Genomic DNA, 340,392 nt, shown 5'->3' with positions numbered 1-340,392 from the left:
GAAGAAAATTATGCCGGAGTTTACGGCGAAGAGATGACTTGGTTGAAAACCATAAAAGCGGTTCGATAAACGATTTAAAAATAATAGAAAAATATATTTGACTGGAAGCACGCTTTCAGAGATGACAATTTTTAGAGGTTGCCTAAAGCGGCAGCCATAAGAAAAAGGGCAGGCTGTGTATTATCTAAAACCCTGTTTACAGACCTCTTAACTGCTGGTTCAAAGTCTGATATGTAGATTTAAGCGAATAATAGAGCCAGATGGTAACGATGACAGTAACAACAATAACCAGCAACGATATAATCCATTTGGTTATGGGCTTATAACGAGGGTTACTGCATACGATACGCAGGGCAAAAGGCCCGGCACATAACAAAGCGAATAACACCCAAAAATCGGAATGATACCACCTAATTTCCGGCTGACTCGTTTCGTCAATATCCCTGCCGCAATGAGGACACTTTATCATAAATAACGTCCTGTTTTATTACTGGCTGAGTTTGTAAAAACCCCGGCATGGAACGGCTATTTCTTCCTTGCCTTTTATTTTAATATGCAGCATATCAGAAAAAACCCGCAGCTTTCCCTCCTGCGGGGGCGGGGCTATTTCCACATCGAACTGGAACTTGTTTTCAGCTTGCTGCTGATTAACCATCTTTATAATGCCTTTATCAGAGGTAACCGAGTCAATTTCTATAGGCTGATTATAATTGCTGGTAAGGAATATACTTCTTTTCTGAACTTCGCCTGCAATTGCATTACGCAGAATAATTACAGACGGAGTAGCCTCAAACTCCTTCAAACAGGAAAATGTAATCCGTGCTTCTTTGCATTTCGAATGATTTAAAGTAAAAATTATACCGCCATTCAAATTTTTACGAAGATTAGCCGCATTTACGAGTGGCTTTAAGACGTGCTTGTCTGACATATTGTTCGGGTCAATAGCAAATGAAACCACATTGCCGGCAGATTCAACCTTTGTAACGGCAAATTTTTCTCCGTCAACACTGATAATCGTTATGGGACCGGTGCCTGCGTCAGGGTCAACCAGCGATAAATTAATCTGCTCAGGTTTTACCTGAACCTGCAGCTGGACATAAGCCTTGATTTCGAGTTCGGCCCTTGGAGTATCAGAGTCATTACTAAAAACCATAATATGCTGGGAAGTGTTACCCTGATATTTTGGAGCATGAAATTCCACGGTGATTTCACCTGATTCGCCGGGGGCATATTCCTTCTTCTTCAAATCCGGAACCGTACATTTACAAGTACCCTGGAGACGGTCTATTTTCAGAACATCTTTTCCTGCGTTCTTAAAGGTAAATTTACAGGTGTTAAGACTATCGGGACCAATCGTGCCAAAATCGTGTTCGGTGCTATCAAACTTTATCCTCGCATTCGAGGGCGTGGAGGATTGGAAGGACTGCGCCGGCTGGTTGGCTTCGGGCTTTGCGGACTCTGCCTTAACGGCAGGAGTTTTTTTATCGCCTAATTTAATAAAAGGTTTTTTACTCTTGGCCTGAGACTGGGAAGAAATAACAAAAAGCAATGCCAATACAATAACCAGAAAATTACAAAATCTTTTATTCATAATAGCCGCTCCTTTTCTGCAAATTCCCTGTAAAACTCAAAGCTAATAGTTTAGCACAAAAAAATTTTACTGACAACAGCAAATTTTTTTCTATCTTTAAAGAAATCTTGAGGAAGCAGAGGTTCTATGGTAGATTAACGCCATATAAAACAGCGAAAATATACTATACTTTGCGGGTGAGGTAAAAAATGAACGTATTGCTGGTCGGAAACGGCGGACGGGAACACGCGATAGCGTGGAAACTGGCACAGTCAAAAGAATTAAAAAAACTCTTCATAGCACCCGGCAATCCCGGAACCGCTAAATGCGGCACAAATATCGATATAAAAGCCGATGATTACGATAAACTTTTAGCCTTTGCCAAAGACAACAAAATCGGCCTTGCCGTTATCGGGCCGGAAGACCCCCTGGCAGCCGGACTGGTTGACAGGTTTGAAAAAGCCGGAATAAAGGCATTCGGACCAAGCGGAGAAGCGGCACAACTCGAGGCCGATAAGGCTTTCTCAAAACAAATTATGAAGGCAAACGCAATACCCACCGCGGAGAGCCGAACATTCGATAACTTTCAGGACGCAAAAGCCTATATCGCAAGCAGAGATGAAGCGGTCGTGATAAAGGCTACCGGACTTGCCAAGGGCAAAGGAGTGTTCGTCTGCGATGAGCCGTCGGAGGGAATTCTCGCCGCTGAAAAAATTATGGAAGGAAAATTATTCGGAAAGGCCGGTGAAAAAGTTCTTGTCGAAGATAAACTGCTCGGACAGGAAGCGTCGATACTGGCGCTGGTTGACGGAAGAAATATCTATGTCCTTGAAAGTTCGCAGGACCATAAGGCTATCGGAGACGGAGATACCGGGCCGAATACAGGCGGTATGGGAGCATACAGCCCTGCACCTGTTGTTACGGATAAACTCATGGACCAGATTACACGGGAAATACTCGTGCCGACCGTCGACGGAATGAACAGAAACGGTACGCCGTACAAAGGCGTTCTCTACGCGGGCATTATGATTACCCAGGGCGGACCGCGAACACTCGAATTCAATGTCCGGTTCGGAGACCCTGAAACCCAGCCGATTCTGACAAGACTAAAAAGCGATTTGCTCGAAGCAATGCTGGCGACCTGCGACGGGACGCTCGATAAAATCACACTCGAATGGGACAGCCGAGCCTCCGTATGCGTTGTTATGGCGTCGGGCGGGTACCCGGACGATTACGAAAAAGGAAAAGTCATAACCGGCATCGAAGAAGCCGAGAAAATTAAGGATGTCTGCGTGTTCCAGGCGGGGACAGCGGAAAAGGACGGCCAAATCGTAACCGCAGGCGGAAGAGTGCTCGGAGTAACGGCACTGGGAAATACAATCGCCGAGGCAAAGGCAAAAGCATACGAGGCTGTTGAAAAAATAAAATTCGAAAAGGCATACTACAGAAAAGATATCGCGGATAAAGCGATTAAGACAAAAAAGTAAAAGAATATTGAATGGCTAAGAACGAAGGACACGGATTCCATCCCGATTTCGGCACTAATACCCAAAGGCGGTATTTTGCGGCCAGACATAAAAAAATCATCCGCTGGACAATAAGAATTATTATCATTGTTTTCCTGTGGCTGCTGTACAGTCTTGGCGGGAACCTGCTCAAGCCGATTGCGATAAGTCAGATAAAACAACTGACCGGTGCGAGGGTCGATATCAACGACATCAGTTTTCGTTTAAGCGGAAAAATAAGCATTAAAAATATACGAATCGGGCCGTCAGAACAAAAAACGCCGGACAACGCGATACTGACGGCAAAGGTCATCGACGCCTATTTTTCACCTTTGAGTTTTCTCAAATTCAGTCCGAAACTCAAACGCCTGAAAATCGAAGACTTCTGCGTTAACATCCAGTACAACGGCGATGAAAAAGTCTGGAACGTGGCCGCACTGAAACCGCCCCGCGGGGGAAAAGGTGAATTCCTGCCTGAATTGAGATTCAAACGCGGAGAAATAAAATTTACACAAATTAACAAAGGCGCAGAAGTAAAAACCTTTACCTGTAATATCAACGGCGGCAACGCTGAAACAACCAGCGAGGACGGAATCTACCGCTTTGCCATAACTGAAAATATCCCCAGAGAAGATACAGGCAACAGGGTAATCATCAAATGGGCACAGAAAGAAATACAGGAAATCGAACTCGAAGGCTATCTACCAAGACTTGCGATAACCCTGTTCGGCAGCAAATGCAATATAAACAGTTTTTATTCAAGAATTACAGCCGACAAAAAAAATGTAAACTTCGAAAGAGCCACCATCGCTATCGGACCCGATACCGTCATAGACGTCAACGGAACCGTAACGAACTTTAAAACGGACCCTTCATTCGTTTTCGGCGTCAAAATGAAAGACCTCAGCGTTCGGGAGGAACCTGTCGATAACTGCTTTGCGTACGGAAGCAGAATTTTCGAGAGCTTTATCCCCCTTCTGCAGGTTTTCTTCGATAATTTCAGTCCGCAGGGACTGCTCGACCTCGATGTTGTCCTGACCGGAAAGGCGTCCCAGATAGCCAAAACAAAGTGCAAAGGATATCTCGGCTGCAAAGACATCTCCATTCAATACTTTGATTTTCCATATCTGGTCGAACATATGGCCGGGAAAATCGACGTAACCGAAACGAGTATGACGATGAATAACATCAAGGCCGCACACGGCAAAGTCGATATCACGATGAACGGATACTGCGACGGGTTCGGCGAAACGATGGACAGCAACGTCGTGATTTCAAGCAATAATATGCTGCTCGACGAAGACCTGTACGTGGCGCTGCTGGAGAATCATAAAAAACTGTGGTACATTTTCTCGCCGGCGGGAACGGTGGCTGGCGATTTTATCTACGCGGCGAAACCGCCGAATACGAGAATATTCCGGCTGGAAGGAGATTTGCTCGATGTCTCGATTATGTGCCAGTATTTTCCATATCCTGTAATGGGAATCACCGGCAAAATAGCCGTCAATGGCGGACTGATAGAATTAAAAGATGTCCTAAGCCAACGTGACGGCGGAACCATTAAAATGCAGGGAAGAATCACCGACGCGAATACGCCTGAGCCGGAATATAATTTCAAAATAGAAGCCAACGATATAGCTATCGATAACAAACTTACGGGGGCCTTTCCGCAGGAGCAGAAAAAATTCTTCAGCAATTTCGAAATACAGGCGAAAGGCGACGCGGATATCGATATTCACTCGGTCGATAATAACGAAATGCCAATCGACTACCTGGCAAAGCTTAAAATAAAAGGAGATTTAATAAAGCATTCGATGCTGCCGCAGCCTCTGAAAAATATTAAACTCGATGCAAATCTCACGCCATCGACATTCGAGATAACAAAATTCAGCGCAGACTTTAACCAGAGCCCGATTAACGCCACGGGAACTATCTGGACCGGTTCAGACAAAGAGCCGGTCGGTTACTGTATGCAGATGACCGCTGAAAAACTGGTGCTCGACAGCAATACCGTTAAGTCCATACTCGGCGAAAACAGCGCCGAACTGCTCGAGGATTTCCAGTTCAACGGGCCGGTAAATCTCGAAGCCGCCATTGGGAAAAACGCCCGGATAAAATGTCCCGAATATGAAATTACCGTCGATTGCCTCAAGGATACGGTCTTCCTGAAGAAACTCAATATGCCGCTGAAAGATATCGCCGGAAAAATAATCATAAAACCGGAAGATGTCGAGCTTGTCTCGTTGTCGGCAGTACCTGCCTACGATGTTCAACTCGACAGTCCGGGCAAAATCACGCTGGACGGAAAAATAAAAATGGCACAGGGTGCGGTCGATTCGGCCCAGCTTAAACTAAGCGCCGTCGATATAAGCTTCGACCAGAGATATACCACGGCCCTGGGAAAACTCGAAAGCTATTACGCAAAACTCCAGCCGACGGGAAAATTCGACCTGAATTTCGACAGGATAAAACTCTATAAAAACGATGCGGGCGGCAAAACAATTAAACTCGATGGAACCGCCCTTTTCAAAAACTGCTCCGTCGGAAGGGCAAAACTTATCTCCGATATATACGCCCTGCTGAATGTCGATGCCGAATACAATATCGGCAAAGGGCCCGGCAGATGCAATTTGTCCCTGGACGTTCAAAGCCTTTCGTTTAAGGACAGGCCCATCAAAAATGTCAGGCTCAAAGTTCCATTCGACAGCAATGACCCGAAAATAGTCATCAAAGGATTCGTGGGCGATTGTCTCGGCGGGAAGATTTCCGGCGACGCAGTAGTTGTAACCGACTGCAACGGCAATTTCTCAAACTATCAGGTTGACCTTGCCCTTGCAGGAATCGGCACCGAACAATTCGTTTCTCCCAAAGCCGGAACTGTTCAGGATACAGGCGGCGCAATAAACGGCGAATTGCACATACAAGGCGATTTGCAAAAACCACAAATAGCGAGAGGAAGACTAATCGCACAGGCTACCGGCCTTAAACCCCGCCAAACCGGAGCTATAGCACAGATAAGAACCGCAATATTCGAAGCGGTCAAAAAAGACCTTGCGTTCGACAATATAAAGGTTCAGGCTTTTATAAAGGGAAGCGTAGTGCAGGTAAGCAGATTCGACATGTACGGCCCTACCGCATCGCTTAGAGGAACAGGAACGTACGAGCCTGCAAGCGATTCGGTAAATATCAACTTCACCGCCTACAGCGCGGCCGGGAAAGAAGAGCCGAGCTTTATCGAATCTTTGACGGCCGGGTTCGGACCTGCGTTTTTAAAGGTCGAACTGACAGGGACGCTCGAAAAGCCGCAAATAAAAGTTGTGCCGCTGCCGATTTTCCAAAAATCACTGGAAATAATCGGGACAAAGAAATAGCCGTTAACGAAGTTAACAAGGTTAACAAAATTAACAAGAAAGGCTATTGGTAATAAAACTGGCAGACTTTCAATGTACGAACCATACCAATACTATTTTTTTGATAATACACGGCAGCAGATAGCCCACACATGGAAGTTCGGCCATTAACGATGGTGTAAAATTTTCATTTATCAGGTCTAAATTTTTAAAGGACAGGGTGCGAGGAACCCATCGCGGAACATCTGACATAAATTTTTGATAAGGCTGGCCGTAACGGGCAAGCAAATGCATCTCCTCGTAATGAATCACAAAAGAATATACAACCGCGCTCCAGACCAAAGTAACGGGAACAAGCCAGGGAAACTCAAACAATATTGTCATCCCCAAAAAAATCGCGATAGTGCCGACATAGACGGGATTTCTGACAAATTGATACGGGCCGGTGAGGGTCAAATCCTTGTGAACCTTCAGGCGATACCGCAAATGCTGCTGGGCCCAGACGCGAATAGCTATGCCTATAAAAAAAACCAACAAACCAATCGGCCAGATAATATATACATTCTCCACCCTGCCGTGTGTCCAGAATGCGGCAAAGACCAGCGGAACGCCGACCAGGAAACCTCTTAAAAGATAAACTAACTTCCATACGGACATCTAATAAATACCTCCATTAAGACTGTAAAAGTCTGATATATGCCAAAATTATCGCTAAATTGCAATCTATATTTATTCTATCGTGAAAAAATGATGAGAAACCGTCCATCAGTAAGAATATAAAATATCTTGACCCGCTGATATGGCAGGTTTATACTCCTTTCTGCAGGGGTGGCCGAAAAAGGCCTGAGAAAATACCCTTAGAACCTGAACAGGATTATCCCATTTTGGGAATGCCTGCGTAGGAAGCGATGAAAAAAAATTATTAAAGGGTCGCTTTCAAAACGAGGCGACCCTTTTTTTGTTTCCCTGATAAGGGGTGAAACCGGAGATACAAAATGACACAAATTAAACTGGCGTGCAACGGAATATTGAGCAAGGAAATGCATATTGTTGCGGAAAATGAAAATATCGATGTAAAGACAGTCTGCAAAGAAACCGCTGCGGGCAAACTCGTTATCCCGGCGAATAAAATACATCTCAAAACAAACCTGAAACCTATCGGTATCGGACGAGCTGTTACGATAAAAGTCAACGCCAACATCGGAACAAGCAGCGCAAGCTCGTCTGTTAAAGATGAACTCGATAAACTATCGGCCGCTATTGATGCGGGAACCGATACAGTAATGGATTTAAGCACCGGCGGAGACCTCGATAAAATACGCACGGAAATTCTCGACAACTGCCCGGTACCTTTCGGAACCGTGCCAATATACGAAATGATTATCGGCAGAAACGTAGAAGATATAAATCCGAAAGTTATTCTCGATACAATTGAAAAGCAGGCAAAGCAAGGCGTCGATTTCTTCACCATTCACGCAGGCGTATTAAAAGAATATCTGCCGATGGCCGTAAAAAGAGTTTGCGGAATCGTAAGCCGGGGCGGCGCTCTGATTGCAAAATGGATGACGCTGAATAATAAGCAAAACCCGTTTTACGAACTATTCGACGACATCTGCGATATTATGGCCCAGTACGATGTCTGTTTTTCTCTGGGCGACGGGTTGCGGCCGGGATGTATCGCCGACGCCACCGATAAAGCGCAAATCTCCGAACTGAAAACGCTCGGCGAACTTGTTCTGCGGGCGAAGGGAAAAAAATGTCAGGTCATGGTCGAAGGCCCCGGCCATGTTCCGTTTAATCAGATACAAAAAAATATGGAGCTTCAGCAGAAATACTGTCATAACGCGCCGTTTTATGTTCTCGGCCCGCTTGTGACTGATATCGCGCCGGGCTATGACCATATAACAAGTGCTATCGGGGGAACAGCGGCAGGATACTGGGGTGCATCGTTTTTATGTTATGTAACTCCGAAAGAACATCTGGGCCTGCCGGAGATTGAAGATGTGAGACAAGGCGTTGTCGCCGCTAAAATTGCCGCTCACGCCGCCGATGTCGCAAGAGAACACTCCGGCGCAGCGGAAAAGGACAGGCAATTAAGTATCGCAAGGGCAAATCTTGACTGGAAAAAACATATCGAAAGCGCGATAGACCCTAAAACCGCTGGAAAATTTCACAATCAGGCCTGCGTAAAAAGCGTCAAAACCACGGCAGACGATGATTTCTGCACAATGTGCGGCAAAGACTGGTGCAGTTTGAGAATCAACAAGGAACTGGCCAAAGTTTATACAAAGAAATAATAAATTCACTATGCCTCCTAAATTTATATTTGAAATGAACGATGTCAGCAGAAGCTTCGGCGAAAAGGAAGTTTTAAAAGATATTTCGCTGTCGTTTTTTTACGGCGCAAAAATCGGCGTTATCGGCGAAAACGGCTCAGGCAAAACCACGCTCCTGAAAATAATGGCCGGGCTGGACAAAGATTTCCACGGCGAAACGAAACTTGCATCGGGAATGAAACTCCGATACGTCGCCCAGGAACCGCAGCTTGAACTGGACAGAACCGTTAAGGAAAATCTGCTGACCGCGATAAAACCCACGCTCGATATGGTCGAGCGGTTCAACGAAATTTCGAGCCGGCTCGGCGAGCCGCAGTCCGATGAGCAAATGAATAAGCTGCTTGAGGAGTTGGCCGTTTATCAGGATAAAATCGATGCCTGTGACGGCTGGGAAACCGACAGACTCATCGATATTGTTTCCGACGCGATGGTACTGCCGCCCGATGACGCACCTGTCGGCAGATTGTCAGGCGGAGAGCGCAGACGCGTCGCGCTGTGTATGGCTCTGCTGGAAAAACCTGATTTGCTCCTGCTCGATGAGCCGACAAACCACCTTGACGCCGAAACAATCCAATGGCTCGAAATGGCTCTCCGCGAATATCACGGCACGGTAATTATCGTAACTCACGACCGATATTTTCTCGACAACATTACAAAATGGATTCTCGAACTCGATAAGGGCAGAGGTCTGCCGTTCGAGGGAAATTATTCATCGTGGTTAAAACAAAAGGCCGAGCTTCTCCGCGTAATGGAAAAGAAGGAATCGCAGCGGCAGAAGACTCTGGCCCGCGAACTCGAATGGATTAACACCTCCGTCAGGGCGCGCAACCAAAAAAATCAGGCCCGTATAAATGCTTACAGCGATTTGGCCGGTCAGGCCGACGAAGACAGGCAAAATGAAATACTGATACAAATCCCGACAGGCCAAAGACTCGGCGACAAAGTGCTTTCGTTTAACGGAGTATCCAAAAAATTCAACGATAGTCCCCTAATCGATAACTGCTCGTTTGAACTGCCCGCAAACGCAATCGTCGGCGTAATCGGCCCAAACGGAATCGGAAAGACAACGCTTTTTAAATTAATAACCGGCCAGGAAAAACCAGACTCCGGCAAAATTGAAATCGGCGCCACCGTCTCAATCGGCTATGTTGACCAGCACCGCGATGCCCTGGCTGATGACAAAACAATCTTCGAGGAAATCTCCGATGGCAAGGATTCCATAGTCCTCGGCGGTGTTTCCGTCGCTTCACGCGCCTATGTCGCCAAATATAATTTTTCAGGCTCCCAGCAGCAGAAAATAGTCTCCCAATGTTCAGGCGGCGAACGAAACAGAATCCATCTTGCCAAAATGCTCCGCCGGGGCGGAAACCTTTTACTGTTAGATGAGCCGACAAACGACCTCGACGTCAGCACTATGCGGGTTCTTGAGCAGTCGATAATTAATTTTCAGGGCTGCGCGATGGTAATCAGTCACGACAGATTTTTCTTAGACAGGATTTGTACGCATCTGCTTGTTTTTGAAGGCGATGGCAAAACCAAGTGGTTTGTGGGCAATTTCGCCGCTTATGAGGAAAAGATACAGGCCGAAAATCCCGACCGCCTGGCCCACCGCCGCGGAAAATACAAGCAGCTAAAATTAAGGTAATATTCTCAGTCAGGTGAATTCAGCAAATCACCACTGAGTCTGCCACAGCCAACTATTCGAAAATTCGGCAAAGTCTGAGAAGTTGACAGAGCCATCGAGATTAAAATCAGCTATATTGTTATACTGGCCGGGTTCCCATAGTATCTGGCCGTTATTGGTCAATCCTCCCTGCGGAATTAATCTTCCGCCTTTCATATGAATTGTACCGTTATTTGTTGTGTAGCCGGTAACGAGAGTTTGACCGTCAGATATTTCCAAAACAGCTCCGGCAGGAACAGTTACGTTTCCGACGATATTTGTCGGGCCTGTAATTTGAACTGCTGCGTCAGGGTCTAATTCGAGATTGCCGAAAATACCGCCGAAACCGCTAAAGGCTGCTCCGGCTTTTTGAACAATTTTTGGTGCACCGATAGTTCCACCTCTAAGTGATACTGTTCCGTTTGAATCGTTAATAAACGAATGAACTGTACCAGGAGAACTGGTATAAGAAACCGCGCCTCCAATTCTGACGTTTATATTACCCTGATTGAGAAAGTCATTATTATTCACAAATATATTAAGCGTTGAGCCTGTCAGATTAATCATGTTTCCCTTATTGACCATCGTCCCATAGCTGCTGACAAGCAAATCTCCCATATAAGCAACAATGAGACCTTTGTTTTCCATGGAATGTGCCGCACCGAGAACCCCCATGCCTGCTATTGTTCCTGTGGTATTATTAACAATTTCATTAAAATCTCTGCATACCCCTCCCTTAAAATTGAAAGTTCCGTTGTTTTCTATTCCGCAGTTTTCATCCATTGAACGAAGATTCGCGTTATGGTAGAAGGTCATCGTACCGGAGTTTACAATATCTCCATCGGCAAACTCTGTAAAACCTTCAAGCGTTACAACACCGCCGGCGTTATTAGAAAGATTTCCTTCGATTTCGGCACCCATTGATTCGAGTTCAAGATTGGCGCCGGCAGTGTTAGTTATATTTCCAATAATAGATATTTTCTCAATATCGAGATAGCCATAATTAGTCAGGCCCTGAGCCTGGCTTAAAGTGAGTTCCGACCAATCCTGCAAAGATTCCAACTCCACATTATTATAACAGTCCATAGTATTTACCGTTATATCTCTTGCAAAGTCGATCTCTGCCGAAGCAGTCCCGCCGTCTATTGTGACCCCAAATTCCTGAGTTTCATTGTTGTCCGGCACAATCGCAGGGCTCCAGTCGTCGGCGTCATTCCAAAAACCATCCTCGCCGCCAATCCAGACGGAGTCGATTTGTTCAGCATATAAATTAGACCCAAACAGTATGCAAATCGATATGGTCAAAACTAATGAATTTCTAACCATTGATATTCCTCCTTCTTCAAATCAGATATTATTATAGACCTTTTCTGTTTATAATCAAGTAAAAAATGGGGGGTGAGTTAATCGGAAAATCTGCGAAAATGCGTTAATTCGTGGTTAATTTATATTTTCAGTAACGGCACTTCATCGCTTTTGAGCAGCGTGGTTAAAATTTCACAGCCATTTTCGGTAATCAGCACATCATCCTCTGTTCTTATTCCGAATTTGCCGTCAAGATAAACCGCAGGCTCAAGTGTTATAACATTACCTTTTTGCAAAGAAGCCTTTGAGAGAAATGAAATCCCCGGCTGCTCGTGAACATCCAAACCAAGGCCGTGGCCGAGGCCGTGGCCGTAAGGAGGCAACTTAGAAGCTGCTATAATTTCCTTCGCTGTCGAATCGACATCCTTTGCTTTTATTCCGCTTTTCAGCACATTTATAGCCACCGTTTGCGCATCGAGTACGGTTTTATAAACTTTCGCGTAAAAATTATTTACTTTCCCGACCGCAAAACATCTTGTTAAATCGGCGCAATAGCCGTTAATTTTTGCGCCGAAGTCGATAAGAATAGTATCGACTTTTTTAAGTTTTCGAGCTGTCGGACGATGATGCGCCATCGCGGAATTGGTTCCGAATGCAATTACAGTTTCAAAGGCAGGATTGGCACCGGCCTGTTTCATCTCAAAATCCAAAATAGCGGCAAGAGCGGTTTCGCTTATCCCGACGCGAATTTTCGGCAGAACTTTGGCGAGGGCTTTTTCTGAAATTTCAATCGCCCTTCTTATCGCCGCGATTTCAGATTCGTCTTTTACGGCCCTGACAGATTCGACAAGACCTTTTACAGCTTTGACTCGAACAGAAAGTTTTTTGCGTAAAATTTTAAATACAGCCAGTTCGATTTTATCTTCAACGGCGGCGGTTTTAACGGCTGGAAGTTTTTTTAATATATCGGCAACGGCATCTATCATCGAGCCTTTGCGCTGGTAAATTTTACAGGCGGGACACTGGCCCTTTGCCTGGAGGGTGTATCTGCTGTCGGTAACAAGATAAACATTTTTGCCGGTCAGAATCAGCCAGCTGTCGTCGCCATAAAAACCGCTCAGATACGAGACATTCGCCCCGACGGTTACTATAAGAGCGTCAAAATGATTTCCACTAAGCAATCTTCTAATATTTTTTAACCGATTTTTCAAAACGTCAACTTTCATTAAAACTACAGGTATCGGTATTGGTAACGGTAACGTCTCGTTGGCAGTTTTCGGTTTTCGGTAACGTTACCTAAACCGAAACACGCGACCTTGCCAATACCCATTCCCATAACAATATCCTTACTTCTTTATTCCAGCGGCTCCGAGTTTATTACTTGTATCCGGCTCCATAAGTCATTAGAATACCACCTTTACCATAAAATTTCGAGAGTTTTTTATAAAGACTAAAATATGTTTTTGTTGCCTGTAAGAACAAATATCCGGCCGTGGCGAACGCCATATATGAATTATGCGCTGATAATCATCAACGCGGCAATTTTCCTGCTGTCTTACAACTTCAAACTGCAGGCACTGCAAAACTGGGCATCGGTCTATATGCTCACGCCTTCATACCCGTTTATCTGGCAGTTTATCACTTACGCGTTTTTACACGGCAGTATCATGCATATTCTTGGTAATATGTTCTTCCTTTATCTGTTCGGAAACAATGTAAACGACCGGCTTGGACATCTGGGTTATTTGTGTTTCTATCTGGCAGGAGGAGTCTTCAGCGCGCTCGGTCATATTCTCGCCGCCTCGCTTTTCGGGGCCGGCATGGCAACTCCTGTTCTCGGCGCAAGCGGAGCAATCGCCGCTGTTATAGGCGCTTATCTGGTTCTGTTTCCGCAGACACTTATTACTATTGTCTACTGGTTATTCTTCATAGGAACATTAGAGGTTCCGGCAATATATCTTATAATTATTAAAATGATATTTATCGACAATGTTATTTCAAGGTCCGCACAGAACGTCGCTTACGATGCTCATCTTTCCGGCTATGCTTTCGGAATATTGGCCATACTGCTTTTGCGGGCGCTGAACCTTCTCCACGAAGACCAGCTTGATTTATGGTCGATGATAAGACGATGGAGACGGAGAAGCATTTATAAGAATATGGTCGCCGAAGGGGATGACCCGTTCGCAGGCAGAATCAGCAAAAAAATCGAAGTGAAGGAAGTAAAAACCGAAGAGCAAAAGCAGGCAGAAGAGAAAATTTCATCGATGCGGCAGGAAATTCTGCTGCGTATAGGCCAGGGTAATCTCGCCTCGGCTTCTGATTTGTATCTGGAACTGGTAAAAGAAAATGTCGTCCAGCCCCTGCCAAAACAGTCGCTGCTCGATATCGCCAACCAGCTTATGTCGAGCGGGAAATGGGCCGATGCGGCCGCGGCATACGAAAAATTTCTGTCGTTCTACGGGGGATACGAATACTCCGGGCAGGTTCTGCTTATGCTCGGCATCATTTACGCAAGGTATCTGCCGGACAAGACAAAGGCCCTTGAGCAGCTTAAAAAAGCTCAGAAGAAACTTAGCGACCCGGGCCAGAAGAAAATGTGCGACGACGAAATCAAACGTCTCGAAGCGTAAAAGTTTCCGTTTACGCCCTGTCCTGTTCACCTTTCGGAAGTTCATACAATCCATGTCCGCTGTCGCGGAGTTTGCCCTGTTTGCACAATTCCGTCCAAACCTCCTGCGGAAACTGGCTTGGGGGCCTTATCGCAAAAACGCCTGTATGGCCGCCTGAAAACGCGCCGCGGCCAAGACGTGAATCGTCATCCAGCGCGGTGAGTTTGAGCCTTTTTTTGAACGCCTTCATCGCGCTTTTGAGTATCTCCGGCGTTATGCCGCCGGCCTGCTGCTCCTGTTGTTCTGTCATTTTGTCTGCCTCCGTATCTGCTCTATCCTGGAATATTTTAATCTGTAAATCAGGTTCAGGCAATCTATTTCAATGCCCAACTGCCTGATAATCAATGAAAATGGGGACATAATTGGCGAATCTTCGGCAGAAGAACAGTATAAAAGAAATAATTGACCCCGCACCTTTCTTTATTCATTTATTCGAATTATTCAAAGGTGCGGGGTTGACAACGCTTTTGTATTTGCGATAATTAAGAGCTTATAAAAAAACGTATCTATTCTCCAGGGAAAGGGAAGAAATATGAAACGGATTAAACTTTTTCAGTCGGCAATAATATTAACACTTATAATATCCGTAATGGCGATAGCTGAAGGCGAGAAACGCCCCGCTGCGCTTGGTGCACCTGAAGCTGAACCGGCACCGGCGGAGGTAAATCAGGTCGAGTTTCCGTATGTCGGTGAAATTACCGGCGCAGAGCTCAATATCCGTTCAGGCCCCGGAATGAATTTCTACAGCTGCGGCAAAATCTCGTCGCCGGCCAGAGTCGTTGTCGTCGGACAAAAGTTTAGCTGGAGCCAGATACTTCCGCCGCAAGGCAGTTTCTCATGGATTTTTAAACAATATGTTCAAACCGATGTCAATAATCCGGGCGTCGGTGTCGTAAACGCGGATAATACAAGAGTCTATGCAGGGGCAGACGACCGCGATGCGATGGTAAGCGACAGCATTCAAATCGCACTCAAAAAAGGACAGAAAGTCCGCCTGATCGGCGCAGCAGTCGGCGATTATTATAAAATCGTTCCGCCGGAAGGGGCAAGCCTTTGGACGAGCAGCCAATATGTAAAATTCCTCCGCAAGGCAGATGGAATAGACATAAAAGTAACCAAAAGTGTAATCGCTTCAGGCACATCAACTGCAAAACCGGGCGTACTCATCGAACAAGTCGATGCCAACAGCAGAGAACTTGAACTGTACTACACCCTTGTAAACCAATTAGACGAAGAAAAAGCAAAGCCCCTGGCCGAACAAAATTTCGCAAGGATAAAGGCCGAACTGACGGCTCTTGCCGAAGACGCAAACAGCGGCAAAGCAGGACAATACGCAAAATATACGCTTAAAACCGTAGCACGGTGCGAACTGGCGAAAGAATCCACATTAATTATCGAAGACCAGAAAAACAAACTGCAGAATCAACTGGCGGAGATTGAAAAAGCCCGCAAAGAGCAAAAACAAACGATTACAGATATCAGTAAATTCGCCATAATCGGAACATTCAAGCCGTCACTCCTTTACGCAGATCTGCCCGCCAATAAACGATACCTCGTTGTTGACGACAGTAATACACCGGTCTGCTACGCAGAAGCGGACGGAGCTATAGCAGATGCCAATTTGACCGAATTCTTCGGCAAGAGAGTCGGCCTCGTCGGTGAAATAACAACCGATACCCTGAGCAGCTTCTCTTTGATTAAATTTACCGAAATTGAACTTTTCGAAAAGCCCGCCCCGCAGGCAGAGACACCTTCGACAACTTCAGAGCCGAACACCGTAACGCCTTCGACAACTTCAGAGCCTAACGCCGTGGCACCTTCGACGGACTCAGAGCAGGACGCAGAAAAAAAATAAAAATCAAAATTAGCTGCAAATTCATCAGCATACTACAGAGCAGTCCTGAACGGGCAGACTCTTTGCAGGAGCAGGAAAAATTACTGAAAGGTTTTTGCGATGAATAAAAAAATAATTGCGCTGACGGTATTGTCGTTATTATTCTGCTCTACTTCACAGGCCGGAAATAACGCGGGAGATAAGGAAAACCTGATAGATACAAACGATTTTTACAACAGCGCACATCACTGGTACGATATTTATGACGATAAGAATATAATTAACCCCGAACCGAACCGGCCCCGCTGCAAGACAACACAAATAAAGGAAATCGCAGACAATGTTCTTCTCTACCAGAGAGACAACGGCGGCTGGCCAAAGAATTATGATATGCTGGCGATACTAACCGATGCACAAAAAGCAAAAATAATCGCGGTAAAACCCGTTCCATATACGACATTCGACAACTGTACGACATATTCACATATAAAATACCTCGCAAAGGCGTATCAAATCATCAAAGATGAAAAATATAAAGAAGGCGCGCTGCGCGGAATAGACTTTGCGCTGTCGGCACAATACGCCAACGGCGGCTGGCCGCAGTATTTCCCCCTCGAAAAAAAATACAGCAAATGTATTACGTTCAACGACGACGCTATGACGGGCGTTATGAAAATGCTCAAGGATATCATAGAAAAGAAACCTTATTATTCTTTCGTCGATAAAGCCCGACGGAAAAAAGCCAAAATCGCTTTTGATAAAGGTTTGGACTGCATACTCAAATGCCAGATAAATGACAACGGCAGATTGACCGGGTGGTGCCAGCAGCATGACCCCGATAGCCTGGCCCCCGCCAAAGCAAGAGCGTACGAACTGCCGAGCATCTGCAACAGAGAAGGCACAATGGTAGTTTTGTTTTTGATGAGCATAGACAAACCGAGTAAAGAAGTCATTAATTCCGTGCAGGCGGCAATAAAATGGATTGATGATTCTAAAATTATGGGAATCAGAGTCGAGGAATTTAATACTCCGCCGTTCCAGACACCACTTAGACTTTTAAAAACAGATAAAAGAGTCGTCGAGGATAAGAACGCTCCGCCGATATGGGCGAGGTTCTATGAACTCGGAACGTACAGACCTCTATTCAGCAACAGGCAAAGTCAGCGGCTTTATTCTCTGGCAGAAGTGGACAGGGAACGAAGGGCTTACGGCTGGTACACTTACGACCCGCAGCGGGCTTTGGACGCGTATCCTGCCTGGCAGAAAAAATGGGCGCCAAAGCAAAATGCCCTGAAAAAGTAACTGTGAAATTCCCCTAATTTAGCTGAAAAGGCGGAATTGGCTCAATTCAAAGCGCATTCACCTTAAAAAGGCGGAATTTTGTTGACTTTTGAAATCCAGTTTATATAATTTTGTGAAAAGTGTTTTTGGCGTGTATTCTTTCATCTCTCAGGAGTATGCTCCCAATAAATTAAAACCGAGGGATATAATTTTTAAACGGCCCGTGAAAAGGCCAAAGGAGCAGTATAGTATGAGTACAGGTACAGTAAAATGGTTTAATGCAGACAAAGGTTTTGGGTTTATTACTCCAGATGACGGCGGCAACGATTTGTTCGTCCATCATTCAGAAGTTAAGACTACCGGCTATGCAACACTCAGCGAAAACCAAAAGGTTAAGTTCGAAGTAGGACAGGGCAAAAAAGGCCCATGTGCCAACAATGTAACACCAGCCTAAGCAACAAGACTTGCAAAAAACGAAAGGCCCTGCTATTCAGCGGGGCCTTTTTTTTATTGAAGAATATTACCGCAGAAGTATGATAACATTTCTTAATGAATATATAAGAAAGAAATGATGCAGAACAACAAAGCTTCAACGATAGTAAAACATCCTATGCTCCCGACGGCACCTGTCGTTTTTACTAAATCCACAAGAGCCAGGAGACTATCAATATCCATCAAGCCATTTAAGCCCGTCAGGGTTACCATTCCCGTCAGAGTATCGCTGAAAAAAGCACAGGAATTTTTCGAGTCCAATCTTCAGTGGATTACGAAAGCTCTTGCCAGGATGAAAAAAACAGAGCTGCTGAAATCTGCCCAGCCGCCTTTGCCTCCCATCGACAGGAACAACGCGAAAGCTGTTCTTACTGCCAGACTGAATTACTGGGCGCAAAAATATAACTTTTCATACAATAAAGTTTTTATAAAAAATCAAAAATCCAGATGGGGCAGCTGCTCCGGCAAAAATAATATTAATCTCAATATGAATCTCGTCAGACTGCCTCAGGAACTTGCCGACTACGTTATAATACACGAATTAGTCCATACCAAAGTAAGGAATCACAGCAAAAGGTTCTGGAGCGAGCTTGATAAATATATGGAAAACGCCCGTATGATGAGCAAAAAGCTGAGGAATCACAGTTTGAGCATCCATTACGCGGCGTAACAATCGCGGCAAAGTTTCCAAAAAAACAAAGTTTGAATTTACTTAGCTGCAATCATATCAACGAGTTTTTTGTGAACTTTTTTATTGGCGGCCAAAACTGTAAATGGCCCGCCGCTGTAAGCATTCACATCCACCGGCCAAAGAGAATCGCCCTTCCAATCGGTAACAATCGCGCCTGCGGATTCGGCAATAAATGCCCCGGCTGCTATATCCCAGAGCTTTGGATTGTGCATAATACCCGCAATGAACGAACCTTTGGCGACATAAGCAAGATGCAGAGCCGTTGTGCCGAGACTGCGGCATCGTAAAAGTCCCTGAAGACATGTAATCCAGCCGGGCACACCTTCGGTAAATAAACTTTCTATGCCGATGGTCTGAAAAAATTCAATATCCTTATCATTGATTCCTATTTTTACATTATTGTATTGAGCGGGAGCGTCGCCGGCGGCTGTAAACATCGAATCTGTGGCAGGGTCAAAAATCACGCCAAGGACAGGCCGGCCCTGACTCATTAAGCCGATACTGACCGCAAAACTCAGAATCCTCTGCGAATAATTATTTGTACCGTCGATTGGGTCGATTAACCACCACAGGTCGCTGTCGCCGCGAGGCGGCTGTTTGAAAAGTTTATTGTCCTTGCCTTCCTCGGCTATAATGCCGTGGTCGGGGAAATTCTGCATAATCGTATCGATTATAATCTGCTGGCAGCGCGAGTCGGCATCTGTTACAAGCTCGGAGGAACTTTTGGCATAGGTTTTTACGTAGTTTATGTGCTCAAGGGCATACTGGCCGGCAAGACGGGCCGCGACAACGGCTGTTTCGAGAAATCTGCTTAAATCCTTATTATCAGGAGCCATTTAAAACCTTTCTTTGTTTGCGTATAATGTGATAACATATTATAAGAAATTTAAAATCAAAAATCGCGTAATTAGACTCGGGCGACTGATTTTTTTACATTTTATATTATTATACCCGCCTGGCACAATATTTTGCCAGGAGTAACTTTAAATCTTAACGATGGAACAAAAAAAATCAAAATGGTTCACCAAATCCACAGTCGAAGACCGGCTGATTTTTGGGGCTGTTTTTTTGTCGATTTGCTTTATTTTTTTGCTGTTTTGCCTTACAGAAGAGGGTTTCATCGGCACCGGCTCGGCCGGCGGCTGCGCGTTCAAACGCAACTTCTCAATCCCCTGCCCAACGTGTTTTTGGACAACATCGGTAAGTGTTTTTGTGAAAGGAAGGATAATAAAAGCCCTATACATCCAACCTGCTGCGGCTATTAGTTGCATTATCCTTCTCTGGGTAGCGTTTTTTTCTTTACTTAGCTCTGTGCTGGGAGTAAACTTTTCTTTCCTGCCGCCGTTAAGATTGTGGCAGCTAAAGTATATATTTTATACGGGAGCGATAATTCTGGCGGCGGGCTGGGCAGTAACTTTAGCAAGAGCGTTGGCGGAATTGCCGTAAAAGAAATGAATGTAAATAAAAAAAATATTCTGATAACACTGTGCATCGTGACGACTATCGCTTTCGCAACAGGATGCAAGTCTGCGGGGGCCTTGGCCAGTCTTGGTACAGAAAGAGATTCCGAAAAGATAACACGTGCGGAATTCAACCTGGGGGAGACGGAAGGAAAAATCGTTGTCTTCATCAGCCAGCCGGGCTGGATAAAAACACCGATGGATTTGCGGGTCACGCTGACAAATTCATTCAACCGGATGCTGGAAGAAAAGGCGGGAATAAAAAAAGAACGGCTGACAGAATACGCCGATGTTCTAAAAATCCGAATGGAAATGCCGGAAGACAAAAGAAATAACGCAATCGAAGTAGCATCGAAACTCGGCGCCCAATATGTATTGGCTGTTCAGATAATGGACTTCGATATAAGCACTTTCTCCGAAGAAAACTTCTTTTCCGGTCAGATGATAACGAGGACATGTCTTGACAATATGAAGGGTGAAAAACTCTGGCCCATCGGCGACGAGGGCTGCAAAGAAATAACGATAGGTTTCGAGACTGAAGCCGGTACGCTGCAATCTTCTGTCGAAAAACTGTCGAACGCAACGGCTTACTGCGTTATAAGATATCTTTACGATTGTAAAACCGCTAATTTCCGTATTCCGGAAGAACAAAAAGAACTTGACTCTTATACATGGTAAACGAACAAAGGAGAAAGAAATGATTAAAATTCTTATTACCGACAAGCTGGCAAAAGAAGGTATTGAACTGCTCAAGGCTATGAAAGATGTCGAACCGGTAGTTAAAACCGGCATCAGTCCGGAAGAACTTATTTCAATCATCGGAGAGTATGACGGACTTATCGTAAGAAGCGAGACAAAAGTAACAGCCAAGGTGCTCGAAAAGAGCGGGAAACTGCGAGGCATTGCACGAGCAGGAGCAGGCATCGATAATATCGATGTTCCGGCAGCAACGAAAAAAGGCATACTCGTAATGAACACGCCCGGCGGAAATACGCTAAGCGCGGCTGAACATACGATGGCCCTGATGCTGTCGCTGAGCAGGCATATCGCACCGGCAAGCACCAAATTCAAAGGCGGCGAATGGGACAAGAAAAGTTTTATGGGCAACCAGCTCAACAATAAAGTTCTCGGCATAATCGGCCTGGGACGAATCGGAATGGCCGTAGCGAAGATGTCAACCGGGTTCAATATGAAAATTCTCGGATACGACCCTGTCGCGACGCCGCCGGACGCGGAGAAACTCGGAATTGAAATTACCAGCGACCTTGAAAAAATCTTCAAAGAAGCTGACATTATCACAGTGCACGTTCCGAAAAACGAACAGACTCTCAATATGATTGGCGAAGCACAGTTTAAGATGATGAAGCCGACTACAAAAATAATCAACTGCGCACGAGGCGGAATTATTAATGAAGACGCCCTGTACGATGCTTTGGAGAAAAAGACCATCGCAGCGGCGGCTCTCGATGTGTTTACAGAAGAGCCTCCCGTGAAAAACAAGAGATATGAAAAAATTCCGAATATTCTTGTTACTCCGCATTTGGGAGCAAGCACGGCAGAGGCACAGGTCGAGGTCGCCGTTGAAGCGGCACAGATTCTGGCCGATTATCTGAAAACCGGGGTAATTAAAAACGCAGTAAACGCACCGTCTACCGGCGGAGCGACACCCCCTGTCGTAAGCGCATACGCGACACTGGCGCAGAGAATCGGAACGCTTGTAAGCGTCATCGCAGGCGGCCAAATCAGGAAAGTCGAGCTGCAATACCGCGGTTCCATCGCCGAGCACAGCGTAGGAGTGGTAACCAGTTCGTTTCAAATCGGCCTGCTGCAGTCTTCATCTGAAGACCCGGTCAATATGGTAAACGTATCGGCACTGGCGAAGGAAAGAGGCATTAGTATCGACGTAACAAAGAATACTGAAGCCAAGAACGTCGCCTCAGGTTTCGGCGTTAAAGTTACCACTGCGAAAGGCGCCTGTACTTTCACAGGCACCGTTTTCAACGAGAAAATAATGAGAATTATCGAAATCAACGGTTTCAATGTCGAAATGACGCCTGCTGATAACGCGATGATTATCTTCAACGACGACAAGCCCGGTGTAATCGGAGCTGTCGGTACGGTACTCGGCAAGCACAGCATCAATATCCAGACAATGGGCGTAGGACAAAAGGCCGCTGAGAAAAAAGCGATTCTGGCCGTCAGTCTCGACGCTATGCCGGATGAAAAAGCCATAAAGGAAATATCGGCGCTTGGATTCGTTAATGAAGTCCATGTTTGCAAACTGAGCTAAAGAACTAAAAGATACATAAGCCCCGTCGTCGCAGGATGGCGGGGCTGACTATTAAAAAGAAAATATATAAAATGACAGTCACGGATATGGCCACAAAGAAAAGACACCAAACAGAACAAATGAGTTTTGATTTTGGCGGCGATTCGGAGTCAAACACGAAAAAGGCAAAAACAAAAGAGACCCGAAAAACAAAAGAAATCGCTGAAACCCCTTCAGAACAACCGCAGGAAGAAACGCCTAAAGAAAAGTCCAGGACAGCCAGGGCAGGCACCGCAGAATCAATGGCGGCAAAACAGCGTGATATCAGCGTAAGCGAATTCTTCGCCAAAAACAGGCAGTTGCTCGGATTCGACAACCCACGGAAAGCCCTGCTTACCGCTATCAAAGAGGCTGTGGATAATTCGCTCGATGCATGCGAAGAAGCGCATATTCTGCCCGACATAACTGTAACTATAAAACAACTCACAGAGAAAAAATTTACCATAATAGTAAGAGACAATGGACCCGGCATTGTTAAACAGCAAATTCCAAATATTTTCGCCAAGCTGCTCTACGGCAGCAAGTTTCACAGCCTTAAAATGTCCAGAGGCCAGCAGGGTATCGGCATATCGGCGGCGGGAATGTACGGATTACTAACTACCGGCGAACCTGTACAGATTATTTCAAGAACCGACAAAAGAAAAAAAGCATCGCATTATCATGTACAAATCGACACCGGCAAAAATAAGCCTATGGTCGTGCTTGACGAAGACTGCGATTTCGAACTGCCTACGGGAACGCAGGTAATCATAACACTCGAAGGAAAATACCAGAAGGGAAAGCAGTCCGTCGATGAATACCTCGCAATGACGGCGATGGCCAATCCGCATGCCGAGATAATCTATAATTCGCCGGACGGCACATTATATGAATACAAACGGCAACTCAATAAAAGGCCTTTTATACCTGTTGAGATAAAACCCCATCCTTACGGCGTCGAACTGGGGCTGTTTTACAATATGGCAAGGGAAAGTACAGCCAAAAATCTTTCAGCTTTCCTGCACCGTGATTTTTCCCGCGTAAGTTCCAATATGGCATGCGAGATGTGCAAAAAAGCAAAACTTTCAAAGAATATGCGCCTGACAGCACTGACTTTGAAAGAGGCTGAAGTTTTGCACGGTATAATAAATGAAACAAAAATAATGGCTCCGCCGGTAAACTGCATCGGGCCGATAGGTGAAACCGAACTTGAGCACGGATTAAAAAGAACTGTCGAGGCGGAATTTTACGCCACCTGCACAAGAAAGCCAAGCGTTTACCGGGGAAATCCGTTTCTTATCGAGGCTGCAATCGCATACGGATTCAAAACTGAACAGGATAGCGGCAACGGCGATGATGAGGACAAACAAGTACAAATGGAACTGAAGCGGTTCGCCAACCGCGTACCCCTGCTCTATCAGCAGGGTGCGTGCGCCATCCACAAAGCGGTTACCGAAATCAACTGGCGAAACTACAGCCTTTCGCAGTCAAGAGGCGCTTTGCCGATGGGGCCAATCATTCTTATGGTTCATATCGCATCGGTATGGGTGCCGTTTACTTCGGAAAGCAAGGAAGCTATTGCCCATTATCCGGAAATAATAAAAGAAATAAAGCTGGCCATTCAGGAATGCGGACGCAAACTCGGAATGCACCTGAGGAGACAAAAACGCATTAAACAGGAATTAGCCAAAAGAGGCTATATCGAAACATACCTGCCTTATATTGGGGAGGCACTGCAAGAAATACTTGACCTTAAAACTGAACAGGTTAAAACTGTAGTGTCCAGGCTCAAGGAAGTACTTGAGAAAACCAGACAAATATAGACAAGATAGTCCTTAGTTTAATTGAAAGTACAATGGCACAGAACCTAATTATCTCAATCAGCGGAATGAGGGGAATTGTCGGAGAAAATCTAAACGCGTCAACGGCGGCGAACTATGGCTGCGCGTTCGGCACATTTCTCAAAAACTCCAAAGGCAAAAAGAAACTTACCATCGCTATCGGCTCTGACAGCAGACCGTCAGGCGATATGATAAAAATGGCCATAGCATCGGGGTTATGCTCGGTCGGTGTAAATATAATCGATTTGGGAACGGTAACCACTCCAACCGTAGGCATTATGGTCAGGCATCTCGAATGCGACGGCGGCGTGGTTGTTACCGCCTCTCATAATCCAATCGAATACAACGGAATCAAGCTGCTTACAAGCAAAGGAATTGCCCCGCCGGCAGGAATGGCGGAAAAAATAAAGACTATTTTTACCGAAGGCAATTTCGCTTTCGTCTCCTCCGCCGAGTGCGGCAGGATTATAATAGATTACAGCGGCGATACCGTTCATATCGAAAAGGTTCTTGCCTGTGTAAGCAAGAGCCAGATAATCGGAAAGAGGTTCAGAGTCGTTCTGGACAGCGTAAACGGAGCAGGAGCAAGGCCCGGAAAAAGACTTCTGTCGATGTTCGGCTGCCGGGTTATAGCGATAAACGATGCGCCGACCGGCTTGTTCGCACATAAACCGGAACCGCTGGCCGAAAACCTGACGCAACTGTGCGAAGCGGTTAAGAAAAACGGTGCTAATATGGGGTTTGCCCAGGACCCCGACGCCGACAGGCTGGCAATCGTCGATGAAAACGGCAGATATATCGGCGAAGAATACACACTTGCGCTTGCGGCAAAATATATTTTCAGCCATAGAAAAGGCTCGGCAGCGGCTAATCTTTCTACGTCACGAATGATTGACGATGTCGCGCAGGAGGCCGGATGCGAAGTTATCCGAACGCCGGTAGGCGAGGCGAACGTCGCAGGGGCAATGATAAAAAATAACTGCGTAATCGGCGGCGAAGGCAACGGCGGAGTTATCGATTTGAGAGTCGGGCCTGTACGCGACAGTCTTGTCGGGATAGCGATTATCCTGCAGCTTTGCGCCGAAACCGGAAAAACAATAAGCCAGCTCGTTGACGAAATACCGGCTTATCAAACGATAAAACAAAAATTTGCCGCTGATAAAAAGCAGGCTGAGAAAATAATTACGCAGGCAAAAAAAATATTCAAAAAGGCGAAAGTAAATGAGGACGATGGATGCAGGTTTGACCTCGAAGACGGCTGGGTTCATTTGCGGACAAGTAATACAGAGCCTGTAATTAGACTAATCGCTGAATTCAAAGAAGATGCGGACCCGCAGAAATACATAGACAAAGTCACGGCTATAATACAAAAAATTACAGACTGATAAAATGTCCAAAGAGCAAAAAAATAACGAGGCTTTCGACCAAATCATAAAAGTCACGTGGTTGGGGATATTTATCAACCTATCTCTCGTAATAGCAAAAATTATTACAGGTTTAATTGTATCTTCGATGGCAATGGTAGCCGACGGATTTCATTCTCTGTCAGACCTTATGACAGATTTTGCAATTATTCTCGGCGTAAAGATAAGCAAAAAAGAACCGGATAAAGACCATCCATACGGACACGGCTGGGCTGAAAACTTTATTACCGTTTTCACAGGGATTCCGCTGGGCATAGCGGGCGGATATATGGTTATCAAAGCGGTCCACAGCATCGCGGACCATAAAATCTCGCAAATAGGCATGCCGGTTCTCACTGTTGCCGTGATAGCAATCATTCTCAAGGAATACTCGTTTGTCGTTACAAAAAGAGTAGCTGTCAGATTGTCCAGCTCGATGCTTTATGCCAATGCGTGGGACCACCGTTCAGACGCTTTAAGCTCGCTGGCAGTAGCGATAGGAGCCATATCCTCCATGTTAGGCCTTGCTTACGCAGACCAGATGGCAGCGATTTTCGTCGGTCTAATGATTGTTTTTGTGGCAATTAAAATACTAAAAGACTCAATCGGACAGTTCACGGCAAGAGCCGTCGATGAAAAAACAAACCAGCAAATCAAACAGATTATTTCATCGCAGCCGCAAATACGAAACTGGCACAAGCTGCGGACAAGAACCGTCGGCAGAGAACTTTTTATGGATTTGCATATCCTTGTCGACCCGACACTTTCGATAACAGCGGCTCACGATATTGCGGAAGCCCTTGAAAATGAAATGCACCGGCAAATCTCCCAGCCGGTAAATATCGTCATTCATATTGAACCGAACGAATAAAACTAAACGATTTTTATCGGCATGCCGACAGTAAGAAAATATAAATAACCGGATACATTCTCCGCTTTCAAAATGTCGCTGACCGCTTTGCAATACCATTTTAATTGCGGCGCATAATTTCCAGCTCTCTGCTGCACGCCGGCAGAACTGATATGGTCGGTCTTAAAATCGATTACAACCGCTCCATTCGGCATTTTTATCAGCATATCGATAATGCCCTGAACGATAATCTTTTCATCTTTGCCGTTTTTCATGTCAGGATATAAATCCGCCGCCGAAGATGCGTAAGTAAAAGGCCATTCCCTCATTACAGTATTTTCGTCATTCAGTACCAATTTGCCCGGGGCGCTGTCGAAAAATTTCAGAATAGATAAAACATTAATTTTTTCGGCAGCCTGCTTTGTCATACAGCCTTTGCCGACCAAATCAGCTATTGTTCGGCGAATTGCACTTTCACTGACCGCCTGTTTCAAATCGATATTCTGCATAACAAGATGAGTTGCGCTGCCGATAACAAGGCTATCGGTTTTACCCGCAGTTTTTTCGAAAGATTCGAATGAAAAATCATAATCGGCCTCGGCGAACTGCTCCTGTGCATGGACAAGAGATGTTACGGACTGCTTGGCTTTTATCGAGGCGGCCTTTTTAAACGGATAACACCAGTTTAATCTGCCGGTAATATCATCGAATAATTGTTTGTCCGGCAAAGGGGATTTTATCCGGTTATATCTGCTGACAGAACGTTTTTTCAATAACCGCCCTTCAATCTGCGAAATCTCGTCAGGCTGATATACTTTCAAATCAAAAAGATTATCCTCTCGGCCGGGGACTTTTACCGGAAGTTCGAAATGAGTATGCAGCTTCCTATATTTCGCGAAAGACAATAAAATCCAGTCAAGTTCGCTTTTGGCGGATTCTATCAGCCATGAAGGAAGCTTTCCAGAATCATAATGAGCGGCATTGCTCAATAAGGAGATAGAATTTTTCGATTCGGTCGCGCCTGACAGAATAAGTTTGTCCCTGGCGCGGGTCATTGCTACATATAAAATTCTCATCTCTTCGGCAAGACTTTGCTTCCTCTGTCTTTCCCTGATTACCTGCCATGTGAGCGAAGATAGTTTCATACCGCTGCCGTCATCGATTATCCTGAGTCCGATTGTCGCCTGGCTGTCCGTAATACAATCGCCGATATGAGAACCGAACCTGAATTCCCTGTTTGTTTCGGCAAGGATTACAACAGGAAATTCCAGACCTTTGCTTTTGTGAACGCTCATCACCCGCACGGCATTCGAAGCGGAACTGTCCGGCTCGGCCGGAGCCCAATCTCCGCCGGATTCGAGAAGCTTCTGCAGGAAATCAACGAACCGGGAAAGCGAGATAATGTTGAAGCTGGACGCGAAATTTTCAAACTGTATCGCCCGCTGATGAAGCTTGAGCAGATTAGCCCGCCGCTGGGAACCGCCGGGCATAGCGGAAACATAAGACAGAAAATCGGTTTGCGAATATATCTGCCATATCAAATCGGCCAAAGAACCGCGACGGGCAAGAGAACGCCAATCGTCGAGCCGGCGTAAAATATCGGTAATCCTCTTTCGCAGTTTTTCATCGTCAGATTTTGCCGCAATAAATTCGAGTAACGAATAATAATCAGTTTTATCCTTCTGCTGAGCCTTTATCGCCGAAAGTTCGGTATCACTGACGCCGAAAATCGGACTTCTCAAAACAGAAGCAAGCGGAATATCCTGCCGCGGATTGTCAAGAATCTGCAGCAGCGAAAGCATATCGTTAATTTCGGTAGTTTCAAAATAGCCTGCGGAACTATCGCTGATGACAGGAATATTTGCCGAGCGGAGTATCTGGACATAATTATTGGCACGCGACTCGAAAGCTCTTGTCAGGATTACAATGTCGCTGAATCTGCATGGACGGTAACAATCGCCGGCTTTGTCATAGACCTGAAATTTCTCAATATCCACAAGCTCTTTTATTCGGTGAGCGACTGTCAGTGCCCTGCGATTTATTGCGTCTGAAGAAACCATTCCGGTCTCATCGTCCTCTTCTTTGTCGCTCTGCCCATCTTCGGCAGGGTCTTCATCGACAATAATCAATTCCACATCAGGTTTTCGCACTTGTTCCGATGAAGCTTTAAAAGGCTTAAGGGCCGCGTTTTCGTCATAATCTACCGCAGCGACAGAAGCCGTCATAGTCCGTGAAAAAACTTCGTTGACGAAATTCAAAATGCCTGGTCGGGAACGGAAATTTTCATTCAAATCCACACGGGATTTTATCTCGCCTGCGCCGGCATTTTTTAAACGCTCGACAAACAGGCCGCAATCGGCGCCGCGCCAGGCATAAATGCTCTGCTTGACATCGCCGACGACAAAAACTTTCGCCAAACCGGAAAGAAGGTCGATTATCCTCTGCTGGACAGGATTTATATCCTGGTACTCATCTACAAAAATATACTTGTACCTCTTTTGCAATGTCAGGGCGATATCGGAAGGTTTATTGCTGTCGATATCGCCGTTTTCTGACAGCAGCTTCAGCATATACCGTTCAAGGTCGGCAAAATCAACGCTGCCAAGCTCTTGCTTCCGCTGCTGATAGGCGAGGTCGAATCTTTTGACAAGCTCAATCAAAACCTTTGTCTGAACAGAACAGCCGCCTGCGATAAGACCGGCGTAATCGGAGTTCAATATTGCAAGTGACGAAAGATATTTAAAATCTTTAATCGCTTTTATCGCGGGCGATAAAATAAACTCTCTGATTTGGCCGTCAAGACCCTTTGGTTTGTCATCCCACCTGAAACCATCGAAACTATTTAGAAGTTCGATAAAGGCTGTTAAATCGTCTTTCTCCAGAAAATCTATCGCCAGCAGAATTACCGCCAGACACTGCCCTTCTATTTGCGGCTTCCAATGACCATTGGTGATTTTCTCATCGAGTTTTAACGACCATTCGAATTGTTCTTTAAACGTCCTGAGCTTGTCGAGAATAATCTGTTTTTGATTCTTAACGGCATCGGAAGAAACAGAAATCACCGCATCGTTTAAAACAATCGCCCTGTCGAACCAGTTTTGACGCGAAACAACAGAATCGAGAAAATTGCTGATTTCGATAATACAATTTAAAAAGTTTTGTTTCGGATTCGATACCGCCCTGCCCTGCAAAAGCTGGCCCATACCCTGCGCCATATCGGCCCATGCCTGTTCGATAACCTGCTGGAGAATTTCCGTTTTTATAAGTTTACTTTCGTCGGCATCCATCACCCTGAACGCGGGATTAAGGTTTAGACGATGAAAATTCTGGGCAATAATACGCCGGCAAAATGAATGAATGGTGCTTATGTCGGCGCTGTCGAGCATCAAAAGCTGTTTACGAAGGTGAGCGTTCCTGGTTTGATACGCCGCGTCCCGTAATTTCTGGGCTATCCTCTGATTCATTTCGCCCGCGGCCGATTCGGTAAAAGTCAAAACGAGAATATCGCCAATCTCCGGACACAACTCCGGCAGACCAAGTATCCTGACCGCCCGCTGAGAAAGCACGGTCGTTTTGCCCGTGCCTGCCGAGGCGGCAACGGTTATATCGCCGCTTTGCGACTCGATAGCCTGTTTTTGTCCTTTGGTCCAGTTCATTAAATTGCTTCAAAAAATTCTGTTTTGGAAATTTTCTTAACCTGAGCATAATCGTTTATCTGCCAGTCGAACCGGCAAAGAGATTTATACGGACAACGCGTACAAGCCGTTTCTTTTCCGAACCTGTAAGGCTTTACATCTATTTCGCCGGAAAGTATCCTGCCGCCCAGTTCTTTGAGCTTGTTTTCTGCGAAAGACAGCACTGTTGAAAAATGTTCATCGGTCAAAAGCGAACTTGTCGCATAACCGCCGAACTGTTTTTCTTTTTGTGTTATCCTGAAACTATAAAACGGGCTGTAGCCGGTTTGGGTTTTGCCGTCTAAAAGACTAAAATGTTCGCCGTTGAAAATCCCTTTCGGCTTTCTTCTGATTTTTTCGGATTTTCCCTCGATGTCATTAAATTCAGATGATTTGGCGAATGTCTGAATCTGAAAATAAAACGCGCCCAACGGAATAAGATTTTTATATTTTTCAACGGTCTGATTTCGTATCGCAAGAAGATAAATCGGAAGCTGCAAATCAAGACCGGCATTAAACAGTGACCAGACAATTTTGGTTTCGGAGGTTTTGTAATCGACCACCATACAATAATTCGCCCCGGCTCGAGAAGCAGCATCTACCCTGTCGATTTTGCCTTCGATATGAATACATCTGCCGTCGGGCAATTTAAGTTCAATTGCAGGCATAGAAGATTTGTCGCCAAAACCCATTTCAGACGCAATCTGCGTGAAACTGCCTGCCGAGGCAATCCTGGAAAATTCCCGTACGGCATCCTTAACCATCTGTGCGGCTGAAAGGACAATAAAACTATTATGCCTTGTTCTCGCATTGAAACTTTTCAGAAATGAGTCCTCAATAAGAAGTTTTTCAACCGCCCGGCCGGTAAGAGCTTCGATTAAATCAGAGTCATCTTCAGAAAGACTGTGTTCGATACTTTTGAGATTATTAAATAATATTTCAAGAACCTTGTGAAAGAAAAGGCCGAGACTGAAAGGCTCTAATTCGAAAATCCGTCTTTCTCTAAGTCTGAGGATATGTTTTGCGAAATACTGATAAGGACAACTCGCAAAAGATTTCAGTTTCGTCGCGCTCGTGGAAAGAATATCGCAGCTAGGCGAACTTTCAAGCCTTGCGGTATTATCATAGTTAATTGCGGATTTAATCTGGATTCCCGCTTGCGCGGGAATGACACGGGAGAGATTATCGAGCAGCCATTTACATTTTGCATCGAGCGAATCGTCAGGCGATAAATTGTCCCTTCCGAGACGCTGGGCAAGCAGAGACGTTAAATCGGAAACGCTGCACAAATTTTCAAAAGCAGAACCGCTGAAATATTTTTCTTCGCGAAGATCGGTAAATAATGATTTTAACTGGCTGACGAGAAAACTGGGCTGAATTTCAGAACCCTTTTCATCGGCCAAAGGATATGTAATATTTAAAAACCGGCTCGGACGTGTAAAGGCGATATAGGCGAGGTATCTGCGTTCGATAAGCTGCGATGAGCCGGTACGCGACAGTTCAAAACCAGTATCGCAAGTAACCCTGCGGTCATTATCGTTTAGAATATTATCGTAATAAACCGGAACGGGAAACTGCTGCTGAGTTGCACCGATAAGAAAAACGGCTTTCAAATCGGGATGCCGGCTTCTCTCAATCGAGCCGACAAGAACCTGGTCGATCGCAGGCGGAATCAACGCCACCGTCATCTGGGAAAAAGCCGAACTGATTATCGCGGCATATTGCTTCACAGTAAAAGAGGCGTTTTTGAAAATAAAAACAAAATCGTCCATCAACTGCGTAAACTGTGCGAAAAACTGCTGATGGAGCTGCGCCTCGTCGAGCCTGCCGGCCTCTAAAGCGGACTTGGTCCAGGCCTGTAACTGACCTCTTGTATTTAGATTTTCAAGAAAATTAAAAAGCTCACTGCAAAACTGCTCTGCCGAAACCTGCCCGCTATTTTGCAGCAAAGTCCTGAACTGCAAAAGATGTTCCGCCGCTTTGCCGCGTATCCGGTTGATTTTTGCATTATTGAAATCTTCATCATTTGCCGGTGCAAAATCCCACGCCACGCCGGCGAGCCAGTCTTTTCCTTCAACTCCAAAGGCGAGACAGTAATTTTCAAGCCGGTCAGCCTCATCACGGCTTACCGCGGCAAGGTCGCTCTTTAGATAATTTATTACATCGTTAGTAGTAAATCTGTCTGTTGCGATTTTCAGAGCGCTTGTTATTAACTCAACGGCCGGGTATTGCTGCAAATCGCGCCTGCGGTCGATAAAGAAAGGTATATCGAAATCGGAAAAAATCGCATGTATGAAATGACGATACTGTTCGATATCGGAGGCGATAACGGCGCAATCGTGCCAGCGGAAACCTTTGTCCCTAACGAGAGAGCAAATCTGCCGCGCAACGTAATCAACTTCGAGCCTTGTCTTTGCGCAGGCAGTAATCTTTATATCCCTGCCGCACGAAATCGGCGGCACATCGTCAAAACTGAAAATATTCTTTTCAAGATGAGCCAGCGCCTTCGACTCCCTGAAACGCGCCGGCTGATTCAAAATAACAGGTTTTTCAACCGACAGTTTAAGAGATTTAATCAGGGAGAGCAGGTCGGCATAAGTTTTCGCCGTCGGCTCGAAAATACCGGTATAATCATTCTCTATTACGGCAGGGTCGAGACACATTGCTATCTTTGACGATGCACAAACCTTTAAAAGTTCCGTCAGTAAAAGCGATTCAGAAGTAGTAAAGCCCGCAAAGCCGTCAACCCATAATAGACAATCTTTCAAAAATGGCGTGCCGGCAACAGCATCTTTGGCAAGATTTAATTGATTATCATTATTTAAAAAATTGCCTTCTACAAAGGCAAGATATTGTCTATAAATTAAATTAATATCGGAAAGTTTGCCGGCTGTTAATTCTGAAGAACTTTTAAGCTGCCCAATAAGCCTGTCAACATCGTCAGGAGATTTGCCGAACTGCTGCAGCTCGGCAATTGCGCTTGCAAGGCCCGCAGAAGCTATGGGAGAAAAAATCGATAACTTTTCAGCATTCTCACAAAGCAGTCTGTGGACAATCATATCTCTGGCTTGTGTAGTCAGCGGCCTTGCGGCAAGGTTTTTGCCGAAGATTAAATAACAGAGCCTTTGAAAAGACAAAACGTGCAGTCGGCTGTAGCCTTTAAGCCTGTCGTCAGAGAGAATCGCCCGTTCAGCCTGATATGTCGCCTGCTCCGGCACAAGAAAAACCAAATTATTTTGTTTAGCCCCCACCCCCGCGGTGGGGGTTTTGTTATTTAACAGACTTTCCACTATCTGCTTTATACAAAGCGTTGTCTTGCCTGTCCCGCTTCTGCCTAATATAAATTGAACCATAACGAAAAAACCTTTTCACCACGAAGTTCACGAAGGACACGAAGTTTTTTTATTTTTATTTAATTATATTTTTCTTCGTGCTTCTTCGATTCTTCGTGGTGTAATAATATTTTTAAAATCACTGATTACGCGGATTTCCAAAATCTTATTTTTAATATTTTAATTCTATTCTAAAATTAGATATCTTTTCTTCTGGAAAAGTAAATTCAATTGCCAATCCTGAATATGTATTATTTATGGTATAATCTTTATAAGGATACACCGACACTGCAGTAGCATCACCTTGTCTACCATCAATAATATAAACAGCATTGCCATCTTTATTTTTTGTTTTTTTAATCTTCCACGGGAAATTATTGCTTTTCAAAATTTCCCCTTGTGGAGACACATAAGCAAAAATTTTTGCAGTTTTTTCGTCTTGTGTTTGTGTTTTCTGTGAGAAAAATCTTTCTTTAATTCTGTCAATATTAAGAACAAGCGTTGTTAAAGCTGCCAAAAATATCACTATTCCAACAATCCAAGTCCATGTTTTTTTGTACCAAGGTTTCTTCTTGTCCGTTTTTATACGCTCTAGAGCACGATTAAGTTGTGATAACTTCTCCTCGGCAGTTGCAAGAGAATCTCCATTAGGATAATGGTAAAATACCCCAACTTTATTGCGAAACTCATCACGTCTAAACCATTTGCCTGTATATCCATCAGTGAAAATCGGTTTATCCGTAGGTTGTCGTAGTTCGAAATCATGAATAACCGCCAACCGCACATATTCACACATTAACGATTCATCTTGTGTTGGTTTGCGTTGTATGCCGGCATTACCGGAAATTCCAAACCAAAGCAAAGGATTTACCGGCTCAACTGGGCGATAGATAGCCCCCATATCAATATTAATGAAACGATTATCCTCCCAATTTATTTTTATCCAATCTTTTGGCGGAGGACAGACATCTACCAATGCAATTGTTGTGCCTGGTGCAAGTTTAGTTTTCTCTAACTCTTCTTTTGCTTTTTCGAGCTTTTCGGCATAAGGTTGAAGGGTTTGGCCATAATCTTCAACCATTTCACACAGCTTATTGACATAGCTTGTAAATCGTTTTCTTACTTTCTTGTCCGTTATCAGCCGGTCAACTTCATTTGCTATGTTAAGAACAGCATTTGGATATTGATTTTCAAATGTATTATTATTAATACGTGTCATTTTATTTTTTATTTTGATAAATCCATTAAATCTGTGTAATCAGCGATTAATAATTTAGTGTAAATTCTTGGTTCAACCTCTATTTTTTCGGTACCGGTCGGTCTTCGCTGCGCTTCGCCCCGACAGGCATTCCAAGTTCGGCAAGGACGGTTTTCATATCTTCCCAGACTTTTCTGCGGTTATCGTCGGAATAATTTCTAAGTAGATATGCCGGGTGGAACGTCGGCATAAGTTTTATCGGCTCAGAAAAATCGTCGAAATAATAATCATGGAATTTGCCGCGCATCTGGCCTATCGGCTTGTTCGTATTCAAAAGCGTCTTCGTAGATGGCGCTCCGAGCGCAACGATAACTTGGGGTCTGATTAACCCGAGCTGTTTTTTCAGAAACGGCAGGCAGCTTATGATTTCCTCCGGCCGGGGTTCGCGGTTCTCCGGCGGTCTGCATTTTACGATATTGCAAATATAAACATCGCTTCTCTTTAAGCCCATCCCGATAATGATTTTATCCAGAAGCTGGCCAGACCTGCCGACAAACGGACGGCCCTGGGCGTCTTCATCGGCGCCGGGGCCTTCGCCGACAAAAACTAATTGGGCATTGGGATTTCCTTCGCCGGGCACTGAATTTTTGCGGGTTGTGCCGAGTACGCATTTGCGACAGGCTGCGACTTCTTTGGCAATTTCTTTAAGCTCATTGATATTGTCGTTATTTTGCGGTTGAGCAGATGCAACAGGCTTATCTGATTTCACAGAAAAGCCTGTAAAATACTCCTCCAGTTTGACATGCTGGTCAAAAACCTTCCTTAGATTCTTATCTTCCTTCATACGTAGAATTGTAATAAACAACGCACAATACGACAATAAAAAAACCCCCGGTAAAACCGGGGGCTAAATATTTAATTTTTTATATTTTATTTTTAATTTTTGTTATACAACGCCCTGTGCGAGCATTGAATCGGCGACTTTAACGAAGCCGGCGATGTTTGCGCCAACGATGTAATTGCCCTTTGCGCCGTACTTTTCAGCGGCAGCACTGATATTCCTGTAGATGTTGACCATGATGTTCTTCAATTCAGCATCTGCACGCTCGAATGTCCATGCATAACGCTGGCTGTTCTGAGCCATTTCAAGACCTGATACAGCGACACCGCCTGCGTTTGCGGCTTTGCCGGGCAGGAAGGCGACTTTGTTTTCAATCAGCAAATCAGCCGCATCCGGAGTAGTCGGCATATTTGCGCCTTCTGCTACGACTTTGCAGCCGTTCTTTATCAGTGCCTTTGCTCCTGTCACGTCAAGTTCGTTCTGAGTTGCACATGGCAGAGCTATATCGCATTTTACAGTCCAAATGCCGTTGCAGCCTTCGGTATATTTTGCGCTCTTGTGAATTGCACAATATTCCTTGATTCTCTTTCTTTCGACTTCTTTAATCTGTTTTACAGTATCGAGCTTAATGCCCTGCGGGTCGTAGATATAACCGTTGGAATCGCTCATCGCGACGACTTTACCGCCGAGCTGCTGGACTTTTTCGGTAGCGTAGATAGCTACGTTGCCTGAACCGCTGACTGTAACGGTCTTGCCCTCGAAATTGCCGCCCTGCTCTTTTAACAGTTCATCTACGATATAAACAAGGCCGTAGCCTGTCGCTTCAGTGCGAACCAGACTGCCGCCCCAATTGAGTCCCTTGCCGGTGAGAACGCCGACGAATTCATTGCGGATTCTCTTGTACTGGCCGAACATAAAGCCAACTTCACGGCCGCCAACGCCGATATCGCCTGCCGGTACGTCTGTATCGGCACCGATATGTTTGCAAAGCTCGGTCATAAAGCTTTGGCAGAAACGCATAACTTCATTGTCACTCTTGCCTTTGGGGTCGAAATCGCTGCCGCCCTTGCCTCCGCCCATCATCAGGCCGGTGAGAGAATTTTTCAATATCTGCTCAAAACCGAGGAACTTGATAATGCCCAGATATACGCTCGGATGGAAACGAATGCCGCCCTTGTATGGGCCGATAGCGCTGCTGAACTGAACGCGGAAACCTCTGTTGACCTGAACCTTGCCATTGTCGTCAATCCAGGGAACTCTAAACATTACAACTCTTTCAGGCTCAGTAAGTCTTTCAAGGATACGTGCTTCGATATACTGGGGATTCTCATCGAGAACCACAACCAGACTATCGAGAACTTCTTTAACTGCCTGGTGAAACTCGTTTTCACCCGGATTACGCTTGAGCACGAGCTCATAAACACTTTCAACTACTTTTTTCGAAGACATTTGTGCACCTCCATAAAAAATTAAGGGTTTTTTTTGTTGCTATTACTATAAAATTTGTTAATAATGTTTATCAATGGGAATTAATAAAACAAGCTGGTTTTTACTGATAATAAGCCAAAAAAACGCATAAATCCAATTTTAAATGGTAATATCTTGTATAAGTAAAACTTATAATAGGCACAAAAAACCAAGTTAATGACCCATATTTAGAGGGAAAAATGAAGCCAAATGAAAGATTGAGCACAGGTTTGCCGGGGTTCGATAAGATAATCAAACAGGTTTTGCCGGGCGACAATATCGTCTGGCTGGTGGACAGCCTCGATGATTTTATGCCTTTTGTCGAAGCATATTGCAAAAACGCTCTCGGCAGCGGATGGGAACTTGTATATTTCCGATTCGCCAAACACAAACCGTTCGTTACCGCTCAGGATGGCGCAAACGTAATCGAGCTTGACCCCGAACAGGGATTCGAAACATTCACCACGAAAGTACACAACGTAATAAATCAGTTCGGCAAGGGACATTATTATCTGTTCGACTGCCTCAGCGAACTTGCGCCGGCCTGGTGCAATGACCGGATGCTCGGCAATTTCTTTATGCAGGTCTGTCCGTATTTGTACTATGCCCAGACTGTAACCACATTCGCCCTTCTGCGTAATTATCATTCGTATCACGCCACAAGGCCCATACTCGATACGGCACAGGTTATTTCCAACGTTTACAAATACAAAGGCGATATGTACGTTCACCCGTTAAAGGTTGACGGCAGATATTCGACCACAATGAATATGATACACCTATGGAAAGGCGATGATTTTCTGCCGGTGCGAGATAGCGGCCGTATAACCGAAATCCTGGCAAACGTAAGCGGTGTCGAACTTGATATCGCAAACGAGAGACTCGGATTCTGGGCAAAGACGTTTCACGATGCGGAGCTGCTTTTAAAAGACTACGAAAACAAGCGGTGCACCGACGATGATATCAACAAGCGTTTCGAGCAGATTGTCAGAATGGCCGTGTCACGCGACGAAAGAATCCTTAAAATGGTTCGCAAATACCTGAACCTGGCCGACATCATACGAATAAGAAAAAGAATGATAGGCACGGGCCTGATAGGCGGAAAAAGCGTCGGTATGCTGCTGGCACGGGCGATACTCGAAAAAATGGACGATAAATTCAAACAGCTCCTCGAGCCGCACGATTCGTTTTTCATCGGCTCGGACGTATTTTACACGTATCTCGTAAGAAATAAAATCTGGTGGATAAGACAGAAGCAGCGAGCCAGCAGGAATTTTCTCGACGGCGCAGCGGAAGGCAGGCAGCGAATACTTCAGGGAGATTTCCCGGAATATATCATAAAACAATTCGCCGATGTGCTCGATTACTTCGGACAAAGTCCGATTATCGTCCGCTCAAGCTCGATTCTCGAAGATAACTACGGCAACGCTTTTGCCGGCAAGTACGAAAGTTTCTTCTGTACAAACCAGGGAACAAGACAGCAGAGGCTGGCGGAATTTACCGACGCGGTAAGAAAAATATACGCAAGCAGTATGAGCGAAGACGCTTTGATGTACAGGGCGAAATGGGGACTTTTGGAAAAAGACGAGCCGATGGGCCTTTTGATTCAAAGAGTTTCCGGCGCACCGCACGGCAGATACTTTTTCCCGCAGGCGGCAGGCGTCGCCCTTTCGTTCAATCCCTATGTCTGGAACGAAGACATAGACCCCCGAGCGGGAATGATTCGCCTGGTCTTCGGACTCGGCACAAGAGCCGTCGACAGGAATGACGACGATTACGCGAGAATCGTCGCGCTGAACGCACCGGCAAAAAGACCTGAAACAAGCGAAACCGCGAGAAAATATTCCCAGCAGAAAGTCGACTGCATAGACCTCGAGGCGAGAGAATTTGTTTCAAGGCCGTTCGCTGAAATAGTTTCCGCCTCGACAGAAGACGATAATTTGCGGCTGGAACTCTTCGCGTCGCGCGACATAGAAATGGAAAAACGTGCCGCGCAGCTGGGGCGAAAGGAAATATTCAGCAGGTCGATAACATTCGAAAAACTCCTGACAAAAACAGATTTCGCGAAAAATATGAGAGAAATGCTGAATATCATCGAGAATACATACGCCTCGCCGGTGGATGTGGAATTTACGGTAAACTTCCAGAGCGAAACGGAGTATAAAATAAACCTTCTGCAGTGCAGACCGCTGGAACAAAAAGAAGGCGGAACAATAATAGACCCGCACATGGAGAAAGATTCGAAGGATTTAATTATCGACGCGGCAGGGCCTGTCATAGGTCAGGGCAGACAGATTACGATAGACCGTATAATCTATATCTCGCCGGAACAATATACCAAACTGAAAATTTCGGACCGCTACGAACTGGCCAGACTCATCGGCAAACTGAGCCATATCGATTCTGAAAAAGACAAAACAATAATGCTGCTCGGACCCGGCAGATGGGGCACAAGCACGCCTTCGCTCGGAGTGCCGGTGTCTTATCCGGAAATAAACACCATCAGAGTACTCGTGGAAATAGCAATTCTGAACAAGGAAATGTCAACCGATGTTTCGCTTGGCACACATTTTTTCAACGACCTTATCGAGAGCGATACGCTTTATCTGGGCCTGCTGCCTTATCGACAGGGCAATATCCTCAGGACGAATTTCTTTGAAAACGCACCTAATATGCTGGCTGAAATACTTCCGGATGCGCAGAACTGGGTAAATGTTTTAAAGGTAATAGACCCGCAAATCACCTGTCCGGGCAGAACATTAAATCTTTACGCCAATGCTATAGAACAGAAATTCGTTTGTTATTGCAAAGGGTAGCCACTAAGACACGAAGACACGAAGAAAAAATATATATAAATAATTTAGTGTCTTAGTGCCTTGGTGGCTCAAAGAAATATGCAGATTGAGTCGTTACAGATTTTTTGCGATTTAGCGGAACTGAAAAGTTTTTCCCGCACTGCCGAGAAAAATATGATAAGTCAGTCTGCCGTCTCGCAGCAGCTTGCCCAGCTTGAAAAATCATTTACCACGCCTTTAATCGACCGTAATAAAAAATCATTCGGCCTGACCGCGACGGGAGAACTGTTTTATAACACGTGCAAAGACATATTAAGCAGATATGAAAATTTCCAGAGCAGCCTTAACTACCTGAAAAATTCGACCAAGAGCAAAATAAGCGTGGCCGCCATTTACAGTATAGGAATGCACAGCCTTCAGAGTTATATAAAAAAGTTTATGACATTATATCCGCAGGTTCATCTCGACATCGAATACCTCAGTGCCGCTGAAATTTATAACCGGCTGCTGCTCGGCAAAATCGACGTCGGGCTCGTTGCGGTGCCGAGAAACAATCCCGATATTCAGCTTTTTGATTTTGTTTCCGAGCCGCTCGTACTGGTTTGCAGTCCGCAGCATACTTTCGCGAAAAAAACAAATATCGATATCTATATGATGCAATACCAGCCGTTTATCGCGTTTGCAAGGAATCTGCCGACAAGAAACTGGATAGACCAGCTCCTGCTGCGTTATAATGTAGCCGTAAAACCCGTGATGGAGTTCGACAACGTCGAAACAATAAAACGGGTAGTGGAAATAAACGCCGGCGTGAGCATAATGCCGGAGACGACAATAAAAAATGAGCTGACAAATGGGACTTTAAAGGCAATTCCATTTTCAAATGAAAAATTTAAAAGGCCGACCGGCATAATAATAAGAAAGAACCGGGCAATGAACGATAACTTAAAGGCGTTTATCGAACTGCTCTATGGCAAAACTATTAAATAGCCACAAAGGCACAAAGAAAAAATTTTAGTTTTGAGTTGTGGCGTTCGCCAAAGGGCAAATCCGAGAAGCGGGCATTCTGCTTGATCGCCTTGTTATGAAATTTTTATTTTCTTTTCAATGATAAAATCGCCTATTAATGCTACAAAACCAACTAATGTTATCCACCAAGAAATCCATGGATAAGGGGTTTCATTTGCCCAATTACGAATTTCTTCCAGTGTTGCCACATGGCTAGTTCTATATGTATCTTTTCTCATATAATTGACTGACGCGGATGAGATACCACCAATTTCATATTTCATCACGCTTTTAGTTAGGTGAGTGAGATTTTTTTCTTTTTCACCTGATGGTGGTGGAAATTTCTTCATAAATTCTTTTGCTGCTGGTTGTTCAAGAGACATTCCGGTATTTGAGTTGAGTACCCAATTTATAATTTCTATACGGTGTTTATTTTTCAAATATCCTTTCAAATCTGTAAATCCAAGGATAAGTCCTATACCAATCGTTATTATACCGGTAAGTTTTAACAATAATGATAGGTTTTTTATTATTTTACTATTCATAACAATGTTATCCAGTCTGTATAAAACGGGAAACACAGGCCTTCCAATTCCACGATGATATCAAAATCTTCCTTGAATTAAAACCATCCGACCAAAAAAGTGTTAATGATTTTTTCTTCTCAAAACCAATCCACCCAAGCCGAGAAGTAAAAGCGTGGCGGGTTCGGGGACAAGAACAATTTTGGCCGTATTGCCAATTAGAAACTGGTTGTCGAATTTATCGCCGTTTGCAAGTGTGCCAGTAAGTCTTCTTACAGGATCGTTATACCAGATACCACCAAGCTGGCTTGTAATTTCGCCAAAACCAACATGTATTCCGTCAATAGCAAAATCAAAACCACTGATTGCCAGAATCATTTGCTCCTGCAACTGCATCCCAAAATACAAACTCCCTCTTGCTATAGTCCCGCCGGACATCGTTACCCGGCTGTCCCCGCTGGCGGACAAACCAAAGCCTAACGTCCCATCGGTTATCGTTAACTGGCCGTTGTTGGTGGCATACAAAGCATCACCCACCGTCCCGCCGGACATTGTTATCTGACTGTTGCCGCAAGCATACAAAGCATTAACCGTCCCTCCGAACATCTTGACTTGGCTACTGTCGTAGGTTTGCACCACACTGCCTACCGTCCCACCGGTTATCGTTACCTGGCTGTTGTGGAAGGCAACCAAAACCGAATTTATCGACCCACCTTCAAGCAAATTAAGTGTAGTTTGCATTCCCGATGCTTCATCTGCTTCATCCACGTAGACACCATCATTAATTGTATAATTGATATTGTACGTTCCTCCATCATTGAACGCTATGCCAAACCCCTGACCGGCTGCCATAAACAGAACCGCCGCCGTTAAACAAATTGTCAGTCTTACATTTTTCATTTCCTCTTCCTTCCCAAATAATATGCGTAGAAATACCGCTGAATTGTAAATAGACGGGAAATCCTCAAACAACCTCTCATTTTCTTCCTTCTCCATTGATAACTGCTTCTATTATAGCCGTTTTCTGCTGACAAGCAAGGGGAAATATGATAATTTATAGTATAGATTCCCGCCCCTGCGGGAATGACAAAATCCCGCCCTAAGCGGCGGGGGCCAAACAAATTAGTTGATAGTGAATAGTCATTGGTGCAATGAAAATCAAAGCAATAATATTCGATTTGGACGGCACGATAACAGAACCATATCTGGATTTCGACAGGCTAAGAAAAGAGATAGGTCTTCCCGCCAATTCAGAGCCGCTTCTTGAGGCAATGGAAAAAATGTCTGAAGCCGAGAGAAAAAAAGCGGAAGAAATCCTGTACAAACACGAACAGGCGGCAATCGAACATTCGACATTGAACAAAGGCGCCGCCGAAACTCTACGAATACTCCGGCAGATGAAAATGCCTATCGGCGTATTGACGCGAAATACCCGCAGCAACGCCTCGGCAGTGGCCCAAAAACACAATATCGAATTCGACGCTATTTTCGACAGGAACGACGGCCCTGTAAAGCCGGACCCGTTCGGAGTAAAAATGCTATGCAGGCATTTCAATGTCAGACCACAGGAAACGCTTGTCGTGGGAGACTATCTTTTCGACCTGCAATGCGCAAAAGCGGCCGGCGCCACGGCGGTCTGGATGAAAAATTCGGAACAATCCCGGCAGTTCACCGACTTTGCGGATTATACGATTGACAAACTGACCCAAATCATTGATATAATAAAACAGAATACAGAACTCGGAACACAGAACTCAGAAGAATGAAAAATAAAATCGTAATACTTATCGTTTTACTTGTATGTCAGAGTGTCAGCTTTGGCGGCGAACCTAATGACAGCAATCTGCCGGTGCAAAAAGAAGTCATTCAAACAATAGAAAAACTGAATTCCGCCGTCGCCAAACTCCGGCAATTAACCGCTCAGGTCGAATACATACACGCTCAGCCGTTATTCGATACGCAGACTATCCGAACAGGCGATATTTTTTATGTTAAAGACGTTAACTGCACCGCGCTGAGGATGAATTTTTTAACTATAAAACAGGACCAGTCCCCGCGGCTCAATTACAGAGAAGATTACATCTTCGACGGAATGAAGCTGACAAAAATCGATTACCAGGGCAAGTCCGCGATAACAGAACAGCTCTCGAAAGACAAGCCTATCGAACCTTTCGAGCTGGTGCAGGATTATTTTCCGATTATCGGCCTGGCGAAACCAGATGAAATGACCGGGCAGTTTAATATAACTGTTTCGCAAAGCGTGCTGTGCCTGATACCGAAGGAAAACTCGAAATTTTTCAAGACATATAAACATATTGAAATAACGATAAACCCCGTAAATTCTCTCCCCTGTGATTTTTCGGCAGTAACCAGTGAAGACGAGAAAATAACAATAAAACTATCTCAAATTGATACTTCGACAGCCGTCAAAAATTCCGTATTCGATATGAATATACCTGCGGATTTTGTGAAGACACAAAAGTAAGAAATTGTTTAATCGCTGTCAACTTCCGGGCACATCATTATATATTCGCGAATCGCATCCATATTGGCCATTGCCACGGCAATTTTGTCGTCCGCTGCGCCATAATAAAGATACAGGCGGTTATTCTCTTCGTTAACCGTTGCGCCGGTAACGAAAACAACATCGCTTACATCGCCGATTCTCTCATAGTCCGCCCGCGGGCCGAGAACCCATTCCTCGCTTCTGCGAAGCACCTTCCACGGCTGCTCAAGGTCCAGCAGTGCTATACCGATTCGATATATCTGTCCTGCTGTGGTAGCTCTTACGCCGTGATAGAAAATCAGCCAGCCTTCGGGAATCTCTATCGGCTGGGCGGCAAGACCTATCCGCTGGCCGTCCCAGAAGGCGTGACGGGTTCGCAAAAGAACTCTGTGGTCGCCCCAATGTTTCAAATCAGGCGACATACTAAGCCAGATATGTGCTTCTCCCTGGACGATTGGACGGTGAATGAGAGCGAACCGGCCGTTGAATCTTCGCGGGAAAAGACAGGCGTCTTTGTCTTCCGGCGGAAGCATCGCGCCCATTCTCGAAAATGTGTGGAAATTCTTGGTTATTGCAAGCGAAACAAGAGGCCCGCCTTCGCTGAATGATACGTAAGTTATCCCGAAATGTCCCTGCTCTTCGAGCCAGACAATTCGCGGGTCTTCCAGTCCCCATCGTTCCTCCCGCGAGTCGTGGTCGGCTTCCATCGTGGGCTTATCATCAATCTGCCAGTTTGTAAGGCCGTCTTTGCTCTTACATAAAGTCAGGTGGGAAAATCCTCTCATATCCTCGACGCGTGCCAGCAGCAATGTGCAGTCAGGAAGTTTTATCGCCGCAGGATTAAAAACTGAATTGACAGGATAGGGCCAGTCCTTTGCTTCGAGTATCGGATTGCCTTCATACCTTCTGAAAAGGTCATGAGCAAGCTGTTCACGGGAAATATCCGCCATCGTTCGTTCCTTCACATCAAAAACATAATTCGCGCAAAAACTTCCACCCATCAAATCGACAGGAAAACAGTATCACTGAAGTCAGTTTTAAAGAAAATTACCACTCTGTCAATGTAAGTCTTATAAAACACTCAAAATACCGCAAGTATTTGACAAAACATTTTATCCTGATATAGTTTGTCTCTTTAAATAGGAGTTATAAATGCAGATTGACAGACTGGTTTTAGGCGAATACGGGAACAACTGTTATGTGGTCCGTAAAAATGAAAAAGCTGTAAACTGTATTATTATCGATACCGGGTTCAGCTCGGAGCCGTTAATAGATTTTTTAAAGAAGAAAAAACTCAATCCCCAGGCTCTGATTCTCACTCATGGACACGTTGACCATATCGCAGGTGCCGCTCTGCTGCAGCAAAACTTCAGCAATATCAAAATATGTATTCATAAAGCCGATGCTTATATGCTCGGTGATTCTGTAAGCAATTTTTCCAGTTTTCTGGGCAGGAAAATTGAAAGCTCGCCGGCCGACATCCTTTTGGAAGACCAAGGGCGGATTGAATTTGCGGATGTGAAATTTTCCATTCTGCACACGCCCGGCCATACGCAGGGCGGGATTTGCCTTTACAACAGCGATGAAAAAATTCTCTTCAGCGGCGATACGCTCTTTTCAGGGTCGGTCGGAAGGACTGATTTTCCCGGATATGACATAGAAAAATGTTTTAAACAGCTTATTGAAGGCATCAAAAATAAATTACTCCTTCTGCCTGACGATACGGCAGTTCTGCCAGGACATGGGGAAAATACCACTATAAAACAGGAAAAAGCACATAATCCTTATTTACGGTGAAAAGCATAAAAACTCTTGTCAAAAGCACAGGATTCCTTATAATAAGCCCCTAAAATAAATGATAGGTTCGGAGACACAATGGAAAATCATCGTATAAGTAAGGTTAAAAAGAAACGCAAAAGCGGTTTTCTGACAAGAATGAGAACCAAAACCGGTAGAAATATCATGAAAAGAAGAAGACGCATAGGCAGGTCGCTTAAGCTGAGAAATACGTAAATGGACGTTAAAACAGGCTTTTTAAAGCTTCGTTAAGATTATTACACACTTTTGCGCCTGCACCGGCAAGTCTTTCTCTGGATTGATGGCCGGCGGGCAGCAGCAGACAATCGGCTCCCAACTCACACGCCACCTCGTAATCATGCGTCGTATCGCCAATAAGAAGAATTTCTTTATTGTTTGCCGACAGGTTCTTCAGCAATTCTTTGCCGGCATCGACCTTGCTGTGAGCGTAATAGTCGTCAAGGCCGGCGACATTCTCGAAAAAATCCTTCAAACCAAACATCTCCAGCGCCTCAATTAATGATGACCGCTGCGAAGCGGAAAGAACCGACTGCAAAAAACCGCGGGCTTTCAGCGCTTTTATGACATCGATGACCCCCTCCCGCAAACTGCACCTGAACCGCTGCGATTCATAATCGTGGATATATTCACGGGCAATTTCATCGAAAGATTCTTTATTAAAATCAAAGCCGAGCCTGAGGTAATAATTCACCACAGGAAAATCGAAGTCCGTCTGGTACCGGGCCAGGGTCGTTGTTTCCATTTTCCGGCGAACAAGCATCCGGTTGAGTATCTCCACACACAGCCATGCATCGTCAAGCAATGTGCCGTTCCAGTCCCATATAATATGTTTATATTTTGTAAAATCGGAAATCATCAGGCAGGAGATTCTTGCAGATTTGACAGGACAATTCAAGGATAATTACAGACTATAAATTCGCGGCAATATCAGTCAGGACTCGTACTTTTTGAATTCTGGTCCGCCGGAACTGCCGGGGTATTCGGCCCTGCAGGCACAATAGAAGCAATTGCCAGAAGTTTTTGCCATTTCTTAATCTGTCCGGACCACAACGGATATTTACCACCGGCGGGAATTTGCACGGCAACAAGAGCACGGAAAATCTGTTTTGCCGCCTGGCTCTGGTTATTCTCCGTAAAATACTTGTCGAGCACCTTCGAAATTTCCTTATCCGGCCCGATATCGGACGAAAGCAGGACATTGGCCAAAAGCTGCTTGGCAGATTCCGTCTGACCTGAACGTAAATTCACTTCAAGCAGTTTGGCGGTCAATTGTTCTTTTTCATTCGGGTCTGTCGTTGTCAACAGAAGCATCCCATAATATTTCGCAGCCAGGCCGTACAGCGACGTGGCGGCATAATGTTCGGCAAGCGTACGCCGCAGAGAAAACAGCGAATTAGCGTCCTGCTCGGTTTCTGCTTTCTTTTCTGCCGCTTCAAATAAAGCCCGGGACCTTGCAAGAAGAAATTCATCTTTTTTCGATTTGGCAAGACTCGATAACTGCTGAGCCCACGAAATCAGGACGTCGGTCTTGCAGAACTGAAAGATATTCATCATCGCATCGGCGGCCCGCTGACGCTCCGTATCCGCCGAAGCCGTAGTCGTCAGATTGCCGAGCCAGTCAAGATCCTGCTGGGTACCAATCTGACCGGCCGCGGAAATAAGTTCGTCGCGTATTTTGCTGCTCGAATGACTGGTAAAGCCCCTGCTTTTGAGTATCTCGAAAGCTCCGGCCTGGTCAACTCTCAAAAGACCTGTAACGGCAGGCGCCGCAATCTGGTCGTTTTTGTCGTCTATGGCGCCAAGAAAAATATCCCTGAAGACTTCGCCCGCAATATCTTTGTAAAAACTGTCGCTGCCGCATAATCGTGCCATTTCTTCGAGAAGGCGGGCCTTGGCCTGTTCGTCAGTCGTCTTGCGGTAACTGGCGGCAATAAGCTCGAAATAAGGTTTCACGCGGGACGTATCAAGGCCGTTCTGTAAAAGCAGATTACGAATAACCTCCGCCGCTATCACAGGATTGTTATCCTTGAAAAACTCGGCAGCGATATTCATGGTTTCAATCCTGACCTGCGGATTTATTTTCACTTCCGCTCCGGGCGAAAGAGCAAAATTACAGACATGTCCCAGCGCGATAAGTATCTCTGTTTTAACATCCATTTCAGTTTCTGCCTTGAGCTGAACCAGCAGGGCATCGGCCGAATTGATATTGGTAAGCAGTCCGAGCAGCTTCGCCGCGGCAAGTCTCACCGCAGGGTTAGCATCGGAAATAAGTACGACAAGCGGTTTTTGGAAAACATCAAGAGGCAAAGGCTTGCCGCTCTTTTGCCACATATTAATCTTTTCAATCGCCCAGAGCTTGACCGAACTGTGTTCAAAAACAAGATTATCGGCGACAAATTTTGCGCGAGCGTTATCATCCGCAGTCGCCTGATAGATATTATCCAGTGACGTCAGATATCTTTTCTGCCATTTTAAAATATCGTCGTTAAGCTGACGCACCCTGTCCTGCTGGGCAAGCAGTCTTTCACGCACAATATCTATCCGGCCCCTTTCTATATCCCTGCGAATCTTCTGCCATTGCTGCCTGTCTTTGCCTATCGGCAGCCATCTTTGTAAAGCGTCCGCCGCCGCAGAAGCTACTACCGTCTCGTCGCTGTCGAGCAGACCTATAAGCAGCGGAACAGTCTCTTTATCTGGACGAATCTGAATGGCATAAATCGCATTCTTTTTTGCCGCAGCAGGCAGGTCGGGATTTTTTATTATATCATCAAGCCGGCCCCTAACCTCTTTGTATGTAAAAATCAAAGAGGCCTGAGCTGCAAGTGTTGCCACTTCGGTATTTTGACCTTTGAGGATATTAAACAACGGTCCGATAAAATCTTCTTTATCAGGAATAAGCTGCGGGGTGCTTCTGAACTTACTTATCGCCCTGCAAATGGAACTCTGTGCGGCGGCATTATCGTTCGAGGCAAGAGCTTCGAGCAGAACCTGTCTTGTCGCAGATTCATCGCTTTTGAGCAGTTCAACCGCCGTATCTATCCGTATCTGCTCGTCAGTGGAATTGAGAAGTGTCCAGCGATTGATTTTCAATTGACCGTTAATATCCTGTACGGAAGTATCAACTGCCGCATAAAGAAAAGGCGCAAGACATAAAAACAAAAACATCGACAAAATTATGTCTTTGATATCGGGTCTTTTTTGGTAAATAGTGCTCATTATAGTCCTATTCGTCCTTTTCACGGCATACGCTTTAATGGCATTCTACGTTCAGTAAAAATGATTGTAAATAAAAATAACAATTATCGATAACTCAACAGTTTTCGTGCAATCTGCACCACCGCGTCGGAGCGGGCAAGACCGGCACAATTGCGCTTCATTTGAGCTCTTTTTTCGTCCGAATTCATAAGTTCGCAAAGAACAGCCCATAAAAGCATTGCGGTCTTTTCAGTATCGCACAAATCATCGACTAAACGCCCGCAGCCGGCATCTACGAGAAACTGCCCATTGAGCCTCTGATGCTGGTCTTTGTGATAAGGATAAGGCAGACATATCGCCGGCGTTCCGGAAGCGGCAAATTCCGCCACGCTCATCGCACCGGCCCTGCCGATAACAAGGTCCGCCGCGGCGAGCAGATTCGGCATATCATCGCAATAATCCAGAACCTTATAACCAATTCTCGCCTGCCTGTAAATCGTTCGGACGGTATCGTAATGGGAGATGCCCGCTAAATGAACAATCTGCCAGCTCTCGGCAAAGCCCTGGAGCCGGTCAAGAAGATACCCTAAAACATTATTTATATTTTCCGCCCCGCCTGATGCGCCTGTAACGAGAAGTATTTTCTTTTTCGGACTCAGTCCCAGTTTTTCAACAGCTTTGGTTTTGTCAGGATTGAAAAACGCTCCGCGCAGCGGGCATCCAGTTACTATGACCTTTTTATTATTTAATCCGAAATAATTGCTTGTCCTGGCAAACTGAACAAAAATATCCCTTGTGTAACGGGCAAGAAAACTGTTCGCCTTGCCCGGCACAGCGTCAATATTAAGCATCGCGACCGGTATCTTTAAATTTTTCGCGGCAAGGACGGGACCTGCGGAAACAAAACCGCCTATACTGAAAAGAACGGCTTTTTCCGGTTTATCATCGAGCATTGTTTTTTTCGCGATTTTTTTGGCCGCAAAAATAGAACGCAAAAACGAAAAAAACTGATAAGGATTTTTTGAAAGTCCCATAGCGGGCAGTGGAATAAAACTAAAACCGGTACCGGCAAGAACCCTGGCATCTATAGGCCTTTGACTGCAAAAAAAGGTTATTTTGCAGGACGGCTCTATTTTAAAAAGCTCCTGAGCAACCGCGACAGCGGGATAAATGTGACCGCCCGTACCGCCGCCGGCAAAATAAACCCTCACACCTATTTGTTTTTTGTCAGCAATTTGAATATTTGATGATAACGGTATCATTCTAATGTCCTGTATCTTTAGTACAACTGTGCAAATAGGTGTGAGGGTAAAAGTGTCTCATTCCTCGCTCCTTCTGGCAACGGATGCAAGGAGCCCGGCCGCCGCCGCCGCAAGAAACAGATGTGTTCCGCCTGCACTTAAAAAAGGAAGGGCAATGCCCTTTGTGGGTAAAAGACGGGTAACGACGCCAAGATTTATCATCGCCTGAAAAGTTATCGTAAGAACAATACCGAAGGCAAGTAGTTTGCCGAAGTCGTCCGGACATCTGTAAATAATAATTATTCCAAGAGCTATAAAAAGCAAAAACAGCAGAATCACCACACAGACGCCGACAAAACCAAGCTCCTCGGCTATTATCGCAAAAATAAAATCGGTGGTATCTTCCGGCAGATGGCCATACTTGCTGATTCCGCCGCCGAGACCTTTCCCCAAAAGACCGCCGGTCGAAACGGCGATAAGAGACTGCCTGATTTGATAGCCCGAAGTCTGGGCCGTAGAATCGCCCGGCTGAACAAACGACTTTATCCTTTCAATTCTTTCCGGAGAGGAAAGTATCGCAAGGGCAAAAACAGCAACCAGCACCGGCAATGGCGTCAGGAAATGCCACCACTTGCCGCCTGCCACGAACAAAACCGCAAGACTTACAAACGCCACAAACAAAGCCGTGCCGAAATCTTCGATCAGTATAAGCCCCGCTATAAAACCGATAAGCAGAAAAATCGGCACAAATCCTTTAAAAAAACTCCTGAGCCTTTCGCCGAACATCACCGAAACCGCGGGAATAAATAAAACGAGCGACCATTTTGCCAGTTCAGACGGCTGGAAATTGAGCGTTATCGGACCTGCGCCCAACCTTAACCATCGGCGGGCATTATTAATCTCAACTCCTATGCCGGGAATAAGCACGATAACAAGCAATATGATACTGCCACCGACAAGATAGGCCGTTGGGTTCTTAAGCCAGCCTCCCAGAGTATTGTCTGAAAAAGCGAACTTTCGATAGTTAAAGAAGCTGACGCCGAATACAATCCCAATCGCCGCAAGAAAAAACAATGCCTGCTTAAACTCCGGATATGTATAAAATTTAAGAAGGTTGTATTCGATATCTATTCTTGCGCTTGCGCTGAAAACAAAAATCGCGCCGATAGCCATTAGCGTAACTGTCAGGCAAACCACCATATTAGCAATCGTCCGATTTTCAGGTATTATCTTCACGGAAAAGGATTATCCGCAAAACAGGCCGAAGAATCAATCACAAAACCGGAAAGGTATATCGGAGTTTTTAATAGACTTAAGCGGTGCCAAAACTATAATTCGCCTATGCCTTTTACGCCTTATCATTTTGGACCTTCAGGACTGCTCGGATATATCTTCCGCAAGTGGATAGACTTTCCGGTGTTTGTGCTGGCAAATGTAGCGGTTGACCTCGAAGTGCCGCTGATTAGCATACTGCATCTGGGCTGGCCTTATCACAGGCTCTGCCATACTTTTCTTATAGGTTCGGTCGTCGGAGCGTTTTGCGGATTGGCCGCCTGGCCCTGGCGTGATGTTCTTGGCCGGGCTATGGAGAAAATCAGGATACCATATCAGACAAATTTCCTGAAAATGATTATTTCAGGCATTCTCGGTGTATGGATGCACGTGCTTATTGACGGGATTTATCACTACGATGTAAAGCCTTTCTGGCCGATAAGAAAAAATTACCTTTGGCGGCTGCTGTCACAAAACCAGGTAAAAGAAATTTGCATCGTATGTTTTGTTATATTGATAGTGCTCTATGTTTTGTCGCGTATGAAAACCAGCCGTAAAACTACAGACTGAATATCCTTATGCTATTTACTCTTCCACAGCGTTCGGTTCGTTGTCGTCTTCGACGATGGTAACCGTGGTTTGCTGCGATTTCATTTTCTTCTGCAGCGAAAGCGTCGTTGCCGAACTGATAAATAAAAGCACTCCGACAATCGTCAGTAAAAGCGCCAGTCCCGATGCCGAGAGGGAAACGCCGCTGACCGCAAAACCTTTGCCTCTGATTTGTCCGCCGGATTTGCTGACCTTACTCATGGCCATTATGCCCAGAACCAAACCGAGTATCCATGTGATAAGAGCAAGGATACCGAATACGAGACTGAGTATCCATGTAATCAGGGCCATTATGCCGAAGATAAGGCCGAGTATCAAAGTTATGCAGAATATACCGAACAGCGAAAAGCCGGTGATGCTGAGAATTGTCGAGGTTATTGCCATGCCGCTGGTTCTTGTCGGCTTACTGTAAACGAACACTCCGCCGCAGCTTTGACATATCGCAGCGTTTTCAAGATTTTCGGCACCGCATTTTTGACAATACATTTTTCACCTCAATTAAAAATCCGCCGCTATTGTAATACGGCTATAAAGGATATTCAACCCAAAATAAAACTATTGTTTCCTTAAAAAATCTTTAATCTCGTTAAGCAGATTTATCGCCTGTATCGGCGTAAGATTATTAACATCAAGGCCTTTCAGCTTTTCAAGTACATCCTTTTCTTTCTGGTCGAAAAGCTGGTTGTCAGGCTGTTTTGTCCGCTGTTTCGTGAGTTTATCGCCTGAAGTTTCCTTCTGAAAAGTATTTTCCAGCTCAGCAAGAATCTCTTTACTGCGTTCAAGAATGGATTTGGGAATCCCGGCAAGTTTGGCAACGTGAATGCCGTAACTTTTGTCCGTTCCGCCGGGGACTATCTTATGCAGAAATACCACCTCGTCCATCCACTCACGAACCGCGACATTGCAATTTTTCACATTAACCAAAAGTTCCGCCAGAGCGGTAAGCTCATGATAATGCGTCGCAAAGAGTGTTCTGCATTTTATTTTATTTGCGATATGTTCCGTTATCGCCCATGCAAGAGACAGGCCGTCATAAGTGCTCGTCCCCCTGCCGACTTCGTCGAGAATCACAAGCGATTTTTCAGTCGCGTTGTTAATGATATTCGCCGTCTCGGTCATCTCAACCATAAATGTCGATTGCCCGCGCACGATTTCATCCGATGCGCCGACTCGCGTAAAAATACTGTCAACCAGACCTATCTCCGCCTGCTTTGCGGGAATAAAACTGCCCGTCTGAGCCAACAGCACAAGAAGCGCCGTTTGCCTGATATAAGTGCTCTTGCCGCTCATATTAGGACCTGTGATAATCATCACATCACCGCTGCCATTGCCAAGTTCTACATCGTTCGGCATAAATTCATTGCCGAGAATTTCAGCAAGCACCGGATGTCTGCCGTCATTGATGACCAGTTCTGTTCCGTTTGTAACCTTCGGCCGGGTATAATTCTGCGACATTGCAAGATGAGCGAATGCGCAAAGACAATCGACCGTCGCGACAATTTCCGCGAGCGACATAATTTTTTGAGTATAGCTGCTGCACTGCGCCCGAATCTGTTCGAATAATTTCAGCTCAAGCTCGATACCTTTTTCTCCCGCGGTAAGAATTTTCTCCTCATATTTTTTCAATTCATCCGTTATGTACCGTTCAGCATTCTTTACAGTCTGCTTGCGGACATAATCGGCAGGTGCTCTATCGGCGTTGGAATTTGAAATCTCAATATAATAGCCGAAAACATTATTAAAGCCGACCTTCAGATTCGTTATACCGGTTCGCTCGATTTCCTTCTGCTGATACTGCGCAAGCCAGGTCCTGACATCTCTGGATATATTGCGAAGTTCGTCAAGCTCGGCATTAAAACCTGTCTTTATCACCCCGCCGTCGCGAAGATGCGTCGGGCAATTCGGCTCAATCGCCAAATCGAGCAAATCGGCAAGTTCTTTCATCGTATCGCAGTTTTTCGAAAGATTCACAAATATGTCGGCCGTCAGGCCAAGCAGAACTTGTTTCAATGGTTCTGTCTTTTTTAAGCTCTGCACAAGAGCAAGTAAATCTCTCGGCCCCGCTCTTAAAGTACTGATTCTCGCGATAATCCTTTCAAGGTCTGCGAAATTTTTCAGGATGCCGCGTATTTTTTCAAGTGCCGTAAGGCATCCCTCATCGGACTCTATTTTCTTTTCAATAAGCTCTCCGACCGCATCCTGTCTTAATTCGATTGAGCTCGTCTCGTTCAAAGGCATACACAACCAGTATCGCAGCATCCTGCCGCCCATGCCGGTCAGCGTGCGGTCGATAGTTTCAATCAGCGAACCTTTCCCGCCGCGAATCGTCGATAGAACCTCAAGACTTCTCAGCGTTACCTGGTCAATCTGAAGAAATTTTTTCTGCTCGACCAATTTAATACTCGAAATATGTCCCAGCGCGGTCTTTTGCGTTTCCTTCAGATATTCAATTACTGCCCCTGCCGGACTGATTATGAAACTGTCGTCCTTTATGCCGAACCCTTCGAGCGTCTTTGTGCCGAAATGGTCTATAAGCCTCTTATAAGCATCGTAAGGCTCGAAATACCATCCCGGCCGATATGTTATTATCGTACTGCCGGACCGTTCAATCTGCGATGCGAGTTTTTTAATCTCCTCGCCAAACAATTCGCCGCGCCCGTCCGGCAAAATACACTCCGCAGGCGAAATCCGCAGAATCTCATCGACCAACGCGCCTTCAGGAACTGCGCGAGCGAAAAAATGTCCCGTCGAAATATCGACCCAGCTTATCGCCGCGTTCTTCGTATTAAGACTTATCGCACAGAGAAAATTATCCTGTTTTTCTTCCAGCAGCATATCATCGGTAAGAGTTCCCGGCGTGATAATCCGGATTACATCGCGTTTGACAACGCCTTTGGCAAGTCTTGCGTCTTCGATTTGTTCGCAGACGGCGACTTTGTAGCCAGCCTTAATCATTTTTTTCAGATAGCCGTCAACCGCGTGAAATGGAACGCCTGCAAGAGGAACGGGATTTTCGCCCTTGCTTCTGCTGGTCAGCGTAAGGCCGCAAACCTGCGAGCAGATTTGAGCGTCCCTGTAGAAAGTCTCGTAGAAATCCCCCATCCTGAAAAACAAAATGCAGTCAGGGTATTTCTTCTTGAAGCTGTCATACTGCTTCATCGCCGGTGTTAATTTGTCTTGCTGTTGTGTCATATTTTTTTAGAATAACCTTGGCTGTTGAGAGTTTTCCCTTGATTGTCTTAATATATATTGTGCAAGCAAAGGAACGGCAAAAGAATATTTGCCGTATCTATTCTTGTAAACAAGACCGGAATTCGTCAACGATACCAGCATCTGACTAACGTGACTTGCACTGAATGGTTTCTCCGACTTTTTAGCTTCTTCAACTACATCCTGCACCGTAAATTCATCATCTGCATTAGGTAATTCGGCAATTATCGTAAGTAAATCACGTTGTCTATCAGTTGCCCTTGCCCATCTGCCAGCAAAAAAATCATTATCCAGTTTCCGTGTTATTTCATCAAGAGGAGCCCTTAAATTTTGTCCCCCCATATGCTGTTGTACAAAAATATCATAAACCTCCTTGCATATAAACTGTATAAAGTAGGGATAACCTCCAGACGTCTTTATTATGAGGTTGATTGATTCTTCAGAAAGTTTCACTGAACAGTTCTTGTCTTGGATAGGTTTGACAATAGCATCTCTACTGTCTTGTTCATTTAACTTGTTAAGGAAAACCACTCTAAACATTCTTTCTGAGAATGTCCGCGCTTCAACCAATTTCGGAAATAATGTCGGCAGGCCGACCATTACCAGCATAAATGGAATTTCTTTTTTCTGTAATGACTGAAATACATCCAGCAAAAGTGAAAGCGGGTATTGTTCCTTTTCAGTATGGTCCGCCATTGTCTGCGCTTCGTCGTAAGCAAATATCAACCCTCTGATATTCTGACGTTTTAGACAATCCCATACAAATTCAAGAACGCCTTTCAGTTTATCAGAGATAAGACCCGGTATATTTTTAAAAAGGTTTATTAAAAATTCGTAATTAAGAGTTGTATCAATAAGAGTCTCATCATTCCTGAATCCAAATGTATGTACTATTTGTCTATCAAACACAATATTTGATGTAACTACAGACAAGTCTGTAATCAAACGCAATGCCACCGTTTCTTCGCTAATACTTGTCGATTCGGATAAATCCGTACCCGCCCAAAGCCATCCAGCTTTCACCGCTATCGGTTTGAGAGTATCCAGCAAAACTGTCTTTCCAACTCCTCGCAAACCTGTCAGCACAAGATTCTTTATCACAATAGTTTGCTCAAGAAGTTGTTGAAATTCCTGTGTTTGTTTAGTTCTGCCCGCCAAATGCGGTGGCATATGTCCCGCACCAGGTTTGAACGGATTTGTAAACAATTGTGTCTCCATATTTAGCTCCTATTACCTTACAAACTAAATTTAGTTATAAGTATAAATTTAGCCATATACATAATAATGTCAAGTAAAATCTCCAAAACCTATAACATCTTAAACAAGAATAAGTTATATCACAAATTTACTTTTAACAAATCTTGTATAAGCTTTTTAATTTGCTCCTTTTTGTCCGCCGAAACAATCTGCCGCATTATTTTCTCCTGCCTGTCGGTAAAACATACCGTTTTTCTCATATCGAAATCGACAGCGCCCAGTGCTGTTTCAATCTCGTCGATAAGTTCCCTTATTCCGCTGCCGGTTTTTGCGCTGATTTTCAGACCATCGACTAATAAATCTCCCGCCAAATCGCATTTATTCAAAACAACAATTTTGTTTAGCCCCCGCACCTGTGGCGGGGGTTCGTCATTCCCGCGCAGGCGGGAATCCACAACATACAAAACCAAATCCGCATTTTTAATAAGCGCTGCCGCCTGTCCCTGCGATTGCGCGTCGATTATATTTTTTTCGCTCAGTGCCTCATCGAGGCCGGCGGTATCGAAAAATTCCGCTTCTATTTTTTTCAGCCGGATTTTCGCACTTAGCCAGTCTCTCGTCGTGCCGGCGATATCGGTTACTATCGCTTTTTCTTTTCCGCAAAGACGATTAAACAATGTGCTTTTACCGCTGTTCGGCGGGCCCGCGATGACAATCTTGGCGCCTCTGATAAAAAATGAAGAAATCCTGCTGTCATTCAAAACCTGTTCCGCGCCGGCTTTAATATCGTCAAGCTGAATACTATCGAGATTTTCCAGCCACCACTGACAGCTTTGCAAAAGTCCCATCTTCGTCTGATGTTGAATTATTTTCGCCCCGTCAAGAGTTGACGATTGCGAAGCTGCGATTTCAGCTTCGATTGCGATTGGATTATCGCCATATTTTTTGCGGGCAAGATACGCGATAACCTCCTGCGCCTCTGCGATTTTTGCTCCCTCTTTCTTAAGCAGCTCTAAAATATTTTCAACAATAATCGGATTGCCGTGGCAGTTAATACTAAATGAATCTTCGCCTTCGCAGCCGATTATCACTTCATCGATAAACTTGCCGCCATCGAAGATATTGCCATGCAGAATATTTAGCCCCCGCCGCTCGAGGCGGGGCGGAGCACCGAATGATTTGAAAATTTTATTTAAAATATTTACAGAATTTTCACCGACAATTTGGATGCTCGATATCGCCGCAGCAGTTTTTGCCGTCATCAGCGACGCAATGCAATTTTGCTGATGGTTATTCATAAATCGGTAAATTACGCTTTTTCTTCAATATATTTCTTGTATGCCAGCGCTATGCCCTTGACAACAAGGTCCTCGACAAACGAATCTACAAAGTCGCAGCCGCTTCTGACGATTTCCATATTTCCGCCGGTCGCTACCGTCTGCGGCCATTTGCCCAGATGCTCGGAATAAAGTCTTGAAACCACTTCAACTGCGCCTATCGCCGAATAATATAAACCGTTATTTATCGCCTCGACGGTATTTCTTCCGAACGACTTTTCAGGAATTTTCACTTTGTCAATTTTCGGCAGCGATGCCGTGAGTCTGTTCAGTGCGTCAGCGGAAATATCGAAGCCCGGCAGAATCGTCCCGCCGAGAAAAACGCCTTTATCGTCGACAATGTCAATCGTTACCGCAGTTCCGAAATCAGCGACAATTACCGCTTCGCCGGCAACGCTGTACGCGGCGAAAGCTTCCAGTACCCTGTCAACGCCAACCTGTCTCGGCTCATCGACATCGAGCTCCATCGGCAGCGGAACATCTTTGCCGATACCTATCTCGAGAATTTTCTCGCCCAATTTTTCCTGCACAGTTTTTTTAACTATTTCTGTCCACTGCGGCTTTACACTGGCGACAACAATTACACCGTCGCGTTTTGTCTTATCCTTACTGGCTTTGGAAAATGGAATCCTGTTCCAGTAGCCCGTCAGAACCTCGGCGAGTTCTTCAGGTTTATTGCCGCTGGTCTTTTCTATTCCCGCTTCAATGCCATCGAGAAACAGCCCTGCCGTTATATTCGTATTACCTATGTCTATCGCTATTAAATTCATTTCCAACCTTTCTAATGCCGAGAGCTTATAGTAAAACCCCCAAAGAATCAATTATAAAACATATTTCACCCCTGCCCGCGCAACGCAACAGAGCCGCGACAGCCTGCCTCGTCATAGCCTTGCGACGGTGGGTAATGGAGCGGTTGTCCAATTCATTTTGCTCCTTGACAACAGATGTTCGTGTAAATATATTGCATGCCTATGCCCCGGCAGGTAAAACAAAATATTGTTCTTTCGATTTATTTTATCCTGACAGTTGGTACGCTACTGGTTTTTTGGCAGGTCAGGAATTTCGATTTTGTCAATTACGACGATACTGTTTACGTATATGAAAATCCCCACGTCCTGAATAGTCTGACCGTTGACGGCGCCGTTTGGGCTTTTACCTCTGGTCACGCAACAAACTGGCACCCTTTAACCTGGCTTTCGCTTATGCTCGATTGCCGGTTGTTTGGCTCAGGTCCTGCCGGATTTCATCTCGTAAATCTCTTCCTGCATATTGCAAATACTCTGCTGCTCTTTACGGTTCTTAAGAAAATGACAGACTCGCTTTGGCCCAGCGCTTTTGTCGCCGCCGCCTTTGCTCTCCATCCAATGCACGTCGAATCAGTTGCGTGGATTGCCGAACGAAAAGATGTCCTGAGTACTTTTTTCTGGCTGCTGACGATGTGGGCTTATGTTCGTTTTGTCGGCCGGCCAAAGCCTGCCAATTATTTGCTGGCAATCGTGTTTTTCACTCTCGGCCTGATGGCAAAACCAATGCTCGTTACTCTGCCTTTTGTGCTGCTTCTGCTGGACTATTGGCCGCTTGAGCGTTTTGGCGGGCGTTCGGTTTTCTATCTGATTCGGGAAAAAATACCATTCTTTATTCTCGCTTTTGTCTCAGGTATTGTTACTTTTCTGGTTCAGCGAACCGGCGGCGCGGTGGCCGGCGGCTATCTTTCTTTCAGCGACCGATTCGCCAATGTCTTCTTATCATACACTCAATATATAAACAAAATGTTCTGGCCGCGGAATCTCGCGGTATTTTATCCTTTTCATATCGCCGGCGTCCCATTTTGGCAAATTGCGGCCTGTGCCTTACTACTGCTTGGCATTTCTGTTTTCGTGGTTCTTCCTGGACGTAATCAAAAATATTTGTCCGTAGGCTGGTTCTGGTTTGTCGGAACACTTGTGCCGGTCATAGGATTTGTCCAGGTCGGCAGACAGGCTTACGCCGACCGTTACACTTATATTCCTTATATAGGATTGTTCATAATGCTTGCCTGGGGCCTGCGGCAGCTTCTTTCAAAATGGCCCCGGCTGAAAATCGTTCTTAGCTTATCGATGATAATAGTACTGACTACTCTCGGAATATGCGCACACAGGCAGACAAGTTACTGGAAGAATAGTCTGACTCTTTTTTCGCACGCAATCGATGTAACGCAAAACAATTATCTTGCGTACTATAATCTTGGCGCTGCTTTAGACAATCTTGACCGACGCCTCGAGGCGATAGACGCCTATAAGCAGACCGTAAAAATCAGGCCGGATTATGCAGAGGCATACTACAATCTTGGCCTTGATTACGGCAGTCTCGGCCGCCTGTCCGAGGAAATAGCCGCCTATGAACAGGTCATAAAAAATAAACCGGACGATGCAGAGGCATATAATAATCTCGGCGTTGCTTACGGTAAGTTCGGCCGTCTGCCCGAGGCAATAAACGCTTTTAAGCAGGTCATAAGAACTAAGCCGGACGATATAGAGGCGTACCATAATCTCGCCATTGCCTACAGCAGCCTTGGCCGCTGGTCTGAGGCGATAGATGCTTATAAGCAAGCCGTAAGAATCAGGCCGGATTATACCGAGGCGCATCGTGCTCTTGGTCTTATTTATCTGTTAAGCGGCGATAAAGATTCCGCCCTCATTGAATACAATATCCTCAAGTCCCTAAACCCCCAATACGCCGATGAACTTCTAAATCGAATTAACAAATGAAAATGATTTTCCACAACTGTCGCAAAGACCTTGTTCAAACTTCTTTTTGAATTCGCTATAAAGTCTTTCGGCTTCCGTAGCACTTTCCCGCTTGATTTGTTCAATCTCCTCAAGCGGCATGCTCAACATATATTTCTTGAAAAATTCCCACTCAGATTCGGATATATTCATACTTATTACTTGTCTACAACAATAGTACCCATATAAACCGGAACAGTCATCTATTATTCAGTCTCAATGTTGCAACTCCTCGCTGTCTGTAAAATTATATCTCTTTTCCTTTTAAACCTCAACAAAATACACTCCATATTCAACGTTGAGCGTTCAGCGTTCGATGTTGGAAGTTAATATCGTTTTTTCCTTACTTCCCTACTTCTTTACTTCTTTTTCTTTCTGAACCAATTTAAACAGCTCTTCAGAAAGTTCTTTTATTCCTTTGCCTGTTACTGCGGATATTGTAAAGACTTTCTTTTTGAATTTCTTTTTGATTTTTTTCAGGATTTTTTCGTCCGGGTCGAGGTCGATTTTGTTAATGACTATTATTTCCTTCTTTTTGCCGAGTTCTTTGCTATAGGCCAGCAGTTCTTTTTTTATTTTTTTATAATTATCGACAGGGTCGCTTTCGTCCATCGGCATAATATCGAGTATATGAACGATAATTCTTGTTCGTTCAATATGCCGCAGAAAATCGATGCCCAGTCCGGCACCTTTATGTGCGCCTTCGATAATACCCGGCAAATCGGCCACTACGAATCTGCGGTACTCCGACAGTTCGACGATTCCGAGCACCGGCTCAAGTGTGGTGAATGGATAGTCGGCGATTTTGGGTCTTGCCGAGGAGCATCGTGAAAGCATTGTGCTTTTGCCTGCGTTTGGCAGACCGACAAGTCCGACATCTGCGATGAGTTTCAGGATAAGTTTAAGATTTCTTTCTCTGCCGACTTGTCCTTTTTGTGCGTATCGAGGCGACTGTCGGGTTGAGGTTGCGAAGGTCTTATTGCCTCTGCCGCCTTTGCCGCCCCTGCATATTTTGACTTTCATCCCGGCTTTGTTCATATCCTGCAATAGAAGACCGTCGAGGTCTTCGTCGTAAACCTGGGTTCCGACCGGCACTTTAATAACAAGGTCTTTGGCGTCGCTGCCGTGGCAATTTGACCCTTCGCCCGGCATACCATTTTTCGCCTGCCATATCGCCCTGCCTGAAAAGTCCAGCAGCGTATCCACATCTTCGGCCGCTTCAAAATACACATCTCCGCCCCGCCCACCATCCCCGCCGCTAGGACCCCCTTTGGGGATATATTTTTCACGGCGGAAAGCAACACAGCCGTCGCCGCCGTCACCGGCCTTTATTTTAATTTTTGCCTGGTCTATAAACATATCATTTTAGGGTACAGGGTTTAGGGTTTAAAAATCAAAAACAACTATACAAAAAAAGGATGGCATTAAGCCATCCTTATTCTTATTCAAATCACACCAAAGGCGGACAAGAAACAAGGGGAAATTTACGCTTCAATGTGAACTTTTTTGCCCTTAAACGTTACGAGGCCATCTTTTAAGGCAAAAAGCGTAAAATCCCTGCCCATACCAACGTTAAAGCCCGGCTGGAAAATAGTACCCTTCTGACGAACTAAAATCGCACCAGTCTTTGCAACCTGACCGCCAAATAATTTAACGCCGCGATTTTTCGGATTGCTGTCGCGTCCATTCGATGAAGAACCTTGTCCTTTTTTATGTGCCATGTAAGTACCTTCAAATAAACAACTTATACTTTTGCTAAAATTTAGAATACAGTTTTATAACAGAAATTAAAAACGATGTCAAAGGAAAAAAAGTAATAGGGTTTAGGGTACATGGTTTAGGGAAATAGGAAAGCTAAAATCAACCAAAGGTGATTAAATTTAACGCCGGATAATGATATTGCAAACTCCAAAAAAACGATTTTTAGCCATAAAAACAGACTTTTACGGGACCGTCTAATAAGAATAGTGCGGTTTGCGGCAAGAAGTGCATGAAAACCAACAGGTAAAAATCAATATCGAAAAAGGCGATTGAGGGATAATTATAGCTCGAAACCGTGAAAATTGTCGTTTTTTTATAAATTTTCACGATTATGTTGACAAAAGCGTGAAAGAAAACGAATTAAACCGCGGATTACACGGGTTACGCGGATTTTTAAAAGAATTAAAAATAGCTGGAAAAATAAACCCTGATGAAACAGTTTTAAGAGACTCTATGAAGCAGCATAAAAAACACTTCACAGGGCAGGCGGCCACTATTTATTTCCTGCAAGATTAAGGCCGTTGCTCTAGTTGCTTGAGAATTCCTTCAGCCTGCTTATATTCAGGATCTTCGGGGGCATTATCAACTACATAACGAATATTTTTTATTGCTTCATCCTTTAAACCTGTATTTGCCTGAGCGACTCCTAGAAAAAAATAGGGTGTCAGCCAATCTGGTGTTTTCCCTATCTGCTGTGTGCAAAGCTCAATCAGTGCAGGAAATTTTTTAGATTGTTCAAGAGCTACCATTTGCTGGAAAATTTCAAATTCTTCTCCTGCAACGGCTTTTATATTTCCTCCATAAGTTTGTCTTTTGACACCATTATAACTATATATTGACACCACACCTCGTCCTGCCATTTTGGCCTTCTTGTCAAGGTCTCTAATCTTTTCTTCTTTCTCTTGGAGGTCTTGTTGATATTTTCCTATTTGTTCTAGCAGGGCGTTCTTCCCAGTAATAAGCTCCTCATTTTGTTTGGACAGATTTTCTATTTTAGTAGAGGTTTCTTGCTCTTTGGCATGTTCCACTTCTTTGCTAAAATATTGAGAACCTACTGTCCCGATAGCCGTAATGAACAATCCTAACCAAAGAAGATAAGTAAAAATACTTTGCCACATTGTTGGACTCATATTTTTTTATTCTCCACAAAAAGCGTTTTTTATCTCTTCGCTTTACATTGTCATTTTACATTTTAATTTTTGATACTTGAACTTCCGTTGCTGCCTCCTCAAGGAATCGGAGTAATTATAGCGGGGAAAGCTTGGCGAAGCAAGGCATAAAAAACAGGCAAACGTTCTTTATTATTCCCTATTATTATATTGTAATTTTTGATTTAACTTTCAAAATAGAATTTACGAGCTTAGCCAGTTTTTCCCGCTCTAACCCATTAAAAATATCATAAAGCTCATTAAACAGTGGAGATTTTAAGCCAGCATTGAGTCCTTTTTCTCCCTTGGTATGAATGGCTTTATAGTTTTGAATTCGCATTGGAAAACCCTTGTGAGGTATGAGTTCCCTAATATTATCAATATCATATTTCAAATCTTTATAATGATGTAATGCTATATAAAGGGCAACTATGTTATCTTCAACCAACCAATTTCTTTTACGCATAATCTCTCCTTTGCTATTTTTCTAATTCTTCTGATATATCCTCGAATATCTATATTTCAAAACCATAATCCCCGGCACAGGTCCGGGGGTTAATCACGGCGGCGGGGTTGTTTTATTTTCGCAATTAAATCTTTTCTTCCTTTAGAGGAAAAGAAGTTTATCAGCATTCTCTGGTTTTCAGGACGGGCGAACTGCAAAAGAGCGAGTTGCAGATTCTTTTCGCTGTGGCCCTTCGGCACAAATATCTTCTTTCCCTTAGCATCAATACCCGAAACATACATCGCAGTCGAAAGCGTCAGCGGCACAGGTGTAAAATCCTGAACCTGCTCCAAACGCCAATTCTTTTTCAACAGATACTCCATAAGTTTTACAGCGTCGTCGGACGTCGAGCCGGGGTGAGAACTGATGAAATAAGGAACAAGATACTGCTGCCTGCCGGCCTTTTTAGAGGCGGCAAGGAATTTATCTTCAAATTCATCGAGCAATTCAATCGGACACTTGCCCATAAGAGCCAATACAGGCGGGCAGGAATGCTCGGGGGCGACTTTTAAATGGCCGCCAACGAAATGAGCGGCCAATAAATTAATATACTCGCTGCTGAGCAGGGCCAAATCGTGCCTTACGCCGGAGGCGACGTAAACGTTGATTTTCCGCTTGCCGGAGTTTGCCCATTTTAGAATCTCATTCATCAATTTTAAGAGCTTCGTGTAATCGGCGTTGAGGAATTTACACGGCGATGGAAACAGGCAGCTTGCCCTCTGACAAGATTTATCATTTCCACAGCTCATACCATACATATTTGCGGTTGGGCCGCCGATGTCGGAGATTGTGCCGTGGAAGAATTTTTCTTTACTGAGTCTTTCGGCCTCATCGAGAATGGAATTTATGGACCGGCTGGAGATGTGTTTGCCCTGATGGAAATAGAGCGAGCAGAAGGAACAGCCGCCGAAGCAGCCGCGATGAGTCGTTATCGAACACTGCACCGGCTCAAGAGCTGGGACGCCGCCGAGGCTGTCGTACATCGGGTGCGAACGTTTGGTAAATGGCAGGGCGTAAATTTCGTCCATTGTTTTTTCGTCGAGCGGCGCGGCGGGAGGCATAACGACGATTTTTCCTGCGCCCTGGTCCTGAATGACTGCCCCCCCAGGACAGGCCTGGGGGCTAACCAATTGATATTTTAAATGCGCTTCCATAACGAGGGCGGGATTTTCTTTTTGCTGCTCGAACGAGGGAAGCTCTACGGTATCTGCCGGAGGGATTACGTCTTTGAAGACCGGATATGCTGTGCCGGGGACATCGGTGATTTCTCTTATCGATTTGCCTGCGTCGAGTCTTTTTGCGATTTCGAGAATCGCAAGTTCGCCCATACCGTGGACAAGCATATCGGCTTTTGCGTCGATGAGGACGGAACGCTTGAGCTGGTTTTCGATATAATCGAAATGGACGAGACGCTTAAGGCTTGCCTCAAGTCCGCCGAGGATAATAGGTATTCCTTTAAATGCTTCTCTGGCGCGGGCGGCATAAACGAGCAGAGGTTTGTCGGGACGAAGGCCGAGGACACCTGCGGGAGAGTAAACATCTTCTCTGCGTTTGTGGCCGAGCGATGTATAGTTGTTGAGGCGCGAATCAATCGAGCCGGAAGTGATACCCCAGAAAAGGCGGGGAGGGCCGAAGATTCTGAACGCATCGGCACTTTTCCAATCGGGCTGCGGCAGGATGGCGACATGGAAGCCCTTGCTTTGGAGCCATCGGCCAATCAGTGCGACGCCAAAAGAGGGATGGTCAACGTAGGCATCGCCGGTAACGAGAATGACGTCGGGGGCGGCCCAGCCCATAGACTTCATTTCCTTTTCGGTCGCGGGAAGAAATATGTTTTGCGATTTCGACATAGAAAATCATTATATCAAAAAACGCGGATTTTGTCATTGAGGAAATGCCCTTCTTGAAGGCAAACAAAAAAGCCTCCGGCACCATTATCGCTCGGAGGCTTTGAAACCCATAGACGAAAAATTATTTGCGGCGAATCAAACCGAAAATGCCGATGGTCAGCAGGGAAATCGTCGCAGGTTCAGGGATGAGTTCCATACGAACCGGCGCATACAAATCCGGCAGCCAGGTCACTCCGCCATCTATAGAAAGTTCGGTATAAACATCGAAGAAACTCTCAATCTGATATTGGCCTCCGCCTAAATCCTCGATGATTGTCTGGCCGGAAGATGAAAGTGTCGGACTTTCGCGAAGCATAACTCCCGCTGGCAACGGACTACCTGAAATATTCATTGAAAGTATCTCGGTGCTGTATGTGCCGGTGTTTTCTATATAGCTGACACCCTGAATCCTGACGGTTACCGGCGCTGAAACCGTGAAAGGCGTAAACGTTGCTCCTGCATCGACAGATACCTCTAAATCCACCAGCGAATCAAACAAATGTGTATCCGTTTGGCCGACAGGCGGAGGCGCGAATGAAGCTGAAAATCCATAGTGTACGGCGTTAGCGATGTAAATCCCCATTCCATAATAACTATGCCATTGATCCACGCTGACGTATTGGCCGTCCAGCGGAGGCAGGTTAGGACTGGAACCTACATACGAGGCAATGCTTTGCGATGCGCAGAGCAAAACACAAAGCAACACAAAAAAATTGATTGTAAGAATTGTCTTCTTCATAAAAACTCCTTCCTCAAAAATATTCGCGTACTTGTCTCTCCATCATACTTTAAGCGAAATCAATGTACCATTATGATACTATCAGGGGGGATTTTATGTCAATCAAAATCTTTTATTTGTTTTTGCAGTAAGTCTATGATTAACAGACACTTAGTCGCGTTTCTTCAAAAATAAGATTTGAGTGATTTCCTGAGTTCATCAAGGAAAATTAACCGGCCATTGAGGATTGTTTTACATTCGACACAATATTTTTTTATAAATATTTGTCAGGCTGTAAATAATTCTGCACGTAATCTTTGACGGCGTCTTCGAGAGGGGTAATGTCCTTCTTATAGCCGGCGGCGCAGATTTTGCCGATGTCGGCCTGAGTGAAATACTGATAATGGGCGCGAACATTCGAGGGCATATCAATAAACTCAATATCAGGATTCAAATCCATCGCGGCAAAGAGAGCGCCGGCCAGGTCGAGCCAACTGCGGGCGTTGCCGGTGCCGATATTGAAAATGCCGCTGGCTTTTTTGTTATCAAGGAAAAACAGCGTCATATCGACGGCGTCCCTGACGTAAAGGAAATCGCGTCTCTGGCCGCCGTCGGCGTAATCGGGCTTGTACGATTTGAAAAGTTTGACTTTGCCAGTCTGCTTTATCTGCTGGAAACCTTTTAAGACGAAACTCCGCATATCGGCCTTGTGATATTCATTTGGGCCAAAGACATTGAAATATTTAAGGCCGACGATTTTATTCAGCATTCCGTTATCCTGCGCCCAGAGGTCAAACATCTGCTTGGAATAGCCGTACATATTCAACGGCTGAAGCTGGGCCAGTTTCGATTCGTCATCGCTGAAGCCTTTCGCGCCGTCGCCATAAGTGGCTGCACTGGAGGCGTAAACGAAACGGGCTTTTTTATCGACGGCAAAGGCCGCGGCGGTCTTCGAATATTCGAAATTATTTTTAATCAGATACGAGGCGTCAGTCTCGGTAGTCGATGAACAGGCGCCGAGATGAAAAATCGCCTTAACGGGTAAATTCAATCTGCCGGCGGAAATAAGGTTAAGGAAATCATCGGATTCTATGTAATCGGTAAAGCGAAGATTGCGAAGGTTCTTCCACTTTTCATCTTTGCCGAGGATGTCAACAATCAGAATGTCCGTAATGCCCCTGGCGTTAAGACCCGCGACCAACGCTGAGCCAATAAAACCAGAACCGCCAGTTACAATTATCATAAAACCGCCACAGAGAAATTATTATTTATTATTATAGCCACAGAGGTCACAGAGGTCACAGAGAAAATAAATAAAAAATATGATAATGTCAAATAAGATAGGCGCAAAAAAACAGCCGGCTTAAAGCCGGCCGCAAATTATATTGATATCACCGGGCGCAACTGTGCGAAATTAACACAAAGCTATGTAACTGGCGATGGCAAGCATCAGAATCCGCTTCTTATTGAAAGTAAACGGAAGCCAAATGCCGTAATAAAAACTTCTGATTTTTGCCATGCGAAAACCCTTAAATGCCATTAATTATTAACCGCATTATAACAAATGATTGGCTAAAAAGCAAAAAAAGGTGTGTTTTTTTCTTTAAATCGTTTATTGTAAAGGATTTACGCGCAAAATATTTGGTTTCAGGAAGTGCTTTTTCAATACTGATAAAGGCTGTCGGCTTTGGCGGCAAAGATGAAATCGTTTGTGTGCAGGCCGTTGATTTTGTGAGTCCAGAGAGTAAGTTTTGCCCTGCCCCAGCCGAAGTTAATATCGGGATGATGGCCGATTTCCTCGGCCAGTGCGCCGACTTTATTGACGAAATCGAGGGCAAGTTTGAAATTTTTAAATTTGAATGTTTTTTCGAGCTGATGCTCATTGATTATCTGCCAGCCTGCGGGAAGCTGCGCGGCAAGAGCGGCAAGGTCGGCGCCTTTCAAAGGTTCGATACCACCCTGACATGGAACGCATTTGCGGTTTATCAAATCACAATTATTTTCCTGCGTCATAAAAGCCTCATCATTTTACTTTAATAGGTCCGAATACCGGCAACGAACGGCCGGCACTGTCGGTAATGTTGCAGTAAGGCATCGCGCCGAAACCGTAATGGAGAAAAATCAGATGAGGATTGGCGGCGGGCAGTGAAGTACAAACCGTAATTTTAGAACCCTGAAGTTTTATATTGTAAATCGAATCGCATAAACTGCCGTCGAAATGAACTACCTTAAAACCGGACGGATGACCGGCGGACTGAAGAGAGCCGGCGACATTCGAAAATACAACTTCAATATCAACAGTGTCTTTGTATTTATTGATTTTTCTGCGAATGGATTTTAATTCAATCTGCTTTTTACCCTTTCGGAAATACACGGCATCGGCAAATCTTTTGCCGAGGCGCTGCTGGTCTCTGCCGCCGATGTGAATTTCGTCATCCATAGAAAGGTCTATCGCTGAAACGAGTATAAGATTTTTTATTACCTTCGGCAAAAGCCTCTGCTGATTTTGAATGTTATTCCAGCCGATGGCGGACTGCGAACACTTTGCGACTCTCGAAATCTGGGCCATTACAAAAGGCAACCCTGTAATACCCAAATCTTTTCGAAAAGAGGCGACTAATTTTTTCATTCTTTTCGTGTAGAGCGAGACTTTTTCCGATGAGTCCGTGTCGGAACAGCCCTGATACCAGAGAATACCGGCAACATTTGAGCCGTTCTTTTCGAATCGTCTTAAAAGCGCGCCATAAAGACTTTTGTTTTTATGTTTTTTAAGAGCTGGATTCCACTGCGACATTGAAGTTCCGCCGTGAGCGCAGCAGAGAAGGCCCTGCGGGGCGCCGGTTAGACGATACATTTCTTTTCCAAATGCCACGCCTGGACCTGTGCCTTTCTTTTTATTCCTGATGGGATTTGCGCCGCCGCAAAGAGCCGCGTGTACAGGGTCAATCGAGTCGTAAAGGTTGTGAATCGGGTCTTGGGCTGCGGCCCATTTGTCATTCATATAAAAGGCACGGACAAGCGGATGAGGTTTGGCGGCGTACCTGATAAAGCCGCAGCCTTCCATATTCGACTGGCCTGCGAGAATCCAGACATCGCCGACGAGTATATTATTAAATTCCAAAATTGTGTCCAAGTCTTTAGCGGAAGTGAATTTGAAAATTATCTGGTAAGGTCCGCATGTGGGAATGCCGGTAAGTTTGAACTGGAAAGAGCCTTTTTTCAGCCTGGTCAGTTTTTTGAAATTAAATCCTTTAAGCGTTTTGCCTTTTTGGACAACCTTAACGCTGATAACGCCTGCAGATTTGGCCGTTCCTTTTATCAGGGTTTCGGAAAAATTTTTTCTGTTCCGCTGTAATACCTGTCCGCTATTGATACCATTGATAATTAACATAAAAATTCCCTTAATCAATTGAATAAAGCTTCGACAAAAGTATCAGGGTCGAACTCGGCGATGTCGTCGGGCTGTTCGCCGAGGCCGACAAATTTTACGGGAATATTGAGCTGGTCCTTAATAGCAATTACTATGCCGCCGCGGGCAGTACCGTCGAGCTTGGCGAGAAATATGCCTGTAACATCTATGGCTTCGGTAAACATCTTTGCCTGCATAATCGCGTTCTGGCCGGTTGTGGCGTCGAGCACAAGCAGAACTTCGTGCGGCGACGATGGAATCTGCTTTGCGACGACGTCGCGAATTTTTGTCAGTTCCTTCATAAGATTTTTCTGCGTGTGCAGCCTGCCTGCCGTATCGAGAATAAGATATTGAGCGCCCCTGGCAAGAGCGGCCGAGCAGGCATCATAGGCTACCGCGGCAGGGTCGGCGTTCTGGGCGTGCTTGATAATCTCAACGCCGATTCGCTGCGACCAGATTGTAAGCTGCTCAACGGCGGCGGCGCGGAACGTATCGCAGGCGGCGACAATAACTTTTTCCTTATTGCGGCTGAGCATATAGGCGAGCTTGGCGATACTGGTTGTTTTGCCCGAGCCGTTGACGCCGGCGATGAGAATTACTGTCGGATTCAATGGGGCAATATTAAGCTGGCGGGCCTGCGCCGGCCAGTAACCTTTTATATGTTCCTTTAAAAAAGGAATAACATCTTCGGTTTTCGCTATCTTTTTATTTTTATACGCAACCCGAAGGTCGGATATCAGTTTGTCGGTAGTCTCAACGCCGATATCATCGCTGATTAATGTCTCCTGAAGCTGGTCTAGAAGCTCATCGTCAATATCCCTGCCGAGCGTTAAAACACTTTGCAACGAAGACTTAATCCTGTCGCGGGTCCTGCCGAGATGGCCTTTAAGATAATCAAGCGTTTTAGTAAAAATTCCCATAGAAACTCCAAATCCTTTAACTGCGTTAAAGGCGGTATTTTAACACAGATAGGAAAAAATTAAATATCAAAATACAAATGTCAAAACTTGTCCCCGTGGAAACGGGGATGACCGATTAAAAACATTTCCGGTTGCAAGAGGTTTAATTTTAGCTTATTATAGAGACCAGTAAGATTTGCCGAGAAAAGGCCGGAAACAATGGTTGATATTTTGGAACAAATTAAATATTGGCAGAATGGAGCCATAGAGGACTGGCAAGCTGCCGACCAATTGATAACCGGCAACAAAGTCCGGCATGGGTTGTTTTTCGCACATCTTTCTCTGGAAAAAATCTTAAAAGCCCACGTCTGTAAATCCACAGGAAAAATCGCTCCGAAAATTCACAACCTCGTCAGATTGGCAGAAACAGCAGGTTTGAGTTTGTCGGACGACAAAATCGACTTTCTTGCGGAAATGAGCGAGTTCAATCTTGAGGGCAGGTATCCAGTTCCTTCCCTGCCGCAAATTTCAAGTCAGGAAGCAACAGAATATATTAAAAAAACTAAAGAGGTGTTGGAATGGTTCAGCCAGCAATTATAGATGGTGTAAAAAAATATCTGAACAAATTGTCCGAAACAGGGCTGGCTGTTAATTTCGGCATAGTGTTCGGCTCATACGCAACAGGTTGTGCTACCAAGGACAGCGATATAGACTTAATTGTGGTATCGTCTGATTTCGACAACAGCATCTCCAGAGACCAGATAAAAAAATTATGGCATATTGCCGCCAGAGTGGACAGCAGAATTGAACCAGTCCCATGCGGCAGGCTGCAATGGCAAAATGATGTATCAAGTGCCATAATCGAGGCGGCAAGAACAGAAGGACAAACCGTATATTTGGCATAACGGGAAAAATGCCAGAACAGTTATCCTTATATCCTGCCTCCAGTTGCATTTTTCTTTTGACAAAACCGGCCTGATGCTGTAAATTTTTTCTGTCAAGGACGGTAAGTTTTGCAATTCGATGGAGCTTTTTCTAACTGAATAAACCTTAATGATATTTACAGGGACGTATCTTCTTTTTTTATGATACTTTGTATAAACTGACAGTGAGGAAGAATTGGCACAGGACGCAAAAGAAATATTCGAAGCGATAATTGAACGAGTCAAAGTTCTCGACCCGGTAAACAGCAGAAGCTGGTTCGATGACCTGGCTATTAAAAATTTAAACGGCGGTATGCTCGAGGTGGTTTGCCCGGACAGCCAAAGCGCGGGCTTTCTGCAGAATACCTGCATCAGCAGTTTCACGCTTGCCGCTCAGCAGATTACCGGCCATCTCGTAACGGTAAAATTCAGCAGCGACGGCAAAGACATCAAAGACAATACGGCAAAATCCTCCGCTGAAATCCGGCTTCATCCCGATTATACATTCGATAATTTCGTCGTCGGGCCGTGCAACCGTCTGGCACACGCAAGCTGTATAGCGGTAAGCAAGTCACTGGGAAAAACATATAATCCATTATTTATTTATGGAACTGTGGGAATGGGCAAAACACACCTGCTGCACGCGGTCTGCCGCGAAACGCAGAACAGTATTTCCAACGCCAAGATTCAGTTCTTAAGCTGCGAAGAGTTCGTCAACCGTTTCATCAACGCTATCGAACAGGGGTCATTGGCCGATTTCAAGAGTCAGTACAGAACAGTTGACCTGCTCGTAATCGACGATGTGCAGTTTCTGCAGGAGCGAGACCAGAGCCAGGAGGAATTTTTTCATACATTCAACGCCCTCTACGACAACCGAAGCCAGATTGTCCTTAGCGCAGATGCGCCGCCGGGCGAAATACCATCGCTGCCGGAAAGACTAACGAGCAGATTCAAATGCGGACTCGTGGCGAGAATCGATGCGCCCAGTTACGAGACAAGAATCGCGATAGTACAGAAAAAAGCAAGACTTCGCGGAATGAAAATATCCGAAGATGTCGCCGAATATATCGCAGGCAGAGTAAAAGCGAATATACGCGAAATCGAGGGCGCCCTTACAACGCTTTACGCGCTCCTCGGCACAGGCCAGCAGGAAATTACAAAGGAATTCGCCAGAATCGCGCTGGGCGAGGGAGAATCAACGGATAAAAACATTTCCATAACGGACATCATAAAAGCCGTAACTACATATTACGATGTCAGGCCGGCTGATTTGCAAAGCAAAAAACGCAGTCAAAGTATCACGATGCCCCGACAGATATGTATGTATCTGGCCAGAAGTCTGACCAGCCACAGTCTCGAGGAAATCGGCGGACATCTGGGCGGAAGAGACCATACGACGGTTATGCACGCCTGCGGGAAAATCTCCGAACTGCAGCAATCCAGCGAAAAAATCCAGTCGCAGCTTGCCGAACTTACAAAAAGAATCACAAAATAAGCCGACAGTTATCAAATCAGACGGCTGCGGCGGCTGCGGTTTCGACTTTCCGCTTTTGAGACAGCGGCCAGTTATTGTGATTCGCCGCGTATATCTTCTTGAAAGCATCCACGACCTCCGGGTCGAATTGAGAGCCGCTAAGGCTGACTATCTCGCCGAGAGCATCGTCTGCGGATTTGGAATTTGCATTCCACGGCTGAGCAGAGGTCATTGAATCGAAAACATTAGCGACGGCAAGAATCCGCGAGCCGATAGGAATATTTTTGCCCACAAGCCCGTTTGGATAACCTGTGCCGTCGAAGTTTTCGTGATGATGTCTTATAATCACAATTTCCTGACCGAATATGCCGATTGGGGCAAGAATCTCGGCGCTGGAAATAGGATGACGCTGAACGATTCTAATTTCATCATCGGTAAGCGCGCCTGTTTTGCGAAGAATATGATTCGGAATAACAATCTTACCGAGGTCGTGCAGTATCGCCGCGGTTTCAAGCTGCTCTATCAGCGCATCAGAAACTTCCATTTGTTTTGCGATTTCAACGGCGTATTTTTTGACATTTTCAACATGGCCTGCAAGGTAAGGGTCCTTAACCGTAATCGCCTTTGTAAAGGCGGTTATTATGCCGAGCGTCTGTCCCCTTATCTGCTGGGCGAGCGAAGATATTTTGCTCTGCAGCTCACGGAAATCCTCGTCATGATGAACCTGTATCCGCTCGTCGGGATTCAACTGGTCATAAGAAACAACGCAGTTTCTTCCGCGATGCTTGGCCGCGTAAAGAGCATCGTCGGCTCTTCTTATAAGCTCGTAAGGGTCGGTACTGTCGATGCCGCTAAAGATTGCGATGCCCGCACTGCATGTAACCGATATGGACTTATTCTCAATTTCCCAATTGTATTTGTCGATTACCGAGCGAAGTTTCTGCGCCCGCTGCGTGGCGATTTCCATCGGCATGCCCGGCATAAGCAGAACAAATTCTTCGCCGCCGTATCTTCCCGCCAAATCCATCGGGTAAATGTTTTCATTAAGAATTTTGCCGACCTGCTGCAGGATTTTGTCGCCTGCAAGATGGCCGTAAGTATCGTTAACATTTTTGAAATGGTCAACATCGAACATCATTACGGCAATCGAACCGCCTCGTATCTTGGCCTGCAGTATTTCGCGTTCGAGAATCTCGAAAAAGTGGCGCCTGTTCGAAAGGCCGGTAAGCTCATCGGTATTGGCAAGCAGAAGCAGCCTTTCCTGAAGCTCGGTCATCTGGAGCACGATTCCCACGCGGGCCTGCAGTTCGCCTTTGTTGAACGGCTTGGTTACATAATCGACCGCGCCGAGTTTCAGGCCGCTGACTTTATCATCGCTCTGGTCCTTGGCTGAAACAAAAATAACGGGTATCGAAGCTGTGCGAATGTCGGCCTTGAGACGTCTGCATGTTTCAAAACCGTCAACCTCCGGCATCATCACATCAAGCAGAATAACATCCGGCTTCTGCTCGGCGGCAATAGTAATGCCGTCGGCGGCATTATCGGCAAGAAGCGCAACCAAACCCATACTCGTAAGATGAGCCTTGAGCAGAATAAGATTCGGCTGACTGTCGTCAATGACAAGAACTTTTCGCTGCTTTTTCATTTTCATAGTCGCACACCTGTCTCCATAGGTAAATTCATATCAGTAATATCGGCCTATTTACCGTGCATAATTAGATGATGCGCAAATTGGTTATAAAAAATGCGCAAATTGGTTATAGGGAATGTCCTCTTCTGAAAAGCCCGATAAAATCAGTTTGTTGACGTCGTTGAACCGCTTTTGATTTTTGCGATTTCGGCCTGAACTTCCTGTTCTGTGTAATGGTTCGGCCACAAGGTTCGCCAGCCTAAGTACAGAACAAATAAAGTTGGTACTGATAATAGAGAATGTAAAAATCTCGTCAAAGACGAAAATATGTCATTTGTAAAGTTCGAAAAGAATTCTGAGTTGGTTGTCTATTTTATTCAAAATATTTACACACGCATAACCGATTTTTCTTTGAATAAGACTTTGCTCAAGACAAATTAGTTTGCCTACTCTGAATGTTGATGAAGTTTTTAAACCTGTTTTTTTAAAATCTTCATTGTTTTCTTCCAAGCGAAAATCAAAGGGATTATTATAGATTTTGGATGTAATAAAGACGAATACCGATTCTCCCATTTTATTAAATGAATCACCAGAAACCACCACTGCCGGTCGAACTTTAATTGAACTCAAATCGGTAAAAGGGTATGGTAATAATACTATATCCCCTCTCCTTGCCCTCATACCGGCTTGCCATCATTTAGGTTGTATATATCTTCTGCAGGGTCATTTAAAAAATCAAAGGCTTTACTTTGGGACGCTAAAACCGCAAGATTTGTTTCTTCGTTATCTTGTTCATGTTGCGGAAATTTAACATATAACGAAGGGACAACTTGTGTTGCATCAAAATTATAAGAGACCTCTTCCTGCTCATCAAAAACATAATAAACTTCATTTTCATTTAATACTTGAGACATCATTTTACCTCTGTTCCATCTGTATTGAGCATTCTTTTCATTGGCATAACATAAAATTTTCTTTGTCCTACTATTGAACCATCACATATAATTTGTATTTCATATGTACCCGGCTGATTTAATGTAAGATTCCGCAAACTAAAATTAATTTCCACAACTTGCAATGGGTTAGCAAAATTCAACTCGCCATTCAGTTCAGGCAAAATCTTTTCTTCATCCTTACCTATACGTACAAACCGAAAACCAGTTTTATACTTGCCATGTCCATTCGTCAATGCTGCATATATATGCAGCAAAGGATGTACAGCTGGAAAATTAGTTGCTCGAATAACACTAAAAAGACCTATCAAAGATACTTTTTTGGTTGTTTCATCTCTTATTATAGAATCACAAATATTCACAGCCAATACAAAAGGCGTTGGTTTCCCGAGTTTGGTTTTTTGGTCTTGTTCCGACAATCCTGATTGACCTCCGTTGACTAAAACACATATTATATAATCTATTACCAAAACAGTCAAGTATATTATCGGCAAATTTTGTCGCAATAATCGGTAAATAGTAGGTAATTTTTCTCAGATTTCAATTAAAATCAGCTTTTTACAGATGCTGAATCGTTCTTAATTTTTGCGATTTCGGCCTGAACTTCCTGTTCTGTGTAATGGTTCGGCCACAAGGTTCGCCAGCCCGCGACATACGAACCCACCGGCAAAAGAGTAAGCAGGCCGGTCAGCAGCCAGCCGGGCTGGTCGAGCGTACCTATCAGGGCCATTCTGTCGGCCTGAGCCTGCTTTATCGACAGGTCGAGTATGCCGATTACCTGCTGATACTTTTCCTTGTTGAGATTTGCAAGATAGTCGAGCCGTAACTGTTCGCCGATATAGATATCAATCACCTCGTTTTTCAATTCGCCGGCGGTACGCAGATTTTTCTCGTACCATTTAATACTGTTCGGCTCGCGGCCGGCGTATTTAACCGCCAATGGCGAAATTTCCGCGGGCCAGAAATCGTAAGCGAACTGACAGCCGGTCGCAAATACTACAGCTCCGACAACAATCACCGATAAAATCACTTTCCAATTCATAGATTTTCTCCTTTAAATAATTTGAAAATTAAGATTTGAGATTTGTCCGGCCACCACGACCATATAGTTTCCTATTAATATAAAATTTTTATTTTCTCTTTCTTCTCTTTTTATTCTGTATTAATTGAAAACGGTTATGGACATGGTGGACAGATGAACAAAGGTTCATTACTGATAATGTCATCATATACCTGACTATCCTTTATTAATGACAGAAACTCATAATAGTTATCCCGTTTGTCTGCGATTCTTTTCCTTATCTTTTGCACCATCGGGAAAACGCTTAAAACTCTCTGACCAAGCTGATTAATCGTCAAAGGATTGTAACCGCCCGCCTCGCACCATTTTCTGTATGCGTTATAGACTTTCTGCACCGGCTCGCCGGAACAGTTTTGAGCGCTGATGAAATTTTCCTCAAGGAACATTCTCGCCGGGTCGGTTGTGCTTCGATAAGACTTCATCGCATCGACCGAAGATGTCGGCACAATAAAGCCTTTGTGCTCTTTAAGCAGTTTAACGCCCTGCAATGCCCAGTTGAAAATCCCCGGCAGTTCAACAGTCAGTTTCGAGACGAGCTGTTTGTCCTGCTTTTCAGGCGGGATTGTAACATTGAAAGGCACAAGAATCATACGCCGCCAGATTCCGCACGATGGGTCGCTGAATCGCGGCAGTTCGTTCGTCGCTATCATAACTTTCGCGGTCGGTATCGCGCGTATCGGCTCCCTGAATTTTCTCGCAAAGTCCATCCGGTCGCCGGCGACATAGCTTTTCAAAAGGCTCTCGGCGCATTTGCAGACTTCTTCACTGCTTTCCGATGTGCTGTTAAGTTTTTTGCCGAGCGTCGAGCCGAGCGCGAATGAATTTGCGAACTGATGAAGCGGCACGTGCGAGCAGTTGTCGTCGCCGAGCATACTTTCCATAATCCTGAAGAACACGCCTTTGCCGTTGGCGCCGCTGCCGAAGCAAAGCAGAAATTTCTGCTCGTTCAAATCGTTCCGCAAAAGATAACCGGCCCACTGGCAGAGCAGCGTTTGCATCTCTTTGTCGCCTGAGGTGATTTCGTCGAGAAACTCCAGCCATTTCGGGCAATCGGCTTTTTCCTCATAGCGGTAAGGAAGTATGTTAAGACTGAAAAATTCCGGACTATGACCAAGAACGAATTTTTTCCCGTCCTTTAGTTCGATTGTCGTATAAACAATCGCGTTGGCGGTAACTATGCAGTTATCCGGCTTTGACAGATTCGGCTCCCTGAGCCAGGTATTCAGCTCGTAATGGTCGGGAATACCTGTCTGGCTGCGGATTGCCTCGATAATTTCGTTGCGAAGATGAGAGCTGAACTTTCTGATTTTGCCTTTGCAGACAAGCTCGGCAACGAGTGAGCCTACGAAATTTTTAATCGCGTTGTCGCTCAAAGGCTTATAGCAGCCCTCGTGCCAGAGATAAAAGTCGCCGCGCCAGTTTCTCAGCCGCCAGACCATCGCCAAATCGCTGGTAAAGTTCTCGCTCAGAATCGTCATCGCAAGACTGTAAGGTTCAGGTGATATATATTGCTCCTTATCTTCCATTACGACTCCTTTCAAACATCGTTTAACAAAAAAAGGTGTCAGGAACCTTTTTCTTAAAAATAGCATCATAACATCTTTATAAATAAGAAGTTAAAAGGTGTCAGGAACCTTTTTTGCCGATATCGGCGTCAGGCAGAGTTTTTTCAATCGAACGCAGCCGGTATTCGTAGCTTATGCTTGCCCGGCTCAATTCCTCTATCTGACGCTGAAATTGTTTCTGCGTCTCAATCAGGCTCGTTATGTCGTGCTGCAATATCGAAAGCTGTTTTTGAAGATTGACCCACGTTCCGACAATCAGCGCCGCAAGAAAGACAAGCTGTACCAGAACCGACAAATCGATTTGCTTATTGAAATACCAGTTCTTTTTTTCTGAATCCGCCATATTTGCTCTTTCCAGCCAGCCACAAAGGCACTAAGGCACAAAGTATTTTAAATATATATTTTTCTTAGCGTCTTCGTGTCTTAGTGGCTACTTTCTCTTTTTTACCGCCGTCAGGATTATCTGCTGATTTACGAAATCCATTTGTATCTTTTCAATACTGCATATACTTCTGTTGTCGTATTTGACGCCGAGAATATCCCTGCTGTCGGGACTTGCGGTTATCCTGTCGCCGATACAGAACCCCGGCAAAAGCGTCAGCGTCTTTATCTGAAACTGTTTCTCGTGCATCGGCGAACAATTTTTTACGCCGGTTATTTCAGCGATGTTTGTTCTTGAAACGCTGATTCTCTCGCCCGGCCACTGACAGTTCAGCTCGACTTCTCTGCAAAGCTGCGGTTTGGAACAGACAGAAGAATCTTTTGCGATGACGGTTGTCTTCTGCTGATTTCCGGATATTTCCGTATCAATCCGCTCGACAAGCCCCGCGAAGATTTGCCATTCCTGCGGCCGGTATTCTCCGATTCCGCCGTCGTAGCCTGTCTTTATAATGATTCTTTGTCCGCATCTGACGAGACAGTCTGTTTCTTCCGGCAGTACGCTTTTATCTTTCGGGTAATAGCTCAATACCGCCTGACCGAACTCGTCAGCGGCAAGCGTTACCTTTTCAGCGACGAGATAATCGCATAACTGTCCGTCGAGATAAACCTTTGCTGACACTGCGCCGACAGCAAGCGAATCGTTTTGAGGCTCGTAAAAATCTATTATGTTTGACTTGCTCATATTGCCCCGCCAACAAAATTGCCCGAACTGTCAAATTCGACTTTCACCGCCGCCGACAGTGTTTGTTCTTCCATTCCGCAGCAGTTGACCCGTCTTGCGATGTAGAGATGTCTGCTTAAAGGCTGGCCGGATACGACCTCAAATGAATTTTCATTTATATTTGAGACATCAGCTATCCGGCCGAAATCAACATCGTCAATCTCCCGCCCCTGATACAAAAGCTGCAAACCCGCCGGCCTTGCCCAGAACTCGCCGTCTGTAAGCCCCATACAGAGTTTGACCCCGTTTGCCGAATCTCCGCCGCTTAAACTGTCAAAAAATTTAGTATCCATTTATTCTGCCGCCGGTTCTCTGATAACTTCGCTGTCGCTGTCGGTAATATCGAGCTTGAGAATTGTATCACCATCTGGATTTTTGATTTCCATATCGCCGGTGAGTTTATCCTGCGACATTTTGTAAACGCTTCTGGCCAATGCGTAAAAATCCAGTCTGACTTCTACCGGCACATATCTCTCTGCGTTTGCCAGTTTGTTGGCCCCGTCCTTATCCGCGTCGATAACGCCGATAAGGTCGCCTGCGTCAAACGGCACAGAGCCGTAAGCGGCGCTGAACTTGTACCAGCCTCCGCCGATTTCAGAAATTGCAGGTGCCCAATTGATTTTGTCTGTTCCGCCGATTGTTTTCAAAGACTCAAAATTCATTTCATCTGAGGCGCCGACCAGAGGCACGCCGTCTTTGGAAATATAAAATGGAATATCTATCGTTGAATTTGCCATTATTGAAACTCCTATCTGAATATTGAAAGTCTGCCCATATTGGCCGCTCTGGCCTTTGATATGAACTGATATTTTTGCAGAACCGCTCCGATTCGACCCGGATTTCCCACAAAGTCAGGCATACCGCCGCGCAAAAGCAGCGGATTTGTCGGCCTGAAATCATTGCCGGCAATATTTACAAACTGCGGATTTACATTAAGACAGTTTTCGCCGTTATAAGGCGTATCCAAAATACTGTTATCAGCTATGCAGTAAGCGCAGCCGAAACCAGAGTAGGCTAAGGAGCCGTATCCGTTTTTATATATCGCTGGTACGTTCTTCACTGCCGGCACAAAGATATTGTTGTACTCAATCAGTCCGCCTGCGTATGAATCGTGTCCGTAAGCCAGACAGTATGAGCTTTGGTTGTACATTGTGTTGTTAAAGACGATATTCTGAAAGTAAAAAGCTCCGACAGCGTAAGCACCGCCGATGAATATGCTGTTACAGCCTGTTGACCTGTATATCTTTGCCGCCCCGCCGTTGAAAACACAGTGCGAAAACATATTCAGATAGCTTCCACCTCCGATATCAAGATTTGAAATTGTGTAATCGCTGAAATAGCAGTATTTAATCATACAGTTTGTGCTATTGGTATCGACCCACAGATTCATATAGCCGTCTGTAAACTTGCATTTGGTAAATGTGGTTCCCGAGCAGCTTTTCGCATAAAAGGCGCAGTTGTACGCGGCCTTATTGCTATTGTGAAAATATATATTCCGCCAGTGTATGTTATTTTTCGAGTACTGATATACGACATTAGTCGCTGCGCCCTGCCCATCGATATTGACCCAGCAATTCGCAGCGTTTGGATTAAGCGGCCCGCCCCAGTAACCCCTGCCGTAATCCATATCACTTATATGATTTACCAAATCGCAGTTATTAATATCGTTATAGCCGATAAAAAATATATGCGTATTCGCCGTATATGAACCGCTGCAGCCGACAATGAAAATACCGGCATAAGTACCGTCATTTTTTATCCATACATAATCGCCCGCCGCCGCACTGGTCAGCGCAATAGTCAGGTTCCGGGCGTTTTCTTCGCTGCTGCCGTCGCCCGTACCCTTTGGTCCTGCTGATGATACAAATTTATTTGCCATTTTACGCCCCGCTTACCGGCACATAGTAACTGCATCTGACATCGGTTATTGACGTAATTTCTCCGCCGTTTGTCGTTACGATTGCCAGTCTGAAATGAGGTGTCGTTTCCATATCAGGAAATTGGCTGTATTCATTCACAACCAGATTGCCTGACGAATCAAGATAGATATATATATTGTCCCTGTCGTCGGAGAGCGTATTGCCGGCTGAACCGCTGTATTCGACAAGCGTTGTTCCGAGCCAAAATCTGCCGCTCTTGACGCCGATATCCAGTCCGCCCTCGTCAAAGACCCGCAGGTCATTGGCCCGCTTTGCCGCCAGAATCAGTCGGTAGAGCAGTTTGCGAAACTCAAGGTAATAAGGCGACTTGCCCGTCGTGATGTACTCAACGCCCGTCTCATCGTCGCTCAAAATATTCAAAAGCTCATTGTCCGATGGATAAATCTCTGCCATTTTCAAATCTCCTATTCAACCTGTAAAATCAATTTCCCGCTCTGTCTGTCGAAAGATTTTACAGTCAGTCTTTCAGCAGGCCTCGCAGGCGGAATAACTATTATCGTTTCTGTTTCAATTCTCTCGCCGACCGTATTGCCAAAACTATCAGTAATCTCAATTTCAAATTTATATCTGCCTGCCTGCAATTGTCCGCTTTGCCAGTTGAGCATATCCGCATCGAAACCGAACCAGCCGATGCCGAATACTCCTTTGCCCAGCCCAATTGCCGCCGAGCCGTCATAACCAAAATCACTGCTGCCGAAACCGCTCAATCCGAATCCGCCCTTGTCCGCAAACTCCGGCAGGATTTTTATGCTCCTGTTATTGAGCCTGTTTCCTTCAAGATAAAAATTAACCTCACCGCCCATCGGCAAATCGTCGGTCCTTGGCAATTCGAGTTTGACCCGCCCTGTTTGCTTTTGACCCGACTCGACTTCATTGGAAAAATCCGTATCAGCAAACTCCGGCTCAACCGCGAATACTTCTATCCTCGCGGCTGTCATTACAGAAAACGGAATTGCCACGACAATTTCTCTCTGCATCGGCTCGATAGTTGCGCCTGCGAATCTGCCGTTGACATAAACCTGATACAGCTTATCGTCGTAAGTCGAATGCCATTTGACAACCGCAGTGCCCCCGGCCAGCACAAATGCCCTTACTTTATTTATTCCCTCGTTTATAAGCATATTTAACCCTGCTGTGAGTATATTATCTCGTATTGACAGCTCGTATGCACGCCGCCGTTTATCATTTTTCCTGTCTTAAATTCCTCAATCACAAGATTTTCAAACACTCTGCCGTCTGCATTTTTAAAAATGTGCGTCTCGCCGTCTATAATTTCATTTATCTCGTCTATTTTTTTCTGAAGCTCGGTCTGACTCTTTGCTCGAAGCTCGCCTTTTTGAATCAGTTTTCTTCTTCGCAGTCCCAGGTCGATACTTACCTGACCGTCCAGACCCGCCGCCGATTTTTGAATGACGCTTCTCTGCGGACTTTGAACCTCAAGTTCGAAACAGTCCTCATCAAAAAATATTCTGTCATCTATCGACACTCGCATTTAGTCCCTCAGCAGTCTGACGCTTGCTCCGCTGCGGACAGAATCCGCAACGCCGTCGTCGCCCAAATCAATACTGACCCTGCACCGCTGCATCGCCTTTTCATAAAGCTGTCTGTAATATTTGCTCTTCTGCCAGAAGTTCTCTCCGCTGTCCGCTTTTTTGCCTGTAAGACTCGCGTAAATTATCGACAACACACCATAAACAGAGACCTGTCTCAAAACCGACACATCGAGAATGTCATCTGCGCAGTACTGGCCGTCCGCGATGCCCGGTCTTAATCCGAAATGCTGCGTAAGCTGCAAAAACACTTCATTGCCCTGCGGCTGATATGTGCAGATTCTGTAAGCAACATTTTCGCCGTCTGTCAGAGCAACCGCTTCTGCCTGCCCATCGGCTCTTAAAACTGAAACCGTAAGCTGCGTCGCCGAATCCACCGATACTATCTCATACGCGCTATCGACAGCACCGTCAGTGCTTTGCAGATAAATAACCATACCGGCAGAAATATTTGCCGCGTTAAAATCCGCATCCGCCGCAGTGAAAGCGGTATCTGAAATTTCTCCATCGCTGCCGCTTATCAATACCTGACCTGCGAAATGTAAATCGCCGAACAGGCTCGGCTCATATCTCAAAACATCTACATCATTTGAAAAAGTATTCATTATTATGCCCTCTTATTTTTCCCCGGCCGGGCTGGAACCATCTAACCTTTAAAACTATCGTAATTGTTTTGTAGATGTCCGCGCCCGGCCGAAAAAAATAAATCGTAGGGTGGGCTTTAGCCCACGCTGTAATTCTTAACTTATTGCAAGGTCTCTGATAAGACCGTGCGCAGCCTCGTTTTTGAACTCAAGTGTGTATTCGCCGATTAGCTGGCCGCATTCATAATCGCCGCTGCTCGCCAGAGGCTTGAAGTAGAAACTTCTGCCCGCAAGCGGAAGAACGCTTATGCGCGATGAATCGAGAAGCAATACTGCGTCCTGCGGAATCCATCTGCTCGTAACAATCCTGCAAACGCCGAAGTCGCTTTCATAAACGCTGACCATATCGGTGTACGCCGTATCGGCCGCTCCGAAACTTCTGTTTGCACTAAGGAACGAGTTAATTTTCCGCTTCTGAAAACCTCCGACGACAATCAAGTCAACATTGCCGCTGCTGTTTTCCCAAATCTGGCGCAGAACATAATTAATCTTCGCCTCATCGAGACCGTCTCCGCTCGGAAATCCCGAATCGCCGGGCCGATAAACATTTGTCGCGATGCTCTGGACAATGCCTTTCATACTCCTGCGAACAGAAGCCGAACCCTGCGGATTTGCCGATGGCTGACCGCCGTTGATAACCGTGTTCTCAAGGTCGCGAATCAGCTCGCGCAGTTTTTCGCCCTTCTGATAATCTATCTCGTTTGAAATACCGAGATGACTGGCTGCGATATTGGTGCCGCTCACTTCAACGCCGGCCGTGAAAATCTGCGTGTAATTTCCGCAGCGGACGCGGTTGGTAAATCTTGCTGCCGGTTTATCGTCGCCTTCGAGAGCCGCGTTACCGAGAATATGAATCACCTGACCGTCAGCGATATCTTCAGGCATTGTGCCTGCGTATCCGCGAACGACTGTAATTGTGCCGCCGCTTACGCCTGTAACAAGCATCAGTTCTTCGCTGCCTGAGGTCTGAATCTGGTCGCCGGTTCTGAATCTGTCGCCGTTGGCGACATCGAAGCTGGTCTCGCCGTCAGGGTCGCTGATTGAACCGTCGCTGATTACATCTTTGTTCGGCACAAGCGAATCTTCGAGCCATTCGTGATATGTGCTTCTCGCCTCGCGCAGCGGGTCGCCTATTGCATCAAGCAAGTGCGTCTCGACCGGCGATATAATCCCGACAATATCACAAACATCTTCCGCAAGTTCAGGAAGTCCGACTCCTGCCGAATATGTTGCTTTACCTGTAAAAGCCATAATTTATTCCTTTCTTTTTATTAATTTTTTGTGTCTTTGTGCCTTTGTGGCTATACAAAATTTCTTCTCGCCCGCAGATACTCCTGCAGGTCCGTTCTTGAACCGCTTTTGACGGCCTTTTTAGCCGCCCGCTCAAGAGACCCTGTTGCCCCTGACAACCTGTCTTTGACTCCGCTTGTCTTTGCGCCAACCGCAGCAGCCGGAGTGTCATTAAAAAGATAACCTTTCTCTTTTCGCAGTTGCTCGACAACGTCTGCCGCCGTAGCCTCTGCATTGTCCTCGAGTCTGGTTCTGCCTATAATCACGGCAGCTTCCAAATCCCGCACGCCCGCTGAAACAAGTTTTTCTATTAACTGCCGTTCGATTGTCAGTTGCGAAAGATTATTGCTCAATCTTTCCACTTCGCTTTTTCTCTCGGCAAGTTCCTCTTCAAGCAGCGTTTTCTTTTGCTCGGCAAGCTGTGCCCTTTTGCGGTAGCGAATCGCCTCGCTTACATCGACAAGTTTTTCGCTTCGCCCCTGCGGCTCATCTGAACCCCTGTCCGCCATAGCCTTGGCGACGGCGGAATTTTCTGTGTCAATCTGACTCATTTAAATTTCTCCTGTGAATTTATTTTAGGACTTAGATTCTGTATTCTGAGTTCTGTGTTCTGTGTTCTTATGAACTTATTTCATAGCCTAACTCTCTCAGTACCTGTTCCTGCGGCACTCCGAGCTGCTGTTTCAATTTTGCCTCATTGAGTTTTTCCAGTGTGTTCTCCGGCAATGGACTTGGAAAAATCACATCGAATACTCTCTCATCTTTTGAGTTCGGATAAATATTTGTAACATCGAGAAGATGCATTATCATCGCGGCGATGTCCTTAAGCCCCTGCCCGTAAACAAAATGTTTCCGCTCGGTTTTTGCCAGCGTTCCCATCAGCATCAATTTCAGTGCGACGGCACTGGTCAGATTGCCGATTTTATCTTTCAGCACTCCTGCGACCACCGGCGTTACGCCGCTTGCCTTGTCCAGTGCCTCCCTGATTTCGGCGATATGCATATCCTCGCTTGGCGATGTGCTGTCTCCGCCGAATTGTTCGATACTCGCGTCAGGATTATCCGTGCACCACATCCTGCCCGGTGAAACCGCCCTGTTCTCAACGCCTTCAATGCCTTTTGCCAGATACATCTTGAACGCCTGAAAAGTTATCCTGCTTGCCCTGTCGCTCAATCTCGTATTCAGTTCGTCCTGAAGCGGCACCAAAGGCTCGACATCGCTTATCCCTTCGTAATACAATGGCTGCGCGATATTCTGAATATGCACGACAGGAATAATTCCCATAACATTCCGTCCTTCGGCAACGAGCTGTTTCTCTTCGTATCTTTGCCAGATGTCCGGCGAGATTATCTCTGTAACCGCCGCCGTGCGTCTTGTGCCGTTGTTTCCTCTGCCGCCCAGCAGTCTGCTTAAAAATCCTCCTTCTGCCCCGACGTCGTTTTTCTGCTCGATAAAATGCTGAATATAGAAGTTGATTTTGCGAAAATCTTTTTCATCCAGGACCGGCAGTGCTCTTGGCGCCTCAATCAGTTCCAGACCGCAGTCTGAAACAAGTTCGTTTAGCCCCGACCCCTGCGGTCGGGGTTCGTTCATCCTGCGAACACAAAAGTCTGCGATTTTCGGCCCCGGCCGAACTATGCAATCCACAAAACCATAAACTGCCCCGAGCACCGCCATATCCTGAAAGAACCTTACCCCGCCGTTGGCATTGAATATTTGTTTTATAATTTTATCGATTTCTATTCGTCTGTTTTTATCTTCCGCCCTGCTGACGATATCTGCGCCTTTGCCGAACAGAAAATCCACCATAGCGTTTATTCGCCAGCCGATATCGTTTTCAATTACGACTTCTTTGCGTTCGACGTCTGCGACTGCTCTGCCGCCGAGCAGGCCGCTGGTTTGTATTCGCTTTACGCCTGTGATTCTTGCGGGCAGTCCTATTTCCTGTGCCTGTATATAGGTTCTTGCCGATTCGTTTAGTTTCGCATCTGCCGCCGACAGACCCGCCGGTGAATACATCGGGTTTTGGTAATAATCCCACAGCCTGCCAAAGTGGGTTTGCATATCGACCCATTGCTCATCGACGAGCCAATCGACAAAATTTGGATTAAGACTGTCTGTCTCGAAATTTGAAAAATCATAAGCCATTTATTTACTCCACATAAAAGTGAATTTTATCTCTTTTTTCTTCGTGTCTTGGTGCCTTTGTGGCCCCTCCGTATTACCTGAAAACTTGCGCGCTTTTGACGAACTTTTTGCGAAAATTTTTTAGGCAAAATTCGTAAGTTGTTGCCTGATATGGAGAAAAAAATTTTGAAAAAATCTTATTTTTCACATTTGCGCAATTTTTTTATTGCGCGCTTTTGATTATGTGGACAAAAAAGATTAAGAATTTAACCGCCGATTTCACGGATAACGCGGAAAATTAAAAATATGAAAAAAAGAAGAAACACGAAGGAAAATGTATATAAAAAACAATATATTATATAATACTTCGTGGTCTTCGCGACCTTCGTGGTAAATACCCCGGCCTTTTTTATTTATTGCCTCACAACCAAAATACCTTATAATTTTAAAAACACAACTTACTGGAGGTCTAACTAATGGGATGAATCCCGTTAGACCTCTTTGATTTTATATAATGTCTTAAATTGTGAAAAGAGAAGTACATTTTATGAAGATTATACCAATTAATAGATTAAATGGAGGTCTAACGGGATGAAAAAATTCAATATTTCCGATGACATTCTGGATTTTGCGATTGAAGGCGAAATAGAAGCCTATAAATTCTACACCGGCCTTGCGACTAAAATGGACAATCCCGAAATGAAAAAAGTTTTTCTCGATTTTGCCGCCGAGGAACAGGGCCATAAAAAACAGCTTGAAGACGTCAAAAAAGGCAAGGTCTTTAAGGTAAGCAGTGAAAAAGTCGCCGACCTTAAAATAGCTGAATTCACTGTCGATGTCCAACCAACAAAAAATATGGAATATAAGGATGCCCTCGTTCTGGCGATGAAAAAAGAAAAAAAAGCTTTCCAGTTATATACCACCCTTGCCAATCTCGTCGAAGAGGTTACCGCCAAACAGCTTTTCGAGTCTCTGGCTCAGCAGGAAGCGAAACACAAACTCCGCTTTGAGCTTGAATACGACGAAATAGTGTTAAAAGAAGATTAAAAAATATATATCTCTGTGTGCTCTGTGTCCTCTGTGGCTATAAAACAATCTCCGCCAAAATTTGCTCTGTGGCTAAAGGAATTGCGATTGCAGTTCTGCACCGCAAGTGTTCTGCCCGTAATCGTTGGAACCGCTGTCGCATATTCACATACGCATCGATTCAACCTTATGTTTTTTTTACTTGCCGCCTTTTCAATCGCCCTGTTTCAAATGGGCGCAAATGTCGTAAACGACTATTTCGACAGCGTCTCCAGAAACGACTGGCTCAACAGCAACCCGACACCATTTTCAGGCGGCAGCAGACTGATTCAAAAAAATCTGCTGACCGGCAAAGAAGTCTTCATCGGCTCACTGCTGCTTTTTTCCGCAGGAGCGGCATTGGGAGTTATCATAGTAATAATGACAAAGAGCTTGTTTGTGCTTTCGCTTGGCATCATCGGACTGCTCGGCGGTTTTTTCTACACCGCCCCGCCTTTGAAACTCGGTTATCGAACGGCAGGAGAAATAACGATAGGTTTTCTGTTCGGCATTTTGCCGGTTTTCGGAGCTTATTATATTCAAACAGGCGTAATTGATTTTGTTCCGTTCTTTCCCGCGATGATTGTGGCGATTTTGATTTTCCTCATTATATTCGCAAATGAATTTCCAGACTTCCCGGCCGATAAAGCCGTCAATAAAAAAACTCTTGTCGTTACATTAGGAATCAAAAAAGCATCTTCTCTTTATAATATCCTGATTATTCTTCTCTGGGTATTGGTGTTATTTTATTCGTTAGTCATACTGCCGCCTCTTGCGGGAATTCCTCTTTTGCTGATAGTCTTCATATTGAGCTGGAGATGCAAAAAAAGCAATGACCCCGAAAAACTGGCACAGAATGGTTACAGCGATTTAAGCAAATCGACAATCCTGCTGCATACTATCGGCTGCGTTTGTCTTTTTGCGGCGGTTTTATTAGCTTAAGTCTCTCTGTAACATTTGCCGCATAAGCTTCCCTGCCCACCATGCCGGTACTGGCATAACGATTGTTAAAAATTTGTTCTTTCAGCAGCTCGATACGGTTTTCAGGACTTGGATGCGTCGAGAAAAATTCTATCGTTCGGGATTCGTTTTGCTTTTCCAGTATCTCCATCGTCTCAATCATCCCGTTAGGCGTATAACCGGCTTTCACAAGATAATCCATTCCAACCTGGTCGGCCTGTCTTTCATGAGCCCTGCTGAATGACATACCCTCAAGCTGTCTTACGATATCGGCAACTCTTACCGCGGCGCTCGAACCTGAAGCTGAGCCGGCGACGCTAAAGCCGATGCCGATTATATAATCTCTTGTAATCTGCTGTGCGATGTGCCTTGCCGTAACGTGTGCCGTCTCGTGCGCCAAAACACCGGCAAGCTGTGCTTCGGTCTTAAGCTCTTTCAGCAGACCCGTGGTGATATAAATATATCCGCCCGGCAGAGCAAACGCATTGACTGTATTGGAGTCGATGGCTTTATAGCTGAAACCTGCTTCGGGCGAATGACTGACGCGGGCAATATTTTGTCCGACAGAATTGATATAATTCTGAAGTTCAACATCCTTAATACTCTGGCCGAGTTCTTTCTCGACTTGCTTGGAATATTCCTCGCCCATTTTCTTTTCCTGTTCAGGATTTACAAGCAGAAACTGATTTTCGCCCGTTACAGGATTAACCGAACATCCGCTGCAAAGAAGTCCTAACCCAAAAGCCATCAAAAACAGCCGTAAAACTCTCATAATTTATTCCCTAACTATATTTACAAAAAACACTTACGTCACAGACAAACACTTTAACACAAAGTAACTCAATCTGGTAAAATGTCAAGAATGTTTTTGTATTGTAATATCTTTCCGTTACCGTAGTATAATTTATAACACTATTATTACAGAGTTGATTCCATGAACAAAAGAATTTATATTTTAATATATTTTTCCGCAACCGTTTTGAGTTTGCCGCTCATTAGCGGTTGTAATATGCCGCGCGAACAGTTGTTTACTTTCAACAGGTATTATGAAACTTCAGATTTCAGTTCTGCTTTACTCTTTGCGGAAAAAAATATCAAAAAAAGAAACAATCCTTCCGGCGAAGACCTGCTTTGGACGCTTCAGGCTGCAAGCGCAAAAAGAATTTTAAAAGATTATGCTTCCAGTACGAAATTTTTCGATAAAGCTGAAGATTTTCTCAAATACTACGACCTTCATTCTTCTGTGGCAGATGACATAGGCGCTGTCGCTGTGAACGACAATGTTGTACCGTATAAAGGCCGGGAATATGACGGCGTGATGGTAAATGTGTACAAGGCCCTGAATTTTATGTCCGAGGGCAATTTAGACCTGGCAAGGGTCGAATTCAACAGGGCTCTCGACAGGCAAAGAAGAACGAAAGAAAAATTTGAAAAGGAAATCAGCAAGGCAAAAGAGCAGATTGATAAAGCACAATACAGCAATCTAATAGAATCAAGTCTTTCAAATCCGAATCTTGAAAAATCTCTGCACGATAAATATCCCGAACTTTATGAGTACCAGGCCTATAAAGATTATGTCAATCCTTTCGTAACTTATCTGGCCTCGGTATATTTTAACGCTACAGGCCGGCCTGCCGAGGCTCGTGATTTACTGAAAGAAACCGCTGGTCTTATCCCTGAAAACAGTTCTATCGCAGCGGAATTCGAGGAGACGGAAAATTTACTTGCATCGAATGGAACTTATAAAAATACTGTATGGGTTATTTTTGAAAACGGCCTGGGGCCAATCAAAGACGAATTTCGAATCGACCTGCCGCTTTTCATAGCAACCAACCGGGTACTATACGCGGGAATCGCGCTGCCGAAACTTGAATACAGAGACGACGCGTTTTCATATCTGCAAATCCAGGCTGACGGAGCCACATACAGCACTCAGGTTGTCGGCAATATGGACAGGGTAATAAACAGCGAGTTCAAAAAAGATTTTGATGCGGCTTTGATTAGAGAGATAATCTCAACAACTGCCAAGGTCGTTGCGCAATATGCTCTTACGAACCAGAATTCCAAAGGCTCGGACATCTCCGCAATTCTTTTGGCTGTGTATTCATTCGCAACAAATGCCGCCGACGTCAGAATCTGGACATCGCTCCCGAAGAATTTCCAGGCAGTGAAATTCCCCATGCCTCAAAACAAACTACTCAGGATTACTGATTCAGGCTCCGAATCATTTGACATTGCAATGCCGGATTGTAATAATGTTCTCGTATATATTAAAATAATACAGCAAAATTCTAAACCAGTTTTTTATGTTATTCCATTATGAAAAATTAATATAATTATAACTTTTAAGGAGATATAGATATGAAACCCGTTAGAGACAAGGCGTATCAGAATGAACGCGAGAAAACTATAGGAACAGGAAAGTCAATCGTTAGAGATGTTTGCCAGAGATGGCTGGTCTCTAACGGGTTGAAAAAGATTTTCCTTATGCTGCTGCTTTTCGTCTCATCGGCAGTAATTCTCGTCGGCTGCAACGAGCCTGCCGACAAGCGAGCTAATCTCACAACCGGAGTAAACAGCAGTACACTCGCAGACAATGTCCTTACCCGGCCTGTATACGGTGCATTCACTTTATTGGCAGGATACGGAATTGAGTTAAAAGATGTAAAAGTCTTCAGAAATGAAGCCGGTTTTATGGAAATTCAGGTAACCGGCTACAATAGCGCAGTATACAAAAAAAGGTTTGATTACAAAGTTGACTGGCTCGACAATAACGGTATGGCGGTTGATTCAAAAGCAAGTGTCTGGACAACTATATCCGCAAAATCAAGAACCGTCTTCTACTTTACAGTTATCGCACCTGCAAAAGAGGTCGTTGATTACAGAATAAATACAAGAGAAACTCCAAAGAAAGGATAAAAAAATGAAACTGGCTATATTATTTATCATGGTATTGTTCGCGGCCGGTTGTGAAGACGTTCAGAAAATCGATACAACTAACGACACCGGCAAACAGGTTATGGGGCTTGATTACAGGGATTTCAACCAGGCCGCAAGTGAAATGATTCAGTCCCTGCTAAAATCCGGCACTTTGGCCAAAAAAGACGGCGGCAAATACGTCCTGACCACTGGCGTTATTACTAACGATACAATGCAGAGAATCGACACCGATTTGCTCTCCGCTAAAATCGAAGAAGACCTCACGAAAAGCGGCCAGGTCGTTATGACCTCCGCCATCGGCGGCAAGGACAGCAACCGAGACTCTATGGTCAACGATATAAGAGATGTCCGCGATTCAGCAAAAGGCGATGAATTCAAACAGGAAACCCTGCCCGGCAAAGGCCAGCTCATTTCTCCTGATTTAAGTCTGTCAGGAAAAATATATCAGAGAGACCTTCGCTACGACAAAAAACATCAGCAGGTCGAATATTATTTCCAACTGAAAATAACTGACCTGAAAACCGGCCTGCGGTTCTGGCAGGAGGAAGTCCTTATCGGAAAACGCGGTAGTAACAAAACAGTTTCCTGGTAAACGGCAAATTTATTTTACAGCAGCGTAAACAAAAAAACAGACTTCAGTTATTCAACAACTGGAGTCTGTTTTTATATGCTTAATTTAGTCTATTTATTTGCCGTAGATTAGCCTCAACTGTTCTTCGGTGGGCATACTTGGATAGCGTTCGCCTTTGGGGCCGACAAATTCAGTTCCATCTTTTTTAATGGTAACCGCAACTTTTGTGCCGTCAGCTTTTATAATCTCAAAATTAAACTCGGTTTGGTTCGCACTCGAGTTTTCGCCGTACAAAGCCTTTAGCTGTTCCCCTGTCGGCAGACTGGTATATTTTTCGCCGGCAGGCCCGATATAATTTGAGCCTTCCTTGTGCAAAGTAATCGGAGTCTTTGAGCCGTCGCTATTATTAATCCAGACCACGACACTATTTTTATCAGCCGGCGGCGTATTGGATTTCAATCCATACAAAGCTTTGAGCTGGTCTTCTGTCGGCATTGCTGAATAATACTCGTTCGACGGCCCGACAAAGCCAGTCCCCTGCGGCCGAAGCGTTACCGATGTCTTCGAACCATTATCGTTTATAACCCAGACTGTAACATTTGGATTGCTTACAGGATTAGCTTCTTTCAACCGACCATCCACCAGCCTTTCCGGCGGAGGACTGTAAGTTTGAACCGGCGCCGCCTGAGTGATTACAATAGGCGGTCTTTTTACAACGACCGGCCTTTCGACTACATCATAATAATTATAGGGATAATAAGGATAACCATAGAAGCCCCAATTATAGTAACGATGATGAGGTCCATACCAATAAGGGTCCGGATAAGGATAACCAAAACCTATACCAATGCTAAAAGATGAATGACCATGATGACTGCGAGCTATGGCATCTGGGGCTGTTAAGGATATTACAGCAGCTAAAACTATTAACACCAATATGTATTTTATAGTTTTCATTTCTTTACACCTCTCCCACTATCTAATACGTTATTGTAAGCCAAATTGTTCGTAATAAACAAACCAGCCGGCGGAAATTAATGTTCGACGGGCTGACCCAAAAGACTTTCAATTTCCTTAAGCTGTTTGTCCAGCAGTTCTTTTGTTTTTGCTTCGATATTTAATCGCAGCAGCGGCTCGGTATTGCTGCCTCTGCAGTTGAACCACCAGTCCTTGAACTGTACCGTTATCCCGTCAAGGTCGTCAATCTCGCCCTGGCTGAATTTGCGTCTCAGTTCCTTGGTTACTTCTTCCTTATCGTCAACTACGAAATTTATCTCTCCGCTCGCGTGATATCTTCTCAGCGGCTTAATAATCTCGCTTACGGATTTATCGGTCGAACTTATGATATTTATCATATGTACGAGCGTAATCATTCCCGAATCGGCAAAGAAATTGTCGCGGTAATAGAAATGCCCGCTAAGCTCTCCACCGAAAATCGCCCTTGCTATGCGCAGCGTTTTCTTCATAAACGCATGACCGACTCTTTCGCGCCTGGCTATACCGCCGGCCTTTAAAATTTCCTCCCGCACAACCCAGCTGCTCCGCAGGTCGTACACAATCGCCGAACCGGGCGCCTTTTTCAAAAAGTAAGGAACCATAAGAGCCGTCAGCAAATCGCAACTGATAGTGTCTCCGTTTTCATCGACCATTATCAGCCGGTCGGCATCACCGTCAAAACATACTCCGACATCGGCTTTACGTTTTTTGACTGCGGTTTTAAGCTGAGATAAATTGCTTTCAACCAGCGGATTGGGGTCGTGCTTGAAAACGCCTTTATGCTCGAAATTGATTTTTGTTATTTCAACGCCTATATCATCGAAAATCGCCGGCACAACTTTGCCCGCCATACCGTTGGAAGCGTCAATAACTATTTTCAGAGGTTTTATCTTCGGGTCGAGAAATTTTAATACGTGTTCCTTGTATGCCTCTGTCAGGTCGCATTTCTCAACCGTGCCGTCCGCAGAACCGCGAGTATGAAGAAGCGCCGTGGCGATATGTTTTATTTCCTTCAGGCCGGTATCTGCCCCAACGGGCTTTGCTTCCAGTCCGGAAATCTTAAAGCCGTTATACTGCGCCGGATTGTGAGAAGCCGTTACCTGTACGCCGCCGCAGGTGCCGAGATGATTTATCGCGAAATATATCTGAGGCGTATCAATCATTCCGACATCGATAACATTTGCACCGGCCGCGTTCATCCCGCGGATAAGCGCTTCGACTAGGCTCTTGCTGTGCAGCCTCATATCGTGGCCGACGCAAAGGCTCTGGCGATTGGAAAGCCCACGGTCATAGCCGCGAAGCATGGACCTCAAAAAAGTCGCTGTCGCATTGCCTATCTTCCATGCTGCATCTTCATTTAACTGGTCGGGATAAACGCCTCGAATGTCATAAGCCTTGAAAATTGTCGGGTCCATCCCGCACCTTCTTTCTGTTCATTTCTTAATTTAATCTGTATATATTATTTAAAGTTTATTTCAATCCCATAACCTTAAAAATTCTAAAGAATCTTTAGAAGGTGCGGGACTCCCATAAAAAATCATAATATTATGCGAGAATTGTACTTACAGGCCACCTCAAGGTCAAATCTATTTTGCTTGTGCAAACGCGTTTATCTTTCTACAATCTCACAAAAATAACTGCGTTGAACTGAAAGATTATGGATAAAGACCTGAAAAACAAAACACTTGCGGAAATGAAGACTATCGTTGCCGGATATGACGGTAAAGAATATCTTGCCAAGTACATATTTGCTTTTCTTCATCAGCACAACGTAAACGACATCAGCCTTATGACGACTCTGTCCAAGGATTTGCGCCAAAAGCTCACTGACGGCGGTTTTTTCATATCGCAGCTTAAAATCGCAGAAAAGCTCGAAGACCCTGACGGCACGGCAAAATATCTTTTTGAAACCGCCGATGGACAGACCATCGAATCTGTCCTCCTTGATGAGTCCGGCAGAAAGACAATATGCGTCTCAACGCAAATCGGCTGCCGGCTGGGCTGTCGGTTCTGTGCGACAGGCTATCTTAAATTCGCCAGAAACCTTACCGCAGGTGAAATCGTCGACCAGGTTATAACCATTTCCGCAGACAGCGGCTGCAAAATAAACAATATCGTCTATATGGGAATGGGCGAACCGCTGGACAACTATGAAAATACTATAAAGGCCGTGAGAATCTTAGCAGACCCGGCAGGTAAAAACATCGGCATCCGCAGACAGACAATCTCGACCGTCGGCCTGCCTGACGGAATAAAAAAACTTGCCGATGAGGAAATCTATCCCCGCCTTGCGGTTTCTCTGCATACTCCCGTCGATGAATTAAGACAGGAGATTGTGCCCGTAGCGAAAAAATATCCGCTGCCCGTGCTCATGGCCGCGATGAAACATTACAATCAAAAAACCGACCGTAGAATTACAATCGAATATTGTATGATAGAAGGCGTTAACGACAATCCCGATTTGGCCCGCAAACTTATACAGCTTTTGAGAGGTCTGCACGCAAGTGTCAATCTTATCGAATATAATCCTCATCCAGGCTGTGATTTCAAACCAAGTCCGCAGGACAGGATAAGGGCCTTTAAGGATATTCTTATGCAGGCCGGCATTGAGACGATAATAAGATTCCGCCGCGGCAGAAGCATAAAAGCCGCCTGCGGCCAGTTAGGCGCCGACAGAATCTCGCGGAAACCTGACCATTGAAAAACAGACAGATTGCGGTTATATTAAGGCTATGCCCAAAAAAAGAAAAAAACAGCCGGATGAAATACAAAGAGCCATTGACTTCGGTATCGATATGGAAATGCTGAAAGATAATCTGAAACGTTCTGTCACGGAAAGACTGGAACGCCATCAGGCCGCTCTTAACCTTGTACGTCTATTTCAAAAAGCCAAAAAATTATGAAAGATTTTTTCTCTTTACTAAAGAAACTATCCCGAAATAAAGTCGACTATGTCGTTATCGGCGGTTTCGCCTGCATAGCACACGGTTGTACTTACGTTACGCAGGACATCGATATATGTCTCGATTTCGATGCCGACAATCTCCTGCGTCTTCAAAAGGCTCTTGCGGATTTGCATCCTGTCCACCGGATGACTCCAAAAAAACTTAAACTGCATCTAACAAAGGAAAATTATAAACAATTTAAAAATCTTTATCTTGATACCGATATGGGTCAGCTCGACTGTATCAGTTTTGTCGAAGGAGCAGGCGATTTCCGGCAGGTTAAAAACAAAAGCGTAACAATAGAAATTAACAAAATCAGGGTTTTAGTTTTAAACATCGACGCGATTATCGAATCGAAAAAAACTCTAAACCGTGAAAAAGACATTCCCGCATTGCTGCAGCTCAAGGCTTTAAAGAAATTAAAAAAACAATGAATATGAATAACCTCCCCAAAGGCATAATCTTCGATATGGACGGCGTTCTGATTGACTCGGAACCCTTTATAATAAAAGCCGCTTCGCAAATGTTCGCTGAAAAAGGGTTGAAGGTGCAGCCTCAGGATTTTCATCCTTTCACAGGAATGGGCGAAAATCGCTTCATCGGCGGCGTCGCTGAAAAATACAATTTCCCAATCGACATTGAACGCGGCAAAGAACGCACTTACGATATTTACCTTGAAATAATAAAGGGCAATTTAAAACCGCTGCCCGGCACAGGAGAATTTATCGCACAGTGCAAAAAAATGAACAAAAAAATTGCCGTCGCCTCAAGCGCCGACATACGTAAGGTCAAAGGCAACCTTGCCGAGATAAAAATACCGGCCGAGACTTTTGACGCCGTTATTGCCGGCGGCGATGTGGAACGTAAAAAGCCCGCACCGGATATTTTTCTGCTTGCCGCAGAAAAGATAGGCCTTGACCCGAAAGATTGCCTGGTAATCGAAGACGCCCCCAGCGGAATAAAAGCCGGAAAGGCCGCAGGCTGCAAATGTCTTGCGATTATGTCAAGTTTCACACCTGTCCAGCTTGACGACGCCGACTTTTTCGCGCCGGATTTAGCCCACGTGCCGACAGAAGCGGTAAACTGGTAACATTGAAAAATATTTGACAACAGTTTTCACAGTTGTTAACCTTTAGCAGTAAGGTTAACCTGTGTTAACCTGTTTAATGTTAGTTAACATAGTAAATTGTTTAAAAATAAGGACTTATGAAAAAACACTTAACAATACCTGAATTCGCTGACCTTCTTGGCATAAGCAGAATAGCCGTCTATAAAAAGGTAAAAGCAGGCAAAATCTCTGCCGAAAAAATTGGCAGAAATTACATTATAACCGACAAGACAGCTAATGAAATACTTGGCAAAGAACTTTCGGAAAGCAAAAAGAAACAAATTGACCGTGCTGTCAAAAAAGTCGTAAAACAGTATGGCCCACTGCTTAAAAAACTGGGAAGTGAATAATGCGGCCACTTGATGTGGGAGAGGTTGAGCGTATAGCCTTTAGACTGGCACAGGAACATTTACGTTTTGACGAGCCAATTCCAGACTTCACCACAAGGTTTCCCAATATACTCGAAAGTAGTCTGTTTGCACCTTTTCAAAAGTTTGGCAGAAAACATTTGTATCAGACATTTGCTTTGAAAGCAGCGATGCTATTTTATCTGATGATAAAAAATCATCCTTTTCAGAACGGCAACAAAAGAATTGCTATTACTACCCTGCTCTTTTTTCTTAATAGCAACAATAAGTGGTTCAATGTGGATATTCAGGAATTTTATAATTTTACTATATGGGTTGCAGCAAGTCCGGCAGATTGCAAAGAGCAAGCCGTCTCCGCCATAGAACAGTTTATGACGAAGCACCTCGTCGTCTGTAAATAAAAGAACAAAAAAAGCTCCCCCGTAGAGGAGCTTAAACTGAAATCTTCTCGGCATGTCATAGAGGCATTACATGATAATCATCACCCTCCCGCAAGCCGAGTTTCCTGGTTTACGTGCAGCAGGGCTGAGCGTCAAATCCGCAATAGCCCATCTCTTCACCGAGCTGTTTTATACGCCACCAGACTCTTTCATCTTTAATAACATCCAGCGCGACCGGATAAAGAATATTGTCCTCCTGGAAAATATGTTCACGCAGGATGGGAACAATAGCCGAAGAAAGTGCGTTAATCTGAATCTTAAACTGTACCGGCTCAAAATGTTTGAAGTTATTCATCGCCATTGTCAGATTGCCGACCATATTTTTGATTCGCCAATGCGATTTGGACAGAACAACACAGATAGTCTTGCAGGGATAGTTTTCGAGCACCGGAAAAATCAAATCGTCTTCCCGCTGATTATGAATATCAATCGCCTGCAGATGGCCGGTGATATGTTCGAGCCTGCGGAACTCACTTGACAGTTCCGTCAGGTTATCGGCGTCCTGAAGCATAAGATTGGCCTCTTCAAGGTCGGCGAGAAAACATTCGAACATTTCATGTTCCGCCAGGATTCTTCTGACCGGATGGTCAGGGCCGAGGTTTGCCCGCAACAAGGCGAACTGGTCGCCCAGAATCGAAGCAAAGGCGTAAACAAGGCTGCGAAGCTGGTCGAGCGATATGCCTGCACCGACAAGATACTTATGGGCCCTGCTTATGTCGGTCAGCCTCAGGGTTGAAAGCAATTGGCGGGCCTCCTGTCTGATTTTTGTCGGGTCCTCCCCACTTCGTACACGTTCGAGAATATCGGCGAGTTTTCGTGCCTTTTCCATAGCCGTGCCTCCTTTTAACAATGCCTTGCGCTTATCGTCAAGCCTTGTTCCAGTAAACACGCGTCTGAAACACTTGCTACTGCCTATACGTATTAATTCGTCAAATGATTGTAAAAAAAACAGTAAAAGCGCATAAAATTTTTAAAATCGTGCTAATATACATCAAACCATGTTAAGGCGGGTAAGACAGGCTAAATGTACCAGCAGGTAAATCGCTTACTGAAAGTTTAACACTTAAAAATTTTTGAACTGATATGGTATAAATATTGTGATATTTTTGTCGCGGCATCAGCCGCAAAATATACGGTTGGCTGTTAGATGCAGATTAACAAAGCCCACTGTGTATGCCCATAGAACGTTTTAAAACGTTTAAATAGGACTCTTTTAGTCCCCCTGCCAGAGCCAGTTACAGCCAAGCCATCTAAGGTCTAAAGCGTCAATTTTTGCGTTCCGGTCAAAATCTCCAATCGTCAAATCAGGCTCAGGCAAGGCTGTCAGCCAGTACTCCGCAAGAATCGCAAAGTCCCTGAAATTGACTATTTTATCATTATTTAAATCGGTAATATTAAACCCTTCAAGCCCGATGCCGGCCAGTTTAATCACCGGCTTATCGATACAATAATCGTAACTGCTGTAAGCAATCAAAGGCTTATCGTTTCGGTCGAAAATCAATTCAGGATAAGCCCCTCTTTCGTCAATCTGTACTGTCGTCCATCCGCCGGCAACATTCGCTGCATACATTAGTTTGTCCTGATAGATATAAGCAATCCCGGCAATACCTGTTGAACTGTGTCTCAGAGAGACTTTGAACTGTGGAGTAGTCGGGGCTATTTTTGTTTCGACCCAGCCTATAATATCATTTACATAAACTGCATAGCAAAGCGAAAGAGTTCTTTTTATTGAATAAGCAATTGCCGGCAGACCGTCAGAAGTAAAACTGCAATCGGAATAAAACCCTTCGACAGCGGGCAGGTATTTCCAAAAACCATCTTCATAAATCGCACAAAATGTTTCGGCCTTACTGTAATCGAAACAGGAAATTAATATCCTGCCGCTGCCGTCTGTATCGATGCAGGCATAAGCCGTCTGCATTTGCCCCATGCCCGAAAGCGTCTCTCTTTGCCATTGCTGGCTGTGAATATCAAAGAACGCGTGTTCGACATATCTCGTTGATGGATTGACATAAGCAAGGTGCGGAATATCGTTATCAGTCAGCGATATATCCTGGTAGCCGGCCTCCAACCCGTCGAGCCGCCAGTATGACCAGCCGAACCAACTGCCTTTGACTGCATACCATATTTCGGAACCCTGACAGAAGGTTATGGATGTTTCATTATTCGAATTAACCATTATTTTAGGCCAGAAGGCGGGGTAAATATCCGCAACCCGTTCGACTTGATAGCCGGCAGGTGTTTGCGCCGCGGTATAAAGCGCAGGATCGATATTGCCCAACGTAAAGGCTGCGATTGGATTGTTATTTATATCCACGGCAATTGACGGCGCACTATCGACATCATAAGCTATCGTATTGACTGTCCAGCTATCTTCCGCAAAGCAATCGCCGCATAAAACTATTACACAAAACAGTAAAACGCATAAAATACATTTCATCTTATTCTTCCTTCCTGCTTTTTTATCTGCGCCTGATAAAGGCAAGGCCTAAAGCTAATATTGCCATTGTCGCAGGTTCCGGAATTTCAACAGGGTCATAAGCGATTCTCATCTTCCCGTCCATACCGACGTAAGAAATAACAGGATTGTTTTCATAATCGAACGCCAGTCCGACCATTTTATTTATATCGGCCTGTATAAGTCTTTCCGGAAGCATCCAGCCGCTGCCGTCATTATAAGCGAAACTGAGCATATTCTGGCCTGCGAACTGTGTTACATAAGCGACTCCTATTCCGCCGTTATTGTCTGCCGCGACACAGAAATTTCCGCCTGGTAATCCGCCAGTCAGTGCATCAAGTATTCCCATCGTCCAGGAATCACTTTGCCTGTCGTATATGGAATATTTGAGAAAATTCATATCGCTGTATAAAACATAAGGCACATCATTATTTGTAAGTGCCATATCTATCTGGCCGCTGCCGCCGATTTCAGGAGCGTCTTCAGGAGAATTTAAGACCCATTGATTGCCTGTAAGAACGCCTTTAGTGGCATAACGAAGCATTGAGCCGTCTCTAAATGCGACGTTCACCTGATTGTACGAATCGAAACCCACTGCGAATGCTTCAGACTGAAATCCCGGCCCGCCTGAATATTCCTGAATCGTACTGCCATACCACGCGGAGCCGGACTTCATTGACAACGTAAGCTCGCCGGTTCCTACAGACCTGCTTAAAACCGCAGGCGCAGAATTGTTGTTGAAAGCTATTGAACTTCTATACATTGCCGAACCATTATAAGAGCCGCTGCTCCATCCGGTTTTGCCGAGCATTACAACCTGTCCGGCATTATCCGCAAAAGCAACAGTACCATCGGGTGCAGTTGCACCGTCAAGATATTGACCTGCAAAATTAAATGTCGTCGGCATCCAGACTCCCGGCAGCATAGCGGCCGCACCGTCCGCCGGACCGGCATAACCGACTACCGGCCAGGTATTATCACTCCGCATCCCTATCGCCGTATTGCCGGCGGGTATAAACGGCGAACCCTGCGGAGGGGTAATTTCATTATAAAACCACACTCTGCCCGCGAAAGAATTGCCGCAAATTATTAGGATACAAAGAGTTGCTAAAATAATTGTCTTTTTCATTTCTTTCCTCCTTTTGAAAAACTTTCACAGATTCCATACAATTCAAGTCCTATAATAATAAGAAAATCAGGTAAAAAGTCAAGAAAAAAAGACGTACTCTGTTGACAAACCGTAATCCTCACAGGTAAAATCTCGTGGAGGCTTATGAGAAACAATGAATGTCAGAGCATATTATTATGAATATCTTGCAATCAGACAAGATAGCGAAATTTCAAATTATGCAACTGAATCATTGGATTTATTCTCCTCCTGAATTGCCTATGCTTGCCCTGGGGATTTCTATTAAGTGCGAGAAAAAATAATATATATAAAAATTTGATATTAATAGGAAAATGGCAGGGCAGGGTAGGGCAGGAACCGGCGGAAAAATCTCAAATCGCCCCGCCGGCAGCACCGTCAAAAAACGCCCATACAAGACCAATGATTGAGCCGAGCGGAGTTACGGTATAACCGCGATAGAGCCTGCCGATAAATGTGGCCTCGCTCGAAGCGCCGTCAAAGACTATAAGCCACCATGTCAGGAAGAACAGCCCAAACCCCCACCATAAACCGAACGTCAGCGCGAATGCTTTTACATTAAGTTTCATTTTCTGTCTCCTTACAGAATTTCATTGCGTACGGATATGACCTGAAAAACAGGCTATAATCAGCTCTTATAATAAATATTCCGCGATGTCAACCGGAATTTCTTATTTTCTCCTTCGCAGAGCAAGCAGGCCGACAGACAACAGGGTCATCGTGGCCGGCTCAGGAATTTCAACAATAACATCCTGCAGCGAACAACTGCTCAGCGAAACAAGCTGCGCCATCGGGCCGGTATAATTGCACGGTAAAATCAGACTGTTCAGCCAGCCCTGCGCGATGGAAACCGCCGCGGACGGATTTGTTCCGGATGCGTTTGCCCTGAGAGAGCCGTTCGACAAATTCAGCGAACTGATGCTGCCGTTGAAATCATAAGTAATTTCATACACGGCGAAACTGAACGCAAGAGCCTGCTGGTTTTCAACTGTGTTTGCGGGCTGACCGCTCACGAAGCCGTTGTAATAGATATAGGTATCGCTCTGCCATGAGCTGTCATAATGCTGCGCCCATAGCTGACTAATTAAATCAGCCTTATTACTGTTCATAGCATCCTGCAGCATAGCGACATTAAACCTCTCGTAAGAAAAGCTGCTGTAAGAGCCGTGGTCATAGCAATACGTCCAGATGTGGTCGCCGATAAGATTTGCAAGCTCACCGATTGGATTGCGTGTGTTCATGACCATTACGCCGTTGGCGCCGTTGTAGGCGTGGCCGTTCAGACTTACGCTCTGCTGGCCGCCGGCATCGACCGCGTAATAAGCCATCTCGATTGTGTTAATGCAGGCAAAGGCCGATACGCAGACTATCGCCAAAAAACAATAGACAAAAATACAGACTTTCATCTTCTTCTCTCCAAATATCTCTTTCAATCTTCTTCTTTCCTGAAACCTGTACCATCTGCCACAAAGCAGTGATATATATAATGTGATTATACTTTCAGGCTATGAAAATTTTCGCTTTGGCGACTGGAAATGGATTGTTTTTTCGAGAAAATGGATGTGCCGTATTTAAGGATTTGTTTTACCGGACTGAGGACAAAAAACGCTGATTTTTTTTTGAAATTTATGCGGACGTTAAACATCCCCCGGTAACGCTGGGGGCCTTTGAGGAGAAACTAAACTCAAAGCACGAAATCCTAAATCCGAAACAAATTCAAAACTCGAATTTCCAAATGCTCAAAACAAAAAAGCCGCGGGTTTCGGACATTTGAATTTTGGTAATTCGGATTTGTTTAGGATTTCGATATTCGAATTTAGAATTTTTGATCCTCGGCAGTTTTTTTGTCTGAGTTTTCCGGATTACAGATGGGTTTTAAGAACCCCCGCTGTGTGCATCGCCAGAATCATCAGGTAGTCCAAATCGCTGAGGCTGTAATGTTCGTGCACCATAGCGTTGTCAACGTAGATTACGCCGAAACAGCCGCTCGGCCGCTTAATACTTGATATCATCGCTGAGCGTATTCTGTCTGTTGTTTCGAGTTTTGCCGCGACCTGCGGAAGAACCAGCGATTGGCCCTTTTCAAATGAATCCGTAATTTTAGGAGCCAGTCTCAGTTCGCTTAGCTGTACCGGCTTGCCGTCTCTTCTTTTGCCGGCCTGATAAGTTATCGGGCCGCTGTTGGAACTTCTTACGCCGCACCAGACATGAAAAGCTGTGAACTGCTGCAACGAAAGTTTCAGCAAAGCAATTACCAGTTCATCAAGATTTTTTGCGTCGCCGAGCGCCTCGACAGCCTGAGCGAAATCGGTCAATCTCCTTGCCGCCAGTCTCATTGCCGGTGCGTGCGACGCGTCAGGCCTTCTTACAATGACCTCATCGCGAGGCGTCGATAGCGATGCCGCTTCCAATGCGACCGTATCGTCGCTGCCGGAGGTGTGCTCCGGTTCTTTTTTAGCATTATCTCCAAGGTCAATCTCTACGGTAAAATCAGATATTTTCACAATGTCGCCGGTTTTGATTTCAGCCTTGTGGATTGCCTCGCCATTCAGATATGTTTTGTTGGCCGAATCCAAATCTTCGACCTGCCATTTGTCCTCTTTAAGATAAATCACCGCGTGTTCGCGCGACACTGCCGCGTCGGGCAGAAATACCTGGATGCCGGTTTTACGGCCAAGATAGACTGGAGTTTTGTCAAACTTAAGGTCGTTTATCGTTTGGTCGCTGCGCTTGACAATCAGATGTATCCCGTTAGAGACAGGTTGTTTATTGCTGCCGTCAGGTTTGTTAGAGAACTCGTCTCTAACGGGATGTATCGTATTTTCCATATCTCCGTCCCGATTGATTGGTCTGAAGCCTGCATTTTATCTGCTGCATAAAAAATACCATAATTACACCTGCAATGCAAACCCTTATGTAAAAGCCCTCTCCTAAACCCATTCTTGTTAGATATTTATAGAACTTTAAAAAAAATTAACAAATTACGCCAAAATTTGCTTGCTTTTTTAGCATTTTTTGTTAAAATACGCACATATTTGATGTTTATCTAACTTTAAAAAGGCTTATAAAACAGGATTTTACGATTTTTTATGACGGCACATCGAACCATAACGGCAATACAAAAGATGGACAGAAATGAGCTTTTGGGGCTCTTTGAGAAACTGCTGTCGAGAGTAGAGATGCTGCCTGCCGAGCAGAAGGCGTTCGTAATGATTTTTCTGAACGGACAAAAATACAGAACGCTCGCCAAAGCCGCAGGCGTCAATGATGCGACCATCGCGAGAAGACTGAGAAAAATAGCCGTCAGAATCAGCAGCGATAATTTTCTGACCGCCCTTGTGCAGGATAGTCCCGTCCTTAGAGAAAAATTCATCAGCGGAAAAACCATAACACAAATCTCACGCGAAACGGGATTAAGCTATTACAAAGTGAAGAAAATAATAAGAACAAATTCGGAGCTTTCATTATGATTACATTATCAGCCAACAAAAAATTCGACTGGAACCTGCCTCTGACAGACAAAGCCGCTGACGTAATACGGGCGTTCGGCATAACGGTACAAAGACTGAAAAACAACGCCGTTACTCATCAATGCGAAATAAAATTATCGCCCGGCCAGATTGCCTACATCACCGGCCCGTCAGGAAGCGGTAAAAGTGTTCTGCTGCGGGAATTCTATAATACATTCAGCGGCGACGATAAAATCAACATCGACGATATCCCCCTGCCTGATGATAAGACCTGCGTTGATTGTTTCAGCGGCAGTTTCCTTGAGACGCTAAGAACTTTAAGCTGCGCAGGTCTCACAGATGTGTTCTGCGTTCTCAATTCTCCCGCGACACTGAGCGAAGGCCAGAAGTACCGCTACCGCATCGCCAAAGCCATCGCAGGCGATAAACAATATATCTTTGCCGATGAGTTCTGCTCAAACCTCGACAGGGTAACGGCGGCAGTTATCTCTTATAACCTGCGTAAATTCGCGGCAAAGACAGGTAAGACCTTCATTCTCGCAAGCTCACACGACGATTTGCTTAGCGATTTACTGCCCCAGGTTATCGTTATCAAGCATCTGGCAGGCGAAGCAGAAATTATTTATAAAAATATTTAATCGCAGATTACACAGACTACATTGATTATTTTTTATTTTCTGCAAAATCAGCGATTTAAAAAAAGGATATATTTGTATGAATTGCACGATAAAAAAATATCTGAAAATAGTTCCGGGAACTATCGCAGACTACAAAGGTCTTAGCAGGTTTCATTATCGCAGTTGTAAAACAGGAGCGGTATCGGCAGTTTACAAAATCATCGATACGCATCCGATGCGAGGCCGGATTGAACCGGTCATCGGCATAATCATTTATTCGATGCCTGCCTGCAGCGTTCAGCTTCGCAACATCGCAACAAAGGGACTGTTTACAAAATTAGGCTCAGCAACCGCGAATATGCAGATTGTAAACAATAATATCCGAACAATCGCAAGAGTTGTAATTGAGCCGCGATACAGGGCTTTGGGACTTGCGTATGAGCTTGTGCAAAAGACGATGCCGCTTTTGAATATGCCTTACATTGAGTCTCTTGCCGTGATGGGAAAGGTCAATCCTTTTTTTGAAAAGGCCGGGATGGTGAAATTCCAGGCCGCGGTATCTCCGCGATGCGTAAAACTGCGACAGGCTCTCAGCGCCGTCGGCGTCGAGGAATCCGACCTTGTCGATATCGAAAGAACTCAGTACCTATTGCGGAGCCTTGACACGAAAGCAAAGCGTTTTATTGAAAAGCAGATTACAGATTTTCTCACAGCCTACGGCAGAAGGGCAAAGACTCTGCCCGACAGCCTTCAGAGAACGGAATTTTTCATCAGCAGATTGTCAGCAAGACCTGTCTATTATCTTTGGCGAAATGCCGATTGTGATTTGAAAATATAAAAAAAGCCACAAAGACACAAAGGCACGGAGAAAAAAATATATATTAAAAACTTTGTGTCTTGGTGCCTTAGCGGCAATTAATTAAACGTTTTTTTACAAGTTCATAGTGAAAAGAGGCTGATAAAAAAAGGCCGGCTTTAAGGCCGGCCTGTCAGTTTCCTTATTTTTTACGAATTATCGCTTAACTGCTTTCATAAAAAGGAGTTAACTAAACAAAGTTTGCAGATACTTAAATATCAGCAAATTTGTTTATTGATACTGAAATGCCATTTTAATATCAACAAACTGTTTTGTTGATATTATAGTATTTTCAAAAAACCTTCTTACCTTCAGCTGTATTCATAAGCTCGGCAAAAACATATAAGGCTGGTCGACGGCCACTTGCTTGAGTTAATACCTTAATAATGCCCCCAGTGTGTAAATCAGACAGTATCTTTCTCGCTGAGGGAGAAGAAATTTTCCCAGAATTTACAAAATTGGTTGATTTAAATATAGGATGTTTGAAAATAAAATCTAACGCATACATCGTATATTGCGAATGAGTAAGATTTTGTATCTCGATTTTCTTTCTTTCGTATAGTGATAAAATATCAGAAGCTTTTTGCTGATTTGCTGTTGCCTGAACCTCAACTGCTTTAAGAAAGAAGGTGCACCAGCCGGTCCAATCGTCATCTCGTGAAACTGCAAGAAGCCGGTCATAATACTCATCGCGATTTGCTTCAAAATATGCACTGATATAAAACATCGGACTTTTAATCAGGCCTGATACATTTATAAATAATGGAACGAACATTCTGCCCATTCTGCCATTACCGTCAAGAAAAGGATGTATCGCTTCAAATTCTGCGTGAAGAATAGCAAGATGAACCAATTTGTCTGCAACGGTCTTATCATGAATATATTTGTCCCAATCGCCCATACCTTCCTGCAGCTTATCCAAAGAAATTGGGACAAAACGCGCCTGTTCAACTGAACATCCAGGTTTGCCAATATAATTTTGAATCCTGCGATACTGACCCGGCGTTTTGTCTGCGCCTCTAACATCGTGCATAAGGCTTTTATGTGCTTCGCAAATCAGCCGCTGGCATAGAGGCAAATCTTTAAGCAAATTTATAGAACGCCTGATAGCCATTCTGTAGTTCAACACTTCTTTAAAATCTTTTTTTCTGCTATCTGGAATATCCGCACTTTTACCTTGAGCCTGATATTCCAAAACCTCTCCCATAGTGGCCTGTGTACCCTCAATTTTGGAAGAAAGAACGGCTTCCTGCATTGTCATAGGTGATAAGAGAATAGTGGCATTTGGAATAACAGAAAGAGTTGCGTCATAACGGGCTAATGCTGCGTTGGCAGGTCCTATCAATGGAACAAGTTTTGACCAGTCAATCTTCTTAGGCGGAAATTTGCCATAATGATATTTTACGGGTTTAGCCATATTATCTTCTCACAACACCTAATGGAATAACCTCCATTCAGCTATGCCATAAATCTACCCCTTAACAAAACATAAGTCAATTTTTTTCCATAAGGAGAAATATCTATGCAAACAACAATCATCAGAATACCGCTTGATAAACTACTGCCGCATCCTGAAAACCCAAACAAAATGAGCAGGCAGAATTTTGAAAAGCTAAAACGTCATATCAAACAATCGCACAACTACGAGCCTTTGATAATCAGAAAACATCCTGAAATTGAAAATCATTTTCAAATCATCAACGGCCATCATCGCGCCCAGGCCCTGCGTCAAATCGGCGAAACATTTGCCGATTGCGTTCAGTGGGATATCGATGATGACCAGGCAAGAATTCTGCTTGCCACGCTCAACAGGCTCGGCGGCAAAGACGAACTGGCCGCAAAGGCCGCTCTTTACAAAAACCTTTCTGAAAAGTTCAGCGTCAAGGATTTAAGCAAACTTCTGCCCGACAATAAACAGGCGATAGAAAGATTAAAGGATATTACCAAACCGCCGGCAGACTTTGCTGATAGCTTAAATGCGTTTTTAAATACTCTGGTTTTCTTCCTCAATGACGAGCAGATTGAAACTGTCGAAACCGCATTAGAAAAAGCAATGCCTGCCGAAGGCACAAAATCAGAAAAAATGGCGAACGCGATAACAATAATATCAAAATCATATATTAAGGGAGTGATAAACGATGAACGCTTACAGAATAACTGACTGGGACAAAAATTATGAGGTTACGAAAGACGGCAAACCAGCCACCCAAAGAAGCAAAAACATCCGCAAAACGTCCCTGTGCTATGTCAGGCTGACGGTGCAGGGACATAATCCGTCGATGAGCTATCGTGAAATGCTGCAAAAAGCCGCCGGCAAAGGAATGATGGTCTTCGGCGTGTTCTGTAAACTGCTCGAACTTGCCGCCAATCAGCCAAGAAACTATCGCGGCTGGCTGCTCGATACCAAAGGCGTTCCATTGACCGCTGAAAGAATAGCTTTTGCACTGTGCTGCGATGCGGGCGACATCGACTTTGCCCTGCAAGTCCTTACGGATAAAGATATTGGCTGGATACTTGAAAAGGATTTTCATACAGAGCAAACTAAAAGCGACAGCGACGATAAAAAAGATTGCCCTGTTATAATAACGAAACATAACGAAACCGAAGAGAACATAACAGAACAGAACGAAACGAAACAACAGAGCCGCGACCGTGAGAGAGCGGTAACTGAAAAAACAGACGCCGATAAGCTCCTTGAAAAAGTTTCAAGGCAGATTAGCGGCAGAGCGATTCCCCAGATCGGCAATCTCGATTCTTCGTTTAAAAATATTTTAAAACCTACTTCCTCGGATTCGTCCGTCTTCGCCAAGGCTTCGACGGATTTAGCTTCGGCAGATTCGCACAATGATGAGTATCGCCGATTGTTTCGCAAATGGATAACCGGCATAAACGATATATTTCCGCAGAGCAAATTCGGCAAAAGCAACAGGACAACGTTTGACAATATGTTTAACTGGCTCCGCGACAATAACCGGAGTTTCGATGAAAAGCTGCTCGACAAGGCATTGTCGCTTGCAAAAGAGGTGCGGGCAAAGCCCGGCATCGACAACCCGCTGGCGTATTTCATCAGCAGATTCAAAAAAGACTTCGGCGATTTTACAAAAATACTGCCATAGATAAAAACTTGAATTTTCAGGACAGGTTTGATATTCTATCGCAAATCAGACTCAGCGGCGAAGCTGGGATGAAATGTAAATGTTATCAGTTTTTTTACACGGAGATATATCAGGATGCTTGACCTTGTGCCAATCTCACTAACCGGTTTCAGTAAACTAATGGAAGAACTGCATCATCTCGAGAAAGAAGCGGCTGAAACGAGAAAAAGGGTCAGCCTGGCTCGTGAACAGGGCGATTTAAGGGAAAACGGCGAGTACACTTACGGCCGACAGCAGCTTGGCTTTCTCGAAGGGCGTCTCGGTGAACTGAGAACGAAAATAAATCAGTCGGACAAAATTGACTGCACGAAAATTCAATGCGACCGTGCCGTGTTTGGCACCGTAGTAACTTTGCTGAATCTGAATACTCAGGAGAAAGTGACCTATCAACTGCTTGGCCCTAACGATGCCGATATCGACACAGGAAGCATTTCAATTCACTCGCCGGTAGGCGACGCTATTCACGGCCTTGCGCCGGGAGACAAGGGAATAATAAAAAAACCCAGCGGCGAATTTCATTTCGAGGTGATTGATATCGCCAGGCCGCAAATCGCGTAGAACAGGTTTCCGCCTGATTTAAGGCTGATTTCGGCTATTTCACAAAGGCAAAGCCATCTATTTTGCTTGACTTTATATCTAAAGAAGATATAATTATTCAGTATACGTAACGGACGACGGAGAATTATCGGCAGTCCACTGAGGAATGCCCTGCGGCAGGAAGAAGAATCTCATTTTTTTTAACTTCAAGAGAAGGTTATGCATACGCTAAGGTATGGCTTACGCCAGAAGACAGTGTTATTTCCCGCGATTCTTACGGTTCTTGCAATCGTCAGCTTTTACGCTTTTGCGTCGTCAGAGCCGGCAAGACCAAAATTAACGGGCATTGATATCATCGGTCCTGATTGCGTACCTGAAGACACACAAAATGTTTATTGCGTCGTAGCTGTCTATGACGATGGTTCAAAGGTAGAGGTTACCGCGGACTCAAATGTCGAGGTCGTTTCAGATGAATGTAAAGTTATAAACCTCGGTGGAATTGTCGAAACGTTTAAACTGGCCCAGCCGGGAAAACATTTCACCATTTACGCAAATTATCACGACCTTGAAGTGAAAAAATCAGTTACTATCTATTCTCATTCGCAGAAAACCAGATAGTCAGCATTTAGTATTCAATTCTTCAAAATTTAAACCATATTTTTTAAGGAGAGATGTTATGTCAATAACAAAGAGACAATTGATTATATTGGACGAATTATTCGAGACTGGCGGCGATGAATCAGCCGTCCTGAAAAGGCACAACATTTCCAGAAAACTCTGGGCCAAATGGCTTGCCGAGGAGGATTTTGCCGATGAGATTGCCGCCCGGATGGATGCGCTGAAGCGCCAGAGCGGGATGCTTATTTCAAAGTACGCTCCATTCGCCGCGGCAAAACTGATTGAGCTTTGCGGCAGTGAGAATCAGGAGACCGCACGCAAGGCCGCTCTGGACATTATCAACCTGCACCGCAGCCAAACGCAGGATACGCCTGACAACGAGCCGCCTGCTCTGCCAAAGTTGCCGAGCATATCGCCTGAAACAGCGTCAAAACTGCTGTCTGTCCTTGCGGAGAATGAATAAAAAAAGCCGCGAGGATAAACCTCACGGCTTTTGGATTTGCGTTCGGAAATTGTCAATCCATAACTACCCGCCAGAGATTATCGCCCGCCCAGTAAACTTCGCCATCGATGCAGCTCGTATCCGCAGGGTCTGTGCAGACCAGCCATCTTTCTGCGAACATCGCGAAATCAACAAAGTCAACTTTGCAGTCGTGGTTCATATCGGCAAGTGAATAGCCTTTGTCGCCGCACTCAATCAGCATAGTCTCGCCGAAAAGGTCTGAATAATATTCTTCGATTTCCGTTTCATCGTCGTAATGATAAAAATCGGAGCCCCATACGGCTTTATCGCCGCCGACAACAGCCGCGTTTAATGTCCAGTTGGGGTCGTTGCTGTCCTTGAGAATTGAAACGGCTGCCATGCCGTTGCTGAACAGAATCGCGCCCATCAGGTTAATAGAGGGAAGCGATCCTTCGCTTTGCGTTTCAACAGAACTTTCCGTATTTTGCGGCACGCTTCTGTCGTCCTGCACCCAGACCGCAAAAGGTTCATCGGTCCTTACAGCCACTTCTTTGCCGGTAATCTCGGACAGTATTGTATATGACCAGTTTGCGCTGTCGGTGTCCCGATAGTTATGTATGCCGAAGACTCCGTAGGTTCCCAGATAAGAGCCGTAGGCGACCAGCCAGTCGCCGGATGCGTCGAGATTGCTTATTATTGTCTCCTGGCCCGTATCATAGTTCCTCGGCAGATAGTTTCTGGTAACAACGGGATTATTAAGGTCGGCGATATTGACTGTTTCAAGATAATACAGCCAGACATAATTTACATCGTCATAATCCTGGCCGCAGTAGCTTAACAAATCTCCGTCAAGAGCAATGTTGCCGTTGATATAGTCGTTGTCGGTAAACTGTTTGACAATGTACCGGGTATTGTTGACATCGGCTGCTTTAAACGCGTAAATGGTACAGTAGTAATCCTGGTCGCAATAAGCGGCAACGCCGTCGTCTATATCGATACTCGTAATGGAATAGCCGATTATGTTCACATCCTTAGTGACAGGGTTGTTAATGTCGTTGATGTCGGCAACACGGAGCATCTGCCGTTCGGTGTTCCAGTCTATAACGTTATAGATGATTGTTCTGCCGTCGGTTCTAATCATATACGCGTTCTGAGCATTAACGTCGATGAGGTATTCGGTATGATTGGAATCGTTCATATAAGTCGCGTAAACCCGCGGCACCCAGTTGACATCGTCTCTGCCGTCTATCCATACGACAAGCTGGTCTTTGGCATCGAACTCGTCATAGTACGTATAGGGATATGCACATGGGTCGGCTGTAAGCTCGACTCCGCTGCCGGCAAGTTTCAGCCCGAAGGCCGGTGCCGTGAGAAATGAAACCGCTAAAAATAAAAAGATGATTTTGTGAAATGACTGGCTCATAATTAGCCTCCTTAAAAAGAAATGCCTGTTTAAACCTTCTTCAAACGGACGGCAATTATACCGCCGGAAATTTCCGATTTCAAGGATATAACCTATTCTGCCAATAAAGCTATTTTTATGCAATAATCCGCCTGTTGGAAGCGTCTTTAGGGAGTATGGAAAACTGCTGACTAATAGGTAAAATATATCCGGATTTTGTGTTACTTTGCCATAACACCGGCCACTATGGAAATAGCCGCAAAGGCATAAAGACACGAAATACGTATGAAATAATACTACTATTTTCTTAGTGCCTTGGTGTCTTAGCGGCTAAGTAAAGGGTTAAAAGGATATGAGAGATAGAAAGTCTGGTTTCATCCCGTTAGAGACGGGGCGCCTCTGGCGGCCGTCAGGTATCAATGACACCTTGTCTCTAACGGGATTCACGCTTGTTGAGATATTGGTGGTTTTATCGATAATTGCCATGCTGACCGGCATTCTTATGCCCGCACTCCAGAGCGCCCGCAGGACTGCCTATAAAACCGCCTGCAAACAAAACCTTCACGGCTGCATGGTTGGCTTCCGTATGTACCTCGACGAAAACGCCAACATTATGCCGACAATCACAAATATGCCTAATTCAGTTTCAGGTCTTGCCGATGTCTTTCCTGTAACCAAAGTACTTGGCAAATATCTGTCAGGTCCTGAAGCCTTAAAATGTCCCGCCGACCCGCAGGCAAAATTCTTCAGAGAGCAGGGTTCAAGTTACGAATACAATACATATCCTCCGCCTTTTCCGGCGGGACCCTTTAATAACCAGAACAGGAAAATCGAGGGAAAGGGCATAACTATGACTCGTCATGGCGAAGATGTTACGGTACCCTGGGCAGAGATTTTTATTTTGAGAGATTATGAAGATTTTCACGGCAAAGCCGGCAAAGCCGGTTCAAGAATGTATTTTTATGCGGACAATCTCGTTGCCGATAGAGAAAGGAACAAATAATGTCAAAGTTAGTGGGTAAACTCAGAAGGCCGGAGCTGAACAAAAAGAAAATCGCGATTATTATCGCTATTGTAGCTTTCGTTTGCCTTTCAGCTTCAGGCGGATTGTATTATATGCTCAAAGATAAAGCCCCTGCCGATGATGGGTTTGGCCCGCCAAGAATGAGAGAATGGCACGATGCAAATATGCCCAATCCCCAAAAGCAGACTGTCAAAGAAATTATGGATTACAGAAGCAGCGACCGATACAAACAGTTATCGCAGCGAGAGCAGATGATGTATTCGATGATGAGCGGCAGACAGGTAATGGAGTACCAGATGGAGACTTATTTCACGCTGCCGAAGGAAGAAAAAACCGCCTATCTCGATAAAATGATAGACGATATGCAGGATATGCGAAAAAACTTTGAGCAGATGCGTTCGCAGATGCCAAGACGGCCGCGAGACGCCAACGACCCGAATGTTCAGAGACGAAGGGACCGTGCCCAGCAGGCAGGTCAGACCGGCGGAAGAAGAGCTCCTGATCCTTCAAGAATGCGGGCAAGAAGCGAAAGAGGCACAGCTCTGCAACGAGCACAGCGTCAGCAGTTTATGGCGGATATGCAGGCAAGAATGCAGCAGCGCGGAATAAGTATGCCCGGCCCCGGTGGACGCGGCGGTCCAGGGGGAAGATAACCGGCTTGACGAATTATAGAATCAGCGTTACACTCGGCTGAATGAATCCCGTTAGACATCTTTGGAAATAATAAGTTATAGAAATCTTAAGAAAGAGCAGGCCTTATATACACAGACAAAACAGGAAAGTTTTTAGAGGTCTAACGGGATGAAAAACCTTATTATGATTTTTGTTCTGCCGGGAGTTCTTTTGACCCTTTCCTGTAAAGATGCATCTGATAATTCTTTGTCGAAGACTGTAAAGACCGAACTCGACAGGTACCCCGGCCAAAGGCTCGTCGATGTTTACAAAACTTTCTTTCAGGGCTTTTTCGGCCCGGCTCATCTAATCTCTGACGCAAACGATGCGATGCAATACACAAAACAGGAACTGGCCGAAGCTGATAATTTTGAAGACTATGATTATTGCCCCCTGCCGCCGGACGGTAAATTTGTGCGAGTGAATTTAAAACTTGTCAAATCCGGCAAAGTATCGCTCGACGATTTCACAAACGCTTTTGTCAAAAGCGCAAAGCCGGTCGGCAAATCCGATATTGAGAAGTGGAAAAAAGTCTGGCCGAAAATTTTCGCTGAAATTGAAAGACAAAAACCTGATATGCCTAACTTTCAGCAGGACAGGGATTTTATTGAAAGCCTGCTCGCGAAAAATGAATATGTCGTCCATCACAGCGACGAATTTATCGCAAAGTATCATCCGCACTACCGCGTTATATCCGCCGAACAGACGCAAAAACTAAAAAATAAGCAATCAGAATAAAAATAATTGCCGGACATCTCCCCTCTTTTTTCTTGACTTTTACCTATAAAGTCCCATAAAATGCTCGTTTATTTATCCTGACAGACAACTTGTAATTTTGTACGGAGGATTGGAGTGAAAGATAAGAGGAAGCTGCTGAGCTATGGAGTGGCCCTGATTTGCTGGATTCTTTCTGCCGGCATCCTTTTTATTCTCGCTGCAAACAGCAAGTTAAACATTCTCCGCAAACAATTCGAAAACTGTAATTTCCAGGTGACATTGCCGACGAATCGGCTGGACTCCTTCAGTTATACCCGTTTTGACTCCGAAAAGAATTACCGCCCGACTTACGCAATCGCTTTTGAAAATCTGCGTTTGGAAAATAACAGTTTCGGCCCTTTTAAAACCGCTATGTATAAAAAAGCGATGATACGTGATTTGGAGCTTCGGTTTTATCGTTACACCCCTGCCGCCAAAGGCGAATCCGTCAATATCGGCGAGCATCTGGAAAACCAACCGCCCAGCGTTTCTTTAGCTTCTGACATTTCGTCGATTGACATAAAAGAATTAATCGGAGAAGCGGCGGATATATTAACAAATCCTTCGAACAGGTATAGTATCGGCAATATTAATTTTGCCAACGTCTCTGAAGTTTACGCGAATAATTTCGACTGCGGATTTTACCATGAAAACGATTTATCCCTTTCCATACGCTGCAGAAGAGCCGCGGTCTCATATAAAAATTATAATATGGAATTGCGAGGCCATGTAATAATAAAAACCGAAGACGGCACCACTCTTGAAAGCAATTTCGTCGAATGGGACATACGTAATAATGTTTTCAGGGTCAACAATATGTACGTCCTGAATCATAATGGAAACGTTAAAACAGGAACAAACGCCTGTTTCGATTTTGGATTGAATAAAGTTTTATCTCATCAGGCCGTAAATGGCACAAAGGAGAAACATAAATGTATCGCAAAATTGTAATGTGTTTGACAGTCTGCGTCAGTTTTACAGTGTTAAGTTATTCCGCAACAGCACCCGGACCGAATGATTATATAATCCCCGGCCGGATACTGCTGTTCGACGGAACACTGGACGGCGTTCGGGGAGCTTATCAAACATTTGACAATGGAATCAATGACGGTTCCTGCACCCAGTGCCAGACAGACAGGGAATTAAGATTCTTTCACGCCCTGTCAGGAACCGTAATGCTTCTGGTTCGGGAAGACGGCAATTCCGTCAATAGTATATTTGAACTGATGCAAAAATTCGGAATCCCTGTTTCAGGTCAGTACTGGGCACCGTATTTCGAGTCTGACAAACCTGAAGTTAATGGAGTCCGTAACCAGCACAACACCTACCAGATTCCCGATGACGCTCCGGACATTAACAGTATGAAAAATATAATCGACGCATCGTTCATACCGGAGATTGAGGAAATTATTTCTGAGCTGGACTCAATAAGCGATTCGCCCTCGGACAGATTCAGGATATATATATCGGCCGACGAATTAAGGATTTTCTATCCGTCCGATTACGAATTTGAAGAGCCTTTAGGGCCTGTGGAAGTCGATTACGCCGAAGTGCTTTTATTAAAAAGATTTTTAACCGCTCTGAAAACCCAGTTGGAGTTCAGGGCCGCTTACGATATTTACACCAGCCCCGGCGACAAATTATTTGAAAAAGTTTACGGCGGCAGCTTTAACATAAATGAAGACATCCTCCTGACCCATCCGGAAATGCTGAAAGTTCTGCCGACACTGAACGATTCCAATGACGGAAAAGCCGTTCTCGCCCAAATCAGACAGGACTGGATTGACTTCGTAAATTATTATATCGATATGGTCGAATACATCCGCGCAGAAGAAGACCCACAGGAAGATGACTTTTTCTATATAGACCCTAACGATGAGTACCTTGCCGATGAAATTGAAAACAAATTAATCATCCTGCGGGATTCTCTTATCAATGATACCCTTGCGACATTTCCATGGGAAACGACCAAAACTTACGATGTATATGATGTCAATTCGAGATACATAGGCCAACTGACATTGGTATATGATATTACCGGCATAAACGGAGAAAGCGGCAGCCTGATAATTACGGACGGCAATCTTGCGCCTTCGCCGTGGGATGTTGACTGGTGCGGCAGAACTCAAACAAGGCTGATTGAAATTGATTTGGAATATTATTCGCAGTACCAGTGGGGACAGGGAAATTTTAACGGCGACTTGAGCGAAGACGGCAATACGATAACAAACGCCACTTTCGAATATTGGGGCAGCAGCAGCGGAACTATCTATAATCTTTCCGGGCAGGCCGTTGATATTGAAGTTCAGGATGTCAATATTGATTTGAATCCGATTTTCGGCTCTACCGCCCGCTATCCGAATCCTGTCAATCCGAGAGACCTCTTTCCTGAATTCGACCAGTGGAACGGCTCTCTGCCCGGAACCGTCGGTCACGGTTTAGGCGACGACCCGACTCTCGGAGGAATCCTGCCGCAAACAACTCAATTCGACTGGCAGACAGAATTTGACCTGCAGCCCGGAGGATTGATTTACCTAAGTTACCTCGGTTCCACGCCAATTGCAATTGACGGCAATACAACTGATTGGAATGGAAACCAGTTAATCTTCAACGATATAAGCGGCGATACCGAAGAGGGTTCAAATGAAGTCAGCGGTGTTGACATTAAAAATCTTTATATGGCTTACGACAAGAATTATCTCTACGGTGCAGTTGAAACTTATGACGCCCTCAGAAACGATAGCGAGAACACATATAACATCTCTTTAAGCTATTCGCCGGGAGACTCTCTATACAAGCTCATGATTTCTATATACGTATATGACAACTTTGCCTATGGTTCTTTATATTATATGGATACCGATGAATGGGGCTGGACAGGCTGGCAATATATCACTGACTTTACTGTCGCTGCAGGTCAAAATGCAGTCGAATTTAAAATCCCGTTTAACGATATTCCCGATTATCTGCCGGGAAGATTTATTACCATCGAAAGCGAAGGCTGGGACCAGGACTGGAACTGGGACGGCGACGATAATGATACACACTTAAGAATAGGCGAAGTGGGGCCAATAAGCGGCACCGTAAGCTACGACGGTTTCAAAGGCGACCCCATTTTCGTACAGGCCTACACCGACCCCGAGGACCGGGAAGAAAGTGCCGTAGCCACTACAATGATTACAGAACCCGGCCCGTATACGCTTGAAGGAATCGGCATTGGCTGGCAGGGCTATGTCAGGGCTTTTACTCCTTTCTTCGGATTTGAAAATCCTTTCGAAGTAAGTGCGTTTCAAATTCAGACGGCAACTCCCGTCTTTATGATCTTTGACGACTTGAGTAATATCGACATCTCTCTGAATTATCCGATTGAGCTGAAAAACGGCATATCGTTACAGGGCCAAATCGATTCGGAAACCAGAGAAGTTGACTGGTACTATTTCGACGCCGTTGCAGGAGGAACATATACAATAAATCTAATGCCGCCGATTGTCGCGCCCTATATCTGTATCGCTTTGTACGACAGAAACGCACGATGGGAATTAATCGGACTTGATTACTGGGAAACGCAGCAGATTATCTGGACCTGTCCTGAAAGCGGCAGATATTATATCGAAGCGGAAGACGATTATTATCAGCCTGTCGGCGGAACTTACCAGATACAAATGACTACTGATGTAACTTGTCCGCAGGCCGATATAGCCTGTGCCAAATGGGTCGGCGTTGGGGATTGTCAGGTCGATCTTTACGACCTTGCAGTTTTGGTTTCGCATTGGCTCGATAGTTGCTCATATCCTTACTGGTGCGACAAGGCGGACTTCGACCAAAGCGGCTCGGCGAACTTCCTTGATTTTAATACTCTTGCCGATGAATGGATGTCTATGGAATTACGAGATTGATGTAATCATACATAATATGATTGCCCATAACCTTTTCTACGCACGATGGTTATAGTTCGCCTAATCGACAATATTAAATTATTGCCGTACCAACGTCATTCTGATAATATCAGATAAAAACAAGAAACAAGGCAGCATTATGAAAACAAAATCAAAATTAAGCACAGTTAAACTGTGTAATGAGGCCCGCCTTTTTGCTGAGCGTGAATCCAGACATAATGAACCGCTTATTTTCGGTGTTACCGACGGCAAGGCTGTTGGCACTTACTTTGAACATAAATTCGGAAGTTACCTGTCTGATAAATACGATTTTACCCCTGGCAATTCAGCAGCGGGTATCGACTTCCCACAATTGAACGTTGATATGAAAGTTACCAGTATCAGGCAGCCACAGTCTTCCTGTCCATATAAATCTGCACGTCAGAAAATTTTCGGGTTGGGTTATTCACTGCTGGTTTTTGTCTATGACAAAACAGATAACGAAAAACTTAAGACTGGTCAACTAAGGATTTTACATTCCATATTTGTAGAAAAAGAAAAGACTGGTGATTTCCAGACCACCACAGGGCTTCGTAAAATAATCCAAAACAAAGGAAATGCTGATGATATTATAGCTTTTCTAAATGAAAGAATGCTGCCGGTGGACGATATTGAAGCCGAAAAACTGGCTAAAGAGCTTATTAAAAATCCGCCCGACATCGGTTATTTGACTATCTCAAACGCGCTTCAATGGCGGCTTCAATATCGGCGTATTATTGAACAGGCCGGGAAAATAAAAGGAATTTACAAAGTCCGATGACAACAAATACCGCAAAAGGCAAAAAAAGAATTGAATTGGGGGATTGGCAGACTCCGCCTGATTTAGCAGAAAAAACCTGCCGGCTGCTTCTGGATGCCGGAGTTTCTCCTGCCTCGATAATAGAACCTACCTGCGGCAAAGGTAATTTTTTGTTTGCCGCAATGGAAATATTTCCATCGGCAAAACAATGTTTCGGTCTTGATATATCAGGCGAATATTTGCCCGAAGTCCTTAGAAAAATTGAGCCGTTTAAAAAGCATCTCGCAGCTACAATAACACAAGGCGACTTTTTTTCTTTCGACTGGCAAAAACAGATTGAGTCGATGCCCGACCCTGTTCTTGTTATTGGCAATCCCCCCTGGGTTACAAATTCAGGCATCGGCAGTCTCGAAGGGAAAAATCTTCCCAAAAAATCAAACTTTCAGAATATGAAAGGATTGGATGCTGTCACAGGCAAAAGCAATTTTGATATATCAGAGTGGATGATTATCAATATGCTGCAACATCTCAAAACACGTCAGGCCTGTCTGGCAATGCTCTGCAAAACTGCCGTTGCACGCAAAATATTGCTATATAGCTGGAAAAACGGCATTCCGCTGGAACAGTGCAGCATATATAAAATAGATTCACGGCAGCATTTTAATGTTGCTGTGGACGCCTGTTTTTTTGTTGTAAGGCTGGGACAGAAAAAGCCGATTCTTAATTGCAGAATTTACGAAGAATTAACCCCCAATTCTCCCTGCCGCCTCGCTGCTTTGGGAAGTAATCGTATTATATCAGATATGGTTCTGTATGAAAAGTGGAAACACCTAATAACAAATCAAGGTGAGCCTTTTAAATGGCGTTCAGGCATCAAGCACGACTGCGTCAAAGTTATGGAGCTTAAAAAAGCAGGTAATTATTTCTTAAACGGATTAGGCGAGCAGGTCGAGTTGGAAGACGATTATCTTTTCCCAATGCTTAAAAGCTCCGATTTGGCCAATGGCGAAATTGAAACTATCAACCGTTATATGCTCGTGCCGCAGCGATTTATTGGAGAACAAACTAACATTATTAAACAAAATACGCCAAAAACATGGGGATATCTGCAAAAACACGTTGACCTGCTAGACAAAAGAACAAGTATTATATATCAAAACAATCCTCAATTTTCTATTTTTGGCGTTGGCGATTATGCCTTTGCAGATTTTAAAATCGCCATCTCCGGCTTCTATAAGAATATACGTTTTCGCCTTATAAGCCCGTATAATGGCAAGCCTGTTGTTTTAGATGATACTTGTTATTTTCTCAGTTGTTGTTCTGAACAGCAGGCAGTCGTTCTATACGAAATTTTATCATCGGAAACAGCAAGAGAATTTTTCTCAGCCTATATCTGGTGGGATTCCAAACGGCCAATTACTCTCGAACTGCTGAATATGCTGAGCATTACCAAACTCGCAGATGTTTGTGGTAAAAACACCCTGCTTGAAAGTCTTTGTGAAAACACAAGCCAGCATCAATTAACAATGTTTTAATCCTGCAATTCGTCCCGTTAGAAATAAAAATTTCAAAGACACTTATTTTGCTTTTTCTGGCAGTTTCAGGCAGGACTTGCCGGACATCAGGTATCATTGACGCCTTATTTCTAACGGGATTCGAGATTGATGTAATCATACATAATATGATTGCCCATACTGGCTGTCGATGCCTGGCCGAGCGTAATTGTGTTCAGACCCTGTTTCAGTTTCCCGGCGGGAATCGTTACATAATGCAGCGCATACTTGGCGTGAATGCTTTCACGAGTCAGAGCATTGCCGCCGCTGTTGTCAGGCTGCAAAATTATCAAAGGCTCCGATTCGTCCCTGTCCGTCGTAGCTTTAGCGAAGTCGGAATTGACATAAATATTCAATTTGGCGCGATTGGACCCGGCCAAAGCAAGCGTCATCGTCGCATCTTCCGTTGGCGCTTTCTCCAGAATAAAATTAATCCGCCATTTCCACATCTGGCCCGTGATATACGGACTGTGCGCATAATTTAAAATCTTTCCCCAATTGTTCTCGGCAGTGTAATACTCAATCGGATTCGTAAACTCGGCGGCGAATATCCCGAACAGATAAGGCTCGTAATAATCTGTCCTGCCGTGCCTGAACTCCGCTGCGCTTCTGTCGGGGACGCCGATTTCCCATACGATTTTATTTCCTTTATGTTCCACGAGCCATTTCACTTTGCCGAGTTTTACCGTCTCGCCTGCGCCGATTGTAATATTATCTTTTGAATATTCTCCGACCGCCCCGTCAGTAAACGCGTACAGCGTATAATTTCCCGGCTGGACATCTTCGATTATAAAATCGCCGCGCGAATCCGCTCTTGTCCAGTACTGATAATCTTTGCCCTGAAACTGCCAATTGCCGTTTTCTTTTTCAGGCTGAGCCAAACCTATCCACGCGCCCGCCCCGCTGACAGAACTTTTCAATCTATCTTTAACGATAAATTTTCCTGTTACCGTCCCGCGTTTATCCGCCTGGTATTCGTCTGCCCTGAGCCATTTATAGGGCCATTGTCTTTTTTCCGTCAGTGCCGCAGCCTTCGCGTCCGCCCGACAGGCGTCAGGATTATTTTTATGATTAAAATACAACAGCCACGGCCCGTAGATTTTGCTCCAGGCCTGACCTTTTTTGATTGTGAAGCCTGAGCCGTTATAGTGATTTGCGTTTAGATAGATATGAATTATTCCCGCCGCTGCGGTCAGGTCGTTTTTCGTCGGGCCGTCGTTGAAGTATTCGTAACTGCCGAAGACGACCCATGCGCCGAGATTATTTTTTGTCCCTGCAAATCCGTAAGCGTCCAGTTGCCAAAGGTCCGCCGAATACATATATTTGCAGTCGAACTTGTCTTTTCTTGCGCCGGTCGTATATTTTTTTATCTCCCTGATGCCTGTCGCCGCCGCGTTTTTTTCGTCATAGTAAGAAGCCATCTGCCAGTTTCGCAACTGGTCAACGTAAATCCTGTCCAGCAGAAAATCATTTTCATCGTGCGGCATCCACCAGACCATTCGCCATTCGCCCATATTCACATCGGGATAATCCTCTGGGTGGCTAACAATCGCGTAAACGTACAATCCGGCGATACCCTGCCGTATAACAAAATGAATATCGACATCCCATGCGTGCAAATCGTTTGGCCCGTAGATTTTTTTGCAGGAAATATCCACCAGTTCCGGCGATTGACTTGTAATCGAATAAACGCAGTGCCGCGGCTTATCATAGCCTGCTTTGGTAGTCATGCTGAAGTAGATATTTTTTCTGCCGCTCTGACTTATCATCTCCTGACCGTTATATGTCAGCGATGTAATTTCAGCCGCTGCCGTATCAATTGTCGCATTGACAATTCCATTGTTAAGAATCACATTCCCGCCGATTGTGGTAAGCGTAACAATTCCGCCGCTACTTACACCCCCACCGGCAGCTATCGGGACAAGCCAGATACACAAAACAGTCTGTATTATAAGTCTGAGCATTATCAATTTCATATAGTTTCTATGATTGTAATACAACAGTACCAATGTAAAAAGCAAAAAAATAACCCCGTTTTACGGCAAATACCGCCTTTAACTTGTTACACTGAAAGACTTTATAAATAAATTACATTTTCACATATTATATCTTTTTTATTTGCTTATTTTGCTTCAAAAAGATACAATATTATCGGCCTTTGGAATCAGGCTGGGAGTCGGAGAAGATGATTATAGGTTCACGAGGAACGATTTAAGGGCAGGGATTACCTTTTAGTAATTTATTCATATCTTTTCCGCGCTTCTGTTAAATAATTTTCGCAGTTAAAATTCGTTTAAAAAAACAGAATTTTTATCTTGGGAAGGAAGAAGAAAATGAAACGTGGAGTATTTGTTTTTATTTTTGCGGTTATCGCCGCAGGAATCATATCTGCAAATGCTGCAACTTTCGATAATCTCCAGTGGTCTGTTCAGTATATGATTGACACAAGCCAGTCTGACTTCGGTCAGATACAAAGTCCGTCCCCCAGAGACAACAGAGGCCTGGCAATTTCACCTGACGGCAGGTATCTTTACGCCGGCTATAACAACGGCCCTGCAGTACGCAGAATCGATTTGACCGTCGGCGACTATATTGACGCCGCCGATATTCAGCTTACAGGCGTTCGGGGCAAATCTATCGATGTTGACGACGCGGGCAGAGTTTACTTTGCCGAAGGAACATCGATTAAGATTTACAACTCAGATTTGAGTTCGAATGTTTTTAACCTGACAGGTCTTACCAATTCTGAAGGCGTTACCGTAACAAGGCAAGGCAGTCAGCTTGTGGTTTACAACACAGACAGGGGTACAGGCGTATTACAAAAATGGCTGCTTACAGAAAGCGGCGGCTCAATCACAGACGCCTCTCTCGATGCGTCTTTCGGCACCGGAGGAAGCATCACGATAGACAAGAACGCCAGTCCGCGAGGCCTTGAAGTTGACTCTGCCGGCAATATCTGGGTCGCAGGCTACGAAGCCAATAAAGTTTATGTAGTTTCCGCTGATGGCTCGTCGTATCAGACTATTAATGGCGTCGCCGCTCCAATAGATATCGATTTCGCCGGCGGCTCCGCGCTGGTTACACAATATACGCAAAGACAAATCAGTGTATTCGACTCTGTTCTTTTGTCTCTGCAGGATACTATAACTGTTCCCTGGGCATCTCTCGAACTCGACCCTGACGGTCAGAGCGCAGGCGGAGCATTATCAGGCATAGTAATATTCGGTAATGATTTATTTGTTTCAAATGAAACCGGCCAGACCGCAGATGAAAAATCAACCTACGGCAGAACCGACGAGCAAAGCGGATTCATAGGCGATGATTTTTATACAGACTTGAATAGCGATGATAACGACCCGATTCTGCACACTGTTATCCCAGAACCGACAACTATCGCTCTGCTCGGACTTGGTATAGCGGGTTTACTGAGAAAAAAACGGTAAACAAAAGTATAAAGAAATTTTTAATAAGGAGTGGAAAATGAAGAAGTTAATCTTACTTTTAATTGTTGCGGTATGCTGTACAGCTTCGGCAACAACGTTTACAGTTTCGCCCGGCGACCTGGCTGATGGCACGACATTTGCTAATGGTCAGGGTGGTGTACCGTTTGGCTATGACCCGGATAAGCCCGCACCAAAAGGCAGTGATATAGCCGGCCCGGCAGGTTATGAAACCGGCTGTTTCTGGTCTGACGTTCAGGGTTCAGACCCGCGAAAATACACCGCTCTCAGAATGTCGCCAAAAGATATTTTCGGCGTTAGCGATGTAACCATCAGTCAGTTAACAAATATTTCATATTACACAAAAAATATGGATATCGCATTGAACGACTGGCAGTTGAAAATATATACAGAGGTGATTACAACCGGCTGGTATGGCCACCGTTTCAACTTTGTCAGGCCGCAGGCCGCTGACAACGATTGGCATCAGTATGACACACTCGGCATGGCTGTTGATTGGATTTACGGCACAGGAGCAAATTCGCATCCGGCCAATACCTATTTGGCCGATTTGTACAGCACCTACGGCGACGAAAAAATCCTGTTCATTGATATTATCGCAGGCATAAACAGTCCGGCGTATCCGGTGGACAGTTACCTGGATGGTGTGTCTATCAGTATCAGTGGCTATGAAGCAGCAAACATCAATCTTATTCCCGAACCGACAACTATCGCTTTGCTCGGACTTGGTATAGCGGGTTTACTGCGAAAAAAACAGTAAACAAAAGTATAAAGGAATTTTGAACAAGGAGAAAACAAAATGAGAAAAAAAACAATTATTTGTACGGCTGCTTTGTTGTGCCTGCTTGTGGCCGGTGCAGTGCAGGCCGATGAGTGGAGCGGCGCGACTACAGTCAGAGACGAGACGTTCTATGTTGCCTCGACAGGTCTGACACTTGGTAATTGGACAACGGTTCGCGCTGGAACAAGTTATGAAATCAGCGGATATGCGATAACAGAGGATTTCCAGATCAACCTGGAGTATCAGGCGGGTATTCTCGATAAGGATATTGCCAACCTTAACACCTATTTATACCCTGCAAACGCAGCCTTCCCGCCTGGCCACACTAATGGTACCTGGACGAAAAACTACAGTGACAATGAAGAGTATGTTTTAAATATCAACCTTGAGGGAGGGCTGATTATTTATGAATACGCTGGTCTGAAAGAGACTGTCGGCGGCACTGATATCAAGTGGACTCTCACGGCATGGCATCAGACGATACTTGCCGGCGATATTGTTGGAAATCAACTTGTGGTAGTTCCCACAGGAACATACAGGCCGTTTGTCGGTGACCCTCCTGTAAATAATGTGGAGTTATTCGATGGCAACCTGAATTGTGAGGTGCTGAGCTACACTTTCACTGGTGCCGCAGGCGATATAGGTTCAGGCAGTGTTTTGGGGGTTACTCTTGTTCCAGAACCGGCGACTATGAGCCTGCTTGTAATAGGCGGTTTACTGCTTAGAAAAAGAAAATAATTAGACCAAAATGCTTTATAAATAAAAAGGCTGTGAAATTTTTCACGGCCTTTTTTTTGTTGAAATAAGCTGAAAATATGGTATAATCCGACCCGTATTTTCAGCTTTATCACAGGAGGAATAATGGTGAAGAATATTAGCGGAGTTCTTGTTTTTGCAGGTCTTTTCCTTTTTGCGGCAAACACCTTAGCGGCAGTCGAAGACCATGTTTATTTATTTGATATGTGGTATGAGATCGAATATACAAATCCGCTCGATGACAACGATATCAATTACGGCTTTTATATTGAAGTGCAAACAGATGATACCGTCGAGCTGATTGAGTTTCTTACGCCTGCCGGAAACACTTACCAGATTCCAAATCTGGAGGACAACTGGGACGATGTTAATCAGGTATGGACAACCAGAGAATTCGATGACGATTCAGGCAACTGGAACTGGGAATATAATTCGGATAATAATGATGATTATAACGACCTGGACAGATTTGGCAACGGCACATATACTTTCAACTTCTATTATATCGACGATACAAACGAAACAACTACTGTGCGGTTTCTTGTGCCGGAAACCAACAATCCTATACCGCAGCCGATGCAGGAGCCTGAATTTATCTATCCGCAATACCGAAGCAGCATATCGTCTCCGGTAACATTGCTTTGGCAGCAATGCACAGACGCTAATACCGGCTCACTGTGGCCCTGTCTTGAAAATTTGGCAACCGGTTACGAGATTGAATCCAACTTACCCACACCCAAAAACCAGACAAGCTATGGGCCGCATACTATCGCCGCCGGTTACTGGGAGGCTGAATTGTATTTTGATAGATACTATGATATTGTAAATGACGACGGCATAGAAGCCTGCATAGGCAAGAGCAGATGCAAAACTATCTCCTTTGCCGTCGATACGCCGTGGACGGCTTACGAAGTATGGGCAGGCGATACGGATTACCAGGCCTATCCGCAGTGGTGGGAGTATTATCACAACATCGACCAGTATGATTATGTAAAGCTCGGCGAAAGCACAAACGGCAAGTCAATTACTGTCAGCGGTAATTACACATATTATGTCATAGCTTCGCATGAGCCGGTAATGGTAGATGCGGTGCAGGGTTCAAACGGTAATTATTATTACGGCGGATTATCTACCGGCGGAACATCAAATAACTGGAGCGAGATGAGAGGCGAGCCGAACGGCGTTTATACTCAGGTCGGCACTTTAGGCTTTGACGGCAGCTTCTGCGGATTTGCAAGAATTACAAATCCCGGCGATTGGACAGGACTTACTGTTATTACAAATATAAACTGTTCTGAACCGCTGGTTGGCGATTTGGACGGCGACTGCAGAGTTAACTTTATCGACTTTGCGATGATGGCGGAAAACTGGTTAAAATGCAATCTTGTCCCTCAATCCGCCTGCTGGTAAATATTTAATATTTCCAGCTCCCGGCAGAATTCGAGCTGTGATATTTTATTTTTGTTTTCCATTGAATTTTGCGAAAATACATCTATCCTGATTACATTGAAATAACAGTTGTGGTTCTGTATATCAGGATAGGAGAGATAGCCGGTATGGGCAAGAATTATTCGGACGACAGAGAAGGTTCTTTCTCTGACAAATCAAGCGATTACTATTTGCATCTCCTTGAAAACTCCAAAGATATAATATTTTATCTGATGAATGCAAAAACAGGTAAATTCGAATATGTAAGTTCTGCTACAACTGAAATCAGCGGTTTCACGCCTGAAGAAATAATAGAAATGGGCATGGAAGGGATAAGTAAAAGAGTACATCCCGACGACCATCGGACGGTTGAAAAAAAAATTATGGAGGTATTAGCGGATAAACTTCCGCCGAGCAATTTTGCCGGTTACATAGAACAGAGATTTAAACACAAAAAAGGTCATTGGGTCTGGTTTAGCGTTAACAGGAATTTTATAACCGGCGCCAACGGCAAAATCGAAGCGGTCGTCGGAAACATTCGGGATATCACGGAAATAAAATTACTGCAGCAAAACTTAGGGTCGTCATTGGAGGATTACAAGTCTCTATATGATAACGCTCGGGTGGCGCTGTACAGGGTACGAATCGGCGATGGCAAATTGATTGAATGCAATGAAACTCTGGTGAAACTCCTGGGTTATGAAAACAAGGAGCAATGTCTGGCAAAACATTACGCATCAAAATCTTATGCAGACCCTCGGCGCAGGGATGAACTAATGAAGCTGCTGAAAGAAAAAGAGCAGGTTGACGACTTCGAGCTGGAAACCTGGAGAGTAGATGGCTCCGTACTATGGATAAAGATTTCAGTGCGGATGTATCCTGAAAAAGGCTATCTCGAAGGCGCCATATGGGATATTACCGCCTCTAAAATATTAACACCAACTGAAAACAAAATACTCGAATTGGTAATGCAGGGCAAAAGCAACAAGGAAATCGCCTTTCAATTAAAACGCTCCATCAGGACTATCGAAGACCACAGGGCGCATATCATGCAAAAGCTGGACGCTCATAATCTCGTTGAACTGACAAAAAAAGCGATAGACTCCGGAATCGCACCAGGAAAAATTTAGAAAAAACGGTTTTTCTTCATTTTTAATAAAAAATATCTCTATGAAACATCGCTTTTAGGCAAAAAAACAAGCTTTATATTTAATCCCCGTATTTACCACAATTGTAATGTTTTAGATGCCTTCCTACAATTCAGTTCTAAAGAGAGATAAAAATTTAGAGAAGAAGCATGCCGGTGCTGCTGTGACGGGAAGAAGAGGTACTGACTTTTGAAGAAGGGAAATCGTAATTTCCCGTAAATTAAAACAGATTACATCAGAAACCTTGACTGATGCAGTCAAAAACGCTTAAATCTTTGTGTTTAGGGTTGAATGGGGTGTGTAAAAATGACTTTTACACAGGATATGCAAATTTTCGACGAAAAGGAGTGGGAAAAACTTGTTGAGGAACTTTCATTACCTCCAAGACAAAGCCAGATTATTCAGCATCTTTTTCAGGGCAAAAGCGATAAACAGATTGCCCAGGACATGGGAATAGCCCTGCCAACGGTTCGCACGCACCTTGGACGGCTTTTCGAAAAATTTAACACACAGGACCGCAGCGAACTTATCCTTTACATTATCAACTATTTTCGGCATGGCCGCGAAACTAAGGCCTATCATCATAAACAACTACATCATAATTACTGAATTGTGCAAAAACTAAATAACAATCATAATTATAAGGGTGATAATAGTTAGTGAAATTGTATGGATGAAGAGGTAGAAGTATAAAGTATTTTTTGGGGATTGGAGAAGCGAAGATGAAGAAGTTATTGAAGAGATGTACGGTAATCAGCCTGTTTTTGGCTTTCATCAGCGTCAACGGGTATGCTGTTCCAGTGACACTAATGCTTGATGTTGAAGCGGAGAGTTCGAATCCCGGTACAGTGTGGGCTAGTGTACCTATCTACACCGGCATCGATTGGAATACGGTTTACGCAAATCCGGATACGACTTATACCTGGTACCTGCCGATGTCGGAGCAATTCGAAATCAGAGCCAACAATCATCCCGAAATAGTATTGGCGACAGTTACGGGAATAAATATATCCGTTAAGGCTGACCCCATTATCGAAATAGGATTTGCGGTCGCGGCCGGCAGTTTAAAAACGTACTTTTCCTTTACTTCAGATGTACTCAGTTTTGCCCCAATGACAAATCCTGACGCGTTTGCTTATGCCTATGTAGTTCCAAATCGAGGCGATACCGTTATCGGAAATTTTGAATATGGAACCAAGGCTTACCGGGCAGTCTACAACGGCACCGGAGTATTCGCCAATCTGGTAGGCACCGCCACAGGACCTATGCAGACTTACGAAGAAACCGGCTGGCAGCAAATACCGGGAACTGTATCAAGCATCCAGTCGCAATGGTGGTTTTCTCTCAGCGCTAATGGACTGGCGACAGGCTCAGCCTCATTTGAAATAGTTCCTGAACCGGCAACTATAAGTCTTTTAGCTATCGGGGCGATTGCACTTCTGAGAAAAAGAAAATAAATAAACCGGAATATTTTATAAATAAAAAAAGGCTGTTCAGATAAGCCAGAATTCCCTCCTCCCATGGCGAGTTAGAACAACCCTTTTTTGTTTGTCGGTTGGTTTGAAATTCAGCATAACTATCTGTCAGTGTGATACCTCGATTATCTGACCTTTTTCATCACAAACAAGATTCCATTTCGGAGGCATTATAATGGAAGCCGGTGGACCAACATATCTTTTTGAGACCATCCAGCCGGTTTCCTGCTTTTCGGCATACCACTGCCAGTTTGGGTCATCTACCGTTCCTTGGCAGGAGAATATCCACGCCTTGAATATTCTGAAATCATTCGAATTTTGCCGCAGATAACTCCACCTTTGCGGAGCGAATATTAGTTCTTCAATAAACTTCCCGACTTCAATCGCACTGTTAAAATCTGAAATCAAAATTCCCCGGCTGACGATGAACTTTGAAAATGGTTCTTTTCGGGACAATTCCTTGTCAACATAATGACGTCCTGTGATATCTATGACATTTCCATCCGCCGAGACTGCAAAAAGTTCCGGAACGCTGATTATATTTGTCTCAATGACATAGATTTTATAATCCGGCAGATATTTTGACACATATCGGCTTTGAAATTCAACATATCCGTTTATCGGCGGTTCCTTGCCATCAGGCCATGTCTGCTTCAATCTTTTGCGATGCTTTTCGAGAAAGGGATTTACAAATTCGAGCCATTTGCGTCTTGCAGTTCGCCATTTAAGGGCTTCTTTAATACGATAACTAAGAAAGTCTTTGGCATTAGGGTCGGAAACCGTCACTTCGATATTTTCAGGTAAAATCAGGGCGTCCAATTTGCCTTCATCAAGCCACAGATAATAAGTAAGTTTCGGACTAAGATTTGCATCTGTTTGGTCTTTTCTCAGCAGAATATTTCGGCTGACACCTCCAACAACATCAAGTTTCCAGTCAAATTTTATTTCCTTGCCATCGAAAGACTTTGTCCGCCCATGACCGTATTCAATGATAAGCCTATGTGCCGGTGCGTTTATATCAGCAAATTTTTTCAGGGCATCATTGAATGCATTCACATCGCCTTTGTAACAGAAATACTCGCCTCCATTGACCCACCTCGAATAAACCAGTCCCGGACTCTCCGTCATCGTTTTTAAACCATTAGGCCAGTTCGGGGACAATTCAATGGGATTATCGCCAAAGTTCTCCGTTCCAAGCGCGAATACAATCGAAGAAATATTAAGAATAAACAGAAATGAAATATATTGTCTTAACCCGCACATCGCCAAGTCTCCTAAAGCAAATCATCTTACTTCATTATAATAAGAAGAATATAGGCGGCAACTTTAATATCTCCTGTTTTTGGCGGGATTTGAATTATTGTAATTCACGAAGAAATACCGCATCGCATCAATCGGATGGTCGTAAATCCCGTCTTTCAGCGGCAGTTCATTACAGCCGCCCTGCCCTGAGCTTGTCGAATGTGTCGGCGGATAATGATAACACTGCATCGCCTCAATCAATCTCCCGCATCGGGGACTTATTATCAAATTGCTTTTGCCGTCGCCGGAGCGCAGAGACCTTCTGACAAGTTCAATTCCTTCGAGAATAGAACTTCTCCTGTAACGCAGTTTCACGCCGGCCTGTCTCAGCTGGAAAACGGGACTTGTGCCGGTAACGTCATTAACGCCCGCCCCTGCCGGGTCGCAAAATGTCGCGATAACTTTATCCTCGCTGTAAGGGGTTCTGTTTTTAATCTCATCTGCGTGCGCATCGACCGTCTCTCTGCTTTTTATATATTCGTCAATAATTCTCACCGTGCCCTGCGAATCAATCTGAATCCAGAGACATACGAACGGATTGACAAAGCCAAAGTCAATCGCGCGATACAGCGGCAAATCAGAATTATATTCGACAGGCGCTATATGAATATCAGGCTCAAACTCCGCAAAGACTACATTTTCCAGCGACGGCCGCAGACACAGCATTTCAGACTCAAACGCCGCCCTGCTGCTTCTGCGCATCTGCGCTAAACAATCATCGATTTTCAGATATCCGTTTGCCTTTCTTGCCCTGCCGTGACAATCGCTGTTTAGCGGACAACAACTGCACGAGCGGTCTTTGCAGTTTTCAATCACTTCCCATACGCACCATTTGAATATCGGAACACCGGCCGAGGCGGCCTTGCCGACAAGGTCGTGCATAATTCCGAAGGGCTGATGCATTGTGCTTAAGGTTTCCATAGCACCGACTATTTTGTCTGTGCTTTTGGTAATGAATTTTGCCGCCTCGAAAATCTGCCTGTCGAACAGCTCCACTTCATCGCATCGCAGTTTCTGAATATGACTGCCCCGCACACTTGTTGCCGATTGCGTCAGCACCTCGACATCCGAACCATTCAGAAAGCAGCATTTGTTTTTGTGTATCGGTTCGGCAAGAAAATTCTCAAACCCTTCTCTTAAAAAGCCAAGCAGATAATCGTACATCCTTTGCGCCTGCGTTTCGCTGCCTGCAAGTATTCTCGTTTTACAGCCGGGCTTGAAAATACTGTCTAAAAGTGTCGCGGCAGCGGCCAAAAGAGTTTTCCCCCCGCCGCGTCCTGCCCAGACGACGCAATCGCCGCTTGCGCTGCCGGCAAAATCGCTGTTATAGCAGTGCCACAAATAATCCATCGGAGTATTATGTTCGGGACAGATTTTCACATCGCCTATATCAAGGTCCAGAAAAACTTTTAGATAATTTTTCAGGTCATTTTTTGTCCGCGGCCTTGTTCTTTTGAGCGTTTCGTAAAAACCGTTTGCCTCTGTAACACGATGTGGAGATAGAATAATACTGTTCATTGGAAATCCTCTAAAAAAATTGTAGAAAATGATGTGTATAAATCAGAATTCAGAATTCTGTATGCTGTGTTCTATGTTCTGTGTTCCCGTTTTTTACTGCCAGCAGTCGCCCTGCTCTGCCAGGCCGCACTCCAGCCAGGTATCGGCTATATCTTTAAGCACAGGATAATCTGTTTCCCAGCCTGTATAGCTGCCGGCAAAAACTGTAAGGTCAAGTAAGTTTACCTGACAGTCGCCGTTTAAATCGCCCGCAGGCGGTACGGGACATGGGTTAGTTATCGTATATTTAATGGTCGCGTAATCGTAATTATTTATCGAGGCCATACTGTAGCCCGTTACATACATATTACTATTATCAACAATTATTTGTGCGCTGCCGATATCGGCCAGTGAATTCGCATTATAATTCATCTTCCAGTTTTTCACGCCGTTCGAGTCATAGCAGATTGTAAGATAATCTGCCGAGCCGCTCTCAACGCTTGTGCCGTGGATATAAACATTGCCGAAATTATCGGCTGCTATTGCATTGGCATAATCGGTCGAATCGCCCGCGCCGTTATATCTGCTTGCCCAAATCTGTGCGCCTGTCGCGGAATTATATTTTATAGTAGCAGCGTCGACACTGGTTGCCCCTTCGCTGTATCCCGTTACCACAACATTGCCGTCCGAACTGACAGCGATTGCGTAGGAATAATCCCAGCCCGTTGCCGTGCCGGTATAAAATGCCGTCCAGAGTCTGCCCCCCGCCGGCGAATATTTCATTGTTACATAATTTGAATCGAATATCGTCTCGACTGAGCCTGTAACATAAACATTTCCGGCCGAATCAATCGCCATTGCTCCCAGTCCGTCCCAAAAATGATCCTGGCCGTCATAAGTTTGCGCCCACAATAAAGTGCCGGCCGAAGAATATTTCACTATCAGGCAATCCCGTCCTGTGTCGGCTCCTGTCGATTCGCCGCAGGCATAAATATCGCTGTTGCTGTCAATTACAAGTTTATAAAGGGCATCATAGCCGTTTCCGGTTCCGTTGTAGGTCCGTACCCACGCTATGTCGCCGTTAGGTGTATATTTTATTATCAGGCCGTCTCCGTTTGCCGTGCCGGATATATAAATGTTACCGCCGGCGTCTGTAACAACATCAGAAAAACTGTCTTCGCTGTCGCCTGCAGAATTGTATGTCTTTACCCAAAGCTGCGTGCCGGAAGAATTGTATTTTATCACTGCGCCGTCATTGTTCAGCGACGTTGGTAATTTACTGCGGCCGGCAACTACGACATTTGAATTCGCGTCAATCGTTATCGCTTCAGAATAATCGGGACTTCCGCCTATACGATTATATGTTTTTGTCCAGACGGTATTTCCGTCCGGCGTGTATTTTATCGTTACAAAATCTTCATTCGTGCTGACGTTTTTCGCGTAGCCGCTCACATAGACAAAGCCGTTCGAATCTATAGCCATATCTGTCGCGTAATCGTGACTGTTTGCTGTTCCGTTATATCTTGCCGTCCAGTCTATCTGCGGCCCGGCGGCAAAAACAGAACCGCTAATCGCGCACAGACAAACAGCAATTATAAAAAACACCTGAAAATCCATCTTCCTGCTCGTTTGGGAAACCGAAGAAACCGGCATAGCCACCCCTGTCTTTGAGTTATTAATAGGGGTATTATACCACGAAATTGGCAAAAAATCAAGCTTTAAACTGATAAAAAGACTACTTTTACAGTCCTATAAAGCGCAAATCCAGGTATTCTTTTAAGAATATTCAGCCGAGCCGCCTTACTGCCAGCATTCGCTCTGATGCAAAAGACCGCAATTCAGCCAGGTATCGGCTATATCTTCAAGCGTTACATAATCCGTTTCCCAGCCTGTATAGCCATCGGCAAAAATCGCAAGGTCAAAAAAGTTGACATGGCAGTCGCCGTTTAAATCGCCCTGAGGCGGGGCAGGACACGGCTCGAATATCGTGTATTTAATGGTCGCGTAATCATAATTACTTGTCGAATTCATACTGCAGCCGGTAACATAGATATTGTTATTATCATAAACCGCGATTGCGCTGCCGATATCGGTCAGTCCGGCCGAACCGTTATAATTTACTCTCCATCGCTCATTGCCGTTCGAATCATAGCAGATGGTAAGATAATCTGTCGAGGTCGCTTCGAAGCTTCTGCCGTGAACATAAACATTGCCGACTTTGTCGGTTGCAATAGAATCGGTATAATCCGTTGCATTGCCGGCGCCGTTGTATCTGGCCGCCCAGATTTGTGCGCCTGTCGCAGAATCGTATTTTACAGTAGCCGCATCGGAACTGGTTTCCCCTTCGCTGTATCCTGTAACAACGACATTGCCATCCAAACTGACAGCGATTGCGTAGGAATAATCCCAGCCCCAGCTTGCGCCGGCATAAAAAGCCGTCCAGAGCCGACTGCCGGCTGGTGAGTATTTTATCGTTACATAATCGCAATCGCTCGCGGTTTCCACAGAACCTGTAACATAAATATTGTCGGCCGAATCGATAGCGATTGCCTCCAGCATATCCCACTGGTTGGCGGAACCGTTATAAGTATCCATCCATAATAAAGTCCCGTCCGGCGAATATTTCATTATCAAGCCGTCCTGGTATGTACCGGCCCCCGCCGTTTCGCCGCAGGCATAAATATTGCCGCTGCTGTCAATCGCAAGTTTATAGAAAGTATCAAAATTGTTTCCTGTGCCGTTATAGGTCTTCGACCAGGCAAGGGTGCCGTCAGGAGTGTATTTTATTATCAGGCAGTCCTGGTTTGTCCTTCCGATTACATAGACATTGCCGTTGGCGTCTACTGCGACATCGCTTAGCCTGTCGTCGCTGGCGCCTGACTGATTGTATGTCTTCGCCCAGAGCTGGGTGCCTGCGGAATCGTATTTTACCACAACACCGTCATAGCCGGAATATGTGGTGTAATCGTAACCGGCGACAATAACATTTGAATTTGCGTCGACAGCGATTGCCATTGCATAGTCCGGGGTCGAAGAACTGCGGTTGTATATTTTTGCCCACGCGGTATTGCCGTCCGGCGTGTATTTTATTGTTACGAAGTCGTAATCTGTTCCGATGTTTTTGGCATAGCCGGTAACATAAGCATTGCCGTTTGAATCGGCGGCAATGTCCATCGCGTAATCCGGGCCGTTGACTGTGCCGTTATATCTTTGCACCCAGGAAATTTGCAGCGGGTCAATGGCGAATGCAAAGTTGGCCTGAACCGTGCGGTCGGCATCAATCAGAACCGTCGTGCTCGGCGAATTCGGATTTGCAACCTTACCCGCCGTTACCGCTGTGCCGGTCCAGTTAATGAAAATATGATTTGGCTCCGCCAGCGCAGTGATATCTGCAAAGGTGTTTTTGTCATAGCCGTATGTACCTACCCCGGGCGTTGTTACAGTACCGCCGCCTGTAGCAGAGGTTGTCAAAAACTTCAGATTTGTATCGAAGTTTGCCCGGATTGTATAATTGCTGCTCATCATAACGGTTGTGTTCGGTGAACTCGGATTCGCAACCTTGCCGGCAGTTACCGCTGTGCCGGTCCAGTTAACGAAAAAATAACCGCTATTCGGCAGTGCGACTACATTTGCATCGGTGTTTCTGGCATACCAGTATGTACCTATGCCCGGCGTACTTACAGTACCGCCTGCCGAAGCAGAGGTTGCCAAAGACTTCTGACTGGTATCAAAGTTGGCACAGATTGTATAATTGCCGCTCATCGTAACGGTTGTGTTCGGTGAATTCGGGTCTGCAACCTTGCCGGCTGTTACCGCTGTTCCGGTCCAGTTAACGAAAGAATAACCGGTATTCGGCGATGCGGCGATATCTGCATTGGCCTCTTTGGTATACCAGAAGGTGCCTATGCCCGGCGTACTTACAGTACCGCCCGCTGTAGTCGAGGTTGTCAATGACCGTACATTAACCGTGGTAAAATGCCAGACTACGCCTGTAGTTGTACCACCGGAATTCTTTTCATCTATACGCCAATAGTGAGTTGTTCCGCCTGCCATTATTTCGGAGTTAAAAGTCGTTCCTGTCTGATTACCCTGAAACACTGGCGGATTTGTGGTTCCGAAATAAACATCATGTGATACTGCATTGACCCCGGCAGTCCAGCTAAGCTGGACAGCTAAACTGACATTTGTTGCACCATTGTTCGGGTCAGGATTGGTCGCCTGACCGGGCGGCAACGGAATAAGATGAATTATTGTAACGCCCCAATGTGCCATTCCGGAATAACTGCCTCCCCATGTCATTGGATGAACGCTGTTGTCCCATGTGTCGTTAACGTAGATTGTCTGCGAACTCGCTTCGTAACCTACGCCAACCATAGTATGTCCCTCGAGCTGAATCATGACCGGATGGCCGTTATCGATTTCCGTTCTGTAATTGGCCAAAGAAAAACCTCCGGACACTAACGGATCTATTCTTTGAGTGTAATTTTCCTGAACCGTATAACCTCGCGATTCAGCAAACAATCTTAAGCCGTGACATAATTCTGTCTGAGGCAGTCCCAGGCTTGAAGGTGGCACATAATCATACAATTTTGTTGCGTCGTTGTAAGAAAAAACCGATGTAGAGCCGTCTACGTTGGTTTCTCGTGTTCCGTCGCCGTTTGACCATGGGTCAAAGTCCCACTTCCACTGGTTGGTTCCCATATAGTCAGCGGTGCATCCGCCCCAGGTATGTTCGGTCCAGTTTCCTTCCCATGGGTCAGGACCGGGATCTAAGTAGCCCGTCCAGTAATCGTCAACATGCCCTCTTGTCGCTCTTCCGTCAAAACCATTCTGCGTAGCGATTATGGAACACGAACCGGCAATAGGCGTGCTAATCCCCTGTCCGAGATCATGCAGCGGAGCAACGCCGCCGTTAGTCGGGCCTGTATACATATTCGGATATCCTGTGCGGTCGTAATATCCGAAAATCATTCCGGCCGAAGTTGCAGAGCAGCCGTAAGTCCAGACCGAAGTTGGAACGCTGAGCATTACCGCCGACTGCGACATCTCAGTAACTGAGAGTCTTTGGATATCTTTTGGCGGAAAAGGAGGGCTGTCCATAAACATTACTGTGATTTTCTGTAATTGTTCAAGGCTAAGAGAATCTCCCAGGGTTGTTGGTCCTACCTTAATTACTGAAATGCTGTTGGAGTCTTCTCCGGCCGCTGTGCTTGTGCCGATACTCAAAGATAAAATAGAAATAATAATTGCAGGAATAATGACACTGGATTTAAGTGAGTATTTCATGTTCTGTTTCTTTCTCCAAAATTTATATACTGCAATTCCACACGGATAAATGCGGCAAAAAAATTTTAGAACAATATCTTCCCGCCTCCGCATGGCCTTAATATCAAAGCCCAAACCACCTTATTACAAGACATCGGATTGAAGATATTATACCACAAAAATAGTCTAAAATCAAGGTTTAAACCGCCAATAAGGCCTTTTTATTACTGGACTTGCAAAAAATAAGGTTTTTATGATATAATAACCGCCGTAAAATTTATTCTGATAATTTTAAATTCTTTTGTCCGGCGGGTCGGGCGGCCGCCCCGCACCTGCTTGGTATTCTTTTAAGAATTGAAACAGATTTTAAGAGAATATGGAGCAGGTGCGGGGAGGAAAGTCCGGGCAGGACAGGGCGCGGTGATGGCTAACGGCCATCTGGAGAAATCCACGGGAAAGTGCCACAGAAAATACACAGCCTTCGGGCAATGGTGAAAAGGTGCGGTAAGAGCGCACCGCGATTTTGGTGACAGAATCGGCAGGGTAAACCCCACCGCCTGCAAGACCAAGTATGCCGGTATGCTCGGCCCGAGCGTTATCCCGGCGGGTAGGTTGCTTGAGGTTGTCGGCAACGGCAATCCCAGAGAAATGGTCGCCGACTACAGAACCCGGCTTATAGACCCACCGGACAAAAGAATTTATGTTATTTGTGTTTTCTTCTTAAGGCAAACATCCCTAACGCAAGTATCGCTGCGGAGGCGGGTTCCGGAATCGTGGTGAACTCTATCCCGTTGAGGTATTCAATCCAAAGACCGTATTTGAACTCGTCACTGCCAACAGTCATAGTAGGGAAAGCAAGTCCGTTGAGGTCCTTGGCATTGATGACCGAGACCTCAAGGTCGTAGGTGCAATTGGGGTTCAGTGGGCCGAGCGGCTCCCAGGAAGTTGTATCCATCGAGACAGGGATGTTCTCGTACCAATCGTTATCGCTATCCAGCCATAAACCTAAGGCATCCCCGGCGCCGCTGTCTATAGTCCAGGTGAACGTCGGATTGAGACTAACATCCGTTGCACCATAAGCGGGATAGGTGAAATTGACAGGGTTCGTGGGCTCGGTAAGGCCGCTGTTGTCCAGATTGAAGGTAAGCAACGAACTGCTGTCGCTGTAAAAGTCGAAAGTGTACTCGCCAGTTGGGTAGTCGCCCTGCAAGGCCGCAATGGTAAGATACCCCGATGACTCGAATTCCCAATTGCCATCGACTTCGTAAATAGTAGTAAAGGGCGTCAAATCGCCGGGCTTTGTTACTTCGATATGGTCGAGGCTGCCAGAATCATCAAGTTCTACCCAGACCTCAAAGCGCCAGGGGTAGAAATCTGGTGTCCCATCTGTATGACTCTTGTAGGAGGTCATGACTATCGTATCAACGTCGAGCGCTGCCTGCGCCGTGCCGGCTGTTGCCATAATCAATCCCACTACTGCACAAACTGTCATTAACTTTTTCATGATTTATCTCCTTCTTAAATTGTTATTTTTATTAACCGATTTTTTCTAATGAGGCTTAAGGCACCGAGGCCGAGCAATGCGATAGTTGCGGGTTCAGGAATCAGATAAAGTTGATTAGCTTCGGCTGCACTTAGAGCATAATCGTAAATGCGGACGTCATCGATTTTACCATTGAAGAATCGGTAATAATAATCGTTAGCGGATCGTGCGCCGATTAAGACAGGCGAGATTGTTCCCGCCACTATTCCATTACATACGCCGTTATTGTCCAAAACACCGTTTATATACAGATATTTGGCGGCTCCCTGGCGGACGGCGGTAACATACGTCCATTCATTTCCATAACCTCCTGTTGAAACGAGGCCATCTCCGCCGGTAGATGAATCGACAGAATAAGTATCAAAGTGAATTTTATCGTCAGCAGTTTGCTGGATTAACCATTGTCTGCCCAGATTTATATCATACTTGGATATAATATTTCCTGTTCCTGAATTTTCGCCGCCGATGTCATGTGCGCCTTCGGTTTTAAACCAAAAGGCAATTGTAAAATCATTACCGCCAAACTCAAACTGGCTGACGTCTCCGAAATTTACATAATCACCGCTGCTGTCGAAATCCAGACAGCCGTCGATTTTACCGGCTGTCCAGACCGGGTCGCCTGCGATAGCACCGTTATGGCTGTCTGCGCTGTCGTGAACCGTTGCGCCTGAAGTTTCATCCAATGTCCAATGCGATATGGGTGCATCAATAATGCCCGCATAAACAAAACCACTCAGAACTGAAATTAATACGACTGCGAAAATTAGTGTTGTTCTCATAACCCCATACCCCTTCCAAAAAAAATGTTATTCTTTTTTCCTTACTGTAAAGGTTAAGGAGTGAATTGCCGGAAGAATACCGCTGACTTGAAAGTCCCTCTTTGCAAACATCATTCTCTCCTATCCCGAAAATAACGATTTACTATAAAACTATTCAGAAACTAACCGAGCAAATCATCATTCTTCCTCTCCTCAAGGATAGGTGCATATTGTAAATCCTAACGTCCTATAAAAACAAGCCAAAAAAACAAATTTCGGGGATTTTTTTAACTTTTTGTCAATTAAGCGGTTATATTTATCCGGCATCTGTTTCGACGGTCGGCACAGAAGGCATAATGCCCGGCAGCACAGGAGCTTTTTCTATCACCCGCATTGTTTTCCATTTGCCGGCGAGGAATCGAAGCAGGAACAATATTGCCAGCGCGCACACATAACCTGCCAGAGCGGCCCATGCTATATAAAGTCTTGCCCTGCCGTGCAGAAATGTTACAGCCGCCCAGCTCGGAATAACCATAATAATCCAGTTGAGCCAGATTGAAATATACATTACAAATTTCGTATCGCCCGCTCCCTTTAGCGCCGCCGAAAAAATAATATTGCCCGTATCGAAGATGCAGTAAAAACTGACGAAGTAAAGCAGTGTTTTCGCTATCGGCCTCATCGCTTCCATCTGCTCGGCCGATGCTTTCGCCTCGAACGGCAGCATAAACAAATCCGGAAAAAGCCAGTAGCCCGCCGCTATAACAATCATATATCCGAAGGTCAGCCTGGCCGCTGACCAGGTGACTTTTTGCGCGATGTGCGGCTTGTCGGCGCCCAGTGCCCTGCCGACAAGTATTCCTGTCGCTATACCGAAGCCTATCATCGGCATAAATGAAAGCGTATTAATCTGAAGAACCATCGAAGAGGCCGCGAACGATACCGCGTCGATTCTGCCCACGAAAACCACAAAAAGCGTAAAACCCAGTATATCGAGCATAAACTGCACGCCGCTCGGTATGCCGAATTTCATTAACCTGCCGAAAAGGTCTTTATCGAAAACATAATTAGACGTGCAGAAATCCCGGCGATGAGCGGGCCACAAAAAAACGATAAAATAAATCACGCAGGTTGCGGCACTGGCGATAACGGTTGCTATCGCAGCTCCGCCGATGCCCCATTTCGGAAAACCAAAATGCCCGAAAATCATCGCGTAATCAAGCACAGCATTTAGAACTGTTTTGAAAACATTAATCCATAAAACTGTCCATGTTTTCCCTCTGCCTGTCAGGAAGCAGGAAAGCGAAGCGTCGATAATTCCCGGCAACGCCCCGAGCAGCAGAATCCTGAAATATACAAGTTCATATCCGGCGATTGCCGGTTCATGCCCGACAAGTGTGATAAGTGGTCTGGCAAACAAGGCAATTGCCGCCATTATCAGTCCGGCACCGATGGAAAAATAAACGCTCTGCCAAACGGAGGGGCCGATTCTGTTTTTCATTTTTGCGCCGTCGTACTGCGAAACAAAAGTATTGGCATAGCTGGCCGTGCCGAGGAAAAAACTGAAGAATACAAAACTGAGTATTCCACCCAGCATCGCCGCGCTCATCGCGTTCTGGTCGTACCACATCAGAAAAACCCGGTCCACGAACATCTGCAGCGTCATCGCCGAGGTGCTTAGTATCAGCGGAAATGCGATTTTCAGCACTTCTTTGCATCCGCCTTCATTTATATTGATTTTTTCAGTATTTTCTCTCATTATGTCTCTGTAAATTCAGGGCTGACTATGTTAATCTGAAACTTACTTCTTTTCAAAATAATTATGACTGAAACTGACATATGTATAATTGGTGCTGGACCGGCAGGTATGATGGCCTCTATTGCCGCGGCCCGGCGTGCAAAGAAAGTCGTTGTCATAGAGTCGAACACAAGTGCAGGCAGAAAACTTCTGCTGACAGGCGGAGGCAGGTGCAATCTCACGCATACCGGTTCAGCCGACGAAATTATAAGGGCATACAAACCTTTCGACAGGTTTGTCCGCCACTGCATTTATGAATTCGGCCCGCAGAAGCTGCGGGATTTCTTCCGCAATCACGGCCTTGAAACAGTCGTCGAACAATCCGGCTGCGTATTCCCCGAAACTCAAAACGCAGGCGACATTCAGCAAATACTTTTCGATGAAATGAAGAAATTAAATATCAGAATATTTTACGACAAAAAAGTCGTATCAGTCAAATTGTTTAGCCCCGACACCTGCGGTCGGGGTTTATTTATTATTGAATCAGAAAAATCTGTGATTTCAGCGAAATGTTTGATAATCGCAACCGGGGGCGTAAGCTGGCCGCAGACCGGTTCGACAGGCGACGGATACAAATTCGCCCAAAAGCTCGGCCACAAAATCATAAAGCCAATTGCCGTCGTAGTGCCGCTGGTTACAGCGGAAAAATTCTGTTCTTCTCTGGCCGGCATAAGCGTAAAAAATGTTTCAATAACAAGTAAAATCAACGGCAAAAAAATATCGTCTTCGGGCCCGATGCTTTTTACCCACAAAGGTATCGGCGGTCCTGCCGTTTTCGATATGAGCAGAAATATCGCTGATTTACCGAAAGGCAATATTAAAATATTCATCGACTTTTTACCGGATATAAAAACCAATGAACTCGATAAAACAATAATCACGGCCAATCCTCGACAAAATATCATCTCTGTACTTTCACAGCTTTTACCGAAAGCCCTGATTAAGACGATTTGCGCTGAAAATAATATTCCTGAAATCGGCGCCGGGCAGATAAATAAAAAATTACGGAAAACCCTTGTCGAAAAACTCAAAACATTTCCGCTTTCCATTGTTTCCGCCGAACCGGTTGAAAAAGCGACTGCGACAAGAGGCGGCGTCGATACAGCCGAAATTGACAGCAAAACCATGCAGTCAAAACTATGTCACGGATTGTTTTTCGCCGGCGAAACGGTTAATGTTGACGGCCCCTGTGGCGGATATAATCTGCAGTTTGCATTTTCAAGCGGGGTTTTAGCTGGAAAATCCGCCGCTCTGCTATTAGAATAGTTCCGGGTTTTAAAAATGACGGATAAAAAAGAAAAATTGAATATCTTGTTCCTGTGTACCGGCAATTCCTGCCGCAGTCAGATGGCCGAGGGCTGGGCGAAAAAGCTTAAAAGCGACTGCATAGAAGCCTTTTCCGCCGGCGTTTATCCTGTCGGCGTAAGCTCAAGGGCCGTAAAAGTAATGGCCGAAGTTGGTGCGGATATTTCCAGCCATCGTTCCAAGCACATCGACGAGCTTGCCGGAATTGATTTTGATTATGTAATTACGCTTTGCGATAACGCCAAAGAAAGCTGTCCTGTTTTCCACGGCAAAACAAAGCTTGTCCACAGGCCTTTTTCGGACCCGTCTTTTTTAACAGGTTCGGAAGAAGAAATAATGGATGCGTTCAGAAAAACTCGTGACGATATTCGGGATTTTGTTATGACCTTGCCCGATAATCTTGAACAAGAAGTAAAGAGATAAGGATATAATGAAAGTATGCGATTGCTTTTCCTTATTTCCTGCATCTTACCTCTTTATTTCCTTAAAGGAAAAAAATGGCAAATAATGAAAAATTAAGACGGTGGGGACTCGACAAGGCGGCATTTTTCGGCCTGCTTCTGCTCGGTCTTCTTTTAGCGAAACTTCTTATCTCGTCCAGAACGGATTTTAAGCTTTCTGAGCCTGTCGGGGTTAAAGGTACCGGTCTTACGGTTTCTGTTCCTGCCGATGGCGGCTGGAAATCGCTTTCAGACAGCTTCAAATATGAGGACAACGAATTCAGGCTTGCCAGCCTGATGCAGATTAACAGCAACTCAGCCATTTCGCTGCGGTGGCGGTATTTACTTCAGCCGTCCCAGGAAGGTGCCTCGCAGCAGTTCGAGGCGATGGCCGCTTCCGTACAGGGAAAGATTGAATCCGTAAAGTCTGAGAAATTCGGCGACTTTACATTCGACTATGCTCAAATCTCCTCTGAAAAGGCCGTGGTTCTCTGCGGCACAACTGTCCTGCCCGATGGAAAAGTTATCACGCTTGAAGTGGCGCATAAAGGTCTTGGCGGCGACCTTGCCGAGAAAATCTTCAAAGCGCTTCTGGCCTCGGTAAAATATCTGCCGGACAATCCGCTCACAAAAGGCGTAGAATTCCTGAAAAATTTTAAAGCCTCGTATTCGGAAATATTACCGCGGCAGGGTCATCGTGATTATTACCATATAAAAGATACTCGCGGCAATACTATCGGGTTCTCTACAGATAGTATTTCTTACTCGGCAGATTCAAATGACGATTCAGCGGTTACATTCGCAGGAATATCATTCATAAGTTCCAGCTACAACACTTATACCGAACAAACGGTTTTCCACTCGGATATTTCGCTGCGCAGGTTCGACTGGACGATAAAACAGGGCAGTCTGTTGACAAATCGTCAGCAGCCGACTCACATTCAGCTCGACGACGAGAATGTGCTGACCGTACAGAAAAATGACGTTATCAATAAATTTTACTTTACAGACTCAATGGTACCTGACGTTATCTTTGACCGTGTTGTCGCTGAATTTCTTAAAAGTAAATTCGATACCGTTATGCTTGAAATAATACTTTCAGACGGCAAAATAGCACCTGTGATTCTTTCGAGAATAAAAACGTCTGAAACTTCCGTTTTGCCGGCTCAATCCGCGGCACAGGTCGAATTTTTCGGAGCATACACGGTACATCAGAAGATGTACTTCGACGGCCAAAAAGGACTGCTGTCCGCCGAAATACAGGGCAGCTTTTCGTACCGGCTTGAAAGAACGACAAGAGCCGACATTCTCGCTGACTTCCCCCAGTGGCTCGACAAAATCCAGATGATGGAACAATATCAGATGAAAAAAGGAAGTAAGGACATAAAGAAGTAAGGAACAGTTAATGGCAGAGGTAATTTACGACAGTATAATCATCGGCGGAGGCCCCGCCGGACTTGCGGCGGCTCTTTACAATTCAAGAGACAGATTTAAGACGGTCGTTCTCGAAAAATTCTTTCCCGGCGGCCAAATAATCACCACCGACCGCATAGAAAATTTCCCCGGCTTTGAAAGCATTTCAGGCCCTGACCTGATTGAGAAAATGAAGAAGCAGATTGACAGCTTCGGCGCGGAATTCAAAACCGAAGAAGTAAAAAAACTTACAAAGCTGCCTGACGGAAATATTGAGATAAACTGCGGCAAAAAGACATTTATCGGCAAATCCGTGATAATCGCCTGCGGAAGCTCTTATCGCAAACTCGACGTTCCCGGCGAAGAAGAATTTCGCAACGCCGGCGCCGGTGTAAGCTATTGCGGAACCTGCGACGCCCCGTTTTTCAAAGGCAAAAAAGTCGTCGCCGTCGGCGGCGGAAATACTGCTGTCGAGGAAGCACTGCACGTCGCGAAATTCGCGGCCGAACTTACCCTCGTCCATCGACGGCAGGAATTCAGAGCGACAAAAGTGCTCGTCGAGGAACTTATGAGCAAAGTCAACAATGGCGGAAATATAAAACTCAAACTCGATACCGTTGTTGTCGCAATCGAAGGTGATAAAAAGGTTGAAAAAGTACGTGTGAAAAACGTAAAAACAAACAACGAAGAAACCCTTCCCTGCGACGGCGTTTTTATCTTTGTCGGTATGGTTCCGAACACTTCATTTCTCAATGGTTTTGTCGATTTAACCGAAGCGGGCTTTGTCAAATGCGATGTAGGCTTTCTGCGGACGAAAGTGGCCGGCGTTTTCGTGGCGGGCGACTGCAGAACAGGAGCGGCTATGCAGCTTGCAACCGCAGTCGGCGACGGCGTAAACGCCGCAATGATGACAAAACAATATCTAAGAGACGCGAACTGGTGGAATCAGCCGGTTCCGGATGCACTTACACCGGGAAAATGGTGAGATACTTATAGCCACTAAGGCACTAAGACACTAAAAATAATATATATAAAAACTTCGTGCCTTTGTGTCTTCGTGGCTTTCTATCTTTTCGACGTTGGGATATATTCTCTTTTTTCCGCGACGCTTTTATACGCCGGTCTGATAATGCGTCCGCCGCTGACGGTTTCTTCGATAAAATGAGCGCACCAGCCGGAGATTCTCGAAACCGCAAAAAGCGGAGTATAAAGCGCGGTCGGTATTCCGAGCATCCTGTAAACAAAACCGGAATAGAAATCCACATTCGGACAAACTTTCTTGTCTGACTTTTTGATTTTCTGGAATATCTCCGGCGAAAGTCTTTCAATAAGAGAATACAACTCGAATTCCCATTCGAGGTCCTTTTCCTTGGCAAGTCTTGCCGCCTGTTTTCTAATCAGGGCCGTTCTAGGGTCTGAAATCGTATAAACAGCGTGCCCCAGACCGTAAATCAGGCCCGTACCGTCGAATGCCTCTTTTTTGACAATCCTGGCGAGATAATCGGCAACCTGGTTTTCGCTTTCATAATTCTTTACGTTCTTTTTGATGTCGTCCATCATCGCGATGACCTGAATATTCGCTCCGCCGTGCTTTGAGCCCTTCAGCGAACCTATTGCCGCCGCGATTGCAGAATAAACATCGGTATCGGACGAGGTAACCACGTGCGTAGTAAAGGTCGAATTATTTCCGCCGCCGTGCTCTGCGTGCAGAACCAGACAAAGGTCGAGCAAATCCGCTTCTGTCTTGGTATATTTCTTGTCCGGCCTTGTAAGCATAAGGAAATTTTCCGCTGTGGAAAGTTTCTCGTCAGGCGAATGGATATAAAGGCTCTCGCCGTCATAATAGTGTGCCTTGGCCTGATAGCCGTAAGCGGCAAATGTCGGAAATCTCGCAATCAGTCCTATGCACTGACGAAGAATATTTTTCAGCGACCTGTCTTCCGGCGTCTTGTCGTATGAATACGCCGCCAGAACGCTCCTTGCCAGTTTGTTCATCACGTTATTGCTGGGCGCCTTGAGAATCATATTTTCCGTAAAACCTTCCGGCAGATTTCTGTTCTTGCCGAGCAGGTGACAGAATCTGGTCAAATCCTTTTTCTTCGGCAGCTCGCCGAACAGCAGCAGGTACGCGGTCTCTTCGAAGCCGTGTCTTTTTTCCTTCTGGAAACCGGAAACAATATCTTCGATTTCCATACCTCTGTATCGCAGCCTCCCCTCGATGGCTTCTTTTTCGCCTTCGTTGATGACATAGCCGTGCACGTCGCCGATTTCGGTAAGACCGGCCAATACGCCCGTGCCGTCGGCGTTTCGCAGGCCGCGCTTGACGGCAAACTGTTCGTAAAGCTGCGGGTCAATTTTATTGTTCTGCTTGGCGAGCCTTGAAAGCTCGGTCAGAAACGGGTCCTTGGGAGTCTTTTCTGGAACAATTCCTTCGATATCCGGCGTTACAACTTCTGCCATTTTTTCACCTGTTAATTTAGGATTTCCGGTTAACCGCCTCAACGCACGATGAGACGACATAATATAATAGATAAGAATAGCTTATGCAAGAACCTTTCTTGACTTTCAGGCTAATTTGGGGGATACTGTTGTCTTAAATAAAGGTCTAAGCCGCATAGGGATGAATCCCGTTAGACCTCTTTAGATATGATTAGTAGAAAAAACTTTAGAAAAGGCGAAATTAACATAGATTAAATAAATGAGAAAGGGTTTAGAGGTCTAACGGGATGAAGGCAGCGGAAATGAAAAAGGGTCAGACGATCCTGTGGGAAGGAAAGCTCTATATAATTATAGACTTCGAGCACGTCAAGCTCGGCAAAGGCGGCGCAATTTATCAGACAAAAATCAAGGGTGTTATTGACGGACTGATAAATAACGCCAGAATCAGGTCCGAGGAAAACATCGAAGAGGTTACTCTCGATAAGCGGAAATACGAGTATCTTTATTCCGAGCCGAACGGCCACGTCCTTATGGACCTTGAAACTTACGACCAGATAACGCTCGACGATGACGCCTTCGGCGACGGCAGAAAATATCTCAAGCCCAACACCGAAATCGCCGTCAGTACATATGAAGGCAAACCAGTTATGGTTACTTTGCCAAATTCTGTCGACCTTAGGGTTGTCGAAACGCCGCCGGAGATAAAAGGCGCAACGGCTTCGGGCCAGCGAAAATCCGCAACGCTCGACACCGGCGCCGTTATCAGTGTGCCGTCGTTCATAAAGGTCGGCGATGTTGTCCGTGTCGATACACGCACAGGCGAATACATTACAAGAGCATAAAGCCTGAATTTTAAATTTTAAATTGTTAATTATGGCTCAGGGAAAAATAAGTCGGCTGCTCGTAAAGCTTTTCGGTTCACGCAACGAAAGACTCATCAAGGGATATATGCGCATCGCCTTAGAGGCCGGCCAATTCGAAGAGCAGATAAAAAACCTCAGTGACGACGCTTTAAAAGCAAAAACAGCGGAATTTAAAAATCGTTTATCTGCCGATGCAAACCCGGAACACATACTGTCCGAAGCCTTTGCTGTCGTTCGTGAAGCGGCAAGAAGAACCGTCAATATGCGGCATTTCGATGTCCAGCTCATTGGCGGCCATGTCCTTTATGACGGCAGGATTGCTGAAATGACAACCGGCGAAGGAAAAACTCTTGTTGCCACTCTTGCCGCGTATCTTGTCCATCTTACGGGAAAAAAGGTGCATGTCGTTACCGTCAACGACTATCTGGCAAAACGCGACTCCGAGTGGATGGGCCCGGTTTACAATGCCCTGGGGCTGACCGTCGGCGCGATTCAGGCAAATATGGAAACCACCGGCGCCGACCGCAAGGCACAATACTCCTGCGATATAACTTACGGAACAAATAACGAGTTCGGCTTCGATTATCTGCGCGACAATATGAAAGTCTCTGCAGAGCAGCTGGCGCAGGGCCCGCTCGAATACGCGATTATCGACGAAGTTGACTCTATCCTTATCGACGAGGCCAGAACGCCGCTGATTATTTCCGGCCCCGCTTTCGACGATGTCAGCAGATACAAAAAGGCCGATGCCGTCGCAAAACAGATTATAAATATGCAAAGCAACTATAATCATATAAATCAGCAGCTCGATTCGGCACACAAGACAATAGCGAACGCTCAGGGCGAACTTTCAGAATCGAAAAAAGCAAAAGACGACCTCCGCGTACAAAAAGCCCAGTCTGTAATTGAAAAAACTCAGACTGAAATTGAAAACCTGCAGAGCCGGCTCGACTCGGCAAAGCAATATTACGAAATAGAATACGACCGAAAAGCGGTTCATCTCAATCACGACGGCCTCGGCGCAGCTCAGGACCTTGCCGGCGTCGGCTCGTTCTTTACAGGCTCGAATATGGAATGGCCGCATCTTCTCGAACAGAGCCTGCGGGCGCATATTGTCTTTGAAAAGGAAAAAGACTACGTCGTAATGGACGGCAAAATCATAATTGTCGATGAATTCACCGGCCGTCTTATGCACGGCAGACAATGGTCGGACGGTCTTCATCAGGCCGTAGAGGCCAAGGAAAATGTTACTGTGAAAGAGGAATCCCAGACCCTTGCGACAATAACGCTGCAGAACTTTTTCCGTCTCTATGAAAAAATAGCCGGTATGACAGGCACCGCCATCACCGAAGCCGACGAGTTTATGCAGATATACAAACTCGAAGTCGTTACCATCCCGACAAACAAACCCTGCATCCGCGACGACAAAGACGATATGATTTATAAATCCATTAAGGAAAAATTCAACGCTATCGTAGAGGAAATTCACGACACAAGCTCCGCGGGCCGCCCTGTGCTTGTCGGCACGATAAGCGTCGAAAAGAGTGAGGCGATTTCAAACGCCCTGACCAGAAAATACGGCATAGAGCACGAAGTTCTTAACGCCAAACAGCACGCAAGAGAAGCGTTAATCGTTGAAAAGGCGGGCCATCAGCACACCGACCGCTCGGGAAAACTCTGCGGCAACGTTACAATTGCTACGAATATGGCCGGCCGCGGCACGGATATCAAGCTCGGCCCGGGCGTCGCCGATATTGGCGGTCTGCACATAGTCGGCACTGAGCGACACGAGTCCAGAAGAATTGACAATCAGCTTCGCGGACGATGCGGCAGACAGGGTGACGCCGGTTCTACCCAGTTCTTTTTAAGTTTCGACGACGATTTGCTGAAAATCTTTTCTCCTGAATGGACAGTAAAGGCTCTTTCATGGGTCGGCTGGGAAGAAGGCGAGCCGATTCAACATCGCCAGATTAGCAAAGGCGTTGAAAAGGCGCAGAAAAAAGTCGAACAGCGGAATTTCGAGGCAAGAAAAAGCCTTCTTGAATTTGACGAGGTGATGGACTATCAGAGAAAAACCTTCTATTCCCGCAGAAGACAGGTAATCGAAGGCATAGGCCTTAAGGATATGATTACCGCGATGATAGATTCGACAATCGATAAGGCCTGCAGCGATATACTCGACGCGGACTATCGTTTGAAATGTATCGCCGAATGGGTAAAGACAAATTTCGGAGTCGATATAAATCCGGGCCGTATCTCCGGCTTTAACGCCGAGCAGATAGAGGAACTGGCAAAGAAAAACGCGAAAAATGAGGCCGCAAACAACATCTCCGTTACTCTTGGCGAATATCTCGAAGACTTCGCTGACAAGAGCACCTGGAACATCGAATCTCTGTGTAAATGGGCGATGAGTTCGTACAGCGTAAATCTTTCAGGCAGTAAAATCCGGCAAATGACCGCTGAAGAAATCGAACAAAACCTTATCACCGCCTCTGCCGAACAGATAGAGAAAAAAGATTGTTCTTCGCTGGCCATATTCCTTGACGCTGATTTTGGAATCAAAACATTTGCCAACTGGTCGGCCAATAAATTCGGAATCAAACTCGATGTAAACGAGCTGGAACCATTAAAGCCGAAGCAGGTTTACGAAAAGCTTCTCGGCCTGGTACAGATTCTCTATGCCCGTCGGGAAATAGAATACCCCGTTGAATTCGCGATGAGTATGACTTATCGCACCGACAGCGTAAATGTCTATGCGTTTGAAAATCTTGCAGGCTGGATAAACGAAAGGTTCGGTAAAGAAATCACTGTTTCTTATCTGCAGAATACTTCCCCTGCCGCGGTCCATAAAGAACTGCTGAAAATCAGCGAAGATTACCACAGCTCAGGTCTTAAAAATGAAATCGATGAAAAAATCGCATCTCTTCAGCCAGACCAATTCGTTGAATGGGCGAATAACAGGTTCAAAGCAAATTTGAAGAGTGATGATTTCGCATCAGAGCCGCGACCGTCAGAGAGCGGTATGGTAAATACCGCTAAGGAAAAACTGCTTGAGGCAGGCAGGGAATTTTTAAGGACTGAACTTAGCGAGCTTGAAAAATATGTCCTTCTGCAATTCTACGATTCAGCGTGGAAGGACCATTTGTATGCGATGGACCACATGAAGGAAAGTATTTTTATGCGGGCTTATGCCGAGAAGGACCCGAAAATAGAATATAAACACGAGGGATTCCGGATGTTCGGCGAGATGCTTGATTTAATTGAAGATAAAGTTACTGATACAATCTTCAAGGTTCGTCTCGAAGCGGGTACAAGAACAAAAAGTATCTGGCAGGCAGGCCAGACAAAACACGAAGAAGTTAGTCAGTTTGAAATGGCCGAACGTCAGCGTGCCGCCGCTCAGGCCCCGCAGGGCGAAGCAACCAGAGTCAAACAGATAAAGCTTGAACAGCCCAAGGTCGGCAGAAACGACCCGTGTCCGTGCGGCAGCGGGAAAAAATACAAAAAATGCTGCGGCACTAACGCTTAATTAGCCACAAAGGCACGAAGGCACTAAGTTTTAAAAATATATACTTCTCTTTGTGCCTTCGTGTCTTGGTGGCTATTTTTCAAGATTTCTTAATCCACTTGTGACGAAAGATGTCCCTGATTTTATCTGTAAATGAAATTCCTGACTTTTGAGTGGATGCGGAAAAATCCAATTTCTTCAAATCATTGGCTTTTATCTTCTTTTTGAACAGAGAGGAGATAAACAAAACGAATGCAATTTTTAAATCTTCAATCTTCAATCTTAAATCTTCAATTTATCTAACAATCGCCGTTTTTGTCGCGGCCAAAAGCCTGGCGCCTGTGAGGCTTTCAATTTGCTGCTGATTGAACAACTGATGTCTTTCGAGAATTTCAGGCTCATCGGTATAATATCTTTTTACCGCCTCAATGCCGCCTTCCGCGGAACCGTTTGTTTTATAATCTATATCCAAAAGCCATTTACTGAATTGGTCGTTATATTCAGCAGGAAAGATAATCGCGACAGCAAATTTATCATCGTCGTATTTTGCAAGATGAACTTTTGCTTTTGTCGGCGGCGCAGTCGTTACAGCCGAGCTTATCAGTTTCTTATAATCGCTCTGTGCTGCGACTTCATCGAATTCATAAAAGAACATTCCCATCTCAAGCTCGAATATTTCATTCGGTACACCCTTTAGTTCCATTTTGCCGTCAGGATATGCTTTATAAATTCTGTAAACTTTTATGTCCCTGAATTTTTCGCTTTCGAGAAGTTCCGCCACTTCATCAGCGGTAAATCCAACCCCATTGTGACCGCCGAAATCAACCGCATAAAGGTCGACGTATCTATCCGGATTTTTTATTTCTGGTAATCTCATAAATCAATCCACCTTTATAATGGCTTTTATCTGCTTTTTAAGGCTGGGCAGTTCTTTTTTTGCAATATCCCATACTACGTCAATCAGAACACCGAAATAATGATGAACGATTATATTTCGCATACCTATGATATCATCCCATGGAATTTGTGGATTATCGGCACGGAATATTTTGGAGATGGCCCTGGCCGCTTCGCCTATAATCTCAATATTTCTGACTACTGCATCCTGTGTTTTGTGGTCGGACAGAAAGTCCTTGTAGCTCATACCTTTTGCATAGCTAAAAATTCTTTCAATGGCATCAAGTATATCCAGTAATCGCAGTTCAGTATGTCGGGACATTTATAAAATCCTTCATAATCTGTTCCTTAAGCCTTCCCTGGATAGATGGTAAAGTCAATAGGTCAACATCTCTGCCAAGTATACCTTTGAGCAGTATTTTCAGGCTTAAATACTTTCTGTATGTTGTCTTGTCAAATTTAACAACAATATCCACATCGCTATTTGCCCTCATCTCCCCTCTTGCGGCAGAACCGAAAAGTCCAAGTTGTTTCACACCAAGTTTTTTTATCTGTCCGCGATGCGATTGCAGCTTCCTTATAATCGGCTCAGCCTTAATTGCTTTTTGAACTTTCCCGTTTTTATTTTTTTTTATATTATTCATAATTTAGCCTGTTCAATTTACCGAAAGTTTCGCGAATTTAAGTTTTCCTGCACGGACAATCATTCCGTTTGCAGGCGTTATCGGTTTATTCGGGTCGGTAATTTTTTCGCCGTCGATACTCATTCCGCCCCCCGCTATAAGTCTTTTCGCTTCTCCGCCGCTTGCGACAAGATTGCACACCGCCAGCAGTTTCGCCGCCGTTACAGGCTCGCCCGATATTTTTACCTCCGGCATATCCTGCGGCAGTTGTTTCTGCGCAAATACTTTATCAAACTCATCGGCAGCGGCCTGTGCCGTAGCTTCATCGTAAAATTGTTTTATAATGGTTTTGCCGAGAAATACTTTCGACTCTTTCGGATGACTCTTTTGCGAATCGACGAGTTCCCTGATTTTTTCAGCGGGTATATCCGTCAGGAGCGTAAAATAATTTTCCATCATTTCATCGCTTATACTCATCACTTTGCCGAACATATCTTTTGGCGAATCTGTTACGCCGATGTAGTTGCCTTTTGACTTGCTCATTTTTTCTACACCGTCAAGGCCGACAAGTATCGGCATCGTAATTACAATCTGCGGCTTTTGATTGTTTAATCTCTGCAAATCGCGTCCGACAAGGTTATTAAACGTCTGGTCGGTTCCGCCCAGTTCGACATCGGCCTTTACCATAACAGAATCATATCCCTGCATCAGCGGATATAAAAATTCATGCATACTTATCGCATCTCCTGCTTTATAACGGATTTCAAATGTATCACGTTCGAGCATTCTTGCAACAGTAGTAGAACTGGTAAGTTTTATAATATCGGCAAGCCTCAAATCTGCCAGCCATTCGCTGTTTGGCCTGACTTCGAATTTGTCTTTCGATGTATCGAGAATTTTCCCAGCCTGGTCGATGTATGTCTTTGCGTTTTTGTCGATTTGTTCAGGTGAAAGCATCGGCCTTGTTGTGTTTTGTCCTGTCGGGTCGCCGATTCGTGCGGTGTAGTCGCCGATAATCAAAACAGCCTTATGTCCCATATCCTGGAACTGTCTCATCTTCCGCATAACTACGGTATGTCCAAGGTGAATATCCGGCGCAGTCGGGTCCATACCGAGTTTGATGCGAAGCTGGCGTTTTTCTTTTGCCGCCTCAACAAGCCGCTCGGCAAGTTCTTTTTCGTTGAAAATCTCAACTGTTCCGCGTTTAAGCTCTTCAACCTGCTGTTTTATTGTATCTGTCATATTTACCTCAAAGACGTGGTATTTTAATCGAAAGCCCATATTCAATCAAGAAATGATTTTGGGTATGTAATCCGTAAGCCCCCGGGTTTATCCCGGGGGTTCGTTTTCAAAATAATCTTTTACTATCTATTAAAAAATTGATTGGCCCGTCGTTTGACGCCGTTACATCCATATAGGCGGCAAAGATTCCATTTTGAACTTCAAGCCCTTCTGCTTTTATAAGTTCGACGACTTTTTCATAAAGTTTTTCTGCGATTGCAGGCTCTGCCGCCAAATCGAAGCCCGGCCTTCTGCCCTTTCGGCAATCTCCGAAAAGAGTAAAGTTGCTGACGACGAGCACCTGTCCTATTTTATCTTTTACGCTTAAATTCATCTTGTCGTTATCATCGGCAAAAATCCGCAGGTTGACAATCTTGTCCGCTACGAATACCGCATCGGATTCGTTGTCGTCTTTGCCGACGCCGAGATAAACGAGCAGACCGGCATCTATTTGACCGGCGATATTATTATCGACGGTAACTTTAGCGTTTTTTACTATTTGAACTATCGCTCTCATATCTGAATGTTAAACGAGGATTACATCTCCGTCAATGCGCAAAAAAAATCCCGCATTCAACGCAATGCGGGAAAGGGCAAAAGGGAACTAAAAAATCATGGCTCAAACTGTTTTCTCGATTTATCTCCTTATCAAGGCCTGATTATACCATAAAAAATCTGTTTTTGCCAGTTGATTCACTTAAAACAGTGCTTCCGGCCGGAACAAACAAATGCCTTATACCGCCATAAAACATTTTATGGGACTCGGCATAAAAATTTTTCGGCCTGACTATCTGCTGCAGCGTTTTTATCAGTTGTGATTCCCGTAATGCCGCTAAACATTTTCGCCGATAATAAAGATAGCTTGAATTAGCAGGGAAAATACTATGCAGGAACCGACACATATACTTGTAATTGACGATGACGCAACAATAAGGCTGCTGCTTCAGAACGCCCTGGTCAAAAAGGGATTCAAGGTCTTCTCCGCTGCCAATGGCCGCGACGGCATTGACCTCGCAAAATCCGAAGAAATCGATATCGTACTATTAGATTGGATGATGCCGGAAATGGATGGTATGGAAGTACTGGTAGAGTTGAAACGTAATACCGAAACTATGCACATTCCGGTATTAATGCTCACCTGCAAGGATGATTCGAAGGATATTGACCTGGCCATCAGCAGAGGCGCCATCGATTACATCGTTAAACCTTTCAACACTTACGAAGTTCCGGATATAGTGCAAAAGCATCTTGAAAAAATCCATCATGGCGAACACACACGCAAACAGGGCTTTTTCAGCAAACTCTTATCTCACCATTAATATTATCTATATTGCCGTTTTGAACCCGGCGATACGCCCCCTATTGCATCATTAGTGATTTCCTGTATAAAATACCGCCAATTAGCCGATTTAGCTATATCGGTCGTTGTGGTATTTTTGAAAGGAGTCTGTTTATGGACGATTTAACTGTAAAAAAATCCCCTTTGCCGTGGTGGCTTGCCGGGCTTGTGCTGGGTCTGGTGCAGATTCTGGCTGTCGGCCTTGCCGAGCCGCTTGGCGTATCGACACAGTTTGTCATCGTCGACGCAAAAATTATTAAATCTGCCGCGCCGCAGTACACACAAAACCACGGTCTTATCAGCTCTGAAAAATATCAAAAGTTAGGTTACGGCTTTTGGCTCGATGTCGGAATTGTCGCCGGAGCTGTTATCGCCGCTTTGGGAATGAAAAAATGGAAACTGAAAAAGACGACAATCTGGTGGCAGGCGAATTACGGCTCGAACGTTACTAAAAGAATGACAACCGCATTTATCGGCGGCTTTTTAGTCCTGCTCGGTGCCAGATTCGCCGGTGGCTGCACAAGCGGCCAATTCGCAAGCGGATGGGCACAGCTTTCCCTTGCGGCCGTGCCATTCTCTATCACGCTCTTTGCCTTTGGAATGATAACGGCAAAAATATTTTACCCCAAATGTCCCGATATCGAAAAATAAAAGGAGTTGAAATATGGATACTAACTTAACAGGTTTTGGAGCAGGACTGCTTTTCGGAGCGGCCTTATATATGGGCGGCCTGGCACAACCGGATAAAATCGTCGGCACATTGAGATTGAAAGATTTTCACGCTATGCGGACTATCGCTTTATTCGTTATAGTCGGTATGCTCGGCACATGGTTCCTCGATATGGCCGGCATCGCACATTACAGTGTAAAACCGGCAGCGGTTGTGTCGGTGCTTATTGGCGGAGCAATTCTCGGCATTGGTTTCGGAATGACAGGCTATTGCCCCGGCACTGGCCTTGCCTGTGCAGCTTCCGGAAGAATTGACGCCCTTGTCTCTGTCGTTGGTATGTTCGCGGGAGCTTTCTTTTTTATCCTTATCTACCCGGCTATTGTCGTTCCGCTTGATAAAATCGCCAGTTACGGCAAAGTAACACTTCCGGAAATTACACACATCCCTCGCAGCGTTTACACGCTGGTAATATCTGTTGCGGGTCTTGCGATTCTCTTTAAAACAAGCTGCAAATGCAAAAAATGTAATTAAAATAATTTCGCAAAGGTTCGATAATAAAGCCGACGGCAAATCGCAGTCGGCTTTTTTGTAAAAAAACTCAGGTAAAATGCTTCCTACTCTTGCATTTTCCATTTTATTTTGATATAATCCTCTAAGAATTGGGGTAGCGAAAAACATCTTCAACTGATAAATCGACTTTGTGCTTTCAAGTGAATCTTTTGCTTTATGGGATTTTTTAGTATCTACCCGAATCTATAGCTTTAAAACGAGTTTATCTGCCCGGGGGGCATTTAAGATAAGTAACCAATATTTTAGAAAGGGGTAAGATTATGTTGAAACGAGGACTATTTGTATGTGTTTTAGGGGTACTTTTAACTGCTATGCCGGCTCTTGCTGACACCATAGGCCCATTTTTCACCACGGCAATTCCACTTACAACAACCGATTGGCCTGGAACTCCTGACGCTACTTCGTTAACATTCCAGCAGTTTGACTCTTCGCTGGGAACATTAACCAAGGTAATATTTAACCTTAGCGGTTTTATGAACACAGATATCACAGTTACCAACAACGGCGGCACTTCGTCAACAGGCGATGCCCACACCCGTTTGAGGTTATATATTGGATATCCTACTGTAGAGTCTCCCACGCTCTCTCTTGGCGCTCCGCAAATCGATATATCCAGTGATGACTTCGTGTTCACCAATCTTGCTCCGGGCGGCAGCGTGTCAGAAAGTTTTGATGATATTTACTTTTCAGCTTCCAAACAGTATACCGCCGCCAATATACTCGCGGCATTCACCGGGGCCGGCACAATTACGCTGGATGCGGATACTCTCACTCAAACAGTTGTCAGCTACAGTGGCGGCAATACCATTGCTACTCAAATAACCGAAGCTAGTCTGGAAGAAGGATGCGTTACTTATATCTATACTCCGGTTCCTGAGCCTGCTACAATTGCATTGCTCACAATCGGTGCTTTGGCCTCTATAAAGAGGAAAAACAGTAAATAATCTTTCTAAAGACTATTCTGTAGAAGGGTTTTAACCATATAATAAAAAGAGTCCCGACAAATCGGGGCTCTTTTTTTGCGCAAATTTTCAGAAAATCAATAAAAACAGATTTTTCTCTTGCATTTTCTTTTTTTTGTGGTATAATCCGCAGTTGAATTGGGGCAGGCGAAGAGTTACACAGGGCAAAGGCGAAAACACCGGTTTGAAATTCAGTATCTGATTTGAGCTTTTGGGTTCCTGCATTATTTTGCGGTTCTCATTGGAGGCATATCTGACGCTTTTTATCTGGAGAAGAGTTATGCAACATTTGAGTTTGCGCGCGTTTTTTAAAGCGAGTTTAAAGCAATTAAAAAACCTCTTTTTAGAAAGCGAGGTCTTATATGACCGCGAAAAGATTTTTAACCATTTGCGCCTTGGCAGTATCGTTAGCCGCTTTACCGGCTTTTGCTGACACCATAGGGCCTTTCTTTACTACGCCAATTCCGCTTACAACGACTGACTGGCCTGCGACTCCTGACGCTACATCGTTAGCGTTCCAGAAGTTTGACTCCTCACTGGGAGAATTAACCAAGGTAATATTCCGCCTTAATGGTTTTATGAACACAGAAATCACCGTTACCAACAATGGCGGTACCTCGTCAAGCGGCGATGCCCACACCCGTTTGCGGATATATGTCGGGTATCCCACTGTCGAGTTTCCCACACTCTCTCTTGGCGCTCCGCAAATCGATATATCCAGTGATGACTTTTTCTTCACGAATCTTGCTCCGGGCAATAGCGTGAAAGGAACTTTTGAAGATATTTACTTTTTAGCAACCAAACAATATACCGCTGCTAATATACTTGCGGCATTCACCGGGTCCGGCATAATTACACTGGATGCGGACACGCTCACTCTAATATCTCTAAGTTACGATGGAGGCAATACCATTGCTGCCCAGGCAACTAAGGCGAGTATAGACAGTGCATGCGTTAGTTATATCTACACTCCTGTTCCTGAGCCTGCCACAATCTTTCTTTTAACGATCGGCTCAGTATTTTTCATAAAAAGAAAAAACAGCAAATAATTATTTGCTTCGATTGGATGAGGTCTAAAGAAGAAGTTATTCAAAACAGGATATTTTAAATAATAGAATAACTTCTTTTCGGAGTCGATGAAGCGGCCCCTTCGCAGCATCGAACAAGGTGGACAAATGTTAGTTTATAGAGGCCTTATCCTCTGTTTTATTGTGAGTTTTTTTAACACTGCTTTTGCCGAAGGTGATTACGCTGTACTTATGCAGGAAAGTCCCGCCGGTGCCGGTGTTATTACCCCGGGCATTGGCGTACACACATTTGAAATCAATGAAACTGTTACACTGACAACCGTTCCCAATACCGGCTGGAAATTCGTTTACTGGCTTGGCGACGTACAGGACTCGACTGTCGGAAGAACCAAACTAAATGTTAACGGCCCAAAAATCATCATAGCCGTTTTCGAACAAGATAAATACGCAGCGATGGATTCTTCCGCCGGTCCGCAGATTAGCGTAGGCCCGCCGGCTTTGTATCCAAACCGTATATCTATCAGAGGTGGAGAATATACCGGCGGCGGCTCAAGAAGATATAATCCTCCGAATAATACGCTGCCATACATTCCTCCGGACGAGCCTGAAAACATGGCCCCGCCGGTGCCGGAAAACCAGCCTTCGCCAGTGCCCGAAGAAATCCCGGAACCTGCAACCATGCTGCTTTTGGGCATGGGCGCATCCCTTTTGTTCATAAACAGAAAAAACAATACAGAATAGTTTATTATTGAAAGGAAAGTAATAATGAGAAAGAACAATACTAAAAGACTTAAATTGGCTGGATTGTTTGGAGCTGTGCTGCTGCTGCAGACGATAGCCCATGCCGGATACTACCTGCCAGAAAGTTCAACATGGCAGGGTTCTCGTTATTACAATCAAAACGATGTATATGCGTATGTTGAATACGCCGTTTACAACACCGACTCAAACAGTTATCACGATACAATGGACGGCCAAATCGACGGATTTGCCAATCCCGGCAACGGCCAATACATTTACGCTTATCAGGTAATAAATCTCGGCACTGATCTGAACCCGATAGCAACGTTCAGCCTTCTTGACGGCGACCCAACCGCTACAGATTATATCGGCTATACAGACGATGGAAACGGCGGCCTGGTCCCGGACAATTACGGCGGTTCTTTTATATGGGAATTCACAAACGGTCTTTTCATCGCCAATGCACATTCCGCATTTCTGGTATTCACCTCCGATTCAGCACCGGTTGCAGGTTCTCTCAATATCTCTACGGAATACGGTTTGGAACCTCCCATCGTTCCAGAGACCGCGGCAGCTTCGATCCCGGAGCCGGCAACAATTACATTATTTACAGTTGGTGCCTTTGCTCTTTTGAAAAGAAAAAGTAGAAAATAATCCTCTTTATTCAGGAATTTAGGCTCAATTGAGCCTATTGGAGTCTGAGAAGATGTTTTTTAGATATAGAGTCCCGAAAAATCGGGACTCTTTTTTTTGCGCAATAAAAAAACCATTTTTTTGGCATCGGCCGATTTATTTATTATATTTTTATAGAATGTAAAGCTCTCTGGTCTTACGGCCAAAGAGATTTTACGCTTTTCAGCGAAATCCGCCGAAGCAAAGTGGTTTCACTATAATTTCGGTGGATACTGGTACTTGGCATTAAGCTACGGGTTTATGCCCGCAACTTAATGCCGGGACGGCTGAAAGTGTCATATCGCTATAAGTCCGGCGAAGCGGGCTTATAGCCTAAGGTTTATTTATGGGGTGTTGTCGCCTTGGGCGGCAAACAAGGGAAACTATACTCATGGGGGGTTTTAATGAAAAAAGCAACCATTCTTGCCACAGGGATTATTCTACTCGCATTTTCGGCAACACAGGCAAATATCTTCTGGACTAATTCAAGCGGCAGCGGCGGCTATTTCGACTGGCAAAACGGACAAAGTCTATACGGCCTTTTTGGCGACCCGATTTTCGTAGGCGACAATACTTTTGTATTTTTCCCTTCAAATTTCAGGGCGGAAAGTGTCAATGGCGTTTCCGATTCGGTTTCCGACCGTCTTGAATTTGAGCTTATAGCACATGAGGGTTTCAGTTTTCAAAATATCTCTGTTATAGAATATGGCGATTACGGAATTTTAGGTGATGGCCAGGTTCAGGTATCGGGCGGATTGACTGTCGAAAATATGGATACAGCCAACAGTTTATTCGGCACTATTACAGCCACTCCTTCGATGCCTGCAATCAGCGGCCAGGGCGCATGGCAGGGACAGGCCCAACTCGGTATCGGCCAGATAGACTGGACCCGTATAAAAATCACGTTTGAAGACAATTTGCTCGCGATGAGCGGCGATGGTTCGAGTTCCTTTATAGAAAAGAAAGTTTTAGGCAACGCGATAGCCTTTCAGATAACTCCGATTCCAGAACCTGCTACCGTAATTACATTAACTATCGGAGCAATATTTATATTCCGCGATTTCCGCAAAAAACCGGCGGCTGCTTAAAAAGTATAACGAAAAATTTTGTTCTTTTCCGGCATGAGCCTTGTGAGTATTTCACTCAAAAGGCTCTTTTTTTTAGGTCCTATCGCCAAAACAGATACCGCAGACATTTCCCCCGGCCGGGCCCTTCCCCGATTTGTTTATTTTTTTCTTGACAGACGCTATTTCTTTTGATATAATTTGCGACAGAATAGGGGTTGGAGAAGAAAACGGGAGCACGAGAAAGCACGTATTGGCAGGATTGAGAAAACCGCGTTTTAGGGATAGTGGTTTTTTCTGCGCATTTTTCCGCTTGTAACCACTTAAAGGAGAAAACAGCAGGGTTTTCGCATTTATTTTGCGATTTTTTTGAACCTTGTGCTGTTTGGCAATCGGTTTATCTGATTTTCGTCTGGTTTTATCCGACTGAATTACTTGACTTACATCGGAGCCGGTCTGCGCACATTTTTGATTCTTGTTTGGGAGTATGAGCAGCAGATAGAAGGAAGAGGCAGGGAAGCAGAGAAAGCAAGTTGTTAGGAAAAGTTGAGAAGAAGTTTTTAGAAGAAGTTTTATGAAAAGAGAGAAGAGGTGTCATAATGTATGTGAGAAGAAGTTTTACAGACATTCCCCGTTTCCACCTCCGTCTATTCGTTCTTCTGTTACTGCTTTTTCTTATTCCGCCATTACAGTCCGCATTTGATTTGGGCGATGCGCAGGCTGTTATCTTCTGGCAGAATCAGAACGGCACGGCAAACGAATTTGACTGGGTAAACGGAGGAAGCGACAATGGTCTCTTCGGAGATCCGACTCTTGTCGGCGGAAGCACATTTGTCTTTTTCCCGTCTAATTTCAGAGCAGAAAGTGTCAATGGCGTGGGTGATATCGTCTCGGACAGGGTTCAGTTCGAAATAATCGCTCATACCGGCAAACAAATCAAAGGCATTCGGATTACCGAATACGGCGATTACGGCATCCTGACCGAGGGCAGCGTATCTGCCACAGGCACTTTGTTTCTGACAAATCTTAATGCATTCGGTGTCCATTACGATGCGCTTACAACATCGCCTATTTCGCCAATCGATGGCGGTCAGGGTACATGGACCGGCCAGGTTGTCGTCGACGATATAGGCTGGACTCGTCTGCAGGTAGTGCTCGACAACAATCTTTTGGCGTTCAGTCTGCCGGGGTCAACTGCTTTTATTCAGAAAAAAATCGTCGGCGGAGGTATCGACATAGAAATCATCGTCCCCGAGCCGGCAACTTTGGTTTTGCTTACGCTGGGAAGTATGGCTTTCATTCGTAAAAAAACTATCCGCAGATTTGTAACATAGATTTGACCCACGGAAGCGCGATGTAATTTAAGGATTTGAGAAAAATTTTTATCAAGAATTGGAGAAGAAGTCATGAAGAATTTAATTTACAGGTTTGTACTTTTAGTAACTGTAGTATTTTGCATTCAAAGTTTCCTTTTTACAAATCAGGCAGACGCATTTGTCTCCTGGAGCAACTCTACCGGTTCTGCCACTTATTTTGACTGGCAAAATGGAGGCAGCAATTTCGGCCTGTTCGGCGATCCTACTCTTGTCAGTGGAAACACATTCCTGTTTACGCCGGAGAATTTCATCGCCATATCCATAGATGGCGAGATAGGCAGCGCCTCGGATACGCTTAGCTTTGATTTGATTGCACACGCCAATGTGCTGATTACCGAAATACAAATTTCTGAATATGGCGACTACGGCATTCTCGATGCCGGATTTGTTGATGCGTACAGTATCCTGCAGGCGGATAATCTCGTAACCTTCGAAACAGAATCTGTCAATTTAATCACCAATCCGCTAATGCCGATTTTTTCCGGTACAGGCGAATGGACCGCTGACGGAGCAGTCTCTTTTAGCGGATGGACACATCTAAGGGTAACGCTCGACAACAACCTTCTGACAATAAGCGACCCCGGTTCAGTTGCATTTATTCAGAAAAAAATCCTCGGAGATTCGGTAGCTATAACAATTATACCTGAGCCTGCGACAATAGCCGCTCTGGCCGCGGGTATGGCATTCCTCAGAAGGAAGAAACACTAAAAGGAGTATATCATAAATTCGGTCCCCTTCATAGGAAGCAGGCCGAAGGAGAAATAGCGATGAAAAAGAATAGCAAAAACAAAACAAATAGTTCGATGATGACCGCAATATGGCTGCTGGCCATTCTTGTTCAGCTTGTCCTGATTACATGCCCCGCACAGGCTCTTATTTACTGGACAAACAAGGATGGTTCTGCCGGCTTCTTCGACTGGTACAACGGCGGAAGCGACAGAGGTCTTTTCGGCAGTCCGACTCTGGTTGGCGGAAATACTTTTCTATTCACTCCGTCAAACTTCAGAGCCGAAAGCCTCAATGGCATCGCTGCCATAAAATCAGACAGGCTCGAATTCGGACTGCTCGCTCACGAAGGTTATACCATCACCGGCATTCAAATTACCGAATACGGCGATTATGGTATTCTTACCAGCGGCAAAGTTTCTGTCAGCGGAACAATGTTCGCAACAAATCTCGACGCCTTTACAATCCTCTCTAATAGTTTTGTAAGCACGCCGGCCTCTCCGATATCAACCGGTATGGGAAGCTGGACAGCCGAGGCGGCTATAACAAACATCAACTGGACCAATCTGAAAATAGTGCTGAACAACAATCTTATGGCTATCAGCAGTCCCGGCTCGACATCTTTTATCGAAAAGAAAATCGTAGGAGGAGCCGTCGCCATCGAACTGATTTGTGACGGCCCGGAAATTCCCGAACCCGCAACAATTGCAATGTTATCTATAGGTTCATTAGCCCTCATAGGAAGGAAGAAATAGCAAAAAGAGAATCGGAGAAAACAACAATTTTTTAGTGACAGGGTTGTCAGGCTGAAAAACCTGACAGCCCTGTTTGTTTATGTGGAAGAAAGAGAAAACGATGAAGAGGATAAAAAGAAGAAGATGATAACGAAGTCAGCGACAATTTGTGCGGTATATGTTTGTATGCTGCTGACTGCGGGCATGGCTCTGGCCGCCATAGACATCAATCCGCCCCCCTGGTGGCAGGAAACTAATACCACCTGGCAGGTTTGGGAGTTTAGTTCTTCTGACGCCGGACCAATTGAGCCTGACTGGGACGGCTATCTTCTCGGCACTCACCTTACTATAACGCCGGCATCTGACTGGCTGGCCCAAGACCTCCCCTGCGAGTACATACCGGAAATCGGACTTGGCGCAGGCTTTGGCGTCTGGCAGCTTTCAGGCGGAAGTATCAATGCGTTCGTGGAAAATTTCCAGCAGCCCAATCCTCAAAAGCGCATCTGGATTCAAATTACCTGGCGGCCGCAGGAATCAGGCGACTGCCCTGTAATTTATCTGCAGGACTCTTTAGGCGGACAACTCGGCCCTGTAACAAATCCGCTCAGCGTAATTCAAATCGGTTCCGACTGGATTCACAGCACTTATGAAATCGTGCTTAACTATAATCCGCCGGATGAAATTATTCGTATCGCAGGTTCGATAAACGTGGACGACCTTGTTATCGATACATGGTGCAGCAGTATCCCTGAGCCGGCAACAATCACTTTGCTGGCTATAGGTTCATTGATATTAAGCCGCAGGAGCGGATTAACAGGAAGAAAAAATAGCGTAAGGATAAAAAGAATTTAAAGATAAGTTGGTGACAGGACTGTCAGGTTGGGACTTGGCAGCCCCGTCTGTTTAATTGGGAGAAAACAAATGTTTACGAAAAGAGAAAGAAGAAGTTTTGTTGGTATTTTATTGGTTGTTTTTGCTCTGAATGTTTCTGTCTATGCTAATATGATTTACAACTTTGACATTTTCAATAATTCGCAATACGAAAACGACCCGCGTTTTAATTTCACAATTACATTAACGGATGAAGGCTTAAGCAGCACCGGCAAACATCTGGTCGGCTTCAGGTTCGACAACGACAGCACCGCCGATTCTTCAATCACCGATATTTATTTTGATGCTTACCCTGACACGAGCAGTTGTCTTGACTTCAGCAATGTTTCCGTTATTGAAAGTTCGGGCGTATCTTTCAGCAAAAAGGCAAATCCGAAAACTCTGCCCGGCGGCTCAGAGCTTACGCCGAAATTTGATAAAACCCCTGAATACAGCGCCGATTCTGATTCACCGGTTTCGCCTAAAGGCATAAATCCGGGCGAATGGCTCAGTCTTGTCTTTACACTTAAAAACAATAAATCTTACGATGATGTAATCGCGCAAATAGCGAACGGCGGCAGTACTTGTCAGGAAAATCTACGAATCGGCATTCACATTCAGTCTCTCCCTGCCGGATGCAGATGCAGTTGTGATGACAGCGCTTCCGCTATAAACTGTACTCAGCCGATACCGGAACCGGCAACTATGGCAATGCTGAGTATTGGAGCAGTATTTATGCTACGCAATTTTAGTAACAAGAAGACTGTTATTTAAAACGCCACAAAAATAATCTTTTTCTCGCAGCCAAAGGCCTTTATGCAATCTCATAAAGGCCTTTTTTAATTCATATTCTGAAAATATATTTCTTTCCATTGACGAACAGGTATTGTTTCTGGTGTAATCCACTCCATCATAGGGGCGGGAGAAGAAGGCATAGATTGGGGAAGGAAGAAGAAAGACGCGCTATATAGAGGATTAGTCTTTGCGCGTTTTTCGATATTTATCTGCTATAGGCATTTTGCACGCTGAAAAGGAGAAAACACCGAGGTTTTAGTGCTTATTGGAGACACTTTTTTAAGTCTTACAGTGTCGGGCAGCTTGTCTGATTGATTTTACATGGTTTAGTTGCCTGATTTACAACAGAGATTGTCTGCTCGCATTTTTTAAGTTTCATTTACCGCAGCTTGCCCACTGCAGGAGAGGAGGGTTTGCGATTGGGAGGCTTAAGGAGAAATTTTGGGACAGACAAGAGAGAACTCGAGGAAAGCGAAGAGGTGTTATAATGCAGGGAGAAGGTAAAATAACAAAAAGCTGTACGCGAATTTTTTGTTTTCGTTTCGGTCTCTATATCCTGTTATTACTGCTTTTTCTTATTCAGCCGTTTCAGTCTGTATTTGATTCCGGCGATGCACAGGCCGTGCTTATCTACTGGAGCAACAGAAATGGCACAGCGGACGACTTCGACTGGCAGAACGGCGGCAGTGCCAACGGCCTTTTCGGCAACCCTTCCCTCGTTAATGGAAATATCCTCCATTTCTCACCTCAAAATTTTCTTGCCGAGAGTATTAATGGCAAAAGTGCTTTTGCAACAGACCTCCTTAAGGTTGACATAATCGTCCATTCAGGGAAAAAAATCGAGGGTATCAGGATTATCGAATGCGGCGATTTTAACGTCCCTTCCGGTGGAAATGTTTCAGTTTCAGCCGGAATATTTGCAGCCAATCTTAATCAGAACGAGACACGCAACACATTCTTTAAAATGAATATTTCGGATCCCTGCATTGATTTCTGGAACGGCCAGGCGGTTATTGAAGAACTCAACTGGACATATTTACGGATTACATTGAATAATAATCTTACCGCCCGCAACCCGTCGGGACTGGACACATCTTTTATCAGCAAAACATCGTTTGATATTGAAATTATCACACCCGAACCTGCAACCATTGTGATACTTACGCTGGGCATCTTTTTGCTGCCGTTATTCAGCAGGAAAATCAATACCGCTAAATCTGCAGTAGCGGGTTTAGCCCCACAGAACAAGAAGGAGAGTTTTTTCAGGATATAGGAGGAGAAGTAATGAAGCGTTTGACTTTCAGACTTGCCGTTTTGACTGCTGTAGTGATTTTTATTCAAAACCCCATTTGCATAAACAACGCGGATGGTTTTGTTTTCTGGACCGACCCCAATGGCTCCGCGGATAATTTCTATTGGGCAAACGGCGGCAGCGATTTCGGACTGTTTGGCGACCCGACTCTTGTCGGAGGAGATACCCTTCTGTTCTCTCCCTCAGGCTTCATAGCAAAGAGTCTTGATGGAGAATCTAATTTCATTACAGACAAGCTTGTTTTTGAGTTGATTGCCTATTCAGGCTTCAGATTTCAAAGCATTTCAATTACAGAATATGGCGATTACCAGATTTCCGGCAACGGCTCGGTTAATGTTTCAGGTAATTTGTCTGTTGAAAATCTGGATGCTGCGGGCAGCTTAAACAACGACCTTGTTGCTGTTCCTTCAATGCCTGTAACCGGCGATAATTATGATGTATATGGCTTATGGTCCGCTTCAGCTCAGGTTGATATCAACCAGCCGGACTGGACTTACATTAAAATCACACTGCAAAACGACCTTCTGGCGATTACCACAGAAAACGGCTCTATTGCCTGGATTGAAAAGAAGACGCTTGGCACCGCCATAGCAATACGAATAATCCCCGAACCTGCAACCATTGCGATTTTATTGATAGGCTCATTAGCCTTCATACCAAAGAAAAAAAATGACAATTACAAAATATATCTATAAGAAAGGAGATGTGCGGATGAAGTAATCAAATATGCTAACCCGCGGCAGAAGAGGCGGGTTAATTAAAGGAATTTATTAATTAAAAGGAGAAACTCAAATGAAAAAATTAATTACGATTGGCGCGGTTTTGTTGATTGTTATTGCAGCTAATGTGAACACCTTTGCGTCAGTTATTCAGGAAGATGTACTTTTGCCTCTTGGTACTTACGATGTCACATATATTTCCTTTGATTATACCTATGGTGGTAACTCGGCTGATGATGAATTCCAAATCAAAGGCTATTATGAAGGTTCTGGCCATTGGACAATGGACATTAATTTCGACAAAGACGGTGCGCCCCTTGTAATTGACACAGATTATGGTCCCTACTACACGATTGGTAGTATAGGGTCTTACATTGGTTCTCACCATTATGATTTCATGCTGAATAGCTACACAGGTTTGTGGAAACTGGAAATCGATATGAGCGAGATAGACTTCTATGCAACTGCCGATACCGAAAATCCTCAGCCTGATGGCACTGAGGTCATACTTGGAAATGTTGTGGCTAACAAATACTACTCGGATGAATCTATTACCTCCGGTGAAAACGCACTAGCGTTGGGCTGGGCCACATGGAATGGCAGTTCCTTGGAAGGTAATGCGGCAGATGGTGTTGGTGGGGTTAGGCAGTTCAAGCTCAGATTTTACGTAGAAGATTCAGAAGGTGGCGATGGCGATTCGCATGGGGACATAACAGCGTTGAATGTTCCCGAACCGGCAACAATTTGTCTCCTTGGCCTTGGCGCTTTGAGTCTGATTCGCAGTCCGAAGGACTCTACGAGAAAAAAATAACAATTAGCGAAAGGAGAAACTCAAATGAAAAAGAAAATTGTAATTTGTTTAGCAGCCGGCCTGATGCTAAGTTTAGCGTGTGTATCATGGGCAAGTATAGTCATACCTCCAACACCAGATACCACCCCCCCTAGTTGGTGGAACAATGAAGATGGTCTTTTCGCCTATGGATACTGGCAGTCTGACATCCTAGGTGGTGGTGACCCTGTTTCGCCGACGAACGATCCTTACCACTGGGCTACAAATTACCTAACCGGCAACACCGCTTTTACGGCCGATATAGGCATAGAAAACGAAACCATTATAGTCAATCTGGCTAACGTGCGTCATGATGAACTCGATAAGCAAATCTACATCTACATCACCGGAACAACCGAAAGTACCGAAGACCCGATAATTAGTGTTCTAAACCCCGACGGCGGGACATTTACAGGTGACTTGTCATGGAACATAGGGACCGACGGTCTATGGCATTGCAAGGTGCTCGGCGTGATTCATCCTCAGCCGGACTACGCGTATCTGACGGTTACTGTGCCGGGGCTGCAAAGTGTGACCAACATCTGGGCAGGTGAACTCTGCGTTCCTGAGCCGGCAACAATTTGTCTCCTCGGCCTTGGCGCTTTAAGTCTTATTCGAAGGAAACTGTAACTATTAAAACATAAGGAGGGCTTGAGTTCTGACCGAACAACTCAGCCCTCCGCTTTTTCAAACAGTTAGTGAAAAATAAAAAGGAGAAAACTCAAATGAAAAAATTAATTGTAATTTGTGCAGTAGTAACAATGATTTTGGTCGTCAGCACAGGCGCTTTGGCGGTAATCAATTTAACAGACTTATCGGAGAGCGGGGTGTTTTCTGCTAAATACAATCGGTATGTTTACGGTGTGGACAGGCCGGCCGAGCCAGGCGATGGCGATATCACAATCATTTCTTTTGACTACAGTTGCGGGGATGACGCAACTTACGCACCTGAGCATGCTGCATTCCGTATCAGAGCTTTAGGCGGCGCAACGCCAGAAGCTGATGGAGCCAATTGGCTGAGTTCTTTTAATATCCATCCCGGTAGCTATAACCTGGATACCGATTACGGCCCAAGCGTATCATCTGACCCTTTGGCGTCCGGGGTAAATCATTATGAATTTACGCTGAATCGTTCTACCGGCGAGTGGGACCTGGCTCTTAACGGTATCCCTGGCGTTTTGGTCCAAAGTATACCTGAGCTTGGTGGCGTAAATTACTTCTCAGACGAGTCACCTGAAGCTTATGCAAATGCTATTGGTACACCTTTTGAACCATATGTTGGCATTGGTGGAACCGGTGGTTACAGAATTCTATTTGAAGAAGCCTCCGGTGGTTCGGTAGACAACATCCAGATAACAAATATTCCGGAACCGACAACAATCACCCTGCTCCTCTTTGGCGCTTCAAGTCTGATTCGAAAAAAAAGATGAAAGGAAAAAGTATAAAGGAAAAACTCAAATGAAAAAAATAGTCACAATTTGTTTAATATGTATAGTTTCAACTGCTAATGCAAACTGGCAGCCGGGCGATGACTACAAGATGCATTACCCTCAATTACCCGACACGTTGGGCTGGGATGTAGCTTTTGATTCTATGACGTTACAAAGGCCTCTTGCAGACGATTGGCAATGCAGCAAAACCGGAGTTGTCAGCGATATTCACTTGTGGCTTTCATGGTTAGGCGATGATGCCACCTATATTTCATCCATGCATGTGGCGATTTACAGTGATAATCCTTACGATGTATATACCAATCCGTTTAGCACGCCTGGTGAAATTCTATGGGAAGGGCTGTTTTACCCTGTTGACATGATTTATTACGGCTCCGGCGACCAGGGCTTTTTCAGCCCGTTTGGAGGTCCCCCTGTCGCGAACGATCACGAGGATATTTATCAAATCAATATTACCGATATTCAAAACCCGTTTGTTCAGGAGGAAGGAACCATCTATTGGCTGGCGATTAACCTCTGGTGGGCTCGCACCGAAGATCAAGAGATGCCTGGCTGGAAAACTTCTGAAAATCACTTTAATGACGGCGCGGTTTACTCGATGAATGGTTATTGGTATCAATTGGTTTATCCTGAAAACGACCCTCCTAACAGAACCGGAAATCTCGATCTGGCGTTTGTGATTACTCCGGAACCAACAACGATTTGCCTGCTCGCCCTTGGTGCTTTGAGCATAATCCGCAAAAAGAAATAGAAAGGAAAAACTTGTCCTCGTAAAAACAGGGATAGCAGAAAAAATATATAACTATTTACAGGACGATTAGACCCATAATATAGCACTTTTTAAGAAAAAGAGCTTATAACGTGCCTGTTATATCATTCGGCTTAGCCATTCCGATTCTTCGGGATGGCTTTTTTATTGCATTACAGACCGCAGATGATAAAATAGGGAGTTTAAGATTTTAATTAAAGGAAGAAGAAGTGACATTGGGAAGAAGAAAAACAGGTATTTTGTGCCTTATAATTGCCTTATGGGCGTTTACAGCTCAGGGAAGCATCATTTATTCATTCAATATTTTTGACAATTCCAACTGGTCGGAAAACAGCCAGCTTAATTTCACAGTAACTGTTTCTGAAGAGGGACAAAACCAGGCTGGTTTTCTTTTTGAAAATTCCAGTTCAATCAGTTCTTCCATTACTGCCGTTTATTTTGATGACGACTCTTTATTGAGCGGTACGAATGAGACTTTTCTGCAGGGTTCGGGAGTAGCTTTTTCGCAGGGCGCAAACCCAAGCCATTTGCCGGGAGGCGATACACTAACGCCTGAATTTGCCAAACCTGCCGATTTCAGTGCGGATTCCGACTCTAAAGGCGGAACTTCTCACAATGGTATCAATCAGGGCGAATGGCTTAAAATCATATTTACCATCGAGAACAACAGGGATTTCGATGATGTAATTAATGCCCTTTCCGAAAGTAAAGATTTGCGGATAGGACTTCATATACAAAGTTTATCCAACGGCGATAGTGTCTCCGCGATAAACCGTTCCATACCCGCAAATACCCAAATACCGGAACCCGCCGCAATAGTTCTTCTGACAATAGGCATAGTGGCTTTTTTGAGAAAAAAATAATTACTTATTTAACGACAAGCCCTATCTGTAATAAACCATAACTTATTTAAATGCTTTCAGTTAAGCCATTCCGGCAATTAAACCGTAAGAATGGCTTTTTTTCTTGAATTGTAAATTTAACATATTAAAATAGGTATATTGGCGTATTTGGGAAGATGCGTAAAATTATCCTCGAATAAGGATAAAACTGGACTGAACGGTAAGGGTGATGCTTTGGCAATAAATCATACCAAGCCTTTTGGCTGCCCTTTGCCAGCTCCCGAATCTAAATAATAGTCGTATTAGCGTCAGGTATTTCAAAGACCTGAAAACATTAAACAGATATACGCCGTATAAATAATGTATAAAACGACGATATTAAATAGACCCAAAAGAAGACGGGAGAAGAAGAAGTGAAAAAAGACATTAAAGGGGCGATGAGAAACACAGCCTTGCTGCTTGTTATTCTTGTTCAGCTTACCCTGATAACCTGTCCTGCAAACGCTATTATTTCCTGGACGAACAAAAACGGCTCGGCAGATTTTTTTAACTGGTATAACGGCGGCAGCGACAATGGCCTTTTCGGCAGTCCCGCTCTTGTCGGCGGAAATACATTTCTGTTCACTCCATCGAATTTCATAGCTGAAAGCCTCAACGGTATTCCTTCCATAAAATCGGACAGGCTTGAAGTTTCTCTGCTCGCCCATACGGGATATACCATTACAGGCATTCGGATTACCGAATATGGCGATTATGGCATTCTCGGCACAGGCAAGGTTTCCGTCAGCGGAACAATGTTCGCGGCAAATCTTAATGCCTTTGATGTTCATTACGGTAATTTTATAAGTACCCCGACTTCACCGATAATAACCGGTACAGGAGATTGGTCGGCACAGGCGTCTGTGACAGATATTAACTGGACGAATTTTACGATTGTATTGAATAACAATCTTATGGCCATCAGCAGTCCCGGCTCGGCAGCTTTTATAGAGAAGAAAGTAGTAGGAGCCGTAGCCATTGAACTGCTCGGCTCGGGCGGCGGCCCTTCAATACCCGAACCCGCCTCAATAGTAATTCTGCTAATAGGCACAGCGGTTTTTTTGAGAAAAAAATAATCATCGTTCTATAAACAAATAATCTTATTTTAGGAGTAGAGGCATGAAGAAGTTGTTGTTAGTGTTAATCCCTGTCTGTTTGTTATCGAATTTAGTTCAGGCAACCACTGTAAATATCTCCAGCTGCGACGACGCGTGGGTTGGGTGGACGTGGAATTGGCCGCAGGTCAATGAGCGATATTGGAGCGATGGTTTGGGAATTGAAACGCACTCGGACAATTACTCATGGTCTACCGGAAGTTATCAGTACATCTCTTATGTCAAGTTTGACCTTTCCTCTTTGCAGGACAATGCGGTAATTACATCGGCCAGCCTGAATCTTTATGTAAATTCAAACGGCTCTGATTCTTCTCCCGGCATTTATCACGCAGATGATAACTGGGAAGAAGAAACGGTTGTTTATAGCACAAGGCCGATAAATGATTCTACAATAGCTGCTGCCGGCAGTTGGTCTAATATCGCAAATCAATGGGTAAGCTTTACTCTATCTACATGGAGCTATCAGGCTGATTTGTCGGATAATTATTTAACGGTTATGTTATACGCTCTGGGCAATGGCGGCAATGATTCGAGATTTGTCACGAAGGAATATTCAGGCGGCAATTACGCACCGTATCTTTCGATTGAAATTCCGGAACCGGCGACAATTTTCATGCTGGTGATAGGCTCATTGACATTTATAAGAAAAAAGATAAAAAATAATCAAGCGTCAGATGCTGTTGCTGCTTAACCACTTTATTTAAAAGGTGTTACAGCTATTACAGCACACCGTTAGAACTGGCCGCACCCCTGAAAGGTGCGGCTTTTTTATTGAATTTGGGCAAAATCACCTTAAATAAACATACACATAATTTCGCAACCACTGTGTTGATTTGGAGTTATAAATCGATAACAGGATATAAATCTTCTGGATTTTAGGGTAATTACACCATAAAATTTAGTTTTGCTATGAATATCATTTATAAAAATAAAAAGCTCGAACGGTATCTTATATTTGCCAACGTTGCTGTAACTACAGTTGTTGTTGCAACGGCTTTATTGCAGCTGGGATTCTTCAGGCAGATACTCTTTGACAGGCAGATGTATCTGATACTCGTTGCCGCCGTAATTTTTTTCATCGCAGAAAAACTGGTAAGGTTCTTCAACTCCCGTTCCAAAAAAGACTACCTGATTTTTTTCTGGTTTGAATTTATATTTATCATTCTGCTGGTGATACTTTACTACTCGGCCGGCGCTCTATGGGCACTGGGTGTTTATCTGCTGCTGCAGATTATCACAAAAGTATGCAGAACCATGGTTGACCTTGCCGCCTCAGGCAAAAGCCCTGCCCTGACTTTTGCCGGCTCTTTCATAGCGATTATTTTTACAGGCTCCGTCCTTCTGATGCTGCCGAGAAGTTATCTCATCCGACCTGTAAGCTTCGTAGACGCCCTGTTCACCGCAACAAGCGCAACCTGCGTAACAGGTCTTACAGTAAGAGATATTGGAACAGATTTCTCGGTCGTCGGTCAGACTGTAATTCTCGTGCTCGTCCAGCTCGGAGGTTTGGGCATCGTAATTTTCGGCGCGGTCTTCAGCCTGCTTTTCGGCCAGGCGCTCAATGTCAGACAATCCGTCGCGATGCAGGACCTCTTAAGCACACAGACTGTCAGCAAAATATCGCATATTATAGCTTTTATCTTCATAACCGTCGTTGCGATAGAAGGCCTGGGCGCTTTGCTTTTGTATAATATGTGGGACGCCTCCGCTCCGATGGCCGGTCACATCCACAGCCAATGGTTCTGTTCTATATTTCATTCCATCAGCGCCTTTTGCAACGCGGGCCTCGGCCTGTTTTCCGACAGCCTTATAAGCTACAAAACGGATTGGCGAATTTATTCGGTCATCTGCCCGATGATAATAATCGGCGGCCTCGGTTTCGGAGTACTCTATAATCTCACAAACGTTTTGGTCGACAGAATCAGATTTATTTTAAACAGATTCCGCCCTTATAAGAAACGCCATTTTAAAACTCCCGTCAGAATTCATCTCCAGACGAAAATAGTTCTGGCAGTAAGCCTGATACTCATTCTTGCCGGCACCGCGGGACTTCTCATCATCCAGAACAACACCGGCAATCACAAAATAGAACTCGGCGACGCGTTCTTTCAGTCTGTCACCGCCAGGACGGCAGGTTTTAACACCATTGAAATCAAAGCACTTTCCACGCCTGCGAAAATGGTTTTGATGATACTTATGTTCATCGGCGGCTCTCCCGCTTCAACCGCCGGCGGTATTAAAACCGTTACCCTCGCCGTAATTATTATGGCCGTTTACGCAACTATACGAAAAAGAAACGAAGTGGAAATCTTCAAACGCTGCGTGCCCCTCGTAATGGTCGGAAAGGCCCTTACCGTCATATTGCTTTTTACGGTCTTGTTTTTCACTTCCGCCTTTCTGCTGACGATAACTGAAAGGCACAGCAATTTCGAAACTTCCGCCATATTCTTTGAAACTGTATCCGCTCTCGGAACTGTGGGGCTTAGCTGCGGGATTACAGCGTCTTTGACAACTGCCGGGAAAATAATTATCATTATTACAATGCTGATAGGCAGGCTTGGCGCGCTTACGTTGCTTGCCACCCTGACTTTTAATATAAAACCGGCCCGTTATAATTATCCGACGGAATCGCTGGTAGTAGGATAAATTTATCCCTGTTTGGCTCTTATGCCCAAAGGAGAAAAATATGAAAAAGTTTGCAGTAATAGGTCTTGGCAGATTCGGCCGTAAACTCGCCATTGCTCTTACCATAAGCGAGGCAGAAGTAATTTCAATCGACCAGAATCGTGAAATAATCGACCAGGTTCGCGACGAAGTTACACATGCCGTCAGGCTCGACAGTACGGATGAGGATGCTCTCCGCGCAGCCGGTGTCGACAAGGTTGATGTCGCGATTGTCGGAATAGGTCAGGGCGGCCGCAGCTTCGAATCTTCTATTCTGACCGTTGCCAATCTGAAAGCGCTCGGAGTGCCGCTGGTTTACGCACGGGCCGAAAGTCTTATTCAGGGCCAGGTCCTTGCTAAAATAGGCGCTACCGAAGTAATTTATCCTGAAATCGAATCTGCTCAGAAATGGGCGTATAAGCTTATCGCACCGCAGATAAACGAAAAGATAGATTTCGCGCCCGGCTATTCGATTGCGAGCGTAATCGCGCCAGCGAGTTTCCACGAAAAAACCGTGCTTGATTTGCAGCTTCGCCAGAAATACCGGATTAACCTTGTTTCGATAAAACGGGGCGTAAAAACCGGAGACAAAAAAGATGAGGGCGAAATAATAAACGTTCCGCTTCCCGATACCGTCATTTATGAAGGCGATTCTCTTATGATTGCAGGTTCGGATGTGGACCTTGCGAAACTGCCGGAAGAATAAAGCCAACGTTACGGAAAGATTAAATTGGAAAGAGTAAATTCGTTCGAACGAATTTACTCTTTTATTTTTCTGTATTTCCTCAGTTCATCGAGCATTTGCAGCATATCATCGGGAACCGGCGCCTCGAACTTCATCTGCTGGTTCGTTTGAGGATGCGTGATTTCAATCTGCCATGCGTGAAGAGCGGGCCTTGCCAGCAGCGGTTCTTCAGGCTGAGCCTCCCTGTCCTCTATCTGCCAGCGGTAAATAATTTTCCCGCCGTACATTTCATCTCCGATTATCGGATGTTTGATATACAACATATGAACGCGTATCTGGTGCGTCCTGCCTGTTTTGATATTTACTTTCAGCAGCGAATAGCCCCTGAATTTTTCAATGACTTCATAAAACGTTACGGCTTCCTTGCCGTCCGGCCGAACGGTGAACTTTTCATGTGCTATCGGATGAACCGCCATAGGCTTATTAATACAGTCGGCCGTAAGGTCGGGCGTGCCGTGCACAATCGCAAGATAATACTTTTTTGTTTTTCTCTTTTCGAACTGCTTGGCAAGCCGCCAGTGTGCCGTCTCGTTCTTGGCGATAACAAGAACGCCTGTTGTGTTGCGGTCGAGCCTGTGAACTATTCCCGGCCGGAAATCCTCGCTGCCTTTTGAAAGTTTCTTCGAATGAAACGCCAGCGCGTTGATAAGCGTACCTGTTTTGTAACCTCTTGCAGGATGAACAATCAGGTTGGCCTGCTTGTTGATGACAAGTATATCGTCGTCTTCATAAATAATATTAAGCGGAATATCTTCAGGAATATATTCCTTGGCGGGCGGGGGCGGCAGAATTACATCCACGATATCGCCCGGCGAAATTTTCGTGCTGGGCTTTACAGACTTTTGGTTGATTGTTACCGCCTGCTCGTTTATGAGTTTCTGAAGAGTGGTTCTGCTGAAATTGCTTAATCTGCCCTGAAGATACTTATCCAGTCTCCGATGTGTTATGTTGGTTCCTACACGAAGGGCAAGATGTTCGGCGCCTTCGGGTTCGGCGGATGAACTCTGACCGTTTTGCTCGTCTAAATTCTCCGGCTCGATGATGAGCTCATCTTCACTCATCGCAGGTTATCGAGCCAAATTGGAATCGGATTTATTGCCGGATATCAAATTGTTATCCGCTATCGGCGCTTCCAGGCTAAGTTTCCCTGCGGGGAGTCTTTCAACCGGCTTGGTCTCGGCTTGGCCCGGTTCAGGCTTTTCAGACTTTACAAAAACGACCTTTCCCTCATTGTCGCTCAATGTATCGGCGCGAAGCTGTGCCCTTGCCGAATACAAAGTACCTTTGTATTCTGGAGCCTGTGCGATTTTGCTGTAAAGTCCCCTGGCCCCTGCGAATTCTCCCATATCCTCAAGGCACAGGGCAATGCCGTATTCCGCCATTGCTGATACTGTCGCATCGGCCTTTGCCTTTACCAGTGCTTCTTCGTAAATTTTCATGGCCTGCCCGATCTGATATTTCTGAACGTCCGGCTCAGCCACCTGGAGCCTGTAGTGAAGTTCGGTTCGAAGGGCCTCGGCTCTTTTAATCATTGCAAGAGCCGACAGAACGTCGTTTTGTACTTCAGCGGCAGCGTTCTCAAGACCGCTGGCCGTGTTCAGGAAAATGTCCGAAACTCCCAGACCCTGCTGTTTTCCCTGCAATATTGTCTGCTTCTGCCAGCGAAGCTGGTCGAGCATCGCCGTAGTTTGCGACTCTTTCTGGTCAAGGACACGGGTTTCTCTGTGATAAAAGAAGATTGTGTATGCGATAAGAGCGACAACTACAATCGCACCTACAACTATCGTTGTCAGGTTTTCTTTATACCACTGCGGAAAATTCGCAATCCAGTCTGCCAGTTCGTTGGTCGCCAATTCGTGACGGCGTTCTGATTTCATCGTTTTACCTCATTATTTAGCCAATATTTAAATTACCAAAGATAGGTATTATATCATTTACCTTTAGGCTTGCAATATCTCTTTTACGACACTAAAATTCAGCCTGTTTATGAATTTATATTAAAAAAAACAGGAAAAAACCGATGTTTTACAAAAACCTATTTTTCTTACTTTCTTGCTCCATTATTTCCCTGCTCCCCTGTTTCTGCGCCGCCGAGATAGACAAAACAAAATATATAACCATTGACGAAATCACCCCCGGTATGGACGCCGTATGCCTTACGGTTTACAAAGGCGTTGAAATTGAGAAATTCAGCCTTAAAGTGGTGGACGTCGTCAGGAACCTTCGGCCCGGTAAAAACGCGATTCTCGTTATGGGCACTGATGAACGATTTATCCACACAGGCCCCGTTGCCGGCTGCAGCGGTTCGCCGATATATATAAACGGCAGACTGGCCGGCGCTCTCGCCTTCGGCTGGACATACAGCAAGGACCCGCTCTACGGCGTAACGCCCATAGAAGAAATGCTGAAAGTCGGCACTGATATGCCGATGACAAAAACATCTTCTGCGTCTGCTGCGTCTGCTCAGGATTTCTCAAAACCGATTGACCTCAAAACAGCTTACAATCAGATAATTAATTTCAAAAATCCGGAATCTTCAGCCGCAGGCGGGATAACTATGCTTCCTTGTCCGATAGCGACGACGCTGCCGATAAGTTCTATTTCAGGTTTTGCCGGCATTTTTGAATCTGCCGGTTTTATGCCCGTATCGGCCGGCGCTTCCGGAAAATTTCCCGAATATTCTGATATGCAGATGAAGCCCGGCTGTATTCTTTCTCTGCCGTTGGTCTATGGCGATATCGAACTTAGCGCTATCGGCACCGTTACAGAGGTCGCCGGCGACAAAATTTACGGATTCGGACACAGCTTTCTCGGCGAAGGGGCAATTGATGTTCCGATGGCGACAGGCTATGTGCATACCGTTATAGCAAATCTTGTCAGGTCATTCAAATTCGGCAAGACAATCGACGTCAAAGGAGCTTTATACGCCGACCAGTCGTCAGCGGTCGTCGGAACAATCGGAAAAAAGGCTGTAACTATTCCGATGCGCATTACCATAGACCGCTTTAACGATGAAAAAATACGCACCTATAACTGTCAGGTTGCCTCGCACCGTTCTTTCACGCCTCTCCTGGCCGGAACCTGCCTGGCCGGAACCGCCAGAATGGTTGGTGCCCTGCCGGCGGACCATACTATAAGATACAAAACACGTATCGGCGTCTCGGGCTATGATACCATTTATATGGAAAATTTCTCAAGTGCTCTTGACCTTGAAGAATGTCTGTCCGACAGTATCGGCGCGATTAATTTGATTCTGAACAACCCTTACGACAGACCGGCGATTACTTCCATTGACTTCGAAGTTGAAATCCTGCCAAAAGCGTCTGTTTCCCGTATATGGAACTTTGAAGTCTCCGGTACAACGGTAGAGCCCGGCCGGACAATCACGGCACAGATAACGCTTGAGTCGTATCTGTCGAGCAACAAAACCTATAAGACACAGATAAAAATACCTGACGATACCCCGCCGGGCGAATATGAGCTTATAGCGATGGGAGCTTCCGATTATAAACAATTCATCACCGGCATTGCGTCTTATAAATACACGCCGGAAAATATGCCCGACCTTATAAAAGTCATCAACGACATCGCAAATATAAAAAGAAATGACCTTTATCTCGTAATGGCCCTTCCGGCCGGCGGCACAACTCTCGATAAATCAGAACTGCCGCAGCTGCCGATGACAAAAACATTGCTGCTGAAAAATGATAAACGCTCGACGTCGTCTCAGCCTGCTCCGGAATGGCTCAGCCGGATAATACCGGTTGACACAATCGTACTCGATGCCAGAAGTTTTACAATTACCGTTGAAAAAAAATAGACTCTTATGGAGAAAAAAATGAAAAGATATTTGTTTCCTGTGCTTGTTATTCTCATCGCCGCCTGCGCCTGCCCTGCCGTTACAAGCAAAATAATCAGGCAAAAAACTATTGACGACTTTTCAAAGGGAAAAATACAGAACACCGTCATCAGTTCCCGCGGAACGATTTCGCTTGCCGCCGCTTCGCAAACTCTCGCGGCCGACTTCAACGATGTCTGGACGATAAACTCGATAGTCTGCAAAGACGACGGCTCGGTATATATCGGCACAAGTCCCAACGGCCAAATTTACAAATACAAAGACGGCAAAACCGTTTGCATTTACCCTGCCGAAAAAGAAAAAGAGCAGGCAAAGGAAACAAATGAACCCAATAACCCCAAAAACGATCCCATGAGAAAACATCTGGCCAATGAGCACGTCTTCAGACTGGCCCTCGATTCCGGCGGAAATCTTCTCGCCGGCATAAGCGGCGATAAGTGCTATCTGCTGCGTTACGACGGAAAAAAAGTTGAAACCATTTTCGAGCCTAATCAGGCTTCGTATATTTTCGCCATCATACTCGATAAGTCCGGCAATATCTTTCTCGGAACAGGCCCCAGGGGTCAAATCTGGAAACTCGATAATAAATGCCGCAATCCGCAGCTTATTTACACCTGCCAGGACAAAAATGTAATGTGCCTCGTCACAGGAAAAGATGGCTTCATTTACGCCGGCACTGATACGAGAGGTCTGGTTTACAAAATCAGCATTGAAAAGAAAACCGCTTCGATACTCTACGACAGTGATGAAAACGAAATTACCGACCTGCTTTTCGATAACAGCGGAAATCTGTATGCCGCAGCCACTTCTTACAAATCGATAAAAGCTCAGCTTAAGGGCCGTTCAGAACAAAAGAGGCCTCTTGCCCTCGGACAACCTGAAAGCCGGGAATCCGAAGAATCGCCAGATTCAGATTCAGCCGCCAACCAGGGCACATCGCTCGAGATTGCCAACTCGCCGCAGGACGACCAGCCGGCCCAGAAGCCGATACCGACAGAACTTGCAAGGGGCAAATCGTCAGGCACAGAAAGTCATATCTATAAAATCGACCCTAACGGTTTTGTAACCGATATCTTCAGCGAAACAGCCGTCTTTTTTACGATGTATATGCAGGACGACCAGATTCTGCTCGGCACAGGCAATAAGGCGCAACTGTTCAGCATCAATCCAAAAACTGAAACCGAAACGATGGTTTACGAAGACAAGATGTCTTCGCAGATAACCGACATCAGAAAATTCGGAAAAGATATAATTTTTTCTACCGCGAATCCGCCCAAACTCGTAATGCTCAAATCGACTTTTGCCATGGAAGGTGACTACGAATCCGGCCTGATTGACGCCAGTCAGCCAGCCCAATGGGGAAAGCTCCAGATTGAAGCCGATATTCCAGACGGTACGAAAATTTTATTAAGTGCCAGAAGCGGAAACGTGGAAGACATAAACGACCCGACTTTTTCTCCATGGACTCCGCCGGTTAAGATAGTCGAGCCTGTTGATTTGGCCGTCCCGCTCGGCCGGTTCTGCCAGTATAAATTGATTTTAAACGGCACAAACGCTGCTGCTCCCGTCGTCCGCGGAATAGCCGCTGCTTTCGTCGTACCGAACCTGGCGCCGAGAGTAATGGAAATTACCGCAGTCAGGGCAGATGACAAAAACCCAACTCCCGGCATGCGCAAAATCGAATTCAAAGCCACCGATGACAATGACGACAAGCTCTTATTCGAAATCGATTTCAGGAAAAAGGGACGCACCGGCTGGATTAAACTGACAGATAAACTTGATAAACCAGGTTTTGACTGGAACAGCAAAACTGTTGAGGACGGCATTTATGAAATCAGGGTTACCGCTTCCGATGAACTGAGTAATAATCAGGACACGAAACTGACAGGCTCAAGAATAAGCGAGCCGGTAACAATCGACAATACCGCCCCTGTAATTGAAAAACATCAGCTTCAGACATTCGCCAATTCAGCGATTCTTACTATGAAAGTTACCGATGAATTAAGCGTAGTCGGAAGCGTAAGTTATACCGTTGACAGCAATGAAGACTGGATTTCCGTCCTGCCTGACGATAACGTTTTTGATACTCTCTTCGAAAACTTTACCATAAAAATCGCGGACTTGAAACCCGGCCAGCACGTCATTGCACTTCAAATATCTGACGCCGAAGGTAATACGATGTATAAAACTTATGATGCTGATATTAAAAAATGAGAACCGTACCTTTTGAAAAAATCGTTTCGGAAGTTGAAAAACTCTGCGCAGCCGGCAGCGTTGAACTGCCGCAGGATGTTTTGTCCGCATTGACAGATGCCGCGGAAAAAGAGTCCAGTGCATCTGCGAAAAAAATCCTTAATCAGCTTATCGAAAACGCGAAAATAGCAAAAGAAAAACAAATTCCCATTTGTCAGGACACAGGCCTGGCCGTTGCGTTTGTCCAGTTAGGCTCCCAGGTAAAAATAGAACCAGAGGACAAAACTATCGTCGATGCCATAACCCCAGTCGTAGCAGGTGGTTACGAAAAGGGATTTTTAAGAAAAAGCATCGTTTCCCAGCCTCTTAACGAAAGAAAAAACACCGGCACAAACACCCCAGCGGTTATTCACACTGAAATTATCCCCGGCGACAAAATCAAAATAACACTGATGGCCAAAGGCGGCGGATGTGAAAACAAAAGTCAGTTCAAAATGTTTCTCCCGACCGACAGTGCCGAAAAAATTTCCGATTGGATTGTAAAAACAGTTGCCGATGCCGGCGCTGATGCCTGCCCGCCGTTTGTCATCGGCGTAGGTCTCGGCGGTGATTTCGAGCAGTGTTGCCTCCTGAGCAAAAAAGCACTAACAAGAAATTTGAATTCGCACAATGCAGATACGTTTTACGCCGAGATGGAAAAACGGCTCCTGAAGAAAATAAATTTACTTGGCGTCGGTCCCGCAGGCCTCGGCGGCGATACAACCGCTTTATCTGTCCTGATTGAAACCGCCCCCTGCCACATCGCCTCGCTTCCTGTCGCTGTCAATATCGAGTGTCACGCCCATCGCCACGCTTCTGTCGAAATATAGCCACGAAGACACCAAGACACAAAGTAATTTTATTATATTTTATATCTTTTTTCTTAGTGCCTTTGTGTCTTTGTGGCTATCCAAGTGTTTCATTACATAGATTTGCTATCGAGATATAATCTATCCCGCTTAATTCTTCCGGCCTGTGATGCGGCTCGACAAAGGCCCTTGTGAAAATATCTTCCCAGTTATGAATGCCGGCTAGTTTTCCTTCCGCGTATTTAACGCAGGCCCTCATCATTTTCCGCCGATGCCCCATAAACAGATTTACCGCCTGTTTGAACAGTTCGATATTATGAATTTCATCTATTTTTTTCTGGTCTCTGTCGAATCGCACCATTGCCGAATCGACCTGCGGCATCGGCCAGAACACCTTGGGCGACAGTTTTCTCAAAACTTTGCAATGTCCCATCGCAGCAAGAAAAATACTTAGTATCCCGTAATCTTCGCTGCCAGGCGCCGCGGCCATCCGCATCGCGACCTCTTTCTGCACTGTCACAATCATCGAATCGGCAGTTACCGGCCCGTCTAAAAGATTAAGCATTACTGACGAGGCGACATTATACGGCAGGTTAGCGACAAGAAGAACCCGGCCGAAAATTTCTTCCTGTGCATTCTGAAGTTTTTGAATTACTTCGTGATTGATTGTATTTTTATTCTCAAGAACATCGGCGATTATAATCTCGAAATTTTTCGCGTTACGAAGATGTTGTTTTGTCACCTCTGCCAAAACCTCATCACATTCGACCGCTATAAGTTTCCCTGCCCTTTTGGCAAGTTCGCCTGTTAAGGAACCGGTTCCTGTTCCGACTTCGAGGACTATATCATTTTCGGTTATGGCCGCGTTTGTAAGCAGCAGTTCCATAAGATTCAGGTCGATGAGAAAATGCTGTCCGAGCCGTTTATTCGGCTCAACCCCCGCCTCCGTCAATAACCTTTGTATATCCGTTTTTGTCTGCATATTTGTATTTTTTTACTTCTTTGCTTCTGCGTCCTGAGTCCTGAATGCTGTGTTCTGTTTTTTTGTTCTTGCCATTTCTACCGCAAGTTTAATCGCCGCCTTCATACTCGACTCATCCGCGATGCCTTTGCCTGCGATATCGAACGCCGTTCCGTGCGCCGGCGACGTACGGATAATCGGCAGCCCTATTGTAACATTAACCGCATCTTTGAACGCAAGCAGTTTAACCGGTATCATTCCCTGGTCGTGGTACATCGCGACAACGCCGTCGAATTCGCCCGCCGCCGCCCTGACAAAAAGCGTATCGGCAGGATATGGCCCGGAGCATTTGATTCCCATTTCCTGTGCAATCAAAATCGCGGGGCTGATTATCCTTTGTTCTTCATCGCCGAATTGTCCGTTTTCGCCCGCGTGCGGATTCAGCGCCGCTACCGCTATATGCGGATTTTTAATCCCGAAATATTCCTGCAGCGCGGTATTGAGTAAATCTATCGGCTCGTAAACACAGCCGATTGTGAATTTATTCCGAAGGTCGAACAGTGCTTCATGAATTGTCGCAAGTGCGATTTTCAGCGGCCCTGCCGCAAACATCATCGCCTTTCTCGGGCTTTTGCACATTGCCGCCAAAAGTTCCGTATGTCCCGGCCATTCGGCCTCTGCCTGTTTCCAGCTCGTCTTGCTTATCGGTGCCGTAACAACTGCGTCTATTATGCCTGTCTTTGCCGCATCGATGGCATCGATACAGAATCTCAGCGACGCTTCACCGCCTGCTTTGCTCGGCCCTTTTACGAACATCGGAACCGAATAATCGTCGTAATCGGCGATAATAATATTACGCGGGTAATCTCTGCTTATTTTTTCATGCTGGCATCTGCCCCAGAATGGTTCTATTTCCGCAAGGTCGGCGGCGTATTCAAGAAACTCATCCATTCCGAATATGATGAATTTCGCTCCCCGCCGGACAAACGGGTCATACAGGGCCTTGACGATAATCTCCGGCCCGATACCCAAAGGCTCGCCCATCGTTATGCCGATTACTATTTGTTCATCTGAATTTTTATGATTGTTCTCAGGCAATTTACACCATCATTGTCATTCCCGCGAAACGCTTGCGTCCCTTCGGGAGCGGGAATCAATTTTTATTTTTTTTAACCTTTTTATGGCCTTCCATTTCAGTTTGATAGCCTATCCGTTTTCTGGGTTTTTCATTTTTTTCAAGCATATCACCTAAAATTCTGAAAATATATTTAATTTTTTCATCATGTTCTTCGAGTTTGCGCCTGAGTGCGATATTATCAGCCAAAATCTGACGCAGCTTTACAAATGTCCGCATAATCGCGATGTTAACCTCAATAGCTCGCTTACTCTTCAGCACGCTTGATAACATTGCAACACCTTGTTCTGTAAAAGCATAAGGAGCATATCTTCGTCCTCCTCGACCGATTTTTGAGGTGTCAATTTGGCACCTCAAATTTTCAAATTCTGACCTCGAAAGCTGAAACATAAAATCTTCAGGAAAACGGTCTATATTTCGCTTTACCGCTCTGACCAAAACCTTAGTCTCTACCCCATAGAGTAACGCCAAATCACTATCTATCATAACCTTATGACCGCGAATAACATAAATATACTGTTGAATCCGTTCTACAGGAACTATCGCGTTTTCTGTTGCCATTTCTCTATTCCGTTAAATTTATATTCTGAGGTCACAATTTGTGACTTCATAAGCAAAATCCAAAATTTTTCAATTTATCAATGGTAAGGTTTGATTTATTCGGCAGCCTGTCCGCCATAGCCCTGGCGGAGGCGGAAATATTTTCGAGTTGTTTTTTCACGATTCTGCAGAGTATGTCCGTTTCGATATTGACCGAATCGCCGACCCTGTAATTCCTGAAAATAGTATTTTCGAAAGTAGCAGGAATAATTGCTGTGCTGAAATTGTTTCTTTCGATATCGGCGATTGTAAGACTTACCCCGTCGATTGTGATTGAGCCTTTTGGCACAATGTAATCCAAAATTTCTTTTGGCGATTCGAAAGCAAACTGCCAAAAGTCTCCCTTCTTTTCGATTTTTTTAATTTTGCCCGTCGCGTCTATATGCCCCTGTACGAAATGTCCGCCGAATCTGTCGTTGGCCGACATTGCTCTTTCTGCATTCACCGGCGAACCTGACTTCAAATTTCCAAGCGTAGTATTCGTCAATGTCTCGCCGCTTACGTCGAATTCAACTATATTTCCTTTAATGACAGCAACTGTCAGACAAGCCCCGTTAATAGCGATACTGTCGCCGCATTTTACAGCTTGGCCCAGATTTATGCCCAGTCTCATCCCACCGCCCTGCCGGACAGTAGAAACTACATTACAAACACACTCTATCAATCCTGTAAACATCGCAACCTCAATAAATTACAGATATTATGGACTACAAAACCATATTGTCAAATACCTTTTTACTACCGGTTTTTTTAACTTTTCAGCTAAAAAAATAATGGTATTATGGTATTATAGTATAAGCTTATTTTAGGGAAAAGTGGACAAATTATGAGAAAATTCGGAAATCCGTCGAAAGTCGTTTTTTTTATCTTTGCTATCATTACTCCTTATATCTTCAATGTTTCGGTACAGGCTGCTGATCCGCCGCAGCCAAGGCCGTTAAGTCCGAAAGCGCAGGCTATCATGGAAAAGAGGCAGCTGTTCCAGCAGGAAGCTGCCGCAGCCGCACCTGAAGTTGAAGCTGAATGTGCAAAATTTATTGCCTATGTTAATTTCGGCCAGGCACCGGACGAGCCGAATCTTAATGCCGGTCTCAAGAACATTGCCCGCAACAGAAAGTTCGCGCCTGTATTCAATGAGCAGCAAAAAGCCGTATATTACACTCTTGCGTCATGGGTTTATTATTTCGACCAAAAGCCGGACAAGGCGATGAAGCAGGCGGTTTTGGGTAAAAAGAGTGCTCCGATAAATTCGAATGTTACAAAAACTAATCTTGGTCTTTCTCTGATTTATAAGGATTACAGTTTAGCGACCGCAGCTCTCATTGGCCGCGGGGAAACAACAGAATCAGACTCGCAAAGTGAGGATTTCCAATCGTATCAGCAATTTCCTTCCGACCAGTTGGACATTGATATCAACAGTATTCGCGCCGACCTGCTCGGCAAAGTTTTTGATATTCGTCCGCCGTCTGCGATGACAGATAAGCCTGTCAAAGACGTCCTGTGTTTGCTTCTTTGGAAAATTGACGCTAATGACCTGGATTATTTCGCGCCAAAGGAAACGCCTAAACCGGCCGAAACAAATGAGCCGAATACTCCGCCGGAAATCATAGTCGAACAGCAGCCGTATCAGGCCAGGCCAACACCTGCCCTTGAAGCCTTTTCGCAATTACAGAGCCGGTTTAAAAACACAAAAGCCGTCTTCTTCGGAATTAATCTTAATGACATTTCAAAAACAAAGAATTTTGAAAACTGGCTGGCCAAAAATCCTCAACCATGGCCCATTGCCGCACCTTTAGCCCAGTTGCAGGAAAAAGTAACTTCGTTTCTTGCCGCCAGTCCCGACAAGCCGATGCTTGTAGTCGTAGGCCCGGATTCCACAATCAGATATGTCGGCGATGTTAATAATTTTCTGCCGCGGATGATTATCGGTAATATTTTAAACAATCCTCAGGAGTTTGCCGAGCCCAACGAACCAAACAAGCCCGGCGAACCCAATGAACCTAATCAGCCGCAGTCTCAGGCCGATGCTCCGGTTGCGCCGGTTCAGATTTTGACCCCGCCCGCGGCAGAGCCGAATGAACCTAAGCAGACCGCTGCCGTAAAAGATGCCAACCAAAACAGTCGCACCGTTCAAACACCACAGCAGCCTGTCGTAAATAAAAATGCGCCGGATGAGGAATTTACCGAAAATGACTATCAGGCGATACAGCTTCTTGAGAATGCCAGAACCTTTTTCAAAATCGGTAACAGGCTTCAACATCATACTTATGCAAAACCAATTGAAATGTGCCGAACGGTAATAAAAAATTACCCCAATACAAAATATGCCGAGCAGGCTCGAATACTTATGCGTAACGTACCAGAAAGATTTCGTGACCGTTTCGGCATTACTAACGAAGAGCTTGGACTGTAAAAATTATTCTGCACGGAGGTAGGAAAGATGGAAAACATACCTGTAATCAATATCGAGGCGAGTTGTCTGCCTGAGGCATGGGAAGCGGCGGTTCTGGCGGTATGGGACAACGGCCTTGAGATTAAAACCCAGTACGATAAATCCACCGACCCGCCCAGCAAAGACGCCACTGCGATGATTACCGTTGTAAATCCTTTTGCCGAGCCTCGAATACACAAAAATTTCCCCGGCGGCCCCGAAGAGCTTGAAGCCTATCGGCAGGAAGTTGTCGACGGAATTCACGACCACTGGATTGACCCCGCTGCAGGAAAATGGACTTATACTTATCACGAAAGGCTCTTCGCCTATTGTCCAGTCGAGGACATCAGGAATCCCAGGTCCCCTAAGCCTTTTACCTCAATCAATCAGATTGAATATATAATCGATTCTCTCGCCGCCACTGCATATACCAGACGCGCACAGGCGATTACCTGGATGCCGACTGCCGATGTCAAAACAGACGACCCGCCATGCCTTCAAAGAATATGGTGCAGGCTGATTGAAAATCCAGACAAAAGTTTCTGCCTGAATATGAACACCCACTGGCGAAGCAGGGATTTATATAAAGCATGGTTTATGAATGTTTACGCCCTGACGGACCTTCAACGGCTCATCGCCGAAAAAATCTCCAAAATAATCCGCAAACCTGTCAGGGTCGGCAGATACGTTGACATTACCGATTCGCTGCACATTTACGGCAGTTATTTCAAGGATGCCGCCGCCGAGGTGGAAAAAATGAGAGATGGCGATTTCAAAAAACGCTCCTGGGAATCTTCACATCCTGCCTTTGCCATGATGACTGCCGAGGCGAAGGAAAAACTTGCCCAGGACCCCGATTGGTACGCAAAGGCCAAAGGATAAACTAACGCCTTTTCTGTCATTCCCGCGAAGGAATGTCACCCTCGCGCAGGCGGGGGCGGGAATCCAGAAAAATTGAAAATTGAAGAATTGAGGAATCGGCCTACGGCCGAGAATACATAAGAAAACCTCGCCAAAGACATTCCTTAAATCTTCAATTTTTAAATCTTAAATGCAAAACCGTCCCATAATCTCGCTGATTTTAAACAAATTCCACAATTTTAAAAATTTTTTACCGTCTGATTTGCACATTTCACTTTCATTTCTTATGTTTTTGTTGGAGGCCAGAAGCTTGCTCGCCTTGGGGCGAGACGCTATTTTAACGAGCTCCTTTTTCTCCTTCTGCTATTTGTGCTTCCTGCCTTGGGGGACTTATCCAGGGCAGGGAAATTTAAAAGTTCATTACGGGACTTTGGAAATAAAAAAAACTTTTTTACCGATTTGCATCTTTGGATTTTATTTCTTATGGTTTGGTTAAAGTGAAATTTAAAAGTTAATCGCTGACTAAAAAGACTTCTTCTCTCCTCCTTTAACTTGTGCTTCCTGCCTTGGGGGGAATACCAGGGCAGGTCGGATATGAAGAGCTCAGTTGAGCTTTGAACTATAAAATTTGCTTCGCCGGGATTACAGAATTTAAAAGGACGTACATAAATGAGGCCAGACCCGCTTTACTGCGTGGCTGCCTGAAAAATTCTAAGACGTCCTAATCACAGATTGTTCGGGGGGTTTTGCTTATACATTTGGGGGTAGGGTCTCTGCTAAAAGGGGACGCAGAGGCCCCTTTTTTTGCGCCCGGATTTACACCTCCATCTATACAAATCTTAACGAATCACACTGTGAATTCCCTATTTCACCTGCTGTTACCGCATTCAAGTACACACTTTGCGACAAACCAAAAGATTTACTAACAGCCGCATCTGCCTGTTAGTAAAAATTTTAAACATTTTTGGTTGACATACTACATATAGGCTTTAGAATGACATTTGTTCAAAATATTGTAGTTTTTCCGGTAGAAAAGAATCGTGAAATGCCCCTATTGCAAGGAGAACAAGGACAAGGTAATCGACTCGCGTTCCAGCGAAGCCGGTCGGATAATACGTCGACGCCGCCAATGTCTTGCTTGCAGAAGGCGTTTCACTACTTACGAAAAAGTCGGCGAAAGTTTTAAACTTAGCGTCATAAAAAAAGATAATTCGAGAGTGCCCTACGACAGAGAAAGAGTTATCGCGGGGCTGCAGAAGGCTTGTTACAAAAGACCCGTTTCTGCCGAGCAGGTTCAGCAGATGGCTGACAGGATCGAGGAAGATATTTTCAGGCATTCTGACAGGGAAGTAGATTCGAAATTTATCGGTGAAAGCGCTATGAAGCATCTAAGAACGGTTGACAAGGTTGCTTATATCCGATTCGCAAGCGTTTATCGTCAGTTTGACGATGCTGGAGATTTGCTTGACGAAGTAACTCAGGCCATCTCCCAGCCTGACGATACAGGACAACCAAAGCTGTTTACCGATTAATAATATAGCTTTTAAAAACAGGTTAACGAATGCAGCTTAGGGTAATAAAAGCAGACGGCACAGAAGAAGAATACCTGCACACAAAGGTTATCGCCGCGTTTATAAATGCCTTTGCGGAACCTGCCGGAAAATACACTTATGCGGCTCAGCAGTTGGCCGAAGCTGTTACTTTTTATCTGTACAACAGCCGCAGCGGCAGCAAAATCTCCAGCAGCGAAATATTATCGGTAATCAAGGCCGCTCTCAGTTCGACAGGTTTTAATGCGGCAGCCGAAGCCCTCGCCGAGCATTATCAAAAGCGGAATCTTTTAAGGTCAAGGGTCGAAGTAGTAAAAGCTGATATGGAAAAAATATCGGATATCGAGTCTTTGCAGAAAATCGGGTTCCCGAATTCTGCCGCTCGATGGAACAAATCTAAAATTATTATTGATTTGATAAGCGAATACAATCTCGACCCGGCAACGGCAAGAACTATCGCCTCGCTGGTCGAAGAGAAAATACTTAATTCCGGTTTTCGTCTTGTAACGACAGGTTTCGTCAGGTTTTTGACGCTTTGGCAGACAAAGGAAATGCTTACCGCTCAACAGCAGATTAAAACATGTAAAACCTCGGCGAAAACTGATTCTACTGATGTTTATCATGCGGACACGGACGACCGCATCAGGCAGCTGCAAAACGGACTTTGCCCCGTCGAAGCTTAAAGGTATAGGATAGAAGAAATAAAATCCATCGCCTGCTTTGGACAATGCTGCCTGATTTTTTTGTATATGCCTAACCCTATGATTCATCATAAGGGCGTTCATTCGTCGCCTGCGGGTTGCGTTTATTGGGAGTTTGGAGTTACAATTATGAACCTTATACTCTTTATTGTAGTCCTTCTCGTATCGTTTATTGCCGTACGAATTGGAGCCATCGCTTTTCAGCTTACGAGACTCGAAGGAGTTATTGCTGGTGAACACTAAAATTAAATCCGACCGTCTAAATGACCCGGCCATAAAATATGCAGGTAAAAATATTGCCACACTCTTACAGGACAAAACCGTTGCCGATGCGATTGTTTTCCTCAGAAATCAGAATATCACAGATGAAATTGTTTACATTTATATAGTTGACGAAAATGATTCGCTCGTCGGTGTTTTGCCCCTGAGGAGATTATTAAACAGCGATATCCACAAAAAGCTTTCATCCATTATGATAGACCGTGTCATTTCTATCCGTGACAATGCTTCCGTACTTGACGCCTGTAATATGTTTCTTGAGCATCGTTTCCTTGCACTGCCTATCGTCAATAAGCAAAAGAAAATCAAAGGAGTAATAGACATCTCCCTTTTTACAGATGAAGTCAATGCTTTCGCACGTAAAAGTGAGCAGGATAATATCTTTCAGCTTATAGGTATTCATCTGGCCCACGGGAGAAGACTGTCTCTAATGGGAAGCTTCAAAGACCGTTTCCCCTGGCTGTTATTCAATATCGCAAGCGGTTTAATCTGTGCTTGCATAGCTGGCAGATATGAATTGCTTATAAGCCGGATTACTATTCTAACCCTATTTATTACTATTATTCTCGCTCTTGCAGAAAGTGTCGGTATGCAGTCAATGACAATTACACTACAGGCTTTGTCTGTAAAAAAAGTTCACTGGAAACATCTTTTGGGGACTCTTCGACTGGAAATATTTATCGCCACTGTCCTGGGTATAGGAGGCGGAATAACAGTCGGCCTGATAGCTCTTATCTGGAAAAATCAATTGATACCAACAATCGTTATAATTTTAAGTATCTTTCTTTCAATGACAAGTGCCTGTCTTTTAGGCATAATTATACCTGCTTTGATTCGAAAATTTCGTTTTGACCCTAAAGTCGCTTCAGGTCCGATTGTGCTGGCTGTTTCAGATATTGTAACCATTATTTTTTACTTCAATCTTGCAAATTGGCTGATTGTCCATTAAAAACCATTTTTGAAAGGACTTGCATGAAAAAGATTTTTATTTCTCTATTTTGCTTCTCGATTATTTGTAACTGTGCAATCGCCGCACAAAATCCCTGCGACGTAAAACTCGGCTCCAGCAGTGCCGTCACTCCTGCCGACAGGGCCGACAAGGACTGGTGGCTCCCTCGCCACAACGTCATTCTCGAAAGAAACAAGGGCAATGTGGACATTATAATGGTCGGCGATTCCATTACTCACTACTGGGAAAGAGATGCCGGCAAAGCTGTTTGGGAAAAATATTACGCTAATCGAAATATCGTAAATATGGGTTTTAGCGGCGACCGCACGCAGCACGTCCTTTGGCGGCTCGAGCATGGCGAAGTAAATGACATCAATCCGAAACTGGCTATTATAATGATTGGAACAAACAACTCCAATGGCGAAGATAACACCGCACAGGAAATCGCCGATGGTGTTAAAGCAATCGTCTGCCAATTAAGAACCCGCCTGCCGAACACGAAAATTTTGATACTCGCGATTTTCCCAAGAGGCGATGCCGACCAGCGAAAAATCAAGGAACAGGATGCGTCATATAACGACCAGTGGGCAAAAAATGACAAGGCAAATAAAATTATCTCGAAAATCGCCGACAGGAAAATGATTTATTATCTCGACATCAACAAAAAGTTTTTGAACAAAAAAGCTATGCTTACAAGAGACGTCTTCCCTGACCTGCTGCACCCCGGCCAGAAAGGTTATGAAATCTGGGCAAAGGCTATGGAACCGATGATTGATAAGCTGACTAATGAAAAGAAATAATCTGATGCTGTTGACTGCATACTGCTATTGAAAGGTCCATCATGAAAAAGTTTCTGATGTTGTTATTTTGTTTGGCGGCTTTGAATTGTGCTTATGCCGCCGTTAATCCGTGCGATATAAACGACCCCTGCAATGCGGCTCTTAAGCCTGTCACATTAAACCTTGATTGGTGGCTTCCCCGCCATAATGCCGTTCTTGAAAGAAACAGGCAGGGCAATGTGAACATTATTATGGTCGGCGATTCAATTACTCATCGCTGGGAAGATGCGGGCAAAGATGTCTGGCAAAAATATTACGCCTCGCGTAATACCGTTAATATGGGCTTTGGCGGCGACGGTACGCAGCACGTCCTTTGGCGCCTCGAACATGGCGAAGTTAATAACATTAATCCGAAATTGGCAGTGTTGATGATTGGCACAAATAATTCCAACAGAAACGATTATACTGCCGAACAAATCGCCGAAGGCGTTAAATCCATCATTTGCCAGCTTAGAACTTGTCTGCCGAATACGAAAATTTTGGTTCTTGGTATTTTCCCTCGCGGCGATGCCAGGCAGCGCAAAGATAAAGCGTTACTTGAAGCTTCGTACAATCCTCAATGGGAAAAGAACGATACGGCAAATAAAATTATCTCAAAGGTCGCGGATAATAAAACAATTTATTATCTCAATATAAACAAAAAGTTTTTAACCAAAAAAGGAAAATTGACCAGAGATATAATGCCTGATTTGCTTCATCTTAACCAGAAAGGTTATGAAATCTGGGCAAAGGCTATGGAACCGATGATTGTAAAACTGACAGGCGGAAAAAAGTAGTAGTATATCCCCGCACAATTTGCGCATAAAAAAAAAGCCGGCATTTTTTTGCCGGCCTTTTTCAATTTATCAATTTACAGGATGGGTCTGCCGTCTTCGTGTCTCCAATATTTTATTTTCCAGAGTTTCTTGACATCGCCGATTCTGATTTTGGTCGTCACTATACCGTTAACGTCATCGATATACAAACCCGCCCGGCTTTTATTAAAAGTAAGACTTTCATAGTCAAGGCCGTTTGCGTCCGCCAGTCTTTCCGCCAGCGCCGGAGACTCTTTCAGCACATAAAGCAGTCTCTCGAACATCTGGTTGGCCATCATTGCGCCTTCGTTCAGCACTCTGCTGTCCTGCCGAACTTCCAGGAAATCGTCGCGGGTATATTCAAGCACTTTTTTAAGCACTGCGATTCTTTTTTCATTTATGTTCGTATATGGTTCCGACAAAGTTTTTTCATCGAATACCATTTGACTGTCGAACCGCATATTCTGGCCTTCGTTATGAAGGTGCCACGCCTTTTCATCCACTGTCAGAAAATATTTCCGCGATACAGTCGCCGCATCTTCGTCGAACGCCGCCATAGTCAGCCAGAACTGGTGGGTCTGTTTCTTTTCAGACCAGCACGAGGCAACGCTTTTGCCTTGGCTGACAAGTTCGGGCTTATACAGTTTTATATTTTCCAGCACTTCGGCACTGGTCGTCTTTTTCACCTCGATAACACGATATGCCTCCGGCAGCTTATTCGTATATGGCCGGTCTTCGAACCATACTCTTTCGAGTGGCTCTTCTATCCCGCACCCTGCAAAAAACATCCCCGCAATGGACATTAGAACTGCTGCCAAAAAACATCTATGTTTCACTGCGAATTCCTTTCAATCTGCCTTCTGTTTTCTGAGTCCTGCCTTCTGAGTGCTGGTTTATACTTCCTTAGCGTGTATCCATTTCATCATTTTACGCAGGTTTCTGCCTACCTTTTCAAGTTTGCAGTTGTAGTCTTTCTTATAGAGCGAGTTGAATTTCTTCATACCGCGTTTATATTCGCCGACCCATTCTTTTGCGAATTTACCGCTCGTGATTTCTTTGAGTATCTTTTTCATCTCGGCTTTGGTCTTCTTCGTAACGATTCGCGGCCCTCTTGTCAGGTCGCCGTATTCTGCCGTATTCGAAATGCTGTATCTCATATAGCTCATTCCGCCCTGGTACATCAGGTCGACGATGAGTTTCACTTCGTGCATACATTCGAAGTATGCTATTTCAGGCTGATAGCCCGCTTCGACAAGCGTCTCGAAGCCGGCTTTTATTAACGAAGTCAATCCGCCGCAAAGCACGCACTGTTCACCGAACAAATCTGTCTCGGTTTCTTCTTTGTAGGTAGTCTGGATAATGCCGGCTCTCGCTCCGCCGATTCCGTTGCCCCATGCAAGCGCTATCTTCTTTGCGTTACCAGTAGCGTCCTGCTGAACGGCTACGATACACGGTACGCCGCCGCCCTTTTCGTATTCGGCGCGGACAAGATGTCCCGGCCCCTTCGGCGCTATCATAACGATATTAACATCTTTAGGCGGCACAATGTATTTGAAATGGATATTGAATCCATGACAGAATCCGATTGTCTGGCCGGCCTTGAGGTTTGGCTTAATCAGATTTTGATATATCTTGGCCTGCATCTCGTCCGGCAGTGTTATAATTATCAGTGTTGCCCCGTCCATCGCCGTCTTGATATCGCTCGGCTTGAATCCCCATTTCTGAGCAAGCTTATAATTGTCAGTGCCTTTCAGTTCCGCAACTGCTACCTTAATTCCGCTGTCGCGAAGATTAAGACTATGGGCATGTCCCTGGCTGCCGAAGCCTATTACCGCCACTTTTTTACCTTTAAGCGGACTTATAGGTGCATCTTTTTCATAATATATTTTCGCCATTTTACTTTTCTCCTAAAATCTTAAAAACAAAGTACTTACTAATCTTCACTTGTTGTCTGGCTGAACTTGGCCATTGCGATTGTGCCGGTTCGAACCATATTTTTTATGCCGTAAGGCTGACAAGCCTCGACAAACGACTCGATTTTCTCTTCCGGCCCGGTAAACTCAACCATAACAAATTTTTGCCCGATGTCCACTACTTTCGCCTTGAACATTTCGACCAAAGCCAGTATTTCATGCCGTTTTTCCGGCGGCGTATGGACGCACATCAGCATTAAATCGCGCGCCACTACTTCCCTGCCCGAAAAATCCTGAATCTTGACCACGTCTATAATCTTGGCGAGCTGTTTGCGAACCTGCTCGACTACTTTATCGTCTCCGACAACGACTATCGTCATTCTACTAAGGGCGGGGTCGTCTGTCCTGCCGACCGCCAGTGAATCGATATTAAATGCTCTTGCCGCGAACATCCCGGCAACGTGCGCCAAAACTCCCGGCCGGTTCTGTACTAATGCGCTTATTATATGTTTCATATTTCCCTCAATTTTATTTCTATTAAAATTCTATGCCGAAGGCATTCCAAAATTTTAATTTTTAAATTTTAATTTTTAAATTCCGTTACGCCATACTCTCGAATATATCCAGCCCGTCCATTTCGTGCAGGCTTTTGCCTGTCGGAACCATTGGCCAGACGTTTTCTTCGCGTTCGACTCTGAAATCCACAACGCACGGCCGTTTCTCGGCCAGCATTTTTGCGATAGCGGTTTTCACTTCGCTTTTCTTATCGACTGTTATACCGACTGCTCCGAACGCCTCCGCCACCGCCGCGAACTGCGGATTCTTTAGTGAGCTTTTCGAATATCTCTTGCCGTAGAACAGTTCCTGCCATTGACGGACCATGCCCATATATCCGTTATTGATAATGCACACCTTTATCGGCAGTTCGTATTGAACCGCTGTGCAGAGTTCGTTCATCGTCATATTGAAGCTGCTGTCTCCGTCGATATCGATAACCAGCGAATCCGGCTTTGCGACCTGTGCGCCGATTGCCGCCGGCAGTCCGAATCCCATTGTCCCCAGTCCGCCGGACGTTATAAAATGTCGCGGCTGTGTATGTTTATAAAACTGTGCCGCCCACATCTGATGCTGACCGACTCCGGTAACGATTATCGCGTTATTTTTCGTCGCTTCCCAAATCTGTTCGATAACATATTGAGGCTTTATATTTGGGCTCTTGGTATCATATTTCATCGAATAACGGCTCTTCCAGTCCGCGATTTTATCGAACCACGGCTTTCTGTCCTTATGCTGAACTTCCTTGGTCAATTCGCTAAGGATATACTTTGCGTCGCCGACAACCGGTATATGAACATTAACGTTTTTGCTTATACTCGCCGGGTCTATATCGATATGAATAAACTTCGCGTTAGGTGCGAATGTTTTTATCTTTCCGGTAACTCTGTCGTCGAACCGCGATCCGACTGCTATCATCAAATCGCATTCCTGAACCGCGAAATTCGCGTACGCCGTTCCGTGCATACCGAGCATATCGAGCGAGTGCGGCTCTCTCTGGTCGTAGCTGCCCAACCCCAGCAGTGTCATCGTAACCGGCAGGTTTGCCTTTTTCGCTAATTCCCTTAATTCTTCCGACGCGTTGGACGCGATAACGCCGCCTCCGACGTACAGAACCGGCCTTTCGGATTTATTTATCGCTTCCGCCGCCATTTTTATCTGGCGGTGATGACCTTTTTCCTGTGGCTTATATCCCGGCAGCGTAACTTCTTCTAATGGCTGTAATTGATATTTTGCGATCTCTATATCGACTGGAATATCGATAAGCACCGGCCCCGGCCGTCCCGTTTTGGCGATAAAGAACGCCTCCCGTATCGACCGCTGCAGGTCTTTGATATCTTTAACAATCATATTGTGTTTTGTGATTGGCCTTGTTATGCCTGTAGTGTCGGCTTCCTGGAAAGCGTCGTTGCCGATAAGGTCGGTTCGAACCTGTCCCGTCAGGCAAACCATCGGAACAGAATCCATCATCGCGTTTGCGATTCCAGTTATCAGATTGCACGCCCCGGGGCCAGATGTCGCGACGATGCAGCCAACCTTGCCGCTTGCGCGGGCATAGCCATCGGCCATGTGACAGCCACCCTGTTCATGACGCGGAATTATAAAGTTAATCGGAGCATCATACAGCTTGTCAAACAATGGCAAAACCACCCCGCCCAGATAACCAAACATCGTATCAACGCCCTGCTCAATAAGCGTATCGACAATAATTTCAGCACCGGTTTTGATGGGTAATTCGGATGAGGGTGTTTGTGCGGAATCTTTCTGATGTGCAGACTTTGACATTTTTTTTACTCCTAATTCCAGCTAACTGAAGCTTTTTTGGACTTTTCTGAAGTGCCGACCGTTAAGCAACGAGCTTTAACAGCCTGCCAAATCAGGATTTACGTCCCGCCGCAGCGCCATAATATTTACTTAAACCATTATATTAACACGATTTCCCGATTTTGTCAAGAGGCCGGCCGATTTACCGGCTTTTGCGTTTTTCCAGTTCAGCGTAAATTCCCCTCAATATCGGGATGTGAATATAGGTTAACATTAATTTCCCGTCGTCCTTTTTGATGTTCTCCTGCCAGTTCAATTCGATTCCGATATTGACTCCGTCAATCATCGTTTCAAAAGTATTTTGATATACCGGCTGGTAATCGCCTTTTAATTGAATTTCTACTATCTTCCTGTTTTTTGCGCTGGCATCGGTAAACTCAATATCTATTTCATAAACCCGTTCATTGAAGACGCAGACCAGAATAGATTTTATGTTCGGGTCGTTATTTTCGAGTAACCAGACCTGGCCGGGAGTATCTTTATCCGCGAAAACATAATCGCTCGGCAAAACTTTTAACCGGCCGCTCAACGTCTCAAGCGTTTCGCCCAAATACACGCCGAAAATCGGCTTGCTTATTCCGCCGGTTGTTTTGGATTTCTTATCCTCCTGTATCTGCGGTATTACATAGATTCCCGCATCGGCGCATAATTTTCGCAAATAGGCTATTTCCCGTTTCTGCGATTCCACGGTACTCTGAAGACTTTCCACCTCCTGCTTCAAATACGTAATGGAGTTTTGGATATCCCTGAGCACATTTGGCTCTTCAGTCTGGGCACAGACAATGGAAAAAAATAAAACGATAAAAACAAAAATCCATTTTTTCATAATAAGCCCCTCAAAATAGCTTAAATCACCCGCCAAAGGCGGACGGAGTTAAAAATCCGAAATCCGAATATCGAAACCCTAAACAAATCCAAATTACCAAAATTCAAATGACCAAAACCTGCTAATTTGGCGTTTTGAACCTTTGGAAATTCGAGTTTTAAATTTGTTTCGAATTTCGGGTTTAGTGCTTCGGATTTAATCACAATCCGTGTCTTTTTCATTATATTCTACATTTTACCGTTGCTTTTATGGCTTTGCAAGGGGCTTAACGAATTATTGCTATTCATCCGCCCCGGCGGTATAATACAGGACACAGATAAAGGAGAGCTAAAATGGATAAGCAGGAAGTTAAACAGGTCGCCAAATGGGATTACGATGTAATAAAATTCAAGTCTGCCGACGAGGTTCTGGATTTCGCAATCGGCCGGGAGATTGACGCCCAGTCGTTTTATATGAAACTCTCGAGCATAGTAAAAGATAAAAAGCTGGTCAAAACCCTTATAGATTTAGCCGCTGAGGAACTCGAACACGAAACAAAGCTGCACGCCGTCAGGCTCGGCAAGGCCGCGATAGGTACGCTCGAAGTGGGAAAGCTCAACATTGTCGATTATGCAAAGGACGTTGTTCCGACCCCGGAAATGACTTATGCCGACCTGCTTGTTATAGGAATGAAAAAGGAAGAGACCTCGCGCAGGCTTTACGCTGAGTTGGCGGAAATCGTCGAACAGCCGGACCTGAAAAATCTTTTCACAAGGCTGGCCCACGAAGAGGCCGACCATAAACTAAGATTCGAGCTTGAGTACGACCTGACAACTTTCTGAAACCGCCCGCAAACACTCAGGGTTAGCGTGGTTAGCCCTGTCGGAGCGAAGTGTAGATTTTCTATGCTTAGTTTTCTCGCTTCGAGGAAACTGTGGGGGCAGATCCCCTTAGGGGGCATATGGTAGGGTACGTTTTTTTATCCGAAATCTCAATTCCCCGAATTATTAGAGGTTCCTTTAAATGTTAATTTCTCCTCAATCACCAACTTCGCAAACTCTTCCGCCAGTTCCCTTTTCACTCCTCGTCTCATAAACGCCTTTGCCAGTTCCTCTTTTACTTCTTTGATGTATTTTTCGTATTTCTCCACCGCCCTTTTCACCACAACTTTGCTCTTTGGCAGTTTATATACGCATTGTTCTTTTCTCCTTGCGTAAAGCAGATACTTCGCCTGCTCCAGACTGTCGAATTCCAGAAGCACATCACCTGTCCCGGCGGAGCCTTTGTGCGAAGAGGTACCTGTCCCGGCGAAGCCTTTGTGCGAAGAGGGACCTGTCCCGGCGAAGCCTTTGTGCGAAGAGGGACCTTTTTCAGAGCAGATTTCAAATTTCCTGTGTGCGTTTATTTTCAGCTTCCCCCCCGGCAGTCCCACTACGAAGTATTTATCCGCCGAGTTTTCTTCTATCGCCATAACGCGATAATAATGCCTCATTACATCTTTAAGGTCTATCTTTTTGCGTCTATCCCGATGCGATGCCCCCGTAATCCTTTTGCTTAGCTTCACCTCCGGCAGAGATACCGTAAAATGCGCTTTCAGCTCTTTCTTAACCCTGTTACTCAAAAAATCTTCCGGAAATTTTTTTAATGGATTCTCCTTGAAAAACTCCTCCGTTACCGTTTTTTGCAGTTCGTATAAAATTTCTTCCGGTCGTTTTTTCATATAATCGGGTTCATTAAAATTATTTAGCCCCCGGACCTTTACCCGCCTATGAAGGGTGTGCCGGGGGGTTTTCTTTCTCACCCTTCATACTTTTCTAATCTTTTATTCCCGCCATAGCCTGTCCTCGACCTGATCGGGGAGCGGGAATCTATTTTTCCTCGGCCATAAATTCGGCGATTAACTGATTCGCATAAGATTCGGCGGTTTGTACGAGGATTTGCTTGCGAAGCAAGAACAAAACTATATAAACAACAAGTAAAATGATTGATATGATAATAAGAATGGGATTTTTATACCATATAGACCCCACTATAATATTTATAATGCAGAAAATTACAGAGTATATTATTCCACCAATTAAATTTCTCACGAATCCATACCAGATATTTTGTTTCGAAACTAAATAACCCTCTTTAACTTTTAGTCTAACTAACTGAGTAGCTTCATTCAGGCGTTTTCTTGCCTCTGTAATATCAGCGGCTTCTTCACTTTCATTCAATAAATCAATATCAAATTGTTTTTTCACAAGCTGTCTATATTTGTCTTTATGGCTTTTTGAAATTGTATTATCAGCATACGTCATTAGATATGTTGTTGGAAATCCGTTTTTATCGATAAAAAGCTTTTTTTGAATGACTTTGGAGGTTATGCGTAGTACTTGGGCATAAAAATAAAGAAATACTATAGATAATGTTGTACCGCCATAGAACTTTAAACCTAAAAGATAAGTTCCTAATTCTCTAATCTGTATATTATCTGATAGAAAAAACCAAAGAATAAAAAGCGGCAAAGCTGATATAATACAAGGAAAGAACCTAGCATAAGCTGTATACGTGTTAAATTTTGCCATAAAGCACTCCTTGTTCTTTTCTTAAATAAGTTATTTCAGCCTAACGTCCAATTAAGATTGGAAATTAGTCTACTTTTTCTTTGTCAAAGGTTGCTTTTATAGCCTTCCAAGTCTTTTCCCCAACAATGCCATCGGCCTCCAATTTATTTTTTGTCTGAAATTCAATAACGGCCGTATAAGTCGAAGGCTGTTCCCCATCGCAGTGGTCATTATAGATGCCTATAGCACTCAGACATTTCTGAATATGTTTGTAAAGGTCTCTAATGGCCTCATTGTCAGCGGGGCTCTTAGTATTAATTTTGCCCATACGGGACATCGCAGATGATAACACAGAAAATGAATACTTAGTGTCCGTTTCAAAGGTATTAGTCTGCAATTTAAACAACTGCATTTTTGAGAGATTGGCTAAATGTTCTTCCTTGATTTTTTCATATTCAGATCGAGGAACGTAGTCTTTGAGATTAGGCGTAACGATGATTTTATCCCAAAGCCGTATTTCATCTCCTCGATAAATTGCAATCGCAAATACAATGCAAATAAAAGGCAGTCCTATTATAAAAAAATATATTAAAAGCTTTTTCCATGCCGACATATAACACTCTCCGTAGCTAAGTTTTCATCTGAATAGTTTAGTTTCAAAATCATTTTCTCCACGATAAGTATAGAGTGAAACACCACCTTCTATATTTGTTGAAAAAACATGTTTAGCTGTTTTATTGTACACGGCAACCGCTTGGGGATCAGGATGGCCATATTGGTTATCAACTCCAGCGCTAATTAATACTGTATTTGGTGAAACCAAAAGAAGAGTTTCTGCATTTATTCCTGTTTTTGAACCATGATGCGGAGCGGCCATTACGTCTGAACGTAATGATTCCCCAAATAACCGATTGATTGTTTCCCACCTATCATTTTCGGTGTCACCAGTAATTAAATAAGAAAATCCTCCGTTGCCCTTGTCTTGCATACGAAGTACAATGCCTGAATTGTTAGAACTATTCATATCTTCAGGATGTGGTGAAAATAATTCAAAATAAAATTGGTCAGATAAGTCTGTAAGTTTACGAGAATCGATTTTATCGAGACGAACAGAGATTCTTCGAAGAGGGGTTTCAGAGTTTTTTCTTTCTTTTTCCTGTTGTTCTATAATCTGAAATACTTTTTTTGTCTGCTCAGTATCTTTATAATATTTAGGATACATAACCCAATCAGGTCTATATTTTTTAAGAACCAATCCTACACCATATGGGTCGGCATGATCTGCATCAAAGCTAGTTAATATTAAACCTCGAACAGAATAATTCTTTAAAAAAGACGCCAACATTCCTTTCACATAAGTTACCGTCTCATCTCCCGATGGAGGAATATGAGCATCTACTATAATAGCATCTTGGTTGTGGCGAACAATGGCCATCGCGCCCTGACCAACATTAAGTGTAACTATATTCATTTTTTCTCCATGACAACTAAAAAGGTAATATCTTTTTTAACTTTTTAAATATCTCTTTATTCAAATCTCTTTCAAACAAATATATAGCTTTCCATGCTGAACCAAATTTTCGTTTAAGATACAATTGCTGGCATGAAAAAAAGGATTTGCAAGAGGTAGATAAAGTTATGGAATACGATAACACTCCATCATCAATTGATTCCAACACTAAAATTTCAACAGATGAATTATCTATAAGATTAATTTCGCCTCTCCAGCACAAACTTTTTGTCTGTTTTAATAAAAATGGTTTTAATTCTGGATACATTTCAGAAATAAATTCTTTGTCAACAGCCCGAGTATGATTAATCATTGATTGAGTCAGAGTCGAAGTTTGTTTTATAGGAGCATCTTCAATATTAGCCTGTTTGTCTATGAATAACGCCGGCTCTTTAATAATTTTAACTTGGGCAGGCGGAATTTCTTGAACATCAGTTTCGCCTCTTTTGAGCAAAAAATGTTTAACTAAATATCTTTCTTTATTAAAAAAACTTTTATTATTTTTGGCTATAACTAAAAGGGCATAAAAAAAATCTGTATTGTGATTATCATGATTAACCGTTCGTATATAAGTAGTTATATCTCCTCCGCTTAAGGTTTGCAAACCATTTACATGATGCGTATGCCAATTTCCAAGATGTTCAATGTTAGGATATTCTTCTTCTAATTTTCTAAAGATACTTTCTTGGTAAATCCCATCTTGAAAAAAACTCGTTGGTGAACTTTTTGCATTTGGACCAGAAGCAATTAAACCACAAACATTGATATTTAATTTATTTCTATTTTGATTATAATATCCAATTATACGACCACCAGTTTCATCAATATCATTTTTATCGCATTCGTCGAAAATCGAATTTAATACATCTTTGCAAATACAAATTTGAACTGGAATCTTATTTATTTTTTTTCTTGCGAACATATTTGGCATCCTTCCTGTGGTGGCAGGTTAAAGCGTTGAATTTGAAAATGTTTTGTAAAAGGAGGCGTTGGCCTATTCCCCCATATAATATAATTATCAGGAATAGCTTGCATATATTTAGGACGTACTTTTAATGTCTCAGCAATTGCGTCAAGTGCAAATCTTGTATGAAAGGCCGTAATAAAAGATATATCAACATTAAGGCCAGGGGAATCTTTTATTTCAGCTATTTCCATGCCATACATTTGTTCCCTTTCTTTCTCCGATACCAAATCTATTTCTCTTATCCCCTGACGATATTTGGTTCTTCCCAGAAAACTTTCTAAACATGCTAAACAACCGCCTATTTTGGGGCGATAAATAAAAACTTCTCCACCAATACCACGAGTAAATACTCGTCCAACTACAAATGGAATATTATTATGCACACAAATATCGTTAATTAAATAGCGAGAAGGTTCATTGTCGGTAGCCAAAACGACTAAAGTATGAGCTTTTATTTCAGATTCAAGAAGGTCAAAGTTCATTATATCTACGTCGAACTTCCTTATTTTAATCTCAGGATTTCTGTCTAATAAAACTTCCTCAAGTGCATCAACTTTCCTTTTGCCTATAAATTTTCTTCCACAAACATGCCTAATGACATTTTCTATCTCAAGTACATCCTTGTCTACTAGTGTAAAATTTTTGATACCAGACATAGCTAATTGTAAAGCCAGATTACCGCCACCTGAACCACACCCAACAATAAGAATTCTGCTATTATTAAGTAATCCAATATCAAATAATTTTTCTATTCGTGTAAATGTTTTTTCTTCGTTCATTTTTTATTTCAACCTTCAACTGGCCAAATTTCATTTTTTTCCCATTCGCTATATTTCGAAAGCCATTTTCGACTTAGGTCTAATACAGTACCGATATTGTGTTTACCAGGATTCCAAGTAGCCATAATTCCAAAAATGCATAAAGCACCATCATGCCATAAGTGGGGTGCATCTTTTCTAATAGGCGAAGCATAGATTTTCGGGACGTTGTTTGGATATCCATGAGGAAGAACAATTCTAATTGTTATTTCATAATTCATTAAACATTCTTTAAACAAGATTTCCAATTCATGATTATCAGAAAACCTTAATGAAGGTTTTTCTCCTTTTTGGTGTAATATTTCTAACTCATTACTAATTCTATCTTTTGGAATATCAGGCAAAAAATACCAAACAGGAACCAGGCAGGCTTCTTGGTGACCATTTCTTTCGATAATAAAGGCCTTGCCTTCTTTAGATACTTTATCGAGAGCCTCCCCCGGAGAACTTCTTAATTTCATCATAGATAAGGTATTAAAATCTAAATGCATAAAAATTTCCTTTAATGTACAATTTGTGCTCCCGGCCATTTATTGCTATTCTTCCAAACCTCGTATTTAGCTAACCATTTAGCAGCACGCTGAAGCACAAATGAAAGATTATGAATTCCCGGATTCCACATAGTCGGATGTAAATAACAAATATTTCCTTCCATATAACGATGAGGCGAAGAATTTATCACTGGTTTTTCAATATAAACACTTGGCATCGAATATGGGTAACTATCCGGAAAAACAATTTTTAAAATATAATAATTAGTAAAAGAAGATTGAATTGCGCTTTTTACATAAAGCTTTCCATCAGATGTTGGATGCAACTCAATATATGAGAAATATTCCTGAGCTTCTTTGAACTCATTTTGAATACGTATAATGTCCATATCTAAACCTATTAAAAGAATATTCGCCGCCAAGATTTTCACGCATTGTTAGTGGTTTTTTTCCGGCCAATTCACTTGAATTTGTCTGGCCTTTTGCACGGATTTCGCCATTCGGAAGTATTTCGATTGGCGTTTCTTCTTCCTTATCTAAAATAGCTTCCAATTCTTCAATTGTCGGTTTTTTGGCCATATCTTGCTCCTTAAGTTAAATATGTACAATTAATACGATTGTGCAGTTTATCGTGTTTTTTTATTTAGTCAAACAAAATTTTTAAATATTTTTTTCGTCTTAGTGGCTTAGTGGCTAAAAAAAATGTTCCAAAAACCCCAAAAACTGCCCAAAACCTGTAAAAACTCCTCACTTTTTTGACTTTTTCATATAAAATCTGTACAAAATCAGTGAAATCTGTGGCCCTTTTTTAGTCAACTTGCGCGAAAATAAAAAAAACTTGCGCGTTTTTGACGAACTTTTTTTCATAACTCCTTTATTTGTTTTTGAAAAATAAGGACTTACGATTGTTTTTTGCCCCATTGTTTTCGTATTAACGTAAAATAAGTGGAGAAATTTTAAGATGTTGATATAATTTCCGCTCTAAATTTATTATTTATCAGGAGTTGTAAAATGTGTGAAAATTGCGGTTGCCATGGCGATAAGTCCATAAATGACAAGGTGATAGAAGTAATTGACGGCATTAGGCCGATGTTGCAGAATGACGGCGGCGATATAGAATTTGTGGAACTTACCTCTGACAATACGGTTAAGGTTCGGCTTCAGGGTGCCTGCAAGGGTTGTCCTGGCGCGGCCATGACGTTGAAGATGGGGGTTGAGCGGCTTTTGAAGCAGCGTGTTCCGGAGGTTAAGGAAGTTGTCGCGGTAAAATGAGGAGTCGGCTTTTCATTGGATACAAACGCTAACAATCCGCCCAAAACTATAATAGTTATGCCTGCGTATAACGCGGGCTCTACGGTGGAGAATACTGTCAACGATATTCCGGAACAATTCCGCAAAGATATTATTCTGGTGGACGACTGCAGCAAGGACAATACGGTTGAGATTGCAGAGAGGCTTGGGCTGACGGTAATTCGACGAGAAAAAAACGGGGGCTACGGCGCAAATCAAAAAACCTGCTATGACGCGGCACTGAAAAAAGGAGCCGATATTGTCGTGATGCTTCATCCCGATTACCAATACGATGGCAGGTTGATTCCGTATTTCATCGGCTTTTTGCAGACCGGCGTTTGCGATTTTATGCTCGGCAGCAGAATCCGCACAAGAGCTGAAACGATAAGTTCAGGTATGCCGGTATATAAATATTTAGCGAACAGAATGCTGACTATTACCGAAAACTTTATACTGGGCCAGAACCTGGGCGACTTCCACAGCGGATTCAGAGTTTATAAACGAGCGGTACTGGAAAAAATACCATATCATAAAAATTCGGACGATTTTGTGTTCGATTCGCAAATGCTGGCGCAGGCGGCGTATTTCGGATTTAAAATCGCCGATGCCCCCGTGCCGTGCAGATATTTCAAAGAGGCGTCGAGCATTAATTTTTCACGTAGTACAAGATACGGTCTGCTGACGCTTTTCACAATGCTGCAGTTTGTTCTTCAAAAACTCCAACTGGCCAAATTCAATATCTTCAAGACCGTATAAAATAAGTACTTATAGCCATCGGTCTCAGAGGGAGTGAAAATGAAAAATAAGCATTCAGAACTTTCGGCGATTTTTATTTTAATAATTCTGACTTCCGCTTTCGTCTTTGCAAAAGATATTCCCACTGACAGCAATATTCCCGCGCCGCCGGAGGCGGTGAACGCTTATCTGCCGAAAAATAAACCCATACCATTTGACCTGGCGCCTAAAGACGGACAAGCCGATATAGAGTTTCTGGTATATGTCGCGGATATGCAGGAGTACGCAACTGCCACAGAGGGCGACTGGGAGAAATCCTGGTATCTTATAAAATGCGGAATCATAAAAAATACCGTTGGCCGGTGGAACAATAAAGAACTTAACTTTATTTGTTACGATACTTATCCTGCCCCCGAATCCAAAATTATGCTTAAGAAGACGCCGTTTCCTTATCTTAAAGGAAGAGTATTTAATTTTCAACTGGAGGATTCGAACAACCTGCCTGTTATCATCGGCCAGGAACAGAGAAGCCCGGTAAGCCCTTATGAAAAATTAAACCGATTACACCCTGATTCCAAAGACCCTAATCAGAATGAAAGGTACGACAAAATAATCAAAGCTGCATCGGAGATTATCAAAGGGGGTATGAGTATTATTTATGAAGGAGAAAAATATTATATCGTAGAAAATACAACGTGGCGAAATTACCTCGGCAAAGTGTCGTATGTGATGGTTGACAAAACTACCTTTAAAGCTGCAATAGTGCCTTCTTTTGATTCTGCCGGGCAGAATAAAGAAGAAAAGACAAAGGCAAGAAATTGTCCGTATCCTAATCCAACTGAACCGCCGACAGATACGCGTTTTGCTGATTTAGCGCCAGAGCAGTTAATACCTCACGTCCTTGACAGAAGTACTCCGGATGGGCCTGATGGTTGTCGTCTTGCGTGTGCGTGGTTTATATGGAAAACAATGGATTTGCCTGACAAACAAAAACTCCGTAATGAATTGGCGGACAGACTTGTTGAAGAAATCAGAAAAATTAAAAAAGACCCAATGAAAATGGTGCATGATGTATATTTCTGGGCAGAAATGTTGGGGCCGCTTGGCGCAAGAGAACAAACGATAACCCTGCTGAAGGAACTAAAATATGCAGACTGCGGCTATGGCCCCAATTTGGCCTATTCGCTGGCAGTATGCGGTAATTTACAAGATGTGCCTGTTCTTATAGATGTTATAGATAAAGAATCAGAGGGCGGAGCCGGTGCTATAAATAAGGCTCTTGAAAAACTTACAGGTGTGAAGATGCCATTAACGCGAACTTATCGCACTGATAAAGCGGCATGGCAGAATTGGTGGAATAATTATAAAAATAAGAAATTATAAAATTTAAATAGATTTCTCCGCTGCGCTTCACTCCGGTCGAAATGACATTTATTTTTGCATCACTTCAGACAGAGGTCTTAGACGGTAGAGATTAATATATCTCCGCTGATTGACTCTTAATTGCGTGATGAACTGATAAGGGCCGATATCACGGCCGACGGCAAGAGGTGCGATGTTTGACATTTTCCAGTATTTGTAATAATGGTCGGTGGGGTTAAGGCCTTCTCTCGAATCCCAGGCGACATAAGTAATATTTCTTTTGTAGCATTCCATTACGAAATCATTGGGATTATTGGCATCAAACGTATTGGTATGAATAAAATCGTCTTTGTACTGCGGGGCAAGAATCTCAAGAATAACCGGAACGGTAGTAACGAGCTTTTCGCCGGGCTTTGCGTTCTGGCGGTACCATTCGGCAAGATATTTAAATTCCAAATCTCTTTCGCCGTTGCCGACAACCTGCGCCACGACAAACTGGTTGGAAACAATCATAAGAATCATTAATATCAGAACGACCAAATTAGTAATCAGCTTTGTTTTGTAAGCGAAACTTTCGACGGCAAAAACCATAAAGGCCGCCAGTATCGCGATGTACGGGAGAGAAACGCTTACCTTGCTCATCGGCGCTATTCGCGGCAGATAACCCCATAAAATCATAATCCAGATAATCGCTATTACCGAAACGAGAAGCTGCGACGCGATTACGGCCGGTTTCGGCAGTTTGTCTTTTACCAGTTTCCAGAAACTGATAATACCGTAAATACATATAAGCATAACCATCGCGAAAATAGTCGCGTGATACCTGTGAATCGGATAAGGGTATTTGGAATGAATCCAGAAATACGGCAGAAGGAAGATAAGCAGTACGAGTATGTTCCACTGTTTTTTATAAAGACCGTAAACAGTACCGAACAGGAAAGTGATAACCGTAATAACCTGGTTGGCAATTAAAAGCCCTTTAGCAAGAGTTCCGCCTGCCGCAGGAGAAGGCTGAAAGAGCGGGAGGAAACCGACCTGCCATAGAATGTTGGCATGCATTAAAAAGCCTGTTCTGTTCTGGACGCCCTCGACAAACTGCGAGGTATAATCCTTTTTAAATATATTAAGATAGTGAGTGGCGCCGAGATTGCTGCTAAGAAAAGTTCCGAGCATCCAAACAGCAAGCGGTATCGAAGCGGCGGCGGCATAACCAAAAGCCATCAGCCGCTCTTTTTTATTTTTACCTTCAATCATTTCCAAAACAAACATGCCCGCTATGAGTGCGGCACATTCATAACGCACCATTGTCGCAAGCGAGGCGAAAAGATAGGTCCATTTCGACCTGATAAAAATTAAATAAAGCGTAATCCAGATAAAAAACAGCATCGGAGTTTCGGCGATGGCTTCGGTCAATAACTGCAGGCCGAACGGATTAATAATGGCGATAACCGCAAACCAGACGGCGTTTCGGCCGATGACTCTTTTCGCCGCCAGCCACAAAAAGATAACGGTTAAAATATGAGAAATTGAATTCAAAAGCCAGCCGCCGGTAAAGTCCGGACATTGTCCGCCGGATATTTTTCCAAGCCATATCTGCAATATCCCGACAAGAGGCGTTCTTTTGAAATCTTCAGGAAGCTCAAAGCTCAGTATTTTATGACCTACAAAAGGAAAACAATATGAATCGAAATGCGGCACAGCCTGATGTCCCCAATACAGAATGGCCTGATAAAGACCGAAACAGAGCAGCAGCAGGAACAAAAAAATATCGACGCGTTTTTCCCTTGCCGCTGTCTGCAATAGAAGCTGGGGAGAAAGAGGTTGCTTTAAAGGCTTAGCATTTTTCGGATTTTTTCTTCTGTCGGCCACTGGACAACACCTTTTTCAGTAATTATCGCCGTGATATTTTCCGCGGGCGTTACGTCAAAAGCAGGATTATACACATTTACGCCCGCAGGTGCAATCTGAACATCCATAAACTTAAGCACTTCGTCAGGCTCTCTCTGCTCAATCGGGATTTGACTGCCGTTTTTCGATTTTAAATCGAAGGTGCTTGACGGCGCAGCGACATAAAACGGTATATTGTGCGTTTTGGCGAGAACACTTAAAGAATAAGTTCCGATTTTATTTGCGGTATCGCCATTGGCCGTTATCCGGTCTGCGCCGACAATTACGGCATTTATTTTTCCATCCTTCATTAACGTCCCCGCCATATTGTCGCAGATAAGTGTAACATCGATGCCGGCCTGTTTAAGTTCCCATGCCGTTAGTCTTGCGCCCTGCAGAAGCGGTCTTGTCTCATCGGCATAGACTTTAAATTTTTTTCCTTTTCTCTGCGCCTCAAATATCGGCGCAATTGCCGTACCATCGCCTGCCGTGGCAAGAGCGCCGGCGTTACAATGCGTCAGAATCGCTCCGCCGGCAGGTATAAATTTTTCGCCATTGAGACCTATCCTGCGGCACATTTCTACATCTTCATCGTAAATCTTCTGCGCCTGGCTCAATAAGCATTTTCTCATATCATCAATTTCAGCGTTTGGATTTTTTTCGGCGAAATCACAGACTGTTTTTTTCATTCTTTCAAGGGCCCAAAATAGATTTACCGCGGTCGGTCTCGATTTCGAAAGAAAATCAGCCTGCTCTTCAATATATTTTACCGCGTCTGAAAGTTTTAAATTTTCTGTCTGCTGTGCCGCAAGGCAAATACCAAAACCGGCGGCAACTCCGATTGCAGGGGCTCCCCTGACGGCAAGGGTTTTTATCGCGTTAAATAATTGTTCCGTGGTTTTGCATTGTATCGTGATAAATTCTGCGGGAAGTTTTCGCTGGTCCGTCAGTTCGAGACAGCCATTGATATCGCCGGTCCATTGAAGCGTCGTAAATGTTTTCACTATTGGTCCTTTTTCTGCCGGTTATTGAGATATTGTCTGAGATATTCGGCAGTATGGCTCATTTTGAATTTCAGAATTTCCTCTGGCGAGCCGGTGGCGATAACATTTCCGCCGGCCTGGCCGCCTTCGGGGCCAAGGTCAATAATATAATCAGCCAGTTTTATAACATCGAGATTGTGCTCAATTACAATTACGGTATTGCCGAGGTCGCATAATCTCTGCAGCACGTTCAGCAAATTATGAATATCGGCAAAGTGCAGACCGGTTGTCGGCTCATCGAGAAGATATAACGTATGACCTGTCGAAGTTTTGCCGAGCTCGGCGGCAAGTTTGACTCGCTGCGCTTCGCCGCCGGAAAGAGTCGTCGAGGATTGACCAAGCTGCATATAACCGAGGCCGACGTCGCTTAAGGTTTTGAGCAGCCGAACAACCTTCGGGAAATTCGCGAAAAACTTCAGCGACTCCTCAATCCGCATATCGAGAACATCGGCAATCGATTTGCCTTTATATGTAATCTGAAGCGTTTCAGGATTGTATTTACTGCCCTTACACTGCTGACAGATAACATAAACGTCCGGCAAAAAGTGCATCTCTATTTTTTTGGTGCCCTGGCCCTGGCAGTGTTCGCATCTGCCGCCTTTGATATTAAAACTGAACCTGCCGGCGCTATAGCCTCTGATTCGAGCTTCACGGGTCTTGGCAAATAACTGCCTTATAAGGTCGAATACGCCAGTGTAGGTAACGGGATTGCTTCGAGGGGTTTTGCCAATCGGCGACTGGTCGATTTCTATAACCTTGTCAATCTGACTTGTGCCAAGGATGTTTTTGTGTTTGCCGGGTTTGGCGCCGGAGTAATATAATTTTCTCCAAAGTCCTTTCAGGAGAATTTCAGTAACGAGCGTACTTTTGCCCGAGCCTGAAACGCCTGTAACACAGGTAAAAACGCCGAGGGGAAATTTAACGTCGATATTTTTCAGATTATTTTCGCAGGCACCTTTGATTTCAATGCAGTGATTCATCCTGACTTTTCGTCTTCTTGCGGGCAGTTCGATTTTTTTTCTGCCGGAAAGATAATCGCCTGTCATGGAACGCGGAGCCGCACATATATCCTTTACAGACCCCTGCGCGATAAGTTCTCCGCCGTGGTCGCCGGCAGCCGGACCGATATCAATTACATAATCGGCGCTTTTGATAACATCTTCATCGTGTTCGACAACAAGAACTGTATTTCCTATGTCAGTCAGTTTTCTTAATATGCCGAGCAGCCTGTCGTTATCGCGTCTGTGCAGGCCGATGGTCGGTTCGTCGAGGACATAACAGCAGCCGACAAGTCCGCTGCCGACCTGCGTGGCAAGTCTTATACGCTGGGCCTCTCCGCCGCTTAATGTTCCGCTTCTGCGGTCAAGAGTAATATAACCCAGGCCAACGTCGACAAGAAATTTCAATCTTGCTTTTATTTCCTTTAGCGGCTGGACGGCGATAAGGGCTTTTTCGCCTTCGTATTTAAGCTCGCTAAAAAATTTCTGCGATTCTTCAACGCTCATCCGGGCAATTTCGTTTATGTTTTTATCGCCTATGGTGACAGCGACGGCCTCTTTGCGGAGTCTTGCGCCGTTGCAGGTTCTGCACGGCTGCTCGGAAAGATAGCTGTGGAGCCGGGCCTTGACATACTCGCTGGAAGTATTTTTCCATCTCTTGTCAAGATTCGGCATAACTCCTTCAAAATATGTCCCGAATTTTTTTTCGTCTTCTTCCGTAGTACCGTGCATAAGAATTTTTTTTATGTCAGTAGGTATCTTTAAAAAAGGCGTCTGTTTGCTTATTTCGAAATCTCTGCAGAATTTCATTATCAATCTGCTGTAGAAAATATTCATTCTCTTGCCGCCCTTGCGCCAGGCGTCGATTGCCCCGTTTTCAAGGGAAAGATTTCTGTCCGGCACAATCAGGTCTTCGTCAAATTCGAGTATCGTTCCAAGGCCATCGCAGCTTCCGCAGGCGCCGTAAGGACTGTTAAAACTGAAAAGTCTCGGCGAAAGTTCCTCGAGAGATGCTTCAGGATGCTCGTTGCAGGCGAATTTTTCGCTGAATACAAGGTCGCGCCACCCTCCGGAGCCCCCGTTTTGTTTGCCGTCGCTGGGCTCCTGAACCATTACAAATATCAGGCCTTCGCCAATCTTCAGCGCAGCTTCAACAGAATCCGCAAGACGAATTCGTACCGTATCTTTTATAATAAGCCTGTCGATAACAGCGGCAATATCGTGCTTTTTGTTTTTGTCCAGCCTTGGAACACTCTTTACGTCGTAAATAATTCCGTCAACGCGGACACGCACGAAACCTTCGCTTTGAATCCCTATGAAGATTTCCTTGTGCTCGCCTTTCTGGCCGCGGATAAGCGGAGCGCAAATCTGCACCTTAGTTTCCTGCGGCAGCGACATTATGCTGTCAACAATTTGCGTCGAATGCTGGCTGGCGATTTCTTTTCCGCAAATCCAGCAGTGCGGCGTGCCTGCCCTTGCGAAGAGAACCCTGCAGTAATCGTAAATCTCGGTTGTCGTGGCAACGGTCGAACGGGGATTGCTGGCGGCGCTTCTCTGCTCAATCGCGATTGTCGGGGGGAGACCTTCGATGTACTCAACATCAGGTTTTTGCATCTGTTCGAGAAACTGACGGGCGTAGGCGCTTAAAGACTCGACATATTTTCGCTGACCTTCGGCGTATATCGTATCGAACGCAAGCGAACTTTTTCCGGAGCCGCTGATGCCGGTAATAACGACAAATTTATCGCGAGGAACCTCGACACTTATATTCTTAAGATTGTGCTGGCAAGCCCCGACAACTTTTATAGATTTCTGCATTATTTTCCCTTTTGCTTACTGTTGGTATCCGCCTTGAGAAAAAAGGCAATAAACCAATTTGGCTATTGTACCAAAACCATTCAATAAGTAAAATACATTTATCCGGGCGAAACCATAAACTAATGAAGATAAAGAACTTACACAATTGGGACATAAGCGTCAAAAAGGCGATTGAGCTTCAAAAAAGCCTTGCCGGGCAAATCGTCCCATGCAAATTCAACAAAAAAATAAAAACCATCGCCGGCGTAGATTGCGGTTTTACAAAAGATAAAAAAAATATCGCCGCCTGCATAATTGTTTTATCGGCCGGAACTTTCGAGATTATCGAAGCGGCATACTCGATACTGCCGGTAACATTTCCATATATTCCCGGGCTGTTATCGTTTCGCGAAGCGCCGGTTTGTCTTGCGGCGGCTGAAAAACTTAAAATCGTTCCGGACTGCATAATCGTTGACGGTCAGGGAATAGCTCATCCGCGAAGATTAGGGCTTGCGAGCCATCTGGGCCTCTTTCTCGACATTCCGACAATAGGCTGCGCAAAAAGCAGACTAATCGGCGAGTTTGAAAATCCCGCCGAGGCAAAAGGTTCGACAAGTCCTCTCAAAGATAAAAATGAAATCATCGGCTCGGTCGTCAGAACCCGCAATAATGTAAAACCGGTTTTCGTTTCCGTGGGTTTCAAATGCAGACTCGAAGATGCTGTAAGAATTGTGCTTGATTGCTGCGGGAAGTATCGTTTGCCTGAGCCGAGCAGGGTCGCACATCAAACCGTAACAAGGCTGAAAATACGCTTTTAAACTCGTTTATTCGTTAAAAAAAGGCGAAAACAGCAGGATAGTACAAAAAATCAAACCGATAGATTGAGCTATCCGATTCCGTATTTCATATAATTAAGACATAACGTAAAGCATTTCTAAACGGATTTTACCTAAGGAATTAGAATATGATAAGTTCGCTTATAAAAAGAAAAACTCTCGCTGCGATTGCCGCTGAAGCTTATACAGAGAAAAAAAGACTTGCCGCGCCGCTGGTCGGTTTTCCGGGCTGCGACCTTTTGAATATGTCGATTAAAGTCGCCCAGCAAAATTACGGTATGCATTACAACTGCATCGAGGCATTGGTCAGCCAGCTAAAACCGGATGCGGCCTTTATGATGATGGACCTTTCTGTCGAGGCGAACGCGCTCGGGCTGCCTGTACGTTTCCCGACTCACGAATCGAGCACAGTCGAACATCATCCGATTAACAATGTTGACGACCTCGATTATTTACGGCGGATAAATATTCTGCACGATGCGAGAATTCAGTCGTATATAAAAACCATCGAAATGATGAAGCTCGGTCTGCCTGATAATGTTCTTGTCGGCGCTTATGTTATTGGTCCGGTTACGCTGGCCGGTTTGCTCGAGGGCGCTCAGCAGGTCGCGATGGATTCGATACTCGATCCTGAAAAACTCGATGAACTATGCAAATTCAGCACATCGATAATTATCGAATACGCGCGTTCCCTTGTAAACGCAGGGGCGGATATGATATGCATTCTTGAACCGACGGGAGTAATTTTGGGGCCGCAGCAATTCGAGCGATTCAGCGGTCAATATGTAAATCACATCCTGCAAATCTATAGATACGCCGGCGTAGATACGATTTATCATATATGCGGCAATACAATGCACCTGATAGACGGGATGGTAAAAAGCGGCGTTGGGGCATTGAGTGTAGATTCCCCGGAGACAGGAGTTAACATTGTAAAAATGCTTGAAAAAGTACCTCAAAAAGTTGTGGTAATTGGAAATGTCAATCCGACAAAAATAATGAAAGACGGCTCGCCGGAACTGGTCGCCGAGACAACAAAAGATTTATTGGAAAAAACAGCGAAATATCCCAATTTTATTTTGAGTACAGGCTGCGATTTGCCGCCGGGAACGCCGTTGAAAAATATGCAGGTATTTATGGAAACAGCGAGGAATTTCAAACTATAAAATTATCAGTCCCATTTGTGCTCTTTGACGGATTTTAGAATTGCCTCGGCACATTTGAGGGCGGCCAAGCCTTCTTCAGCGGTTACTTCGGGACGATTGTTTTTATCGGCAACGGCATTTAAAAACGATTCCTGCTCGAGACGAAGCGGCTCCTTATCATCTATACTGAGATTTTCTATATGCAGCAGGTCGGGCCAGTTTACGCCTGTGAAATCGAAATTGCCGAGAGCCTGTTTTTCCTTGACCCATTTTACAGCGTCAACGTTCGGGTCCGTTTTAATCACGATGCCTTCTTTTTTGAAAAAATCGAGACTTAAATACGCCTGCCTGCTGAAGACACGAATTTTTCTTACGGTTTTCAGTGCCAATCTCGACGCGGTAACGTTGGCGACACAGCCGTTTTCGAAAAATATCCTCGAGTTGCAAATATCCTCTGCATCTCCAATCACATTTACGCCGAAGGCATCGACTTTTTTTACGGGGCTTTGGGCAAGGGCGAGAATTATATCGATATCGTGAATCATCACATCGAGAACAACGCCGATATCCGTCGAGCGGAAAGAATACGGGCTGATTCTTGTCGCTTCGATAAACTTCGGCTCGATTTTCAGCCTTTTCATCGCCTGCACGACCGGATTACATCTTTCCGAATGGCCTACAGCGACGACAGTATCGTATTCTTTAGAAAGTGAAACGATTTTTTCGCCCTGCTCTGCGCTTGCGGCAAGAGGTTTTTCGATGAGTACCGGTATATGATTGCTTATGAAAAGTTCGGCCAGAGCAAGATGGCTCTGGGTCGGAGCGGAAATTGTTACAGCATCGACTTTGCCGATGATTTCTTTGGGGTCGGTAAAAAATTCGCATTTAAATTCTTTGGCCAGTTTCCTTGCCTTGTCCTGCTGAACATCGACTATCGCGACAAGACTGCTTTGCGGCAGTTTACTGAGAACCTTGGCGTGAATTTGCCCCATTTTGCCTGCGCCGACTACGGCTGTTCTGATTTTGTCCATCTGAAGCTAATGTCCTTTTCTTCTAAGCGACTCAAGGTGTCTGCAGAAACGGTGCTCATTGCTTCTCAGGATAGAATCGACCATTGCCTGCACATTTTCATCGAGGCCGCCTTTTGCGGCAAGAGTTTTGACGTTTTCAAGGAGCGGCGTTTTGCTTTTATACAAAAACTTAAAGGCATCTAAAATCGCTCTTTTCTGCTCTTCGTTGAGGCCTGCTCGGATCATTCCTCTTTCGTTTACCAATCTGACTTCCGGCGGGTAATGGCCGCTTACGGTAATAAAAGGAGGAACATCGTGATTGAGTCCGGACAGCGCCGTCGCATAAGCCCATTTGCCTACTGTTACGAACTGATGAATTTGAACTGTGCCGCTGAGCCAGACGCCGTTTTCGATTTTGCAGTGTCCGCTTATCTGTGTATTATTGCTGAGGACGGTATTGTTTTCGACTATGCAGTCGTGGCCGATGTGTACTCCGACCATAAACATATTATTATTCCCGACTTTTGTAGCGGCATCCATGAAGATGCTCGGGTGTATCGTAACATATTCACGGATCAGATTTTCATCGCCGATTTCAAGAGCGCCAAAAGGAGTATCGGGAGTGGCGCCGAGCATTTGCGGATTCCTTCCGATTACACTGCCTGCGTAAAATATATTTTTCTTACCGACTTTTACATTCTTGCCCATTACTACATTGGCGTCAAAAATGCAGCCGTCGCCTATTTGCGCTCCGGAATCGATAAAACAATTCGGCCCAACCACAACATCTTTGCCGAGCTGAGCACTTGGTTCAATTACCGCTGTTGGATGTATTTTAGTCATTTCGTTGTTTTCCTGAAAAAAATTATTATACAGTCTCGTCATCTACGAGCATAAACTTTATCTCGGCTTCGGCAGCCTTTACGTCTCCGACCATAGCAAGACATTTGCATACGGCGGTTTTGCTGCGGGTTCTTACCGCTTCGGAAATAAGAATCAACTGGTCGCCCGGCACAACAGGCTTTCGCAGCTTGACATTATCCATACCGAGCAAAAGCGCGAGTTTTCCGGTATGTTCGAGCTTCTGTGCGAAAAGCAGACCAGAGACCTGCGCAAGCGCTTCGAGAATAAGAACGCCGGGCATTATCGGCGTGCCGGGGAAATGCCCCTGGAAAAATAATTCATTATAAGTTACGTTTTTGACGCCCTTAATAAGCCTGTCGCCGTCAATTTCTATAATCTTGTCCACGAGCAGAAACGGGTAACGGTGCGGCAGAATTTTTTGTATCCTGCGAATATCAAGCAGCGCATCGGTTCCGGCTTTTGTTATCCTGTCCTGATGTTCCGCTATTTGGAGCAGTTTGGCCGCGAGCTTCTGATTAAGGCTGTGGCCGCTTTTATAAGCTACGATTCTTCCGCATACATGTCTTCCCGTAAGAGCGATATCGCCAATCAAATCGACAATCTTGTGCCTGACACACTCATCGGGGAAACGAAAACTGTTTTTAATCGGGCCGTCTGAATTTATAACAAGAATTTCCCGCGGACTTAAGTGGGTACCAATGCCGTGAGACTGAAATTGTTTCGCCTCGGCTTCGAGTAAAAACGTCCTCGCAGGCGCCAGGTTCGTCTCGAAATATTCAGTCGTCAGCGTACAGCTAAGCATTTGCCGGCCTATGCCTGTATGTTTCGTATAATCCAAATCATAAGTAATCTGCAATTCATCGGCAGAGGCGGGAAGTGCATAAATAGAAGCGTCGCCATCGGAGAGAGTAATCGGCTCGGTAATCACAAGCTCTTTTCGCGGTTTTGATTGTTCAACAAAACCGCACTTCTTCAGGGTTTTAAAGTATTCGCCGGGGCCGCCGTCAAAGCCCGGCAATTCAGGCCCTTCAACTTCAATTATAATATTGTTAATCTCAAGAGCGTTTATGGCGGCCATGCAGTGCTCTATGGTCTCGATGCTCGCATCTCCTTTTTTTATCGCCGTTCTTCTGCTGCGTTCACCGATATTTTTTACATTAGCTTCTATCCGCACAGGTTCAGGCGTATCTTTCCTGATAAAAACAATGCCGGTATCGACATCAGCGGAGCGGAAAAGCACCCTGACTTCCTGGCCGCCAAACATTCCTTTACCGGAAAGCCTGGCCTGATCAGCTATTGTTTTTTGCGGCTTCAAGTTCTTCTACCTTCTTTATCAACTGTTTCAATTGTTTGCTCATTTCAGGCAGTTTATGCTTCAGAAGCACCTGTCTAAAAAAATCTTTGACATCTATGGCCGGCGAACCGACAACTTTTTCATTCGAGCCAATATTAGTCATTACACCTGCCTGTGCGCCTATCTGGGCCCTGTCGCCAATTGTCATATGGTCTCTTATGCCTGCCTGCCCCGCGACGACAACGCCGTTGCCGAGTTTGGTACTGCCGGAAATGCCTGCCTGCGAAACAATCAGACAGCACTTGCCGATTATTACATTATGAGCAATCTGAACAAGGTTATCTATTTTAGTTCCCGCTCCGATTATAGTGTTGCCGAATTTCGCTCTGTCAATACAGCCATTTGCGCCGATTTCCACGCAGTCTTCAATCAAAACAGACCCCGTATGCGGAATCAGCCTGTGCTGACCGTCGATAAAATAATAGCCGAATCCGGTTGCGCCGATTGCGGCATTGGCGCCGATGATACAGTTGTTTCCGATAACGCACTTGTAATACACAACCACATTATCTTCAAGCCTGCAATCCTTGCCGATGACCGAACCTTCGCCTATTTTGCAGCCTGCGCCGATAACAGTTCTTTCCCCGATTTTGGCGCCTGTTCTGATATAAGCAAGAGCGCCAATCGAGGCAGTGGCATCTACTATCGCTCCCGCTTCAACTACAGCGGTTTTGTGTATTCCCGCCGCCGGTTTCGTAAGAGTCGGCATAAACTGTTCAAGCGCCTCTATCAGGGCACGCTCTACATTGTCCACAACAAGCAGCGGAATCGGCGAATCAGTTTTTTTGTTTACAATCACAGCGGCGGCTTTGCAGAGCGATATGGTTTCCAAAAGTTTTTCATCTGCGGCAAAGGTAATACTGTCCGGCCCGGCAGCGTCAAAAGGTAGTACCCCGACAACATTTGCCTGTCCAGAACCGATAAGCTCTGCCCCGATAACGGCAGCAATCTCGCTTACAGTAATTTTTTTTAATTCCGTCATCTTCTTTAATTGCACCGATAAAAGGTAAAATACTAATTACTTACTGCTGCCGCTGTTCATAGCGATAAGCACTTCAGCGGTAATATCAAGGTCTTTATTGAAATAAAGCAGTTTATGCGTTCTTGTAGTCAGAATAAGGTCTGTCGGATTCTGCGCAGGAGGCGAAGTCTCCGGCTGATTAAGATAATTATCGTCCCTGTTCAAAATTATATCGTAGCCTTTTTCCTTGGCGACCTTTGCGATAACGTCAAGGATTTTCCGATAAATATCCTCTTTGCTGCGCATTTCCTTTAAGGTAAATTCCTGCTGATAAAATTCTTTCCCGGCGTCAAGCTGCGACTGTTTCATCATCAGGCCCTTAAGCAAATCCATATATTCCTGACTGCCCTCTTTGAATTTGCCCAGGGCGGTCTTATCATTATCTATATCCTGCTCAAGCTTCTTGATTTCGGCAAATCGCTTGTCACCTTCGGCAGCAAGAGTTTTTTCGGTCTCGGTTTTCATCGCGCAGTTATCGAAGATTTCTCTTATGCTCACAATGCCGATTTTTGCCGGTGCTGTCGTTTTATCCTTTGCCGCATCGGAACATTCAAGGCAAAGAATAAGCAATCCAAAACCTGCCAGTATAGCTCCAACTACAAGATTTTTTTTATTCATAACAATCCTTTCTTAAGTTATATCCATAAAAAAATATCAGATTAAAATAACGTTCCCACAGAGAAACTAAACATTTGAGTATCATCATCTTCGCTTTTTATGAACGGAGTCGCAAGTTCGAATCTCATCGGCACAGGACCGAACCACTGCGGCAGCAGAATCTGAATGCCTATACCGGCAGCAACTCTTATTCCGCCCGTATCAACCATACCTGTATCGACAAAGAAAAGAGCAGACAGCGCCTCGGTCGTCAGCGGTACTGTAACTTCGCCGCTGGCCGTTGCTATCCACCTGCTGCCTACAGGGTCTTTATCCGCGCCAGAACGCGGACTTATCCCGCGATATTCGAAACCTCTTACGCTGCCGCTGCCGCCGGCATAAAATTTTTCAAACAGCGGGGCATCGCCAACAATCGTCGCAGCGTAAAACTTTGTCTCGAGGACGGTTTTTCGTCTGGCAAGGTCCTCACGCAGCGTTTTGTACCAGCGATATGTTCCGTCAAGAATTCCGAATGTATGGTCTCCGCCGACCTGTTCGTAACTTAATTCATAATTCCTTCCGGTTGTCGGATTGAATTGGCTGTCAGTGCTGTTTCTTCCAAAGCCAATCCTTATGCCGGCAAGAAAGTTATCACCCTTTACATCCCTTACCTCTTTTGGAGCATCGCCATCAATGTCTTCTATACCCACATTCTCCAGCCGGAACGCAAGAGTTCTGTACCAGCCTTTTTTCATTCGCCTCGTAAAGCCCAGATAGCCTTTTTGCCTCATCTCGTTATAGCTTTCTCTTCCTCTTTCCCAGTTCGAACCTGCAACAGTCATTGATATCGGCTTATCTTTCAGATACGGCTCTGTAAAACTGATTGAATATCGGCTCACTTCAGTACCCGGCTCAGCCGCTATTCTTAACCGCTGACCTGCGCCCTTAAAGGCGTTTTCAGAAAAGAACTTTCGCCAGTTTTTAGGCCATTTTTTTACATCGAAGTTCCTCTGTTCATAAACCATCTGTCCAATCAGGCCGTCCGTACTGCTGATGCCTGCACCGAAAAGTATCGAACCGGTCTTGCCCTCGGTAATTCTGACTTCAGCGTCTTTCTGACCCGGTTTTTCTCCGACCGGCGTAATAGTGGCAGTTTCGGTATAGACCCCGGCTTTGATATCCTTTTCGAGCTGGCCTTCGCCTGTACCCTGAGCGATATGAGCATTATACCACTCGCCCGGCTTGAAATCATCTTCGTCAAGGACACGCCTGATTACCTTGTCCTGCACAGTTTTGTTGCCGGAAATATTTATCTGGCCTATGCGGAATCTTTCGCCTTCTTTTACGTCAAATTTTGCTATTATTTTGTTGTCTGCGGTAAACTGTCTGCCCGATTGCACCTGAACATCTATAAATCCCTGCTCACGATATAACCTGAGAATTTCGTCTCTGTCGAGGTCAGACTTTTCATTGCTGTAAAATTTTCCTTCTTTCAGCCGGAAGTTACCTGCCAGATTAGCGTCGCTCAAAAATTTATTGCCGGTAAATTCTATTTTGGCAACGTCATACTGCCTGCCCTCATCAATGGCATAAACAATATCGACGCCTTTTTTGTCTTTGCGGAAATCTGTTCTGGCGGTTACTTTCGTATCGAGGTAACCTCTTTTGTCGTAAGCCTGCTGCAATTTTATCAGGTCGTCATCGACAACATCCTGCTTGAAGTAGTTCTGGATGAAGCCAAGCTGTCTCGGCTTGCTTCGGATTGCCTTTAGAAGTTCTTTCTTTTTCATCGAGGCGTTTCCCTCGAATTTCACTTTCTTAATTTTAACTTTTGTGCCCTGTTCGATTATATAATTTAGTCTGCCCTGCTCTATGCCGGAATCGTCAAAATCAACTTTGACAAACGGATAGCCCGTTTTTTTGTAATATTCGGTAAGTTTTTCAGCCCCGGCTTTCGCTGTAAGATTATCAATATAATCTCCCCTCGAGAATCCGAGTTTTTCGATGAGTTTATCGCTGCCGATTTTCCTGTCTCCACTGAAGGTTATCTGGCGAATAACTCTTTTCTCTTTTACAACAAAGATTATTTTTACATTCTGACCGACGGGTTCAAGACTGTAATAGGCAAATTCGACGCCATTGATAGCGGCGATTCTTTTTATATCTTCCTGAGCCTCGGCAGCGGTAAACTGCTGACCCTGCCTGCTTCTTATCGCCGATAATATTTTTTCGCTGCCGATGTATATATTGCCCTGTATCAGGACACTGTCTATAACCTTATTTTCGAGCGCCGCGGCATCGCCGGGCTCTGCCGGCTCAACATTGCTCGGCTCTGTCTGCGCAAGATTGCTATCGCCGGCCTGAGCGATATTGTTTGATTCTGCCTGTACGGCATTATTAAGAACAAATAATAGAATAAATATAAAAAAGAACGACCCAGTCCGCCTGTAAGTCCTGCCAGGGCATTTGGAATTCAACATAAAATCCCTTTCCTATAAAAATCCATCACGTTAACCGAGCGTCGCCATTAAAAAGGTTCTTTGATTCTGGTCTTATTGGCGAAGCGAGTATACATACCGTTAAAGCTCAACTCTATCGTATCCGTCGGACCATTACGCTGTTTTGCGACGATTACTTCCGCGCTGTTAGTATCTTCATAGTCCGTTTCGCCTCTATGATAATAATCTTCCCGGTGGAGCAGCATAACGACGTCAGCGTCCTGTTCGATACTGCCGCTTTCACGCAGGTCGCTCATTCTCGGCCTGTGTCCTTCTCTTCCTTCCGGCGAACGGTTAAGCTGACTTAAAACAATGACAGGTACTTCGAGCTCTCTTGCGAGAGCTTTCAAATATCTGCTTATCTCGCTTACTTCCTGCTGCCTGGACTCTACTCTGCCGCCCATACTCATAAGCTGCAGGTAATCGATGAAAACACATTTGATTCCAAACCGGCTGCGAAGTCTTCTGGCCTTGCCTCTTAATTCCAGAGGCGTTATGCCGGGCGTATCATCAACATAAATAGGTTTTTCGCTTAGCTCGCTTGCTGCGTGCACAAGCTCCTGATACTGACTGTCGCTAATCATACCCTTTCGGACAATCTGGGAATCCATCATCGCCCTGCCGCAAAGCATACGCTCCGCGAGCTGCTGACGGCTCATTTCAAGAGAGAAAAACGCGACAGGTATATTGTTATCTGCGCCGATATGTTCGGCGATGTTCATAGCGAAACTTGTTTTGCCCATACTCGGCCTGCCCGCAATCACAATCATTTCGCCGTTCTGAAGTCCGCATGTCAGGTCGTCCATCTCGGCAAATCCTGTCGGAAGGCCGGTTACATGATGTCCTTCCCGTCTGTCGATAGCCTCGAAGGCCTCGGTCAAAAGGTCCTTGATTGATGCCGCAGAGCCGCTTATTTTTTTCTGTGTAACGTTGAATATCTTCTGTTCGGCCCTGTCGAGCTTTTCCGCCGCCTCGCCCATATCCTCGAAAGCCTCGGACAATACCTCCCCTGCCGCGGAAATAAGCTCGCGCATCATCTGCTTGTCTTTGACTATCTTGAGGTACTGTTCGACATTGGCGCTGGACGGCACCGCCTCGGCTACTTTGACAAGATATTCCGCCCCGCCGATTTCCTCGAGCTGTTTGCGGTTTTTCAGTTCGTCCCGCAGCAGCAAAAGGTCGAACTTGTCATTTTTCTTTTCCCACAACGAGACTATCGCCTCGAAAATCATCTGATGTTCGATACGATAAAACGAGTTGGCCGTAACCTGCTGAACAACCTGGCCTATACATTCAGGGTCGAGTATCATCGAGCCGAGCACCGCGGCTTCTGCTTCGAGCGATTCCGGCATAGTCCTGCCGGTAAGCTGCAAAGCTGACGAATCCGTTTGTGCAGCAGTTTGAGCCTTTTTATTCTGGTTTTGTCTGAGTCTCTGAACCATCGGTCGTTTCTGAATTCTCGTTTTCCGGAACTACAACAACCTTTACCGTAGCGGTAATATCCGCTGCAAATTTCAGTCTAATGGTATGCTGGCCGACCTCTTTTATGTGTTCGTCAATCCGAACATATTTTTCAGCCACTTCGAAACCCTGCTGACGAAGATTATCGGCAATTTCCTTTGCCGTAACCGAACCGAACAAATGGCCCTGCTCGTTTGCCTTTGCGGCGATAACGGCTTCGGCTCCATTGACGGCTTCGGCGGCCTTCTTCAGATTTTCAATGACAACTTTTCTCTTCTCGGCTCTTTTGGCTTTCTCATCGGCCATAGCCTTTATTTTTGCTTCTGTCGGAATTGTCGCCAATCTCTGAGGCAAAAGATAATTTCTTGCATATCCCTGGCGGACATTCACTACATCGCCATACCAGCCGAGGGTTTCAACATCTTCACATAGTAAAACCTTCATACTAACGTCTCCAATAACCAATCTGTCTGGGTTTATTTTCTGTTTAAAAACCGCCGATTAACTTGTAAACGGAAGCAATCCTATAAAACGGGCGCGTTTTATCGCCAGCTTGACCTTCCGCTGACAACTCGCACAGTTTCCGCTGCGCTTACGAGAGAAAATCTTACCCCGATGAGTAAGCAGCTTGCCTAAAATCTCCGTATCCTTGTAATCAACGTATTTCGTCTTCGACCTGCAGAACCTGCATTGATTCTGTTCCCTGACATTGTCCCTGCGTTTCTTCTTCCTGTTCGTCTTATCAGGTTTTTTCTTAAAGTTTTGACCTCTCACTTAAATTACTCCTAAAAATAAAATCTAAAATTTCAAATCTCAAATTAAAACGGTATATCGTCACCGCCCGCTTGAGGCTCATTTTGTGAAGCGTCAGATGCCGGGGCATGGGATTCATCTGTATCGCCGCCGCTCTGCCTTGGGCCGCCTATCGGCATAAACTGGAAAGTCTCCACTGTAACCCTAAGCTTGCTTTTTTTGACGCCGTCCTGTCCGGTCCAGCTGTCAAATGTCAGTCTGCCTTCGACCAGCAGAGGTTTGCCCTTTTTACAATACTTATTTATTGTTTCCGCCGGCTTGCCGAACGCCCTGCAGTCCACAAAGCATGTTTCGTCACGCTGCTGACCGTCCTGGCCGGTCCAGCGGCGATTGACCGCAAGTCCGAAATCCACAACGGCAGTCTGACTGGGCAGATAAGACAGTTGCGGGTCCCGCGTCAAATTACCCAGCAGAATAACCTTATTGAAATTCGCCATAACAACTTCCTTTCGCAAAAAGCTCTTGCCTAATCCAGCTTTGCGTCAATATCCGGTATTTCATCATCGTCTTCTTCTTCAGCAATCACTTCCTTGGCAATCGCTTTTTCGACAGGAGCGCTGACAACTTGTCCTTTTTCCGCAAGCATTGCGGGAGTATCCTTTGCTATATCTTCCGGCGTTACATGGTCGCCGCGGAGAATAAGCACACGCATAATTCTTTCGGAAAGCTGCGAGTCCCGTTCAATTGCGGTCAACTTTACGCATGGAGCATTAAAGTAGACAAGAATATAAGTGCCTCTCTTTTTGCCCTTAATCTCGTATGCGAGCGGCCGTTCATCCCACTTCCGCATACTGACTATCTCCGCCTCGTTGCGGTCAAGTATCTTTTTTACATGGTCATTTATGCCCTGCCAATCGGCAGCAGCCTCACCGGAATCTACGAGAAACAACGCCTCGTACAATCTCTTGGTTACGGTTTCCAAATTAACACTCCTTAAACAATTCTTTTAATCACAATACTGTATTTCAGGTTTAGAACCTTTTATTTATCTTTTACTGCGTTCTTTTTATTAAATTTTGTCATCGCCGCGTCAACGCCGTTGCTGACCCAGAAGACCGTCGCTTCTGCCGCCTGTATGACGGCCTGATTCAGAAGCTCTCTTTCCGCCTGACCCGGTCTGGAAAGAACATAATCCCTTCCCTGCATTTGGCCTTTGTCGCCGATGCCGACTCTTAGCCGGCTGAAATTTTCGGTACCTATTTTCTCGACGATATCGGCAAGCCCGTTATGTCCGCCTGCCGAACCGGACGCTCTTATTCTTATCAGACCCGGTTCGAGAGCGAGGTCATCGGTTATTACAAATATCTGCTGCGGTTCTAATTTATAAAAACCGGCAACCGTCGCAATAACCTGCCCGCTGTTATTCATATATTTCAGCGGCTTCAGCAATATTAACTTTTTGTCTTCAAGAACCGTCTGGCCGAAGGCTGCACCAAACTTTCCTTTTTGCAGTTCGATGCCGAATTTCTCAGCCAGTTTTTCTATAACTTCGAACCCGATATTATGACGGGTTCCTTCATATTCCTTGTCAGGGTTGCCAAGACCGGCTATTAACTTAATCTCGTCCATTCAGATTTTTCTGCCCTGTCATTGCGGCTCGTTAAAATCGTTAAGCCTTCTTTTCAGCGTCTTCTTCACCTTCCTTCGGTTTTCTTTCTGTAATAACCTCAGGAGATGTCGGCTCTGCCCCAGCCACTGCTTCAGCCTCCGGCTCAGCGATAACAATAGGTTCATGACAGGCAACCACAAGTATATCAGGTGCTGTCACAAGCCTGACCCCGGCAGGCAGTACGATATCGCGTGTATGAAGCGATTCGTCAATCTTGAGACCCTTTACAGAAACATCGATTGTTTCAGGTATTTCTGTTACCGTACATTCAATCTCAATCTTGGCGAGATGCTCTTCAAGAACTCCGCCTTCACTCACGCCGACTGGAGTGCCCTTGAATACAAGCGGAACTTCAACCGTAACTTTTTCGCTCAGGTCGACTCTGATTAAGTCGGTATGAATTATACTCCTGCCGAGATAGTCGTACTGGACTTCCTTAATCAGCAGCTTTTCTGTTTTTCCGCCAATTTCAACGTCAAGCAGTCTTTGTCCGTGACGGATGCCTTCGGCAAAATCATGAGCGTTAAGGACAACAGCCTCCGGCTCTTGTTTATGCCCATAAATTATGGCAGGAATTTTGCCTTCCTTACGAAGTTTCGCCGAACGTTTCTTCCCTCGCTCTGTTCTTGTTTCAGCCTTTAAAATCAGCTCTTTTGATGCCATGTTATCTTTACCTCATTTTCAGCATAAATTATAAGTTACCAATATACTACGCAAACATTGCACTTATAGATTCGTTATTATGTATTCGTTTTATAGCTTCTCCGAGTATATCCGAAACGGTCAGCACCTTGAGATTGGCGAGCTTTTTGGTATTCGCTCCCAGGGGAATCGTATCCGTAACCACTATCTCGTCAATCGGAGAATCGGCTATCCTTTCCACGGCTTTGTCGGAGAATATGCCGTGTGTGGCGCCTACAAATACCTTATTTGCTCCCTGTTTCTTGACAAGTTTGGCGGCCGAACATATCGTACCGGCGGTTGAAATCATATCGTCGCACATCAGAACATTTCTTCCCTTGACCGAACCGATAATTTCTTCGCACTGGACTTCTCTGCCGTTTATGCGTCTTTTGTGAATTATAGCCAGTTCGCCGTTGAGATGTTCGACGTATCTCGCCGCTCGTTTCATATTGCCAAGGTCTGGCGAAACTATTGTCAGGTTATCAATCTTTTTGGTTCCGAAATATTTCGTCAGCACAGGCTCGGCAAAAAGATGATCGACCGGAATATCGAAAAATCCCTGAAGCTGGGCGGCGTGAAGGTCCATCGCGAGAACCCTGTCGGCGCCGGCTATGGTTATAAGATTGGAAACCAGCTTGGCTGTTATCGGAACTCTGCCCTCGTCTTTTCTGTCCTGCCGGGCATAACCGAAATACGGTATAACCGCGGTTACCCTGCTTGCGCTTGCGCGTTTAAGGCAATCGAGAAAAATCAGAAGCTCGACGAGATTCGCATCGACTGGGTTGCATCCGGACTGCACAACAAAACAATCCTTGCCGCGAACATCGTCTTCGCACTTTATTAATTTTTCGCCGTCGGGAAACCTGTCGATTTTAGCGCAGCCGATAGGCACTTCGAGATACTTGCATATCTTCTCTGTAAGTTCCGGATTACTCGAACCGCTGAAAATCTTTATGTTTTTACTCAAAGGCATTTATCAGTCCCTTTATTCTTTCTTTCCTGCGGCGTCCCTGCCGTTTACTACCGAGCCGGGCGAAATATGCGTACCAGCCGGAACAGTAACCGGGGCGATGAGTATCGAGCCGGCCCCGATAAAAGCTCCGTCGCCAACCTGACTTGGATTTGTTTTTTCGCCGTCGAAGTTCGCCGTTATCGCACCTGCGCCTATAGTAACATTTTTACCGATTTTCGAGTCGCCTATATAACTGTGATGTCTGGCCCTGACTCCGTCGGCAAGCGTCGATTTTTTCACTTCGGTAAAAACGCCGAGAACAACATCGTTCTCGAGCACGGTTCCGTCGCGAAGATGAGCAAAAGGCCCTACTCTGCAGTTGCTGCCAATCTTTACCCGTCCGCGAATATATGTAAAAGGCTCAATTACCGAATCCTGTCCTATTTGTGCGCGGGCGTCAATCCACGTATTAGGCGGGTCGACTATCGTTACGCCGGATTTCATAAAGCCTTCCTGAACCCTTCGCTGCATAATCTTGCCTGCCTCGCTGAGCTGCTGACGATTGTTAACGCCCATCGCGTCTTCCGCAGCAACCGCCGTTACAGCGACGACTTTATGGCCGGCCTTTATAATCAAATGCAGTGCGTCGGTCAGGTAGTATTCTTTCTTTACATTGTCAGGTGTTATCTTTTCCAGAGCCTCGAAAAGCGTTTTATTCTTAAAGCAGTAGTAGCTCGGATTAACTTCCCTGATTGTTTTCTGAACAGGACTACAATCGCCGTCCTCGACGATGCCCTGGATATTTCCGTAACTGTCGCGGACAATTCTGCCATAGCCGCTCGGGTCGTCAAGAATTGCCGTAGCCAGCGTGGCCGACGACATTTCACGTTCGTGTTTTTCTATCAGCGTCTTGAGCGTTTCTGTCCTGATTAAAGGACCGTCTCCGCAGAGAATAAGCGTATCACCGGCAAAATCAGCCAGATGTTTTTTGCAGCACATCACCGCGTGGCCAGTGCCTTTTTGTTCTGCCTGTTCGATCCAGGTAATATTCTTGTCGTCGCTGAAATACTCGATTACCTGTTCTTTGCCGTAACCGACTATAACATATAATTGCTGAATACCAGCCTGTCTGCAGGCATCGACTACATAGGCCAGCATTGGTCTTCCGCAGACCTCGTGCAGAACCTTAGGCAGCTTGGTGTTCATCCGGCTGCTTACGCCGGCGGCCAATATTATCGCAACTTTTTCAGACATAACCTATCCACTTTTAATATCAAATATTCACTTTTAACTATTTTAACTACCCGGCTAGGACTCGAACCTAGAATGGGGGCACCAAAAGCCTCTGTGTTACCAATTACACCACCGGGTATAAGTCTTTTGAAATTAAATAGTTAAACCCAATCATTGAAAATATGAAACAAAAAGACAAAATAGCACTTAAATATAAAATTTCAAATTTTCAACTTTTCTGTTTTCACGGTGGCCGTTAGTACGAGCCGGTTGGGTCCTGTCGGAGGTTTGAGCCGGTTATGCCGTGATTCTACCGGCCCCACATTCCTATTGCTACCCCGTTCGACAGGGACTTGGGCAACACTATACTAAACCTCTATCGGCAAAGCAAGCATTTTCCCTGCACTAAATTAGCTGTTTTCAATACTGATAACGCCGATTTTAAACACGCCCTGCCAAAAAAATGATTATAATCCTTTTCATCTGCATCAGCCTTTAATTGACTTATCGCCGTTATGATTGTAAAATCCTGTAATTCAGTTACTTAAAGGGAGAATTTTGTGGACATAAAAGGTGTCGTTCTGGCCGGCGGAACAGGTTCCCGCCTGATGCCCCTGACTAAGGTTACAAATAAACATCTATTGGCTGTCGGTAAAAAACCGATGATTTACTACCCTGTCGAAAAACTCGTCTCAGCCGGAATAAAGGAAATTCTTATTGTAACAGGTGTTGACCACATGGGCGACGTGGTAAATCTGCTCGGTTCAGGCAAAGATTTCGGCTGTCGATTCACCTATAAAGTTCAGGACCAGGCCGGCGGTATCGCTCAGGCACTTTCTCTGGCGGAAAACTTCGCAGGCACCAGCGGCCTTGTCATAATCCTCGGCGATAACATCTTCAAGGCACCATTAAAGCCTTACCTGAAAAAATTTACCGCCCAGAAAAAAGGAGCAAGAGTCCTGCTCAAAAAAGTCGAAAATCCGCAGCGTTTCGGAGTCGCTGAAATTTCAGACGGAAAAGTAACCAAAATTATCGAGAAACCGAAAAATCCGAAAACAAATCACGCTGTAACCGGAATATATTTTTACGACAGCGATGTTTTCAACATAATCAAAACGTTAAAGCCCTCCGGCCGCGGAGAGTTTGAAATCACCGACGTCAATAACGTTTATATCGGCCGCAATCAGCTCGAATATGATATTCTGGCCGGCTGGTGGACAGATGCCGGAACATTTGAATCGCTTAACACTGCAAACAAACTGGTTATTAAGGAGCCTCCAGAATGACAAAAAAAACAGCGACATTGAAAAGAGTTTTTTCCGAAGGTTCGATTATCATTACAGGCTCGGCCGGTTTGATTGAAGGCGTTAAGGTAAAAGCCGCAAAGGTTCTTCTGGACGAACGCGGCAGACTCGGCGAAATTATGCGGGCCGATGACGAACTGTTTGAAAAATTCGGACAGGTTTATTTTACCTCGACATATCCCGGCGTCGTAAAGGCCTGGCACTGGCATAAAAAACAAACCGATTACTTTTATGTGGTAAAAGGCACGATAAAGGTCGCTCTTTACGATGCGAGGGACGATTCGAAAACCAAAGGCAGCGTCAACCAGATTTATATGGGCGAGCATTGTCCGGCAGTTTTGAAGATTCCGCCAGGCGTATGCCACGGATGGATGTGTGTAAGTCAGGATGAGGCATACATAGTAAACACGCCGACTGAAGTTTACAATTACACTCAGCCCGACGAATTCAGAATACCGCCTCACGACAACGACATCCCTTACGACTGGACACGTCAGGATGGCTGAAAAAATTGTACTGCTCGGCGCAAAGGGTATGCTCGGTTCAGAGATTTGTAATTTATGCGCCGGAGATAATATAACCGCTCTCGACCTGCCGAATTTTGATATCACCGATAAAAAGCAGCTCGCCGGGGCCGTCGAAAATGCGAATATTGTTATTAACTGCGCCGCGTTTACAGATGTCGAAAAAACTGAAAGTCAATATGACCTCGCTTTTAAGGTAAACGCCGAGGCGGTTGGCAATCTCGCTCAAATCGCCAATAAAAAAAATATCTATGTTATTCACATAAGCACCGATTTTGTTTTCAACGGCAAAAAAGAAACGCCTTACATCGAAACCGATATGCCTAACCCAATAAACGCTTACGGCAAAAGCAAGCTCGAAGGCGAAACGCTTTTAGCGAAAAATCATAACAATTTTGCTATTATTCGTGTCCAGTGGACCTACGGCAAAAACGGCAATAACTTCATAAGCAAACTGGTTTCTCTTTCCAAACAAAGAGACAGTTTAAAAGTTGTTGACGACCAGTTCGGCTCGCCGACATGGACTTGTGAAGCCGCCAAAGTCATTCACGAGTTTATCGCGAAAAAACCGCAGGGTATTTTCCACTATGCCGCCACCGGTTTTACCAGCCGCTGCGAGATGGCAAAATTTGTTTTCGAAAAACTTAACCTCGATACTGAAGTCGTTCCGTGCAAAACGAGCGAATTTAAAACCGCCGCAGCGAGACCCGCCAACAGCAGATTCCACTGCGACAAAATACAGTCTTTACTTGACAAACCGATTGAATTGTGGCAAAAATCTCTTGAAAGGTTTTTGAAAACAATATGATGAAAAGAATTCTCGTTACAGGCGGGGCAGGCTTTATAGGAAGCAATTTCGTAAGATTACTGCTTGCCGAACAGCCGGATTGTTTCATCGTCAATCTCGACAAACTCACTTATGCCGGAAATCTTGAAAATCTTGAAGGCTTTCTTAAGCATCCCAACCATCTTTTCGTCAAAGCCGATATATGCGACGGCAAAACAGTTGAGGATATAATCGATAAAAACAAAATCGATACGATTGTAAACTTTGCCGCCGAAAGTCACGTCGACCGTTCGATAACGGAACCCAAAATTTTTATCGAAACCAACGTAACCGGCACGCTTACCCTGCTCCAGGCCGCCTGCGACAAAAAAATCAAGCGTTTCATACAGATTTCAACCGACGAGGTTTACGGCGAGCTTGGCCCGACCGGCAAATTCACGGAAGAAACTCCTCTGTCTCCAAATTCACCGTACTCGGCAAGTAAAGCCGCGGCAGATTTGCTCGTAAAAGCCTTTGGGCATACATGGGGACTCAATTACAGCATAACCAGATGCTCGAATAATTACGGCCCGTATCAATTCCCTGAAAAAATGATTCCGCTGATGATAAACAACGCTCTGAACGATAAACCTTTGCCCGTTTACGGCGATGGTTTGAATGTTCGCGACTGGATACACGTCGAGGACCATTGCAGGGCCGTATGGAAAGTTTTAACGGACGGAAAGAGCGGCGAAGTTTATAACATCGGTTCGAGCAATGAAAAAACAAACCTCGAAGTGGTAAATACGATACTCAAGCTGGTTGATAAACCTCAGTCGCTGATAACGTTTGTCAAAGACCGTCCCGGCCACGACCGGCGATATGCTATAGACTCTGCGAAAACAAACGCTCAGCTCGGCTGGCACGCGGCAACAAAATTCGAGCAGGGTATAAAAAATACGATTGACTGGTACCTCCAAAATAAAAAATGGCTCAGCCGTGTAACCAGCGGCAATTATCAACAGTATTATCAAAAGATGTACGCCAATAGATAGAAATATATTTTAATATTTTAAAAAGATTTTATGGGTTATAGAATTCTTATTGTCGGTGATTCAAAGCAATACACAGCTAAATTAATTAAAGACATCCAAAGAAAATTAGGTAAAGGATTTATTCGTTCAGGCTGTGATGTTCAGGCCTTTGATTACAATACGGCATTTTCCCACTGTGCGCCGCTGACATCATATCTTCTTACAAGAAAAATCTGCAAAGATAAGGTGGATGATTTATTAGTCCGGCAGAGTAAAAAATACCAACCAGATATAATTATGATTACTTTCGCAAATTTCCTGGACAGGCAGACTATTCAGAAATTAAGACTGGCCAATAAGAATGCGTTTATATGCGCTTTTGACGGCGACTTGTGGCCTCATTTGCATAAAAACCGGATTGAAGCCGCCAAAGAAACGGATTTAGTTATAACAACCAATGATGGAAGTGGACGGCAGGCTTATAAAGATTCGGGAATTAAATGTGTTTTTATGCCTTATCCCTGCGACCCGGATTTGGAGCATAGATACAATATTTCTGAAGAATGGAAATGCGACATTTTATTTACCGGACAAACCAGAGATAAAAGTTCGAAGTACCCGGTAGAAAACACTCGCAGTGAACTGCTCACAAGACTTTCAAAAACAGCAAACGCCAGAATATATGGTGCTTTCGGATTTCCTAAAATAGGCGGTATGGATTATCTGTATGCGATTAATGGAGCTCGTATCGGCCTGAGCGTTAACGCTGATAATAATGTCAGAATGTGTCATTCAGACCGTTTTTATACCTATTTATCCTGCGGCACATTTGTCTTAGCCAAAAAGGTTCCGGATTCCGACTTGCTTTTCCAGGATGGCACTCATCTCCGTTACTTCGAAACAAACGACGAATTTTTCGAACTGGCCGACTGGTACTTAAAGCACGACCAGGAACGGCAAAAAATCGCAGCGGCCGGTATGCAGCGTGCGCACGACGAATTTAATTGTGAAAAGATAGCCCGATATATTATCGATTCGATTGTAAAAGGCAGCTACGACGCCCCGTGGACGAATATGAACACTGAAGGAGCAGAAATATGAAAATACGCGGTTTATGGTTTAAACATCCGCTTCTGTATTACAAAATAAAGTGGCATAAATGCAGATATAAATACGGTTCGATGCCGCGCAGGGTTCCTGTATATGAAGGTTATGTCAATGATATTAAATTTATCTTTGACTTCTCATTAGGTTCAAATATCAAAAAAATGTATTATGGAATCTACGAGTTTTATGTCAGAGAGGCATTGAAGAAATACCTAAAGCCCGGAGGCGTTTTTCTTGATATAGGGGCAAACGTTGGTTATTTAACCGCGTTCGGTATGAGTCTGGTCGGAAAGGAAGGCACAGTTCACAGTTTTGAGCCTATTCCGGCTTATTATGAACGTTTATTAACATTGGCCCGCTTAAATCCGGAATTCAATTTCGTGGTCAATAATATGGCTTTGGGAGAAAGTAACGGGCAAATCTCTATTACTAAGCACAAACACGGTCTTGGGGGCAGTTCGATAATTCCAGGGTTTGTGCCTCAGGAACACGTCGAAGAGACTTTCCCGGTTACAATCGGCAGGCTGGATAGCTACCTTGAAAAATGCAAAATATCAAATATTTCCCTGATTAAAATTGATACGGAAGGCTTTGAGTTGCCGGTACTGTTAGGGACTTCCGGATTTTTCGATAAATCGAAAGGCAATCTCCCTCCTATTGTTGCCGAGATTACTCCTGCTGCTTTTAAGCTTATGGGAAAAAGTCTCAGGGAACTTTCAGAATTTATGGGGCGGTATGGATACAAATGCTATGATATTTTCGGCAGCCATCGTATCGATCTTGAAAAAATGACTAAAGGGGCGGATGTGTTATTTAGGGCGTAAAATTGCAGCGATTTGTCTGGTAAAAAAATGAGTTATAATCTTGAAACAGTAAACTGTCCTTTATGCGGCAAAAATAATTATGCCCCGTATATAACGAACGCCAAAGAACTCTATGGCGGAACTGATAATTTCTTCACCCTTGTAAAATGCCGCGACTGCCAAATGGTTTTTACCAATCCCCGCCCGACAAAAGATACGATAGGTTTCTTTTATCCCGACTCGGCAGGTTATTATCAGCCGGATTCGAAAAATAAAGATAATTCCATCGAGGAAAAAATCGCAAGAACAGTTTTGGCAAATTATTACGGCTACCAATTCGAATCGCCCTTCGGCAAATCTCGGGCCTTTCTGTTTGAAAAACTTTTCCGGCACAGACTTGCCGTCGATCATATCCCGCGGTTCGTTCCCGGCGGAAGGCTTCTCGACATCGGCTGTTCATGGGGTTCGTTCGCCGCCAAAATGGCTCACTACGGCTGGGAAGTGCACGGGATAGAAATTAATAAAAAAGCCGTCGATTATGCCAGGGAAACTCTCGGCCTGAATAATATTTTCAACGGGTTCTTCGACGAATACCAATGCCCGGATGATTTTTTTGACGTTGTCCACATGAGTATGGCCCTTGAGCATATACACGAACCGGCACAGTGTTTGAACCGGGTATATAAATTCCTGAAAAAAGGCGGTCAGTTGATCATTTCTGTGCCGGATATATCTGGGTTCGAGGCAAGAATTTATGGCAAATATGCTTATACGCTTCATGTGCCCCAGCATCTGAACCATTTTTCGCCGGCTACCATCAAAGCAATGCTGAATAAAACAGGTTTTACCGTTGAAAAAATCGTCCATCAGAGTTCCGCAAAGGACCTTGTCGCCTCGGCGCAATATCTTGACAACAAATTGCCGCATCATATTTTGAAATCGCGCCCGGTTCGTAAAATATTTGTTAAGCCTTTTGTATTTTTGCTCGCCAGATGCGGAAAAACAAGCAGGATGAGCGTATATGCGAAAAAATGATTAGTTATGTCTTTTGAATACTTTTCTTTATTATTTCACAAAACTTCCCGGCGAGAACCTTCCTGTCATATTGTTGAACAAATTGTCCGGCGTTTTGGCCTAACCTGTCGCGCAACGCGGCATCCTGAACCATTTTCAGGATTTTCTCTTTCCATTCTTCAGGCGTCGACGCAATAACGCCAGCCCCGCTCTGATAAATAAAATCACCGTTAACGCTTACCGGCGAAGCGACCACTGGCAGGCCGGCAGCGAAATACTGCAGAATTTTGAAGGCGCACTTACCCCGCGTAAACCGGTTGTCCGGCAGCGGCGCAAGGCCTATATCGCATTCCAATAAATCGGAATATTGCGAATCCAGCGACCATTTACGCTTTTCAACAGGCATATAATCCATATCGAAAAAATCGTCTGCGATAATACGAAGAACTATTTGTGCATCTGTTTTTCCAACCTGTTCAAGAACTTCCCGAAGTTCTGAAAGATACATCAGCGTAATTTTACTGCCTATCCAGACCAGGCGAATTTTATTATGCACCGTCCTGTTGTCCGCTTGCCTGAACGCTTCCGTATCGAGTCCTGTCGGCAGTATGTAAACATTCGAACAGTATCGCAGGGCATGTTCCGCCAGATATTCATTGCCCGCAATCATCACATCCGCCATTTTTGCCGTTCGCCTGAATAACCGAAAATGGCTCGTTCGATTATTCTCAGGTCTTACAGGACTATACATTATTGCATCGTCAAAATCGTAAATTATCATCTTGCTGTAATAACGCAGAATCTTCGCGTCGAACAGGTTCAGGCATTTCTTGTGAAGCAGAACGGCGTCAAACTTTCGGGCCGAGTAAAACAGCATCCAGCGGGATATTTTATTCTCGGGAAGCCGACAAACTTTCGTTTGTATCCCCGCATCGTGTAAATACGGCAGATAGTCGCTGATACGCTGGCGAAAACTGGCACGAGACGGGTTATGACTTAGGATAAGAATTCCGGCCGATTGCGGATTCGTCAATTGCCGCATCTCCGCCACAAGCAGCCAGAATAAAGTCTTTAAATTAAAATGCCTTTTCAGTGAACTTTTTAATAAATCACAGGCAGTTTGCTGTATTGATTCCCTGATAGCGCTCCTGGCGGCTCTGTACTGTTCCTTGCTCAATCGTCTCATCGCCAGTCTGCGAGGAACCGCATTTATGCCGCCACCGTTGTAATAAAAATTCTCAAGTACTTTATATTCGGTATTGCGATTAGTGAAAGATGCCTTGGATAGATTGCCGCTGTGCCTGCGTCTTTTAAAAACCGGCTTATTAACCGGGATAAAATCGTATTTCAAAGAAAGTTTCAGCCATAAATCATAATCGGAACAAACATGCAAAGACGTATTGAACCCGCCGGCCTCGACCAGAATTTTTTTCGGGAAAAGCGAACCGCAGGAATGTATCAGTATATTCTCAAACAGCCTTTCCGTTATCCTGCCGCTGTAAAGTTTTTTCTTTCTCCTGTGAAGTATATCCCCCTTTTCATCAATAGCGGCATAAGGACCATAAACAACAATATCTTCAACTCCTTTCGGTATTGCTGCCGTCATTTGCTCGAGCGCATCGGGAAACAACAGGTCGTCCGAATCAAGAAATGATATATACCTGCCCTCTGCAAGTTCAATTAGTTTATTTCTCGCCGCAGCATCGCCGGCATTTTTCTGCCAGTGATACCGTACATTATAACCGCCCTTTCGAAGCATTTCCTTCGTGCCGTCGGTCGAACCGTCATCGACTATCACAACCTCGAAATCCTTATATGTCTGTGCAAAAACACTGTCGAGGGTTTCCTTAAGCAAATGCTCTCTGTTATAGGTTGGAATGCAGATACTGATATTCGGCGCCATCGGCGGTCTCCGCCCAAATCAGGTTACAATCAATTGCGTTTCGTACAAACTCCTGTACAAAGTACAGTTTTTGACAAGTTCTTCGTGTGAACCCTGAGCGACAATCTGCCCCTTGTCCATTACGACAATTACATCCGCACTGAGAATGGTGCTGAACCTGTGAGCAATGATAAAACAAGTCCTGTCCTTCATAATCTTCTCTATGGCCCTGTGAATCTTGGCTTCGCTGTCGGCATCGACCTGACTTGTGGCCTCGTCGAAAATCAGAACAGCAGGATTCTTCAGAATCGCCCTGGCTATAATAATTCTCTGTAATTGCCCGCCGCTGAGACCGCAGCCCTGTTCGCCGATTAACGTCTCATACCCATTCGGCAAATTAACTATAAATTCATCCGCGAAAGCGCCTTTTGCGGCTTTGATTATTTCGTCTTTCGAAGCCTGCGGTTTGCCGTAAGCGATATTAGTCGCGACGGTACCGTTAAATGTTATCACATTCTGCGTTACCATCCCAATCTGGTCCCTGAGACTTTTCAGCGTAACATCGCGTATATCCTGCCCGTCAAACAGAACAGAACCGCTGTCAACATCATAGAACCTCGGAATCAGGTTTGCCAAAGTTGTCTTGCCCGAACCGTTTGGACCCACAATTGCGACGGTATGGCCGGCCATTACCGTCAGGTTAACGCCGTTCAGTACGGCCGACTCACTGCCGGGATAGGTAAATACGACATTCCTTAATTCGATTTTTTCCTTCAGCGTCGCCAGCTTTGCTGCATCCTGTTTTTCAATCTCGAGCGGTTCATCCATAAGAGAAAACACTCTTTCAGCCGCGGCGTTCGCCTCCTGAATCTTGTTCCATATATCGCTCGTTTTCCTCACAGCCTCTGCCGCCGAGCCAAGCAAAATCAATATCGTAAAAAACTCAGTAGCGTCGAGCTGACCTCTGTTTATCCAGTGTGTGCCGAAGATTATCGCCGCTGCACCTGCCGCCATTCCAATCACTTCCAGTATGGGCATTGTCGCCGCGTCAACACGCGAACCTTTCAGCATCTGTTTCAGCAATTTTTTGTTTATCGCACTAAAAATGCCCTTCTCATAATCCTGCTGATTATAAACTTTCACAATCTTCAGCCCGGCCACTGTTTCCTGCAGCTTAGAGAGCATTTGCGCCCACGACAGAAGCGTTTTTCTTGTCGCATGCTTCATTTTCCTGCCCAGTAATGCCGTCAGCCAAAGCGTGGCCGGCGCACCGCCTAAAAACACAAGCGTAAGCTGCCAGTTCAAAAACATCGCGGCCCCAAGGAAAAAGGAGGCATTGAGTGGTTCGCGAAGCGCCTTGCCCAGCAGAACCTTAATGCCGTTGCCCATGGCTCCGCTGTCCCTTATAAGCCTGCTGACGGTATCGCTCGGCTGTTCATTGATGAAATATCGTATCGGCATCTTCATCACATGCTCGAAAGCGTCCAGCCGTAAATCGTTTATCGCCACCTGTACTACCTTCTGTGCCAGATAATCCTGATAAAACTTTGCTATACAGCGAATCATCGTAATCACAAGCATCACTATCATAATAAAAGTGACTGCTTTGGTTTTCCCTTCATTTGTCTTTTCTCTCGGAAGTAAACGCATCAACTTATGTGCTTGTGCAAAAAATGATTTTCCCGCGTTCCACTTGATTCGCTCGACAGGTCCCCATTTTGCAGACTCCATAAACGCCTCATCTGCCGTCGAATCAATCTGAATCTGTTTAATCTCGGAAACATTATCGTTGCCGACCGTCTGCAATTGAATTGTCAATCGGCCTTTCGGCGCGTTAGCCATTTCCTGCATCAATTCAGCAGCGATAAATTCCTCTGCCTCCGGCCCAACTAAAAGGTCGCCCGCGCCGATAATTCTGTCGTTCAGTTTTAATCCTGCCGCCCCGGCCAAACCATTCTTTGTAACTTTGGTTATAATAAGACTGTGCGTAACTTCCTGGCCGTTTTTCCCCGTTAAATCCGCGACATCCGGCACGTAAAAATCTACGCTGTACCGCCAATTGCAGGTTTTCCTGTCCACCCAGCCGTGCAGTCCCTCTTCCCCTATCATAACTTTCAGAAGCGGGATAAGCGTCATAAAGCTCAACGACAGCAGCAGCGAAACGATTAGCGCGCCGCATACGACCACAATGATTCTGGGCCATTGCGGCCAGATATATTTGAACATACGTCTAAATGCTTGCAATTTACTTTTACTCCATATAAAACCGCCACATACGATAACAGAATAGATAGAACAGGTCAATCCCGCACCTATTTTAATTATTTGAACGCGATTAGGTGCGGGGTCAAGACTTACCCGCCTTTTATCCCATCGCTTGGTTTTTGCAAGGAAACTGTAGGAATCACTTTCTAATGCTCCCCGCTTCGGCGGCCATATCGTCAATTTCGATGGCAAACAAATCCACGCCCAAATTATTGTTGCCGGACTGGCGATTTTGGGTACATTAGTGCTTGGGTTTAGTTTTATTAACGTAAAGGAACGGATTATGCGAATATCAGTAGAAGAGGTCTTTGAAACGGTAAAGATGACTATCGAGCAGAATTTCGATATCAGAACCGTTACGCTCGGGGTCAATCTGAAAGACTGCGCCGACAGGAACCTGGCCGCGTTCAATAAAAGAATTTATAAGCGGATTTCAGAGATGGGCAAACGCCTGAACGAATGCGCCGATGTGCTTGAGGCTAAATACGGCATACCCATAACGAACAGGCGAATAAGTGTAACGCCTGTTTCGCTGCTTATCGAATCGCTGCCGCGGAAGATTTCGACCGCTGTATCTGTGGCTAAAACTTTGGACAGGGCGGCAAAGGCAGCCGATATTGATTTTATCGGCGGGTTCGGGGCGCTTGTTCAAAAATCAATGACGAAATCCGATGAGCTGCTGATTGATTCGTTGCCGCAGGCATTGTCGCAGACTGAAAGGTTGTGCGGCTTTTTAAATCTCGCGTCGAGTTCGGCAGGAATGAATATGACGGCGATTGAAAAGTTCGGCCATATTCTCAAGGCCCTTGCTGCAAAAAGCAAAAACGGAATCGGCTGTGCCAAGATTGCCGTCTTTGCCAATGTGCCGGAGGACAATCCTTTTATGGCCGGTGCTCATCATGGAGTTGGCGAAGGCGATTACTCGCTCAATATTGGAATATCGGGCCCCGGCGTTGTAAGGGAGGTTGTCGAGAACAATCCGAAATGTGATTTAACGATGCTTTCGGAGGTTATAAAGAGGACGGTTTTCAAGATAACACGGGCCGGCGAGCTTATCGGCAGGGAAATAGCGGATCTGATGAAGGTTGAGTTTGGGATAGTCGATATTTCGCTTGCCTCTACGCCCAAGCGAGGCGATTCGGTAGCGGAAATAATAGAAGCGATGGGTGTTTCGAGGATAGGCAGGCCCGGCTCGACTGCGGCTCTTGCGATGCTTATGGATGCTGTGAAAAAAGGCGGCGCGATGGCGTCTGGGAATGTCGGGGGCCTGTCGGGTACATTTATTCCGGTTAGTGAAGACGCCGGAATGATTCGCGCCGTGCGGACAGGTGCGCTCAATCTTGAAAAGCTCGAAGCGCTGACAAGCGTCTGTTCGGTCGGCCTGGATATGTTCGCGGTTCCGGGGAATACGCCGGCGGAGGTGTTGAGCGCGATAATCGCTGACGAGCTTGCAATCGGAGTTGCCAATAATAAAACCACCAGCGTGAGGGTTATACCCGTGCCGGGGAAAAAGGCGGGACAGATAGTACATTTCGGCGGATTACTGGGCTCGGCGCCGATTATGAAGGTGCCGAAAATCGCTTCGCCGGATTTTATTAAACGAAAAGGCAGAATACCGGCACAAATAAGAGCGCTAAGGAATTAATTTTATGTGGAATGTTTTCGAATATCCGTTTGTCGGAATCGCAGCGGCCGGTGTGGTGATGTTCGGACTGTGGCTGCTGTGGATACTGAAACCCGATAAAAGACGGCGATGGCATCCGCTGATACCTCTGGGGATTGTCGCTTTGGCTTTCGCAGTTTCGTATTTTGTTCAAACCGATAAAGAAAAAATTCTCAACGCAATAAACATCGGCATAAAGGCTTTCGAAGAACAAAAAATAGAGCCGATTAAAGAAATAATCGCCGATGATTACGCCGATACTGCCCATTCCTCAAAAGATACGATAATCGCATACTGCCAGGCGATGATTCAAACGGCAATGATTGAAAAACTAACGTTTCTGAGCCGGGGAACAGTTGTAGAAGATAATCACGCGACTTTTACAATGGAGGCATTGATTAAATTTTCCGAGGAAAGCGAAATTGCGAGGATGGGCAAGTCATTTCTGATTGTAAAGGCAAGATTCAGTTTTGAAAAAACGCCGGACAAGAGATGGCTCATAAACAGTTCCGAAATTCTCGAACTCGACAGGAAGCAGGTTAATTGGGGCGAACTTAAAGGTTAGTTTCTTGTTTAAATTTATCATTGCTGCGCAAACCCCGATGAGATAGCCGGCGCCAAAGGCAAGATATATGATTAATTTTGGAATTACAGAAAGAAAAAGGCAGGAGCTTGCGCAGCGAATGGCAAGCTGTAAGCTGTTCGAAAAGGATTTAGAGGAAACGTTCGTTCGCAGCGGCGGCAAAGGCGGCCAGAAAGTAAATAAAACTTCCACCTGCGTTCATTTAAAACATATTCCCAGCGGCCTGGCTGTCAAGGTGCAAAAGAGCCGAAGTCAGGGACTAAACCGTTATTACGCGAGAAAACAACTTTGTGAACTGCTCGAAAATAAATTACTTGGCAAAGAAAGCCCGCAGGCTAAAAAAATTGAAAAAATCCGGAAACAGAAAGACCGCCGAAGGCGGAGAGGGAAGAATTGAAGATTTAAAATTTAAAATTTCAGAGAATAGACGTTAGAAACGCAAATCGGAAAGGACGCGAAGATGAAAAAGATTCTAAAACAAGTATTGCTGATTGGGGCAGTATTGGCCGTGCTGGCACTGGCCGGCTGCGATGACGACAAAGGGCCGATGGAGTCGGCAGGCGAAAAGATAGATAAGGCCGCCGAGAAGACCGGCGAGGCTGTTGAAGTCGCCGCTGAAAAGACCGGAAGTGCCGTCAAAGGCGCCGCTAAAAAAACCGGCGAAGTAGTAGGCGGCGCCGTTGAGAAAACTGGCGAAGCTATTAAAGGCGATACCAAGAAAACCAGCGATGCCAATACGCCCAAGCCTTAACAGGAAAAACACAGGGCACAGTAAGCTGTACGCTGTAAACCTTAAAACGAACAATGCTCCCGCGTTTGGGGCGGGTATTGTTCGTTTTTGTTTGTTTTTGGCATTTACGCCGGTTTAAGCCCTATCCTTCGGGTAAGCTCAGGGTAAGTTTTGCTTGCAAAAAAGCTTTTCAGACGGTTTATTAAGGTATCTAAATTAAATCGGCAGGTAACAGATGAACAAAGTTTCCCGATATATAGCTGTTGACCTCGGCGCAGAAAGCGGCAGAGTAATGCTCGGAACAATCGGCGACGAGAAATTAGAACTGGCAGAAATTCATCGCTTCATCAATGGACCTGTTCAGCAGAATAATTCTCTGCGATGGGATTTTGAAAAATTATTTTCCCAAATCAAAGCCGGCATCGCCGAGGCGATAAAAACAAGTACCGAACCAATCGATGGTATCGCTGTTGACAGTTGGGGCGTAGATTTCGGGCTTATAGGCTCCGACGGCAAACTGCTCGAAAATCCATATCACTACCGCGACAGCAGAACAAACAATATGATGGAAAAGGCCTTTGAGCTTATGCCGAAGCGCGCGATTTATGAAAATTCCGGTATTCAGTTTATGCAGCTAAATACGATTTTTCAGTTGTTAGCGGCAAAATCGCTTAATCCTGAAATTCTGAAAAAAACCAAGAAGCTGATTTTTATGGCGGATTTGGTTTCTTATTATCTCTGCGGTAAATCTTTTGCTGAATACACGCTTGCGAGCACATCGGGGCTTTTGGATATGAAAACGGGAAAGTGGTCAAAAGAGATTTTTGAAAAACTTTCGCTGCCGATCGACATTATGCCGGAGATTGTAAGACCCGGTACAAAGGTTGGAAAATTAAAACCTGAAATCTGCAAAGAATTGAACTGCGAACCAATCGATATAATCGCGACAGGTTCTCACGATACGGCGTGCGCGGTTGCGGCAGTTCCGGCAGAGGGAAATAACTGGGCGTATCTTTCGAGCGGAACGTGGAGCCTGATTGGCATTGAAAGCAAAGGTGCAATAATAAACGATGACAGTTTCAGCGGCGCATTTACAAACGAAGGCGGAATTGAAAACACAATCAGATTTTTGAAAAACATTATGGGTCTGTGGCTTTTGCAGGAATGCAGAAGGCAATGGGAGAAAGAAGGCTGCAAACTCGATTACGCTGAAATTACAAAGATGGCAAAAGAAGCGAAGCCATTGGCGGCTGTTATCGACTGCAACAATTCGGAATTTCTTGCGCCCGGCGAAATGCCAACGAGGATAAACAATCATCTTAAAAAAACAGGTCAAAAACCAATCGAAGACAAAGGACAAATGGCACGAGTTATTCTCGAAAGCCTGTCAGCGAAATATCGCGACGAGATGGAGACGCTCGAAAAAATCACCGGCAAGAAAATAGATACGCTGCACATCGTGGGCGGCGGCTCGAAAAACGATTTGCTGAATCAACTGGCGGCTGACGCAACGGGCAAAACGGTGATTACAGGGCCGGTCGAGGGAACGGCAATCGGAAACATCCTGATACAGGCGATTGCCGCCGGAAAACTGAAAAACGCGGCCGAAGGCAGGAAATTGGCGGCAAAAAGCTGCGAACTGGGTAAATTTCTGCCAAGCGGCAAATCAGTCTGATATTTGACGCGGAAGGCATTTCTGTTATAATTGGGGAAACGCCGTAACAGCCCGCCTCAAGCGGCGGGTGCTAAACAATTTTGAAGACCGCTCATTTATATTCGCGGCTCGGTTGCGTTGTGAATGGTCGGAATGATGACGAACTCTGCCAAGGTATTGGCAGGGCTAACCACCCCGCCTCAAGCGGCGGGGACTAAACGAAAGGCGTAATATGGCAAAGAGATTTGTCAGAGCGGTATTTCCGGGTTCATTCGACCCGATAACCAACGGCCACCTGGACGTAATCCATCGCGGTATAAAACTGTTCGACGAACTGATTGTCGCGGTTGGAAACAGTCCGCTGAAAGACCCGTTTTTCACCCCTGCCGAGCGCGTAGAACTGATAAAGCCTCTCGTGGCAGGTATCGAAGGAGTGAGTGTTCAGAGCTACGACTGTCTTACAGTCGAATATGCGGCAAGCGTAGGCGCAACGGCAATGCTGCGCGGCCTGCGAAATCTTACCGATGTTCAATATGAATTTCAGCTTGCGATGACGAATCGTGCCGTGGCGGGCATCGAAACAGTGTTCGTTATGACCAGCGAGGAATTCGGTTTTACAAGTTCGGCGCTTATAAGACAAATAGCAAGACTGGGCGGCGATGTGTCGAACCTGATACCGCAGAGCGTTTATGAAAGACTGCAAAAAAGAGTCGCTGAAATAAACTCAGCACAGGGCTAAAAAAATGTATACGATATCCGTAACAGCAACATTCCGCGCGGGCCATCAGCTTAAGCTGTCGGAAGCGGTCGAGCCTTATCACATTCACGACTGGATAGCCGAGGCTGTCGTCGGCGGCGAAAGCCTCGACGAAAACGGAGTGCTGCTGGACTTCAATAAACTGAAAATGATTCTGGACGGAATCGTCAGTCCTTTTAACGACCGGGCACTGGAAGATTTCGCGTGCTTTAAAAATACTAATACTTCGGCCGAAAATGTCGCCAAATATATATTCAGCAGTATCAAAGAAGAAATTCCAAAGCACATAAGTCCTTTGTACGTCGAGGTTACCGAAACGAGCGGCTGCAAGGCGAGATATAGCTAAAAAGTACTTATTTAGTCGTTTTATTTTACTGCCGATGTATTATTGGGTGAATTTTTTAAGAGATTTTCGAGTATAATAGAACAGGTAAACCATGCAGTGCGATAATTGCAAAACTAAAACAGCAACGGTTCATCTGACCGAAATAATTGACGGTCAGCGAACTGAAAGTCATCTGTGTCAAAACTGCGCGCAGCAGGAGGGAGTAACCATAAAAAGCCAGCTTTCGCTGAATGAACTTTTAAGTTCTCTTCTTGCGGCACATCAGCAGACAGGCGAAAACGGCATCTCTGAAAAGCCCCAAATATCCTGCCCCGAATGCGGAATAACAATGGAGCAGTTCCGCAAACAGGCGCTGCTGGGTTGTCCGAATGATTACGAAGTTTTCGGAGACGACCTGCGCCAGATTATCGAAAAGACCCAGGATAATAATTTAACGCATAAAGGAAAAGTTCCTGCCCAAATACAAACCAGTACCAGCGCCAAGAGCGAAGAACAAAGCGAAACGGAAGAGCTTAAAAAGCAATTGAGCCTGGCAATAGAGAAGGAAGATTACGAGCTGGCCGCTAAAATCAGGGACCAGCTGAAGACACTGCAATGAGACTTACGGATTTAAGTACGAAAACGAGCCGATGGTTCGACCCCGGCGTACCATTATCGGACATTGTCATTTCCTCACGGATAAGGCTCGCGCGTAATATCGCCGGGCACAAGTTTACATGCCGATGCAGCGACGAGGAAAAGAGAAAGATTCTCCAAACCCTGAAAGAAACAATCCTTTCGCTCAGCGAGTTAGGCGATATCTTTTTCATCGATATAGAGCACGGCAGCAGTCTCGAAAGAGATTTACTCATAGAGCGGCAGCTTATCAGCAGGAACCTGGCTGCTGGAAAAGGGCCGCGAGGCGCCGTTATCGCCAAGAACGAACTTTTCGCGGCGCAGATAAACGAAGAAGACCATCTGAGACTGAGCGTTCTGGCGGCAGGACTCAATCTCGACAAATGCTGGCAGAGAATCAACGATATCGACAACGCCATCGGCGAAAAAATAACATACGCATTCAGTTCAAAATACGGTTTTCTGACGGCCTGTCCGACAAATCTCGGCACCGGGATAAGAGTCTCGGTGATGATGCATCTGCCTGCGATTAAAATGACCGAGCAGCTTAAAAAATTATTCGAATCGGCCAAGGATATGAATCTTACTGTTCGCGGCCTGTTCGGCGAAGGAACAGAAGCGGTCGGCGACTTCTTCCAGATTTCAAACCAGGTTACACTTGGCGTCAGCGAAGAAAAAATAGTCGAAGATTTTCAGAACCTGATAATTCCCAAGATTGTGGAATACGAACGAGTCGCCCGCGACAGATTAATGGTAAAAGACATTAATATTCTCGACGACAAAATAGCCCGAGCTTTGGCGGTATTAAAAAACGCCAGACTTATCAGTTCTCACGAAGCGATGTTCCTTCTGAGCAACCTGAGAATGGGAATAAATATGGGCAGAATCAAGGAAATCTCAATCGAGACCATAAACGAACTTTTTATGCTCACCCAGCCGGCTCATCTGCAGATAAACAAGGGACAAGCCCTCAATCCGGAGCAAAGAGACGTTTTGCGAGCTGAAACACTGCGGGCAAAATTGAATTAGCCGACAAAATCAGCGTTTTTACGCAAAAAAGCGTATTTCCCCCCTTTTTCGTCCGCGCAGAAAGACTAAAATGCGGCGGATGGCATTTATTTATTGCCTATTTGTCATTATTATGTTATACTTTGTATATAATAAGTAATGAAGAGTCTAAAGTATGGTAAAAAAGTTTCAGGGATATTGTTTCATCTCTCAATAGTACTTCCCTATAAATGTAACCAGAGAGATAGTTTGTTTATTTTTTTAAAACAGTATTAAGGAGTAATCACGTGAGTACAGGTAAAGTAAAATGGTTCAACGCAAGTAAAGGTTTTGGCTTTATTACCCCGGACGATGGCGGAGCAGATTTGTTCGTTCATCATTCTGAAATAAAGGTTCCGGGCTACACATCATTAGATGAAGGCCAAAGCGTAACATTCGAAGTAGGTCAGGGCAAAAAGGGTCCATGCGCGACCAATGTAGTCCCCGCATAATTGAGCGGTAAATGACTTAAAAACGTAAGGCTCCGCCGGAAATGGCGGGGCCTTTTTTTTAATAGCCACCAAGACACGAAAGCACAAAGTTTTTAAAATATTTTTTCTTAGTGTCTTAGTGCCTTTGTGGCTAATTACCTCGCATCGGGTACCCATCCTTCGTCCGCCAAGACGGACTACGGAGGGCAGGCGGCGAGCTAAATATAATCCTGCCGGCCAATATCCCCTATACCCTGATTTTTATCTGGCCTCAGGTACGGACTGAAAGGCGATTATCCTAACTTTGTCTGAAGACTTTTTGACGCCGCTGCGGTCGAGGATTACCATATATCTTTTCTGCGGGCCGTCAACGCCGATTCGCACTAATATATACGCGGTAAAGATATCGCTGCGAATAGTAACAAGGTCGCTTACGCGGGCGAAAATCAAATCGCGTTCCTCAAAATCATTGGCCGCTCCATCATTGAACGTAAGGTCGGGAAAACTATTCTGGTCTATAGGCGCGAAAGGGGACACCGGAACAATGTCCCGACCGTAATAATCAATTCTGAATTCCGGGACACCACCAACATTAACATTACAAAGCTGACCAATACTTCTGGTAAAACCGGGGATTCCTGTACGGCTGGTATAAGGCGGAGAATCTATCGCGGTCTTATCCCTGTAAGCAATTATCGCCTTGGCGAGAGCGGTGCCGTTGTAGCTGCCGCTTTTTCTTTTTGAAACCCACGGCAATTGCGCTATCGTATATGCCGAGGCGGTATTAATATTGATTCTGCCCTTTATTCTTGTTTCATTTACATCATTGGCCGGATTACGAGTGTGCGGGTCCATCACGGTCAGATACCTGAAAATCTGCTGATAATTGGGGTCCGCTAAATTCAGACGAACACCGATTTCCCTGCTCGTATTGACACTGTAACCAATCGCATCAGCTTTATCGGCGGCGGAGGCGCCAAGAGGATAATAAGCGGCTTTGCGAAAAACCATTCCTATGTCGCCGATATTCGTAAAGGCGCTATTGGCCGGATGGGCCTGAATATAATAATAGTCGTAAAGAGGGCTTGTATAGCCATTAGCACTGCCAAGTGTAGCTGAACCAGATACCTGCCATAAACGCCTCATACATTTGTGCATTGTAATATTTCTTCGATAATCATAAATGCCGCTGGCTGACGGGGGCCAGCCGGCCGGAACATTGTTAGAATCAACCACGAGGTTTTCACCATTGGCAGCTTTTCGTACCAATGCAATCGTATTACCGGCATTAAATATAGGAGTGGAAAGCGGATTGGGTATTGTCCGGACATTAGCATCGCTATAACTCACAGCGAATGGGGCGTTGGAATTTTCCCATTTTATGACATAAAAATGTTTTGTCCCTAACCAGTTAACATCATAAGCTATGCCATTGACCAAAAGCTGCCATCCATTCGGGGACTGGTCAATAAAATCAGGCTTATAAAGCTCAATCGCGTAAGATTTATAGGTTTCGGGTATATTCAAATCTGTTACCTGCCTGTACGCCAATTCCGAAATGTAAGCACAGGGCCGTTCGAAGCCGTAATAGTATTTGCCGTTGTCTGGATTGTGAAAAACGTTAACATCCGAATCGGTATCGCGATAATCAATTATGTTAACCGCAATTTGGGCGGCTATATTGGCGTCCAAAGCAGGATTAGTGCTGCGAATCGCCTTACGCATTATGCGGTACAATTTCTTCGGGTCGGATACGGTATTAACATTGAGCATTTTGTCGCCGTTGGGGTCGATAATGCGGTCAACACTGTATGCGGTCAGCAAATGCCTGCGGTCGCCGCTTGCGTACGCGGGAAAGTTCGGGTCGGCAATCCTATTCTGCCAGTCGATGAGCCCCCAGTCGCTGGACGCATCGTAAAGGCTGCCGGGATTTCCGTATGTTTTTATTGTGTTCGGCATATTGGCTTCGAAACGGCTGATGAATTTGCTGTCTATGCAATAGCGGTATTTCAATTCGAGTTCATCGGAGATATCAAAGGGCAGATAGCCGGTGTCTGATATACTGTTATAATCCCAGATAATATCTTTCTCATAATCGGCCCAATTGTTCGGCTCGGTGCCGCAGCGGGCCTGGTGCAGTTTGGTGATTGTATCGGCGTCCTTCAAAAGGCCTTTAAGGTTTATCTGCATCTGGCTTTTGCCGTTGATTCCGGCCAGCGCGCCGGTTGGGTCGAATGTGTGGGCGGTATTGACATTAACCATTCCGCCATTGTCAATTATGCGAACGGCAGCGTAAATGCGTTGGCCTTTTGATGAGCGTAAATCCGCCAGTTCAATCCATTTCGAATCGGCTATGCCGTCACCATCAGCATCAGCCAGTTGTTCTTTAAGGGTTCCGTCTGTATTAAGACTTATATCAGGATAATCCTTTATTACATCCTGATTGAATGGCCCTGAACCGTGCACGGGATCCACTCCAATATCATTGACTTCAAAACCACTTATTTTCAAAAAGCTGGTTACATCGCTGATTTGCCGCCATCTGTATACCTTGTATGTTCCGTCTATTTTTTCCAAATAAGGCTCAATACTTGCCAGCCAGGCGTCATTGGCATCGGGATAATCCCAGTAATCATAATATCGCGGATAAGCGGCCTGCGAGAGGCCGGCTTTTTTCGCCACGCCGGGAGTGTCGAGGACAAGTTCTTTGTCGATGATTTCAACAAGAGATTTAACGGCGGATTCGAGCATCATATTGTCGGCGATATTGCTGGTTGCGGCCCTGTCCATTCGCGCCATCGAAACGAACATCACGGCAACTATCGCGAGCATCACAGTCAGAACCATCGTCATTATAAGAGCCGAGCCGGACCTGACTGGTTTAATTTGTATCTTTTTCTTTTCTTTCATATTTCTTTCCTCATCTAAAGAGGCGGTTACCTTACAAAATTCGAAATCCTAATATCGAAATCCGAAACAAATCCGAATCACCAAAACTTAAAATGACCCAAACAATTTGTTTTGAACATTTGTATTTCGTATTTTAATATTGTTTCGAATTTAGAGTTTCGTGCTTCATATTTTTTACTGTCCAATATAAACAATATGCTCAAATCTTCTGCCGCCTTTTAAAATGCCCTTGGAATCATATAAAGTAAAAGTAAACTTCAGCGCCCGTCCGAGGCCGGGAATAAAACCAAAGTTCTCTTCGTTCAGCAGGTCTGTATAATAATTGCCGTCAAATGTCGGCCCCCCAAGAAGTACCACTCCGTTCGGCGGATACGGATACAATACTCCGGGAACCGAACAGGGGTCAATGTCACTGCCATTTATAAAGAAATCGGAATCCGACAAATTACCGTTTCCATCGGGGTCAACTTCGGGCACCCATCGTTTCTGCGGAGCGTACCAGCCCTGCACCTTGAACTGGCCGACGCCCTGACACAAAATCATATGAATGGAATTCGGGTCGGTCGTGTCAATAGCCGTCCCCCTAACCGCATCAGCGACAGTCGAACCGCCAACAGTAACGTCTGTAATAACAGTGAGCATATCGTCCTTTGTGTTCCAGGGCATGTTCTTCCACTGCTCCATAGTTATCTTGTCGTACTCAAGCTTATTATGCCAGTCGGCCCACTGCTGGTTAGTGGTAAATGCGGCAGGGTCAATATTCGGCAATGTGGTATCGGCGGTAAATATATGCTGAGTCCGGGCGAGTATTCGCTTTTCAGGAGACTGCACGGCAGCCTGCGCATTATCCCTTTTGGCAAGCATATAGCTAATCCTCGCAAGGTCGCCGTGAATTACCGGAGTACTATAAGATTGAAAATCGCCATTGGCGAAAAACATTACGCGATCGAATCTCTCATGGGTGCCCTGTTCAGCGGCCCAGATGACGAAAATTTCTCCATCCTTTCGCAGGCCTGCAAAATCGGAGTTAAGCTGGTCGGTGATAGCCCGAAAATTCCGCATGATTTCGGCCGTTGCCATCGCGGTACGCTGGGCCTCGATGGAATAATGAAAAACCATCGTCGAGGCGGCGAGCACGGCCACAAGCAGGCCAATCGCGACAAGTAATTCAGTTATAGTAAACCCCCTAACCAATTTTTTATTGGCAAGAAAGTTTGGTATTTGTTTGTAAATCTGTTTTCGCATATTTTTCTCTATCCCCCCACAATACAAATTGGTGTTGGGGTAAATGCTTTTTTCATTTTTTTTAGCCACTAAGGCACCAAGACACTAAGTTTTTTATTATTATTTATTTTTACTTTGTGCCTTTGTGTCTTCGTGGCTCCTAAAATCTTATTATTCTTTGAAAGACTCCGACATCCGCATTTTTCCCGCCGGTATTCGGCGGCGGTACAACCCAGATTTGCCTCGGGATATCAGTATCACTATCCCAGTCTCTATCCAGTACCACTACAGTAGAAGGACTAACTTTTCTTTCTATAACGCGGTACAGCCTGCCAGAAGCGTTATCGAGTATTGTCGTAGGCGGATTGACATACCTGACGTTACCATAAGCAATGTTCAACTCATTTGAGGCCGGCTGGCTCAAATCGGAAATCCCGGCAGCCCTCGGTATTTTTCCGCCATCTCCGCCATTAAGATACGTATGATTAGGCGAGGTTTTTCTGGCGACAAAAACCGTAATCAGATACCGCGTATCGCTCCCATCGTTATTACATTTTTTGCACAACGCAGACCAGTAATATTGGCTGTTGTCCGTCGAACAGGGGTCAACAGGCGGATAGGAAAATTCATTGGGGTCGATTGCTATCAGAGATACTTCTTCATACCACATACATTCTTTGTCTCTGGGAGACATCCAATTACCTGAGTTAAGGTCGAGACCGTAAAGCCGGATTTTGGCAAAGGCCTCGTCCGCGACAATCGCGGCCATAGTCCTTTCCGAGGCGACAGAGGTAAGATAAATCCCAACTGGAAACATCGTGGCAACAAGCATAAGGCCGACAGAGAGTATGCCGACGGCCATTAAGACCTCGGTAAGAGAGAAACCGTTATTTTTAGCCACAGAGTTCATAATTTTTTTAGCCACAGAGTTCACAGAGAACACAGAGATAATTATTTATTTTTCAATCAACGCGCCTGTATAAGGATTTACATACACAGGCTTAAGCCCATTTAAATAATCCATTTTTTGGCCGTCCGTTAACATCGTTCCAAACTTTTCACGGTCATAGATAACAAATTTATTTCGGCTTTGTTCCTTATCAAGACCATCGGCAGGATAATCATCCTGCAAAAACATTCCGACGCCGGATTGTACCTGCGTTTTTGTATTAAAAACATCGTCCTTGCTACCGTTTGTAGTTAATCCATCCTTGTTTCTTGTCTGAACATCGTGAATTACAAGCCTGCCTGCCTGTGAAAATAATATCGAAAATGTGGTGGCGTTAGAAAGCGCCGCATCGCCGCTAATAGAACTTATTCCGGTTAAATCCATTACACCGATATTTTCCGGCAGCCGCATAGGCTTATAACCGTCAACGGCATGAAACTCATCGGTAAGGGTGCTCTGGTCTTCATCGTGAATTATAAAAATCATATACTGGTCGGCTTTCTGCAGGCCATCCTTATCATAGACTTTTTGAAATCTGACGCCGGCGTATTTCTGCCGGCTGATTGCGAGCGTTCTGGCAGTAGAAAGTGCCGTGCTAATCATTCCTTCGGAACCTGTGGAGTCAAAAGACTTCTGCATCGCGTTTATCGCCGGCATCGAAAGGCCGACAAGGACAGCAATTATCCCAATAACAACAAGCAGCTCCACCAGCGAAAAGCCTGCCCGTCCGGGCGGGGCTGTCCTGTTCTTTTGGTTTCGTTTTTTTTTAAGCACAGGTCTCATTTTTAAATCCGAAATTCCAATATCGAAATCCGAAACAAATCCGAATTACAAAAACCTAAAAATGACCAAAACAACTTATTTTGAACATTCGTATTTCGTATTTTGATATTGTTTCGAATTTCGAGTTTCGTGCTTCGAGTTTTCATTTTGAATTTCATATTTTTTTATTATCTGCTGGTAAGATTATCATCGGTTTTGTTAAAATCCTTATCGGGGCCGGCTGAAGTAATTACAGGGAAATTATCCTGTTGAACTGTATTTTTTATGTAATCATATTTCATTGCCGTGCCCCATGCGTCAACAACCTCTGGGAAAATCTTCGCCGGAGATTCATTCGTATTAACATTTACTATCAGCGAAGGCTTTATCTGATTAAGAATTTTTTTAGCCTCCGGTGCGAGAGTAAGTTTGTAATACAGTTTTTCCACAGGGAGGTCACAGCCAGCAGGATAAGTCGCATTGGGGTCCGGGAAAGAGCCGTAGAAATCATAATACTGCTCAAGCGCGCCGGTGAGAATCTCTATTGTCGATTCGGTAAGTTTTATCTTTGCCTGCGTTTCGACATAATTGCTGACAGAATAGAGTCCCGCCGCCAGAATCGCCACAATGGCAACGGCGACCAGAATCTCTATCAATGTCATACCATTTTTTTTTATCATCAGCATAAATCACATTTAAATTTCGGTATAGGTATAGGTATCGGTAAAGTCGCGTAGAATGATGTCGGTTTCGGTAACGTCCTGAATGTCCGCAACATGCAACGTTACCGTTACCCATACCCATACCCATTTTTATCATCACTCAAAATTGGGCTCGAAATTACAAATATCGTCGTTCGTTCCATAAAGGCCGTCGGAGCCTGCCGAAATCAAAATAAACGAGTCCGGCCTAACAGGCCTGCCGCAACTGTTGGCCGGCGGGGTTACAATCGGTATCATCGTATCCCTGATAAAATTATAAAAGGTACTGCCGTTCGGAGTCGATTCATAAAGCTTATGGGGTTTTTTATTATTTATCCCGGTAAGTATGGTTGGATAATTATCAAAATAGTTATAGATGTTATTTAAATGGCTATCCACGGTCGTACTGGAGATAAGCTGCATATTAACCGGAGAAGGGTTGGCCCTGAAATACAGAACAGGTGTGCCGATTTTGTATGTTTTCCCGCCGATTTTTTTGCTTACCACAGCAAAAGCATCGCAAATCACATAGTTGTCCGGATATTTCAAGTCTGTTAAATTGGCAAATATATCTTTAGGCTTAAAAACGCCGATGTTCGTCCTGTCAAGATAAGGCCCTTTGCGTTTGCTAAGGTTTACAGCGTCAGGATTCGAGGGATAAAGATTTACCGGAGTAGGGGAATTACTATCATAGCCATTCGCTTTGAATACAGAATTACGATGAACGCCGAGCAGGTCATAGCCTACAAGTGCCTCGGCAAGTGTCTGGGCGCCGCAATAGTTAATACCGTCATTAGCCGGCAATGGATCAAAACTACTGCCGTGCGATGGCGGATACTCGCCAAAGTCGTTTTTATAGAGATTCGCGGCGATATCGATACTGCTGATTTGCGCTTTCTGTCTGGCTTCTATTGCGAACTTTTTTACCTGTCCCAGTGCCGGCAGCAGTATTCCTATAAGAATCGCAATAATCGTCAGCGTCGTCAAAACTTCGACCAGCGTAAATCCCGCTTTAGCCACTAAGCCACTAAGACACGAAGTTTTAAAATAAATATTTCTATTTTCTTTTAGTGCCTTTGTGCCTTTGCGACTATATTTTTTTTCGGTCTTCATTTTTTGCCCCTTTTTTGCCGTTAAGACACCAATGGCTTGGCCATCCCTTACGGGAGACACAAAGTAATGTCATTCCCGCGAAGGCGGGAATCCATTCCAATATTTTCTTTCGTGCCTTAGTGCCTTTGCGGCTATTTCACATTTATTGCGACTGGAAATTATAAATATCGTCCGCTGTTCCATATATAGCATCGGCACCGGCTGATATCAGGATATAGCTATCCATATTATATGGCCGAGGCTGAGTGATAAACGTAGGGTTAGTAATAGTTTTATAGAAAATCCATCCGCCATTCTTTTGGGGTGTTTCAGCATTATTGTATGCCTGGTCAAAATGATGCATATTTGTAGCTATTGGATTCATCATCTGATACAAATTAATGAGTTCTTCGTTATCCATACCGTTGTATATACTGCCTGTCTCATTGACATCGGCATAATCAACCGTACTATTTGCATCAACATTCGGGAAAAAAGTTGCATGAGTATTGGCCTTGTAATATAAAATCGGCGAACCAGCCATCTTGGTCGTTCTGTTTGCCAAAGTAACCTTCTTTGCGAGATACACATCGGTTAAAACCGGAGCCGGCTTACTAATAGTACCTATTCTGGCGCCTGTTTCGTCCCTGTCTCCCGGATAAACAACGGCGGCAGCGGTATCATTATTACTATACAACTGACCAACTCCAAACGCTTCCACCTTATCCGGATTGAGATAAAGCTTTGTTCTATTACCAAGACTGAATGTTACCTGAGCTGGAGTAGAACCATACGCCTCAATTGCGTAAATAGCGTCGCTGTTTGGGTCAAGCTCATCTTTCTTTGCGTCCCAGCTCGACATATTGTCACGTCCAAACAAATCCCTTCCGACAAGAGCCTCGGCGAGTTTTTGGGCGCCTACAGTATAAACATTGCTTGTTTTCGATATCGCAGAATCAGGATACGCCAGATTGTCGGCATAATAGCCTTCCAAAGCCGCATCGATAGCGTGAAACTGCGCTTTTTGACTTGTGTCTTTTGCAAGTTTTCTGACCTGATTAAGAGCCGGCACAAGCAGGCCCATCAGTATGGCTATAATGGCCATAACTGTCAGAAGCTCGACAATCGTAAAACCAGATTTTCTTTTTTTCGTTTTCATTTTAATTGCCTTTCCTATAAACGTTATTATTTCATTTTCAACTGCCTGTTTAGCAGACTAACTCATTCTTTCAGCCACAGAGGACACAGAGATATAAAATTTTAATTCTAATTTATTCGTGTTCATTCGTGGTTAAATTTTTCAATATTAAGTTATAAATTTTACATTAAAGACGTAATAATCTTTACCATCGGCAAAAATATAGCGAGCACAATCACGCCTACGGTTCCGCCGAGAACGATAATCATTATAGGCTCAAGCAGACTCATAAGAGAGCCGACGAGCACATCAACTTCTTCATCGAAATTTCCGGCGATTTTCATAAGCATCTTGTCCATATCGCCCGTTTCCTCGCCGACATCAATCATATTCACCACGAGGCTGTCGGTGGTCTTCGAGATTCTGAGCGGATTTGCAAAGGTATCGCCCTGCCTGATTGCGTTGTACACCTTGCGAAGCATAGTCGAATAAACTTCATTTCCCGCGGTGTCGGCGGTAATGTTTATCGCCTCGAGTATCGGCACGCCTGCGCTGATGAGAGTGCCAAGCGTTCTTGTCCATCGCGCTACGACTGTTTTATAGACCAACTTGCCTATAACAGGCAAATGAAGGTTAATGGTATCAAGGATATATCTGCCGATAGCGAACTGTCTTATAAGGCGCAGTGTAAATATTATTATAAACGGAATCGCAATCATCACGGCCCAGCCGTACTGGAACGCAATCCAGTTACTGATTGATATAAGGATTCTTGTAAGGGCCGGCAGTTCTCCACCGGTCATATCCTTTAAAATCGTACTGAATTTCGGAATAACACCAAGCATCAAACCCATAACGATACCGAAGGCAGCGCCCATAACGACAACCGGGTAAACCATCGCGCCCTTAATTTTGGCTTTCAGCTTGGCCGCCTTTTCCATAAAATCGGCAAGTCTGGACAAAATGACATCGAGAACGCCGCCGACCTCGCCTGCCGCCACCATATTCACAAATAATCTGTTGAACGCCTTTGGATATTTTCCAAGCGCTTCGGAAAGAGTTGAGCCGCTTTCAATATCATCGCCTACGTAACCGATAATCTTCTTAAAAGTACCGGGCTTTTGCTGTTCTTCGAGAATCCGAAGCGAACGCAAAATCGGCAGACCGGCATCCTGAAGAGTCGAAAGCTGTCTGGCGAATTGTGTAAGCTGTTTTACTCCCACACTGCCGCCGGCACCCCTGCGGGATTTCGGTTTGGTCGATGCAGCCTTTTTCTCACGCACTCCGCCCTTGGCTTTGGGAGGCTTCGTAGGGAAATATCCCATATTGCGGATTTTACTCAGCGCTTCATCACCGCTGAGAGCTTCGATTTGCCCTTTTATTTCCTGCCCGCTGGCATCTAACGCTTCATATTGAAAAACCGGCATATATCACCTTTTATTAAATTCCGTTTTCGGTATCGGTAACGGTAACGTTAGCTATACCGAATCCTAAACTCAAATCTTCATTCTTCAATTTTCAATCTTAAATCGCTACTGCTCTTCCATTACTGTTTCCTTGACAACTTCTTCTATCGTTGTCACGCCGTTATATATCGCATTAAGTCCTCTTTCGCGAAGTGTCGTCATACCGACCTTTTTCGCCGCAGTTCGCAGCACATTTGTCGAGGCATGGTTCATTACAAGTTCGCGCATTTCATCGTCAAAAACCATTATTTCATATATTCCCATTCGGCCTCTGTATCCTGTATTATTGCACTGGTCGCAGCCCCGGCCGTAATAGAACGTCTTGCCCTGCACCTTATCCGGCGTCAAATCAAGTTCGAGAAGCTGCTCTTCAGTCGGTTCATAAGCCTCTTTGCAGTTTTTGCATATTTTTCTTACAAGCCTTTGGGCGATAATTCCTTCGAGGGTCGCGGTAATCAAAAACGGCTCAAGACCAAGGTCCAAAAGTCTTGCGATTGCGCTCGGGGCGTCATTGGTATGGAGCGTTGTAAAAACAAGGTGTCCTGTGAGCGAGGCCTGCGAGGCAATTTGCGCCGTCTCAAGGTCACGAATTTCACCGACCATTATCACGTCAGGGTCCTGACGCAATATAGACCTAAGACAGCTTGCGAACGTAAGACCTATGTCAGGTTTCATCTGCACCTGAATAATGCCGTCGATATCATACTCAACGGGGTCCTCCGTGGTAATCAGCTTGCTGTCGATAGTATTAAGTTCCTTAAGCGCCGAATAAAGCGTCGTCGTTTTTCCGCTGCCGGTAGGTCCCGTTACAATAAGAATCCCGTTGGGTTTCTGCATAAGCTGACGTACCATACTCATATCTTCCTGTGCCATGCCGAGGTTCTCGAGCTTCAAATCGAGCTGTGACCTGTCAAGTACACGAAGCACGACGCTTTCGCCGAACATCGTCGGAAGAATAGCGACACGCAGGTCAACCTGATGACCCTGGACGGTCAACGGAATTCTGCCGTCCTGAGGCATTCTTCTTTCGGCTATGTCAAGATTTGCCATAACCTTTATTCTCGAACTTATGGCTACGGCTATATGTTTTGGCGGCGGTATCATCTCATAAAGCACGCCGTCAATTCGGTATCGCATCTTGTATTCGTCTTCGAAAGGTTCAAAGTGAATGTCCGAGGCCTTGTCTTTTATGGCCTGCAAAAGTACGAGGTTGAGCAGTTTTTTGACCGGGTTCGATTCGGCAAGTTCTTTAAGCTCGCTGAGGTCGATACTCTGGTCTCTGCCCGCAAATTCTCCGAGAAAGTCGTCACCTTCAAGCTGACCGATAAGGTCGTTTATACTCTCTTCTTCCTTGGAATAATATTTTTTGAGGACCTCATCGAGTTCGGCAGGTGAAGCAACTTTGGCCTGAACCTTAAATCCCATCAGCGTGCTTAAATCGTCGGTCGCTTTGAAATTATCCGGACTGTCGATTGCCACTATCATAGTGTTTTGAATTTTATCGTATTCGAGCGGCACTACCCTGTAGGCATTGGCCATCTGAGCAGGTATTTGGTCTATTATGGATTTTTCGATATCCATGCCGGCCAGGTCGACATATCCCATTCCCCTTTGCGCCGCCAGTGCCTTTTTTAGCTGCTTATCATCTATCATTCCCAATTCGATCATCACCTGCCCGAGAAGAACCCCGCCGCCTTTTTTCTTCTGAACAGCTAAGCATTGATGAACTTTATCCCTCGTTAAGATTCCCATTTTAACGAGAATTCGTCCTAACGTCCTGCCTCGCAACTGCTCTATTGGAATGTCTCTGGCCATATCAGACCTCCAACTTAATTCTTAATCGGTAAATTATCTTTACCCTTCTAATAACAATATACGTTCATAACACTATGTTAGCAAGAAAATTATGTATGCGACACTTGGTATTTAAAACAATTTAGTAAAAACAAATCTGTTACCACTATAAATATTATGGTTTAAAATTGGTAAAATGAACAATATAATATAAAAATCTAAACCATAAATATTGTTACAACAAATACTTTTATGAAGAGGGATAAAACCGCAAAATTAATGACAAAAAGAGTCTCCTTCTTTTCAAGTCCACCTTGACCGCTGAATAAAATTTAGCTGGAAACCCCAATAATAGGACCGATATTTTCAAGTTCCCTTTTCATTTCTTCGGTCCTTCCGCCCATTTTCTTTTCGGCCTTTTCGAGCATGACACTTGGCTGTCTGGCCTTGTCGAGCATCTCTTCAAGAGTAATCCTATCCTTATCATAGAGGTCCCATAGATGGTCATCCAGCAATTGCATACCGAGATTCTTTCCGGTTTGAATACTCGACTCAATTCTATAGGTTTTATTCTCACGAATAAGGTTTGCAATGGCAGGCGTTACCACCATAAATTCATAAGCAGCGACTCTGCCCTTGCCGGCCTTTAACGGACAAAGCGCCTGGCTTAAAACGGCGATAAGATTTGTGCTCATCTGCACCCTTATCTGCTCCTGCTGGGCGACCGGGAAAGTATCGACAATTCTGGTAATCGTACCCTGACAGCCTGTGGTATGCACGGTGCTGAACACAAGGTGTCCGGTTTCTGCCGCACGGAGAGCATTTTCCATCGTTTCAAGGTCTCGCAACTCGCCGACAAGGATTACGTCAGGGTCCTGCCTTAGTGCCCTTCTCAACGCCTCGGCAAAATTCGGTACATCGGTTCCGACCTCACGCTGATTTACAATCGATTTTTTGTGCTGATGATAATATTCAATAGGATGTTCAACTGTTATTATATGCCGGTCGAGAGTCTCATTGATATAATTAATCATACTCGCAAGCGTAGTTGTTTTACCGCTTCCGGTTGGTCCTGTTACAAGAAAAAGCCCTCTTGGCCTGCGACACAGCGCAGAACAAATCTTCGGCAGTCCTATTTTTTCCAGGCTCATCAGCTCAGAAGGTATTAATCGCAATACGAGAGTTACATTACCTTTCTGACGGAAAATCGCTGTTCTGAACCGGGCCTTATCGCCGAAGGCAAAACCAAAATCTGTACCGCCGACTTCCTGAAATTCCTGCTGATTTTTGTCTGGAGTTATACTCTTCATCAGCGCACTTGTATCCTCAGGCTCAAGTACCTTGGTCTCAAGCGACCTCAATCTGCCGTGAACTCTTAACACCGGCGGCCTGCCGACAGTAAGATGCACGTCTGAACCGCCCATTTTTATACACGCGTCAAGAAGCCTGTCTATATGTACCGTAGCCATTTTAAAATCCTGTCAAAATATTAATCGAGTACCAAACCTTCCGCCTGTGAATGTTTCGAGACTTCTTCAGGCGTTGTTATTCCTTTGAACACTTTTTCCCTGCCGTCTCCGAGCAGGGTTCTCATACCTCCGGCCTTTGCGGCCCTTCGCAGCTCCGAAGCAGGAGCCCTGGCAAATGCAAGTTCTCTCAACTCGTTATTCATCTCGAGTATTTCAAAGATTCCCTGCCTGCCCTTATAACCGAGATTATGACATTTATTGCAGCCTGCGCCTTTATACACAGGATATTTTTTCAAATCGTCCGGCCCGATATTGAGCAGCCTCAGAAAATGCGGGTCAGGATGTTCATCGACAATTTTACAAGCCGGGCATATTCTTCGCACAAGGCGCTGTGCCATAATAGCCTGAATTGAACTTGCGACAAGGAAAGGCTTTACGCCCATATCAATCAAACGCGTAATCGCGCTGGAAGCGTCATTGGTATGCAGAGTGCTGAAAACAAGGTGGCCCGTAAGTGCGGCCTGAATAGCGATATCGGCAACCTCGCCGTCACGAATTTCGCCGACGAGGATCACGTTCGGCGCCTGACGCAGCATTGCTCGAAGAATTTTGGCAAAAGTAAGCCCAATGTCCTCTTTCACCTGGCACTGGTTAATGCCCGCTACGTTATATTCCACCGGGTCCTCAGCGGTAATAATCTTTTTGTCGGGTTTGTTAAGCTCTTTCAGTGCCGAGTAAAGCGTCGTACTTTTTCCGCTGCCGGTCGGTCCTGTAACAAGGAATATACCATTCGGTCTTTTGATAATTTTCAAAAATTTCTGATTGTCTTCATCGCCCAGACCCAGTGCCTGGATACCAATATTAATCGACTCCGGCTCTAAAATACGAAGCACAGTACTTTCGCCATGATAACCGGGGAGCGCAGAAACACGGAAGTCAACCTTCCTGCCTTCGATTTCTCTCTGAATTCTTCCGTCCTGCGGCAGTCGTCTTTCTGAAATGTCCATTCCCGATAAAATCTTCAAACGGGCAAGTACCGCCGGCTGCATATGCTTGGGAATAGTATCCCTTTCGGCACAAACACCATCGACACGATAGCGAACCCTTACACGGTCGGCCATCGGCTCGATATGAATATCGCTTGCCTTCATACGGACCGCTTCGTCAATCATCATATTGACAAGCCGAATAACCGGTCCTTCATCATCTTCCTCCGCGTCGGCGGCCTTTCTTATTTCCTCTTCAATGGTATGGCCTTCTTCGGCGAGCTCGGCGGCGGTGGCATCAATACTGCTTCTTACCTCGTCTATACTTCTGTCGATGAAGGCGCGAATCTTCGTAGGACTTGCGATACTGCAGTCAATTTCGCTGTTAAGCCTGAAACGCAGCGTATCAAGCATATCAAGGTCAAGCGGGTCGCTGATAATCAGTTTTAACCTGCCGTTCTCCTTGCTAATCGGCAAAACACCATACTTCTGAACGACTTCTTCCGGAATAAGTTTTAATGTACTCTGGGAAATGGGATGCCTGTCAAGGTCTATATATTCAAGACCAAATTGATGAGCAATAGCCTTAGTAACGTGGTCTTCAGAAACCAGCCCCATCTCGATCAGCGTTTCGCCGATTCTTTTGTTCTTCTGCTGAGAGGTTTTCAGGGCGTCAATAAGCGCTTCTTTGCTAACCAATCCGCTTTTGTAGAGTATTTCGCCTAATTTTCTTCGGCTTTTTGCCATAAAACGTATAGATACACTCCAATCGTGTTATTTATACTATAACTATATCAATATCGGCCAAAGAGGTCAATTACCCAACTTCAATCTGAGTAAATTAAGTAAAGTTTGAGCTGTTCTTAGTCTGATAAAATCCCTGTTTCTTGGTCCGAATAAAAATCTCTCCGTTTCGGCACCTCTCGATGAAGCTATGGAAATATATACCAATCCCACAGGTTTTTGTTCAGTTTCGCCCTGCGGGCCTGCAATTCCAGTAACGGCAACGGCGAAATCCGCACCTGATTTTTTCCTGGCCCCTTTAGCCATCGCCGCGGCAACCTCTCTGCTGACGGCACCAAACTGTTCTATCAGTTTTTTTTCTACGCCAAGTTCCGATATTTTCGCCTCGTTGCTGTAAGTAACCCAGCCGTAAGTAAAATATCCGCTCGAACCCGGCACATCGGTAATCATTTTGGCGATAAGGCCGCCTGTACAGGATTCGGCTGTCGCTAAAGTCTTTTTTTTCTCTAAAAGTTTCTGTCCGACAACTTCAGCAAGACTCTGCTCGTCCAAACCGTAAATAAGCTCGCCTAAAATGCCGCGAAGTCTTTCGATATCCTTTGCCGCCATAATCTCGGCACTGCGCTTATCCTGAGCGCGGGCGATTATATGCAGCGTGATGATTCCATGATCGACAGTGCAGTTTACAAGCGGATTCCTGTCGCGTGCCATCATATCGCCCATCATCTCGGCGATTGCCGATTCGCCTGCGCCGATACATCTGATTTTCCTTACAACCAGACAATCGCTGTGAGAAAACTTTTTCAGCTTAGGCAAAATCGACTTGTCGAACATCTGTTTCATCTCGCTCGGCACACCGGGAAACGAGGCAATTATTTTTTTGCCGTCTTTGTAAAATATTCCCGGCGCGGTGCCGAGTTCATTTTCGATAGCAACAGTGCCGGCAGGAAGATAGGCCTGAATTTTGTTTTTTTCCACCAATGGCCTGTTTATGGCCGTGAAGAAATTTTCTATCTTCTCATAAATTTCAGGATGATATTCAAGTTTGACATTCAGGAATTGTGCGATTCCATCTCTCGTAAGGTCGTCGTCCGTCGGGCCGAGACCGCCGGTAATTAAAATGATATCCGCTTTGCCGGAAGCGTATTCAATGGCGTTTTTAATCTCCTCGATGTCGTCGATAACGGCACAGCTATAAACTATGGGTATAGATACCGTAAGCAATCGGCTTTGCAGCCAACTGCTGTTTGTGTCAACGGTATTGCCGTTTAAAAGCTCATTGCCAACGCTTATTATCGCAGCATTATTTTGCATAAGCTGTAATTATAACCCAAAAAAGAGATTTTGACAAATAATACAATAACTATAGTAATATAGCACGTGATAGACACATTATTTGCCAAATTAAAAGTATATCCTAACCCTAATTTTCAAATTTTATAAAAACCATCCCTAAATCATAGTGGAAATATAAGGTTTGTTAGATGAATTTTTCACTTTTTTTAAAAAATTTCAATTTCTTTCGGCCAATTTATCATGTTGCTTACGATAATATAATAGAAAGACAATACGCCGTTTTAAAGCAATATAAGACCGTCAGTTAAAAATATTGATTTTCAAGACAGGTTTGGTATTATATTGGAAATGAGGCTCAGAGGCATAGTTGAACAAAAAGGACTTTAATATAAAGTGTTAAAGATGAAAGAGTCAGACCTTGAATCAGTACTTGCCAAATATCCTGACTTAATAGAAACCGGGTTGATTTTGACAGGACGACAGGTAACTGTATATGGAAGAAGAATGGATCTTTTATTTGACGATAAGCATAAAAGAAAGCTTATCGTAGAATTAAAAGCGGGTCCAATAAAAGATGAACATATTGGCCAAATCCTTTCATATGAAGGTATGCTTCTTTCCGCAGATAACCCGGATATAAGAGTTATGTTAGTTGGATCTCGTGTCCCGCCTAACATTCAAAAGACCTTAGACCATCATGGCATTGCTTGGAAAGAAATAAAATTAACATCATTAAAAGAATTTCTTGCTAATAAAGGTGATAATCAATTTGATAATCTGTTTGAGGATGAGATTTACCCTTCTGTCAAGATGACGAAAAATGAAACAAACAATAATGCTTCTATAGATAACACAAAAGGAGGTATTATGAAGGGCAATACACAGCAAGCTCCGTTGCCAATTATGTTCAATACAATTTTGCGTAATGCAGGGTTGTCACCGGCCGATGTTCGCCTTATCCGGCACAAAGACAAAAGAGCGACCAAAGGTCATACACCTTACGAGTTGTGGTGTGAGAACCGCCCACGGTTTGAAAAGTACCAATCCGAACAAGAAATAAGGGCTCGAAAGAAGTTCACAGCACCGTACTGGGCAGTATTCATTGTCGATTTCAACGATGATACGATGTTTGCGGGGCTTTATGCTGTGAGGTATCAAGGACTTTTACCCAAAGACACTCTCTCGTCGCATGTGGAAGGCGATGTTTATAAAGCCGGAAGTTGCGATGTCTATGACCTGACGTTGCAGGACAGGCTGAGTGATTTCATTGGGAAGCTGTTTATTGATTGGGGACTAGGATATAAAGCATGGGTACAATATGCTGACCGGCAAGACAAGCCAGTCGTATGCTTGAACAAAGGCATCAAAGCAGACGCGGACTAACCGTTAAACTGTGGACAGGTACCCGCTTTTTAAGTCCAGTGTGGTAATTTTACTTACTTCTTTTCCAGCTAACCCTATGCCCTAATCAAAATTCAATCATCGCTTTGATTACGCCGTCTTTGTAGCCGGCAACAATTTCAAACGCCTTTATCCCATCCTTAAAAGCGAATCTGTGCGTAACCATAAAATCAATATTCACTTTTTTATCCGCGATAAGTTCAATAGACTCTTCGGTTGTGCGGTTCTGTCTGCGGATATTTACAATCGTAATTTCTTTTCTGCGCGCATAGTCAATGCAAAACGACATCGTACTTTCACGCGGAATGCCGACAAGAACAAGTTTCCCGCCCGGCCGTAAAATTTCAAGGGCCTGGTCAATCGTACTCTGCTGGCCTGCGCATTCGTAAACGACATCGACGCCGAGCGGTTCAAGTTTTTTTATCTGTTCGACAATATCAGCTTCATCGGGATTGCCTATCCAGTCTGCGCCGTGTTTTTTGGCGACAGCAAGTCTCGAATTGATTTTGTCTGTCATATAAATTTTCTTTGCGCCTTTTATTCCGGCCGCGGTCATACAGCTAAGTCCTATCGGGCCGGAGCCGAGTATCGCAATTTTTTCGCTGTAAGGGCCCTGACTCTGTTTTACCGCATATAAGCCTATCGTGAAAGGTTCGCACAATGCTGCCTGGATAAGTGTAAGCTTGTCATTGATTACAAGGCAGGCTTCTTCGGGCATAACCATATATTCGCAAAGACAGCCATCGCCCTGACCGGGAGTGCCGAGAAATGTTAAATTTCTGCAGGTATTTTCTCTGCCCATTTTGCACTGGTCGCACTTGTGGCAGGAAACGGCAGGCTCGATAACAACGTTATCGCCGACTTTGACATTTTTTACGGCTTTGCCGACCTGCGTAACTGTAGCTGAACATTCGTGTCCGATTCTATACGGATATGTTACAACCTGGGCGCCGACTCTTCCTGTTTCGTAATAATGCACATCGCTGCCGCAGACACCGACCGCCGCGATTTTGAGCAGCACATCGGTATCATTTACTATTTTAGGCTGCGGAACATCAAGAAATTCCAGTTTCTTCAAACCAGTAAGAGCAAGAGCCTTCATTTCAAACTCCAGTTAAACATTAAATCTGAAATTCATAATATCGCCGTCCTGAACAACGTATGCTTTTCCTTCGAGACGGACTTTGCCGGCGGCCTTTACCGCTTTCTCATCGCCGAACTGCTTTAAATCGGCAAAGCTGATTGTCTCGGCCCTGATAAAGCCGCGTTTTATATCGCTGTGAATCTTGCCGGCCGCATCGAGTGCGGTTGTGCCTGCCATTATCGGCCAGGCCCTTGTCTCGTCCGGACCGACCGTGAAAAAGTTAATCAGTCCGAGAGCCGAATAACAGCTCCTGACAAATTTATGCGCAGCCGATTCTGACAGACCCAAATCCTTTATAAATTCAGCCCTGCTTTCCGGGTCGAGCTGACTTATTTCATATTCAATCTCGGCACAAACACTGATTACCGGAACTGTCGAATCGATAACGCCGGCAGTGTCAAAAGCCTGTGCGGGATTGCTTTCTGCGGTATTAAAAACAAGTACTATCGGTTTTAATGTCAGAAAACCGAGCGGTTTTACAATCTCAAGTTCAAGGTCGTTTCCTATCGCGGTCTTTAATGGTTTTTCAGCCTCGATTGTCTGACGCAGTTTCAATTGAATCTCGAGTTCGGCTTTCTGTTTCGGCTGTTCTTTCGAGGGTTTATTGACCTGCTTTTCGAGTTTTTCAATTCTTGTCTCGACAAGTTCAAGGTCGGCAAGAAGAATTTCAGTCATCAATTCTGAAAGTTCCTTCAAAGGCTCGGCCTTGATTCCTGCATTGTCAAACGCTCTTATAACCAGCACGAGCAGCTCACTTGTCCGCGCATTACCCAATAATTTTCTCGCTGCCGCCCTTGAGTGGTCGTCTGCAAAAGACAGGCCCGGCAAATCAATACAATCTATTGTCGCAGGAACATTTTTTTTTGGTTTGTACAAATTAAAAAGCCAGTCAAGCCTTTCGTCCGGCACCTTGGCGATTAATTCCTCGATTTGCGATGCGCCAGCCTGGCCCATCTTTCTGCCGCTGACCGCGGCAAGCAGTGTGCTTTTGCCTGAACTTGTTATACCAAGAAATGCTGATTTCATTCCATAACCTTTTTTTAACCACAAAGGCACGAAGACACTAAGTTTTTATTTATATATTATTTTCTTAGTGACTTTGTGTCTTAGTGGCTCCTTTCATTTTAAAAACAGTATTACCGAAACAATCATACGCTACAATCGCGGGAAAATCCTTAATTTCAAGTTTTCTAATCGCTTCGGTGCCCAATTCTTCATACGCGACAACTTCAGCGGAAACTATATATTGACTTAAAAGCGCCCCTGCCCCGCCCAGTGCCGCAAAATGAACTGCGCAATTTTTTTTCAGCGATTCCCTTACCGCCTCGCCGCGATAACCTTTGCCAATCATACCTTTCAGGCCTGCCGCCAGCAGTATCGGAGAAAAATTATCCATCCTTGCTGATGTCGTGGGGCCGGCCGAACCGATTGCCCTTCCGGGGCGTGCGGGCGTTGGCCCGACAAAATAAATCACAGAACCCTGAAGCGGTATCGGAAGTTTTTTGCCCTGTTCAATAAGTTCACAAAGCCGTTTATGAGCCGCGTCGCGGGCAGTGTAAACAATGCCGCTTACAGCGACTTCATCGCCGGCTTTTAAGGAACGAACGATTTCATCTGTTAAAGGTGTTGTTATTTTTTTCATAGAATTCCACGTCAAAATGGACTAATGAGCTTATTTTACACAAAAACCCTATTTTTGCACGTTAAATAATTCGTTGCTGTAAGTCGAAAAAGATGCTATTATATGTGCCGCTATGAAATACCCCATTTTTTTAAACCTGAAATCGAAGCGCGCAGTGGTTATAGGCGGAGGTGCCGTCGCCGCAAGGAAAGTCCTCGGACTCCTGCAGGCCCAGGCCCGCGTGGTTGTCGTCGCTGAAAATATCGACGATACGCTCGAAACAAGATGTAAAAGCACAAATACCGAATTTGTGGAAGCAAAATATTCAAAAGATTATCTCGTCGGCGCAACAATCGTATTCGCCGCGACCAACAGCAGGAAACTAAACGAACAGATTTACAACGACTGCCAGCAGCTTGAGATATTCTGCAACGTGGCCGACGACCCGGAGCTTTGCGATTTCTTCGTTCCCGCAGTGGTCAGAAGAGATGATTTGCAGATTGCCATCTGCACCGAAGGCGATTTCCCCGCTTACGCAGGTCATATAAGAAAAAAGCTCGAGGATATTTTCACGGAAAAACACGGCGAATTTCTGACGGAACTCGAATCCATCAGAAAATATGTTATGGAAACAATGCCCGATTCGGCCCGGCGCAAGGCGCTGCTTGGCGAACTTGCCGGCGATACATCGTTCGAATATTTTACCGATAACGGCCCTGCCGGCTGGCGCAACAACGCCGAAGAAATGATAAAGTCTCATACTGTAAAGGCACAATAGCTGCGCGTTTCAATCCGATGCAATCCAAATGACAACAAGAAAAATAGAATTATTAGCTCCTGCAAAAGACGCTTCAACCGCGATAGCGGCGATTCAATGCGGCGCAGACGCCGTCTATATCGGCGCTGAACGATTCGGCGCACGCCAGGCGGCAGGAAATACAATCGCGGATATACAGAAAGTCGCCGATTTCGCGCACCAGTTTTACGCGAAAGTTTATGTAACGCTTAATATCCTGCTGTACGACGATGAACTGCCGGTCGCGGAAAAGATGATTCATCAACTATACAAAGCCGGAGTTGATGGCTTGATTATTCAGGATACCGGCCTGCTCGAACTTGATTTGCCGCCGATTCCCATCATTGCCAGTACGCAGATGAATAACAGCACTGCCGAACGAGTCAAATTTCTGCAGGATGTCGGGTTCAGCCGGGCGATTTTAGCTCGCGAATTAACGCTCGATGAGATTAAGCAGATTCGCAGCCAAACATCTATCGAGCTGGAATGTTTCGTTCACGGTTCACTTTGCGTCAGCGCAAGCGGACAGTGCTATATGAGCCACGCTATCGGCAGACGAAGCGGCAACCGCGGACAATGCGCCCAGCCGTGCAGAAGACTGTACCGTCTTAAAGACACGACCGGCAAAATAATTGTCGAAGACCGATACCTGCTGTCGCTGAAAGACCTCAATCTTTCCGAACATCTGGAGGAACTGATTGACGCCGGGGTCAACGCATTTAAAATCGAAGGCCGGCTCAAAGATATTCCTTATGTCGTCAACGCCGTAAGTTTCTACCGCCAGAAATTAGACGCAATCCTCGAAAAGAAAAAGCTTCAGAAAAACTCCTCAGGCTCGGTGCGATTCGATTTCGAGCCTAACCTGGAGAAAACTTTCAATCGCGGCTTTACCGATTACGGCCTTGCGGGTAAAAGTTCGAAACTCGGCTCGATTGACACACCCAAATCCGTCGGCGAATTCATAGGCACCGTGAAAAAAATTGAAAAAACATTTTTTATTATCGACAGTCGTCAGGAATTGCACAACGGCGACGGCATTTGCTTTTTCGACTATAAGCAGAATTTGTCCGGAACGACAGTTAACGGCGTCGAAGGCAATAAGGTATATCCGCAAAAAGTGAATGAGATTCACGCCGGGCAGAAAATCTATCGCAATTTCGACCACCAGTTTGCCGACAAACTTATGGCCTGCCCTGCGGAACGAAAAATCAAACTATCCATAACAGTACAGGAAACGCAAGCCGGACTGGTTATAACCGGCACGGATGAAGACGGAAACACCGCGCAAACAGAAATCGCCGGCGAGAAAAAACCGGCCGTGAAGAAAGAAACTGCTAAAGAGGCCTTTCATAATCAATTGACCCGGCTTGGAAATACTATTTTCGAATGTTCCGACCTGAAAATTGAAACGCAGGATATGTATTTTGTGCCTGCTTCTCAGTTAAACGAGGCCCGGCGGCAGCTTGTCGAGAATTTATTAAAAGAACGCCAAAAAAATCGCCCGCGTCAGATTATAAACATCTCTAAGAACAGCGTTCCTTTTTATCAAAAGCATTTAAGTTTTACCGGCAATGCGCTGAACTCAAAGGCTCAGGCTTTTTATTATCGCCATGGCGTTGAGACCATCGAACTTGCCGCCGAAGCCGGCCTGAATATGATGGGGCAAAAAGTTATGACGACAAAATATTGTCTCAGGAAAGAGCTGAATCTTTGTCAGCATACCGGCGGCAGTACAAATGCTGAGCCATTAATTTTACAGGATGAGGACGGCAGGGAATATGAAGTCAAATTTCTATGCGAAAACTCTGCTTCGCCAGACGGTACAGCGCTTCGCAGAGCAGGCTGCGGTATGGAAATTTATTTAGGTGAAAAATAAGCCACAGAGAACACAGAGACCACAGAGAAAATTGTTTTATTTTTTAGACCCCGATGAGATAGCCGAAGCGGCATCTCACAGGGTGGGCACGGATTACTTGTCGGACGCAGCTTTAGCAAAGTCGGAACACCGATTTACACCGTAATATAAATTTTTCATTTTTTTCTTACTTCTCTATTTCCTTATTTCTTATGGCCTTATGCACTTTTTACTTTTGCTCTCATTTTCCCCTTGACACTTTTACCCCACCCCCTATACTGGATAGAGAAAATCGAGATAAAATATAGAGGTCTTTTTTATGAGGAAGAGGAAATGAAACATTCCATCGATTCATCTTAATTGCACTGTAGAATTTTTTTGCGCCTTTGCTTAGCCGTCGCCGGTACAGCAATGGTTTATTTGTCATTCCTGTGAAAACTGGAATCCACATTTAACAATTTTTTTGAAGGGAGAAGAAAATGAAAAAGGTTGTTTGTGTTTTTATTGTTTTTCTATGTATTGCCTCTGTATGTATAGCTACACCGATGCAATGGACTATCTCCAGTGGTGGAAATAATCACTATTACGAAGCAATAAATGTCACTGAAGGTATAAATTGGATTGATGCTGATATCGCAGCAGACAATAAAGAACCACCAGTTAAAACTGGTGGTTCTTTATTGGCCTGAGAAGTGGAATGATATTCCCATGGATAAAATTCAGCCTGGATATGTTGTTGAATATGAAATTCCCGAACCGGCAACTTTGATTTTATTTTCTCTCGGCGGATTTGTTTTGAGAAGAAAAAAATAACAGTGTAAATCGGTGTTAATCCGTGTCTAAAAAAAGCGGTGTTAATCAGCGTCGATTTAGTGGATTGATTTTACGAAGATTTGGAAAATAATTTTTTCAGCAAATACAAAAAGGGCGAGAATAAACTCGCCCTTTTATATGTTTCATATAAAAGCTATTCTTCCAAAACTTTCAGGATAACTATTTTTAATTTAGGCAGGTTATTTTGACAAGTTGATCACACTACTTCGGTATTTACGCCGAAATATTCGTGGATGAGATGATTTCTCATCGCAACAATTTTCCGCCATTGGACACTGCTGTGCTTTTTACGAAATGATTCGCTCAGATGTCCTGCTGCTTCGCCGATTATCTCAAGTTCCCGCACAATAGCGGCCACCATCATATCATTTAAGATGAAATCATCATAAGTCGTGTCTTCGATATAGGAATCTGCTCTGTCAATCGCATCAATAATATGCCGCAGATAGATTTTATCATCCTTCATAAACATACTCCGCATCAGCAAGAACCTTGTCCCTGAAGTACTTGCTGATTGCCTGCGGCGTAAGCAAATCTATATGAATCCCCACATTAGCCTCGAGCGATTCCTGTATGTCAAATAACTCGAAGAAGCCTATTCCTGATTTTGGCACAAGCTCTATAAGCACGTCAAGGTCGCTGTCCTTTTTGGCGGTCCCCCTGGCATAAGAGCCGAAAATAGCAAGTGATTTTATAGTCTCACGATGCGGACAATTTTTTAGCGCTTCAGCCAGTTTTTCTTTTATTTCAGCCTTTCCCATGCCTGACTATTATAAACCTTAAATTATGCTCGTCAACTGCTCATTTTACGATGATAATTCTCTTGTTGACTCTCTGCGGCTTGGTTTTGCGAAAATTTGGTAGATAATTTAAAACTTTGCTAATGCAAAAAAGGTCGAGTATCAAACTCGCCCTTTTGTTTTTTTAATAAAATCAGTGTAATCAGCGATTAAAAAATAATTAAGCTTTAATCTTCTCTATTGTCAGTTCCATATATTTCTGACGATGGCCGATACGTCTTTTACTTGCTTTACGCCTTGTAAAATTGGTCGGATATAATTTTTTGCCTTTTACAATCGAATCGCCGGCGGTATCGGCAAACCTGCCTGTAACCTTGGCGCCCTCGACATACGGTGCACCTATCTTTGCGTCCTTACCTTCACCTACGAGCAGCACTTTGTCTATTTCTATTGTCTTTGCATCGGGAGCAATATCCGTAAGTTCTATCTTAATTACATCGCCCTGCTGAACCCTATATTGCTTACCGCCCTGTTCTATTACTGCGTACATCTAATTATCTCCGGTATTTATGAAACTTTAACCAAAATTGAAGGGGCGTATTATAGAAACTTAGGGTATCTATGTAAAGCAAATTCTTATCTGAAATAAGAGATAGGTAATCCTTTTAATAAAAAGGATTTACAGCAATTAAGCGGTTCCGGGCCGCAAAGGGCTGACGATTTACACCGATAAATCAGCCCACGGTCAGAATAAGCGGGAATATACAGTTTCGCCGATTAGGCAAACTGAACAGCTACGCCGATTGTGGCGTCGCTTGTGATTGACTCGCGCTGTACCCTTATAACCTTTCCGGTCTTTATCCGGGCGAACTGTCCTTTTTTCTGTGCAAGGCTCATTGTACGCGGGAAATTGATTTCCACAACGTGTCCCGGCCTTACAGGTGCCGCCATCGGCAGAGACAGCAAAACGCCGCCTTTTGCCACATTAACGGTTTTGCCGTTGAAGAACCTGTTTGCATCGGGCAGCCAAAGGCTTACCGGCCAGCTAAGTTGAGTACGATTAAACCTGCGATTCTCTACTACTGTCTCTAACGTCTGTGTCATAATATCAACTCCCTTTGTTAAAATAACTCGCCGTGATGCGATTTAGTCACAACATGTTGGTCCAACCAACTATTATTTTATCGACAATGTTAAAATAGATAAAATAGAATATTTGGATAAAATAACCAATCTCGTGAAAATTTTTTAAAATTCGGATTTTCAAGATTTAAGGGGGATTTTTATCGGATGTTTTTGTAAAAAAAATTCTGCCAAATTAAAGGATAATAAAAGTCTGATATAGTATTGATGTAAAAATGCTGATTTTTGGCTGTATTTTCAAGGGTTTATTAAGGCTGCGGTTAATCCTCTTGCAATATTTGGCTAATGAATATAAAGTATCGCCTTTTGCAGGGCGATTAGCTCAGTTGGTAGAGCAGCTGATTCTTAATCAGCGGGTCACTGGTTCGAGTCCAGTATCGCCCATTTTTCCTTCACTGTTTTTGTCGCTTCTTTCAGGTTACTTGCTTTTTGCTAATTCACCCGTCAAGGCGTTTAGCACGTCGCATGTCTTTATCGAAACCAATATGTACGTGATGAAATGCACCATTGACGCCGCGGCAATAAAAAAGAATAGCGCCCACGCGGCCTGAGTATAATGAGTAAAAGCGCCATATATACGGCCGACAACTACAAATACGCAAAGCATAGGAACCGTTACGACAATCGCGGTTAATATCGACGAAAACGCATATATTACAAACAGCATCACCGGCAGTTCCTTAATCTTTATCGAACGCCCCTGAATAAAGTCGTTGTAATCTTCCGCAAATCCGATGAGCATGCTCAACATCCAGTAAATATTAAAACCAGGAATGAACAAAAACAGGATTGCTTTGACGGGAGAGACGGACACATACTCATCCTGGATAACGGCCCACATTCTGTAATATAATACCAATTCAATTACAACACCAAGTATGAGGAAAACATCCGCAGCGGCGAAAGTTTGTATCAAAGTCGAACGTGCTTCTTTTCGTATTGCCATCATTAAACCCAAAACGCCCAATACCCCCGCGATAATCCGCACGATTGCCCAGCCATATACAAACACTGTTTTTGAAAACGCTGTTTTTGATGCCGGCTTTGGTTCAGGTTTTTCCTTATTTATCGGCGGTACTGCTGCCGGTGCTTCTGTTTTAACGGGGGGTTCTACAGGCTTGGTACTCTTTGAGGAAGCTTCAACGGCCGTGGGCGGCTCTGCAAATGCCTCGATAATAAAGGGGTTAGAACATTTGGGACATTTGGCTTGTTTGCCAATGCTTGTCTCGCTGACGCTGAATTTTGACTTACAATTCGGACATTGCGTTTTCATAGCATAAGCCTTTTATTTTAAACTTCTCTGCCGGTAAATTCTTTCCTGGTTAGATTTCAAAGCCGGTAATTATTTTACCACACAAACCAGTATATTAAAAACCTGTTTTTTCCTGATTTTCAGCAGGGAAGAATTGGGTATTTTGACAAAATATGCACCGAATTATGCAATCCTGACTTTTACTGTTTTGGGTAAGTCCTTTAGCGGTTTTTTAGGCAGCTAAATTTGCGCAAAAGAAATGGAGCTGCCTCCTCCTGGCCAGCTCCATAGAACGCAATATTTAAACAGGTCCCTAATTTTTATATTTTTGGTCCTGGTTGCGCTTAGAGGCGGGCTTTTCTAACTTCTCCTCCTCCAGGAATCGAAGCCGAGCCCACCCTGCAAAGTATAAAGTATCTATATACTAAGCAAAGCCTGTGCCAGAATTTTACCAATTAGATGGACCGATAACTTTATTTCCACAACACTCGATTATAGAAAAAGTTAACACAATAAAGGTCATATTAATAGATGACAAGTCTGTGATAAACTTTATCACGGCGTTGTGTTTTGACATCATATAAATCTATTACAGTATTAAATTTAATGTTTTTATAGGTGCTAAAGCTTTGGGAAATATAAATCTTAAAAAATGTTTAAAAAAAACAACATAGTTTTCCTTAAAAAACCACCTTTTCGGGTTTATGATACAAACCAAATAAGAATAATCCTGTTTGACACAAACCTGCTGTCACTTCCCTATATTGCCATATTGTCAGTCCTCAAGCTCAACCTTAACCTTAAAGAAGAAAACGCAGAATCACTGGAATTAACACCAGTCAATGAAAAATCTTGCTAAACCGTTCTTAAACAATATAACCAATATCTCAGAAATTTGATGGAGTTAAATGAAAAAGCGTTTAATTATTTTATCCGGTCCGAGCTGTGTCGGCAAAAGTCCACTGACCGCGGCGGTGAGAAAATTCCGGCCGGAAATAAAATTCATACAGGTCGCTGTAATAAAAAGCAAAGAGTCCCGCTACGACAAGCCCCGTCCCGATGAGCTTGTCGTCTGGAACAATCCCGAGTGTTGGCGGACAATGACGGAAATTGAAACACTAAAAAATAATCCGCGTTTCGTCGTTGATTACTGCCACGGATTCGCCCAGGTTATCGATCTCGATAAAATCATCAATGCCCCGACCGAAGCGGTGCTGATGGAATCATATTACACGATGGCACAAAAAATTATAAAATCCGCCTATCTTGCCGGCGTTGAAATCAAAAGGGTTTTTTTGTCGCCGCTGAGCTGCGAAGAAATACCGGCTTTTAATGATGTCCCATACGCAGTTAGAGCGCTGATGATGTTCAAGCAGTATCAAAGAGCCGAATTTCACGGCAGGACGATTGACCGCCTCTGGCTTGCCGATATGCGGCAGCGAATCGGCGACGCAATAAATGAAATTAAGGTCGCCTGCGATTACGATTATGTGATTGTTAATCACAGCGGCGAAGGCTCGGCCGACTGGCGAAGAAATAAGGACGGGACATTTTTCGATAAACCATGTAACGATGCGGGACAGGCGACAGATTGCCTGGCTGATATTCTTGCCGGCAAAATCCCGACAAATGCAGAGCACTGGCACCGTGATTTAATAAAGGAATAAATTATGAAAGTACACTGGTTTCAACACCTGCCATTCGAAGGGCTTGGAAGTATGGGAGAATACTTTCGGCAGAAAAATATTCCATCGACATCTACACATTTTTATCTCAATCAGCCTTTGCCGGATATTAATAGTTTCGACTGGCTCATAATTATGGGCGGAGCGATGAGCGCAAACGATGACGCCGAATTCGGCTGGCTGACGGGCGAAAAACAATTTATCAAAAAAGCAATCGACTCCGGTAAAGTCGTTATCGGGGTTTGCCTCGGCGCGCAGTTAATAGCGGCAAGTCTCGGCGCAAAGGTCTATAAAAATAAATATAAGGAAATAGGCTGGTTCGATTTGATACCGACAAAAAACGCTAAAAATACTATCCTGACGGATTGTTTCGCCTGGCGAATGGATGCGTTTCACTGGCACGGCGACACTTTCGATTTGCCGGCTGGTGCGGTTCGCCTCGCTTCAAGCGAGGCCACAAAAAATCAGGGTTTTATAATTGATAATCGGGTTGTCGGCTTCCAGTTCCATCTGGAAACAACGCTTAACTCGGCAAAAGATTTGATTGATAACTTTTCAAACGAGCTAAACGGTGACAAATATGTTCAAGGCGAAAAGGAGATGCTGTCTGATACATCACGTTTCGATAAAATTAATAAAGTGATGAGTTCTATTTTAGACAAACTTCAAAAGGCTAATATCTGATTATATTATTCGATACGGATTTTGACATTGTCGCTTCTGCCGTCATTGTCCTTTTCCCCCGATCCCATTGTGCCGAAAAATATTCTGAGAGCATTAAAACAACATCCGGCACCGGCAATCATAAAAATCGCCGCGGCTATGATCGCGAGAACTTCCTTAAAAATCCAGACCAGTATTCCGAAGCCGATGAGCAAAAGGCCGGTAATAAAAAGACCTTTTGCAAATCCTCTTGAAACCTGATTGAACGAACTCGAATAAAAGTTAAAAAACATTTTATTCCTTTCCTAAAAGGAAAAGGGCAGGTTTTTCAGGCCTGCCCTTCGATTTTTGTTAGTACATTCCGCCGCCGTGCGGTGGCATTGGAGGAGCTTCCTTCTTTTCAGGAATTTCACTCACAATGGCATCGGTTGTCAGCAGCAGTGAAGCGATTGAAGCTCCATTCTGCAGAGCAATGCGTTCTACTTTTGTCGGAACGATGACGCCGAAATCAATCATATTGCCGTATTCTTTTCTCATCGCGTCATAACCGAAGTTCACATCGCTGCTTTCCATAACTTTCTGGGCGACGATTGAACCGTCAAGTCCTGCGTTTAACGCAATCTGCTTGATTGGGGCAACGATTGCTCTCTTTACGATGTCAACGCCGATTCTCTCGTCGTCTTTTGCCTTTAGCTTATCGAGAGCTTTCAATGTCCGCAGCATAGCGACTCCGCCGCCGGGCAGAATACCTTCCTCGACAGCCGCCCTGCAAGCGTGGAGAGCGTCTTCAACGCGGGCTTTTTTCTCTTTCATTTCCGCTTCGGTCGCGGCGCCTACGTTAATCTGTGCGACTCCGCCTGAAAGTTTCGCAAGTCTTTCCTGAAGTTTTTCGATATCGTAATCACTTGTAGTGGATTCGATTTCCTTTTTAATCTGTTCGATTCTGCCTTTGATAGCTTCGGTGCTGCCTGCGCCTTCGACAATCGTTGTGTTTTCCTTGTCGATTGTAACGCGTTTGGCCTGACCGAGCTGGGCCAGTTCAACATGCTCGATATCAATGCCGAGGTCTTCAAACACAGGCTCGCCGCCGGTCAATATGCCGATGTCGCCGAGCATAGCTTTTCTTCTGTCGCCGAATCCCGGTGCTTTTACCGCTGCGCACTGCAGAACGCCGCGAAGTTTATTTACAACCAAAGTCGCAAGAGCTTCGCCTTCGAGGTCTTCAGCGATAATCAAAAGAGGCCTGCCGGCTTTGGCGATTTTTTCAAGCAGCGGAACAAGCGATTTGATAGAGCTGATTTTCTTTTCGTGAATGAGAATGTAAGGTTTTTCGAGTACGCAGGCCATATCATCGTAGTTATTGATAAAGTGCGGACTGATGTATCCTTTGTCAAACTGCATACCTTCGACAAGCTCGACAACGGTTTCAAGGCTCTGGCCTTCCTCGACAGTGATAACGCCGTCTTTGCCGACCTTATCCATTGCCTGAGCCATTGTCTTGCCGATTTCAGCGTCCTGATTTGCCGAGCATGTAGCGACCTGTTCGATTTGCTTACTCGATTCGATTTTTGTGCTCATTTTTTTGAGCTCGTCGATAATTTTCTCAACGGCCATATCAATGCCGCGTTTTACTTGCATCGGGTTTGCACCGGCGGTAATATTCTTAAGGCCTTCCTCGAAAATAGCCTCGGCAAGAATTGTCGCCGTGGTTGTGCCGTCGCCTGCGACTGTGCTTGTCTTGCTTGCGACTTCCTTGACCATCTGGGCGCCCATATTCTCATAAGAATCTTCGAGTTCGATTTCCTTGGCGACCGAAACGCCGTCTTTTGTAACGGTCGGCGAACCGAACGATTTTTCAAGAACGACATTCCTGCCGCACGGACCCAGCGTAACCTTTACCGCCTGGGCGAGCTTCTTAATGCCCTGACGGATTGCTTCGCGAGCCTCGGTATTGTATGCGATTTTTTTTGCTGCCATTTTACAAACTCCTATTTCTATATTTTTTGATTTTAATTATTTGTGCCTTTGTGCCTTAGTGGCTATTTCTCAATAACTGCCATGATATCTGTTTCGTCCATAATCATATACTCTTTGCCGTCGAGTTTTACTTCTGTGCCGGCATAACTTGTAAAGAGCACTTCATCGCCCTTTTTAACCTGCATCTGGCTTCTTGAGCCGTCTTCGAGCAGTTTCCCTTCGCCTGTGCTGATTATCTTGCCGCGCTGCGGCCTTTCCTTCGCTGAATCCGGAAGAACTATTCCGCCGGCAGTTTTGCTTTCCGCCTCGATACGTTCGACAAGCACCTTGTCGGCCAATGGTCTGATTTTCATTTCCTAATTCCTTTCAACTGTTAAACAAATTACTGTTATATCTTTTGACAAAAAGCCTGTGAAGCTGATTTTGCAGCAATGCAATATCCACCGGCTTATTCATCACGCTAAACACATCTAATTCCAGCGCCGCGGTAAGCAGTTTTTCTTCTGCGTCCTCGGCCAGAAGGATGCACGGCAGCAGCGGAAAATTGCTGCGGATAATTCTTATCATTCCAAGGCCGCTGAGCATTTTCGAATTCATATCGACAATGGCCGTATGAATTCGTCTCTGCTGGAGAACATTCAGGGCCTCATCGGCCTGCCTGACCATCAGCAGCTCTACGGAACGGTCTCTGAATATCTGTCTGACCGCATCCGGCCAGGCCCAGTCGGAACCGTTAATAAGCACCTTTATATTTTCTATGGCCATAAAGTGTCCGTAACAATATATAGACTGTAAAGAAGCAAATAATGTGCCATTGCCGGGAAGGATTGCTTTTGCGATTCTAACTCATTATAAATAAATGAATTAAAAGGTGTCAGGAACCTTTTTTTATTTTTTCTTACTGGCAAAATTGCAGGTCAGATTTTTCCCCCCTGCCAGCATGGCAGGTAAATATTAAAATACAAGAGCAGAAATGCCTGATATTAGGAGGTAATTGTAGAAGCAGAAAAATAGAATTTCGTGTTTGTTACGCAATTTGCGTCTGGAGCTTTTCCTCTTTTTCAGAGGCCTTGCAGAGTTTGCAGTCGCATACGCCTGCGGTGCGAAGATGAGTTGCCCCGGCTATGTTTTTGGTTTCCGCCAGAATCGCTCCCTTTGCCTTCATTTTTCGAAACGCGATATCCGCCGCGTTCCTGTCGAGCACGCCAATCGCGTCGGTAAGAACGACCACTCTTTTTCCTCTCTGCAAAAGACCGAGAACTGTTGACGCTACCGCGCCTTCGGCAATAGCGCCGATTACGACAAACTCATCGGCTCTAAGCTCTGTAAGCAGTCTTTCGGCCCGTGGTTCATCGAACGGATTTTCGCATCTTTTGTTCAGTATTATCTGGTCGAAACGTACAAACAGGTCTCTTGACAGGTCCGTGGAATTATCCGCTTCGAATACAAATCTTTTATTGCGGAGGGTATATGAAATCTTTTTCTGGCCGTCAGAACCCATTATACAAAGGTTGTCGCCGTTTCTTCGCTCTTTGCACAGCGCGGTTGAAACAACCCTGATATGCTTTGTTCTTGCCCAGGCGTATGCTCTCCTGATATTCATCAGAACCCTGCGATGGTTTTTTATACAGGCTGAGCCGCTTGCTATCATGAAGTCTTTCTGCGTATCGACATCAATCAGCACTCGTTTTCTTCGTAATTTTATTGGCCTTATCATAGCCTTAAGTCCGAATAAACATTCTTATTTCCATTAGTTCTTACGCAACTGGCGGCATGATAGTTTCACAAAATCTGTATCGTTTATTTTAAAACTTGACTTAATTATAGTTTGGCGTAAAAAATCAATCTGTTGAAATAATTTAAAAAAAAGCAGAGAATGGTTCTTTCATGGCTAAAAAACCGCTAAAAGAATATCACGATATCGCCTTGCCGGAGGAAGACGTACGGGGCAAAATCGATTTTTCGGACGTTTTCCGACATTCTGCGCCCCTGCACATCGAAATCGGCTTCGGCAGAGGCACTTTCCTCGTTAATCAGGCAATTGCTTTCCCGCAGATAAACTTTTTTGGCATAGAATGGGCGAACAAATTCTATAAATACACCGTAGATAGAATTGGGCGAAGGGCTGTAGGGAATGTTCGCGTAATACGAACTGAGGCAGCCCTTTTTTTGTCTGAACACATCGCCGATAAATCCGTCGAATGCTTTCATATCTATTTCCCCGACCCATGGCCGAAGAGGTCGCATCATAAAAGAAGGTTCATCTCCGCGGAAAATGTCACGCAAATGATTCGATGCCTGAAAAAACACGGCCTGATTAATATCGCCACCGACCACAAAGATTACTTCCAGTGGATGCAGAATGTTTTCGAAGGTTTCACTGGAAAATTAAAACCTGTTGAATTCACCAAACCTGCCGGCGCGAAAGAAAACGAACTGGTGGGTACAAATTACGAAAGAAAGTATCTGAAAGAAAAAAGAGAAACCTTCACTCTTGCTTTTAAAAAGGTGTAATAAAGCTTATTTTTTAGTTTTAGACTTATTAGGACTCTGATTCGGATTCTGAGGAGAACACGGGTCTTTCCGATTAGCTTCCTGTTTGGCTTTTTCAGCTTCGGCTTTTTCCCTGTCGGCATCAGCCTTTGCTTTGTCAGCTTCCGCCTGCGACTGTTCGGCCTGAGCCCTTGCCTTTTCGGCTTCCGCTTTTGTCTTGTCAGCTTCGGCTTGCGCCTGGTCGGCCTGGGCTTTTGCCTTTTCGGCCTGTGCCTTTACGCTGTCCGATTCGGCTTTTGCCTGTTCGGCCTCGGCCTGAGCCTTTGCCGCCCTGGCCTGTGCCTCTTCAGCCTGAGCCTTGATTTTTTCTGTTTCCATTTTGTCGGCATCAGCTTCGGCTTTTGCCTTTTCAGCCTGGGCCCTTGCGTTCTCGGCTTCGGCTTTGGCTTTTTCAGCCTCGGCCTGTGCTTTTTCAGATTCATTCTGGAGCTTTTCAGCCTTGGCTTTTTCCATGGCAGCATCAGCCTTTGCTTTTTCGGCCTGGGCTACCGCGTTTGCCGCTTCGGCCATCGCCTGTTCAGATTCAATTTTTGTTTTTTCAGCTTCGGCGGAAGTTTTTGCGGCTTCGGCCTCAATCCTGGCCTTCTCCGTCGTTGCCTCAGCAGCTTTTTGTTTGACGTGTTCGGTATAGGCCTTGTCGCCGAACGGATCGGTCAGAACTTCTCCCAGTCCGGCGTCATATTTGGGTGTAGCCTGTTTTTCCTGTACCATTTCAAGCATTCTCGCATATTCCATTCCGCCGGAAGAAATGCTTGGCGTAAGAATGAAAACAAGCTCTGTGCCTGACTCTTCAAAATCCCGGCTCGAAAACAGCATACCGACAAGCGGAAGGTCCTTGAAAAACGGAGCGCCGCGAAGCACATCGCGTTTTTCGGTTCTTCTAATACCGCCTATGATTAGACTGTTGCCGGGTCTTATCCGGTTTTCTTCAACAATAATAGACCGTTCTGTGATAACAGAGGCCTGAACGACACCTTTGGGTTTGGTGCTCGAACCGATTTTTATTTCTGTGCTAAGACCCACCGAACCGTCCGCGAAAACGTGCGGAGTAACTTCAAGAGAGTCCTCGACCCACTGATACTCCGTAATGGAATACGGCAATACATTATTTTGCGTAACGATTTTCTCGATAGGAACGTCGTCTCTCGAAATAATCTTGGCTTTTTTGCCATTTACTGTCTCAATGGTAGGATTCATCAGGATTTTCAGATACCCTCTTGAGACGAGCATATCGACCAGAATATTTATCTTGCTGCTCGAGTAACCAACGCCCATGCCGAAAGTAGAACGCTTGGTTTCACGAATGGAAGCACCCGGAAAACTGGGCAGCAAAGCGCCTAAGCTGTCCCTTTTACCGCTCAAAGTAAGTTTTTCGCCGAACAGGTCTTCAATTTCTACGGTTGTTTCCCTGTCCATTGTCTTATCAGCGTAAAGTTCGACAATCATACAGTCTATATTGACCTGGATGGGAGATAAATCGATGGCTTTCAAAAATTCGAGAGCCTTATCAGCTTCCTGGTCGCCGGCACAATGGATAACAAGCTGATTGGTGGCATCATTTGCAGTTACCTTGTAACCAAGCTGATTGGTAACGATAGTCGCCATCTGAGCCGCAGGCTGCTGTCGAGTGAAATAGAATACTTTCACGCCGTCTGCTACTTTTACTCTTTGGGGCGGTTGAAGGTACATAGTGGGAAGAGGATTGTTGACGCTCGGATTGGCCCTGATTTGACTTATGTCGCTTAGCGTTGCCCTGGCTTCGAGTTCTCCCGGCTTATCGTTAAATACTTCTCCACAGCCGCTTAAAAAAACTGCGCAGAGAAAGTACAGAATTATCAGGCATTTTATTTCAATTTTGCCAGGTCGAATGTGGTACATGATTCGCTTTTTCTGTAAGTAATGACCGGTTTAAATGTATTGTTGTATTATATTGTACATTTCGAAGAATAAGTCAAATTTAAACTGCGAAAAAAACGGAAAATTGCTGAAAAATTACAATTTTAAGCTGTATCGTGACACTGCTGCTTCTGATATTTTACGGTTCTTTTGTCGTTTACAAATAAACGAATTGTTGTAAATTACAACACCGTTAAATTAAGTCCTATAAGCTTTCTAAACCTTTTCCTTTTCGCTGTCTGAAATTCATTCATGGCTTTTTTTACACAAATAAATATAATACGTCTTTTATATAAGAAAGAAACCCGATTGTGTCTACAATAAATAAAAACAACCGGAAACCTGTTACGGTAGGCTTTATCGCGCTGGGCTGCCCGAAAAATATCGTCGATTCGGAAAAGATGCTTGCGCTCATCGCCGAGGCAGGGTTCATAATCGACTACGATGCCGACAGTGCCGATGTTGTGGTAATCAATACCTGCGGATTCATAAAACCCGCCGTTGATGAAGCCGCTGAAGTCATAAACCAGACCCTTGCCAAAAAACGTAAAGGAAAAATCAAAAAAGTCGTTGTCGCAGGCTGTCTGCCGGAAAGATTGAAGGAAAAACTTCTCGAACAATTCCCGAAAATAGACGCCGTTGTTTGTCTCGGCGCAAGAGATAATATCGCAGGTGTAATTGAAAATCTTTTCGGCGATGATAGACCAAAATTTTACGGCAGCCCCGCCAACTGGGTAAATACGATTCAAAAAGACGCCGACAGGCTTTTGATAACTCCTTCGCACTGGGCATACCTGAGAATAAGCGAAGGCTGTGACAGGACCTGCTCATTCTGCACAATCCCTTCTATAAAAGGAAAATTCCGAAGCAAGCCGCTGAATGACATTGTTGCGGAAGCAAACCAGCTTGCCGAGTCCGGAGTTAGGGAACTTTCCATAATCGCCCAGGACAGCGCAAACTGGGGAAAAGACCTCGGCGAAAAAGACGGTCTTGTAAAAATCATCGGCGAACTCGAAAAAATCGAAAAGCTAAAATGGATTAGGCCGATGTACCTTAATCCGTCCGGCATTACCGACCGGCTCATCGAAACTATCGCACAGAGCAAAAAAATCACACATTATATAGATATGCCGATTCAGCATATTAGCAATGAAATATTAAAAGCGATGCACCGGCCAGATACGAAGGAGAAAATCGCCGCCCTTATCGAAAAACTGCGAAAAAACATTCCTGACGTCGTACTGAGAACAACTGTAATTGTCGGCTTCCCCGGCGAGACTGAAAAGCAATTTGCCGAGCTTGTCGAGTTTGCAAAATGGGCTCGTTTTGACGCCCTCGGTTGCTTTACATTCTGGCCTGAACAGGGTACAAAGGCCGCGGAATTGTCCGGCCGGGTACCGCATAATATCAAGGAAGACAGACAGCAGCAGCTTATGTTTGTTCAGCAGCAGATAGCCTTTGAGAAAAATAAAGCCCGTCAGGGTCAGGTTATCGAATGTCTGATTGATGAAAATGGTTCCGAGGGACAGACCCTGGGCCGATTCTACGGCCAGTCCCCCCATATTGACAGTATTTGCTTCGTCGATAACTGTACCGACCCGCCCGGCAGCTTTGTAAAGGCGAAAATTACAGGCTTTAAAGATTACGACCTGCTTGCGGAAAAGATTTGATTTTTCTTTCAGTATTCTATATCTTTTTGAATATGCTAAAGCAGATTCCAAACATCCTGACAGGCGGCAGACTCGTACTGGCCGTTATTTTCCTTGTGATGATTTTTCGTGAACCTTCCCTGCCTGCCGACAGGGACATGTCGTTTCCCGGTTATCTTGATTATGCCTTTATAATTTTTGTCATTGCCGGCCTTACTGATATGTTTGACGGTTACGCCGCCAGGAAACTCAATGTCGCCAGCAAATTCGGAAGAATAGTCGACCCCCTCGCCGACAAAGTTCTCATCTGCGGCGCATTCGTTGTCTTCGCAATCATCGGCCAGCCGAAACTTTTCGGTTTTACAAAACTTCAGAATTCCGTAATTCAGTGGAGCTTTGTGGGAATCATTATCGCAAGAGAGGCGGCTGTTACAATTCTGCGGCAGTGGTGCGAAGCAAAAGGAATCAAATTCCCCGCCACTCTAAGCGGAAAACTCAAGATGAGCGTGCAGGCTTTCGCCGTCGGCACAGTTGTTGTAAAAATGGCTCACGTCCAGACAGCATATTGGGGTTACTGGTTTACCACCATTACTTATTTGTTTGCGCTTTTCATTACGGTTTACAGCGGCCTGCTAAGTTTAAAGAAAGCCAAAAGACTCGCTCAGGCAAGTTAATCTATAGCCAGCGTCTTTTTCCATTTATCGCCGGCTTTGCCCATCTCGAACCCCATATCGAAAAGTTTTTTCATTTCAATTTTATCGAATATTTTCCTGCTGCCGGGTACATAATCGCCCGGAATGCACATATAGTTGAATCCGATTTTATCGTCCTCGGCCAGATTGTATATCCGGTATAAATCGTTCCACGTCTGCATTTTCATCAGCGTCAAAAAGGAACGGTTCAATATCTTCAGAGAATTTCGTTTCACTTGTTTGTATTCAGCGGTTACTTTGCCGTTTTTGATGATATAAATATTACAAAGTTTGTCCGGCATTTTCTCCGCCGGCATGAAGGGCTTAAAATGGCTGAATACGCCTGTTACGACTCCTCCGTCAACGTGCATTTCGTCATATTTTTCGCCTTCGGCTTCGACGTCGAAATAGACCGGCGGGAAAACACCCGGATACGCCGCCGATGCAAGCAGAACTTTTCTGAACAACGCAGGCGCTTTAGGATTTTTACTGGACGCAATCGCGCCCATATCCCAAATCATAAAACGCTGAGCATCCAGATAAGTTGTCCCGACATAAAGACGCCGGCCTTTGGCATATTCCCTCGCGATGGCGGCAAGTTTTTCGTCCGTAAAAGTTTTCGCAATCAAATCAGCCAGAGGTTTCGTGTCCGCATACGATTCGTGCCACAACATCCCCAGCACGCCAAACAAAGACTTAACATTAAAAACGTCTTTGGATTCAATTGTGGTGTATATCCGCCTTAACTCTTCATCACACTGAGAACCGATAAAAGCCAGTGGCGCCGTCAAAGCCCCCGTGCTGATTCCCGTAACAATCTGAAAAGTCGGCCTGACCCCGGTTTCCGTCCAGCCGCACAAAACTCCTGCGCCGAAAGCTCCGTTGGCCCCGCCGCCGGAAATAGCTAAAAAATTGCAACTACTCGAATCCGCTGAAAGCTGCCCGATATTCGGCACATAATCTTCTTCGAAAACTCGGATATTGGGAGGCATTCCCGTTAAAACTGCTTTGGAAATCAGACGCTCCGGAACAGCACGGCGGACGGGCCCGCAGCCTGATAACAATAAAGCCGACAGCAGTAAAACAAATAATAGCGTTCTGTTATGCTTCATTTTGCCTTTTTGGAGTCATACTAAAACAGCAATTATGTATGTATATACATATTAGTCAATCATTAAAAAGACAAAACAACACTACTTTGGGTTTTTGCCCCTTCTTAAATACTGAAAAGGGTTGACATACATTTGCCGTATCCCTATACTTATGCGCCTCATTTAGCTTCCAATGTGTTTTTCTAAATGTTTTATTTTTAAATCCGCAACAGCGGAAAATATTTATTTAAGGAGATTTACAGAGATGGCCAATGTTAAGAAAATGGTTTACTTTTTCGGCGGCGGAAAAGCCGAAGGTAACGCAAAGATGAAAGAACTCCTCGGCGGCAAGGGAGCGAATCTTGCCGAGATGGCAAGCCTCGGCGTGCCTGTACCTCCGGGCTTCACTATCACGACAGAAGTCTGCACTTATTTTTATCAGAATAAAAAGAAATATCCTGCGACCATTAAAGCCGATGTCGAAAAGGCAACGGCTAAAGTCGAGCAGATAATGGGCAAAAAATTCGGCGACCCGAAAAATCCTCTGCTCGTTTCCGTCCGCAGCGGCGCTCGAAGCAGTATGCCCGGTATGATGGAGACCGTTCTTAACGTCGGCCTTACTGAAAAAACTATTCCCGGCCTCGTCGCTCTCAGCGGCGATGAAAGATTCGTCTATGACGCGTATCGCAGATTGATGATGATGTACAGCGATGTCGTTATGGAAAAAGCAGCCGGTATCGAACCTGCCGATGATATGGGCATCCGCAAACAGCTCGACAGAATAATGGACCAGCTCAAGAAGCAGAAAGGCTATACGACAGATACTGAAATGACCGCCGATGACCTCAAGGGTCTCTGCGCAAAATTCAAGGCGAAGATTAAGGAAGTTCTTAAGAAAGAATTTCCTGATGACGCCAATAAACAGCTTTGGGGCGGCATCGACGCTGTGTTCTCATCGTGGAACGGTAAAAGAGCCATCTCCTACAGAAGAATCGAAAACATTCCCGATGAATGGGGCACAGCGGTTAACGTTCAGTCGATGGTATTCGGCAATTTAGGCCAAACAAGCGCAACTGGCGTTGCTTTCACTCGCGACCCTGGCAATGGCGAAAAGAAATTCTATGGCGAATACCTCGTCAACGCACAGGGCGAAGACGTCGTCGCAGGCACCCGGACACCCGGCCCGATAAATGAAGTCTCCAAAAGCGAACACAACAAAACAGAGGTTTCGCTCGAAAAGAAAATGCCGAAAGCCTATAAGGAATTGGACGCGATACAGAAAAAACTCGAAAAGCATTATCGCGATATGCTCGACATAGAGTTCACTATTGAAAACAACAGGCTGTTTATGCTGCAGTGCCGTGTCGGCAAACGTAACGGGCCGGCTGCGGTTAAAATGGCTGTCGATATGCTGAAGGAAAAACTCATTACGCCGGAAATGGCGGTTATGCGTGTTACGCCTGCTCAGCTCGATGAACTGCTGCACCCGATTATCGACCCGATTGCGGAAAAAACGCACAAGGCACTTGCAAAAGGTCTGCCGGCAGGTCCCGGTGGCGCATGCGGCCAAATCGTTTTCAATGCTGTCGATGCAGTCGAATGGAAAAAGCAGGGCAGGAACGTTATTCTCGTTCGTGAAGAAACAAATCCCGAAGACGTTGAAGGCATGCGTGCAGCAGAGGCAATTCTCACCGCTCGCGGCGGTATGACAAGTCACGCCGCTCTGGTTGCTCGCGGCTGGGGCAAATGCTGCATCGTCGGCTGCAGCGCCATTGAAGTCGATTACGCAAAAAAACAGCTTCACGTTGACGGTAAAGTTATGAACGAAGGCGAGTGGATTACGCTTAACGGCACAAAAGGCGTTTTCTACGAAGGCAAGCTGACAATGATGGACGCTTCAACGAAAAATAAAGAGCTTAATGACTTCCTGAAAATCTGCGATAAGATTCGTAAACTTGGTATTCGTACCAACGCTGAAACACCTGCAGATGCTATGAACGCAAAACAGTTCGGCGCAGAGGGCATCGGCCTTTTCAGGACAGAACATATGTTCTACGGCAAAGGCGCGGACCAGCCCCTGTTTTTGCTCCGCAAGATGATTATGAGCGGTTCCGTAGCCGAAAGACAAAAAGCTCTTGACCAGCTTTATCCGTTCGTTAAAAAGGATATAAAGGCAACGCTCGAAGCGATGGATAATCTGCCGGTCGTGATTAGACTGCTCGACCCGCCTCTGCATGAGTTCGTTCCGCAGGATGCCGACAAACGCGCAGCCCTTGCCAAAGAACTCGGCATTAACGCCGACGAGTTTAATAAGCGTGCCGATTCTCTGCACGAATCCAACCCTATGATGGGACACCGCGGCGTAAGGCTCGGCATTACCTATCCAGAAGTAAGTACAATGCAGATAAAGGCTATTTTTGAAGCCGCTGCCGAATTGACAAAGACCGGCAAAAAACCGTATCCGGAAATTATGATTCCGGTCGTCTGCGATGTAAAGGAAATAGAATTCCAGCTGAAACTGGCCAAAGATATGTACGCTGAGGTCTGCAAAAAGACAGGTGTTAAGAAAATTCGTCATATGTTCGGAACGATGATTGAAATTCCGCGTGCCGCTCTCGTCGCAGGTCAGATTGCTGAAGTTGCAGAATTCTTCTCATTCGGCACAAACGACCTGACGCAGATGGGCTTCGGCTTCTCGCGTGACGATATCGGCGGTTTCGTCCCGGATTATATCGGCAAGGGCATTCTGCCGGGAGACCCGTTCCAGAGTATCGACCAGATTGGTATCGGCGAACTGATTAAAATCGCCATCGAACGCGGCAGAAAAACCCGCAAAACTCTCGAAATCGGAATTTGCGGCGAACACGGCGGCGACCCGGCAAGTATTGAATTCTGCCATAAAGTCGGTATGGACTACGTTTCCTGCTCGCCTTTCAGGGTTCCGATTGCAAGACTCGCAGCGGCCCAGGCCGTAATTAAAAATTGATTGTTTTTTCGGACAGTAAAAGTTTATAATTACTTTAAATCTTGTATTTAAAATGTAAATATAGGGGCAACCCCCCTGTGGTTGCCCTTTATGGTGGGTGTAGCTCAGCTGGCAGAGCATTAGATTGTGGTTCTAAGGGTCGCGGGTTCAAACCCCGTCACTCACCCTTCCAAAAATGTTTAGCCCCCGCACCTGTGGCGGGGGTTTTTCTTTTTTATGAATAATAATTTGCCAAAAGCCGTTTATATCCATATTCCTTTCTGCAAAAGAAAATGCAGCTACTGCGGCTTTTACTCAAAATCTCCGCAGGAGTACGATGTTGGAAAACTTTTAGACGCCGAGATTGCAGAGCTTGAAAAAAGCCCCGTCGATAAACCTGTACGAACTTTATACATCGGCGGCGGAAATCCATCCTGCATTGGGCATGACCTGCTGTGTGGTTTTTTGAAAAAGGTTTTAACTCTTACCGGCAAACCGGACGAGTTCACCGTCGAAGTCAACCCTGCCGATGCGGACGAAAAACTGATTAAAAGTCTTTTCGAACTTGGCGTCAATCGCATCTCAATCGGCGTTCAATCTTTCAGCGACAAAGAGCTTGCATTTCTCGGCAGAGGGTATTCAGCAGCGCAGGCACAAAAAACAATAGAGACCTGCAAAGCGGCAGGTTTTAAAAACATCAGCATTGATTTGATTTTCGCCCTTCCCCCTGTCCTGAGCGAAGCTGAAGGAGGCTCGGATTTGCAATGCTGGCGGCAAAATCTCGATAAAGCTGTTGAAATGAACGTAACGCACATAAGCGCGTATAGCCTTACTTACGAGAAAAACACGCCTCTGGAAAAGTCCAAATCTTCCGGCAGGATAAAAACCGTCGATGAGGAAACCGACAGGCAAATGTATGAAACGGCCATAGAAACTCTCGGCGGCGCCGGTTTTAATCATTATGAAATTTCCAATTTCGCTAAACCCGGCTTCGAATGCAAACACAATCTGACTTATTGGAAGAATGATTTTTATATCGGTATCGGCCCGGCTGCCTGCAGTTACATCGAACACCGGCGAATTGAAAATATAAACGACATAGAAAAATATATTATACAAAAAGACGCCGTGGCGGAAACTTTTGAAATAAGCCTGCAGGAAAAGGCCTGCCAAACGGCCGTGCTCGGTTTAAGATTAATAAAAGGAATTGACCTTGCTGAATACAAACAGAAAACAGGCTTCGATATTTCTGAACTTTTCAAAGTTTCGATTGAAAACAATCTGAAAGTCAATCTCCTGCAAATCAAAGACAATCGCCTGAGCCTTACAAAATCCGCCCTGTCAGTTGCCGATAGTGTCCTGTGCGATTTTTCGCAGCCGGATTAAACAAATCCAATCGGTATTGCTTTAAGCCCGATGATTAGTTATAGTAATAGTTTGTTAATTTCTGAAAAAGACGGATGAATATAGAGAATATACGAAATTTTTGCATTATCGCCCATATCGACCACGGCAAAAGCACCCTGGCCGACAGGCTCCTACTGATGACAGGCACCGTCAACCAGCGAGATTTTAAGGACCAGATGCTCGACACTATGGACATCGAGCGCGAGCGCGGCATAACCGTCAAAGCCTCTGCCGTAATGATGAATTATAAGCATGAAGACAAAGATTATATGCTCAATCTCATCGACACGCCCGGCCACGTCGATTTCCATTATGAAGTCTCGCGTTCGATGACCGCATGCGAAGGCGCGATTCTCGTTGTCGATGCCACACAGGGCGTCGAAGCTCAGACCGTCGCCAATGCATATCTTGCTATCGACTGCGGCCTTGAGATTATTCCGGTTATCAATAAGGTTGACCTCCCTGCCGCCCAGCCGCAGGTCGTTGCCGAAGAAATCGAGCATATTCTCGGCATAAATAAAAATGAATGTTTTCATATCAGCGCAAAAAGCGGCATAGGCGTTGATGAACTTCTCGAAGCGATAGTTACACTGCTGCCTCCGCCCGGTATCGATACCGATGAACATATCAAGGCCCTGATTTTCGACAGCCATTTCGACCCCTACCGCGGCGTGATTTGTTATGTCAGAGTTTTTTCAGGAACTCTTCAGGCCGGCCAGAAAATAAAAATGATGGGCACTGCCCGTCCCTACCTGATTACCGAACTTGGCAAATTTACGCCGTCGATGAAGAAAATTGATTCGCTCGGCGCCGGCGAAGTCGGCTACGTAATAGCGAATATCAGAAATTTGTCCGATGTTATCATCGGCGATACGATAACTCTCGGCAGCGACCCCGCGGAAAAACCTTTGCCCGGCTACAAAAAACCGCAGCAGATGGTCTTCAGTGATTTTTACCCCGGAAATAATACTGATTATAATCATCTTCGCACAGCGTTTGAAAAACTTGCCCTCAACGATGCGAGTTTCTCGTTCTTTCCGCAGAACAGTCCCGCTTTGGGCTTTGGTTTCCGCTGCGGCTTCCTCGGAATGCTGCACATGGAAATCATTCAGGAACGCCTCGAACGCGAAAACGATATCGAAGTCGTCCAGACCGCACCGACTGTAACTTATGAAGTCCTTACGACAGACAATGAAGTTTTGAGAGTCGATTCGCCCAGCCAGTTGCCGGAACCGACAAAAATAGAAGAGCTTCGCGAGCCGATTGTAAAACTGGAAATCATAACACCCAAAGACAGCATCGGCGGAATTATGCAGCTCGCCGAGCAGCGAAGATGTGTGCTCCTGAAGACAGACTATATTAGTGTTACTCGCGTAATGATGGAATTTCGCGCCCCGCTGGCGGAAATCGTTTACGACTTTTACGACCAGCTCAAGGGCATAAGCAGAGGTTACGCCACAATGGATTATGAGCTTATCGGCTTCGAGGCGGCAGACCTTGTCAGAATCGAAATTCTCATCAACAAAGATGCGGTTGACGCGTTAAGTCTTATCGTTCATCGTTCCAACGCCGAGGCCCGCGGCAGAAAACTCCTGCTGAAACTGCGAAAGGCAATCCCCCGCCACCAGTTCGAGATACCTCTGCAGGCCGCCATCGGCGGAAAGATTATCGCCCGCGAATCCATCAAGGCTTTCAGGAAAGACGTAACCGCAAAACTCTACGGCGGAGACGTTACTCGTAAAATGAAAGTTTTGAAAAAACAGAAGGAAGGCAAAAAAAGAATGAAGAATATCGGCAGTGTGCAGATTCCTCAAAAAGCCTTTATGAGCATCCTTGATACAAGCGATTAGTATCGCACAGTTACATCTTATCTGTCTATATACTGCGTGGAATAGCTGATTTTACCGTTCTCATATTGATAAATCCTGAAAGCCGCCTGCCTGCCGAGCCATTCCGAGACCGGCGAGCAAACATACATCGGCACCTTCCCGAGCCAGTGCAATTCGTCCCTGTGAAAGTGCCCAGTTATAACAGCTTCCACATTGTGCGCGTTTATCATTTTTGTAAATTTCCTTTCCACATCCCTCGGCCATGAATCATGAAAACGGTTATTGTAGAAATCCCGCCCTGCAGGTATGTGACCGAATATAATAATCGGCTTGTTCCCGGCAGAGTTGAGTTCTTTCTCGAACCATTCGAAAAAATTCATGTCAAAGGCATTGGAATCGTTCGCCGGCGAATTGGCATAAATAAAAATAAGAACTACGTTATTGTTTTCCCGGCTATAGTTTAGTTGGCCGAAATTTTTTATGTACAGCGCTTTCGATTTTTCATTTGGGACATCATGATTGCCCGCGACAAAATAAATCGGACTCTTAAGTTTTGAAAATACTTTTTTCGCCTCTTTTACCGCGTTGCCGTCGGCGATATTGTCAGACATTATATCGCCTGTGTTGACGACGAATTCCACTTTAAAAGGCAGTGAATTAATTTTTTTGATAATCTTTTCTGTCCGTTCGATATTTTCCTTCGATTTTAAATGAGTATCTGTAATCTGCACGAAATAAAAATTCGCGTCAGCGGTAACTCTCCCCTGCCCGCCGAACGCTGAAAAGGTAAATATGCAAACAATGACGATTAAATAAATCTTTTTCATCTGTCGACACCTCCGATAAAATAAGGTTTCTTTAGTTATAATAGCCTCGCCTATTATTTATTCAGGCCAATGCAAAATAAATTATATTTCTGTTTTTCTCTAAACTCAACCTAAAGATTTCAGCTCGCCAATTCCTCAAATTTTGAATCTTTATATTCTTGGTGCCTTTGCGTCTTAGTGGCTATTTTTATGTTAAAATGCGCAAACTTTAACGACTTTAGCGACTATATAGCTATTGCCTTTTTCCGCAGTTTTTCAGGCATTTTTTCAATCGCATAACGCAAAGCGGTCCGCGGCATATTTGCTTTATTTTTTACCACAAAATCAAATACTTCCCTTTGATGTTTTCGGCTCGCTTCTTTCAGCATCCAGCCATAGCCCTTTTGCACCATATCATCTTTATCGATAAGCAGACTCCTGGCAATTTCAAAAATATCTTTCAGGAATTTCCCTTGTCTTGCCGGAATAATCAGCGACACAGCGGCGGCCCGTCTTAGCCAGCGGTTCTTTGATTTTGTCCACTTCTTTAAACCGCTTATAAATTCAGGATTTTGTTCGATAAAGTCGCCGACCGTATGATTGCAGAATGTGTCGCACTTCGCCCAGTTATCTATATATTTATTTATCCATCGCTCGAAGGTTTTAAAATCGCTTACTAAAAATCGTTCGCGAATCTGGTAACTCCAGGTAGCTGCAATGCCGGCTTCTTCCAAAAAGCCGGACTTGAACAGTTCTTCGCAGATGGCAAATATTTCTTTCTTACTTAAATCCTCGATATCCGCGAAACCATCTTTGGCGATTTTTACAACCAGTGCTGTTTTTGCCCCGTAGAGTTTGACCTCTTCCTTGAAAAATCGTTGAAAACTGTTTTTTGTTTTCTCGTCCGCCCCGGCTTTAAGTGCGCCTCTGACTTTTTTGATAATCCTATTCATAATTTTTATTTATATATCAAATAGCAAAATAAATAAACAGGGAAAGTTTATTTCGCGCCCGTATGTATTTCCCCGATTTCATTTGAATTTGTACCGAATGTGCATTATTTTTCCGGTATGCCGAACTCACATCTTGTCATTTTAAAAAAGGTTTATCTCGGTAAGATACTTGACGGCACCAAGCCCGTCGAGCTGCGTCTTACCAAAACTGCCGTCCCCCCTTTTGGTTCTATCGCTATTGGCGACAGGTTATTTTTAAAGCAGTCGGCCGGCCCTGTTTGCGCAGTTGCGCAAGTCTCTTCTTTTCAGGAGTTTAGGGATTTGACGCCTGCCAAAATCTCCAAATTAAAGGCGGTATATAATCATTTAGTCGGCGGCGCAGATGATTATTGGAAGCTTAAATCAGACAGTAAATTCGCGGTTTTGGTCTGGCTGAAAAACGTCAAAATTATAAATCCTGTAAGGATTTACAAAAAAGACTGGCGGGCATGGGTGATTTTAACCGGCAAGGAAAATTTTGGTTTATTTGCTTCTGCCGATATTATTGACTAATCCTATAGACACAATATTTACCAAAAGGCTTGACCCGCCGTAACTTACGAATGGCAGCGTAATTCCGGTAATCGGCATAATTCCGATTGTCATACTGATATTTACAATTACCTGCATCGCGAAAATTATGCTTATTCCCGCGGCCACATAACCGCCGAACACATCGGAGCTTGCCGCCGCTATCTCCAGTCCGCAGGCTATCAGCAAAGCGTACAGCGATATTACCAGCACCGCCCCCGCGAAGCCCCACTGGTGTCCTATCAGGGCGAATATGAAATCGTTATGCCTGTCAGGCAGGAATCTATATTTTATGAACGGCCCGCTTCTGTAACCCTGCCCGCTCATTCCGCCAGATGCGATCGCCAGTTTGGAACGCATAAGCTGATAGCCTTCCCCGACTTCCCAGTTCCGAAGTCTTTCGGAATTTACGCCGAGCAATTTGCCCAGCCAGGGACGCTGACGGCTTTGCTGCTTGAACCAGCTTTCGCTTCCGTCAACACCGCTTTGAAAAAGCACCGAGCTTATCCGCATCCGCTGATAATCGTGCATCTGGAGCCAGAGAACCGGAAACGCAAAAATCGCAAGCGCTATTATCACAACAAGATGTTTAACCTTGGCCCCGGCTATGAACAGCATCGCCAAAAATACTGGCATCATCAAAAGAACCGTTCCCAAATCCGGCTCGAGCAAAATCAAAACCATCGGCAAAAACGTCAAAATAAACGGCGGGATAAGCGCGGCTAAATTACGATAATTGCTCCTGTACCGTAAATGCCAGCCGAGCGCGATGATGTAAATAAGCTTGAAAAATTCGGAAGGCTGGAACTGCAGAAGCGAACCTAAAACAATCCACCGGCGCGAGCCTTTTTTGACCGGCACAAACGGCAGATGCACAAATTTATCCAGTAACAATATCGCAAGCAGAATAACTATCGCCGCGTAAAGCCACAAGCTCACCGGACCCAGCTTTTTATAACTGAACGAATTTATGATAATAAAACCGATGAAACCGGCCCCGGCGAAAACAGCCTGCTTTTTCCACATGTCTGCGGTTGAGCTGAGACCGCCGGCAGAATCGACCGGATTGCCGGACGCGTAAATCATCATAATGCCGATAGCGACAAGACCGGCCGCGGCAGCCAGCATTATCAGCCGGGTTACAAACAGTCTCCCGCGTAAAAAATCAAACATATCAAACATAAGGAAAATGATAACAAAAAAGGAAAAAAGGAAAAGGGGAAAAGAATAATTGAACCAAACCCGCCTGATAAGCTGGCCGGCGACAAAAAAAACAATTAGGCGCAGCGAAGAAAAATCGGTAAAATACAGTTTAAGCTGTTCGGATTCGTTGTCGGGCAGTGATGACGGAGAGAACGCTGAAAAAGGAGGCATAATATGAGCAATCGTGTATGCACTGCATTTGCGGCTGTAATAACCACGCTTTTGATAATAACATCTTCCCGCCTGAGCCAGGCCAACGATCCTAATCATTTTTCCGAGGTAAAACTTGGGCCCGCGCCCGGTCAGGTGTACGGCATTGCCCGCAGTCCGGATAATCGTCATATAGCCTTAATAACTGTCAAGGACGGCAAATGGCCGGTCATTGTCGTCGACGGCAACAGCGGACCTCAGTTCGATGGTATCGCCAAAACTCTTGTCTTCAGCCCGGACAGCAATCGTGTAGCGTATGCCGCACAAAAAGGAGAGAAATGGTATATGGTCTTCGATAAAAAAATCGAAGCGGCCGGATATGATGACATCAGTTCTTTTATCTTCAGCCCGGATAGCAAACGGACTGCTTACGCGGCTCGAAACGGAAACAAATGGACAGTAACAATCGACAGTCAGACCGGAATTGAATATGACAATATAAGACCAGGTTTGCTTTTCTTCAGTCCGGACAGTAAACGAACGGCTTATATAGCCGAGAAAGGCATTAAAAAAATGGTCGTTATCGATGGACAGCCCGGCGCCGGATATGACGATATCAGCTCTTTTATATTCAGCCCGGACAGTAATCACATGGCGTATGTGGGCCGAAAAGCTACTAAACGGCAGGCTATTGTCGATGGGAAGACAGTATGGGAATGTAACGATATCAGAGAAGGCTCTCTTGTTTTCAGTCCGGACAGCAAGCATATCGCTTACGAATCCAGACAAGGCATTAAATGGCAGGTTGTCGTAGATGGAAAGGCCAAACCTGAATACGACGGCATTGTTAAAGATAGTTTCATTTTCAGTCCCGACAGCAAACGCACAGCGTATGCAATCAAAAACAACTACAAACAAATGGTCGTTGTTGATAATAATGTCGGGGCCGAGTACGACCTTATCGGCCAGGGTACTCCCGCTTTCAGTCCTGACAGCAGGCATATGGTATATTGGGCCAAGAAAAACGAAAAGTGGCAGGTTGTCATTGACGGTAATTCGACAGCAGAATATGACGATGTCAGAAGAGATGCTCCTGTATTCAGTTCGGACGGCAGCCACCTGGCGTATATAGTGCGAAATGGCGGCAAATGGCAGGTTGTCGTCGATGGTAAGGCCGGGTCGGAATATGACGAAATAATGGAAAAATCTCCAGTCTTTAACTCTGACGGCACACACATTGTATATGCAGCGCGAAACGGCGTTAAATGGCAGGTCATTATCGATGACAGGCCCGGACCGGAGTATGACGAAATTAAAAAAGGGATTCCTTTCTTCAGTCCGGACGGCAAACACATAGTATATGCAGCAAAGAAGGGTAATATGTGGCAGGTTATTTTCGATGACAAGGCCGGGCCGGAGTATGACGAAATTCTGGATGACACTCCTGTCTTCAGTCCGGATAGTAAACATACTGCTTACACATCTCGGAAAACTCTCAAATGGCAGATTATCATTGATGGCCGGGCAGGGTCCGAGTTCGAAGGAATTGTCTGTCCTACAACAACAACGATTTCAGGCGATGGATTCGAAACGATTGTCATCAGCAAGGGCGAGCTCGGCAGGGTATTCTGGAAGCCGTGACCTGTTAACGCAGATTAGTTGATACACGCCGGCGGTTAGACAGAGCCTTCTCTCGTTCACATTCGGGGTTCTATAATGTAGAATTTTGCGTTTGAGACCTTCAGGAAATATATGTATAATCTGCATAATACCAATCCCGGAGAGGTGTCGGAGCGGCTGATCGAGCTGGTTTCGAAAACCAGTGTGCTCTATTAGAGCACCGCGGGTTCGAATCCCGCCCTCTCCGTTTTTGTTTTGGCAAAAACGTAAAAAAATGAGTTTGAAAATGAGAAAATCAACAAATCACAAAGGTGGTTTTGCGGCCCTTGCCGTCCTGGTAACAATAGTAATTATAGCGCTGCTTTATATGATTGATTTAACCGCTATATTCGGCCCGACAGGAAATATTGACCCTTATGCGGAAAGGCCGTGGTTCGAAGATAAAAGATTAGTCGCCAAAGAAGCCCTGCCCATAAAACAGACCGGAAAAAAAGGTAAAGTCGTTATAAGAGAGCAAACTGTTCTGACCGGAGAGGTCGAAAGTAAAAATGAAAAAAGGGGCAATTTCGAAATCGTCATTGAGCCGAACGGCCTGGCAAAAGGTCATTGGGATTGTGCCTACGAATATACCGACAGCAAAAGCAAATATACCATCACCGCCGAATTTACCGGCAATATCGACCCGCTGAAAACATACGAAGACAAAACCGGAAAAAATAAACAACTGCTGTATTTCATCACAAAGGGAAAATACACGCAGACAAAGACAGACCCCGATGGAAACCAATGGCCGAACAGGAAAGTAATTTATGTTGTCGGCTGGATACATCCCGTTAGAGACAAGGCGCCTATAACGCCTGACGACCGCCAAAAGGAGTCTGTCTCTAATGGGATACGGAACGATTACTCTGCCAAAGGCAAATTATTTCTGATGACTGCTGACGGCGGAAACGGCGAATACGACTGGCAAACCAAATAGATTCGATTTTTAATTTTTCGTTTTACCGAATTTTCTTTTCAGTGTCTTGAGTGTTTCTATAATTTTGATTTTCTGAGTGCACTTCTGCTCGCATTTACCGCATTCGATGCATTCGCCCGGGTCTGCTGACCTGCCGGTGTTATTGGGATTTAACTGCCAGTTGTAAATATTCTCTGGTTTGCCCTTAACTTTCAGATATTCACTGAAATAGGCCGCCTGCATAAAGCCGGGAACGTAAATATTCTTCGGACATGGAAGGCAATATTTGCAATCTACGCAGAAGCCTGTATTTTTATTCGAAAGCTTCGCAAACTCCTCATTCAATTTCTTTATCTGCTCAGTGGTAAAAGGTTCTTTCTCATAATTTTCAATCGTCGATGTTACATCGGTCGGCTTACTGATGCCGCAAATAATCGTGTCTATATTTTTATTGCTCTTAAGCCAGCGATGAGCGGTCTGAACCAAATCCGCCGGACCAATCGCTTTTTTTACCGCGTTATTCAGCGGCGGCGAATCCTGTGCTAAAACTCCCCCCACCACAGGATTCATAACGATAGTCGCAATCCCTTTTTCGTGAGTCTTGGCGATTGCCTCCTCATAAGACCTGTCGAGCATATTATACGTAAACAGTATCGCTTCGCACCAATCCGCTTCGTCGATATACTCTTTTACCTTTTCAGGCTTATCGTGCGTCGTAAAGCCGATATGTTTCACAAGGCCTTCTTTTTTCGCACGAAAAATTCCATCGAGCATTCCGCCTTTTTGCGTGGCCTTAATCCATTGCTCGTTATTGTTTATGCTCCAAAGCTGATAAAAATCCAGGTAATCGACATCGAGCCTTTTCATCGATTCGAGAATTCTTTTATACGTGCAGTCCGCCGACATATCGTCAGTCGGTTCGACTTTCAGATTCCACGGGCACCATTTGGTCGAAAGAATTACTTTCTCTCTGTAGCCGTCTTTGAGTGCCTTTGCAAGTTTCAGTTCGCTGTCGCCATAGCCTCTGCTCGTATCGATATAAATCATTCCCGCGTCAATAGCCCCTCGTAAAAGTGCTATCGCTTCATCGAAACTTTCAGGCAGACGCATCGCGCCGATGCTTACAGGATGAACCTTAAGGCCGCTGCGTTTTCCAAAATTAATAAGTTTTGTTTGTTTGGTTTTCAAAGGTTTGAGATTGTATTACATCACGCTTTTATTTGCAAGCTTTAGTTGTTGCGGAGATTGTTGTTCAACTTATGATACATATCCTTTAACAGGTTCACCCTGTCGCTGCCCAGCAGGATTATTGGAAACGCGGTCTTGCTGTGCATTAAAGGCTCATCCATATCGACATATTTTCTGCAAAGCTCGCCGTCAGGCGTACCGGGTATCGGCGAAAACTCCGCCAGCATACTCCTTACGCCGAGACTGGTTACGAACTTCATCGATTCTTCAATGTCCTGAATTTCAAATTTTGGATGACCCAATATTGAATAAGCAATGATGCCGTTTTTATCAGCGCCTGCGGCAATGAGATTTTTTACGGCAATTGAAAATTCGTTATCGAAAATTTTCGACCCCGTCTGCTTTTGAAAATCATCCGCCCTGCTTTCGAAGCCAAGATAAAAACTCTTAAAGCCTGCTTTTACCAAAAGTCCTGCAAGTTCATCGTCGATGAATCTCGCGTTAAGCGCGTTTGGCGTGTGAAAATTAATCCTGATTTTATTTTCTATTACATATCGCAAAAACGGTTTGATTACTTCATCGCTTTTATACAAAAGAGCATCGTCGTAAAAAGCGATATTCTTTACGCCGAGCGAAACCAAAAAATTAAATTCCTCGATTATCTGTTCGTAAGGCTTTGCGATGAATCCCTCGTTAAAAATCGGCACAGTGCAATAACTGCATTTAAACGGGCACCCCTGAGTTATCTTCATCGCGGCAGTCTCAGGATTTTTATAAAGATTCCATATCAGGAACCTAAAGCCCCCGACTTTATGTCGGGGGTAATTTCCATCGTCGTAAATAATATCTGCCCCGAGATTTTTTGCGTGCTCCGGACAAATCATCGTATATGGCCCGCCTAATACTATTTTCGCTTTGGGCCAATATGTCCTGACGGCTTCGATAACTTCCCGATACCCCAAATACCAATATGTCATAACCGTCTGAATAAAAACAAAATCGCAGGGCTTGTTTGTCTGCAGGAACTCTATGAAAATCTCAGCAGGCAGCCCGAATCGGCGATAATATCTTGGAATTTGTTTTAATACATCCGGTTTAGGGATTATTGAAGAAAAAAAACTTCCTCTGCCCCATTCGTCGTTTTTGTATTGAGGCTTGTCATTATAAAACTCGTGACTGCGGTCTAAAAAATCGAAGATTTGAAAATCTGCTGCATCTGAGATTGCCCCCGCGGCAGAAAGCATGCCCAAAGGCCTGAGCCAGAAGTCGAACGCCGCGAAATCGTATATCGGCGGATTTATAAGAAGTATAGACGGTTTATCATTCATACCGTCATTGTAAGAAATCGCCGCGAATAATGCAAAAAAACTTCTTTTATGCTAATTTTGGTTTTTGATAAAGCATCGTAGTAATAAGTCCTAAAACAAGTATTCCGGCCGCAATTGAAAGTGCCATCGAAAAACTGTTGGAAGTTTTTTTAACCAATTCCATAAGCATCGGCCCAACTGCGCCGGCTGCGCCCCATGCAAAAAGGATTGGACCATAAATACTTCCGATATATTTCGGCCCGAATGTATCCGCCGCGAAAGAGGGCATTGTTCCGAACCCGCCGCCATAGCATAAAAGAATATAACAGCAGATAATCGTAAATAAAATTGTGCTGCTGACATGCGGCAAATAAAGAAACAGCGGAATTTGTGTTCCGAAAATCAGAAGAAAAGTTTTACTTCTCCCGATTTTTTCTGACAAGGCTCCCCAAAACAATCTTCCAAGACCATTGAATAATGCCGCGACTGCAACAATTCTTCCTGCCATAAGTGCCGGATCCTTTAGCGATAATTGCTGCTGCGCCATTGGTGAAAGATTGCTGATAATCGCTATGCCTGCCGTTACATTCAAAAACAAAATGACCCAAAGTATGTAAAACTGATTCGTCCCTCGTGCGTATTTGAAATCGACTGATATCTCGGCCGGATCCGTTTTAAAGCCGTTACTTTCGACAACATACCCCGCAGGAGGATTGACTAATTTCTGCGCTGCGATGAATAATCCGACAAGAAAAATTGTTCCCATGACATAAAACGTGTTGGCGATTCCTACGTTCTTAATCATAATCGGCCCAACCTGACCGACAATTGCCGCACCTAACCCGAATCCCATAACGGCAAGGCCCGTGATAAAACCTTTTTTGTCCGGAAACCATCTAAGCAGCACCGCAACAGGCGTTACATATCCCAGTCCGTTACCGATACCTGCGATTACTCCGTAGCCAATCCATAACAGCCACAGGCTTCCAATCGAATCTGCCACTCCGGCTAATATCGTGCCGACGCCGAACAAAACTGCCGCTATCGACGCGATTTTTTTTGTTCCCGCTTTATCGACGAACCTGCCGCCTAATGCCGCGGAGAACCCGAGGAATAAAATCGCAAGTGTAAAAGTAAAACCGACCTGCGGAACAGACCAGCCGTGATTTTTTACAAGCGGATTTTTGAACACGCTCCATGCATAAACTGTTCCGAGCATCATTTGAATTGCAACGCCGGCAACAGCAACAAGCCGCCTGTTTGTTCTCAATATATTTCTCCGTTAATAAGGAAACAAAGAGGTAAGGATGCAGAAAAGTAAGGAAAAACTGTTGAAAAATTTCTTTACCTCCTTACTTCTTTACTTCCTTACTTCTTTTATAACAGGATACTAAATTTGCCTATGGCAGGTCAATACGATGAACGTCAATATCCCCCGAATAACACGATACTTATGCAAATCGACAGTTTTGTAATACTACTTTACGCCCTTTTAGCCCCCGCACCTGCCTGTCCTGCGGATGGCGGGGGATATTTCCCGTGTTTAGCCCCCAGTTTTACTGGGGGTTCAGAGCCGCGACAGTCGAAGATCCCGCCATAGCCTTTGGCGACGGCGGATCAATGGGTTCGTTCGTTTGCTTTAAGGCAAAATCCCATTGGGATAAAATTCAAAGCGATGTACCGACGTCAAGTTTTACCCGCAGAAGCTTTAGCGAAGGCGGGTTACTTGTAAGTAAGGCATGAGTTTTGAATTTAATGGTGTTCGCAGAACATCGCCTTAAAGCAATATTAGCAGTGTGAATCTGTGTCGTTCCGTGTCTAAAAAAAACCTGTATCCTCTGCTGAAGCGTCGGAGCGGAGCGAAGACCCCGCATCAATTAGAAGTTTTCATTTCAATCCCCTTGTGGGACCTTGAGGAAAACTTTGCGGGGCAGCGGAAGCCCCCGCGATTAGATTCGTCGAGAATCTGCGGGGGTGCTCTCTATGGCTCGGTGGTAAAATTTGTATTAAAAAAATCATCCGTCAAAGGCGGATTCCTCAATTCAACATTAAGAATTAAAAACTAAAAATTTTCTTCGTGTCTTCGTGCCTTAGTGGCTAAATTGCCGCTATATCGACATTCTTCGCTGCTGCCGTTTCGTCTAATCTGCCGACTGGCGTTGTAATCGGAGCGGCCTTTAGTTTTTCAGGAGATGTTTTTGCAATCTCTGCGATTTCAATCATCGTTTCGATAAACAAATCGAGTGTTTCCTTGCTCTCCGTTTCGGTCGGCTCAATCATTATCGATTCTTTGACAATCGTCGGAAAATAAACTGTCGGCGGATGAAATCCTCTGTCTATCAGACCTTTTGCGATATCTATCGCATGAACGCCATTTGCGGCTTGCCGTTCAGCACTGAAGACACATTCGTGTTTGCAGACCTGCCCGAATGGAAGGTCGTAATAACCTTTAAGTTTTTCTTTTATATAATTGGCGTTAAGAACCGCATTTTCAGCAACTTCTTTCAGCCCTTCTTTGCCGAGCATAAGAATATATACATACGCCCGCAGAATTATCGCGAAGTTACCATAAAACGGCGCGATATAACCGATGGACTTTGGTCTGTCGTATTCGAGCGCAAAAGTTCCATCGTCTCGTTTCACAACCAGCGAAACAGGCAGAAAATCGAGCAGCTTTTCGACAACGCCGACCGGCCCTGCGCCCGGGCCGCCTCCGCCGTGAGGCGTCGCGAAAGTTTTATGAAGATTCAAATGAACAATATCGAACCCGAAATCGCCCGGCCTTGCCTTGCCGACAATCGCATTGAGATTCGCACCGTCATAATAACAAAGACCGTCAACCGAATGTATTATCTCGCATATTTGTTTGATATTCTTTTCAAAAATACCGAGTGTGTTGGGACAAGTCAGCATCAATCCCGCCGTTTCAGCATTGACCATCTTTTTCAAAGCTTTTACATCCATCATACCGGCACTGTCCGAAGGCACTGAGACAACTTTATAGCCCGCAATTGCCGCGCTTGCCGGATTTGTGCCGTGAGCGCTGTCAGGAATCAGAACCGTAGTTTTTTTATTTCCTTTATCGCGATGATACGCCGCCATAATCATAATGCCGGTAAGTTCCCCGTGAGCGCCGGCCATCGGCTGCATCGTGAAACCCGCCATCGCGGTCAGTTCACAAAGAAATTTATCCATATCATACAAAACTTCAAGCGCACCCTGCGTAAGCATTCCGCCCATTCGCAATTGCGGCAATAACGGATGAAGATGCGCAAAGCCCGGATAAAACGCGATTCGTTCCGTAACTTTCGGATTGTATTTCATCGTGCACGAGCCGAGCGGATAAAAACTCGTATCGACTCCGAAATTCCTTCGCGACAGTTCTGTGAAATGCCTGACAACGTCAAGCTCGCTAAGCTCGGGCAGAGCCGCATCGAAACTTCTTAATAATTCTTTTTTTATATGTACCGTCGTCGGCACATCGCTCCTCGGCGGCATTACACCTTTGCGTCCCTCAACACTTTTTTCAAATATTAACTTCATCCCGCACCTTCTTTTTATTCTAATTTCGTATCATTGTTATATGCAATATTCATAACTTTGTATTTTTTCGAATCCCAATATCTTCTCTGAATAAGAGAAGGTGCGGGATTCATAACACAGCCTCCAGCGATTCAGCGAGCATACCAATTTGCTGTTTGGTTCTTTTTTCGGTAATGCCGACAAGCAGTGAATTCTCCATTCCTTCGTAATACCTGCTCAATGGAAAGCCCGCGGCGAAACCTTTTTCAATCAGTTTTCCTGCCACATCTGCCGCGTTCGCAGGCAAATCGAGTACAAACTCATTGAAAAACCATTTTGCCCCGAAACGCGGCTTTACGCCTTTTATAGCCGTCAGTTTCTGCCAGGCGTAACTTGCCTTATCTGCACATAACTGCGCCGTTTCCTTTAAGCCCTCTTTGCCGAGCAGCGACATATATACAAGAGCGGTCAGTGCGCAGAGAGCTTCATTTGAGCAGATATTCGATGTCGCCTTGTCGCGCCGGATGTGCTGTTCGCGAGCTTGCAGCGTCAGGACAAAACCGGTTCTGTCTTTATTATCTTTCGTCCTGCCGACAATTCTGCCGGGCATTTTTCGCACATAATCTTTTTTCGTCGCCATAAATCCAAGGTACGGCCCGCCGAAACTCATCGGCAACCCCAGGCTCTGGCCTTCGCCGGTAACAATATCTGCGCCCATCGCGCCGGGCGTTTTCAAAATGCCGAGCGAAATCGGATAACAGGAAACAATCAGCAGAGCGCCTTTTTTATGAGCCGCTTCAGCCATATCCGTAAAATCATCGACACAGCCGAAAAAATTCGGATTCTGAACAATCACTGCGGCAGTATTATCATCGAGCCTGTTCAAAAGCTCTTTCCTGTTAATAAGCCCCTCGTCGTTTTTCGTTTCATCGAGGTCGATACTGAGATTTTTAGTATATGAATGTATCATCACACGATAAATCGGATTTACGCTGTCATCGATAATAATTTTATTTCTTCCCGTGATGCGCAGCGCCATCATCACCGCTTCATATAAAGCCGTTCCGCCGTCGTAGAGCGACGCGTTTGCCGCCTGCATTTCGGTAAGCCTGCAAATCACGGATTGATATTCGAAAATCGCCTGTAATGTACCCTGCGAAATTTCCGGCTGATAAGGCGTATAAGCCGTGTAAAATTCGCTTCTGCCGATTATCGAGTAAACAGCGGCAGGAATGAAATGGTCGTAAAAACCGCCGCCAAGAAAACATGTCAGGTTAATATGATTCTTTCCCGCAAGCTCGGCAAGTCGATTTCGAACATCGAACTCGCTCATCCCCTCCGGCAGTTTAAATTCCTTCGCCAGAAATTCCTTCGGAATATCGGCAAACAATCCATCTGCCGTAAGGCATCCCCCAGCGGACATCGAAAGACCGATTTCCTTTAACATCTGTTTCTGCTGCTGCGGAGTATTTGCAATAAAAGGCATTATTACCTCAGTTAAATAGTTTTAAGATATTCTTCATATTGCGACGCGTTCATAAGATTCTTTGTGTCAGGCTTTGAAACTTTGAGTTTGCAAATCCAGCCTGTCTTGAAGCAATCCTGATTTATAAGTTCCGGCTTCGATGAAAGCTCGTCATTAACCTGCACAACTTCACCTGCAAGCGGACTATAAACATCGCTTGCCGCCTTGGAACTTTCCACCACCGCCAAAACATCGTGAGCCTTAACCTGTTTTTTTATGGCGGGCAGCTCGACAAATGTAATTTCGCCGAGCGAGTGCTGCGCATAATCGGTTATGCCTATCGTTGCGACATCGCCGTTAATTTCCGCCCATTCATGGTCTTTTGTATAAAAAAGATTTTCCGGTGCCATTCTCAACTCCTTTTTAGCCACCAAGGCACTAAGACACTAAATTTTCTATATATTACTTATTTTTCTTCGTGCCTTTGTGTCTTCGTGGCAATTTCTAAAATTTTTCGAATCTTTCGACTACCTGTCCTTTGATATCGGCGTTTAATTTTTCGCCGGGATTCACTTTTTCTTTTCTGCCCTGCTGAATATGACTTTGATTTCTGGCAAGGTAATAAACCCCGGCAGGTTTGCCTGCAACATTATACTCTTTTTTAATCAGCCCAAGGACAATTTGTTTATCGCCGACACCGGCACAGCTTAAAACCTGACCAATACAAATCCCGTCATCACTTAAAATGCCGTCTAATTGCCTTATAGGCCTTATTCCTTTGCCCCCATCGAATTTCAGTCTCGCAACTTCCGTATCGAAATCTGTTTTTTTCGCAATCGCATCTTTGCCGATAAAGTTTTTCTTTTGCAGTTTCACCGCCCATGGATAACCTGCCTGAAACGGCGAAATATTAAAATCGCCCGCAAGCTCATGACCGTATAAAGGCAGACCCGCCTCAATTCGCAAACTGTCTCTCGATCCCAGCCCGCAGGGAACTATACCGAGACCTTTTCCTTCTTCGAGTATCATATCCCATAGCTGCCCGGCTCTGTCCGGATGAACAAAAAGTTCATAACTGACTTTTGCGCCCGTGTAACCTGTCGAAGTTATAATTACGTTGAGGTCTTTTGCTTTTGCAGTGATAAACGACAAAGATTTCATACCGCTTACATCGACGCCAAAAATATTTTTCAGACATTGAGCAGACGCCGGCCCCTGCAGCGCGATATCAACTCTTGCTTCCGGCAAAGATGAATCCTTGAGGTCTTTGACTTCGAATTTCCGGCTGTTCTGACAGACATTGAGGTCTGCCGCTACAGCTCCTATCCAGTCTTTGACCTTCTGTTCATTGGACGCGTTGGCTACCATCGTAAAATTATCATGAGCGATACAATAAACTATCACATCGTCAATTATATCGCCGGCAGGATTTAGGATATAAGAGTACTGAGCCTTGCCCGGTTTCAGCATTGCGACATCGTTGGTAGTGAGAATATTTAAAAAATTGGCCGCGTCCTTGCCCGCGATTTTCAGAACCGCCATATGTGTACAGTCGAAAAGTCCTGCCGTTTTTCGAACCGCCTCGTGTTCGGCTCTTATGGATTGATACCACAGCGCCATCATCCACCCGGCAAAAGGTACTATCTGACCTTTACCGGCAAGTGCCGCGTGTTTTTCAAACAATACCGTTTTTTTGTCCATATTCTTAACTCGTTTTTTAATCTAAAATCACTGTATCTGACAAGATAGTGCTAAACTTAAGCAAAATTGTGTCATTGTCAACATATTTTGCGCAAAAATAAAGAGGGATACGCCTATACGACATATCCCTCTGTTTGTTTGCCTGAGATATTCACCCTTCGGCATCCGTCTTTTCGGATTCTCCAGAGACGTCATCAGACCGAAATCCTTTTGCCTGAGAGTTTCTCAGCTTTACGCTGATTTCACCTTCGGCTCCCTTTTTAGGGGAATCTCTTCCGGCCATCAACTGACAATCGTAATAATGCCGAAGTTCTTTCTATTTGTCAAACAGAATTTCACGTTGAACCTTTTTTTATTTTCGTATGTCCGCCCCCAGTTTTTCAGCAATAACTTCCAGTTTATTTTCCCTGAACTCCTTTATATCCATCCGCAGCAATCTGCTCTTGAAAGGCTCATCTTTTAAAATTGGAAAATTCAGCGGCGCATATTCTTCATCGCCGGACTGAATTACAAATTTATCGTGAACAAGAGCGCAAATAATCCGATTGGATGGGCTGTCGTACAAACTGAATTTCTGTCTTTTACCGGCAGGCTTAAACGTGGCGTTTAATCGTTTTCTCCCTCTAAGCATCGTAATACTGACTCCAATTAAACCGGTGCTGTTCTTGGATGTTCTGTTAAGTGAATTTTGCCTCGGACTGACTATTCGCAGATTGCACCTTCGATTATCCAGCCTGTTCCTGTTGATATGGTCAACCACTTCATTTTCCCCCGGCCCCATCAGCAATCGCGCAAGCGTATATTTTTTATCCTTTCCCACTCGGCAGCTTACCAATTTGGTGTAAAAGCTTATGCCTCTGATTGGTTTGAATTTATTATAAGGCCGTTTGCTTGCATCTTTGACTATCCTGTAATAAATATCCTCGTCAACTATTAAAGTCCCGAACGGATATTCTATCTTGAAAATTTCCGCTTCTGTATCACTCATCCCGCACCTTCTTTCTGTGTGGTTAGCCCCCGGACCTGCCTGTCCGTCCGTAGTTCCCGCCCTACATAGCACATAGTGCGACGGAGGGTTATCGAAGGCGGGTGCTGGGGGTTATTCTTATTTATTTTTTTGGTAATTTGAATTTGTTTCGGATTTAGGATTTAGATATTCGGATTTTTCTGCCTATAAAAGGCCTGACAGCATAAAGGGGACAGGTAACGGCCGTGCAGTTTATGATTTCGTTTTCCTGCCACGCGCAGCATTCGAGGCAAAATGCTTTTATTGCCGCCGGTTTCGAGCCGTTGATTGCCGCTTTTTCATAATCTTTGCGGTATGGTTTTGGTATTTGGGCGATTCGTTTACTGATTTTTTCCTGACGCACATTTTCCATATAGTTCTCCTTTAATTTGATTTATAGATTGAAAAATAGAGGCTTGCCCGCCGTAGGCATGGTTTACCAGCCGTAGGCGTGTGGATTTCAGATAGAGGATTTAATATAAGTAACGCTGCCTTAGCAGGTTATGAATATTAAAAATCTTAAATTTTAAATAGTTCAAAACCGTTTTGAACATTCGTGTTTTGATATTTCGATATTGTTTCGAATTTAGATATTAGGATTTCGGATTTCCATAGTTATGCACTTATATAACTATGGCTGTATTTTACCATATTTTTAACAAAATGCAAGAAAAATAACCACAGATTTCGCAGATTTTCTTCATTCTCTAATCCTTGCGTTTTCTTTGCTTTTTCCCTTTTTTAAGACTACAATCCGTCATAATATAGCAAGAAACTTCTACAACATGGAATCATTGAAAAAAACGAATTAATATTATGACCAAACATAAAATTATAATCGGCGATTCAAGACAAATGACTGAATTGGATGATAAATCTATTCAGCTTATTATAACTTCGCCTCCTTACTGGCAGCTAAAAGATTACGGAAATGGCGGCCAGATAGGTTTTGATGACACTTACGAAAACTACATAAATAATCTTAACCTTGCATGGAATGAATGCCATAGGGTTCTTGAAGATGGGTGCCGATTATGTATAAATATCGGTGACCAGTTTGCACGTTCGGTTTATTATGGCAGATATAAAATAATTCCCATTCGCACTGAAATCATCAAATTTTGTGAAACAATAGGGTTTGATTATATGGGGGCGATTATCTGGCAAAAAGTTACTACCTGTAACACTACAGGCGGCGCTACAATTATGGGTTCTTTCCCATATCCGCGAAATGGAATTATAAAAATTGATTATGAATTTATTTTGATTTTCAAAAAGCCCGGTACCTGCAAAACAGTGCCAAAGGATATCAAGGACAGATCAAAACTAACCACCGAAGAATGGAACCAGTATTTTGTCGGCCATTGGAATATCCCCGGAGAAAAGCAGAATGGCCATTTAGCAATGTTTCCGGAGGAAATCCCCCGCCGGCTTATTAAAATGTTCAGCTATGTTGGCGATACGATATTAGACCCCTTTGTTGGGAGCGGTACAACATCTCTGGCCGCAAAAAATCTTGAAAGAAATTCAGTTGGCTATGAAATAAATGCAGATTTCATACCTATCATCAAAGAAAAACTTGGTTTAAGGGAAAAAGGATTCTTCGATAAGCTTAATATTGAACTTGCGCAGAATAGGGAAGACGAAATTAACTGGAAAGAGGAAATAAGTAAATTGCCTTATATTTTTAAAGACCCGATAAAATTTGACAAAAAAATTGACCCGCGAAAACTACAGTTTGGTTCTAAAATCAACGGCGACAGCAAAAAAAGACAGGATTATTATTCCGTAAAAAAGGTTATTTCTTCTACCGAACTCGAACTTGAGAATGGCTTGAAAATTCGATTGATTGGCATAAAGGAAAAGGCCGAAAAAAAAGCCCAAGCTATTGAATTTTTACAGTCTAAGACTAAAGGCCAGAAAGTTTTTATGAAATTCGGCCACACTAAACACGACAATCAAAACAACCTGTTGTGTTATTTGTATTTGCAGAATAAAACATTCATTAACCGTCACTTGCTTAAGCAGGGCTTTGTGGAAGTGGATAACAGTGCAAAGCAACTTAACTAAATTTTCAAAGAGGAGTTCATATGCCTAAAGAATGGATACTAAACGGCGCAAATATGCGATGGGGACTTACGCGTAAGACTAAAGTAGGTCCAGTGGCAGAGCATATAAGAAAATGTGCCCCAAAGGCCGTAGAAGATTGGGAGAAATATTATTATTCTAAGGTTTATTCTCGGGAACATTTAGAGCAGCTTGGCAGGACACTGTTTATAAAGGTGACAGAAATTTGTCAGGCTGAGATAGAAAGTATTACCGAACAGGATTGTATTAACTTTTTAATCAACCTTGTAATTTCGAGAACGTTCGATGGCTACATATCCGAAATTCAAACTATTTATGGTCGTCTTGAAAAAGAGTTAGGAATGAAAATACTCCCTGCGCCCGATGAATGGGATAGAGGATATAATGTTGATTTTTATATAGATGTTAACGGTAAATACATAGGTCTTCAGATCAAGCCGGCCGGTTATGCTTATATTACGCAAATTATCAATGAGCTCGAAATCCAAAAAAGTACCCACGAAAAATTCACCAAAAAATATGGGGGTAAAGTTTTTTATATTATCTCGATAACAGAAGGTAAAAATAAAATCATCCACAATCCGGAAATAATCCCTGAGATTCAACAGGAAATAAAAAGATTAAGCAGTAAATGAAAACTACAATTCTGAAAATAAACGACCCTGTAAAGGACACAGACAAACTGAAAAAAGCCGCCTATTGTATCGATGCCGGCGGACTGGTGGTTTTTCCAACTGAAACAGTCTATGGCATCGCCTGTAAGGCCGACAAGGCAAGTCTTGCCAGACTCGACGAAGTTAAAAAAAGAGATACCGACAAAAGATATACTCTGCATATTGGCGACAACAACAAACTGCCGGATTTTGTACCAACTCTGACTCTGCCGGCAAAAAAACTTGTCGCAAATGCCTGGCCCGGCCCGCTTACGATTATTTTTGAACTAAACAAAAAAGACATTGCCAAACTCGAAAAACATCTTGGTCGTGAAACCATTGGTCTTCTCTATAAGGACAATACCATCGGCGTTCGTTGTCCCGATGAACCGACCGCCTGTAAGTTATTGAATCTTTGCGAATTTCCTGTTGTTGCCCCGAGCGCAAATACTTCCGGCAAAGAGCCGGCGATAAATGCCGCTCAGGCAATTGAACAACTCGATGGCCTTGTCGATATGATTCTCGATACGGGCCACTGCAAATACAAAAAAAGCAGTACGGTTGTAAAAATTTCTCACGCCGGTTGGCAGATACTTCGGGCCGGCGCATATTCGGAAAAGCAAATTCAGAAAATGCTCACTGTAAACATCGTTTTTGTATGTACAGGCAACACCTGCCGAAGCCCAATGGCCGAGGGTTTCGCAAGGAAAGTTCTTGCCGAAAAACTTGGATGTAAGGTTGACCAATTGGCTCAAATGGGTTATAAGGTAGCATCTGCCGGCAGTGTGGCCATAAACGGCATAGACGCAAGTGATGAATCTATAAGGTTTTGCAAATCAAAAGGCGTCGATATCGCCCGCCATAAAAGCCGACGAATTACTACTGAAATGATTAAAGACGCTGATTATATTTTTACGATGTCAGCGGGCCATGAAAATGATATAATTCAGCTTTGCCCGGATGCCCGGCGAAAGTGTATGCTGCTTAGTGATAGTGGCAATATAAATGACCCCATCGGTGGAGGTTTTGATGCGTATAAAATCTGCGGTGGGGCGATAGAAAAAGCAGTTAATAAAAGGATAAGTGAGCTGTTGAAATGAAAGTAGCTGTTGCGAACGACCATAGAGGGCTTGAGGCTAAGGAGCAGATAAAGGCTATTGTTACTGAACTGGGTCATGAGTGTATTGACCTGGGTACGAATGCGGAAGGTCCGGTCGATTATCCTGACCTCGCATATGCCGCGGCATCGGCCGTATCAAGGAAGGAAGTTAATATGGCAATCCTCGTCTGTGGGACGGGTATTGGAATGTCTATAGCGGCGAATAAGGTTCATGGAGTAAGGGCGGCGCTGTGCTATGATGAACTCAACGCCCGCATAAGCAGACAGCATAACAATTCAAATGTTCTGTGCCTGAGCGGAGACCTGATAGGCTCACAGGCACTTCGAAAAATCGTCGAAGTGTGGCTGGCGACCGAATTTGCCGACGGCAGACATCAAAGAAGAGTCGATAAAATCACGGCCATCGAAGAAGGCCTTGACCCAAAAACTGTCAAAAACCACAGTAAATAATCCACGGTTAAAAAGGGCAAAATATCGGGATATCTAACCTCTTTAAACTTCGATATTCTGTCCTTATCCTGTTGAAAATCAAACGGTTTGCGATTAAAATTGCATCTTAAATTGTCCAAAAAACGGGAGTTCCAATTGGCAAAAACACTTACTTATAAAATCATCGAAAATCACCTCGTTGACGGTACGCTTGAAAAAAACGGTCCTATCGGCATTAAAATCGACCAGACACTTACGCAGGACGCTACCGGAACAACGGCATTTCTACTGTTCGAATCAATGGGCGTAGAACGCGTAAAGGCTGACACTGCCGTAAGTTATATCGACCATAATATGAGCCAATTCGGGCCTGAAAACCATAACGATCATATATATTTACAGAGCGTGGCAGCGAAAAAAGGCGTATATTTTTCCCGGCCGGGAAATGGAATTTGCCATCAGGTAAATCTCGAACGATTCGGCAAACCCGGCGCAACCCTTCTTGGCAGCGACTCACACACGCCAACCGGCGGCGGAATCGGAATGCTCGCTATCGGAGCGGGCGGACTCGATGTGGCAGTCGCTATGGGAGGCGGAGCATTCTATCTGACTTGTCCGAAAGTAATCGGAGTAAAACTTCTCGGAGCACTTTCGCCATGGGTAGCAAGCAAAGATATAATATTAAAACTGCTCAGTATCCTGACCACAAAAGGAAACGTAGGATGCGTAGTTGAATATTTCGGGCCGGGTGTCGCGACACTGACCGTTCCGCAAAGAGCAACCGTAACAAATATGGGCGCCGAACTCGGCGTAACAACGAGTGTATTTCCAGCCGATGAACAAACGAAAAAATTCCTCGCCGCTCAAAAAAGAGAAAAAGATTATAAGCCTCTGGCCGCTGACGAAGGCTGTCAGTATGACCGTGTAATCGAAATAGATTTATCGAAACTCGAGCCAATGGCTGCGTGTTCACCTTCGCCGGATAATATCAAGACGATAAGAACGCTGGCTGGAACAAAAGTCAACCAGGTCATTATCGGGAGCTGTACAAATTCGAGCTTTACAGATTTGATGATGGTTGCGAAAACGCTCAAAGGCAAAACAATTCATCCGGCAGTAGAGTTCGCAATCGCGCCGGGAAGCAAGCAGGTAATGGGTATGCTGGCGGCAAACGGAGCGATGAGCGATATTATCGCGGCAGGCGCGAGAATACTCGAATCTGGATGCGGGCCTTGTATCGGGCAGGGATTTTCGCCGGCGGACGGGACCGTTTCAGTTCGAACATTCAATAGAAACTTCGCAGGCAGAACGGGAACCAAAAACGATAACGTATTTCTGACAAGTCCGGAAGTCGCTGTGCTTGCTGCGCTGAAAGGCGAAATAGTCGAGCCGAGTCAAAGCGGAGTCGAATATCCGAAAATCGAGATGCCGTTCGAGTTCACGGTCGATGATAATATGATTCAAAAACCGCTTGCGCCTGCCGAGGCTAAAAAAGCGGAAGTAATACGAGGCGCGACAATCGTTGTTCCGGAAGCGGCTAAAAAACTGCCAGATAATCTCAGCGGCAAAGTTCTGCTCAAATGCGGCGATAAAATCACCACCGACCATATTATGCCGGCGGGAGCATTTTTGAAATACCGCTCGAACGTGCCGGAATATTCCAAGTATGTCTTCAACTGTTTTAACGAACAGGGCAAACCAACGTTTGCGCAGCGGGGACTTGAGCTAAAGAAAAAGGGAATCGGCGGAATAGTAGTCGCGGCCGAAAGCTACGGGCAGGGTTCATCACGCGAGCACGCAGCGCTTTGCCCGATGTACCTGGGCGTTAAAATGATAATCGCAAAGAGTATCGAGAGAATTCATAAGGCCAATTTGATTAACTTCGCGGTTCTGCCTGCCGAATTCGAGAACCCGGCGGACTACGAAAAAATCAGCGCAGACGATGAGCTTGAAATAAATAATCTTAATGACACGATAAAGTCGTCCGATTCGGTTCTCGTCAAAGACAAAACGGCAGGGTTTGAGTTCAAATGTAAACTGAATCTTTCGGCAAGAGACAGAGAAATTTTGCTGGCGGGAGGATTGCTGAACTATACGAAAGATTTAAGATTGAAAATTTAAGATTTAAGATTTGATAAGCCACCGAGAAAGGAACTATTTGTTTTAGCCACCCACCTTCGCTAACCCTACGCCGCACTGCATGCTATGCAGGGCAGGAGCTACGGATGGGCAGGCAGAGAACACCTGCCTTCGCTAAAAGCTACGGCAAGGCAGGCAGAGGACACAGAGAGATAATTATAATTTAAAATTAAGAACATCCCCCAAAGGGGTCTTCGACAACATTGAACATCGAACTTTGAACGTTCAAAAAGTTAAAAACTAAAAGTGAATAGTGAAAAGTGGAGAAAAATCAAATGACGTGGATTCCCGCCCCCGCCTGCGTGAGGGTGACATTCCTTCGCAGGAATGACACAGGAAACAGGAATCACAAGAATAAACAGATTTCTCCACTGCGCTCCGCTCCGGTCGAAATGACATCGCGAGGGAAATTCCAAATAAAATTCACCACGAAATACACTCCCGTAAGGGACACTGTGCGGAAGAACACGAAGATTTTGCATAGAAGAGATTGCTTCGTCCGCCAAAGGCGAGACTCGCAATGACAGAACCCCGCCTCAAGCGGCGGGGGCTAAATAAATTAATAACCCGCCGAATAAATCGGCGGGCTTTCGGATTATAAAAATCGTTTGATTACCCCTCATTTACATTCGGGGCTCGGTTGCGTTGTGGATGATTTGAGCGAGATAAAAGCGAATAAACGGTTTGAGTTCGATATTGGGATATGTTAAAATAACCCCGCACCTATTCAAGCAGGTGCGGGACAAAAACAATGACTGAAAAAATCATAACAATATTCGGGACGAGTAAGGCCAAAGAAGGCGATGAGGTTTTTAGTCTCGCATACGAATTCGGCAAACTTTGCGCACAGGCCGGTTTGACAATCGCCAACGGCGGATACGGCGGAACAATGCTGGCGGCGGCAAAAGGTGCAAAATCGGCCGGCGGAAAAACAATCGGAGTAACATGCTCAGCATTCGGCAGAAAAGGGCCGAACGAATTCATAACGAAAAATATAATTACCGAAAACCTGACGCAAAGAGTGGCCAAATTAGTCGAAATAGGCGATGCTTACGCGGTTTTGCCGGGGGGAACGGGGACGCTTCTTGAACTGGCGGAAATATGGGAACTGGTAAACAAAGGCTTTGTAAAACCGGCGAAACCTATTATACTTATTAACGATTTCTGGAGGCCATTGGTGGAACTAATGGCAAAGGAAGACGCCGGCAGCGGCAAATACCTGATGCAGGCCGGCGGAGCAGAAAACGCAGTAAAGATGTTAAAGGAATGCCTGAAATGAAAAAGCTCATTACAATTCGGCCTTTTAAAAATTCGGTTATAAACCGCTCCATTACTGTCGCGGCTCTGTTTTTTTTAATTTTCGAGGTATGTATAGCGCAGAATCCTGCGCAAAAACCACTGCCGGTGCGGGACGGTTTCGTCCTCGATGGAGTCGACGGCAAAATAACATCGGAAAACAGCCGATGGTTCTTCACGGTTTTCGAGCCGTTGACGGACGGCAAAGGCGCGCTGAATACACAGACTGCCATCGCAATCCTGCCTTCGAGTATGCTTGAAAAACTCGCGAGCATCGTCTCGGCAAAAAACGCATCGTTCCGTATCTGGGGCAAGCTTACAAGTTACGGAACTGAAAATTTTGTTTATCTGTCGTATTTCCTGCCGATAACGGAGGCCAACGAACCGCCGCAGGCCAAAGATAATTCCGATTCGAACGAAGCCAAGATTATACCTGACGATGTACTTTTGCTTTTGAAGCCAAAGAGGGTCATAAGTCTGGCTGAGCTAAAAAAACCAATCGGCACCGAGTCGGACGGGATATTGTCCGACAGGACAGGTTTCGTGCGCAGGACGAAAGACGGCGTTTATTTCGGATTCGACGGGATGGGCAGGAATATAGATTCGCTGCAGCTTCCGCTGCTGGAATGCGAAGAACTTGACAGTATGGAAAATCAGCAGAAAGCGTCCGCCAGGCCCGTGCGGTTCAATATTTCCGCTATCGTTACAAGGTATCAGGGCAAACGGTACCTGCTCCTGCAGCGAGCGACAAGGGTTTATAGTTGCGGCAATTTTACGAGATAAACGTTAATCACCACGAAGAAAAGAAGGAACACGAAGAAATAAAAAATGGGAAAAGAATTACAGAAAATATTACTGTCATATACGGATAAAAATTTTGTGCAAAAACTTTCAGATTTGCGCACAAAAGTATGCGAAAAGGCAACGTTCAATCCACGCAGCGATGAAGGGAAAAAAGCCGCTGAGATTATTGATAAGGTAAGAGTTGACGGCGATAAAGCGGTCGCAAATTATACCCGTCAGTTCGATAACGTTAAACTTTCGCCACGGCAATTCAGAATACCGGCACAGGAATTAAAAAGAGCCCATCAGCAAATCGACAAAAAACTTCTTTCGTCAATCAAGAAAGCGATTGCAAACGTAAAAAAATATCAGAAGAAAATTTTCATCGGTGCGGGGAAAAATATTTCCGGCCCTGCCGGTATAAGATACACGACAATAAAGCGAGTCGGTATCTGTGTGCCCGGCGCATCGGCCCCGCTGCCATCGACAGTAATAATGACAGCAGTTCCCGCTCAGGTCGCAGGAGTAAAGGAAATCGCTGTTGTTTCGCCGCCTCGATATAACGGCAGCATTCATCCGGTCACTTTGGCGGTATGCTTCGAATTGGGTATAAATGAAGTATATCGCATTGGAGGCGTTCAGGCCGTTGCCGCTCTTGCAGGCGGTACTGATATTATAAAACCAGTTGAGATGATTGTCGGACCCGGAAATCAATGGGTTCAAACCGCAAAAAGACTTGTCTATGGTCAGGTAAAAATCGATTCGCTTGCCGGGCCGAGCGAGGTATTGATAATCGCAGACGATAGTGCCAAGGCCGCTTATATCGCAGCGGATATGCTGAGCCAGGCTGAGCATGCACCGGGAAGCGCGATGCTCTTTACGCCTTCGAAAAAACTGGGGCAAAAAGTTGTCGGCGAACTTGAAAAGCAATTGGCTAATCTGCCGCGATGTAAACAGACAATACAATGCCTGACGCAATACAGCGCGGTTGTAACATTCAAAAATATTGGGCAGTGCATCGAATGGACTAATAAATTCGCAACGGAACATCTGGAAATTCAGTGCGGGAAAAACAGCAGGCATGTTGCTTCGAAAATTGAAAACGCAGGGGCAATATTTATCGGCGAACATTCGCCTGTTGCTGTCGGAGATTATTTCGCAGGGCCAAGTCATACGCTGCCGACAGGCGGATGCGCAAGATTTTCAAGTGCGCTTACGAGTAATGATTTTATAAAATCTACAAGCATAATTGAATACAGCAAAGGTATGCTTACCAAAAGCGCTGATGATATTATTCGTCTGGCTGAGGCTGAAGGACTTGATGCGCACGCGAAAAGCGTAAAAGTGAGAATCGAGAAATAACGAACCCCGTCAAGGTGTTGACGGGGCTAACCGAGCAAATATCATTTTCTTAATTTTGCCTCGATGAGTTCTGAGGCTTTGTCGAGTGCATCTTTTAATTTTGAGGGGTCTTTTCCGCCGGCCTGAGCCATTTGCGGTCTGCCGCCGCCGGCGCCCGCGACTATCGGCGAAATCTGTTTTACAATATCTCCGGCGCTTAATCCTTTTTTAATAAGGTCGTCGGTAACAGCGGCAAGAAGCGTAACCTTATCGCCATCCGCCATGCCGAAGACAATGACAGCGGAACCGGCTTTTTTCTTTATCATATCCATCGCAACGCGAACATCGTCCACAGCGGCGGATTCGATAACATTTATAACAACAGCGCTTTCGCCAATTTTGGCGGCTTCGTCGAGCAACTGCTTTGCCTTATCGAGAAAATTTGTCCCGCCCTGCGACGGAGCCGACTTCAACTGTTTGGCAAGTTTCTTGTTTTCATCCATCAATTTATTTACGCGTACCGGCAAATCTTCAGCTTTTACTTTAAGTATAAGGCAAAGCTGTTCTGTAATTTCACTTTGGGCCGCGAGGTAATCCAGCAGTGCGCTGCCGGTGAGAGCGGTTATTCTTCTTACTCCGGCTGAAACGCTTTCTTCTTTTATTATTTTAATTCCGGCGATTTTGCCGGTGTTGTCAACGTGGGTTCCGCCGCAGAATTCCCTGCTGAACGCCTGCGAGATATTTTTTTCGTCAGGTGCTCCAATGGCGATGACTCTTACGGTGTCGCCGTATTTTTCATTGAACAGCGCCATCGCGCCGAGCTTTTTGGCCTGCGCTATCGGCAAAACGGTGCAGGCTACAGGAAGATTCTGGCGGATTTTCTCATTTACAAGCTGCTGAACTTTTTTAAGTTCTTCATCCGTCAGCGCCTTTGGTGCGGTAAAATCAAATCTCAAATATTCCGGGCAAACCAGACTGCCCTGCTGTGCAACGTTTCTGCCGAGAGTCTGCTGCAATGCCCACTGCAATAAATGGGTGGCAGTATGATTCCGCCTGCTCTGCTGTCTGGACTCATCCACAATCGCGTCAGCTTCATCGCCGATTTTCATCGAGCCTTTTATCAGTTTTCCTTTATGTATAACACAGTCCGCGATTTTTTCAGTCGTCTCGACCGCGAATTCGCCTGACTCTGTTTTGATAATTCCCTTATCGCCGATTTGTCCGCCGGACTCGGCGTAAAAACAAGTCTTCTCGAGTATGACCGCGGCGTCTGCGCCCTCGATGAGGGTTCCGCTGTTTTTATAGCCGGCCTGGTCGATGAAACCCGTAATCAGAGTTCGTATTTTATCTTCGTTATATTTTGCCGAATCGTCCGTAACGGGCAATTTTGTATCCGCAACAATCGAGATGAAACTGCTGGTCTTCTGCGAGGCTCTTGCACGCTGTCTCTGCTGGTCCATAAGTTTTTCGAAGCCCGCGGTGTCAACGGAAAGATTCTTCTCTCTTGCCATAAGCTGGGTCAAATCGAGCGGGAAACCGAATGTGTCATAAAGCTGGAACGCGTCCTGACCGCTTATAACGCCGTTATCAGCGTTTTCGGCTGCGGCGCCAAATATCTCAAGGCCCCTGTCGAGCGTTCTGCCGAAACTTTCCTCTTCGGATTTTATAACGGTCTTAACGAGTTCGCTTCGCTGTTTTATTTCAGCAAAAGCCTGACTCATCGAACTAATAACTACATCGGCCAGTTTATAAATAAACGGCTCGTGCATATTGAGTGTGCGGCCGAATCTCGAGGCCCGTCTTAAAATTCTGCGAAGAACATATCCCCTGCCGTCATTGCTCGGCATACAGCCGTCGGTTATCGCGAAGACAAGCGTTCGCAAATGGTCGGCGATAACGCGAAACGCGATGTCGGATTTTTTATCCATAGCGGCGGTATATTTTTGATTGCACAATTTACCCGTCGCATCGAGTATCGGCGTAAACAAATCAGTATCGTAATTCGACTGTTTGCCCTGCAGGATGCGCGTTACCCTTTCAAGGCCCATACCTGTATCGACGTGCCTTGCGGGCAGCGGAGTTAATTTTCCGCTGCTGTCGCGGTTATACTGAATGAAAACAAGATTCCAGATTTCAATTACGTTCGAATTATCTTTGTTTATAAACGCGGCGCCGGACATGTCAGGCGTGCCATCGTAATGTATCTCGCTGCATGGGCCGCAGGGGCCGGTATCGCCCATTTCCCAGAAATTATCTTTCTTATTGCCTTTATGAATTCTTTCGTCAGGCAAAAATCGGAGCCATAAATCTCTCGCTTCGTCATCGGCGGAAAGATTATCGTGCGGGTCGCCCTGAAAATAAGTGGCGTGCAAACGCTGCGGGTCTATTTTCCAGACCTTCGTCAAAAGCTCCCAGGCCCATTCGATTGCCTCGGCTTTAAAATAATCGCCGAAAGACCAGTTGCCGAGCATTTCAAAAAAGGTGTGATGATACGTATCGGTGCCGACATCTTCGAGGTCATTATGTTTTCCGCCTGCACGGATACATTTCTGGCTGTTGGCTGCGCGTTTATATCCGCGGGCGCCTGTGCCGAGAAAAACATCCTTGAACTGATTCATACCGGCATTTGTAAACAGCAGTGTATCATCGCCGATGGGCACAACCGGCCAGCTCTGTACAAAAGTATGCCTCTTTTCAATAAAGAAATCGATAAAGGATTTTCTGATTTGCGATGCTGTTAACAAATTTTCAGACCTTATCATCTAAATTTGAGTTATTTTTATTAATGGTTATGCCGTTTTCAAACTTTTTTGCAATTCTTTCGACAGCACGAACAAAGCGATACATCATAATCAACATGAAAGCAAAAAGTGCTATATACAAAACAATCAAGAGACACGGCAATGCAATCTGTCCTGCTTTATAAAATGCATCGTGTCTTTTTGGAGAACACTTAAACGGTTGATCCGGCTGAATAGTATAACATTCTGTGTTACTTTTAGGCATTTCAACACTCTTAATCGTATTGCCGTCCATTTTTTAATTCCTCAATTATTCTGATTTTTCTTTCACTCCGACTGCCGTCAGAATCTTGTCGGTGATTTCCTTAGTAAGTTTTTTGTCTTCGATAAGAAGTTTCTTGGCATTTTCTCTGCCCTGGCCTAATTTCAGCTCACCGTAGAGTATCCAGGCACCGCTTTTCGTAAGAACGCCGCAATTGCAGCCCAGGTCTATAATGTCGCCTTCATAACTTATGCCGCTGTCGAACATAATATCGAATTCCGCTTCCCGGAAAGGCGGGGCAATTTTATTTTTAACGACTCTGGCCCTGACTCGACTGCCAATCGCATTAGTCGCGTCCTTAATGGTTGAAATTCTTCTGATGTCCAATCTGACAGAGCTGTAAAATTTCAATGCGTTGCCGCCGGTCGTCGTTTCAGGATTGCCGAACATAACGCCGATTTTCATTCTTATCTGGTTAATAAAAATCAGGCTTGTCTTGCTCTTGCTTATAACGCCGGTGAGTTTTCTCATCGCCTGACTCATCAGTCTTGCCTGGAGTCCCATGTGCGATTGTCCCATTTCACCTGCCAGTTCGGCGGCTGGAATGAGAGCCGCGACAGAGTCAATTACAATAACGTCAACTGCATTGGACTTTATCAGCATCTCTGCAATATCCAGAGCCTGTTCGCCAGTATCGGGCTGGCTGACCAGAAGACCGCTGACGTCCACGCCAAGTCTTTTGGCCCAGGTGGTATCGAGGGCATGTTCTGCATCAATAAAAGCCGCAACTCCACCGGCTTTTTGAGCGTTGGCGATAACGTGCAGAGCAAGTGTGGTCTTTCCGCTGGATTCAGGGCCGAAAAACTCGACTACCCTGCCGCGAGGTATTCCACATCCGCCCAGAGCTATATCAAGCGAAATGGAACCGGTTTGAATGCCTTCAATCCTGGCATACCGGCTCTCGTCCATCTGCATAATCGAGCCGCTGCCGTACTGCTTTTCTATCTGTGCAATCGCCCTTTCAAGAGCGCTGTCTTTTGTCGATTGTTTCTCATTTTTTTCTTCCGCCTTCTTCGATTTAGCAGCTTTAGCCATATTTTTCCCTTCCCTTCGGTCGAAATGACAATTTTTTTACATAAAGTTAATTTTCCTCAACAGCGTATATACAGGACCGTCAGATGTCAACTGACTTTTATAAAAGCATACCGCATCAACTTTTATAGTACCTGCATTGACCGGGCCGAAATTGTCGGCAAGCTCGGCTGTCTGTTTACCGGAACGGTCGTCCCTTATTCTGGCAAGTGTAAGATGCGGACTAAAAGGCCTTTGCTCTTTTTCAAAATCAAGTTCCTCGAAAGTCTCTTCGATATCCTGCACAAGTTTTTCAAGCTCGGTATTCTGTTTTTTCCCGCCCAGCCAGAGTACTTTTGCTGGTCTGCCGAAAGTGCCGACCGTGGAAAATTCAAGCTCGAAACTTTTATGTGCCGCACAAACCAGTTCAATCGCCTGGCCGATTTCTTCGGCTCTGCCGTCTTCAACCTCGCCTAAAAATTTCAGTGTAAGGTGGATAAGTTCCGGTCTGACCCATTTTATCCCGGCCTGATTTTTCAGCCGTTTCCTGAACTGGCTCTGGAGTTTTTCAATCTCCCCGCGAAGTCTATCATCAATATCTATCGCAATGAAACATCTCATAAAATTGAACGTTTAAGATTGAAGAATTGACTAATATCGGTATAGTTATCGGTATCGGTAACGTCGCGTTAGCTGGTGTCGGTTTTGGTAACGTTACCCACACCCAAACCAAAACACGAGACGTTACCATTACCTATACCTAAAACAAAAACATCTATCTACAATCTTTAGTCCTTTTAAAATTCCATAATTTCTTTTAATTCGTTAAGTCTTTTATCAATCGCGCTTTTGCTGATTGACGCGATTGACGACAATGAAAAACCTTCGATTACAATCGATGCCGTAACCGTACCATAAGCTATCGCCTTGCGGAGAGATTTGGCGTCTGTTCTGTCGGCCGAGGCAAGATATCCCATCAGTGCTCCCGCAAAGGCATCGCCTGCGCCTGTCGGGTCCTTAAGATGGATAGTCGGATACGCTCCTATCACAGACCAGTGGCCGTCGCTGTCCAGTGCAATTGAGCCGTTGGAGCCTTTCTTGATTATCACAGCTTTGGGGCCCATCTTTATCAGCTCCTGCGCGGCGACAGCGAGATTATCGCATTTGGTAAGCATCTTTGCTTCGCCTTCGTTTAGTACGAGGACGTTTATTCTCTGCAGTAATTTTTTTAACTCTTCCGCCTGGCTGTCTATCCAGCAGTTCATGGTATCTGCGACAATAAATTTAGGCTGTTTTAACTGGTCGAGAAGCTGTATCTGCAATGACGGATGAGTATTGGCGAGAAAAACGTATTCGCTGTCCCTGAAATTTTCCGGCACAATCGGCTGGCGTTCGGACAGGACATTCAGTTCCATCGCATCGGTTATCGCCTGGCTCATATCGCCCTGATACGAACCTTTCCATCTGAACGTTTTGCTGCCGCTGCGGACTTCGAGGCCGGAAAGGTCGACATCCCTGCCGGAAAAAACCTTGGCCAAATCGAACGGACAATCCGCTCCGACAACGCCGACAAAACGTACCGGCGAGAAGAAACTGGCCGCCATCGCGAAATAGACGGCTGAACCGCCGATACAATTTTCACTTTTGCCCTGCGGCGTTATTACGGTATCAATTCCTATCGAACCTGTTACAAGCAAACTCATTTAAAAATCCTTTAAAATTAACCCTTCCGCCTTAAATGTTTCTTTTTTTATATACTGTTTGTATAAATAAAGTAACGAATATAACCATCCAACACCTTCATATATCTATTCAAAGATTAAGTTTATTATTTGTTATCCTTAAATCTCTTATTTTGTGGTTTTTGGAGATAATTTCCCTTGCTAATCACCTTGCGACGGGTTTCCTGCTCGAGTTTTTTTCTCGCTATACCAGCAACATTTCCTCCTCGCCGCGCGACGCTTTTATTTTCATCAAAACCATCGGGAGCTTCAACCCTTGTAATCTGTGTTGTTGAAGCCTCTCCAAGCATTGAAAAAATAAGTTCCAAATCAGTCATATGGTCACGCAAGTTTTCTCGTTTTAATCCTTTAAGTTTTTTGTATTGGCCGGGAGTAAGGCCAAAGGCTGCTTTGGATATTTCAGCTGTTAAAATTTCGTATTCTTTCTCAACTTTGACACCATGATTTTTCCATTCATCGGTAAGTTCTTCGCGGATAGCAATACCTCGCATCCGTTTTTCAATCCAGTCGTCACTGTATCCTTTGGCTTTATATAAAGCCCTTGTGCGTTTAGTCGCAATTTCAGGGTCTTCGATTTCCTGTATTCGTTCATAGCCAACTTTAGCCAGCCAAAGCTTAAAAGGCTCCGCCTTAGGCGATGGAATTGACTGAATTATACGAAAAATGCCTTCAGTATTGGCACAATTTAATTTTTGTATGCCCCCGGCTGTTTGCACGGAAAGGGGGGTGGCAATCTGCCCCCACCCTTTGGCAAGCTCAATATCTCTTCTGCGCATATCTTTAATATACCCATTTGGCTGGGCTGAATCCGTCAGAGCGGTGATGACATCCATAATGACAAACCACCACTCGTTATTATGAATGGTTTTTCTGATTTCTTTCTTCCTAAAAACAGCTATTTTTGTTGTGGGGATTAACTCATCTGTCATATTGATACTCTTAATGCCATATTCTAAAAAGTTTATGTTTTATTTAAACTTATTTATAGTATTATCAATTCTATTTAATGTTTTATCCAGACCAAGCATATCGATAGATTCGAATATCGGCAATGAAATAGTTGTGCCGCAAATCGCGACCCGCAGGGGCTGAGCCACCCTGCCCAGGCCGATTTGTTTCTGCTCGGCAAGACCCCGAAGCAGATTTTCAACCGACTCCTGGGTTATCTTATCAAGAGCTTTAAGCCTGCCTTTCAGTTCCGCAAGCATAGCGATGCCTTCGCCATTGTTTTTAAGCAGAACTTTTTCCACGTCTTTTTGGTCATATTCTATTTTGTCGTCTTCGGTAAACAAAAACCTGCTCTTATGGTCGATTTCGGCAAGTGTTCTTGCTCCATGTGCGGCCTTCAGCGCTCTTTTAAGCAGAGCATCATCGGCATTTGCGGCCGGCGAATTTACCGCCCTGAGAAAATCCTTATACCTGCTGAGAAGTTCTTCCACAGAAAGCAGTTTTATATGTTCCATATTAAACGCGAGAAGCTTCTTGCGGTCGAAGAGACTATTTGTCTTATTAAACCTCGACGGGTCAAAGGTGTCTATAATTTCCTGTAATGTAAGAATTTCCTTTTCGACAGGCGCACTATAACCCAAAAGAGCTATAAAATTAACGAGCGTCTGCGGCAGATAACCGCTTTTGAAGAAATCGACAATATTAATTTCCGGCAGTTCCACATTTAGGAATTCTGCCATCGCGTCAATTGCAGGGGTATCGGGCATATTGTCGCCGGACAGGAAATCATCGAGTTCAGCTTTGCTTATCCCGCCGACGGAAGCGAGTTTTTCTTTGTCCAGGGGTTCCGTCTTTTTTATCACGGCTTTGAGAACCTTGGCCCTGTCGCGTTTTGACATTTTGCCGCCGCCTTCGCTGACTGTGATTGCCAGATGCGCGTAAGCAGGCGTTTTAAATCCGAGCGCCTTTTGCAGCGCTATATGACCGGGCGTATTCATCAGATGTTCCTGACCCCTGATAACGTGAGTAACGCCCATCAACTCATCATCGACAACGCAGGCAAAATGATATGTAGGAAATCCATCGCTTTTGAGGATTATAAAATCGCTGAGTTCTTTACCGTTAAATTTCACCTGTCCGCGAACCACATCCTCGACAACGACTTCCTCGTCCGGCATACAGAAGCGGACTACTACATCCCTGCCCTGTGCTTTTGCCTGTTCAACTTCGGCGGTATCAGGAAATGTTATCGGACGGGAGTAAATAAAGTTCTGTTTTTTCTCGGCGGCTTCTTTTCGCATTTGTTCGAGTTCACCGGCGGTATCGAAACAGTAATACGCCTTACCCACAGTTAAAAGCTGCTGTATATATTTATTATAAATGTCGAGTCTTTGCGACTGGAAATACGGCTCGGCCGGCCCGCCAACTTCGGGGCCCTGGTCCCATTGTATCCCCAGCCACCGCAAATCGCTCATTACCTGTTTTGCCGCTGTGGGGCTGTTTCTGCTCTGGTCGGTATCCTCAATTCGGAGAATAAATTTTCCACCAGTATTTTTCGCCCATATAAGGTCAAAAAGGGCTATACGCGCCCCGCCAATGTGAAGATAACCCGTCGGAGATGGTGCAAACCTCGTAACTGCCATTTAACGCCTTTCATAACAACAAACTATTTCGCTAAATTTAAGTACCATAAATAGTAATGTCAAGGACATAAACCATATCTCCTGCATTCTGGGCCCAAATGAGTCCGATAACGACCCTTCGAAAACAGCTCAAATCGGCACTTTGGGCGAATAAGACATATGGCATCTTCTTAGCTCTTTTTCCTCTTCGTTTTTGTTTACTTATCCTTTCCTTTTTACTTAGTTCAATTTTTTTGTTGACACGGTCTTGATACTATGTTATTTTATACTCGTATTAGATAAGAGCCAAAAGCTGGGCCATAATAATAATTGAATAAGTTGATTATATTTTAAAAGCTATCATATCTTACCAGCCCCTCTTTTTGGCACCTTTAATTATAAGTTTTAAAGTTGGTTTTCATTTTTTTCGATGTAATTTAAGATGCGCACCCTGATGATTTAGCGGTTTTTCGCTGTTTTTTGAAAAAAACATAAAAAGTGCTGCTTTTTGGCCTAAATTTGTTTACTGACAGAGAGATTTGCCAAGAAACCGACCAAAGACCGAATAGTGCAGATTAGTTTGCTCTTATAGAATTAAAAATGTTGCCGAAGACAGCACTTGATGTAAATCTCTCGGCCGGAAATTTGAAAGGAAAACCATTATGGAAAGGCAAAAAATGAAAAAGAAAGGCTTTACACTGGTTGAGTTACTGGTGGTTATCGCCATCATAGCAATGTTGTTGGCCATCCTTATGCCTGCTTTGGGTAAGGTCAGACAGCTTGCTCAACGTATTATGTGCGGCACAAACCTGGCAGGCGTCGGAAAGGCTATGCTTACCTACAGCACCGATGATAAGTATGAATCATTCCCAGTCGCCGGAAGCCCAGGCGCTTACTGGAACAGAGGCACCGGCGGAATTGAAGGCATAAATTCATGGGACTGGAGAAACCCGAATGCATTCCCAGAAACAATTACTATTAAATTTACCACTTTGAGTGCCAATCTTTACCTGCTTGTAAAATATGCTGATGTTTCCCCAGACCAGTATGTTTGCCCGGGTTCGGACCAGAAAAAGTTCGAACTTTCCAAATATTCAATCCCCACCGCTTATGCAACCAATAGCTTCACAGATGTATGGGATTTTGGTTCAAGGGACACGCAAAAAACAACCGGTTCCAGAGCTAAAGGACATAACAGCTATTCCTATCAGCTTCCTATGCCAATAGCCTCCACCGGCACCGGTTCCGGTATTGCATATCCTATAACAACTACTTCGAACCCAGCCAGGGCAATCATGGCCGACAGAAATCCTTACTGGCAAACTCCAGATTCTGCCACTGCTTCCCCTGCACGTCTGTATGTTTGGGATAGCGTGGGCAATAAGCTGAAACCGGATTCAATCGCAGCCGGCAATAACACCTACCATCAAAAAGATGGTCAGAATGTTCTCTATGCCGACCAGCACGCAAAATTTGAAAAGAGTGCCAACTGCGGCGTCGAATCGGATAATATTTACACTATCTGGGGAAGTACCACTACTGCAGGTTATATAAATCCAACCACTGAAGAGAACCTGAGACAGTGCGGAATTGGAACCACTATGGCCGGCACCACTGCTGTTAACCCAATGCCAATACAAACTAACAATGAGTGGTATCCACGGAGTGCAGACGATAACTATCTGGTCTCTGATATAGACAAAGCTGAATAGTCCTAAGGACTTACAGCAGGAAAAATAAGACTGTAATCAGGCTGCAGTCGCACCGACCTTCCGCCCCTAAAGCGAAAGGTCGGTTTGTTTTTGTGCAATAAAAATCCCGTACCTGGAATTATCCGGTTACGGGATTTTTTATAACTATTTGGTATTATTTTACTTCGAGTATTGAGTTATATTCTCCATAAGGATTTGCCTCGACTTTTTCATTATACGGGTCCTGCTGCCACTGGCCGTCAACAACCATACGATAACGATACTTGCCTGGAGCGAGTTCAAAAGCCAGTTCCCATTTACCGTCTTTTGCAGGTACCAGCGCGGTTTTTTGCGGCTGCCAATTGTTAAAATCGCCGGCAATCTGCACAGTTTTCGCCCGCGGATAAAGCGTAACAAATCTTACAGAACCTTCTAATTGCCGAACGCCATAAAAATCATTCAGCTTGCTGTCTATATTCGATTGTTTACTCTTTGCCTTAAGCTGACTGCCTTTAAGGCCGGCAAGAAGCTCCTGTGCCGATGAGCTTATCGATTCAAGACTATTGTCCAGAGTCTCGATAATCTCCTTTCTCTCTTTTACTTTATCCTTGGCAGGCTGGATTGCCGCCGGGGCCGATTCCTGTTTGCTAATTGCAGTTGCAACCTGTTTTTGTTCAATCAGCGTATCGGTCGCTATAAGTTCCTGAGCAAGGCATTGAAAATCTTTATGCCCTCTGCTGGCAGGGTCGTATTCGCAAATCGGCTGACCAAGACTTGCCGCCTCTTTGAGCCGGGTATTGAAATTAACAACTGTTTTGAACATTCTGCCTGCGAAGTTCTTTCGCAGTTCGGCCAGAATTTCTCTGCCCATTTTCGTGCGGATATCGTACATACTGGCGAGAACCATCACATTTATATGCTGTGAACCCTGTTTGCACAAAATGCTTAAGGTGTCAAGCTGCTTACTCAGGCCGTGCAGTGAAAAATATCCCGTCTCCACCGGCACGATAACATCCGTTGCCGCGCGAAGCGCGTTGAATGTCAAAAGCCCGACCGCCGGAGGACAATCCACGACCGCATAGTCGTAATCCTTTGCAACGGCTGCGAGTACATCTTTTAAACAGTTTTCACGGTCAGGAGTACCGCTGACCTGCTGTTCAAATGCCGCAAGGTCGATACTCGATGGCGCAAGCTCAAAGTTGTCGCTTATCTCCCACAGAATTTCAGTAAGCCTTACAGGTTCGCCGCGTCTTGAGCCAATTAAACAATCGTAAATACTCTGCTCAATCTGTTCTTCCGGCACGGCAAGACCTACAGCGCAATGACCCTGCGAGTCTATGTCAATCAGCAAAGTTTTTTTGCCTTCGGCAGCAAGGGCGCTTGCAAGATTTATAGAAACTGTAGTCTTTCCGCATCCGCCCTTCTGGTTAATCACAGCTATGGTTCTCATAGAATAATCCTTTATTCACTTAAAAATGCGTTTTTAACATTAAAAACGGTACTTTAAGCGCTCGTTAAATTTAGTCCTATATCTAATTTTTCGGCCTTAAGAACCTGAAAACTTTAGGCTTTATCGGACAAAAGATAAAATTTTGCCCTTTTTAATACTGAAAAGACATATTTTTGAAAAATCCTCCTGAACTACCCCATAAAAACATATATTCCTCGTTGTTTATTTTTATCATAACTAACTTGTCAATAAGCACTTACCAGTAACCATTTGCTATTTTGCGTTTTTTTTGCTATTATTCAGATATATAGCTATCAAGGAGAAGATGTGAGGATTTTTTTGATTTGTTTTCTGCTGTTTTTTGCAGATGCATGCGGTGCGGGTGTACTCTATGTTCCCAGCGCGGATTATCCGTCTATCCAAGAGGCAATTAGCTCGTCTATAAATGGCGACACCATAATCGTCGCACCCGGCAGATATTTTGAAAATATTAACTTTCTCGGCAGAGCTATTACCGTCCGTTCGACAGACCCTAATAATCCTGGTATTGTCGCAACTACAATTATTGACGGCAACCGCCCTGCCAATATAAATACCGCCTCTGCGGTAACATTCAAAAGCGGTGAAACATCCGCATCGATCATCGAAGGTTTCACGCTTACCGGAGGGACGGGTTCCTGGCTTCAGGTATATTGGGAATTTAAAGGCAATCTTTGGAACCGATGCGGCGGCGCGGTACTGTGCTCAAACCATTCGAGTCCGACCATTAGAAAAAATATCATAACAAAAAATTTCGCCGGGCAGGGCGGCGGTATCTACTGCTACGACCACAGTAACGCAATAATTACCGATAACACAATTTCAGATAATAACGCAATCATCGACCACGGTTTTGCCGACCCGAATCCGAGCGACCCGAATGTTTACGACCACGGCGACGGCGGCGCCATTGTCGGTTTTCAATATTGCAATCCGATAATTACAAATAACATAATTCAATATAATCACGCAGATTCATACGGGGGCGGAATACACCTGCGTCAATGGTCGAACGGAACAACTGAAAACAATCGTGTTTACAATAATAAATCCGTGCTCGGAGCCGGGATTCACATTACATACACATCTTCGCCCCAAATCATCAGGAATACTATTCAGCATAATATATGCACCGGAGGCGGAGGAGGGATTTATATCTATTACTATTCGGCCCCATTGATTGAATGGAACATCATAACGGAAAACGAGGATTGGTATGCCGGGGGCATAAGCCTATATTGGTCGAGCGAGCCGACAATAAGAAATAATATTATCTGCCAAAATACCGGACGAGGAATTCTTTGTAAAGGTCCGGCAAATGTACTGATTCTAAACAATACGATATCAGATAATTTAAAAAAATATTATGGCGGGGGCATACAATGCGATGCTACCGTAACCGGCCTGATAGCAAATAATATTATTACTTCAAACAGAGGATACGGTATATATTGTTACGGCAGTCTTGTTGTTATTAAATTCAATGATGTGTGGAATAATGAAAGCGGCAGCTATGGCGGTCAAATTTCCGATTTGACCGGCATCAATGGCAATATCAGCCAAAACCCTCTTTTCGCAGGTATCGAGAATTATCATATTCCGCCTCAATCGCCCTGTGTAAACGCAGGAGATTCCAATACCGCAAGCGGCGAATTTGATTTTGATAACGAAGAAAGAACTTTCAATACAAGAATCGATATCGGCGCCGATGAATGTGTTACAAATACCTCCGATTTTAATAATGACGGCATAGTTGATTTCGAAGATTTGTTCGCTTTTACGGAAAACTGGCTTAATGAGGCAGATTTTGCTGATTTCGCTGTCTTTGCCGAAAACTGGCTCTGGACAGGCCGCTGGAGATAGCCACAAAGACACCAAGACACTAAGTAAAAATAATATCTTTAAAAAACTTTGCGTTGTGCCTTTATAGCTATAAACTGCTGCCTTTTTTGTGCCGATAAAGCCTGTATGGACTTTAAACACAGACACGCTGTAGGTGCGTTTACTCTTGTCGAAATCCTGATAGTGGTAGCTATTGTCGGGATTTTGGCGGCAATTGCAATTCCCCTGCTGGCAGACCAGAGCCAAAAGGCCAAGGAAACCGCCGCCAAACAAAACCTGAAGATTCTCAGAGATGCCATCGAACGCTACGCCGCTCAGCACGGCGGTACCCCTCCGGGGTTCCTAAATGGAGATATGTCAAAAACTCCGCTTTCGACTACTTTTACGCAACAATTATGCAGTGCAAGTAATAATCTGGGACCTTATTTATTGGCAATACCCAAAAATCCATTTAATGGCAAAAACACCATAAAAGTAATAGCCTCTACCGCCACACTTTCCGCTTCAGCTACAGGTTCTTTCGGCTGGATATACAAACCATTAACCAAGACAATCAAAATTGATTATCCCGATACTGACTCTGAAAATGTCAGGTATTATGATTATTAAAAAAATCGGTCTTAAGCCGGTTTTTCTGTGTTTCAGATAATTTTACTATTTGCGGCGGTAAAGAAACAGGCCGCCAAATGCCAACAAAGACACAGTAATTGGTTCAGGAATAGCAAGTGAATCCAGCAGGACCGGGCCAGGATTCTCAGAAGAATATATACGATAAAGGGAAAGTGTCGCAAAATTTTTGCCGGGAGCAAAACTAAAAGCGGCCGTCAGCCAATCGCCATCGTAGTATGTGTATGGTATAACAGCCTCTGCCATAACCCATATTTCTCCCTGACCCAGTACTGACCATCCGTCATTTGCTAACGTATCATAAAATTGCGACTCAGACGGAGCGTTTGTTCCGGCAGCAAAGTCGCTTAAGATGCCGCCATCGTCAACCGCCAAAGCAAGATAAATATCCTCCTGGAGAGGGTCCACAACGGAAATTGTGATTAGGTCTTCATTGCTGTTATAAAAAATTGACCAATCTATCGGTGCCTTACAAAGCGGGGCAACACAGAGAACCAGAATTGTTATGAATAATCTCTTCTTCATTTCTCTTCCTCCTAAAAAATGGCCGGCAATTCCTCGACTTTCGCTTATTTAAGACATTAATCCCTCAAAGCTACAATACCATCGGGGAATAACCAATTTTCACGCCCTATTTTACCCAAAGCTCCTGCTTTTTGTCAAGAGCATTCCCGGCTTTATTTTCAAAATTGGAACGCCAAATGGCGATAACGCCCTATTTCCTTACTTTTTTAAATATTACCTGCCCTTTATAATATTCGTTCGGATCTACGGCTAAAGCTATTTTTTTTTGCTTATCCGTACTTGCAAGATAATGCGGTTCCGAGACCCAGTCTGCCGTCCACAACATTCCATTCGGCTCGACAGGCCCGACAAAAACATCCCTGCTTCTGCCTTCAACCGTATTTTTGCCCATCCGTGCCTTAAAATGCTTTATATTAATTTCTACCATCATCTCCTTAGTGTTGGGGTCATATTGGACAAACCATTGTCCCGGCTTATAAACGCCCTGACCGCCTTGTTTCATTGGGACTTTCGTAATTTTATCAGGCGTCATTTCTACTCTGCCGATGGGCACCCTTGCCCTTGTTACATGGCCGTTGGCATCTATAACAATTAGCCAATCTTCCATATCGCCCTGCCAGGTACCGGCGAGAAAAGCCGCAGCCGTTTCATTCACCTTTTTCGCCGCAGGTTTTTTCTGTTCTTCGCCGCAGCCGCCTAAAACCATTAAACAAAAAACCAGATAAAAAACTTTATGTCCCATTGTCTTCAGCTCCAAATAATGGCTTTATTTTACATAATACCATTAAATTTACAAAACAAAAAAAAGGCAGGTTTAAAACCTGCCTTTTTCGATTTTGAAATTATAGTCGGTTCTATTTTTTCTTCCTGAAGAAAAGACCGCCTAAGCCCAACAGAACCATTGTCGCCGGCTCTGGTATCTGGTGGATAACAAGAGTGTCCATTTGATTGAGGTTTTCGTCTGTTAGAGTAATAAATACATCGCCTGGTGCATCACAATGGAACTGTACAGCGCCAAATAAGCCCGGTCCGCCCTGTTCAGTGCCTGGCAGTCCGAAATCACCATTCCAAGCATCCATACCTTCAATAACACCGTAATACGTCCAGCCTGGTACGCCTGACAAAGCCGGAGGAGTAAAAACTACACTTTGACCTGTCCAGCTACCAGGGGCAGGAGCTGTTATAAAAATCATAGTGTTGGCATTCAGTTGAATGTCCTGATAGATACCAATCCAGATAGTATCGCTCGGCATAAGGTCAATAGCGGCGCCTGGGTCTGAAAAGTCTGTGCCGCTTGCGCTTGTCTGCAGTGATATCGCAGCAGATGCCAGATTCGCCAAAGCCAGAATTGCCAATAAAACTAACATTTTCTTCAACATTGTTCGGTCTCCTAAAAAATGGGGGTTAAATAAAAATACTTTTTGCCATACATTACATTGGCACAATTTACATTAAACGATTTACGCGTTTTAAAGCCGAGACGATTCACCACGAAGGGACGAAGAACGCGAAGATAAATTTTTATATAATATCTCTGTGGTCTCTGTGCACTCTGTGGCTAATATACGTGATGAATTTTTTTTTGAAAGAGCTACTGCACTACACTGATCGACACGGACTAAAACACTGACTCACACTGACAATGCTATTCCTGCAAAATTTATCCCCGAGGGAGAGGGAATCCAACTCCTTTTAGTTTCTGCGGAATCAGCGATTAAAAGTTCGTGATTAATTAAAAGATGAAATTGTCAAAAAGCTACTGCTGTGCCACAAAGGCACTAAGACACAAAGAACAAACAATCTAACTGCAATGATCCAAGTGAGTTTCTTCTGTCCCTGTAAGCAATAACTTCTCTCTGCCCCAATTAACTCAGCGTATTATAGCAAATCCCAAGGCGGATTGCAAGAGAAAAATAAAAAAAAATTGCACCACGAAGAATGGAAGAACCACGAAGGATTATATTTGATATTTTTAAAAAAACAATGATATTATAACACTTTAACAAACCAGATAATTATTGCCTACATTAAGTTCGGCAGTATTTTATAATTTTTTCTTCGTGGTGAGCGACATTATAGGACAAATCTTTTTAAACCATCTTTTAATCGACAAGCATTAAAATTCATAAGAAGTCCGATTTTAATGCCTGAAAGCTTCATATAAGTAAGCAGTTGTGCCTCGTGAATTGGCAGAATCTTATCAACACTTTTAAGTTCAACAATAATTTCGTTTTCAACAACCATATCAATCCGATATGCACAATCCAGTTTTACTTTTTTGTATTGTATAGGCAATTCTTGTTGGATATTGTGTTTTATATTGGCACATAAAAGTTCATAGGATAAACATTTTTCATAAGCAGATTCGAGTAATCCAGGTCCCAATTTTTTATGCACCTCAAGAGCACAACCAATTACTTTTTTTGATAATGCATCGAATTCCATGATTACCCTACTGCCACCACAAAGAAAAGAAGCTTCACGAAGATATTATAATACAAATATAATTTTTAGCTAATACGCTTTCCATTTAATTTTCGTGCTTTAACCACGTGGCATTGCAGATTGTTTGGAATTGATTTGATGAGATTTTGTTCCATGCCATCGAAGCAGCATCGAATATCTGCTGGTAATCATCATA

318 protein-coding genes, 4 tRNA genes, 1 other RNA gene and 2 riboswitches are annotated in these 340,392 nt (G+C 44.8%); of the genes, 153 read left to right on the top strand and 170 right to left on the bottom strand.

Annotation, left to right across the window (positions count from 1 at the left end):
* Positions 1-196 precede the first annotated feature (196 nt).
* Both WC496_01615 and WC496_01610 read right to left on the bottom strand, forming a co-directional pair.
* Complete coding sequence (locus WC496_01615) at positions 197-469, bottom strand: hypothetical protein (protein MFA5291713.1); 273 nt, start codon at positions 467-469, stop codon at positions 197-199.
* Between the two features lie 18 nt (positions 470-487).
* Positions 488-1,591 carry a DUF1573 domain-containing protein gene (locus WC496_01610; GenBank protein ID MFA5291712.1) on the bottom strand — a complete coding sequence of 368 codons (1,104 nt, stop codon included), beginning with the start codon at positions 1,589-1,591 and terminating at the stop codon, positions 488-490.
* A 188-nt stretch (positions 1,592-1,779) separates the two neighbouring features.
* On the opposite strand from WC496_01610, the gene purD reads away from it, so the two are divergent.
* Both purD and WC496_01600 read left to right on the top strand, forming a co-directional pair.
* Positions 1,780-3,057 (top strand): phosphoribosylamine--glycine ligase, encoded by a 1,278-nt coding sequence (gene purD / locus WC496_01605; GenBank protein MFA5291711.1) that lies wholly within the window; start codon positions 1,780-1,782, stop codon positions 3,055-3,057.
* An 11-nt stretch (positions 3,058-3,068) separates the two neighbouring features.
* Positions 3,069-6,446 carry a hypothetical protein gene (locus WC496_01600; GenBank protein ID MFA5291710.1) on the top strand — a complete coding sequence of 1,126 codons (3,378 nt, stop codon included), beginning with the start codon at positions 3,069-3,071 and terminating at the stop codon, positions 6,444-6,446.
* Between the two features lie 69 nt (positions 6,447-6,515).
* Here the strand turns inward: WC496_01600 and WC496_01595 are convergent, their stop codons facing one another.
* On the bottom strand, positions 6,516-7,082 hold the full coding sequence (locus WC496_01595) for an isoprenylcysteine carboxylmethyltransferase family protein (GenBank protein ID MFA5291709.1): 567 nt from the start codon (positions 7,080-7,082) through the stop codon (positions 6,516-6,518).
* Positions 7,083-7,239: 157 nt separating this feature from the next.
* Positions 7,240-7,347, top strand: a riboswitch (TPP riboswitch).
* Positions 7,348-7,420: 73 nt separating this feature from the next.
* Here WC496_01595 and thiC point away from each other — a divergent pair.
* On the top strand, positions 7,421-8,722 hold the full coding sequence (gene thiC / locus WC496_01590) for a phosphomethylpyrimidine synthase ThiC (protein ID MFA5291708.1): 1,302 nt from the start codon (positions 7,421-7,423) through the stop codon (positions 8,720-8,722).
* A gap of 10 nt (positions 8,723-8,732) precedes the next feature.
* A complete protein-coding gene (ettA, locus tag WC496_01585; GenBank protein ID MFA5291707.1) occupies positions 8,733-10,406 on the top strand; it encodes an energy-dependent translational throttle protein EttA in 1,674 nt (557 codons plus the stop codon).
* 27 nt (positions 10,407-10,433) lie between these two features.
* Here the strand turns inward: ettA and WC496_01580 are convergent, their stop codons facing one another.
* Positions 10,434-11,750, bottom strand: coding sequence for a hypothetical protein (locus tag WC496_01580; GenBank protein ID MFA5291706.1), 1,317 nt, complete (start codon positions 11,748-11,750; stop codon positions 10,434-10,436).
* Positions 11,751-11,869: 119 nt separating this feature from the next.
* Complete coding sequence (locus WC496_01575; GenBank protein MFA5291705.1) at positions 11,870-12,955, bottom strand: Xaa-Pro peptidase family protein; 1,086 nt, start codon at positions 12,953-12,955, stop codon at positions 11,870-11,872.
* A 231-nt stretch (positions 12,956-13,186) separates the two neighbouring features.
* On the opposite strand from WC496_01575, the gene WC496_01570 reads away from it, so the two are divergent.
* Positions 13,187-14,362 carry a rhomboid family intramembrane serine protease gene (locus WC496_01570; GenBank protein MFA5291704.1) on the top strand — a complete coding sequence of 392 codons (1,176 nt, stop codon included), beginning with the start codon at positions 13,187-13,189 and terminating at the stop codon, positions 14,360-14,362.
* 10 nt (positions 14,363-14,372) lie between these two features.
* On the opposite strand, the gene WC496_01565 is transcribed toward WC496_01570, so the two are convergent.
* Positions 14,373-14,651, bottom strand: a complete 279-nt coding sequence (locus WC496_01565; protein MFA5291703.1) for a hypothetical protein — start codon at positions 14,649-14,651, stop codon at positions 14,373-14,375.
* A 282-nt stretch (positions 14,652-14,933) separates the two neighbouring features.
* Here WC496_01565 and WC496_01560 point away from each other — a divergent pair, with 282 nt between their 5' ends.
* The 4 genes from WC496_01560 to WC496_01545 all read left to right on the top strand — a co-directional run bounded on the left by WC496_01560 (position 14,934) and on the right by WC496_01545 (position 18,678).
* Positions 14,934-16,256: a hypothetical protein gene (locus tag WC496_01560; protein MFA5291702.1), complete on the top strand. Its 1,323-nt coding sequence runs from the start codon at positions 14,934-14,936 to the stop codon at positions 16,254-16,256.
* Between the two features lie 99 nt (positions 16,257-16,355).
* On the top strand, positions 16,356-17,537 hold the full coding sequence (gene pelA / locus WC496_01555) for a pectate lyase (GenBank protein MFA5291701.1): 1,182 nt from the start codon (positions 16,356-16,358) through the stop codon (positions 17,535-17,537).
* A 229-nt stretch (positions 17,538-17,766) separates the two neighbouring features.
* Positions 17,767-17,970, top strand: a complete 204-nt coding sequence (locus tag WC496_01550; protein MFA5291700.1) for a cold-shock protein — start codon at positions 17,767-17,769, stop codon at positions 17,968-17,970.
* Positions 17,971-18,084: 114 nt separating this feature from the next.
* Positions 18,085-18,678 (top strand): SprT family zinc-dependent metalloprotease, encoded by a 594-nt coding sequence (locus tag WC496_01545; GenBank protein MFA5291699.1) that lies wholly within the window; start codon positions 18,085-18,087, stop codon positions 18,676-18,678.
* A gap of 38 nt (positions 18,679-18,716) precedes the next feature.
* On the opposite strand, the gene WC496_01540 is transcribed toward WC496_01545, so the two are convergent.
* Positions 18,717-19,535 carry an inositol monophosphatase gene (locus WC496_01540; GenBank protein MFA5291698.1) on the bottom strand — a complete coding sequence of 273 codons (819 nt, stop codon included), beginning with the start codon at positions 19,533-19,535 and terminating at the stop codon, positions 18,717-18,719.
* 516 nt (positions 19,536-20,051) lie between these two features.
* Between WC496_01540 and WC496_01535 the strand changes: the two genes are divergently transcribed.
* From WC496_01535 to WC496_01515, 5 genes are all read left to right on the top strand, one after another.
* Positions 20,052-20,837 (top strand): hypothetical protein, encoded by a 786-nt coding sequence (locus WC496_01535; protein MFA5291697.1) that lies wholly within the window; start codon positions 20,052-20,054, stop codon positions 20,835-20,837.
* Positions 20,838-20,856: 19 nt separating this feature from the next.
* Positions 20,857-22,449 (top strand): phosphoglycerate dehydrogenase, encoded by a 1,593-nt coding sequence (serA, locus tag WC496_01530; GenBank protein MFA5291696.1) that lies wholly within the window; start codon positions 20,857-20,859, stop codon positions 22,447-22,449.
* A gap of 71 nt (positions 22,450-22,520) precedes the next feature.
* Positions 22,521-24,290, top strand: a complete 1,770-nt coding sequence (locus tag WC496_01525; protein MFA5291695.1) for a DNA topoisomerase VI subunit B — start codon at positions 22,521-22,523, stop codon at positions 24,288-24,290.
* A 32-nt stretch (positions 24,291-24,322) separates the two neighbouring features.
* A complete protein-coding gene (gene glmM, locus WC496_01520; GenBank protein MFA5291694.1) occupies positions 24,323-25,693 on the top strand; it encodes a phosphoglucosamine mutase in 1,371 nt (456 codons plus the stop codon).
* Between the two features lie 4 nt (positions 25,694-25,697).
* Complete coding sequence (locus WC496_01515) at positions 25,698-26,582, top strand: cation diffusion facilitator family transporter (protein MFA5291693.1); 885 nt, start codon at positions 25,698-25,700, stop codon at positions 26,580-26,582.
* A gap of 2 nt (positions 26,583-26,584) precedes the next feature.
* Here the strand turns inward: WC496_01515 and addA are convergent, their stop codons facing one another.
* The 5 genes from addA to gdhA form a co-directional block, all read right to left on the bottom strand.
* Positions 26,585-30,217: a helicase-exonuclease AddAB subunit AddA gene (gene addA, locus WC496_01510; protein ID MFA5291692.1), complete on the bottom strand. Its 3,633-nt coding sequence runs from the start codon at positions 30,215-30,217 to the stop codon at positions 26,585-26,587.
* Positions 30,217-33,588, bottom strand: a complete 3,372-nt coding sequence (locus WC496_01505) for a PD-(D/E)XK nuclease family protein (protein MFA5291691.1) — start codon at positions 33,586-33,588, stop codon at positions 30,217-30,219. Before WC496_01505 ends, addA begins: the two co-directional genes overlap by 1 nt.
* Before the next feature lie 151 nt (positions 33,589-33,739).
* Entirely contained in the window at positions 33,740-34,786 is a 1,047-nt protein-coding gene (locus WC496_01500) for a hypothetical protein (GenBank protein ID MFA5291690.1), read from the bottom strand.
* Between the two features lie 79 nt (positions 34,787-34,865).
* Positions 34,866-35,534: a uracil-DNA glycosylase gene (locus tag WC496_01495; GenBank protein ID MFA5291689.1), complete on the bottom strand. Its 669-nt coding sequence runs from the start codon at positions 35,532-35,534 to the stop codon at positions 34,866-34,868.
* A 177-nt stretch (positions 35,535-35,711) separates the two neighbouring features.
* Positions 35,712-37,055, bottom strand: coding sequence for an NADP-specific glutamate dehydrogenase (gene gdhA / locus WC496_01490; GenBank protein ID MFA5291688.1), 1,344 nt, complete (start codon positions 37,053-37,055; stop codon positions 35,712-35,714).
* Between the two features lie 218 nt (positions 37,056-37,273).
* Between gdhA and WC496_01485 the strand changes: the two genes are divergently transcribed.
* Together WC496_01485 and WC496_01480 are read left to right on the top strand one after the other, a co-directional pair.
* Entirely contained in the window at positions 37,274-39,889 is a 2,616-nt protein-coding gene (locus WC496_01485) for a PEP/pyruvate-binding domain-containing protein (protein MFA5291687.1), read from the top strand.
* A gap of 78 nt (positions 39,890-39,967) precedes the next feature.
* The gene (locus WC496_01480) at positions 39,968-40,855 is read left to right on the top strand and encodes a LysR family transcriptional regulator (GenBank protein MFA5291686.1); all 888 of its coding nucleotides are present in this window, start codon (positions 39,968-39,970) and stop codon (positions 40,853-40,855) included.
* A gap of 92 nt (positions 40,856-40,947) precedes the next feature.
* On the opposite strand, the gene WC496_01475 is transcribed toward WC496_01480, so the two are convergent.
* Together WC496_01475 and WC496_01470 are read right to left on the bottom strand one after the other, a co-directional pair.
* A complete protein-coding gene (locus WC496_01475) occupies positions 40,948-41,418 on the bottom strand; it encodes a hypothetical protein (protein MFA5291685.1) in 471 nt (156 codons plus the stop codon).
* Between the two features lie 102 nt (positions 41,419-41,520).
* Positions 41,521-42,297 carry a PEP-CTERM sorting domain-containing protein gene (locus WC496_01470; GenBank protein ID MFA5291684.1) on the bottom strand — a complete coding sequence of 259 codons (777 nt, stop codon included), beginning with the start codon at positions 42,295-42,297 and terminating at the stop codon, positions 41,521-41,523.
* Positions 42,298-42,548: 251 nt separating this feature from the next.
* On the opposite strand from WC496_01470, the gene WC496_01465 reads away from it, so the two are divergent.
* Both WC496_01465 and WC496_01460 read left to right on the top strand, forming a co-directional pair.
* Entirely contained in the window at positions 42,549-43,163 is a 615-nt protein-coding gene (locus WC496_01465) for an HAD family hydrolase (protein MFA5291683.1), read from the top strand.
* The gene (locus WC496_01460; GenBank protein ID MFA5291682.1) at positions 43,160-43,882 is read left to right on the top strand and encodes a hypothetical protein; all 723 of its coding nucleotides are present in this window, start codon (positions 43,160-43,162) and stop codon (positions 43,880-43,882) included. Before WC496_01465 ends, WC496_01460 begins: the two co-directional genes overlap by 4 nt.
* A gap of 8 nt (positions 43,883-43,890) precedes the next feature.
* Here WC496_01460 and WC496_01455 read toward each other — a convergent pair whose 3' ends face one another.
* Positions 43,891-44,853 carry a glycosidase gene (locus WC496_01455; protein MFA5291681.1) on the bottom strand — a complete coding sequence of 321 codons (963 nt, stop codon included), beginning with the start codon at positions 44,851-44,853 and terminating at the stop codon, positions 43,891-43,893.
* 202 nt (positions 44,854-45,055) lie between these two features.
* Here WC496_01455 and WC496_01450 point away from each other — a divergent pair, with 202 nt between their 5' ends.
* On the top strand, positions 45,056-45,700 hold the full coding sequence (locus WC496_01450; protein MFA5291680.1) for an MBL fold metallo-hydrolase: 645 nt from the start codon (positions 45,056-45,058) through the stop codon (positions 45,698-45,700).
* 78 nt (positions 45,701-45,778) lie between these two features.
* On the top strand, positions 45,779-45,916 hold the full coding sequence (rpmH, locus tag WC496_01445) for a 50S ribosomal protein L34 (protein MFA5291679.1): 138 nt from the start codon (positions 45,779-45,781) through the stop codon (positions 45,914-45,916).
* A gap of 7 nt (positions 45,917-45,923) precedes the next feature.
* Here rpmH and WC496_01440 read toward each other — a convergent pair whose 3' ends face one another.
* The 4 genes from WC496_01440 to WC496_01425 form a co-directional block, all read right to left on the bottom strand.
* On the bottom strand, positions 45,924-46,577 hold the full coding sequence (locus tag WC496_01440; GenBank protein MFA5291678.1) for an HAD family hydrolase: 654 nt from the start codon (positions 46,575-46,577) through the stop codon (positions 45,924-45,926).
* A 71-nt stretch (positions 46,578-46,648) separates the two neighbouring features.
* A complete protein-coding gene (locus tag WC496_01435; GenBank protein MFA5291677.1) occupies positions 46,649-48,937 on the bottom strand; it encodes a hypothetical protein in 2,289 nt (762 codons plus the stop codon).
* Between the two features lie 83 nt (positions 48,938-49,020).
* Positions 49,021-50,178, bottom strand: coding sequence for a UDP-N-acetylglucosamine--N-acetylmuramyl-(pentapeptide) pyrophosphoryl-undecaprenol N-acetylglucosamine transferase (locus WC496_01430; protein MFA5291676.1), 1,158 nt, complete (start codon positions 50,176-50,178; stop codon positions 49,021-49,023).
* Between the two features lie 57 nt (positions 50,179-50,235).
* On the bottom strand, positions 50,236-51,393 hold the full coding sequence (locus WC496_01425) for an FtsW/RodA/SpoVE family cell cycle protein (protein MFA5291675.1): 1,158 nt from the start codon (positions 51,391-51,393) through the stop codon (positions 50,236-50,238).
* Between the two features lie 105 nt (positions 51,394-51,498).
* On the opposite strand from WC496_01425, the gene WC496_01420 reads away from it, so the two are divergent.
* Positions 51,499-51,999: a metal-dependent hydrolase gene (locus tag WC496_01420; GenBank protein ID MFA5291674.1), complete on the top strand. Its 501-nt coding sequence runs from the start codon at positions 51,499-51,501 to the stop codon at positions 51,997-51,999.
* Positions 52,000-52,014: 15 nt separating this feature from the next.
* Here WC496_01420 and WC496_01415 read toward each other — a convergent pair whose 3' ends face one another.
* The 5 genes from WC496_01415 to WC496_01395 form a co-directional block, all read right to left on the bottom strand.
* Positions 52,015-52,524, bottom strand: a complete 510-nt coding sequence (locus tag WC496_01415) for a zinc ribbon domain-containing protein (protein MFA5291673.1) — start codon at positions 52,522-52,524, stop codon at positions 52,015-52,017.
* Positions 52,525-52,593: 69 nt separating this feature from the next.
* Positions 52,594-55,230, bottom strand: a complete 2,637-nt coding sequence (gene mutS, locus WC496_01410; GenBank protein ID MFA5291672.1) for a DNA mismatch repair protein MutS — start codon at positions 55,228-55,230, stop codon at positions 52,594-52,596.
* A 6-nt stretch (positions 55,231-55,236) separates the two neighbouring features.
* Entirely contained in the window at positions 55,237-56,466 is a 1,230-nt protein-coding gene (locus WC496_01405; GenBank protein ID MFA5291671.1) for an ATP-binding protein, read from the bottom strand.
* A 119-nt stretch (positions 56,467-56,585) separates the two neighbouring features.
* Positions 56,586-57,743, bottom strand: a complete 1,158-nt coding sequence (locus tag WC496_01400; GenBank protein MFA5291670.1) for a GTPase — start codon at positions 57,741-57,743, stop codon at positions 56,586-56,588.
* Positions 57,744-57,754: 11 nt separating this feature from the next.
* Positions 57,755-58,552, bottom strand: coding sequence for a type III pantothenate kinase (locus tag WC496_01395; GenBank protein MFA5291669.1), 798 nt, complete (start codon positions 58,550-58,552; stop codon positions 57,755-57,757).
* A 201-nt stretch (positions 58,553-58,753) separates the two neighbouring features.
* On the opposite strand from WC496_01395, the gene WC496_01390 reads away from it, so the two are divergent.
* The gene (locus tag WC496_01390) at positions 58,754-60,529 is read left to right on the top strand and encodes a tetratricopeptide repeat protein (protein ID MFA5291668.1); all 1,776 of its coding nucleotides are present in this window, start codon (positions 58,754-58,756) and stop codon (positions 60,527-60,529) included.
* Between the two features lie 369 nt (positions 60,530-60,898).
* Here WC496_01390 and obgE read toward each other — a convergent pair whose 3' ends face one another.
* On the bottom strand, positions 60,899-61,906 hold the full coding sequence (obgE, locus tag WC496_01385; GenBank protein MFA5291667.1) for a GTPase ObgE: 1,008 nt from the start codon (positions 61,904-61,906) through the stop codon (positions 60,899-60,901).
* A gap of 125 nt (positions 61,907-62,031) precedes the next feature.
* On the bottom strand, positions 62,032-62,268 hold the full coding sequence (gene rpmA, locus WC496_01380) for a 50S ribosomal protein L27 (GenBank protein ID MFA5291666.1): 237 nt from the start codon (positions 62,266-62,268) through the stop codon (positions 62,032-62,034).
* A 385-nt stretch (positions 62,269-62,653) separates the two neighbouring features.
* On the opposite strand from rpmA, the gene WC496_01375 reads away from it, so the two are divergent.
* Complete coding sequence (locus WC496_01375; protein ID MFA5291665.1) at positions 62,654-62,824, top strand: hypothetical protein; 171 nt, start codon at positions 62,654-62,656, stop codon at positions 62,822-62,824.
* Here WC496_01375 and WC496_01370 read toward each other — a convergent pair.
* The 8 genes from WC496_01370 to ftsY form a co-directional block, all read right to left on the bottom strand.
* Complete coding sequence (locus tag WC496_01370) at positions 62,821-63,438, bottom strand: hypothetical protein (protein MFA5291664.1); 618 nt, start codon at positions 63,436-63,438, stop codon at positions 62,821-62,823. The two genes, WC496_01375 and WC496_01370, sit on opposite strands and share 4 nt — an antisense overlap.
* A 184-nt stretch (positions 63,439-63,622) precedes the next feature.
* Positions 63,623-63,922 carry a hypothetical protein gene (locus tag WC496_01365; GenBank protein MFA5291663.1) on the bottom strand — a complete coding sequence of 100 codons (300 nt, stop codon included), beginning with the start codon at positions 63,920-63,922 and terminating at the stop codon, positions 63,623-63,625.
* An 89-nt stretch (positions 63,923-64,011) separates the two neighbouring features.
* The gene (locus WC496_01360; GenBank protein ID MFA5291662.1) at positions 64,012-65,811 is read right to left on the bottom strand and encodes a YgiQ family radical SAM protein; all 1,800 of its coding nucleotides are present in this window, start codon (positions 65,809-65,811) and stop codon (positions 64,012-64,014) included.
* A gap of 121 nt (positions 65,812-65,932) precedes the next feature.
* On the bottom strand, positions 65,933-66,589 hold the full coding sequence (locus tag WC496_01355) for a PEP-CTERM sorting domain-containing protein (GenBank protein ID MFA5291661.1): 657 nt from the start codon (positions 66,587-66,589) through the stop codon (positions 65,933-65,935).
* Between the two features lie 253 nt (positions 66,590-66,842).
* Positions 66,843-67,811 carry an ADP-glyceromanno-heptose 6-epimerase gene (gene rfaD / locus WC496_01350; GenBank protein ID MFA5291660.1) on the bottom strand — a complete coding sequence of 323 codons (969 nt, stop codon included), beginning with the start codon at positions 67,809-67,811 and terminating at the stop codon, positions 66,843-66,845.
* Positions 67,812-68,230: 419 nt separating this feature from the next.
* Complete coding sequence (locus WC496_01345) at positions 68,231-68,581, bottom strand: 4a-hydroxytetrahydrobiopterin dehydratase (GenBank protein MFA5291659.1); 351 nt, start codon at positions 68,579-68,581, stop codon at positions 68,231-68,233.
* A gap of 10 nt (positions 68,582-68,591) precedes the next feature.
* Positions 68,592-69,959 carry a sialate O-acetylesterase gene (locus WC496_01340; GenBank protein MFA5291658.1) on the bottom strand — a complete coding sequence of 456 codons (1,368 nt, stop codon included), beginning with the start codon at positions 69,957-69,959 and terminating at the stop codon, positions 68,592-68,594.
* A 14-nt stretch (positions 69,960-69,973) separates the two neighbouring features.
* Complete coding sequence (ftsY, locus tag WC496_01335) at positions 69,974-70,897, bottom strand: signal recognition particle-docking protein FtsY (protein MFA5291657.1); 924 nt, start codon at positions 70,895-70,897, stop codon at positions 69,974-69,976.
* Positions 70,898-71,095: 198 nt separating this feature from the next.
* On the opposite strand from ftsY, the gene WC496_01330 reads away from it, so the two are divergent.
* The 3 genes from WC496_01330 to dnaA all read left to right on the top strand — a co-directional run bounded on the left by WC496_01330 (position 71,096) and on the right by dnaA (position 73,294).
* Entirely contained in the window at positions 71,096-71,476 is a 381-nt protein-coding gene (locus WC496_01330) for a HEPN domain-containing protein (GenBank protein MFA5291656.1), read from the top strand.
* Positions 71,455-71,781, top strand: a complete 327-nt coding sequence (locus tag WC496_01325; protein ID MFA5291655.1) for a nucleotidyltransferase domain-containing protein — start codon at positions 71,455-71,457, stop codon at positions 71,779-71,781. Before WC496_01330 ends, WC496_01325 begins: the two co-directional genes overlap by 22 nt.
* Positions 71,782-71,995: 214 nt before the next feature.
* The gene (dnaA, locus tag WC496_01320) at positions 71,996-73,294 is read left to right on the top strand and encodes a chromosomal replication initiator protein DnaA (protein ID MFA5291654.1); all 1,299 of its coding nucleotides are present in this window, start codon (positions 71,996-71,998) and stop codon (positions 73,292-73,294) included.
* Positions 73,295-73,310: 16 nt separating this feature from the next.
* On the opposite strand, the gene WC496_01315 is transcribed toward dnaA, so the two are convergent.
* The 18 genes from WC496_01315 to WC496_01230 all read right to left on the bottom strand — a co-directional run bounded on the left by WC496_01315 (position 73,311) and on the right by WC496_01230 (position 87,236).
* Positions 73,311-74,924 (bottom strand): diguanylate cyclase, encoded by a 1,614-nt coding sequence (locus WC496_01315; protein ID MFA5291653.1) that lies wholly within the window; start codon positions 74,922-74,924, stop codon positions 73,311-73,313.
* Positions 74,925-75,233: 309 nt separating this feature from the next.
* On the bottom strand, positions 75,234-75,584 hold the full coding sequence (locus WC496_01310) for a type II toxin-antitoxin system PemK/MazF family toxin (protein MFA5291652.1): 351 nt from the start codon (positions 75,582-75,584) through the stop codon (positions 75,234-75,236).
* A complete protein-coding gene (locus WC496_01305) occupies positions 75,581-75,820 on the bottom strand; it encodes a hypothetical protein (protein MFA5291651.1) in 240 nt (79 codons plus the stop codon). Before WC496_01305 ends, WC496_01310 begins: the two co-directional genes overlap by 4 nt.
* Complete coding sequence (locus WC496_01300; GenBank protein MFA5291650.1) at positions 75,817-76,275, bottom strand: hypothetical protein; 459 nt, start codon at positions 76,273-76,275, stop codon at positions 75,817-75,819. Before WC496_01300 ends, WC496_01305 begins: the two co-directional genes overlap by 4 nt.
* A gap of 131 nt (positions 76,276-76,406) precedes the next feature.
* Positions 76,407-76,898, bottom strand: a complete 492-nt coding sequence (locus WC496_01295; GenBank protein MFA5291649.1) for a hypothetical protein — start codon at positions 76,896-76,898, stop codon at positions 76,407-76,409.
* Positions 76,899-77,032: 134 nt separating this feature from the next.
* Positions 77,033-78,463, bottom strand: coding sequence for a phage/plasmid primase, P4 family (locus tag WC496_01290; GenBank protein MFA5291648.1), 1,431 nt, complete (start codon positions 78,461-78,463; stop codon positions 77,033-77,035).
* A gap of 100 nt (positions 78,464-78,563) precedes the next feature.
* The gene (locus tag WC496_01285; protein ID MFA5291647.1) at positions 78,564-78,845 is read right to left on the bottom strand and encodes a hypothetical protein; all 282 of its coding nucleotides are present in this window, start codon (positions 78,843-78,845) and stop codon (positions 78,564-78,566) included.
* 87 nt (positions 78,846-78,932) lie between these two features.
* Entirely contained in the window at positions 78,933-79,625 is a 693-nt protein-coding gene (locus WC496_01280) for a hypothetical protein (protein MFA5291646.1), read from the bottom strand.
* Complete coding sequence (locus WC496_01275; protein ID MFA5291645.1) at positions 79,622-79,957, bottom strand: hypothetical protein; 336 nt, start codon at positions 79,955-79,957, stop codon at positions 79,622-79,624. The genes WC496_01280 and WC496_01275 overlap by 4 nt, the downstream gene beginning before the upstream one ends.
* Positions 79,958-80,401, bottom strand: coding sequence for a hypothetical protein (locus WC496_01270; GenBank protein MFA5291644.1), 444 nt, complete (start codon positions 80,399-80,401; stop codon positions 79,958-79,960).
* An 11-nt stretch (positions 80,402-80,412) separates the two neighbouring features.
* Positions 80,413-81,543, bottom strand: coding sequence for a hypothetical protein (locus WC496_01265; GenBank protein MFA5291643.1), 1,131 nt, complete (start codon positions 81,541-81,543; stop codon positions 80,413-80,415).
* A gap of 1 nt (position 81,544) precedes the next feature.
* Entirely contained in the window at positions 81,545-81,997 is a 453-nt protein-coding gene (locus WC496_01260) for a hypothetical protein (protein MFA5291642.1), read from the bottom strand.
* Between the two features lie 11 nt (positions 81,998-82,008).
* Positions 82,009-82,725: a hypothetical protein gene (locus tag WC496_01255; GenBank protein MFA5291641.1), complete on the bottom strand. Its 717-nt coding sequence runs from the start codon at positions 82,723-82,725 to the stop codon at positions 82,009-82,011.
* A 2-nt stretch (positions 82,726-82,727) separates the two neighbouring features.
* Positions 82,728-83,090 (bottom strand): hypothetical protein, encoded by a 363-nt coding sequence (locus WC496_01250; GenBank protein MFA5291640.1) that lies wholly within the window; start codon positions 83,088-83,090, stop codon positions 82,728-82,730.
* A 6-nt stretch (positions 83,091-83,096) separates the two neighbouring features.
* Positions 83,097-83,759, bottom strand: coding sequence for a hypothetical protein (locus WC496_01245; protein ID MFA5291639.1), 663 nt, complete (start codon positions 83,757-83,759; stop codon positions 83,097-83,099).
* Positions 83,760-83,894: 135 nt separating this feature from the next.
* Positions 83,895-85,049 carry a DUF5309 family protein gene (locus WC496_01240; protein MFA5291638.1) on the bottom strand — a complete coding sequence of 385 codons (1,155 nt, stop codon included), beginning with the start codon at positions 85,047-85,049 and terminating at the stop codon, positions 83,895-83,897.
* Positions 85,050-85,099: 50 nt separating this feature from the next.
* Positions 85,100-85,639 carry a hypothetical protein gene (locus tag WC496_01235; GenBank protein MFA5291637.1) on the bottom strand — a complete coding sequence of 180 codons (540 nt, stop codon included), beginning with the start codon at positions 85,637-85,639 and terminating at the stop codon, positions 85,100-85,102.
* A 67-nt stretch (positions 85,640-85,706) separates the two neighbouring features.
* A complete protein-coding gene (locus tag WC496_01230) occupies positions 85,707-87,236 on the bottom strand; it encodes a phage portal protein (GenBank protein MFA5291636.1) in 1,530 nt (509 codons plus the stop codon).
* A 570-nt stretch (positions 87,237-87,806) separates the two neighbouring features.
* Here WC496_01230 and WC496_01225 point away from each other — a divergent pair.
* Positions 87,807-88,262, top strand: a complete 456-nt coding sequence (locus WC496_01225; GenBank protein MFA5291635.1) for a ferritin family protein — start codon at positions 87,807-87,809, stop codon at positions 88,260-88,262.
* Positions 88,263-88,295: 33 nt separating this feature from the next.
* On the top strand, positions 88,296-89,222 hold the full coding sequence (gene menA / locus WC496_01220) for a 1,4-dihydroxy-2-naphthoate octaprenyltransferase (GenBank protein MFA5291634.1): 927 nt from the start codon (positions 88,296-88,298) through the stop codon (positions 89,220-89,222).
* On the opposite strand, the gene WC496_01215 is transcribed toward menA, so the two are convergent.
* Positions 89,179-90,012, bottom strand: a complete 834-nt coding sequence (locus tag WC496_01215; protein MFA5291633.1) for a M48 family metallopeptidase — start codon at positions 90,010-90,012, stop codon at positions 89,179-89,181. The two genes, menA and WC496_01215, sit on opposite strands and share 44 nt — an antisense overlap.
* Before the next feature lie 237 nt (positions 90,013-90,249).
* Here WC496_01215 and WC496_01210 point away from each other — a divergent pair, with 237 nt between their 5' ends.
* Genes WC496_01210 through lpoB form a run of 3 tightly spaced genes read left to right on the top strand, consistent with a single transcriptional unit; the run spans position 90,250 to position 92,772 of the window.
* The gene (locus tag WC496_01210) at positions 90,250-91,563 is read left to right on the top strand and encodes a hypothetical protein (protein MFA5291632.1); all 1,314 of its coding nucleotides are present in this window, start codon (positions 90,250-90,252) and stop codon (positions 91,561-91,563) included.
* Positions 91,564-91,601: 38 nt separating this feature from the next.
* Complete coding sequence (locus tag WC496_01205) at positions 91,602-92,159, top strand: YcfL family protein (protein MFA5291631.1); 558 nt, start codon at positions 91,602-91,604, stop codon at positions 92,157-92,159.
* A gap of 4 nt (positions 92,160-92,163) precedes the next feature.
* Complete coding sequence (gene lpoB, locus WC496_01200; GenBank protein ID MFA5291630.1) at positions 92,164-92,772, top strand: penicillin-binding protein activator LpoB; 609 nt, start codon at positions 92,164-92,166, stop codon at positions 92,770-92,772.
* Between the two features lie 93 nt (positions 92,773-92,865).
* Here lpoB and WC496_01195 read toward each other — a convergent pair whose 3' ends face one another.
* Both WC496_01195 and WC496_01190 read right to left on the bottom strand, forming a co-directional pair.
* The gene (locus WC496_01195) at positions 92,866-93,708 is read right to left on the bottom strand and encodes a hypothetical protein (GenBank protein ID MFA5291629.1); all 843 of its coding nucleotides are present in this window, start codon (positions 93,706-93,708) and stop codon (positions 92,866-92,868) included.
* A 77-nt stretch (positions 93,709-93,785) separates the two neighbouring features.
* Positions 93,786-95,162 (bottom strand): phosphomannomutase/phosphoglucomutase, encoded by a 1,377-nt coding sequence (locus WC496_01190; protein MFA5291628.1) that lies wholly within the window; start codon positions 95,160-95,162, stop codon positions 93,786-93,788.
* Positions 95,163-95,404: 242 nt separating this feature from the next.
* Between WC496_01190 and rlmN the strand changes: the two genes are divergently transcribed.
* The 6 genes from rlmN to WC496_01160 all read left to right on the top strand — a co-directional run bounded on the left by rlmN (position 95,405) and on the right by WC496_01160 (position 98,569).
* Positions 95,405-96,448, top strand: a complete 1,044-nt coding sequence (gene rlmN, locus WC496_01185; protein MFA5291627.1) for a 23S rRNA (adenine(2503)-C(2))-methyltransferase RlmN — start codon at positions 95,405-95,407, stop codon at positions 96,446-96,448.
* Between the two features lie 31 nt (positions 96,449-96,479).
* Positions 96,480-96,650 (top strand): hypothetical protein, encoded by a 171-nt coding sequence (locus WC496_01180; GenBank protein MFA5291626.1) that lies wholly within the window; start codon positions 96,480-96,482, stop codon positions 96,648-96,650.
* The gene (locus WC496_01175) at positions 96,647-97,126 is read left to right on the top strand and encodes a nucleotidyltransferase (protein MFA5291625.1); all 480 of its coding nucleotides are present in this window, start codon (positions 96,647-96,649) and stop codon (positions 97,124-97,126) included. Before WC496_01180 ends, WC496_01175 begins: the two co-directional genes overlap by 4 nt.
* Positions 97,123-97,782 carry an HAD-IA family hydrolase gene (locus WC496_01170; GenBank protein ID MFA5291624.1) on the top strand — a complete coding sequence of 220 codons (660 nt, stop codon included), beginning with the start codon at positions 97,123-97,125 and terminating at the stop codon, positions 97,780-97,782. The genes WC496_01175 and WC496_01170 overlap by 4 nt, the downstream gene beginning before the upstream one ends.
* A gap of 116 nt (positions 97,783-97,898) precedes the next feature.
* Positions 97,899-98,150, top strand: a complete 252-nt coding sequence (locus WC496_01165) for an excisionase family DNA-binding protein (protein MFA5291623.1) — start codon at positions 97,899-97,901, stop codon at positions 98,148-98,150.
* Positions 98,150-98,569, top strand: coding sequence for a type II toxin-antitoxin system death-on-curing family toxin (locus WC496_01160; protein ID MFA5291622.1), 420 nt, complete (start codon positions 98,150-98,152; stop codon positions 98,567-98,569). Before WC496_01165 ends, WC496_01160 begins: the two co-directional genes overlap by 1 nt.
* Before the next feature lie 109 nt (positions 98,570-98,678).
* Here WC496_01160 and WC496_01155 read toward each other — a convergent pair whose 3' ends face one another.
* The 6 genes from WC496_01155 to WC496_01130 all read right to left on the bottom strand — a co-directional run bounded on the left by WC496_01155 (position 98,679) and on the right by WC496_01130 (position 105,041).
* Positions 98,679-99,437 carry a hemerythrin domain-containing protein gene (locus WC496_01155; GenBank protein MFA5291621.1) on the bottom strand — a complete coding sequence of 253 codons (759 nt, stop codon included), beginning with the start codon at positions 99,435-99,437 and terminating at the stop codon, positions 98,679-98,681.
* A gap of 384 nt (positions 99,438-99,821) precedes the next feature.
* Entirely contained in the window at positions 99,822-101,048 is a 1,227-nt protein-coding gene (locus WC496_01150) for a dockerin type I domain-containing protein (GenBank protein ID MFA5291620.1), read from the bottom strand.
* 22 nt (positions 101,049-101,070) lie between these two features.
* Positions 101,071-102,195 carry a PEP-CTERM sorting domain-containing protein gene (locus WC496_01145; protein MFA5291619.1) on the bottom strand — a complete coding sequence of 375 codons (1,125 nt, stop codon included), beginning with the start codon at positions 102,193-102,195 and terminating at the stop codon, positions 101,071-101,073.
* 371 nt (positions 102,196-102,566) lie between these two features.
* The gene (locus WC496_01140; protein ID MFA5291618.1) at positions 102,567-102,782 is read right to left on the bottom strand and encodes a hypothetical protein; all 216 of its coding nucleotides are present in this window, start codon (positions 102,780-102,782) and stop codon (positions 102,567-102,569) included.
* 102 nt (positions 102,783-102,884) lie between these two features.
* Entirely contained in the window at positions 102,885-103,619 is a 735-nt protein-coding gene (locus WC496_01135) for a PEP-CTERM sorting domain-containing protein (GenBank protein MFA5291617.1), read from the bottom strand.
* A 456-nt stretch (positions 103,620-104,075) separates the two neighbouring features.
* On the bottom strand, positions 104,076-105,041 hold the full coding sequence (locus WC496_01130) for an FHA domain-containing protein (GenBank protein MFA5291616.1): 966 nt from the start codon (positions 105,039-105,041) through the stop codon (positions 104,076-104,078).
* Positions 105,042-105,302: 261 nt separating this feature from the next.
* Here WC496_01130 and WC496_01125 point away from each other — a divergent pair, with 261 nt between their 5' ends.
* The 3 genes from WC496_01125 to WC496_01115 all read left to right on the top strand — a co-directional run bounded on the left by WC496_01125 (position 105,303) and on the right by WC496_01115 (position 107,138).
* Complete coding sequence (locus tag WC496_01125; GenBank protein MFA5291615.1) at positions 105,303-105,683, top strand: hypothetical protein; 381 nt, start codon at positions 105,303-105,305, stop codon at positions 105,681-105,683.
* Complete coding sequence (locus WC496_01120; GenBank protein MFA5291614.1) at positions 105,680-106,321, top strand: ATP-binding cassette domain-containing protein; 642 nt, start codon at positions 105,680-105,682, stop codon at positions 106,319-106,321. The genes WC496_01125 and WC496_01120 overlap by 4 nt, the downstream gene beginning before the upstream one ends.
* Before the next feature lie 76 nt (positions 106,322-106,397).
* On the top strand, positions 106,398-107,138 hold the full coding sequence (locus WC496_01115) for a hypothetical protein (GenBank protein MFA5291613.1): 741 nt from the start codon (positions 106,398-106,400) through the stop codon (positions 107,136-107,138).
* Positions 107,139-107,448: 310 nt separating this feature from the next.
* Here WC496_01115 and WC496_01110 read toward each other — a convergent pair whose 3' ends face one another.
* On the bottom strand, positions 107,449-108,573 hold the full coding sequence (locus WC496_01110; GenBank protein ID MFA5291612.1) for a Fic/DOC family N-terminal domain-containing protein: 1,125 nt from the start codon (positions 108,571-108,573) through the stop codon (positions 107,449-107,451).
* A gap of 105 nt (positions 108,574-108,678) precedes the next feature.
* Between WC496_01110 and WC496_01105 the strand changes: the two genes are divergently transcribed.
* From WC496_01105 to WC496_01085, 5 genes are all read left to right on the top strand, one after another.
* Positions 108,679-109,317 carry a ParB/RepB/Spo0J family partition protein gene (locus tag WC496_01105; GenBank protein MFA5291611.1) on the top strand — a complete coding sequence of 213 codons (639 nt, stop codon included), beginning with the start codon at positions 108,679-108,681 and terminating at the stop codon, positions 109,315-109,317.
* Complete coding sequence (locus tag WC496_01100; protein ID MFA5291610.1) at positions 109,295-110,272, top strand: hypothetical protein; 978 nt, start codon at positions 109,295-109,297, stop codon at positions 110,270-110,272. The genes WC496_01105 and WC496_01100 overlap by 23 nt, the downstream gene beginning before the upstream one ends.
* Positions 110,273-110,386: 114 nt before the next feature.
* Complete coding sequence (gene greA / locus WC496_01095; protein MFA5291609.1) at positions 110,387-110,869, top strand: transcription elongation factor GreA; 483 nt, start codon at positions 110,387-110,389, stop codon at positions 110,867-110,869.
* A 198-nt stretch (positions 110,870-111,067) separates the two neighbouring features.
* Complete coding sequence (locus WC496_01090; GenBank protein MFA5291608.1) at positions 111,068-111,466, top strand: hypothetical protein; 399 nt, start codon at positions 111,068-111,070, stop codon at positions 111,464-111,466.
* Positions 111,467-111,524: 58 nt separating this feature from the next.
* Positions 111,525-111,929 carry a hypothetical protein gene (locus WC496_01085; protein ID MFA5291607.1) on the top strand — a complete coding sequence of 135 codons (405 nt, stop codon included), beginning with the start codon at positions 111,525-111,527 and terminating at the stop codon, positions 111,927-111,929.
* Between the two features lie 52 nt (positions 111,930-111,981).
* Here the strand turns inward: WC496_01085 and WC496_01080 are convergent, their stop codons facing one another.
* A complete protein-coding gene (locus WC496_01080) occupies positions 111,982-113,352 on the bottom strand; it encodes a hypothetical protein (protein MFA5291606.1) in 1,371 nt (456 codons plus the stop codon).
* A 331-nt stretch (positions 113,353-113,683) separates the two neighbouring features.
* On the opposite strand from WC496_01080, the gene WC496_01075 reads away from it, so the two are divergent.
* The 7 genes from WC496_01075 to WC496_01045 all read left to right on the top strand — a co-directional run bounded on the left by WC496_01075 (position 113,684) and on the right by WC496_01045 (position 121,992).
* Complete coding sequence (locus WC496_01075; protein ID MFA5291605.1) at positions 113,684-114,334, top strand: type II secretion system protein; 651 nt, start codon at positions 113,684-113,686, stop codon at positions 114,332-114,334.
* On the top strand, positions 114,334-115,008 hold the full coding sequence (locus WC496_01070; GenBank protein MFA5291604.1) for a hypothetical protein: 675 nt from the start codon (positions 114,334-114,336) through the stop codon (positions 115,006-115,008). The genes WC496_01075 and WC496_01070 overlap by 1 nt, the downstream gene beginning before the upstream one ends.
* Positions 115,009-115,156: 148 nt before the next feature.
* Complete coding sequence (locus tag WC496_01065) at positions 115,157-115,765, top strand: hypothetical protein (GenBank protein ID MFA5291603.1); 609 nt, start codon at positions 115,157-115,159, stop codon at positions 115,763-115,765.
* A 114-nt stretch (positions 115,766-115,879) separates the two neighbouring features.
* Positions 115,880-116,734 carry a hypothetical protein gene (locus WC496_01060; GenBank protein MFA5291602.1) on the top strand — a complete coding sequence of 285 codons (855 nt, stop codon included), beginning with the start codon at positions 115,880-115,882 and terminating at the stop codon, positions 116,732-116,734.
* Positions 116,716-119,679 carry a hypothetical protein gene (locus WC496_01055; GenBank protein ID MFA5291601.1) on the top strand — a complete coding sequence of 988 codons (2,964 nt, stop codon included), beginning with the start codon at positions 116,716-116,718 and terminating at the stop codon, positions 119,677-119,679. The genes WC496_01060 and WC496_01055 overlap by 19 nt, the downstream gene beginning before the upstream one ends.
* A gap of 139 nt (positions 119,680-119,818) precedes the next feature.
* Positions 119,819-120,478 carry a restriction endonuclease gene (locus WC496_01050; GenBank protein MFA5291600.1) on the top strand — a complete coding sequence of 220 codons (660 nt, stop codon included), beginning with the start codon at positions 119,819-119,821 and terminating at the stop codon, positions 120,476-120,478.
* Positions 120,475-121,992, top strand: coding sequence for an SAM-dependent DNA methyltransferase (locus tag WC496_01045; protein MFA5291599.1), 1,518 nt, complete (start codon positions 120,475-120,477; stop codon positions 121,990-121,992). Before WC496_01050 ends, WC496_01045 begins: the two co-directional genes overlap by 4 nt.
* Positions 121,993-122,102: 110 nt before the next feature.
* Here WC496_01045 and WC496_01040 read toward each other — a convergent pair whose 3' ends face one another.
* Positions 122,103-123,986, bottom strand: coding sequence for a polysaccharide lyase family protein (locus WC496_01040; GenBank protein ID MFA5291598.1), 1,884 nt, complete (start codon positions 123,984-123,986; stop codon positions 122,103-122,105).
* 357 nt (positions 123,987-124,343) lie between these two features.
* On the opposite strand from WC496_01040, the gene WC496_01035 reads away from it, so the two are divergent.
* From WC496_01035 to WC496_01005, 7 genes are all read left to right on the top strand, one after another.
* Complete coding sequence (locus tag WC496_01035) at positions 124,344-125,453, top strand: PEP-CTERM sorting domain-containing protein (protein MFA5291597.1); 1,110 nt, start codon at positions 124,344-124,346, stop codon at positions 125,451-125,453.
* Between the two features lie 37 nt (positions 125,454-125,490).
* Positions 125,491-126,231 carry a PEP-CTERM sorting domain-containing protein gene (locus WC496_01030; GenBank protein MFA5291596.1) on the top strand — a complete coding sequence of 247 codons (741 nt, stop codon included), beginning with the start codon at positions 125,491-125,493 and terminating at the stop codon, positions 126,229-126,231.
* Positions 126,232-126,270: 39 nt separating this feature from the next.
* Entirely contained in the window at positions 126,271-126,990 is a 720-nt protein-coding gene (locus WC496_01025) for a PEP-CTERM sorting domain-containing protein (GenBank protein MFA5291595.1), read from the top strand.
* A 123-nt stretch (positions 126,991-127,113) separates the two neighbouring features.
* Complete coding sequence (locus WC496_01020; protein ID MFA5291594.1) at positions 127,114-128,418, top strand: hypothetical protein; 1,305 nt, start codon at positions 127,114-127,116, stop codon at positions 128,416-128,418.
* A 68-nt stretch (positions 128,419-128,486) separates the two neighbouring features.
* Entirely contained in the window at positions 128,487-129,566 is a 1,080-nt protein-coding gene (locus tag WC496_01015) for a PAS domain S-box protein (GenBank protein ID MFA5291593.1), read from the top strand.
* 324 nt (positions 129,567-129,890) lie between these two features.
* Positions 129,891-130,193: a helix-turn-helix transcriptional regulator gene (locus WC496_01010; GenBank protein ID MFA5291592.1), complete on the top strand. Its 303-nt coding sequence runs from the start codon at positions 129,891-129,893 to the stop codon at positions 130,191-130,193.
* 113 nt (positions 130,194-130,306) lie between these two features.
* Positions 130,307-131,041: a PEP-CTERM sorting domain-containing protein gene (locus tag WC496_01005; protein MFA5291591.1), complete on the top strand. Its 735-nt coding sequence runs from the start codon at positions 130,307-130,309 to the stop codon at positions 131,039-131,041.
* Between the two features lie 126 nt (positions 131,042-131,167).
* Here WC496_01005 and WC496_01000 read toward each other — a convergent pair whose 3' ends face one another.
* The 4 genes from WC496_01000 to WC496_00985 form a co-directional block, all read right to left on the bottom strand.
* Complete coding sequence (locus tag WC496_01000; protein ID MFA5291590.1) at positions 131,168-132,322, bottom strand: hypothetical protein; 1,155 nt, start codon at positions 132,320-132,322, stop codon at positions 131,168-131,170.
* A 63-nt stretch (positions 132,323-132,385) separates the two neighbouring features.
* Entirely contained in the window at positions 132,386-133,879 is a 1,494-nt protein-coding gene (locus tag WC496_00995; protein MFA5291589.1) for a hypothetical protein, read from the bottom strand.
* Positions 133,880-133,972: 93 nt separating this feature from the next.
* Positions 133,973-135,511 carry an SBBP repeat-containing protein gene (locus tag WC496_00990; protein MFA5291588.1) on the bottom strand — a complete coding sequence of 513 codons (1,539 nt, stop codon included), beginning with the start codon at positions 135,509-135,511 and terminating at the stop codon, positions 133,973-133,975.
* Between the two features lie 147 nt (positions 135,512-135,658).
* Positions 135,659-139,144: an SBBP repeat-containing protein gene (locus WC496_00985; protein ID MFA5291587.1), complete on the bottom strand. Its 3,486-nt coding sequence runs from the start codon at positions 139,142-139,144 to the stop codon at positions 135,659-135,661.
* Between the two features lie 284 nt (positions 139,145-139,428).
* On the opposite strand from WC496_00985, the gene rnpB reads away from it, so the two are divergent.
* An RNA gene (rnpB, locus tag WC496_00980) (RNase P RNA component class A) lies at positions 139,429-139,815 on the top strand.
* 11 nt (positions 139,816-139,826) lie between these two features.
* Here rnpB and WC496_00975 read toward each other — a convergent pair.
* The 3 genes from WC496_00975 to WC496_00965 all read right to left on the bottom strand — a co-directional run bounded on the left by WC496_00975 (position 139,827) and on the right by WC496_00965 (position 143,183).
* Entirely contained in the window at positions 139,827-140,627 is an 801-nt protein-coding gene (locus WC496_00975; GenBank protein MFA5291586.1) for a hypothetical protein, read from the bottom strand.
* Positions 140,628-140,641: 14 nt separating this feature from the next.
* A complete protein-coding gene (locus WC496_00970) occupies positions 140,642-141,445 on the bottom strand; it encodes a LamG domain-containing protein (protein ID MFA5291585.1) in 804 nt (267 codons plus the stop codon).
* A 295-nt stretch (positions 141,446-141,740) separates the two neighbouring features.
* Entirely contained in the window at positions 141,741-143,183 is a 1,443-nt protein-coding gene (locus WC496_00965) for an MATE family efflux transporter (GenBank protein MFA5291584.1), read from the bottom strand.
* 63 nt (positions 143,184-143,246) lie between these two features.
* Here WC496_00965 and WC496_00960 point away from each other — a divergent pair, with 63 nt between their 5' ends.
* The 4 genes from WC496_00960 (at position 143,247) to WC496_00945 (ending at position 147,365) form a co-directional block, all read left to right on the top strand.
* The gene (locus WC496_00960; GenBank protein ID MFA5291583.1) at positions 143,247-144,488 is read left to right on the top strand and encodes an NAD(P)/FAD-dependent oxidoreductase; all 1,242 of its coding nucleotides are present in this window, start codon (positions 143,247-143,249) and stop codon (positions 144,486-144,488) included.
* Positions 144,489-144,503: 15 nt separating this feature from the next.
* Positions 144,504-144,950, top strand: coding sequence for an arsenate reductase ArsC (locus WC496_00955; protein ID MFA5291582.1), 447 nt, complete (start codon positions 144,504-144,506; stop codon positions 144,948-144,950).
* Between the two features lie 74 nt (positions 144,951-145,024).
* Positions 145,025-146,362 (top strand): hypothetical protein, encoded by a 1,338-nt coding sequence (locus WC496_00950; GenBank protein ID MFA5291581.1) that lies wholly within the window; start codon positions 145,025-145,027, stop codon positions 146,360-146,362.
* A 10-nt stretch (positions 146,363-146,372) separates the two neighbouring features.
* The gene (locus tag WC496_00945) at positions 146,373-147,365 is read left to right on the top strand and encodes an FAD-dependent oxidoreductase (protein ID MFA5291580.1); all 993 of its coding nucleotides are present in this window, start codon (positions 146,373-146,375) and stop codon (positions 147,363-147,365) included.
* Between the two features lie 80 nt (positions 147,366-147,445).
* On the opposite strand, the gene WC496_00940 is transcribed toward WC496_00945, so the two are convergent.
* Positions 147,446-148,840 carry a citrate/2-methylcitrate synthase gene (locus WC496_00940; GenBank protein ID MFA5291579.1) on the bottom strand — a complete coding sequence of 465 codons (1,395 nt, stop codon included), beginning with the start codon at positions 148,838-148,840 and terminating at the stop codon, positions 147,446-147,448.
* Between the two features lie 281 nt (positions 148,841-149,121).
* Between WC496_00940 and efp the strand changes: the two genes are divergently transcribed.
* Both efp and secA read left to right on the top strand, forming a co-directional pair.
* Positions 149,122-149,661, top strand: coding sequence for an elongation factor P (gene efp, locus WC496_00935; protein ID MFA5291578.1), 540 nt, complete (start codon positions 149,122-149,124; stop codon positions 149,659-149,661).
* A gap of 31 nt (positions 149,662-149,692) precedes the next feature.
* Complete coding sequence (secA, locus tag WC496_00930) at positions 149,693-153,211, top strand: preprotein translocase subunit SecA (GenBank protein MFA5291577.1); 3,519 nt, start codon at positions 149,693-149,695, stop codon at positions 153,209-153,211.
* A gap of 274 nt (positions 153,212-153,485) precedes the next feature.
* Here secA and WC496_00925 read toward each other — a convergent pair whose 3' ends face one another.
* The 5 genes from WC496_00925 to dtd all read right to left on the bottom strand — a co-directional run bounded on the left by WC496_00925 (position 153,486) and on the right by dtd (position 156,508).
* Positions 153,486-154,067, bottom strand: coding sequence for a hypothetical protein (locus tag WC496_00925; GenBank protein MFA5291576.1), 582 nt, complete (start codon positions 154,065-154,067; stop codon positions 153,486-153,488).
* A gap of 3 nt (positions 154,068-154,070) precedes the next feature.
* On the bottom strand, positions 154,071-154,409 hold the full coding sequence (locus tag WC496_00920; protein MFA5291575.1) for a DUF86 domain-containing protein: 339 nt from the start codon (positions 154,407-154,409) through the stop codon (positions 154,071-154,073).
* A complete protein-coding gene (locus WC496_00915) occupies positions 154,393-154,731 on the bottom strand; it encodes a nucleotidyltransferase family protein (GenBank protein ID MFA5291574.1) in 339 nt (112 codons plus the stop codon). Before WC496_00915 ends, WC496_00920 begins: the two co-directional genes overlap by 17 nt.
* A gap of 12 nt (positions 154,732-154,743) precedes the next feature.
* The gene (gene tyrS, locus WC496_00910) at positions 154,744-155,952 is read right to left on the bottom strand and encodes a tyrosine--tRNA ligase (GenBank protein MFA5291573.1); all 1,209 of its coding nucleotides are present in this window, start codon (positions 155,950-155,952) and stop codon (positions 154,744-154,746) included.
* A gap of 106 nt (positions 155,953-156,058) precedes the next feature.
* Entirely contained in the window at positions 156,059-156,508 is a 450-nt protein-coding gene (gene dtd / locus WC496_00905; protein ID MFA5291572.1) for a D-aminoacyl-tRNA deacylase, read from the bottom strand.
* Positions 156,509-156,875: 367 nt separating this feature from the next.
* Here dtd and WC496_00900 point away from each other — a divergent pair, with 367 nt between their 5' ends.
* The 4 genes from WC496_00900 (at position 156,876) to WC496_00885 (ending at position 159,514) form a co-directional block, all read left to right on the top strand.
* Positions 156,876-157,310 carry a response regulator gene (locus WC496_00900; GenBank protein ID MFA5291571.1) on the top strand — a complete coding sequence of 145 codons (435 nt, stop codon included), beginning with the start codon at positions 156,876-156,878 and terminating at the stop codon, positions 157,308-157,310.
* 134 nt (positions 157,311-157,444) lie between these two features.
* On the top strand, positions 157,445-157,981 hold the full coding sequence (locus WC496_00895; protein ID MFA5291570.1) for a YeeE/YedE thiosulfate transporter family protein: 537 nt from the start codon (positions 157,445-157,447) through the stop codon (positions 157,979-157,981).
* A 13-nt stretch (positions 157,982-157,994) separates the two neighbouring features.
* On the top strand, positions 157,995-158,531 hold the full coding sequence (locus tag WC496_00890) for a DUF6691 family protein (protein MFA5291569.1): 537 nt from the start codon (positions 157,995-157,997) through the stop codon (positions 158,529-158,531).
* Between the two features lie 299 nt (positions 158,532-158,830).
* Complete coding sequence (locus WC496_00885; GenBank protein MFA5291568.1) at positions 158,831-159,514, top strand: PEP-CTERM sorting domain-containing protein; 684 nt, start codon at positions 158,831-158,833, stop codon at positions 159,512-159,514.
* Positions 159,515-159,890: 376 nt separating this feature from the next.
* On the opposite strand, the gene WC496_00880 is transcribed toward WC496_00885, so the two are convergent.
* Positions 159,891-160,085: a hypothetical protein gene (locus WC496_00880; protein ID MFA5291567.1), complete on the bottom strand. Its 195-nt coding sequence runs from the start codon at positions 160,083-160,085 to the stop codon at positions 159,891-159,893.
* On the opposite strand from WC496_00880, the gene WC496_00875 reads away from it, so the two are divergent.
* The 20 genes from WC496_00875 (at position 159,994) to WC496_00780 (ending at position 177,984) form a co-directional block, all read left to right on the top strand.
* Positions 159,994-160,581, top strand: a complete 588-nt coding sequence (locus WC496_00875) for a PEP-CTERM sorting domain-containing protein (GenBank protein ID MFA5291566.1) — start codon at positions 159,994-159,996, stop codon at positions 160,579-160,581. The two genes, WC496_00880 and WC496_00875, sit on opposite strands and share 92 nt — an antisense overlap.
* A 126-nt stretch (positions 160,582-160,707) precedes the next feature.
* On the top strand, positions 160,708-161,301 hold the full coding sequence (locus WC496_00870) for a PEP-CTERM sorting domain-containing protein (GenBank protein MFA5291565.1): 594 nt from the start codon (positions 160,708-160,710) through the stop codon (positions 161,299-161,301).
* 24 nt (positions 161,302-161,325) lie between these two features.
* Positions 161,326-161,955, top strand: a complete 630-nt coding sequence (locus WC496_00865; protein ID MFA5291564.1) for a PEP-CTERM sorting domain-containing protein — start codon at positions 161,326-161,328, stop codon at positions 161,953-161,955.
* 422 nt (positions 161,956-162,377) lie between these two features.
* On the top strand, positions 162,378-163,061 hold the full coding sequence (locus WC496_00860) for a hypothetical protein (protein MFA5291563.1): 684 nt from the start codon (positions 162,378-162,380) through the stop codon (positions 163,059-163,061).
* 575 nt (positions 163,062-163,636) lie between these two features.
* Positions 163,637-164,371 (top strand): PEP-CTERM sorting domain-containing protein, encoded by a 735-nt coding sequence (locus tag WC496_00855; GenBank protein ID MFA5291562.1) that lies wholly within the window; start codon positions 163,637-163,639, stop codon positions 164,369-164,371.
* 72 nt (positions 164,372-164,443) lie between these two features.
* Positions 164,444-165,121, top strand: coding sequence for a PEP-CTERM sorting domain-containing protein (locus tag WC496_00850; GenBank protein MFA5291561.1), 678 nt, complete (start codon positions 164,444-164,446; stop codon positions 165,119-165,121).
* A gap of 59 nt (positions 165,122-165,180) precedes the next feature.
* Positions 165,181-165,894, top strand: coding sequence for a PEP-CTERM sorting domain-containing protein (locus WC496_00845; protein ID MFA5291560.1), 714 nt, complete (start codon positions 165,181-165,183; stop codon positions 165,892-165,894).
* Between the two features lie 81 nt (positions 165,895-165,975).
* Positions 165,976-166,725, top strand: coding sequence for a hypothetical protein (locus tag WC496_00840; protein MFA5291559.1), 750 nt, complete (start codon positions 165,976-165,978; stop codon positions 166,723-166,725).
* Positions 166,726-166,794: 69 nt separating this feature from the next.
* Entirely contained in the window at positions 166,795-167,517 is a 723-nt protein-coding gene (locus WC496_00835) for a PEP-CTERM sorting domain-containing protein (protein ID MFA5291558.1), read from the top strand.
* 508 nt (positions 167,518-168,025) lie between these two features.
* Positions 168,026-168,811 (top strand): hypothetical protein, encoded by a 786-nt coding sequence (locus WC496_00830; protein ID MFA5291557.1) that lies wholly within the window; start codon positions 168,026-168,028, stop codon positions 168,809-168,811.
* Positions 168,812-168,822: 11 nt separating this feature from the next.
* The gene (locus WC496_00825) at positions 168,823-169,545 is read left to right on the top strand and encodes a hypothetical protein (protein MFA5291556.1); all 723 of its coding nucleotides are present in this window, start codon (positions 168,823-168,825) and stop codon (positions 169,543-169,545) included.
* A gap of 97 nt (positions 169,546-169,642) precedes the next feature.
* The gene (locus WC496_00820; protein ID MFA5291555.1) at positions 169,643-170,380 is read left to right on the top strand and encodes a PEP-CTERM sorting domain-containing protein; all 738 of its coding nucleotides are present in this window, start codon (positions 169,643-169,645) and stop codon (positions 170,378-170,380) included.
* Positions 170,381-170,443: 63 nt separating this feature from the next.
* Positions 170,444-171,028, top strand: a complete 585-nt coding sequence (locus WC496_00815) for a PEP-CTERM sorting domain-containing protein (GenBank protein ID MFA5291554.1) — start codon at positions 170,444-170,446, stop codon at positions 171,026-171,028.
* Between the two features lie 95 nt (positions 171,029-171,123).
* The gene (locus WC496_00810) at positions 171,124-171,828 is read left to right on the top strand and encodes a PEP-CTERM sorting domain-containing protein (GenBank protein MFA5291553.1); all 705 of its coding nucleotides are present in this window, start codon (positions 171,124-171,126) and stop codon (positions 171,826-171,828) included.
* A gap of 28 nt (positions 171,829-171,856) precedes the next feature.
* Complete coding sequence (locus WC496_00805; GenBank protein ID MFA5291552.1) at positions 171,857-172,600, top strand: PEP-CTERM sorting domain-containing protein; 744 nt, start codon at positions 171,857-171,859, stop codon at positions 172,598-172,600.
* A 227-nt stretch (positions 172,601-172,827) separates the two neighbouring features.
* Positions 172,828-173,481: a PEP-CTERM sorting domain-containing protein gene (locus WC496_00800; GenBank protein ID MFA5291551.1), complete on the top strand. Its 654-nt coding sequence runs from the start codon at positions 172,828-172,830 to the stop codon at positions 173,479-173,481.
* A gap of 392 nt (positions 173,482-173,873) precedes the next feature.
* On the top strand, positions 173,874-174,575 hold the full coding sequence (locus tag WC496_00795; protein ID MFA5291550.1) for a PEP-CTERM sorting domain-containing protein: 702 nt from the start codon (positions 173,874-173,876) through the stop codon (positions 174,573-174,575).
* Positions 174,576-174,618: 43 nt separating this feature from the next.
* Positions 174,619-175,305 carry a DNRLRE domain-containing protein gene (locus WC496_00790; GenBank protein ID MFA5291549.1) on the top strand — a complete coding sequence of 229 codons (687 nt, stop codon included), beginning with the start codon at positions 174,619-174,621 and terminating at the stop codon, positions 175,303-175,305.
* Positions 175,306-175,523: 218 nt separating this feature from the next.
* On the top strand, positions 175,524-177,260 hold the full coding sequence (locus tag WC496_00785) for a potassium transporter TrkG (GenBank protein ID MFA5291548.1): 1,737 nt from the start codon (positions 175,524-175,526) through the stop codon (positions 177,258-177,260).
* Between the two features lie 40 nt (positions 177,261-177,300).
* Complete coding sequence (locus WC496_00780; protein MFA5291547.1) at positions 177,301-177,984, top strand: TrkA family potassium uptake protein; 684 nt, start codon at positions 177,301-177,303, stop codon at positions 177,982-177,984.
* Positions 177,985-178,037: 53 nt separating this feature from the next.
* On the opposite strand, the gene WC496_00775 is transcribed toward WC496_00780, so the two are convergent.
* Complete coding sequence (locus WC496_00775; GenBank protein ID MFA5291546.1) at positions 178,038-179,084, bottom strand: RluA family pseudouridine synthase; 1,047 nt, start codon at positions 179,082-179,084, stop codon at positions 178,038-178,040.
* 6 nt (positions 179,085-179,090) lie between these two features.
* Complete coding sequence (locus WC496_00770) at positions 179,091-179,900, bottom strand: hypothetical protein (protein ID MFA5291545.1); 810 nt, start codon at positions 179,898-179,900, stop codon at positions 179,091-179,093.
* A gap of 143 nt (positions 179,901-180,043) precedes the next feature.
* Between WC496_00770 and WC496_00765 the strand changes: the two genes are divergently transcribed.
* The 3 genes from WC496_00765 to WC496_00755 are packed head-to-tail and all read left to right on the top strand — an operon-like array spanning position 180,044 to position 184,944.
* Entirely contained in the window at positions 180,044-181,843 is a 1,800-nt protein-coding gene (locus tag WC496_00765; protein MFA5291544.1) for a SpoIVB peptidase S55 domain-containing protein, read from the top strand.
* Between the two features lie 18 nt (positions 181,844-181,861).
* Positions 181,862-184,096, top strand: coding sequence for a hypothetical protein (locus WC496_00760; protein ID MFA5291543.1), 2,235 nt, complete (start codon positions 181,862-181,864; stop codon positions 184,094-184,096).
* Positions 184,093-184,944, top strand: coding sequence for a fumarate hydratase (locus tag WC496_00755; GenBank protein MFA5291542.1), 852 nt, complete (start codon positions 184,093-184,095; stop codon positions 184,942-184,944). Before WC496_00760 ends, WC496_00755 begins: the two co-directional genes overlap by 4 nt.
* A gap of 76 nt (positions 184,945-185,020) precedes the next feature.
* Here the strand turns inward: WC496_00755 and rsmA are convergent, their stop codons facing one another.
* The 4 genes from rsmA to ribE are packed head-to-tail and all read right to left on the bottom strand — an operon-like array spanning position 185,021 to position 188,295.
* Entirely contained in the window at positions 185,021-185,905 is an 885-nt protein-coding gene (gene rsmA, locus WC496_00750) for a 16S rRNA (adenine(1518)-N(6)/adenine(1519)-N(6))-dimethyltransferase RsmA (protein MFA5291541.1), read from the bottom strand.
* A gap of 12 nt (positions 185,906-185,917) precedes the next feature.
* On the bottom strand, positions 185,918-186,982 hold the full coding sequence (gene pdxA, locus WC496_00745; protein MFA5291540.1) for a 4-hydroxythreonine-4-phosphate dehydrogenase PdxA: 1,065 nt from the start codon (positions 186,980-186,982) through the stop codon (positions 185,918-185,920).
* 55 nt (positions 186,983-187,037) lie between these two features.
* Positions 187,038-187,580 (bottom strand): ORF6N domain-containing protein, encoded by a 543-nt coding sequence (locus WC496_00740; protein ID MFA5291539.1) that lies wholly within the window; start codon positions 187,578-187,580, stop codon positions 187,038-187,040.
* 46 nt (positions 187,581-187,626) lie between these two features.
* Positions 187,627-188,295, bottom strand: a complete 669-nt coding sequence (gene ribE, locus WC496_00735) for a riboflavin synthase (protein ID MFA5291538.1) — start codon at positions 188,293-188,295, stop codon at positions 187,627-187,629.
* Positions 188,296-188,445: 150 nt separating this feature from the next.
* On the opposite strand from ribE, the gene WC496_00730 reads away from it, so the two are divergent.
* The 7 genes from WC496_00730 to WC496_00700 all read left to right on the top strand — a co-directional run bounded on the left by WC496_00730 (position 188,446) and on the right by WC496_00700 (position 196,005).
* Positions 188,446-190,032: a hypothetical protein gene (locus WC496_00730; protein ID MFA5291537.1), complete on the top strand. Its 1,587-nt coding sequence runs from the start codon at positions 188,446-188,448 to the stop codon at positions 190,030-190,032.
* Between the two features lie 27 nt (positions 190,033-190,059).
* A complete protein-coding gene (locus tag WC496_00725) occupies positions 190,060-190,932 on the top strand; it encodes a thymidylate synthase (protein MFA5291536.1) in 873 nt (290 codons plus the stop codon).
* 1,019 nt (positions 190,933-191,951) lie between these two features.
* Positions 191,952-192,443 (top strand): transcriptional regulator NrdR, encoded by a 492-nt coding sequence (nrdR, locus tag WC496_00720; protein ID MFA5291535.1) that lies wholly within the window; start codon positions 191,952-191,954, stop codon positions 192,441-192,443.
* Positions 192,444-192,472: 29 nt separating this feature from the next.
* Complete coding sequence (locus WC496_00715; protein MFA5291534.1) at positions 192,473-193,144, top strand: hypothetical protein; 672 nt, start codon at positions 192,473-192,475, stop codon at positions 193,142-193,144.
* A gap of 250 nt (positions 193,145-193,394) precedes the next feature.
* Positions 193,395-194,390: a magnesium transporter gene (locus WC496_00710; GenBank protein ID MFA5291533.1), complete on the top strand. Its 996-nt coding sequence runs from the start codon at positions 193,395-193,397 to the stop codon at positions 194,388-194,390.
* A gap of 23 nt (positions 194,391-194,413) precedes the next feature.
* Positions 194,414-195,190, top strand: coding sequence for a GDSL-type esterase/lipase family protein (locus WC496_00705; GenBank protein ID MFA5291532.1), 777 nt, complete (start codon positions 194,414-194,416; stop codon positions 195,188-195,190).
* Positions 195,191-195,231: 41 nt separating this feature from the next.
* A complete protein-coding gene (locus tag WC496_00700; GenBank protein ID MFA5291531.1) occupies positions 195,232-196,005 on the top strand; it encodes a GDSL-type esterase/lipase family protein in 774 nt (257 codons plus the stop codon).
* Between the two features lie 74 nt (positions 196,006-196,079).
* Here the strand turns inward: WC496_00700 and WC496_00695 are convergent, their stop codons facing one another.
* From WC496_00695 to WC496_00675, 5 genes are all read right to left on the bottom strand, one after another.
* Positions 196,080-196,859 (bottom strand): hypothetical protein, encoded by a 780-nt coding sequence (locus tag WC496_00695; GenBank protein MFA5291530.1) that lies wholly within the window; start codon positions 196,857-196,859, stop codon positions 196,080-196,082.
* Between the two features lie 57 nt (positions 196,860-196,916).
* Positions 196,917-197,918, bottom strand: coding sequence for a ketol-acid reductoisomerase (gene ilvC, locus WC496_00690; protein MFA5291529.1), 1,002 nt, complete (start codon positions 197,916-197,918; stop codon positions 196,917-196,919).
* Positions 197,919-197,956: 38 nt separating this feature from the next.
* Complete coding sequence (ilvN, locus tag WC496_00685) at positions 197,957-198,451, bottom strand: acetolactate synthase small subunit (protein MFA5291528.1); 495 nt, start codon at positions 198,449-198,451, stop codon at positions 197,957-197,959.
* A gap of 85 nt (positions 198,452-198,536) precedes the next feature.
* The gene (ilvB, locus tag WC496_00680; protein MFA5291527.1) at positions 198,537-200,276 is read right to left on the bottom strand and encodes a biosynthetic-type acetolactate synthase large subunit; all 1,740 of its coding nucleotides are present in this window, start codon (positions 200,274-200,276) and stop codon (positions 198,537-198,539) included.
* 181 nt (positions 200,277-200,457) lie between these two features.
* On the bottom strand, positions 200,458-201,141 hold the full coding sequence (locus WC496_00675) for a hypothetical protein (protein MFA5291526.1): 684 nt from the start codon (positions 201,139-201,141) through the stop codon (positions 200,458-200,460).
* A gap of 332 nt (positions 201,142-201,473) precedes the next feature.
* Between WC496_00675 and WC496_00670 the strand changes: the two genes are divergently transcribed.
* Entirely contained in the window at positions 201,474-201,962 is a 489-nt protein-coding gene (locus tag WC496_00670) for a ferritin family protein (GenBank protein ID MFA5291525.1), read from the top strand.
* A gap of 149 nt (positions 201,963-202,111) precedes the next feature.
* Here WC496_00670 and WC496_00665 read toward each other — a convergent pair whose 3' ends face one another.
* The 9 genes from WC496_00665 to WC496_00625 form a co-directional block, all read right to left on the bottom strand.
* On the bottom strand, positions 202,112-202,840 hold the full coding sequence (locus WC496_00665; protein MFA5291524.1) for a hypothetical protein: 729 nt from the start codon (positions 202,838-202,840) through the stop codon (positions 202,112-202,114).
* 148 nt (positions 202,841-202,988) lie between these two features.
* The gene (locus WC496_00660; GenBank protein ID MFA5291523.1) at positions 202,989-203,690 is read right to left on the bottom strand and encodes a hypothetical protein; all 702 of its coding nucleotides are present in this window, start codon (positions 203,688-203,690) and stop codon (positions 202,989-202,991) included.
* Between the two features lie 64 nt (positions 203,691-203,754).
* Complete coding sequence (locus WC496_00655; protein MFA5291522.1) at positions 203,755-204,282, bottom strand: peptidoglycan-binding domain-containing protein; 528 nt, start codon at positions 204,280-204,282, stop codon at positions 203,755-203,757.
* Between the two features lie 24 nt (positions 204,283-204,306).
* A complete protein-coding gene (locus tag WC496_00650) occupies positions 204,307-205,140 on the bottom strand; it encodes a hypothetical protein (protein MFA5291521.1) in 834 nt (277 codons plus the stop codon).
* A 16-nt stretch (positions 205,141-205,156) separates the two neighbouring features.
* Positions 205,157-206,101 (bottom strand): hypothetical protein, encoded by a 945-nt coding sequence (locus WC496_00645; GenBank protein ID MFA5291520.1) that lies wholly within the window; start codon positions 206,099-206,101, stop codon positions 205,157-205,159.
* On the bottom strand, positions 206,080-206,925 hold the full coding sequence (locus tag WC496_00640) for a ThiF family adenylyltransferase (GenBank protein ID MFA5291519.1): 846 nt from the start codon (positions 206,923-206,925) through the stop codon (positions 206,080-206,082). The genes WC496_00645 and WC496_00640 overlap by 22 nt, the downstream gene beginning before the upstream one ends.
* Positions 206,926-206,933: 8 nt before the next feature.
* A complete protein-coding gene (locus WC496_00635; GenBank protein ID MFA5291518.1) occupies positions 206,934-207,455 on the bottom strand; it encodes a hypothetical protein in 522 nt (173 codons plus the stop codon).
* 11 nt (positions 207,456-207,466) lie between these two features.
* Positions 207,467-207,844, bottom strand: coding sequence for a hypothetical protein (locus WC496_00630; GenBank protein ID MFA5291517.1), 378 nt, complete (start codon positions 207,842-207,844; stop codon positions 207,467-207,469).
* Positions 207,819-208,034, bottom strand: coding sequence for a hypothetical protein (locus WC496_00625; GenBank protein MFA5291516.1), 216 nt, complete (start codon positions 208,032-208,034; stop codon positions 207,819-207,821). The genes WC496_00630 and WC496_00625 overlap by 26 nt, the downstream gene beginning before the upstream one ends.
* 468 nt (positions 208,035-208,502) lie before the next feature.
* Between WC496_00625 and WC496_00620 the strand changes: the two genes are divergently transcribed.
* The 3 genes from WC496_00620 to WC496_00610 are packed head-to-tail and all read left to right on the top strand — an operon-like array spanning position 208,503 to position 210,863.
* A complete protein-coding gene (locus WC496_00620; GenBank protein ID MFA5291515.1) occupies positions 208,503-208,727 on the top strand; it encodes a NifU family protein in 225 nt (74 codons plus the stop codon).
* A gap of 15 nt (positions 208,728-208,742) precedes the next feature.
* On the top strand, positions 208,743-209,501 hold the full coding sequence (locus tag WC496_00615; GenBank protein ID MFA5291514.1) for a glycosyltransferase family 2 protein: 759 nt from the start codon (positions 208,743-208,745) through the stop codon (positions 209,499-209,501).
* A gap of 39 nt (positions 209,502-209,540) precedes the next feature.
* A complete protein-coding gene (locus WC496_00610; protein MFA5291513.1) occupies positions 209,541-210,863 on the top strand; it encodes a hypothetical protein in 1,323 nt (440 codons plus the stop codon).
* Positions 210,864-210,911: 48 nt separating this feature from the next.
* On the opposite strand, the gene WC496_00605 is transcribed toward WC496_00610, so the two are convergent.
* From WC496_00605 to uvrA, 3 genes are read right to left on the bottom strand one after another with little or no spacing between them, the layout of a single operon-like run.
* Positions 210,912-212,711, bottom strand: a complete 1,800-nt coding sequence (locus WC496_00605; GenBank protein ID MFA5291512.1) for a hypothetical protein — start codon at positions 212,709-212,711, stop codon at positions 210,912-210,914.
* Positions 212,669-213,733 carry an S-methyl-5-thioribose-1-phosphate isomerase gene (gene mtnA, locus WC496_00600; protein ID MFA5291511.1) on the bottom strand — a complete coding sequence of 355 codons (1,065 nt, stop codon included), beginning with the start codon at positions 213,731-213,733 and terminating at the stop codon, positions 212,669-212,671. Before mtnA ends, WC496_00605 begins: the two co-directional genes overlap by 43 nt.
* Positions 213,733-216,588 (bottom strand): excinuclease ABC subunit UvrA, encoded by a 2,856-nt coding sequence (uvrA, locus tag WC496_00595; protein ID MFA5291510.1) that lies wholly within the window; start codon positions 216,586-216,588, stop codon positions 213,733-213,735. Before uvrA ends, mtnA begins: the two co-directional genes overlap by 1 nt.
* Before the next feature lie 122 nt (positions 216,589-216,710).
* Between uvrA and nfi the strand changes: the two genes are divergently transcribed.
* Positions 216,711-217,385, top strand: a complete 675-nt coding sequence (gene nfi / locus WC496_00590) for a deoxyribonuclease V (protein MFA5291509.1) — start codon at positions 216,711-216,713, stop codon at positions 217,383-217,385.
* A 146-nt stretch (positions 217,386-217,531) separates the two neighbouring features.
* Positions 217,532-218,569, top strand: coding sequence for a uroporphyrinogen decarboxylase family protein (locus tag WC496_00585; protein ID MFA5291508.1), 1,038 nt, complete (start codon positions 217,532-217,534; stop codon positions 218,567-218,569).
* Positions 218,570-218,574: 5 nt separating this feature from the next.
* Here the strand turns inward: WC496_00585 and WC496_00580 are convergent, their stop codons facing one another.
* The 16 genes from WC496_00580 to WC496_00505 all read right to left on the bottom strand — a co-directional run bounded on the left by WC496_00580 (position 218,575) and on the right by WC496_00505 (position 232,783).
* Entirely contained in the window at positions 218,575-219,579 is a 1,005-nt protein-coding gene (locus WC496_00580; GenBank protein ID MFA5291507.1) for a Gfo/Idh/MocA family oxidoreductase, read from the bottom strand.
* A 6-nt stretch (positions 219,580-219,585) separates the two neighbouring features.
* A complete protein-coding gene (gene lpxA / locus WC496_00575) occupies positions 219,586-220,401 on the bottom strand; it encodes an acyl-ACP--UDP-N-acetylglucosamine O-acyltransferase (GenBank protein ID MFA5291506.1) in 816 nt (271 codons plus the stop codon).
* Positions 220,402-220,426: 25 nt separating this feature from the next.
* Complete coding sequence (lpxC, locus tag WC496_00570) at positions 220,427-221,737, bottom strand: UDP-3-O-acyl-N-acetylglucosamine deacetylase (GenBank protein MFA5291505.1); 1,311 nt, start codon at positions 221,735-221,737, stop codon at positions 220,427-220,429.
* The gene (lpxD, locus tag WC496_00565) at positions 221,712-222,758 is read right to left on the bottom strand and encodes a UDP-3-O-(3-hydroxymyristoyl)glucosamine N-acyltransferase (GenBank protein MFA5291504.1); all 1,047 of its coding nucleotides are present in this window, start codon (positions 222,756-222,758) and stop codon (positions 221,712-221,714) included. Before lpxD ends, lpxC begins: the two co-directional genes overlap by 26 nt.
* A gap of 36 nt (positions 222,759-222,794) precedes the next feature.
* On the bottom strand, positions 222,795-223,415 hold the full coding sequence (locus WC496_00560) for an OmpH family outer membrane protein (GenBank protein ID MFA5291503.1): 621 nt from the start codon (positions 223,413-223,415) through the stop codon (positions 222,795-222,797).
* Between the two features lie 41 nt (positions 223,416-223,456).
* Positions 223,457-225,874: a BamA/TamA family outer membrane protein gene (locus WC496_00555; GenBank protein ID MFA5291502.1), complete on the bottom strand. Its 2,418-nt coding sequence runs from the start codon at positions 225,872-225,874 to the stop codon at positions 223,457-223,459.
* Between the two features lie 47 nt (positions 225,875-225,921).
* A complete protein-coding gene (gene dnaB, locus WC496_00550; protein MFA5291501.1) occupies positions 225,922-227,334 on the bottom strand; it encodes a replicative DNA helicase in 1,413 nt (470 codons plus the stop codon).
* Entirely contained in the window at positions 227,303-227,797 is a 495-nt protein-coding gene (gene rplI, locus WC496_00545; GenBank protein ID MFA5291500.1) for a 50S ribosomal protein L9, read from the bottom strand. Before rplI ends, dnaB begins: the two co-directional genes overlap by 32 nt.
* A gap of 57 nt (positions 227,798-227,854) precedes the next feature.
* Positions 227,855-228,127, bottom strand: coding sequence for a 30S ribosomal protein S18 (rpsR, locus tag WC496_00540; GenBank protein ID MFA5291499.1), 273 nt, complete (start codon positions 228,125-228,127; stop codon positions 227,855-227,857).
* A gap of 44 nt (positions 228,128-228,171) precedes the next feature.
* Positions 228,172-228,603, bottom strand: coding sequence for a single-stranded DNA-binding protein (ssb, locus tag WC496_00535; protein ID MFA5291498.1), 432 nt, complete (start codon positions 228,601-228,603; stop codon positions 228,172-228,174).
* A 29-nt stretch (positions 228,604-228,632) separates the two neighbouring features.
* Positions 228,633-229,088 (bottom strand): 30S ribosomal protein S6, encoded by a 456-nt coding sequence (gene rpsF, locus WC496_00530; GenBank protein ID MFA5291497.1) that lies wholly within the window; start codon positions 229,086-229,088, stop codon positions 228,633-228,635.
* Between the two features lie 59 nt (positions 229,089-229,147).
* Positions 229,148-229,735 (bottom strand): aminoacyl-tRNA hydrolase, encoded by a 588-nt coding sequence (gene pth / locus WC496_00525; GenBank protein MFA5291496.1) that lies wholly within the window; start codon positions 229,733-229,735, stop codon positions 229,148-229,150.
* Positions 229,736-229,775: 40 nt separating this feature from the next.
* Positions 229,776-230,438, bottom strand: a complete 663-nt coding sequence (locus tag WC496_00520) for a 50S ribosomal protein L25 (GenBank protein MFA5291495.1) — start codon at positions 230,436-230,438, stop codon at positions 229,776-229,778.
* A gap of 46 nt (positions 230,439-230,484) precedes the next feature.
* Entirely contained in the window at positions 230,485-231,432 is a 948-nt protein-coding gene (locus WC496_00515) for a ribose-phosphate pyrophosphokinase (protein MFA5291494.1), read from the bottom strand.
* 12 nt (positions 231,433-231,444) lie between these two features.
* Positions 231,445-232,665, bottom strand: a complete 1,221-nt coding sequence (locus WC496_00510) for an NTP transferase domain-containing protein (protein MFA5291493.1) — start codon at positions 232,663-232,665, stop codon at positions 231,445-231,447.
* 46 nt (positions 232,666-232,711) lie between these two features.
* A tRNA-Gln gene (locus WC496_00505) sits at positions 232,712-232,783 on the bottom strand.
* Positions 232,784-233,210: 427 nt separating this feature from the next.
* Between WC496_00505 and WC496_00500 the strand changes: the two genes are divergently transcribed.
* The 7 genes from WC496_00500 to WC496_00470 are packed head-to-tail and all read left to right on the top strand — an operon-like array spanning position 233,211 to position 239,217.
* Positions 233,211-233,930: a sugar phosphate nucleotidyltransferase gene (locus WC496_00500; GenBank protein ID MFA5291492.1), complete on the top strand. Its 720-nt coding sequence runs from the start codon at positions 233,211-233,213 to the stop codon at positions 233,928-233,930.
* Positions 233,927-234,454 carry a dTDP-4-dehydrorhamnose 3,5-epimerase family protein gene (locus tag WC496_00495; GenBank protein ID MFA5291491.1) on the top strand — a complete coding sequence of 176 codons (528 nt, stop codon included), beginning with the start codon at positions 233,927-233,929 and terminating at the stop codon, positions 234,452-234,454. The genes WC496_00500 and WC496_00495 overlap by 4 nt, the downstream gene beginning before the upstream one ends.
* The gene (rfbD, locus tag WC496_00490; GenBank protein ID MFA5291490.1) at positions 234,447-235,280 is read left to right on the top strand and encodes a dTDP-4-dehydrorhamnose reductase; all 834 of its coding nucleotides are present in this window, start codon (positions 234,447-234,449) and stop codon (positions 235,278-235,280) included. Before WC496_00495 ends, rfbD begins: the two co-directional genes overlap by 8 nt.
* Complete coding sequence (gene rfbB, locus WC496_00485) at positions 235,280-236,293, top strand: dTDP-glucose 4,6-dehydratase (protein MFA5291489.1); 1,014 nt, start codon at positions 235,280-235,282, stop codon at positions 236,291-236,293. The genes rfbD and rfbB overlap by 1 nt, the downstream gene beginning before the upstream one ends.
* 30 nt (positions 236,294-236,323) lie before the next feature.
* Positions 236,324-237,373, top strand: coding sequence for a glycosyltransferase (locus tag WC496_00480; GenBank protein MFA5291488.1), 1,050 nt, complete (start codon positions 236,324-236,326; stop codon positions 237,371-237,373).
* Entirely contained in the window at positions 237,370-238,203 is an 834-nt protein-coding gene (locus WC496_00475; GenBank protein ID MFA5291487.1) for an FkbM family methyltransferase, read from the top strand. The genes WC496_00480 and WC496_00475 overlap by 4 nt, the downstream gene beginning before the upstream one ends.
* 27 nt (positions 238,204-238,230) lie before the next feature.
* The gene (locus WC496_00470) at positions 238,231-239,217 is read left to right on the top strand and encodes a class I SAM-dependent methyltransferase (GenBank protein ID MFA5291486.1); all 987 of its coding nucleotides are present in this window, start codon (positions 238,231-238,233) and stop codon (positions 239,215-239,217) included.
* Between the two features lie 4 nt (positions 239,218-239,221).
* Here the strand turns inward: WC496_00470 and WC496_00465 are convergent, their stop codons facing one another.
* Positions 239,222-241,099, bottom strand: a complete 1,878-nt coding sequence (locus tag WC496_00465) for a glycosyltransferase (protein ID MFA5291485.1) — start codon at positions 241,097-241,099, stop codon at positions 239,222-239,224.
* An 18-nt stretch (positions 241,100-241,117) separates the two neighbouring features.
* Complete coding sequence (locus tag WC496_00460; protein MFA5291484.1) at positions 241,118-243,304, bottom strand: ABC transporter ATP-binding protein; 2,187 nt, start codon at positions 243,302-243,304, stop codon at positions 241,118-241,120.
* 322 nt (positions 243,305-243,626) lie between these two features.
* Between WC496_00460 and WC496_00455 the strand changes: the two genes are divergently transcribed.
* From WC496_00455 to WC496_00410, 10 genes are all read left to right on the top strand, one after another.
* A complete protein-coding gene (locus tag WC496_00455; protein MFA5291483.1) occupies positions 243,627-244,988 on the top strand; it encodes a PFL family protein in 1,362 nt (453 codons plus the stop codon).
* A gap of 4 nt (positions 244,989-244,992) precedes the next feature.
* Entirely contained in the window at positions 244,993-245,571 is a 579-nt protein-coding gene (locus tag WC496_00450) for a hypothetical protein (GenBank protein ID MFA5291482.1), read from the top strand.
* A gap of 67 nt (positions 245,572-245,638) precedes the next feature.
* Positions 245,639-245,986, top strand: coding sequence for a peptide chain release factor-like protein (locus tag WC496_00445; protein ID MFA5291481.1), 348 nt, complete (start codon positions 245,639-245,641; stop codon positions 245,984-245,986).
* Between the two features lie 63 nt (positions 245,987-246,049).
* The gene (locus WC496_00440; GenBank protein ID MFA5291480.1) at positions 246,050-246,340 is read left to right on the top strand and encodes a hypothetical protein; all 291 of its coding nucleotides are present in this window, start codon (positions 246,050-246,052) and stop codon (positions 246,338-246,340) included.
* Positions 246,341-246,554: 214 nt separating this feature from the next.
* Positions 246,555-247,994 (top strand): rhamnulokinase family protein, encoded by a 1,440-nt coding sequence (locus tag WC496_00435; GenBank protein MFA5291479.1) that lies wholly within the window; start codon positions 246,555-246,557, stop codon positions 247,992-247,994.
* Positions 247,995-248,205: 211 nt separating this feature from the next.
* Positions 248,206-248,712 (top strand): pantetheine-phosphate adenylyltransferase, encoded by a 507-nt coding sequence (gene coaD, locus WC496_00430; GenBank protein MFA5291478.1) that lies wholly within the window; start codon positions 248,206-248,208, stop codon positions 248,710-248,712.
* 4 nt (positions 248,713-248,716) lie between these two features.
* Positions 248,717-249,076, top strand: a complete 360-nt coding sequence (locus tag WC496_00425; protein ID MFA5291477.1) for a 6-carboxytetrahydropterin synthase — start codon at positions 248,717-248,719, stop codon at positions 249,074-249,076.
* Positions 249,077-249,167: 91 nt separating this feature from the next.
* Positions 249,168-249,674 carry a UvrB/UvrC motif-containing protein gene (locus WC496_00420; GenBank protein ID MFA5291476.1) on the top strand — a complete coding sequence of 169 codons (507 nt, stop codon included), beginning with the start codon at positions 249,168-249,170 and terminating at the stop codon, positions 249,672-249,674.
* A complete protein-coding gene (locus WC496_00415) occupies positions 249,671-250,720 on the top strand; it encodes a protein arginine kinase (GenBank protein MFA5291475.1) in 1,050 nt (349 codons plus the stop codon). The genes WC496_00420 and WC496_00415 overlap by 4 nt, the downstream gene beginning before the upstream one ends.
* Positions 250,721-250,986: 266 nt before the next feature.
* Positions 250,987-251,190: a cold-shock protein gene (locus tag WC496_00410; protein ID MFA5291474.1), complete on the top strand. Its 204-nt coding sequence runs from the start codon at positions 250,987-250,989 to the stop codon at positions 251,188-251,190.
* A gap of 240 nt (positions 251,191-251,430) precedes the next feature.
* Here the strand turns inward: WC496_00410 and WC496_00405 are convergent, their stop codons facing one another.
* From WC496_00405 to WC496_00350, 12 genes are all read right to left on the bottom strand, one after another.
* Positions 251,431-254,079 (bottom strand): hypothetical protein, encoded by a 2,649-nt coding sequence (locus tag WC496_00405; protein ID MFA5291473.1) that lies wholly within the window; start codon positions 254,077-254,079, stop codon positions 251,431-251,433.
* A 174-nt stretch (positions 254,080-254,253) separates the two neighbouring features.
* Positions 254,254-255,324, bottom strand: a complete 1,071-nt coding sequence (locus WC496_00400) for a hypothetical protein (protein ID MFA5291472.1) — start codon at positions 255,322-255,324, stop codon at positions 254,254-254,256.
* Positions 255,325-255,463: 139 nt separating this feature from the next.
* Positions 255,464-256,228 carry a prepilin-type N-terminal cleavage/methylation domain-containing protein gene (locus WC496_00395; protein ID MFA5291471.1) on the bottom strand — a complete coding sequence of 255 codons (765 nt, stop codon included), beginning with the start codon at positions 256,226-256,228 and terminating at the stop codon, positions 255,464-255,466.
* A 30-nt stretch (positions 256,229-256,258) separates the two neighbouring features.
* Positions 256,259-257,035 carry a prepilin-type N-terminal cleavage/methylation domain-containing protein gene (locus WC496_00390; GenBank protein MFA5291470.1) on the bottom strand — a complete coding sequence of 259 codons (777 nt, stop codon included), beginning with the start codon at positions 257,033-257,035 and terminating at the stop codon, positions 256,259-256,261.
* A gap of 167 nt (positions 257,036-257,202) precedes the next feature.
* Complete coding sequence (locus tag WC496_00385; GenBank protein MFA5291469.1) at positions 257,203-257,700, bottom strand: prepilin-type N-terminal cleavage/methylation domain-containing protein; 498 nt, start codon at positions 257,698-257,700, stop codon at positions 257,203-257,205.
* Between the two features lie 132 nt (positions 257,701-257,832).
* Positions 257,833-258,828 carry a prepilin-type N-terminal cleavage/methylation domain-containing protein gene (locus WC496_00380; GenBank protein MFA5291468.1) on the bottom strand — a complete coding sequence of 332 codons (996 nt, stop codon included), beginning with the start codon at positions 258,826-258,828 and terminating at the stop codon, positions 257,833-257,835.
* Between the two features lie 142 nt (positions 258,829-258,970).
* The gene (locus tag WC496_00375) at positions 258,971-259,966 is read right to left on the bottom strand and encodes a type II secretion system protein (protein MFA5291467.1); all 996 of its coding nucleotides are present in this window, start codon (positions 259,964-259,966) and stop codon (positions 258,971-258,973) included.
* A gap of 161 nt (positions 259,967-260,127) precedes the next feature.
* Positions 260,128-261,372, bottom strand: coding sequence for a type II secretion system F family protein (locus WC496_00370; GenBank protein MFA5291466.1), 1,245 nt, complete (start codon positions 261,370-261,372; stop codon positions 260,128-260,130).
* Between the two features lie 105 nt (positions 261,373-261,477).
* Positions 261,478-263,226, bottom strand: coding sequence for a type II secretion system ATPase GspE (gene gspE, locus WC496_00365; GenBank protein MFA5291465.1), 1,749 nt, complete (start codon positions 263,224-263,226; stop codon positions 261,478-261,480).
* A gap of 311 nt (positions 263,227-263,537) precedes the next feature.
* Positions 263,538-264,674, bottom strand: coding sequence for a type IV pilus twitching motility protein PilT (locus WC496_00360; protein MFA5291464.1), 1,137 nt, complete (start codon positions 264,672-264,674; stop codon positions 263,538-263,540).
* A 20-nt stretch (positions 264,675-264,694) separates the two neighbouring features.
* Positions 264,695-266,407: a GspE/PulE family protein gene (locus WC496_00355; protein MFA5291463.1), complete on the bottom strand. Its 1,713-nt coding sequence runs from the start codon at positions 266,405-266,407 to the stop codon at positions 264,695-264,697.
* Between the two features lie 66 nt (positions 266,408-266,473).
* Positions 266,474-267,718, bottom strand: a complete 1,245-nt coding sequence (locus tag WC496_00350) for a competence/damage-inducible protein A (protein MFA5291462.1) — start codon at positions 267,716-267,718, stop codon at positions 266,474-266,476.
* Between the two features lie 384 nt (positions 267,719-268,102).
* On the opposite strand from WC496_00350, the gene WC496_00345 reads away from it, so the two are divergent.
* Positions 268,103-269,083: an endonuclease NucS domain-containing protein gene (locus WC496_00345; protein MFA5291461.1), complete on the top strand. Its 981-nt coding sequence runs from the start codon at positions 268,103-268,105 to the stop codon at positions 269,081-269,083.
* Between the two features lie 85 nt (positions 269,084-269,168).
* Here the strand turns inward: WC496_00345 and WC496_00340 are convergent, their stop codons facing one another.
* From WC496_00340 to WC496_00330, 3 genes are all read right to left on the bottom strand, one after another.
* Entirely contained in the window at positions 269,169-270,203 is a 1,035-nt protein-coding gene (locus tag WC496_00340; protein ID MFA5291460.1) for an alcohol dehydrogenase catalytic domain-containing protein, read from the bottom strand.
* Between the two features lie 12 nt (positions 270,204-270,215).
* A complete protein-coding gene (locus WC496_00335; GenBank protein ID MFA5291459.1) occupies positions 270,216-271,271 on the bottom strand; it encodes a DUF933 domain-containing protein in 1,056 nt (351 codons plus the stop codon).
* 64 nt (positions 271,272-271,335) lie between these two features.
* On the bottom strand, positions 271,336-271,887 hold the full coding sequence (locus WC496_00330) for a Fe-S-containing hydro-lyase (GenBank protein MFA5291458.1): 552 nt from the start codon (positions 271,885-271,887) through the stop codon (positions 271,336-271,338).
* A gap of 112 nt (positions 271,888-271,999) precedes the next feature.
* On the opposite strand from WC496_00330, the gene WC496_00325 reads away from it, so the two are divergent.
* From WC496_00325 to WC496_00315, 3 genes are all read left to right on the top strand, one after another.
* Positions 272,000-272,644, top strand: coding sequence for a bifunctional precorrin-2 dehydrogenase/sirohydrochlorin ferrochelatase (locus WC496_00325; GenBank protein ID MFA5291457.1), 645 nt, complete (start codon positions 272,000-272,002; stop codon positions 272,642-272,644).
* Positions 272,645-272,672: 28 nt separating this feature from the next.
* On the top strand, positions 272,673-274,538 hold the full coding sequence (locus WC496_00320) for a U32 family peptidase (protein ID MFA5291456.1): 1,866 nt from the start codon (positions 272,673-272,675) through the stop codon (positions 274,536-274,538).
* 458 nt (positions 274,539-274,996) lie between these two features.
* Positions 274,997-275,206: a hypothetical protein gene (locus WC496_00315; protein MFA5291455.1), complete on the top strand. Its 210-nt coding sequence runs from the start codon at positions 274,997-274,999 to the stop codon at positions 275,204-275,206.
* A gap of 341 nt (positions 275,207-275,547) precedes the next feature.
* On the opposite strand, the gene WC496_00310 is transcribed toward WC496_00315, so the two are convergent.
* From WC496_00310 to WC496_00295, 4 genes are all read right to left on the bottom strand, one after another.
* The gene (locus WC496_00310; protein ID MFA5291454.1) at positions 275,548-275,817 is read right to left on the bottom strand and encodes a DUF86 domain-containing protein; all 270 of its coding nucleotides are present in this window, start codon (positions 275,815-275,817) and stop codon (positions 275,548-275,550) included.
* A complete protein-coding gene (locus WC496_00305; protein ID MFA5291453.1) occupies positions 275,807-276,112 on the bottom strand; it encodes a nucleotidyltransferase family protein in 306 nt (101 codons plus the stop codon). Before WC496_00305 ends, WC496_00310 begins: the two co-directional genes overlap by 11 nt.
* A gap of 199 nt (positions 276,113-276,311) precedes the next feature.
* Positions 276,312-276,641, bottom strand: coding sequence for a 50S ribosomal protein L21 (rplU, locus tag WC496_00300; protein ID MFA5291452.1), 330 nt, complete (start codon positions 276,639-276,641; stop codon positions 276,312-276,314).
* A 227-nt stretch (positions 276,642-276,868) separates the two neighbouring features.
* Complete coding sequence (locus tag WC496_00295; GenBank protein MFA5291451.1) at positions 276,869-277,195, bottom strand: PilZ domain-containing protein; 327 nt, start codon at positions 277,193-277,195, stop codon at positions 276,869-276,871.
* A 350-nt stretch (positions 277,196-277,545) separates the two neighbouring features.
* On the opposite strand from WC496_00295, the gene WC496_00290 reads away from it, so the two are divergent.
* A tRNA-Lys gene (locus WC496_00290) sits at positions 277,546-277,618 on the top strand.
* Between the two features lie 34 nt (positions 277,619-277,652).
* On the opposite strand, the gene WC496_00285 is transcribed toward WC496_00290, so the two are convergent.
* Positions 277,653-278,507: an MJ0042-type zinc finger domain-containing protein gene (locus WC496_00285; GenBank protein MFA5291450.1), complete on the bottom strand. Its 855-nt coding sequence runs from the start codon at positions 278,505-278,507 to the stop codon at positions 277,653-277,655.
* An 887-nt stretch (positions 278,508-279,394) separates the two neighbouring features.
* Between WC496_00285 and WC496_00280 the strand changes: the two genes are divergently transcribed.
* Both WC496_00280 and WC496_00275 read left to right on the top strand, forming a co-directional pair.
* Complete coding sequence (locus tag WC496_00280; protein MFA5291449.1) at positions 279,395-280,153, top strand: hypothetical protein; 759 nt, start codon at positions 279,395-279,397, stop codon at positions 280,151-280,153.
* Positions 280,154-280,156: 3 nt separating this feature from the next.
* Positions 280,157-280,855: a type 1 glutamine amidotransferase gene (locus WC496_00275; GenBank protein ID MFA5291448.1), complete on the top strand. Its 699-nt coding sequence runs from the start codon at positions 280,157-280,159 to the stop codon at positions 280,853-280,855.
* A 5-nt stretch (positions 280,856-280,860) separates the two neighbouring features.
* Here WC496_00275 and WC496_00270 read toward each other — a convergent pair whose 3' ends face one another.
* The 5 genes from WC496_00270 to WC496_00250 form a co-directional block, all read right to left on the bottom strand.
* Positions 280,861-281,127, bottom strand: coding sequence for a hypothetical protein (locus WC496_00270; GenBank protein MFA5291447.1), 267 nt, complete (start codon positions 281,125-281,127; stop codon positions 280,861-280,863).
* Between the two features lie 58 nt (positions 281,128-281,185).
* On the bottom strand, positions 281,186-282,811 hold the full coding sequence (gene groL, locus WC496_00265; protein MFA5291446.1) for a chaperonin GroEL: 1,626 nt from the start codon (positions 282,809-282,811) through the stop codon (positions 281,186-281,188).
* Between the two features lie 62 nt (positions 282,812-282,873).
* The gene (gene groES, locus WC496_00260; GenBank protein ID MFA5291445.1) at positions 282,874-283,164 is read right to left on the bottom strand and encodes a co-chaperone GroES; all 291 of its coding nucleotides are present in this window, start codon (positions 283,162-283,164) and stop codon (positions 282,874-282,876) included.
* Between the two features lie 13 nt (positions 283,165-283,177).
* Complete coding sequence (locus WC496_00255) at positions 283,178-283,576, bottom strand: response regulator (GenBank protein ID MFA5291444.1); 399 nt, start codon at positions 283,574-283,576, stop codon at positions 283,178-283,180.
* Positions 283,577-283,838: 262 nt separating this feature from the next.
* Complete coding sequence (locus WC496_00250) at positions 283,839-284,528, bottom strand: isochorismatase family protein (protein ID MFA5291443.1); 690 nt, start codon at positions 284,526-284,528, stop codon at positions 283,839-283,841.
* 170 nt (positions 284,529-284,698) lie between these two features.
* Between WC496_00250 and trmB the strand changes: the two genes are divergently transcribed.
* On the top strand, positions 284,699-285,325 hold the full coding sequence (gene trmB, locus WC496_00245; protein MFA5291442.1) for a tRNA (guanosine(46)-N7)-methyltransferase TrmB: 627 nt from the start codon (positions 284,699-284,701) through the stop codon (positions 285,323-285,325).
* A gap of 6 nt (positions 285,326-285,331) precedes the next feature.
* On the opposite strand, the gene WC496_00240 is transcribed toward trmB, so the two are convergent.
* Complete coding sequence (locus WC496_00240; protein MFA5291441.1) at positions 285,332-287,242, bottom strand: hypothetical protein; 1,911 nt, start codon at positions 287,240-287,242, stop codon at positions 285,332-285,334.
* Positions 287,243-287,571: 329 nt separating this feature from the next.
* On the opposite strand from WC496_00240, the gene rimO reads away from it, so the two are divergent.
* Positions 287,572-288,930, top strand: a complete 1,359-nt coding sequence (gene rimO, locus WC496_00235; GenBank protein MFA5291440.1) for a 30S ribosomal protein S12 methylthiotransferase RimO — start codon at positions 287,572-287,574, stop codon at positions 288,928-288,930.
* The gene (locus tag WC496_00230) at positions 288,927-289,583 is read left to right on the top strand and encodes a CDP-alcohol phosphatidyltransferase family protein (GenBank protein ID MFA5291439.1); all 657 of its coding nucleotides are present in this window, start codon (positions 288,927-288,929) and stop codon (positions 289,581-289,583) included. The genes rimO and WC496_00230 overlap by 4 nt, the downstream gene beginning before the upstream one ends.
* Here WC496_00230 and WC496_00225 read toward each other — a convergent pair.
* Positions 289,580-290,713, bottom strand: coding sequence for a patatin-like phospholipase family protein (locus WC496_00225; protein MFA5291438.1), 1,134 nt, complete (start codon positions 290,711-290,713; stop codon positions 289,580-289,582). The genes WC496_00230 and WC496_00225 overlap by 4 nt on opposite strands.
* Positions 290,714-290,957: 244 nt before the next feature.
* Between WC496_00225 and ppdK the strand changes: the two genes are divergently transcribed.
* From ppdK to lepA, 4 genes are all read left to right on the top strand, one after another.
* Positions 290,958-293,678, top strand: coding sequence for a pyruvate, phosphate dikinase (gene ppdK / locus WC496_00220; protein ID MFA5291437.1), 2,721 nt, complete (start codon positions 290,958-290,960; stop codon positions 293,676-293,678).
* 93 nt (positions 293,679-293,771) lie between these two features.
* Positions 293,772-293,844, top strand: a tRNA-His gene (locus tag WC496_00215).
* Between the two features lie 50 nt (positions 293,845-293,894).
* Positions 293,895-295,043 (top strand): radical SAM family heme chaperone HemW, encoded by a 1,149-nt coding sequence (gene hemW, locus WC496_00210; GenBank protein MFA5291436.1) that lies wholly within the window; start codon positions 293,895-293,897, stop codon positions 295,041-295,043.
* 74 nt (positions 295,044-295,117) lie between these two features.
* Complete coding sequence (gene lepA / locus WC496_00205) at positions 295,118-296,914, top strand: translation elongation factor 4 (GenBank protein MFA5291435.1); 1,797 nt, start codon at positions 295,118-295,120, stop codon at positions 296,912-296,914.
* 17 nt (positions 296,915-296,931) lie between these two features.
* On the opposite strand, the gene WC496_00200 is transcribed toward lepA, so the two are convergent.
* On the bottom strand, positions 296,932-297,720 hold the full coding sequence (locus WC496_00200; protein ID MFA5291434.1) for a metallophosphoesterase: 789 nt from the start codon (positions 297,718-297,720) through the stop codon (positions 296,932-296,934).
* A 224-nt stretch (positions 297,721-297,944) separates the two neighbouring features.
* Positions 297,945-298,652, bottom strand: coding sequence for a DNA alkylation repair protein (locus WC496_00195; protein MFA5291433.1), 708 nt, complete (start codon positions 298,650-298,652; stop codon positions 297,945-297,947).
* A gap of 117 nt (positions 298,653-298,769) precedes the next feature.
* On the opposite strand from WC496_00195, the gene WC496_00190 reads away from it, so the two are divergent.
* Positions 298,770-299,204: a hypothetical protein gene (locus WC496_00190; GenBank protein ID MFA5291432.1), complete on the top strand. Its 435-nt coding sequence runs from the start codon at positions 298,770-298,772 to the stop codon at positions 299,202-299,204.
* On the opposite strand, the gene WC496_00185 is transcribed toward WC496_00190, so the two are convergent.
* Positions 299,175-300,395: an FtsW/RodA/SpoVE family cell cycle protein gene (locus WC496_00185; GenBank protein MFA5291431.1), complete on the bottom strand. Its 1,221-nt coding sequence runs from the start codon at positions 300,393-300,395 to the stop codon at positions 299,175-299,177. The genes WC496_00190 and WC496_00185 overlap by 30 nt on opposite strands.
* A gap of 204 nt (positions 300,396-300,599) precedes the next feature.
* Here WC496_00185 and WC496_00180 point away from each other — a divergent pair, with 204 nt between their 5' ends.
* The 3 genes from WC496_00180 to WC496_00170 all read left to right on the top strand — a co-directional run bounded on the left by WC496_00180 (position 300,600) and on the right by WC496_00170 (position 303,174).
* The gene (locus WC496_00180; protein ID MFA5291430.1) at positions 300,600-302,216 is read left to right on the top strand and encodes a hypothetical protein; all 1,617 of its coding nucleotides are present in this window, start codon (positions 300,600-300,602) and stop codon (positions 302,214-302,216) included.
* Between the two features lie 138 nt (positions 302,217-302,354).
* Positions 302,355-302,442, top strand: a tRNA-Ser gene (locus tag WC496_00175).
* Positions 302,443-302,481: 39 nt separating this feature from the next.
* Positions 302,482-303,174, top strand: a complete 693-nt coding sequence (locus WC496_00170; protein ID MFA5291429.1) for a hypothetical protein — start codon at positions 302,482-302,484, stop codon at positions 303,172-303,174.
* Between the two features lie 9 nt (positions 303,175-303,183).
* On the opposite strand, the gene WC496_00165 is transcribed toward WC496_00170, so the two are convergent.
* Genes WC496_00165 through WC496_00155 form a run of 3 tightly spaced genes read right to left on the bottom strand, consistent with a single transcriptional unit; the run spans position 303,184 to position 306,918 of the window.
* A complete protein-coding gene (locus WC496_00165; GenBank protein ID MFA5291428.1) occupies positions 303,184-304,341 on the bottom strand; it encodes an aldo/keto reductase in 1,158 nt (385 codons plus the stop codon).
* A gap of 41 nt (positions 304,342-304,382) precedes the next feature.
* A complete protein-coding gene (locus WC496_00160; GenBank protein MFA5291427.1) occupies positions 304,383-305,669 on the bottom strand; it encodes a B12-binding domain-containing radical SAM protein in 1,287 nt (428 codons plus the stop codon).
* A 46-nt stretch (positions 305,670-305,715) separates the two neighbouring features.
* Positions 305,716-306,918 (bottom strand): OFA family MFS transporter, encoded by a 1,203-nt coding sequence (locus tag WC496_00155; GenBank protein MFA5291426.1) that lies wholly within the window; start codon positions 306,916-306,918, stop codon positions 305,716-305,718.
* 269 nt (positions 306,919-307,187) lie between these two features.
* Between WC496_00155 and WC496_00150 the strand changes: the two genes are divergently transcribed.
* Complete coding sequence (locus WC496_00150; GenBank protein MFA5291425.1) at positions 307,188-307,391, top strand: hypothetical protein; 204 nt, start codon at positions 307,188-307,190, stop codon at positions 307,389-307,391.
* Between the two features lie 354 nt (positions 307,392-307,745).
* Here the strand turns inward: WC496_00150 and gcvPB are convergent, their stop codons facing one another.
* The 6 genes from gcvPB to WC496_00120 form a co-directional block, all read right to left on the bottom strand.
* Positions 307,746-309,191 (bottom strand): aminomethyl-transferring glycine dehydrogenase subunit GcvPB, encoded by a 1,446-nt coding sequence (gene gcvPB, locus WC496_00145; GenBank protein MFA5291424.1) that lies wholly within the window; start codon positions 309,189-309,191, stop codon positions 307,746-307,748.
* A 109-nt stretch (positions 309,192-309,300) separates the two neighbouring features.
* Entirely contained in the window at positions 309,301-310,656 is a 1,356-nt protein-coding gene (gene gcvPA / locus WC496_00140; GenBank protein ID MFA5291423.1) for an aminomethyl-transferring glycine dehydrogenase subunit GcvPA, read from the bottom strand.
* A gap of 11 nt (positions 310,657-310,667) precedes the next feature.
* On the bottom strand, positions 310,668-311,045 hold the full coding sequence (gcvH, locus tag WC496_00135; protein MFA5291422.1) for a glycine cleavage system protein GcvH: 378 nt from the start codon (positions 311,043-311,045) through the stop codon (positions 310,668-310,670).
* Positions 311,046-311,139: 94 nt separating this feature from the next.
* Positions 311,140-312,336: a glycine cleavage system aminomethyltransferase GcvT gene (gene gcvT, locus WC496_00130; protein MFA5291421.1), complete on the bottom strand. Its 1,197-nt coding sequence runs from the start codon at positions 312,334-312,336 to the stop codon at positions 311,140-311,142.
* A 192-nt stretch (positions 312,337-312,528) separates the two neighbouring features.
* A riboswitch (glycine riboswitch) is annotated at positions 312,529-312,622 on the bottom strand.
* Positions 312,623-312,688: 66 nt separating this feature from the next.
* Complete coding sequence (locus WC496_00125; GenBank protein MFA5291420.1) at positions 312,689-313,324, bottom strand: HNH endonuclease signature motif containing protein; 636 nt, start codon at positions 313,322-313,324, stop codon at positions 312,689-312,691.
* Positions 313,325-313,478: 154 nt separating this feature from the next.
* Positions 313,479-313,715, bottom strand: coding sequence for a hypothetical protein (locus WC496_00120; GenBank protein ID MFA5291419.1), 237 nt, complete (start codon positions 313,713-313,715; stop codon positions 313,479-313,481).
* Positions 313,716-314,158: 443 nt separating this feature from the next.
* Between WC496_00120 and WC496_00115 the strand changes: the two genes are divergently transcribed.
* The 8 genes from WC496_00115 (at position 314,159) to hisD (ending at position 323,212) form a co-directional block, all read left to right on the top strand.
* The gene (locus WC496_00115; protein MFA5291418.1) at positions 314,159-315,412 is read left to right on the top strand and encodes a DNA methyltransferase; all 1,254 of its coding nucleotides are present in this window, start codon (positions 314,159-314,161) and stop codon (positions 315,410-315,412) included.
* Positions 315,413-315,432: 20 nt separating this feature from the next.
* A complete protein-coding gene (locus WC496_00110; GenBank protein ID MFA5291417.1) occupies positions 315,433-316,065 on the top strand; it encodes an MjaI family restriction endonuclease in 633 nt (210 codons plus the stop codon).
* A complete protein-coding gene (locus WC496_00105) occupies positions 316,062-317,183 on the top strand; it encodes an L-threonylcarbamoyladenylate synthase (GenBank protein MFA5291416.1) in 1,122 nt (373 codons plus the stop codon). The genes WC496_00110 and WC496_00105 overlap by 4 nt, the downstream gene beginning before the upstream one ends.
* Positions 317,180-317,653: a ribose 5-phosphate isomerase B gene (gene rpiB / locus WC496_00100; GenBank protein ID MFA5291415.1), complete on the top strand. Its 474-nt coding sequence runs from the start codon at positions 317,180-317,182 to the stop codon at positions 317,651-317,653. The genes WC496_00105 and rpiB overlap by 4 nt, the downstream gene beginning before the upstream one ends.
* Before the next feature lie 135 nt (positions 317,654-317,788).
* The gene (locus tag WC496_00095) at positions 317,789-319,753 is read left to right on the top strand and encodes an aconitate hydratase (GenBank protein ID MFA5291414.1); all 1,965 of its coding nucleotides are present in this window, start codon (positions 317,789-317,791) and stop codon (positions 319,751-319,753) included.
* Between the two features lie 769 nt (positions 319,754-320,522).
* Entirely contained in the window at positions 320,523-321,050 is a 528-nt protein-coding gene (locus WC496_00090; GenBank protein ID MFA5291413.1) for an LOG family protein, read from the top strand.
* Entirely contained in the window at positions 321,047-321,850 is an 804-nt protein-coding gene (locus WC496_00085; protein ID MFA5291412.1) for a hypothetical protein, read from the top strand. The genes WC496_00090 and WC496_00085 overlap by 4 nt, the downstream gene beginning before the upstream one ends.
* Before the next feature lie 45 nt (positions 321,851-321,895).
* On the top strand, positions 321,896-323,212 hold the full coding sequence (gene hisD / locus WC496_00080; GenBank protein MFA5291411.1) for a histidinol dehydrogenase: 1,317 nt from the start codon (positions 321,896-321,898) through the stop codon (positions 323,210-323,212).
* A 41-nt stretch (positions 323,213-323,253) separates the two neighbouring features.
* On the opposite strand, the gene alaS is transcribed toward hisD, so the two are convergent.
* The 7 genes from alaS to gltX all read right to left on the bottom strand — a co-directional run bounded on the left by alaS (position 323,254) and on the right by gltX (position 331,598).
* Complete coding sequence (alaS, locus tag WC496_00075) at positions 323,254-325,935, bottom strand: alanine--tRNA ligase (protein MFA5291410.1); 2,682 nt, start codon at positions 325,933-325,935, stop codon at positions 323,254-323,256.
* A gap of 4 nt (positions 325,936-325,939) precedes the next feature.
* Positions 325,940-326,227 (bottom strand): hypothetical protein, encoded by a 288-nt coding sequence (locus WC496_00070; protein ID MFA5291409.1) that lies wholly within the window; start codon positions 326,225-326,227, stop codon positions 325,940-325,942.
* 15 nt (positions 326,228-326,242) lie between these two features.
* Entirely contained in the window at positions 326,243-327,289 is a 1,047-nt protein-coding gene (gene recA, locus WC496_00065; GenBank protein MFA5291408.1) for a recombinase RecA, read from the bottom strand.
* A gap of 36 nt (positions 327,290-327,325) precedes the next feature.
* A complete protein-coding gene (gene thpR, locus WC496_00060) occupies positions 327,326-327,886 on the bottom strand; it encodes an RNA 2',3'-cyclic phosphodiesterase (GenBank protein ID MFA5291407.1) in 561 nt (186 codons plus the stop codon).
* A gap of 176 nt (positions 327,887-328,062) precedes the next feature.
* A complete protein-coding gene (locus WC496_00055; protein ID MFA5291406.1) occupies positions 328,063-328,968 on the bottom strand; it encodes a PfkB family carbohydrate kinase in 906 nt (301 codons plus the stop codon).
* A 125-nt stretch (positions 328,969-329,093) separates the two neighbouring features.
* The gene (locus WC496_00050) at positions 329,094-329,936 is read right to left on the bottom strand and encodes a Bro-N domain-containing protein (protein MFA5291405.1); all 843 of its coding nucleotides are present in this window, start codon (positions 329,934-329,936) and stop codon (positions 329,094-329,096) included.
* A 39-nt stretch (positions 329,937-329,975) separates the two neighbouring features.
* Positions 329,976-331,598, bottom strand: coding sequence for a glutamate--tRNA ligase (gltX, locus tag WC496_00045; protein ID MFA5291404.1), 1,623 nt, complete (start codon positions 331,596-331,598; stop codon positions 329,976-329,978).
* Positions 331,599-332,239: 641 nt separating this feature from the next.
* On the opposite strand from gltX, the gene WC496_00040 reads away from it, so the two are divergent.
* Positions 332,240-333,289: a type II secretion system protein gene (locus WC496_00040; GenBank protein ID MFA5291403.1), complete on the top strand. Its 1,050-nt coding sequence runs from the start codon at positions 332,240-332,242 to the stop codon at positions 333,287-333,289.
* Between the two features lie 154 nt (positions 333,290-333,443).
* Here WC496_00040 and WC496_00035 read toward each other — a convergent pair whose 3' ends face one another.
* Positions 333,444-334,718, bottom strand: a complete 1,275-nt coding sequence (locus WC496_00035; GenBank protein ID MFA5291402.1) for an AAA family ATPase — start codon at positions 334,716-334,718, stop codon at positions 333,444-333,446.
* A 327-nt stretch (positions 334,719-335,045) separates the two neighbouring features.
* Between WC496_00035 and WC496_00030 the strand changes: the two genes are divergently transcribed.
* Both WC496_00030 and WC496_00025 read left to right on the top strand, forming a co-directional pair.
* Positions 335,046-336,620, top strand: coding sequence for a right-handed parallel beta-helix repeat-containing protein (locus tag WC496_00030; GenBank protein MFA5291401.1), 1,575 nt, complete (start codon positions 335,046-335,048; stop codon positions 336,618-336,620).
* Positions 336,621-336,725: 105 nt separating this feature from the next.
* Entirely contained in the window at positions 336,726-337,208 is a 483-nt protein-coding gene (locus WC496_00025) for a type II secretion system protein (GenBank protein ID MFA5291400.1), read from the top strand.
* 45 nt (positions 337,209-337,253) lie between these two features.
* Here WC496_00025 and WC496_00020 read toward each other — a convergent pair whose 3' ends face one another.
* The 4 genes from WC496_00020 to WC496_00005 all read right to left on the bottom strand — a co-directional run bounded on the left by WC496_00020 (position 337,254) and on the right by WC496_00005 (position 340,196).
* Entirely contained in the window at positions 337,254-337,751 is a 498-nt protein-coding gene (locus WC496_00020; GenBank protein MFA5291399.1) for a hypothetical protein, read from the bottom strand.
* 190 nt (positions 337,752-337,941) lie between these two features.
* Positions 337,942-338,493, bottom strand: a complete 552-nt coding sequence (locus tag WC496_00015; GenBank protein MFA5291398.1) for a hypothetical protein — start codon at positions 338,491-338,493, stop codon at positions 337,942-337,944.
* Positions 338,494-338,605: 112 nt separating this feature from the next.
* Positions 338,606-339,130 (bottom strand): PEP-CTERM sorting domain-containing protein, encoded by a 525-nt coding sequence (locus WC496_00010; protein ID MFA5291397.1) that lies wholly within the window; start codon positions 339,128-339,130, stop codon positions 338,606-338,608.
* A gap of 694 nt (positions 339,131-339,824) precedes the next feature.
* Positions 339,825-340,196, bottom strand: coding sequence for a GxxExxY protein (locus tag WC496_00005; protein MFA5291396.1), 372 nt, complete (start codon positions 340,194-340,196; stop codon positions 339,825-339,827).
* Positions 340,197-340,392 lie beyond the last annotated feature (196 nt).

The sequence above is a fragment of the Phycisphaerae bacterium genome (genome assembly GCA_041652575.1).
Classification (GTDB): domain Bacteria; phylum Planctomycetota; class Phycisphaerae; order Sedimentisphaerales; family UBA12454; genus UBA12454.
The sequence above is the reverse complement of the archived record's forward strand: the minus strand, read 5'-3'. Positions and strand labels throughout refer to the sequence as shown.

Coding starts and splice junctions, on each gene's coding strand:
- mutS (MFA5291672.1), bottom strand. CDS start 55,230: ATGACACAACAGCAAGACAAATTAACACCGGCGATGAAGCAGTATGAC.
- hemW (MFA5291436.1), top strand. CDS start 293,895: ATGAATAATAATTTGCCAAAAGCCGTTTATATCCATATTCCTTTCTGC.
- WC496_00785 (MFA5291548.1), top strand. CDS start 175,524: ATGAATATCATTTATAAAAATAAAAAGCTCGAACGGTATCTTATATTT.
- WC496_00185 (MFA5291431.1), bottom strand. CDS start 300,395: ATGTTTGATTTTTTACGCGGGAGACTGTTTGTAACCCGGCTGATAATG.
- rpmH (MFA5291679.1), top strand. CDS start 45,779: ATGGAAAATCATCGTATAAGTAAGGTTAAAAAGAAACGCAAAAGCGGT.
- addA (MFA5291692.1), bottom strand. CDS start 30,217: ATGAACTGGACCAAAGGACAAAAACAGGCTATCGAGTCGCAAAGCGGC.
- rlmN (MFA5291627.1), top strand. CDS start 95,405: ATGGATAAAGACCTGAAAAACAAAACACTTGCGGAAATGAAGACTATC.
- WC496_01475 (MFA5291685.1), bottom strand. CDS start 41,418: ATGAATAGTAAAATAATAAAAAACCTATCATTATTGTTAAAACTTACC.
- dtd (MFA5291572.1), bottom strand. CDS start 156,508: ATGAGAGCGATAGTTCAAATAGTAAAAAACGCTAAAGTTACCGTCGAT.
- WC496_00865 (MFA5291564.1), top strand. CDS start 161,326: ATGAGAAAGAACAATACTAAAAGACTTAAATTGGCTGGATTGTTTGGA.
- WC496_00120 (MFA5291419.1), bottom strand. CDS start 313,715: ATGGAAAATGTGCGTCAGGAAAAAATCAGTAAACGAATCGCCCAAATA.
- WC496_00515 (MFA5291494.1), bottom strand. CDS start 231,432: ATGCCTTTGAGTAAAAACATAAAGATTTTCAGCGGTTCGAGTAATCCG.
- WC496_00585 (MFA5291508.1), top strand. CDS start 217,532: ATGATAAGTTCGCTTATAAAAAGAAAAACTCTCGCTGCGATTGCCGCT.
- WC496_01035 (MFA5291597.1), top strand. CDS start 124,344: ATGAAACGTGGAGTATTTGTTTTTATTTTTGCGGTTATCGCCGCAGGA.
- rfbD (MFA5291490.1), top strand. CDS start 234,447: ATGGCTGAAAAAATTGTACTGCTCGGCGCAAAGGGTATGCTCGGTTCA.
- lpoB (MFA5291630.1), top strand. CDS start 92,164: ATGAAACTGGCTATATTATTTATCATGGTATTGTTCGCGGCCGGTTGT.
- WC496_00755 (MFA5291542.1), top strand. CDS start 184,093: ATGAGAACCGTACCTTTTGAAAAAATCGTTTCGGAAGTTGAAAAACTC.
- WC496_00275 (MFA5291448.1), top strand. CDS start 280,157: ATGAAAGTACACTGGTTTCAACACCTGCCATTCGAAGGGCTTGGAAGT.
- WC496_00110 (MFA5291417.1), top strand. CDS start 315,433: ATGCCTAAAGAATGGATACTAAACGGCGCAAATATGCGATGGGGACTT.
- WC496_00470 (MFA5291486.1), top strand. CDS start 238,231: ATGAGTTATAATCTTGAAACAGTAAACTGTCCTTTATGCGGCAAAAAT.
- WC496_01160 (MFA5291622.1), top strand. CDS start 98,150: ATGCGGCCACTTGATGTGGGAGAGGTTGAGCGTATAGCCTTTAGACTG.
- WC496_01025 (MFA5291595.1), top strand. CDS start 126,271: ATGAGAAAAAAAACAATTATTTGTACGGCTGCTTTGTTGTGCCTGCTT.
- WC496_01150 (MFA5291620.1), bottom strand. CDS start 101,048: ATGAAATGTATTTTATGCGTTTTACTGTTTTGTGTAATAGTTTTATGC.
- rpmA (MFA5291666.1), bottom strand. CDS start 62,268: ATGGCACATAAAAAAGGACAAGGTTCTTCATCGAATGGACGCGACAGC.
- WC496_00715 (MFA5291534.1), top strand. CDS start 192,473: ATGCAGCTTAGGGTAATAAAAGCAGACGGCACAGAAGAAGAATACCTG.
- groES (MFA5291445.1), bottom strand. CDS start 283,164: ATGAAAATCAGACCATTGGCCGACAAGGTGCTTGTCGAACGTATCGAG.
- WC496_00125 (MFA5291420.1), bottom strand. CDS start 313,324: ATGAGTGATACAGAAGCGGAAATTTTCAAGATAGAATATCCGTTCGGG.
- thpR (MFA5291407.1), bottom strand. CDS start 327,886: ATGAGATGTTTCATTGCGATAGATATTGATGATAGACTTCGCGGGGAG.
- WC496_00700 (MFA5291531.1), top strand. CDS start 195,232: ATGAAAAAGTTTCTGATGTTGTTATTTTGTTTGGCGGCTTTGAATTGT.
- nfi (MFA5291509.1), top strand. CDS start 216,711: ATGAAGATAAAGAACTTACACAATTGGGACATAAGCGTCAAAAAGGCG.
- WC496_01215 (MFA5291633.1), bottom strand. CDS start 90,012: ATGAGAGTTTTACGGCTGTTTTTGATGGCTTTTGGGTTAGGACTTCTT.
- WC496_00250 (MFA5291443.1), bottom strand. CDS start 284,528: ATGATAAGGCCAATAAAATTACGAAGAAAACGAGTGCTGATTGATGTC.
- WC496_01600 (MFA5291710.1), top strand. CDS start 3,069: ATGGCTAAGAACGAAGGACACGGATTCCATCCCGATTTCGGCACTAAT.
- WC496_00295 (MFA5291451.1), bottom strand. CDS start 277,195: ATGACACAGACGTTAGAGACAGTAGTAGAGAATCGCAGGTTTAATCGT.
- WC496_00870 (MFA5291565.1), top strand. CDS start 160,708: ATGTTAGTTTATAGAGGCCTTATCCTCTGTTTTATTGTGAGTTTTTTT.
- WC496_01140 (MFA5291618.1), bottom strand. CDS start 102,782: ATGAAACTTAATGTAAAAGCATTCGCGCTGACGTTCGGTTTATGGTGG.
- WC496_01100 (MFA5291610.1), top strand. CDS start 109,295: ATGAACGCTTACAGAATAACTGACTGGGACAAAAATTATGAGGTTACG.
- WC496_00350 (MFA5291462.1), bottom strand. CDS start 267,718: ATGCAAAATAATGCTGCGATAATAAGCGTTGGCAATGAGCTTTTAAAC.
- WC496_01075 (MFA5291605.1), top strand. CDS start 113,684: ATGAGAGATAGAAAGTCTGGTTTCATCCCGTTAGAGACGGGGCGCCTC.
- WC496_01310 (MFA5291652.1), bottom strand. CDS start 75,584: ATGAGGGCAAGGAGAGGGGATATAGTATTATTACCATACCCTTTTACC.
- WC496_00445 (MFA5291481.1), top strand. CDS start 245,639: ATGATTAATTTTGGAATTACAGAAAGAAAAAGGCAGGAGCTTGCGCAG.
- WC496_01305 (MFA5291651.1), bottom strand. CDS start 75,820: ATGATGTCTCAAGTATTAAATGAAAATGAAGTTTATTATGTTTTTGAT.
- WC496_00465 (MFA5291485.1), bottom strand. CDS start 241,099: ATGGCGCCGAATATCAGTATCTGCATTCCAACCTATAACAGAGAGCAT.
- ribE (MFA5291538.1), bottom strand. CDS start 188,295: ATGTTTACAGGATTGATAGAGTGTGTTTGTAATGTAGTTTCTACTGTC.
- WC496_00355 (MFA5291463.1), bottom strand. CDS start 266,407: ATGGCAAAAAGCCGAAGAAAATTAGGCGAAATACTCTACAAAAGCGGA.
- WC496_01610 (MFA5291712.1), bottom strand. CDS start 1,591: ATGAATAAAAGATTTTGTAATTTTCTGGTTATTGTATTGGCATTGCTT.
- recA (MFA5291408.1), bottom strand. CDS start 327,289: ATGGCTAAAGCTGCTAAATCGAAGAAGGCGGAAGAAAAAAATGAGAAA.
- WC496_01505 (MFA5291691.1), bottom strand. CDS start 33,588: ATGGTTCAATTTATATTAGGCAGAAGCGGGACAGGCAAGACAACGCTT.
- WC496_01070 (MFA5291604.1), top strand. CDS start 114,334: ATGTCAAAGTTAGTGGGTAAACTCAGAAGGCCGGAGCTGAACAAAAAG.
- WC496_01020 (MFA5291594.1), top strand. CDS start 127,114: ATGGTGAAGAATATTAGCGGAGTTCTTGTTTTTGCAGGTCTTTTCCTT.
- WC496_01575 (MFA5291705.1), bottom strand. CDS start 12,955: ATGAAAGTTGACGTTTTGAAAAATCGGTTAAAAAATATTAGAAGATTG.
- WC496_00160 (MFA5291427.1), bottom strand. CDS start 305,669: ATGAATGATAAACCGTCTATACTTCTTATAAATCCGCCGATATACGAT.
- WC496_00070 (MFA5291409.1), bottom strand. CDS start 326,227: ATGGACGGCAATACGATTAAGAGTGTTGAAATGCCTAAAAGTAACACA.
- WC496_00940 (MFA5291579.1), bottom strand. CDS start 148,840: ATGGCAGAAGTTGTAACGCCGGATATCGAAGGAATTGTTCCAGAAAAG.
- WC496_00460 (MFA5291484.1), bottom strand. CDS start 243,304: ATGTTCAAATATATCTGGCCGCAATGGCCCAGAATCATTGTGGTCGTA.
- WC496_00945 (MFA5291580.1), top strand. CDS start 146,373: ATGGCAGAGGTAATTTACGACAGTATAATCATCGGCGGAGGCCCCGCC.
- WC496_01260 (MFA5291642.1), bottom strand. CDS start 81,997: ATGGCAGAGATTTATCCATCGGACAATGAGCTTTTGAATATTTTGAGC.
- WC496_00675 (MFA5291526.1), bottom strand. CDS start 201,141: ATGAAAAAATGGATTTTTGTTTTTATCGTTTTATTTTTTTCCATTGTC.
- WC496_01325 (MFA5291655.1), top strand. CDS start 71,455: ATGGTTCAGCCAGCAATTATAGATGGTGTAAAAAAATATCTGAACAAA.
- WC496_00640 (MFA5291519.1), bottom strand. CDS start 206,925: ATGAACGAAGAAAAAACATTTACACGAATAGAAAAATTATTTGATATT.
- WC496_00090 (MFA5291413.1), top strand. CDS start 320,523: ATGACTGAAAAAATCATAACAATATTCGGGACGAGTAAGGCCAAAGAA.
- WC496_00240 (MFA5291441.1), bottom strand. CDS start 287,242: ATGTACCACATTCGACCTGGCAAAATTGAAATAAAATGCCTGATAATT.
- WC496_01165 (MFA5291623.1), top strand. CDS start 97,899: ATGAAAAAACACTTAACAATACCTGAATTCGCTGACCTTCTTGGCATA.
- WC496_00085 (MFA5291412.1), top strand. CDS start 321,047: ATGAAAAAGCTCATTACAATTCGGCCTTTTAAAAATTCGGTTATAAAC.
- WC496_00195 (MFA5291433.1), bottom strand. CDS start 298,652: ATGAATAGGATTATCAAAAAAGTCAGAGGCGCACTTAAAGCCGGGGCG.
- WC496_00105 (MFA5291416.1), top strand. CDS start 316,062: ATGAAAACTACAATTCTGAAAATAAACGACCCTGTAAAGGACACAGAC.
- gcvH (MFA5291422.1), bottom strand. CDS start 311,045: ATGGCACCGGAAAATCTTTTTTATACAAAAGACCATGAATGGGCGGAA.
- WC496_00790 (MFA5291549.1), top strand. CDS start 174,619: ATGAAGAAGTTGTTGTTAGTGTTAATCCCTGTCTGTTTGTTATCGAAT.
- WC496_00385 (MFA5291469.1), bottom strand. CDS start 257,700: ATGCTGATGATAAAAAAAAATGGTATGACATTGATAGAGATTCTGGTC.
- WC496_01210 (MFA5291632.1), top strand. CDS start 90,250: ATGCCGCGCGAACAGTTGTTTACTTTCAACAGGTATTATGAAACTTCA.
- WC496_01275 (MFA5291645.1), bottom strand. CDS start 79,957: ATGGATACTAAATTTTTTGACAGTTTAAGCGGCGGAGATTCGGCAAAC.
- purD (MFA5291711.1), top strand. CDS start 1,780: ATGAACGTATTGCTGGTCGGAAACGGCGGACGGGAACACGCGATAGCG.
- WC496_00730 (MFA5291537.1), top strand. CDS start 188,446: ATGAGAAAATTCGGAAATCCGTCGAAAGTCGTTTTTTTTATCTTTGCT.
- WC496_01360 (MFA5291662.1), bottom strand. CDS start 65,811: ATGTCGAAATCGCAAAACATATTTCTTCCCGCGACCGAAAAGGAAATG.
- WC496_00635 (MFA5291518.1), bottom strand. CDS start 207,455: ATGCATTTAGATTTTAATACCTTATCTATGATGAAATTAAGAAGTTCT.
- WC496_00345 (MFA5291461.1), top strand. CDS start 268,103: ATGAAAGAGTCAGACCTTGAATCAGTACTTGCCAAATATCCTGACTTA.
- coaD (MFA5291478.1), top strand. CDS start 248,206: ATGGCAAAGAGATTTGTCAGAGCGGTATTTCCGGGTTCATTCGACCCG.
- WC496_01565 (MFA5291703.1), bottom strand. CDS start 14,651: ATGACAGAACAACAGGAGCAGCAGGCCGGCGGCATAACGCCGGAGATA.
- WC496_00960 (MFA5291583.1), top strand. CDS start 143,247: ATGACTGAAACTGACATATGTATAATTGGTGCTGGACCGGCAGGTATG.
- WC496_00420 (MFA5291476.1), top strand. CDS start 249,168: ATGCAGTGCGATAATTGCAAAACTAAAACAGCAACGGTTCATCTGACC.
- WC496_00270 (MFA5291447.1), bottom strand. CDS start 281,127: ATGTTTTTTAACTTTTATTCGAGTTCGTTCAATCAGGTTTCAAGAGGA.
- WC496_00580 (MFA5291507.1), bottom strand. CDS start 219,579: ATGGACAAAATCAGAACAGCCGTAGTCGGCGCAGGCAAAATGGGGCAA.
- WC496_01480 (MFA5291686.1), top strand. CDS start 39,968: ATGCAGATTGAGTCGTTACAGATTTTTTGCGATTTAGCGGAACTGAAA.
- WC496_00665 (MFA5291524.1), bottom strand. CDS start 202,840: ATGAAAAAACGACCGGAAGAAATTTTATACGAACTGCAAAAAACGGTA.
- WC496_01125 (MFA5291615.1), top strand. CDS start 105,303: ATGACGGCACATCGAACCATAACGGCAATACAAAAGATGGACAGAAAT.
- WC496_00280 (MFA5291449.1), top strand. CDS start 279,395: ATGAAAAAGCGTTTAATTATTTTATCCGGTCCGAGCTGTGTCGGCAAA.
- WC496_00950 (MFA5291581.1), top strand. CDS start 145,025: ATGGCAAATAATGAAAAATTAAGACGGTGGGGACTCGACAAGGCGGCA.
- WC496_00890 (MFA5291569.1), top strand. CDS start 157,995: ATGGATACTAACTTAACAGGTTTTGGAGCAGGACTGCTTTTCGGAGCG.
- WC496_01420 (MFA5291674.1), top strand. CDS start 51,499: ATGCCTTTTACGCCTTATCATTTTGGACCTTCAGGACTGCTCGGATAT.
- WC496_00855 (MFA5291562.1), top strand. CDS start 163,637: ATGTATGTGAGAAGAAGTTTTACAGACATTCCCCGTTTCCACCTCCGT.
- WC496_00520 (MFA5291495.1), bottom strand. CDS start 230,438: ATGGCATCAAAAGAGCTGATTTTAAAGGCTGAAACAAGAACAGAGCGA.
- WC496_01595 (MFA5291709.1), bottom strand. CDS start 7,082: ATGTCCGTATGGAAGTTAGTTTATCTTTTAAGAGGTTTCCTGGTCGGC.
- WC496_00920 (MFA5291575.1), bottom strand. CDS start 154,409: ATGTCCCGACATACTGAACTGCGATTACTGGATATACTTGATGCCATT.
- WC496_01395 (MFA5291669.1), bottom strand. CDS start 58,552: ATGAATTTAATAGCGATAGACATAGGTAATACGAATATAACGGCAGGG.
- WC496_01400 (MFA5291670.1), bottom strand. CDS start 57,743: ATGAATAACCATCAGCAAAATTGCATTGCGTCGCTGATGACGGCAAAA.
- WC496_01110 (MFA5291612.1), bottom strand. CDS start 108,573: ATGGCTAAACCCGTAAAATATCATTATGGCAAATTTCCGCCTAAGAAG.
- rfbB (MFA5291489.1), top strand. CDS start 235,280: ATGAAAAGAATTCTCGTTACAGGCGGGGCAGGCTTTATAGGAAGCAAT.
- WC496_00825 (MFA5291556.1), top strand. CDS start 168,823: ATGAAGCGTTTGACTTTCAGACTTGCCGTTTTGACTGCTGTAGTGATT.
- WC496_00115 (MFA5291418.1), top strand. CDS start 314,159: ATGACCAAACATAAAATTATAATCGGCGATTCAAGACAAATGACTGAA.
- obgE (MFA5291667.1), bottom strand. CDS start 61,906: ATGTTTATAGACCAGGCAAAAATTAAAATAAAGGCCGGTGACGGCGGC.
- WC496_01050 (MFA5291600.1), top strand. CDS start 119,819: ATGAAAACAAAATCAAAATTAAGCACAGTTAAACTGTGTAATGAGGCC.
- WC496_00770 (MFA5291545.1), bottom strand. CDS start 179,900: ATGAAATCAGAACGCCGTCACGAATTGGCGACCAACGAACTGGCAGAC.
- WC496_01455 (MFA5291681.1), bottom strand. CDS start 44,853: ATGGCGGATATTTCCCGTGAACAGCTTGCTCATGACCTTTTCAGAAGG.
- WC496_01040 (MFA5291598.1), bottom strand. CDS start 123,986: ATGAAATTGATAATGCTCAGACTTATAATACAGACTGTTTTGTGTATC.
- pelA (MFA5291701.1), top strand. CDS start 16,356: ATGAATAAAAAAATAATTGCGCTGACGGTATTGTCGTTATTATTCTGC.
- lepA (MFA5291435.1), top strand. CDS start 295,118: ATGAATATAGAGAATATACGAAATTTTTGCATTATCGCCCATATCGAC.
- gdhA (MFA5291688.1), bottom strand. CDS start 37,055: ATGTCTTCGAAAAAAGTAGTTGAAAGTGTTTATGAGCTCGTGCTCAAG.
- WC496_00740 (MFA5291539.1), bottom strand. CDS start 187,580: ATGGCAACAGAAAACGCGATAGTTCCTGTAGAACGGATTCAACAGTAT.
- WC496_01065 (MFA5291603.1), top strand. CDS start 115,157: ATGAAAAACCTTATTATGATTTTTGTTCTGCCGGGAGTTCTTTTGACC.
- lpxA (MFA5291506.1), bottom strand. CDS start 220,401: ATGACTAAAATACATCCAACAGCGGTAATTGAACCAAGTGCTCAGCTC.
- WC496_00900 (MFA5291571.1), top strand. CDS start 156,876: ATGCAGGAACCGACACATATACTTGTAATTGACGATGACGCAACAATA.
- WC496_01155 (MFA5291621.1), bottom strand. CDS start 99,437: ATGGAAAAGGCACGAAAACTCGCCGATATTCTCGAACGTGTACGAAGT.
- WC496_00050 (MFA5291405.1), bottom strand. CDS start 329,936: ATGACAGATGAGTTAATCCCCACAACAAAAATAGCTGTTTTTAGGAAG.
- WC496_01285 (MFA5291647.1), bottom strand. CDS start 78,845: ATGGCGGATTCAGAAAAAAAGAACTGGTATTTCAATAAGCAAATCGAT.
- lpxD (MFA5291504.1), bottom strand. CDS start 222,758: ATGACGGAATTAAAAAAAATTACTGTAAGCGAGATTGCTGCCGTTATC.
- WC496_00180 (MFA5291430.1), top strand. CDS start 300,600: ATGAGCAATCGTGTATGCACTGCATTTGCGGCTGTAATAACCACGCTT.
- WC496_01295 (MFA5291649.1), bottom strand. CDS start 76,898: ATGAATTGGAAAGTGATTTTATCGGTGATTGTTGTCGGAGCTGTAGTA.
- WC496_00885 (MFA5291568.1), top strand. CDS start 158,831: ATGTTGAAACGAGGACTATTTGTATGTGTTTTAGGGGTACTTTTAACT.
- WC496_00860 (MFA5291563.1), top strand. CDS start 162,378: ATGAAAAAAGCAACCATTCTTGCCACAGGGATTATTCTACTCGCATTT.
- groL (MFA5291446.1), bottom strand. CDS start 282,811: ATGGCAGCAAAAAAAATCGCATACAATACCGAGGCTCGCGAAGCAATC.
- pth (MFA5291496.1), bottom strand. CDS start 229,735: ATGGACGAGATTAAGTTAATAGCCGGTCTTGGCAACCCTGACAAGGAA.
- WC496_01345 (MFA5291659.1), bottom strand. CDS start 68,581: ATGACGCAGGAAAATAATTGTGATTTGATAAACCGCAAATGCGTTCCA.
- WC496_00310 (MFA5291454.1), bottom strand. CDS start 275,817: ATGAAGGATGATAAAATCTATCTGCGGCATATTATTGATGCGATTGAC.
- WC496_00555 (MFA5291502.1), bottom strand. CDS start 225,874: ATGTTGAATTCCAAATGCCCTGGCAGGACTTACAGGCGGACTGGGTCG.
- WC496_00305 (MFA5291453.1), bottom strand. CDS start 276,112: ATGGGAAAGGCTGAAATAAAAGAAAAACTGGCTGAAGCGCTAAAAAAT.
- efp (MFA5291578.1), top strand. CDS start 149,122: ATGAAAAAGGGTCAGACGATCCTGTGGGAAGGAAAGCTCTATATAATT.
- WC496_00645 (MFA5291520.1), bottom strand. CDS start 206,101: ATGTTCGCAAGAAAAAAAATAAATAAGATTCCAGTTCAAATTTGTATT.
- WC496_01390 (MFA5291668.1), top strand. CDS start 58,754: ATGCCCCGGCAGGTAAAACAAAATATTGTTCTTTCGATTTATTTTATC.
- WC496_00625 (MFA5291516.1), bottom strand. CDS start 208,034: ATGGCCAAAAAACCGACAATTGAAGAATTGGAAGCTATTTTAGATAAG.
- WC496_00450 (MFA5291482.1), top strand. CDS start 244,993: ATGTGGAATGTTTTCGAATATCCGTTTGTCGGAATCGCAGCGGCCGGT.
- WC496_00995 (MFA5291589.1), bottom strand. CDS start 133,879: ATGAACAGTATTATTCTATCTCCACATCGTGTTACAGAGGCAAACGGT.
- trmB (MFA5291442.1), top strand. CDS start 284,699: ATGGCTAAAAAACCGCTAAAAGAATATCACGATATCGCCTTGCCGGAG.
- rplU (MFA5291452.1), bottom strand. CDS start 276,641: ATGTACGCAGTAATAGAACAGGGCGGTAAGCAATATAGGGTTCAGCAG.
- WC496_00340 (MFA5291460.1), bottom strand. CDS start 270,203: ATGAAGGCTCTTGCTCTTACTGGTTTGAAGAAACTGGAATTTCTTGAT.
- WC496_00985 (MFA5291587.1), bottom strand. CDS start 139,144: ATGAAATACTCACTTAAATCCAGTGTCATTATTCCTGCAATTATTATT.
- WC496_00370 (MFA5291466.1), bottom strand. CDS start 261,372: ATGCCGGTTTTTCAATATGAAGCGTTAGATGCCAGCGGGCAGGAAATA.
- WC496_00025 (MFA5291400.1), top strand. CDS start 336,726: ATGGACTTTAAACACAGACACGCTGTAGGTGCGTTTACTCTTGTCGAA.
- WC496_00510 (MFA5291493.1), bottom strand. CDS start 232,665: ATGTCTGAAAAAGTTGCGATAATATTGGCCGCCGGCGTAAGCAGCCGG.
- ftsY (MFA5291657.1), bottom strand. CDS start 70,897: ATGGGAATTTTTACTAAAACGCTTGATTATCTTAAAGGCCATCTCGGC.
- WC496_00020 (MFA5291399.1), bottom strand. CDS start 337,751: ATGAAGAAGAGATTATTCATAACAATTCTGGTTCTCTGTGTTGCCCCG.
- WC496_01365 (MFA5291663.1), bottom strand. CDS start 63,922: ATGCGTAAAAGAAATTGGTTGGTTGAAGATAACATAGTTGCCCTTTAT.
- glmM (MFA5291694.1), top strand. CDS start 24,323: ATGGCACAGAACCTAATTATCTCAATCAGCGGAATGAGGGGAATTGTC.
- WC496_00650 (MFA5291521.1), bottom strand. CDS start 205,140: ATGAATATAGTTACACTTAATGTTGGTCAGGGCGCGATGGCCATTGTT.
- WC496_00835 (MFA5291558.1), top strand. CDS start 166,795: ATGTTTACGAAAAGAGAAAGAAGAAGTTTTGTTGGTATTTTATTGGTT.
- WC496_01230 (MFA5291636.1), bottom strand. CDS start 87,236: ATGGCTTATGATTTTTCAAATTTCGAGACAGACAGTCTTAATCCAAAT.
- WC496_00775 (MFA5291546.1), bottom strand. CDS start 179,084: ATGAGTGAAGATGAGCTCATCATCGAGCCGGAGAATTTAGACGAGCAA.
- WC496_01135 (MFA5291617.1), bottom strand. CDS start 103,619: ATGAAAGTCTGTATTTTTGTCTATTGTTTTTTGGCGATAGTCTGCGTA.
- WC496_01515 (MFA5291693.1), top strand. CDS start 25,698: ATGTCCAAAGAGCAAAAAAATAACGAGGCTTTCGACCAAATCATAAAA.
- gcvT (MFA5291421.1), bottom strand. CDS start 312,336: ATGGACAAAAAAACGGTATTGTTTGAAAAACACGCGGCACTTGCCGGT.
- WC496_00760 (MFA5291543.1), top strand. CDS start 181,862: ATGAAAAGATATTTGTTTCCTGTGCTTGTTATTCTCATCGCCGCCTGC.
- WC496_01265 (MFA5291643.1), bottom strand. CDS start 81,543: ATGGCAAATAAATTTGTATCATCAGCAGGACCAAAGGGTACGGGCGAC.
- WC496_01145 (MFA5291619.1), bottom strand. CDS start 102,195: ATGAAAAAGACAATTATTTTAGCAACTCTTTGTATCCTAATAATTTGC.
- WC496_00780 (MFA5291547.1), top strand. CDS start 177,301: ATGAAAAAGTTTGCAGTAATAGGTCTTGGCAGATTCGGCCGTAAACTC.
- WC496_00380 (MFA5291468.1), bottom strand. CDS start 258,828: ATGAAGACCGAAAAAAAATATAGTCGCAAAGGCACAAAGGCACTAAAA.
- WC496_01415 (MFA5291673.1), bottom strand. CDS start 52,524: ATGTATTGTCAAAAATGCGGTGCCGAAAATCTTGAAAACGCTGCGATA.
- WC496_01235 (MFA5291637.1), bottom strand. CDS start 85,639: ATGAGTCAGATTGACACAGAAAATTCCGCCGTCGCCAAGGCTATGGCG.
- WC496_01045 (MFA5291599.1), top strand. CDS start 120,475: ATGACAACAAATACCGCAAAAGGCAAAAAAAGAATTGAATTGGGGGAT.
- gltX (MFA5291404.1), bottom strand. CDS start 331,598: ATGGCAGTTACGAGGTTTGCACCATCTCCGACGGGTTATCTTCACATT.
- WC496_00055 (MFA5291406.1), bottom strand. CDS start 328,968: ATGAGTTTGCTTGTAACAGGTTCGATAGGAATTGATACCGTAATAACG.
- WC496_00015 (MFA5291398.1), bottom strand. CDS start 338,493: ATGGGACATAAAGTTTTTTATCTGGTTTTTTGTTTAATGGTTTTAGGC.
- WC496_01245 (MFA5291639.1), bottom strand. CDS start 83,759: ATGAATACTTTTTCAAATGATGTAGATGTTTTGAGATATGAGCCGAGC.
- WC496_01460 (MFA5291682.1), top strand. CDS start 43,160: ATGAAAAATAAAATCGTAATACTTATCGTTTTACTTGTATGTCAGAGT.
- WC496_01255 (MFA5291641.1), bottom strand. CDS start 82,725: ATGCTTATAAACGAGGGAATAAATAAAGTAAGGGCATTTGTGCTGGCC.
- WC496_01545 (MFA5291699.1), top strand. CDS start 18,085: ATGATGCAGAACAACAAAGCTTCAACGATAGTAAAACATCCTATGCTC.
- WC496_00040 (MFA5291403.1), top strand. CDS start 332,240: ATGGAAAGGCAAAAAATGAAAAAGAAAGGCTTTACACTGGTTGAGTTA.
- WC496_00335 (MFA5291459.1), bottom strand. CDS start 271,271: ATGAAATCAGCATTTCTTGGTATAACAAGTTCAGGCAAAAGCACACTG.
- WC496_00475 (MFA5291487.1), top strand. CDS start 237,370: ATGAAAATACGCGGTTTATGGTTTAAACATCCGCTTCTGTATTACAAA.
- WC496_01470 (MFA5291684.1), bottom strand. CDS start 42,297: ATGAAAAATGTAAGACTGACAATTTGTTTAACGGCGGCGGTTCTGTTT.
- WC496_00375 (MFA5291467.1), bottom strand. CDS start 259,966: ATGAAAACGAAAAAAAGAAAATCTGGTTTTACGATTGTCGAGCTTCTG.
- WC496_00415 (MFA5291475.1), top strand. CDS start 249,671: ATGAGACTTACGGATTTAAGTACGAAAACGAGCCGATGGTTCGACCCC.
- tyrS (MFA5291573.1), bottom strand. CDS start 155,952: ATGACAGATACAATAAAACAGCAGGTTGAAGAGCTTAAACGCGGAACA.
- WC496_00895 (MFA5291570.1), top strand. CDS start 157,445: ATGGACGATTTAACTGTAAAAAAATCCCCTTTGCCGTGGTGGCTTGCC.
- WC496_00815 (MFA5291554.1), top strand. CDS start 170,444: ATGCTAAGTTTAGCGTGTGTATCATGGGCAAGTATAGTCATACCTCCA.
- WC496_00405 (MFA5291473.1), bottom strand. CDS start 254,079: ATGAAAGAAAAGAAAAAGATACAAATTAAACCAGTCAGGTCCGGCTCG.
- WC496_01540 (MFA5291698.1), bottom strand. CDS start 19,535: ATGGCTCCTGATAATAAGGATTTAAGCAGATTTCTCGAAACAGCCGTT.
- WC496_01450 (MFA5291680.1), top strand. CDS start 45,056: ATGCAGATTGACAGACTGGTTTTAGGCGAATACGGGAACAACTGTTAT.
- WC496_01225 (MFA5291635.1), top strand. CDS start 87,807: ATGAAAAAATTCAATATTTCCGATGACATTCTGGATTTTGCGATTGAA.
- ppdK (MFA5291437.1), top strand. CDS start 290,958: ATGGCCAATGTTAAGAAAATGGTTTACTTTTTCGGCGGCGGAAAAGCC.
- WC496_01105 (MFA5291611.1), top strand. CDS start 108,679: ATGCAAACAACAATCATCAGAATACCGCTTGATAAACTACTGCCGCAT.
- WC496_01190 (MFA5291628.1), bottom strand. CDS start 95,162: ATGGACCCGACAATTTTCAAGGCTTATGACATTCGAGGCGTTTATCCC.
- WC496_00400 (MFA5291472.1), bottom strand. CDS start 255,324: ATGCGAAAACAGATTTACAAACAAATACCAAACTTTCTTGCCAATAAA.
- WC496_01440 (MFA5291678.1), bottom strand. CDS start 46,577: ATGATTTCCGATTTTACAAAATATAAACATATTATATGGGACTGGAAC.
- WC496_01170 (MFA5291624.1), top strand. CDS start 97,123: ATGAATATGAATAACCTCCCCAAAGGCATAATCTTCGATATGGACGGC.
- gcvPA (MFA5291423.1), bottom strand. CDS start 310,656: ATGCCTTTTATTGCAAATACTCCGCAGCAGCAGAAACAGATGTTAAAG.
- WC496_00425 (MFA5291477.1), top strand. CDS start 248,717: ATGTATACGATATCCGTAACAGCAACATTCCGCGCGGGCCATCAGCTT.
- WC496_01010 (MFA5291592.1), top strand. CDS start 129,891: ATGACTTTTACACAGGATATGCAAATTTTCGACGAAAAGGAGTGGGAA.
- ilvB (MFA5291527.1), bottom strand. CDS start 200,276: ATGTCAAAGTCTGCACATCAGAAAGATTCCGCACAAACACCCTCATCC.
- WC496_00255 (MFA5291444.1), bottom strand. CDS start 283,576: ATGGCCATAGAAAATATAAAGGTGCTTATTAACGGTTCCGACTGGGCC.
- WC496_00330 (MFA5291458.1), bottom strand. CDS start 271,887: ATGAAAAAAATAACAACACCTTTAACAGATGAAATCGTTCGTTCCTTA.
- WC496_00360 (MFA5291464.1), bottom strand. CDS start 264,674: ATGGCTACGGTACATATAGACAGGCTTCTTGACGCGTGTATAAAAATG.
- WC496_00975 (MFA5291586.1), bottom strand. CDS start 140,627: ATGAAAAAGTTAATGACAGTTTGTGCAGTAGTGGGATTGATTATGGCA.
- WC496_00850 (MFA5291561.1), top strand. CDS start 164,444: ATGAAGAATTTAATTTACAGGTTTGTACTTTTAGTAACTGTAGTATTT.
- rpiB (MFA5291415.1), top strand. CDS start 317,180: ATGAAAGTAGCTGTTGCGAACGACCATAGAGGGCTTGAGGCTAAGGAG.
- WC496_00820 (MFA5291555.1), top strand. CDS start 169,643: ATGAAAAAATTAATTACGATTGGCGCGGTTTTGTTGATTGTTATTGCA.
- WC496_01240 (MFA5291638.1), bottom strand. CDS start 85,049: ATGGCTTTTACAGGTAAAGCAACATATTCGGCAGGAGTCGGACTTCCT.
- WC496_00660 (MFA5291523.1), bottom strand. CDS start 203,690: ATGGCAAAATTTAACACGTATACAGCTTATGCTAGGTTCTTTCCTTGT.
- WC496_00440 (MFA5291480.1), top strand. CDS start 246,050: ATGAAAAAGATTCTAAAACAAGTATTGCTGATTGGGGCAGTATTGGCC.
- WC496_01090 (MFA5291608.1), top strand. CDS start 111,068: ATGCATACGCTAAGGTATGGCTTACGCCAGAAGACAGTGTTATTTCCC.
- WC496_01435 (MFA5291677.1), bottom strand. CDS start 48,937: ATGAGCACTATTTACCAAAAAAGACCCGATATCAAAGACATAATTTTG.
- WC496_01000 (MFA5291590.1), bottom strand. CDS start 132,322: ATGTGCGGGTTAAGACAATATATTTCATTTCTGTTTATTCTTAATATT.
- uvrA (MFA5291510.1), bottom strand. CDS start 216,588: ATGCAGAAATCTATAAAAGTTGTCGGGGCTTGCCAGCACAATCTTAAG.
- WC496_00845 (MFA5291560.1), top strand. CDS start 165,181: ATGAAAAAGAATAGCAAAAACAAAACAAATAGTTCGATGATGACCGCA.
- WC496_00190 (MFA5291432.1), top strand. CDS start 298,770: ATGCCGAACTCACATCTTGTCATTTTAAAAAAGGTTTATCTCGGTAAG.
- gspE (MFA5291465.1), bottom strand. CDS start 263,226: ATGGCCAGAGACATTCCAATAGAGCAGTTGCGAGGCAGGACGTTAGGA.
- WC496_01525 (MFA5291695.1), top strand. CDS start 22,521: ATGACAGTCACGGATATGGCCACAAAGAAAAGACACCAAACAGAACAA.
- WC496_01130 (MFA5291616.1), bottom strand. CDS start 105,041: ATGGAAAATACGATACATCCCGTTAGAGACGAGTTCTCTAACAAACCT.
- rsmA (MFA5291541.1), bottom strand. CDS start 185,905: ATGCAGACAAAAACGGATATACAAAGGTTATTGACGGAGGCGGGGGTT.
- dnaB (MFA5291501.1), bottom strand. CDS start 227,334: ATGGTTCAGAGACTCAGACAAAACCAGAATAAAAAGGCTCAAACTGCT.
- WC496_00705 (MFA5291532.1), top strand. CDS start 194,414: ATGAAAAAGATTTTTATTTCTCTATTTTGCTTCTCGATTATTTGTAAC.
- WC496_00435 (MFA5291479.1), top strand. CDS start 246,555: ATGAACAAAGTTTCCCGATATATAGCTGTTGACCTCGGCGCAGAAAGC.
- WC496_01120 (MFA5291614.1), top strand. CDS start 105,680: ATGATTACATTATCAGCCAACAAAAAATTCGACTGGAACCTGCCTCTG.
- WC496_01005 (MFA5291591.1), top strand. CDS start 130,307: ATGAAGAAGTTATTGAAGAGATGTACGGTAATCAGCCTGTTTTTGGCT.
- WC496_00655 (MFA5291522.1), bottom strand. CDS start 204,282: ATGTCGGCATGGAAAAAGCTTTTAATATATTTTTTTATAATAGGACTG.
- WC496_01195 (MFA5291629.1), bottom strand. CDS start 93,708: ATGAAAACTATAAAATACATATTGGTGTTAATAGTTTTAGCTGCTGTA.
- WC496_01175 (MFA5291625.1), top strand. CDS start 96,647: ATGAAAGATTTTTTCTCTTTACTAAAGAAACTATCCCGAAATAAAGTC.
- WC496_00810 (MFA5291553.1), top strand. CDS start 171,124: ATGAAAAAATTAATTGTAATTTGTGCAGTAGTAACAATGATTTTGGTC.
- WC496_01405 (MFA5291671.1), bottom strand. CDS start 56,466: ATGGAGACACAATTGTTTACAAATCCGTTCAAACCTGGTGCGGGACAT.
- WC496_01500 (MFA5291690.1), bottom strand. CDS start 34,786: ATGACACGTATTAATAATAATACATTTGAAAATCAATATCCAAATGCT.
- WC496_00965 (MFA5291584.1), bottom strand. CDS start 143,183: ATGAGAGAAAATACTGAAAAAATCAATATAAATGAAGGCGGATGCAAA.
- WC496_01180 (MFA5291626.1), top strand. CDS start 96,480: ATGCCCAAAAAAAGAAAAAAACAGCCGGATGAAATACAAAGAGCCATT.
- WC496_00320 (MFA5291456.1), top strand. CDS start 272,673: ATGACAACAAGAAAAATAGAATTATTAGCTCCTGCAAAAGACGCTTCA.
- WC496_01205 (MFA5291631.1), top strand. CDS start 91,602: ATGAAACCCGTTAGAGACAAGGCGTATCAGAATGAACGCGAGAAAACT.
- WC496_01080 (MFA5291606.1), bottom strand. CDS start 113,352: ATGAGCCAGTCATTTCACAAAATCATCTTTTTATTTTTAGCGGTTTCA.
- WC496_00560 (MFA5291503.1), bottom strand. CDS start 223,415: ATGAATAAAAAAAATCTTGTAGTTGGAGCTATACTGGCAGGTTTTGGA.
- ilvN (MFA5291528.1), bottom strand. CDS start 198,451: ATGAAACATATAATAAGCGCATTAGTACAGAACCGGCCGGGAGTTTTG.
- WC496_00285 (MFA5291450.1), bottom strand. CDS start 278,507: ATGAAAACGCAATGTCCGAATTGTAAGTCAAAATTCAGCGTCAGCGAG.
- WC496_01330 (MFA5291656.1), top strand. CDS start 71,096: ATGGTTGATATTTTGGAACAAATTAAATATTGGCAGAATGGAGCCATA.
- WC496_01315 (MFA5291653.1), bottom strand. CDS start 74,924: ATGAAAATGAAAAAGCAGCGAAAAGTTCTTGTCATTGACGACAGTCAG.
- gcvPB (MFA5291424.1), bottom strand. CDS start 309,191: ATGAAGTTAATATTTGAAAAAAGTGTTGAGGGACGCAAAGGTGTAATG.
- WC496_00925 (MFA5291576.1), bottom strand. CDS start 154,067: ATGAGATTACCAGAAATAAAAAATCCGGATAGATACGTCGACCTTTAT.
- WC496_00480 (MFA5291488.1), top strand. CDS start 236,324: ATGGGTTATAGAATTCTTATTGTCGGTGATTCAAAGCAATACACAGCT.
- WC496_00170 (MFA5291429.1), top strand. CDS start 302,482: ATGAGAAAATCAACAAATCACAAAGGTGGTTTTGCGGCCCTTGCCGTC.
- WC496_01580 (MFA5291706.1), bottom strand. CDS start 11,750: ATGGTTAGAAATTCATTAGTTTTGACCATATCGATTTGCATACTGTTT.
- WC496_01430 (MFA5291676.1), bottom strand. CDS start 50,178: ATGATACCGTTATCATCAAATATTCAAATTGCTGACAAAAAACAAATA.
- WC496_00670 (MFA5291525.1), top strand. CDS start 201,474: ATGGATAAGCAGGAAGTTAAACAGGTCGCCAAATGGGATTACGATGTA.
- WC496_01370 (MFA5291664.1), bottom strand. CDS start 63,438: ATGAGTCCAACAATGTGGCAAAGTATTTTTACTTATCTTCTTTGGTTA.
- WC496_00315 (MFA5291455.1), top strand. CDS start 274,997: ATGAAAAAGGTTGTTTGTGTTTTTATTGTTTTTCTATGTATTGCCTCT.
- WC496_00325 (MFA5291457.1), top strand. CDS start 272,000: ATGAAATACCCCATTTTTTTAAACCTGAAATCGAAGCGCGCAGTGGTT.
- WC496_00830 (MFA5291557.1), top strand. CDS start 168,026: ATGCAGGGAGAAGGTAAAATAACAAAAAGCTGTACGCGAATTTTTTGT.
- WC496_00915 (MFA5291574.1), bottom strand. CDS start 154,731: ATGAATAATATAAAAAAAAATAAAAACGGGAAAGTTCAAAAAGCAATT.
- WC496_01270 (MFA5291644.1), bottom strand. CDS start 80,401: ATGGCAAATTCAACGATAGATATTCCATTTTATATTTCCAAAGACGGC.
- WC496_01485 (MFA5291687.1), top strand. CDS start 37,274: ATGAAGCCAAATGAAAGATTGAGCACAGGTTTGCCGGGGTTCGATAAG.
- WC496_00805 (MFA5291552.1), top strand. CDS start 171,857: ATGAAAAAAATAGTCACAATTTGTTTAATATGTATAGTTTCAACTGCT.
- WC496_00765 (MFA5291544.1), top strand. CDS start 180,044: ATGTTTTACAAAAACCTATTTTTCTTACTTTCTTGCTCCATTATTTCC.
- WC496_01030 (MFA5291596.1), top strand. CDS start 125,491: ATGAAGAAGTTAATCTTACTTTTAATTGTTGCGGTATGCTGTACAGCT.
- serA (MFA5291696.1), top strand. CDS start 20,857: ATGATTAAAATTCTTATTACCGACAAGCTGGCAAAAGAAGGTATTGAA.
- WC496_00725 (MFA5291536.1), top strand. CDS start 190,060: ATGGAAAACATACCTGTAATCAATATCGAGGCGAGTTGTCTGCCTGAG.
- WC496_01465 (MFA5291683.1), top strand. CDS start 42,549: ATGAAAATCAAAGCAATAATATTCGATTTGGACGGCACGATAACAGAA.
- WC496_01085 (MFA5291607.1), top strand. CDS start 111,525: ATGTCAATAACAAAGAGACAATTGATTATATTGGACGAATTATTCGAG.
- rfaD (MFA5291660.1), bottom strand. CDS start 67,811: ATGATAATTGTAACTGGCGGTTCTGGTTTTATTGGCTCAGCGTTGGTC.
- WC496_00970 (MFA5291585.1), bottom strand. CDS start 141,445: ATGAGAACAACACTAATTTTCGCAGTCGTATTAATTTCAGTTCTGAGT.
- WC496_00390 (MFA5291470.1), bottom strand. CDS start 257,035: ATGAGACCTGTGCTTAAAAAAAAACGAAACCAAAAGAACAGGACAGCC.
- WC496_00455 (MFA5291483.1), top strand. CDS start 243,627: ATGCGAATATCAGTAGAAGAGGTCTTTGAAACGGTAAAGATGACTATC.
- WC496_00630 (MFA5291517.1), bottom strand. CDS start 207,844: ATGGACATTATACGTATTCAAAATGAGTTCAAAGAAGCTCAGGAATAT.
- WC496_01615 (MFA5291713.1), bottom strand. CDS start 469: ATGATAAAGTGTCCTCATTGCGGCAGGGATATTGACGAAACGAGTCAG.
- WC496_00200 (MFA5291434.1), bottom strand. CDS start 297,720: ATGAAAAAGATTTATTTAATCGTCATTGTTTGCATATTTACCTTTTCA.
- WC496_01355 (MFA5291661.1), bottom strand. CDS start 66,589: ATGAAGAAGACAATTCTTACAATCAATTTTTTTGTGTTGCTTTGTGTT.
- WC496_00990 (MFA5291588.1), bottom strand. CDS start 135,511: ATGCCGGTTTCTTCGGTTTCCCAAACGAGCAGGAAGATGGATTTTCAG.
- rplI (MFA5291500.1), bottom strand. CDS start 227,797: ATGAAGGTTTTACTATGTGAAGATGTTGAAACCCTCGGCTGGTATGGC.
- hisD (MFA5291411.1), top strand. CDS start 321,896: ATGGGAAAAGAATTACAGAAAATATTACTGTCATATACGGATAAAAAT.
- secA (MFA5291577.1), top strand. CDS start 149,693: ATGGCTCAGGGAAAAATAAGTCGGCTGCTCGTAAAGCTTTTCGGTTCA.
- WC496_00955 (MFA5291582.1), top strand. CDS start 144,504: ATGACGGATAAAAAAGAAAAATTGAATATCTTGTTCCTGTGTACCGGC.
- WC496_01280 (MFA5291646.1), bottom strand. CDS start 79,625: ATGAGCAAGTCAAACATAATAGATTTTTACGAGCCTCAAAACGATTCG.
- WC496_00010 (MFA5291397.1), bottom strand. CDS start 339,130: ATGTTGAAGAAAATGTTAGTTTTATTGGCAATTCTGGCTTTGGCGAAT.
- WC496_00005 (MFA5291396.1), bottom strand. CDS start 340,196: ATGGAATTCGATGCATTATCAAAAAAAGTAATTGGTTGTGCTCTTGAG.
- WC496_01290 (MFA5291648.1), bottom strand. CDS start 78,463: ATGGAAGATAAGGAGCAATATATATCACCTGAACCTTACAGTCTTGCG.
- WC496_00225 (MFA5291438.1), bottom strand. CDS start 290,713: ATGAAGCATAACAGAACGCTATTATTTGTTTTACTGCTGTCGGCTTTA.
- WC496_01055 (MFA5291601.1), top strand. CDS start 116,716: ATGTATCGCAAAATTGTAATGTGTTTGACAGTCTGCGTCAGTTTTACA.
- WC496_01115 (MFA5291613.1), top strand. CDS start 106,398: ATGAATTGCACGATAAAAAAATATCTGAAAATAGTTCCGGGAACTATC.
- greA (MFA5291609.1), top strand. CDS start 110,387: ATGCTTGACCTTGTGCCAATCTCACTAACCGGTTTCAGTAAACTAATG.
- WC496_01570 (MFA5291704.1), top strand. CDS start 13,187: ATGTTTTTGTTGCCTGTAAGAACAAATATCCGGCCGTGGCGAACGCCA.
- WC496_00495 (MFA5291491.1), top strand. CDS start 233,927: ATGACAAAAAAAACAGCGACATTGAAAAGAGTTTTTTCCGAAGGTTCG.
- ettA (MFA5291707.1), top strand. CDS start 8,733: ATGCCTCCTAAATTTATATTTGAAATGAACGATGTCAGCAGAAGCTTC.
- ssb (MFA5291498.1), bottom strand. CDS start 228,603: ATGGCGAATTTCAATAAGGTTATTCTGCTGGGTAATTTGACGCGGGAC.
- thiC (MFA5291708.1), top strand. CDS start 7,421: ATGACACAAATTAAACTGGCGTGCAACGGAATATTGAGCAAGGAAATG.
- WC496_01340 (MFA5291658.1), bottom strand. CDS start 69,959: ATGTTAATTATCAATGGTATCAATAGCGGACAGGTATTACAGCGGAAC.
- WC496_01550 (MFA5291700.1), top strand. CDS start 17,767: ATGAGTACAGGTACAGTAAAATGGTTTAATGCAGACAAAGGTTTTGGG.
- ilvC (MFA5291529.1), bottom strand. CDS start 197,918: ATGGCGAAAATATATTATGAAAAAGATGCACCTATAAGTCCGCTTAAA.
- WC496_00035 (MFA5291402.1), bottom strand. CDS start 334,718: ATGAGAACCATAGCTGTGATTAACCAGAAGGGCGGATGCGGAAAGACT.
- WC496_00610 (MFA5291513.1), top strand. CDS start 209,541: ATGAAAAATAAGCATTCAGAACTTTCGGCGATTTTTATTTTAATAATT.
- WC496_01560 (MFA5291702.1), top strand. CDS start 14,934: ATGAAACGGATTAAACTTTTTCAGTCGGCAATAATATTAACACTTATA.